General features: G+C 62.0%; 383 protein-coding genes, 8 tRNA genes, 3 rRNA genes, 1 other RNA gene, 7 pseudogenes and 4 riboswitches (1 of these 406 running past the window's edge). Of the genes and pseudogenes, 223 read left to right on the forward strand and 179 right to left on the reverse strand.

Translation table 11 applies throughout. From position 1 onward, the window contains the following. On the forward strand, nucleotides 1-360 hold the 3' end of the coding sequence (gene fbaA / locus M1D88_RS03055) for a class II fructose-bisphosphate aldolase (RefSeq protein ID WP_309108083.1). 660 nt of this gene lie to the left of the window's left edge; only the last 360 of its 1020 coding nucleotides appear in the window; the start codon falls outside the window, past its left edge; the stop codon is at nucleotides 358-360. Nucleotide 361: 1 nt separating this feature from the next. After that, entirely contained in the window at nucleotides 362-793 is a 432-nt protein-coding gene (locus M1D88_RS03060) for a DUF3151 domain-containing protein (RefSeq protein ID WP_458113140.1), read from the forward strand. A 100-nt stretch (nucleotides 794-893) separates the two neighbouring features. Here M1D88_RS03060 and M1D88_RS03065 read toward each other — a convergent pair whose 3' ends face one another. Next, nucleotides 894-1526 (reverse strand): uracil-DNA glycosylase, encoded by a 633-nt coding sequence (locus M1D88_RS03065; RefSeq protein WP_458113141.1) that lies wholly within the window; start codon nucleotides 1524-1526, stop codon nucleotides 894-896. 400 nt (nucleotides 1527-1926) lie between these two features. Between M1D88_RS03065 and M1D88_RS03070 the strand changes: the two genes are divergently transcribed. The 7 genes from M1D88_RS03070 to M1D88_RS03100 all read left to right on the forward strand — a co-directional run bounded on the left by M1D88_RS03070 (nucleotide 1927) and on the right by M1D88_RS03100 (nucleotide 7292). Next, entirely contained in the window at nucleotides 1927-3216 is a 1290-nt protein-coding gene (locus tag M1D88_RS03070; protein ID WP_458113142.1) for an adenylosuccinate synthase, read from the forward strand. 392 nt (nucleotides 3217-3608) lie between these two features. Continuing rightward, on the forward strand, nucleotides 3609-4163 hold the full coding sequence (locus tag M1D88_RS03075; protein ID WP_458113143.1) for an RNA polymerase sigma factor: 555 nt from the start codon (nucleotides 3609-3611) through the stop codon (nucleotides 4161-4163). Further along, nucleotides 4160-5362 (forward strand): hypothetical protein, encoded by a 1203-nt coding sequence (locus tag M1D88_RS03080; protein WP_458113144.1) that lies wholly within the window; start codon nucleotides 4160-4162, stop codon nucleotides 5360-5362. Before M1D88_RS03075 ends, M1D88_RS03080 begins: the two co-directional genes overlap by 4 nt. An 84-nt stretch (nucleotides 5363-5446) precedes the next feature. Then, nucleotides 5447-5896, forward strand: coding sequence for a CoA-binding protein (locus M1D88_RS03085; RefSeq protein WP_458113145.1), 450 nt, complete (start codon nucleotides 5447-5449; stop codon nucleotides 5894-5896). A 15-nt stretch (nucleotides 5897-5911) separates the two neighbouring features. Further along, on the forward strand, nucleotides 5912-6319 hold the full coding sequence (locus M1D88_RS03090) for an MmcQ/YjbR family DNA-binding protein (protein WP_458113146.1): 408 nt from the start codon (nucleotides 5912-5914) through the stop codon (nucleotides 6317-6319). A gap of 45 nt (nucleotides 6320-6364) precedes the next feature. Further along, nucleotides 6365-6991: a hypothetical protein gene (locus M1D88_RS03095; protein WP_458113147.1), complete on the forward strand. Its 627-nt coding sequence runs from the start codon at nucleotides 6365-6367 to the stop codon at nucleotides 6989-6991. A 7-nt stretch (nucleotides 6992-6998) separates the two neighbouring features. Next, nucleotides 6999-7292, forward strand: a complete 294-nt coding sequence (locus M1D88_RS03100; protein WP_458113148.1) for a DUF503 domain-containing protein — start codon at nucleotides 6999-7001, stop codon at nucleotides 7290-7292. A 102-nt stretch (nucleotides 7293-7394) separates the two neighbouring features. Here M1D88_RS03100 and purL read toward each other — a convergent pair whose 3' ends face one another. From purL to purS, 3 genes are read right to left on the reverse strand one after another with little or no spacing between them, the layout of a single operon-like run. Then, nucleotides 7395-9713 carry a phosphoribosylformylglycinamidine synthase subunit PurL gene (gene purL / locus M1D88_RS03105; RefSeq protein ID WP_458113149.1) on the reverse strand — a complete coding sequence of 773 codons (2319 nt, stop codon included), beginning with the start codon at nucleotides 9711-9713 and terminating at the stop codon, nucleotides 7395-7397. Next, nucleotides 9710-10498, reverse strand: coding sequence for a phosphoribosylformylglycinamidine synthase subunit PurQ (gene purQ / locus M1D88_RS03110; RefSeq protein WP_458113150.1), 789 nt, complete (start codon nucleotides 10496-10498; stop codon nucleotides 9710-9712). Before purQ ends, purL begins: the two co-directional genes overlap by 4 nt. Before the next feature lies 1 nt (nucleotide 10499). Next, nucleotides 10500-10751 carry a phosphoribosylformylglycinamidine synthase subunit PurS gene (gene purS, locus M1D88_RS03115; protein ID WP_247046177.1) on the reverse strand — a complete coding sequence of 84 codons (252 nt, stop codon included), beginning with the start codon at nucleotides 10749-10751 and terminating at the stop codon, nucleotides 10500-10502. Between the two features lie 314 nt (nucleotides 10752-11065). On the opposite strand from purS, the gene M1D88_RS03120 reads away from it, so the two are divergent. Together M1D88_RS03120 and M1D88_RS03125 are read left to right on the forward strand one after the other, a co-directional pair. Next, entirely contained in the window at nucleotides 11066-11272 is a 207-nt protein-coding gene (locus M1D88_RS03120) for a hypothetical protein (protein WP_458113151.1), read from the forward strand. A 507-nt stretch (nucleotides 11273-11779) separates the two neighbouring features. Continuing rightward, complete coding sequence (locus tag M1D88_RS03125) at nucleotides 11780-14890, forward strand: S8 family serine peptidase (RefSeq protein WP_458113152.1); 3111 nt, start codon at nucleotides 11780-11782, stop codon at nucleotides 14888-14890. 113 nt (nucleotides 14891-15003) lie between these two features. Here the strand turns inward: M1D88_RS03125 and M1D88_RS03130 are convergent, their stop codons facing one another. The 4 genes from M1D88_RS03130 to M1D88_RS03145 form a co-directional block, all read right to left on the reverse strand. After that, entirely contained in the window at nucleotides 15004-15375 is a 372-nt protein-coding gene (locus tag M1D88_RS03130) for a serine protease inhibitor (protein ID WP_458113153.1), read from the reverse strand. Next, nucleotides 15359-16354 carry a 3-methyladenine DNA glycosylase gene (locus tag M1D88_RS03135; protein ID WP_458113154.1) on the reverse strand — a complete coding sequence of 332 codons (996 nt, stop codon included), beginning with the start codon at nucleotides 16352-16354 and terminating at the stop codon, nucleotides 15359-15361. Before M1D88_RS03135 ends, M1D88_RS03130 begins: the two co-directional genes overlap by 17 nt. 4 nt (nucleotides 16355-16358) lie before the next feature. After that, the gene (locus M1D88_RS03140; protein ID WP_458113155.1) at nucleotides 16359-16940 is read right to left on the reverse strand and encodes an SSI family serine proteinase inhibitor; all 582 of its coding nucleotides are present in this window, start codon (nucleotides 16938-16940) and stop codon (nucleotides 16359-16361) included. Between the two features lie 68 nt (nucleotides 16941-17008). Further along, nucleotides 17009-17530: a MarR family winged helix-turn-helix transcriptional regulator gene (locus tag M1D88_RS03145; RefSeq protein WP_458113156.1), complete on the reverse strand. Its 522-nt coding sequence runs from the start codon at nucleotides 17528-17530 to the stop codon at nucleotides 17009-17011. A gap of 130 nt (nucleotides 17531-17660) precedes the next feature. Here M1D88_RS03145 and M1D88_RS03150 point away from each other — a divergent pair, with 130 nt between their 5' ends. Both M1D88_RS03150 and M1D88_RS03155 read left to right on the forward strand, forming a co-directional pair. Continuing rightward, nucleotides 17661-17888, forward strand: coding sequence for a hypothetical protein (locus M1D88_RS03150; RefSeq protein ID WP_309108215.1), 228 nt, complete (start codon nucleotides 17661-17663; stop codon nucleotides 17886-17888). Nucleotides 17889-18030: 142 nt separating this feature from the next. Further along, nucleotides 18031-18222: a hypothetical protein gene (locus tag M1D88_RS03155; RefSeq protein ID WP_309108214.1), complete on the forward strand. Its 192-nt coding sequence runs from the start codon at nucleotides 18031-18033 to the stop codon at nucleotides 18220-18222. Nucleotides 18223-18322: 100 nt separating this feature from the next. Here the strand turns inward: M1D88_RS03155 and M1D88_RS03160 are convergent, their stop codons facing one another. After that, nucleotides 18323-19681 (reverse strand): aspartate kinase, encoded by a 1359-nt coding sequence (locus tag M1D88_RS03160; RefSeq protein WP_458113157.1) that lies wholly within the window; start codon nucleotides 19679-19681, stop codon nucleotides 18323-18325. 259 nt (nucleotides 19682-19940) lie between these two features. Here M1D88_RS03160 and M1D88_RS03165 point away from each other — a divergent pair, with 259 nt between their 5' ends. The 3 genes from M1D88_RS03165 (at nucleotide 19941) to M1D88_RS03175 (ending at nucleotide 23262) form a co-directional block, all read left to right on the forward strand. After that, the gene (locus M1D88_RS03165) at nucleotides 19941-20954 is read left to right on the forward strand and encodes an ABC transporter ATP-binding protein (protein WP_458113158.1); all 1014 of its coding nucleotides are present in this window, start codon (nucleotides 19941-19943) and stop codon (nucleotides 20952-20954) included. Continuing rightward, nucleotides 20951-22093, forward strand: a complete 1143-nt coding sequence (locus tag M1D88_RS03170; RefSeq protein ID WP_458113159.1) for an ABC transporter permease — start codon at nucleotides 20951-20953, stop codon at nucleotides 22091-22093. The genes M1D88_RS03165 and M1D88_RS03170 overlap by 4 nt, the downstream gene beginning before the upstream one ends. Before the next feature lie 179 nt (nucleotides 22094-22272). Continuing rightward, the gene (locus tag M1D88_RS03175) at nucleotides 22273-23262 is read left to right on the forward strand and encodes a hypothetical protein (RefSeq protein WP_458113160.1); all 990 of its coding nucleotides are present in this window, start codon (nucleotides 22273-22275) and stop codon (nucleotides 23260-23262) included. 30 nt (nucleotides 23263-23292) lie between these two features. Here M1D88_RS03175 and recR read toward each other — a convergent pair whose 3' ends face one another. From recR to M1D88_RS03195, 4 genes are all read right to left on the reverse strand, one after another. Beyond that, nucleotides 23293-23892 carry a recombination mediator RecR gene (gene recR, locus M1D88_RS03180; RefSeq protein WP_458113161.1) on the reverse strand — a complete coding sequence of 200 codons (600 nt, stop codon included), beginning with the start codon at nucleotides 23890-23892 and terminating at the stop codon, nucleotides 23293-23295. A 107-nt stretch (nucleotides 23893-23999) separates the two neighbouring features. Continuing rightward, a complete protein-coding gene (locus M1D88_RS03185; RefSeq protein ID WP_458113162.1) occupies nucleotides 24000-26945 on the reverse strand; it encodes a DNA polymerase III subunit gamma and tau in 2946 nt (981 codons plus the stop codon). After that, an RNA gene (gene ffs / locus M1D88_RS03190) (signal recognition particle sRNA small type) lies at nucleotides 26944-27040 on the reverse strand. Before ffs ends, M1D88_RS03185 begins: the two co-directional genes overlap by 2 nt. Before the next feature lie 109 nt (nucleotides 27041-27149). After that, nucleotides 27150-27476, reverse strand: a complete 327-nt coding sequence (locus M1D88_RS03195) for a hypothetical protein (RefSeq protein WP_458113163.1) — start codon at nucleotides 27474-27476, stop codon at nucleotides 27150-27152. Between the two features lie 355 nt (nucleotides 27477-27831). Here M1D88_RS03195 and M1D88_RS03200 point away from each other — a divergent pair. Next, nucleotides 27832-27916, forward strand: a tRNA-Ser gene (locus tag M1D88_RS03200). A 102-nt stretch (nucleotides 27917-28018) separates the two neighbouring features. Here the strand turns inward: M1D88_RS03200 and M1D88_RS03205 are convergent. After that, the gene (locus M1D88_RS03205) at nucleotides 28019-28930 is read right to left on the reverse strand and encodes an oxygenase MpaB family protein (protein ID WP_458113164.1); all 912 of its coding nucleotides are present in this window, start codon (nucleotides 28928-28930) and stop codon (nucleotides 28019-28021) included. 186 nt (nucleotides 28931-29116) lie between these two features. Between M1D88_RS03205 and M1D88_RS03210 the strand changes: the two genes are divergently transcribed. Both M1D88_RS03210 and M1D88_RS03215 read left to right on the forward strand, forming a co-directional pair. Next, complete coding sequence (locus M1D88_RS03210; RefSeq protein ID WP_458113165.1) at nucleotides 29117-30463, forward strand: M23 family metallopeptidase; 1347 nt, start codon at nucleotides 29117-29119, stop codon at nucleotides 30461-30463. A 156-nt stretch (nucleotides 30464-30619) separates the two neighbouring features. After that, on the forward strand, nucleotides 30620-31549 hold the full coding sequence (locus tag M1D88_RS03215) for a phosphodiesterase (protein WP_458113166.1): 930 nt from the start codon (nucleotides 30620-30622) through the stop codon (nucleotides 31547-31549). A gap of 46 nt (nucleotides 31550-31595) precedes the next feature. On the opposite strand, the gene M1D88_RS03220 is transcribed toward M1D88_RS03215, so the two are convergent. Both M1D88_RS03220 and M1D88_RS03225 read right to left on the reverse strand, forming a co-directional pair. Further along, nucleotides 31596-33011, reverse strand: coding sequence for a stealth conserved region 3 domain-containing protein (locus M1D88_RS03220; protein WP_458113167.1), 1416 nt, complete (start codon nucleotides 33009-33011; stop codon nucleotides 31596-31598). Between the two features lie 278 nt (nucleotides 33012-33289). Then, entirely contained in the window at nucleotides 33290-34207 is a 918-nt protein-coding gene (locus M1D88_RS03225; RefSeq protein ID WP_458113168.1) for a hypothetical protein, read from the reverse strand. 147 nt (nucleotides 34208-34354) lie between these two features. Here M1D88_RS03225 and M1D88_RS03230 point away from each other — a divergent pair, with 147 nt between their 5' ends. Then, nucleotides 34355-34654, forward strand: coding sequence for a type II toxin-antitoxin system VapB family antitoxin (locus M1D88_RS03230; protein WP_458113169.1), 300 nt, complete (start codon nucleotides 34355-34357; stop codon nucleotides 34652-34654). Beyond that, on the forward strand, nucleotides 34647-35312 hold the full coding sequence (locus M1D88_RS03235; protein WP_458113170.1) for a LytR C-terminal domain-containing protein: 666 nt from the start codon (nucleotides 34647-34649) through the stop codon (nucleotides 35310-35312). The genes M1D88_RS03230 and M1D88_RS03235 overlap by 8 nt, the downstream gene beginning before the upstream one ends. 26 nt (nucleotides 35313-35338) lie before the next feature. Here the strand turns inward: M1D88_RS03235 and M1D88_RS03240 are convergent, their stop codons facing one another. Then, entirely contained in the window at nucleotides 35339-35971 is a 633-nt protein-coding gene (locus M1D88_RS03240) for a TetR/AcrR family transcriptional regulator (RefSeq protein ID WP_458113171.1), read from the reverse strand. Between the two features lie 130 nt (nucleotides 35972-36101). Here M1D88_RS03240 and M1D88_RS03245 point away from each other — a divergent pair, with 130 nt between their 5' ends. Beyond that, on the forward strand, nucleotides 36102-36302 hold the full coding sequence (locus M1D88_RS03245; protein ID WP_458114411.1) for a hypothetical protein: 201 nt from the start codon (nucleotides 36102-36104) through the stop codon (nucleotides 36300-36302). A 100-nt stretch (nucleotides 36303-36402) separates the two neighbouring features. Here the strand turns inward: M1D88_RS03245 and M1D88_RS03250 are convergent, their stop codons facing one another. From M1D88_RS03250 to M1D88_RS03290, 9 genes are all read right to left on the reverse strand, one after another. Then, complete coding sequence (locus M1D88_RS03250) at nucleotides 36403-37134, reverse strand: DsbA family oxidoreductase (RefSeq protein ID WP_458113172.1); 732 nt, start codon at nucleotides 37132-37134, stop codon at nucleotides 36403-36405. 79 nt (nucleotides 37135-37213) lie between these two features. Beyond that, complete coding sequence (locus M1D88_RS03255; protein WP_458113173.1) at nucleotides 37214-37750, reverse strand: N-acetyltransferase family protein; 537 nt, start codon at nucleotides 37748-37750, stop codon at nucleotides 37214-37216. 47 nt (nucleotides 37751-37797) lie between these two features. Continuing rightward, nucleotides 37798-38799 (reverse strand): sugar phosphate isomerase/epimerase family protein, encoded by a 1002-nt coding sequence (locus tag M1D88_RS03260; protein ID WP_458113174.1) that lies wholly within the window; start codon nucleotides 38797-38799, stop codon nucleotides 37798-37800. A gap of 1 nt (nucleotide 38800) precedes the next feature. Beyond that, on the reverse strand, nucleotides 38801-40027 hold the full coding sequence (locus M1D88_RS03265; RefSeq protein WP_458113175.1) for a Gfo/Idh/MocA family protein: 1227 nt from the start codon (nucleotides 40025-40027) through the stop codon (nucleotides 38801-38803). A 34-nt stretch (nucleotides 40028-40061) separates the two neighbouring features. Further along, nucleotides 40062-40901, reverse strand: coding sequence for a carbohydrate ABC transporter permease (locus M1D88_RS03270; RefSeq protein WP_458113176.1), 840 nt, complete (start codon nucleotides 40899-40901; stop codon nucleotides 40062-40064). After that, on the reverse strand, nucleotides 40894-41904 hold the full coding sequence (locus M1D88_RS03275) for a carbohydrate ABC transporter permease (RefSeq protein WP_458113177.1): 1011 nt from the start codon (nucleotides 41902-41904) through the stop codon (nucleotides 40894-40896). The genes M1D88_RS03270 and M1D88_RS03275 overlap by 8 nt, the downstream gene beginning before the upstream one ends. A gap of 58 nt (nucleotides 41905-41962) precedes the next feature. Next, nucleotides 41963-43285 carry an ABC transporter substrate-binding protein gene (locus tag M1D88_RS03280; protein ID WP_458113178.1) on the reverse strand — a complete coding sequence of 441 codons (1323 nt, stop codon included), beginning with the start codon at nucleotides 43283-43285 and terminating at the stop codon, nucleotides 41963-41965. Between the two features lie 117 nt (nucleotides 43286-43402). Next, nucleotides 43403-44518 carry a Gfo/Idh/MocA family protein gene (locus M1D88_RS03285; protein WP_458113179.1) on the reverse strand — a complete coding sequence of 372 codons (1116 nt, stop codon included), beginning with the start codon at nucleotides 44516-44518 and terminating at the stop codon, nucleotides 43403-43405. Next, nucleotides 44515-45255 (reverse strand): sugar phosphate isomerase/epimerase family protein, encoded by a 741-nt coding sequence (locus M1D88_RS03290; RefSeq protein WP_458113180.1) that lies wholly within the window; start codon nucleotides 45253-45255, stop codon nucleotides 44515-44517. The genes M1D88_RS03285 and M1D88_RS03290 overlap by 4 nt, the downstream gene beginning before the upstream one ends. A 184-nt stretch (nucleotides 45256-45439) precedes the next feature. Between M1D88_RS03290 and M1D88_RS03295 the strand changes: the two genes are divergently transcribed. Continuing rightward, entirely contained in the window at nucleotides 45440-46672 is a 1233-nt protein-coding gene (locus tag M1D88_RS03295) for an ROK family protein (RefSeq protein WP_458113181.1), read from the forward strand. A gap of 103 nt (nucleotides 46673-46775) precedes the next feature. Further along, on the forward strand, nucleotides 46776-47984 hold the full coding sequence (locus tag M1D88_RS03300; protein ID WP_458113182.1) for an MFS transporter: 1209 nt from the start codon (nucleotides 46776-46778) through the stop codon (nucleotides 47982-47984). Between the two features lie 122 nt (nucleotides 47985-48106). Here the strand turns inward: M1D88_RS03300 and aceB are convergent, their stop codons facing one another. After that, a complete protein-coding gene (gene aceB / locus M1D88_RS03305; protein WP_458113183.1) occupies nucleotides 48107-49768 on the reverse strand; it encodes a malate synthase A in 1662 nt (553 codons plus the stop codon). Between the two features lie 284 nt (nucleotides 49769-50052). After that, entirely contained in the window at nucleotides 50053-51396 is a 1344-nt protein-coding gene (gene aceA, locus M1D88_RS03310; protein ID WP_458113184.1) for an isocitrate lyase, read from the reverse strand. Between the two features lie 172 nt (nucleotides 51397-51568). Between aceA and M1D88_RS03315 the strand changes: the two genes are divergently transcribed. Together M1D88_RS03315 and M1D88_RS03320 are read left to right on the forward strand one after the other, a co-directional pair. Then, nucleotides 51569-53083 (forward strand): helix-turn-helix domain-containing protein, encoded by a 1515-nt coding sequence (locus tag M1D88_RS03315; RefSeq protein WP_458113185.1) that lies wholly within the window; start codon nucleotides 51569-51571, stop codon nucleotides 53081-53083. 311 nt (nucleotides 53084-53394) lie between these two features. Beyond that, the gene (locus M1D88_RS03320; RefSeq protein WP_458113186.1) at nucleotides 53395-54672 is read left to right on the forward strand and encodes a serpin family protein; all 1278 of its coding nucleotides are present in this window, start codon (nucleotides 53395-53397) and stop codon (nucleotides 54670-54672) included. A 28-nt stretch (nucleotides 54673-54700) separates the two neighbouring features. Here M1D88_RS03320 and M1D88_RS03325 read toward each other — a convergent pair whose 3' ends face one another. Then, on the reverse strand, nucleotides 54701-55009 hold the full coding sequence (locus tag M1D88_RS03325; protein WP_458113187.1) for a hypothetical protein: 309 nt from the start codon (nucleotides 55007-55009) through the stop codon (nucleotides 54701-54703). 100 nt (nucleotides 55010-55109) lie between these two features. Between M1D88_RS03325 and M1D88_RS03330 the strand changes: the two genes are divergently transcribed. Together M1D88_RS03330 and M1D88_RS03335 are read left to right on the forward strand one after the other, a co-directional pair. Continuing rightward, nucleotides 55110-55700 carry a TetR/AcrR family transcriptional regulator gene (locus tag M1D88_RS03330; protein WP_458113188.1) on the forward strand — a complete coding sequence of 197 codons (591 nt, stop codon included), beginning with the start codon at nucleotides 55110-55112 and terminating at the stop codon, nucleotides 55698-55700. A 156-nt stretch (nucleotides 55701-55856) separates the two neighbouring features. Further along, nucleotides 55857-56573 carry a queuosine precursor transporter gene (locus tag M1D88_RS03335; RefSeq protein WP_458113189.1) on the forward strand — a complete coding sequence of 239 codons (717 nt, stop codon included), beginning with the start codon at nucleotides 55857-55859 and terminating at the stop codon, nucleotides 56571-56573. Between the two features lie 102 nt (nucleotides 56574-56675). Here the strand turns inward: M1D88_RS03335 and M1D88_RS03340 are convergent, their stop codons facing one another. The 6 genes from M1D88_RS03340 to M1D88_RS03365 form a co-directional block, all read right to left on the reverse strand. After that, nucleotides 56676-57614: a type IV toxin-antitoxin system AbiEi family antitoxin domain-containing protein gene (locus M1D88_RS03340; protein WP_458113190.1), complete on the reverse strand. Its 939-nt coding sequence runs from the start codon at nucleotides 57612-57614 to the stop codon at nucleotides 56676-56678. A 154-nt stretch (nucleotides 57615-57768) separates the two neighbouring features. Next, nucleotides 57769-59139 (reverse strand): tRNA guanosine(34) transglycosylase Tgt, encoded by a 1371-nt coding sequence (tgt, locus tag M1D88_RS03345; RefSeq protein WP_458113191.1) that lies wholly within the window; start codon nucleotides 59137-59139, stop codon nucleotides 57769-57771. A gap of 116 nt (nucleotides 59140-59255) precedes the next feature. Then, a complete protein-coding gene (locus M1D88_RS03350; RefSeq protein WP_458113192.1) occupies nucleotides 59256-59981 on the reverse strand; it encodes an SRPBCC family protein in 726 nt (241 codons plus the stop codon). Between the two features lie 66 nt (nucleotides 59982-60047). Continuing rightward, nucleotides 60048-61037, reverse strand: coding sequence for a DUF6707 family protein (locus M1D88_RS03355; protein WP_458113193.1), 990 nt, complete (start codon nucleotides 61035-61037; stop codon nucleotides 60048-60050). A 167-nt stretch (nucleotides 61038-61204) separates the two neighbouring features. Next, nucleotides 61205-61744: an NUDIX hydrolase family protein gene (locus tag M1D88_RS03360; RefSeq protein WP_309107612.1), complete on the reverse strand. Its 540-nt coding sequence runs from the start codon at nucleotides 61742-61744 to the stop codon at nucleotides 61205-61207. Nucleotides 61745-61813: 69 nt separating this feature from the next. Next, on the reverse strand, nucleotides 61814-62578 hold the full coding sequence (locus M1D88_RS03365) for a VOC family protein (protein ID WP_458113194.1): 765 nt from the start codon (nucleotides 62576-62578) through the stop codon (nucleotides 61814-61816). Between the two features lie 63 nt (nucleotides 62579-62641). On the opposite strand from M1D88_RS03365, the gene M1D88_RS03370 reads away from it, so the two are divergent. Beyond that, on the forward strand, nucleotides 62642-63259 hold the full coding sequence (locus M1D88_RS03370) for a YdeI/OmpD-associated family protein (protein WP_458113195.1): 618 nt from the start codon (nucleotides 62642-62644) through the stop codon (nucleotides 63257-63259). 37 nt (nucleotides 63260-63296) lie between these two features. On the opposite strand, the gene M1D88_RS03375 is transcribed toward M1D88_RS03370, so the two are convergent. From M1D88_RS03375 to M1D88_RS03385, 3 genes are read right to left on the reverse strand one after another with little or no spacing between them, the layout of a single operon-like run. After that, nucleotides 63297-64016 (reverse strand): GntR family transcriptional regulator, encoded by a 720-nt coding sequence (locus M1D88_RS03375; RefSeq protein WP_458113196.1) that lies wholly within the window; start codon nucleotides 64014-64016, stop codon nucleotides 63297-63299. A 3-nt stretch (nucleotides 64017-64019) separates the two neighbouring features. Continuing rightward, nucleotides 64020-64505, reverse strand: coding sequence for a PTS sugar transporter subunit IIA (locus M1D88_RS03380; RefSeq protein ID WP_458113197.1), 486 nt, complete (start codon nucleotides 64503-64505; stop codon nucleotides 64020-64022). After that, nucleotides 64502-64732 (reverse strand): glucose PTS transporter subunit EIIB, encoded by a 231-nt coding sequence (locus M1D88_RS03385; protein ID WP_458113198.1) that lies wholly within the window; start codon nucleotides 64730-64732, stop codon nucleotides 64502-64504. Before M1D88_RS03385 ends, M1D88_RS03380 begins: the two co-directional genes overlap by 4 nt. 206 nt (nucleotides 64733-64938) lie before the next feature. On the opposite strand from M1D88_RS03385, the gene M1D88_RS03390 reads away from it, so the two are divergent. Genes M1D88_RS03390 through nagB form a run of 3 tightly spaced genes read left to right on the forward strand, consistent with a single transcriptional unit; the run spans nucleotide 64939 to nucleotide 68234 of the window. After that, the gene (locus M1D88_RS03390; protein ID WP_458113199.1) at nucleotides 64939-66222 is read left to right on the forward strand and encodes a PTS transporter subunit EIIC; all 1284 of its coding nucleotides are present in this window, start codon (nucleotides 64939-64941) and stop codon (nucleotides 66220-66222) included. Further along, complete coding sequence (locus M1D88_RS03395; protein WP_458113200.1) at nucleotides 66212-67474, forward strand: N-acetylglucosamine-6-phosphate deacetylase; 1263 nt, start codon at nucleotides 66212-66214, stop codon at nucleotides 67472-67474. The genes M1D88_RS03390 and M1D88_RS03395 overlap by 11 nt, the downstream gene beginning before the upstream one ends. Next, nucleotides 67455-68234: a glucosamine-6-phosphate deaminase gene (gene nagB, locus M1D88_RS03400; RefSeq protein WP_458113201.1), complete on the forward strand. Its 780-nt coding sequence runs from the start codon at nucleotides 67455-67457 to the stop codon at nucleotides 68232-68234. Before M1D88_RS03395 ends, nagB begins: the two co-directional genes overlap by 20 nt. A gap of 2 nt (nucleotides 68235-68236) precedes the next feature. Here nagB and M1D88_RS03405 read toward each other — a convergent pair whose 3' ends face one another. From M1D88_RS03405 to M1D88_RS03420, 4 genes are all read right to left on the reverse strand, one after another. Beyond that, nucleotides 68237-69400 (reverse strand): ABC transporter ATP-binding protein, encoded by a 1164-nt coding sequence (locus tag M1D88_RS03405; protein ID WP_458113202.1) that lies wholly within the window; start codon nucleotides 69398-69400, stop codon nucleotides 68237-68239. After that, nucleotides 69397-70935 carry an ABC transporter permease gene (locus M1D88_RS03410; protein WP_458114412.1) on the reverse strand — a complete coding sequence of 513 codons (1539 nt, stop codon included), beginning with the start codon at nucleotides 70933-70935 and terminating at the stop codon, nucleotides 69397-69399. Before M1D88_RS03410 ends, M1D88_RS03405 begins: the two co-directional genes overlap by 4 nt. A gap of 58 nt (nucleotides 70936-70993) precedes the next feature. Beyond that, nucleotides 70994-72037 carry an extracellular solute-binding protein gene (locus M1D88_RS03415; RefSeq protein WP_458113203.1) on the reverse strand — a complete coding sequence of 348 codons (1044 nt, stop codon included), beginning with the start codon at nucleotides 72035-72037 and terminating at the stop codon, nucleotides 70994-70996. 160 nt (nucleotides 72038-72197) lie between these two features. Then, nucleotides 72198-73418, reverse strand: a complete 1221-nt coding sequence (locus tag M1D88_RS03420) for a glycoside hydrolase family 76 protein (RefSeq protein WP_458113204.1) — start codon at nucleotides 73416-73418, stop codon at nucleotides 72198-72200. A 116-nt stretch (nucleotides 73419-73534) separates the two neighbouring features. Here M1D88_RS03420 and M1D88_RS03425 point away from each other — a divergent pair, with 116 nt between their 5' ends. Both M1D88_RS03425 and M1D88_RS03430 read left to right on the forward strand, forming a co-directional pair. Beyond that, nucleotides 73535-74392, forward strand: coding sequence for an SDR family NAD(P)-dependent oxidoreductase (locus tag M1D88_RS03425; protein ID WP_458113205.1), 858 nt, complete (start codon nucleotides 73535-73537; stop codon nucleotides 74390-74392). After that, nucleotides 74389-75615 (forward strand): acyl-CoA dehydrogenase family protein, encoded by a 1227-nt coding sequence (locus M1D88_RS03430; RefSeq protein WP_458113206.1) that lies wholly within the window; start codon nucleotides 74389-74391, stop codon nucleotides 75613-75615. Before M1D88_RS03425 ends, M1D88_RS03430 begins: the two co-directional genes overlap by 4 nt. 17 nt (nucleotides 75616-75632) lie before the next feature. Here the strand turns inward: M1D88_RS03430 and M1D88_RS03435 are convergent, their stop codons facing one another. After that, nucleotides 75633-76478: a DUF1684 domain-containing protein gene (locus M1D88_RS03435; RefSeq protein ID WP_458113207.1), complete on the reverse strand. Its 846-nt coding sequence runs from the start codon at nucleotides 76476-76478 to the stop codon at nucleotides 75633-75635. Nucleotides 76479-76589: 111 nt separating this feature from the next. Here M1D88_RS03435 and M1D88_RS03440 point away from each other — a divergent pair, with 111 nt between their 5' ends. From M1D88_RS03440 to M1D88_RS03450, 3 genes are all read left to right on the forward strand, one after another. Continuing rightward, nucleotides 76590-76892 carry a hypothetical protein gene (locus M1D88_RS03440; RefSeq protein WP_458113208.1) on the forward strand — a complete coding sequence of 101 codons (303 nt, stop codon included), beginning with the start codon at nucleotides 76590-76592 and terminating at the stop codon, nucleotides 76890-76892. Nucleotides 76893-77069: 177 nt separating this feature from the next. Then, nucleotides 77070-79898, forward strand: a complete 2829-nt coding sequence (gene ppc / locus M1D88_RS03445) for a phosphoenolpyruvate carboxylase (RefSeq protein WP_458113209.1) — start codon at nucleotides 77070-77072, stop codon at nucleotides 79896-79898. 270 nt (nucleotides 79899-80168) lie between these two features. Then, nucleotides 80169-80474: a hypothetical protein gene (locus M1D88_RS03450; RefSeq protein ID WP_458113210.1), complete on the forward strand. Its 306-nt coding sequence runs from the start codon at nucleotides 80169-80171 to the stop codon at nucleotides 80472-80474. 10 nt (nucleotides 80475-80484) lie between these two features. On the opposite strand, the gene M1D88_RS03455 is transcribed toward M1D88_RS03450, so the two are convergent. Together M1D88_RS03455 and M1D88_RS03460 are read right to left on the reverse strand one after the other, a co-directional pair. After that, nucleotides 80485-81111, reverse strand: a complete 627-nt coding sequence (locus M1D88_RS03455; protein ID WP_458113211.1) for a DedA family protein — start codon at nucleotides 81109-81111, stop codon at nucleotides 80485-80487. A gap of 57 nt (nucleotides 81112-81168) precedes the next feature. Further along, nucleotides 81169-81825: a hypothetical protein gene (locus M1D88_RS03460; RefSeq protein ID WP_458113212.1), complete on the reverse strand. Its 657-nt coding sequence runs from the start codon at nucleotides 81823-81825 to the stop codon at nucleotides 81169-81171. Between the two features lie 130 nt (nucleotides 81826-81955). Between M1D88_RS03460 and M1D88_RS03465 the strand changes: the two genes are divergently transcribed. Continuing rightward, nucleotides 81956-82477 carry an O-acetyl-ADP-ribose deacetylase gene (locus M1D88_RS03465; protein ID WP_458113213.1) on the forward strand — a complete coding sequence of 174 codons (522 nt, stop codon included), beginning with the start codon at nucleotides 81956-81958 and terminating at the stop codon, nucleotides 82475-82477. Between the two features lie 69 nt (nucleotides 82478-82546). On the opposite strand, the gene M1D88_RS03470 is transcribed toward M1D88_RS03465, so the two are convergent. Beyond that, the gene (locus M1D88_RS03470; protein ID WP_458114413.1) at nucleotides 82547-83482 is read right to left on the reverse strand and encodes a pseudouridine synthase; all 936 of its coding nucleotides are present in this window, start codon (nucleotides 83480-83482) and stop codon (nucleotides 82547-82549) included. A 157-nt stretch (nucleotides 83483-83639) separates the two neighbouring features. Between M1D88_RS03470 and M1D88_RS03475 the strand changes: the two genes are divergently transcribed. Both M1D88_RS03475 and M1D88_RS03480 read left to right on the forward strand, forming a co-directional pair. Beyond that, the gene (locus M1D88_RS03475; protein WP_458113214.1) at nucleotides 83640-84278 is read left to right on the forward strand and encodes a helix-turn-helix domain-containing protein; all 639 of its coding nucleotides are present in this window, start codon (nucleotides 83640-83642) and stop codon (nucleotides 84276-84278) included. Next, nucleotides 84271-84966, forward strand: coding sequence for an SRPBCC family protein (locus tag M1D88_RS03480; protein WP_458113215.1), 696 nt, complete (start codon nucleotides 84271-84273; stop codon nucleotides 84964-84966). Before M1D88_RS03475 ends, M1D88_RS03480 begins: the two co-directional genes overlap by 8 nt. 141 nt (nucleotides 84967-85107) lie before the next feature. On the opposite strand, the gene yczR is transcribed toward M1D88_RS03480, so the two are convergent. Continuing rightward, nucleotides 85108-86589 (reverse strand): MocR-like transcription factor YczR, encoded by a 1482-nt coding sequence (gene yczR, locus M1D88_RS03485; protein ID WP_458113216.1) that lies wholly within the window; start codon nucleotides 86587-86589, stop codon nucleotides 85108-85110. A 59-nt stretch (nucleotides 86590-86648) separates the two neighbouring features. Here yczR and yczE point away from each other — a divergent pair, with 59 nt between their 5' ends. Beyond that, entirely contained in the window at nucleotides 86649-87287 is a 639-nt protein-coding gene (yczE, locus tag M1D88_RS03490; RefSeq protein ID WP_458113217.1) for a membrane protein YczE, read from the forward strand. A gap of 42 nt (nucleotides 87288-87329) precedes the next feature. Here the strand turns inward: yczE and M1D88_RS03495 are convergent, their stop codons facing one another. The 3 genes from M1D88_RS03495 to M1D88_RS03505 all read right to left on the reverse strand — a co-directional run bounded on the left by M1D88_RS03495 (nucleotide 87330) and on the right by M1D88_RS03505 (nucleotide 94828). Then, entirely contained in the window at nucleotides 87330-88181 is an 852-nt protein-coding gene (locus tag M1D88_RS03495) for an Fpg/Nei family DNA glycosylase (RefSeq protein ID WP_458113218.1), read from the reverse strand. A gap of 11 nt (nucleotides 88182-88192) precedes the next feature. Next, nucleotides 88193-93223 carry a DNA glycosylase AlkZ-like family protein gene (locus M1D88_RS03500; protein WP_458114414.1) on the reverse strand — a complete coding sequence of 1677 codons (5031 nt, stop codon included), beginning with the start codon at nucleotides 93221-93223 and terminating at the stop codon, nucleotides 88193-88195. A gap of 111 nt (nucleotides 93224-93334) precedes the next feature. Beyond that, complete coding sequence (locus M1D88_RS03505; protein ID WP_458113219.1) at nucleotides 93335-94828, reverse strand: FAD-dependent oxidoreductase; 1494 nt, start codon at nucleotides 94826-94828, stop codon at nucleotides 93335-93337. A 121-nt stretch (nucleotides 94829-94949) separates the two neighbouring features. Between M1D88_RS03505 and M1D88_RS03510 the strand changes: the two genes are divergently transcribed. Next, nucleotides 94950-95477 (forward strand): DUF4383 domain-containing protein, encoded by a 528-nt coding sequence (locus tag M1D88_RS03510; RefSeq protein WP_458113220.1) that lies wholly within the window; start codon nucleotides 94950-94952, stop codon nucleotides 95475-95477. Nucleotides 95478-95520: 43 nt separating this feature from the next. Here M1D88_RS03510 and M1D88_RS03515 read toward each other — a convergent pair whose 3' ends face one another. From M1D88_RS03515 to M1D88_RS03530, 4 genes are all read right to left on the reverse strand, one after another. Next, a complete protein-coding gene (locus tag M1D88_RS03515) occupies nucleotides 95521-96237 on the reverse strand; it encodes a DUF4232 domain-containing protein (RefSeq protein WP_458113221.1) in 717 nt (238 codons plus the stop codon). A 13-nt stretch (nucleotides 96238-96250) separates the two neighbouring features. Further along, the gene (locus M1D88_RS03520) at nucleotides 96251-97006 is read right to left on the reverse strand and encodes a YcnI family copper-binding membrane protein (RefSeq protein ID WP_458113222.1); all 756 of its coding nucleotides are present in this window, start codon (nucleotides 97004-97006) and stop codon (nucleotides 96251-96253) included. Between the two features lie 115 nt (nucleotides 97007-97121). Continuing rightward, complete coding sequence (locus tag M1D88_RS03525; RefSeq protein ID WP_458113223.1) at nucleotides 97122-97775, reverse strand: hypothetical protein; 654 nt, start codon at nucleotides 97773-97775, stop codon at nucleotides 97122-97124. 44 nt (nucleotides 97776-97819) lie between these two features. Beyond that, nucleotides 97820-98407 (reverse strand): SRPBCC family protein, encoded by a 588-nt coding sequence (locus M1D88_RS03530; RefSeq protein ID WP_458114415.1) that lies wholly within the window; start codon nucleotides 98405-98407, stop codon nucleotides 97820-97822. Nucleotides 98408-98535: 128 nt separating this feature from the next. On the opposite strand from M1D88_RS03530, the gene M1D88_RS03535 reads away from it, so the two are divergent. Both M1D88_RS03535 and M1D88_RS03540 read left to right on the forward strand, forming a co-directional pair. Next, nucleotides 98536-98886, forward strand: a complete 351-nt coding sequence (locus tag M1D88_RS03535) for a hypothetical protein (RefSeq protein WP_458113224.1) — start codon at nucleotides 98536-98538, stop codon at nucleotides 98884-98886. Between the two features lie 9 nt (nucleotides 98887-98895). After that, a complete protein-coding gene (locus tag M1D88_RS03540; RefSeq protein ID WP_458113225.1) occupies nucleotides 98896-99036 on the forward strand; it encodes a hypothetical protein in 141 nt (46 codons plus the stop codon). A gap of 22 nt (nucleotides 99037-99058) precedes the next feature. Here the strand turns inward: M1D88_RS03540 and M1D88_RS03545 are convergent, their stop codons facing one another. Further along, complete coding sequence (locus M1D88_RS03545) at nucleotides 99059-99190, reverse strand: hypothetical protein (RefSeq protein WP_281507219.1); 132 nt, start codon at nucleotides 99188-99190, stop codon at nucleotides 99059-99061. A 264-nt stretch (nucleotides 99191-99454) separates the two neighbouring features. Between M1D88_RS03545 and M1D88_RS03550 the strand changes: the two genes are divergently transcribed. Beyond that, on the forward strand, nucleotides 99455-99607 hold the full coding sequence (locus M1D88_RS03550) for a hypothetical protein (RefSeq protein WP_458113226.1): 153 nt from the start codon (nucleotides 99455-99457) through the stop codon (nucleotides 99605-99607). A gap of 504 nt (nucleotides 99608-100111) precedes the next feature. Continuing rightward, entirely contained in the window at nucleotides 100112-100495 is a 384-nt protein-coding gene (locus M1D88_RS03555; protein WP_458113227.1) for a hypothetical protein, read from the forward strand. A 489-nt stretch (nucleotides 100496-100984) separates the two neighbouring features. Here the strand turns inward: M1D88_RS03555 and M1D88_RS03560 are convergent, their stop codons facing one another. Then, nucleotides 100985-101491: a hypothetical protein gene (locus tag M1D88_RS03560; RefSeq protein ID WP_458113228.1), complete on the reverse strand. Its 507-nt coding sequence runs from the start codon at nucleotides 101489-101491 to the stop codon at nucleotides 100985-100987. Nucleotides 101492-102752: 1261 nt separating this feature from the next. Here M1D88_RS03560 and M1D88_RS03565 point away from each other — a divergent pair. Continuing rightward, nucleotides 102753-102941 (forward strand): annotated as a pseudogene (locus M1D88_RS03565) (tyrosine-type recombinase/integrase); the annotation flags it as partial. Nucleotides 102942-103038: 97 nt separating this feature from the next. Here the strand turns inward: M1D88_RS03565 and M1D88_RS03570 are convergent. Beyond that, nucleotides 103039-103128 (reverse strand) — tRNA-Ser (locus M1D88_RS03570). 106 nt (nucleotides 103129-103234) lie between these two features. Here M1D88_RS03570 and M1D88_RS03575 point away from each other — a divergent pair. From M1D88_RS03575 to M1D88_RS03585, 3 genes are read left to right on the forward strand one after another with little or no spacing between them, the layout of a single operon-like run. Further along, nucleotides 103235-104269, forward strand: coding sequence for a dehydrogenase (locus M1D88_RS03575; RefSeq protein ID WP_458113229.1), 1035 nt, complete (start codon nucleotides 103235-103237; stop codon nucleotides 104267-104269). A gap of 2 nt (nucleotides 104270-104271) precedes the next feature. Beyond that, nucleotides 104272-104670 (forward strand): 6-pyruvoyl trahydropterin synthase family protein, encoded by a 399-nt coding sequence (locus tag M1D88_RS03580; protein ID WP_458113230.1) that lies wholly within the window; start codon nucleotides 104272-104274, stop codon nucleotides 104668-104670. 4 nt (nucleotides 104671-104674) lie between these two features. Then, entirely contained in the window at nucleotides 104675-105826 is a 1152-nt protein-coding gene (locus M1D88_RS03585; RefSeq protein ID WP_458113231.1) for a glycosyltransferase family 4 protein, read from the forward strand. Between the two features lie 34 nt (nucleotides 105827-105860). Here the strand turns inward: M1D88_RS03585 and M1D88_RS03590 are convergent, their stop codons facing one another. Beyond that, nucleotides 105861-106364: a nucleoside deaminase gene (locus tag M1D88_RS03590; RefSeq protein WP_458113232.1), complete on the reverse strand. Its 504-nt coding sequence runs from the start codon at nucleotides 106362-106364 to the stop codon at nucleotides 105861-105863. Between the two features lie 59 nt (nucleotides 106365-106423). Between M1D88_RS03590 and M1D88_RS03595 the strand changes: the two genes are divergently transcribed. The 3 genes from M1D88_RS03595 to M1D88_RS03605 are packed head-to-tail and all read left to right on the forward strand — an operon-like array spanning nucleotide 106424 to nucleotide 108587. Then, complete coding sequence (locus tag M1D88_RS03595) at nucleotides 106424-107266, forward strand: phosphatase PAP2 family protein (RefSeq protein ID WP_458113233.1); 843 nt, start codon at nucleotides 106424-106426, stop codon at nucleotides 107264-107266. Nucleotides 107267-107279: 13 nt separating this feature from the next. Next, on the forward strand, nucleotides 107280-107915 hold the full coding sequence (gene upp / locus M1D88_RS03600; protein WP_247046051.1) for a uracil phosphoribosyltransferase: 636 nt from the start codon (nucleotides 107280-107282) through the stop codon (nucleotides 107913-107915). 3 nt (nucleotides 107916-107918) lie between these two features. Further along, nucleotides 107919-108587: an HAD-IA family hydrolase gene (locus M1D88_RS03605; protein ID WP_458113234.1), complete on the forward strand. Its 669-nt coding sequence runs from the start codon at nucleotides 107919-107921 to the stop codon at nucleotides 108585-108587. Here M1D88_RS03605 and M1D88_RS03610 read toward each other — a convergent pair. The 4 genes from M1D88_RS03610 to M1D88_RS03625 all read right to left on the reverse strand — a co-directional run bounded on the left by M1D88_RS03610 (nucleotide 108568) and on the right by M1D88_RS03625 (nucleotide 112297). Then, on the reverse strand, nucleotides 108568-109011 hold the full coding sequence (locus M1D88_RS03610; protein ID WP_458113235.1) for a YdeI/OmpD-associated family protein: 444 nt from the start codon (nucleotides 109009-109011) through the stop codon (nucleotides 108568-108570). The two genes, M1D88_RS03605 and M1D88_RS03610, sit on opposite strands and share 20 nt — an antisense overlap. Nucleotides 109012-109060: 49 nt before the next feature. After that, a complete protein-coding gene (locus tag M1D88_RS03615) occupies nucleotides 109061-109795 on the reverse strand; it encodes an aggregation-promoting factor C-terminal-like domain-containing protein (RefSeq protein WP_458113236.1) in 735 nt (244 codons plus the stop codon). Beyond that, nucleotides 109795-109972, reverse strand: a riboswitch (cyclic di-AMP (ydaO/yuaA leader). It overlaps the preceding gene by 1 nt. Before the next feature lie 87 nt (nucleotides 109973-110059). Next, on the reverse strand, nucleotides 110060-111556 hold the full coding sequence (locus M1D88_RS03620) for a sensor histidine kinase (RefSeq protein WP_458113237.1): 1497 nt from the start codon (nucleotides 111554-111556) through the stop codon (nucleotides 110060-110062). A 6-nt stretch (nucleotides 111557-111562) separates the two neighbouring features. Beyond that, nucleotides 111563-112297 carry a response regulator transcription factor gene (locus M1D88_RS03625; protein ID WP_458113238.1) on the reverse strand — a complete coding sequence of 245 codons (735 nt, stop codon included), beginning with the start codon at nucleotides 112295-112297 and terminating at the stop codon, nucleotides 111563-111565. Between the two features lie 615 nt (nucleotides 112298-112912). On the opposite strand from M1D88_RS03625, the gene M1D88_RS03630 reads away from it, so the two are divergent. The 5 genes and pseudogenes from M1D88_RS03630 (at nucleotide 112913) to M1D88_RS03650 (ending at nucleotide 117014) form a co-directional block, all read left to right on the forward strand. After that, nucleotides 112913-113785, forward strand: coding sequence for a winged helix-turn-helix domain-containing protein (locus M1D88_RS03630; protein ID WP_458113239.1), 873 nt, complete (start codon nucleotides 112913-112915; stop codon nucleotides 113783-113785). Between the two features lie 373 nt (nucleotides 113786-114158). Next, on the forward strand, nucleotides 114159-114734 hold the full coding sequence (locus tag M1D88_RS03635; RefSeq protein ID WP_458113240.1) for a hemerythrin domain-containing protein: 576 nt from the start codon (nucleotides 114159-114161) through the stop codon (nucleotides 114732-114734). 263 nt (nucleotides 114735-114997) lie between these two features. Next, on the forward strand, nucleotides 114998-115525 hold the full coding sequence (locus M1D88_RS03640) for a SixA phosphatase family protein (RefSeq protein WP_458113241.1): 528 nt from the start codon (nucleotides 114998-115000) through the stop codon (nucleotides 115523-115525). 100 nt (nucleotides 115526-115625) lie between these two features. After that, nucleotides 115626-116624, forward strand: a pseudogene (locus M1D88_RS03645) (EamA family transporter); the annotation flags it as partial. 210 nt (nucleotides 116625-116834) lie between these two features. After that, the gene (locus tag M1D88_RS03650) at nucleotides 116835-117014 is read left to right on the forward strand and encodes a hypothetical protein (RefSeq protein ID WP_458113242.1); all 180 of its coding nucleotides are present in this window, start codon (nucleotides 116835-116837) and stop codon (nucleotides 117012-117014) included. A gap of 148 nt (nucleotides 117015-117162) precedes the next feature. On the opposite strand, the gene M1D88_RS03655 is transcribed toward M1D88_RS03650, so the two are convergent. The 3 genes from M1D88_RS03655 to M1D88_RS03665 are packed head-to-tail and all read right to left on the reverse strand — an operon-like array spanning nucleotide 117163 to nucleotide 120454. After that, entirely contained in the window at nucleotides 117163-117780 is a 618-nt protein-coding gene (locus M1D88_RS03655; RefSeq protein WP_458113243.1) for a TetR/AcrR family transcriptional regulator, read from the reverse strand. Then, nucleotides 117777-119813: a YhgE/Pip family protein gene (locus tag M1D88_RS03660; RefSeq protein ID WP_458113244.1), complete on the reverse strand. Its 2037-nt coding sequence runs from the start codon at nucleotides 119811-119813 to the stop codon at nucleotides 117777-117779. The genes M1D88_RS03655 and M1D88_RS03660 overlap by 4 nt, the downstream gene beginning before the upstream one ends. Next, the gene (locus M1D88_RS03665) at nucleotides 119810-120454 is read right to left on the reverse strand and encodes an ABC transporter ATP-binding protein (RefSeq protein ID WP_458113245.1); all 645 of its coding nucleotides are present in this window, start codon (nucleotides 120452-120454) and stop codon (nucleotides 119810-119812) included. Before M1D88_RS03665 ends, M1D88_RS03660 begins: the two co-directional genes overlap by 4 nt. A 182-nt stretch (nucleotides 120455-120636) precedes the next feature. On the opposite strand from M1D88_RS03665, the gene M1D88_RS03670 reads away from it, so the two are divergent. Continuing rightward, complete coding sequence (locus tag M1D88_RS03670; RefSeq protein WP_458113246.1) at nucleotides 120637-121440, forward strand: hypothetical protein; 804 nt, start codon at nucleotides 120637-120639, stop codon at nucleotides 121438-121440. Then, nucleotides 121437-122063, forward strand: a complete 627-nt coding sequence (locus M1D88_RS03675; RefSeq protein ID WP_458113247.1) for a hypothetical protein — start codon at nucleotides 121437-121439, stop codon at nucleotides 122061-122063. Before M1D88_RS03670 ends, M1D88_RS03675 begins: the two co-directional genes overlap by 4 nt. Before the next feature lie 97 nt (nucleotides 122064-122160). On the opposite strand, the gene M1D88_RS03680 is transcribed toward M1D88_RS03675, so the two are convergent. Both M1D88_RS03680 and M1D88_RS03685 read right to left on the reverse strand, forming a co-directional pair. After that, on the reverse strand, nucleotides 122161-123621 hold the full coding sequence (locus tag M1D88_RS03680) for a dihydrolipoyl dehydrogenase family protein (RefSeq protein WP_458113248.1): 1461 nt from the start codon (nucleotides 123619-123621) through the stop codon (nucleotides 122161-122163). A 398-nt stretch (nucleotides 123622-124019) separates the two neighbouring features. Continuing rightward, a tRNA-Arg gene (locus M1D88_RS03685) sits at nucleotides 124020-124093 on the reverse strand. Nucleotides 124094-124372: 279 nt separating this feature from the next. On the opposite strand from M1D88_RS03685, the gene M1D88_RS03690 reads away from it, so the two are divergent. The 4 genes from M1D88_RS03690 to M1D88_RS03705 all read left to right on the forward strand — a co-directional run bounded on the left by M1D88_RS03690 (nucleotide 124373) and on the right by M1D88_RS03705 (nucleotide 129171). Further along, nucleotides 124373-126199, forward strand: coding sequence for a phosphoenolpyruvate carboxykinase (GTP) (locus M1D88_RS03690; protein ID WP_458113249.1), 1827 nt, complete (start codon nucleotides 124373-124375; stop codon nucleotides 126197-126199). A 231-nt stretch (nucleotides 126200-126430) separates the two neighbouring features. Next, a complete protein-coding gene (locus M1D88_RS03695) occupies nucleotides 126431-126955 on the forward strand; it encodes a PadR family transcriptional regulator (protein ID WP_458113250.1) in 525 nt (174 codons plus the stop codon). Further along, on the forward strand, nucleotides 126952-127758 hold the full coding sequence (locus tag M1D88_RS03700) for an alpha/beta fold hydrolase (RefSeq protein ID WP_458113251.1): 807 nt from the start codon (nucleotides 126952-126954) through the stop codon (nucleotides 127756-127758). The genes M1D88_RS03695 and M1D88_RS03700 overlap by 4 nt, the downstream gene beginning before the upstream one ends. Before the next feature lie 129 nt (nucleotides 127759-127887). After that, nucleotides 127888-129171 carry a class I SAM-dependent methyltransferase gene (locus tag M1D88_RS03705; RefSeq protein ID WP_458113252.1) on the forward strand — a complete coding sequence of 428 codons (1284 nt, stop codon included), beginning with the start codon at nucleotides 127888-127890 and terminating at the stop codon, nucleotides 129169-129171. An 18-nt stretch (nucleotides 129172-129189) separates the two neighbouring features. Here the strand turns inward: M1D88_RS03705 and M1D88_RS03710 are convergent, their stop codons facing one another. Both M1D88_RS03710 and M1D88_RS03715 read right to left on the reverse strand, forming a co-directional pair. After that, on the reverse strand, nucleotides 129190-129741 hold the full coding sequence (locus tag M1D88_RS03710; RefSeq protein WP_458113253.1) for a hypothetical protein: 552 nt from the start codon (nucleotides 129739-129741) through the stop codon (nucleotides 129190-129192). Between the two features lie 13 nt (nucleotides 129742-129754). After that, complete coding sequence (locus tag M1D88_RS03715; protein WP_458113254.1) at nucleotides 129755-131173, reverse strand: phosphomannomutase/phosphoglucomutase; 1419 nt, start codon at nucleotides 131171-131173, stop codon at nucleotides 129755-129757. 124 nt (nucleotides 131174-131297) lie between these two features. Here M1D88_RS03715 and M1D88_RS03720 point away from each other — a divergent pair, with 124 nt between their 5' ends. Beyond that, the gene (locus M1D88_RS03720; RefSeq protein WP_458113255.1) at nucleotides 131298-133517 is read left to right on the forward strand and encodes a RecQ family ATP-dependent DNA helicase; all 2220 of its coding nucleotides are present in this window, start codon (nucleotides 131298-131300) and stop codon (nucleotides 133515-133517) included. A 3-nt stretch (nucleotides 133518-133520) separates the two neighbouring features. On the opposite strand, the gene M1D88_RS03725 is transcribed toward M1D88_RS03720, so the two are convergent. From M1D88_RS03725 to M1D88_RS03735, 3 genes are all read right to left on the reverse strand, one after another. Further along, nucleotides 133521-134951: an MFS transporter gene (locus tag M1D88_RS03725; protein WP_458113256.1), complete on the reverse strand. Its 1431-nt coding sequence runs from the start codon at nucleotides 134949-134951 to the stop codon at nucleotides 133521-133523. Nucleotides 134952-135037: 86 nt separating this feature from the next. Further along, nucleotides 135038-135125 (reverse strand) — tRNA-Ser (locus M1D88_RS03730). A gap of 157 nt (nucleotides 135126-135282) precedes the next feature. Next, on the reverse strand, nucleotides 135283-137532 hold the full coding sequence (locus tag M1D88_RS03735; protein WP_458113257.1) for a prolyl oligopeptidase family serine peptidase: 2250 nt from the start codon (nucleotides 137530-137532) through the stop codon (nucleotides 135283-135285). 74 nt (nucleotides 137533-137606) lie between these two features. Between M1D88_RS03735 and M1D88_RS03740 the strand changes: the two genes are divergently transcribed. Beyond that, the gene (locus M1D88_RS03740) at nucleotides 137607-139586 is read left to right on the forward strand and encodes an FAD/NAD(P)-binding protein (RefSeq protein ID WP_458113258.1); all 1980 of its coding nucleotides are present in this window, start codon (nucleotides 137607-137609) and stop codon (nucleotides 139584-139586) included. Nucleotides 139587-139688: 102 nt separating this feature from the next. Here the strand turns inward: M1D88_RS03740 and M1D88_RS03745 are convergent, their stop codons facing one another. From M1D88_RS03745 to M1D88_RS03755, 3 genes are all read right to left on the reverse strand, one after another. Then, nucleotides 139689-144263, reverse strand: a complete 4575-nt coding sequence (locus tag M1D88_RS03745; RefSeq protein WP_458113259.1) for an ExeM/NucH family extracellular endonuclease — start codon at nucleotides 144261-144263, stop codon at nucleotides 139689-139691. 316 nt (nucleotides 144264-144579) lie between these two features. Beyond that, nucleotides 144580-145365 carry a VOC family protein gene (locus tag M1D88_RS03750; protein WP_458113260.1) on the reverse strand — a complete coding sequence of 262 codons (786 nt, stop codon included), beginning with the start codon at nucleotides 145363-145365 and terminating at the stop codon, nucleotides 144580-144582. A 177-nt stretch (nucleotides 145366-145542) separates the two neighbouring features. Then, nucleotides 145543-145630 (reverse strand) — tRNA-Ser (locus M1D88_RS03755). A 147-nt stretch (nucleotides 145631-145777) separates the two neighbouring features. Between M1D88_RS03755 and M1D88_RS03760 the strand changes: the two genes are divergently transcribed. The 7 genes from M1D88_RS03760 to M1D88_RS03790 all read left to right on the forward strand — a co-directional run bounded on the left by M1D88_RS03760 (nucleotide 145778) and on the right by M1D88_RS03790 (nucleotide 152314). After that, nucleotides 145778-146761 (forward strand): NAD(P)H-quinone oxidoreductase, encoded by a 984-nt coding sequence (locus M1D88_RS03760; RefSeq protein ID WP_458113261.1) that lies wholly within the window; start codon nucleotides 145778-145780, stop codon nucleotides 146759-146761. Between the two features lie 127 nt (nucleotides 146762-146888). Beyond that, nucleotides 146889-147533 carry a PadR family transcriptional regulator gene (locus tag M1D88_RS03765; RefSeq protein WP_458113262.1) on the forward strand — a complete coding sequence of 215 codons (645 nt, stop codon included), beginning with the start codon at nucleotides 146889-146891 and terminating at the stop codon, nucleotides 147531-147533. A 165-nt stretch (nucleotides 147534-147698) separates the two neighbouring features. Continuing rightward, complete coding sequence (locus tag M1D88_RS03770; protein ID WP_458113263.1) at nucleotides 147699-149996, forward strand: carbon starvation CstA family protein; 2298 nt, start codon at nucleotides 147699-147701, stop codon at nucleotides 149994-149996. Further along, nucleotides 149996-150187, forward strand: coding sequence for a YbdD/YjiX family protein (locus M1D88_RS03775; RefSeq protein ID WP_458113264.1), 192 nt, complete (start codon nucleotides 149996-149998; stop codon nucleotides 150185-150187). The genes M1D88_RS03770 and M1D88_RS03775 overlap by 1 nt, the downstream gene beginning before the upstream one ends. 86 nt (nucleotides 150188-150273) lie before the next feature. Further along, a complete protein-coding gene (locus M1D88_RS03780) occupies nucleotides 150274-150903 on the forward strand; it encodes a bacterial proteasome activator family protein (RefSeq protein WP_458113265.1) in 630 nt (209 codons plus the stop codon). A gap of 8 nt (nucleotides 150904-150911) precedes the next feature. Continuing rightward, nucleotides 150912-151367 carry a hypothetical protein gene (locus M1D88_RS03785; protein WP_458113266.1) on the forward strand — a complete coding sequence of 152 codons (456 nt, stop codon included), beginning with the start codon at nucleotides 150912-150914 and terminating at the stop codon, nucleotides 151365-151367. 101 nt (nucleotides 151368-151468) lie between these two features. After that, the gene (locus M1D88_RS03790) at nucleotides 151469-152314 is read left to right on the forward strand and encodes an aldo/keto reductase (protein WP_458113267.1); all 846 of its coding nucleotides are present in this window, start codon (nucleotides 151469-151471) and stop codon (nucleotides 152312-152314) included. Nucleotides 152315-152429: 115 nt separating this feature from the next. On the opposite strand, the gene M1D88_RS03795 is transcribed toward M1D88_RS03790, so the two are convergent. The 4 genes from M1D88_RS03795 to epsC form a co-directional block, all read right to left on the reverse strand. Further along, on the reverse strand, nucleotides 152430-152681 hold the full coding sequence (locus M1D88_RS03795) for a hypothetical protein (protein ID WP_458113268.1): 252 nt from the start codon (nucleotides 152679-152681) through the stop codon (nucleotides 152430-152432). Nucleotides 152682-152720: 39 nt separating this feature from the next. Next, on the reverse strand, nucleotides 152721-153764 hold the full coding sequence (locus M1D88_RS03800; RefSeq protein WP_458113269.1) for a hypothetical protein: 1044 nt from the start codon (nucleotides 153762-153764) through the stop codon (nucleotides 152721-152723). A gap of 433 nt (nucleotides 153765-154197) precedes the next feature. After that, complete coding sequence (locus M1D88_RS03805; RefSeq protein WP_458114416.1) at nucleotides 154198-154884, reverse strand: SOS response-associated peptidase; 687 nt, start codon at nucleotides 154882-154884, stop codon at nucleotides 154198-154200. Between the two features lie 89 nt (nucleotides 154885-154973). Beyond that, complete coding sequence (gene epsC, locus M1D88_RS03810; protein WP_458113270.1) at nucleotides 154974-155549, reverse strand: serine O-acetyltransferase EpsC; 576 nt, start codon at nucleotides 155547-155549, stop codon at nucleotides 154974-154976. Nucleotides 155550-155788: 239 nt separating this feature from the next. Here epsC and M1D88_RS03815 point away from each other — a divergent pair, with 239 nt between their 5' ends. Both M1D88_RS03815 and M1D88_RS03820 read left to right on the forward strand, forming a co-directional pair. After that, a complete protein-coding gene (locus M1D88_RS03815) occupies nucleotides 155789-156352 on the forward strand; it encodes a YceI family protein (RefSeq protein WP_458113271.1) in 564 nt (187 codons plus the stop codon). Nucleotides 156353-156471: 119 nt separating this feature from the next. After that, nucleotides 156472-158916 (forward strand): hypothetical protein, encoded by a 2445-nt coding sequence (locus M1D88_RS03820; RefSeq protein WP_458113272.1) that lies wholly within the window; start codon nucleotides 156472-156474, stop codon nucleotides 158914-158916. Here the strand turns inward: M1D88_RS03820 and M1D88_RS03825 are convergent. The 6 genes from M1D88_RS03825 to tmk form a co-directional block, all read right to left on the reverse strand. Continuing rightward, nucleotides 158913-159767, reverse strand: coding sequence for a class I SAM-dependent methyltransferase (locus M1D88_RS03825; RefSeq protein ID WP_458113273.1), 855 nt, complete (start codon nucleotides 159765-159767; stop codon nucleotides 158913-158915). The genes M1D88_RS03820 and M1D88_RS03825 overlap by 4 nt on opposite strands. A gap of 132 nt (nucleotides 159768-159899) precedes the next feature. Further along, entirely contained in the window at nucleotides 159900-160508 is a 609-nt protein-coding gene (locus M1D88_RS03830) for a hypothetical protein (protein ID WP_458113274.1), read from the reverse strand. 244 nt (nucleotides 160509-160752) lie between these two features. Next, a tRNA-Thr gene (locus M1D88_RS03835) sits at nucleotides 160753-160825 on the reverse strand. 262 nt (nucleotides 160826-161087) lie between these two features. Then, nucleotides 161088-162659 (reverse strand): alpha/beta hydrolase, encoded by a 1572-nt coding sequence (locus M1D88_RS03840; protein WP_458113275.1) that lies wholly within the window; start codon nucleotides 162657-162659, stop codon nucleotides 161088-161090. Nucleotides 162660-162753: 94 nt separating this feature from the next. Then, nucleotides 162754-163896 (reverse strand): DNA polymerase III subunit delta', encoded by a 1143-nt coding sequence (locus tag M1D88_RS03845; RefSeq protein ID WP_458113276.1) that lies wholly within the window; start codon nucleotides 163894-163896, stop codon nucleotides 162754-162756. Beyond that, nucleotides 163893-164549 carry a dTMP kinase gene (gene tmk / locus M1D88_RS03850; RefSeq protein WP_458113277.1) on the reverse strand — a complete coding sequence of 219 codons (657 nt, stop codon included), beginning with the start codon at nucleotides 164547-164549 and terminating at the stop codon, nucleotides 163893-163895. Before tmk ends, M1D88_RS03845 begins: the two co-directional genes overlap by 4 nt. A gap of 223 nt (nucleotides 164550-164772) precedes the next feature. On the opposite strand from tmk, the gene M1D88_RS03855 reads away from it, so the two are divergent. Further along, nucleotides 164773-165957 (forward strand): trans-sulfuration enzyme family protein, encoded by a 1185-nt coding sequence (locus tag M1D88_RS03855; RefSeq protein ID WP_458113278.1) that lies wholly within the window; start codon nucleotides 164773-164775, stop codon nucleotides 165955-165957. 9 nt (nucleotides 165958-165966) lie between these two features. Next, nucleotides 165967-166323 carry a DUF2516 family protein gene (locus M1D88_RS03860; protein WP_458113279.1) on the forward strand — a complete coding sequence of 119 codons (357 nt, stop codon included), beginning with the start codon at nucleotides 165967-165969 and terminating at the stop codon, nucleotides 166321-166323. A 3-nt stretch (nucleotides 166324-166326) separates the two neighbouring features. Here M1D88_RS03860 and M1D88_RS03865 read toward each other — a convergent pair whose 3' ends face one another. Further along, nucleotides 166327-167211: a class I SAM-dependent methyltransferase gene (locus tag M1D88_RS03865; RefSeq protein WP_458113280.1), complete on the reverse strand. Its 885-nt coding sequence runs from the start codon at nucleotides 167209-167211 to the stop codon at nucleotides 166327-166329. A 79-nt stretch (nucleotides 167212-167290) separates the two neighbouring features. Here M1D88_RS03865 and M1D88_RS03870 point away from each other — a divergent pair, with 79 nt between their 5' ends. Then, a complete protein-coding gene (locus tag M1D88_RS03870) occupies nucleotides 167291-168037 on the forward strand; it encodes a phosphoglyceromutase (protein WP_458113281.1) in 747 nt (248 codons plus the stop codon). Between the two features lie 153 nt (nucleotides 168038-168190). Here M1D88_RS03870 and phoU read toward each other — a convergent pair whose 3' ends face one another. After that, on the reverse strand, nucleotides 168191-168853 hold the full coding sequence (phoU, locus tag M1D88_RS03875; protein WP_458113282.1) for a phosphate signaling complex protein PhoU: 663 nt from the start codon (nucleotides 168851-168853) through the stop codon (nucleotides 168191-168193). A 207-nt stretch (nucleotides 168854-169060) separates the two neighbouring features. On the opposite strand from phoU, the gene M1D88_RS03880 reads away from it, so the two are divergent. Together M1D88_RS03880 and M1D88_RS03885 are read left to right on the forward strand one after the other, a co-directional pair. Beyond that, entirely contained in the window at nucleotides 169061-170296 is a 1236-nt protein-coding gene (locus tag M1D88_RS03880) for a sensor histidine kinase (RefSeq protein WP_458114417.1), read from the forward strand. Beyond that, nucleotides 170293-170973: a response regulator transcription factor gene (locus M1D88_RS03885; RefSeq protein ID WP_247048839.1), complete on the forward strand. Its 681-nt coding sequence runs from the start codon at nucleotides 170293-170295 to the stop codon at nucleotides 170971-170973. The genes M1D88_RS03880 and M1D88_RS03885 overlap by 4 nt, the downstream gene beginning before the upstream one ends. A gap of 90 nt (nucleotides 170974-171063) precedes the next feature. Here the strand turns inward: M1D88_RS03885 and M1D88_RS03890 are convergent, their stop codons facing one another. Further along, nucleotides 171064-171621, reverse strand: a complete 558-nt coding sequence (locus M1D88_RS03890) for a hypothetical protein (protein WP_458113283.1) — start codon at nucleotides 171619-171621, stop codon at nucleotides 171064-171066. Nucleotides 171622-171933: 312 nt separating this feature from the next. Between M1D88_RS03890 and M1D88_RS03895 the strand changes: the two genes are divergently transcribed. The 8 genes from M1D88_RS03895 to M1D88_RS03930 all read left to right on the forward strand — a co-directional run bounded on the left by M1D88_RS03895 (nucleotide 171934) and on the right by M1D88_RS03930 (nucleotide 179597). Continuing rightward, a complete protein-coding gene (locus M1D88_RS03895) occupies nucleotides 171934-172416 on the forward strand; it encodes a CarD family transcriptional regulator (protein WP_026266570.1) in 483 nt (160 codons plus the stop codon). Nucleotides 172417-172503: 87 nt separating this feature from the next. Then, nucleotides 172504-173325 (forward strand): 2-C-methyl-D-erythritol 4-phosphate cytidylyltransferase, encoded by an 822-nt coding sequence (ispD, locus tag M1D88_RS03900; RefSeq protein ID WP_458113284.1) that lies wholly within the window; start codon nucleotides 172504-172506, stop codon nucleotides 173323-173325. A 1-nt stretch (nucleotide 173326) separates the two neighbouring features. Next, a complete protein-coding gene (ispF, locus tag M1D88_RS03905) occupies nucleotides 173327-173836 on the forward strand; it encodes a 2-C-methyl-D-erythritol 2,4-cyclodiphosphate synthase (RefSeq protein ID WP_458113285.1) in 510 nt (169 codons plus the stop codon). Between the two features lie 91 nt (nucleotides 173837-173927). Next, entirely contained in the window at nucleotides 173928-174257 is a 330-nt protein-coding gene (locus tag M1D88_RS03910; protein ID WP_458113286.1) for a hypothetical protein, read from the forward strand. A 32-nt stretch (nucleotides 174258-174289) separates the two neighbouring features. Then, nucleotides 174290-175756 carry a cysteine--tRNA ligase gene (cysS, locus tag M1D88_RS03915; RefSeq protein ID WP_458113287.1) on the forward strand — a complete coding sequence of 489 codons (1467 nt, stop codon included), beginning with the start codon at nucleotides 174290-174292 and terminating at the stop codon, nucleotides 175754-175756. A 91-nt stretch (nucleotides 175757-175847) separates the two neighbouring features. Beyond that, nucleotides 175848-176837 carry a 23S rRNA (guanosine(2251)-2'-O)-methyltransferase RlmB gene (gene rlmB, locus M1D88_RS03920; protein ID WP_458113288.1) on the forward strand — a complete coding sequence of 330 codons (990 nt, stop codon included), beginning with the start codon at nucleotides 175848-175850 and terminating at the stop codon, nucleotides 176835-176837. Between the two features lie 221 nt (nucleotides 176838-177058). Further along, complete coding sequence (gene glgX / locus M1D88_RS03925; RefSeq protein ID WP_458113289.1) at nucleotides 177059-179173, forward strand: glycogen debranching protein GlgX; 2115 nt, start codon at nucleotides 177059-177061, stop codon at nucleotides 179171-179173. Nucleotides 179174-179240: 67 nt separating this feature from the next. Then, nucleotides 179241-179597, forward strand: coding sequence for a barstar family protein (locus M1D88_RS03930; protein WP_458113290.1), 357 nt, complete (start codon nucleotides 179241-179243; stop codon nucleotides 179595-179597). Between the two features lie 112 nt (nucleotides 179598-179709). Here M1D88_RS03930 and glgP read toward each other — a convergent pair whose 3' ends face one another. After that, nucleotides 179710-182328, reverse strand: a complete 2619-nt coding sequence (glgP, locus tag M1D88_RS03935) for an alpha-glucan family phosphorylase (RefSeq protein WP_458114418.1) — start codon at nucleotides 182326-182328, stop codon at nucleotides 179710-179712. A gap of 133 nt (nucleotides 182329-182461) precedes the next feature. On the opposite strand from glgP, the gene M1D88_RS03940 reads away from it, so the two are divergent. The 7 genes from M1D88_RS03940 to M1D88_RS03970 all read left to right on the forward strand — a co-directional run bounded on the left by M1D88_RS03940 (nucleotide 182462) and on the right by M1D88_RS03970 (nucleotide 196707). Next, nucleotides 182462-184531 (forward strand): alpha-1,4-glucan--maltose-1-phosphate maltosyltransferase, encoded by a 2070-nt coding sequence (locus M1D88_RS03940; RefSeq protein ID WP_458113291.1) that lies wholly within the window; start codon nucleotides 182462-182464, stop codon nucleotides 184529-184531. Nucleotides 184532-184535: 4 nt separating this feature from the next. Continuing rightward, complete coding sequence (treS, locus tag M1D88_RS03945; protein WP_309107021.1) at nucleotides 184536-186332, forward strand: maltose alpha-D-glucosyltransferase; 1797 nt, start codon at nucleotides 184536-184538, stop codon at nucleotides 186330-186332. Nucleotide 186333: 1 nt separating this feature from the next. Next, nucleotides 186334-190065: a 1,4-alpha-glucan branching enzyme gene (locus M1D88_RS03950; RefSeq protein ID WP_458113292.1), complete on the forward strand. Its 3732-nt coding sequence runs from the start codon at nucleotides 186334-186336 to the stop codon at nucleotides 190063-190065. A 489-nt stretch (nucleotides 190066-190554) separates the two neighbouring features. After that, nucleotides 190555-192078: ribosomal RNA gene (locus M1D88_RS03955) — 16S ribosomal RNA — on the forward strand. Between the two features lie 564 nt (nucleotides 192079-192642). Then, nucleotides 192643-195776, forward strand: a 23S ribosomal RNA gene (locus tag M1D88_RS03960). A gap of 232 nt (nucleotides 195777-196008) precedes the next feature. Beyond that, nucleotides 196009-196125 (forward strand): 5S ribosomal RNA (rrf, locus tag M1D88_RS03965). The 16S, 23S and 5S rRNA genes sit together here, the layout of an rRNA operon. A gap of 90 nt (nucleotides 196126-196215) precedes the next feature. After that, nucleotides 196216-196707 (forward strand): SRPBCC domain-containing protein, encoded by a 492-nt coding sequence (locus M1D88_RS03970; RefSeq protein ID WP_458113293.1) that lies wholly within the window; start codon nucleotides 196216-196218, stop codon nucleotides 196705-196707. A 20-nt stretch (nucleotides 196708-196727) separates the two neighbouring features. On the opposite strand, the gene M1D88_RS03975 is transcribed toward M1D88_RS03970, so the two are convergent. Continuing rightward, nucleotides 196728-197762 carry a LacI family DNA-binding transcriptional regulator gene (locus M1D88_RS03975; RefSeq protein WP_458113294.1) on the reverse strand — a complete coding sequence of 345 codons (1035 nt, stop codon included), beginning with the start codon at nucleotides 197760-197762 and terminating at the stop codon, nucleotides 196728-196730. 3 nt (nucleotides 197763-197765) lie between these two features. Continuing rightward, entirely contained in the window at nucleotides 197766-199526 is a 1761-nt protein-coding gene (locus tag M1D88_RS03980) for a glycoside hydrolase family 13 protein (RefSeq protein ID WP_458113295.1), read from the reverse strand. Between the two features lie 343 nt (nucleotides 199527-199869). On the opposite strand from M1D88_RS03980, the gene M1D88_RS03985 reads away from it, so the two are divergent. Continuing rightward, nucleotides 199870-201210 (forward strand): FAD-binding oxidoreductase, encoded by a 1341-nt coding sequence (locus M1D88_RS03985; RefSeq protein ID WP_458114419.1) that lies wholly within the window; start codon nucleotides 199870-199872, stop codon nucleotides 201208-201210. A gap of 63 nt (nucleotides 201211-201273) precedes the next feature. Here M1D88_RS03985 and M1D88_RS03990 read toward each other — a convergent pair whose 3' ends face one another. The 4 genes from M1D88_RS03990 to M1D88_RS04005 form a co-directional block, all read right to left on the reverse strand. Beyond that, nucleotides 201274-202692: a DUF4032 domain-containing protein gene (locus M1D88_RS03990; RefSeq protein WP_458113296.1), complete on the reverse strand. Its 1419-nt coding sequence runs from the start codon at nucleotides 202690-202692 to the stop codon at nucleotides 201274-201276. Nucleotides 202693-202928: 236 nt separating this feature from the next. Then, nucleotides 202929-204011: an ABC transporter ATP-binding protein gene (locus M1D88_RS03995; protein ID WP_458113297.1), complete on the reverse strand. Its 1083-nt coding sequence runs from the start codon at nucleotides 204009-204011 to the stop codon at nucleotides 202929-202931. A gap of 210 nt (nucleotides 204012-204221) precedes the next feature. Further along, nucleotides 204222-205109: a trehalose-phosphatase gene (gene otsB, locus M1D88_RS04000; protein WP_458113298.1), complete on the reverse strand. Its 888-nt coding sequence runs from the start codon at nucleotides 205107-205109 to the stop codon at nucleotides 204222-204224. Beyond that, nucleotides 205099-206499 (reverse strand): alpha,alpha-trehalose-phosphate synthase (UDP-forming), encoded by a 1401-nt coding sequence (locus M1D88_RS04005; protein WP_458114420.1) that lies wholly within the window; start codon nucleotides 206497-206499, stop codon nucleotides 205099-205101. The genes otsB and M1D88_RS04005 overlap by 11 nt, the downstream gene beginning before the upstream one ends. Before the next feature lie 268 nt (nucleotides 206500-206767). On the opposite strand from M1D88_RS04005, the gene M1D88_RS04010 reads away from it, so the two are divergent. Beyond that, nucleotides 206768-207658, forward strand: a complete 891-nt coding sequence (locus M1D88_RS04010; RefSeq protein ID WP_458113299.1) for a DsbA family protein — start codon at nucleotides 206768-206770, stop codon at nucleotides 207656-207658. A gap of 201 nt (nucleotides 207659-207859) precedes the next feature. After that, nucleotides 207860-207933, forward strand: a tRNA-Thr gene (locus tag M1D88_RS04015). Nucleotides 207934-207939: 6 nt separating this feature from the next. Here the strand turns inward: M1D88_RS04015 and M1D88_RS04020 are convergent. After that, the gene (locus tag M1D88_RS04020; protein WP_458113300.1) at nucleotides 207940-208287 is read right to left on the reverse strand and encodes a hypothetical protein; all 348 of its coding nucleotides are present in this window, start codon (nucleotides 208285-208287) and stop codon (nucleotides 207940-207942) included. A 140-nt stretch (nucleotides 208288-208427) separates the two neighbouring features. Here M1D88_RS04020 and M1D88_RS04025 point away from each other — a divergent pair, with 140 nt between their 5' ends. From M1D88_RS04025 to M1D88_RS04035, 3 genes are all read left to right on the forward strand, one after another. Then, nucleotides 208428-208649 carry a hypothetical protein gene (locus M1D88_RS04025; protein WP_458113301.1) on the forward strand — a complete coding sequence of 74 codons (222 nt, stop codon included), beginning with the start codon at nucleotides 208428-208430 and terminating at the stop codon, nucleotides 208647-208649. A 180-nt stretch (nucleotides 208650-208829) separates the two neighbouring features. Next, nucleotides 208830-209135 carry a DUF4193 domain-containing protein gene (locus tag M1D88_RS04030; RefSeq protein ID WP_309108736.1) on the forward strand — a complete coding sequence of 102 codons (306 nt, stop codon included), beginning with the start codon at nucleotides 208830-208832 and terminating at the stop codon, nucleotides 209133-209135. A gap of 296 nt (nucleotides 209136-209431) precedes the next feature. After that, complete coding sequence (locus M1D88_RS04035; RefSeq protein ID WP_458113302.1) at nucleotides 209432-209977, forward strand: AMIN-like domain-containing (lipo)protein; 546 nt, start codon at nucleotides 209432-209434, stop codon at nucleotides 209975-209977. A 121-nt stretch (nucleotides 209978-210098) separates the two neighbouring features. Here the strand turns inward: M1D88_RS04035 and M1D88_RS04040 are convergent. The 3 genes and pseudogenes from M1D88_RS04040 to M1D88_RS04050 form a co-directional block, all read right to left on the reverse strand. Then, a pseudogene (locus tag M1D88_RS04040) lies at nucleotides 210099-211645 on the reverse strand (APC family permease). Then, the gene (locus tag M1D88_RS04045) at nucleotides 211642-212682 is read right to left on the reverse strand and encodes an agmatine deiminase family protein (RefSeq protein ID WP_458113303.1); all 1041 of its coding nucleotides are present in this window, start codon (nucleotides 212680-212682) and stop codon (nucleotides 211642-211644) included. The pseudogene M1D88_RS04040 and the gene M1D88_RS04045 overlap by 4 nt, the downstream one beginning before the upstream one ends. Further along, nucleotides 212679-213713 (reverse strand): nitrilase-related carbon-nitrogen hydrolase, encoded by a 1035-nt coding sequence (locus tag M1D88_RS04050; RefSeq protein ID WP_458113304.1) that lies wholly within the window; start codon nucleotides 213711-213713, stop codon nucleotides 212679-212681. The genes M1D88_RS04045 and M1D88_RS04050 overlap by 4 nt, the downstream gene beginning before the upstream one ends. Before the next feature lie 203 nt (nucleotides 213714-213916). Here M1D88_RS04050 and M1D88_RS04055 point away from each other — a divergent pair, with 203 nt between their 5' ends. From M1D88_RS04055 to M1D88_RS04100, 10 genes are all read left to right on the forward strand, one after another. Next, a complete protein-coding gene (locus M1D88_RS04055; RefSeq protein WP_458113305.1) occupies nucleotides 213917-214396 on the forward strand; it encodes a Dps family protein in 480 nt (159 codons plus the stop codon). Between the two features lie 171 nt (nucleotides 214397-214567). Next, complete coding sequence (locus tag M1D88_RS04060) at nucleotides 214568-214942, forward strand: ArsR/SmtB family transcription factor (protein WP_458113306.1); 375 nt, start codon at nucleotides 214568-214570, stop codon at nucleotides 214940-214942. Between the two features lie 24 nt (nucleotides 214943-214966). Further along, a complete protein-coding gene (locus M1D88_RS04065) occupies nucleotides 214967-215425 on the forward strand; it encodes an SRPBCC family protein (RefSeq protein ID WP_458113307.1) in 459 nt (152 codons plus the stop codon). A gap of 92 nt (nucleotides 215426-215517) precedes the next feature. Next, nucleotides 215518-215616: riboswitch (glycine riboswitch) on the forward strand. A gap of 201 nt (nucleotides 215617-215817) precedes the next feature. Continuing rightward, nucleotides 215818-218697 (forward strand): aminomethyl-transferring glycine dehydrogenase, encoded by a 2880-nt coding sequence (gene gcvP, locus M1D88_RS04070; RefSeq protein WP_458113308.1) that lies wholly within the window; start codon nucleotides 215818-215820, stop codon nucleotides 218695-218697. Between the two features lie 11 nt (nucleotides 218698-218708). Then, nucleotides 218709-219842, forward strand: a complete 1134-nt coding sequence (gene gcvT, locus M1D88_RS04075) for a glycine cleavage system aminomethyltransferase GcvT (RefSeq protein ID WP_458113309.1) — start codon at nucleotides 218709-218711, stop codon at nucleotides 219840-219842. A gap of 450 nt (nucleotides 219843-220292) precedes the next feature. Then, on the forward strand, nucleotides 220293-220676 hold the full coding sequence (gene gcvH / locus M1D88_RS04080) for a glycine cleavage system protein GcvH (RefSeq protein WP_458113310.1): 384 nt from the start codon (nucleotides 220293-220295) through the stop codon (nucleotides 220674-220676). Next, entirely contained in the window at nucleotides 220673-222004 is a 1332-nt protein-coding gene (glyA, locus tag M1D88_RS04085; RefSeq protein ID WP_458113311.1) for a serine hydroxymethyltransferase, read from the forward strand. Before gcvH ends, glyA begins: the two co-directional genes overlap by 4 nt. A 62-nt stretch (nucleotides 222005-222066) precedes the next feature. After that, the gene (locus M1D88_RS04090) at nucleotides 222067-223464 is read left to right on the forward strand and encodes an L-serine ammonia-lyase (RefSeq protein WP_458113312.1); all 1398 of its coding nucleotides are present in this window, start codon (nucleotides 222067-222069) and stop codon (nucleotides 223462-223464) included. A 189-nt stretch (nucleotides 223465-223653) separates the two neighbouring features. Beyond that, entirely contained in the window at nucleotides 223654-224742 is a 1089-nt protein-coding gene (locus tag M1D88_RS04095) for a lipid II:glycine glycyltransferase FemX (RefSeq protein WP_458113313.1), read from the forward strand. A gap of 30 nt (nucleotides 224743-224772) precedes the next feature. Continuing rightward, a complete protein-coding gene (locus M1D88_RS04100; RefSeq protein ID WP_458113314.1) occupies nucleotides 224773-226257 on the forward strand; it encodes a threonine/serine ThrE exporter family protein in 1485 nt (494 codons plus the stop codon). Nucleotides 226258-226300: 43 nt separating this feature from the next. Here M1D88_RS04100 and M1D88_RS04105 read toward each other — a convergent pair whose 3' ends face one another. Together M1D88_RS04105 and M1D88_RS04110 are read right to left on the reverse strand one after the other, a co-directional pair. Continuing rightward, nucleotides 226301-227140, reverse strand: coding sequence for a siderophore-interacting protein (locus M1D88_RS04105; protein ID WP_458113315.1), 840 nt, complete (start codon nucleotides 227138-227140; stop codon nucleotides 226301-226303). Nucleotides 227141-227386: 246 nt separating this feature from the next. Next, entirely contained in the window at nucleotides 227387-228154 is a 768-nt protein-coding gene (locus M1D88_RS04110) for a uracil-DNA glycosylase (protein WP_458113316.1), read from the reverse strand. Nucleotides 228155-228500: 346 nt separating this feature from the next. Here M1D88_RS04110 and M1D88_RS04115 point away from each other — a divergent pair, with 346 nt between their 5' ends. The 5 genes from M1D88_RS04115 to groL all read left to right on the forward strand — a co-directional run bounded on the left by M1D88_RS04115 (nucleotide 228501) and on the right by groL (nucleotide 232982). Then, on the forward strand, nucleotides 228501-228725 hold the full coding sequence (locus M1D88_RS04115) for a DUF3263 domain-containing protein (protein WP_235500105.1): 225 nt from the start codon (nucleotides 228501-228503) through the stop codon (nucleotides 228723-228725). A 52-nt stretch (nucleotides 228726-228777) separates the two neighbouring features. Further along, complete coding sequence (locus tag M1D88_RS04120; protein ID WP_458113317.1) at nucleotides 228778-229410, forward strand: LytR C-terminal domain-containing protein; 633 nt, start codon at nucleotides 228778-228780, stop codon at nucleotides 229408-229410. Between the two features lie 175 nt (nucleotides 229411-229585). Further along, nucleotides 229586-229789, forward strand: coding sequence for a cold-shock protein (locus M1D88_RS04125; protein ID WP_247048443.1), 204 nt, complete (start codon nucleotides 229586-229588; stop codon nucleotides 229787-229789). Next, on the forward strand, nucleotides 229789-231060 hold the full coding sequence (locus M1D88_RS04130) for an ABC transporter substrate-binding protein (protein ID WP_458113318.1): 1272 nt from the start codon (nucleotides 229789-229791) through the stop codon (nucleotides 231058-231060). Before M1D88_RS04125 ends, M1D88_RS04130 begins: the two co-directional genes overlap by 1 nt. 293 nt (nucleotides 231061-231353) lie before the next feature. Beyond that, nucleotides 231354-232982: a chaperonin GroEL gene (groL, locus tag M1D88_RS04135; RefSeq protein WP_458113319.1), complete on the forward strand. Its 1629-nt coding sequence runs from the start codon at nucleotides 231354-231356 to the stop codon at nucleotides 232980-232982. Nucleotides 232983-233075: 93 nt separating this feature from the next. Here groL and M1D88_RS04140 read toward each other — a convergent pair whose 3' ends face one another. Together M1D88_RS04140 and M1D88_RS04145 are read right to left on the reverse strand one after the other, a co-directional pair. Then, the gene (locus M1D88_RS04140) at nucleotides 233076-234170 is read right to left on the reverse strand and encodes a hypothetical protein (protein WP_458113320.1); all 1095 of its coding nucleotides are present in this window, start codon (nucleotides 234168-234170) and stop codon (nucleotides 233076-233078) included. A gap of 56 nt (nucleotides 234171-234226) precedes the next feature. Next, entirely contained in the window at nucleotides 234227-235924 is a 1698-nt protein-coding gene (locus tag M1D88_RS04145) for a carbohydrate binding domain-containing protein (protein WP_458113321.1), read from the reverse strand. Nucleotides 235925-236370: 446 nt separating this feature from the next. Here M1D88_RS04145 and M1D88_RS04150 point away from each other — a divergent pair, with 446 nt between their 5' ends. After that, nucleotides 236371-237381 (forward strand): RNase H family protein, encoded by a 1011-nt coding sequence (locus tag M1D88_RS04150; protein WP_458113322.1) that lies wholly within the window; start codon nucleotides 236371-236373, stop codon nucleotides 237379-237381. 24 nt (nucleotides 237382-237405) lie between these two features. Here the strand turns inward: M1D88_RS04150 and M1D88_RS04155 are convergent, their stop codons facing one another. From M1D88_RS04155 to M1D88_RS04185, 7 genes are all read right to left on the reverse strand, one after another. Next, nucleotides 237406-238371: a metallophosphoesterase gene (locus M1D88_RS04155; protein WP_458113323.1), complete on the reverse strand. Its 966-nt coding sequence runs from the start codon at nucleotides 238369-238371 to the stop codon at nucleotides 237406-237408. A gap of 200 nt (nucleotides 238372-238571) precedes the next feature. Beyond that, complete coding sequence (locus tag M1D88_RS04160) at nucleotides 238572-238859, reverse strand: WXG100 family type VII secretion target (RefSeq protein ID WP_458113324.1); 288 nt, start codon at nucleotides 238857-238859, stop codon at nucleotides 238572-238574. A 97-nt stretch (nucleotides 238860-238956) separates the two neighbouring features. Continuing rightward, nucleotides 238957-240381, reverse strand: a complete 1425-nt coding sequence (locus tag M1D88_RS04165) for a sensor histidine kinase (protein ID WP_458114421.1) — start codon at nucleotides 240379-240381, stop codon at nucleotides 238957-238959. 53 nt (nucleotides 240382-240434) lie between these two features. Continuing rightward, nucleotides 240435-241145: a response regulator transcription factor gene (locus M1D88_RS04170; protein WP_309106599.1), complete on the reverse strand. Its 711-nt coding sequence runs from the start codon at nucleotides 241143-241145 to the stop codon at nucleotides 240435-240437. Between the two features lie 80 nt (nucleotides 241146-241225). Next, nucleotides 241226-242881, reverse strand: coding sequence for a DNA repair helicase XPB (locus M1D88_RS04175; protein ID WP_458113325.1), 1656 nt, complete (start codon nucleotides 242879-242881; stop codon nucleotides 241226-241228). 5 nt (nucleotides 242882-242886) lie between these two features. After that, complete coding sequence (locus M1D88_RS04180) at nucleotides 242887-245394, reverse strand: helicase-associated domain-containing protein (protein ID WP_458113326.1); 2508 nt, start codon at nucleotides 245392-245394, stop codon at nucleotides 242887-242889. Nucleotides 245395-245404: 10 nt separating this feature from the next. Next, on the reverse strand, nucleotides 245405-245635 hold the full coding sequence (locus M1D88_RS04185) for a hypothetical protein (protein WP_458113327.1): 231 nt from the start codon (nucleotides 245633-245635) through the stop codon (nucleotides 245405-245407). A gap of 172 nt (nucleotides 245636-245807) precedes the next feature. Here M1D88_RS04185 and M1D88_RS04190 point away from each other — a divergent pair, with 172 nt between their 5' ends. Beyond that, nucleotides 245808-246191 carry a cold-shock protein gene (locus M1D88_RS04190; RefSeq protein ID WP_309106603.1) on the forward strand — a complete coding sequence of 128 codons (384 nt, stop codon included), beginning with the start codon at nucleotides 245808-245810 and terminating at the stop codon, nucleotides 246189-246191. A gap of 9 nt (nucleotides 246192-246200) precedes the next feature. Next, the gene (locus M1D88_RS04195) at nucleotides 246201-246806 is read left to right on the forward strand and encodes a DUF3027 domain-containing protein (protein ID WP_458113328.1); all 606 of its coding nucleotides are present in this window, start codon (nucleotides 246201-246203) and stop codon (nucleotides 246804-246806) included. Between the two features lie 91 nt (nucleotides 246807-246897). On the opposite strand, the gene serC is transcribed toward M1D88_RS04195, so the two are convergent. Continuing rightward, nucleotides 246898-248028 (reverse strand): phosphoserine transaminase, encoded by a 1131-nt coding sequence (gene serC, locus M1D88_RS04200; RefSeq protein ID WP_458113329.1) that lies wholly within the window; start codon nucleotides 248026-248028, stop codon nucleotides 246898-246900. Nucleotides 248029-248341: 313 nt separating this feature from the next. Here serC and M1D88_RS04205 point away from each other — a divergent pair, with 313 nt between their 5' ends. From M1D88_RS04205 to M1D88_RS04250, 10 genes are all read left to right on the forward strand, one after another. Beyond that, nucleotides 248342-249037, forward strand: a complete 696-nt coding sequence (locus M1D88_RS04205; RefSeq protein WP_458113330.1) for a metal-dependent transcriptional regulator — start codon at nucleotides 248342-248344, stop codon at nucleotides 249035-249037. Between the two features lie 122 nt (nucleotides 249038-249159). Further along, nucleotides 249160-249399, forward strand: a riboswitch (cyclic di-AMP (ydaO/yuaA leader). A gap of 3 nt (nucleotides 249400-249402) precedes the next feature. Beyond that, nucleotides 249403-250230 carry a M23 family metallopeptidase gene (locus M1D88_RS04210; RefSeq protein ID WP_458113331.1) on the forward strand — a complete coding sequence of 276 codons (828 nt, stop codon included), beginning with the start codon at nucleotides 249403-249405 and terminating at the stop codon, nucleotides 250228-250230. Between the two features lie 129 nt (nucleotides 250231-250359). Then, nucleotides 250360-250537: riboswitch (cyclic di-AMP (ydaO/yuaA leader) on the forward strand. Nucleotides 250538-250541: 4 nt separating this feature from the next. Next, nucleotides 250542-251255 carry a C40 family peptidase gene (locus M1D88_RS04215; RefSeq protein WP_458113332.1) on the forward strand — a complete coding sequence of 238 codons (714 nt, stop codon included), beginning with the start codon at nucleotides 250542-250544 and terminating at the stop codon, nucleotides 251253-251255. A 102-nt stretch (nucleotides 251256-251357) separates the two neighbouring features. After that, nucleotides 251358-252110 carry an NlpC/P60 family protein gene (locus tag M1D88_RS04220; RefSeq protein ID WP_458113333.1) on the forward strand — a complete coding sequence of 251 codons (753 nt, stop codon included), beginning with the start codon at nucleotides 251358-251360 and terminating at the stop codon, nucleotides 252108-252110. 311 nt (nucleotides 252111-252421) lie between these two features. Beyond that, a complete protein-coding gene (locus M1D88_RS04225) occupies nucleotides 252422-252922 on the forward strand; it encodes an HNH endonuclease (protein WP_247048426.1) in 501 nt (166 codons plus the stop codon). A 71-nt stretch (nucleotides 252923-252993) separates the two neighbouring features. Next, nucleotides 252994-253626 carry a molybdenum cofactor guanylyltransferase gene (mobA, locus tag M1D88_RS04230; protein WP_458114422.1) on the forward strand — a complete coding sequence of 211 codons (633 nt, stop codon included), beginning with the start codon at nucleotides 252994-252996 and terminating at the stop codon, nucleotides 253624-253626. Between the two features lie 53 nt (nucleotides 253627-253679). Continuing rightward, on the forward strand, nucleotides 253680-253982 hold the full coding sequence (locus M1D88_RS04235; RefSeq protein WP_458113334.1) for a DUF6457 domain-containing protein: 303 nt from the start codon (nucleotides 253680-253682) through the stop codon (nucleotides 253980-253982). Next, nucleotides 253979-255445, forward strand: a complete 1467-nt coding sequence (locus M1D88_RS04240) for a molybdopterin molybdotransferase MoeA (protein ID WP_458113335.1) — start codon at nucleotides 253979-253981, stop codon at nucleotides 255443-255445. The genes M1D88_RS04235 and M1D88_RS04240 overlap by 4 nt, the downstream gene beginning before the upstream one ends. A gap of 106 nt (nucleotides 255446-255551) precedes the next feature. Then, complete coding sequence (gene fdhD / locus M1D88_RS04245) at nucleotides 255552-256424, forward strand: formate dehydrogenase accessory sulfurtransferase FdhD (RefSeq protein ID WP_458113336.1); 873 nt, start codon at nucleotides 255552-255554, stop codon at nucleotides 256422-256424. Nucleotides 256425-256587: 163 nt separating this feature from the next. Further along, nucleotides 256588-259614 (forward strand): alpha-mannosidase, encoded by a 3027-nt coding sequence (locus M1D88_RS04250; protein WP_458113337.1) that lies wholly within the window; start codon nucleotides 256588-256590, stop codon nucleotides 259612-259614. A gap of 199 nt (nucleotides 259615-259813) precedes the next feature. On the opposite strand, the gene M1D88_RS04255 is transcribed toward M1D88_RS04250, so the two are convergent. After that, the gene (locus tag M1D88_RS04255; protein ID WP_458113338.1) at nucleotides 259814-260551 is read right to left on the reverse strand and encodes a hypothetical protein; all 738 of its coding nucleotides are present in this window, start codon (nucleotides 260549-260551) and stop codon (nucleotides 259814-259816) included. Then, nucleotides 260548-261285, reverse strand: a complete 738-nt coding sequence (locus M1D88_RS04260) for a hypothetical protein (RefSeq protein WP_458113339.1) — start codon at nucleotides 261283-261285, stop codon at nucleotides 260548-260550. The genes M1D88_RS04255 and M1D88_RS04260 overlap by 4 nt, the downstream gene beginning before the upstream one ends. A gap of 167 nt (nucleotides 261286-261452) precedes the next feature. Here M1D88_RS04260 and M1D88_RS04265 point away from each other — a divergent pair, with 167 nt between their 5' ends. Together M1D88_RS04265 and M1D88_RS04270 are read left to right on the forward strand one after the other, a co-directional pair. Next, nucleotides 261453-263153, forward strand: coding sequence for an ABC-F family ATP-binding cassette domain-containing protein (locus M1D88_RS04265; protein WP_458113340.1), 1701 nt, complete (start codon nucleotides 261453-261455; stop codon nucleotides 263151-263153). Then, nucleotides 263150-265063 (forward strand): ABC transporter ATP-binding protein, encoded by a 1914-nt coding sequence (locus tag M1D88_RS04270; RefSeq protein WP_458113341.1) that lies wholly within the window; start codon nucleotides 263150-263152, stop codon nucleotides 265061-265063. Before M1D88_RS04265 ends, M1D88_RS04270 begins: the two co-directional genes overlap by 4 nt. On the opposite strand, the gene M1D88_RS04275 is transcribed toward M1D88_RS04270, so the two are convergent. From M1D88_RS04275 to M1D88_RS04285, 3 genes are all read right to left on the reverse strand, one after another. Then, on the reverse strand, nucleotides 265060-265461 hold the full coding sequence (locus M1D88_RS04275) for an NUDIX hydrolase (RefSeq protein ID WP_458113342.1): 402 nt from the start codon (nucleotides 265459-265461) through the stop codon (nucleotides 265060-265062). The genes M1D88_RS04270 and M1D88_RS04275 overlap by 4 nt on opposite strands. After that, a complete protein-coding gene (locus M1D88_RS04280) occupies nucleotides 265458-265952 on the reverse strand; it encodes a DUF6314 family protein (protein ID WP_458113343.1) in 495 nt (164 codons plus the stop codon). The genes M1D88_RS04275 and M1D88_RS04280 overlap by 4 nt, the downstream gene beginning before the upstream one ends. A gap of 1 nt (nucleotide 265953) precedes the next feature. Then, nucleotides 265954-266026, reverse strand: a tRNA-Arg gene (locus M1D88_RS04285). 86 nt (nucleotides 266027-266112) lie between these two features. Here M1D88_RS04285 and M1D88_RS04290 point away from each other — a divergent pair. Beyond that, on the forward strand, nucleotides 266113-266871 hold the full coding sequence (locus tag M1D88_RS04290) for a hypothetical protein (protein WP_458113344.1): 759 nt from the start codon (nucleotides 266113-266115) through the stop codon (nucleotides 266869-266871). A 12-nt stretch (nucleotides 266872-266883) separates the two neighbouring features. Here the strand turns inward: M1D88_RS04290 and M1D88_RS04295 are convergent, their stop codons facing one another. Next, nucleotides 266884-267510 carry a hypothetical protein gene (locus tag M1D88_RS04295; RefSeq protein ID WP_458113345.1) on the reverse strand — a complete coding sequence of 209 codons (627 nt, stop codon included), beginning with the start codon at nucleotides 267508-267510 and terminating at the stop codon, nucleotides 266884-266886. Between the two features lie 96 nt (nucleotides 267511-267606). Here M1D88_RS04295 and M1D88_RS04300 point away from each other — a divergent pair, with 96 nt between their 5' ends. The 6 genes from M1D88_RS04300 to sucD all read left to right on the forward strand — a co-directional run bounded on the left by M1D88_RS04300 (nucleotide 267607) and on the right by sucD (nucleotide 275466). Then, nucleotides 267607-268395 (forward strand): inositol monophosphatase family protein, encoded by a 789-nt coding sequence (locus M1D88_RS04300; protein WP_458114423.1) that lies wholly within the window; start codon nucleotides 267607-267609, stop codon nucleotides 268393-268395. Nucleotides 268396-268513: 118 nt separating this feature from the next. Next, nucleotides 268514-271033, forward strand: coding sequence for a DNA helicase PcrA (gene pcrA, locus M1D88_RS04305; RefSeq protein WP_458114424.1), 2520 nt, complete (start codon nucleotides 268514-268516; stop codon nucleotides 271031-271033). A 74-nt stretch (nucleotides 271034-271107) separates the two neighbouring features. After that, nucleotides 271108-272412 (forward strand): glycosyltransferase, encoded by a 1305-nt coding sequence (locus tag M1D88_RS04310; protein WP_458113346.1) that lies wholly within the window; start codon nucleotides 271108-271110, stop codon nucleotides 272410-272412. 40 nt (nucleotides 272413-272452) lie between these two features. Further along, nucleotides 272453-273160: a hypothetical protein gene (locus M1D88_RS04315; protein ID WP_458113347.1), complete on the forward strand. Its 708-nt coding sequence runs from the start codon at nucleotides 272453-272455 to the stop codon at nucleotides 273158-273160. 224 nt (nucleotides 273161-273384) lie between these two features. After that, complete coding sequence (gene sucC, locus M1D88_RS04320) at nucleotides 273385-274554, forward strand: ADP-forming succinate--CoA ligase subunit beta (RefSeq protein WP_458113348.1); 1170 nt, start codon at nucleotides 273385-273387, stop codon at nucleotides 274552-274554. A gap of 9 nt (nucleotides 274555-274563) precedes the next feature. Further along, complete coding sequence (sucD, locus tag M1D88_RS04325; RefSeq protein ID WP_247048407.1) at nucleotides 274564-275466, forward strand: succinate--CoA ligase subunit alpha; 903 nt, start codon at nucleotides 274564-274566, stop codon at nucleotides 275464-275466. 123 nt (nucleotides 275467-275589) lie between these two features. Here sucD and M1D88_RS04330 read toward each other — a convergent pair whose 3' ends face one another. From M1D88_RS04330 to M1D88_RS04340, 3 genes are read right to left on the reverse strand one after another with little or no spacing between them, the layout of a single operon-like run. Further along, nucleotides 275590-276075, reverse strand: coding sequence for an SRPBCC family protein (locus M1D88_RS04330; protein WP_458113349.1), 486 nt, complete (start codon nucleotides 276073-276075; stop codon nucleotides 275590-275592). 4 nt (nucleotides 276076-276079) lie between these two features. After that, the gene (locus M1D88_RS04335; protein ID WP_458113350.1) at nucleotides 276080-276577 is read right to left on the reverse strand and encodes an SRPBCC family protein; all 498 of its coding nucleotides are present in this window, start codon (nucleotides 276575-276577) and stop codon (nucleotides 276080-276082) included. Nucleotides 276578-276579: 2 nt separating this feature from the next. Continuing rightward, complete coding sequence (locus tag M1D88_RS04340) at nucleotides 276580-276933, reverse strand: ArsR/SmtB family transcription factor (protein WP_458113351.1); 354 nt, start codon at nucleotides 276931-276933, stop codon at nucleotides 276580-276582. 287 nt (nucleotides 276934-277220) lie between these two features. Between M1D88_RS04340 and iolC the strand changes: the two genes are divergently transcribed. The 7 genes from iolC (at nucleotide 277221) to M1D88_RS04375 (ending at nucleotide 285661) form a co-directional block, all read left to right on the forward strand. Beyond that, nucleotides 277221-278234 carry a 5-dehydro-2-deoxygluconokinase gene (iolC, locus tag M1D88_RS04345; protein WP_458113352.1) on the forward strand — a complete coding sequence of 338 codons (1014 nt, stop codon included), beginning with the start codon at nucleotides 277221-277223 and terminating at the stop codon, nucleotides 278232-278234. Then, nucleotides 278231-279196 (forward strand): Cgl0159 family (beta/alpha)8-fold protein, encoded by a 966-nt coding sequence (locus M1D88_RS04350; RefSeq protein ID WP_458113353.1) that lies wholly within the window; start codon nucleotides 278231-278233, stop codon nucleotides 279194-279196. The genes iolC and M1D88_RS04350 overlap by 4 nt, the downstream gene beginning before the upstream one ends. A 5-nt stretch (nucleotides 279197-279201) precedes the next feature. Then, on the forward strand, nucleotides 279202-281151 hold the full coding sequence (iolD, locus tag M1D88_RS04355; protein WP_458113354.1) for a 3D-(3,5/4)-trihydroxycyclohexane-1,2-dione acylhydrolase (decyclizing): 1950 nt from the start codon (nucleotides 279202-279204) through the stop codon (nucleotides 281149-281151). A gap of 39 nt (nucleotides 281152-281190) precedes the next feature. Next, on the forward strand, nucleotides 281191-282708 hold the full coding sequence (locus tag M1D88_RS04360; protein ID WP_458113355.1) for a CoA-acylating methylmalonate-semialdehyde dehydrogenase: 1518 nt from the start codon (nucleotides 281191-281193) through the stop codon (nucleotides 282706-282708). Between the two features lie 105 nt (nucleotides 282709-282813). Next, entirely contained in the window at nucleotides 282814-283725 is a 912-nt protein-coding gene (locus M1D88_RS04365; RefSeq protein ID WP_458113356.1) for a sugar phosphate isomerase/epimerase family protein, read from the forward strand. Nucleotides 283726-283751: 26 nt separating this feature from the next. Beyond that, nucleotides 283752-284765 carry a Gfo/Idh/MocA family protein gene (locus tag M1D88_RS04370; protein WP_458113357.1) on the forward strand — a complete coding sequence of 338 codons (1014 nt, stop codon included), beginning with the start codon at nucleotides 283752-283754 and terminating at the stop codon, nucleotides 284763-284765. A gap of 20 nt (nucleotides 284766-284785) precedes the next feature. Beyond that, nucleotides 284786-285661, forward strand: a complete 876-nt coding sequence (locus M1D88_RS04375; protein WP_458113358.1) for a sugar phosphate isomerase/epimerase family protein — start codon at nucleotides 284786-284788, stop codon at nucleotides 285659-285661. A gap of 3 nt (nucleotides 285662-285664) precedes the next feature. Here the strand turns inward: M1D88_RS04375 and M1D88_RS04380 are convergent, their stop codons facing one another. Beyond that, on the reverse strand, nucleotides 285665-286114 hold the full coding sequence (locus M1D88_RS04380; protein WP_458114425.1) for a MarR family winged helix-turn-helix transcriptional regulator: 450 nt from the start codon (nucleotides 286112-286114) through the stop codon (nucleotides 285665-285667). Between the two features lie 167 nt (nucleotides 286115-286281). Here M1D88_RS04380 and M1D88_RS04385 point away from each other — a divergent pair, with 167 nt between their 5' ends. Continuing rightward, nucleotides 286282-287544, forward strand: coding sequence for an MFS transporter (locus tag M1D88_RS04385; protein WP_458113359.1), 1263 nt, complete (start codon nucleotides 286282-286284; stop codon nucleotides 287542-287544). A gap of 47 nt (nucleotides 287545-287591) precedes the next feature. On the opposite strand, the gene iolB is transcribed toward M1D88_RS04385, so the two are convergent. Together iolB and M1D88_RS04395 are read right to left on the reverse strand one after the other, a co-directional pair. Then, complete coding sequence (iolB, locus tag M1D88_RS04390; protein WP_458113360.1) at nucleotides 287592-288515, reverse strand: 5-deoxy-glucuronate isomerase; 924 nt, start codon at nucleotides 288513-288515, stop codon at nucleotides 287592-287594. Between the two features lie 32 nt (nucleotides 288516-288547). Further along, nucleotides 288548-289288, reverse strand: a complete 741-nt coding sequence (locus M1D88_RS04395; RefSeq protein WP_458113361.1) for a GntR family transcriptional regulator — start codon at nucleotides 289286-289288, stop codon at nucleotides 288548-288550. A 279-nt stretch (nucleotides 289289-289567) separates the two neighbouring features. On the opposite strand from M1D88_RS04395, the gene M1D88_RS04400 reads away from it, so the two are divergent. From M1D88_RS04400 to M1D88_RS04420, 5 genes are all read left to right on the forward strand, one after another. Next, complete coding sequence (locus M1D88_RS04400) at nucleotides 289568-290563, forward strand: substrate-binding domain-containing protein (protein WP_458113362.1); 996 nt, start codon at nucleotides 289568-289570, stop codon at nucleotides 290561-290563. Nucleotides 290564-290620: 57 nt separating this feature from the next. Next, nucleotides 290621-291664, forward strand: a complete 1044-nt coding sequence (locus M1D88_RS04405) for an ABC transporter permease (RefSeq protein WP_309106640.1) — start codon at nucleotides 290621-290623, stop codon at nucleotides 291662-291664. Nucleotides 291665-291677: 13 nt separating this feature from the next. Continuing rightward, complete coding sequence (locus tag M1D88_RS04410; RefSeq protein WP_458113363.1) at nucleotides 291678-292574, forward strand: ATP-binding cassette domain-containing protein; 897 nt, start codon at nucleotides 291678-291680, stop codon at nucleotides 292572-292574. Between the two features lie 71 nt (nucleotides 292575-292645). Beyond that, a complete protein-coding gene (locus M1D88_RS04415) occupies nucleotides 292646-293686 on the forward strand; it encodes a Gfo/Idh/MocA family oxidoreductase (RefSeq protein ID WP_458113364.1) in 1041 nt (346 codons plus the stop codon). A 304-nt stretch (nucleotides 293687-293990) separates the two neighbouring features. Then, the gene (locus M1D88_RS04420) at nucleotides 293991-295112 is read left to right on the forward strand and encodes an IS110 family RNA-guided transposase (protein ID WP_458113365.1); all 1122 of its coding nucleotides are present in this window, start codon (nucleotides 293991-293993) and stop codon (nucleotides 295110-295112) included. Between the two features lie 306 nt (nucleotides 295113-295418). On the opposite strand, the gene M1D88_RS04425 is transcribed toward M1D88_RS04420, so the two are convergent. Beyond that, nucleotides 295419-296387, reverse strand: a complete 969-nt coding sequence (locus tag M1D88_RS04425) for an IS481 family transposase (RefSeq protein WP_458113366.1) — start codon at nucleotides 296385-296387, stop codon at nucleotides 295419-295421. A 123-nt stretch (nucleotides 296388-296510) separates the two neighbouring features. Here M1D88_RS04425 and M1D88_RS04430 point away from each other — a divergent pair, with 123 nt between their 5' ends. Next, complete coding sequence (locus M1D88_RS04430; protein WP_458113367.1) at nucleotides 296511-297644, forward strand: LOG family protein; 1134 nt, start codon at nucleotides 296511-296513, stop codon at nucleotides 297642-297644. 26 nt (nucleotides 297645-297670) lie between these two features. On the opposite strand, the gene M1D88_RS04435 is transcribed toward M1D88_RS04430, so the two are convergent. The 3 genes from M1D88_RS04435 to M1D88_RS04445 all read right to left on the reverse strand — a co-directional run bounded on the left by M1D88_RS04435 (nucleotide 297671) and on the right by M1D88_RS04445 (nucleotide 300726). Then, on the reverse strand, nucleotides 297671-298489 hold the full coding sequence (locus tag M1D88_RS04435; RefSeq protein WP_458113368.1) for a peptidase M10A and M12B matrixin and adamalysin: 819 nt from the start codon (nucleotides 298487-298489) through the stop codon (nucleotides 297671-297673). Nucleotides 298490-298630: 141 nt separating this feature from the next. Continuing rightward, nucleotides 298631-299539: a matrixin family metalloprotease gene (locus M1D88_RS04440; protein ID WP_458114426.1), complete on the reverse strand. Its 909-nt coding sequence runs from the start codon at nucleotides 299537-299539 to the stop codon at nucleotides 298631-298633. Between the two features lie 50 nt (nucleotides 299540-299589). Continuing rightward, nucleotides 299590-300726, reverse strand: a complete 1137-nt coding sequence (locus tag M1D88_RS04445) for a VIT1/CCC1 transporter family protein (RefSeq protein ID WP_458113369.1) — start codon at nucleotides 300724-300726, stop codon at nucleotides 299590-299592. Between the two features lie 237 nt (nucleotides 300727-300963). Here M1D88_RS04445 and M1D88_RS04450 point away from each other — a divergent pair, with 237 nt between their 5' ends. Further along, the gene (locus tag M1D88_RS04450; protein ID WP_309106647.1) at nucleotides 300964-301158 is read left to right on the forward strand and encodes a hypothetical protein; all 195 of its coding nucleotides are present in this window, start codon (nucleotides 300964-300966) and stop codon (nucleotides 301156-301158) included. Nucleotides 301159-301299: 141 nt separating this feature from the next. Here the strand turns inward: M1D88_RS04450 and M1D88_RS04455 are convergent, their stop codons facing one another. After that, nucleotides 301300-302850, reverse strand: coding sequence for a sodium:solute symporter (locus M1D88_RS04455; RefSeq protein ID WP_458113370.1), 1551 nt, complete (start codon nucleotides 302848-302850; stop codon nucleotides 301300-301302). Nucleotides 302851-303224: 374 nt separating this feature from the next. Here M1D88_RS04455 and M1D88_RS04460 point away from each other — a divergent pair, with 374 nt between their 5' ends. Beyond that, nucleotides 303225-303800, forward strand: a complete 576-nt coding sequence (locus tag M1D88_RS04460; protein WP_458113371.1) for a helix-turn-helix domain-containing protein — start codon at nucleotides 303225-303227, stop codon at nucleotides 303798-303800. Nucleotides 303801-303937: 137 nt separating this feature from the next. On the opposite strand, the gene M1D88_RS04465 is transcribed toward M1D88_RS04460, so the two are convergent. Further along, nucleotides 303938-304759, reverse strand: coding sequence for an endonuclease domain-containing protein (locus M1D88_RS04465; protein ID WP_458113372.1), 822 nt, complete (start codon nucleotides 304757-304759; stop codon nucleotides 303938-303940). A gap of 324 nt (nucleotides 304760-305083) precedes the next feature. Between M1D88_RS04465 and speB the strand changes: the two genes are divergently transcribed. The 8 genes from speB (at nucleotide 305084) to M1D88_RS04505 (ending at nucleotide 316222) form a co-directional block, all read left to right on the forward strand. Beyond that, entirely contained in the window at nucleotides 305084-306160 is a 1077-nt protein-coding gene (gene speB / locus M1D88_RS04470; RefSeq protein ID WP_458113373.1) for an agmatinase, read from the forward strand. After that, the gene (locus tag M1D88_RS04475; protein WP_458113374.1) at nucleotides 306157-307836 is read left to right on the forward strand and encodes a thiamine pyrophosphate-binding protein; all 1680 of its coding nucleotides are present in this window, start codon (nucleotides 306157-306159) and stop codon (nucleotides 307834-307836) included. The genes speB and M1D88_RS04475 overlap by 4 nt, the downstream gene beginning before the upstream one ends. A gap of 214 nt (nucleotides 307837-308050) precedes the next feature. After that, entirely contained in the window at nucleotides 308051-309784 is a 1734-nt protein-coding gene (locus M1D88_RS04480; RefSeq protein ID WP_458113375.1) for an ABC transporter ATP-binding protein, read from the forward strand. 14 nt (nucleotides 309785-309798) lie between these two features. After that, on the forward strand, nucleotides 309799-311856 hold the full coding sequence (locus M1D88_RS04485; protein ID WP_458114427.1) for an ABC transporter ATP-binding protein: 2058 nt from the start codon (nucleotides 309799-309801) through the stop codon (nucleotides 311854-311856). 38 nt (nucleotides 311857-311894) lie between these two features. After that, nucleotides 311895-312311, forward strand: coding sequence for an acyl-CoA thioesterase (locus tag M1D88_RS04490; RefSeq protein WP_458113376.1), 417 nt, complete (start codon nucleotides 311895-311897; stop codon nucleotides 312309-312311). 38 nt (nucleotides 312312-312349) lie between these two features. Further along, on the forward strand, nucleotides 312350-312613 hold the full coding sequence (locus M1D88_RS04495; protein WP_458113377.1) for a hypothetical protein: 264 nt from the start codon (nucleotides 312350-312352) through the stop codon (nucleotides 312611-312613). Nucleotides 312614-312720: 107 nt separating this feature from the next. Beyond that, entirely contained in the window at nucleotides 312721-314949 is a 2229-nt protein-coding gene (locus M1D88_RS04500; protein ID WP_458113378.1) for an McrB family protein, read from the forward strand. 22 nt (nucleotides 314950-314971) lie between these two features. Then, nucleotides 314972-316222 carry a 5-methylcytosine restriction system specificity protein McrC gene (locus M1D88_RS04505; protein WP_458114428.1) on the forward strand — a complete coding sequence of 417 codons (1251 nt, stop codon included), beginning with the start codon at nucleotides 314972-314974 and terminating at the stop codon, nucleotides 316220-316222. Nucleotides 316223-316274: 52 nt separating this feature from the next. Here M1D88_RS04505 and M1D88_RS04510 read toward each other — a convergent pair whose 3' ends face one another. Continuing rightward, a complete protein-coding gene (locus tag M1D88_RS04510; protein WP_458113379.1) occupies nucleotides 316275-316565 on the reverse strand; it encodes a hypothetical protein in 291 nt (96 codons plus the stop codon). A 148-nt stretch (nucleotides 316566-316713) separates the two neighbouring features. Further along, nucleotides 316714-318378, reverse strand: coding sequence for a sensor histidine kinase (locus M1D88_RS04515; protein WP_458113380.1), 1665 nt, complete (start codon nucleotides 318376-318378; stop codon nucleotides 316714-316716). Nucleotides 318379-318478: 100 nt separating this feature from the next. On the opposite strand from M1D88_RS04515, the gene M1D88_RS04520 reads away from it, so the two are divergent. Further along, a complete protein-coding gene (locus M1D88_RS04520) occupies nucleotides 318479-319222 on the forward strand; it encodes a response regulator transcription factor (RefSeq protein ID WP_458113381.1) in 744 nt (247 codons plus the stop codon). A gap of 31 nt (nucleotides 319223-319253) precedes the next feature. Here M1D88_RS04520 and M1D88_RS04525 read toward each other — a convergent pair whose 3' ends face one another. Next, a complete protein-coding gene (locus tag M1D88_RS04525) occupies nucleotides 319254-319679 on the reverse strand; it encodes a very short patch repair endonuclease (protein ID WP_458113382.1) in 426 nt (141 codons plus the stop codon). A gap of 354 nt (nucleotides 319680-320033) precedes the next feature. Between M1D88_RS04525 and M1D88_RS04530 the strand changes: the two genes are divergently transcribed. The 3 genes from M1D88_RS04530 (at nucleotide 320034) to M1D88_RS04540 (ending at nucleotide 322793) form a co-directional block, all read left to right on the forward strand. Beyond that, nucleotides 320034-320693 carry a DUF6318 family protein gene (locus M1D88_RS04530; RefSeq protein ID WP_458113383.1) on the forward strand — a complete coding sequence of 220 codons (660 nt, stop codon included), beginning with the start codon at nucleotides 320034-320036 and terminating at the stop codon, nucleotides 320691-320693. Nucleotides 320694-321008: 315 nt separating this feature from the next. Next, entirely contained in the window at nucleotides 321009-321620 is a 612-nt protein-coding gene (locus tag M1D88_RS04535) for a PKD domain-containing protein (RefSeq protein ID WP_458113384.1), read from the forward strand. A gap of 102 nt (nucleotides 321621-321722) precedes the next feature. After that, on the forward strand, nucleotides 321723-322793 hold the full coding sequence (locus M1D88_RS04540; protein WP_458113385.1) for an alkene reductase: 1071 nt from the start codon (nucleotides 321723-321725) through the stop codon (nucleotides 322791-322793). 55 nt (nucleotides 322794-322848) lie between these two features. Here M1D88_RS04540 and M1D88_RS04545 read toward each other — a convergent pair whose 3' ends face one another. Continuing rightward, nucleotides 322849-326538: a TM0106 family RecB-like putative nuclease gene (locus M1D88_RS04545; protein ID WP_458113386.1), complete on the reverse strand. Its 3690-nt coding sequence runs from the start codon at nucleotides 326536-326538 to the stop codon at nucleotides 322849-322851. Nucleotides 326539-326730: 192 nt separating this feature from the next. Here M1D88_RS04545 and M1D88_RS04550 point away from each other — a divergent pair, with 192 nt between their 5' ends. The 5 genes and pseudogenes from M1D88_RS04550 (at nucleotide 326731) to M1D88_RS04570 (ending at nucleotide 332832) form a co-directional block, all read left to right on the forward strand. Beyond that, nucleotides 326731-327273: a nucleoside deaminase gene (locus M1D88_RS04550; RefSeq protein ID WP_458113387.1), complete on the forward strand. Its 543-nt coding sequence runs from the start codon at nucleotides 326731-326733 to the stop codon at nucleotides 327271-327273. 172 nt (nucleotides 327274-327445) lie between these two features. Further along, a complete protein-coding gene (locus M1D88_RS04555) occupies nucleotides 327446-327886 on the forward strand; it encodes a CBS domain-containing protein (protein ID WP_458113388.1) in 441 nt (146 codons plus the stop codon). A gap of 129 nt (nucleotides 327887-328015) precedes the next feature. Further along, a complete protein-coding gene (locus tag M1D88_RS04560; protein WP_458113389.1) occupies nucleotides 328016-330475 on the forward strand; it encodes a Tex-like N-terminal domain-containing protein in 2460 nt (819 codons plus the stop codon). Between the two features lie 82 nt (nucleotides 330476-330557). Beyond that, nucleotides 330558-332364, forward strand: a pseudogene (locus tag M1D88_RS04565) (gamma-glutamyltransferase family protein). A 108-nt stretch (nucleotides 332365-332472) separates the two neighbouring features. Next, the gene (locus M1D88_RS04570; RefSeq protein WP_458113390.1) at nucleotides 332473-332832 is read left to right on the forward strand and encodes a hypothetical protein; all 360 of its coding nucleotides are present in this window, start codon (nucleotides 332473-332475) and stop codon (nucleotides 332830-332832) included. Between the two features lie 250 nt (nucleotides 332833-333082). Here M1D88_RS04570 and M1D88_RS04575 read toward each other — a convergent pair whose 3' ends face one another. The 7 genes and pseudogenes from M1D88_RS04575 to M1D88_RS04605 form a co-directional block, all read right to left on the reverse strand. Further along, the gene (locus M1D88_RS04575) at nucleotides 333083-334897 is read right to left on the reverse strand and encodes a DUF222 domain-containing protein (RefSeq protein WP_458113391.1); all 1815 of its coding nucleotides are present in this window, start codon (nucleotides 334895-334897) and stop codon (nucleotides 333083-333085) included. Nucleotides 334898-335047: 150 nt separating this feature from the next. Continuing rightward, the gene (locus tag M1D88_RS04580; protein ID WP_458113392.1) at nucleotides 335048-335827 is read right to left on the reverse strand and encodes an isocitrate lyase/PEP mutase family protein; all 780 of its coding nucleotides are present in this window, start codon (nucleotides 335825-335827) and stop codon (nucleotides 335048-335050) included. A 36-nt stretch (nucleotides 335828-335863) separates the two neighbouring features. After that, nucleotides 335864-336028, reverse strand: a pseudogene (locus tag M1D88_RS04585) (DUF1622 domain-containing protein); the annotation flags it as partial. Further along, nucleotides 336022-337407: an NtaA/DmoA family FMN-dependent monooxygenase gene (locus tag M1D88_RS04590; protein WP_458113393.1), complete on the reverse strand. Its 1386-nt coding sequence runs from the start codon at nucleotides 337405-337407 to the stop codon at nucleotides 336022-336024. The pseudogene M1D88_RS04585 and the gene M1D88_RS04590, both read right to left, overlap by 7 nt. Continuing rightward, entirely contained in the window at nucleotides 337404-338807 is a 1404-nt protein-coding gene (locus M1D88_RS04595; RefSeq protein ID WP_458114429.1) for an amino acid permease, read from the reverse strand. The genes M1D88_RS04590 and M1D88_RS04595 overlap by 4 nt, the downstream gene beginning before the upstream one ends. A gap of 314 nt (nucleotides 338808-339121) precedes the next feature. Then, nucleotides 339122-340003, reverse strand: coding sequence for an SDR family oxidoreductase (locus tag M1D88_RS04600; RefSeq protein WP_458113394.1), 882 nt, complete (start codon nucleotides 340001-340003; stop codon nucleotides 339122-339124). Between the two features lie 80 nt (nucleotides 340004-340083). Continuing rightward, nucleotides 340084-341013, reverse strand: a complete 930-nt coding sequence (locus tag M1D88_RS04605) for an MSMEG_6728 family protein (protein ID WP_458113395.1) — start codon at nucleotides 341011-341013, stop codon at nucleotides 340084-340086. A gap of 188 nt (nucleotides 341014-341201) precedes the next feature. Here M1D88_RS04605 and M1D88_RS04610 point away from each other — a divergent pair, with 188 nt between their 5' ends. Beyond that, complete coding sequence (locus M1D88_RS04610; RefSeq protein ID WP_458113396.1) at nucleotides 341202-341774, forward strand: hypothetical protein; 573 nt, start codon at nucleotides 341202-341204, stop codon at nucleotides 341772-341774. 137 nt (nucleotides 341775-341911) lie between these two features. Here M1D88_RS04610 and M1D88_RS04615 read toward each other — a convergent pair whose 3' ends face one another. Next, nucleotides 341912-342559, reverse strand: a complete 648-nt coding sequence (locus M1D88_RS04615; RefSeq protein WP_458113397.1) for a transglycosylase family protein — start codon at nucleotides 342557-342559, stop codon at nucleotides 341912-341914. Nucleotides 342560-343000: 441 nt separating this feature from the next. On the opposite strand from M1D88_RS04615, the gene M1D88_RS04620 reads away from it, so the two are divergent. The 3 genes from M1D88_RS04620 to M1D88_RS04630 all read left to right on the forward strand — a co-directional run bounded on the left by M1D88_RS04620 (nucleotide 343001) and on the right by M1D88_RS04630 (nucleotide 346682). Continuing rightward, nucleotides 343001-343993 (forward strand): adenosine deaminase, encoded by a 993-nt coding sequence (locus M1D88_RS04620; RefSeq protein ID WP_458114430.1) that lies wholly within the window; start codon nucleotides 343001-343003, stop codon nucleotides 343991-343993. Between the two features lie 213 nt (nucleotides 343994-344206). Next, nucleotides 344207-345136 (forward strand): pullulanase X25 domain-containing protein, encoded by a 930-nt coding sequence (locus M1D88_RS04625; protein WP_458113398.1) that lies wholly within the window; start codon nucleotides 344207-344209, stop codon nucleotides 345134-345136. A gap of 253 nt (nucleotides 345137-345389) precedes the next feature. Beyond that, on the forward strand, nucleotides 345390-346682 hold the full coding sequence (locus M1D88_RS04630) for an ammonium transporter (RefSeq protein ID WP_458113399.1): 1293 nt from the start codon (nucleotides 345390-345392) through the stop codon (nucleotides 346680-346682). A 436-nt stretch (nucleotides 346683-347118) separates the two neighbouring features. On the opposite strand, the gene M1D88_RS04635 is transcribed toward M1D88_RS04630, so the two are convergent. Further along, the gene (locus M1D88_RS04635; protein WP_458113400.1) at nucleotides 347119-348879 is read right to left on the reverse strand and encodes a glycoside hydrolase family 13 protein; all 1761 of its coding nucleotides are present in this window, start codon (nucleotides 348877-348879) and stop codon (nucleotides 347119-347121) included. 216 nt (nucleotides 348880-349095) lie between these two features. On the opposite strand from M1D88_RS04635, the gene M1D88_RS04640 reads away from it, so the two are divergent. The 3 genes from M1D88_RS04640 (at nucleotide 349096) to M1D88_RS04650 (ending at nucleotide 351020) form a co-directional block, all read left to right on the forward strand. Then, the gene (locus M1D88_RS04640) at nucleotides 349096-349851 is read left to right on the forward strand and encodes a hypothetical protein (protein WP_458113401.1); all 756 of its coding nucleotides are present in this window, start codon (nucleotides 349096-349098) and stop codon (nucleotides 349849-349851) included. Nucleotides 349852-349959: 108 nt separating this feature from the next. After that, complete coding sequence (locus tag M1D88_RS04645) at nucleotides 349960-350265, forward strand: acylphosphatase (protein WP_458113402.1); 306 nt, start codon at nucleotides 349960-349962, stop codon at nucleotides 350263-350265. Between the two features lie 122 nt (nucleotides 350266-350387). Next, on the forward strand, nucleotides 350388-351020 hold the full coding sequence (locus tag M1D88_RS04650; protein WP_458113403.1) for a ScbR family autoregulator-binding transcription factor: 633 nt from the start codon (nucleotides 350388-350390) through the stop codon (nucleotides 351018-351020). Here the strand turns inward: M1D88_RS04650 and M1D88_RS04655 are convergent. Then, a complete protein-coding gene (locus tag M1D88_RS04655; protein WP_458113404.1) occupies nucleotides 351004-352674 on the reverse strand; it encodes a RecQ family ATP-dependent DNA helicase in 1671 nt (556 codons plus the stop codon). The two genes, M1D88_RS04650 and M1D88_RS04655, sit on opposite strands and share 17 nt — an antisense overlap. A gap of 174 nt (nucleotides 352675-352848) precedes the next feature. Between M1D88_RS04655 and M1D88_RS04660 the strand changes: the two genes are divergently transcribed. Then, entirely contained in the window at nucleotides 352849-353199 is a 351-nt protein-coding gene (locus M1D88_RS04660) for a GNAT family N-acetyltransferase (protein ID WP_458113405.1), read from the forward strand. 18 nt (nucleotides 353200-353217) lie between these two features. Here M1D88_RS04660 and M1D88_RS04665 read toward each other — a convergent pair whose 3' ends face one another. Next, on the reverse strand, nucleotides 353218-354201 hold the full coding sequence (locus tag M1D88_RS04665) for a glycerophosphodiester phosphodiesterase family protein (RefSeq protein WP_458113406.1): 984 nt from the start codon (nucleotides 354199-354201) through the stop codon (nucleotides 353218-353220). A 180-nt stretch (nucleotides 354202-354381) separates the two neighbouring features. On the opposite strand from M1D88_RS04665, the gene M1D88_RS04670 reads away from it, so the two are divergent. From M1D88_RS04670 to M1D88_RS04685, 4 genes are all read left to right on the forward strand, one after another. Then, on the forward strand, nucleotides 354382-355743 hold the full coding sequence (locus M1D88_RS04670; RefSeq protein WP_458113407.1) for an MFS transporter: 1362 nt from the start codon (nucleotides 354382-354384) through the stop codon (nucleotides 355741-355743). A gap of 118 nt (nucleotides 355744-355861) precedes the next feature. Then, nucleotides 355862-356203, forward strand: coding sequence for a DUF7882 family protein (locus M1D88_RS04675; RefSeq protein WP_458113408.1), 342 nt, complete (start codon nucleotides 355862-355864; stop codon nucleotides 356201-356203). Nucleotides 356204-356325: 122 nt separating this feature from the next. Then, the gene (locus tag M1D88_RS04680; RefSeq protein WP_458113409.1) at nucleotides 356326-358653 is read left to right on the forward strand and encodes an FdhF/YdeP family oxidoreductase; all 2328 of its coding nucleotides are present in this window, start codon (nucleotides 356326-356328) and stop codon (nucleotides 358651-358653) included. Between the two features lie 408 nt (nucleotides 358654-359061). After that, nucleotides 359062-359463 (forward strand): ester cyclase, encoded by a 402-nt coding sequence (locus M1D88_RS04685; protein ID WP_458113410.1) that lies wholly within the window; start codon nucleotides 359062-359064, stop codon nucleotides 359461-359463. A 64-nt stretch (nucleotides 359464-359527) separates the two neighbouring features. On the opposite strand, the gene M1D88_RS04690 is transcribed toward M1D88_RS04685, so the two are convergent. After that, nucleotides 359528-359857 (reverse strand): DUF6457 domain-containing protein, encoded by a 330-nt coding sequence (locus M1D88_RS04690; RefSeq protein ID WP_458113411.1) that lies wholly within the window; start codon nucleotides 359855-359857, stop codon nucleotides 359528-359530. A gap of 646 nt (nucleotides 359858-360503) precedes the next feature. Here M1D88_RS04690 and M1D88_RS04695 point away from each other — a divergent pair. Continuing rightward, complete coding sequence (locus M1D88_RS04695) at nucleotides 360504-365699, forward strand: DUF7927 domain-containing protein (RefSeq protein WP_458113412.1); 5196 nt, start codon at nucleotides 360504-360506, stop codon at nucleotides 365697-365699. Nucleotides 365700-366050: 351 nt separating this feature from the next. Next, nucleotides 366051-375272: a family 43 glycosylhydrolase gene (locus M1D88_RS04700; protein ID WP_458113413.1), complete on the forward strand. Its 9222-nt coding sequence runs from the start codon at nucleotides 366051-366053 to the stop codon at nucleotides 375270-375272. Between the two features lie 31 nt (nucleotides 375273-375303). On the opposite strand, the gene M1D88_RS04705 is transcribed toward M1D88_RS04700, so the two are convergent. Then, entirely contained in the window at nucleotides 375304-376506 is a 1203-nt protein-coding gene (locus tag M1D88_RS04705) for a glycerophosphodiester phosphodiesterase family protein (protein ID WP_458113414.1), read from the reverse strand. A 332-nt stretch (nucleotides 376507-376838) separates the two neighbouring features. Here M1D88_RS04705 and fdhA point away from each other — a divergent pair, with 332 nt between their 5' ends. Further along, nucleotides 376839-378050 (forward strand): formaldehyde dehydrogenase, glutathione-independent, encoded by a 1212-nt coding sequence (gene fdhA / locus M1D88_RS04710; protein WP_458113415.1) that lies wholly within the window; start codon nucleotides 376839-376841, stop codon nucleotides 378048-378050. 170 nt (nucleotides 378051-378220) lie between these two features. Here the strand turns inward: fdhA and M1D88_RS04715 are convergent, their stop codons facing one another. Then, the gene (locus M1D88_RS04715) at nucleotides 378221-378544 is read right to left on the reverse strand and encodes a hypothetical protein (protein ID WP_458113416.1); all 324 of its coding nucleotides are present in this window, start codon (nucleotides 378542-378544) and stop codon (nucleotides 378221-378223) included. Between the two features lie 169 nt (nucleotides 378545-378713). On the opposite strand from M1D88_RS04715, the gene M1D88_RS04720 reads away from it, so the two are divergent. Together M1D88_RS04720 and M1D88_RS04725 are read left to right on the forward strand one after the other, a co-directional pair. After that, a complete protein-coding gene (locus M1D88_RS04720) occupies nucleotides 378714-379391 on the forward strand; it encodes a hypothetical protein (RefSeq protein ID WP_458113417.1) in 678 nt (225 codons plus the stop codon). A 44-nt stretch (nucleotides 379392-379435) separates the two neighbouring features. Beyond that, nucleotides 379436-379837 carry a hypothetical protein gene (locus M1D88_RS04725; RefSeq protein WP_458113418.1) on the forward strand — a complete coding sequence of 134 codons (402 nt, stop codon included), beginning with the start codon at nucleotides 379436-379438 and terminating at the stop codon, nucleotides 379835-379837. Between the two features lie 49 nt (nucleotides 379838-379886). On the opposite strand, the gene M1D88_RS04730 is transcribed toward M1D88_RS04725, so the two are convergent. The 3 genes from M1D88_RS04730 to M1D88_RS04740 all read right to left on the reverse strand — a co-directional run bounded on the left by M1D88_RS04730 (nucleotide 379887) and on the right by M1D88_RS04740 (nucleotide 381889). Then, nucleotides 379887-380399: a DinB family protein gene (locus M1D88_RS04730; protein WP_458113419.1), complete on the reverse strand. Its 513-nt coding sequence runs from the start codon at nucleotides 380397-380399 to the stop codon at nucleotides 379887-379889. A 171-nt stretch (nucleotides 380400-380570) separates the two neighbouring features. Then, nucleotides 380571-381230, reverse strand: a complete 660-nt coding sequence (locus M1D88_RS04735) for a uracil-DNA glycosylase (protein WP_458113420.1) — start codon at nucleotides 381228-381230, stop codon at nucleotides 380571-380573. Continuing rightward, a complete protein-coding gene (locus M1D88_RS04740) occupies nucleotides 381227-381889 on the reverse strand; it encodes a helix-turn-helix transcriptional regulator (protein WP_458113421.1) in 663 nt (220 codons plus the stop codon). Before M1D88_RS04740 ends, M1D88_RS04735 begins: the two co-directional genes overlap by 4 nt. Nucleotides 381890-382097: 208 nt before the next feature. On the opposite strand from M1D88_RS04740, the gene M1D88_RS04745 reads away from it, so the two are divergent. The 6 genes from M1D88_RS04745 to M1D88_RS04770 all read left to right on the forward strand — a co-directional run bounded on the left by M1D88_RS04745 (nucleotide 382098) and on the right by M1D88_RS04770 (nucleotide 387978). Continuing rightward, a complete protein-coding gene (locus M1D88_RS04745) occupies nucleotides 382098-382226 on the forward strand; it encodes a hypothetical protein (RefSeq protein ID WP_458113422.1) in 129 nt (42 codons plus the stop codon). A gap of 34 nt (nucleotides 382227-382260) precedes the next feature. Beyond that, nucleotides 382261-382467 (forward strand): hypothetical protein, encoded by a 207-nt coding sequence (locus M1D88_RS04750; protein ID WP_458113423.1) that lies wholly within the window; start codon nucleotides 382261-382263, stop codon nucleotides 382465-382467. 280 nt (nucleotides 382468-382747) lie between these two features. After that, nucleotides 382748-384244 carry an APC family permease gene (locus M1D88_RS04755; RefSeq protein WP_458113424.1) on the forward strand — a complete coding sequence of 499 codons (1497 nt, stop codon included), beginning with the start codon at nucleotides 382748-382750 and terminating at the stop codon, nucleotides 384242-384244. A 4-nt stretch (nucleotides 384245-384248) separates the two neighbouring features. Beyond that, on the forward strand, nucleotides 384249-385058 hold the full coding sequence (locus tag M1D88_RS04760) for an alpha/beta fold hydrolase (protein WP_458113425.1): 810 nt from the start codon (nucleotides 384249-384251) through the stop codon (nucleotides 385056-385058). 257 nt (nucleotides 385059-385315) lie between these two features. Then, complete coding sequence (locus tag M1D88_RS04765) at nucleotides 385316-386392, forward strand: hypothetical protein (protein WP_458113426.1); 1077 nt, start codon at nucleotides 385316-385318, stop codon at nucleotides 386390-386392. Further along, nucleotides 386389-387978 carry a phenylacetate--CoA ligase family protein gene (locus M1D88_RS04770; RefSeq protein ID WP_458113427.1) on the forward strand — a complete coding sequence of 530 codons (1590 nt, stop codon included), beginning with the start codon at nucleotides 386389-386391 and terminating at the stop codon, nucleotides 387976-387978. The genes M1D88_RS04765 and M1D88_RS04770 overlap by 4 nt, the downstream gene beginning before the upstream one ends. A gap of 36 nt (nucleotides 387979-388014) precedes the next feature. On the opposite strand, the gene M1D88_RS04775 is transcribed toward M1D88_RS04770, so the two are convergent. From M1D88_RS04775 to M1D88_RS04800, 6 genes are all read right to left on the reverse strand, one after another. Further along, the gene (locus M1D88_RS04775) at nucleotides 388015-388590 is read right to left on the reverse strand and encodes an adenylate kinase (RefSeq protein ID WP_458113428.1); all 576 of its coding nucleotides are present in this window, start codon (nucleotides 388588-388590) and stop codon (nucleotides 388015-388017) included. 120 nt (nucleotides 388591-388710) lie between these two features. Next, nucleotides 388711-389301, reverse strand: coding sequence for a hypothetical protein (locus tag M1D88_RS04780; protein WP_458113429.1), 591 nt, complete (start codon nucleotides 389299-389301; stop codon nucleotides 388711-388713). 221 nt (nucleotides 389302-389522) lie between these two features. Beyond that, nucleotides 389523-389819, reverse strand: coding sequence for a hypothetical protein (locus M1D88_RS04785; RefSeq protein WP_458113430.1), 297 nt, complete (start codon nucleotides 389817-389819; stop codon nucleotides 389523-389525). Between the two features lie 125 nt (nucleotides 389820-389944). Continuing rightward, nucleotides 389945-391498 (reverse strand): serine hydrolase domain-containing protein, encoded by a 1554-nt coding sequence (locus M1D88_RS04790; RefSeq protein WP_458113431.1) that lies wholly within the window; start codon nucleotides 391496-391498, stop codon nucleotides 389945-389947. Between the two features lie 173 nt (nucleotides 391499-391671). Beyond that, complete coding sequence (locus M1D88_RS04795) at nucleotides 391672-392370, reverse strand: hypothetical protein (protein WP_458113432.1); 699 nt, start codon at nucleotides 392368-392370, stop codon at nucleotides 391672-391674. Between the two features lie 119 nt (nucleotides 392371-392489). Then, complete coding sequence (locus M1D88_RS04800; protein ID WP_458113433.1) at nucleotides 392490-393320, reverse strand: SDR family NAD(P)-dependent oxidoreductase; 831 nt, start codon at nucleotides 393318-393320, stop codon at nucleotides 392490-392492. Between the two features lie 234 nt (nucleotides 393321-393554). On the opposite strand from M1D88_RS04800, the gene M1D88_RS04805 reads away from it, so the two are divergent. From M1D88_RS04805 to M1D88_RS04820, 4 genes are all read left to right on the forward strand, one after another. After that, on the forward strand, nucleotides 393555-395081 hold the full coding sequence (locus tag M1D88_RS04805) for a CHAP domain-containing protein (protein ID WP_458113434.1): 1527 nt from the start codon (nucleotides 393555-393557) through the stop codon (nucleotides 395079-395081). Nucleotides 395082-395344: 263 nt separating this feature from the next. Then, nucleotides 395345-395617 carry a hypothetical protein gene (locus M1D88_RS04810; RefSeq protein ID WP_458113435.1) on the forward strand — a complete coding sequence of 91 codons (273 nt, stop codon included), beginning with the start codon at nucleotides 395345-395347 and terminating at the stop codon, nucleotides 395615-395617. Nucleotides 395618-395658: 41 nt separating this feature from the next. Continuing rightward, nucleotides 395659-396819, forward strand: a complete 1161-nt coding sequence (locus M1D88_RS04815) for a cupin domain-containing protein (RefSeq protein ID WP_458114431.1) — start codon at nucleotides 395659-395661, stop codon at nucleotides 396817-396819. A gap of 8 nt (nucleotides 396820-396827) precedes the next feature. Then, nucleotides 396828-397757 carry a sucrase ferredoxin gene (locus tag M1D88_RS04820; protein WP_458113436.1) on the forward strand — a complete coding sequence of 310 codons (930 nt, stop codon included), beginning with the start codon at nucleotides 396828-396830 and terminating at the stop codon, nucleotides 397755-397757. A 12-nt stretch (nucleotides 397758-397769) separates the two neighbouring features. On the opposite strand, the gene M1D88_RS04825 is transcribed toward M1D88_RS04820, so the two are convergent. The 5 genes from M1D88_RS04825 to M1D88_RS04845 form a co-directional block, all read right to left on the reverse strand. Continuing rightward, nucleotides 397770-398192, reverse strand: coding sequence for a VOC family protein (locus M1D88_RS04825; RefSeq protein WP_458114432.1), 423 nt, complete (start codon nucleotides 398190-398192; stop codon nucleotides 397770-397772). 89 nt (nucleotides 398193-398281) lie between these two features. Beyond that, entirely contained in the window at nucleotides 398282-399520 is a 1239-nt protein-coding gene (locus M1D88_RS04830) for an MFS transporter (protein ID WP_458113437.1), read from the reverse strand. Between the two features lie 335 nt (nucleotides 399521-399855). Further along, on the reverse strand, nucleotides 399856-400881 hold the full coding sequence (locus M1D88_RS04835) for a DUF808 domain-containing protein (protein WP_458113438.1): 1026 nt from the start codon (nucleotides 400879-400881) through the stop codon (nucleotides 399856-399858). Between the two features lie 145 nt (nucleotides 400882-401026). Continuing rightward, nucleotides 401027-401410, reverse strand: a complete 384-nt coding sequence (locus M1D88_RS04840; protein WP_458113439.1) for a DUF1304 family protein — start codon at nucleotides 401408-401410, stop codon at nucleotides 401027-401029. 100 nt (nucleotides 401411-401510) lie between these two features. Then, nucleotides 401511-402467 carry a lipid kinase gene (locus tag M1D88_RS04845; protein ID WP_458113440.1) on the reverse strand — a complete coding sequence of 319 codons (957 nt, stop codon included), beginning with the start codon at nucleotides 402465-402467 and terminating at the stop codon, nucleotides 401511-401513. 180 nt (nucleotides 402468-402647) lie between these two features. Between M1D88_RS04845 and M1D88_RS04850 the strand changes: the two genes are divergently transcribed. Continuing rightward, nucleotides 402648-403895 carry an endonuclease/exonuclease/phosphatase family protein gene (locus M1D88_RS04850; RefSeq protein ID WP_458113441.1) on the forward strand — a complete coding sequence of 416 codons (1248 nt, stop codon included), beginning with the start codon at nucleotides 402648-402650 and terminating at the stop codon, nucleotides 403893-403895. On the opposite strand, the gene M1D88_RS04855 is transcribed toward M1D88_RS04850, so the two are convergent. Both M1D88_RS04855 and M1D88_RS04860 read right to left on the reverse strand, forming a co-directional pair. Next, nucleotides 403892-405565, reverse strand: coding sequence for a thiamine pyrophosphate-binding protein (locus tag M1D88_RS04855; RefSeq protein WP_458113442.1), 1674 nt, complete (start codon nucleotides 405563-405565; stop codon nucleotides 403892-403894). The two genes, M1D88_RS04850 and M1D88_RS04855, sit on opposite strands and share 4 nt — an antisense overlap. A gap of 171 nt (nucleotides 405566-405736) precedes the next feature. After that, nucleotides 405737-406189 carry an Lrp/AsnC family transcriptional regulator gene (locus tag M1D88_RS04860; protein WP_458113443.1) on the reverse strand — a complete coding sequence of 151 codons (453 nt, stop codon included), beginning with the start codon at nucleotides 406187-406189 and terminating at the stop codon, nucleotides 405737-405739. 93 nt (nucleotides 406190-406282) lie between these two features. Between M1D88_RS04860 and hisC the strand changes: the two genes are divergently transcribed. Both hisC and M1D88_RS04870 read left to right on the forward strand, forming a co-directional pair. Continuing rightward, the gene (hisC, locus tag M1D88_RS04865; RefSeq protein ID WP_458113444.1) at nucleotides 406283-407380 is read left to right on the forward strand and encodes a histidinol-phosphate transaminase; all 1098 of its coding nucleotides are present in this window, start codon (nucleotides 406283-406285) and stop codon (nucleotides 407378-407380) included. 53 nt (nucleotides 407381-407433) lie between these two features. Continuing rightward, nucleotides 407434-408843 carry an amino acid permease gene (locus M1D88_RS04870; RefSeq protein ID WP_458113445.1) on the forward strand — a complete coding sequence of 470 codons (1410 nt, stop codon included), beginning with the start codon at nucleotides 407434-407436 and terminating at the stop codon, nucleotides 408841-408843. Between the two features lie 118 nt (nucleotides 408844-408961). Here M1D88_RS04870 and M1D88_RS04875 read toward each other — a convergent pair whose 3' ends face one another. The 7 genes from M1D88_RS04875 to M1D88_RS04905 form a co-directional block, all read right to left on the reverse strand. Continuing rightward, complete coding sequence (locus M1D88_RS04875) at nucleotides 408962-409444, reverse strand: hypothetical protein (RefSeq protein ID WP_458113446.1); 483 nt, start codon at nucleotides 409442-409444, stop codon at nucleotides 408962-408964. Between the two features lie 145 nt (nucleotides 409445-409589). Then, nucleotides 409590-410117, reverse strand: a complete 528-nt coding sequence (gene yiaA / locus M1D88_RS04880; protein WP_458113447.1) for an inner membrane protein YiaA — start codon at nucleotides 410115-410117, stop codon at nucleotides 409590-409592. A gap of 275 nt (nucleotides 410118-410392) precedes the next feature. Beyond that, a complete protein-coding gene (locus tag M1D88_RS04885; protein WP_458113448.1) occupies nucleotides 410393-410707 on the reverse strand; it encodes a hypothetical protein in 315 nt (104 codons plus the stop codon). A gap of 81 nt (nucleotides 410708-410788) precedes the next feature. After that, a complete protein-coding gene (locus M1D88_RS04890) occupies nucleotides 410789-411346 on the reverse strand; it encodes a hypothetical protein (protein ID WP_458113449.1) in 558 nt (185 codons plus the stop codon). Beyond that, complete coding sequence (locus M1D88_RS04895) at nucleotides 411343-411885, reverse strand: hypothetical protein (RefSeq protein WP_458113450.1); 543 nt, start codon at nucleotides 411883-411885, stop codon at nucleotides 411343-411345. Before M1D88_RS04895 ends, M1D88_RS04890 begins: the two co-directional genes overlap by 4 nt. A gap of 146 nt (nucleotides 411886-412031) precedes the next feature. Continuing rightward, complete coding sequence (locus tag M1D88_RS04900; RefSeq protein ID WP_458113451.1) at nucleotides 412032-413291, reverse strand: MFS transporter; 1260 nt, start codon at nucleotides 413289-413291, stop codon at nucleotides 412032-412034. Continuing rightward, nucleotides 413288-413749, reverse strand: coding sequence for a MarR family winged helix-turn-helix transcriptional regulator (locus tag M1D88_RS04905; RefSeq protein ID WP_458113452.1), 462 nt, complete (start codon nucleotides 413747-413749; stop codon nucleotides 413288-413290). Before M1D88_RS04905 ends, M1D88_RS04900 begins: the two co-directional genes overlap by 4 nt. A gap of 310 nt (nucleotides 413750-414059) precedes the next feature. Here M1D88_RS04905 and M1D88_RS04910 point away from each other — a divergent pair, with 310 nt between their 5' ends. Both M1D88_RS04910 and M1D88_RS04915 read left to right on the forward strand, forming a co-directional pair. Beyond that, the gene (locus M1D88_RS04910) at nucleotides 414060-414326 is read left to right on the forward strand and encodes a hypothetical protein (RefSeq protein WP_458113453.1); all 267 of its coding nucleotides are present in this window, start codon (nucleotides 414060-414062) and stop codon (nucleotides 414324-414326) included. Beyond that, entirely contained in the window at nucleotides 414281-414640 is a 360-nt protein-coding gene (locus M1D88_RS04915; RefSeq protein ID WP_458114622.1) for a hypothetical protein, read from the forward strand. Before M1D88_RS04910 ends, M1D88_RS04915 begins: the two co-directional genes overlap by 46 nt. 128 nt (nucleotides 414641-414768) lie before the next feature. Here the strand turns inward: M1D88_RS04915 and M1D88_RS04920 are convergent, their stop codons facing one another. Further along, a complete protein-coding gene (locus tag M1D88_RS04920) occupies nucleotides 414769-415854 on the reverse strand; it encodes a HigA family addiction module antitoxin (protein ID WP_458113454.1) in 1086 nt (361 codons plus the stop codon). After that, nucleotides 415835-416170: a type II toxin-antitoxin system RelE/ParE family toxin gene (locus tag M1D88_RS04925; protein WP_458113455.1), complete on the reverse strand. Its 336-nt coding sequence runs from the start codon at nucleotides 416168-416170 to the stop codon at nucleotides 415835-415837. The genes M1D88_RS04920 and M1D88_RS04925 overlap by 20 nt, the downstream gene beginning before the upstream one ends. A gap of 334 nt (nucleotides 416171-416504) precedes the next feature. On the opposite strand from M1D88_RS04925, the gene M1D88_RS04930 reads away from it, so the two are divergent. After that, nucleotides 416505-417227, forward strand: a complete 723-nt coding sequence (locus M1D88_RS04930) for a hypothetical protein (RefSeq protein ID WP_458113456.1) — start codon at nucleotides 416505-416507, stop codon at nucleotides 417225-417227. Between the two features lie 209 nt (nucleotides 417228-417436). After that, nucleotides 417437-418387, forward strand: coding sequence for a hypothetical protein (locus M1D88_RS04935; protein ID WP_458113457.1), 951 nt, complete (start codon nucleotides 417437-417439; stop codon nucleotides 418385-418387). A 398-nt stretch (nucleotides 418388-418785) separates the two neighbouring features. Here the strand turns inward: M1D88_RS04935 and M1D88_RS04940 are convergent, their stop codons facing one another. Then, nucleotides 418786-418989 (reverse strand): hypothetical protein, encoded by a 204-nt coding sequence (locus M1D88_RS04940; protein WP_458113458.1) that lies wholly within the window; start codon nucleotides 418987-418989, stop codon nucleotides 418786-418788. Between the two features lie 38 nt (nucleotides 418990-419027). Here M1D88_RS04940 and M1D88_RS04945 point away from each other — a divergent pair, with 38 nt between their 5' ends. The 7 genes from M1D88_RS04945 (at nucleotide 419028) to M1D88_RS04975 (ending at nucleotide 433558) form a co-directional block, all read left to right on the forward strand. Next, nucleotides 419028-419417, forward strand: coding sequence for a hypothetical protein (locus M1D88_RS04945; protein WP_458113459.1), 390 nt, complete (start codon nucleotides 419028-419030; stop codon nucleotides 419415-419417). Nucleotides 419418-419964: 547 nt separating this feature from the next. Then, nucleotides 419965-420813: a hypothetical protein gene (locus M1D88_RS04950; RefSeq protein ID WP_458113460.1), complete on the forward strand. Its 849-nt coding sequence runs from the start codon at nucleotides 419965-419967 to the stop codon at nucleotides 420811-420813. Nucleotides 420814-421095: 282 nt separating this feature from the next. After that, the gene (locus tag M1D88_RS04955) at nucleotides 421096-424269 is read left to right on the forward strand and encodes a DUF3427 domain-containing protein (protein ID WP_458113461.1); all 3174 of its coding nucleotides are present in this window, start codon (nucleotides 421096-421098) and stop codon (nucleotides 424267-424269) included. Between the two features lie 328 nt (nucleotides 424270-424597). Continuing rightward, nucleotides 424598-427159 (forward strand): hypothetical protein, encoded by a 2562-nt coding sequence (locus M1D88_RS04960; RefSeq protein WP_458113462.1) that lies wholly within the window; start codon nucleotides 424598-424600, stop codon nucleotides 427157-427159. Nucleotides 427160-427161: 2 nt separating this feature from the next. Beyond that, nucleotides 427162-428664: an AAA family ATPase gene (locus tag M1D88_RS04965; protein WP_458113463.1), complete on the forward strand. Its 1503-nt coding sequence runs from the start codon at nucleotides 427162-427164 to the stop codon at nucleotides 428662-428664. A gap of 149 nt (nucleotides 428665-428813) precedes the next feature. Further along, nucleotides 428814-430928 carry a site-specific DNA-methyltransferase gene (locus tag M1D88_RS04970; protein WP_458113464.1) on the forward strand — a complete coding sequence of 705 codons (2115 nt, stop codon included), beginning with the start codon at nucleotides 428814-428816 and terminating at the stop codon, nucleotides 430926-430928. Beyond that, on the forward strand, nucleotides 430925-433558 hold the full coding sequence (locus M1D88_RS04975) for a DEAD/DEAH box helicase family protein (RefSeq protein ID WP_458113465.1): 2634 nt from the start codon (nucleotides 430925-430927) through the stop codon (nucleotides 433556-433558). The genes M1D88_RS04970 and M1D88_RS04975 overlap by 4 nt, the downstream gene beginning before the upstream one ends. Before the next feature lie 34 nt (nucleotides 433559-433592). On the opposite strand, the gene M1D88_RS04980 is transcribed toward M1D88_RS04975, so the two are convergent. Then, nucleotides 433593-436574 carry a UvrD-helicase domain-containing protein gene (locus M1D88_RS04980; protein WP_458113466.1) on the reverse strand — a complete coding sequence of 994 codons (2982 nt, stop codon included), beginning with the start codon at nucleotides 436572-436574 and terminating at the stop codon, nucleotides 433593-433595. A 1193-nt stretch (nucleotides 436575-437767) separates the two neighbouring features. On the opposite strand from M1D88_RS04980, the gene M1D88_RS04985 reads away from it, so the two are divergent. From M1D88_RS04985 to M1D88_RS05000, 4 genes are all read left to right on the forward strand, one after another. Further along, the gene (locus M1D88_RS04985; protein WP_458113467.1) at nucleotides 437768-439786 is read left to right on the forward strand and encodes an ATP-binding protein; all 2019 of its coding nucleotides are present in this window, start codon (nucleotides 437768-437770) and stop codon (nucleotides 439784-439786) included. 2 nt (nucleotides 439787-439788) lie between these two features. Then, the gene (locus tag M1D88_RS04990; RefSeq protein WP_458113468.1) at nucleotides 439789-441195 is read left to right on the forward strand and encodes a hypothetical protein; all 1407 of its coding nucleotides are present in this window, start codon (nucleotides 439789-439791) and stop codon (nucleotides 441193-441195) included. A gap of 369 nt (nucleotides 441196-441564) precedes the next feature. Beyond that, nucleotides 441565-442569 carry a DNA adenine methylase gene (locus M1D88_RS04995; protein ID WP_458113469.1) on the forward strand — a complete coding sequence of 335 codons (1005 nt, stop codon included), beginning with the start codon at nucleotides 441565-441567 and terminating at the stop codon, nucleotides 442567-442569. Between the two features lie 111 nt (nucleotides 442570-442680). Beyond that, nucleotides 442681-443880: a hypothetical protein gene (locus M1D88_RS05000; RefSeq protein ID WP_458113470.1), complete on the forward strand. Its 1200-nt coding sequence runs from the start codon at nucleotides 442681-442683 to the stop codon at nucleotides 443878-443880. A 262-nt stretch (nucleotides 443881-444142) separates the two neighbouring features. Here the strand turns inward: M1D88_RS05000 and M1D88_RS05005 are convergent, their stop codons facing one another. Together M1D88_RS05005 and M1D88_RS05010 are read right to left on the reverse strand one after the other, a co-directional pair. Next, nucleotides 444143-444733 carry a hypothetical protein gene (locus M1D88_RS05005; protein ID WP_458113471.1) on the reverse strand — a complete coding sequence of 197 codons (591 nt, stop codon included), beginning with the start codon at nucleotides 444731-444733 and terminating at the stop codon, nucleotides 444143-444145. After that, nucleotides 444721-445311: a hypothetical protein gene (locus M1D88_RS05010; RefSeq protein WP_458113472.1), complete on the reverse strand. Its 591-nt coding sequence runs from the start codon at nucleotides 445309-445311 to the stop codon at nucleotides 444721-444723. The genes M1D88_RS05005 and M1D88_RS05010 overlap by 13 nt, the downstream gene beginning before the upstream one ends. Before the next feature lie 194 nt (nucleotides 445312-445505). Here M1D88_RS05010 and M1D88_RS05015 point away from each other — a divergent pair, with 194 nt between their 5' ends. After that, entirely contained in the window at nucleotides 445506-448103 is a 2598-nt protein-coding gene (locus M1D88_RS05015) for a DUF4268 domain-containing protein (protein ID WP_458113473.1), read from the forward strand. Nucleotides 448104-448275: 172 nt separating this feature from the next. On the opposite strand, the gene M1D88_RS05020 is transcribed toward M1D88_RS05015, so the two are convergent. Then, complete coding sequence (locus tag M1D88_RS05020; protein WP_458113474.1) at nucleotides 448276-448599, reverse strand: hypothetical protein; 324 nt, start codon at nucleotides 448597-448599, stop codon at nucleotides 448276-448278. Between the two features lie 271 nt (nucleotides 448600-448870). Between M1D88_RS05020 and M1D88_RS05025 the strand changes: the two are divergent. From M1D88_RS05025 to M1D88_RS05050, 6 genes and pseudogenes are all read left to right on the forward strand, one after another. Then, a pseudogene (locus M1D88_RS05025) lies at nucleotides 448871-449451 on the forward strand (alcohol dehydrogenase catalytic domain-containing protein); the annotation flags it as partial. A gap of 82 nt (nucleotides 449452-449533) precedes the next feature. Then, nucleotides 449534-451288, forward strand: a complete 1755-nt coding sequence (locus tag M1D88_RS05030) for a DUF262 domain-containing protein (RefSeq protein ID WP_458113475.1) — start codon at nucleotides 449534-449536, stop codon at nucleotides 451286-451288. Then, complete coding sequence (locus tag M1D88_RS05035; protein ID WP_458113476.1) at nucleotides 451285-453558, forward strand: DUF262 domain-containing protein; 2274 nt, start codon at nucleotides 451285-451287, stop codon at nucleotides 453556-453558. The genes M1D88_RS05030 and M1D88_RS05035 overlap by 4 nt, the downstream gene beginning before the upstream one ends. Before the next feature lie 179 nt (nucleotides 453559-453737). After that, nucleotides 453738-454125 (forward strand): annotated as a pseudogene (locus M1D88_RS05040) (alcohol dehydrogenase catalytic domain-containing protein); the annotation flags it as partial. Nucleotides 454126-454353: 228 nt separating this feature from the next. Beyond that, nucleotides 454354-455211: an SNF2-related protein gene (locus M1D88_RS05045; protein WP_458113477.1), complete on the forward strand. Its 858-nt coding sequence runs from the start codon at nucleotides 454354-454356 to the stop codon at nucleotides 455209-455211. Then, a complete protein-coding gene (locus M1D88_RS05050) occupies nucleotides 455208-457709 on the forward strand; it encodes a helicase-related protein (RefSeq protein ID WP_458113478.1) in 2502 nt (833 codons plus the stop codon). The genes M1D88_RS05045 and M1D88_RS05050 overlap by 4 nt, the downstream gene beginning before the upstream one ends. Here M1D88_RS05050 and M1D88_RS05055 read toward each other — a convergent pair. Further along, a complete protein-coding gene (locus M1D88_RS05055) occupies nucleotides 457702-459351 on the reverse strand; it encodes an Hsp70 family protein (protein WP_458113479.1) in 1650 nt (549 codons plus the stop codon). The genes M1D88_RS05050 and M1D88_RS05055 overlap by 8 nt on opposite strands. Nucleotides 459352-459359: 8 nt before the next feature. Beyond that, entirely contained in the window at nucleotides 459360-461114 is a 1755-nt protein-coding gene (locus M1D88_RS05060; RefSeq protein WP_458113480.1) for a hypothetical protein, read from the reverse strand. Nucleotides 461115-461373: the final 259 nt, after the last annotated feature.

Raw genomic sequence — 461373 nt, forward strand, 5'->3', positions numbered from 1 at the left:
AAGCTCCGCCCGGAGATCCTCAAGGACATCCAGGCGCAGGTTGGTGCCAAGATCGGCAAGGACAACCCGTTCGACCTCGTCTTCCACGGCGGTTCAGGCTCCTCTGACCAGGAAATCGCTGACGCCGTCTCCTACGGAACCATCAAGATGAACATCGACACCGACACCCAGTACGCCTACACGCGCCCGGTGGTGGACCACATGTTCAGGAACTACGACGGCGTGCTGAAGGTTGACGGCGAAGTGGGCAACAAGAAGCTCTACGATCCCCGCGTCTGGGGCGCTTCGGCTGAAGCCGGTCTGTCGGCCCGCGTGGTGGAAGCTGCCAAGCAGCTCGGCTCCCTCGGCAAGACGTTCTAGGATGTCCGACGAATTCCGCAAGAACCTGATGGGTCCTGAGCCCACCCTCCTGCCTGCTGAGACTGAGGTCTACGAGCAGCTGGAGGCTGGCCAGGAAGCACTCGATCTGGTGGAAAAGCACCCCACGTCGTCGCTGTTGTGGGCTGTGCTGGCCGAGGAAGCGTGGAGCGAAGGCCGCACCATCGATTCCTACGCTTACGCCCGTGTTGGCTACCACCGCGGACTGGACTCGTTGCGCCGCAATGGCTGGCGTGGCGTCGGACCCGTCCCGTGGGAGCACGAACCCAACCAGGGCTTCCTGCGCGCGCTGTACTCGCTGGGCAGGGCTTCGGCCGCCATCGGCGAGGCTGAGGAACCGGAGCGCATCGAGAAGTTCCTCCAGGACTCGGATCCCTCTGCGAAAGCAGCGATAGAAGCCAAGAGCCGCGGCTAAAGAACCAGATTAAAACACGACGTCGGGCGCTCACCTTTAAGAAAAAGGTGGGCGCCCGACGTCATTAGCGCCTGGGCATGGGCCCAAGCTACATCAGGTGCTAGCTGGGCTTCGTGAGCCCGGTACGGGCCATGGCGTCTGCATAAGCGACGTGCATGTCGTCCAGGTACTGCTGCTGGCGCACAGGGGTGCCTGCGAACGCCCGGCCGCTGAGTGAGCGGACTTTGTAGGTCTTGAGGCCGCGGCGCCACAGCAAAGGCACCTCGGTCTTGAGGAGAAGGCCGGCGAGGCGGTTTGCCTCCGTGCCATGAGCCACGATGACCGACGCGCGCGGGACGAGGGCCAGGAACTTCAACAGCGGCTTGAGGCCAGCTGCGATCTGGTCCGGGGTGAACTTGCCATTGGGTTCACCGGCAACGTGCCACGGGTATACGTTCCACGGCATGACAAACTCCGGTCGAAGTCCAAGTTTCCACTGAACCCCCAGCATGCGCGTGGCTGCCTCGTCATCCCCGGCAGTGATGAATCCGGAGTCGTCAGCGGTGCCGATGTTGGAGTACAGGCTGATGATGCGGCATTCGTCCACATCGTGCATCGGGTCCACATACGGAACCTGCGTGCCTGGCTTGGCGGCCTGGAGGGCGTCGCACAGTTCGTTGACGGCTGCGACATTGGGTTCATAACGGCGGCTCAAAAGCTGCTCGTGGAAAGGTTCAGTGGCCAAGGCTGTCATAAATTGCTGGGTCTCCTGCGGGGATAGGTCACGCTGCCGGACCGTAAGCGGGCACGCCGAGTACAGCCTGGATTGAAAAAGATGTTGTGTGGAACGATTCCCTGATCGTTCTCTACCAGCTTAGCAAGCCCTGCAAAATGTGGGTCCCCTGCTTCGAAGCCACGTAATGCCCCTCACAAAGGCGGGAGTGGCACGCAGTCAAACCGTGAACGCTGCTTGCCGCTGACATCGGCTAAACTTGGGTCGTAAGAGCCCCGGATCTCTTGCATTTGCCCGCCGGTCAACAGGCCAAGGGCGCTGCGGTGATATTCGGGGCATTCTCATGAACGGCGCAGGACCGTGGCTGACCTAATTGAATGGGTTGTCTGCGGAATGGCCCGAACGAATGGGGGAGGATCCCATGCCAGCAATCGTGATCGTCGGAGCCCAATGGGGCGACGAAGGCAAAGGTAAAGCCACTGACCTGCTTGGCGGACGCGTTGACTACGTGGTCAAGCCGAACGGCGGCAACAACGCCGGGCATACCGTCGTCGTGGGCGGTGAGAAGTACGAGCTTAAGCTCCTTCCTGCCGGCATCCTGAGCCCAAACGCCGTCCCGGTCATCGGCAACGGTTGTGTGGTGAACCTTGAGGCCCTGTTCCAGGAGATCGACGGGCTTCAAGCCCGCGGCGCTGACACCTCCAAACTGCGCGTCTCTGCGAACGCCCATCTTGTGGCGCCGTATCACCAAGTGCTGGATAAGGTGACGGAGCGCTTCCTGGGCAGCCGCGCCATCGGAACCACGGGCCGTGGAATCGGTCCTGCCTACATGGACAAAGTGGCACGCCTCGGCATCCGCGTCCAGGACGTGTTTGACGCCTCCATCCTTCGCCAGAAAGTGGAGGGATCCTTGCGCCAGAAAAACGAACTCCTGGTCAAGGTCTACAACCGGCGTGATATCGAAGTGGACGAGATCGTGGACTATTTCCTCTCATTCGCCGAACGCCTCCGCCCGCTCGTTATCGACAGCACCCTGGTACTGAACAAAGCGTTGGATGAAGGCAAGGTAGTACTCATGGAAGGCGGCCAGGCCACGTTCCTTGACGTCGACCACGGCACCTACCCCTTCGTCACGTCCTCCAACCCCACTGCCGGCGGCGCCTCGGTCGGTTCCGGCATCGGTCCCACCCGCATTTCGCGCTCCATAGGAATCATCAAGGCCTACACCACCCGCGTTGGTGCCGGCCCTTTCCCCACCGAGCTCTTTGATGAGATGGGCGTGTATCTGCAGAAGACCGGCGGCGAGTTCGGCGTGAACACCGGACGGCCGCGCCGCTGCGGCTGGTACGACGCCGTCCTGGCCCGCCACGCCTCCCGCGTCAACGGTTTCACGGACTACTTCGTCACTAAGTTGGACGTCCTCACCGGCATCGAGCAGATTCCCGTCTGCGTCGCTTACGACGTCGACGGCGTTCGCCATGACGAGATGCCGATGACCCAGACCGAATTCCACCACGCGAAGCCCATCTTCGAGTACTTCGAGGGGTGGACTGAGGACATCACAACTGCCCGCACACTCGAGGACCTCCCTGAGAACGCCAAGAACTACGTGCTGGCCCTCGAGAAGCTCTCAGGGACGCGGTTCTCGGCTATCGGTGTAGGGCCCGACCGGGATCAGACCATCGTGGTCAACGACCTCATCAATGACTGACACCAACCGATTTACGACGCCGGCGGGTCACCTGAAAAGGTGGCCCGCCGGCGTCGTAATCAGGGCCTTAAAAAGTCTTCAAAAGATTTTTGGTTTTCGCGTAACCCTCGCCGGGGCCGTGACGATTACCACTATGAAACGCCGGGTTGGAATTTGTCCCCCATCATGTTCGAACCGGCGCTTTAACCACCAAGAGGTGCCGGGCTGGAATTTGTCCCCCATCATGTTCCAGCCCGGCCCTTTTGTAATCTTCGGAACCTTTGTTAGCGGTAACCGGTTTCACAAAAGTGTGGTTACCGAAAGTAAAGTTAGTACGCAGAAGTTCGTCACAGATGGCCCACCATGCCCCTACAATGATGTAGCCATCCTCCCCGGAACGAAAGCCTAGGTCTGTGACTGACGCGCTGACTGACGAATCGTTAAGCGCCCTTCGGGGACGTGACTCCGAACTTTTCAGTGCCGTCTACCGCAGCTACGCCTCGCAGGTCCTTGGATACCTGACAGCCCGCGGCGTAGAGGATCCGGAGGCAACAATGCAGGATGTTTTCTTGGCCGTTCTCCCGCGTATTGATTCCATCAGTGGAGGAGTCGGCGGACTACGGACCTTTGTATTTTCAGTCGCCCACGCCCGCATGGTTGATGATCGCCGGCGTCAGAGCCGAACACCGCTGAAGCAGAGTTTCGAGCCGGAATTGGATCCCCGGGAGTCAGGGTCTGCGGAGAGCGACGCCCTGTCGAGGGTTTCGCCGGGTGAGGTGCTGCAGTTGTTGAACGTGCTGGGCGAGGACCAGAAGGAAGTCCTGACGCTGCGTATCATTGCCGACCTAACGGTGGATCAGGTAGCAAAAATCATGGGGAAGAGCGCAGGAGCGGTGAAGCAGCTTCAAAGGCGTGCATTAGACCAACTCCGTGACCATTCCGCGGTGAAGGAGTATGTGGCGCAATGACGAATTCGAAGAAAGCAACCCGCTCAACGGTGGAAGAGCTCCTGCTCGATGCCGGACATGCCGATGCGCCCGAACTCAGGGCCTACCTCCTTAACCTCCGTTCCCTGGCTGACTTGCCGTTGCCGGCACCGGGCGCCGAACTCGCTTCCCTGCTGGCTGGCAGCGTTGACGAACTGGCACGCAAACGTCCCCTGCGCAAGCATCGTCCCACCGTGGTTTCCGTGGCAGTCATTGCGGGCATGGGATTGGGGGTCAGCGGGGTCGCGGCTACCAGCCCAAACCCTGGTATCCGTCAGGGCCTTGTGTCGATCCAGAATTTTGACGGCGGGTGGGCCCCTGCCCTGGCAGCTCCTCTCGGAGGTGCGTCCGTGCCACTCTCGGCGACGCCTGCAAGCCCCGATCAGGCGTTCCAAGGCCGATCACTCGCGGAGCCGGATTCCCGACCCTACGCCGCAGCAGAACTGCCTGACGATGCTCCCGCTGGATTGGTAGAAGCCGCACACCTCGACGCCAGCGCTCCCGCCGGAGGCTCTCGAGCAATGCGCGGCGGAAGTGCTGTAGCGTCCGCGGGCGCTTTACCAGATGGCGCCAAGACCGGAACTGGATTGGTCCCTGCGAAACCCGGGCGGTCGGGCCGTCACGTGGCATTAGCCGGCCCCGGGGAAAAGCGGGAGAACAACAAGGCCTCGGCCTCCGGCGAAGCGGCCACAGAGGAAGCAGGATACCCAGGGGCAGACGGAGAGAGCCGTGGTCCGATGCTGCAGCGGGCGGCAGTACAAGGAGTCCCGTTCTGGGATGCCTCGCTGGATTTGAGTGACTGGCTTGTAGCTGATGGTGAGGCGCCCGTAGAGCCGGGTTCCGCAGAGCCGGGTGCCTCGGGGCCGGCCGCCGCCGGGCCTGCTGCTACACCGCGGGTCCCTGTGTCGCCATCGGCCACCAACCCAGCGGCACTTCAGGGTGCGCTGCCGGGTGCTGCCCTCTCAGCCTTGCCAGCCGCCGCGTCACCAGCCTCCGGGTCACCAGCCGCCGCACCATCAGCTGCTGCAGTGCCGGCCCAAGACAAGTCTGTAGAGAAATCAGCTGGACCGGGGCCGGGCCGGCTTCCCAGTGGCCGCCATTTCTCCCAGACACCCCCGCCCCAGTCAGTGGCTTCAGTCGCTGACTCCGTTGGAACTTGGCTGAAGAAAAACCATCGCTGACATGCGTCGGAGGCACGCCGGGCGGCGCTGCCGATGCGGTGCGGCGACCGGGCAGGCTCGGGCTGCGAGCGTAGGCTGGGGACCATGGCGCACGTTAATGATCCGGATGTAGTCGAACGCCTCATGCTAACCCCCGGAAGATGGGCCATCGTTGGCCTCACCTCCCATGAGTGGCGGGCTGCCTACGACACATCCCTGTTCATAAGAGATCGCATGGGCATGGAAATCATCCCCATCAACCTTCCGGCGGACACCGTTCACGGCGAGGTAGGTTATTCGCGCCTTGGTGACATCCCGGCGGAAAAGCTGCCGGTCGACGTCGTGGATTGTTTTGTGAACTCCCAAAGGGTGGGGGACGTGGTGGACCAGGCCATTGCCGTAGGCGCCAAGGCTGTGTGGCTGCAGTTGGGGGTCGTCGACGAAGCCGCTGCGGAACGGGCGAAGGCTGCCGGACTGGACGTGGTGATGAACCTTTGCCCGGCTCAGGAATCCTGGCGCCTGAAGTCATCTTCTGTACCCGGCGCAGTCGACTAACAGTAGGCTCAGTTCATGGACGTCGCTGCACTTCGCGAGATCTGCCTGGGATTTCCCGGAGCCTTTGAAGACTTTCCCTTCGGGCCGGAATTCTCCGTTTTTAAAGTCCGGGCGGCAATTTCAGGCGGAGCCACCCAGCATGCAAAAATGTTCGCGTTGTCCTCGATGGACCCGGAGAACTGGTCAGTTAGCCTCAAATGCGACCCCGTCCTGGCCGAACAGCTCAGGACAGCCCACCCGGAGATCACGGGCGCCTGGCATATGAATAAGACACACTGGAACGGCGTCCGTTTGGATGGTTCCCTGCCGGATGAAATGATCCGGGACATGGTGGAGGATTCCTACGATCTGGTGGTGGCATCACTGACCCGCAAGCAGCAGGAGCAACTGGGCTGGGCACGCCTTACCAATTCTGCGGAGTAATCCACCAACGTTTTTTTAGTACCGAGAGCGGATCAGGAGCAGCGAATGCTGGAGCAGAAAAACCTTGACCACCTATGGAACTTTGATGACGCCGCCGCCTCGGAGGCGCGCTTCCGCGCGGAGATGACAGAGGATCAGTACGACGCCGATGAGCTCGCCGAGCTTGCAACGCAGCTGGGGCGGGCTATTGGACTTCAAGGCCGCTTCGAGGAAGCGGATGCGCTGCTGGACACCATTGACGGCGACGAACCAACCGTTGCTGTCCGCGTGCTCCTTGAACGCGGCCGCCTCCTGAACTCCAGCGGGCATGAAGCGATGGCCGTGCCTTTGTTCGAACAGGCTGCTGAACTCGCTGATCATCTGAGTGAGGACTACCTCGCAGTCGATGCCCTCCACATGCTGGCGATAGCAGACTCGGCGCATGCCGAGGCCTGGACAAGAAGTGCCTTGGAGTATGCCTCCACAGCTCACGACGAGAGGACCAAGCGCTGGATGGTTGAGCTGCACAGCAACCTGGGGTGGATTCTTCACCGCGCGGGACGTTCTACCGAGGCGCTGGTGGAGTTCCAGCTTGCCGAGCAATGGGCCGAGCGGGTGGGGACGCCCCGGCAACAGCAGGAGGCCCGTGAGGCCATCGAAGAATGCGAACAGGCACTGGCGGCAGCAAAGTAGGTGAATCATGTGGATCGGATGGATTGAATTCGACGTCCTCCTTGGCGATGTTCATAGCCTGAAGGAAAAACGTGCAGTCGTGCGGCCGTTGATCGCCGAGGTCAAACGCAGGTTCGACGTCTCTGTGGCCGAGGCTGGCTTCCAGGACCAATATCGCAGGACGGTTATCGGCGCCGGGCTCGTAGCGGCCGACCGGGCTCACATCGTAGAGGTGCTCGACGCCGTCGAGCGCTTTGTTGCTGCCCGCCCTGAAGTGGATTTGCTCAGCGCCCGGCGGCGCGAGCTGAGCAGCGAGGACTGACCCTTCTATCGATTCCTCCGTACCGGTTAAGAAACGATTGCTCCGTAACTGCCCTTCTGAGCGTTCAAAAGGGCAGTTACGGAGCAATCGATGGGGTGGGGATCAGTCGAAGTACTTCGGCAGGGTGGCCTCGTGGGCTTCGCGGAGCGAGTCAAGCGGCAAAGGCTCGACGCCGTTGATCTCCAGTTTCCCGCTGGCAGCGTCCACCACGCCAATCCGGAGGTGCTCGAAGTTACGGGCGGTGCACATGTCCTTAAAGCGGATCTCCTCGGAGCGGGGCACAGCCACAACGGCACGGCCCTGCGACTCGGAGAACAGCGCCGTGAAGAGGTCAACACCGTCGCGGTCCAGGACGTCCTGCAAAGCGATGCGTGCACCAACGCCGTACCGCAGCGAGGACTCCACGAGGGCTGCCGCGAGGCCGCCTTCGGAGAGGTCGTGCGCGGAGTCAATCATGCCGTCCCGTGAGGCGTTGATCAGGATTTCACCCAGTGCGCGCTCGGCGGCGAGGTCGACCTTGGGCGGCAGACCGCCCAGATGTCCACGCAGGTTGGACCATTCCGAGCCGTCCAGTTCTGCCGAGGTAGTGCCCAGCAGGTAAATGGCCTGGCCATCCTCGCGCCAACCCGACGGCGTGCGCCGGGCGACGTCGTCGAGCTTGCCCAGAACGGCCACCACCGGCGAGGGATGAATCGGAGTGCTGCCCGTCTGGTTGTACAGCGAAACATTTCCGCCGGTGACCGGGATGCCCAGCACCATGCAGGCGTCGGACAGGCCGCGGATGGCCTCGGCCAACTGCCACATGACGTCGGGATCTTCGGGAGAACCGAAGTTGAGGCAGTCGCTGACGGCCATGGGCACAGCCCCGGCAGTGGCTACGTTGCGGTACGCCTCGGCCAGCGCGAGTTGTGCTCCGTGGTAAGGGTCGAGGTAGGTGTAGCGTCCGTTGGCGTCAGTGGCCAGGGCCACGCCAAGACCGGTTTCCTCGTCCACACGGACCACACCGGCGTCGTCGGGCATGGCCATTGCCGTGTTGCCGCCCACGTAGCGGTCGTACTGGTTGGTGATCCAGGACTTGTCGCACATGTTGGGCGAGGAGATGAGCTCGGTGACAGCTGCGGCCAGTTCAGCAGGGGCGGACGGGCGGCCCGCATCCTGTACCGAACCGGTGAAGGAGTCGGCCTGAACGGCGTCCTGCCACTCAGGGCGGGCATACGGACGGTCGTAGACGGGACCGTCGTGGGCCACAGTGCGCGGGTCCACGTCGACAATGACCTCACCTTCCCAAGTGATGATCAGGCGGCCGGTATCGGTCACCTCGCCGAGCCAGGAGTACTCAACGGCCCACTTGTCCATGACTGCCTCAAAAGCAGCAATGTTCTCCGGCGTGACCACGGCCATCATGCGTTCCTGCGACTCGGACATCAGGATTTCGCCCGGAGTCAGAGTGGGGTCACGCAGCAGGACAGAGGTCAGTTCAACTTCCATTCCGCCGTCGCCATTAGAGGCGAGTTCGGACGTTGCGCAGGAGATGCCTGCCGCGCCCAGGTCCTGGATACCTTCGACCAGTGAACCCTTGAACAGCTCAAGGCAGCACTCGATCAGGACCTTCTCCGCGAACGGGTCGCCCACCTGCACAGCGGGACGCTTGGACGGCTTGGTGTCGTCGAAGGACTCAGAGGCCAGCACGGAGGCACCGCCGATTCCGTCACCGCCGGTGCGGGCACCGAACAGCACCACCTTGTTCCCCTTGCCGGAGGCATTGGCCAGGCGGATGTCCTCGTGGCGCATGACGCCGACAGCCAGGGCGTTGACCAGCGGGTTGCCCTGGTAAACGGAATCGAACACCATTTCGCCGCCGATGTTGGGCAGACCCAGGGAGTTCCCGTAGCCGCCGATGCCTGCCACAGCTCCATGCATAACGCGGGCCGTGTCCGGGTGGTCAATGGCACCGAAACGCAGCGGATCCATCACGGCAACAGGGCGGGCGCCCATGGAGATGATGTCGCGGACGATGCCGCCGATGCCGGTCGCGGCACCCTGATAGGGCTCCACGAACGACGGCGAATTGTGGGACTCGATCTTGAACGTCACGGCCCAGCCGTCGCCAAGATTGGTGACGCCGGCGTTCTCGCCGATGCCCACGAGCATGTCTTTCTTCATCTCGTCCGTGACCTTTTCGCCGAACTGGCGCAGGTGGTTCTTGGACGACTTATAGGAGCAGTGTTCGCTCCACATCACGGAGTACATGGCGAGCTCGGCGCCGGTAGGGCGGCGGCCGAGAACCTTTACTACCTCGTCGAACTCATTCTGCTTCAGGCCCAGTTCGGCCCAGGGCAATTCCGTGTCCGGAGTCTTGGCTGCGTTCTCGACGGTGTCGATGTTGAACTTCTTGCTGACGGTTTCAGCTGAGGTGCTCACTTGGCGTCTCCCACAATCTTGTTAAGGACGGAGGTGAAGAATCCGAGGCCGTCGGTGTCAGTGCCGCCGATTCCGTCGAGGGATTCGGGGCCGTAACCCACCTCCACTGCGTGCTCCGGGTGCGGCATAAGGCCCACCACGTTGCCGGCCGTGTTGGAGATGCCTGCAATGTCACGCCTCGAGCCGTTCGGGTTGAAGCCGACGTAGCGGAATACAACACGACCTTCGGCCTCAAGGGCGTCGAGCGTCTTTTCGTCCGCAATGTACTGGCCATCCTGGTTCTTCAGCGGCACAGTGATTTCCTGGCCGGCTGCGTAGTCGGTGGTCCAGTGGGTGTTGTTGTTCTCCACGCGCAACACCTGGTCGCGGCACATGAACTTCAAATGGTCGTTTTTGATCATCGACCCGGGCAGCAGGTGTGACTCGGTGAGGATCTGGAAGCCGTTGCAGATGCCGAGGACGGGGAGCTTCGCATCCGAGTTCGCAGCATCAATGATTTTGGACATCAGCGGAGCAAAGCGCGCGATCGCGCCGGCCCGAAGGTAGTCCCCGTAGGAGAATCCACCGGGGATAACGACGGCGTCGACGTCGCCGAGGCCAGTGTCCGCGTGCCAGAGCGCAACCGGAGTGGCGCCTGCGAGACGAACGGCGCGTGCGGCGTCGCGGTCGTCCAGGGTGCCGGGGAAAGTTATCACGCCGATCTTGGCGCCGGTGAGCCTGCTGGTATCAGGAGAGCCGGCGGAGGGAGCCGCGGCTGCTTCGCCGATCAGGGGAAGTTCAGTCATCTCAGGCCTCGACGACCTCGACGTTGACGACGTCCTCGATCACCGGGTTGGACAGAAGCGTTTCGGCAGCTTCGCGTGCCTGTGCGAGGACGGCATCCGTCACCTCACCGTCCACGGTCAGTTCAAAGCGCTTGCCCTGGCGGACAGAGCTGAAGCTGGTGAAACCCAGCCGGGGGAGTGCACCCACAATTGCCTTCCCCTGCGGGTCCAGAATCTCGGGTTTGGGCATGACGTCAACAACGATCCGGGGCATCCGGTAACTCCTGTGCGTGAGCATTGGGTAAGGGCGCAGCGGAGGGGTGCCGTCTCACGCCGTTCCGCTGTTGCCTGAACTGCCTCTCTGGACAGACCGAAAAAGCGTGAAAAGGGCGCTCCGCGAGCTTGCTAGACCAGTCTACCGGGGATAGTGGCCCGCGCCGTATTCGGGCGGTTCAGGTGAACCGGACTTGGGCTGCCCCGAGCGAATAAGTGGACGATTAAGGGAACTGGTAAGGGGCGCGGGCAGCCTTGGACAATGGCCGACGGCGGGCTCTGGTCTTGCCCCACGCCGCTCATTAGGATGGCGCCATGGTTGATAAGCCGAGATCCCTGTTATTGCCCATCATGGCGGCCGCAGTTTTTGCGGGACTTGGACGCATGGTTTTTCAGAAACTGAAGGCGGACCGCGCCGTCCGGCAATCCAACCGCGCCGCCCGGCAGGTCAATGTGGCCGGTGACATGGACGAGAAAACGCGGGCATGGATCAGTGATGTGGTGAGGACACCGCGGGAATAATTTCCTGAAAAGGACCGCCAAAAACTTTAATTGTTCTTATTCCGCAGGTTAAATTCCCTGCGACGATGGTATTTTTCTTCATATCGGCACCTTGCCGCGCTGCGCTGAAACCCGGCGTTATTACGCGGGCGAAAAGCCGGTTGCCTGATTTTTTATGTGCTGTTCTGCCTCCAGTCACGGGGACACTGCCAAAGGCAGAAACCAGCGATGACAGGCAACCCACATCGGCGGGTGGTTCTCACTGGGGGGAGCCACCCGCTTGTTCTTTCCTCGGGCCCGCACCGCCGTTTAAGCCTGCCCTCTTTTCAGGTGACAAAACGGCTACGAAAGGTGTGTGCTATGTCATATTCAGCTATCAGTCTGTACTCTGTGACAGGGCTGGTCTCACTCTGATTACAGGAACTGTCATCGAGTTGTTGCGCCCAGCCATGTTGAGACCGGCGACGCCGGACCATTCCTCATGAAAGGTCTCACCCACCCGTGAAATCACCACGACACAGCACCCCAATGGGTACAAGGGGTAGAGGAATTCGGAAGGCAACGGCATTAGCCCTTGGTCTTCCGCTGCTCCTCGGAACCGTCGCTGTCAGCCCCGCTACAGCGGTGCCAGCAGCTCCCGATGCCGCAGCCACCCAAAACGACGCCCCTACCGTTTACCAGGATGGCCGGTACATCGTGGTGCTTGCCGAAAAGGCAGCGGCCGCCTACGAAGGCGGAACAGCGGGCTTGCCCGCCACCAAACCCCAGCAGGGCCGCAAACTCGACGCGGAGGGCCAGAATTACAAGGCCTACGATGCCCATCTGCGAAAGTCACAGCGGGAGGTCGCGGCACAGCAGGGGGTTACTCCTCAGAAGCAGTTCACAGCCGCCCTGAACGCCTTCGTTGCCGAGCTCACCGCCGAGCAGGCTGCCGATCTGGCAAAAGACAGCAAAGTGCTTAAGGTTGCCCCCGACACGCAGAACGCTCCGGATTACACCACCACCGATTTCCTGAAGCTCACCGGACCTGACGGGGTTTGGGCCAAGCAGTTTGGCGGCGAGGCCAATGCCGGGAAGGGGGTTGTGGTGGGCGTCATCGATTCGGGGTACGCCCCTGACAACCCGTTCCTTGCCGGAGAAGCAGTGCAGCCCCTTAAGGGGAAGGCAGAAGTCGGCGTGCCCTACCGGACTGCGGATGGCCGGATTGCCATGCTGAAGGCAGACGGCACCACGTTTCAGGGCGAATGCCAGAAGGGCATCGAATCCGGCGCCGACTTTGACGGCAGCCTCTGCAATTCAAAAGTCATCGGCGCCCGCTACTTCGCGGACGCGTTCCTGGAGGGCGTGGAGCCGGAGCACCGTGCTCCCGAGGAACTGATTTCACCGGTCGACGTCGGCAGCCATGGCACACATACAGCCACCACTGCCGCGGGTAATGCCAATGTCGAACAAACGATCGATGGCAAGAGCTTCGGCAAGAGTTCAGGCGTCGCTCCTGCTGCCAAAGTTTCTGTGTACAAGATCTGCTGGGAAGACGATGATCCGGCCACCGGCGGCTGCTACTCCTCCGCCTCCATCGATGCCATCGAAGCCGCCATCAAGGACGGCGTGGATGTGCTCAACTACTCAATTTCAGGAAACACCAACAGCACCACAGACCCGGTTTCCCTGGCGTTCCTGAATGCCGCCGCAGCGGGAGTCTTCGTCTCAGCCTCGGCAGGGAACTCAGGCCCCACGGCTTCCACCGTGAACCACGCTGCCCCGTGGCTCACAACTGTGGCGGCCTCCACATTCCCCAGCGAATTGCTGGGAACAGTGAAGGTCTCCGACGGCTCGCTGTACCGTGGTGCTTCCATCATGAAGGCAGAAGTCAAGGATGCTCCCGTTGTGGTGGCGGCCGACGCCGCTGCCTCCGGAGCCACTACGGCCAACCTCTGCGGTCCGGACACCCTGGATGCAGCAAAGGTCGCCGGAAAGGTTGTGGTTTGTGACCGCGGCGTGATCGACCGTACGTTCAAGAGCCTGGAAGTCCAAAGGGCCGGCGGCGTGGGCATGATCCTGGTTAACCTCACCGCCAGCTCTGAGGACGCCGACAACCATGCGCTGCCCACTGTCCACGTGAACGCACCCAAGAGCCTTGAGCTCAAGTCCAAGTTGGCTGCCAACCCGGCCCTGACCGTCAGCCTCGTCCAGGGTGACCTCACCGGTGAGCCGCTGCCGGCCGTTCCCCAGATCGCCGGGTTCTCTTCCCGCGGCCCAAGCTTGGCCTCCGGAGGAGACCTCCTGAAGCCGGACGTCTCGGCTCCCGGCGTCAACGTCCTGGCCGGCGTATCCACGATCGGCAATGCGGGCGCGCAGTTCGGCTTTATGTCCGGTACGTCCATGGCTGCCCCCCACATCGCCGGTTTCGGTGCCCTGGTGCTCGGCAAGCAACCCAAGTGGACCCCCTCCATGGTCAAGTCCGCCATGATGACAACGGCTTACCCGCTGGTCAATGCTGACGGCTCGCCGAACAAGGATCCGTTTGCAGGCGGCGCCGGTCACATCGACTCGACCCGTGTCCTCGACCCCGGGCTGGTCTACAACTCCGGCGTCAAGGACTGGCTCGCGTTCCTCAACGGCCAGGGCATGGATACCGGTTCGCCTGAAGCAGGCAGTATCCCAGCACGCGACCTTAACCTGCCGTCCATTGCCTTGGGCAGCCTGGTTGGAGAAGTCAGCGTCAAGCGCCAACTGACTGCCTTGGTCCCGGGCAAGTACACGCCCGAAGTGAACATGCCGGGATTCGATGTCCACGTTGAGCCGCAGGTCCTGAACTTCGCCAAGGCCGGCAAAACCCGCGAAGTCACCATCACCATCCGGAACGTCAGCGCTCCCATGGGTAAGTTCAGCACCGGCACGCTTACCTGGAAGGGGCCTCGGACCGTCAGTTCGCCCATCGCGATCCGTCCGGTCGACGCTCAGATCGCTCCATCGTTCTCCTTCAGCTCCAGCACAGGAGACGGCAGCGGAACTCTTGACCTGGTCTCCGGTTCGGATGCGCCCATTGCCGTAGCAGTGGAAGGCCTGGCTCCCTTGGCGGAAACCTCCGTCACCAAGACCCCCGGTGCTTTCGCTCCCAGGAACGATGAGCACAATGCGGTGATTAAGGTGACCGTTCCGGAAGGAACGGAATTCACCCGCTTGGGTATCCAAGCGGAGAGTGAAGACGTCGACTGGGACATGGTGGTCTACGCCCCGGACGGCAATGGAGGTCTTGAGCCTACGCAGGTTGCTACTGCGTCCGCCAGCGAGTTCCTGGATCTGGATGCACCTCGGGCCGGCACCTACTACATCGTCGCAAACCTTTACTCCTCTCCCGAGAACGGTGCTGCCACATCCAGTGTTCAGGCTGTGTCTCTGGCCGGGAACGCAGGAAACCTTACGGTGAGCCCTAATCCGATAGTCGCGCCTAACGGCGCAGCGACCACGGCCGCGGTGAACTGGTCCGGCCTGGCCGAGGGTTCCTACCTGGCACGCCTGAACCTGGGCCCCAACGGCATCACAACGTGGGTCAGCGTCAAGGTGGGTGCTGCCTCCGCGGCAGCTCCCGCCGGCGGCCTTACGACGTCGTCCGTTGACGCGGTGCCAGGCGTCTAGGAGGTTACTGGAACAAAGTAAGAGCAAAGGGAACGTCCCGGGCAGCGTACGCTGCCCGGGACGTTCTGTTTGTCGGCCTGTTTGGCGGGGGTTTTGTGCGGGTCTTCGGAGACCTACACGAGGCCGCGACGGGAGGCCGGCCCGCCCAGCAGCGGTTCCATTGCACGCCAACGGGCGATCTCACAGCCGTCAGTGAGGCTGAACCTGCTACTGACCCGCCGCCCATGGAGGACACCCGTCACAAGCGCAACCTGGGGGCCGCCGTATTGCTGCGTGCAGATCATGTCCGCCCGGCGGGGGGCGAAGAAGATCTCCTCACCGAACCGTTTGACGGCGGCCAACGCGGCGCCGGGGTCCGGCACCGTGGACTCGGGAGAGACGGATCCATTGCGGATGAGAAGCCGGAAAGTGCTCTCCCCGCCGTCCGGCAGACCGCTCACCTTTGCCGTCAAATCCACCTCCGCGGATTCAGGCAGGGCGCTCATGTTTCGCCTCGGATGGCTGAGCTGGGGGCGACATCGCACCGGCAGCCTCGAGTAACGGTTTCAGCGCCTCCAGGAGCCGCCCGCGCAACGCCTGGGCTTCGGCCGAGAAGGCCCTTTGGTGCTCCACGTATTGCGCTTTGCCTGCGGCAGTCTCGATCCGGATGGCGGGATAGCCCCATTGTTCGAGGTCGTAGGGCGATGCCTGCATGTCCATGGCCCGGATCCGCCAGGACAGTTCGAAACAGTCCATCACCAGTTCGCTCGGAAGCGCGGGCGATAGCTTATAGGCCCATTTATAGAGGTCCATGTTGGCGTGGAGGCAGCCTGGCTGCTCCAGGGACCGCTGGTTTTCCCGGCTCGGGGAAAGATCGTTCAGTGGAATGGCGTCGGGTGTATAAAAGCGGAAAGCATCAAAATGTGAGCAGCGGATCCGGTTTTCCTCCACCACGCGGTCGGTTCCGGTACTTCCCAGCCGCAGTTGCAGGTACTCATGGCGGAGCTGAAATTTGTCCTGCCGGTACACCATGGCCCATTCGTGGAGTCCGAAACAGCCGAACTGGCCAGGCCGCAGTGCAGTCCCCTGCAGGATGATGCCCGCAAACCGCACCGCCTCGAACCTGTCCCGCAGGAATGACGCCCGGTCAAAAGCCAGCGCGACACTGCCTGGAGGCAGCCCCGCTGAGGCGAGTTCGGCGTCGTCGAGCTGCCGGTAGTATTTCCACCCGGCTCGTGTCTGCGCCTCCGTCCCGGAAAGTACGACGGCGTCCCCGGGGTGCCAGCGCATCAGCTGGCCGGGTTTTTGGGTGTAGTAAGTGAAAAGGAAGTCCTCCACCGGGTGCTTTTGCCCGGCGGAACGGCGGGCAATATACGGCTCGGAGTACTGGCGAACCCGCAGCTGATGGGCTGCCTCACGGGCCATCCAGTTGTCCGGCGACAGCACATGCTCCTGCTGCGGCCAGTTGACCTGAGGGAATCGCATGGCGCTAGAGGGCTCCGCCGGTTGGGCCCAAGACATCCTTGGCGGCATTCCAGGCAGCAATTTCGCATCCGTCCGTGCGGGAGAAGCCTACGTCTACGGGTGTTCCATCCACGATTCCCGTGACTGTGGCGCGCTGCGGGCCGCCGTATTGCTGGGTGCAGGCCCGATCCGTGCTGCGGGCCGGCGGATTCAGTATTGCGGGGTGATTCTTGAGCGCTGTGCAAGCAACCTCGGCCTGGGGGTGCTTACTTTCCTCGGCAGGCGCGCCGTCCTGGCACACCAGCGTGTAATTGATGGCCGGTTCGGTTTCCGAAGGGGTCACCACGATGGCAAGTTCCACGTTGCCTTGCCCTGGTCCGGTACCAAGCGGGGACTCTAAGGGCGGCGAGGGTGCTGGTTCGGTAGTTTCGATGTCGGGTGGGACTGTAGGCGTGGCCGGAGTCGAAGGCTGGGTTGAAGCAGAAGCGGTGCCATTCGAGGCCGTCCCCGTTGGTGTGGGGCCTGCAGTGCCGCCGCCCGGGGAACACGCTGCGAGAGCGGCGGCAGCGAACACCGTGAGCAATCCGTGGATGAGCCCCTTGCGCATTACCCGTTCCCCTCTGTTTTCCTTATTCTATCGCCGGCCATCCCGGAAGCGGCGGCCGGGGCAGCTGGCTACTCTGCAAATGCGTCTGCCGCTGGCTCCGCAGACGCGGCGATCAGGCCCATCATGGACGCATGGAGCTGAGTGACCTGCTGCCGGGTCAGGCCGAGCCGCGTCATCATGGTGCCAGGCACAGCCGTTGCCTTTTGACGGAGGGCGGCTCCCTTGGCGGTCAGTTCGACGGCCAGGGCGCGCTCGTTTCCCACGGCGCGGCCACGGGTGATCAGGCCTGCGGCTTCGAGGCGCTTGAGCAGAGGGGAGATGGTGGCCGGTTCCTGGCTTAGGGCGCCACTGATGTCCCGAACCATCCGTGGACTGGATTCCCACAGGCACAGCATCACCAGATACTGCGGATGGGTGAGTCCCAGCTTCTCCAGCACCGGCTTGTACGCGGCCACGACATTGCGTGCTGCCACTGTGAGCGCGAAGCACAACTGATGCTCCAAGAGGAGGAGTTCGTCATCGTTGGCCTGACCGTCGGTGACCTTCACCTCGCTGATCTGCCCTTGGCCGGTTGCAAGCTGCTGCTTCATGATTCTCCTAAGTTAGTGCGCTAATGATTAGCGTACACTTATGGAGAGAGTGCGTGAGGCCGGCTGGTGCGGGCGGCGTGGCAGCGCCTGCGGTAGCAACGGTAAGAAGACAAAACCTGGAGGATTTCAGATGGCCGCAAAAGAAAACCGGGCACAGAGGTTTATGCGTGCAACAGGAAAGCTGCGGGCGATTTTCGGCCCGGCCAATCGCAGTTCCCTTTCCCACGAAATGACCGAAGAGAACAAAAAACTGCTGGCCAGCCGCGAAACCGAAAGCCAGCAGTGGGAAACGGTGAAACGCCCGGACGGAAGCACCTACGTCGTCCCCAAAAACCCCGGGGACAAGTCACTCCGTTAGGCCTCGGCCAGGCCGGAAACATTATGCCTCCGGGGCTTTTTCGGCTCTTCGGGCGTAAAATTGGCTCACTGGAACCGCCAGACAGCAGGAGCTCTGCTGGACCGGGAATGCGGGGAAGGGGGTGGTAATTGTGGCTCGCGTAATGAACGGCTTTATCAACGTGACGGAGAGGCTCAGGTTCTTCTTCGGCCCTGCCACTCGCGGAGATTTTGATTCGCCCGTTGTTCACAAGCATGACGAGTTCGAGAGGGCTTCCGAGGAGGAATTGTCGCATTTCGAGGTCGAAACAGATTCCCATGGCCATCACTACGCCGTTCGTAAAGACGGTACGTGAAGCCCGAAAGAGAAGCACCGGCTGCCAGGCAACCGGTGCTTTCTCTTTGTGATCCTTGAGCTGGATGCAGGGGTATGGCTGGATCAGAGGCAGGCGTGGGTCAGCGTCCGGTGCCGCCGTACACGGTTGCTACGTCTTCGCTGTCCAGATCAAACGCCTTGTGGATCGCGCGCACCGCGTCATCCAGGAGGTCGGCGTGGGTCACCACCGAGATGCGGATCTCAGAAGTAGAGATCATGTTGATGTTGATGCCGGCGTCGGACAGCGCCTTGAAGAAGGTGGCCGAGACACCGGGGTGGGAGCGCATACCAGCCCCGATCAGCGACAGTTTGCCGACGTTCTCGTTGTATTCGACGCTCTCGAAGCCGATTTCTGCATGCGCAGCATGCAGCGCCTTCAGTGCATCCGCGCCTTCAACAATGGGAAGCGTGAAGGAGATATCGGTGCGGCCGGTGCCGTGCGTGGAGACGTTCTGCACGATCATGTCGATGTTGGAGTGCGCGTCTGCGATGACCTGGAAGATCGCCGCGGCCTTGCCGGGAATGTCCGGAACGCCAACCACGGTGACTTTTGCTTCGGAACGGTCGTGTGCAACGCCGGAGATGATTGGCTGCTCCAAGGCAACTCCCTCTTGAGTGGTGATCTTGTCATCAGCACCGGGCATGACCCAGGTGCCTTCGTTCTGGCTGAAGGACGAGCGGACATGCAGGGGAACGCCGAAGCGCCGGGCATACTCCACGCAACGCAGGTGAAGGATCTTGGCGCCGGAGGCTGCCAGCTCCAGCATCTCTTCACTGGAGATACGGTCAATCTTTTGGGCAGAGGGGACTACCCGCGGATCAGCTGTGTAGATGCCGTCGACGTCTGTGTAGATCTCGCAGACGTCCGCCTCCAGCGCTGCGGCCAGGGCAACAGCGGTGGTGTCCGAACCGCCACGGCCAAGCGTGGTGATTTCGTTCGTGCTGCGGCTCATGCCCTGGAAACCTGCCACGATGGCAATGTGTCCCTTGTCCAGGGCGGTCCGGATCCGGTGCGGGTCGACGTCGATGATGCGGGCTTTACCGTGAATACCGTCGGTGATCATTCCGGCCTGTGAGCCGGTGAATGACTGAGCGGAGGCTCCGAGCTTGTTAATGGCCATTGCCAGCAGGGCCATGGAAATACGCTCGCCCGCGGAGAGGAGCATGTCCATTTCACGGGCGGGTGCTGAATCGGTCACCTGGGAAGCAAGATCAAGCAGTTCGTCGGTGGTGTCGCCCATGGCGGAGACCACAACAACAACCTCATTGCCTGCCTCCTGCGCATCCACCACGCGCTTGGCTACCCGCTTGATGCCGTCCGCATCGGAAACCGAGGAGCCGCCGAACTTTTGCACGATCAACTGCTTGGTGATGCCAGTGTTGTCGGGCAGTCCTTGTGACTGGGACTCGGTATTCACTTCGGTAGTGGGCATACTCATGCGCGCACCCTCACTGATTAATCGGGTTTCTGAAGGCCAGGCGGCCATGGCGGCACGACGGCGTAACTTATTGGCTCAGTTTATCGCCGGGGGAGGTCCACCGCTGAATTGTGACCGAATGGTGGCCGCGGCGGAAGAGCTTAGGAGGGGCTTCCCGCGTAGCATCGAATGATCATGGACAACCTGTGTCTTGGAAGCACCGCAGCTTTCAGGCAGTCCCGGGGTCACGAAAATTGTTGGGGGACAAGTGCAAGACGGCATGGACAATGACGGCAGTCAGGCAGCAGCTGGTCCTATCAGGGAGGTGTCATCCCCTGTTGGGCCACCCGCTGATGGTGCGCTCGATGAAGGACCAGCAAGCGGAATCATCGCCCGAGGGGTGAGCCGGAGCTTCGGCCCGGTTCACGCCGTCGAGCATATGGACTTTCACGCACCGGCAGGCAAAGTGACCGCCTTGATCGGGCCCAATGGTGCAGGCAAAACCACCCTGCTGCTGATGCTGGCCTCGCTCCTGGCCCCGGATGCCGGAACCATTGCCGTTGACGGACTGAACCCCTCCACCCAGCGCGCTGAAGTCAGGCGAAGAGTGGGGTGGATGCCGGACACTCTAGGAGTGTGGGAGTCACTGACAGCCCGTGAGATCCTCACCCAGATGGGCCGTTTCTACCGCCTCCCCAAGCAGGGGATCCCCGACCGCGTGGCGGACTTGCTTGGCCTCGTCAGGTTGGCTGACCTCGCCGACCAGCCGGCACGGGTCCTGTCACGCGGGCAACAGCAGCGGTTGAGTCTCGCCAGGGCTCTGATCCATGACCCATCAGTGCTTCTCCTGGACGAACCGGCCTCAGGCCTTGATCCTGGTTCAAGGGTGGAACTGCGCATCATGCTGCGGGAACTCGCGGAGGCAGGCAAGGCCATTGTCGTCTCATCGCATGTCCTGAGCGAGCTGGATGAAATCGCCGACGGCGCAGTGTTCGTCAACCAGGGCCGCACCGTCAACAAGCAGATTGTGGAGGAAGCGACGGCGCGCGGACGACGGTATGCAATTTCCGCCGTCGACACCGAGTCACTTTCCCGGAAGCTCACCGAGCTTGGACTCGCCTTCCGCATCGAAAGCAGCCGCAGGCCGGCCGTCAGCCTCATGCTGATGAACGACGACGACGCCGCGCGGCTCCTGCGGGAACTCGTCCTGGCCGACGTCCCTGTCCTTTCGTTCGCTCCCGCATCCGGAGCCCTTGAAGAAACCTACATGACCCTTGAGGTGGAACAGCGATGAGCCAGACAATCAGTGGGTCGCACAACGCCTCAACGGACATGAATGCCGCTGGCTATGCCGGCGGTATCCGGGACGTCATAGTCCTCGAACTCAAACAACGGCTGAGGTCGCGCGGCTGGTACATCATGCTGGGAATCTGGTTTCTCCTGACTGCCCTGGTGACATGGTTGACGTGGGCAAGCTGGAATGCCAGTCAGGCGTACCGCACCCAAGGCGGCGATTTTGGTTCTATGGCGGGACCAACAGGCCCGGGTTCCATGATTTTTGAGATAGTGCTGGCCTTCGTGTTACTTTTTGCCTTGCTCGTGGCGCCGGCGCTCTCGGCGAATGCCATCAACGGGGACCGCAGCGGCGGAACCCTTGCCATCCTTCAAATCACCCTCCTCACGCCGGGGCAGATACTCTGGGGAAAGTTCTTCGCCGCCTGGCTGGCTGCCCTTGCATTCCTCGTCACCAGCACCCCGTTCCTGATTTTCGGCGTCGTTCAGGGCGGCTTGACCCCGGGGCATGTGATTGTCGCCCTGCTGATGCTCACCGTCGAAGTGGGCATCGTGTGCGCAGTGGGCGTGGGGATTTCAGCGCTGACAGCACGTCCGCTGTTTTCCATTGTCACTACCTACCTGGCCGTGGCCGCGCTGGTTTTTGGCACCGTTATCTCCTTTGGCCTCGGCACGGGTCTCACGCAGGGAACCATCCAAGCGAACCAGCCGACCTATTCCAACTCCAGCCCGCTCGTCCCGGAAGGCACGCCGGCTCCTCCTGCCTATACCTGCAGCGGACCCTTGCAGGAGCAAAGAGTGCCACGGACAGAGCGCGTGGCCTGGCTGCTCGCAATGAATCCCTATGTTGTGGTGGCGGACGCCATTCCCTACCCCGACCGCGCGGCAGGCGGCTACTTCTACTCAGGCGGCGCCATTGAATCGATCAGCCAGGGCGCGCGCTATGCAGTGGCCGGACCGGAGGGTACGTACCCTTGTGCCAACGGTGAGCCGCAGGAACCTTACCTGAGCCAGACGACGCCGATGTGGCCCCTGGGACTGGGGCTCCAACTGATACTCGCCGGGTTGCTCATTTGGCTGGGTTGGCGGTCTCTCCTTACTCCGGCCCACAAGCTGGCGCGGGGAACCCGCATCGCCTGAGCCCTTCCTGCCCAGCCGGCGCGTTCCTTTGCTGGACAGCCTGCGGGCAGAGGCTCACGATTGGAACGTGAGCCAGGACAAGGACAAGGACGAACCCGAGCCGGTCTATGAACTGATCGGGGAGGAAGCCCCTGGTTTCCAATCTGGCCACGGGCTTGGCGCCGGGGAAGGCAGCAGCGGTGCAGCCGGCACTCCAAGGCGCAGCAGGTGTTGCCGTGCGGCGGGCACTCAAAGACTGCTGGGAATCAGTTCGGAGCCTCCGTTTCTGGTTGCAGGCGCTCGCTGTCTTCCTGCTGTCATGGGCCAGCGCAGTCCTCCTCGTCATTGTGCTTGTGACCGGCGGGACTTACACCACTGACGCCCACTTCTGGGCGTACATCCTCACTGCCGCACTGCTCGTGCTGGGAGCCTCGTTGCTGGCTTTCCTTTGGGGCTTGTCGATCCCTGAAAGGGCGGATGATGCCGGTTCTACCGGCTTACTGCATGCATGGTTCTTCGCTGCTGCGCGGGGCATGGCCTTCACCGTTGCCAGTACCGGAGGACTGCTCATTCTCGCCACAGCCTCGAACGCACCTGCCGAGCTTGCCGGAGTCGCGGCGGGCGTTATGGTCTTTGAGTCTGTCGTGTTCGCGGGGATAGCGACCGGTGCGGCATGGTGGCTGCCCGGGAGAGGCGGACAGCTTCTTGCCTGGTCGACGACTGCGTTTCTGCTGCTTGGGAACGTCGCCGCCGTGATCGCCTTACTTCCGGCTGTGCGGCAGTACGAACCAGCCCGGGTTGTCCTTAACGTACAGCGGGACGATTTTGGCCGGATCGCCTCCTACGAGTGCTCACCGGAGTTCTTGGGCATTGTCGAGGTCTTCCACACGGAACGAGTCGTCTGGTTGGGGGTCTCGCACCCGCTGCTCATTTTCGCTTTATTTGCCGGGGAGGCATCCCCCGGCACCGCTTCGCTTGGCTGGCTTCCAGCCGAGCTCGAGACTGCTGGAGCGGGGACCCAGATTCCATGCGTGGGGTCTGCAACTGCCGGGGTGAATGAGCAGAGGGAAACTGGGGGTCAGGTTCCTCTCGCACTCACCGGCATCGGTACTCAACTGGCCATGGCCGGTACCCTGCTGCTTGCCGGTCAAGGCGCTTCACGGCGTCGCGAATGGCTTTTATCTTCCTGACCAAAGGCGCGGAGGCGGTCCCCGGCGCCGTTAGGTGAGGGCGTTTCGGCGCCCCTCAAAGGCCCGACCCAGCGTGACCTCGTCGGCGTACTCGAGGTCCCCACCCACCGGGAGCCCCGATGCCAGCCGGGTGACAGTTATGCCGATTGTCTTGAGCATGCGCGCCAGATACGTTGCCGTCGCTTCACCTTCGAGGTTGGGATCAGTGGCGATGATGATTTCCTGAATGGCGCCGTCATTGAGCCGGGTAAGAAGTTCGCGGATCCGGAGCTGCTCGGGGCCGATCCCGGCAATAGGGTTAATGGCTCCACCGAGCACGTGGTACCGGCCCCTGAAGGACCGCGTCCGTTCGACCGCCAGAACATCCTTGGATTCTTCAACAACGCAGATCACTGAGGGATCGCGGCGGGGATCGCGGCAGATGTTGCAAAGCTCCTGCTCGGTGACGTTTCCGCACACGGTGCAGAACTTCACACGTTCCTTGACAGTGGTGATCGCCTCCACCAGTCGCTTCATGTCCTGGGGATCAGCCTCGAGGATGTGGAATGCCAGCCGCTGGGCCGATTTTGGACCGACGCCGGGCAGCCGCCCCAGCTCATCGATGAGCTCTTGAACTGCACCCTCGTACACTGTGTCCTCGTTTGTTCGGATGGATCTTGTTCGGATGGATCGTGCTGGTTGATTCGCAACCCCGCGCGCAGTTTCTGGCTCTCAGCCGAAAACCCCGAGAATGGGAACTAGAAGCGCGGTGGAAGGGGACTGCCATCCAGGGTGCGCTCCTCCACGAGCTTTCCGCCCAGAATACGCTCGACGGCGGCCCGGCCAAAGACTCCGGATTCTTCAATGGTTTCATCATCAGCGCTGGGGACGTCCTGGACGAATGCCGCGCCGGTGTCAGCGGTGCGCGCGGGAGCTTTGGCCCGGCCAGCCTCCGCCTCCGGGCTGCTGGACAGCCGCTGATACAAGCTTTGCCGTACGGCTGTTTCACCCGGCGACGTGGCTGCCGAGACTGTGTAGGCCGAAGGTGTGCTTTTGGTTGGAGTTGGTGAGCTGGTTATTGCGGGCTTCTTCGCAGGCGCAGGCGCGGGCGAGGTTGCCGAGGCACCTCCCGGGCCAGCCATGGCTCCCACGGGCTGCGGGACCTGCGCCGCAGCAGGCTCGTACCGTGGAGTCGGTGCGGGCGGTTCTGCCGGCATGGTTGCGGGAGTCGCAGGCGTTGGCAACGAGGGGGCCGCAGACACAGGCGAATCGGCTGATCCGTTCCGGGAACCAACATTGGACTCTGCCGCAATGACCCAGACTCCCGGAGCCTGCTCGCGTGCATGTGCCCAAGGGTCGCTGGTGGCGGGCGGTTTTACTTCAGAGGCGGGATCATGGCCGGTAGTCGGAGACTTTGAGGGCGCAGGTGGTCCCGGCCTCGACTTGGTTTCAGCGCTGGCTGCAGGCTGCGGGGCAGGTATGTGCTGTCCGGGTTCGGCGGGAGGGTCCCACTCCATTGGGGGCTCATCGTCCAGCGGCGGAGCGTCTTCGTCGCGGGGCGGACCCCAGTCGTCGTCAGGATAGGAGTAGGAACCTGCCGAATCAGGCGCAGTGACGTTGGCGGCGTCGTTGTTTGCGGCAGCTGGGTCACGTGGCTCGTTCGGGACAGGGGTATTGGCGACGGCGGCATGTGCCACGGCGGTACTGGGCGCAGCAGCCGGTGCCGGAGCGGGAGTTGGGGGAGGAGCGGATGCCGCAGCCGGGGCCGGATCGAGGCCCCAGTCAGCATCAGTGGATGCTGCCGGAACGCCCCGGTTAGTAGGCGCTTTTGGGTTTGGCTCAGCGCTCGCTGCACTCTTGGTTCCGCCCGCGACAGCTTCGATCTGGCAGTCGATGCCGATGGTCTTATGGATGGCTTGACGGAGGTTGTCGGAGTGGTCAGCCCGGCCAAAGGCGCCTGCCAAGCCGGATGTAGTGAAGGCGATGGTGAGTACCTGACCGTCAAACCGGGCAACCTGGGCATTGGGTTCAACCAAAGCCCACGTGCTGCGCTTGATTTTGGTCAGCGTCTGCAGAATGTCCGGCCACGCCCGGCGCAGAACCTCGACGTCGGACGAGCTCGCCCCCGGCCGGGCCGCTGCCGAAGATGCGGACTCTGCACGGGCAGGAGGGCTTGCCGCTTCCATGGACGGGGCAACCGGAGATGCAGCTCTGGCTTCAGCGCCGGATCCTGTTGACGCTGCAGGTTGAGGTGCGGAAGGTTGGCTTGCGGCCGGCTCGGGCGGGATTGCGGCAATCTGAGGTGCGGCAGGGTGGCTTGCGGCCGGTCCGGAAGGTGTTGATGCCCGGCGTTGCCGCGCGCCATCAACCCCAGTGCCATCAACAGCAGGGGTTTCAGCCGCAGTGGTATCGGGAGCTGAGGCCGTGGTTGAAGGGGAGGTAGCTGAGGGCCCCGCTTGAGCCGTGACAGAGCCAGAAGCGGCAGGGGCAGCGGGATCGTTTCCGGCGAAGCTCAGCCTCCGCTCAACACGATCTATCCGAGCAGCGATGCCACGTTCGGTTTGTTCAGTGCTCGGAAGCAGAATCCGGGCGCAGAGCAGCTCAAGATGCAGCCGTGGGGAGGTGGCACCTGTCATTTCAGTGAGTGCCGTGTTTGTCACATCCGCTGCCCGCGAAAGCTCGGCGGAGCCCAGGTTGTGGGCCTGGTTCTGGAGGCGTGCGATCTGATCAGCAGGCATGCCGCGGAGGATGGACTGAGCGCTTTCAGGCATTGCCTTGACGATGATGAGGTCGCGGAACCTCTCCAGCAGATCCTCCACAAACCTTCGGGGATCGTGCCCTGTCTGGATGACCCGGTCCACCGCGCGAAAGACTGTGGCGGCATCGGAAGCTGCTATGGCATCTACGACGTCGTCGAGCAGGGAGGCGTGCGTGTAACCCAGGAGCGCCACCGCCAGCTCATAGTCCAGGCCGTTGGGTCCGGCTCCTGCCATGAGCTGATCGAGGACAGACAGTGAGTCGCGGACGGAGCCGCCGCCCGCCCGGATGACCAGTGAGAGTACCCCGGGAGCTACCGGGACGTTCTCCTGATTGCACAGCAACTCAAGGTAGGCCATGAGCGGCTCCGGCGGAACCAGCCGGAAGGGGTAATGGTGCGTGCGGGAGCGGATGGTGCCGATGACCTTGTCCGGCTCCGTGGTGGCGAAGATGAACTTGATGTGCTCGGGCGGCTCTTCCACGATTTTGAGCAATGCGTTAAAGCCGGCCGACGTGACCATATGGGCCTCATCGATGATGAAGATCTTGTAGCGGTCCCGCACCGGGGCGTAGGTGGCGCGCTCGCGAAGATCACGGGCGTCGTCAACCCCACCGTGGCTGGCAGCGTCGATTTCGATCACATCGAGGGAACCTGCACCTCCGCGGGCAAGCTCGATGCAGCTGGAGCACTTTCCGCACGGCGTATCGGTGGGACCTTCGGCGCAGTTGAGGCAGCGGGCCAGAATGCGGGCGGAGGTGGTCTTTCCACAGCCACGCGGACCCGAAAAGAGGTAGGCGTGGTTGACGCGGTTCTTCCGCAAAGCCGTCATCAGGGGCTCGGTGACGTGTTCCTGCCCGATAACGTCCGCGAACGAGTCAGGGCGGTATCTACGGTAGAGGGCAGTAGTAACAGTCACAGAGAAAACCCTACCAATCGGGACAGACATAAAAGACCCCCCATGCACCCGCCAGAGCCCATTTACCCTTGCTACCTTCCGGTCCTGGGGGAGTTCAACAGGATGACGCCACATGAGGGGCCGTCAGCAACTTTACCTGAAGTTTTGACGTCGCCAAATCGAAGGCCCACCCCAGTGGAAGACGATCGAAGTGCGGCACCGGTTGTAGCAAACACGAAACGGCGCAAACAGGATTCAGGGGGAGTGGCCGTCCACCGGCCAACTCATCAGGGCCGGTTCCTCATAAGGATGGGCAGCACGCAGCGCCAGCACAACGTCGTCGAGCTTTTCGCTTTCCACGATGCATTCCACCCGGACCTCATCAACGCGTTCGGGCTGGCCTACGGCACCTAAATAAGGCTCGGCGCCATCGAGCGGAGTGAACCTCCCCACGCCACGGACGGCGAAGGAACAATGGGAATAGTTCCCGATCCTTCCGGCCCCAGCATCTCCAATTGCCGCCAGAACGGCGTCGGCATGGCTCTCCGGTACGTACGTAACCAGGGCATGTAATCGCGGCATATGGCCATCATCCCAGCCCGGATCTTTCTCCTGCCAGCGGACCTTCTCAGAAATTCCTTGCTTATCCGCGGCGCACGGCGCAACATTGCATATGTAAACCGATTGGGCAATCTCAAGGTTGTGAGTCAGTGGGCCTGGCATGGGGGTTGGACCCAGTAGTTCAACGGTGAAGCCGCGGAGTGGGCGCATTGGGGGCGTCCATTTTGACGTTAAAGTCAGTCGCGGTTCCGCAGACCACTTTCCAGCCAGCCAGCCGCTGCAGTCCAGCCAAGCCGGAAATCCACCCAAATTCCTCAATTGGGTGATGCCGAAAAGTTCAGGTAGTCTAGTATCTGCTTTTGATTCAAAAGCTACTGGAGAATTCGCCTAGCGGCCTATGGCGCACGCCTGGAACGCGTGTTGGGTTAACGCCCTCGGGGGTTCAAATCCCCCATTCTCCGCGTTTTGGCCCCGGTCCTGGACCGGGGCCTTTTGCGTGCCGGGCCTTTTTCGTTTTCAGGTATCTGGATCAAGCTCCAGAGCCGGTGGAACGTCAGCCGGCTTTATCCTTGATATCCCAGGCGGCGAAGCCTGCGCCAGGCTGCCTGCTCGCTGGGAGCCTGACGTCCCAAGGCGACGTGCACGACACCGAGCGTAACTCGCGTAGCCAGCCGTACTGGCAGGGGGAGCGGACCCAGGCGCGCGGGCTGCAGCCTCAGGAGGTCCCGGTACTTTGGTTCAAGGCTGGACACGGCGGCGGCAAAAAGCACGCGGTATCCGGGCTTCAACATCGGATGCAAAGGGGGGTTCCGGATAAAATCGACAGTTTCCTTGACGCTTTCATCAAAACGTAAGTCCCCGGCGTCGAACCAGCTGTCCAACTGCTTTTTCATCTCGAACTCACTGACGGGTGGCGCCTCGGCTCCCATCAGGCGCCCCGCCTGGGCCCACTCACGGACGTAAGCGTCAGGGCCTCCGGGGATGGGCCCGCCCCAGATTTTGTGGGTCTCCAGAAAAGCGTCCGTAAAAGCGATATGGACCCAGCGCAGGAGTTCAGGATCGTTTGCGTAGTAGGAGCGGGCTTTGCCGTGTCCGTCAACGTATTCGCCGCGAACCTGCTCATGAAGCCTGAGTACCCAGTCCGACGCTTCCCTCGCGGCTGTGGTTGAACCGTAGGTGACAGTCATAATCCATCGGATGGTGTGGGCGAGTCTCCCCAGTGGGTCCTCCCGGTAGTGGGAGTGTTCGCGGACGCCAGCCAGCACGCCGGGATGGAGCGTTTGCATCAGCAGCGCACGGATGCCGGCCACAATGGTGCTCATGGAGCCGTGCACGGTCCAGACAGCGGAATCCGGGGTGAAGTAGCCGGTGTCATTTCCCTCCGCCAGCCGCGGCACCCACTCCGGAAGTGATACCGGGTTGCCGTTCAGAGTCCGTCTGATTTCGGCCTGCCACTCCTTGAGGATGTTACGCATGCTCTATTCTCACTCAATCAATTATTCTCAGTGGGATTCGCAAGATAACCTCAGGAGTTCCGCAAAGTTCTCTAAGCTTGAGCGGATTTTGGTCGATCAGGGTTCACAGGGTCCAGGCCCTGTGGTCCCATGGGTTAGTAAGTCCGCAGATTGGGGTTGGCGGGCCGAGTATTTTGGGAGTCTTGAGTGGGAAATCACGCCGCAGCAACCGGGCCGGGCAGCCGTTCCAACGGCCCTTGCGCCCTTGCTGTCCGTATTCTGGGTGCAACTGTCACGGTTGCCCTCGCCGGTTGGGCCTTCGGCGTCCAGGGTCCCGGAAGTCAAAATCCGGTGGCGTCGACGGCGCACCCGGGCTCACCGGCGTCGGGTATCACTCCCGGCGCCGCGGGTTCCGCAGAGGGTGCGGGCGTTCATGCTCCCGTCGGGTTCACTGCCGATCCTGCCGCCCTTGTTTCCTTTAGCCGCTCCATTGTCAGGACGACGTCCAAAGACGGCAAGCATGAACTGAACGTTGCCATCCAGAATATGCGGCGCCCTCCTGCCGGTTCCCTCATGGCTCCGCTGGAAGTTCTGGTTCCGAGCTCGCCATTCGGCCTCCGCACGAGCCCCATGACCGGAGCTGCCGGTGAATTCCATTGGGGGCAGGATTATGCTGCTCCGTGCGGCACACGAGTCTATTCGGCCGACGCCGGTGTGGTCCGGGCCGTGGGCTGGCACCTGTGGGGTGGTGGCAACAGGGTGGAAATCGATCACGGCAACGGCCTCATCACCACGTACAACCACCTTGAGGCAATCGCAGTCAAAAAGGGGGAATCGGTCCAGGTCGGGGAAGTCATTGCACGGGTTGGAACCACAGGTTCTTCCACGGGCTGCCACCTCCATTTTGAGACCATTCTCAATGGGAAGCATGCCAATCCAGCCGATTGGAAGCTCTTGCCCACCAAGCAGGTTGATGAACTCGGATCCGTGGAGATGGTCAGCTACGCACCGGGCCAAAAGCGTCCGGACGGTGCCGAAACTCCACAGTGGGCGATTCCCGTAGCGGCAGATGGAGCACACGAAGTCGACGGCGGACACGACCATTCTGATCCCGGCATTGACGAGGGTACATCCGGCCAGGATTCGAACTCGCCCTCACCTGCTCCTTCGCCCAGCCCATCCGCACCTGCTGTGCTCACGCCGACGCCGCCTGCCACGCCGACGCCGCCTGCCACGCCGACGCTGCCTGCGACACCGACGCCTACTCCCACACCGACGCCTACTCCCACGCCGACGACGGCTACGCCGACCCTGACGGCGCCGCCTGCAACGGAGACGCCCGCAACGCCGACACCGACAGAGCCCAATCCGACTCCGACGCCGACAGAATCAACGTCGTCGTCAGCGACCGCTGAGCCAAGTCCCTCGTCCACACTCAGCGCTGCAGCGGAGCCTGGCACACCTACAGAGCCGGTCCCGTCGTGGGAACCAACAGCTCTGGCGTCTGCCGAGCCGACGGTGACACTGGAACCAGAAGCCACACCTACCCCTTAATGAGCGAACAATGTCCGATCCCCACGGAGGCCAATAAATCAGGATTATTCAACATGCCAGCCGGAGTTTGCACATTGTTTGCCTAAAGTCTGGTTGGATAAAGATTACTGAGAGGGACACTGGAAGCGCCGCTTCCAACCAACCACGAAGGCAGTAATGGAGCACATCGAGGCCGAACACCCCCGGCCACGTCATTTTCTACTCCACCTGAGCGACCCCCACCTGATGGGAGGTCCCGAACCCCTTTACGGCGCGATCGACAGCGAATCCCGCCTGGCCCAGCTCTTCCAGGAAGTACAGGCTTCGGGGGTGCGTCCTGAAGCCGTCATATTCACCGGAGACCTCGCCGATAAGGGCGAGCCGGAGGCCTACGCCAAGCTTAGGGCCATCGTTGACCCGGCCTGCGAGGCGATGGGCGCACGGGTCATCTGGGCCATGGGAAATCACGACAACCGGGAACATTTTCGAACCGGACTGCTGGACCAGCCTGCAGATGACTCCCCGGTGGACCGCAGCTACTACGTCAATGGGCTTCGTGTTATCACCCTGGACACCTCAGTGCCGGGCTTCCATCACGGCGAACTCAGCGGGGCCCAGCTCGAGTGGCTTGCCGACCAGCTGGAAACGCCGGCGCCGGACGGCACCATTTTGGCCTTGCACCACCCCCCGGTCCCGTCGGTGCTAGACCTTGCCGTGCTGGTGGAATTGCGCAGCCAGGCGTCGTTGGCGGCCGTTCTGCGAGGCTCGGATGTTCGCACTATTTTGGCCGGCCACCTGCACTATTCCACCACCGCCAGCTTCGCCGGAATTCCCGTGTCAGTCGCTTCAGCGACGTGCTACACCCAGGACCTGAACGTTCAGGTAGGCGGTTCCCGTGGCCGGGACGGCGGGCAGGCATTCAACCTGGTTCATGTCTACGAACACACCATCGTCCATTCCGTGGTTCCGCTGGGGCAGACTCCCACTGTTGGTGAATTCGTCAGTGCAGAGGATACGCAGAAGCGGCTCGCAGCAGCCGGAATCGTCATCCCCGAACGGGCAAAAACCCAGGGAATTGCCAAGCCCAAGGTCGTCACCAGCCCCTGACATACCCCGCTTGGCCTGTCCGTGTGGGGGGCTCTTGAGCCGGGGCTTACTTCTCCCAAGGCGCCTTGATGGGGAAGTAGTTTTCCAGGAAGTCAGTAACAAGGTCAGCGCGCTCATCAGCCGGGACCTCCGGGAAGCTGCCGTCGTTGAGGCAGAAGAAATCCATGTTCCTCTTGGCCAACAGCTTGGGTAGATAGTTCAGCCCTGCCCGCACCGTGGTGTCGATGTAGCGTACCTTCGCGGCTGTCTGGGTGGTGGCCCTTCCGGTCAAGAGCGCGTAGTAGTGGTAGAAGGAGTTGGTCACCGAGATGTTGTCGGCTGCCCGGAAGACGCTGGCCGCCGTCTTGGTGAACTCGTCAGGAAATTCCTTCTCCATCCGTGCCACCACGCTGCGGCGCAGAGGGGCTGCAGCGTGTTCCAGGTGCCTCGTGGTGATCCGGCCGAAGCGGTTCCAGAGGAGTTTCCGGTTGACCCTGGCGGCGTTTTCGAATCCGCTTCGCTCTGCGTCGTTATCGCCAAGGCCAATGCGGGTTTCCGCCTCGATGAACTTGGTGATTCCGCCTGGAGTGAAGAACATGTCCGGCGCGACAGCCCGGCCAAAGAACATATCGTCGTTGGAATACAGGAAGTGCTCGGAGAGGCCCTCGATGTGGTGCAGCTGGCACTCGACCGCCTGGGAGTTGTGCGTGGGCAGCACGGAGGGGTCAGCAAAGAATTCCTCGCTGCGCACAATCGTCACTGTCGGGTGGTCGGCCAACCATGCAGGTGCCGGCGAGTCGGTAGCGATAAAGATCCGCCGCACCCACGGCGCGAACATGTAGACGGACCGCAGGGCATACTTCAGCTCGTCGATCTGCCTGAACCGGGCCTCGTGGTCATCGCCCTCGCCCAGCACGGCTCCGGCCATCCGGGCGCGGCGGGCTGCAATGTACTCGGGGGAATTGCCGTCCACCCACGAGAAAACCATGTCGATGTCAAAGCTGATGTCGCTCGCATGGTCCGCAAACATGTTTTCGATAGTCGGCCAAGTGTGGCCATAGCGCTCCACGGTGCCGCGGACTGCGTCCTGGGCAAGCAGGGTACGCCTGGTCAGCGAGTTCTCGATCGGCAAGATCAGCTGGTTGCCTTCAAAGCTCCACAATTCCAGCTGAACGCCTGCTGAGGCGCCGAATTCGAAGCCGCCCTCAGGCTCAACACGGGGGCGGTAGAGGCGGAAGATCCTCGCCTGACGGTTGGTGGACAACTCGCCGTCGGCGACCAATACCGAGGACTTTTTCTTGACGTCCACCGTCATGGAATAGAAGGGCTCGTCCAGGCAGGCTTCGACTAGCGCGGAGCGGAGTGTCTTGCGGTCCTTCCAATCCAGTGCGATGACGGGACGGTCATTGTTGCCGCGGACCAGCAGATAGTCCAGACCGGCCGAGGCCAGCACATTGCGCAGGAACAGAAGATCCTCGACCATGGCCTGATACGGCGTCCGATTGGAGTTGATGAGGGCATAGCGGCCCCTGTGCCTGATGACGTCGGGGCGGTTCTTGAGGCGGGCGACAGCAGCCGGCGACGTTATTTCCGGATGGCTCCGGACGTCGTCGGATGGCTGGCTGCCGTAGTAGATCTCATCCTGGACCAGTGCGTCTGTAATGGCGATTCTCCGAGCTGTTTAATACGAGGGGTTCTACCTGCATAATAACGGAGAATAAAAAACGCGAGTCAAACGTCGGTTAGCCTGCAAGTATGCGTTCAGGTGGTCAATGCCTCCCGCCAGCCGCGCAGGAAAGCACCCCCGGCATCGTCGTGAATGATTGTGCTGTCCAACCCGAGGTCCTCCGCTGTGAGGATGTCGTACGGCTTCTCCGGAACGCCATCCGCCGGTCGGACGTCCACGTGCTTCACAGGGTGGTCGTTGTGGTGGAGCCAGTCAGCCATGGCGTAGTCCGTGCGGGAATCTCCGACGGTGCGCCAGGCTTGCGGGGTGATGCCCTGGGCGGCCAGCAGCTCAACAGCCCGGCTTGCCCCAAGATCCTTACCCAGCCGGATGGACTCGATGTCGGTGGAGATGATGGTGGGATCCACGCGGTAGTCCACCTGGTCGTCCGAATCCGGTTCATGGTGGTCCAGCCGGACTACTCCCAGGCCGTGCCTGACCATGAGCTCCATGGCGTCCGCGTCGAAGAGTTTTTGTTCGTCCAGGTAGTCCGCGTTCGCCACCGTGATGTGCTGTTCCACCGACACCATGGCCCGCTTGGTTTCGTCAAAGAACATATGGCTGGCGTAGTCCTCCGCCACGAGACGGCGGACGTCGTCGCCGTAAGCCTGAGGGACGGCCAACTCCCGGTCCACGTGGATGGGGCCAGGGCCGTCAGCGGTGTAGCTGAACCACACGGCGCCCTTCTCGCAGATGGCATGGATGATGGTCCCGGCCGGGATTCCGGCAGCGATCATGGGGTTCATGACCTGTTCGCGAATGAAGGCGTCCGAGCGGCCCGTGTTGAAAATGACCGGGATCCCGGCAGTGGCCAGGGCAACGAGGTCGGCGATAATTTCTGCTTTGACGTTGCGGGTGACGGGACTTGCTACCGGCCCGTCGACGTCGAGCAGCAGGGCCAGTGGGGGAGTCGACGGCGGGGCAGCGGCCACAGGAGTCTCGGATGCAGTCATGCACCCATTGTGTCAGCAGGCCTCCACGAGATTCGTTCAGGGCCGCGAACGTCGCACCCCATGACGAATGGTCACTGTTTGGCTACAACCTCTTTGCGGCGGGGGTCATTCGTTCCGTTGGTGCTCCTTCTTCCATAGGCTTACAGAGTGATATTCAAAGCTGTGGGCGAGGGACGCCCTTACCCCGACCATGGTTACAACACGCCCAAAGCATGGGCTGCCCTTCCTCCGCGCCCTGTCCGCCTGGACGAGCTCGTGACCACCAAGCGGACTCTGGATCTTGAAGCCTTGCTGGCGGAGGATTCAACGTTTTTCGGTGACCTTTTTCCCCATGTGGTGCAGTACCGGGGGGTGCTTTACCTGGAAGACGGGCTGCATCGCGCAGTCCGGACCGCACTTCATCAACGGAACGCCATTCACGCCCGCGTGCTGGTGATAGATGGCTAAGAAACCGCAGGACCCTTCTACCTTCCACGGGCACCACGTGGTAACAGGCCCTGAGTTGCGGGCCACGCTAATTGAACATGACGAGCGCCAATTGAGGCCCATCAGAGTACGCCGGAGGATCATTCACGGCGTGGTGCTAGTGCTGCTCATGGCCTTGATCGCGAGCGGCGTGGTGGTGGCCCTGGCAATCTGGAACGGCCAGGTCACCATAGCGACGGCGGAGCCCAGCAAGGAACCTGTCACGCTCTGCCCGACGGCGATCCACGACTACACGCCGCATGAGAAAGTGAACCTGAACGTCTTCAACGGCACCAGCCGCGCCGGACTTGCCAGGACCGTGGCGGACGAGCTCCTGGCCCGGAAATTCGCAGTGGGGAACGTGGGGAACCAGGAAACGGGGTACCGCGGCGTTGCCGCCGTGATTTCGGGAGCAGCCGGCCAGTCCGCCGCCTTTACTGTCCAGCGGAACCTACAAGGCTCCGACTACTTCCAGGACAACCGGACGGATGCAAGCGTGGATCTCATCCTGACCAACGACTACCAGGCACTCACGCCACCGGGGCTTGTTGACCAGACACCCGGGAAGCTCAGCTGCCCGCGTGAAACCCGGCGCATCGTGGACGACTCAAAGTGGCCTGTTGTCCCGCCGGCGGGCTGACCCGGAACCGTCGAAATGGCCGCTACCTAAGCCGCGGGTTGGGTGACCCGGACAGGTTGGCTCCCGCCGTCGTCGAACCTGGCTCCGGCACCCAGCTGGATGAACCGGACGGTCCGTTCGACGGCGTCCGGTGTTCCGTCCCCGCGTGCTGCGCTGGAGGATAGCGTGCCGTGAATCAGTTGCGCGAGCTGGATGACGTCGGCGGCGGGCAGGTAGCCCTGGGCCATGGCCTCCCGGAGGATGTCCTGAAGGAGGAGGCTCAGCTCTCCGACGTGGTCTGCCAGTCTGGCGAACGAGGCCGGGGAAAGCACGGCGCCCATTGCAGGGCCGGGCGGGAGATGGCGGCGGCTGAGGTCCTCCACCTGCGCCCGTACGTACAGAGCCAGCTGCTCCACAGGGTTGTCCAAGGACTGAAGTGATTCGCGGAGTCCGATCAGGAAGCGCTCTGTTTCATCCAGCGCGTAAGAGATCAGCAGTTCTTCAATGTCCGCGTAGTAGTTGTACACGGCGGTGCGGCCGATGCCTGCATGGCGGGCGACATCCGTCATGGTGAGGCCGGGCAGCCCATGCGAAAACAGGAGCTCGCCGAACGCGGTCAGGATACGCCGTTGGGTTTCGGCACGTTGGGCGGCGTTTGTGGGCGCCGAAATCCTAGGCATACAGACACATTACCGTTATCTGTCAGCAAACCTCCTCGACGGCGGAAGGCGCCAGGCGGATAACAGGACCCTTTTGCTCTCCGGCAATTGGGAGGACGATTAAAGGGCATCCATCATAAGGAGGTCAGTGATGTGCTACGGATACAACAAGGATTTCGGGCGTGACACCAGGAAGGATGCCTCACGGAAACCTGAAGAGCGCCTGCAACCTGAAGAAAAGCCGGAACCCCGTGTTGAGGTGAAGGACTTCAAGTTCTGGGCCTTCCCCCGCCGCCATCGGGAGTTTACTGCTCCTGAACCGGTAGTTGACCGCACACGCGAGAAGGTGTGACGGCCCCGGGAGGTCGAAGTGAAAAAGGAAGGCCCCGCGTCTGCGGGACCTTCCTTTTCAGTTGTTGCCTTTTCGGTTCCCGCTCAGCTGGTGGCGAGGACTAAATGGCGCAACCATCGGGACCGCAGGCGACGCCGTCACTGTCGTCGGCCGTGCCGGCACCAGTGTTGTCACCCGCAGCGACCATAACCAGCGGGTGGGATTCCTGCCAGCCCTGCTCCAGAGCCTGGCGGAACGTCTCCACCGGCTGCGCACCGGAGAGGCCGAACTTGCGGTCGATGACGAAGAAGGGCACGCCGCTGATACCCAGGGCGCGGGCTTCAGCGAAGTCCTGCCGGACGTCGTCGGCGAACTTGTCTGTGGAGAACAGCCCGGCCACCTCATCGGCGTCGAGCCCCAACTCCAGCGCCACTGAGGTCAGGTACTCCATGCTGCCGATGTCCTTGCCTTGCTCGAAGTGCCCGCTGAGCAGACGCTCCTTTGCCGCATCCTGCAGGCCATGGGCAGCGGCGAGATGGATGAGACGGTGTGCTGTGAAGCTGTTTGCCACAACGATCGTGTCGAAGCGGAAATCCAGTCCCTCGCCTTTGGCCTGGGCGGCAACATGGTCAAACATCTGCGACACCTGCGCGGCAGCCATGCCTTTGCGGGTGCTCAAATAGTCCAGTTCGGTGCCGTCGTAGTGCTCCGGCAGGGAGGGATCCAGCTGGTAGCTCCGCCACTTCACCTCGACAGAATCACGGTGGGGGAACTCGGCGAGGGCGGCTTCGAAGCGGCGTTTGCCGATGTAGCACCAGGGGCAGGCCACATCGGACCAGATCTCAATCTTCATGCTTGCCACAACCCCAGTGTCCCTGCACGCATTCCCATGACGGCCTATGGATTTGGTCACAGGGCATGTCCCCAGGCGCTCAAGCCGGAAGCGCACGCTCCATCACGAAGTCGTGCTCAACGGTATTGCCAAGCTTAAATGTTTTGGTTCCCACCTTGCTGAAACCGGATTTTTCGTAGAAGCGGATGGCTTTGGCGTTCCCGCTGTTGACCCCCAGCCAGAGTCCCAGAGCGCCTGCAGCTGCCGCGGATTCCACCGTTGCATGCATCAGCTCTGCAGCAGCGCCGAGTCCGTGATGGTCCGGATGAAGGTAGCACTTGCTGAGCTCTGTGGACGGCAGCAGGCTTAGGGCAGAGGCGACGTCCGGATCCTGGGCAGGCCGTGCCACGAGCATGCTATAGCCACGCAGTTCGCGGCCCGCTTCCATGACCAGGATGGTGATGTCCGGGTCGGCCGCATAGGCGCGGAAGTGTTCCTCGCTGAGAGTGTTCGCCAAGTGTGCGGCGATGTCGGCGGGGGAAGAACCCGGCGGGCAGGCCAGCGGAAAGGTAACGCCGGCCAGCTCTGCCAGCCGGCCGGCGTCGTCCTCTCTTGCTTTTCGGATGATGTGCGCCATATCAAAAACTCTAGACCGGAAGCCCGCGGTTTCAGTCCTGGTAACGGTCAGTCTTTGGTGCTGAAGGCGGCGTCGAAGGAGGTGCTCGACGCCGGGAAGTCGAACTTCTTGAGGGCGGCGAGGGCCTCCGGGGCGCCGTGGAGGCGGTCCATGCCGGCGTCCTCCCATTCGATGGAGATGGGTCCGTCGTAGCCGATGGCGGCCAGGGCGCGGAAGGAGGATTCCCAGGGGACGTCGCCCCGGCCTGCCGAGACGAAGTCCCAGCCGCGGCGCGGGTCACCCCAGGGCAGGTGCGAGCCCATGACGGTGTTCCGGCCGGTGAACCGAAGCTTGGTGTCCTTGCAGTCCACGTGGTAGATCCGGTCCTTGAAGTCCCAGATGAAGGAGACCGGATCGATGCCCTGCCACATGAAGTGGGACGGGTCCCAGTTCAGGCCGAATGCTTCGCGGTGCCCGATGGCTTCGAGTGTCCTGACGGTGGTCCAGTAGTCGTAGGCGATTTCGGAGGGGTGGACTTCGTGGGCGAACCTGACGCCGCATTCGTCGAAGACGTCGAGGATGGGGTTCCAGCGGTCGGCGAAGTCCTGGTAGCCGGCTTCGATGACCTTTTCCGGGACGGGCGGGAACATTGCCACGTACTGCCAGATGGAGGAACCGGTGAACCCGACGACGGTGTTCACTCCGAGCGCCTGGGCCAGCCGGGCGGTGTGTTTCATTTCTTCGGCGGCGCGGGTGCGGACGCCTTCGGGTTCCCCGTCTCCCCAGACTCTGGATCCAACGATGGCCTCGTGGCGGAAATCGATGGGGTCATCGCACACTGCCTGGCCTTTGAGGTGGTTGGAGACGGCCCAGACCTTCAGGTTGTACTTCTCCAGCACGGCGAGTTTGGACTCGACGTAGCCGGGCTCATCCCAGCGCCACGCATCGAGGTGGTCTCCCGAAACGGCGATTTCCAGGCCGTCATAGCCCCAGCCGGATGCCAGCTTCGCGACCTCTTCAAACGGAAGGTCGGCCCACTGGCCGGTAAAGAGTGTGTAAGGGCGGGACATGTCAGGCTCCTTCAAGGGTGGTGGGGCCGGTCGGTGGTCCGGTCAGCTGGATGATTGAACTTTTGGCTGCGGAACTCTCCTCCACAGCGCTCAGGACGCGTTGAACGGCGAGGCCTTCCTCGAACGACGGCGACGGCTCGGTTCCGCTGCCGATCGCCACGAGGAAGTCCCGGATCTGGTGCGTAAACGAATGCTCCCACCCCAGCACATGGCCCTGCGGCCACCACGCTTCAAGGTAGGGATGCTCAGGTTCATTCACGAGGATTCTACGGAAGCCCTGCTCGCGGACGGGCACTGTGGAATCCAGGAAGCCGAGTTCATTGAGGGATTCAAGGTCGAACAGCAGCGCACCCTTCTCTCCATAGATCTCAAGCCTCAGCGAGTTCTTCCGGCCAGTAGCCACCCGGGAGACCTCCACCGAGGCGATTGCTCCCGAGGCGAGGTTCAGGGTGGCCCAGGCCGCGTCGTCGACCGTCACTTCTTCCAGTGCGCCGTCCAGACCGGCGGCTCCCGGCCGGTGAGTGGTGAAGGTATGGGTGCGGCCGGAGACTTCGGTGACCTGCTCCCCGAGGAGGAACAGCACCTGGTCGATGGCGTGGGAGGCGATATCGCCCAAAGCCCCCGATCCTGCCCTGTCCTTCCGCAGCCGCCACGTCATGGGTGCGTCCGGATCCGCGAGCCAGTCCTGGAGGTAGGCTGCACGGACGTGCCTGATGTTCCCCAGCCTGCCCTCGGCGATCAGCTCCTGCGCCAGGGCCAGGGCAGGGATGCGGCGGTAATTGAAGCCGATCATCGATTGCACGCCCTGGGCACGGGCTGCCTGCGCTGCTTCCGTCATGGCCTGGGCCTCACCGAGAGTGTTGGCGAGGGGCTTTTCGACGAGAACATGCTTGCCCGCCTCCAGCGCCGCCACCGCGATCTCTGCATGCATGAAACCAGGGGCGCAGATATCCACAATGTCGATGTCATCCCGATCCAGAACGGCACGCCAGTCAGTTTCCGATCCCGCCCAGCCATATGCGGCAGCAGCCGCGGCCACTCCCTCGGCGTCCCGGCCCACCAGCACCTTGCGCTCGAAGGCGGGGACGTCGAAGTAGCTCGCCACATTACGCCAGGCGTTCGAATGGGCCTTACCCATAAACGCATAGCCGATCATTGCCACCCCCAGCGTTTTCGATTCCGGGCGGGTGCCGCCGTGCGGCGGCGTAAGAGCCTGTGCCGTCGTCATTCTGGTACTCCTCAAAGGGATTATGAGTGGTTATCTATTTCACTGCGCCGGCTGAGAGGCCCGCAACCAGGTGTTTCTGAACCAGGATGAAGCCGATGAGAACGGGCAGGCTGACCACCACGGAGGCGGCCATGAGCTGGTTCCAGAACACATCGGATTCGCTGGCATAGGACTTGAGTCCCAGCGAAAGGGTCTTGGTGGCCTCGTTTGTCAGGACGGAGGCAAACAGAACCTCGCCCCAGGCGGAGATAAACGAATACACCGCCACGGCAATGATCCCCGGTTTGGCGACGGGAAGCACCACCCGGAAGAGGGCGCCCATCCGGCCCGTCCCGTCGATCATCGACGCTTCTTCAAGCTCCTTGGGAATCGACGCGAAATATCCGGACAGCATCCAGATGGCGAAGGGCAAGGTGAACGTCATGTAGGTGATGATCAGGCCGGGATAGGACCCCTGAAGCTGGATCCCCGTGATGTTCCTGATCTGCGTAAAGATCAGGTACAGCGGAAGCAGGAACAGGATTCCCGGGAACATCTGCGTGGACAGGACGGTGAGGCTGAACACCCGCTTTCCCTTGAACTGCAAACGCGCGACGGCGTACGCGGCCAGGACAGCGACAGTCACCGAGCATGCGGTGGCGCTGACCGTAATGATGAGGCTGTTCTGGAAGTACTTGCTCAAGGGGACGGTGGTCCAGATGTCGAAGTACGGGGCCAGGGTAATCTCCCGCGGGAGCCACTGGAAGAGCCCGGAGACGTCTTTGAGCGGTTTCATCGAGGTGGAGGCCACCACGTAAAGCGGTATGGCTACCCACAGGGCCAGAATGCTCAGCACCACATTTCTCAGGATGCGGAAGTTGCGGGTCTCAATCATTGTCGCCTCCCTTGGGCAGCACCATACGGATGTAGAAGATGGAAGCGATGAACAGGGCGATGAGCAGCAGCACACTCATGGCTCCGCCCAGGCCGAAGTTCCAGCTGCCGAACGAGTTCTGGTAGATCAATGGCGAAACGAGAGTGGCTTCCTTGGGGGAGGCCGCACCGAACAGCACAAAGGGAATGTTGAACTGGTTGAACGTCCACAGCGACATCACCAGCAGCAACACCCCGTTGGCCGGCTGGACCATTGGCAGGGTGATCGTGCGGAACTGCTGCCACAGGGTGGCACCGTCGATGGCTGCCGCCTCATACACATCGTTCGGAACGTTCTGCAGCGCCGCCATGAGCATCAGGAAGGCAAAGGGCCACAGTTGCCAGATGTTCACCATAATCATGGCGCCGAAGGAGTTTCCGCCCAGGAGCCAGAAGGGGCGTTCATCGCCGAAGAGGTGCAGGGTATCCACCAGGATCTGGTTAACCGCGCCGTCGCGCTGGTTGAACATAAACGCCCAGGCGATGGTGCCCACGTAGGCCGGCAGTGCGTAGGGAACCAGGAAGAACGTCCGCAGGATGGCCCTGCCTTTGAAGTTCGAGGACAGGAAGACCGCGCCTGCCATGCCGAGGATCCAGGAGAAGCCAACCACCGTGACGGTATAAAGCATGGTCCGCCCGACGGTGCTGAAGAACGCCTGGCCGATGGTGCTTTCCGGATTGAGGCCGTTGACGAAATTCTGGAGGCCTACGAACGGCGCGTTGAGCCAGTTGGTGAGGTTGAGCTGATTGAGGGAAATAAAGGCGATCCAGACCCCCAGAATCATGGGCCCGATGTGGATCAGGACTTCCAGGATGACCGCGGGCATGATCAGCCCGTACGGCAGGAAGGACCGCCGGGGCTTCCGGACCGGAAGCTCGGGACCCTTCCCGGACTGCTCCGGAGCGGGTGTGCTGGCAGTTTCAGCGGCAGTTGCCGGGCTGCTTTCGATGGCTGAGTGGGACATAAGGACTCCTAAGCCGGGGTGCGGGACAGCGCTGGCTGCCCCGCACCGGTCGGGCCTGCTACTGGGCCGCAGCCATCTGGTTGTTGGCGTCCTTAAGGGCCGCCTGGATATCCGACTCGGAAACGGTACCGGTAGCTGCCTTGGCGAAGAGGTTCTTGATGGCAGTCCCCGTCAGGGTTTCCATCTGGCCCTCCTTGGCAATGAGCGGCATGGGCAGGGCGTGATTGGCCAGGGCATCCCGCTTGGCTTTGACTTCCTCGGTCTGGAACGCGGCGTCCGAGGATGCGCCGTTGACCACGGGCAACGAACGGTAGGCCTTGTTCAGCGCGACCTGCTCTTCATCGCTGGTAAGGAAGCCGGCAAGCTTAATGGCATTTTCCTTGTTCTTGCTGTTTTTGAAGACACTCAGGTTGATGCCTGCAACATGGCTCTGGGTGCTGACATCGCCGGTTGCTCCGGCTTCCATCATGGGGATGGCGGCGACGCCCCAATCCTTGAAACCGCGGGCCTCAAAGTTCTTCACCGGGCTCTGGTCAAACAGCATCGCGGCCTTGCCGTTGATGAGGTTGTCAATCTTCTGGCTGCCCTGGCTGATTTCAGCGTCCGACGGCGACATCACCTTGTCAGTGGCCATCAGATCGATGAACTGCTTGACACCCGCTACCTGCGGTTCACTGTCAAACGTCGGTTTGCCGTCGGCGTCGAAGAGCGTCCCGCCGTTTTGCAGGCCACGAACGAAGGCCTGGTGTGAGTTGGCTGAAACCGAAGCTCCTGCGGCAGTGAAACCCCACTGGTCAGGCTTGCCGTCGCCGTTGGTGTCCTTGGTGAGCTTCTTGGCAGTCTCGACGAATTCCTGCCACGTGACGGGAGCCTTTTCGATGCCCGCTTCCTTGAACATCTTGGTGTTGTAATACATGTTGTATGCCAGGCCGTAAAGCGGCACCGACGTCGGGGTCTTTCCTTCGGCGCCGCCGGTCGCCCAGCTGGTCTGGAGGAAGCGGTCCTTGCCGCCCACCGCCTCCAGGAGGGCACCTTCCACCGGTTCGAAGGCGCCGGTCTCCTGCAGCGTCACTGCCCACGTATTTCCGATGTTCAAGACATCCGGACCGTCGCCGCTTGTGACGGCAGTGAGGATCCTGTTGTAGAGGTCGGTCCAGCCAATGACTTCGAGCTGGACCTTGATTCCGGTCTTCTCCGTGAAGCGGTCCAGTGACGGTTTCAGCTTGGCTGCGGTGTCATCCAGGCTGTTGCCCTGGTCTGAGGCCCAGTAGGTGATGGTGTCGCTGGTGGCCTGAGGGCTGCCGCCGCCGCAGGCGCTGAGTCCCAGCGCCATTGTTGCAGTGGCGGCAAGTGCCGTCAGGACTTTCAGGGGGTTTTTCATGGTTGCTCCGGTTCTTCTCGTCGTCGAGCTGGTACCTGATGTTTTAGAGCTGAGGATGTTTTAGGGCGTGAGGCAGCACAAAAAGTGCGTCTCGTGAGAATTTGCGGTGACTGGCGCTTAGAGCGTGGCGGCGGCGGGGTCCCAGTCCTCCGGCAAAGCGGGGACAGGGGCAGCGGAACTTTCGACGTCGATAAAGCTCCGCGTCTCGATGGATTCGGCGATCGAGGCCATGGTGTCCAGCACGTGGAAAGCCAGCTCGCCCTGGGCGCGATGCGGCCGTCCTTCCCGGATTGCCCGCGCCATTTCGAGGACGCCGGCTCCCCGGCTGGCGGTCGAACCGACGGAGGGTAGGGTGATCCAGTCGTCCGAGCCTGCAGGGCAGATCCTGACATCGCCGTCGAACCTGTTGGGATCGGGGAAGGCGATGGTTGCCTCGGTTCCCGTGATCTCCACGAACCCGGCCCGCGGGTATGGCGAATCAAAGCTGAAGATGCTCTGCGCAGATTCTCCGCCGCCGAATTCGAGGATGGAACTCACATGCGTTGGGACCGTCACGGCGAACTCCTCACCAGCCTTCGGACCGGATCCGATCACGCGGGTTTCCCGTGACTTCGAGCCGAAGGCGGCCACACGGCGGACACTGCCGAAGGTCTGTACAAGGGTGGTGAGGTAGTAGGGGCCGATGTCGAAGAGTGGCCCGGCGCCGTCCTGGAACAGGAAAGCGGGGTTCGGGTGCCACGATTCCGGTCCGGGGGACTGCATCAGCGTCAGGGCTGTCAGCGGCACGCCGATGTCCCCGCGCTCGATCATCCGGCGGGCAGTCTGCAGCCCGGCACCCAGGAAAGTGTCAGGGGCGCAGCCAAGCCTCAGGCCTGCAGCATCGGCGACCTTCAGCAGTCCTCTGCCGGTTTCACGGTCCAGCGAGAAGGGCTTCTCGCTCCAGACATGCTTGCCTGCCGCCACCGCCTGCGTCGCCACCTCCACATGGGCGGCGGGAATGGTCAGGTTGATGACAATCTCAACGTCGGCGTTGCCAAGAACAGTCTCCACTCCGCCATGCAGCGGGATGCCATACTCGGCAGCCCGAGCCGCGGCCGCAGCCTCAAACAAATCACCGATTGCAACCACTTTCACATCGGCGAAGCTGGTGAGGTTGTCCAGGTACTCCTTGCTGATGGTGCCGGCGCCGATGACGCCAACGCCCACTGGCCCGGTATTGAAGTCGCTGCTCATGCGGACACCTTCCCGGTGCTGAGGTAGTTGTAGCTGTCCCGGACGGCATCGAACATCTCGCCCTGGAAATCATCCAGCTCGACGACGGCGGCTTCGAGGGAGCCCGCAGCGTCCAAGACGTCCCAGATGGCCATCTTGCCGTCGCCGACGGCGGTCTGGCTGGACGGGTCGGACGTGAGCGGCCCGTCCTTGATATGGATGAATTTCACGCGGTCGCCCAGCCGGGCCAGGAGCTCAGCAGGGTTCTGGCCGCCAACGGCTGCCCAATAGGTGTCCACTTCAAGGACAACGTCGGGGTTGAGGTGATCGGCAAGGTGTTCCAGTGCGGTCTTTCCCTCAAGAACGGACTCCAGCTCCCACCAATGGTTGTGGTAGCCAACCCGGACGCCGTACTCGGCTCCCTTGGCCGCAGCTGCATTCAGCTGTTCCGCTGTTTCTTTGATGTCTTCGAGGGAGTTCCAGCGCTCCTGGGGTACGTGCGGGTCAATGACAGTTCCAATGCCCAGCTCCCGGGCGGCCGAGAAAATTTCGTCCTGGTCGTCGCTGAGCAGAGGGGCGTGCCCGGACGGGGCAGTGATGTTGTTCTCGGCCATCGCGAGCTTCAACTCAGCGGCTTTTGCAACGAAACGGTAGGGCTCAACCTTGGTGAAGCCTATGTCGGCCAGTCGCTGGATGGTTCCAGCCAGATCCTCTTCCAGGGCCTTTCGGACCGTGTAGAGCTGGATCGAGTATGACACTGTCTCTCCTCGTCTTCGGGGGGTCGTGGGGCTGCTGCCAGAAACCGGGAAAGTACATCCGGCAGTGAGCGGCCTCACAGATCAAGCTAGAGGGACTTCTGTCGAACGTCAAGCAAAAGTTGCAGATAGCTTTTCACTCTTTCTTCAGAGTGACACTCATAAGCATTCGTGCTATCACTGTTCCATGACATCAACTGCCAGCCGGGCCCAAGGCCGGGAACCTGCTGACGCCGCTGCAACGGAACCAGCAGGGGGCTTTGGACGGGCCGGGGACCTTTTCCAGCTCCTGCGCGACGGCAAGCCCCGTACTCGGGCTGAACTGGCGCTGACCACTGGACTGGCACGATCCACCATTGCGTCCCGTATCGACGCTTTGATGCTTTCCGGACTGGTAGGGCCCGCGGGTGAGGCCAGTTCCAGCGGCGGCAGGCCGCCGTCGCGCTTTGCATTCAACCCGTCCGCGCGCTCGATTCTGGCCGCCGATATCGGCGCCACCCACGTCATCGTCGCAGTGACCGACCTCGCCGGGACCATCCTTGCCGAACGCCGGCTGTCCCTGGAGGTTTCGGAGGGTCCGGAACTCGTCCTTGGCCGGGTTGTGGAGGAAGGCAAGCTGCTGTTGGCTGAAGCCGGTGTAGGGACGTCGCACCTGGCCGGCATTGGAATAGGCCTGCCCGGACCTGTGGAACATGCCACCGGAAAGCCGGTCAAGCCGCCTATCATGCCGGGGTGGGACGGGTTCGACGTCGTCCGTTACGTTCAGCGCTCGCTGGCGGTACCGGTGCTTGTTGACAACGACGTCAACATCATGGCACTGGGGGAGCGGAACGCTTACTGGCCGGAGCAGGAGAACTTTCTCTTCGTCAAGGTGGCTACCGGCATCGGTGCGGGGATTATCAGCAGCGGAACCCTTCAGCGTGGCGCAGACGGAACGGCCGGCGATCTTGGCCACGTCCGCGTGCCGCGGGGTGATACGGTGCTTTGCCGCTGCGGAAACTACGGTTGCCTCGAAGCCCTCGCTTCCGGTCCCGCCGTTGCAGGGGAGCTCAGGGCCCAGGGCCTGGCTGCTCAAAGAGGCAGCGACGTGCTCGAGCTCGTGAATCAGGGAAACCCCCAGGCCATTCAGGCTTTGCGCCAGGCCGGCAGGGACGTCGGTGACGTGCTGGCTACCGTGGTTAACCTGCTCAACCCATCGCTGATAGTTATCGGCGGGAGCCTGGGACAGACCGGAGACCACCTGATGGCCGGTGTGCGCGAAGTGGTCTATCGCCGTTCACTTCCGCTGGCCACGAGCCACTTACGGATCGCGTCGTCCATGGCGGGGGACCAGGCTGCAGTACTCGGTGCCAGCCAGATGGTGACGCAGCACGTGCTGTCTCCATCCGTCGTCGAGGCAACGCTTCAAGCTGTCGGCTAGGCTCGCTCGCTGCAAGCTGCTCCCGCGAAAGCGACTGCAAGCTGCCTGGCGTGATAGCAATGGAAATGATGAAATCGATGACCCGTTCCCTGGCTCGGACCCCATGAGGGCGTCACTCCTGCCGAGAGTACCTGTTCTATCCAGGATTCCGCAGGGGCTGATACTGCTGGCCTGCATTGGCCTGATTGCCCTCAACATGCGAGGCCCGTTTGTCGCCGTCGCACCTGTGGTTGGTGCTATGCAGCGGGAGTTGGGGTTCTCCGCCGTCGAACTCGGCCTCCTGACGGGTATCCCGGTACTGTGCTTTTCGCTGGCTTCACCCCTTGCATCATTTGCCGCGCGCAGGTTTGGGGCCGAGTTCGCCATCACTTTGACCCTGTTGGGAGTCCTGGCCGGCGTCGTCCTCCGCTCAGCAGGAAGCGGCGTTCTGGTGATGGCGGGCACGGCCATCATCGGCATTGCCATCACCATTGGCAACATCGCCGTGCCGCTGATCATCCGCCGCGACTTTTCCCCCCGCCGTCAGAGTTCGGCCATGGGCATCTACACGGCGGCCCTCAATATTGGGTCATTCCTCACGTCCGTGGTGACGGCTCCCATCGCCGAAGCGGTGGGGTGGAGGTTCGCGCTGGCCGCGACGGGGCTGTTCGCGGTGGCTGCCGTGGTGTTCTGGATCCTGGCGGTGGGGATGGGCGACGCGTTCCGTCCCCGCCTGGCTGACGCCGGTATAAGGCTGCCGGCAACGGGACGCCCGGCGTCGCGGTGGATCACTGTGGGACTGACTCTTGGCTTCGCGGGGCAGGCATTCTCCTACTACGGGGTGACGGCGTGGCTGCCGACGCTGCTGGCGGACGAGCTTGGGATGGCGCCGTCAGCGGCAGGTGCCGGCTCCTCGCTGTTCCAGATCCTCGCCATTGTGGGCGGACTCGGAGTCCCGCTCGCAGCCAGGATTGCCAGTACGACGGCAGTGGCGGTCACCTTGGGATTGCTCTGGTTGGCCGTGCCCCTGGGTTTGCTGCTTGCCCCGGAACTGTGGTGGCTCTGGTGCTCGTTCGGGGGTATCGCCCAGGGCGGGGGTATCACTATCATCTTCATCGCCATCATCAGGCTGGCCCGGGATCAGGCATCGGCGGGAAGGATGTCGGCTGTGGTCCAGGGCACCGGCTACTGTTTCGCGGCCGTGGCCCCCACCCTTCTGGGCTACGTGCACGGACTTACCGGCTCCTGGACAGTGCCGCTCCTGATGATTCTCGGATCGGTATTGGCGTTCTTCCTTGGCACCACCCTTTCGGTCCGAAAGGCGCCGAAATAGCGTTCAGCCGGCCGGCGCCGTCGTCCGCTTAAATCCCGCTCGGGGGTGCTTCCGTTGCTGGGCTGCCTCCCGGCCATCGGGATGCCTGTTGCGAAGGGCGTGGCAGCCCAGCTAACGGAAAATCAGGCGGCGGAGAGTTCCTCTTCGCTCGCTTCTTCGCGGGCTTCGGTCAGGAAGCGGGCGTAGGCAGGCAGGGTCAGGAACGTGGGGAACTGGTCGCTGAGCGTGACTTCTTCGAAGATGTCACGGGCATCAGTGAAGCGGTCGCCGTCGAACCGTTCAAGCTTGGCGAACTCCTCATCGAGCAGATCCTCCACCCACTGGCGGGTGATGATTTCGCCGTGGTCCGTGATCGCGTGTGCGTAGATCCACTGCCAGAGCTGGGAACGGGAAATTTCCGCCGTGGCCGCATCCTCCATGAGGTTGTGGATGGCGACGGCACCGTTACCGCGGAGCCAGGACTCGATATAGCGGATGCCCACTTCGATGTTGTTCCTGATGCCGGTTTCGGTGATGGTCCCTTCAGTGGCTGCCACGTTGATGAGCGCGCGGTCGTCCGGGATCACATCCTCGCGGAGGCGGTCCAGCTGGTTGCGGCGCTCGCCCAGTACGACGTCGAATACTTCGCGGCAGATCGGAACGAGGTCCGGGTGGGCTACCCAGGAACCGTCGAAGCCGTCGTTGGCTTCGCGGGTTTTGTCGGCGCGGACCTTTTCGAAGGCGTTGGCGTTGGCAACCTCATCCTTGCGGTTGGGAACCGCCGCTGCCATTCCGCCGATCGCCATGGCGCCCCGCTTGTGGCAGGCACGAACGAGCTGCTCCGTGTAGGCGCGCATGAAGGGTTGCGTCATGGTCACCTGGGCCCGGTCCGGGAGGACGAAACGGGGCCCGCGGGTACGGAAATTCTTGATGAGCGAGAAGATGTAGTCCCACCGACCGGCGTTCAGGCCTGCGGCATGATCGCGCAGTTCGTAGAGGATCTCCTCCATTTCGAAGGCCGCGGTGATGGTTTCAATGAGCACCGTCGCGCGGATGGTTCCCTGCGGGATGTCCAGGACGTCCTGCGCCAGGATGAAGATGTCATTCCACAGGCGGGCTTCGAGCCGGTTTTCGATCTTCGGCAGGTAGAAGTACGGTCCCTTGCCCTGAGCCAGGAGGCGGCGGGCGTTGTGGAAGAAGTACAGCCCGAAGTCCACGATGCCGCCGGCGATGGGGACGCCGTCGATCAGCAGGTGCTTTTCGGGCAGGTGCCAGCCCCGGGGGCGGACCACGATGGTGGGCAGTTCCTCGGCAGGACGGAGCTTGTACTCCTTACTGCGTCCGTCGGAGGTACTCGTGAAGTCGATGCGGCGTTCCATCGCATCCGTCAGGTTCAGCTGACCCTGGATGACATTGCGCCACGTCGGCGTAGACGAGTCCTCCATGTCGGCGAGCCACACCTTAGCGCCGGAATTCAGTGCGTTAATCGTCATCTTCTTGTCCACCGGCCCGGTGATTTCCACCCTCCGGTCCTCCAATCCAGGAGCCGGGGGAGCGACACGCCAGTTGGGATCATTCCTGATTTCTTCGGTCTCCTTCAGAAACCGCGGGTCCTGCCCCTTGGCAATCTGTCCCCGCCGGTCACGACGAGCCTGCAGCAACTCCTGCCGCCGCTCAGCCGTGGCCCGATGCAGTTTTGCGACGAACGCCAAAGCATCCGGAGTAAGAACCTCGTTCTGCCGGCAAATAGGCTGCGCGGTCAAAGTAATGCCATTGATAGTGAAGTTGTCGGTAAAGCTGTTCATTTCTGTCTCCTTAAAGACGAGAAGGGAGTTCGACGGCGGTTGTCGCTGAGCGAGGCACAAAGACGGCGGTCCGGGCATCCGTCAGCCTGCGTAAAAGGGGCCCTGTGGCCGGCTTCGTCCTCGCTCTGCGAGGTAAGAAGCCGGCCATGGGGAATAGCACGCCGAGCGATGCCGGTCCAAAGGCCGGACGCAAGCACCGGCGTCGAACTCAACCGCCGTCGGAAGTTGGGCCCACGGCCGCCGGGTTCCCTCGCGAGCTTACGAGTGGAGGGGGCGGCTGGGGATTAGTGGAACTGCCCCTCTTCGGTCGATCCGACCAAGGCGAGGGTGGATGCGTTCGGGTTGAGCGCAGTGGCGATGTCGTCGAAGTAGCCGGTGCCGACTTCGCGCTGGTGCTTGGTTGCGGTGTAGCCGCGGGATTCGGAGGCGAATTCCTTTTCCTGAAGCTCGACGTAGGCGCTCATGCCTTCACGGGCGTAGCCGTGGGCGAGGTCGAACATCGAGTAGTTCAGGGCGTGGAAGCCGGCCAGGGTGATGAACTGGAACGTGAAGCCCATCGCGCCGAGTTCACGCTGGAACTTGGCGATGGTGGCGTCGTCCAGGTGCTTGCGCCAGTTGAACGATGGCGAGCAGTTATAGGAGAGCATCTGGTCCGGGAACTCTGCCTTGACGGCCTCGGCGAACTTACGGGCGAGCTCAAGGTCCGGTGTGCCTGTCTCCATCCAGATGAGGTCGGAGTAGGGGGCGTAGGCCTTGGCGCGGGCGATGCAGGGTTCGATGCCGTTGCGGACTTTGTAGAAGCCTTCGGGGGTGCGGACCGGCTGGCCGCCCTCGCGGAGGATGAATTCCTGGTCGCGCTCGTCGACGTCGGAGGTGATCAGCGTGGCTGCCTCGGCGTCGGTGCGGGCGATGACGACGCTCGGGGTCCCGGCGACGTCGGCTGCAAGGCGGGCAGCGTTCAAGGTGCGGACATGCTGCTGGGTCGGGATGAGGACCTTGCCGCCGAGGTGACCGCACTTCTTTTCCGAGGCGAGCTGGTCCTCCCAGTGAACCCCTGAGGCGCCGGCCTGGATCATGGATTTCATGAGTTCGTAGGCGTTCAGCGGGCCACCAAAGCCGGCCTCAGCATCGGCGACGATCGGCACCATCCAGTCCTCAACGGTCTGGATGCCCTCGGAGTATTCGATTTGGTCGGCGCGGAGCAGGGCGTTGTTGATGCGGCGGACAACAGTGGGTACCGAGTTGGCCGGGTACAGGGACTGGTCCGGGTACGTATGGCCCGAGTTGTTGGCATCCGCGGCCACCTGCCAGCCGGAGAGGTAGATCGCGCGAAGGCCGGCTTTGACCTGCTGCACTGCCTGGTTGCCGGTGAGGGCGCCCAGGGCGTTGGTGTACTGGCCGGTTTTGTGCTCCTCGGTGAGCTGCTTCCAGAGCTTCTCCGAACCGCGGCGGGCAAGAGTGTGATCTTCGGAGACGCGGCCGCGGAGGCGGACGACGTCGGAGGCCTTGTAGTCCCGGGTCACACCTTCCCAGCGCGGGTTGGCGGCCCACTCGAGCTCCAGGGCGGCAGCCTGCTCGCTTGCCATGTCCTGGCCGGACGGCTGGGTGGGCTCAAATGCTGCAGTCATCTTTGTCTCCTTGTTTATCCGGTTATCCGGGTTAGCGCCGGTATTGGTTCCCCGACCGGCCCGTTCTGCTCCGTTGCAGTCCGGGCCGGCCTTTCCGGTGCGGTGTTTCTTTCCGTGAGACTTACTTTTCTGCACTTACAAGACGCTTGCTAGGGGTAATTGCTGGAAAGAAATGCACTTCTTGCCGTATTCTTCAGAAATGCCTACTCCAAGCTGGAACCGGAAAGCCGCACCGCCGTCGTCGTCCTCTGCTTCGGGCGAACTGGACGTCATCAGCCTTGGGCGCCGCGTGCGCCACCTGCGTAAAGCGGCAGGTATGACGCTCGACGACGTCAGTGCCGCCGTCGGCACCGCCCCGAGCCAGCTGAGCCTTATTGAGAATGGCAAACGTGAGCCCAAGCTCGGGCTGCTGCAGCAGCTCGCGGCGGCGTTCAATGTCGGCATCGAGCAGCTGCTGGGCGCGGAGCCGCCCAACCGGCGGGCGGCCTTGGAAATCGAGCTGGAACGCTACCAGCGCAGCCCAATCTACGAATCCCTCAACCTGCCCAAAATCCGTATCAGCTCGCGGCTTCCCATGGACGTGCTGGAGTCCATGGTCGGCCTGCAGCAGGAGCTGGAACGCAAGCTCAATGAGCAGATAGCGACGCCGGAAGAAGCCCGCCGCGCCAACGTTGAACTGCGCGCGATGATGCGTGAGCGGAACAACTATTTTCCGGAGTACGAGGCCGAGGCCCAGAAGGTGCTGGCGAATGTGGGGCACACCAGCGGTCCGCTGTCCCAGCACGTCATTGCCGACATCGCCGCACACCTTGGATTCAGCCTTCACCATGTGGGCGATTTGCCCCATTCCACGCGGTCGGTGACAGATCTTAAGAACCGCCGAATTTATCTCACCCAGAACCAGCGGACGGATCACGACCCCCGTTCAGTGCTACTTCAGGCGTTGGGACACTACGTGCTGGGCCATCAGACACCCTCCAATTACGGGGACTTTTTGATGCAGCGGGTGGCCACCAACTACTTTGCTGCCGCCCTTATGCTCCCCGAGCAGGCCACCGTCGAGTTCCTGCAGAAGGCCAAGCAGGCCAAGGAAATCGCCGTCGAGGACATCAGGGACGCTTTTGCCGTTTCCTATGAAACAGCCGCACACCGTTTCACCAACCTCGCCACCGAGCACCTGGGCATCCGGACGCATTTCCAGAAAACGCACCAGAGCGGCATCATCTACAAGGCTTACGAGAACGACGGCGTGACCTTCCCTCAGGATCACACAGGCGCCATCGAGGGCCAGCCGTCGTGCAAATACTGGACGTCGCGGGTGGTGTTCGACGTTCCGGACAAGTTCCGCGCGTACAACCAATACACCGACACCCCGGCCGGAACGTACTGGTGCACCGCCCGGACCGAGCGTTCCGCAGCTGGTGAGTTTTCGCTGTCTGTGGGTGTGCCATATGCCCACGTGAAATGGTTCCGGGGGCGGGACACCACCGAGCGCTCCAAGTCGGCCTGCCCGGATGAAAGTTGCTGTAAGCGTCCGCCGGTGTCGCTGGCTTCGGAGTGGGCGGGAAACGCCTGGCCCTCGGCCCGTGCCCACTCCCACCTGCTGGCGGCCATGCCTCCAGGCGCCTTCCCCGGCGTCGACGAGACCGAGGTCTATTCGTTCCTGCAGGCGCACTCGGGGAGCTAGTTCCGCCCGCCCGCCCCACCCGACGCTCCTTCACGTTTCGCTGGATTTTTCGGGACGCTCCTTCATGTTTCGCTGGATTTTTCGGGACGCTCCTTCACGCTCGAGCGTGCTCGGCTTCCCTTGTGTTTGGGGTGCGAGAGGTGAGGGAGGGTTGGTGTTTGGGGTGCGAGAGGTGAGGGAGGGTTGGTGTTTGGGGTGCGAGAGGTGAGGGAGCATCGATACCAAAACGACAGCAAACCGTGACCCCTCCGGCATCGTTCTCTGAAGCCCGAACTGGTTGACTGAAATCCAAGGTGTCTGAGGGGGCAGCAGTGAAGAATCTTAGAGCGCAGGTGGTTGCTGTGAGTGCAGCGCTGGCACTTACCGCATGTTCGTCGTCGTCGGCTCCCGAACTGTTGAAAGCCGACGGCGTCTCGCGGGTCACCGTGGAACGCGCAGACTATGAAACCCAGCTGTTGCAGTACCGGAACTCAGCCCTGGCACTCGGAACGGCCCTCTTGGACGACGGCGGGGAGGGTGGTAACGGCAATGTGATTTCTTCGCCCGGTAGCCTGCTGATCGCCCTGTCAATGCTGCGTGCAGGTGCATCAGGGGAGACAGCGGCAGAACTTGATCGGGTCCTGGGGCTTCCGGAGGAGGGGCGGGACGAGGGCATGAACGCCCTGCTTCAGTCGTTGCAGAAGTTCGACGGCGATCCCGGGTCTGTCGATGAGGAAAACCCGCCCAGGACTCCTGTCATGCATGTTGCCAACGGACTCTTTGTCGACAAGAACGTTCCCACAGGTCCCGACTACCTCAAGACGTTGGCGTTGCATTACGGCACGGGTGTCTACCCCGTGGAATTCCGTGACGAAGCAGCTACGGCCCCCGCGCTGGACGCCTGGGTGGACAAGAACACAGGTGGCCGGATCAAAAAGGCGCCCGCCGCCTATGATCCGGAGAATACGTTCAGCCTGCTGAATGCGCTCTACTTTGCCTCGGCCTGGGAAACGCCGTTTGATGCTAACGGAACCGCTGACTCACCGTTTACTAAGGCCAACGGCGAGGAGATCGTGGTGCCCACCATGAATAATCTCGCAGAAATGGCCTACGCCGAAGGCCCTGGATGGCAGGCTGTGGATCTTCCCTACGCCGAAGGGTTCGTGATGCGGCTTGTCCTGCCTGCGACGGGCGCGAACGGGGATTCCCTGAACATCGGAGCTGCGGAACTTTCAGAGATTGCCGACTCCGTGGATGGTGCAGTGCCTGAAATGGTAGAGATTTCATTGCCCAAATGGGATCACAAGAGCAGTTTTGAACTGCGCAAGGTCTTCGAATCGCTCGGCTTGCAGGAGACTCTCAGTACGGACAAGGACTTCGACAACATTCAGCCCGGGATGGTCATCACCCAGGCCGCTCAGGCCGCAAACATTACCGTAGCTGAAAAAGGCACAGTCGCGGCTGCAGTCACCCAGATCAACGGTCGGGCCACGAGCGCCCCACCCATGCCGGACCATGAGATCCATTTTGACCGGCCCTTCCACTACCAGATCGTCCACACCGAGACGGGACTGCCGCTCTTTATGGGCAAGGTGGCGGACCCCCGCTGAGGGCCCCGCTGACGTAAGTCCCGTTGAATTACTTGGACGTACGACCCCGACGCAACACGCCATAGCCCTTAAACAGCCGTGGCACTACGAAGTACACAGCGAGCGGGACCACAACGAGTGTGAGTGCGAAGGCCCGGAGGACCGGATGCCAGCCTTCGGCGAATGGTGCAATGACCGCCATCCCCCCGGCGACCAGCGGAAAAATTGCCAGCCAGGTTATCAGTGCACGGACATGAACTGACGGCATGTGGGCGGCTGCCAATGGAGTGGCGGGTGCAGCATAAGCCTCCCTCGTCGTCGTGATGCTGCTTTGTGCGCTGGCTGCATTCGTCTTCATATTCAATCTTCAACTAATTAGTTGCATTTTCGGTGCTTCTGACGATAGACGGTTCCGCCGAAAACTGCAACTATCTAGTTGGAAACGGTAGACTCGAGCAATGGCATGGGATATCGAACGGACCAAGACTCTGTTGCTGCAGGCAGCCACGGCCGAATTCAGCGAGAGAGGGCTTGCTGGCGCCCGGATCGACAGGATTGCCGCTGCCGCCGGGATTAACAAAGAACGCATCTACCAGTACTTCGGCAAAAAGGATGAACTTTTCGATGCGGTGCTGGCCGCCGAACTGGTCAGGGTGGTAACGGAAGTTCCCCTTGAGGGAGAGGGGCCGGCAGCGCTGGGGGACTACGCCGGCAGACTGTTCGATCGTCACAGCCAGGACGGCATCTTGCCACGCCTGCAGTTCTGGGAGGGTCTCGAGCGGGGTGACTACGTGGTCAACCGGGAAGCGCGGGCCAGCCACTGTGCAGCGAAGATCGACACAATGCTCCAAGTCCTGCCGGGAATCGACCGGGCTGACGCGGCCGATCTGTTGCTGACTGTAGTGACGTTGTGTGATGGCTGGACCGTCCTTCCCCAGCTCGATGCGCTGATGGCCGGTTCCGTTCCCGGGCGCCTTGCCCGCCGTCGTGATTTTGTTGTCCGCACGGTGACCCTGATGGCCGCGTCGCTGGTGGCGGACGCTGCCTGACAGTTCCGGACGCTGTCTGACGGCTACTGCTTGACGGCACTTGATTAAGCACGACGCCGGGTGGCCGGGTCAGTGGCAGAATTACCTGACAGTGCTAATACAGCCGGTGGACGTAAACACCCTCCGCCAAGCGAACCACTACGAACGGACACTCCCATGCCTTCCACCCCGGGCCCCGACGCCCTGCCCCTGACCGGTTCCGTCCGAACCCTCCCAAAGTTCGCCTCCATCGGTTCGCCATACTTCGGAATCCTGCTCGCGTTCATGGCGGTGGTGCTCATCCTGTCCAACATCGGAGCGTCCAAAGGCGTCGCCATAGGCCCGATCATCACCGACGGCGGCTTCTTCCTGTTCCCACTGGCCTACATCCTTGGCGACGTCATAAGTGAGGTCTACGGATTCAAGGTGGCGCGCAAAGCCATCATCACCACCTTCGCCCTGTCTGTCTTCGCGTCCCTCTGTTACTGGATCATCATTGCGCTCCCCGGTTTCGACGACGAGTTCGGCACCACCAAGCAATCCGCCCTCGAAGGAGCCCTGGGCCCGGTTCCGCAAATCGTCCTTGCCTCGCTGCTGGCATTCCTCGCCGGTCAGACCATCAACTCCTGGATTCTGGTGAAGATGAAGGCACGATCCGGCGAGAAGTCGCTGTGGGCCCGCATCATGAGTTCCTCTGTAGCCGGTGAGTTTGTGGACACCTTGATCTTCTGCAGCATTGCCGCTTCTGTCATCGGCATCAACGACTTTGCCGGGTTCGTGAACTACGTGGTGGTGGGCTTCCTCTACAAGACCCTTGTTGAGTTCCTCTTTGTTCCTGTGACCTCCTTGGTGATCGGCTACATCAAGAAGCGTGAGCCGAGCTACGCCGCCTAAGTCCCCGCCGGCGTCTTAGCACTGCCGTATCGAAATCGCCGAAAACATCCGGGTTCGCCGTAAACTCCCGGCGACTGGACAGGTTTCCGGCGAAATCGGGGGTTAGCGCGGAAGGTTAGCCAAGGCGCTCAACACCCGGTTCTTGAACTCTTGTTCCCGGAAGAGGTCCTTCCACTCGACCCGGATGAACCGCCAGCCTGCCTCGACCAGCGCATTCTCCCTTCGCCGCTCCTCGAAGAGCACCTCGGCCGCGGGTTTGTAGTCGAAATACTTTGTCTTCCCATCGAACTCCAGGGCCAGCTTCTCCTCCTTCCACCCGAAATCGAGGCGATGCCTGCCGATGCGGGTTGCGACCTCGAACTGCGGCTCGGGCGGTTTGATCTTGAGCCTCAGAATCAGCTCCCGCGAGAGCGTTTCGCCGGGGGATTCGGAACGACGATCGGCTGTCTCCAGTACCCGACGGAATGTCCGGATCCCACGACGCCCATCCAATGACTGCGACATAGCCTGCAGCACTTGAGCATCTGCGCCCAGACGAAGGGCATGATCCATTACGATCAACGCCTGTCGATAGTTCAGCATCATGGCGCAGTCCGCGGCCGTACGCTCCAGAGATGTGGTGCGTAACCCGCCCAGGGTAATCACCTCGTGCTCGGCAAAGGGACGCGTGTGACATCGGACGTCTTTGCCATGGCGTTCATTCGATGGCCGAACTTGTTGCAGGAGATGGACGAGGTCATCGACGTCCCAGAGAAACAGGCGATGCAGACGGGCCGAAGAAGTGTGGCTGTAAACAAAGCTTCCGGTCGACGTCGTGCGCGTTCCGTGCGCGTGTGCATAGATCAGCTGCCTGCTCCGGACGACCGGGGACTGCTCGTTCCAGATGCTGGCGCGAAGATAACAGCCGTGGCGCAACCGAATAAGGGAGCCGGAATCCAGGAGCGCTTTGATGGCACGGGAACCGTAACCGAGATCCAGCAGCTGCTCGGTGCGCCAGATGTTGCCCGTGCCAGGCAGTGAAAGGGCTTCCCGTTGGGTCATGGAACAAGCTTCCGTGCAGATCAAGGCCACCGGGAGGGCCGGCCGTCGCTATGTGGAAAACTCGAAGTCGCCGGAACCGCTGCCCAGTCGCCGCGAACTTCCGGCGATCTCGCAACCTTCCGGCGATTTCGATGGCGGGGGAAGGCCCGGGGCGTCAGGAGTAGTACTGCCCTAGTGTCTGCTCCTTGAACGCGAAGAAGTCGCCGGATTCGATGGCCAGGCGGGCGTCGTCCACCATCTTCACCACGAAGCGCTCATTGTGGATGGAGATTAGCGTGGCCGAAAGCATCTCCTTGGCCTTGTACAGGTGGTGGATGTATGCGCGGGAGTAATTGGCGCAGGCGTAGCAGTCGCAGCCCTCCTGCAGCGGGCTGAAATCGCGCTTGTACTTGGCGCCGGACAGGTTGTAGCGGCCCTTAGGTGTGTAAAAGGCTGAGTTGCGGGCCACCCTGGTGGGGGAGACGCAGTCGAAAGTGTCAGCGCCGTTTTCGATGGCCGTGAAGATGTCGTCTGGTTCCGAGATGCCCAGGAGATGGCGGGGTTTGTTTTCCGGCAGTTCCTCATTGCACCAACGCACAATCGTGCCCAGATTCTCCTTCTCCAGGGCACCCCCGATGCCGAACCCATCAAACGGCATTGCACCAAGGTCCCGGCAGGCTTTCCGGCGCAGATCCTCGTACTGCGCGCCCTGGATCACGCCGAAAAGGGCCTGATACGGCTTGCCCACGCGCTCCTCGGTCAACCGGAAATGCTCGTCGATGCACCGCAGCGCCCAGCGACGGGTCCGCTCCAACGACTCCTCCTGGTATCCGCGGGAATTCTGCAGCGTGGTCAGTTCGTCGAAGGCAAACATGATGTCCGCGCCGATCCGGTGCTGGACCTGCATGGAGATCTCCGGTGAAAACCTGTGCCGGTCTCCATTGAGGTGGCTCTTGAACCACACGCCGTCCTCATCGACATGGGCGAGCCGTTCCTTGCCCGCAGCGACGGCGTCGTCAGACAAAGCCTGATCCGGCAGGGGCGTCGTCTTCATGTCGATGACCTTTTTGAAGCCTGATCCGAGGCTCATCACCTGAAAGCCGCCGGAATCGGTGAAGGTAGGGCCGGGCCAGTTCATGAAAGCGCCCAGCCCGCCGGCCTCATCCAGGATTTCCGCGCCCGGCTGAAGGTAGAGGTGGTACGCATTGGCAAGCAGGGCCTGCGCTCCTAGGTCCGCCATCGCTTCCGGGAGCACGGATTTGACCGTTGCTTTGGTGCCGACGGCGATGAACGCCGGCGTCTGGATGTCACCATGCGGTGTGGTGATGGTTCCGGTGCGGCCGAGGAACTCCCCGCCGTTGGCGGCTCCCTGTTCCGCACTCGGTTGGCTGGTATCACTGAGCCTTTTGCCCACCGCGAACGCGAAGCCGCGTCCACCCGCAGGCACAGCACGCGCAGGCACAGCACGCGCTGGCACAGCTGGAGCAGGCACAGCTAGGGCAGGAACAGACGGAGTGGGGGAGGACTCCGGGGACTCGTAAGGCATTTTGGAGCGGTTGGCTGGCACGGTTCAAGTGTGCCAGCATGTACGCCGAAAACCGTTATGAGGGCCCAGCGGAGCGCCCGCAGTCAGAACCCGCAACCCCGCTCAGCCAACCCCCGCTAGTGCAGTGGCTCCGACGACGGGTAGTTCTCACCGCGCCATTCGTCCCACAGTGCCCGAATCGACTCAAGCTTGTGCGCCCCGAGCCCGTAGGTGGAAATGATCACCAGCGATCCGCCGTCGGGCCTGACATCCTCGATGACCGGCTGGTCAGCGACGATCAACAGGCCGTCGTTGTGTTCCGCATAGCTGTGCACGGTGAGCCCCACCTGGTGATTGCTCTTGAACCACACCCGCCCTGAGATTTCCTCACCGGTGCCCAACGTCAGCGAGTAATCCTCGCCCGGCGCCCAAACGTCCTTAACTCCAAGTTTCGCAATGGCCGAGCCGGAGGTTCCCGGAACGGAGAAAAAAGAAGTTCGCCGCTTGTCGTGGGGATGGCGTTCCAAAGCGAAACGCAGTTGCTGCAGGAACGTCAGCCAGCCCTGGGTGATGTCCTCGTCCCAGGCGGCCCACTCGGAATTGTGGTCCAACGCCGACCTGGTCACGCTGACCAGGGTTCCGTTGGGTACCGGCTTGAGGGTAAAGATGTCCCCGCCATCTACCGTCAATGAGGTGTGGTCAGGACTTTCGACCACGGTGTCTTTGAAGTAGATCTCGTTGATTTCCTCGGCTTGGTCGTCAGCCTCCCAGCCGTGCCACTGGGCGATCTTGGCGGGCTCCCGCAACATGGTCCACACCTGGGGTGCATCGGCATTAATGACAACGCTCAGATTGTTGGTCATGCGCTTGAATCTACAATGCCTGCCAGTGGGGGTACAGGGGTAATTCGCTACCGATAACAGGTAGTTTCAGGCCCGCACTGCCTCGAGTTCGTTGTTGATCCTGCGGTTCAGTTCGGGGCCGCCGATGGTTTCGGAGCCCCCGTGGGCGCGGAGGAAAAGCAGCGCCTGAAGCCTGAGGAACCGCCACTCCCGCTCGGCATCCCGATTCGAGTTATCGATGGAGCGGAAAATTTCCTTGTCGTACAGGTTTGGTTCGTTGAGGGAGCGCTGCCGCACCCGGGCGTTGACCCGTGCCTTGAACGGATCCGACTCCTGTGAATCAGGTGCGCGCAGGAGTTTCTCGTAGATCTCAGCGCGCTCTTCCTGCCCGGTCTGGCGGCAGATATAGCTGGACAGGGCCAGCGCCGCCTCCACTGAACTCCAGCGGCCCGGATTACCGTCGTACGGCAGGACGTTCAGCAAATCTGCCACGGCAAGGGCGTTTTCCGGGTCCTGGAGCAGGATAAAAAGTTCGTGGGCAAGGTCGCTGAGGTCCTTCAGGCAGCTTCCGGACTTGGTGTTGATGCCTTTGATCAGCCGTTCGCTGAGCAACAGGACACCCTCAGCGTCCGGGTGCGCTTCAGCGGCTCTCTGCACGACAGTCTCGGGTGTGCCCTGCTGTTCGGGTATGAGTGCCAGTTCCTCGTCTGCTGCGGGACTGGCGTCAGTTTCAGCGGCCCCAGCGACGGTGGCCGGGAGGGTGGGCGGCAGCGGAGGTACGACGACGGCGGGAGCCGCCGTGACGTCGTCGTCCTCCTCGTTGGGGTGCTTAACCAGCTGAAGGGACGCTGCGGGAGAGTCGGCGACCAGGACCGACGAGCCCACCGCTATGCGGAGAGTGACGCCGTCCGGCAGGGTTGCGATGATCAGGGCCGGGGCACCGAAGTCGTCTTTTTCGAGCTCCACTTCCTGCAGCTCAGCCGAGCTGTCACCGCCCGGCAGGATCAGGTGGTCCCCGGATTGCAGGGCTCCAGCCTGGCGTTCGCGGTAGTGCTGGGCGGCTGGGGGCTGGGTCATCGGGAGTCCTTAAAGTTCTCTTGCGGTCCGCCCTACAGTCTACAAAGGAGCCGGTCCCCTGTCCGGGATGCGCCGGAACCGCGAGAGTCCCGGCCACAGATCAGGAGAAGGTTCGCGGTCCAATTCAGACTCCGGGCAGTCGAAAGGAACCGGCACTCCGGAGGAGCCTAGTTGCCCACGCCTGCGAAGGCCAACGCCTGCCTGATCAAGGCTCCGCGGCCACCGCTGAATTCGAGCTGGACTCCGGGGCTAAGCACTTCTTCGGGGGTCATCCAGGTGAGTTCCAGAGCGTCCTGGCGGGGTTCGCATTCGCCGGTCACCGGGATGACATAGGCCAAGGCGACGGCGTGCTGACGGTCATCCGTAAAGCCGGTCTGGGACGGAGCGGGGAAGTATTCGGCCACGGTAAACGGCACGGGGCTGATGGGAAGCTGCGGAAAGGCCAGCGGGCCCAGATCCTTCTCCATATGGCGCAACAATGCTGCCCGAATGGTTTCGCGGTACAGAACGCGGCCCGAGACCAGAGAACGGATCATAGTTCCGTCCTCGTCAGCCTGCAGCAGGGTGCCGACCTCGTTCACGAATCCCAACGGGTCCAGTCGGACGGGAACAGCTTCCACGTAAACCATGGGGAGGCGTCCACGGGCCTCGAAGAGGTCCTCAGGGGACAGCCAGCCGGGATTCGGGTCAGGGGTGCGCACGTTCATGGTTAAGTTCTACCGCATCCCTGCCTGAACTCCTTGCCGACTCCTGTGGGATCTGCGAGAACACAAGCTTCAGATGCCGGGCCTCTGCCCCGAAATCCAGAGGGCCGGGTGGTGCGCAGCTGTGCTCGCGTCGGGGCTTGGCACCTGGAGTGTCCGGCTAAATGCTTCCTCGGTAGCGGAAACGTCCCAACCTGCCGACTCGATCTGTGTCCGCATGCTATCCAGGTCACCGCTGTATTCGAAACCCAGACCTGCCCTTGCCGGAGCCGCCCCGGGCCGCACCATCAGCACGCCGCCGTTTTTCGCCGTGAAATCAGCTGTCTCATCGTTGTCCGGAACGGGCCGTGGCCGCGCGCCGATGCTCCGCAATGTTGATGCCGCTCCTGCCGTATCCTCCGTGAACCAGACAGCGACGACGGTAAGCGCCGGATCCGCGTCGGCACAGTTTGCGCCGTGGGCCGCGGGATCGGCGAAGAAACTGAAGCCGTCTCCGGCGCGTATCCGGCAGGTGCGGCCCTGGTCCGCGTCGACCAGGGTGGCCATACCTTCAGCGGCTGCAGGGCTGCCCCGGCCCGCATCGGCCCCTTCGGCTTCCAGCGCTGCTTCGTTGGTGCGGCGGGCAAACTCGTCCAGGTCGCCCACCTCGACGCCGAAAACAGTGGTTCCGTCCTGAGCCGAGCCTGGATCGGCCCACCGCAGGGCGAGCCGGCCGGAACCGGCGTCGAACTCCTGCCATTCGCCGTCGTCGACGGTTTTGACCATCCCCAAAGCGGTGAGCAATAGCGACCACTGATCCAGGTGTGAAGTGAAGTGGATGGGGCGCACGCGCAACATAGAAGCCTCCTCGGGCTGGCGCTGGATGTCGGATAGGGCCATCATGGCATGCACAATTGAGCCATGGCTGTTGAACTCGAGGAACTCCTGGTGAAGGACGCCACCGAATGGCGCCGGTGGCTGGAGGACCACCATGGTTCCAGTCCCGGGGTCTGGCTGGTCTTGCATAAGAAAGGCGGCTCGGTCACTGAACTGGATTACGACGCCGCCCTGGACGAGGCCTTGTGCTTCGGCTGGATCGATGGCCAGGTCAAGCGGCGCGACGACGCGAGCTACATTCAGAGGATGACCCCGCGGGGGTCGAAGAGCCGCTGGTCGCTCCGGAACGTCGGCCACGTTGAGCGGTTGGAGGCGGAAGGCAGGATGACTGCGGCAGGACGCGCCGCCGTCGACGCCGCCAAGGCCGATGGACGGTGGGAAGCCGCCTATCCAGGGCAGGCTTCGGCCGTGATTCCAGAGGACCTCGCGGCCGCTATCGCCGCGGTCCCCGAGGCGCAGTCCATGTTCGATGTCCTGACCTCAGTCAACCGGTATGCGCTGTTCTACCGGACCACCTCCGCGAAACAGCCCGAAACCCGTGCCAAGAGGATTGAGGACTTCGTGGTGATGCTCGCCCGCCATGAAAGCCCCTTTCCCCAGAAGAAGAGGCCGGCCAGCACAAGCGACAAACCCCAGCCCTAGGCGGGAGTGTTCCAAGCAGGCGCGGGCGGGCTCAGGCCTATCCGAGCTCCAGGCGCATGGAGATCTGGTACCGGTCGGAGCGGTATGTAGAGGTGGAGTACTCAACTGGGGTGCCCGGATCGGTGGGTCCGGTGAATGAACGGCGCCGGAAAAGCAGGACAGGTGCGCCTGGCTCGATGTCCAGCAGGGCGGCTGCGGTTTCCGATGCCGCTGCGGCTTCGACGGTCTGTTCCGCATGCTGTACGGGATAGCCCGAGGCTGACAGGATCCGGTAGAGGGATCCGGTGAGGTCCTCTTCAAGCAATCCGGGCAGCAGCCGGGGCGGCAGCCAGGACTCGTCCACGCTGACGGGCGCCCCGTTGGCCAGCCGGACCCGGCTGACCTGATAAGCCTCCTGCCCTGCTGCCAACCCCAAGTGCTCGGCTGCCGGATCCGGCGGCACTGCAGCGGCGGCAGTGATGACGCGGGTGCTGGGCTCGAAACCGGCAGCCCGCATGTCCTCGTTGAACGATGCCAGATGCAACGTTGATCGCACCAGCCCGTGCGAGACGAACGTTCCTTTGCCTTTGACCCGAACCAGGGCTCCGTCCTGGACGAGATCGGAGATGGCCCGGCGCACCGTAATTCGGGAGACTCCGAACTGCTCTTCCAGCTGGCGCTCGCCCAGCAGTGCGTCCCCTGGCCTCAGTTCAGTGGCAACCAGTTCCTGTAGCTGTTTGCGCACCCATACATGCTTCAGCTCGCCGGCGGTATCCATCTCTTACTTTCCCGGCAGAGCGAAGAGGTATCCGCCGGCTTCGACCCGGGCGCCGGTCGCGGGAACATCTGCGGCATCGGGTGCGGTGTCCAGCACTACAACGGGGCTGCACATGCTGAGGTTCTTCGACCGCACAAAGGTGGCGTCCACCCTGATAATGGGGTCGCCGGTGCGGACATGGTCGCCCTTTTGCGCATGCACGATGAAACCTTCGCCCTGCAGTTTGACGGTGTCGATTCCCACGTGCACCAGCACGGCTGGCCCGGAGGGGTGTTGCACGATGTAGGCGTGGGGCATGACCTTGATAACGATGCCGTCGAGAGGGGCGACGGCTGTGAGCGTGCCGGCGTCCTCGTGAGGCATGATGGCGGCCCCACCGCCGACAAGACCCTTGGCGAAGACAGGGTCCGGCACCTCGCTGAGCGGAATGAGAAGACCGGGCAGGGGAGCCGCCACAGTGAGCGCGTCCGTCTGTGCGGCGGTGCTCACATCAGGTCCTGGATGTCTTCAGCAAGGCTCTCGGCTTCGGGGCCGACGACCACTTGCACCACGGTACCCGCCATCATGACCCCGTGCGCGCCGGCGGCCTTGAGTGCCGCCTGGTCAACACGGCCAGCGTCAATGACTTCGGTCCGAAGCCGCGTGATGCACCCTTCGATTTCTTCCACGTTGTCCGCTCCGCCCAAGGCGGCGAGGATGATTTCTGCTTTCGACATATCCACTCCTTGTCCAATTCAGGTTTTGTCGTTCCCACATTGATTTGGCTGGCGAGTCATGATGCCCATTACGGGATCGTGGTTGACAACTTAGCCCTGCACACCTCAAAGTGATGAATGCCACTGGTTATAACCAGCTGGAATGACTCTACTGAATCCCCCACTTCCGCACAAGCTTCATCGAACAGCATTGAAATGAGGATCCCATGAGCTCAGAAAACACCGCCCCTCCCAGCGGAAGCAGCGCGCTGGCCGAGCCGGCGCCCGCCCCTGGAAAAGCCGGCAAGGGCAGCGGCAAGGCCCTACAGAACCTGCAGCGGTTCGGGCGCAGCCTCATGCTCCCCATTGCAGCCCTCCCGGCCGCGGCCCTTCTTTTGCGCCTGGGCCAGGATGACCTCCTCGGACGGTTCGAGTCCCTCACCACAGTTGCCCAGGTCATAGGTGCAGCAGGTGGCGCCCTGTTTGAGAACCTTCCGCTGCTCTTCGCCGTCGGCATTTCTTTTGGCTTCGCCAAGAAGGGTGACGGGTCCACGGCGCTGGCCGCCGTCGTCGGCTTCCTGGTTCTGATCAACGTGTTCAAAGTTATGGCCCCGCTGGTGCTTGGCGCTGCGCCCGAGGGCGGCAAAGATCCGGTCATCAATTACGGAGTGCTGGCAGGCATCGTGATGGGCCTTACGACGGCGTGGCTGTGGCAGCGGTTCCACCGCACCACCCTTCCTGACTGGCTGGGATTCTTTGCAGGCCGCCGTTTGGTACCCATCCTCACGTCCTTTGCAGCCATCGTGATCGGCGTTGTTATGGCTCTCCTCTACCCGTTGTTCAATACGGGATTGACTGCTGTCGGGAATACCGTGGCCGATAACACGGTGGTGGGAAGCGGAGTTTACGGCACGCTCAACCGGCTGCTCATCCCGCTGGGACTGCACCACATCCTGAACTCCATCGTCTGGTTCATCATCGGTGACTACGATGGTGCCCACGGCGATTTGAACCGGTTCTTCGCTGGCGACCCGACTGCGGGTGTCTTCATGACCGGATTCTTCCCCATCATGATGTTCGCCCTGCCGGCGGCCGCATTGGCAATCTGGCAGGAAGCGAAGCCAGGCCAGAAGAAGATTGTCGGCGGAGTTATGCTGTCCACAGGTCTCACCGCCTTCCTCACCGGCATTACGGAACCTTTGGAATTCTCTTTCATGTTCGTGGCCTGGCCCCTGTATCTTGTTCACGCCGTACTGACCGGGACATCGATGATGCTGGTCAATTTCCTCGGCATCCATCATGGTTTTGGGTTCTCCGCCGGAGCCATTGACTACCTCCTCAACTTCGGCATCGCCCAGAATCCGTTGTGGCTGATCCCCATCGGGTTGGGCTACGCCGCCGTCTATTATGTGGTTTTCCGGTTCGTCATCAGGCGCTGGAACCTTCGCACAATGGGACGCGAAGACGAAACTGACGAGAACGGCTCTATGGCCAAAGCCGATGCCAGCTGACAGTTCGTTGACTTTGGGAGAGAACGACGGCGGCGGGCTGGGGCTGCGGGGGCGGCTCGTCACCGGCCTGCCGGACGACGATGTGATCGACGACGGAACGGTGGTGATCGCAGGTAACCGCATCATGTGGTGCGGCCCGACGGCCGAACTGCCCACCGGCGTCGGCGTCGAAATAACGCGAGTGCCTTTGATCCTGCCCGGGCTCGTCGACGTGCATTGCCACGGCGGCTTCGGGCACACCTTTTCGGCAGACCACCTGGCAGCAAGACAAGCGGCCGGTCAACACGCTGCGAACGGGACGACGTCGCTGCTTGCCTCGCTCGTTTCGGCACCTTCGGCGGTATTGCTTGAACAGATCCTGGTGCTCAGGGAACTGGTGGAGGAGGGGACCCTGGCCGGATTGCACCTGGAAGGGCCATTCATCACCAAAAGCATGTGCGGGGCCCAGGACCCCGCGGCCATTATTGACGGTGACCCTGCGCTGCTGAAGCAGTGGCTCGACGCCGGCCGCGGCACGGTCCGTTCCCTTACCCTCGCCCCGGAGACGGCGCACTTTGCCGAGCTGGTGGCATTGTGCCGGGAGTTTGGGGTGGTCCCCTCGCTCGGTCACACGGATGCCACGGCAGCCCGGACACGGGAAGCCTTGGCGGAGACATCTCCGGACGGCGGTCAGCCTTGGTCTGCCACCCACCTGTTCAACAGGATGCCCCCACTCGGGCACCGCCTGCCCGGACCGGTTGCCATCCTGCTGCAGGCAGCCCAGCAAAACCCCGAACAGATGGTCTTGGAGCTCATCGCCGACGGCGTTCATCTTGACCCTGAGATCGTCCGTATGGTCTTCGCCCTCGTAGGTCCGCGGTCAATCGCGCTTATTACAGATGCGATGGCAGCAGCAGGGATGGCTGATGGCCCGTACACCCTTGGCAGCTTGGAAGTGACGGTTCGTGGCGGAATTGCCCGGCTGGACCCGATCCGCGGAGAGGGGGTGCCCGGGGCCATCGCAGGCGGAACCAGCAGGCTTCTGGGAAACGTGCGGCGGTGCGTCGAATGGGGAATACCGCTGACTGATGCCGTCACCGCCGCGTCCTTCACCCCGGCCCGCCTTATGAACCTTAAGCACGTCGGCGCCCTCGTGAAGGGATACAGGGCAGACCTGCTTGTGGCCAATGACGAACTGGAAGTGCTGCAGGTCTATCGATGCGGCGCACAAATTAAACAGGAAGGAAGTGATCGTGCAGATAGTGCTGTGTGAATCAGCCGAACAGGTGGGTGCGCGGGCTGCCGACATTATTGAAGCCCGCATCCGGCGCGGCCCGGCAGTCCTTGGGCTGGCTACCGGCAGCAGCCCAAGGACGACGTACCTGGAGCTCATCCGGCGCCACCGCGAGGAGCAACTCAGTTTCAGCCAGGTCAGGGCCTTCACACTCGACGAGTATGCCGGGCTGCCGGCCGAACATGAACAGTCCTATTGTTCGACCATCCGGCGGGAATTCGTGGATCATGTGAACCTGCCGCTCGAACACCTTTTCACTCCTAGCGGAGACGCCTGCAACCTGAGGGAAGAGGCAGAGCGCTACGATGCCGCCATTGTGTCCGCCGGAGGGGTGGACGTCCAGATCCTGGGTATTGGCGCCAACGGCCACATCGGCTTTAACGAACCAACGTCGTCCCTGGAGTCCCGGACCAGGGTGAAAACCCTGGCGGGAGCGACGCGGGAGGACAATGCGCGCTTCTTTGCGGAGGGGAGTGTCCCGCGACTATGCCTGACCCAAGGGCTGGGGACCATCCGGGAAGCTCGTCAGGCGGTCCTTGTGGCAATGGGCGCCAACAAGGCCGATGCAGTCCGTGCGATGGTCGAAGGGCCGGTGAGTGCCCATTGCCCTGCTTCAGTGCTGCAATTGCATCCTCAGGCCGTCGTCATCCTGGACCCAGCCGCGGCGGCAAACCTGACATTGCTGGATTACTACCGGGAGGCACAGGAGCTCAACGATCAGCTGGTTTCTTACCCTTAGGCCTAGCCGCCTACGGGGAAAGCCACAGCCTCTCCCACCACGCGAAGGCAGAGTTCCATGCCGGGCCGGGCAATGGAGGCATTCCAGTGGCGGATGGTAATAATTTCGCCTCCACCCGGGTACCGGTGATCCGCCGTCGCCCCTGCCGCAAGTTCCGGTGGAATGGCGAGCTGCAGCCGCACTGTGGTCTCGGGCCCAAAATAGTCGGTGTCCACAACTACGCCGCGGATGGGCCCGTCTTCGGCAATGCGGATCTGTTCGGGCCGGAGCATGAGCTGGACCAGGCCCTGGGCGGGGGGCCTCCGGACAGGAATTCCCCCGAGGGAGCACGTGGCCAATGACCCTTCCATCCAGGCGTCCAGGATAACGGCGTCACCCAGGAACTCGGCCGTGGCCCGGTCGGTGGGACGTGTGTACACCACAAACGGGTTGCCGATCTGGGCCAGCTTGCCGCCCCGCATCACCGCCACCTGGTCCGCGAAGGAAAGCGCCTCGGCCTGGTCGTGGGTGACCAGTATGGTGGTGACGCCGGCTTCGTTGAGTACTTTGGCAACCGCGCGCCGCGTGGCCACGCGGAGGCCGGCGTCGAGTGCCGAAAAGGGCTCATCGAGGAGCATCAGTTCCGGCTCCCGCGCCAAGGCACGGGCCAGGGCCACCCGCTGTTGTTGCCCGCCGGAGAGCTGGTGCGGCCGGCGTTTCGCCATCGAGCCATCCAAGGAGACCATGTCCAGCAGTTCCCCGACCCGTGCCGAGATACCCCTCCGGCCTCCCGCCAGCTTCCGGTGCTCGAGTCCGAACGCAATGTTCTGTCCCACTGTCAGGTGCGGGAACAGCGCGCCGTCCTGGGCCACATACCCGACGTGGCGCTTGTGCGCGGGGATCCAGACGCCGTCGCCCGCTACAGGTTTCCGGTTCAGCTCGATGGTCCCCGTTCCGGGGTGCTCGAAGCCTGCGATGAGGCGGAGGAGCGTGGTCTTACCGGAGCCTGAAGGCCCAACAATCGCGGTGGTTCCGCCCTTGGCTACCGAGAGGTTGACGCCCTTGAGGACGGCCTGGGAACCAAAGTTTTTCGTGACTGACTCGATAACCAGGTGACTGTTGGTAGTAGGCTCCACCGAGGCGGAGATGCGCGGTTCGGGGAGGCGTGAGGGCGCTTGTTCTGTCACTGTCCCGCTGCTTTCTTGGACTGCTGGAAGAGAAGGTAGGTCATGGGTGCGGACAGCAGGATCATGAGGAGCGCATAGGGCGCTGCGCCGGCATAGTCGATCTCGCTGCTCTTGTTCCAAAATGATGTGGCCAGGGTGGTGGTGCCGTTGGGGGACAGCAGCAATGTCGCTGTCAGTTCCGTCACGACGGCGAGGAAGACCAACGCGGCTCCGCCGGCCGCGGCCGGGGCGCTCAAGCGGAGCGTAACCCTGACAAAGGCCAGGAACGGCGACTTCCCGAGGGCCCTGGCTGCCTCGTCCAGCTCCTTGGGGGCCTGCGCCAATCCGGCCCGGAGATTTACCAGGGCGCGCGGGATAAATAGAAGGACATAGGCTGCCACCAACAAGCCGGTGGTTTGATAAAGGTCCGGCATGACATTGATGGCAACCGTCACAAACGCCAGGCCCACCACGATTCCGGGCATTGAGCTGGTGATGTAGTTGGAAAGCTCGAGGGACTTGCTGAACCAGCCGGGGTGGCGCACGGCCAGGTACGCCATGGGAAACGCGACGACGGTGGCAGCCACTGCGCCAGCCAGCCCCAGTCCCAGGGTTTGCAGCAGCGCGGAGAGCAGTTCATCAAGGTCCCAGATTTCGGCCCCGCCGGCCACGATCCAGCGCATCACGAACCACAATGGCAGGCCCAGCGACAACGCCGTGAGCACCGTCATGGCCAGCTGACCTGGCATGTGGTACCGGCCAAGGGCGAGCCTGTGCGGCTTGGCTTGGGCACCTGAGCCGATCCTGGCGTAGCGCGCGCTGCCGCGGCTCCGGACTTCAAGCACCAGCAGGATCAGGCAGAAGAACACCAGGACGCTGGCAAGCATGTTCCCGGCGGTGCCGTTGAAAGTGGAAGCGTACTGCTGCATGATCGCCGTCGTAAAGGTCTCGAAGCGGATCATGGCAAAGGCGCCGTATTCGGCCAGCAGGTGGAGCCCCACAAGCAGTCCTCCGCCGGTGATGGCCAGCCGCAGCTGGGGGAGGATCACCCGGAAAAAGACCTGCCATGGCCCCAGCCCAAGGGCAGCGGCGGATTGTTCAATCGCAGGATCAAGGCGCGTTAGCGTGGCAGCGGCCGGAATGTAGACCAAGGGGAAATAGGAAAGTACCGCGATCAGGGAGCCGGACCAGACGCCCTCCAGGGAAGGGATGGCCGATACCCAGGAGTAGCTGTTGACGAATGCCGGAATTGCCAGCGGTGCGGCCAACAGCACCGCCCAGACCTTGTGGCCACCGAGCGTGGTGCGCTCCACGAGCCACGCGCTGCCCACACCCACCACCAGGGTTGCCGGAACAACGATCAGCATCAGCAGCAGGGTATTGGTGAGCAGCTCACCCACCTTGGGCCGGAAAACCAGCTCGATGCTTGTTTCCCAGCCGGTGACCGCCGTCATGTAGATCACATAGCCCAGCGGAAGCAGGGCAAAAATCGCCAAAATTATGGCCAGTAATGCAACGACCAATGGCGGGCGAGGGCTGCTACCCTTGCCCGCCATTGGTTTGGCCGCCCTGGTGGCGACGGTTGGCGATGCGATCACTGCGGGGAATTGATTATTAGAGAAGCCCGGCCTTGGTCATCAGCTCGGTGACCTTCTTGGAGTTGAGCTTGGACGCGTCCACTGTGGGAGGTTCCAGCTCTGCCAGCGGGGTGAGCTTCTCGTTGGAAGGAACGTCAGAGCCAACCGCGTACTCGAAGTCCTTGCCCGTCTGGAGGAGCTCCTGGCCCTTCTTGCCGGTGATGAAAGCGAGGAACTTTTCGGCGTTCGCCTTGTTCTTGGAGGAATTGAGTACGCCACCGCCGGAGATGGAGACGAATGCGCCTGGATCCTGGTTCTTGAAGTAGTGGCTGGCGATGTTCTTGGAGTTTTCGCCGGTCTTCGCCTGGTCGCCGAAGTAGTAGTAGTGGTAAATCACGCCACCCTCGATCTCGCCGGCGTTGACGGCCTTCATGACGGCACCATTGCCCTGATAGCCCTTGAAGTTTTCCTTCATGGCGGTCAGCCACTTCTCGGTCTCAGCCTCGCCCTTGAGCTCAAGGTAGGCGGAGACGATGGCCTGGAAGTCGGCACCTGACGGGGAGGCGCCCCAGCGGCCCTTCCATTCAGGATTAGCCAGGTCCGCGAGGGACTTGGGCAGCTTGTCTTCAGTCAGCTTTTCCTTGTTGTACACGAACACGGTGGAGCGTGCAGCGACGCCGGTCCACTTGTTGGTGGAGGGACGGTACTCCTCAGGAACCTGCTTCTTGACCTCGTCGGTCAGGTCAGCGAACAGCCCGGCGTTCTCCACCTGCGTCATTGCCGGGGAGTTCTCGGTGATGAAGAGATCCGCGGGGGACTTGTCGCCCTCCTGGATGATCTGGTTGGACATTTCGCTGTCCTTGCCCTGGCGCAGGGTGACCTTGATGCCGGTCTCCTTGGTGAATTCCTCGGCCCAGGCCTTGGTCATCGATTCGTGCTGTGCGTTGTAGACGGTGATCTCACCGGAATCGGCGGCTCCGGTTGCCGCGGGAGTGGCCGAACCGGAGCCACAGGCTGCCAGGCCGAGAGTGGCGGTGGCGAGGAGTGCTATTCCTGCCAGCGCGTTAGTGCGGATCTTCATGGGGGCTTCTTTCTGGGGAAAAGTCAGCGGACCGGAGTCCCGTGAGCCAAGGAAAATCAGGGGTGCTCACGGGGAAACTGTAGGTTAGCCAAACCTTACTTCCAAGTCGCAGTCGGATTAAGTGACCAGTATCACAAGGATTACCGCAATGTTGCGTGCCCTAATTGAAGTACCCACTGCTAGCCGCGTCCCCGACGGTCGCGGCGGCCTCCAGAATCATCCATGCCTGCAGTTGCGTGGAAAGCTCGAGGGCGGCACCCGGCGGGCAGGTGACGGTCGCCGGAATTTCCGGGTTTAGAGAAAAAACCATCGTCCCTCCGTACTTCGCCAATGGTTCTCCGGCTGCGATCAGGCGTCGGCCTTGCCACAACGACCCGGCAGTGTCCACGACCAGCTGGGAGGCAACTGTGCGGCTGGATGCCGGAAGCCGTCGATCGGCCGCTGCCAACGCGAGGTATCTTGCCAGGATTCCTGTGAAAAGTCCGCCATCGCCAGTGCCCTCCCCGCGGAGTACCCGGAGGTCCTTACCTGCTCCTGGGTGCCCCGGCCGGGTGAGCTCGCGATCAACTGCTTCAATCAAAGCCGCCGCTCGTTTCAGGTTCTGGACGCCACCCAGCTCTAACAAGGCTCCCAGTACAGGGCCTTGGTTGTAGGTGTAAACGGCATCCACCAGCTCCTCGCTGCCGTCCGGGCGTATTCGCAGCCCATCGAGATACAGTCCTTTGGTGGGGTCGAACAGTCTTGCAGCCAGCCAATCCAACAGTTCCTGCGCCTTGGCTGTGTTCCCGTTCCGTGCGTAGAAGAGGGCTATTGGCGCTGTGGCGGGAGTGTTCTTGAAGTCGCGCGTGGTGTTCCAGAAAGTGCCCCCGCCCAAGTGGTGTGTTGAGGCGGAATCAAATTGCAGCTCGAGTGCTCTCAGTGCCCTTTCATTTCTGCGGCGACCCACTCCCCGGGATTCCTCTGCCAGCTTCTGGAGGCGCTGCGCAGCCAGCGCAAGCCAGGCCATGTCGTCGTAGTAACTGTTGACGAAGGTCAGGAGGTTTCGGAGCCTGATGCCAGTGACCAGGCGTGAAGCCAACTTCGCGGCACTCGGCCGTCTAGCCCCGTCGACCGGGCGTTTGTGGGCCAGCTCGCGGCTGCCTGTATCCACCAGGCAATCGAGGTAATGGGCCTGCCACCAGTAATGCCAGGGTTTGGTGGGGCTTGGCAGGCGGCCGGAGGGGCGTTGCACGGCGGCAAGATGCGTTCCGGGAAGGAAGCACACGCGATGCCCAAACATCCGGATGACCGACCTGGCAGCCTCGTCCGCCCGGGAAGCCCAGAGTGAATCCCTAACAGAATCCTTGGCGTACGGAGGCGGTGGAGCGTTGGGGTCACTCATGCTGCCAGCCTAACGGGTCCTGCCGACAACAGGCGGAGGTGCTTTCTCCGGGAATTCCAGTTAACATGCATTAACTAACGGTCGAGGCGGGCCGGGTTCCACATCAAGGAGGATGCATGGATATCAGCGGTGCTGTCGCGCTAATAACAGGGGGAGCCTCCGGGTTGGGTGCAGCGACGGCCAAGCGTCTTTTCCAGGCGGGAGCTTCAGTGGTCCTCCTGGATCTCGCTTCCTCCTCCGGTGCCGCCTACGCCGCTGAGCTCAACGAAGCGGGCAGGGCGTTCTCCGGCCGCGCGAACCCCGGCCGCGCGTTCCCCGGGCCCACGAACGCCGGGAGCCCGCCGTCGAACTCTGCCGTCTTTGCGGCAGCAGACGTCACCGACGAACGTGACGTTCAGGCCGCCGTCGACGCCGCCACGGCGCTGGGGCCGTTGCGGATAGTGGTGAACTGTGCGGGCATCGCCACACCGGGTAAAGTCCTGGGCCGCGATGGTGTGCTCCCGTTGGAGGCCTTCAACCGCGTAATCCAGATCAATCTCGTGGGCACCTTCAATGTAGTGAGGCTCGCTGCGGAAGCCATGGCGGCCACTGAGCCGGTGACCACGGAACTCGGCGGGCCCGAACGCGGAGTCATTATCAACACGGCTTCGGTCGCCGCCTTTGAGGGGCAGATCGGCCAGCCTGCGTACGCTGCGTCCAAGGGTGCTGTCGCAGCCATGACCCTTCCACTGGCCCGCGAACTGGCGCGGTCGCTGATCCGGGTGAACACCATCGCCCCAGGAATTTTCGAAACGCCGATGATGGCCGGGCTGCCCCGGGAAGCGCAGGAATCGCTGGGCCAGCAGGTGCCGCACCCCGCGCGCCTGGGCCGGCCGGAGGAGTACGCCAACCTGGCTGCCCACCTCGTGGAGAATGCGATGATCAACGGCGAAACCATCCGCCTCGACGGCGCCATCCGGATGGGGCCCAAATGAGGGCCGAACGGTTGTCAGCTGACTCTCCACCGCTGGAATCGCTGCCGACGGCGGACTTCTTCCAGTTCGAGTCGTTACTGAACCCCGCCGAACAGGCCAAGCTGAACGAGTTGCGGGAGTTCCTGGCTGATGAAATCGCACCGTATGCGACCCAGTGGTGGAACGACGCTGAATTCCCGGCGCACATCCTGCCCAAGCTTGCGGAACTCCAGCTGAGTACCCCTGCGCAACGCGGCTACAGCCACCTTTTCGCGGGCCTTGTTATTGCGGAAATGACCCGGGTTGACACGTCGATCGCCACTTTTTTCCTGGTGCATCACGACCTTTTTGTGCAGTCGCTGTATGGGTTCGGCTCTGAAGAGCAAAGGGCGCGGCTGCTCCATGACGCCGCTAACCTCCGCACCACGGGGGCCTTCGCCCTGACCGAGCCGCAGCACGGCTCCGATGTGGCCGGCGGAATGGAGACCCGGGCCCGGCGGATCTCCTCCGCGACGGGGGAGGCCGACGACGGCGGCGACAGCTGGGTACTGAACGGCGCAAAGCGGTGGATCGGCAACGGGACGTTCTGTGATTACCTGCTGCTCTGGGCCCGGGACGAATCCGACGACGCCGTCAGGGGCTTCATTGTGGATGCAACACTGCCGGGCGTCACCAGGAGCCGCATCGAGAACAAGATCGCCCTGCGCACGGTTCAGAACGCTGACATTGTTTTCCAGAACGTCAGGGTTGCCGAGGCTGACCGTTTCTCCGGCATCAGCAGTTTCGAAGACACCAAGGAATTGCTGCGCGGTTCCCGGATCATGGTGGCCTGGCAGGCGGTGGGTCAGCAGCTGGCGGCGTTCGACGTCGCCCGTCAATACGCGCTGGACCGCGAACAGTTCGGCAGACCGCTGGCGAAGTTCCAGCTCATCCAGCAGCAACTGGTGACAATGCTCGGCAACGCCGTCGCCAGCCTGGGCATGATGGTGCGGATCGCCCAACTCCAGGAACAGGGCAAGGCGGACATGGCGCAGGTGGCCCTTGCTAAGTCCTATACGAGCGCGAGGATGCGGGAAACCGTTGCCCTGGGGCGTTCCATTCTGGGCGGCAACGGGATTGTCACGGACTACCGGATGGCCAAGATCTTCGCCGACGCCGAAGCCATCTACACCTACGAGGGCTCGTTCGAGATCAATTCGCTCATTGTGGGCCGGGCGGTGACCGGGGTGTCTGCGATCGCCTAGTTGTCCGCCCAGCGGTGCTAGCCGAGGCTTCCCGCCGGAAGCTTCTCGCCTGCTGTCACCTCGACGTCGATCGAATTTCCCCTGACCGGCATGGGGCAGGTGCCGTACGGAGTGAAGGCGCTGGGGTAGTTGATGGCACGGTTGAAGTCGATGACCACGGAGCCGTCGGGGCGTGGGCGCGGGATGAAGACCTTGCGCCATTCATCCGTGGAGATTCCGTTCGTTTCGTCATGGAATGTGACTGTGAGGGCCCCGAGTTTCTCTTCCTCAGCATGGAGGCGGATTTCGTGCGGAATCCCAGGGACCCGGAACACCACTTCCCCCACTGAGCGGTGAACGCCGTCCACTAAGGGATTAGCAGTGGCGATCGGCACGTCCACGGGCTCCGGGTAGGGCTCGAACCTTCCCTGGATTACCCAGCCGGGATCGTAGTCAAAGGTGGGCACGCCGTCGAACTCCGTGAATAAGGGCGAGCGTGAATCACGCGTCCGGATGGCATATTTGTGGGCCCGCCTGACGAGTTCCACCACCACCTGCTTGCCGTCCCCGCCGCCGAACTGCACCCACATCAGCGATTCCTCGTTCGCTAACGAGGCAGAAATTGTGCCGTCAACGGGCTCCCCGGTCTCCACCAGTGTGAGCCGGTCTTTCGCCGCAGCGGTGAGGAACGCCGTCGCGCCTTTGGCTGAGCCTGTACCGTCTGTTGACCAGAGTCCGGGCACAAGCTCGACCCGGGCCGGCCGGTTCTCCAGCCATTGGAAGGACGTTAGCGTCAGCCAGCCGTGTTCGCTGGCGAGGGCCGCATTCCGGCTCTTCCGGAAGCGCTGCCAACGCTCCACTTGGGCATCAGGCGTAGTGCTCATGGTTCCTCACGTTCTGCGGTCGCTGCTGCGTCTGCTCCTGCATGCTCCTGCGTTGGCATCAACAGCAGTCCATCATGGTCCATTCCCCGCTTGCAGGCGTAGGCTCAGGATATGGCGGCGGAGGCGTTTATCACGGTCCTGGTATGCGTGGCTCTGGTGGTGCTGTTTACCCTGGGTGGCATGTCAATGCTGAAACACGGTGTGAATACCAAGGGCGCGGCTGGAACGCTGGGCAGTGCGCTGGGGGTCATTGATCCGTCCACCGGCGCACCCACCTACGCTCCGGGTGCTGCCCGGGAGGAAATGAAACAACACAAGCACGAGGCGCCGTCGTCGGGGAATGGATTGGATCCCTCCACCGTGTACTCGGGAAAGATTTCCCTCCCGGACCCGTCGGGTTCCAGCCGCACTTGAACGCCCTCATCCTCCCGCACCAAGCTGCCCGCTGCGCTGACATTTTCTGAGACAAATTCCCATCACTAAGGGTGCTGCGGGTAACATCCCCTAGGAACAAGTAACCCGGCTCACAGTATCCAGCGCAGTGTACGAGCCAAGTCCGAACCCTTTCCGAACCTCCGAAAGATAGCTTCCATGGCTGACACTGCCTTGAATTCCAGCACCGATTTCGCCAGCACCGACCTGGCTTCCGAACTGCGCGCGGACGTCCGGCGCGTGTCCACCCTCCTGGGCGAATCCCTGGTCCGCCAGCATGGCCCTGAGCTGCTGGACCTTGTTGAGCAGGTCCGGCTCCTGACAAAGGAATCGAAGGAAGCGGCCCGCGGCGGCGCCCAGGCAACAGGCCCGTGGAGCGCGCACGACGTCGTCGCCCAGGTCCGCGAGCTGCTCGGCTCCTTGCCGCTTGAGCAGGCAACAGATCTGGTGCGCGCCTTCGCTTTTTACTTCCACCTCGCCAACGCGGCTGAGCAGGTCCACCGGGTCCGCGGTCTCCGCACTCGGCAGGAGAAGGATGGCTGGCTGGCCAAGGCCGTGGCCGACATCGCTACCCAGGCAGGTCCCGCCGTCCTGCAGACCGTGGTGAATGAGCTCGACGTCCGCCCCATTTTCACGGCCCACCCCACCGAGGCATCCCGTCGGTCAGTGCTGGATAAGATCCGGAGGTTGTCGGACATCCTGGCCGAATCCACGGAGGAAGGAACGTCCGCCCGCCGTCGGCAGGACCGGCAGCTCTCCGAAGTTATCGACCAGATGTGGCAGACCGACGAGCTCCGCCAGGTCCGTCCCACTCCTGTCGACGAGGCCCGGAACGCCATCTACTACCTCAACAGCATCCTCACCGACGCGATGCCGGAAATGCTCACCGATCTTTCCGAGCTCCTGGCCGAACAGGGCGTGACGCTGCCGGCTCAGAACGCGCCCATCCGTTTCGGTTCCTGGATCGGCGGTGACCGCGACGGCAACCCCAACGTGACGGCCTCCGTGACGCGGGAGATCCTCCAACTCCAGAACCAGCACGCCGTCCGGATCAGCATCACCATGATCGACGAGCTGATTTCCATCCTGTCAAACTCCACAGCACTCGCCGGTGCCGACCAGGAACTTCTCGACTCGATCGAGGCGGATCTCGCCAAGCTGCCCGGGCTGGACCGGCGCGTCCTGGAACTCAACGCGCAGGAACCGTACCGGCTCAAGCTGACGTGCATCAAGGCGAAGCTGCTGAACACGGTCAAGCGGGTGGGGGCCGGTTCAGCACACGAGCACGGCAGGGACTACATCTCCACAGCCGAGCTCATCGAAGACTTCGAGCTGCTGGAAAACTCGCTGCGGCACCACTCCGCATCCCTTGCCGCGGATGGTGCGCTCGCGAGGGTCCGCCGAGCCATCTCGTCCTTCGGACTCCACCTCGCCACCCTGGATATCCGCGAACATGCCGATCACCACCATGACGCCGTCGGTCAGCTGATGGACCGCCTCGGGGGACCGGGGATCCGGTACGCCGAACTGAGCCGCCCCGAGCGTTTCGACGTGCTGGGCGCTGAACTTGCCTCCCGCCGTCCGCTGTCCGGTCACCCCATTAAGCTCGACGGCGCCGCCGACGGCACGTACGACGTCTTCCGTGAGATCCGCCGCGCCCTGCGCACTTACGGCCCGGATGTCATCGAGACGTACATCATTTCCATGACCCGTGGAGCCGATGACGTGCTGGCTGCGGCTGTGCTTGCGCGCGAAGCCGGCCTCGTTAGCCTCTTCGGTGAGGCGCCGTACGCCAGGATCGGGTTCGCGCCACTTCTGGAAACAGTTGAAGAGCTCCGGGCCTCGGCCGAAATCGTGGACCAACTGCTCTCCAACGCGTCGTACCGGGAACTGGTCCGGCTGCGCGGGGATATCCAGGAAATCATGCTGGGATACTCGGACTCCAACAAGGAATCCGGCGTGATGACCAGCCAGTGGGAGATCCACAAGACCCAGCGGAAGCTGCGTGATGTTGCCGCCAAGCACGGTGTCCGCGTGCGTCTTTTCCACGGCCGCGGAGGTTCCGTTGGTCGTGGCGGCGGGCCTACTTACGATGCCATCATGGCCCAGCCCAACGGGGTGCTGGAAGGCGAAATCAAGTTCACCGAGCAGGGCGAGGTCATCTCGGACAAGTACTCACTGCCAGAACTGGCACGGGAGAACCTCGAACTTTCCCTGGCCGCGGTGATGCAAGGCTCAGCTCTGCACCGCAGCCCTCGCACGTCCGATGATGAGCGTGTTCGCTACGGCCACGTTATGGAGATCATTTCCGACGCCGCATTTGACCAGTACCGGACGCTTATTGATGATCCTGACCTGCCGGCCTACTTCCTGGCATCCACGCCGGTGGAGCAGCTCGGCTCGCTGAACATCGGCTCCCGCCCGTCCAAGCGCCCGGATTCCGGTGCCGGGCTGGGTGGCCTGCGTGCCATTCCGTGGGTGTTCGGCTGGACCCAGTCACGGCAGATCGTGCCGGGCTGGTTCGGCGTCGGCTCCGGGCTGAAAGCCGCGCGGGAAGCCGGCCATGCAGACGAGCTGGTTGAAATGATGGACCGCTGGCACTTCTTCCGCTCGGTCCTGTCCAACGTGGAAATGACGCTGGCCAAGACTGATCTGGACATCGCCGGCTACTACGTTTCCTCCCTGGTCCCTGAAGACCTGCACCACCTGTTCCGCACCATCCGGGCGGAGTACGAGCTCACGGTCACCGAGATCCAGAACCTCACCGGCGAAAACGTCCTGCTCGACGCCCAGCCCACGTTGAAGCGGTCCCTGGAAATCCGCGACCAGTACCTTGACCCCATCAGCTACCTTCAGGTGGAGCTGCTGCGCCGCATCCGGGCCGAGGCCACAGAGGGCATTTCCGGCGCCGAGATCGACGAGCGCCTCCAGCGGGCAATGCTCATCACGGTCAACGGTGTGGCGGCAGGGCTCCGCAACACCGGCTAGGCCCCTTGCCTCCACCTCCTCCTGCTCCTCCTCCTGCCCCGACGCTCCTTCACCTTTCGCAGGTTTCTCAGCAACGCTCGCTCATGTTTCGCGGGTTGTTGGGTGATGCTCCCTCACGTTTCGCGGGTTTTGGGTGACGCTCGCTCATGTTTCGCGGGTTGTTGGGTGACCCTCGCTCACATCCTGCACCCAATTCCACCGACCTCACGAAAGGTGAGGGAGGGTTGGGGTTTTGGGGGCGAAAGGTGAGGGAGCGTTAGGGTGGGGTTTATGCCGTCGTTCCAGACCAGACTCAAGATCACGGGGCTGCGGCCTGGTAACCCACCGGAAGCGGTGATGGCGGCGGCAGTTGAAGCCCTGGAGACGCACCATCACGTCGAATCCAACCAGCTGAACATCGCTGGTGGCGTGCCGCAGCTGAACCTCCGCTTTCTCGTGGACGCGACGGAGTACAACGGTGAGAACAGTCAGGCGAGATTGTCGGCGTCGATGATGCGCGACGCCGTCGAACGGGTTGCGATGACGGGCTCCCTGCAGGTGCTTCGCCGGAACCGAGGACGCTGGGCGCCGATTTAGGTTATGCCAGTCAGGACGGGCTGGGATCTGCTTCAGGTTCCTCCACGGGGGAGCGGCTGCCTCGGCGGCGGGTGGCGATCATGCCCACAATCGCGCCGATGACCAGGCCAACCGCGACGCCGATCAGTGAACTCGCCCAAAACGGTAAACCAGTGGCGGTGCCCGTGAAATAGCCGAGGCCCACGAGCCAGACGGCCCAAAGGACGGCGCCGATTCCGGCGCAAAGATTGAAGGAGCGCGTGGTGACGTCGGCAATCCCGGCGGCTGCCGACGTCGCCAGCCGGCCCCCCGGGATAAACCTGACGCCGATGATGGCACCGTAAGTGGAGGAACGCCCGGCCTTCGCAATGGCGTCATGCATGCCCTGGTGGACCTTCCGCCCCCACGACCATCTGTCCAGCACATGACTGAGCCGGCGTTTGAAGAGCTGAAAGACCACAACATCGCCGATCCAGGAGGAGAAGGCGGCTACCAGTCCCACCAGGAAAACGTTGGCGCGCCCGTCGGCCGAGAGTGCTCCGCCGGTGATCACCACCATCTCGGACGGGACGAGGGGGAATACCGCATCGGCCAAGACCATGGGAATGAGCCAGAAATAGATCGCGGCTCCCCAGCTGTCCGCATTGCCGATGTCCATGGCCACAAAATACCGTACTTGCCGCGGGTTGGTTCCGTGCCGTCCGGAGTTCGGGCGTCACGCTTCCTGGATGGCGGTGGGCAGTTGAGCTTTTGCGCCGCTATGGCTCAGGTGCTTGCCGGCCCGGAAATACCAGTAGGGCCAGGCAACCCATGCGGCTGCCCCCAAGGCGATCCCTGCACTGCCGACAGTCCAACGCAACCACTCAGGCGCAGCTTCCGTGAAGGCGACAGCCGACAACGGGAGGGCAGCCAGCATCGCTCCGCCGATGAACACTCCGAGCTTGGCCAGGCTGCTTGGATACCCATTCATCCTGAGCAGCCTCCGATGGGCAAGGAAGAACCACGCACCCTGAATCATAATCGCCGTCACGGAGATACTTGTTGAGGTGGCGAAATCCAGCTGGTCGAAAACCAGCAGGAAGGAGCTGGCTGAGCCCGCCACGCATGCAGTCACAACGGCCCACTTACCGATCTGCGTCCAAAGCGAGGGGTCCAGGCGGCGATGCACTTGAAGAATGACGGGAATGACCACAAGGTTGAAGAGGCCACCGGTGAAATCATTCATTGTGCCAAAAATGAAAGGGCCGTTCTTGGGCACTTCTATAGCGAACATCAGCCCGAGTGTCGCAACGCCGACGACGCCAAGTCCTGCGGCAGCGTAGGCATATTTGGCCGCCATCCGGTCACCGGGAATTTCCCTCGGGAGGTCCATGATGGGTCCTTTCACCTCATGAGACCCAAGCGGCGTAGGACCGCCACCTCGAAGGCAATTCTATGCCTGCTCGCGGCTCTCCGGCAGGGCCTGCCTGCCTTCCGTTGGACGTAAATGCCAGACTTAAGCCATGCGCATCGAGATCCTTGAAGGCGACATCACCACCCGCCCCGTGGAGGCCATAGTCAACGCAGCCAACTCGTCATTGCTCGGCGGAGGCGGAGTGGACGGCGCCATTCACCGTGCGGCCGGTCCCGACTTGTTGGAGGCATGCCGCGAGATCCGGGTAACCCTCCTGCCCGGAGGGCTCCCGGTGGGCGGAGCGGTGGTAACCCCCGGATTCCGCCTCCCAGCGCGCTGGGTTATCCACACCGTGGGACCCAACCGGCATGTGGGAGAGACGGATCCGATGCTGCTGAGATCGTGTTTCAGGGAGAGCCTTCGGGCCGCGGATTCCCTGGGAGCTCAATCCATCGCCTTTCCCGCCATCAGTGCGGGAGTTTACGGCTGGGATGCGGGGGAGGTTGCGAAAGCCGCGTCGGCAGCCTTGGATAATTTCGCCGGGGAGACGCCTGCAAGCTCACTTGAGCTCGTTGAGTTCGTGCTCTTCAGCGCCTCGACGGCGGATTCGTTCCGGCGCGTTTTTGACTAGCTCAGGGGTGTGCGGGGGATGTGTGCGAGGGACATCGGGGCACAGCTGAGGACCGACGTCGGCGGAACGCTAGGCAACAGCGGGAGCATGGCTGAGTTGCAGCCTGCTGCGGTACTCCACGGGTTCCTTGGTGATGGGGTCCACGAACCGCACGCCGCGTGCCAACAACTGCAAGGGCCTGTTGTAATCGTCCGGGGCTTTGTCCAACAGGTCAGGGTAGAAGGCGTCGTTAAGGATGCCGAGCCCCAGCGAGGCCATGTGCACCCGGAGCTGGTGGGTCTTGCCTGAATGCGGTTCCAGGCGGTAGAGCGCGCGATGCCGGCCGCCGTCGTCGTACGTTGTGATCCTTTCAATGCGGGTTTCCGCATTCGGTTCACCCTCGATGACTTCAGCCAGCAGGTAGCTGCGGGACTTGGTCATGCGGTTTCGCACCACGACCGGGTACTCGACGGCGGCGTACCCGGCGGCGGGCTCAGCTGCGGCCACGCACTCGTACTCCTTCTGCAGCTGGCGCTTCTCGAACAGCACTTGGTACTTTCCGCGGGTCTCAGGATTGGTAGAGAGGAGCAGAAGACCGGCCGTCATCCTGTCCAGGCGGTGCATGGGAATCAGGTCGGGGAGGTTGAGCTGGTTGCGGAGCCGCACGAGGGCCGATTCCTGGATGTAGGTGCCGCCAGGAGTTGTGGGGAGGAAATGCGGCTTGTCCACTACGAGGAGGTGCTCGTCGTGATGCAGGATGTTCAGTTCCACAGGGATGCGCGTTTCCGGCGGCAACGTCCTGTAGTACCAGATGAAGGTGTGGTCCTCGAGTTTTGTGGTCCGGTTAAGGGGGATTCCGCCTTCTCCCACAATCTCCCCGGCGTCGAACCGGTCCTCAATTCCCTGCGGATCAATGTGCCCCCAACGGTGCATCATGTAATCCATTGCCGTTGTCCACGGGCCCTCGACCGGCAGGCGCAGGCGGGTCGCATTCACGCCGTCGCGTACGGGGAGGGGGGATTGCATCACGGGTCCATTCTACTTGGGCCCTGGGATGGCGAATTCGCCGGAAACCGTCCCAGCCGCCGGAACCTTCCGGCGACCTCGGCTGGTTCCCGCGAACTCGGCGCCGACAGGAAAATAGTTCTTGACAAGTAAAGTTGTCGGTAACCATACTTTAAGCATGTTGGACATCGAAGTGATCGAGGATCCGGCCGCCGCCGAAGCGTCGCTGGACCCCATCCGCACCCGCATCCTCCAAGAGTTGGCGGACCCGGGCTCGGCCACGCAACTGGCAGCCAAGGTAGGCCTCCCGCGCCAGAAGGTGAACTACCATCTCAAGGCGCTTGAGCGGCACGGGCTGGTGCAACTTGTGGAGGAGCGGCGCAAAGGCAACGTCACGGAGCGCGTGCTTCAGGCGACGGCGGCGTCGTACCTGATCTCGCCGGTGGCGCTTGCGTCGGTAGCTCCCGATCCTCACCGGTTCTCGGACCGGTTCTCCGCCTTCTGGCTGCTGGCGCTCGCCGGCCGCACAGTCCAGGAGATGGGGAAGCTGATTGCCGGGGCTGCTGCAGCCAGGCAGAAACTCGCCACGTTCGCCATCGACGGCGAGATCACCTTCCGGACCGCGGCAGATCGCGCCGCTTTCGCGGAGGAGCTCGGCGTTGCTGTGACACAACTCGTAGATAAATATCACGACGGCGGGTCCGGCACCGAAGGGTCCGGGGGACGCAAGCACAGGCTCGTCGTCGCCCTCCACCCGACACTCAAACCATCGAAAAACCCATCCACAACCCCAGCCAAGGAGCAGGGCAATGACTGACAACAACCGTGAATTCGAGATCGTCGTCGATACCGAGCTGCCCGGAACGCCGGAGCAGGTCTGGGAAGCCGTCACCAAGGACACGCCCGCCTGGATGTTCCCGACGGACCAGTGGCCGGCCGTCAGGACAGTGGACGACTATCCCCGCCACCTGGTCACCCGCATGGACGGTCCGGACGGCTGGTTCAACCAGTTGGAGCACGTTCTGGAACCGGTGGAGGGCGGACGGGCCAAGCTTCACTATGTGCACAGCGGCATCTTCACGGACGACTGGGACCAGCAGTACGACGGCGCGAGCAAGCACACCGAGTTCTACCTCCACACCCTCGGCCAGTACCTGAAGTATTTCAATGGGAAGCCCGTCGCGTTCGCTGACATCCAGGCACCCGCCTCTTCACAGGAGTCGCAGGGATTTATTCGGCTCAAGGAATCACTCGGAGTTGGGGACGCCGTTCAGGGGCAGTCCGTGGAGTTGGAGCTCGACGGCGTCGGGCGGCTTTCCGGCGAACTGGACTTCTCCAATGAGCACTTCCTGGGGCTTCGCACATCCGAGGCCATGTACCGGTTCTTCGGCCGCAACTCGTTCGGCGCCCCGGTGGGGATGACAGTCCATGATTTCAGTGGGAAGACGAGCTCAGAGGAGATTGCGGCGGCGTGGGGCGGCTTCCTCCAGAGGGTGTACGTCTAGCTGCGTGGGCCACGAGGACGCGCATACGGTTTGGCGACGCGGATATGGACCGAGGACACCCTGATTCGGGTGTCCTCGGTCCGTTTGCGTGTCCAGCAGGCATATCCGTGTCCCGGCCAGTTTGCGCGTCCGGGGCCGGCCCTAGGCGATGGCCGATTGCCTGGGTTCCTTCAGGGTTCGCCGGAGCTGCGGGGCGGCATTGAGCCGGTCCTGGGCTAAACGCAGTGCATGGACCGCGGTTTCGAGCTGTGCAGGCGGGAGGGTAAAGGGGACACGCAGGTAGTGCTCGAAGGCTCCACCAACGCCGAACCGTGGCCCGGCAGCGAGCCTGATGCCGAAGTCAGGAGCGATCACTGTCAGGGCTGTGCTGGCTGGGGTGGGCAGCCGGCACCAGACGGAGAGGCCGCCACTCGGCCGCTCCACCTGCCACTGCGGGAGGTGCTCCTGAAGGAGTTCCAGCAGCACCGACCGGTTGTTCCGCAAAGCTGAGAGCCGGCCAAACAAGGGTTCAGTCAGCGAGCGGACCAGATGCGCCGAAGCCAGCTGCTCCACCACCGGGCCGCCGAGGTCAAGGGTGCTCCTTGCGGCGGCAAACTTCTGGATCAAGGTCCTGTCTGCGCGGATCCATCCTGAACGCAAACCGGCCCAGTGGGATTTGCTGAGTGATCCGATGGAAACGACGGCGGAGCTGAACCCGGCCACGGGGGTGGTGACCACGCCATCGAGATTCAGTTCCCGCAGCGTTTCATCCACCACCAGAACGGTGCCGGACGCTGCTGCCGCCTTCACCAGTTGGCGTCGTTGGGAATCCGGCATGAGCCTGCCGGTGGGGTTGTGGAAATCAGCGACGACGTAGGCCATCTTGGGGCGCAGCTGCATCATGGTGGAACTCAGGGCATCGAGGTCGCAGCCCAAACCGCCAGCAGAAGGCAAGGGAACGGGAACCGGGCGGCAGCCGGCGGCACGAATAGCGTCAAGGGCGTTGGGGTACGTGGGCTGCTCCACGAGTACCCGGTCCTGCCGGCCTGCCAAGGTGCGCAACACAATGTTCAGGGCGTGCTGGGCTCCGGATGTGACCAGGATTTGCTCTTCATCAGTGGGAACACCTGCCCTGCTGTAGTGGGCTGCTATGGCCTGGCGGAGAGCCGACACGCCCAGGGTGTCATACCCAAACCCCGGCAGCAGCGCAGGCAATTCAGTGATTGCTGCCGCGAACGCCCGGTGGACCACCTCGCCACTGGCCGGCAGCGAGGCGTAAGCGAGGTCAAGAAGCCCCTCAGGTACCGCCAGGCCGGGGCTGGCGGTTAAGGCCCCGGCGGCCCCTGCCGGATTCTCACCCGGAAGTGTGCGTTGCGGGATACATGTGCGGCCGCGGCTGCCTTGCCGGCTGCTGAGGAATCCCTGGTCCCGCAGGCTTCCATAAGCGGCGGTGACCGTAGTCCTGCTGATATCCAAAGTGGATGCCAAGGTCCGCTCACTCGGAAGGGCCACGTCAAGCGGCACCCTCCCGTCCAGGATCAGGAGGCGGACGACGTCGGCCAGTTCGCGATAGGCGGGCGCGGCACCAAGGTTCCACTCACCGAGGAGACGCGACAGCGCACTGGGGTTCAAGGAGCCAGCCATAAGGCCAGTATTGCAGACTGGCTATGGATTACAAGGCCAGTTGTGGAGAACATGGTTCAGTGATGACACGACGATTGACTCAGCTTTTTATTGGCCTTGCCTTGTACGGATTCTCCCTGTCCATGTTTATCCGGGCAGCTCTCGGCTTGGACCCTTGGGACGTTTTCCACCAAGGCCTTGCCGGCAAGGTGGGCTGGAGCATCGGCATGGTGGTTGTGGTGGTGAGCTTCCTTGTACTGCTCCTGTGGATTCCGCTCCGGCAGCGGCCTGGGATCGGCACGCTCAGCAATGCAGTGCTGGTGGGCGTATTTGCCGACGTCGGATTACTCCTGATCCCGGAGTTCTCCCACCTTGGCGGGCAGATCGCGCTGCTGGTGGGCGCGGTGCTCCTGAATGGGATCGCCTCCGCCTGCTACATCGGTGCACGCCTCGGCCCAGGGCCCAGGGACGGGCTGATGACAGGCCTGGCCCGCAGGACCGGCTGGTCAGTTCGCCTGTCAAGGACGGGGATCGAAGTTGTGGTGCTGGCGGCCGGGTGGTTGCTGGGCGGTTCCATCGGCGTGGGCACGGTAGTTTACGCATTGGCGATCGGGCCGCTGGTGCAGCTTCTCCTGCCGAAGTTCATGGTTCCCGAATTTCCGGCGGTGGCACTGGATGCCGTGGACGACGAGGAGCAGATGCCCGTCCAGGCTGCCTGAGTCCCGCAGGATCCCGGTGCCGCAGTGCCACAGTACTCATGGTCAGGAGGCTGCGGGCTCCGGCTGGCACTCTGGGCAGAAGTAGATGTCCCGTTCCTCGATGGCGCTGCTTCTTCCTTGGGCACTGTTCCCAAGGACGCCGTACCGGATGGGCGCCCCGCAGCGCAGGCAGGGCCGGTGTTCCCGGCCGTACACCCAGTAGCCGGGACGCCCTCCACTGCGGCCTACGGGTTTTCCCTGTGGTCTCATCACGGTGGTGCGGCGGGCAGACCCGATGTTGGCTTCCAGCAATTGCTTGGCGTCCTCAAGGAGGGCGGGAAGGTCGGCTACTGCGGAGACGGGCGCAGCCGGGTGGATGCGCGAGAGGAAGCAGACTTCACAGCGGTAAATGTTCCCGATGCCGGCGAGGTTCCGCTGGTCAAGGAGCGCCACTCCGATGGGTACCTCAGGGCGGGTGAGTATGCGGCGCTGGGCCTCGTCAGTGTCCCAGTCAGGGCCCAGGAGGTCCGGTCCCAGGTGACCCACCACAGAGTCCTCGTCCGCGGTTTTGACCACCTCCAGTATTCCCAGGGAGAACCCGACGGCGTCTGCCGCAGCCGTGCGCAGAACGCATCTGGCCGTGAACCCCGGTTTGCGCCACCGGCCGCCTGGCGGGTACACCTGCCAGGCGCCCTCCATCTTGAGGTGGGAATGGATGGTGAGCCGTTCCTGCGCGGGACCCTGAAGCCTCATGAGTAAATGTTTGCCACGGGGCACCACCTCGCTGACCGTCCACCCGTCGAGCTTGAGCGTAGCGAAGCGCGGCACCCGGAAGTCAGAGGACAGGAGTTGCTGGCCAGCCAAGGCGGAGTGCAATTGTGCAGCCGCCCGCCACACTGAATCACCCTCGGGCACGGATCCTCCCCTCAGGCACGGATCCTCAGTCCCTTAGGGGTGGTGTAGGCGCCGGCCTGGGTCAGCGCAACGGCGGCCGGGGTCTCCCGAATGTCGTGGCCGTTGACCTTCTCCATCACTAGCTTGTCCACGGCGCCGCGGCGTACCACTCCCACCAACGCCGCTGCGGCAGAGGCCAGGATCGCGGTGTCCTCGCTGAAGGCGAGCAGGGTCTTGCCGCCGCGTTCCACGTAAAACACCAGTGCGCCGTCGACCATCACCACCAGGGCTCCCGACTTCCGTCCCGGGCGGTGGCCGCTGCCGGCTTCAACACTAAGTACCGGCCACGGAAGAGCCGCGCCGTAGGGATTGGCAGGATCGGTGGCTGCAAGGGCCAAGGCAATGGGTTCTGCTTTGGCCAGTTGAGAGTCCTCGGCGAACGAGCGGAGCCGGTCCACTGTGGCCGGGACTGCGAACTGGGCAGCCCCAAGGTGCTCGATGAAGTAGCCGCGCCGGCAACGTCCCGCCTCCTCCAGCCTCGCCAGGACTTTATACATCAGTCCGAAGCCACCCAAGATGTTTTCGGCCATGACCGAACCGCGCGTGACCACTCCGTACCTGTCCAGCAGGAGCTCGGCGCTGGCCCGGGCATGAATGGTGGGGTCAAGTTCCGGTGCCGGCAGCGCCGACCAGCGCCCGGCGGCCAGAGGGGGAGTGGGCGCTGCATTGCCAAGCGACCCATACCTACCGCCGGTCAGCCCCGGAGATCCAAGCAGCCCGGTTCCATGGGCCCGGCCCAGGCGGCTCATCCTCGGAGCGCGGGCACGTGGCGCCCGGGCTACCTGCCTGTGGGCGGTATGGCCACCGGCGATCAAAGCACGCACCGGAGCGAAGGTATCACCGGTGACCCGGCCCGCCCAAGCCAAATCCCAGAGTACGGTGACCACATCGGAATCGCTTAAGACCGAATCCATTCCGCCTGCGATGTCCGTCAGCTGACGGAAGAAGTAGCCGCCGCCGTTGTTCTGGAGGTGTTCGAGCAGGCGGAGCTGGGCGTCGCCGGGTTGGTAGTCAGGGTTCGGATTCAGTGTCAGCTCCGCAGAATCTGCCACATGGAGGCTCACCCAGCCGTCGTTGCCGGGCAGCGCCCCTGCCCCGGACCAGAGGACTTCCCCGGCAGCCATGAGCTCGTCAAGCATCGCCGGCTGGTAATCGGCGACGCGGCCTGCCAGAACCAGTGGCTCCCAGGCCGAGGCGGGGATAGGCACACCGGACAGCTGATCAACTGCAGTGATGATCCCGTCCAGACCGCGCAGCACGGACTGGCCACGCCTGCCACCCGGCGTCAGCACATTCTGCCAGGCGGGAAGGAACCTGCCGTAGGCTGTGCCATCGACGGGCTCCACTTCCGCGCGGAGTGCAGCCAAGGACCTGCGGCGGAGCTTGCGGAGGACTTCGGCGTCGCACCACTCACTCGTGCCGGCCAGCGCAGCGGACACCGAAGCAGGCGAAGCCAACGGAGGTGAGGGTGCCGAGGCCGCCCCGGAAAAAGCTTCCTCGGGAGGAACGTCCGGCTTCTCCTCAGGTGCAACATGGGGACGGAACTCCCCTTCAACCACGCGCCCGTCCGCCGCCAGACGCTTTAGGGCGGAATTGACGACGGCGACGCCAAGTCCCAGCCGGTTGGCCGCTTCGGCAGAGGTGAACGGCCCATGCGTTCTGGCGTAGCGGGACACAAGGTCTCCCAACGGGTCGGCCACGGGTTCGATGAAGGCCAGGGGGACACCCATGGGGAGTGGCACGCCGAGAGCATCCCGCAATCTGGCGGCGTCTTCCACTGCCGCGAAGCGTTCGCCGCCGCCGATGTTGACTTTGAGAGCCCGGTTGGCGCGCTGCAGGGCGGCAAGGTGCACGGCTGCGTCGGCTGGTGTGGCATGCGCGCCGGCTGAGTCGAGGCGGAAGGAGACTTCCTCAGGCGTGAGAGGGCCGAGGAGCCGAAGCAGGTCGGCCACACCCTCCATTCCCCGGACCCGCCGATCAGATGCAAGGCGCTGGAGTTCCCGCTCGGTCGCCTCAATGACCTTGGGGTCCAGGAGTTCCCGGAGTTCCACCCGGCCCAGGAGCTCGTTGAGGAGCGTGGAGTCCAGCGCGAGCGCCGCTGCCCGGCGTTCGGCGAGCGGGGAATCACCCTCGTAAAGGAACTGGGCAACGTACCCAAAAAGCAGGGACTTGGCGAACGGTGACGGCTGCTGGGTAGTGGTCTCGACGATCCTGAGTTCGCGGCGTTCAACCGATGCTGCGATGTCCTTGAGGGCCGGGAGGTCATAGACGTCCTGGAGACACTCACGGACGGTCTCCAGGACGATCGGAAACGACGGGTATTTCCGGGCGACATCGAGCAGCTGGGCCGATCTTTGCCGTTGCTGCCAGAGCGGCTGTCTCTTTCCGGGATTCTGCCGGGGGAGCAGCAGGGCACGAGCCGAGCATTCCCTGAACCGCGAGGCAAAGAGGGCGCTGCCGCCTACCTCGGCCGTCACGATCTGTTCCAGTTCCTCCGGATCGAACAGGAAGAGTTCGGCCCCCGGAGGCTCGTCTTCCATCATGGGCACCCGGAGCACAATTCCGTCGTCAGCAGCCATGGCAGATCCGTCCAGCCCGTAGCGTTGCTGGAGCCGCTGCCCGACGGCCAGGGCCCAGGGGGCGTGGACGGGCATACCGAAGGGACTGTGCAGAATGACTCTCCAGTCGCCCAGTTCGTCGTGGAACCGCTCCACTACCAGCGTTGTGTCGCTGGGCACCACTTCGGTGGCCTGCCGCTGCTCAGCGAGGTACTGCAGAAGATTGTTGGCCGCGAAGTCGTCAAGCCCGCTGGCTTTGCACCGCTCAGTGGCAGGCCCGACGTCGGACGCGGAGAGCTCACGGACGAACGCGCCCAGCGCGCGGCCCAGATCAACCGGGCGGCCCAGGGAGTCGCCCTTCCAGAAGGGGAGCTTTCCGGGCTGGCCAAAAGCCGGTGAAACCAGGACACGGTCGTGCGTGATGTCCTCGATTTTCCAGCTGGTGGCACCGAGCGCGAAGATGTCGCCAACGCGGGACTCATAGACCATTTCCTCATCGAGCTCACCCACGCGGCGGCCGCCCTTGGCCGCTGAGCCCGCTGGCGCCGGGCTTCCTGGGGCGGAAGAGGCAGAGGAACCGGAGGAGCCCGTCCCCTCCACTTCGGTTCCGATGATGTAGACGCCAAACAGCCCCCGGTCCGGAATGGTGCCGCCGGACGTCACTGCCAGGCGCTGGGCGCCGGGGCGCCCCTCGATGGTGCCGGCGTTTCGGTCCCAGATGATCCGCGGACGGAGCTCAGCGAACTCGTCGGAAGGATACCGGCCGGCCAGCAGATCCAGCGTGGCCTCGAAAGCTGACCGCGGCAGGCTCGAGAAGGGAGCGGAACGACGGACGGTCGAAAACCACTCCTCGACGTCGATGCTGCCGAGGGCAGTGGCAGCAACCGTCTGTTGGGCCAGGATATCCAGGGGGTTGGCAGGCACACTAAGGCGTTCGATCTTGCCCCCGAGCATCCGCTCAACGGTGATGGCTGTGTGGACGAGATCGGCACGGTGTTTCGGGAACAGGACGCCCTGGGAGATTTCACCGACCTGGTGCCCGGCACGGCCAACACGCTGGAGGCCGCTGGCCACGGAGGGCGGAGACTCCACCTGCACCACCAGATCAACGGCGCCCATATCGATGCCGAGTTCCAGGGATGACGTAGCCACTACGCAGCGGAGCCGTCCAGACTTGAGGTCGTCTTCGATGAGGGCGCGCTGGTCCTTGGATACAGACCCGTGATGGGCCCTGGCCAGGACAGGATCGGCACCCGAGGTGCTGCCGGCCTGGGCCATCATGTGGGCCGGGGTGGCGGTGGAAGTAGGGGTAGCAGCGGAATTAGGCGCGCCCGCCGCAAGGGAGGCCGGGCCTGCGGAAGGGGATGAAGAAGAGGACGGGGCCGGGGCATCGAAAATTGTGGGCGCGCCCTCCCATCCTCCGCCGGCAGCTAACAGTTGGCGCTCAGCGTGGATCTCGTTAAGCCGGGCGGTGAGCCGTTCAGCCAGCCGCCGGGAGTTGGCGAACACGATAGTGGACTGGTTGGCCAGCACCAGGTCCACGATCTTTTCCTCGACGTGCGGCCAGATGGAGGCCTGCGGCTGGAGTCCGGAAGCCGGGCCTGAATCAAAGGCCCCTGCGGCCCCGGGCAGATCCGACATGTCCTCCACCGGAACGGAGACGGTGAGGTCCCAGTTCTTTTTCGACGGAGGCGCCACAATCTCGCAGGGTGCCGAACCTGCCAGGAACTGTGCCACAAGCTCCCTGGGCTCCACGGTTGCAGAGAGCCCGATCCGCTGGGCGGGCTTGGGCAGAAGTGCATCAAGGCGTTCCAGTGAGACAGCAAGATGGGCTCCGCGTTTGGTTCCGGCCACCGCGTGGACCTCGTCGACGATGATGGTGTCCACCTCAGCCAGGGTTTCCCGCGCCCGGGACGTCAGCATGAGGAAGAGCGATTCCGGCGTGGTGATCAGGATGTCAGGAGGATTGGTCAGCAATGCGCGCCGGTCCGCCGTCGTGGTGTCTCCTGAGCGGACCCCCACCGTGATCAGCGGGGCAGGCAGCCCCAGCTTTTTTGCTGTCTGTGTGATGCCGATCAGGGGCGCACGGAGGTTGCGTTCGACGTCGACGCCAAGGGCCTTGAGTGGGGAAATGTACAGGACCCGTGTTTTCCGCTTCAGGGCCTTGATCCTTCTGCCTTTTCCCCGCGAGCCCTCCCCGCCGGGCGCAACGGCTTCAACCGCAGAAGCATCCTCCGGGGGAGTCTCAGTCAGGACCCTGTCAGCAGCAAGGAGCCGGTCCAGGGCCCAGAGGAACGCGGCGAGAGTCTTCCCGGATCCTGTGGGAGCCACCACCAAGGCGTGGGAACCTGAGGAAATGGCGTTCCAGGCGCCCTCCTGAGCGGGAGTGGGCGTAGAAAAGGCACCCAGGAACCACTCCCGGGTGGACTGGCTGAACCGTTCCATGGTTCCGGCCCGCCTGTTCCCATGGATCCCCTGGTTCTCCCGATTCCCCTGCCCGGCTTCCTGACCCTCCATTTCTCCATCATGCCTTAAGGCACTGACAGGAATGCCAGCTCAATCAAGCTTTGCCAAAGGATGCGTAGCTGGACCTTCAAGCACGTCGCCCTCGTTGGTAAAACGTGAACCGTGCAGCGGGCAATCCCAGGATTTTTCGGCGTCGTTCCAGCGCACAATTCCACCCATGTGCGTGCACACCGCAGAAAGCTTGCACGCGCTGCCGCTCACCGTGGAGGTCGCGACCGGCTTGCGGCCTTGCCGGGACACCACTCCGCGTCCTTCGGCTGGAACCTGGCTGGTTTCGTCGAGCCGTTTCAGCCCGACTTTGCTCCAGTCCTTGAAAACAGTCGCAGCGACGTCGGCATTAAGGGACGCGGCTGATGCAGCACCGGGGGGAGAAGTAACCTTGTGGTGGATGGTGTCGGCCCAGGGAATCTGGCCGCCAAGGATATCCGCCGATATTCCCAAGGCCGCCGCAACAGCATTCGTCATGCCCCATTTGTTGTAGCCGGTGCCAAGGAAAATCCTGCCGCTGCCCCGGGGCATCTTGCCGAAGAAGGGCATCAGGTTCACTGGCTGATAGTCCTGGGCAGACCAGGTATGCGTTGTTTCCGCTCCCGGATAGTGGCCTTGGGCCCACTCCACGAGTCCGTCCAGGTGCGCCTTGGCGGACTGCATGCGGCCTCCAGCGTGGCCGTTTCCGCCGACCAGGAGAAGCCGCTCGCCATCGAGAGGGTAATTGCGCAAGGAGCGTGTGGGCTGCTCAACGGAGATATACATGCCGTTGGGCGGTGTCATCGATCCGGGCAGCCGGAGGGCTGCTGCGTAGGAGCGCCCCGGCTTGAGTTTGGCGAAGTAGAGCCCCCGGTCCAGAACCGGCGTACCCGTGGCCAGAACCAGTTCCTCGGCCCGGACCTTTCCGCGGGTGGTTTCGATGTCGAGTGGCCCCGTGCCCTGGGCCCCTGTCAGCCGGACGCCCGAGACAATTTTTCCGCCGTGCCTCCGGACATCAGCGATCAACGTATCCAACACGTCGATGGGGTGAATCTGTGCCTGATCGGCCAAAGCAACTGCACCCCTGACGGGATACGGAAGGCCGGGATCCTTGGTGTAGTCCACGTCCAGGCCGGCAGCAAGAGCGACTGTGAATTCCTCGCGCAGTTTCTCGACCCCATCAAGGGTTGCTGCATAGGTGTAGGCATCCCTGGTCTGGTAAGTGACGTTGTTCGAGTCCAAGTACCGCAGGAGCCAGGCCTGGCCTTCGCGGTTGGCTTCGACGTAGGCATCGACCAGCTTTTGGGAGTATTGGCCCCGAAGCTGGGATAGCACAGTGCCTTGCAGGAGAGTTACTTTCGCCGTCGTATTTCCCGTGGTGACCGCGCCCGGAGTGCGTGCCTCCAGGACGACAACGTTTTTCCCGGATCGGGCCAGAAGGAGCGCGGTGACGAGGCCGGTCAGTCCGGCGCCTGCAATTGCCGTGTCATAGGAAGTTCCCGGCAGAAACTCGTCGCTTTTGAAAGTGTCCGGGCGGTCCAGCCACAGTGAAGTCATCGGTTCACGCCTGCCTCTCGGCTCGTGCCCCGATTTCCTTCAGCGGGGCGTCGGAAGATTTCATAAGTATACTTACCATGTACCTGTGAAGGAACAGCCGCCAAGGAGCAGGAGCGCAACCATGAACGCAGTCCACGTTTCCGGCCGGAGCACTAGCAAGCGGACTGCGCTTCAGAAATCCGCTCTGGCTGCTGGTATCTTATTTGTCCTGATGGGAGGCTTGGGGTTCGTTCCCGGGATCACCAGCGGCACTGACACGATGGCGTTTTGGGGGCATCATTCCGGCGCGCTGCTCTTCGGTGTCTTCCAGGTTTCAGTGCTGCACAACCTGGTGCACCTTGCCACAGGAGTTGTTGGATTGTTCATGGCGCGGCTGGCCATGCAGGCCCGTACCTTCCTCATCGGCGCGGGAGTGGCTTATCTGGTGTTGTGGATTTTCGGGCTGATCATTCCCCATGACTCCCCCCTCAACGTGGTGCCGTTTAGCAGCGCCGATAATTGGCTGCATGTGGCATTCGGCCTGGGCCTGATCGGGTTGGGCGTGGCTTTTGCCCGCGATGCCGTGAGTCCGCCGAAAACGGCAGACGCTTCGGCCGACGCTTCCGCCGACGCCATATCTGACGCCTCCCCTGGCGATTTAACCGCTTGATGAACCGGCTGAGTCCAGCTCAAACACCGGTAAGTGGACGGTGCTACTGGGCCCGGAAGGCTCCCACACTGAGCAACGTGACCGCGGCATTGCTGCACGCATCTGTGGGCTGCGGGATAAAAAGGGAGGCCTTGTCTTCGGGAGGATAAATCCGGTAGCCGGCTGCCGGCGTGAGCGTGCAGTCCTGGAAATTTCCGGCCTGGGAATAGCGCAAAGGCGCCGTTCCCGCTGCACCCGGCGCCAGCACGACGTCGGCTGCCGGCGTGGACTCGTCCCTTGTGGCCGGCGCCCCGATCGGCTCGCCACCCGCGTCCGCCGTCAGCGAGACGCCGGGAAAACCCCGAAGTATGCAAGGGGTTGAGCCTGAGTTGGTGAGCACCAGCTGCATATTGATGCTGCCGGCTGCCCCTCCGCCTGATGAATCCGTGCTGGCCGTGAGGTTCGAGGCCTGGCACAGCGGCGTTCCCCCCGCCGTGGGCGTCGACGGCGCCGGGGGACTGCTGCTGGGAGTGGACGTTTCGCTCGGAACAGCCGATGAGGAGCTGCTGGAGGGGGAAGCTGCCGGGGTTGTTTGCTGCGACTGCGGTTGGCTGGGACCGCAGGCCGTCAGAAGAAGAGCGGCCCCCGCCGCCGTCATGACTGCAGACACAATGCTGATTCTCTGAGACCTCATGGCTACACCCTTACGGTAGAGGTCCTGCGAGTCAACGATGCCACGACGACGGCGGGGGATTGACGCCCGGATTGTAATTCCAGGCATCGAACTGATGCTGCTAGCTTGAAGGATCTGCAGACTGGAGCGATGCCTTTTTGGTGCCCCGGCTGCGCATGAAGGCTACGCCGCCCAAGGCAAGTCCTCCCACGCCGGCGGCCAGGCCGGCCCAGCTCCTCGCTTCCGCACCCTGATCGGCGGCGGAATCAACGGCGGCGGCGGAGGTGCCGGAATGCTGTTCGTTGGCATGGGATCCCTCTGCCTGCGGGGAGCCATCCGAGATGGTCACCGAGGGAGCGGGTGCCGCAAGTGAGTGCGGGTCCTGGCCGTCCTTGGGGATTTCAGCCCAGTCCGTCTGGCCCACCTGACAGTTCTGAAGCGTCGGAAAGTAGAGAGTTGTGCCGGCAGCGTCAGGAAGTTTGACCGACAACACCAAGGCGTCCCGCAGTTTCGCGTCCAGGGGTGCCTTGGCGGTGTAAACGATCTTGCTGGTGCGCTTGGTGATGGTTGCCCCATCGGCAGTTTTCTTCGGCGAGGCCAGCTCCTCTTCAACCTTTTCAATGGTCCAGTTGGGATTCACGGTGGGCTGGGCGTCGTTGAGTTCCTGAGGCAGGGTGATGGTCACCTTGGTGGTTCCTGAGGTGTCGCAGCCGTGCGGGATGCCGAACGTGAGGAGGGCGTACGAATTGGCGGTGGTCTTGTCCGGGCTGATACCCACGTGGGCAGACGCCCCCGCGGAACCCGCCATCATCAGGGCCGCTGTTCCGGCGATGGCACCGGTCACTGAGATGGCGCGGCGAAGGATGGACTTGTTCATGGAAATGCCTTTCGGGGTGCGCGCCCATTCGGGGCGCACTGAAGTGAGGGAAGGAACCCGTCACTTGACCGCGGGCGATGGAAAGGAGCGCGGGAGTCGGCAGTGCCGGGTTGAGTCAGGAAAGTACGACGGCGGCGGGCGGTCCGCGTCGGCAGTCTTGCCTGAGGTTCCGCCAGGGAAGGGGAGTGAAGTCCCTATCGGCCCTGACGACGGCGGGTAGCGTCCCGCCGTCGAGCGTCAGCGGAGACGGTAACTGAACGAGCGGGCGGAGCCAGGTTGCCAGGAACCACAGCGCTGCCTCGCCCCGGGCAAGTAACGTGGCGCAGACGAGGGTGGCCACCACGTGGCCTGTCAGCATCAGCGCCGCTAAGGGGGAATCAACCTGGTGCGCATGCCCGGCGCTCTGGGCAGCAGCCTCCGTCAACGAGAACCCGGCCTCATCAGCAAAGCCCGCCTGGCCTCGGGCGTGATGACTTTCCCTAACCACCGAAGCCGCCCCTGATGGCGGAACGCTGAGTGCGGTGAAGACCTCATGGAGGGCCAATTGCCCTGTACCAAGGACTGCTGTCATGGCCGGTAGCCTGAGTTGCCGCCTGGTGGCCAGCGTTGAGGCCAGGCCTGTCATGGCCAGGATTGCCCCCATGATTCCGGCTCCGGGAAGGGAACCGCCGCCGAGGATGTGGGCAAGGGCGGCGAGCAGCACCATGGTGGCAGCGACGGTGGTAGAGCGCAGCAGATGGAAGGGGATCCGGGCGGACACGGGTGCCACGGAAACCTCCTCACGGCTCATTGGCTGGACACGTGATTTCGATTCTAGCCGGATTTCGAGAAGCGGAAAGTTGCTGCCGGGGGAGGGGGAACATCATCCAAGGTACCTGCCTCGGCGTGGCGGCGGCGCCGCAATTCCAGGGTCAGGCTTTCCTCGCCACGTGCCATGGCCCACCGGTGGTTCGCGCTGAAGACAGGTTTTAACAGCCAGCCCAGCCGCCGAAGCAGTGGCTTTTCGGCGCTGACCTGCCAACGGTATGTGACAACAGTTTCGGGCCCGTCCTGGCTAAAGGACCATCGGCCGGTTCCTGTCAGGTCACCGGTGGCGCTGAGGGCAAAACCTTCCCTGGTTGCAGGTCCTTCAGGGGTCATTGTCCAGCGGAGGGTATAGGGGAGCCATCCCTTGGTGTGCAGATGGTATCTCTGCCCGGCGCCGGTGGGATCGCCGTCGCCGTCTTGCCCTGGGTCTCCTTCTGCAGAATCGCCTCCAGTGGAAGGCTCGGGAACGACGCTGAGGTAGACGGAGGGCCACCAGAACGGCAAGGATCCGGCATCGGTCAGGATCGCGAGGACTTCGTCCACGGTTCCGGGGACGCGCCACACGCTGAAAAAATCGTAGTCATTGCCAGGCATCGCAATCATCGCGCCCTTCTGGTCGTCGATTCAGGGAGTGGATCGTGGAGTCCTCCAGCCCTATCTCCCATCCATGCCCTTTTACTAGACTGCACGCATAAGCCGCTACCTAGCTCTAGGAGAAAAACATGGACTATCTCGGGACCGGCAATGAAAGGGCCCTTCCTGCCGCGGAGTTGAACCGCATGCATATTGGCCAAACTGTCAGTTTCCAACCAGACGAGTTCACGGTGGTTTTCGGCCGTATCGGAGCGATCGCCCGTAAGGAAGGTGGGGTAACTATTGCTTTGGAGGGGGTCGACGGCGCCGGGGGACTACCGTCCCACTACAGCCTGCCGCCGTCGCAAAATGTCTACCTGCAGCCTGACATGTTGACTAATACTGAATCCACCATCAAGGATCTGTTCGGCAAGGTCCAGGAAAACCTGCGCGGCCATAAGGGAGACCAGAGGCCGGACGCCGAGCCTCCGAACGTATAAAGTGTTGCGGTGAAACTAATTGGCGTGATCCGTTCCACAGAAACCAGCACCATCGAGGTGGAGGCTGACTCCATTCATGAAGGTCGGGAAGAACTCGAGGCTAAAGTGCCCGAGGGCTACGAACTGCTCCTGATCAAGACCGAAAACTGAGCTTTCCGGTCCTTCGCTAGCATCAGCCGTTGTCTGAATACGACAATCCGGGTTCGGGGCCGTCTTCAGCCTCTACCCATTCGGTGAAGTCCTTGAGCGACATGCACCAGTAGTAATCGCAGTAACGTAGCTTCTCTTTCTCGGCTTTACTCATCTCCGCACTCCCCCCGGAGTAGCACCAGGTGCGAAAGTGGCTCTCTCACTAATCCTGGTGGAAGCCAGCGGTGCTGGCTTCCACTCCCAGTGAACTCCGGAGTCCTCAGTGCCACACGAGTAAGACGTACTCGACTTTGACCTCCCCTTAGCGCGGGGTGGCACCCCTGTACTTGCTTCTCCAAGAACCAACTACGCGGTGCACTGCCGGGGCTGTGGAGTACGCACTGAGATGATCGTTAGTCACTCCTTTCGAAGGAACTTCATGCGCTTTTCGCCCGTCACGGACAGCAAGGGCAACCAGCTGGTCAACGATGGAGGCGAACCTGTCACCACTGTCGAAAGTCATGGCCGGCTCACCAACAGTGGCTTGGGCGGCCTCCGCTGCAGCCAGGGTCTTGTCTGTATGGGCACATAAACCGCAAGCGAAAACGAGTGCCCGGCATCGCCGTCGGGCGTCACCAGCCCGTACTCCTCAAATGGATCACTCAGCGTCAGGAGTCCTGATCCGGAATCCAGGACGGCATGGGCAGTTCGTTGTGTGGCTCCCGCTGACCGCCTCGAGGCCGTGCAGGGGTCATCACATCCCAATCGGAGCGGCCCAATCGCCAGACCCACCACCCCGCGTGTCGAACTTACCGCAGCGGCTGCATCGCCTGTAACGGCCGCCATCTTCATTGCTTTCTATGTGCCAGGCATGACGTAAATTCAGCTTGCACATCAGGGTCTTGAGCATAATTGCTCTCCGTTCCAAGGGGCACATCAAACACGTAAGCCGTGTTCATTACGTAGCCAATTCCCAGTTTATGCCCGGCTTTTGGTAGCCACTAGAGAAAATTCCCCGCTTACCCGGACAAGCCTGGCTAGGAGACTAAGGTCTGAGTAGTGGCAGGGGTAGCAGTGCGAACCGGCAGGGGGAAACGTGGAGCAGGCCAAGGCTAACCAGATTTCGTTCCGTGAACTGGACCAGAATGGGAATCCGCTGGATCAGGAAACAGCAACCTCGGGCATGGACTCATCCGGCACGGAGGGGAGGGAACCCAAAAGGGTTTTCGTTAATCCGTTCATCGTCGTCCTCTGGGCGCTTGCCTGTTTCCTGGTAGTTGGCGGCGTGTGGGTCCATATGGATGTCACGTCGCCTCCCGATGGCCCCTTCGGCCCTGATGGCGTCTATGGTCCGGTTACCGAAATGCCCATGACATATGTACTGATGAACTTCACGCCCTACGCGGTATTGAGCGGCACGCTGGCAATCATCGGACTGCTTTTCTGGCATGCAGTGCAGTGGCAGCGCAATAAGCAGTAGCGAGTTGAAGGCCTTCGGGCGCCGCCATTTCGGATCGGGGCATGCGCCTGGGGGTCCGGTGCTTGGAGGTACACGGCCCTTGTCTCCCGAAAGAAGGCAAGATAGCCGGTCATCCCTGCCGGCCACTCGTGCTGACGGGCCCAAGCGAAACGCGCAGCCGCGCTGCAGGAGTTCCTCGTAGAGCGGACGCACGAACCAGGCGTACCGGGTGACGGCTGAACGGATAGCAGCCGGGCGAAGTATCCGACGAGGTCTGACTAGTCGTTTACTGCTCTCTGTCTGCGGGTAAGGACTTAGTACCACTGACACGGTTGGGGTGTTGGTGGTAGGCGGCTCGTTCAGTCCGTTGGGGGGTGGCGAGCCGCCGCCTGAGTCATAGCAGGGGCTCTGGGTTGTGCCCCCAGCCGTGGTTTTGTAGCTGGGGGCACTTAATCCGCAATGTTCCGCCCTAGGGTTACGCCGGCCGCAAAGAGGCTCGATTCGGCGCCTTTAGTCCACTTCCGGACGAGGTTTAGAAGACAGATCCCATCTGTCTGGATCCAGATCTAGCACGCCTTTACTCACGAGCTGCCCCCGAGTTGTCGACGTAACCGATGATCGACCGACGGCAGCGTCGATCCTTTCATGGACCAATGTGTTCCAGTTCGTGTACTCGAACCAGTCCTTATCCAAAAGGGCGAGTGCCCAATTGAGTAGATCTAGTGAGGTTCGGACTTCCTCGACGCCCACCGTGTACTCCACAACGTCACCGCTGCGGGGATCACATGCGCTGTGGAGAGGAGCCCAGTGCACCTCGTCCGGATCCCTCATGTCACCACCTAATGAGGGGCCAGGATTCTGGTTGTCGTCAGCGGGAGGATGATTTGCCTGCCAGTTCCTCCGCTCGTCCTTCACCCGGTAGGCATCAGTGACGCTGATCCACAAGTATCCTTCGCGGTCTTTAATGTCTTTGCCGCATTCGCCGCACTGGTAGGTGAAGCGGATCGGGTCTGGCATTTTGTTTGGTTCCCTTCGGTGCCTTCGAGGAGAGGCTTGAGGAAATAATAAGCCTACTTCTTATTCCGGCAAAAATCCGGGCGGAAGAATTGCCTCCACCCCTTGCTCCAGGAGGTAGGGCAATTAATGTTGGTCCCCTAAAAGGGGGTAGCGGATATGGTGAAACCTGCATTGTTCGGTGTCAGTTCCGGTGCCGGCTGGGTGAACGAGTCAGCAACAGTCACCCGTAGCGGAGATATGTACCTAGTAGAAGGTCACATAGGTGGGAGGCCCGCATCAATCCTCGTCCACCCATCCACCGACCCCACTGTCGCAGCCATCCGTGATGCACTATCTAACGTCGCCATCGAAGGGCCGGGCAGCTGACAGCCCGGTCATTAATTGCGATCAGGCAGGGGCGCCAACAAGGGGAACCCGGCGTTGAGTGAGAGCGTGTTCGTGACGGTGACGAGTGAGTCCTGTCCTGAGACGGGGTTCTTCTTGTCTCTCAGCCCGGGGATGCCCACGGCAACGCCGTTCTTCAGTACCCTGCCCTGGACCTGCACGGCGGCGGATGCGGCGATGTAGACGGTGCCCTTCGCGGCAGGTCACAGTCCGGGCGCTGTCCGATCCTCCGGCACGATGGAATCAACCAGCAGAATGTCCGCGGTAGAGACGTCATCAGGAACCGAACATCATCTTCACGGACAAGGGTGACCTGCTCGCAGTGGTCCGCTCCGACAATGCCTTGGCGCACTTCACGGCACGGTCAATCGACTGCGGCGCAACATGGACCTTAAAACTCCCCGCCCGGCACGTATGGGAATGGATGCGTGCCGGGACTCCCCTTGTGGCCAGCCGGGATGGAATGAAGCGGTACGCCTTCTTCAGTGACGCTTGGCCAGAATGGCGGCGACAAGAGTTCAGTGAAGAAATTCGCCAGTGGTCCGAGATAGCGACAAAACGTGGATCCGAGAAGGCGCGCCAGGAGGCGCAAGAGTCCGTCGAGGCTCTGCGGGGCGCCCTGGAGCGGGGCACCAGGAAGTGCGGCCCCCGATGTCCACGATTGAGCCTTACGAGACGAATCAGGGCAGGCGATACTTTGGTTATCCGGTCCTACGGGACACTGGCGCGATCCTGGACGACGCCGTGAGCAACAGGCGGACACTGAGCAATCCTGATCGGGGTATTTCCGGATGAGCACGGGCATTACCTGCAGGCTGCGCGGGTGCACGAGGACAACATGAGCTGGTTTGCTTACGCGATCAAGCGGGCGGACGTCCCTCGAATCACTCCCCACAACTTGCGGCACTCGGCAGCCAGCTATGCAGTACCGGCGGGTGCTAACGTGAAGGTGGTCCAGAAGATGCTGGGCCACAGCTCTGCGGCAATGACGCTGGACACTTACGCGGATCTCTTTGACGGGGATCTGGACGCCGTTTCGGACGCCCTAGATGACGCCGTTTCACTGTCGAATGTGGGCAAAAATGTGGGCAAACCCATAATTCAGGCAAAGCAAAAGGCCCCTGCTTTCCTTGTAAACAAAGGGAAGCAGGGGCCTCGCTATGTGGCGGTGACGGTGGGATTTGAACCCACGTTGGCTTTGACACCAAACAACATTTCGAGTGTTGCACCTTCGGCCGCTCGGACACGTCACCAACCCATACAGGTTACCGGAGCAGGGCGCCCATCCCCAAAACGGCGGCACACGCAGGGCCAGGGTGCTTCCCCGGGTGAGCCAGCGAGACTACATTCATAAGCAAGATGATCATTTCAGAGACGCCGCAAAAAGCCACCGCCTATTGGACCGTCGGCCCGTGCAAGGGGGAACTCCGGACAGAGGACCTTCCGCAACCGGCAGAGGGGGAGGCGCTGGTGCGGTCCCTCTATTCCGGCATCAGCAAGGGCACCGAAATGGTGGTGCATTCAGCGAGAGTACCGGAATCCATCGAGGACCGGATGGCCGCTCCGCATCAGGAAGGCCATTTTCCGTCCCCCGTGAAATTCGGCTACCTGTCCGTCGGGATGGTGGAACAGGGCCCCGCAGAGCTGGAAGGCAAGACCGTTTTTTGCCTCTACCCGCACCAGGACCGCTACGTTGTCCCTGCCCATGAGCTCACCATCGTCCCGGACAATGTCCCAGCGAGGCGGGCAGTGCTGACGGGCACCGTAGAAACAGCAGTCAACGCCTTGTGGGAGGCGGGGCCGAGGCTGGGAGACCGGATCGCCGTCGTCGGGGCAGGACTCGTGGGAGGCATGGTAGCCACACTCCTGCGGAACTTTCCGCTTCAGCGGCTGCAGCTCATCGACGTCGACCCCTCCAAGCGCGGCTTCGCCGCAGCACTGGGCATAGATTTCAGCCATCCCGACGACGCCTTGGCCGACTGCGACATCGTGTTCCACTGCTCCGCCTCCCAGGAAGGACTGGAGCGTTGCCTGAAACTGGCAGGGGACGAGGGCGAAATCATCGAGATGTCCTGGTACGCCGACCGAAAAGTTTCCGTTCCCCTGGGCGAAGACTTCCACGCCCGGCGCCTGTCCATCCGCGCCAGCCAGGTAGGAGTCGTGGCCCGCTCGCGCCGCCACCGACGCAGTACCTCGGACCGGTTGGATCTGGCCGTCTCGCTGCTGAGCGATCCCGTTTTTGACCATTTCCTGACCGGAACGTCCAACTTCGAGGACCTTCCCGGGGTGGTGGACAGGCTTTCAGAAGGAACCCTGGACGCCCTGTGCCACGTCCTCGACTACTCCACCGAAAACAAGTCCACCGAAAGCAACTCCACCGAAAGCAAGAGGTAACTGTGTTCAGCCTGACCGTCCGGAATCATTTCATGATCGCCCACAGCCTTCCGGGAGAGGTTTTCGGTCCTGCCCAGGGGCTACACGGGGCAACGTTCGTCGCAGAGGTGACGTTCCGCCGTCGGAAGCTCAATGAAAACGCGATTGTCCTGGACATCGGTGAGGCGGGCGACGTCCTCAGTGGAGTTCTGGAGGGGCTCAACTACCGCAACCTCGACGAGCACCCTGACTTTGCCGGTGAATTGAGCACCACCGAGGCCCTGGCACAGTACATAGCCGACGCCGTGGCCGCCAAAATCCGGGACGGTGCGGACGGGCGGGAACTTGCAGGTATCGAGGTGACCCTGCGCGAAACGCCTGATGCCTGGGCCGGCTACTCTCTGGACTTCGAGGCAGAGTAGTTCCGTGCCTGCGTCCCAGCCCGCGGCCTCTCCCAAGCCCAGGAGACGGATCCAGCTGGTGGTGCCCGGAAACGTCCTCCACAACTCGGGCGGCAACGTCTACAACGCAGCGCTCACCGAGAGGCTGATCGCCCTCGGGGCAGAGGTGGACGCTTACCGGGTCGACGGTGAGTGGCCAATCGGCAGCGAGGAGGACCGACGGCGGTTCGGCTCGCTGCTGTCGGAACTCGCGGCAGAGGATCCTACGGCGGTGACCATCGTGGATGGACTGGTTGCCTCCGGAGCGCCGGAGGAAATGGAGCGAGCAGCAGCTGACGGGCGGCCCGTCTGGGTACTGCTTCACATGCCGCTGGAGACGCCGGAAGTGGAAGGTCCCGCCTTGGAACGCCGCGCCCTTGCGGCCGCAGCCGGAGTGATGACCACAAGTTCTTCCGTGGCTGCCCTGGTCAAGGAACGGCATGGGATCGACGGCGTGACCGCTGCCCTGCCCGGCACGAAGCCCGCGCCGCTTGCCGTGGGTTCCAACCCGCCCCATCTCATTGCCGTTGCTGCCTTGCTGCCCAACAAGGACCAGCTGATCCTGCTGGGCGCCCTTGCCCAGCTGGTGGACCTGCCGTGGACAGCCTCACTGATCGGCTCGGATTCGGCGGACGAAGAGTACGGGCGCGAGGTACGAGCCGCCGTCGAACGCCTTGGCCTTGGTTCACGCGTCCGGCTGGCGGGGGAGTTGGGCGGCGAGGAGTTCGACGCCGAATGGAAGGCGGCAGACTTGAGCTTCCTGGTGTCCCGTTCGGAAGCCTATGGACTGGTGGTCCCTGAATCCCTCGCCCACGGGCTCCCCGTCATAGTCCGGGCCGGGACGGGAGCAGTGGAGGCGCTGCACGCCGGGTCAAACCAAGGGAATGACGAGGAATCCTGGGGCGAAGGAGAGCGCGGGACCTTCCCTGGCACCGCCGTCGGGCTCGACACCGATCCCACGCCGCTGGCGGAGGTTCTCCGGAGCTGGTTGACGGATCCAGGGCTTCGCGCACAGTGGCGGAAGGCAGCGCTGGCCGCAAGGGAGCGGCTTCCCGGTTGGGAGGACACCGCGCGGACGGTACTGGCGACTCTGGATGGAAACGCCGTGCAGTGGCAGACGATGAGCAGCCAGCGATGAAAGCCGGGCGATGAAAGCGCCAGGCTGCGAAAAGTCAGATGCCCCGATGCTGAGCGAAAAATTTACGGAGCAGTGCGGCACACTCCTGCTCCCGGACGCCCGCGTAGACCTCCACCCAATGATTGAGGCGGCGCTCGCGGAGGACGTCGAACACCGAACCGGCAGCTCCGGCTTTTTCGTCCCAGGCCCCGAACACCACGCGGGGAATGCGGGCCAGCACAATCGCGCCGGCACACATGGCGCACGGCTCAAGCGTCACCACAAGGGTGCAGTCCTCCAAACGCCAGCCATTATCCGCACCGCCATCCCGGGACGGCCGCGTTCGAAGTCGGGCTGCTGCTTCCCTGATGGCCACGATTTCGGCATGCGCAGTCGGGTCGCCGAGGGCCTCGCGTTCGTTCCGGCCCGACCCCAGTACAGTCCCATCCGGTCCGATCACGACGGCGCCGATCGGCACGTCCTCAGTGGCCAGTGCCAGCCGGGCCTCAGTCAGGGCAAGGCCCATCCATTCGGCATGGCGGGGCTCCGGGGAAGTCATTGCTCAATGATAGTTTCGATGATAGGCAGCCTTGTAAGCGGAGGAGACGGGGAGGCATCATGAAGCCCTTTATTGACCGAGTCCTGAAAACAGTGGTTGATCGATTCGGGCTCTGGGTGGCTCCATATGCCGCCCTGTGGCTTACCCTCCTGATCGGCGGCGCCGTGATCGTTATGCTGGCGCTCCTGGGGGCAGAAGTATATGCGGACGTCGTGGACGAAAGCGGGGTTGCCGGCCTGGATAAACCCACTCTCGCCTGGGCACAGCAGCTGCGGACTCCTGAACTGAACGCAGCCGTGACGGGCTTTACTAATATCGGCGGAAGCATCGGGATGCCAATCCTTGCGACAATCCTGACCGCCTGGCTGACTTATCACAGCAGGACCTGGCGGCCCATCATCCTCGTCTCCGGCGCTGCCGCCGTCTCGATGACTGCCACCAATGTGGGTAAAGGGATGTTCGGGCGCATCCGGCCGGACCACGTCGATGCCGTGCCACCGTATGAGTCTTCGCCGTCCTTTCCCAGCGGCCACACCTTGAATACCACTGTGGTGATCGGCGTCCTGGTATATCTGCTCTGGCTCCAGGTTGCCCACGTGTGGATCCGCTTTTCGGCGATCGTGGCAGGCATCCTTTTCGCCGGGGCCATGGGGATGAGCAGGGTGTTCCTAGGCCATCACTGGATGACAGACGTCATGTTCGCCTGGCTGCTCGGCCTGGCCTGGCTGGGGTTTGTGATCCTGGCCCACAGGCTCTTCCATCTCACCCGGCGCCGCGAACACGCGGGGCCGGCACCTAGGTTCGACCAACCCGCACACCTGGTGCAGCCCGGGGTTGACGGTACCGACTCCGCGACGGATGATGTGGTGCGCAGCCGGCGTGGAGAGCAGAACCCCGGGTGATAGTTTTGACCCCATGCGCACACTCGTCGTGGACCACCCACTGGTCGCCCACAAGCTCACCGTTCTGCGGGACAAAAAGACCCCTTCGCCGGTATTCCGGCAGCTCACAGAGGAGCTGGTAACTCTTCTGGCTTACGAAGCCACGCGGGATGTCCGCACCCAGCCTGTGACCATCGAGACACCCGTGAGCACTGCGGTGGGCACAGCCTTCACCAAGCCCACGCCGCTGGTGGTTCCCATCCTCCGCGCAGGTCTTGGCATGCTGGAAGGGATGACCAAGCTGGTCCCGACGGCGGAGGTCGGCTTCCTGGGAATGGCCCGGGACGAGGAAACCCTGGACATCATCACCTATGCGGAACGGCTCCCGGAGAACCTGACCAACCGGCAGATCTTCGTGCTGGACCCCATGCTGGCCACCGGCGGAACACTCCGTGAAGCCATCAAGTTCCTCTTCAAGCGCGGCGCTTCGGACGTCACCTGCATCTGCCTCCTGGCAGCTCCCGAAGGCTTGGCAAGGCTCGAGGAAGAACTCTCGGACGCCAATGTCACAATCGTTCTGGCTTCCATCGACGAAAAACTCAACGACAAGTCCTACATCGTGCCCGGTCTGGGCGATGCCGGCGACAGGTTGTACGGGATCGCCGGATAACGGATGAGCCTGCACAGCACCACTCTGACCGCCCGCGGTGTCCTGTTCGACATGGACGGCACCCTGGTTGATTCCACCAGCATCGTGGAGCGGGTGTGGGGCGAATTCGCCGGCCGCTACGGCCTCGACTATGCCGAAATCCTGCAGACCTCGCACGGGGTCCAGGCCATCGATACCGTCCGCCGCTATGCTCCCGCCGGATCCGACGTCGAAGCCCTCACCGAGGAGCTCGGGCGGATGGAGCTGGCTGAGACGAGGGGGATCGTTCCGGTGCCGGGGGCTGTGGAGCTGCTGGCCAGTCTTCCGGCTGCATCTGTGGCGCTGGTGACGTCGGCTTTCCGAGGGCTGGCCGAAGTGCGAATGGCTGCAGCCGGGCTGACCATCCCCGTCTCTGCAGTCTTCGCCGCTGACGTTACGCGCGGCAAGCCGGACCCTGAGGGCTATCTCCTGGCGGCGTCGCTCCTTGGGGTTGACCCCGGTGATGCACTGGTATTTGAAGACGCCCCCGCCGGGATCGCGGCCGGTGTAGCGGCGGGCATCCGCACCATTGCTGTCGGGCCTAACACCGGAGAGCTTCCCGACGGCGTCCTGCACATCCGCGACTATTCAGCAGTCTCCGCCACAGTCCTTCTGGATCCCAATGGGAAAAACGTTATTTCTTTCCGGCTTTGAGGTTCTCCACTGCCTTCGCAATCCGGCGCGAGCGTGTGTCCCCGGGCTTGGCGCTCGCGACAGGTTCCACATAACGACGCTGCGCGCTGTAGTTCAGGGTCGCATAAAAAGCCTGCGCTTCAGGTTCAGCGGCGAGCGCCGCAGCCAGATCGTCGGGGACCTCGACGACGCGTGGTTGGGTGTCGAGCTCCAGCCCGCCTTCCACGGTGTCTCCGGCTGCAGCCCCGGTCAATTCCCGGTTAGCGGCGCTCAGACCAACCATGAATTGCCCGCCCATGACGGCGATGCTGCTGCGGTAGCTCTTACCGTTCACTGTTACCAGGACCGGCGGACGCTTGCCCGCCCCGAGCGCCTCCAGGATTTCGGCAGGAACCACAATTCCGGCTGTGTTACCGCTGCCCATGATGGTGGTGGTGAACTTCATGGTCACAGTATGCCCGATGAGAATCCGGCGGTTTCGAACTTTGGTTGGTTTAGTACCAGTTGTTCGCGTAATGGAAGTTCAACGCGCCGCAGGGGGAGCCGTAGCGTTCCTTGATGTAGTTGAGGCCCCAGTTGATCTGGGTCCGGAAGTTGGTCACGTAGTCAGCGCCGGCACTCGCCATCTTCTCGGCGGGAAGCGACTGGACGATTCCGTAGGCGCCACTGCTGGGGTTTGTGGCAGTGGTCTTCCAGTCCGATTCTTTGGTCCACAGTGTGGTGAGGCACTGCATCTGGTCCGCAGCCCATCCATGGGCGCCTAGCTGACTCGCGGCGTACGCCTGGGCGGCTGCAGGATCGTCAACCGCTACAGGTGCGGGGGCGGGCTCGGGAGCGGGTGCGGGCTCCGGGGCAGGTGCTGGAGCTGCCTGTGGCTCCACCGGCGCCTGAGAAGGAGCGGCCTTCGCCCTGACCAGGGACTTTTCGAAGTCGATTCGTGATTCGGCGTCGGCCGTGGTGGGAGCTTGCGCCGTGGGAGCAGCAGCCGGCGTGGCGGGCTCTGAGGCCTGGCCGGCGGCACCCACGCCAATCAGTACCGCACAGGCCGAAGCGACGACAGCCAGACGATAGCCGTTGCCGCCCAGGCCTGAACTGAACCGGGAGAGTGAAAAAGGGGTTTTCGAGCTTTCCGCGCGGTGCCTTGAGATCCCATGCTTTGAAGGCTGATCCGGTGCATTCTTGTGCTCCGGATGGTTATCAGGGCGCGTTTGTACCAAGGGTTCAGTCATGATTGCCTCTCAACGCCTACGGAGTTAGCTGTCGGGTTCGGATGAGGTCATCCGGCCGCACGGAAAATCACGTGTCGGCTTCACCCCAAGGGCGGAATGCTGCGCAAATGCCCGGAGACTCTGGGTCCCCCGTCTCTGCCTGGTCATGCGGTATCCGGGAAGCGGCAGAGTTTGGCGTCCAACCGGAAATGCGGCCAGAACGGTAGCCGCACCCCAACGACGCTACAGGAATTGAAGGCCTAAGTCACGTTTTGGTAACAGAGATCACGACGGCGGCGTGGTGCCTTGCGGACGAAACCTGAGCAAGAATCTGGTCCTGCCAGGTCGGGAAGCGACCTCAACGCTGCCTCCATGCGCCTCCATGATCGAGTGGACGATCGATAACCCGAGCCCGCTGGATCCCTCATCCTCACGGTTGCTTCCTCCAGCGCGATTGCTGGCTCTCGAGGCATCAGCACGCGTAAAACGTGCGAATACGGTGTCAACGAATCCCGGGTCGATGCCGGGACCATCGTCAGTAACGGAAATCACGACACTTCCCTCCTCGGAGTTCGTCAAACCAGCCACCACCGTGGTGCCGGGCGGCGTGTGCTTCCGTACGTTCGAAAGAAGGTTCATCAGGACCTGACGCAATCCCGAGGTGTCGCCGCGCACGATTACGGCACCTCCCGGCAACTCCAGCTTCCAATGCCGGTCAGGCGCCATTACCCGCTCATCGCTGACCGTTTCGACCAGCAGCTGCGTAAGATCCACATCAGTGAGTCGCAGCTGCTGCCCTTCATCAATACGGGCCAGCATGAGCAGGTCCTCCACGAGGGCAGTCATCCGCTCGGATTGGCTCTGAACCCTTGCGAGGGATTTCGTTCCGTCGGGAGTCAGCTTTTCCGTCATCCTCATCAGCTCGGTGTAGCCACGGATCGCGGTGAGGGGGGTCCGCAGTTCGTGGGAGGCATCCGCCACGAACTGCCGGACCTTAGTTTCGCTCCTTTGTCTGGACTCAAGCGCCCGGGAAACATTGTCCAGCATGAGGTTCAGGGCGTGGCCAACCCTGCCTACTTCAGTTCCGGGATGAGCGCTCGACGGCGGGACCCGCACGGCGAGTGCCACTTCGCCGGCGTCGAGGGGTAACCGGGAGACCTGGGTGGCCACATCGGACAGTTGCTCAAGGGGTTTCAGGTTGCGGCGGATTATCCCTGTCCCCACCAGACCGATCAGCAGTATTCCCGCGAGCGACCCCGCCGTCATGGTCCAGACCAGCGAGTTGAGTGTGCTCTCCTTGGCTGCCAGCGGGAGGCCGGTTACCAGCACGCCCCCATCCCGCATGTGTAGTGCCAGCAATCGATAGTCCCCGTCTGCAAGTGTCCGCGTAACTGGTTTGCCGTCCATTGGCAGGCTCAGCAGAGCAGCGTTGTCTTGGGGGGACAGGTCCGTTTGGCCTGCACCCCAGGCCACGAATCCGGCACTGCTGACCTTGCCGTTTTGGATTCGGGCGAACATAGTGCCTGCCCCGGACCCGCGTGCATTCAGCGGATCCGGGGATCCGTTGGGATTACTGGAAGGGGGCCTGCCAGCGTTAGCCGAAGCCACCTTGAGGTTGCCGTCCAACTGCCCGGTGAGAAATGAGTCCATGGAGGCGTAGCTGACTATTCCGGTCGCTCCGCAAATAGCCACCAGGAGGGCCATGGCAACAAGGACGAGCCGGGTTCGCAGGTGCCAGGTCGACGGCCGGCGCCAGTTGCCGGAGAAGGTCAGGGACGGCACGGTGGTTCAGATCGCCGGCTTGATGACGTAGCCCGCACCGCGCATTGTGTGGATCATTGGCGGCAGGGTGGCGTCCACCTTTTTCCGCAGGTAGGAAATGTAGAGTTCCACAATGTTGGCCTGGCCGCCGAAATCGTAATTCCAGACGTTGTCCAGGATCTGCGCCTTGCTGACAACGCGTTTGGCGTTTTCCATCAGGTAGCGAAGCACCTCGAATTCGGTGGCGGTCAGCTGCAGGTCCTCGCCTCCCCGGGTTACTTCCCGAGTGTCAAGATTGAGCAGGAGATCACCCACGGCCAGTTCGGCCGTGTCCATGGCAGCAACGCCTGAGCGCTGAACCAGCCGGTGCAGGCGCAAGAGGACCTCCTCCATGCTGAATGGCTTTGTCACGTAATCGTCTCCACCGGCCGCCAGACCCGTAATGCGGTCCTGCACATCGTCCTTGGCTGTCAGGAACAGCGCCGGGACCCCAGGAGCAAAGGTGCGTATCCGCTTCAGCAGCTCAACGCCGTCGAATCCGGGAAGCATCACGTCCAGAATCAGGACATCGGGACGGAACTCCTTGGCGAGCTTTACCGCTGCCGGTCCGTCCGCTGCTATTGCCACTGTCCAGCCGGACATTCTCAAGCCCATGCTCATCAGTTCAGACAGGCTTGGTTCGTCGTCGACTACGAGGGCTCGGATGGGGGAGCCGTCCGGGTGGGTGAGCTGCGGCAGATTTGTGGTGTGAGGTGCTGGCATACCTTCAAGTTTTGGCCCTGCGGAATTGCCAGGGCTGTGCGCTTCCTGTGTGCAGCCTGTGAGGGTCATCGCCTTCCCGCATTGCCTAGCAGATGCAAATTGAGCGAATTTTTCAGGAGGCGGTGTAAAGGGGCTGGACATTGACAGCTGTTAGAGGCAGTGTGTTTCGGTATTAGAAAAGCAACTGAATATAAGCGAAAAAAGTGGGCAAAAGTGAGAATTTTCTTCGGAAAAGCTGCTTTCCCGAACGTTCATACAGAAAAACAACTGTTATTTTATCGCCGTCACAGAATGGTGATTAACATCACATAACGCCCTTTTGTCTCACGATGCGGACGAACCGGTCCATTGTTACTTGCAAGTTGTCATTGTTACGTTGCACACTCTCATTGTGAACAAGAACTCAACAGCACCTGCAGCCGCAGTATCTCAGACCAGCACATCCGCTGGTTTTGACATGCGCTGTTGTCGAATGCACGCCTGACTTTCCTACCCCGAACAGTTGTTTAGGCATTCGCCCCCAGCCCAGCGTCGGGCGCCCCTCCCCAGTTCTCATTGCGGGGTAATCGAGCATTCGAGCCGCGATGACGGCCATTCACATTGAGGTAAGCATTCATGTCAGTTGCATCTGGATACGTCCACATCTCCGTCCGTAACGCCAACAAGAGCGCTCCGCCCGCCGGTGTCCGCCCAGGTCTTGGTGGCCGCCCTGCCCTCGCTCCCGCGGCTCCCGGCAGCAGTTACGCCGCGCCCGGCTTCGTCCCGCAGGGTTACAACCCCACCTCCTACGGCCAGCTCCGCGCTGTCTCACCGGTCGATCCGGCGCCTGCCACCGCCCCCACTCCGGTAATCGCTCCGGCCAACGGCTCGGCTGTCCGTCCTGTTCCCAATGAGAACGTTGCCCGCGGATTTGTGCTGTACATGGGTATTGACGAGGAAACTGCCGCCGCGTCCGGGACTTCCATCGCCAAGCTGGCCCAGGAAATCCGCGCCTACGCCCAGTCCCTCGTTTCCGGTGCTGAAAGCTACGCCGCCGTTGCCGTAGCGCCCTCTAACGCCCCCGGATCCGCACTCGACGTCGTCCGTTCAACTTTCGGTGACCCCACCGTGAACTCCCGGCAGCGCCCCGAGACGGCCCGCACACCCCAGCCGCAGGATCCCCGCCCTTCCGGTGTGCTGATCGACCTTGCCCGCCGTGAAGTCCACCTCGATGGCGAATCGCTGAACCTGACGTTCAAGGAATTCGAACTGCTGAATTACCTGGTGGAAAACGGCACGCGAACCGTTGGCCGCGACGAACTCCTTGAAGGCCTGTGGCGCAATGCCGAAGAGGTGCCGAACGAGCGCACCATCGACGTCCACATCCGCCGGCTCCGTTCAAAGCTGGGCCGTCTGGCCAACACTGTACGCACCGTCCGCGGCCAGGGCTACCGCTTCTATGAGCACCCGGAGGTCATTGTCTGGGCCGCTCCGGAATACTCGATCTAGCCTCTGCTACGCACGAAAGCGGCATTCTGCCGTGCCATAGCGTTCGCTGGCTTCCTTGACCTCGCAAGCTCGGACAAGGAATCCTGCCAGCTCGCTTCCTCCTTCGTTCCTCCCCACCGTCTCCCTAGCCTCGCAAGCTCGGCCAGGGAACCCTGACGGCGTGGGCCGACGGCGATGAGGCACTACGCAGAATGCCGCTTTTGTGCGTGACTATTGAGTGTGTGCCTCCGCGGCTAAGGTTCCTGGCGGGAGACGGTTGACCGCCGATCCCGGCAAGCCTTGGAGAAGACTTACCTATGGATCCCACTGACGTGCGGTGGTAGCTTGACCTCTTACCCAGGGTAGGAGAAACGATCTGCAGGAGGTGCGTGTCATGAACCAGTCCAACGCTGGTGGCCAAGGATCGGATGTGGTGGACATCCTCACCGCTGACCATCAGCAGATGGTGGAGCTGTTCGGACAGATTGAGGCAACGTCAGATGCCGGCCAGCGCAGAGACTTGGCCGATACTTTGATCGCCGAAGTGATGCGCCATGCCGTCGCCGAGGAGATGTTCGTTTACCCTGCGATAGAAGAGCACGTGCCAAACGGTGCCGAGGAGGTCGAGCACGACAAGAAGGAACACGACGAGATTGTCCACTTGATGAAGCAGGTGGAAGGCGTGGATCCTTCTGATCCGACCTTTATGGAACTGGTTCAGCAGTTGGAGGCGAAGTTGCGTCACCATGCGAATGACGAGGAGTCCGAACAGTTCCCGAAACTACGTGCTCACATTCCTGCCGAAAGACTCGTTGATATGGGCGAAAAAGTACAGAAGGCCAAGAAATTGGCACCTACCCGTCCACACCCCGCTGCGCCGCACTCCGAGTTGTTCCACAAGACTGTTGGCCCAGGTGTTGGAATGGTTGACCGGCTGCTGGACAAGCTCACGGGGCGCCACACAGGCTAAAGAGCGCGCTGTAGGATCTGCGGCGAGGGAGCAACCATGGCATTCACTCAGGTCGCCGACAACGTCCACGGTTTCGCAGACGCATTCGTCAACTTTTACATAGTTGAAGGTCCGGAAGGGCTTACGCTCGCCGAGGCTAACGGGCCGGCGTAAGGGCAGCCCGCCGGCGGTGGTAGGCGCAATAGATGCGGCTAACCCTTCATTGTCCCTGCGGCCCTACGAGTGGGCAGCAGCCACTGGCACTCGGCTATAGGCTTGGGGGCATGAGTGAGCACCATATTAAGCGGCTGGTGATCATGCGCCATGCCAAGGCCGACTGGCCTGGCGGGGTTGCCGATCACGACCGGCCCCTTGAAGAGCGGGGTCACCGGGAAGCTCCGCTGGCCGGCAAATGGCTGCTCAAACATGACGTGGTTCCCGACTTTATTTTGTGCTCCAGTGCCCTGCGAACCCGGCAGACCTGTACGTGGGTGTGCAGCGAACTCGGAGATAAAGCACCCACTCCCAAGCTTGAGGGCGGACTGTACGCGGCGTCGGCCCAGCGGATGCTGGCCGTTATCAACCATGTGCCGGACACCGTCACCACACTTATGGTCATTTCGCATATGCCCGGCGTGCAGGATCTTGCAATGCATCTGGCCTCCCGCGATTCCGACCACGATGCCTATATGGATGCAGCCACCCGGTTTCCCACCAGCGGCCTGACTGTCCTGGAGACCGAAAAGCCCTGGGCGGAACTGGATGGCCAGGACGCCCGGCTCACCCACTTCAAGGTGCCGCGAGCGCATTAGAGGGGGCGGGATGCCCCTGGATTTCGACGGCGGTGAGGGCTCGCCCCAGGATCAGCATTACCTCGCGTGATATTCGGCTTCCAACTGGCACAGTGGGAGCGTGAACATACGTCATAGCGTGCTGGCCGTCCTCGTTGCCGTCCTGTGGGGCGTCAATTTTGTAGCGATCGATCTTGGCCTGCACCCCGAGGGTGGCGGCCACGTGCCCCCGCTGCTGTTCGTGGCGATGCGTTTCGTTCTCGTTGTTCTCCCGTGCATCTTCTTCATCCGCAAACCCGACGTCAGCTGGACCGTAATCCTCGGCGTCGGGCTGTTTATGAGTACGGGGCAATTCGCCCTCTTGTATGTGGGCATGGCACTGGGTATGCCGGCAGGGTTGGCATCGCTGGTACTGCAGGCCCAGGTGCTGCTCACGGTGCTGATCGCGGCCGGGTTCCTGGGGGAGCGGCCCAGCGGCCGCCAACTTACCGGCGTCGTCCTGGGCATCGCAGGGCTGGCCGTAGTGGCGGCGGGCCGCAGCATGGTGGCGCCTGTCCTGCCGTTTATCATCGTGCTCGCCGCTGCCCTGTCGTGGGCTGTCGGCAACGTGATCGTGCGGAAGGCGAAGGCCACCTCGGGGCTGGGCCTGGTGGTGTGGTCGGGAGCTTTAGTGCCGGTGCCGCTTGCCGGCCTGTCCCTCTTGGTGGACGGATCCGATGCGGTGATCGGGACGCTCGCCAATCTCCAGCCTGCCACAGTGCTGAGCGCCATCTACACCGCGGTGTTTGCCTCTCTGGTGGGCTTCGGAATCTGGAACCGGCTGCTGAGCATGTACCCGTCGTCGGCCGTAGTTCCCTTCACGCTCCTGGTCCCGGTAGCGGGCATGAGCACTGCGTGGCTGGTCCTGAACGAAGTGCCGTCTCCCGCTGAAGTGGCTGGTGGGGTGCTCCTGCTGGGAGGGGTGGCCACCGCTGTCCTGGGACCAGTGGGGCCGCTGATCACGCCCGGGCAGCGTCGCTGGCACGCTCAGCGGCGGGACGTGGCCTTCGCTGCCCCGGCGCCCTTGGCTGGAGGCTTGGGTTTGGGTGCGGCTGGTGCGCGTTTGGACGCCGCTGAGGAGCTCCGTGGCCGCGCGGTTGACGGCGTGGAAGCGGGCCGTTTGGAGGCGGACGACGTCGAGACGGGGCGCCGGGAGGCCGAAACGGGCTTCCTGCGCGAGGACGGAGATGACTTGCGGGCGGACGGAAGCCTTTTGCCCGGAGGCCACACTGCTCCGGCAAAGAGCACCAGCAATGTTCCCGAGCCGGATACAACGGCCAAGTAGAAATAGATGTCCGAATCCTGGGTGGTGACGGCGGTACCAAGTGCCGCCGCATCCTGGTTGAAAGCCAGTCCCCACATCCGCAGGAAGGCGATCGCGAAGCCGATGAACAGGCTCGTCCCGATGCCTCCCGCCAGCAGGGCCAGGTTCCGCCCGCGGGTGACCACCTGGACCACAGACGCCAGGTAACCCAGCGCCACTGCTCCGAGGAAGGCGAAGAGGACCGCTTCTTCGAGCGTGATGGCAGTCAGGACCAGCAGGCCGACGGCGGCGAAGGCCGCGCCGATCGCTGTCCTCCCACTGCTCCCCATGGTGCCCATCTTCCCCGAAGGGTGGGCTATTTCAGGACATAGCCGCGCATAATTGCCATGATCGCCGCAATGCTTTGTTCCCTGGTCCGTTCCGGGTGGTACGTCTGCCGATCCAGGCCCACCACAAAGCAGGCGCCAAAAATCGCAGTTTCCAGGCTTCCGCGGGAGATTGACGTATCCACAGGGTACGCAGCAGTCACCCTTTCAACCGCCGCCCCGATGACCTCCAGCAAGACGGCGCGGAGTTCAGCGAAGGTGTCCTGCCAAACACTGGGTGTCCGCCAGTTTTCACTGACCCAGAGCCTGGCAAACGAAGGATACTCCGCCATAAAGTCCATGGCTTGGCCGATCATCTGTTCCATCGCTTCGAGCGGGTCCGCCGAATTGTCCTGCGCACTCAACAGCCGTGTCAGCAGGATGTCCACACCATGGCGCAGCAGCTGGGCAATGAGATCGGACTTGCTGCCGAAGTTGTAGTACACCGTCCCTTTAGAAACGCCTGCTGCCGCTGCTATCTCATCCACCGTGACGCCGGCCGCTCCGCGCTCGCCGATCAGTTCCATTGAAGCCTCGAACAACTTTTGTCTCGTGGCATTGGTCCTGCCGGGGCGTAACTTCCGCTCTCCGGCTTCCTGCGTGCTCATATTGCAATCTCCGGCTTCAGCGACTTCAGGGTCCAGAACTTGTGCTTGCGGACTGCCAGTGTGGACAGCACGGCCCCCAGCACAGTGTAGCCAAGGAGACCCGTTACCGTAGGAAGGATCAGCGAGAGGTCGGCCCCGTAGATCAAGTGGCGCATCCCGGTCACCACGTAGCCCATGGGCAGGACGTCGTGCACAACATGGAGGGGCTGCGGCGTGGTCTGCCAGGGGAAGGTGCCGCCGGACGAGACCAGCTGAAGCACCAGCAGGATGAGTACCACCAGCTTTCCCGGGGAGCCGAGCAGCGCCACGATGCCCTGGATGAGGGAGCTGAACGCCATGGCGGCCGCCAGCATAAACAGCCACATCAGAACCGGATGGGCAGGGTTCAGTCCCAGCCCGACGTCCACCACCAGAGTGAGCAAACTCGCCTGCAACACGGAAACCGTGAGGAACGGCAACCAGCCGCCGACGGCGATTTTCCAGGCAGGGGCGTTGGAAGCCAGTGCCCGCTGGGTGATGGGACGCATGGCTTGGACCAGCATAAAAATGCCGATCCACAAAGCAAGCGTGAGGAAGAACGGAGCCAGCCCCGCACCATAGGAATTGGCCTTGGCCTGGGAGACGCTGCTTACCGCAACCGGATCCGCAATGACCTTGGACAGGCTGCTCTTCTGGGAGTCATCGGGATTGGGGACCTGCCCCGCGCCTTTGGCGAGCTCGTCGGCCAAGGTGGTGGCGCCGTCGGCTGCTGTTCCCGCGCCGCTTTCAAGCTTGGCCGCGCCGGAATCGAGCTCCTGTGCTCCCGTGGACAAACGGGCCGCTCCGTCCAGGGCGGACTGCTGTCCCGCAGCCATGGCAGTTGAACCCGATGCCAGCTGATCGGCTCCCGTCGATGCCTTGGCTATTCCGTCGGTCAGGGCAGGGGCGGCGGCGGCAAGCTTGGAAGCCCCGTCGCTGACGGCGGCAGATCCGTCCGCCAGCTGCTGGATTTGCGCAGCGTCCGCCTGAATCTTTGATGTGGCATCTGCCACCGGGCCGGAAGCAGCGGCAGCTTCGAAGTCTGCCAGGACCTTGTTGGCCTGTTCCTGGCTGAGCACGCCCGTCTCCACCAGCTTGGCGTTGGAAGCCACTAGGCGTTCCCGCAAGCCCTGATCCGCTGCAGTCAGCTGGCCGACGGCGTCCTGGACTTTGGTGTTCAGGGCGGCATTTCCCGCGGCCACCTGCGCTGCGCCGTCGGCCAGCCGTTGAGAATCGGTGGTTAAGGTGGCCGTCTTGTCCTTCAGCTGTTGCAGCCCGCCGTCGAGCTGTCCTGCTGCGGCCGCGAGCTGATTGGCGCCGTCGCTAAGTTTCAGCTGACCGTCGTAGAGCTCAGCAACACCTTGGCTGAGCTGGCTCGTCCCCGTATGGAGCGTCACCGTCCCGTCACGGAGCTGGCTCACTCCGCCGGAGAGTTGTCCGGCTCCCGTTGCGGCCTTGGTGACCTGGGTGTGGATGATCCCGAAGCCGGTGAGGAGCTGATTGGCGGTTTCCTCGCCCACTTCCTGGGCAACCGAGGCGTGAACGGAGGTGGTCAGCTTGTCCACGATGGTGCTGAGGAGGTAGTTATTGGCGTCGTTGGTGGTCACGTTCAGCATGGCTTGGCTGGCGGCATCAAAACGGCCAGGGGACGTGAGGTTGGCCGAGAAGTCCTTTGGAATCTTCAGGGCGAAGGCGTACTTGCCGCTTGCGACGCCCTGATCGGCTTCATCGCTGCTGCTGACGTTTTCCCAGTTAAACACATGGCCCTTGACCAGGCTATCGGCCACTTCCTTCCCCGCCTGCAGCTCTGTGCCGTTGCCTGACATGGCTCCCGTGTCCTCCACCACCAGGGCAGCATCGATCTGGTCCAGATTGCTGTAGGGATCCCAGTTCGCGTAGAGGTACACCGCGCCGTAGAGCAGTGGCACCATGATCAGGGCGAGAAGGGTTAGTTTCGGCAGCAGCCCGCCGGTCATGCGTTTGAGTTCGGAACGGGCCAGCCGAAGCACAGTCACTTGAAGTTCTCCTTCTCGAGGATGTCGTTACCGATGACCGCTGAAGGTCCCGTCCAGCCGTCCGGGAGGGTGCTGACGGTGGCGACGACGGCGAGCGGCCGCCCGCCGTCGTGCGCCAGTTCCTCCAACCTCGAAAGCCAGCCTCCCGGGTCTGCACTGTGGCGGTCGGGGGAGTCCACCACCAAAAGGTCCGTATCGGGGTTGGCGAGGGCCAGAGCGGTCAGCAGTTCAACACGTCGCAGCGGTGGAAGCTGCTCAGTCCACAATTCGGCGATGTCCTCGAAGCGATTGATCTTCAACCAGGGCCTGCTGAGCAAAGCCCCGCGGTACCGGCGTGGAATCAGGGCAAGGTCCTCAGTGACGAGATCACGGACGGTCAGGTGCTGTTCGGGTTCATTGACTCCGGGGGAGTCCACCAGTGCGCTCGCGATCCGGAGTTTCTTCGTCTTGCTGGCGCCATCCCAGCTGACGGAGCCTGCCGTTGCCTTCATTCGTGCGCTCAGGCTTAGGGCCAAAGCTGTCCGCTGGTCCTGGCGTTCACCAGTGACCAGCAGGAGCTCACCTCGCCGGCCCTGAAGGGAGGTGGCGGGCAGAAGGTCCTCCCTGCGGCCCTGGACACGGAGGTTTTCTACGGAGAGCATGAGGACCTTTCAAGGACGGAATCTGCTCCAAGCTTACTTGAACTGACCAGTCAGTTCAAGTAAGCGAACTCCCGGATGTTTTCGGATCCGGCCTGTAACCAATAGGCCTCACCTGGACACTTAAAGGTCAAGCGGCGCAAGGAACTCCGCAGTCAACGCACACCTTTGGGGGATCATAAAAAATGACATCTAAACTCGGGTTTCTAGGGGCAGTAACCATGGCCGGTCTCGCCATCAGCCTTACCCTTTCCGCCTGCGGTCCCCAGAGGGGAGTTGAGATCGCAGATGCCGGAAGGGAGGCTCCCGGGGTGACCTCCACTGCAACCGGGGAACCTACGATGTCAGCCACTGTTGCTCCCGCTGGCCCGGAGCCCCTGTTGTCCGCTGCACCTTCAGCAGTTCCAGCGCCTCAAGCGCCTGCTCCCGTGGAGCCGGTGGCGCCTGTGGAACCGGTGGCGCCCTCGTTGCAGTCCTTCACCTTCCCGGATGGGCATATCTCCTTCTCCTACCCGGCCGGCTGGTCCGTCAGAACCGAGCGCGGGCCAGGCCGGGACGGGCCTCCATGGCAGCCTGTTGAGGCGATCGTCTCCGACGGCACAGGCAATGATCTCCTCCGGGTCTCAAGCGGCGCAGACGGGATCGGATGTGCGGGTGGACCCGTCCACCGCACGGTGCTGGACAAGGCAGATGCTCCCGACATGCGTCAAGCTGACGGCACTACCCCCTGGTTCGGGTTCAAGGTGGAAAACGTCGGGGGTGAAGACTGGTACAGCATGTCGCTCAGCAGGTCCAGCAACTTTGACGAGGGAGAAGTGACTTCCGGCTGCGGGTTGCTTGTGATGGGAAACGGGGGCGCCATGGCCGGGGCCATCTTCAACCCGCCGCCGCACCTGGCCTTCCCCAGCCGGGAGGCGGCCAAGGCCTGGATGGGCAGTGAACAGTACTCCCAGCTCAAGACGTTGTTGCTGAGCGTGAGTTACTCATGACTGCCGCACCTTGGTTCCGGAAGTGGGGCGCTATCGCTCTCGGAACGCTCCTGGTGAGCGGCTGTGCCACTCCGGCGGCGTCGGTTGGAGATCCAACGGGTACCACCGCGCCGCTTCCGGTGGCAGGGGAACTCCAGGGGCAGGGAATGGTTCTGCAGAAGGGGGCCGAACCGCCGCAGCTCTGTCTGGGCTTCATTGCGGAGTCGTATCCGCCGCAATGTAGCGGTCCCGCTCTGGCGAATTGGGATTGGTCGAAGGTGAACGACGAGGAGACCGCTTCCGGCTACACGTGGGGCTCGTATGCGGTGGCCGGGACGTGGGATGGGGTCCACTTCACCCAGACAAAAGATCCGGTCCCACTGTCGCTCCACGACCCGCCTGGTCCTACCAGACCCAAACTATGGGAGGAGTCTGCCGGACCAGGGAGCGAGGTGCAGCTCGAACTGATTCGAGCCGAAATTTACAGCTCCCATGAGTCGTCCATCCTGGTTTCCTGGACCGCGAATGGATACCTCATCCTCAATGTTTTCTATGACGACGGCGCCCTTCAAAACGAAATGGATGCCAAGTACGGGCCCAAACTCGTCCTCGTGGAGTCGGCGCTCCGGCCCCTCAACGGATAGCACCTGGAAGGAATGCCTGGGACGGCTAGCCGCGCCGTGCAGCTAACGACCACCGGGGAACGCCGCTTGCAGGAGTTTGAGAGTTAGAGCTCCTGCTTCAGAGCCCGTACTTCTCCAGCAGACGCAGCCAGACCTCGCCGATCGTTGGATATGATGGCACGGCATGCCAGAGCCGGTCCAAGGGAACCTCACCGACAATGGCGATGGTGGCGGCGTGGAGGAGTTCCGAAACGTCGGGTCCAGCGAACGTAGCGCCAAGGATGACTTGCCGGTCCTCGTCGATCACTAGCTGGGCCCATCCCTCATAGCGTTCTGAATGGAGAGCAGACCCCGCAACCTGGATTGGCAGCTCTACTGAAGAGACCCGGTATCCATCCTTTTCCGCGCGGGCCACGGACCTTCCCACCGATGCCAGTTCGGGGTCTGTGAACACTACAGTCGGGACCGCGTGCTCGTTGGCGGTCTGGGCAAAACGGCTCCAGGGGGCCGGACTTCCTTCCAGCTCGCCCTTGGCCCGGGCGGCAATGGCGTCACCGGTTGCCCTGGCCTCGTACTTGCCTTGGTGCGTCAACATCACGGCACCTGCGGCATCACCCACGGCATACAGCCAAGGGCCGGATCCGCCATTGTTGGTCGGATGCTCCACTAGCCCGCTGGCATCAGTGCTGAGCTGCAGGATGCCATGTCCGTCCGGTTCAAGCCCGATGCTTTCCAGCCCCAGTCCCTCGAGGGCAGGGCGGCGGCCTGTCGCGACCAGAAGCTTTTCCACGGTAGCCGTGGTGCCATCGTCAAGGAGAAGGGTCACTGAACCGTCGTCGTTGCCGGTAACGCTGACGGTTTTCGTATGGAGGCGAAGTTCGACGCCGTCAGCACGGAGGCCGGAAGCTGCCAGTTGGGCAGCTTCCGGGGGAAAGCTGCCCAGCAAGGTGCCACGGGCAACCACAGTGACTGAAGATCCCAGCCTGGCGAAGGCTTGCGCGAGTTCAGTCCCGGCCACGCCGCCGCCCAGGACCCCCAGGGTTTTCGGAATCGCCTGGGCGGAGGTTGCCTCCCGGGTGGTCCAGTAGTCCAGGTCGCCCAGGCCTTCCAGCGGAGGAGTGTGAGGCGAGGATCCTGTGGCGAGGACAACTGCCTCGCGGGCTGTGAGCAGGTGGCTGACGCCGTCGAGTCCTGCTACCTCAACGCTGCGTGGACCCGTGATCCAGCCGTGGCCGCGAATCAGTTCAATACCCGAATCGTCCACCCATTTGACCTGACCGGTGTCCTGCCAGTTGGCGGTGAAGTAGTCCCGGCGCTTGAGGACGGCAGCGGCGTCGAGGGTTCTGGTGACTGCCTCCTCAGCCCCCGGAACTGTCTGGGCGCCATGAAGCGCTGTTCCCGAGCGGATCAATGCCTTGGAGGGAATGCAAGCCCAGTAGGAGCATTCGCCACCCACGAGCTCGGCTTCGACCAGCACGGTGGTGAGCCCTCCTTGTACGGCGCGGTCCGCGACGTTTTCCCCGGCTGCCCCCGCCCCGATAACAATGACATCGAACTCCCGTACGTTTTGCGCCATCATGGCTCCAGACTACGCCCGGGACGAGGGTGTGTCTGAAGGCGGCGAAAGACTATCGTCAAGGCGATCATGACGAGGCATTACACTGAAGGCCTAGACCGGTATATAGCTTTAGCTCACACCTGGGACATTAATGACATGCCTGTGGACGCCCGCGTAGGGGAGATGCTGCACCGGACCGTCGGGGCCGTTGCTGGAAGGGTGCCGGAATGACGCTCCCGACTCCGTGACAAACGGGGGAACAAACGGGGCCGCAGCTGCTTATTGGAGGGCGACAGAGCGTTATCGGGGAGTCCAGGCGTGGCTGAGGCCAAGCGCGGCCCCATGATTCTGCAGCGGCGCTCCTGATGCAGCACACAAAAAAATCCGCACCGGCGAACCGGTGCGGATTTCGTGTATCGTGCGCCCAAAGGGATTCGAACCCCTGACCTTCTGTTCCGTAGACAGACGCTCTATCCAGCTGAGCTATGGGCGCATTCGCGGCTCTTCGAGAACTTCGCTCTCTGCCGAACCTCGAATTACTTTACGCGAGATCCGGCCGTACTTCCAAATCGAAACGCATGTAATCTGCGCGACTAGACCGGTCTATGTGAGCTTACTCACAAAAAACCAGCATTTTGATAGCGCTCTTCATTGAGTTCACGCGGTTTTTCCATAGGCACCTATGTTCGACCCTGCGTTCGGGGCGAAATTTACAGGCGGTTGGACACCTAGCATTTAGGACACACCACTGAACCCGAGGAAGGGAACCGCAATGGGCGATCTGGCGCGACTGCCGCTGCTTGAGAAAGCACCAACCACACATGCCGGCCTGCTGGCGTGGGTCGAGGAGGTTGCTGAACTTACCCAGCCTGCCCGCATCCACTGGGTCGATGGCTCCGAAGAGGAAAATACCAGGCTCACCGAGGAACTCGTCGCTGCCGGCACTCTGACCCGCCTCAACCAGGATTTGTTCCCCAACTCCTTTGCAGCTTTCTCCGATCCTGCGGATGTTGCACGCGTCGAGGAGCAGACCTTCATCTGCTCGCAGAACAAGCGCGACGCTGGCTTCACCAATAACTGGATGGCCCCGGATGAGATGAAGGAGAAGCTCCGCGGCCTCTTCGCTGGTTCCATGCGCGGCCGCACCATGTACGTCATTCCCTTCGTCATGGGACACCTCGATGCCGAGGACCCCAAGTTCGGTGTCGAGATCACCGACAGCGCCTACGTTGTCGCCTCAATGCGCATCATGGCCCGCATCGGCACCGAGGTCCTGGACCGTATTACGGCAAACAACGCCTTTTTCGTTCCGGCCCTCCACTCCCTCGGCGCACCTCTCGCCCCCGGCCAGGCCGACGTTGCCTGGCCCTGCAACCCTGACAAGTGGATTGTGCACTTCCCCGAAGAGCGCTCCATCTGGTCGTTCGGTTCCGGCTACGGGGGCAACGCCCTGCTGGGCAAGAAATGCTACGCACTGCGCATAGCTTCAGTCATGGCCCGCGATGAGGGCTGGCTGGCTGAGCACATGCTTATCCTCAAGCTGACCTCACCTGAGCAGAAAACGTACTATGTCTCGGCGGCCTTCCCGTCCGCCTGCGGCAAAACAAACCTTGCCCTCCTTGATCCCACCATTGATGGGTGGAAAGTCGAAACGCTTGGTGACGACATCACCTGGATGCGGTTTGGCAAGGAAGGCGAACTGCGCGCCGTCAATCCGGAAGCCGGCCTTTTCGGCGTAGCTCCCGGAACCGGCTGGGGCACCAACCCCAACGCCATGCGCGCCATCGCCAAGGGCAACAGCATCTTCACCAACGTCGCACTGACCGACGATGGCGGAGTCTGGTGGGAGGGCATGACCGATGACGTTCCTGCCCACCTCACGGACTGGCAGGGGAACTCGTGGACGCCGGACTCGGACCGGCCCGCGGCTCACCCCAACTCGCGTTTCTGCACGCCCATCGACCAGATCGACATGCTGGCCGAGGAGTACAACAACCCGGACGGCGTCGAGCTTTCAGCGATCCTGTTCGGCGGACGCCGCAAGACGACTATTCCCCTGGTCACCGAGTCCTTTGACTGGTCCAACGGAATCTTCATGGGCTCCACGCTGTCTTCCGAAACCACCGCGGCAGCGGCGGGCGCCGTAGGCGTTGTGCGCCGTGACCCGATGGCCATGCTTCCGTTTATCGGGTATGACGCCGGTGACTACCTCAACCACTGGGTCAACCTTTCGGCCAAGGCGAACCCGGCGCGGCTTCCCAAGATCTTCCTGGTCAACTGGTTCCGTCGCACGCCGGAAGGCGGATTCGCCTGGCCCGGTTTCGGGGACAACGCCCGTGTCCTCAAGTGGGCCATGGAGCGCCTCGAGGGTAAGGCGGCCGCCGTCGAAACCCCCATCGGGTTCGTCCCCACCGGGGATTCGATTGATCTGACCGGCCTGGATATGACCCCTGCCCAGGTGGAAGAAGCCGTTCGCGTGGACCCGCAGGAGTGGGCAACCGAGCTGGCCTCCATCGAGGAGTGGTACGCCAACTTCGGTGGCTCGCTGCCGGATGCGCTCCAGGCTGAACTGGCCCGCCTTAAGGCCCGTCTCAGCTAGTCCCCATTGCCTCCCCAATCTCGCAACTCGATTGGGGCCCTTCGGCAGCGTGGATCCAGACGGAGGCTTTGATTACGACGGCGGCTCCGCACCTTTCTTTGGAAAGGTGCGGAGCCGCTGTATTTCTACCTGAATAGATGCCCTCGAAGGTGGACAAGTCAGGAGAACGCGTACTGCCCTTCCTAAGCCTAGTAGTTGACAAATCTACTAGTAGATATGTCACCATAAGTTATGACACTTTCCCGCCTGATTCTGGGCTTGCTCAGCCTCGCGCCCATGACGGGCTACGAGCTCAAGAAGCATTTTGACGCGACCGTGAACCACTTCTGGTCCGCCGATAAGGCGCAGATTTACAGGACTCTGACAGCGCTGGTCAAAGATGGGTTCTGCAGCGCGGAAACCGTGCAGCAAGATGGTCTGCCGTCCAAACAGGTGCACAGGATCACTGAGCGTGGGAGGGCGGCGCTCCTTGAGTGGCTCGAAACTGATCCGGCACCTGACGCTGAACGGAATGCCTTCCTTGGGCGGGTGTTTTTCGCCGCCCAGCTCGATGAGAAGCAGTTGCACAATCTGTTTGACCGCCGTCGGGGGGCTGCCCTCAGCTATCTTGCCTCGCTGCAGGAGCAGCTGGATGCAAGCCGTGCCGCTACGCCGGGGGAGGCGCTCTACTTTCAGCTTGCCACCTTGAGGAACGGGATCCGGCACTTGAAAGCAGAACTCGAATGGCTGCAGGACATCGAAAAGGAACTGGTATGAGTGCGCAGGCAGATACTTACCCCGAGGTCCATCCCCGCACAGCAGATGCCGGGGCTCCGACCGGCGGGACCATTGTGTTCCTGCACGGCGGAAACGTCGCCAACTGGATGTGGGACCCGCAGGTAAAAGCACTTCGTGACTACTGGATCCTCACCCCTGACCTGCCTGGTTTTGGAGGCAGGGTGGCAGAGGAATGGACAGATCTGGCAGGGACAGCGGACGCAGTGGCCGCCTTCATCGCCGAGCAGGCAGAACCAGGGCCGGTTCACGTCGTGGGGCTGTCCATGGGGGCCGTCGTCGCTCTCCACCTCATCGCCAGGCACCCCGGAATTGCGTCTTCCGTGCTGGTTAGCGGAGCGGTGATGGCAGAGGTGCGGGGGCCTACGCGATGGCTTGCAGCCTTGCAGTTCGCGTTCTGGGAGAGGGCCTGGTTCTGGCGGGGACAAGCAAAGGCGTTCCGTTTGCCGAAAGATTCCGTGGAGTTGTACGTCCGTCATGGATTGTCGGTCCGGCGTTCCAATGCGGAACGGATGCTCCGGGAGGTGTATGCGGGCGCAGTCCCTGAAGAACTGGGATTCTTCCCTGGCCGTCTGCTGGCCGTGGCAGGGGAGAAGGAGCCGGCAATTGTGTCTGCTTCCTTCGCTGGCTTGGGCTCTCTGCTGCCGCACGCAGTGTTCAGGATCGCGCCGGGAATGCATCATGTCTGGAATGTTGAAAACGAAGAACTGTTCAGTGCGATGGTCCGCCTTTGGGCAGCGGGCGAGGTACACGCGGAGCTACGCCCTGCCCCGCGGTCCCTTTAGACGCTGATTGCGCACGTCGATTGGCACATGATGCGACCGGGCGTGTCTTCGGCCGCGGTCACCTCACGTTGATACCTCTGGGGAGTAGGTTGGAGTTCAGGCCATGGCATGGGGAGAGAGGCAATGCAGATGACGAAAACTACAGGTGTGGCACAACGGCTCGCTCAAGCACTGGCTATTGTCTTGGGAGCCGAGGACATCCCGGTTCGTGTACAGGCGTGGGACGGTTCACAGGCAGGCCCGCCTGAGGCTCCATTGGTAATCTTCCGATCCAGGCGGGCCCTGCGACGGATACTGTGGGCCCCGGGGCAGCTCGGATTGAGCCGCGCCTACGTTTCCGGCGATATCGATGCTCCCGGTGACATCTTTGAGACCTTTGCCGCTTTGAATTCCATCGCGAAGTTTGCCGAGGGTGCCCCTGCCCGCTCATTGACGGCTCGTGAAATCCTGAAGCTGGTCAGGACGGCTTTCCGGCTGGGTGCTCTGGGGCCCAATCCGGCACCGCCCCCGGAAGAAGCGAATGTCGGACGCCACGGCCGCCGGCACTCCAAGAAAAGGGACGCCGCGGCGATTTCCCATCACTACGACGTCGGCAACGACTTCTACGCCATGGTGCTCGGTCCGTCACTGGTCTACTCCTGCGCTGTATGGGAGAACGAGCAGACCGGCCTTGAGGCCGCCCAGGAGGCCAAACTCGATCTTGTCTGCCGCAAGCTGGGCCTGGAACCCGGCATGCGCGTGCTGGACGTGGGTTGCGGCTGGGGCAGCTTCGCCCTCCATGCCGCCGAGCGTTACGGTGTCGACGTCGTCGGGGTCACCCTTTCGGCAGAACAGGCCGCATTGGCCAGCAAGCGGGTGGCTGAAGCCGGGCTGACCGACAGAGTGGAGATCAGGATCCAGGACTACCGCGACGTCAACGATGGCCCGTTTGACGCCATCAGCTCCATTGGAATGTCTGAGCATGTGGGCAGCGAGCAGATGCCACGGTACACGTCCCAGCTGCGCGACCTGTTGCGCCCCGGCGGCCGGCTCCTCAACCACGCCATCTCGTGGAACGCCGGGCCCACGGATCCGGACCCGGACTCCTTCATTCCCCGCTACGTTTTCCCCGATGGCGAGATGCTTAGCTTGGGCGAGATGGTCACGGCCCTTGAGGCGGCCCGCCTGGAGGTGCTGGACGTTGAGGCCCTCCGCCGGCACTACGCGCTCACGCTCCGGGCTTGGGTGCGGAACCTCGAAGATCACTGGGATGAAGCGGTAGAGGCCGGCGGAGCAGGGCGCGCACGGGTTTGGCGGCTGTATATGGCCGCAAGTGCCCTCGGCTTTGAGGACGGCACCACCGGCGTCAACCAGATTCTGGTTCAGAAGGCCGGAGGGGACCAGCCGCCACTGCGAAGGACGGCCTGGATCTAACCCGACTGGCAGCGGTGGCTAGTCCACCCAGACGGTGGGTTCATCTGAGTCGGCTGCGAGCTGTCCGAAAGTCAGCTCGCCCGAGTCGGCCTCCGTCGTGTACGGAAGGACGGCGGAAAAGACAGCCCCGTCCCGGTGCTCCGTTGCCACGTGGATAGCGTCGGTGTCCTCTTCAAGCAAGGTGATGTCGCAAACCACTGCCGCTGCCCGGAAATCGTCCCGGTTCTGCTTGAGCAGCTCCCTCAGGTCGCTGATCATCGAATCGGCATCAAAGTCGGCGTCGGACCCGGCCGGGGAGTCCGACGGCGTGACCGCCACCAGGCGGACCTCGCCGTCGTTCTCCACCACGAGCGCAAAAGGCAGGAACCCGCCGTTCCGTCCGAGTTGTTCCTGGGCGGCGCCGACTCCGGTGCCCAGCAGGTTTTCCAGATCCGTCGCAGTGGCCGGGGCCACCGAGCTGCGCCAGGAGGTTTCCGGGTCGGAGGTTACAGGCTCGGAGGCTTCAGGCCGGGATGTTCCGTGGAACGCGGCGTCGCCGGTTGTACTGGTGTTCGGGGATGCATCAGTCATGGCAAAGGGCGGACTAGCTCCGGACCAGGGCGAGGACGCGGTCGCGCAGGCTTTCCATGGTGGCCCTGTCTACGGCTTCAGCGTTGAGCCGGAGGAACGGCTCAGTGTTTGAAGGGCGGAGGTTGAACCACCAGCTGCCGTCCCTGGCGGTGAAGGTGCTGCCGTCCATGTAGTCGATCTCAACATCTTCGTTCTCGAAGTTGTTGCGGACCCGTTCCACTGCCGCGTTTTTGTCCTCTATCTCGGAGTTGATCTCTCCGGAAGACACGTAAGGCTCGTACTCGCGGCCTAGCTCCGACAACGGACCCTGCTGTTCGCCCAGAGCCGCCAACACGTGCATGGCCGCGAGCATGCCGGTGTCCGCGTTCCAGAAATCGCGGAAATAAAAGTGTGCCGAGTGCTCGCCTCCAAAGACGGCGCCTTCCTCGGCCATGACTGCCTTGATGAAGGAATGGCCCACCCGAGTGCGGACGGCGCGGCCGCCGTCGTGCTCCACGAGTTCGGCCACTGCCTTTGATGTCAGGAGGTTGTGGATGATGGTGGGGGTTTCTTCGCCCAGGGCTTTGGCCCGGGCGATTTCGCGCCGGGCCACCATCCCGGTGATGGCCGACGGCGACACCGGCTCGCCCTTTTCGTCGATGACAAAGCAGCGGTCAGCGTCGCCATCAAAGGCCAGGCCGATATCTGCCCCGTGCTCGACGACGGCGGACTGGAGGTCGCGGAGGTTTTCCGGTTCCAGGGGGTTGGCCGGGTGGTTCGGGAAGGAACCGTCCAGCTCGAAGTAAAGGGGGACGATCTCGAGGGGGAGTTTGGGCAGCAGGGTGTCGCCCAGGACAGCAGGAGTGGTGAGGCCGGCCATGCCGTTGCCTGCGTCCACGACTACCTTGAGCGGGCGTGAACCGGTGAGGTCCACAAGGCTGCGAAGGTATTTGGAGTAGTCCTTGAGAACGTCATGGACGCCGATCTGGCCGCGGCTGGGTGCCGCTGGAATCGTGCCCGCTGCCAGGTACTCCTCAGCGAGTGCCTGGATCTCCTTCAACCCGGTTTCCGAGGAGATGGGAACGGCTCCGGCTTTGGCCATTTTGATGCCGTTATAGGCCGCGGGGTTGTGACTGGCCGTGAATGTGGCCCCTGCCGCATCGAGGGCGCCACACGCGTAGTAGAGCTCGTCGGTGGAGATCAGGTCCAGCAACTGGACATTGGCGCCCCGCGTGGCTGCGCCGTTGGCAAAGGCCTTGCTGAACTCCGGAGAGGATGGCCTCATGTCCCCGCCGACAAGAACCGTCTTGCCTTCAAGGGCCAGGATGTCAACGAAAGCTGCCCCAACGGCTTCGACGATTTCCGCAGTGATGGATTCTCCCACAATGCCACGAACGTCATAGGCCTTGAAGGCCGCCGAGAGGTCAAAAGTCTTTGTCTGGTCGCTAGTCACGCGTTCCATCTTACGTTGAAGCGGGAAACGCCCTGTTCCCCTTTCCGGGGCAGACCTGTCCCGTTATCCACATGGAAGGAGCGCTTTCTTTTGGGCTGTCGGAGGTGGCTGGGATACTGAAGCAATGCTCACCAACCGAGATGCCCCTGCTCTTGAAGACACTGCTCTTCCTTCCGCTCCTGCCGCCGATGCCGGATCTGTATCCTCATCCGCTTCTGCCATCTACGGCGAGGCGCTTGAAGTGTTGCGGGAGCTTGTTGGCCATCCTGGTGCTGACTTCCACGATGGCCAGTTTGAGGCTATCGAGGCACTCGTTGGCAACGGGCGCAGGGCGCTCGTGGTCCAGCGCACCGGTTGGGGGAAAAGCGCCGTGTATTTCGTGGCATCACTCCTGCTCCGCCGTCGCGGTGCCGGGCCCACCCTCATCGTGTCCCCGCTGCTGGCGCTGATGCGGGACCAGGTGGCCGCCGCGGCACGGGCCGGAGTCAGGGCTGTCGCCATCAACTCGGCCAACCAGCTCGAGTGGGATACCGTCCGGGAGCACTTGGCGGCGGATGAGGTGGACGTGCTGCTGGTGTCACCCGAGAGGCTCACGAATCCCTCGTTCCGGGAGAATCAGTTGCCGGAACTGATCCGGCGGACCGGCCTGCTTGTCATTGACGAGGCCCACTGCATTTCGGACTGGGGGCACGATTTCAGGCCCGACTACCGGCGCATCGCAGACCTGATCACCGAACTTCCGACTACTGTTCCGGTTCTGGCGACCACAGCTACCGCCAACTCCAGGGTGGTTCACGATATTGAAGAACAGCTCGGCGCGGATGTACTGACCATTCGTGGCGCCCTGGGCCGGGAGTCCCTGCGGCTGGGGGTACTCAACCTCCCCGATTCCCGCGACAGGCTCGGGTGGCTGCTGACGCATCTTGCGGAGTTACCAGGAAGCGGCATCATTTACACGCTTACCGTCTCCGCTGCGGAGGATACCGCGCGGCTGCTGGCTGAAGCCGGTCACAAGGTCCTGGCCTATTCGGGGCGAACTGACCCCGCGGACCGGGAACGGGCGGAACAGCAGCTTAAGGACAACCAGGTCAAGGCCTTGGTTGCCACCTCCGCGCTGGGCATGGGTTTTGACAAGCCGGATCTGGGCTTCGTTGTGCACCTTGGAGCCCCGTCATCGCCCGTGGCGTACTACCAGCAGGTTGGCCGTGCCGGTCGAGGGGCGGCCAACGCTGACGTACTTCTTCTGCCCGGATCCGAGGACCGGGATATCTGGCAGTACTTTGCCACGGCGTCCATGCCTTCCGAAGAAAAGGCTGCTGCTGTCCTCACTGCCCTGGCGGACGCCGGAAGCGCTGTGTCCACGGTGGCCTTGGAAGCACGCGTGGACCTGCGCCGGACACCGCTGGAGTTGCTGCTGAAAGTTCTGGCCGTGGATGGAGCAGTGGAGCGGGTAGGCGGAGGCTGGCGCGCCACCGGGATGCCCTGGGTTTACGACTCAGAAAGATACGGCCGTATTGCTGAAGCACGGGTGGACGAACAGGACTCCATGGTCATTTACCAGGACACCGCCGGATGCAGGATGGAGTACATCACCTCGGTCCTCGATGATGCGACGGCGAGGGCTTGCGGACGTTGCGACAACTGTGCGGGGCGCTGGTTCCCTACCGACATCAACTCCTCAGCAACTGAGGCTGCGGGGGCCACGCTCAGCCGCGCAGGTGTGGCCTTGGAGGCCCGTCTTCAGTGGCCCACCGGGATGGACCGGCTGGGCGTACAGGTGAAGGGCAAAATCAAAGCGGATGAGAATGTAGCTGAGGGACGTGTTCTTGGAAGGCTCACAGACCTTGGCTGGGGCGGTTCCCTGCGCGAGCTCTTCGCATCCGGCGCCCCTGACCGGGAGATCGACCCGGCCATGCTTCAGGCGTGCGTCCAGGTTCTTCGGGAGTGGGGTGCGGGCAGCGAGCGTGCGCCGGGTTGGAGCGGGGCAGGCAGGCCTGCTGGAATCGTCAGTATTCCCTCCAGGAGCAAGCCGGTCCTGGTGGAGTCACTGGCCCAAGGCATTTCAGGGGTAGGCCGCATTCCGTATCTGGGCCAGCTTCAGCTAGAGCACGGAGGTCCTACCGGCGCCAGGGGAGGGAACAGCGCTTACCGGCTCGCCGGCGTCTGGGATCGCCTGGCTGTGGGACCGGCGCTCGCTGCCGCTTTGGAACCACTCTCCGGCCAAAGCATCATGCTCGTGGACGATCTCACCGACAGCCGCTGGACCGTCACGGTTGCTGCCCGCGCCCTCCGACGAGCAGGCGCCGGAGCAGTTTTGCCCCTGGTGCTGGCGCAGGCAGGCTAGGAGCTAAGGCGCTGCCTTCCGCTCGGGCTGCCGCCCGCGGCTTACTTCGGCGCCAGCGTGGCGTTGCAGGGACAGGCTGTCCAAAGTGCTCAAGAGCATCAGGGCAGCCATCGCCAGGAACGCGCCACGGTACGGTGCAATGGAGTCCCAGCCCAGGGCGCCGGTGCTTTCAAAAATACGCAGGAAGAGGGCACCCAAAGCAATGCCCGAGCCTGCGGCCAGTTGCACCAGGGTCGCGGACACCACGTTGGCTGAGGGCAGTTGCGCCGGGACGATGTCCGCATACTGCACCGAGGCATAGGCCGAGAAGCCAATGGAACGGGCAGCTCCACTGACCACCAGAAGCACAGCAATCAGCGCTTCGGGAGTGCCGGCGTCGAGCATTGAACATAAAACGAAGGTGATGGCCGAGGCAAAGGAGGCAAACACCAGCACAGGCTTGAAGCCGAAACGCCGGATCAGCGGGGTGGTGGCTGGCTTGATGCCGATGTTTCCCGCGAATACGGCGGCCACCATCGCTCCGGCATGCAAAGGGTCCCACCCGAAGGCGTCCTGGAACATCAGGGGAAGCAAAAACGGGATGGCGCTGATGGTGAGCCGGTAGATGAAGCCTCCGGTGGCCGTTGCACGGAATGTCCTGGTGGAGAAAACTCCCAGGTCGAAGAGGGGATGCCCGCTGCGGCGCATCCAGCCGGCAGCAGCGGCGAGGAGCGCCAACCCGAACCCGACGACAGCCCAGGGGAGGACATCGGAGGGATGATGGCCTGCATATTCCAGCCCCACCACTACGGACCCCACGCCCAACGTTGTGAGGGCCAGCCCGGGCCAGTCAAGGCGGCGGTCCCGGTTGCCGGCTCCTTGCGGAATCAGCCGCAGCGCAACCAGGAAGGCGCCAAGCCCCAGGGGAATGTTGATCAGGAAGATCCACTGCCACGACAGGTAGCTGGTCAGCGCCCCGCCGATGACGGGAGCCAACACCGGTGCCAGGAGCCCGGGCCAGACGAGGTAGGCGGTGGCGCGCAGCAGGTCCTGCTTGGGTGTCCCGCGGAGCACCACCAGTGTTCCTACCGGGACCATCATCGCGCCGCCCGCGCCCTGCAGGATCCGGCTCAACGTCAGCATTGTCAGGTCCTGGCTGAGGGCGCAGAGCAGGGAAGCTGCCGTAAAGGTGGCTATGGCGACACAGAATACGTTCCGGGCCCCGAGCCTTTCCGCCAGCCAGCCGCTGATGGGAATCCCCATGGCCACCGTCATGAGGTAGGCGGTCATCGTGATGTTGACGTCGGTTGGTGCAACGCCGAAATCTCTGGCGATACTCGGAATGGCGGTGACCAGCACGGTGCCGTCGAGGAATTCCATAAAGAAGGTGGCCGCCACAAGCAAGGCAAGCCGGGGGCTCCAGGAGGCTGCCGCCACACTGCTGTTGTTTGCCATCCGCTTATCCTCACACGGTCCTTTGGAGGGCTGCGTCAGGTTGTCGCCCTACGCAAAAGGTCCCGGTCGATGACCGGGACCCAACGCGGAGACGGGGGGATTTGAACCCCCGGTGGAGTTGTGCCCCACACTTCATTAGCAGTGAAGCCCATTCGGCCGCTCTGGCACGTCTCCAATTGCTATTACTAGCCCACCAAGGATACGCAGAACGGGCCATTCAGTGCAAAACGGTTCGGGAATGCGGCCCGCAGCATTGGAAGTGCACGCCGGAAAGCTCCTCTGCATCCTTCAGTCCACCCTGCCGACGGACAGCGGCCCGTTCCCGCTTGGATCATCCGGCCCGTCCGGCAAGGGCCCGCCACAGGAAGTGCTGGCTTCGGCTTTGGAGGGCTGCGGCCTGGCGGTTGTCCGATGCACCTGCATGGCCTCCTTCGAGTGCTTCGTGGTACCAGACGTTGGGAATCCCCATGGCCTGCATGCGGGCCGCCATCTTCCGCGCCTGGACCGGGCCGACACGGTCATCTGAGGTTGCCGTCCAGATGAATGTTTCCGGATAGTCCACGCCGTCCCTGAGGAGGTGGTACGGCGAAAAGGTCCTGATGAAATGCCAGTCCTCAGGGTTGTCGGGGTCGCCGTACTCGGCAATCCAGGAGTGGCCAGCGGACAGCTTCGTGTAGCGCCGCATATCAAGGAGGGGCACACCGCAGGACACGGCGCCAAACAATTCCGGGTACTGCGTGAGCATGTTGCCCACCAGCAGCCCACCATTGGAACCGCCCACGCAGCCCAGGCGTTCGCGTGACGTTACGCCCCGGGAAACCAGATGCCTTGCCACCGCGGCGAAGTCTTCATAGGCGCGGTGCCTCTTCTCCTTCAGCGCAGCCCGGTGCCACGAAGGGCCGTATTCCCCTCCGCCGCGGATGTTCGCCACCACGAAAACTCCGCCACGGGAGTGGCCGGCTGCACCGTCTGAACCCTTACCACCCTTAGAACCGCCACTGTCAGAGCCTGCGGTGCCAACAGTGCGACGCTCCAGCCAGGCCCGTCCGATGGCTCCGCTGTAGGCGGGGGTCCGGGAAATCTCGAAGCCGCCGTAACCGGAAAGCTGGGTGGGGTTCTGCCCATCGAGGACCAGGTCCCTGGATGCCACCTGGAAGTACGGCACCCTGGTGCCGTCCTCGGATACCGCAAAGTGCTGCTGGACCTCGTAGGCCGAGTCGTCAAAGAACGACGGCGAGGACCTGATCACTTCATGGGTGCTGCCCACCGTATTGCCCTCGCGCTTCAACGTTCCGCGGGTCAGGGTGCTGGGGGTGGTGAACCCGGTTGCGACGAGCCAGAAGTCGTCCGCGGAGACCTGGTCCTCATCCTCATCGTCCACGGCGTAGGCCGTGACGTCATGGAGGGGCGGGCAGGCGTCCAGTGCGGAGGAACCCCAGGCTGAACCGCTTTCCTCGGCCGGCCGTGACGGATCAAGGACGCGGATCTCGGAGGAAACGTCCCGGAGCAGATTCAGCAGGAGGAAGTTGCGGGTCCAGCTCCACGATTGAAGAGACGTGCTTGAGTCAGGAGCGAACAGGACCACCAGTTCCCGTCCGCCTGACAGGTAATTCTCAAAGTCCGCGGCCAGCAGTGATCCGGCAGGATACGTGGTGCCGTTGACTGTCCAGTCGCCCTGCGGCCTGAAGAGCAACCATTCACGGTGGAGGCTGAGGTTGACGTCAGTGGGAACGTCGATCCGCAGCCAGGAGCCATCGCGGAGTACTGATGTCTGCCGGTTGAAGAAATCGATCCAGTCAACGGCGAAAGTGCGCTCGAACCCCGGTGTGGAGTCGTGGGAGATGAGCGCCATCATGTGGTCCTCGGGGATCTCAAAGAGCCGCTCAGCGGAGGCCAGCGAGCCGCCCCGCCGCAGGATCACACCCGTTCGGGCGTAGGATGATGCCGTTTTCGGCAGTTCTTCCGCGGTGGAGGCCACCAGGAGCGTGTCCGCGTCCAGCCAGGAGACATTGCCCTTTGCCGTAGGCAGGTCGAAGCCGCCATCAGCGGCGTCAACAAAGGTGCGGTTGACGACGTCGAACTCCCGGTACCGGTTGGCGTCGCCACCGTCGGGGGAGAGGGCGAGGAGCACCAGCCGGTGCTGTTCGCCTGCAGGCGGCCTCAGGAAGTCAGCTCCATGGAAGACCCATTCCTCTCCTTCGTCGGCAGCCAGCGCATCAACGTCAAGGAGAACGTCCCACTCGGGGGACCCGCTGCGGTAGCTGTCCCAAGACGTGCGCCGCCACAGGCCTTTGGGGTTCTTGCCGTCCTTCCAGAAGTTGTAGTACCAACTTCCATGCTTGCCCACCATGGGGATCTTGTCCGTGGAATCAAGGACTTCGAGGACCCGCTCCTCCAGTTCGGCATAGTCGGAGTCCTCAAGCAGATCCTCAGTGCGGGCGTTCTGTTCGCGGACCCAGGCCAGTTGCTCCTCGCCGTAAATCTTCTCCAGCCAGATGTTCTCGTCGATGGGCTCGGGGGCTGTCGCCGGAGCCGAGGTGTGGCCGGACGTGGGCTGTTGGTCAGCTTCGGTGGTGGTCATGGGCCCATCCAAGCAACATCGGTACACCGCTAGCAAGTCAAGCAGGCACGCCACATGCGGATACGCTGGATGCCGTGGGCATATCTCAAAGGATCCGGGCGGCACTGATAGGCGCCGGACCCAGGGGTACCAGCGTGTTGGAACGCCTGCTGGCCAACTGGGCAGCCCGCCCTGCCTCCGAAAAGGGCCATCCCGATGCTGGAAGCCTCCACATTGACGTTGTGGACCCCTATCCCGCCGGACCAGGCCATGTGTGGCAGTCAGGTCAATCCAGGCTCTATCTCATGAACACCCAGTCCTTTTACCCAACGCTGATCCCCGAGGACCCGCAGCTGGCCCCTCCTTTGGCGGGCGGCACTTTTGATCGGTGGCGCCAGGACCAGCAGCAGCAGCCCCTGCCATCGCTGACTGCCGAGGAACGGGCCGAGCTCTCCACCCTCGCAGCCGGAGATTTTCCGAGCCGTGCCCTGTACGGCCGGTACCTGAGCACCACGCTGGAGGAATTGCTCGGCCGTCTTCCCGACGGCGTCACCATCCAGTTCCACAAAACCTCAGCCGTTTCGGTTCGGCATACCGGCAACGGAACGTTCGACGTCGGGCTCGACGACGGCGGCTCCCTCGCCGTTCAGTCAGTGGTCCTGGCCCTGGGGCACCTGGAGGCAAGGCTCAACGCGGAGCAGCGCGCCCTGCAGGCAGGCGCCCGCCAGTTCGGTCTGCTCTACCTCCCTCCGGCGGCACCAGCGGATGTGGACTGGTCCGTTGTCCCGGCGGGCGAACCCGTGCTGGTCCGCGGGATGGGTCTGAACTTCTTTGACGTGATGGGCCAACTCACCGAGGGACGCGGCGGGAAGTACGTGGATGCCGTGAGTCAGGGCGCTCCCGGTTCTTCCGGGCGCTACGCACTGGAGTACCTGCCCTCGGGCCAAGAGCCAAAGATCATCGCAGCCTCCCGCCGGGGGACGCCGTACCGCGCCAAGGCAGCCTTGGCGGGCTATTATCCCCATGCCGTGAGCCTCCGATACCTGACAGACGCAGCCTTGGCCAGGTTTGCCTCAGCCGGCATTGTCCCCTCGTTCGACCATGACTTGTGGCCGCTGCTGCACCGCGATGCCCTCTGGGCCTACTACACAACGCTGGTCAGGACGAGCCCCGTTGCCGTGAACGAACCGGCTCTGTTCCTGGAGGCGCTTGAGGAGGTTCTGCGTCCCCACGCGCACAGCACCGTCAAATGGGAAAACGAAGTGGACCGGGTGGTCGCGGCGCATGTGGTGCCTTCCGGCAGACTTGACCTTCTAGGGCTGGCCGCCCCGCTGGCCGGAAGGTCCTTCGCATCCCGCAGTGACCTCGACGCCGCCGTCGTGGACTATCTGGAGGACGACGCCCGCCGCTCAGCCCTCGGTGAAGACGATCCCGTCAAAATGACCATTGGCGCCCTGCATCACGGGCGGGCGGTGCTGAAATCGGCAGTGGCCGACGGCGGCATCACCGATGAGTCCTGGGTCGGCGGCCTGCGCGGCTGGTTCGAGTCGTTCGTCGAAGGGCTGGCCAGCGGTCCGCCTGCCATTCGCTCGGAGCAGCTGGCTGCTCTCGCCCGTGCCGGAGTGGTCAGTTTTGTGGGCCCCGATCCCAAGTTCTACCTCGACAGGACGTCCCGGCAGTTCTCGGCCGCTTCCCCCTGGGTCAGGACCGGCAGCGTCAAGGCCAGCACTCTCCTTGAAGCGCTGGCCCCGGCGAACAGGGTGGCCCGAAACAAGTCCACGCTGCTGGAACAGCTGTTGGCCGACGGGCTCGTCAGGCCGCGGCTCATGATGACAGCGGAGGGTACTCCGGTGGAAACCTCCGGATTGGATGTGCAGCCGCATCCCTACCGGGCTGTGGCCGCGAACGGCTCTGTTACAAACGGCCTCTATGTTCTTGGCCTGCAGTTATCGGCGGCGCAATGGGGCACCGCGATTGCAGCCGAAGCCAGGCAGCAACATGGACCGGTCTACCCGAGCGGGCAACGGACCCTGCGGGACGCCGACGAGATCGCCCGCGCCATCCTGGGACTCTGACTTTCTGCCTGACTGAGGCTTCCCTCCTTCCTGATGCCGTCAGGGCAAGGCAAAGGGGGCATGCCTCCCGTTATCGGAAGGCATGCCCCTGCTTCTGATAGATCAGCCCTTCAGGCACTTCCGGTACTCAATGAGAGCGAAGGCGTACCTGATCCAGCCGCGGACGTCGTACCACTTGGCGGGCGGAACCGGTGCGGTGCAGACAGGAGGAACGGGTCCGCTGGACGCCACACGGACATCGGTCTTGATCACTGTCCCGGATTCCGCAGCGGTGAGGACAAGCGTTGCCGTTCCTACCGCGGCACCGGCCGGTACCTTGACGTCCACAGTGGCGGCGCCGCCGGAGACGCCGATGCTGCCAAGCTCGGTGGACACACCGGAAGCGTCAACAAAGACGGCCTTCAGGGAAGTGTTCACCGGACTGCCGAGTGAGGCGAGATCCAGCTTGGAGACAGCCAGCGAGATAGGCTCGCCCGCTTTGACGTCAGTGGCCGTCGTGTTCACTACGGCCACGCTGCGCCGCGCGAAATCGGGGGATACGGGATTGTGTTCCTGCAGGTACTTGATCCACGCATCCCTGTCCACGAGTCCCGAGTCCTTGGTGTTGGCTCCTTCCTTGAAGACCCGGAAGTTATCCCCTCCTGTGGCGAGGAAGCTGAACGTCCCGATCCGGTAGGCCTTCGCCGGATCAACTGGGACCCCGCCCACGCGGATGGAGGTGATGCGGTCTCCGGCGGGCCGGGCGGCGTCGAACGTGTAGTTGACGTTCTTGGAAAGCCCCAGTTGCTGGTAGGCGCGGCTGGGCACCGTGCCGTCGGGATTCGTCTGCCACTGCTGCTCCAGCAGCGTCTTGAACTGCGCACCGGTCAGGGACGTCGTCCATAGATTGTTCACGAACGGCAGTACGGCGTTGGCCTCGGCATAGGTGATGGTTCCGTCAGGTGCGAAGTACAACTCGTTCCGCAAACCGCCGGGATTCACGACGCCGATCTCCGCGCCGCCGAGTTCCGCCGTTCCCAGGCTGGCAGCGAGGGAATCGGCCACGAGGTTACCCAATGTGGATTCGCTGGCGCGGTCATCACGCTTAGCAGGACCGCCGGCGGGATCAGGGCTGAACGCCGTGGTGATATCCGCGGTGACCTTGCCGACCGGCTGGTTACCGATTACCGCGGCGTCAGCGATGGCCTTGTCCACGATGGTCTTCACTGCTGCCACGCGCGGGTATTTGGCGACAATGTCCGCCGCCGTTTCAGTGGCAGTGGGCACGAACCGTTTGACGTTGCCGGCTTTGTACCCGGTCACGGCCATGGTGGCTGTATCTACCGTGAGCTGGATCTGGCCGACGTTCTCGCCGTAGTTGCCGGTCTGGACGATGGGGCGTGTCTTGCCCTCGACGCCGGGAACAGGCGCGTCCCAGGAGTACTCCTTGTGCGTGTGCCCGTTGAAAATGGCATCCACTTCTGCGGATGTTTGGTTGACGAGCCGTGCGAAGGGGCCGCCTGCTGCGACTTCCTCCTCCAGAGTGGCGCCTTCGGGTGCTCCCGAGCCGGCGCCGTCGTGGTTTTCGACGATGATGATGTCGGCAAGGTCTTCAGCGGTAATGCGGGCGGCGACGCGGTTGATTGCGTCGACGGGATCACCGAACTCCAGTTCGGTGATCCCACCGGGAGTGACCAGCGACGGAACCTCCTGCGTGACGGTTCCAATCACAGCAACCCTGACGCTGTTCATGTCCAGCACCGTGTACTCCGGCAGCGCCGGCTCGGTGGTGCCCTTCTTGTACACATTCGCCCCAAGGTGCGCGAACCTGGCGTTGGCACCCCCGGCAATGACTCGGTCCCGGAGATCGGCGAAACCGCCGTCGAACTCATGGTTTCCCACTGCCGAGGCCTTCAGGTCGAGGGCATTGAGGACATCGATGGTGGGCTGGTCTTTGGCGACAGCCGAGGCGAACAGTGAGGCACCGATGTTGTCGCCCGCCGAGATGAAGGCGGTGGGACCCGGTGCAGCGGCACGCAGTTTCTCGATGGTCCCGGCAAACAGGACCGTGTTGCTGTCGATCCTGCCATGGAAATCGTTGATGCCCAGGAAGTTCAGCTCTGCGGTCGCGGGAGTTTCGGTAGTCAGGTCCAGGCCCACCACCACGGGATCGTGATCGCTGGCACGGAACTGATCGGGAGCGTAGTAGTTGGTCACGTTGTTGTTGTACCTGCTGTACTCCAGAGCCACTGACTCCACAGAGTTGATGTTCCAGATGTCAGCGCCGGTAACAACCGCATTGGCGGCGGGGGAGGCTAGCACGTGGTCAAGGGAACCCACCAGTCCGCCAAAGAGGTAGGAGTGTTTGGCTGAGCCGTCCGTGTTGCGGGCCTTTTCGTCTTGGTTTACATACCCGGCCGCCCGGAAAACGTTGAGCGGATCCTCCTGTGCGTAGGCGTTGAAATCTCCCATCAGGAAGACCTTGTCAGTGCCCTGCGAGCGCTGGAGCTCGTTGGAGAATGCCAGAAGGGATTTGGCTTGTTCTGTACGTGCGAGGTTGGCGTTGCCCTGACCCTTGTCCGTGTCCGAGGGATCTGCCGGGGGAGGTGAGCCCTTGGACTTGAAGTGGTTGGCGATGGCGATGAATTTCTTGTCATCAGCCGCGCCTGCCGGTTTGAACGCCTGCGCCAGCGGCTTGCGGGCGCTCGCGAAAGCAACGGTGTCGTTGTGGATGATGGATTCGCCTACTGGGAGGGCGGTGGCCTTCTTATAGATGAAAGCAGTCCTGATCATGTCCTCGTCAGCCAGCGGCGGAGCATTGGCCGGGCTGCGGACGTAATCCCACACCCCTGGCGTTTCGACGTTGAGGGCCTCAACAAGCTTGGCAAGGGCGTCATCCCTGTCCTTGCCGAACTGGGCGGAGTTCTCCACCTCCATAAGAGAAACGACGTCGGCGCCGGCTTTGCTGATGGCGGCGACGATCTTGTCCTGCTGGCGCTTAAGGTTCTCAGCGTTGGCCGCCCCGCGGACGTTGCAGCCGTCCTTGACCGTGATCGGGTTTCCGTTGCGGTCGGTGTAGAAATTGCAGCCGGCCACCTGGTCGCCGGTTGTGGGGAAGTAGTTCAGCACATTGAAGGAGGCAATCTTCAGGTTTCCTCCGACGGCCGCGGGAGCGTCTGTCCGGGTGCCACCGAAGGTTGCGGGCTGGGCAGTGGCAGCGTTACCGGCGGTCAATGCTGTCAGCGGCTGGAGCTTCCACGCGTTGTTGGCATAGCCGAGCACCACGTTGGTGGTGAACGTGACGGGGGCTCCGACCCGCACAGGATCAGTGGCAGTGAGGTACGGCAGGACCTGTCCTTTGGTGGCCGCATCCTTGAGGAAATTTGTGGTGGCGCCGTCATCGAGCTTGATGCCGCGCGCAGCGTTGGCGGCGACGGCGGCGTTGTACTCAGCGGATCCGTAAGGGGCCACTGCGGTTGGCTGGACCAGCGGGGCAGTGCCGCCCGCCAGGCCGATCTCGCCGTACTGGTTCAGTGAGTAGTTGTCAGTGACGGTGACTGGACCTTGCGGAGCGAGAAGCATGCCCTCGAGGGATTCCCGGAAGGTTTCCTCTGCGGGAAGGCTGAACCCGGTGGCTTTCACCTCGGCGGCAGGTTCAGTCAGTTTGCGCACCTGGCCCACGTCAGACGCCGTGAGCTGCGTCATTCCGAAGAACTCGCTGACTGCGCCGGTCACCTCCACGAAGTCGCCGATCTGGACTGACCCCACCGCTGAGGGCGAGTAGACAAAAACAGCGTCCGACGCCGGGTGGTTGGCCTGAGTGAGGTCTCCACCCGTTCCCGCCGTCTGGAGGTAGAAACCGGCGATGCCGCCGGTAGGGAAGGCGGCTGTGACTTTGCCACTGGTGGTAACAGTGCTGCCGGCAAGAGGGCTGGCGGGGCCTGTGCCTTGAATTTCGGCGATTGATTTCACCATGGGCGCCGGGGTGGGACCGGGATCTACAGGGCCAGGATCTCCTGGACCCGGATTTCCTGTTCCGCCGGCGGCCGTGGGGGTGATCGAGGCACTCAGGGTGAAGTCGGCTGAATTGCTGTTGCTGTCCGCCCCGCCGGTACGGTTGAGGCTTTTAACGTCTGTGTTTCCGCCAGGGGCTGTGGCTGCCTGGGTTTCGAAGGTGTTGGTGGTCCCATATCCCAGCAGGTCAGCGATGTTCGCCGCTTCAACCACTGAACCCGTAGGCAACGGGTTTATGGCGGTTGTCTGCCTGGCCAGGACGATTGTTCCGGTGGTTCCCGCCGGGTTGAAGCCAGTGGCCACAACATCTGCGGTGGGCAGTTCGGCTGCCGTTGATGTGGCGCTGTTGGTGGCGCCCTTGATCAGGTAGTGGCCCTTGGCGGGGATGCTGCCGCTAAGGGGAGCCACATTGTTGGGCAGTCCTGTACCTCCGCCCGCCCTGTATTGGAGTGACCAGCCGTCCAGTGGCACTGCGACGTCGGAGCCGTTGTAAAGCTCAACGAATTTGTTCTTATAGGCCGCCCCTGCGCTTCCGCCGCTGAGGTAGGCCTCGTTGATGATTACTGGTGAACTGCCTGCGGCTGGTGAGACCTCTGCCGCAACGGCCGGAACAGCTGCCAGCGGGGCGATGAGCCCCGCCGCCAGTGCTGTACCCAGCGCGATTTTCCAAGGTGTACGGTGCATTCGCTCTGACTCTCGTTAGGTGGCCCTGGGTGAGGGACCTCATTGAAGGCATCCGGGTTGTACCAACGGACACCGGGACCGGCCTGTACTCCTGGTCAAGTAGTTTCCGGCACATCAAAACAGCGTTAAATGAACGCAGGATGACCTGGGCGTGCATTCGATGAAACGTCCCCCAGCGAAACGTTTCACCCCTGACATGCCAAAAGAATACCGGCCAGTAGCTTCGAGGGAAGCTCCCGGCCGGTATTTTTACAGCAAATTGTTGAAAGGCCTCCAAGGTGCGGAACTAGGCGCCCCGGAGGCCTCCTTGGCTGCTTTAGGCGCCCTGGTCCACAGCCTCAATGATCTTGAAGGTGGCGCCCGTAGGATCGGCGAGGGTAGCTACCCGGCCGAACGGGCTGTCCTGGGCCGGCTCCAGAACGGAGGCCCCCATGGAAACCGCCTTCTCGACGGCGGCATCGGTGTCCTCAACCCCGAAATACACCTGCCAGTGGGACGGAATCTGCTCAGGCAGGAACAGTGAAGCGTCGATGATTCCTGCCCGGGCTCCATCCCCGGCTCCAAGGGTTATGTATTTGAAATCCGGAGCGTCACTCATGACCTCCGTCTCCCAGGCAAAAACGTCCTGGTAGAACCTGATCGCGGCGGGGTAGTCCTTCGCATGGAGTTCGTGCCAGACCGGGGCGCCGGGTTCGGCCGCAATCTGGAACCCCTTGTGCTCACGGCGCTGCCACACACCGAAGGCAGCACCCGCCGGGTCCCCGAAGAATGCCATTTGTCCCTGCTCGGGCACATCCATGGGCTCCATGAACACCTGACCGCCGTGTTCAGCGACGGCGGTGGCGGTCGCCGCGACGTCCTCCGCGGCGAGGTAGGTGGACCACGCGTCGGGCATGCCGGCCTGGTCTTCCTGTTTGGGCATAATGCCGGCTACTGCCTTGCCGTTCTTGGCGGCCGAAACGTAGCCGCCGTACATCTCCTGGTCGCCGGTCTCAAAAGTCCAGCCGAAGAGTTCGCCATAGAAGGACTTCGCTTTTTCCGCATCCGAGGTCATGAGGTCGATCCAGCAGGGATCACCTGGGTGGATGTCAGGAGTGGGCATGATTGCTCCTAGATAGTCAGTGTTGAGTGCATCAACAGCGATGGGCCACCACCGCATGGTTGTTGGGGCAGCGGGCGACAGGACAGACACTATGCCGAGGCACCGACCGTTTCAATGGCTCTTAAGCGAAAAGTGCCCCAGGTTCTGATGAAATTCAGAACCTGGGGCACTTGTTCGCGGAAGGTAAGAGATTCGAACTCTTGGTACGGGGTTACCGCACACTAGTTTTCAAGACTAGCTCCTTCGGCCGCTCGGACAACCTTCCAGTAACAGTAGTGTTTCATAGGCAGTTGGCTGCGACAAAAACAGTGTTGCTGAAACACTTCCGGCAAGCCTTTCGGTGACAATGGAAAAAGTGCAGCCGGAACCAGGGTCCGGGCGCAGGAATCAGCTAGGTAACGGGGAGTTTTCAATGAAGGCCGTCTACATCTCGCAGCCCGGAGGGCCTGAAGCCCTGGAAATCCGGAACGTCCCCGCACCGGTTCCCGGTCCCGGTGAGGTGCTTATCGACGTCGTCGCCGCAGGCCTTAACAGGGCGGATGTCCAGCAGCGGAAGGGTTATTACCCGCCTCCGGCGGGTGCCTCGGAAATTCCCGGGCTGGAGGTATCAGGACGGATCGCCGGCTTTGGGCCCGACGTTGCCAAGCCGTTCAGCATGGGGGACAAAGTAGTGGCGCTGCTCGCAGGCGGGGGATACGCCGAGCAGGTGGCCGTGCCCGCCGGGCAGGTCCTGAGGGTCCCCGACGGCGTAGACCTGGTCACTGCAGCCGCGCTGCCCGAGGTAGCGGCTACTGTCTACTCCAACCTCATGATGACGGCGCAACTGCAGCCCGGCGAGACTGTGCTGATCCATGGTGCCACCGGCGGCATCGGAACCATGGCCGTCCAGTTGGCGAAGGCCTTCGGGGCCAAAGTTGCCACAACTGCCGGAACGGCGGAGAAGGTCAGCACCGCAACAGCATTCCTCGGCGCCGATATCGCCATCAACTATGCCGAGGAAGATTTTGGTGCGAGCCTCCGTGCACAAAACGGCGGGCGGGGCGCGGATGTGATTCTCGACGTCGTCGGGGCCAAATACCTGAAGCAGAACGTCGACGCGCTCGCTGACTATGGACGCTTGATCGTGATTGGCCTTCAGGGCGGGACCAAAGGGGAGTTGGACCTCGGGAAACTCCTGGGCAAACGGGCAGCGATCGTCGGGACCGCCTTGCGTCCGCGGCCATCGGAGGAAAAAGCCGTCATCATGAACGCCGTCCGAGAGTCAGTCTGGCCCTTGCTCTCCGATGGCAGAATCAAGGTTCTGGTAGCCAAAACTTTCCCGTTGGACCAGGTGCGCGCCGCCCACGAGTACTTCGACTCGGGTGAACACATGGGCAAAGTCCTGCTCGTCATCTAAATCCGAGATTTGCGGCGTGGGTTTTTGTCCTGGGGTTCCACAACGCTAGGGTTGTTCCATACGCGGTATGCACGCGTCTAGCTTGGGGGCGCGTGCGTACCGGTGTCCGGCTATCAGCGGGAGCCGAATGTCCGTTCGTCACAGTCTTCTGGCCCTGCTCCAGGACCAGGCGCGCTACGGCTACCAGTTACGGGTGGAATTCCAGGACCGGACCGGGGCCACCTGGCCCCTGAATATCGGCCAGGTCTACACCACGCTTGACCGTTTGGAGCGTGACGGTCTCGTGAAGAAAGACGGCGACGACGGCGCCGGCCACGTCATCTACAGCATCACCGAGGCGGGCCGGACACAGGTTCAGAGCTGGTTCGCCGCGCCGGTGGAGCGGGACAGTCCGCCACGAAACGAACTCGCCATCAAACTCGCCCTGGCGGTTACCCTGCCGGGAGTAGATGTGAGTGCCATCATTCAGGTTCAACGGACAGCTTCAATGGCTGCGCTCCAGGAGTACACCAGAGCCCGCAGGGACACAGCGGCGAACCAGCGCACCGTGGATACCGCCTCGCTGCTTGTGCTGGACTCGCTGATTTTCCAGACAGAGGCGGAGGTCCGGTGGCTTGACCTCTGCGAAGCCCGCATGATCCAGCTCTCGCAGAACTCCAATGGGAGCGCCGGAAACACGAGCCCGGGCAGCCTCAGCCAAGCCAGCCCAAGCCAAGCCGGCCTAAGCCAAGCCAACGGTGGGCCTCCTTCGATTGCCAGGCCTGCCCCGTGAGCTGGCGTCAACCCCAGGGCGGCTCGGTTGTCATGCAATTTGACCCTTTGTAATGATGTTCCGACGAGCGGTGACGTCAAGTACTGTGAGCACTGCGTCGGGGGATGTGGGGCTCCGCCCGGCGAAAACGAGCACAACGCTCTACCGGGTTCTCAAGGAGGAGACGTGGGAAAAACGTACGAAGAAGAATCGCCGAACACATTGTCGGAGGATCTTTTGGAAGGCGATCCGGCCCTTCCCGCTACCGCGGTGAATGAGGCCAAGGAAGCTGAAGACGCTAAATGGACCCCGGCCAAGATCGGGCTGTGGGTAGCAATTGCACTTTTAGGCGGCGTGGCGTGGTTCATGCTCGCCATTGTCCGGGGCGAAACGGTAAACGCCATCTGGTTTGTCTTTGCCTCGGTCTGCACGTACTTGATCGGATACCGCTTTTACTCGAAGGTGATCGAACGCTACATCACCAAGCCGAATGACCGCCGCGCCACACCAGCTGAATACAAGGCGGACGGAAAAGACTATGTCCGCACTGACCGCAACGTCCTGTTCGGACATCACTTTGCTGCCATCGCAGGCGCCGGTCCCCTCGTCGGACCTGTCATCGCGGCTCAGATGGGATACCTTCCGGGCACCATCTGGATCATCATCGGCGTCGTTCTTGCCGGTGCCGTCCAGGATTACCTTGTCCTGTTCTTTTCCATGCGCCGCGGTGGCCGTTCTTTGGGGCAGATGGCCCGCGAAGAACTTGGCCTGATCGGCGGCACTGCCGCCCTCGTGGCCACGCTGCTCATTATGGTGATCATCGTCGCCATCCTGGCGCTCGTCGTCGTGAACGCCCTCGGCGAAAGCCCCTGGGGCGTTTTCTCGGTGGGCATGACCATCCCGATTGCGCTCTTTATGGGGGTGTACCTGCGCTTCATCCGTCCGGGCAAGGTCCTGGAAGTATCGATCATCGGATTCGTGTTGTTGATGGCTGCAATCATTGGCGGCGGTGCTGTGGCTGGCACAGAGTGGGGTGCCGCCTTCTTCCACCTGGATAAGGTCACTATCGCCTGGGGCCTCATTGTCTACGGCTTCATTGCTGCGATCCTGCCCGTTTGGTTGCTCCTGGCGCCGCGTGACTACCTCTCCACGTTTATGAAGATCGGCGTGATTGTGATGCTGGCCCTGGCCATCATTGTGGTCCGCCCGGAAATTACCGTCCCGGCCTTCAGCGAGTTCGCCAGCCGGGACAACGGCCCGGTATTTTCCGGCGCGTTGTTCCCGTTCCTGTTCGTCACTATCGCCTGTGGGGCGCTCTCGGGGTTCCATGCCCTCATCGCTTCCGGTACCACCCCCAAGCTCATCGAAAAGGAGCGCCAGACCCGGCTCATTGGCTACGGCGGGATGCTGATGGAGTCGTTCGTGGCCATCATGGCCCTCGTTGCCGCCATTTCCATCGACCGCGGCCTGTACTTTGCCATGAACTCTCCGGCCGCCCTGACGGGGGGAACCATAGAAACTGCAGCGGCCTGGGTCAACAGCCTGGGCTTGTCCGGCGTCAACCTCACACCGGACTTCCTGGCGCAGACAGCGGCAAACGTCGGCGAAGAAAGCATCGTTTCCCGGACAGGCGGGGCTCCGACGCTGGCCGTGGGCCTTGCGCACATCATGCAGCAGTTCATCGGCGGCACTTCGATGATGGCGTTCTGGTACCACTTTGCCATCATGTTCGAGGCGCTCTTCATTCTCACAGCGGTCGACGCCGGCACGCGTGTTGCGCGGTTCATGCTTCAGGATTCCATCGGAAACTTTGTCCCCAAATTCAAGGAAGCGTCCTGGCGTCCCGGGGCCTGGCTTTGCACAGCCGTCATGGTCGGAGCGTGGGGCGCTGTTCTGCTGATGGGTGTCACCGATCCGCTCGGCGGCATCAATACACTTTTCCCGCTGTTCGGAATCGCCAACCAGCTGCTGGCCGCCATTGCACTGGCGGTGTGCATGGCCATTGCTGCCAAGCGCGGGTCCTTCAAGTACATCTGGATTGTGGCGGCGCCGCTTGCGTTTGCTGCCGTTGTCACCATTACGGCGAGCTTCCACAAGATCTTCTCTCCGGTCCCCGCTGTGGGCTACTTCGCGAATAACGCCGCATTCTCCAAGGCACTCGACGAGGGCAAGACCTCCTTCGGTACGGCCAAGACGGTGACAGCGATGGAAGCCGTTGTGCGAAACACCACCGTGCAGGGCTGGCTGTCGGTGATTTTCGTGACGCTGAGCATCATCGTCATCATCACCGCGGTGCGGGCTACTGTGAAGGCCTTCAGGAACGCAGCCTCGGGCATCCCCAACAAGGATCACGAGGACCAGGCGAGCGCATCCCGGGTCTACGCACCCGCTGGCCTGATTCCAACCCCTTCAGAACGTGCGCTGATGGCGGAATGGAACAAGCTTCCTGCGGATAAGCGGCTTGAGAGATCCGGACATCACTGATGAACGGAGTGAAGGCAGGGTTCCGCGGCTTTGCCCAGTATCTTGGCGCCCTGGTCGGTGCCGACGCGTACCGGAAATACCTGGAGCACCACGAGGCATCCGGGCATGACGGCCCGCCACTGAGCGAGCGGGAGTTCTGGCGCGACAGGACCGACCGTCAGGACAACAATCCGCAAGGACGATGCTGTTGAAGTAAACGGTGAGGGATGAACGGCCCCGTCGTTCATCCCTCACCGGACAGGCGTAACGTATCCGCCGGTCATGAGAGTATGAACCCATGAGCGATCCCGCAGACACTCAGTCAGTAGAAGAGACCCCTGTGGAGGGGACACCCATCGATGACGGCAGTCAGCCCTCTGTGGAGGTAGCGGCGGCCGGGCCGGATTCCAAACCGAGGAACGCCGTCCAGGATCTGGTGGATGAGCCCGCCAAGGTCATGCGGATAGGCACCATGATCAAACAGCTCCTGGATGAGGTGAAGTCGGCTCCCCTGGACGACGCCGCACGCGGCAGGCTCGCTGCAATCCATGAGCGCTCCATCAAGGAACTCGAGGACGGGCTAGCCCCGGAACTCGTTGAGGAATTACAGCGGATCAACCTTCCGTTCTCCGATGATGCGACTCCCTCGGACGCCGAGCTTCGTATTGCCCAGGCGCAGCTGGTCGGCTGGCTCGAAGGGCTTTTCCACGGGATCCAAACCGCCATTGCCGCCCAGCACGCTGCCCGTGAACATTCCATGGCCCAGATGCAATTGCGCCAGCTGCCGCCGGGTACTGTCATCGCCCCGGGGGTTGTCATAGGCGAAAATGGCCAGCCCCAACGTGCACCCGCGGCCCGTCCCGGGCAGGGCGCTCCCGTCCCCGGCAGGCCGGAGGACCCGGACCACGGTCCTGGCCAGTACCTTTAGGGCATCGCTTGGGCTTTTTCACCTCCGCACGGCAAGGGCGGAAAGACGACGCTGAACTCGGCAAGGGTCTCTGGCGTCGCGCCCATGACCGCTTCCACCGTGGCCTGGATCGCTACCACCAGGTCCTGGAAGGCGTGGAAGACCCGCAGCTCTACGAGGAGCTCGTGGACATTGCCAATGAACTTGCTGCGCTCTCTCCGCGCGTCCGGCTGGTCTGCGTCGAGGCCCAGCGTCGCTCACCCAGCGACGGCCTCGATATTCCGGGTGCCCTTGCGGGTGTGCACCGTTCACTGTCCAAGGCCGGCAACTCGCTGGCCACCACAGCGGAGGCTGCCGCTATGCTGCGCCTCGCTGTCGGTCCAGTGCCCGTCGGAGCGGCTTCCGTACGACGGCGGGCGGAAGCAGTGTTCGAGCAGATTGCCGACGCCGAGCAGCGTTTGGCAGATTCCTTGCCGGAGTCATAACTCAGCGTTAGCCCGGACGGTGCTTATTCCCGGTTACGCGGGTAGCTGATCCGGGCGCGTGCGCTGGCCGGACCGCCGGCTTTATTGGCACGATGAAATGCATGACTACTTCACCCGTACTGACCTTTCATGACGGCAATACCATTCCCCAGCTCGGCTACGGGGTCTGGCAGGTTGAGGACGATGTAGCTGAGAAGGTAGTGGTCCAGGCGTTTGAAGCCGGCTTCCGCCACATTGATACCGCGAAGATTTACGGCAACGAGGCTGGTGTGGGCAGGGCCATTGAGCGTTCCGGTCTCGCGCCTGAGGACATTTTCGTCACCACCAAGCTGTGGAACTCCGATCAGGGCTATGAATCAACATTGACGGCCTTTGAGGACTCGCTGGAACGCCTGGGCCTGGAGTCCCTGGATCTGTATCTGATCCACTGGGAGCAGCCCAAGCAGGATAAGTATGTGGACACGTGGAAGGCGCTCATCGAACTCCAGAAGCGCGGGCGGGTTAAGTCCATTGGCGTCTCCAACTTCACCAAAGAGGGGCTGCAGCGAGTGATCGATGAGACCGGCGTTGTGCCCGCAATCAATCAGATCGAGCTTCACCCGTTCTTCAACCAGGCCGAGCTGCGCGCCTTTAATAACTCCCTGGGCGTCCTGACCCAGGCATGGTCTCCGCTGGGCCAGGGCGGGGAGCTTCTGGAGCACCCGGTAATCACCGCGATTGCCGACAAGCACAATGCCAGCCCCGCTCAGGTTGTCATCGCCTGGCATTTGGCACTTGGGAACGTTGTTATTCCGAAGTCCGTCACCGAATCCCGTATCCAGGAGAATTATGCTGCCCTGGATGTGATCCTTGATGCTGAAGATATCCAGGCCATCAACGCCTTGGACAAGACGGCTGAAGGCGGTGGACGGATCGGCCCGGATCCGGCAGTTTCCGACTTCGCCTAGATTTCAGAGCTGGGTCTTGCAGTGATCTGGGGCCATCTGACTTGAGAGGGTCCCGTGCCTGGGTGCACGGGACCCTTTTCATGCCGCGATGTTCAAGATGGCATAAGCAATATTCTTATGCCGCGATCCGGTTCTGCTGCAGCGGGACTGGATCGACAATTGCCCAATCGTCCTCCTCGCAGATCATCCGGGCCGCGAAGCGCTCGGCGCTGGCGGCGTCGTCGAAAATTTCAGTGCTGACGCGTCCGTGCTGGGAATTGTAGAAAGTGACATGGAACTCCTGCCCGCCCGCGGCGTCGCCAGCGTTTGCGGCAGCCAGCGGTTCCGCGCCGTTGACTTCAATGCTGTTGATCTGTTTCCTGTTCATGAATCCAGTGTGAAGCGGGGCTCCGACAATTTAGAGATTTCAGTTCTGCGTGTTGCGAAGCCGCAGTACGCGCTGGCGGGCCAACTCTTCCGTCCGCCGTCCCTTGTCGGCCGCCCGGCTGGCCTGCTGGGTTTCGATGGCTGCCGTTTCACGCTCCTTGCGGACCCTATCGAGCTCACGGTCGAGGTTTTTTAGTTCCTCCCTGAGCTTCCGTGATCGTTCGGCAAGCCGGCCCAATTCCGCCTCCACCTCCTCCAGGCGGTTTTCAGCTGCTGCGGCGTCCTCACCTGCCGAGCGTGTCACGGCTTCGGCCTCGGCAAGGGAAGCGAGGGCTTTCTCAAGGGCAGAAGGCAAGGCGGGCCGACGCGTCGGCTGGACTGCCTGGAGGCGAGGCTTGTCCGCTCGTCCATCCGCCCGCCTAACGTTTCGCTCGGCGCTATCCCGAGCGCGATCCTGGCCGCCTCGCTTTGCCGATCGTTGCCCGGCTATGATCGTCGTCGCAGGCTCGGGCCGACGTTGACCCTTGCCCTCATTCCGCGTCTCACTTTGTAGCGCATCGGTCAGCACCTGAGGAACCGCAACGGCGCCGTCGAGGTCCACCTGATCGACGCCGTCGGATGACAGAACCTTCAGCAATTGGCCGCTTCGGACGGCAGCGGCAGCACCGCTGTCAGCGGTGGCCGCCCGCAGAGTCTCCTCCACTTCCGTGGCCACGGCGTCACTTATTTTCCTGCCGCGCTGTTCGGCAGCGGTACGGACAGTGTCCATGACCTCGGATAGCAGGCGCCGGCGCTCCTGGCCAAGCTCCCGCATGGCCACCGCATCAAGGCTGTCCTGGGCGGCACGCATGGACTGGCCCAATTCGCTGAGCTGGCGGACAGAATCAGGATCATGCCGCGCGAACATATTCACAGCCCAGGCCGCTGCGGAAGGTTTAGGAAGGCCACGAATAATCGTCGCCATCTCCCTGTCCGCGGATTTGGCGGCCGCTGTGCGTGCTGCCACAAACTCCTCCAGAGGCAGCCCATAGAGTTCTTGGGCTATCTCGGCCAGCCGTTGGTCCATCAGCTGCTTCTCTCCCATGCGAGCATCATAGGTTCATTCCGGAGCCGCGGAGGTAAGGGCTGGCCCATCCTGCCAGTAAGCCGGTTTTTGGGGGCCATATGCCTAGGGCTTTTCTCCATTCGGGAGGATAATTCGGAGTGAGGTACCGTCTGGCATTGGAGGACAACATGCGTATTGTCGGGATCTTGCTCGTACTCTGGCTGGCAATCGGCGTGGCGGCGTGTGCACAGCGAGGATATTTCGCCGGCTCACCTGCTACGTGCGCTGAGGCAGGAACCATTGCGGTGACTATCGTCGCTGGTCCACTGAATTATGTCGGGGCTAACCCTCAGATCAATTGTGAGGTCCCGCAGCCATCGCCCTAGGACTGGTTGCGGAGGAGGACAGGACCACCAACCCATCCAGTTGAGGCCGAAGCCTCATCCGACTAAGCCAAAGGCCTCATCCGGCCTCAATCGGCTGGATCGATGAGCTCGGGGCCGTTGTTGCGCACACTGTTCACCCGGTCGCTCACAATCCGCGGAGTGAGGACCGGCTCAGGCATGGAATCCAGCAATTGCTGCACTTCTTCCTTGTCACTCAGTTCCGGGTTCAGCCAGTCTGCGAACATCTCCCGCGGAACGATAACGGGTGATCTGTCATGGACATGGCCAAGGGAATCTTGAGCAGTGGTGGTCAGCACTGTGAACGTGAGCAGCCATCTGTTTGGGTCGTCCTCGGGCAAGGCCGGATCCGGCCAGAACTCGTAGAGTCCCGCGAAGGCCAGGAGTTCATCGTCCTGGGAGTAGAGGTAGTTGGGGATTTTCTTGCCATCCTCTGTCTTCTCCCACTCGTAATACCCCTCGGCGGGAATAAGTGCCCTGCGCTTGATGGCGGCCTTCCTGAACGCAGGTTTATCCAGGATGGTTTCGCTCCGGGCATTGATGAGCTTGGAGCCGATCTTCGTGTCCTTGGCCCAGGACGGCACCAGTCCCCACTTGGCAATTAGGAGACGGCGCTTCGGGGCTTCCTCGGCGGGTTTTTCAGTGATGATGGGGACGTCATTGGTGGGCGCCACATTCCAGCTGGGAGGTGCTGGGCGTCCTTCGGCTTCCTGGGCATCAAAGTATGCGAGGAGATCGCCGGTGGCTCGGGACATCACGTATCGGCCGCACATGGGTTCATTGTGCCCCATTAATCCATCCCATCGCGTAGGTGTTGGAATGGGTCGGCCGAAGAAGTGACACATCAGGTCAGGAGTACCGGATCAATGAAGACATCCCGGGGGACAACTTCATTTGCATCACGAAAGCGCCAGTGAGCCGGTATGCCCACGGCGATCGCACCCCCGGGGATATCGGTAACAACAACAGCATTTGCGCCGATCGCCGAATCACTTCCGACCACCACCGGGCCGAGCACTTTTGCACCAGAACCCAGCATGACCCTGTCGCCAATAGTCGGATGACGTTTCTCCTGGTCCAGGGCCTTCCCGCCGAGAGTTACACCCTGGTAGATGAGGACGTCGTCGCCGATAACGGCTGTTTCACCAATCACAACACCAGTCCCGTGGTCGATGAAGAGACGACGCCCAACTGAAGCGCCCGGATGTATCCCAATGCCCGTCAAAGCACGAGTTGCCTGCGAAAGCAGGCGGGCTATACCCCTTGTCCTGGGCCTTTGCCAGAGGAGATGCGTCAGCCGGTACATCCACAAGGCATGCACCCCTGAGTAGAGCAGGCCTACCTCAGCCGCGCTCGTCGCAGCGGGATCTTGGGACCGTGCTGCCAGCAGGTCCTCCCTGAGCAGTGAAAACAATTTCATGTGTCTCGATTCCCTGTTGAGGCGGTGGTGCACTCAAACGCTCCAACCCGTCCGGGCCGTACGATATTTCCAGGCCTCTCAGAGGTGTGCAACTGCCAGGCTCCGGGCAGGGATCCGGGGCGTAACGTTTAGCGGCAGTGCGGTCGTCCCAACAGGCGAGGGACGGCGGTCTGTTACTGTTGCTACACCTTTCCGCAGCACAGTCCCTGTGCCGGCACGCCTGCACAGGAGGCACTCCAATGGCTGAAATATCATCGAACTTTTCGGGCACGTGGCGCTTTGACCCCACCCACACCCGCATCGGGTTTTCCACCCGCCACGCAATGGTCACCAAGGTCCGCGGGGCGTTCAATGATTTTGAGGGCGTCATCGATGTCGACGGCGAAAACCCTGAGCGTTCCTCCGCACGCATGACCATCCAGGTGGGCAGCATCGATACTCGCAACGCGGACCGGGACCAGCACCTGCGCACTAACGAGTTCTTTGACGCACCGCAGTTTCCGGAGATCACGTTCTCAAGCAACCGCGTGGACCAGGTCGACGACGGCCACTTTATTGTGGGCGGTGATGTCACTATCCGCGGCGTGACGAAGGACATCGCGATCCCGTTGGACTTCATGGGAGTCGAACGTGACCCGATGGGCAACCTCCGCGCGGGATTTGAAGGGTCGCGCCGGATTGACAGGCAGGACTTCGGCCTGACCTGGAACGCGGCGCTGGACTCCGGCGGAGTCCTGATCTCCGACAAAATCACGCTTGAGTTTGAGATCTCCGCTGTAAAGGTCGAGGAACCGTCCGCATAGCTCACGCATGACCAACCAGCCTTTCCTCTGTCTCGCACAGAGTGGAGCATTGTTGGCGCTCACAGGCTATACTCTGCGATAACGACGGCACTCCGCGGTCGCTTGGCGGGGGGACCTTCGTGCGCGCATTCGTTTTCAGGCTTGTTCTTTGGGCGGCCGTCATTCTGGCCTTGCTCGGCACTTCCATTGCAGTGTCCGGTGCGGCGAACGCCGATGGCAGCGACTCCGACAATATTGCCGTTCTCGGTGGCAGGCCTGATCCTGCCGTTCCAGGGGCCTTTGTCTCGGTGACGCCTTATCGGCAGCTGGACACGCGTACTGGGCGCGGTGGATTCAGCCGTCCTGTTCCTGCTTGGGGGACCATTCGGGTCAAGGTGACGGGCCAGGGCGGAGTTCCTGCCTCCGGGGTGTCCGCCGTTGCACTGAACGTCACGGTCACCAACACGGGGCAAGCGGGCAACATCACCGTCTACGCCGGCGGCACTGCACAGCCAGGTACGTCAAACCTCAACTTCAACACAGGCCAGACAGTCCCTAACCTCGTCATCTCTCCTATTGGCTCGGACGGCACCATCGCCCTTACCAACAATTCGAATTCCAACGTGGACCTCATCGCGGACAGTTCAGGCTATTACCTGGGCGGTGCCGTCACGAACCCCGGAGCATTCTCCTCGCAGACTCCTTTCAGGCAGCTGGACACGCGCTACAACAATGCCATCGCACCGTGGGCAACGATGCGTGTCAAAGTCACCGGCCGCGGGGGGATTCCCGTCTCGGGTGTTTCGGCAGTGGCCGTAAACGTCACGGTGACCAACCCGGGAACCGCCGGAAACGTCACTGTTTATGCCGGCGGTACGTCCCAGCCGGGAACTTCCAATCTCAACTTCGTAGCGGGCCAGACGGTACCCAACTTCGTCCAGAGTCCTGTCGGAGCTGACGGAACCATTGCTCTCACGAACAACTCGAACTCAACGGTCCACCTCCTGGCAGACACCGCAGGGTATTACCTCGCCGGTACCGCCGCGGAAGCAGGCGCCTTCGCTGCCCGCACGCCTTTCCGGCAATTGGATACCCGCTACAATTCGGCTGTTGAGGCACATCGAACCATTCGTGTGAAGGTCACCGGCCGGGGCGGAATACCGGCCGTCGGCGTTGCAGCCATGGCACTCAATGTCACGGTCACCAGCCCCGGATCTGCCGGGAATATTACCGTCTACCCGGGTGGGACACACAAGCCAGACACATCAAACCTGAACTTCGTACGGGGCCAGACCGTACCTAACCTCGTCAACACCCTCGTGGGGAGCGACGGCACCATCTTACTGACCAACAACTCCGACTTTCCGGTGCACCTCATCGCCGACTCAGCCGGCTACTTTGTGGCGGGGACGCCAATCGATGCGGTCTATACCTGGGGACGGAATACTTACGGCGAGCTCGGCAACGGAACAACCACCGCCCATGACTACCCATCAAAAGTCAAGGGACTTGCCGGTGTTGCTTCCGTCACCGGAACCGGCACAAAGCTGGCCAGACTCAAGGATGGGACCGTATGGGGCTGGGGTTACAACACGACCGGTGTGCTCGGCAACGGAACTGTTACCCATAGCAGCTTGCCGGTGCAGGCAAAGGGGCTCACAGACGTAAAGCAGGTGGCAATCGACGTTGCCAACGCCTATGCGGTGCGAAACGACGGAACTGTGTGGGCCTGGGGTCAGAACCAGTATGGACAGCTTGGTGATGGCACCAGTACGGGCGCTAACTCCACAACCACGAGGTCCATACCTGCCGAGGTTCCCGGCCTAACCGGTGTTCAGTCCATTGCAGTCGATGACTCCACTGTCCATGCGCTGATGAACGACGGGACGGTCAAGGCCTGGGGAATGCGGGGCACAGGGTACAGCCCCACGTCCACCCCCGTCGAAATCCAGGGTTTGGCGGGCGTCAGGGAGGTCTCCGCTGAAGGCCGCAACGTCTATGCGTTCCTTGCGGACGGAACGGTAAAGGGTTGGGGCAACTCGCCTCTTGGTGACGGCTCGTACCAAGGCAGCTCCTCGCCAGTGGAGGTTCCCCAACTTTTTGGGGCACGAAAAATCTCCACTGGAGCTGTCGGGTGCGCGCTAATGGGTGATGGAACGGTCCGAACCTGGGGCTGGAACGGGAGCGGGCGGCTTGGCGATGGAACTACAACCACAAGCATGCTGCCGGTTGAGCCTATCGGTATCAAAAACGCGAAGGACATTACCTGCAACCGGAACAATTCCTTCGTAGTTCTGAATGACGGGACCGTCCGAGCCTGGGGTTACCACGCCAAGATCCTGCTTGGAACGGGCGGGGACGAGACGGACGTAGCTGTGCCCACGCCGGTACTGGGGCTGACCCATGTGAAGGAAGTGAAGAGCACCGAAGGCGTAAGTACGTTTGCACTGTTGAATGACGGATCAGTTCGTGGCTGGGGCGCCCACCCAGGGGGCTCCTATGTCGACTACGCTTACACGTTCGACGGAAGCCCTGGACCGGCCACCGTTGCCTACATCACCGGGATAAGTGACCTGCAGGATTAAACTCCGTTGCGGGCTTTCTTGGCGGTGAACAGCAGGTATTCCCACTCCATCTGCGACGACGAATCGCCGTGGGTGTCGCTAAAAGCCTCGGCCAGCTCCGTGAGGGCCTTGTCCAATGCGTTGACCTTCTCAGCGTCGTCCCCCAGGGATTTGTAGACGGAGATTGTGGGGCCGTAGTGGGACTTGAAGTAATGAAGGAAGTCCTCCGGCCTGTGGAAGGTCCGGATGGTCACCGTCTGCTTGCGGGCCTGGACGTCTGTGATTCTGTCGCCGAAGAGCTCCCGAACGTGGTCCTCGCTGCCCCAGAGGGGAGGGGGTTGGGCGCCTGGTGGAGGCGGGGGAGCGAACGGCTTCATCGTTGCCAACATCTTCCCGAGGAACCCCTCGGGCGTCCAGCTCAACAGTCCGATGGTCCCGCCGGGCTTGCATACCCGGACCAGCTCGTCCGCGCCCGCCTGGTGGCGTGGCGCAAACATGACACCCAGGCAGGACATAACCACGTCGAACTCGTTGTCCTCGAACGGCAGGGCCTCGGCGTCACCTTCGATCCATTCCAGCTCGACGCCGCGATCGGCTGCCAAGTGGCGGCCGGCGTCGAAGAGTTCCGGTGTGAGGTCGCTGGCCACTACCCGGGCGCCCATCATCGCGGCGGGAATAGCGGCATTGCCTGCGCCCGCGGCAACGTCCAGGACCCGCTGACCGGGCTTGATTCCGCAGGTGTCGACGAGGATGGCCCCGAGGTCCGGAATCAGTTCACTGGCCAGGGCCGGGTAGTCGCCCTGGGCCCACATGGCCCGGTGCTTTTGCTTCAGCGCCCGGTCCGCCTCTTTAACATCTGTGTTGTCATCCATGTCATGGCCCCTTTGATGTGGCATGTATTGAGTGACAGCGCGCTGCTGGCCCAGTGCTGGCTGATGCGACTCATTGTGGGCGAGGAGAAGCAGAGATGTAAAGGTGTCCGCGGTAGGGAGTTGGCCAAGCTCTCAGTACGCTTGGACGTCCCGGGCTGCAGCCGCGATTTTTTGGCCTTCGAGAAGGATGGATTGTTCCGGCATTCCGGCTTCTTTCCATTGCGCCACGAGCCGAAGGTCGCCGTCTTCCAGCAGCGGCCACACCCATAACCTTGCGGAACCTATAAGCTCGTCCTCGCTGCCACTGCCGCCTTCACCGCTGGCCATCAGGACCGGGCCGGTAACCGGTTCGCTCCCGTCGAACATTCCCGGCCTGATGTGCGTCGACGTGGTTTTCCGGCCGTCAGGAAAAGCTACTCCGAAGAGAAGCGTCGAGTCGGGATCCTCCACGTAACCCGGTCCCGGTGCAGGATGCCGGAAAAACCGCCCATTCGCTGAAGCCCACTCCCGGTCGCTTTCGTTAGTCCTGCGGACGGTCCAAACAACATGGATCGCGCACCCGGTCGAGAAGACCTCAGCGCTTTTGACCGCCATCACGAAACCGGGCGCGCGATGGAGGAACTTTCCGACGTGGAAGACACCAGGAAGTTCATTTGCCGGGGGTGCAAGCCACACCGGGGTCACGTGCCGGGGAGCCCGGGGACGCTCTGGTGGCTGAGGCAGATCCTGGAAGAAGCTCACGGGCCCAACTCCTGCAGCTTCTCGCGGCTTCGGCCTGCCCGCAGCAGGAAGGCAAGTACCGGGCCGGTAGCCGCTCCGTAGACTGCCACACACGGAATTCTGTACATGAAGACCCCCCCTGTTGGTGCTTCTGCTCCGAGTGTACCGGTGGAGTTTTTTGTTTGCCGTCGATATTCAGGGGGTCAGTATGGGTCAGGTGAAAAATAAACCCCGCCGGTTCCTTGGAACGACGGGGTCTTTTTCGAGCTTCCTATCAGAATCGAACTGATGACCTTTTCATTACGAGTGAAACGCTCTACCGACTGAGCTAAGGAAGCACCGCACGAACTCAGCCGGACGAACCGGCCGGATCATGCAAGAAACAACTGTAATCGAGTTCAAGGTTCCGGGTCAAAATGAAGCAGGTCCGGAGCCTGATTACCTGGCTCCGGACCTTCTACGATTAAAGCGGCCCCCCATGTTTAGGCCGCCCCAGTCGCAAAACAGCTCCCATTACAGACGGTTTGAAGCCCGTCTAACTAGTAAGAGCATCTGCAGGCCGGAACGTGACGGGGGTTTTGGAAGTTTCAGCAACCAGTTTCAGCAGACGGTGTTGTCCACCGGGGATTTGCCGTCAATGAGATAGAGGTCCACTGCGTCCTCTACGCAGCTGTTGGACCGCCCGTAAGCCGTGTGGCCCTCGCCCTTCCAGGTCACCAGTGAGGCATTTCCGAGTTGCTTGCGCAGGGCTTCTGCCCATTCAACCGGCGTCGCGGGGTCACCGGTGGTGCCGACGACGACGATGGGAGCGGAACCGGGGTATTCCACTGGTGCCGGCGTTCGGACGTTCTTGTATGGCCAGTCCTTGCAGTTGGTGCCGCCGTACGCGAAGAAATAGCCCAGTGTGGGTGAATCCTGCTTCAGTAACTGTTCCTCCGCCCGCATGCCCTCGGTGTCTGTGACCATGGGGTAGTCAAGGCAGTTGATTGCGGTGAAGGCGAAGCCGCTGTTCGAAGAGTAAGTGCCGTCAGGATTCCTGTCAGCGCCGAAGTCCGCGAGCTGCTGCATGGTTGACGCGTCGCCCTTCATGGCGTCGTCGAGGGCCTTTGTCAGCAGCGGCCAGTTGTCGTCGTTGTAGAAGGGCAGGATGAAGCCGCTCACAAATGTCGAGCCCGTGACAACGCGGCCATCCTTTGCCTGGCGCGGATTGGCGGCGACGCTCTGGATGAGGTCACGAATCTCCTGCACGGCTGTATCCACGGTTCCCGTCACGGGGCAGCCCTGTTGCTGGAGGCAGCTTGAAACGTAGGCGCGGATGGCCTTCTCGAAAGCACGTGCCTGTCCGCGGGTAAGTTCCTCGTTGCTCAGCGATGGGTCCAGGGCTCCGTCGAGCACCACGCGCCCAACGTTGTCGGGGAAAAGGGAGGCATAAGTGGAGCCGAGGAAGGTGCCGTATGAGTAGCCGAGGTAGTTGAGCTTGCTGTCATTTACCACTGCCCGGAGGATATCCAGGTCCTTGGCTGCGCTGATGGTATCGATATGGGCCAGAACCGGGCCGGTCTTCTCAACGCACTTGGCGATTGTTGCCTTGTTGGCCTCAAGGTAGGCCTGCAGATCGGCGTCAAGGTCCAGATTGTAGTTTTGCTGCGCGACGGCGTCACGTTCCTGGTCAGTGAGACAGGTGACCGGGGCAGAGCGTTTCACACCGCGGGGGTCAAAACCCACAAGATCGTAGTTGGACCGGACGCGGTCAGAGATGTTGGTGGCCCCAGAATCCTTGACGAAGTCATAGCCGGAACCGCCGGGGCCGCCGGGGTTCACCAGCAGGCTCCCCTTCTTGTTGCCCTTGGCAGGCAGGCGCAAGGCGGCGATCTCGATGCTTTCGCCTTCGGGCCGGTTGTAATCCAAAGGCACTTTCACTGTGGCGCACTGGAATTGCTCCTCGCACGATGTCCACGAGACACGCTGCCCATAGTATGTACGCAGTTCTGCCGGGGCTGCGTCGATGATGGCGGGGTCAGCCTGTCCTGCAGCGTCATCCCGCTTCGAGTCCTTGGGCTGTCCGAAGTAGCTGCACGATGCCAGCAGCAGAACCAGCGCCATCGCGCCGGCAGTCCGCGCTGCGGTCACCACCGATCTGGGTGGTGCGGGCAGGCGTCGTGCAGGCTTCATGCGGTTCTCCTTCAAAATATCGGCCTGCCCCGATCGGCCGTGCCGGCCGGGAAGGCTCACTGTATGCTCCGCTGTCAGCGGACGCCTGGCTGAATCAGATGAGGCTTGCGGCCATGGACTCGACTGCCAGGAGAGGCGCCGCGTTGGTGGTGGTAATTCGATTGCGGGCCTTGTTGATGGCTTCCATCCTTATGAGGGTTGCTTCGGCGCTGGAGCGGGCCGCGAATTCCTCCAGCTCACTCCTCAACTCAACGTTCACCAGTTCCACGGCGTTCCCCATCTGGATAATGAGCACATCGCGGTAGAAGGACAGCAGATCGGTGAGCGTACGGTCAAGGGAATCCGTAATGGACCGCTTGGCCCGCCGCTTCTGATCATCCTCGAGCTGCTTGACCTGGCTCCTCATAGCCGGGGGCAGAGTTCCGGTTTCGGGTGCGCCGAGCGTCGCCAGGAGGGCGGTTTTTTCCGCGGCATCGCGCTCCTCGTTGGAGCTGTTGGCTTCCTCCGTGGCAATCTTGACGAGTTTCTCGGCCATGAGGATTGCAGCCGTTATCCCGCGCAGGCCCAAAGGGAAACGAACGGTCTCCAGCCGCCGCTCCCGTGCCTGCGGATCCCGGGCCAGCCGCCTCGCGATTCCCACATGGCTCTGGGCCCCGCGAGCCGCCCGTTCGGCGAGTCCCGGCTCGACGCCGTCGCGCTTCACCAGGAGGGCGGCAACATCCGCCGCCGGCGGGAGGCGCAACGCTACGGGACGGCAACGGGAGCGGATAGTGACCAGGACATCAGCGGGGGAGGGGGCGCACAGCATCCAGATGGTGCGGGGCGTGGGCTCCTCGATGGCCTTGAGAAGCACGTTGGTGGTGCGTTCCGCCATGCGGTCTGCGTCTTCGACGACGATGACCCGCCACCGACCGGAGGATGGCCTGTTGCCGGCCTTGGCGACCAGCTCGCGCGACTCCTGGATAGTGATGGTGACTTTGTCGGTGCGGACGAAAGTTACGTCTGAATGCGTCTCGCCCAGAATGGTCCGGCAGGCCGCGCAGGTGCCGCAGCCGCGCTTGGTGACATCTTCCTGGTCGCAGTTCAGTGCGGCCGCGAACGCCTTGGCGGCATTGGAGCGGCCGGACCCCGGTGGTCCCGTAAATAGCCAGGCGTGCGTCAAACCGTCACCCTCGGCGGCCTGCCGCAGCTGGTCGACGACCGCGCTCTGGCCCTGCAGGTCATCCCAGACACTCACGCGGTACTCCGCTGGGATGTCGCCAGCAGAGCGTCCACGCTCGCCAGGATCCTGGCCGCAAGTTCTCCCACCGGCAGATGCGCGGGGAGGACCAAGTAGCGTTCGGGACGGGCAGAGGCAAGATTCAGGAAGGCTTCCCGGATTCGTGCGTGGAACTCGTCGGCTTCGGATTCCAGCCGGTCTTCGGCAGCATCCCCCGCTGTGCGGCGTTGACGTCCGACGCCGGGATCGACGTCGAGCAGTACGGTCAGGTCCGGAAGCAGACCGGAGGTGGCCCATTCATTGAGGCTGCGGACAGCGTCAGCGCCAAGGGACCGCCCTGCACCCTGATACGCGACCGAGGAATCTATGTACCGGTCGGTGAGAACTGTTTCACCCCGCTCCAGGGCGGGCCGAATGACCTGGCTGGCGTGAGCCGCGCGGGAGGCGGCAAAAATCAGGGCTTCAGTATGGGCGTCAATGTGGCCGTGTCCGTGATCGAGCACCAGGGAGCGGAGTTTTTCCCCAATTGGTGTTCCGCCTGGTTCGCGGGTGCGCAAGACGGTCATGCCCCTTGCCTCCAGCGTGCGGGCCAGCTCAGCCGCCTGGGTTGACTTGCCGGCGCCGTCGCCGCCCTCGAAGGCGATGAACAGTCCGGGGCTCTGGGTAGTCACTTGACTAGCCTACCGATAATGCACGACATAATTCGCCTCCCGCAAGACACGTGAACGGGTGGACTCTTGTCTGTTTGATCAATGCGGTGCTACAAACATCTATATCAGTGGATATACATCAGGGCTAAGAAATTATCGACAGCGTTCCCGGCCCAACAAGCTGCGCCAGGCAGGCCACCAAGGTTCATTTAGCCGCTGAGGACACCCGACGTACGCTTTCTCCATGACTCTCTCCCAACAGCAGGTCGCCGCGCTCTCAGCCGAAACGGTGGTTGTAGCCGCCGGGCGCCCACCACGTGAACGCAATGAACCGGTCAATCCTCCTGTGGTGCTCTCCTCCACCTACTTTGGCACCGGCCCGGTGGAATCCGGCGACAGAGGCTATGGCCGCTACTCCAACCCCACCTGGGAGCCGTTCGAGGAGGCCTTGGGGCAGTTGGAGGGTGCTGAGCTCCCGGGCCTGCTGTACTCCTCGGGCCTCGCCGCAGTCAGCTCGGCATTCTCACTCATCCCGGCCGGAGGCATTCTGGTCATGCCGACCCATAGCTACTCGGGTTCACTGGCGATGGCGCAGGAGTTGGCAGGCAAGGGGTTCATTAAACTGCGTACCGTGGATATAGCGGATACAGAGGCAGTTAAGGAACAGCTGTCACCCGCCGGAGGATCGGCCGCCAATATGCTGTGGCTGGAAAGCCCCACGAATCCCATGCTTGGCATCGCCGACATAGCAGTCCTGGCCGACGCCGCCCATGCTGTGGGTGCGCTGGTGGTTACCGACAACACTTTCTCCACTCCTTTGGTGCAGCAGCCGCTCGCCTTCGGATCCGACGTCGTCCTTCACTCGGTGACCAAGTACCTCGCCGGCCACTCCGACGTGGTGCTGGGTGCCCTCGTGACGTCCGACGCCGGTCTCAGGGAGACGCTGCTGCAGCACCGTTCCATCCACGGCGGGATCGCCGGGCCCTTTGAGGCCTGGTTGGCACTCCGGGGACTGCGCACTCTTGCCCTGCGGATCGGGAAGTCCCAGGCATCAGCGGCCGTGTTGGCCGAACGTCTCGGCCAACATCCGCGCATCGAAAGCATCCGGTATCCCGGGCTGGAATCGGACCCGGGTCACGAGCGGGCCAAGGCCCAGATGAAAGGCTTTGGCTCCATCATCAGTGTTCAGGTCGCGGCGTCGGCGGGGGTTAGCGGTGAGGAAGCGGCCGATCGGGTCATTGCCGCCTTGGATTTGTGGCTGCCGGCAACGTCCCTGGGCGGGGTTGAATCCCTGATGGAACGGCGCCGCCGCCACACCGCCGAGCCGGAAAGCGTTCCGGATAACCTCCTTCGGTTGAGTGTGGGGATTGAGGATGTGGAGGACCTTTGGGCGGACGTGGCGCAGGCGCTGGACGCTCTGGACCATTAGGCTGGAGTGGTGGACGGAAAACTGATGATTGCGTATGTCGAAAACGGAGTGTACTTCCTCCTGGCCGTTGTTGCCTTCGGCATTGAGGCGTGGGCTTTCTTCGATTGCCTCCGCCACAGGGCCAACGCCTTTGAAGCCGTGTCAAAGCGGACCAAGACGTTCTGGCTTGGGATGACCGGCGTCGCGTTTGCCATAGGTGCATTGTCGGTCTTCACAGGACCCCGTGGCGGCCTCTTCGGAACCCTTGGCCTCTTCGGGCTCGCGGCGGTCACGGCCGCTTCTGTTTACCTGGCTGATGTCCGCCCTGCCGTTAAGGATGCGGGACGTGGCGGGAGCCGGAACACCGGCCCCTACGGTCCCTGGTAAGGGTCAGGGTCCGGGAGCCACAGCTTCCCAATCCACGGTAATTTCCCCCAAACGCCAGCGTGACGCACCATCCTGAACCGGCCACCCGTCGTCGCGGAGTGCCCTGCACATGGATATCCAGCGCTGCCGGTGCCCAAACGGCTGCAACGGTCCGGAATCAAGCCAGGCCTTGTCCATAGCCTGGAGCAGCGCATGGACCGCTTCACCGGGAACGTTGCGGTGAATCAGCGCTTTCGGCAATCGTTCCGCAGCCTCTGACGGCAGGTCGAAGCTACCGAACCGCAAGGAAATACTGAGACTCAGAGGCCCCTGCCTGCCGACCGCAATCCAGGTGACGCGCCGTCCGATCTCGTCGCAGGTACCGTCGATGAACAACCCTCCCGCTGAAAGCCTGCCCTGCATCAGCCGCCAGATACCTTCGACGTCGGCTTCTTCATATTGGCGCAGCACATTGAAGGCGCGCACCAGTACGGGTCGGCCCTGAACGGGGAGCTCAAAGCCACCCAGCACAAAACCCAAGCCCGGCCGTTCAAGGGCCCTGGCTGCCCGGACCCGTTCCGGTTCAATCTCGATTCCCCAGACACGGACGTCGGGGCGGACGGTGGACAGGCGGTCAAACAGTTCGACGGCGGTTGCCGGCGTTGCGCCGTACCCCAGATCGACCACGAGGGGATCCCCGGCGGAACGCAGACGCCATGCTTGGGGGCCGGTAAGCCAGCGGTCCAGGCGGCGCATGCGGTTGGGATTGGTGGTGCCGCGGGTGATGTTGCCAATCGGCTTGCCTGCCCGCGCCGGTTTTCCTGCCCGCTGATTTCCTGCCCGCGCCAAGGGAGCCGCTAGGTCGCGGGTTCCAAAGGGTGCAATCACCCGCTCTGCTTTCTGCACCACCCTGCAAGGGTATACGGCCTTCAGGCAACGGGATGTAACGCTCGGCAGCACGCATAGCTGCTCGGCTAGGATGAAAACCATGACTTACAAGCTGATTCTGCTGCGCCACGGCCACAGCGAATGGAACGCCAAAAACCTTTTCACCGGCTGGGTGGACGTCGACCTTAACGAGCAAGGCCGTGAGGAAGCAGTTCGGGGCGGGGAGCTCCTGGTAGAGAACGATATTCTCCCGGACATTCTTTACACCTCGCGTCTGAAGCGCGCCATCAACACGGCCAATCTTGCACTTGACAAAGCCGATCGCGGCTGGATCGACGTCAAGCGCGACTGGCGCCTCAACGAACGCCACTACGGCGCGCTGCAGGGCAAGGACAAAGCCCAGACCCTCGCTGAATACGGCGAAGAGCAGTTCATGATGTGGCGCCGTTCCTACGACACTCCGCCGCCGCCGCTGGACGCCAACGCTGAATTCTCCCAGGTTGGAGACCCCCGGTACGCGGAGCTCGGCGACGCCGTGCCACGCACGGAGTGCCTCAAGGATGTCCTGATCCGTCTGATGCCCTACTGGGAATCGGACATCAAGGAAGACCTCAAGAAGGGCAAGACCGTTCTTGTCACCGCCCATGGCAACTCGCTCCGGGCCCTGGTCAAGCACCTCGACGGCATCAGCGACGAGGACATCGCGAGCCTCAACATCCCCACGGGCATTCCCTTGGTTTATGAGCTGGATGAGGACTTCCAGCCCCTGATCCCGGGTGGCACTTACCTTGACCCCGACGCCGCAGCTGCGTCCATCATGGCGGTTGCCAACCAGGGCAAGCGGTAGCGCTTCGTCGAGAATCCCGCTGGCTGCTCTGTCGTCCTGGACGCAGCTCAGCCGGGATCCTGACTTTGCAATAGTTAAACGAAGGACGGCGGGCGGCCCACTGAGTGGACCGCCCGCCGTCGGACTTTCTGCTTGCCCTCAACGGGCGCAGAGTCAGGCGTTTTCTGAGCTGTTCGGCTGCCAGGCGCCAGTCACAAGGTAGGTGACCTTCTGGGCCACCGACACGCCATGGTCAGCGAACCGTTCGAAGTACCGGCTGGCGAGGGCGACGTCCACGGTAGTCGCCGGGGACTCGTTCCAATCACTCCGGGCAATCGCTTTGAAGACGCTCAGGTGGAGGTCGTTGACCACACTGTTGGCCTTGAGGATGTCACGGGCGACTTCCAGGTTGCGGGTTTCCAGGAGCTCCGTGAGCTTGCGCGCGATCAGTAGGTCCTGCTCGGCGAAATGCTTGAAGGTCTCGGACAGCTGGTCTGGAATTACGTTGGCCGGGAACCGAAGCCGGGCAAGCTGGGCAATATGCCTGGCGAGATCGCCCATGCGTTCCAGCGAAGCGCTCATTCGAAGGGAACCCACTATCATCCGCAGGTCGCTGGCTACCGGCCCCTGCAGTGCAAGGATGTCGATGGCACGCTCGTCCAGGCTGTTCTGCAGGAAATCGATCCGCGCGTCGGCGGCGATAACATCCTGGGCGAGGTCGACGTCGGCGCCTTCAAAGGCCGTCGTCGCCTTCTCTATGGCCTCGCTGACCAGCTTCGAGATTTCGACGAGCTGTACGCCCACCTGGGTCAGCTCTTCCTGAAAAACCTTACGCACTAGGCGTCCTTTCCTTTGAAACTGTGCAAGCCACCAGTGTGACCGGCAGGTTTCGTGTCACCGTTCCGGCAGTCCAACTGATAACTCTGTCACCGTCCGGTGAACTGTTAGGCGTCAATAAGTGAACGTTAGCTGAACCGCTGGCTCAATCGCAGCTATTGCCCGTTTCCCACGAGTTGTACCGCATAAGCTGGAGCCGTGGATCCTATGCTTATCGGTGTTATCGCCGGCCTGGTCGGGCTGTCGTTGGGCATTTTTGGCGTCCTCGCATTCCGGATCAGCGAGCAGCAGCGCAAACTGGTCGATGGCGACTTCGATGAGCCGGCCCTGCCCGATGGGGCCGCGGAAGTCCTTGCTGTGCTTGGACGTGCCTTCCTTGTGGTCGATGCCATTGACGGCGTCGTGCGCGCTAGTCCAGCCGCCTATGCCTATGGGCTGGTCCGCGGCCATACCGTCGTGCATAAGCAGTTGCTGGACATGACGGCCAGGGTGCGGCGGGACGGCGTAATTCTGGAAGAACAGCTGGAACTGCCCCGCGGGCCACTGGGGCAAGGCACCATCATTGTCCAGCTCAGGGCTGCAATGCTCGGCGAAGAGTACATATTGCTGCTGGCCGACGACCGCACTGAAATCACCAGGACCGAAGAGATCCGCAACGACTTTGTCGCAAACGTCTCGCATGAGCTGAAGACTCCCGTCGGTGCCATCTCCCTGCTTGCGGAGGCGCTTGAAGCCTCACCTGACGACGAGAAGGCTGTGCGGCGCTTCGCGCAAAGGATGCATAAGGAATCAGCCCGGCTGGCGGCCCTAGTGCAGGACATCATCGAACTATCCCGGCTGCAGGGCGCGAATGTGGCCCAACAGGGGCATCCGGTGGACATCAATTCAGTGATCTCCGAGGCCGTGGACCGATCGCAGTTGCCAGCCGAGAGCAAGAATATCGAAATCGTGATCGGCGGACGGGTGGAAGCCATGGTCTTCGGTGACCAGGACCTGTTGGTCACGGCGCTGCGGAACTTGATCGACAACGCCATCCGTTATTCCCCCGAGAACACCAGGGTGGGCATCGGCGTGAAAGCCAGCCATGGCCTCATCTCGGTGTCCGTGACCGATCAAGGCGACGGACTCTCACCCGAGGACCAGGAAAGGGTTTTCGAGAGGTTCTACCGTGTTGACGCGGCCCGCTCCCGCCACACCGGAGGCACCGGCCTTGGTCTTAGCATCGTCAAACATGTCGTCTCGAATCACGGAGGCGAAGTAACGCTCTGGTCCCAGCCCGGCCAAGGATCCACGTTCACCTTGCGGCTTCCCGAAATGGAAGGGCAGGACGACGGCGATGCAGCTGACTCCGCCAAGCCCACCGAAGCAGCCGCGCCCGGCCGCCAAAAGACACAACAACGACGCGACGCCGCAGGCGTCCATGAGCAAGGAGCCAGTGCTTGAGCCGGATTCTGATTGTTGAGGACGAGGAATCGTTCAGCGACCCCCTTTCCTTCTTGCTGGGTAAGGAAGGATTTGAAGTGGAAGTGGTCGATAACGGCTTGGACGCCATCACCGAATTCGACCGCAACGGCGCCGACCTGGTGCTGCTGGACCTTCAGCTGCCCGGTCAATCCGGCACCGAAGTCTGCCGCCAGCTCCGCCAACGCTCCAGCGTTCCTGTGATTATGCTGACTGCCAAAGATTCTGAGATCGACAAGGTGGTGGGCCTGGAGTTGGGGGCCGATGACTATGTCACCAAGCCATACTCATCACGGGAACTGGTTGCCCGGGTCCGGGCGGTGCTCCGGCGGCAGGCGGAACCCGAGGAGCTGATCTCCAACACAGTGCAGGCCGGGCCGGTCAGGATGGACGTGGAGCGGCACGTCGTCAGCGTGTCCGGGGCCCAGGTGTCCCTTCCCCTGAAGGAGTTTGAATTGCTGGAGATGCTCCTGCGTAACTCCGGCCGGGTGCTGACGCGTGGGCAGCTGATTGACCGCGTGTGGGGCTCCGACTATGTCGGCGACACCAAGACCCTGGATGTCCACGTCAAGCGACTCCGCAGCAAAATCGAGCCGGACCCGTCGAACCCGCGATACCTGGTAACAGTGCGGGGCCTTGGCTACAAGTTCGAACCGTAAGAAGTCCAGAAACGAAAAGGAGCGGCTCCCTTTTTGGGAGCCGCTCCTTTTCGTTAAATTTGCTTCCCGGACGGTTGCGCCTGCGGAAGGTCAGTGGCTGGCGCTGCTGGTCGGCGTCGGCGTCGACTCCGGGGAGGCAGTGCCGGTGGGTTCGCTGCCCTCGGGCAGGTATTCCTGGTATTCAGGGAGCGTGGCATCCAGCACGGGGACCATCGCTTCTGCGTCCTGGCCGGTTCCGCTTTCCCGGAACTTGACCTCCACCAGGGAGCCCGGAATGCCTCCGGTGGTGCTGAGAATGGCCGGGTCCGTGCTCTCGTTCAGCAGGGTGTAGGAGTTCTTGGCTACGGGGATCTCGGTCTGTGACCCAGCCGCGCCGTTGAGGGTAAGTTTCACGTCGGCCGATGAGGAGTTGTAGATAGCACCGACGACCCGGCCTGGCTGGTCCTCGCCTGTGGAGACGATCATCAGGTTCCGAATCTGCAGCGGTCCGACGTCGGCACGGATCCCGTCGGACGCAGAGTACTGCTGGGCGGTCTGCTGAGGGTTGATGTAACCGCAGCCTGTCACTGACAGCAGGCTGACACCAAGAGCGGCAGTAGCCATTACAAGCCTGCCGCGCTGGCCCCGGATGATCGCAGTGAAACGCACGTCAAGTACTCCTCGAGAGTTTGAAACATTATTCAGGCCATAGCCTAGCCGTAAACACTACGAAACGAGGATTCCGGTTGTACATAATAAGCCCCATTCAGGACCTCGCGGGGGATGACTCGTGGGCTGCGGCGGCCACGGGGAGATCCTTGGCAGCACCGGCCGCATGCACTATTATCCGCATCCGTCAAGGGGTCACAGGAACCTGATTCTGCCCCTTTTCCCTGTATTCATGCGGTTCCGGAGCCCCTTCGGTGCCGGTCATATGCCTGAATCGTGATAAACTGGTCTGCGGGAAAGGGGAAAGTCCACATGGTTTTTGAGGTCGGCGAGACAGTAGTTTACCCTCACCACGGTGCAGCCAAAATTGAAGAAATCAAGATGCGCACTGTCAAGGGCGAAGAGAAGATGTATCTCAAGCTCAAGGTGGCTCAGGGTGATCTGACCATTGAAGTTCCAGCAGAGAACGTTGACCTTGTTGGGGTCCGTGACGTAGTGGGCAAAGAAGGTTTGGAGCACGTTTTTGATGTGCTGCGAGCCGAGTTCACTGAAGAGCCCACCAACTGGTCACGTCGTTATAAGGCAAACCTGGAGAAGCTTGCTTCCGGGGACGTCATCAAGGTAGCAGAGGTCGTTCGTGACCTTTGGCGCCGTGATCACGACCGCGGCCTTTCCGCAGGCGAGAAGCGCATGCTGGCCAAGGCCCGCCAGATTCTGATTTCAGAACTGGCACTGGCTGAAAAGACCGATGAAGAGAAGGCTGCAAGCGTTCTCGACGAGGTCTTGGCTTCCTAAGAATTGAACCCCGGTGGCAAGGTGCCGCCGGGGTTTCTTTTTGCCCTGTTTCATGCGGCTGGGGAAGTGCCACGTAGTGTTATCCCCATGAGTTCACCACAAGAATCTGCGGCGACAGGACTGGATTCCGGAGCCGCCTCACTTACGCCCGCGGTCGCTGTCATCGTTGTAGCTGCAGGATCAGGGCAGCGGCTTGGTTACGGTATCCCTAAGGCGCGGGTCCCCCTTGGTGGCGAACCCATCCTGATGCATACCTTGAGGGGAATCGTTGGTGCAGGCGTCGCACGCCAGGTTTGCGTAGCACTGCCGAAGGGTGACGCGGAACTGCGCAGATTGTGCGAAGAGTTCAGCACTGAACTCGTGGACGGCGGACCCCTCCTTACGATGGTCGACGGCGGCGCTACCCGGGCTGATTCTGTCCGGGCCGCCCTTCGTGCAGTTGAAAGCGGCACGGATGCCATCCTGGTCCACGATGCAGCCAGGGCGCTGACCCCCGAGACCGTATTTCACCGGGTGGTCAACGCGCTGGCAGCCGGTGCTACTGCCGTGATCCCCGTGATCCCTGTGGTGGACACCGTCAAGACAGTCGCGGTGACCAATGGCGACGACGCCCGGATCGCTCCCGAAATCGTCACCGGAACTGCTCCCCGTGAATATTTGCGGGCAGTGCAGACACCTCAGGGCTTCGAACTGGGCACCTTGCTTCGGGCCCACGAGGCTGCAGAGGGCTTTGACGACGAGCAGTCCGCGGCCATTACCGACGACGCCATGCTGGTGGAGCTTCTGGGCGTCCCGGTGCATGCCGTCCGCGGAGCCAGCCAGTCTCTGAAGATCACAACACCACTGGACCTCATCCTTGCCGAGGGGTTGCTCGAAGGTCCCTTGGGTATCCGCTGGGTGGAGGGCTGACATGGTTGCGGCAGAACCAATCATTCCACTCGTTCCGCGGACAGGCATCGGGATAGACGTTCACGCCTTCGCGCCTGAAAACGAGCCGCGTGACCTCTGGCTGGGCGGGCTGCACTGGGAAGGTGAACGCGGACTGGCCGGCCATTCGGACGGTGATCCTGTGGCACATGCCGCGGCTGATGCACTCTTTTCCGCAGCCGGGGTAGGTGATCTCGGAACCCATTTCGGAACAGGCCGACCCGAACTGGCCGGCGCGTCCGGTGTAACCCTGCTGGCCGAGGCGGCGAGAATCGTTCGGGCCGAGGGCTTCGAAATCGGCAACATAGCCATTCAATTCGTCGGCAACCGGCCTAAGTTTGGTCCACGGCGCGAAGAGTCCCAGGCCGTCCTCAGCCGTGCGGCCGGAGCGCCTGTCAGCGTAAGCGCCACCACCAGTGACGGTCTCGGCTTTACAGGCCGCGGAGAAGGCATTTCCGCTATGGCCACCGCGCTCGTTTACCGCATCAGCTGAACGGGACCGACGCGGCCCGGACCGGCTAACCCAGCACAGTCGCCTACCCTTAATGATTGACCCTGCTTCCAGACCTTTCAGGAGACTTCCCGTGAACAAGCCGCTGGCCGCCGTCGTACTTGCTGCAGCAGTACTGCCGACTGGCTGTTCAGGCTCCCCGAAGATGAGCGTGGAGGAAAGCTGTAAGTTCCTCAGCGGCGACTCCTTTGTGCCCAGTGGAAACGAGCAGCAGAAGGCCGACCAGATCGCCAAGCACTATCAGGAAGTCGCGGACAAGGTGGCTCCTGAGGTGGCGGATCCCATCCAAAAAATGGCGGACATCATGAAAAAGGCAGCGGGCACTTCGCTGGGCACCAAGAGCACTGAACAGACGCAGCAGCTCAAGGAGCAGAACAACAGGATCGGCGAGGTCTGCAAGTAAGGGCCTGCAGCCGCATCGGCTAATCTGGAGCGGTGACCCTCCGCTTTTACGACACCGCATCCGCCGAAGTCCGGAACTTCGTTCCCCTGGTACCTGGCAAAGTGAGCCTGTACTACTGCGGTGCCACGGTCCAGGGCATGCCCCACGTAGGGCACATCCGCTCAGCCATCGCGTTCGACCAGCTGACACGCTGGTTGCAGTACAGCGGCTTCCGCGTGACCGTGGTCCGCAACGTGACAGATATCGATGACAAAATCCTCGCCAAATCCGCTGCCTCTTTCGAGCCGGACTTCGAGGACGAGGAAGGCTCTGGGCGTGAGGAAGAGTGGTGGGCCCTGGCCTACCGGTACGAGCAGGAGTTCCTCAAGGCCTACGACACCCTCGGCGTTTCCCGGCCCACTTACGAGCCACGTGCCACTGGCCACATTCCTGAAATGCACGCGCTCATCCAGCAGCTGGTTGAGCGCGGCCATGCCTATCCTGCACTCGATGGCTCCGGTGACGTCTACTTCGATGTCCGATCCTGGAGCAAATACGGCTCCCTGACCCGGCAAAGCATCGATGACATGCAAGGCGCAACGGATGCTGATCCCCGGGGCAAACGGGATCCGCGGGACTTCGCCCTGTGGAAAGGCCACAAAGAAGGGGAGCCGACGACGGCAAGCTGGGTTTCGCCCTGGGGCGCCGGCCGCCCCGGCTGGCACCTTGAATGCTCGGCCATGGTCACGAAGTACCTGGGCACAGAGTTCGACATTCACGGCGGCGGCCTTGACCTGCGTTTTCCCCACCATGAAAACGAGATGGCCCAGTCACAGGCGGCCGGGCACAGCTTCGCCAACTTCTGGATGCACAACGGCATGGTCACCTATCAGGGCGAAAAAATGTCCAAATCTGTTGGAAATACCGTCAGTCCGGCGGAAATGCTGGAACTGGCGCCGCCGCGCGTCGTCCGCTACTACCTGGGGCAGGCCCACTACCGCTCGATTCTGGACTACCGGCCGACGTCGCTTCAGGAAGCTGCAGCGGCTGTTGAGCGCATTGACGGGTTCATCGCGAAGGCCGGGGCAAAGCTGGGCGGGGCCAGAGGGCCGGCGAAGCTGCAGGAGCAGCCTTCAACGGAGTGGCTGCAGATCTTTGCGGCAGCCATGGACGATGACCTGAATGTTCCGCAGGCCCTGGCGGCCTTGCACGACGCGGTCCGCACTGGGAATACGGCGCTTGCCAATGGCGAAGACCTAACCGTCCAAGCGGCATTGCACAGCGTCCTGGTTATGACCAAGGTTCTGGGTTTGGACGCGGTGCAGATGCCAGAAGCGATCCAGGGCAAGGAACACTCTGCCCTGACGGAGCTCGTCGAGGCACAGCTCGAGGCAAGGGCGGAGGCCCGCGCCAACAAAGACTGGGCAAAGTCTGACGCCATCCGGGACACGCTCAAGGCGGCGGGCGTCATCGTCGAAGACGGGCCTGACGGTGCCACCTGGAGCCTGCAGCGGGACTGACGGGTATGGCCCCAGCAGGCCTGGAATTCGATTTAACTTGATTCAGTAGACTGGTATGCAGACTTAGTCAACACAATCAAGGGTGGAACTCATGGCCAACAACGGTCGCCGGTCGGTCAAAGCAAAGAAGGGCCCCACCGTCGGTACAGGTGGTCACGGCCGCAAAGCCCTAGAGGGTAAGGGCCCCACGCCCAAGGCGGAGGACCGTCCGTATCACAAGGCACACAAAAGCAAGCAGCTCTCCGAAAGGTCGGCAGCGAAGCGGGGAACGGGCGCCCGCAGCGCAGGGGCCGCACGGACCGGCCCCAAGGGAAGGGCTACTGAAGAAGTAGTCACCGGCCGCAATTCGGTAGTCGAAGCCCTCCGCGCCGGCATCCCCGCCAAGGCTCTGCACGTGGCCGTCCGCATCGAGATGGACGATCGCGTCAAGGAATCGCTGAAGCTGGCTGCCGAGCGGGGCATCCCGCTGCTGGAGACTGGCAAGCCCGAGTTGGATCGTATGACCGAAGATGCGGTTCACCAGGGCCTTGTGCTGCAGATCCCGCCCTACGAATACCAGGACGCCTACGATCTCGCAGAACAGACCGTTGACCGCTGGAAAAAGGGCCACGTAGCCAACGCGCCCCTTTTCGTTGCCCTCGACGGCATCACGGACCCCCGCAACCTGGGCGCCATCATCAGGTCGGTCTCTGCCTTCAGCGGCCACGGCGTCATCGTCCCGGAACGCCGCTCCGTTGGAGTCACCGCCTCGGCCTGGAAGACCAGCGCCGGAGCAGCCGTACGCGTTCCCGTAGCCCGTGCGGCCAACCTGAACAACGCTTTGAAGCAGTTCAAGAGCATGGGCATCTTCGTCCTGGGCCTCGACGGCGACGGCGACGTCTCCCTGCCGGACCTGACCCTCGCAACGGAGCCCGTCTGCATTGTCGTTGGCTCTGAAGGCAAGGGCCTCAGCCGCCTGGTTCGCGAAAACTGCGACCAGATCGTTTCCATCCCCATCGACTCGGCCATGGAGTCGCTCAACGCTTCCATGGCAGTGGGCATTTCGCTTTATGAAGTGTCCAGGCAGCGCGCCACAAAGTAAGCGCCAGCAGGGGGAACCCTCCCTCACCTTTCGCAATAGAAACGGAGGCGCTCCTTCACCTTTCGCAATAAAAACGGAAACCCTCCCTCACATTTGCACTAAAAAACAGAGATCCTCCCTCACCATTAGGTGGGGGAGGATTTCCGCGTCCGGAGTCACCGCCAGCCAATAATTAAGTTGATAAGACAGTTCATTTGTTCCGTCCCGCTAAGCTTTAATCGATGGTCATGCCGCTACTGGACACAGCTTCAACCGTAGACGCCTCCCGGGCGTTCCCCCTCGGTGTTAGCGTTCATCGCACGGGTTCCCCGGCGACGGACGAACACAACCATGCCTCCGTGAACGTCGCTGTTTACGCTCCCGGCGTGTCAGCTTTGGAGGTTGCCTTCCAGCCGCCTGGCGGAAAATGGCAGTTGGCGGCCCTGCCCAACCTCACCAACGGCGTCCATCATGGCGTTGTAGAGGGCATGCCCGTGGGGTCCCGTTACGGTTTCCGGCCAGTTGAAGGAGAAAGGGCCCTGCCCCTTTCGCTTCCCACCATTGATTTTGACGACGCCGGTGACCAGCCGCTGCTGCTTGACCCTTACGGCCGGGCGGTGGACCAGAGAGAAGGGCTGATTACCAGCGTCCGCATGGCCAACGGCTTCGACTGGGGCTCCGACAGAAGCCCTCGCGTACCGTGGCGCAACACCATCCTCTACGAGGCACACGTCCGTGGGCAAAGCATGCTGCATCCGGACATTCCGGAGGAACTGCGCGGGACCTACGCAGGTATGGCGCACCCGGCAATGATCGAGCACCTCACTGGCCTCGGCGTGACGTCCATCCAGTTGCTGCCCGTACATTTCCATCTGGACGAGCCACACCTTCAGAACCTGGGTCTGACCAACTACTGGGGCTACAACACTGCCGCCTTCTTCGCCCCCCACCCCGGTTACGCGACCCGAGCCGCCCAACAGGCGGGTCCGCATGCCGTCCAGGACGAGTTCAAGGGAATGGTAAAGCTTCTCCACGCTGCCGGGCTCGAGGTAATCCTCGACGTCGTCTACAACCACACTGCCGAGGGCGGGCGCGACGGGCAGACCCTGAGTTTCCGCGGACTGGGCGAGATGCAGTACTACCGCAATGACGGCAACGGGAGGTACATCGATACCACCGGCTGCGGCAACACGTTGAACTTCGGGGAACCCCGCGTTGTGCAGCTCGTCCTTGATTCGTTGCGGTACTGGGTGGATGAGTTCCATATTGATGGTTTCCGCTTCGACCTGGCCGTGACCCTCTGCAGGAATGCCGCCAACGATTTTGACCCAGGGCATCCGTTCCTGGTGGCGGTAGCGGCCGATCCTGTTCTCTCCGAAACCAAGCTGATCGCCGAACCTTGGGACGTTGGCTACGGCGGCTGGCAGACCGGCCGCTTCCCGCCAGGCTGGGTGGACTGGAATGACCACTACCGTGACGCCCTTCGCTCGTTCTGGCTTGCAGATCGTGCCGCAATGAATGCCGGGGGACACGGCGGCTCCGTTGCACGCCTGGCAGATTCCATTTCGGGTTCCGCAAGCCTCTTCGAGCCTTCGGGACGTTCCAGGATGGCTTCCGTCAACCTCGTCACTGCCCACGACGGCTTTACACTTGCGGACCTGGTGTCCTACGACCGTAAGCACAACGAGGCAAACGGCGAGCAGAACCGTGATGGCCACGGCGACAACCGCAGCTATAACCACGGATTCGAAGGCCGTACCGAGGATGAAGCGATCCTTGCAGAACGTGCCCAAACGAGCCGGAATCTCATGGCTACGCTCATGATCTCGCTGGGGGTACCCATGCTCACTGCGGGCGACGAAATCGGCCGGACCCAGCAGGGCAACAACAATGCGTACTGCCAGGACAACGCCATCACCTGGCTGGACTGGACCAACACACCGGAAAAACACGCCATGCTCCGCACCACCAAGCGTGTGATCCGCCTGCGTAAAGAATTCCTGGCCAGCCAGCCTCATGACTACCCTGCCCGGGACAAGCAGGCGTATCTGCACTGGTTCGACGAGAACGGCGATCCGATGTCCATGGAACGCTGGAACGACCCCCAGCACCGCGTTGTGCAGCTCCTGTTGGGCTCCGAAGACGGCCAGGTGGACGGTCTGGTAGTGATCAACGGTAGCAATCAGGACTTCAAGATCAGGCTGCCCGAGGTCCTTAATGAGGAGGGCACAGGAAAGCGGGCCTTCGAGCTGCGCCTCACTACTTCCTCACTCCATGACCGCCGCCAAGGCGTCATGGTGTCCTCAGGTGAGCGGGATGTAGTCCAAGCGAATACGATCAGTATTTACCGGACCTAAGCCCACGCCGGACGCCGGATGGCTTCCTGGTTGCTGAACTTTGGTTGAACGTACGTAGGGGCATTTTGTGAAAATCTATTCCGCTGACACGTGGACCATTGATGAATTGAAGGCCCAGGCAGACGACGCCGGGCGGCGGTTCCTCCTGATCCCTGCGGCTGACACCAAGCGAGCTGTCCTGGCGACGTTCGGCGAGGCCCTGGACCTCCCCGAATACGACGCCCTGGACCTCGATGACCTGAACGACTCGCTCCACGATTTTGCCGACGCCGTCGCAGAAAACGGGAACAAGCCGGTCACTGTCATCTGGCAGGTACCGGCCACTTTCCGCACAGACCGGTTCTTCGGCATCATCTGCGAAACCCTCCAGGATGCCGAAAGCTACGCAGGCAAGGACCTGGCCGTAATCACTGTCTGCCTTTAGCCCCGGCTAACGATCGCATCTGCAGGTCAGTTATCCGGAAGCGTGCGTCTAAGCGAGGAACGAGAGAGCACGCAGAGGATGACTGACCTGCAGGACTACTTCAGCTAATCGATCAGGCGTTGACGATCAGGCCCAGCTCGGCCTTCGAAGCCAGAGCCTCGTGCTTCGGAAGTACCCGCACTGTGTAGCCGAACGAGCCCGAGCGGTCGATCAGCAGGGAGCCGCTGAAGAGATGCCGCCCCTTGCCCAGATCTTCCTTGGCAACAAGTTCCACCACCGTGATATCCGCCAGTTCGTCCGTCTCTTCGGCCCGGCCGTAAGCAACCTCCACGTACACGTCGTCCGGGGTCAGCTCATGCAGTGCCACGTACGCGTTGACTTGCAGGGTGTCGCCGATCTGCGGGTCCTCGGATACGCCGACGGAGTCAACGTGCTCAACCTGGATCTGGGGCCAAGCAGCCCGGATCTTGGACGTCCAGGCGGCGAGGCCCTTGGCCTGTGAAAACGAGTGGGCCGTGGCAGCCCGGCCGGCAACGGCGGCAGGCCTGTACAAGGTATTGACGTAGTCCTGCAACATCCGGTCTGCCGAGACGGCCGGCCCCAGGTGTGCCATGGTGTGCTTGATCATCGATACCCAGTGCGTTGGAACTTTCTCCGGCGCGGTCTGGGAGGGTCCCGCCGCCCCTGCGCCTTCAGACACCGTAGAGCCATAGAACCGCGGCGCTACCTGGGTTTCGAGGAGCTCATAGAGTGCAGCAGCCTCGATGTCGTCGCGCTCCTCAGGAGAAGCATCATTGTTGGCCGTCGGGATGGCCCAGCCGTTCTCGCCGTCGTACATTTCATCCCACCAGCCATCCAGCACCGAGAGGTTCAGCGAGCCGTTGATGGCAGCTTTCATTCCCGACGTTCCGCAGGCTTCCAGCGGGCGCAGCGGATTGTTGAGCCACACGTCGCAACCAGGGAAGAGCGTCCTGGCCATCGCGATGTCGTAGTTCGGGAGGAAGGCGATCCGGTGCCGCACCTTGGGATCGTCGGTGAAGCGGACCAGGTCCTGGATCATCTTCTTGCCAGCATCGTCGGCAGGATGGGACTTGCCGGCGATAACCAGCTGAATGGGATGGGTCTTGTGGAGCAGGAGCGCCTTCAACCGCTCAGGTTCACGCAGCATCAGAGTGAGTCGCTTGTAGGTGGGAACACGCCGGGCAAAACCAATGGTCAACACGTCCGGATCCAGCACGGAATCGGTCCACCTGAGCTCTGCGTCGGCCGCGCCGCGTTTTTTCCATGACGCCCGGAGCCTGCGGCGCACATCCTCCACCAGGGACACCCTCATCTCGCGGCGAAGTGCCCAGACATCCTCGTCACTGACGTTGTAGGCCAGGTCCCAGCGGCCCGCGGCCTCCGCTTCAGGGCCAAATTGCTCCCTGGCGAGCTTGGAGACGCGCCCGTCAACCCAGGTAGGAACGTGGACGCCGTTGGTAACGGACGTGATGGGAATTTCTGAATGGTCAAAGCCCGGCCAGAGAGCCGAGAACATTTCACGTGAAACCACACCGTGGAGTTTTGCCACGCCGTTGGCCCGCTGCGCCAGCCGCAGGCCCATGACTGCCATATTGAAGACGGATGCGTTGCCGCCCGCGAAGTTTTCACGGCCCAGGTCCAGGATCTTGGAGACGGGGACGCTCGGGGCCAGGCCGGCTTCGAAGAAGTGCTGGATCTGGGAAGCCTCGAAGCGGTCGATTCCGGCGGGCACGGGAGTGTGGGTAGTGAAAACCGTGGACGCCCTCCCGGCTGCCAAGGCTTCCTCCCAGCTGAGCGGGTGGTCTGCCGACATGAGCTCCTGGATGCGTTCGATTCCCAGGAATCCGGCGTGGCCTTCATTCGTGTGGAACACCTCAGGGGCCGGCATGCCGGTGAGCAGCTGGTAGGCGCGCAGAGCCTTGACTCCGCCCATTCCCAGCAGGAGCTCCTGCTGAAGCCTGTGGTCCCCGCCTCCGCCGTAAAGGCGATCCGTGATGCTGCGGGCGGCGTCGTCGTTTCCGGGAACGTTTGAATCCAACAGCAAAAGGGGAACGCGTCCGACGTCGGCACGCCAGATATGCGCCAGAAGGCGCCGGCCATGGGGGAGAGGAAGCGAGATCTGCAGGGGCTTGCCGTTGCCATCGGGCGATGCTTCCCGAAGGAGCGTCAAGGGCAACCCATCGGGATCCAGGACGGGGTAGGTTTCCTCCTGCCAGGCGTCACGGGACAAGGACTGCTTGAAATAGCCCGCCTGGTAAAGCAGGCCCACACCGATCAGCGGGACTCCGAGGTCGGAGGCAGCTTTGAGGTGGTCGCCGGCCAGGATCCCGAGACCGCCCGAATACTGGGGAAGCACTTCAGTGATGCCGAATTCGGGGGAGAAGTAGGCGATGCAGGCCGGAGCGTCTTCGCCAAGGCCCTGGTACCAGCGGGGTTGTTCAAGGTAACGGTCCAGGTCCTCGGCCGCCTCCTGGACCCGGCGGACAACATCCTGATCAGCGGCCAGCCGCTGAAGTTCTTCACGGCTCACCAGCCCAAGGAATGTCACCGGATCGTTGGAGCTTTCGCGCCAGATCCTGGGGTTCAATCCTTCAAACAGCTCACGCGTGGGACGGTGCCACGACCAGCGCAAATTGCCCGCCAATCGGGCCAGCGGTCGGATCGACTCCGGAAGAACGGTTCGGACGGTAAATCTGCGGATTGCCTTCACCTGCGCCACACTAACGGACAACTCGGACTCCTCGGAACATGTGGAGGTTTCATTTGTGTAAATGACGAATCGCTTAGCCGAAAAAAGATCGCTTCCTTAGCATTTCAGCGGATTTCTCGATAACGTCGAGCCTGTGACTAATTCCCGAACCAGTGCCTCATCCAAGCAAAAGCCCAAGGCTCTGATCACGGACGGCCTGCAATTCGGCCGTTTCCCGATCACAAATGTGAAGCCCGTCGTCGAGGGCGGGAAGTTCCCTGCCAAGGCCCTGCCCGGCGAAGATCTTGTGGTGGCAGCCACCGCCTTCCGCGAGGGCCATGATCAGTTGGGCGTCAGCGCAGTGCTCCTGGACCCCAAGGGCAAAGAGCGGCAGCGCGTCCGGCTCTTTCCGCCCCGCGGTGACCGCGGCAAGGGCACAGACCTCTGGGAAGGCATCCTGACCCCAACGTCCACCGGCAACTGGTCTTTTGTCATTGAGGCCTGGAACGACCGTTACGGAACATGGCACCACAACGCCGAAGTCAAGGTCGAGGCCGGCATTGACGTGGAGCTTATGCTCGCCGAAGGTGCTGCACTCCTCGCCGAAGCTGCCGAGGACTCGAGCCGGAACTCGGCCGATCGGCGCACACTCCGAACCGCCGTCGTAGTGCTGTCGGACACGTCGCTGTCCCCTGAGGAACGCTTGGCTGGCGGCTTCAGCGCAGAAGTAGCCGCCGTCGTCGAACGCCAGCCCATCAGGGACATGGTTACCACCTCAGAGCTGTTCCCCCTCCTGGTGGAGCGCGATCTCGCAGGCCGCGGCGCCTGGTACGAATTCTTCCCCCGCTCAGAAGGCGCGGTCCGGAACCACGAGACCGGCGAGTGGATTTCGGGCAATTTCCAGACCGCCGCAAAGCGCCTTGAAGCCGTGGCCGCCATGGGATTCGACATCATCTACATGCCGCCGATCCACCCCATTGGTGTGCAGCACCGTAAGGGGCCCAACAACACGCTGATCGCCGGGCCCAACGACCCCGGTTCACCTTGGGCCATCGGAGCTAAGGAAGGCGGCCATGACGCCATCCACCCGGACCTCGGCACGTTCGAGGACTTCGACTCTTTTGTGGCACGGGCAGGCGAACTGGGCCTTGAAGTTGCACTGGACCTGGCGTTGCAGGCAGCCCCGGACCACCCCTGGGTGCAGTCACATCCGGAATGGTTCACAACGCGGGTGGATGGCAGCATTGCCTACGCCGAGAACCCGCCAAAGAAGTACCAGGACATATTTCCCCTGAACTTCGACAACGACCCCTCAGGGCTGTCGAACGAGATTCTTCGCATTGTGCTGTTGTGGGTAAGCCACGGCGTCAAGATTTTCCGTGTTGATAACCCGCATACCAAACCGGTTTGGTTCTGGGAGTGGCTGATCCGCAAGGTCAACAAAAAACACCCCGAAGTTGTTTTCCTGGCCGAGGCTTTCACCCGGCCTGCCATGATGCACGCATTGGGGCGCGCAGGTTTCCAGCAGTCCTACACGTACTTCACCTGGCGGAATACCAAGACCGAACTGGAGACGTATTTCCAGGAGGTCAGTCATGAGTCTGCGGCCTATTTCCGGCCCAACTTCTTCGTCAACACACCTGACATCCTCACGGAGTACCTGCAGTACGGAGGCCCGGCCGCTTTCAAGATCAGGGCCACCCTCGCGGCAACGGCAAGCCCGATCTGGGGAATGTACGCCGGCTACGAACTGTATGAGCATGTGGCCCGCCCCGGAGCCGAGGAGTACATCGACAACGAGAAGTTCGAGTACAAGGCCCGCGACTGGGATGCCGCTGCCGCCTCGGGACGGACCCTGGCGCCGTACATCACACGGCTCAATGAGATCAGGCACACCCACCCTGCACTCGGCGACCTGCAGAACCTGACTCTGCACCAGAGCACTGACGAAGCAACCGTCGTGTACTCCAAGCACAAAACCCTCCCGGACGGCACCAAGGACACTCTGATCATTGTGGTCAACGTGGATCCGCACAGCGCCCGGGAGAGTACGGTGGCGCTGGATCTGGCCGCGCTGGACCTTGATCCGGAAAACCTGATGCCCGGCGGCGGGTTCCGGGTGGATGACCTGGTTTCCGGGGAGAGCTATGAGTGGGGGGAGTACAACTACGTAAGGCTTGACGCGCACATCGAACCTGCCCACATTTTCAGCATCCGGAGGTAGCCTAGTGAGTTTCAGCCCGCAGAACCCTACCCATCACTTCACGCCCAAGAGCAGCTTCGAGCTGAACGCGCCCGGACTACCCCATGATCCGATGTGGTACCGGAAGGCCGTGTTCTACGAGGTCCTTGTCCGTGGTTTTGCAGACGGCAACGGCGACGGCTCGGGGGACTTTCACGGACTGATCGAAAAGCTCGACTACTTGCAGTGGCTTGGTGTGGACTGCCTCTGGCTGCCGCCGTTCTTCCAGTCTCCGCTGCGCGACGGCGGGTACGACATCTCGGACTACAACTCCGTCCTGGACGAGTTCGGCACCATCAGCGACTTCAAGCGGTTGGTGGCAGAGGCACATGCCCGCGGAGTCCGCGTGATCATCGACCTTCCGCTGAACCACACCTCCGATCAGCATCCCTGGTTCCAGGAGTCGCGGAAGGATCCGGACGGGCCGTTCGGAGATTTCTATGTCTGGAGCGACACCGATGAGAAGTATCAGGACGCGCGCATCATCTTCGTCGATACCGAAGAGTCCAACTGGACCTTCGATCCCATCCGCCGGCAGTTTTTCTGGCACCGCTTCTTCAGCCACCAGCCGGACCTGAACTTTGAGAACCCCCGGGTCATCGACGCACTGTTCGATGTGGTTAGGTTCTGGCTCGACCAGGGCATCGACGGTTTCCGTGCCGATGCGATTCCCTACCTCTTTGAAGAGGAGGGGACCAACTGCGAAAACCTGCCCGCAACCCACGAGTTCCTGCGCCGGCTCCGGAAAATGGTGGACGAGAACTATCCGGGCCGCGTCATCATCGCCGAAGCCAATCAGCCCCCCAACGAGGTGGTGGAATACTTCGGTACGGAGGAAGAGCCGGAGTGCCACATGGCCTTCCATTTCCCCATCATGCCCCGGCTCTATTACGCACTTCGGGACCAGAAGGCTGCACCCATCATCGAGACGATGAGGGATACGCCGGACATTCCCGAAGGCGCCCAATGGGGAACGTTCCTGCGGAACCATGATGAACTCACCCTCGAGATGGTCACAGCGGACGAACGCGCGGCAATGCTGGGCTGGTATGCTCCGGATCCCCGGATGCGGGCGAATATCGGCATCCGCCGCAGGCTTGCCCCGCTCCTGGACAATTCGCGGTCGGAGATTGAGCTCATCAACGCGTTGCTGCTCTCCCTGCCTGGAAGCCCGTTCCTGTACTACGGGGACGAGATCGGAATGGGGGACAACATCTGGCTCGAAGACCGCGACGCGGTCCGCACTCCGATGCAGTGGAACCCGGACCGGAACGCCGGCTTCTCCCATGCGGATCCGGGCAAGCTGTACCTGCCCGTCATTCAGTCCCTCGTGTATAACTACTCCATGGCCAACGTGGAGGCTGAGGCTGCACACTCGGGCTCGCTGCTGCGGTGGACCCGGCAAATCCTGAGCGTCCGCCGGAACCATCCGGCCTTCGGCCTCGGCGGTTTCCGGCACATTGAAGCGGATCACGACGTCGTACTTGCGTATCTGCGTGAACTCCCGGAGGGGAATTCGGCAGGGGAGGACGGCGAAACCATTCTTTGCGCCTTCAACCTCTCGCAGCATCCCGTAGCCACCACGCTCCGGGTGCCGCATCTGGCCGGCCGCGGGCTCCGCGACGTCTTCGGCGGCCAGACGTTCCCACCCATCGGCGACGATGGAAACCTTACGCTCACCCTGGGAAGCCACGACTTTTTCTGGTTGCGGGTACGTTCGGCGGCGTCCAACCCATCGTCCCCCTACACCCAGGCGATGCCGATCCTTTCCATCGAGGGCTGACATGAGGACAACAACACTCAACCCGCCACTCAGCGAACTCCTCACGGCCTGGCTTCCGTCCCAGCGGTGGTTCCCAGTTAAAGGCGCAGACTTTTCGCTTGCCCCCGTGGGCGGACTCACCTTGGAAGGAAGGGAAGGCAGCGGCCATGAAGTGTTCATGGTTGCTGTCACCTACTCAACTGCCGACGGCGCCAGCCGCACGGATGTGGTTCAGGTGCCCCTCAGCTACCGTGACCAACCCTTGCCGGGAGCCGAATCAGCCCTCGTAGGCGAAAGTGTCCACTCCGACCTGGGACACCGCTGGATCTACGATGCCGTGCACGACCGCGACTTCGTTTCTTCCTGGCTGGACCTCATGCGGACCGAGAGCACAGCCCCGGGCGGAACTGCCGAGGGCCACCTTGTGCCTTCGGGCTTTCGCCTGCCAACGGCCGAGGGCAAGGTCCGGGTCCTCTCCGGTGAGCAGTCCAACAGTTCTGTCATCGTGGACGACGGCGAATCGGCAGCAATCCTTAAGTTCTTCCGTGTTCTCACTGCAGGACGCAACCCCGAAGTGGAGGTGGGGGCAGCCTTGACTGCTGCCCGCACCGTCGAAGTGCCTGCCACCCTTGGCTGGGTCACCGGACAATGGGAAGCCCCGGTCACAGGACCGGATGGGGTGGCCGCCTCTCACATTGGGCAGGGAGAGGCGGTGCACGGGGAACTCGCCGTGGCCCACGAGTTTCTTGCCGGGGGGCTTGATGCCTGGCGCCTCGCAGTGGATGCCGCTACCAGCGGTAGGGATTTCTCCAGGGAAGCCCATGATCTTGGCGTGGCTACAGCCACCGTGCACCGAAGGCTCGCCGAGACCCTTGGTCTCACGGCTGAGTCCTCCCCGGGCCAGGACATCGCACCTGGGGTAGCCCAGCGCGTGCGGCAGTCCTGGGCGGAGGCCGGCACCGCCGTCGGGCCGTACGACGACGAACTGGCAGTCCTGCTCAAACGTCTGGACGGTTGTGAGGCAGGCCCGCTGCAGCGGATCCACGGGGACCTCCACTTGGGGCAGATTCTGCAGGTTCCCGGAACCGGAGAAGATCACGCCCGATGGGCGATTTTGGATTTTGAGGGTGAACCGCTGCGTCCCATTTCCGAGCGAAACCAGCCAGACGTCCCTCTCAGGGACGTCGTGGGCATGCTGCGGTCCTTCGACTACGCCGCCGGTGCAGCCGTCCGGGAAAAAGCAGGAACCGAAGTGCCCGTTTCCTGGGTGGATGACTGCGCCGAGGCGTTCCTCGCTGGCTATGCGGAGGTCACACCGGGAACGATTGACCGCGAATCCCCCTTGTTCGTGGCATTGTGGCTGGATAAGGCACTTTACGAAGTCGTTTATGAATTGCGGAACAGGCCAGGTTGGCTGGCCATTCCAGTGAACGCATCCCAGCGTCTCCTCAGCAGTACAGGCTCCGGCACATCCGCCGGAGCGGCAGCGGAAGGTAACAAGAACATGACAGGCTCAGCACGCACCGAACGGCCCGGGGCGCCTCTACACGTGAATCCCGATGTCCTGGCGAAAGTCGCTGCGGGGGAGTACCACGCTCCCCACTCCGTCCTGGGTGCACACCTGGACGACCACGGCCACGTCACCATCAGGACGGTGAAGCACCTGGCGGAGGCTGTTTCCGTTGTCACCGCTACCGGAACTTTCCCCATGTCCCATGAAGCACACGGCATATGGGTCGCTGTCCTGGACCCCCTTGATCCCGGCCATGTTCCGGACTATCGCCTCGAGGTCACCTACGAGGACCGGTTGCCGCAGGCCACTGACGATCCTTACCGCTACCTCCCAACTGTCGGAGAAGTGGACCTGCACCTCATCGGCGAAGGCCGCCACGAAAAGCTCTGGGAAGTACTGGGAGCGCATGTCCAGAATTACGCCTCTTCATTGGGAGAGATCCGCGGCGTCTCCTTCGCCGTCTGGGCACCCAACGCAGAGGCTGTACGCGTGAAGGGCGATTTCAACGCGTGGGACGGGCGGGAGTACTCGATGCGCTCACTCGGTTCCTCAGGTATATGGGAACTCTTCATCCCCGGCGTTGTAGCAGGGGCGTGCTACAAATTCGAAATTAAGACCAAGGCCGGTCATTGGGTCGAGAAGGCTGATCCCCTGGCCTTCGGCACCGAGGTTCCGCCGCTGACGGCGTCACGCGTTGTTGACTCCAGCTACAACTTCCAGGACGCCGAATGGATGGCTGCCAGGGCGGAGCGCGATCCGCATAACTCCGCCATGAGCGTCTACGAAGTCCACCTGGGCTCCTGGCGTGTGGGACTGGACTACCGCCAGTTGGCCAAGGAACTCGTGGAATACGTGAAATGGCTTGGCTTCACGCACGTCGAGTTTATGCCTGTTGCCGAGCACCCGTTCGGCGGATCCTGGGGCTACCAGGTCACATCGTACTTCGCCCCCACGTCACGTTTCGGGCACCCCGATGAATTCCGCCACCTCGTCGATGCCCTCCACCAGGCAGGCATCGGTGTCCTGCTCGACTGGGTCCCCGCACACTTCCCCAAGGATTCATGGGCGCTGGCGCAGTTCGACGGTCAGCCACTCTACGAGCACGCAGACCCCAACCTGGGCGAGCACCCCGACTGGGGAACACTCATTTTCGACTTCGGCCGGACTGAAGTGCGCAACTTCCTGGTATCCAATGCCCTCTACTGGCTGGATGAGTTCCATATTGATGGGCTAAGGGTGGATGCGGTCGCGTCAATGCTCTACCTGGATTACTCGCGGGAAGACGGCCAGTGGCAGCCCAACAGGTTCGGCGGCCGGGAAAACCTTGAAGCCATCTCCTTCCTCCAGGAAGCCAACGCCACCGTCTACAAGACCCACCCCGGTGCTGTCATGATCGCGGAGGAATCCACGGCCTTCCCCGGCGTTACCGCGCCCACTAGCCACAACGGACTGGGCTTCGGGATCAAATGGAACATGGGGTGGATGCACGATTCGCTCAAGTACATCTCCGAAAACCCCGTAAACCGTAAATGGCACCACGGCACTGTCACGTTCTCCCTTGTCTATGCCTTCACCGAGAACTTCCTTCTGCCCATCAGCCATGATGAAGTGGTGCACGGCAAGGGGTCGATGCTGCGCAAGATGCCCGGTGACCGCTGGCAGCAACTGGCCAACCTCCGTGCCTTCCTCGGTTTCCAGTGGGCGCATCCCGGAAAGCAGCTCATTTTTATGGGCACCGAATTCGGCCAGGAAGCCGAATGGTCCGAACAGCACGGCCTTGACTGGTGGCTTGCTGACATCCCTGCCCACCGTGGAGTTCAGCTCCTGACTAAGGACCTCAACGAGTTGTACAGCTCGACGCCGGCTCTGTACGAACGGGACAACGAACCCGGCGGCTTCCAATGGATCAACGGCGGTGACGCTGATCGGAACGTCCTCACCTTCATCCGCTGGGATACCAAGGGAAGTCCCGTGGTGGTGGCTGTGAACTTCTCCGGCGGCCCGCATCAGGACTTTGTGCTCGGGGTTCCGTCAGCAGGCGTCTGGGAGGAAGTTCTCAATACGGACGCGGTTGCCTATGGCGGTTCCGGGGTGGAGAACAAGGGCACCCTGAAAGCAACCGGGCCCGGCGTCGACGGGCAGCCGGCCAGCTTGAAAGTGACGCTGCCTCCGCTCGGGGCTGCTTACTTCAAGCCGGCTACCGACACCCTGCCAGGTTTGCCGCCGGCCATCGTGATGTAAAGAACGGCCTGCGGGAGCTGGAACAGTTGCCGAGACAACCAGTGGGAGCCCGGAATCGAGAGGATTCCGGGCTCCTTTTGGTCGGATGGCCCTCCTGGCTGAGAGGTTTTGTCTCCGGGGCAAAGTGGTGGTAACGTTAATACCCGCGCTGCTCCCCGGAGTTGGTCGGTGAAGATGACCCAGATGCCTCAGGCAAGAATGAGTCAGGATCCCCGATTTGACTAGGGTGAAGCTAGCGGGTAGCTTTGAAAAGTTGCTCCGGAGCGATCCACGGCTGGGTTTTGGTTGTGGTGGTGCCGGGTGTGTCTGTTGTTTGAGAACTCAATAGTGTGCCAAGTTTGTTGATACCAATTGTTTTATTGATTGGTTGAATTGGCCAGGTTGTCCACCCCGTGGATGGTCTGGTTTTTTTGGCTGGTTTCAAATTTTGTGCGGCCGGGTTTCCGCGTTTTCCCGTGGTTCCTGGTTGTGTTTCGTTTTTGTTTTACTTCAACGGAGAGTTTGATCCTGGCTCAGGATGAACGCTGGCGGCGTGCTTAACACATGCAAGTCGAACGATGAAGGGAGCTTGCTCCTGGATTAGTGGCGAACGGGTGAGTAACACGTGAGTAACCTGCCCTTAACTCTGGGATAAGCCTGGGAAACTGGGTCTAATACCGGATATGACTCCTCATCGCATGGTGGGGGGTGGAAAGCTTTTTGTGGTTTTGGATGGACTCGCGGCCTATCAGCTTGTTGGTGAGGTAATGGCTCACCAAGGCGACGACGGGTAGCCGGCCTGAGAGGGTGACCGGCCACACTGGGACTGAGACACGGCCCAGACTCCTACGGGAGGCAGCAGTGGGGAATATTGCACAATGGGCGAAAGCCTGATGCAGCGACGCCGCGTGAGGGATGACGGCCTTCGGGTTGTAAACCTCTTTCAGTAGGGAAGAAGCGAAAGTGACGGTACCTGCAGAAGAAGCGCCGGCTAACTACGTGCCAGCAGCCGCGGTAATACGTAGGGCGCAAGCGTTATCCGGAATTATTGGGCGTAAAGAGCTCGTAGGCGGTTTGTCGCGTCTGCTGTGAAAGACCGGGGCTCAACTCCGGTTCTGCAGTGGGTACGGGCAGACTAGAGTGATGTAGGGGAGACTGGAATTCCTGGTGTAGCGGTGAAATGCGCAGATATCAGGAGGAACACCGATGGCGAAGGCAGGTCTCTGGGCATTAACTGACGCTGAGGAGCGAAAGCATGGGGAGCGAACAGGATTAGATACCCTGGTAGTCCATGCCGTAAACGTTGGGCACTAGGTGTGGGGGACATTCCACGTTTTCCGCGCCGTAGCTAACGCATTAAGTGCCCCGCCTGGGGAGTACGGCCGCAAGGCTAAAACTCAAAGGAATTGACGGGGGCCCGCACAAGCGGCGGAGCATGCGGATTAATTCGATGCAACGCGAAGAACCTTACCAAGGCTTGACATGGACCGGACCGGGCTGGAAACAGTCCTTCCCCTTTGGGGCCGGTTCACAGGTGGTGCATGGTTGTCGTCAGCTCGTGTCGTGAGATGTTGGGTTAAGTCCCGCAACGAGCGCAACCCTCGTTCTATGTTGCCAGCACGTGATGGTGGGGACTCATAGGAGACTGCCGGGGTCAACTCGGAGGAAGGTGGGGACGACGTCAAATCATCATGCCCCTTATGTCTTGGGCTTCACGCATGCTACAATGGCCGGTACAAAGGGTTGCGATACTGTGAGGTGGAGCTAATCCCAAAAAGCCGGTCTCAGTTCGGATTGGGGTCTGCAACTCGACCCCATGAAGTCGGAGTCGCTAGTAATCGCAGATCAGCAACGCTGCGGTGAATACGTTCCCGGGCCTTGTACACACCGCCCGTCAAGTCACGAAAGTTGGTAACACCCGAAGCCGGTGGCCTAACCCCTTGTGGGAGGGAGCTGTCGAAGGTGGGACTGGCGATTGGGACTAAGTCGTAACAAGGTAGCCGTACCGGAAGGTGCGGCTGGATCACCTCCTTTCTAAGGAGCACCTACAGTCACCTTGCCTCATGTATGTGAGTGTGGAGGGGTTGTCAGGAGTAAAGGCCCATTGCGCAGGCGATTGTTCTGCGGTGGGTGCTCAAGGGTGGAATATCAACGAATAGGTGCCTGGTGGCACGGGCCGGTTATTAGTACGGATCCTGGTTGCTCTTCTCCTTTGTTGGGGTGGGGTGCGGGGTTCAGGAAGGTTTCCGGTGCGGGTTGTTGGGTGGTGTTTGGCACACTGTTGGGTCCTGAGGCAACAGGGCCGGGGGAAGGGGTGACTCTTTGTCCGGGTTTGTTTGTTTCTGGTTTCCTGGTCGGACCGATCATGCACGTTTTTTGCTCCCTTTGGTGGGGGTGTGTGTGGGGTGTGTGGCATGGGGTTGTTGTTTGAGAACTACATAGTGGACGCGAGCATCTTTTATAAGAAGCAATTTCCAAGAATATGAACCTGGATCTGTGCTGCGGATGTGGTTGTGCTGTTCCCTTCGGGGTTTGGTGTGGCTGTGTTTGTGGTGTGGTTTCCATAGGTTCTCTCGAAATGTTTTTTTGATCTTTTGTGGTCAAGTTTTTAAGAGCACACGGTGGATGCCTTGGCATTAGGAGCCGAAGAAGGACGTAGGAATCTGCGATAAGCCTGGGGGAGTCGATAACCGGACTGTGATCCCAGGGTGTCCGAATGGGGAAACCCCGCCAGACGCGCGAGTGATCTGGTGACCCGCATCTGAACACATAGGGTGCGTGGAGGGAACGCGGGGAAGTGAAACATCTCAGTACCCGCAGGAAGAGAAAACAACAGTGATTCCGTTAGTAGTGGCGAGCGAACGCGGATCAGGCTAAACCGTTCCATGTGTGATAGCCGGCGGGCGTTGCATGGTCGGGGTTGTGGGACTTTCCGTTCTGTCTCTGCCGGGACAGTGAGGTGAGAGTACGGGCATAGGTGAACGGTCTTGAAAGGCCGGCCAGAGAGGGTGTGAGCCCCGTAACCGAAATGTTGTGTACCGCCTGGAGAGTATCCCAAGTAGCACGGGGCCCGAGAAATCCCGTGCGAATCTGTCAGGACCACCTGATAAGCCTAAATACTCCCTAATGACCGATAGCGGACCAGTACCGTGAGGGAAAGGTGAAAAGTACCCCGGGAGGGGAGTGAAACAGTACCTGAAACCGTGTGCTTACAATCCGTCGGAGCAGCCGCAGCTTGCTGTGTAGTTGTGACGGCGTGCCTTTTGAAGAATGAGCCTGCGAGTTAGTGTTACGTCGCGAGGTTAACCCGTGTGGGGAAGCCGTAGCGAAAGCGAGTCTGAACAGGGCGTTGCAGTGGCGTGATCTAGACCCGAAGCGAAGTGATCTACCCATGGCCAGGTTGAAGCGACGGTAAGACGTCGTGGAGGACCGAACCCACTTCAGTTGAAAATGGAGGGGATGAGCTGTGGGTAGGGGTGAAAGGCCAATCAAACTTCGTGATAGCTGGTTCTCCCCGAAATGCATTTAGGTGCAGCGTTGCGTGTTTCTTGCCGGAGGTAGAGCTACTGGATGGCCGATGGGCCCTACAAGGTTACTGACGTCAGCCAAACTCCGAATGCCGGTAAGTGAGAGCGCAGCAGTGAGACTGTGGGGGATAAGCTTCATAGTCGAGAGGGAAACAGCCCAGACCACCAACTAAGGCCCCTAAGCGTGTGCTAAGTGGGAAAGGATGTGGAGTTGCGAAGACAACCAGGAGGTTGGCTTAGAAGCAGCCATCCTTAAAAGAGTGCGTAATAGCTCACTGGTCAAGTGATTCCGCGCCGACAATGTAGCGGGGCTCAAGTACACCGCCGAAGTTGTGGCATTCAGATTTTTGCTAAGCCCTTGTGGTTCAGGCGTCTGGATGGGTAGGGGAGCGTCGTGTGGGCAGTGAAGTCGCGGTGTAAACCAGCGGTGGAGCCTACACGAGTGAGAATGCAGGCATGAGTAGCGAAAGACGGGTGAGAAACCCGTCCGCCGAATGATCAAGGGTTCCAGGGTCAAGCTAATCTGCCCTGGGTAAGTCGGGACCTAAGGCGAGGCCGACAGGCGTAGTCGATGGACAACGGGTTGATATTCCCGTACCGGCGAAAAACCGTCCATGCTGAACAGGGGATACTAACCGCCCGAGACCTGACCGATCACCCTTGTGGTGTGAGGTTTTTGGTGGAGCGCGGGACCTGATCCTGGGAGGTAAGCGTATTAACAGGTGTGACGCAGGAAGGTAGCCGAGCCGGGCGATGGTTGTCCCGGTCTAAGGATGTAGGGCGAACGGTAGGCAAATCCGCCGTTCATGATGCCTGAGATCTGATGGGACTCCCGTAAGGGGGGATTCGGTGATCCTATGCTGCCTAGAAAAGCATCGGCGCGAGGTTTTAGCCGCCCGTACCCCAAACCGACACAGGTGATCAGGTAGAGAATACTAAGGCGATCGAGAGAATTATGGTTAAGGAACTCGGCAAAATGCCCCCGTAACTTCGGGAGAAGGGGGGCCCCCATCGTGATGGACACTTGCTGTCCGGAGCGTGCAGGGGCCGCAGAGACCAGGGGGAAGCGACTGTTTACTAAAAACACAGGTCCGTGCGAAGTCGCAAGACGATGTATACGGACTGACTCCTGCCCGGTGCTGGAAGGTTAAGAGGACCGGTTAGCCGCAAGGCGAAGCTGAGAATTCAAGCCCCAGTAAACGGCGGTGGTAACTATAACCATCCTAAGGTAGCGAAATTCCTTGTCGGGTAAGTTCCGACCTGCACGAATGGAGTAACGACTTCCCCGCTGTCTCAACCATAAACTCGGCGAAATTGCAGTACGAGTAAAGATGCTCGTTACGCGCAGCAGGACGGAAAGACCCCGAGACCTTTACTATAGTTTGGTATTGGTGTTCGGAGTGGCTTGTGTAGGATAGGTGGGAGACGTTGAAGCCCGGACGCCAGTTCGGGTGGAGTCATCGTTGAAATACCACTCTGGTCACTTTGGACATCTAACTTCGGCCCGTAATCCGGGTCAGGGACAGTGCCTGATGGGTAGTTTAACTGGGGCGGTTGCCTCCTAAAAAGTAACGGAGGCGCCCAAAGGTTCCCTCAGCCTGGTTGGCAATCAGGTGTCGAGTGTAAGTGCACAAGGGAGCTTGACTGTGAGAGAGACATCTCGAGCAGGGACGAAAGTCGGGACTAGTGATCCGGCGGTACATTGTGGAATGGCCGTCGCTCAACGGATAAAAGGTACCTCGGGGATAACAGGCTGATCTTGCCCAAGAGTCCATATCGACGGCATGGTTTGGCACCTCGATGTCGGCTCGTCGCATCCTGGGGCTGGAGTAGGTCCCAAGGGTTGGGCTGTTCGCCCATTAAAGCGGTACGCGAGCTGGGTTTAGAACGTCGTGAGACAGTTCGGTCCCTATCCGCTGCGCGCGCAGGAAATTTGAGAAGGGCTGTCCTTAGTACGAGAGGACCGGGACGGACGAACCTCTGGTGTGTCAGTTGTACTGCCAAGTGCACCGCTGATTAGCTACGTTCGGATGGGATAACCGCTGAAAGCATCTAAGCGGGAAGCTCGCTTCGAGATGAGATTTCCATACACCTTGTGTGTGAGAGGCCCCCAGCCAGACCACTGGGTTGATAGGCCGGATGTGGAAGCGAGGACTAACGACTCGTGAAGCTGACCGGTACTAATAGGCCGATAACTTACACCACACACCACCCCCGCAAACGAACTTCAAAAGCGTTTGCACCCAGGGGGCGGTAAAAAGAAAACAAGACTGCTTGCGTCCACTATGTGGTTCCCAACCAACAAACCCGCACCACCGGTTTGCTGACAAGGGAACACAACTGAATAACAACACCACACCTGCCCCCCAAAAGGGCAGAGAGAACATGTTGTAACCACCAGATTTCCCACCCCCCACAGGGGTACGGGACACAGGGTTACGGCGGTCATAGCGTGGGGGAAACGCCCGGTCCCATTCCGAACCCGGAAGCTAAGACCCACAGCGCCGATGGTACTGCACCCGGGAGGGTGTGGGAGAGTAGGTCACCGCCGGACATTATTTATGATTCAGGCCCCGACAAGGAATGTCGGGGCCTGAGTCTTTTAAGGGCCTGAGTCTTTTAGGGGCCGGTACAGTTGGTGACCATGAACAACCTCTTTAGCCACGCGCCCCTGGATGATGATCTACCGCCGGCGTCTGAAGCGCTCGAACCCGTGGTGAACACCGTGGTGGTACCAGGCCCGGTTTCCCAGGCGTTCATTGGGTTCACGGAGCACACCCACCTGTGGTGGCCTATGGAAACCATCAGCGTCTTTGGCGTTGGATCCTATGTGGAGTTCGAAGAGAACCTCATACTCGAAACGGCCGCTGATGGCCGCACCTCCGTCTGGGGGTCGATTGACGATTGGCAGCCACCACTCTCCTTCCATGCCAGCTGGCACCCCGACAGCACTGCCGTCTGGTCCACAGAGCTCCGGGTCGCTTTCAAGGCTGTCAATGGCGGAACAGAGGTCAGGCTTGTGCACAGTGGCTGGGAAGGTTCTGACGATCCACTGCAGGCCCGTAGCAAGTGGATGGGGGCCTGGCCCCAAGTCTTGGGCCGGTTCGTCCGATTCATGGGCGGAGCAGCGGACTAGGACGAGCCCTTACAAACAAATTAGTGGCGGGTGCGCGGAGAATCCTCCGGGGGAACCGCGGTGCTGGACCTGATCAGGAACTTTGCAGGATACTCGGCCTCGGCGGCGACGTGGCCGGCATCGCCCTCGAGCCCCGAGAGCAGCATGTTAACAGCAAGGGAACCCTGGTCCCGTGCGCCCTGGTCAATGGTGGTCAGGCCAAACACCTCCCCGAGCTCGTGGCCGTCGAAGCCGATGACGGAAAGGTCATAAGGGATACGGAGGCCGAAATCGCGGGCAGCAAGAATTGCCCCGATAGCCATTTCATCGGACGCGGCAAAAATAGCTGTGGGGCGTTCCGCCATGCTTCCTAGGAGTGCCCGCGCGCTGGCGTAGCCACCTTGGATGGTGAAATCGGCCGGGATATGCCACTCAGGGCGAACAGCGAGGCCGGAATCCCGCATAGCCTTCTCATATCCCCTTTGCCTGGTGCCGGGCAGTTCAAAATCCTGCTCATAAGCGGATCCACCCGTCAGATGCGCGATCCTGGTATGGCCCAAGCGGATCAGGTGATTGGTGGCGTCCGCCGCGAGGTCAAAATCATTAATCCTGATACTGGCGGCCCCGGGCAGTGTTCCGCCGATGCCAACGAGCGGTCTGTGGACGGCGAGCAGCTTGCGGATCTCGGCTTCGCTTAGCTTGAGAGCTACCGCAATGACGCCGTCCACACGCTTGCGCAGGAGGAAGTCGTTCAGGACACTGTGGCGATGCTTGGGCCCTTCACTGACGTTGTACAGCGTGAGGTCGTAACCGGCGTCGATCAGGGTCGCTGAAATGCCTTCCATCACCGAGGAGAAATACCAGCGGTGAACGGACGGAACCACCACGCCTATATTGTGGTTCCGTCCGGAGGCGAGGCTGGAGGCATGATAGGAAGGCACGAAACCCAGCTCGGCGGCGGCAGCCCGGGCGCGTTCCCGGCTGCGGGAGGAGACAGGTCCCTTCCCGCTCAGGGCGCGGGAAACGGTGGCGATGGAGAGGCCGGCCCGTTCCGCTACGTCCTTAATGCCGGCCATACTCTAGTTCTCCGCGTCCTCGACTGTGATCTTCATCCAAACAGTTTCATTTGAGCCTAGCCGATGTCCGAGGTCGGCAAGGGACTGGTCACTTACAGGTGCAGCAGACCCGCTACGCAGAAGCACCCTTCCCCCCGGCAAGTCCAGGGGCTCGTGGTTGAGATTCATCACGACCAGCGTGCTGCCATTGAGGTAGGCGAGGGATGAGGCAGTGCAGTAATTCTCCAACCAGGACAGGGAACCGGCGCCGAGCCCCAGTTCCCGTCGAGTGGAAAGCATGCGGCGGTACAGGTTCAGGTGCGACGATGGGGATGCAGCCTGAGCATCGCGGGCCAGTTGCTTGAAGCTTTCGGGCTGGGGGAGCCAAGGCTCCTGCCCATTGCCAAAGCCGTTGTGCGGCTCCTCTGCACTCCAAGGCAGGGGTACGCGACAGCCGTCCCTGCCCAGTCTTGCTCCGCCGGTCCGGGCAAAGGTGGGATCCTGCCGCTGGGCATCGGGGATGTCGATGCCGTCGGGGAGTCCGAGTTCCTCACCCTGATAAAGGTAGGCGCCACCCGGAAGGCCCAGCATGAACATGGATGCTGCGGCTGCACGACGGCGGCCCAGGGCTTCGTCGGGCTGGTGATCCCAGACCCCTATGCCGTCTCCGTCCCGGGGTCCAGGGCCGTTGTAACCGAAGCGGCTGGCGTGGCGGACGACGTCATGATTGGAGAGGACCCAGGTGCTGGGGGCACCCACGGCGTCGAGGGTGAGCAGCGATTCTGTGATGACGCCGCGAAGGCGGTGGACATCAAGCCCCGCGTGAAGATAGGGGAAGTTGAAGGCCTGATGCATCTCGTCGGCACGGACCCAGTCAGCCAGACGCGGCAGCGGATCAACATTGGCCTCGGCGCAAAGGATCCTGTCCGGACCGTAGCTTTCCAGGATCTGGCGCCACCTGCGATAAATGGCGTGCAACGCAGGCTGCCCGAACATTGGGGCTTCATGGCCAGGGAATCCATCCGAGCTGCCGCCGTCCGCCCTGCCTCCCCAATCCGGAAGTCCGGGTGCTTTGACGAGCGCGTGCGCAACATCAACGCGGAAGCCCGAGACGCCGCGGTCAAGCCAGAAACGCAGGACCCGTTCGAATTCTTCATGGACCGCCTGGTTATCCCAGTTGAAGTCCGGTTGGGAAGAGTCGAAGAGGTGGAGGTACCACTGTCCGGGAGTGCCGTCCGGCTCCTTGACTCGGGTCCAGGCAGGTCCGCCGAAGTGGGACCCCCAGTTGTTCGGCGGCTCTTCGCCCGAAGCGCCATTCCCGTCCCGGAAGATAAACATGTCCCGTTCGGGGCTGCCGGGAGCGGATGCAAGCGCGGCCTGAAAGGCTACATGCTGGTCAGAACAGTGATTCGGGACAAGATCCACAATGACGCGCAGATGCAGTCGGTTGGCTTCTGCAATCATTACATCGAAGTCGGTGAGCGTCCCGAAGAGGGGATCCACGTCGCAGTAGTCGCTGACGTCATATCCGGCATCCCGCTGGGGGGACCTGTAGAAGGGTGACAACCACACGGCGTCGACGTCGAGATCGGCGAGCTGCGGGAGCTCGGCGGTGATTCCCGCGATGTCTCCGATTCCGTCGCCATTCAGGTCCCGGAACGATCGCGGATACACCTGATAGATGACGGCGGAACGCCACCACCCCGGAGCCTCGTCTTTCCCATGAATCAGGGTCAGGGGTCCTGCGAGAGGAGCGGGCGTCTGAAGTAGAGAGTCGACTGACATGCATCGATGGTAGACCTCCTCACGAAAAAACTGAAAACGCTTCCAGTAATCGACGTCACACAAATGAATGGATTTTCGACGCGAAGCAAACTGATTATTTCCCCTGAAACACGGCAAAATAGCGACTGAAGATCGTCAAGGTTCAACTTCAGGAATAAACAGATAAACATTCCTGTCGACCTGTTTTATTGCCAAATAGTGGAAGCGTTTGCAGGCGATTTGGAGCTTGGTCAGTGACGTGACGGGGTCTTCCGCTTTGGTGCCCGGGCGCGGTTTAGACTGGAGTCCGGGTTGTGACAGGAAGCGAGGCAGTGTGTCCACGATTATTGAAGGGTTGCGGAGCATGCTGGATCCCCGGAAGGTAGCCTCGGACGACTCGTCCCTCGCTGCTGTTGCGGTGGATCAGGCACCGGTGCTGGATTACCACCTTCCGGTGGCCGTTGTATGGGCGGAATCCGTTGATGACGTCCAAACAGTGGTCCGCCTCTGTGCCAGCCACGGCGTGCCGATCGTCGCCCGCGGGGCAGGGACCGGTGTCTCCGGCGGTGCCCACGCCAGCGAAGGCTGCGTTGTCCTGAGCCTTGAACGAATGGACCGCATCCTGGCTCTAAACCCGGAGGATGAGACAGCCGTGGTGGAGCCGGGCGTTATCAACTCCCGGCTGAACGATGCCGCCGCGGAACACGGCCTGATGTATGCACCGGACCCCGCAAGTTACAGGGTTTCCACAATCGGAGGCAACGTTGCGACCAACGCCGGCGGCCTCAGGTGCGCAAAATACGGTGTGACAAGGGACTCCGTCCTTGCCCTGGACGTCGTTCTGGCAGACGGATCGCTCCTGCACACCGGCCACCAGACGTTCAAAGGCGTTGCGGGCTATGACCTCACCGGGCTGTTTGTTGGCTCGGAGGGCACGTTGGGCATAGTTGTTGGCGTGACTGTCCGGCTCAGGTACCTTCCCCCTGAAGTTCAAACCATCGCTTCATTTCATCCCGACTTCAGAAGCGCAGCAGCCGGAGTCCTTGCGGTGGGTAAGGCGAGGGTCCAGCCGGCCATCATGGAATTGCTCGACGGCGCCACCCTGCGCCAGCTGGATGCCATCCATGGTTCGGACCTGAGCGCCAGGGGAGGATCCCTGCTCCTGATCCAGACCGACGGATTCGGCGCTGCCGTGGAAGCCGAAATCATCCGGGATGTTCTGACAGCCGGAGGGGCCTTGGTCAGCACAGCCTTCAGCGAGGAAGCCGAGAGGCTGGTGGCCCTGAGGCGCCACAGCCGCGGCGCTGAGGTGGACGACGAATACAGGGTTGGCGAAGACGTGGCTGTTCCGCGCTCGAGACTGGTGGACTATGTAGCCGCCCTGGAGCTGATGGCCGCAGAGTTCAACGTGATGCTCAAGGTCGTGGCCCACGCAGGGGACGGCAATCTTCATCCGACGTTCTGGGTGGAACGGACGGATGCCTCCGTAGGCGAGGATGACATGAAGCGGCTGAACGAGGCCTTGGACAAATCCATCTCCGTGGCCTTGGCCATGGGGGGAACCATCACCGGAGAGCACGGGATCGGCCAGTACAAACTGCGCTGGCTCGGGCTCGAGCAGCCCGAACCGCTGCGCAAGCTCCAGCACAGCATCAAAGAGCTCTTTGACCCCTTGGGAATCCTCAACCCCGGCAAGGCCATCTAAGCCATTCCACTTAACCCGCTAGTGCTAAAACTTCCGTGGATCGAAAGGCCGTTGCGATCTTAGTCAGTCGTCAACGTCGGGATATTCGTCGATGGATTCGTCGGCACCGTACCGTGATTCTTCAGTTTCCACTTCCAGGATTTTCAGAAGCTCGGTATCGGGATTCAGCATGATGGCTGCCTCGTCGCGGCGATGGCGCAGGATGGAGTCAATATAGGACTGAACGGCTTCGGCCAGCGGTATGTGGCGCTCCTGTTTTTCGGACATGTACCAGCGGTGCTCCAGGACCTCGTGAACCGCCTCGGCCGGCTCCAGCTTCCCTGAGAGATCCCGGGGAATGGAGCGGACGATCGGTTCGAAGATCTGGCTGACCCAAAGGTGGGCGCTGTATTCCTCGTCCATCCCGGGATTGTTGTCCGCGCGGAAGGTGTCCATGTCGTTGAGGAGGCGGCGGGCCTGGTTTTCCTGGGCATCCAGGCCCGTGAGGCGCAGCAGGCGGCGCTGATGGTGGCCGGCATCCACTACCTTGGGCTGCAGCTGGATGGTTGAGCCGTTCTGGGTGGTCTTGATGGCATATTCCTCCACATCAAAACCAAGTTCATTCAGGCGCCTGATGCGTGCGCCCACCCGCCACCGCTCGCCGAGTTCAAAGGATTCCTTCTCAGTGAGTTCTGCCCAGAGCCGGCGGTAGCTGTCCATAATGAGCTCGCTGGTGGCGACCGGGTCCACCTTGTCTTCGATGAGGCCACCGTCGAGGAGGTCCATCAGTTCTCCGGCGATATTCACCCTGGCAATTTCGAGATCGTACTCGCGCTGCCCGGTGGAGAGGTCAGGATAGAGTTCCCCGGTTTCAGCATCCACGAGGTAAGCAGCAAAAGCGCCTGCGTCACGGCGGAACAGGGTGTTCGACAACGAAACGTCGCCCCAATAAAAGCCGATGAGGTGAAGCCGCACCATCAGAAGTGCCTGGGCATCAATGAGGCGGGTGAGGGTGTCTTTTCGGAGCATCTGCGAAAACAGGGCCCGGTATGGCATCGAGAATTTCAGGTGCCGCGTGACAAGCACCGGGTTCAGCGGCCTGCCGTCAGGGGTGGTGCGGCCCGTGATGACCGCAACGGGTTCGACGCAAGGGACATCGAGCCGGGCGAGCTTGCGGAGCATGTGATATTCGTGGCGGGCGACGTGTTCGGAGGTCTCCTTGATGGCGATGACCGAATGACCGAGGTGTGCGAAGCGTACAATGTGCCGCGAGATGCCCCGGGGGAGGGCCGCGAGATTCTCCGCCGGCCATTCCTCCAACGCAATGTGCCACGGAAGGTCCAAGAGCTCGGGGTCGGCGGCTGCAGCGGTAATGCTCAGGGAACTCGATACGCCTGCGTGTTTTTCATCATTCGCGCTGGCCGCCTGGAACCGAGGCAGCTTCCCGATCTGGCCGTAGTCGGTCGGTTCGTCGTGCCATTGGGCATTGTTTTCCTCGGTCATGAAGCAATTCTTCCGTAGAGAGGGCCAGCGAGCCTAAATCCTGGTCAGGAACAGGCGTTAACGCCCGACGGCGGCCTTCCGGTGAGGAGGGCCGCCGTCGTTCATTTTGTTTTTCCTGGGCCCACGCCGGCAGGGTTCCCTGGCCGAAGCGGAGCGAGGTTAGGGAACCGGTGGATGGGCCCACGCCGGCAGGGTTCCCTGGCCGAAGCGGAGCGAGGTTAGGGAACCGGTGGGGACTAGGCGCCCAGACGATCGCCTGTCTTGGTGTCGAACAGGTGTACGTGGCCCGACTGCGGCCGGACGTAGATGACCTCGCCCTTCATCGGGGGGCGGCGGCCGTCGACGCGTGCCACGATGTCGTGGTCCTTGCCGTCAAGCGTGGTGTGGCCGTAGACGTAGGCATCGGCACCGAGCTCTTCGACGACGTCCACTTCAACCTTGAGGCCTTCGCCGGCGGGGGCCGTCTCGAGGTCTTCAGGGCGGGATCCCAACGTAACGGTGCTGCCGTGTGCCTCTTCGAGGACGTTGCGGGGAACGGGGTAAACCGTTCCACCGAACTGAACGCCGCCGTCGACGACGGGGAGCTCGAGGAGGTTCATGGCGGGGGAGCCGATGAAGCCTGCAACGAAAACGTTCTTTGGCTTGTCATAGAGGTTGCGCGGGGTGTCGACCTGCATCAGCAGACCGTCCTTGAGAACAGCAACGCGGTCGCCCATGGTCATGGCCTCAACCTGGTCGTGGGTCACGTATACGGTGGTGACGCCAAGACGGCGGGTCAGGGATGCGATCTGGGTACGGGTCTGGACACGGAGCTTGGCATCCAGGTTGGAGAGCGGCTCATCCATGAGGAACACCTGCGGGTTACGCACGATGGCACGGCCCATGGCAACACGCTGGCGCTGGCCGCCGGACAGTGCCTTCGGCTTGCGGTCCAGGTACGGCTCGAGGTCAAGAAGCTTGGCGGCTTCGCGAACACGCTCGGCGCGCTCTTCCTTGGAAACGCCGGCGATCTTCAGTGCGAAGCCCATGTTGTCAGCAACAGTCATGTGCGGGTACAACGCGTAGTTCTGGAAAACCATCGCGATGTCGCGGTCCTTCGGCGGAACATCGGTGACATCGCGGTCGCCGATGAGGATGCGGCCGGCATTTACATCTTCCAGCCCCGCAAGCATGCGGAGGGAAGTGGACTTGCCACAGCCGGAGGGGCCAACGAGGACCAGGAACTCGCCATCGGCGATTTCAATGTTGAGCTTGTCAACAGCGGGCTTCTCTGTGCCCGGGTACAGACGCGTAGCGTTATCAAAAGTAACTGTTGCCACAGTTATCAATCCCTTCACCGGCAGGTACGTGCCGGACGATCCGTAGTGAATGGTTCATGTAATTCAGTTATATGCTCCCCGTTTTCCGCTAAAGGAAGCCGGGGAGCATCGAGTGACGCCGCACGGTTATGTGCGCCACATCACCTTGAAGAGTATGTCAGAAAAAGTGAATTCGGTCATAAATGTTACGAATGTCACGTGTGAGGTCTCTTACCCGGCGTTGTCCGGCTTGTCCGTTGCGGCACTTTCCGGATCAGCGCCGAGGGCCAGGCATCGGGTCCTTTCCCGAAGGAGCGCCTCAAGGAACTCTCCTACGTGGACGGGGGCCTCCACCCGAAACTCCGCCTGCGTAAAGTCGAAGCCGACTTTGACACCAAGGTCGCCGGGGACAAGCCGGCCCAGGGCGTCTTCGTCCGTGGTGTCGTCCCCCACAAAAACCACGGCTGTAGCGCCTGAGGACTGCCGCAGGAACTCCACGCCTTCGCCCTTGGAGGCATGGACCACGGACGTCTCCAGGACGCGCTTGCCGTTTTTCAGGTAGACACCATGCCGGTCCTGAAGTGCCGCCCGGGCGGCGGCAACAGCGTCTTCGGCGACGTCGTCCGAAGCCAGCCTCGTATGGAGCACGACCCCGGCAGGCTTGTCTTCAAGCAGGGTTCCGGGAGCGACGTCGACGATCTCTTCCAGGATCCTTCGGACGTCAGCGAGGAGGTCACGCTGTTCCGCGTCGAGGGTCAGTTGTGCAGAGTCCGGGCCCAGCCAGGCCTCTGCCCCGTGGCTTCCGATCAAAAGGGTTTCAGCGGGCGGTGATGCCACGGCCCGGAGGCTGTCGAGCGCTCTGCCCGAGATCAGTGCAGTGCTGGTGCGGGGGAGGGCCGCCAGTGCCGCGAAGGCGGCTGCCGATTGCGGGAGGGCGCGGGCGTCGTCGGCATGGTCCACCAGCGGTGCCATCGTGCCGTCAAAATCCATGGCAACCAGGAGGTGGTCGGTGCAGGCAATCCGGCGGATGGCATCCAGGAGCTCCGGAGCCAGGGTGAGCTGTGCCTTGCCTGCGGCTGGGGAGTCAGCGGCATCGGGCTGAATGGGATCAGGAGTCATCGCGGATTACTTTCTCGTTGAGCGCGCGCAGGAAGTCCGCAGACCAATGATCGACGTCGTGGTCAAGGATCTGACGGCGCATGGAGCGCATCCGCCTCGCGGCTTCCTTCTCTGTCATGTTCACGGCCCGCATGATGGTGTCTTTGAGTCCGTCAATATCGTGCGGGTTCATCAGGAGGGCCTGCTTCAGTTGGTCGGCCGCACCGGCGAATTCACTGAGCACCAGGGCGCCGTCATTGTTGGTGCGTGCCGTGACGTATTCCTTTGCCACCAGGTTCATGCCGTCACGCAGCGCCGTAACAAGCATCACGTCGGCGGCCAGATAGAGCGCCACCATCTCTTCTACCGGGTAGCTGTGGTGGAGGTAGCGGACGGCTGTGTTCTGGATGGTGTCGTAGGTTCCGTTGATGTGGCCAACGGTGCCTTCGACTTCCTCCCTCAGCAGCCGGTAGTGCTCCACCCGTTCACGGCTGGGGCTTGCCACCTGGATGAGGGTGGCATCCTCCACCTTCACCTTGCCTTCGTTCAGCAGTTCCTCGTAGGCCTTCAGCCGGTGCCTGATCCCCTTGGTGTAATCCAGACGGTCGACGCCGAGCATGATGATCTTCGGATTGCCCAGGTCCCGCCGGATCTGGCGGGCACGTTCAACGATCTCCGGCTTGGCTGCAAGTTCGCCGATGTGCTTGACATCGATGGAGATGGGAAAGGCCTGGGCGCGCGCGATGTGGGTGATTTCGCCGTCGCCGCCCTTTACATGGACCTGCTGCTGCTTAACGCTCGCACCAAGGAACCGGCGTGCGGACCGCATGAAGTTTCCGGCGTCGCTGTTTCTCTGGAAGCCCACCAGATCCGCACCGAGCAGGCCGTCGATGATCGCACGGCGCCAAGGCAACTGGGCGAAGATCTCGGGCGGGGGAAACGGAATGTGGTTGAAAAAGCCGATCCGCAGATCGGGCCTGGCCTCCCGGAGCAGGCGGGGAACCAGCTGAAGCTGGTAGTCCTGCACCCAGATAGTGGCCCCGTGTCCGGCGTGACGCACGACGGCGTCGGCGAACCGGCGGTTGACTCTGCGGTAGGCGTCCCACCAGGTACGGTGGAACTCCGGCGGGGCAATGACATCGTGGTACAGCGGCCACAGTGTCGCATTGGAGAAGCCTTCGTAATACAGCTCGACGTCGTCCTCGCTCAGCTGTACGGGAATCAGGTCCATGTTGTCGTGGCTGAACGGCTGGACGGTTTCATCAGGTGCTCCGTGCCATCCCACCCAGGCACCTTCGGTCTTGGTCATCATCGGGGCCAATGCCGTGACAAGTCCGCCGGGAGAGCGCCGCCAGCCGTCGCCGTCTTCCTTGGGGCAGCGGTCCACCGGCAGGCGGTTGGACACCACCATGAAGTCGTATTTAGCGGAAGATGCCCGGCCTTTTCCGGACGGCGCGCCACCTGCCTGTGCATCGTCTGTCCCGCGTGCAGGTCTGTGCATTGGTGCTCCCTGGGGTTGTTGTGGCTCAAATCCACCCTACTTGCACGGAATCTTCGGAGCTATTCGTCCGTTGGGAACGTGGAGGAGAAACTTGAAAGTGCAAGCTCCCAGCTTTCTCGCCTAAAATAGTGAAGTTGCTACCGGGTGGTCCCCGGACCCGATCGACACGAGGAACTTAATGAGCCCCGCAAACGAAGTCCGGAAGTCCAAGGCAGAACGCACTGCTGAGGCACGCGAGAATGCCCGCAAGATCCGTGAGGCACAGATGGCGAAAGACAAACGCAACCGCCTGCTGATCGGCTGGGGCATCGTGGTTGCCGTTGTGGCCATTCTGGCCGTGGTGGCCCTGGTTATCACAACGTCGATGAGGGACAACACTCCCATTGCGGACCAAGGACCAACCCCTGCCAACGCAAACGTGCATGGCGGTGTCACCCTGCTGGCCAATACAGAAGTTGCCAAGTCGGATCCCGCAACCGTCAACATTGCTGACATCCCGGCGGCCCCGGCTACACCGCCTGCGGAAATCAAAGCCCCGGGCGCTGACGCAGAAGCAGGCAAGCCCGTAAAAGTTGTGGTCTACATCGACTTCATCTGCCCCGTCTGCAAGAGGTTTGAGGACACGTACGGCGCCGACCTCACCAACCTCCGGAACGAAGGGAAGATCAGCCTGGAGTACCGTCCCTTGGGCTTCCTGGACAGCAAGTCGACCACCAACTATTCCTCACGCGCTGCCAATGCCGCCGCCTGTGTAGTCAACGAGTCCCCCGAGAAATACGCGGACTTCCTTAACACGCTGTTCGAAAAGCAGCCTGCTGAAGGCGGAGCCGGCCTCTCTGACAACGAGCTGAAGAAGCTTGCCACCGATGTGGGGGCAAAGAACATCGACAGCTGTGTCGACAACAAAGTATTCCGTCCTTACGTGAAGTACGCGACGCAGGCGGCCGCAGCAACAGGCGTCACGGGAACTCCGACCGCATTTGTTGATGGAAAGCAGTGGGGCAAGGGAGACAGCGCGAACGTCGACCTCATCCCGTTTGTTCAGACAGCGATCGACGCCAAGGGCTAACCCGAGGGATTCGATCCTGGGCACTAGCCCGGGCAGAGGCCCAGCTTCGGAAGATTCCGGAGCTGGGCCTATCGTTTTACCCCGCGGTTCTTGAACCTCAGGCCGGCCCCGTTTTTACCTGCAGCCCGTCCGTGGGATAACCTTGTCTAGCGCCGAATTGACGGACTGTTTCTGACGGCCTGTCGAATATGACGGCGCAACGCCTCCTTAGCTCAGTTGGCCAGAGCACCGCTCTTGTAAAGCGGGGGTCGTCGGTTCGAATCCGACAGGGGGCTCACTTTTTACTCCCCGTCAATCAGCTCAAGCAACTCTTTCGCTGCCTTGGCGATGACATCGTGGTCGTACTGTGCGGCGCGGCTCTCAAGGGAGATGATCGCGCAACGGTGGGCTTTCTTAAAGTCGCCGAAGGGAAAGCTGACGCTCCCTTTTGTGCCCTCGGATTTCTCGCCGTCAAGTCCCAGATGCCATTTCGCGAAGTCGTCAAAACCGTGCTTGTCGAGGTACTTGTTGTCGTCATCAGTGGAAGGCGCATGCTCGCTCCAGTCGTCACGGATATCCCGTTCGACTTTCCCCTTCTTGATGAGGCTGCGCGCGTGCTCCAGTGCCCTCTTGTTCAGCTTGACGGCCATCGCTTTGCCTCCAGCGTTCCGTATAGGTGTACCAGCGGTTCGAGTCCCTTATCCAAAGCTAAACCTTCTGTGCGGGGATGTAACCCTGGGGAGATCGTGCGGAAACGTCCCCACAATAATTCGGCCCTAGTTTGGTCAGCATGACGAAAAGGACGTTGCTGCGGACGCGGTCATGGTTGCAGTCCCTGGTCGAGCGGGATACGGCGCCGGCCCTGTCCGGCCCCGCCATGGAAGGCAGGTCTTACGCGGAACTGGCCGACGTCACCCGCTGGGCATGGTTGCCGGCGCTCAGTGGTGTATCGCTGGCTGGGGACCATGCCAGGAAGGCCCATGAAGCAGCGGTCAACGCTCCTGAGGAGTGACCGTCTGAGGCGAGAGTTGCCACCATGTTCGGCGCCCGGGCTTTGCGACTTAAACTGTCTTCTGCCGACGTAATTTGTTGGGTTGAACACACTATTCTTCAACTCACGTGATAATGGCCTAAACTGCTTCACTGAGGTGCCTGAAATGGCGCTGCGCAGCAACGAAAGTGAACCCCCGCTATGGCTACCGATTACGACGCCCCACGCAACAAGACAGAAGAAGAATCCCCCGCTGAATCGCTGGAGGCCCTTCAGGCGTCTCGTGGCGGCGGCGCGCAGACCGCTGTGATCGACGTCGACGAGAATGATACGGCCGAGGGCATTGACCTTCCCGGCGCTGATCTCTCGGGCGAAGAACTGATGGTCATTGTTGTACCCGAGCAGTCGGATGAATTCACCTGCTCGTCCTGCTTCCTGGTCCGTCACAGGTCACAGGTTGCCCTTGAAAAGAACGGCATGAAGTACTGCCGCGACTGCGAAGGCTAGAAGGCCGCAACAGCGGTCACGGACTGCACCTTTCCCAAACTAAACAGCAACAGCACAAGCGCCGGCCGTCCATCGAGGACGCCGGCGCTTCGTCGTCGTTATTCGAGGTAACGAAAACGGTCATAAAGGCGGGCAGGAAAGGGTCATTGGGGGCCCAAACCGCCCGGTTCATTACAGGCTTGTGACCATCAAAACCTGCTGTTAACGGTTAGGTGCCGAAGCGGATACATCCCTCGGCTGCCGCGCTTTCCGCTCCTACGCTTGAGGTATCCAATTCACTCGAGGGGGTGGCCCAAATGAAAAAAATTCATGCGTGGCTCGTTGCCATTCTTATGGCAGCCGGGCTAGGCCTATTGGCACCGGGGCCCGCCTCGGCTGCTGCATACTGCGGGCAGGTGTGGGGGTCAACGACGGAATCCAATCCGGCAATGAGCACCGCGTCTGTCACCAACGTCCGGACGGGGCGCCACTATTGCTTTGACCGGCTGGTTGTTGACCTCAACGGTCCGGTCGCCGGCTATACGGTGAGTTACGTCCCAGCAGTTGTTCAAGATGGCTCCGGTTTTACCATTCCGGTAAACGGCGGCGCGAGGATCCAGGCTACGGTCAACGCTCCGTCCTACGATCAGAACAACAACCCAACCTATAACCCGCCAGCCAAGGCTGAACTCTCCAATGTCTCGGGCTACCAGACCTTCCGGCAAGTAGTTTTTGCAGGAAGCTTTGAAGGCTACACGAGCATTGGCCTGGGTGTCCGGGCGCGGCTTCCGTTCCGCGTCTTCACCCTGGACGGTCCGGGCGCCGGTTCCCGCCTTGTCGTCGACGTCGCGCATTTCTGGTGATCCGATAACCGGACAGCAGGCGACGACGCACTGCCAACCACGACGAGCCCTGGCGGGTAGTCCCGCCAGGGCTCGTCGTCGGCCGTTCTCCCTCTGAGCGGCCCCTACTGGCGCAGAACCCCTACTCGGGAACGATCAGTGCGGGCGTGTCCCTGCGGATGGTTTCGCCCCTGAAGAATCCGGGACGCAACTTAGCCATGATGACCATGAACACTGCGCCCATGGCCAGGATGCCGATGCCAAGGACAAAGACGAGTCCGACGCCGAATACCTCGGATCCGCTGCCGAATTCCGGCGCCCAGCTGTCTACCGCCGTCTGGAAGAACACCACAAACAAGCCGACTCCTCCCACCAGGGGGCAGACGAGGCGGAGCAGAAAGTTGCGGGTGCTGCTGAAGACACTCTGACGGAAGTACCAGGCGCAGGCAATCGCCGTCAGGCCGTAGTAGAAGCAGATCATAAGGCCAAGGGCGAGGATGGTGTCATTGAGGACGTTTTCGCTGATCACGTGCATCACTGCATAGAAGCCGGCAGAGAGAATGCCTGCTGTAAAGATGGCGAAACCAGGCGTTGCGAACTTGGTCATCCGCCGGAATGGCTTGGGCAAAGCACCGTAATGCGCCATGGCCAGCAGGCTCCGTGAGGCGAGGTGAACGTTGACTGCAACGACGCCGCGGAGCTGGACAGGACGGCAAGCGACATCAAGATGGCCAGCGGTCCCATGATGGGCGATGCCAGAGCCGTAAAGATGTTTGCATGGTTTTCCTCGTTATTCAGGCCCAGCCCTTCGGTGCCTACTCCGGCGAACATCATGGTGGCGATGGTCACCATGAGATAGATGCCCAGGACGACGACGGCCGTCAGGGTGCCGGCGACGCCCGCCGTCCTCTTGCCGTTGGTGGTCTCCTCATTTACGGTGAGGCACACATCCCAGCCCCAGTAGACGAAAATCGACAGCGAGATCCCTGCAGCGATCTGGCCGAAAGTCTCGATCCTTGTGACGTCGAACCACTCCCAGCTGAAGGGGATGGCGGTCTCCGACGCTGACCAGTTAGCGAACGCCATCGCCACAAACAGCCCCAGCACCAGCAACTGGAATCCGACCAATCCGTACTGGACGATCTTTGTGGTGTGAAGCCCCCTATAGCTGATCCAGACGGCCAGGGCCACAAAGACAAAACACGTGATCACGTTCAGCGGCTTGTTTGCGGCCAGGTCAGCCAGCTCGGCATTGCCGGTCAGCTGCGCCAGGAAGAGGTAGAAGAAGTCCACCGCCACACCCGCCAGGTTGGACAGCACAATAATGTTTGCTGCCAGCAGGCCCCAGCCACCCATCCAGCCCACCCACGGGCCGAAGGCTTTGGTCACCCAGGTGAAGGTGGTCCCGCTGTCAGGGGAATCGGCGTTGAGTTCCCTGTAAGCGAGCGACACCAGGATCATCGGAATAAAACCGATGAGGAAAATGACGGGCAATTGCAACCCCACTTCACTGACCGTGGGGCCCAAGGCGCTGGTAAGCGTGTAGGCCGGGGCGATGGTGGAGATGCCGAGGACCACGACGGCGAGCAGCCCAAGCTGTCCGCCTTTCAGGCCTTTGCCGGAGATACCGTGAGCGGAGGAGGGGCCGCCGGTAGCGGCATCCTCATGGCGCTGAACTGTCTGACTCATGAGAGCCCTTTCTGGAAGGCAGCAGGCTGCTGTTGGGTAATGCAGTGAATGCCGCCGCCGCGGGCAAAGAGCTCGCGGGCGTCAACACTGACGAGGCGGCGTCCGGGGTAAGCGTCGGCGAGGATGCGCAGTGCTTTCTCATCCATGGCATCCTCGAAACTGCACGCGATGACTCCGCCATTGACCACCAGATGGTTGATGTAGGAGTAATCCACAAAACCCTCGTCGTCTGTGAGGACAGCAGGGGCGGGGACCTCGGTGACTTCCCATTCACCTCCCGCAGAATCCCGGGTGGTGTGCAGGAACTCGATAATTTCCTGCGATACCTCGAAGTCGGGGTGTTCAGGGTTCTGCTGGGAGTGGACCAGAAGCTTTCCCGGTGCGGGAATGGCCGCAACAATGTCCACGTGGCCGCGGGTACCGAAGCGTTCGGAGTCCCTGGTCAGGCCGCGGGGAAGCCAGATCACGTGAGTGGCGCCGATAGTTCTGGCAAGCTCAGTTTCAACCTCCGCCTTCCCCCAGCCGGGGTTGCGGGCCGGATCGAGCTGAACGGTCTCGGTGACCAGCACGGTTCCCTGTCCGTCCACCTGGATTCCGCCGCCCTCGTTGACCAGCCGTGAGACAACATGTTCAGCTCCTGACCTTCCCGCGATTTCACCGGCTATCAAGGCGTCCTTGTCCCAGCTTGCCCACTCCTGCGCACCCCAGCCGTTGAAGACCCAGTCCACCGCGCCAAGGCGGCCACGGTTGTCGAGGACGAATGTGGGACCGATATCACGCATCCAGGCGTCGTTGAGATCTGCCGTGAGCACCTCGACGGCCGGGTCCAGGTAATGAGCGGCGATGCCGACGTCGGAAGGGTTAACCAGCATGGTGACAGGTCCAAATACGACAGCGGCGTTGGCCACCGCTGCCCAGGTCTTACGTGCAGCGTGGGCGGCCTCGCGGCCATCCCCGAGGGTATAGCCGCCGGTGGGGAAGGCCATCCAGATCCGATCTTGGTCCTCAGTCTCCGCGGGCATGCGCCAGGATGTCACGCCGTCGCCTCCACGGGGACAGCGGCCTCGAGGCCGAGCGGGGCCGACGGATCGATGGCTTGGGTCAAACGCCCATAAGTGTCAGGCCGGCGGGTGGCCAGGAAGGGGAAGAGCGTGAGCCAGTCCCGGCGCTGGTCAAGGTCCAGGTCCGCTACCAGCACGGCCGATTCATCCCGGGGTCCCCGAACCAGGATCCTTCCGTAGGGATCCGAGATGAACGAAGAACCGTAGAAGTTCAGGCTTCCTTCCTGTCCCCAGCGGTTCGGAACAACCATGAACAACCCGTTTGCTATTCCGTTGCCGACAATCACTTGCTGCCACAACGGCTGGGTGTCGAAGTCCGGGAACAGCGGCTCGGAACCGATGGCAGTCGGGTAGACCAGCAACTCTGCTCCGCCAAGGGAATAGAGCCTGGCGAGTTCGGGGAACCATTCATCCCAGCATGTGGGCATACCCAACCTTGCGCCACCGAGTTCGGCAGGGGAGTGGACCTGGTAGGCATCTTCGGCATCCGGGCCTTGGCGGAAGAACTTGTCTTCGTAGTACCCGGCCGTGACAGGAATGTGCAGCTTATGGGTCCGTGCCAGCAATTCTCCCTCCGGGGACACCAGGATCGAGGTGTTCAGGCCGAGGCCGTCGTCGGAGCCGTCGGGATTCTCCGCTTGCTGATAGAGCGAGGCATGGACGCAGACTCCGTGTCGCCGAGCAACCTCAGCGGCAAAGCGGAAGGTGGGGCCTGTCATGAGGTCCTCGGCTGCGTCGGACGGCCGTGGCCGGGTTTGGTGCGGGAGAGTCAGGTCGTTTTCGGGAAGAACATCTGCGGGATAGCGGGAAAGAGTAAGTTCGGGAAGGAAGACAACAGTGGCTCCCAGACGTGCGGCGCGTTCTATTCCCTCATCAAGTTCCGCCCGAAGGGTTGACGCGGTTGAGTGCCAGCGGTGCTGAACCACGCCGACCCTTAAGGGCAGACGAGTGGAAGGCGTCATCCGTGCAGGTGATGCCAGAGGCGCGAGGCAGGTTATTTCAATCATGGTGGTGATTTCTCCAGTGAGACGGTCGTCACTAAATGAATGACGTTCATTTAGTATCCCCAAGGTTGAGGCGTAGGGCAAGGGAAAAATGAACAAAATTCATTTGATTTAAGCCGCGGGCGAGATTTGCTGGCACCGGCGCTGCCGCTGGGATAGCTTCGAAGGACCGGAACATACGGCGGAAAAGCATTCAGGAGGAGCATATGAAAGCGTCACCCACCCTGACCAACAACATGCAGGCAGTGCTTGCGGACCTCATCGAACTGCACATCCAGGGAAAGCAGGCCCACTGGAACATCGTGGGTACCAACTTCAGGGATCTTCACCTTCAGCTGGATGAAATCGTGGATGCGGCACGCTTGTTTGCGGACGACATGGCTGAACGCATGCGGGCACTCCATGCCCTGCCGGACGGACGCAGTGCAACGGTGTCCGAGTCCACGAGCCTGGCCCAGTTCCCGGAAGGCCTGATCAGCACCAAAGACGCCATCGACCGGATTGTCGCAGCCCTTGAGGCTGCCGTCGGGACCATGCGCAAAGTCCATGACGAGGTGGATGACGAAGACCCGACGACGGCTGATCTGCTTCACACATTCATTGAAAAGCTGGAGCAATTCGCCTGGTTGGTTGGTGCCGAGAACCTGAAGGCGACCGCCAGTGTGACCCGACCCGATTCACAGTAGGTCCGTCCAAACTCCACGTTCTGTACTCACGTCACAGAGCGGTCCGCGTGGCCCATGCCGCGCCTAGAGCGTCCGACGCCGGGACTTCCCCCGGCGTCGGGCGTTTTTGTGTTTCTCGCGGAGCGCTCAGCCACTCTTGACATCCGGAGCGTTTAGCCGATACTTAAGTATGTGCTTAACAATCAGCATGCCGACCAGTCCGGAAGAGCTCAGCTTGATTCTGTTTTCCAGGCGCTGACGGACCCAACCCGACGGGCGATCATCGTCCGGCTCTGCCAAGGGCCGGCTTCGGTGTCGGACCTGGCAGCACCTTTTGCGATGAGCCTGCCTGCGATTGTGCAGCACCTGCAGGTCCTGGAAAACTGCGGGCTCATCCACACCGAAAAAATCGGCAGGGTCCGCAGCTGCAGCATCGTCGCCGCGACCCTCCGGTTTGCGGAGAACTGGCTCGCTGCCTGCCGGACTCCTGCGGAGCGCCGCATGGACCGGCTCGAAGCATTCCTTGAATCAGATGATCCATCCAAATCACAACCAGAAGACAACTAGGCACGAGACAACTAGGAGAAACCGATGAAGACTCCCATCACGCACGCAAGCTTCACACTCGAGCGCAAACTCAACGCCCCGCCGTCGCGCGTTTTCCATGCGTTCTCCGACTTTGCGAGCAAGAAGAAGTGGTTCGGCGGGCCACCGGAATGGGTCCAGGGCGAATCCAGCCTGGACTTCCGCGAGGGTGGCCGTGAGACGGATGTCGGAGGGCCGGAAGGCGGATTCGTCTCCACCATGCATGCGACCTATCACGACATCGTCCAGGACGAGAGGATCGTCTACAGCTACGAAATGCTTATCGACGGCCAGAGAGTGTCTGTGTCTCTGAGCAGCGTGGAGCTTGAGCCCGACGGGAGCGGCACAAAGCTGACATTAATCGAACAGGGCGTCTACTTTACGAGCGAAGATGACGTCGAAGGACGCAAAGAGGGTACAGAGGGCCTCCTCGACGCTCTGAAGATCTACGTGGAAAGCGATTGACCGGGCCCGCCAAACTCACATTTGCCCCACAGCCCGGGACATAGGACAATAGCCTCTGTGACTGTTGTCACCGCAAACTAAATATATGCCTTTGATCTGCGGCGGGAGAGTCCTGCAAGTAGGTACAAGCAGGCGCCGTAGGAGCAAACCCTCCCCAGGAATCTCTCAGGCCCACGTACCGCCGCGGCAAGGCAACTCTGGAAAGCAGCAAGTTTGTCCGCTCCAGCACCGGGATCATATCCGGGCTTCTGCCGAACAAACTGTGCTCACCGACGGTGCAAGCGGAGCCATGCGAAAGCACGGCTGCGCGGAAACTCTCAGGTCCAATACAGAGCGGGGAGGAACCCAGTCAATGTGGCGTACCCTGCGCCGCCTTAGTTTTGGAGTTCCTTGTGACTGTTAAATCAGCCTCCACGTCCTTTGTTGATCGGCACGTCGGCGCCCGCCACGAGTCGGACGTTGACGCCATGCTCAAGGCAGTGGGCTACGACACCGTTGATGCGCTGGTGGACACCGCGGTACCGAAAGATATCCGCCAGGATTCTCCGCTGGCGCTTTCTCCGGCACTGAGTGAGGTTGAAACCCTGGCGGAGCTGCGCAAGCTGGCGGCGAAGAACAAAACAGCCGTCCAGATGATCGGCCAGGGTTACTACGACACCCTGACTCCGCCGGTCATCCGCCGCAACATCCTCGAGGCCCCGGCCTGGTACACGGCCTACACCCCGTACCAGCCGGAGATTTCCCAGGGCCGCCTCGAGGCCCTGCTGAACTTCCAGACCATGGTCCAGGACCTGGTGGGCCTGCCCATTGCCAACGCTTCGCTCCTGGACGAAGCCACCGCGGTGGCAGAGGCTGTGCTGATGATGCGCAGGGCCAACAAGAATAAGGCTGCAGTTGATGGCAAAACGGTCCTCGACGCTGACTGCCTGCCGCAAACCATTGCCATCGTCAAAGGCCGGGCCGAGGCCCTGGGCTTCGAGGTGGAGGTGGCGGACCTCTCCAAGGGACTGCCCGACGGCGTCATCAACGGTGTGGTGCTGCAGCAGCCGGGCGTCTCCGGCAGGGTCTTTGACCACTCTGCGGTCATTGCGGACGCCAAAGAGCGGGGCGCCCTGGTAACGGTCGCTGCCGACCTGCTGGCACTGACCCTCATCACTCCTCCGGGAGAACAGGGCGCAGACATTGCCGTCGGTTCGGCCCAGCGCTTCGGTGTGCCGCTGTTCTACGGCGGCCCCCACGCGGCTTACATGGCCGTCCAAAAGGGCCTCGAGCGGTCCATGCCCGGCCGCCTGGTGGGAGTCTCCAAGGACTCCGCAGGCACCCCGGCCTACCGTCTGGCACTGCAGACCCGTGAACAGCACATCCGCCGTGAGAAGGCCACGTCCAACATCTGCACGGCCCAGGCGTTGCTGGCAATCGTTGCTTCCATGTACGCCGTCTACCATGGTCCGGACGGCCTGAAAGCCATCGCCGAGACCACTCACGGGCACGCGAAGTCCCTGGCCGCCTCCCTGACAGCCGGCGGCCTGGACGTGCTGCACACCAGCTTCTTTGACACCATCACGGTTTCGGTTCCGGGCAAGGCTGCTGAAATCCTTGCCGCTGCCGAGGCCCGCGGGATCAACCTCCGCGCCATCGATGCGGACACCCTGGGGATCTCCGCGGATGAAGCGACGACGGCAGACATCGTCGCCGCGGTCTGTGCCGCTTTCGGCGTCGCAGTAGTGGAGGCAGGCACCGGTTCAGAGAAGTCCTTTGGGCTGGAGCCGGTCGTCGAGCGTACCTCCGACTTCCTGCAGCACCCTGTATTCAACACCCACCGGTCCGAAACCCAGCTGCTGCGGTACGTCCGCAAACTCTCTGACCGCGACCTTGCCCTGGACCGCACCATGATCCCGCTGGGTTCCTGCACCATGAAGCTGAACGCGACAGCCGAGATGGAAGCCATTTCCTGGCCGGAATTCGCCTCCATCCATCCGTTCGCTCCCGATTCCCAGACTGAGGGCTGGCGGGAACTCATCGCAGACCTCGAGGCCGAACTGACGGAGATTACAGGCTACGACCAGGTCTCCATCCAGCCCAACGCAGGCTCCCAGGGGGAACTTGCCGGCCTGCTGGCCATCCGCGGCTACCACCGCTCCCGCGGCGATTCCCAACGCAACATCTGCCTCATCCCCGCCTCCGCCCACGGCACCAACGCGGCATCTGCTGTCCTGGCCGGAATGAAAGTGGTGGTTGTTGCCACCGCCTCCGACGGAACGATTGACCACGCTGATCTGCAGGCGAAGATCGATGCCCACAAGGACGCGCTGTCCGCGATCATGATCACCTACCCGTCCACACACGGTGTGTACGACGCCGACGTCCGCGAGGTATGCGATGCCATCCACGCAGCGGGTGGACAGGTCTACATCGACGGCGCCAATCTGAATGCACTCGTAGGGCTGGCCCAGCCCGGCAAGTTCGGCGGCGACGTCTCCCACCTCAACCTCCACAAGACGTTCTGCATCCCGCACGGCGGGGGCGGACCCGGCGTCGGACCTGTTGCAGCCAAGGCACACCTGGCCCCGTTCATGCCCGGGAACGCGGCCACCTGGACCGAAGGCAACGACGTTCCCATTTCGGCCTCGCGCTTTGGCTCCGCGGGCGTGCTGCCCATCTCCTGGGCCTATGTGAAGCTCATGGGCGGCCAGGGCCTGACCGACGCCACCAAATCTGCCCTGCTCGCAGCCAACTACATTGCTGCCAGGCTGAACGACTTCTTCCCGGTCCTCTACACCGGCGAAGGAGGGCTGGTGGCGCACGAGTGCATCCTTGACCTCCGCGAGCTCACGGCAAGGACAGGCGTCACGGCTGAGGACGTTGCCAAGCGCCTGATCGATTACGGTTTCCACGCTCCGACGCTGGCTTTCCCCGTAGCAGGAACACTCATGGTGGAACCCACAGAGTCGGAGGATCTCGGTGAAATGGACCGCTTTATTGAGGCCATGATCTCCATCCGCGCCGAGATCGACCAGGTGGCGGACGGGGACTTCTCCGTGGCCGAGAGCCCGCTCCGGAATGCGCCCCACACGGCAGCGGCAGCGATCAGCACTGGCTGGGACCGGGTATACCCGCGAGAACAGGCTGTTTTCCCCGTGCACTCGCTGAAGCAGGACAAGTACTTCCCGCCGGTGGGCCGAATTGACGGCGCTGCCGGGGACCGGAACCTGATCTGCTCGTGCCCGCCCCTCGAAGCCTTCGAGGACCACTCCGCCGACTTCGCCAACTGAGGACTGCAACCATGACTGAGAACTACACTGCCCTGTACGAGGAGCACAAAAAGCTCGGCGCCTCCTTCACAGATTTTGGCGGTTGGCAGATGCCGCTCAAGTACAGCTCCGAGCTGGCGGAGCACCACGCAGTTCGGAAATCGGCCGGTATCTTCGATCTCTCCCACATGGGCGAAGTCTGGGTCACCGGGCCTGACGCTGCTGCGTTCCTGGATTACGCCCTCGTGGGAAAGATCTCTGCGATGAGCGTAGGAAAGGCCAAGTACTCCCTCATCTGCAACGAGGATGGCGGCATCATCGACGACCTCATCACCTATCGCCGCGGGGACACCAAGTTCCTGGTGGTGCCGAATGCAGGCAACGCCAAGACAGTGGCTGAGGCGCTGGCGCAGCGCGCTGCGGATTTCGACGTCGTCGTGGGGGACGTGTCCGCCGCTACTTCCCTGATCGCCGTCCAAGGACCGAAAGCTGAGGAAATCCTCCTCCGCCTGGTTCCTGCCGCCCAGCACGAACTGGTCAAGGGGCTGAAGTACTACGCAGCCGTCGAGGTCCCCTTCCTCGTGGGGGGAAGCAGCCAGGAGCTGCTTTTGGCCCGTACCGGCTACACCGGTGAGGACGGCTTCGAGATTTTCATTGATAACGACGACGCCGCTGCTCTCTGGCAGTCCATCGTCGCGATTGCTGACGAGGGAGAGCTGATGCCGGCAGGCCTGGCCTCCCGGGACTCCCTGCGCCTCGAGGCAGGCATGCCGCTGTACGGCAACGAGCTCTCGATCGACGGCGATCCGTTCGCTGCCGGCCTGGGCGGAATCGTCGCGCTGTCCAAGGAAGGCGACTTTGTGGGCAAGGCCGCCCTGGCCGCCAAAAAGGAAGCCGGCGCCGGCGTCAGCACCGGACGCAAGCTGGTGGGGCTCAAAGGACTGGGGCGCCGTGCCGGGCGGGGGCACTACCCGGTACTGAAGGACGGGGCCGTTGTTGGTGAAGTGACCTCAGGCCAACCAAGCCCCTCGCTCGGCTATCCGGTAGCGATGGCCTATGTCGACGTCGAGCACGGCGAAATTGGCACAGCCTTGGACATCGACCTCCGGGGTAAGGCGGAGCGGTTCGAAGTAGTGGCACTGCCGTTCTACAAGCGCGCAAAGTAGCCCTACCATCCGGTGAGGATCCAACATCCTGGGCTGGTTGCGTCAGCCCGTCGGGACCGACATCCTCTGCGGGCTCGGTCGCGAAGACGCCCGCTGGGCGGACGTGACGCTCCCTTAGACGCCCGCTGCCGGATGCCGGCCCCAAGGGGCCAGCCAGCCCCTCGAGGACAGCTCACCTTCCGTACACGGCAGCTTCCGCTTTCGAAAGCCGAAGGTGCTGGGGGATGAGCGCCTGCCGGGGGTTGAGCTAGTCGAAACCCACGGCCTGGAGATAGCTCGGACTAATAGATCTTGAAGGGCCAGTGTTTTTCCAACGGAACACTGGCACGAAGCGGCAGGTGAGCGGATTCCGGAAGCGTGCGTCTAAGCGAGGAACGAGCGAGCACGCGGAGGAATTCGGTTTCCTGCCGTTCTACGGAACCACTAGATTTCAAACGTAAAGGAAAAGACATGGCAAAGGTTGCCCCTGAATTGCAGTACTCCGACGAGCACGAGTGGGTTGCCCGCGAAAGCGGGAACCTGGTCTCCATTGGGATTTCCGCCGTGGCCACGGATGCCCTCGGCGATATCGTCTATGTTGACCTTCCCGAGCTCGGATCGATGGTGACGGCGGGGGAGACGTGCGGCGAGGTCGAGTCCACCAAGTCCGTCTCAGACCTGTACGCCCCCGTGACCGGCGAAGTCACTGAAGTGAACCCCGCCGTCGTCGATGACCCGGCGCTGATTAACAACGACCCGTACGGTGCGGGCTGGCTGTTCAAGGTGGCTGCGGAGTCCGAGGGCCCCCTGCTCTCCGCGGAGGACTACGCTTCCAAGAACGGCGGAGAACTGTGAGCACCCCGGCCGCAGGCACCGCTCCGGCGGCATTCGAGCAGGTCATTTCACCCAGCCTTGACGCACAGCTGTCTGATCTGGATCCGGAAATCGCTGCGAAGATCGACGACGAATTGACCCGCCAGCGCACCGGCCTGGAGATGATCGCCTCGGAGAACCACACCGCCGTCGCCGTGATGCAGGCCCAAGGCTCGGTGCTGACCAACAAGTACGCCGAGGGGTATCCGGGCAAGCGCTACTACGGCGGCTGCGAGCACGTTGACGTGGTGGAGCAGCTGGCGATCGACCGGGTAAAGGCCCTCTTTGGCGCAGAGTACGCCAACGTCCAGCCGCACTCCGGCGCACAGGCCAACGCTTCCGTTATGCACGCCCTGATCAGGCCCGGCGATACCATCATGGGCCTCAACCTGGCCCATGGCGGCCACCTCACCCATGGCATGCGGATCAACTTCTCCGGACGCCTGTACAACGTCATTCCGTACCAGGTACGCGAAGAGGACCACCGGATTGACATGGCAGAGGTGGAGCGGCTCGCCAACGAGCACAAACCCCAGCTGATCGTTGCCGGCTGGTCCGCTTATGCACGCCAGCTCGACTTTGCTGAGTTCCGCCGGATCGCTGACTCCGTGGGGGCCTACCTCATGGTGGACATGGCACACTTTGCGGGCCTGGTCGCCGCCGGACTGCACCCGTCACCGGTTCCCCACGCGCACGTCACCACCTCAACGACGCACAAGACCCTCGCAGGTCCCCGCGGTGGAATCATCCTCACCAACGACGCCGACATCGCCAAGAAGATCAACTCGGCCGTCTTCCCGGGTCAGCAGGGCGGCCCGCTGGTGCACGTCATTGCGGGCAAGGCCGTGTCGTTCAAGATTGCCGCATCGCCCGAATTCAAGGAACGCCAGGAGCGCGTCCTGGTCGGAGCACGGATCCTCGCCGAACGCCTCGTCCAGCCGGACGTCACGGCAAAGGGCATCAATGTGATCTCCGGCGGCACCGACGTGCACCTTGTGCTGGTTGACCTGCGCCACTGTGAACTGGACGGCCAGCAGGCCGAGGACCGGCTTGCGGAAATCGACATCACCGTCAACCGCAACGCTGTGCCGTTTGACCCGCGTCCGCCGATGGTGACTTCCGGTCTGCGCATCGGCACGCCCGCCCTCGCTACACGCGGCTTCGGGGAAGGCGCCTTCAGGGAGGTAGCCGATATCATCGCCCAGGCGTTGATCGCCGACGCCGGCTCTGACCTTTCGGGACTGCGCTCGCGCGTAGAGGCGCTCGCCGCAGCCCACCCTCTCTACCCGCGCGTCGCAAACCTCGCGTAAAAGCGAGGGCATCCGGCAGAGTCCTCTGCCGGAACAAAGTTTTACCCAGTTAGGAACAGATCATGGCTGTTGGAGTCTTTGACCTTTTTTCAATAGGCATAGGACCGTCCAGTTCACACACTGTGGGTCCTATGAGGGCTGCCGCTGTTTTTGCGGCGGAACTTAGGGCCAGCGGAGTCCTTGACCGCGTGGCTGGTCTGCGGGTGGACCTCTACGGCTCCCTCGCCGCAACCGGGCACGGCCACGGGACCATGACAGCCATCCTTCTCGGGCTGGAAGGGTTCCACCCGGAGCTGATCCTTCCCGCTGAGGTGGAGCAACGACTGGCTGCCATCGCTGACACGGGTCAACTGCAGCTGGCGGGCTCGGTGTCCTTTCCCTATGCGGTGAACGACATGATCCTGCACCCGCTTACCATCCTGCCGAGGCATACAAATGGCTTGAAGTTTGCCGTGTCCGATACGGCTGGTCAGGTTCTGCATCAGGCTACTTTCTTCTCTGTTGGTGGCGGCTTCATTGTCCGCGAGGGAGAAGAAGACGCGGCCCAGCAAGAGCTCGAAGAATCCAAGAAGGAGTTGCCGTTTCCTTTCCGGACCGCCGCTGAACTCCTGCGTCACTGCCAGGCCAACGGACTGTCCATCGGCGAGGTCATGCTCGTCAATGAGCGGGCGTCCCGATCGGAAGAGGAGATCAGGCAGGGGCTGCTTCACATCTATTCGGTGATGGAGAGCTGCGTCGCCGTCAGTCTTAAACGCGAAGGCTTGCTGCCCGGCGGACTCAAGGTCCGCCGTCGTGCGCCCGACTGGCATGAGCGGCTCATGAAGGAGGACAAGGACCGGGACCCGAAGTATTGGCAGGAATGGGTCAATTTGATCGCGCTCGCGGTGAACGAGGAAAACGCTTCGGGCGGCCGGGTGGTCACTGCGCCGACCAATGGCGCTGCCGGGATTATCCCGGCCGTGCTCTACTACGCCCTGCATTTTGCGCCGGGGATGGAAGAGGCCACCCAATCTGATCGCGACGACGTCGTGGTCAGGTTCCTGCTGACGGCGGCCGCCGTCGGCGTGCTTTATAAGGAACAAGCATCGATCTCCGGGGCAGAGGTTGGCTGCCAGGGGGAGGTTGGTTCGGCTTCATCCATGGCGGCGGCAGGTCTGGCCGAAGTGATGGGCGGTTCTCCCGCCCAGGTGGAGAACGCTGCCGAAATTGCGATGGAACACAACCTGGGCCTCACCTGCGATCCGATTGGCGGGCTGGTGCAGGTGCCTTGCATCGAACGCAACGCCATTGCCGCAGCCAAGGCAATCAATGCCGCCAAGATGGCGCTGTGGGGTGACGGATCACACCGCGTGTCACTCGATGAAGTGATCGTCACCATGCGGGAAACGGGCAGGGACATGAGCTCCAAATACAAGGAAACCGCCATGGGCGGCCTTGCGGTCAACGTAGTGGAGTGCTGAGGCCCGCAAACGCAAAGTCCACAGGGCCAAAGGCTGCATTAGGCGGGCTCCAGGGTGCCTTGTCCGCGTTGACGTACCAGCCATTGGCAGGCCGTGCCGGATCCGAGCTGCGGTTGGTCCTTGGGTCAGGGCCGGCCGATACACTTGAGGCTGCACGCCTGGGACTAGCCGCCTTACTGAACGCAACGATTGGACACCGCAGACTTGCGAGAATTTACTGCCCGTTTTGCCTCCGCCGAGGAGATCGCCAACTGGGACAACCATGTGACTGCAAATCCCAATGGTGGAAATCTGCTGCAGTCCGAGGCGTTCGCTGAAGTCAAACAGCACTTCGGCTGGAAGCCATTGCACCTCGTATATGAGACCGCTGACTACACCAGCTATAACTTGGCCCTGGAAAAGTCCATTCCGCTGCTGGGCAAGATCTGGTACCTCATCAAGGGCCCGGATGTTGCTGACGTCGAGGACATACCCGGGATCGCCGCAGCAAACGCTGATCTGATCAAGAGGGCGAAGCTGGGCGTCTTTGCCGTGAAGATCGAGCCCGACATTGTCCTGTCGGATCCTGCGCGCCAAGTCATCGAAGGTGCAGGCCTGAGCAAGACGCATAACCTGCAGCCTAACGATTCCACCGCCTTGCTGGATATCTCCCCTGAGCCGAACCAGTTGTTGCGGAACCTCCATTCCCGGGGCCGGAACGCTGTGCGCCGTGCTATCCGGGAGGGAGTTGAAGTGCAGAATGTGGAACCCAGCGAAGAAAACTTCAAAGCCATGTATTCGCTCATGACCACAACTGTCGAGGCTAAATCCCAGGTGCGGGTCCGTGAGTACGAGTACTACCGGCAATTCTGGACGAATTTCATCAACAGGGGTCAAGGCAGGCTGCTCTTCGTTTACGAGAACGGAGTTCCGTCCGTGGGTGCGTTTGTGGTCAACTACGGACGCAAAGGAACGTACAAGGACGGTGGGTCGCTGCAGAAGCGCAGTCAGTATGGCGACTCCCACCTGGTGCAATGGACGGCCATCAACCAGCTGAAGAACCTCGGGTGCACTGAATACGATTTCTGTGGGACTCCGCCCAGCGACCAGCTCAAGGACACGTCCAACCCGTTCCACGGCCTGGGGCTGTTCAAGACCAGCTTCAGCAAGACGGTGACGGACTTCGTGGGCTGTTATGACCAGATCCTGAACCCCTTGAAATACAGGGCGTGGATGGTGGCCGGAGAACGAGTGGCACGCCAGCTCTACACCCGTCGGACAGGACAACAGTTCTATTAAGTCAGCGTCAACGCCAGGGAGGGAGGCCGAATGACAAAGGAAACAGACGGCCGGCGTAAGCCGCACACGGACGGGCTGCCCAAGACTGAGCCGCTCTCGCCGTCGCAACTGCAGCAGAATGTCGCTGCCAAACGCATGCTGCGCCGGCTCGTGCAGGGGGAGAATCCGCCCACGGCGCCCCTGAGTATCGTTGACCGGCTGGCGGGAAGCCCTTATGCCAACCCGATGATCCAGGTTGGCGGAGTGGATACGTCAGCCCGTAAGACGATCGACTTCGCCCTTCACCTGGCTGAATCGATGTTCCGGTACGGTGCGGGTGCCCTCGAGGTGGAAACCAGCATCATTGCCGTAACGGCCGCCTTGGGACTGAAGAACATCGAGGTGGACATCACCAATCAGTCGGTGGCGATTAATTATGCGCCTAAGGACCAGACCCCCATTTCCCTGCTGCGCGTTGTCAGGTCCTGGACCAACAACTACGCAGGGCTCGCCCAGGTGCACCAGCTGGTGACGGACGTCGTGGCAGGCGGTGTGGGGCGGGATGAAGCTGTCCGTCGTCTCGATGAAATCATCCACAGCTCCAAGCCGTATCCGCGCTGGATGGTGACAGTCGCCTTCGGGGTGTTCTCGGCTGTTTTTGTGGGGATTCTTGGTGGCGGAGTGGGCGCCTCCGGAATTGCTTTTCTTTCCAACCTGCTCATCAGCCTGCTGGCCCGCCAGCTCAGCAAGCGGCGGGTACCGGACTTCTTCATCACGGCCTCCTGCGCTTTTGTCGTGACGTTCATAGCACTGCTGCTGTATCAGTCCGGCGTCCCGATCGAGCCAGCTATCGTCGTGGTCGGAGGTATTTTGCTGCTGCTTCCCACGGGCCGACTCGTCTCATCGGTCCAAGACGCCATTAACGGATTCCCGGTGACTGCCGCGGGTCGATTCCTCTCCACGGTCCTCACGTTCGGGGCCCTGGTCGCTGGGATTGCCGTTGCGCTGGTAGTGGGTACCGTCACCGGCATGGAAGAAATCGAAGTAACAGAAACATTCCCGCCGGCGTACGACTGGTGGGCCCTGATCATTCTCACGGCTGTTGCCGTACTGGCCATCGGTATCACGGAACAAACCGCGTGGAAGCTCCTGTTGCCTACTGCCGGAGTCGGCGTCGTCGGCTATCTGGTGCTGTGGGGGGCAACTGCCCTCGGCGTCGGCGACAGGTTTTCTCCGGCTCTGGCAGCGGTGGTCATAGGCCTTCTGGGACGCGTTGTGGCGCTCAAAATGGGGGCTCCCCAACTTGTAGTCGCTGTCCCGGCTGCCCTGATCCTGCTTCCTGGCTTGACCATATTCCGCTCCATGTACGTGCTGACCATCGAGGAATCGCAGATCCTCATTGGTGCCGGGGGAATGCTGAACGCCGGCGCTATTGTCCTCGGAGTCGCCGCGGGAATCGTCTTGGGCGACACCCTGGCCAGACCGCTCACGCGGAATCTGGCGAGCAATGAGCGCAGGAGGGCGAGACGCCGCTAGGTGTCGCGTTGTTCACGACGCGTCAGCTCCAGATCTCATCCATTCAGATCTTTCCGATCGGGAGCTGTTTCTCGGCCTGGAAGTCATCTTCCACTCTTCCCTTGGCCCAGTAGCCGGACAGGGAAACCTGGGAACGCTCAAGGCCACGCTGGACGAAGAACACGTCACGCAGGGCCTTCATGTAGCCCCGTTCCCCATGCGCGAAAACCTGCACCCGCCCGTCCAGCCACTCGCCGTTCCGTACAGCATCGATCAGGAGCTCGCTGGAACCCGCCGCGGTTCCGCGACGCAGGAGCCAGTTGAGCTCCATCCCTACGGGCGCCGCCACTGCCTGGATGTCCGCCTCGCTGTCTACTTCCAGATAGGCCTTACCGAGCGCCTCTGGCGGCAAAGATTCGATGGCAGCGGCAATGGCAGGGAAGGCCGCCTCGTCGCCGGCGAAAAGGTACCAATCGACTGCTCCATCCGGGTTGTAACCGCCGCCCGGGCCGGTGAAGATGATGGTGTCACCGGGCGCCGCTGCTGCTGCCCAGGGTCCTGCCAGGCCCTCGTCTCCGTGGATCACGAAATCAATGGCCAGTTCCCGGGCCCCTTCATCAACCCAGCGGACGGTATAGGTCCTGGTGTGCGGCCACTGCTCGCGTGGCATGGTTTCCCGGATGGTCCACAGATCCAGCGGCTCCGGATAGGCCACCCCGGGTTGCGGGAAGGCGATCTTCACATAACGGTCCACGAACGCATTGTTGGTGTACGTGGAGAATCCTTCACCACCGGCGATGATCCGAACCATGTGCGGTGACAGCTCTTCCCGCCGGAGAACTGTAAGTGCGGTCTGAGGGCGCGAGTTGCGCGTCGCGGAGGTGGCAGCGGGAAGTGACGTCATGGAGGTAAGCCTAGGCTAAGTTAATGGCGTGCCGCACATGGTTACTTATGAACCCGTTGTGGCATGCTGCAGGGACTAAACTGCACCTCTACTGCCGCTAGCTACACGTTCCGGGGCTCCCCGGGCAATCTGTGGGGACATGGGAGCACCCACTCAGCCGCCCGTTATTTCCGGATGGCCGGGCAGCAGCTCAATGCACCAACGCAGACATGCCCGTAAGGCTGGGGGGCTCCACACAGAGCTGACTCAGAGGACCGGAAGTTCCCAGTCAACCGGCTCGGCGCCCTGCTCTTGCAGCAGGGCGTTGGTCCGGCTGAACGGGCGGGAACCAAAGAACCCCCGGGACGCTGACAGCGGGCTCGGATGAGCGCTGGCCACTACCGGTGTGTTCCCCAGGAGGGAACGGACGGTGTCAGCGTCCTTGCCCCAAAGGATGGCCACGAGGGGAGGGGTGCTGCCGTCCGCACGCCTGCGCGTGGCCACAGCGGCGATGGCCGCCGTCGTAATCTTTTCCCAGCCTTTGCCCCGGTGGGACCCCGCAGCACCGGCCCGGACGGTCATTACCCTGTTGAGCAAAAGGACTCCCTGATCCGCCCAACCGCTGAGGTCTCCGTGAACCCGCGGGGGGAGGCCAAGATCAGCTTGGAGTTCAGTGAATATGTTGGTCAGGCTCCGGGGAATGGGCCTGGTAGCCCTATCCACCGAAAAGGATAATCCGACGGCGTGACCGGGGGTCGGATAGGGGTCTTGCCCCACCACCAGGACCTTTACCGCCATGAGGGGTTGCCGGAACGCGCGCAAAACGTTCGACGGCGATGGCAGAATAGTGTGCCCGGCCTCCACTTCGGAGGCGAGGAAGCTCAAGACGCTGCGCAATTCGCTCTCCACCGGGGCGAGTGCCTCTGCCCAGTCTTCAGCTACCAGGCCGGAGAGCGGGAGGCTCGCAAGCTCGGCAAATCCCATAGAGTCCGAAGCCGCCGGCTCGAGGTCGAACAAAGCATCTGAGTCAAACACAGTTCCTATTGTCCCTGTACCCAAGGTTGGACAGGTAGCAGGGTACCCAAGGTTGGACAGGTAGCAGGCGAATGCCCGGCATATGCGGGCCACTTCCGAGTTGAAGAAGAAGCGAGTCGTTGCAGCCCAAATGACAAGAGTGTTATTCCTCCGTAATATGGGAGCGGGACTCTCCGCCGGAACCAGCCAGGCGCAGTCCGCTACCCACTTGCAGAATCAGTTGCATTCATCAGGACCAGCAAAGGACCGTGCCGTGGCCGAACCCGTACAGGATTATCTGCTTCAGCAGGTACAGCCCGCAGGAGAGCCTAGCGGCGAGTCATCCCTGAGCGATCGGGAGCAGCAGATGCTCGCACTGGAGCGGCAGTGGTGGAAGTACGCAGGTGCCAAGGAACAGGCCATCCGGGAGCTGTTTGACCTCTCGGCTACGCACTACTACCAGATCCTGAATGCACTGATTGATACTGAAGCTGCTTTGGCGCATGACCCGATGCTCGTGAAGAGACTGCGTAGACTACGTACGTCACGCCAGCGGGCACGTACTGCACGCCGCCTGGGTTCGGACGCCTAAAGTGAGCCAGCGCTGAGCAATCAGCGACTACCAGCAAGGACACCGTTCAATCATGACCAAGTACGCACGGGATGAATTTGACAGAATTCCGGAGGCATCGTCGCGCCAAGGTGTCCACCGGGTGGCTGCTGGTCCTTCCAAGCGTAAATTGGGTCCCGTGCTGGCTGTTGGCGTAGCCGCATTGGCCGTTGGACTGGCGGCCTTCTTCTTTTTCCCAAAACTTGGTCTCTCCACTGCGGATCCCTTGGCCATGTTCGGACGATCCAGCTCCGCCTCCGGATCCGCCCCCACGACTGAGGCCGGCGCCACCCCCTCGACAACGCCTGAGCCGTCCCAGAGCCCGGCTCCGCTGGCTACCACCGCGGAATCCAACCCTCCATCGCCAAGTCCGCAGCCGACCACTCCGCTGGTTGACAAGAGCCAGCCTGTCGCCGTCTACAACGGGACCACGACGCCGGGATTGGCCGGACGAGTGGCAGAGCAGATCCAAAAAGACGGCTGGACGACGGACCCGATCGGAAACTGGGGCGGGTTGCCGCAGCAGACCTCCGTCATTTACTACAAGGGCGAGGGCCAAAAGGGAGCAGCTGCGGCTTTGGGGACATTGCTCAGCATCCCCACTCTGGTCGATTCGGCAGAGTTCCAGCAGCCCCTTGTGGTGGTTCTCGGACCCGGCTACGAGTAGGTGTCAGTTAGGCCTGAATAACTATTGGGCACCATTCGGCCAGCCGCCGGACAGCGGGCCCGGGGTTCGTTACAGTGATTAACGACGCCTTGAAGTATGGGCAGCACAGCGACGGCAATAACGCGACCGCAGCACAGTGACGTGGGCCGGAAGCAGCAATGAAAGTGTGGACAACATGGCTCTGGGAACCGTCAAATGGTTCAACGCCGAAAAGGGCTACGGCTTTATCACCGTGGACGGATCCGGGGATGACGTCTTTGTCCACTGGTCCGCGATAGAGGGCGACGGCTACCGCGCGCTCGAAGAGGGCCAGCGTGTTGAGCTGGAAGTGGGCGAAGGAGAGAAGGGCCCGCAGGCAGAAAACGTCCGGCCTGCCTGATGGGGGCCGAACGAGCCGCCGCCAGGGCGGTCATGACGGCGTGTGCCTGCCTTGTCCTTGCCCTTACTGCATGCGCCGGTCAGGCCGGAAACGCGCGTCTGGCGCAGGCCGAGGCAAGCGGTGACGGAACCCTGCGGATTGGCCTGATCCTGGATAACGTGGGGGACCGGTCGTTCCTCAATGATTCCCAGCGGACGGCCGCCCGGCTTGCGGTGCAGGAGATCAATGCTGCCGGCGGCCATAAAGGGAAGCCTGTTGAGCTGCTGCCGGAGATGGTCAACGAGGATGCCTCCGGACAGGCCAGGGAACTGGTCGCTGCCAAGGCTGACGTCGTGATCGGCCCAACGGATTCCAGCCATGCAGGTGAAGCCATCGATGTGCTCGCCCGTGCCAACGTCACCCTGATCTCGCCGGCCAATACGGCAATGGCACTGAGCAAATATAAGAGCGGCGGCTACTACTTCCGCACCGCGGCTGCTGACGTCGCCCAGGCTTCGGTGCTGGCCAAACTCGCCAAGGACGGTGGTGCCCGCAGCGTGGCGGTGATTCATGAAGCAGGCAGCTATGGGGCCGACGTCTCGGGCGCACTGAAGTCGGCGGCCAGCCAGGCCGATCTGGATATTGCCGTGGATGCTGAATTCACGCCAGGGGATGCGCGGGGGGCCGCGGCGAAGGCCAAGGATTCGGCGCCCGACGCCGTCATACTGGTTGCGCGCCAGGATGCCGTCGGAGCAATTGCTGAACTGAACAATGCAGGCCTGGGAGGGAAGAAGCTGATTCTGAGCGACGGGGCCGTGGACCAGTATGGCTCAAGGCTTGGTTCCAAGGCCCTCGATGGCTCCCGTGGAGTGCTCCCGGGTACTTTCCCGTCCGCCCACTTCCAAGGCGAGCTGGTGGCGGTCAACGCGCAGCTCAAAGACATGACCTTCGCTGCGGAAACCTACGATGCCGTAAATCTGGCCGCCATCGCGGCGGCCGCAGCGCAGGACGACGCCGGCGCCTCCATCGCCTCACACCTGCTTGCCGTCTCGGGAGGACGGGCGGCGAGCGAAGCCGATCGGGCAGCGGACGCGCTGGCCTGCAAGACATATCAGGAGTGTGCAGACGGAATCCGGTCGGGGAAGACGGTGGATTACGACGGCGAATCGGGTGCCATAGCTTTTGACTCCAGCGGGGACATCACGAGTGCCAACTACATGGTGTTCACCTACGGAGCGGATAATACGGCCAAAATGTCCGGTACCGAGTCCGCAGCCAAGGACGCAGGATGATCGCTGGCAGTGAAGCCTGCCCCGGTATTGAACCGCTCTGATGGCTTCTGCTTGCACTCTCCCCGGTGGAGTGCTAATTATTGAGTTAGCACTCCTATGTATCGACTGCTAATGCGGTGTCCGGTTCAGGCCGGTCGCCGGGTACGGAAGCCGGACACAGGAGCGAAAGAAATACCTGACTGGGGTGAGATTCCAACCATTGGTGTACAGAGGCCAAGGGGGAAGGATCGTCCGTCGCGGGCACCGCAGCTGGGTTCATTCTTAACGACTGTCCCGAAAGGACTACTGCCGTTATGGCCAAGATCATTGCATTTGATGAAGAGGCACGCCGCGGCCTCGAGCGGGGCCTGAACACCCTCGCCGACGCCGTCAAGGTCACCCTCGGCCCGCGTGGACGCAACGTCGTCCTCGAAAAGAAGTGGGGCGCCCCCACGATCACCAACGATGGTGTTTCCATCGCCAAGGAGATCGAGCTGGACGATCCCTACGAGAAGATCGGCGCCGAGCTGGTCAAGGAAGTTGCCAAGAAGACGGACGACGTCGCTGGCGACGGCACCACCACGGCAACTGTGCTGGCACAGGCCCTGGTTAAGGAAGGCCTGCGCAACGTAGCAGCCGGGGCGGACCCGCTGTCCCTCAAGCGCGGCATCGAGAAGGCAGTCGAAGCGGTAACCCGCGAGCTGCTGGACAATGCCAAGGAAATTGAAACCAAGGAAGAGATCGCAGCCACGGCTTCCATCTCGGCCGGTGACGACGAAATCGGTGCGCTGATTGCCGAAGCCCTCGACAAGGTGGGCAAAGAAGGCGTCATCACCGTCGAAGAGTCCAACACCTTCGGCCTCGAGCTTGAGCTCACCGAGGGTATGCGGTTCGACAAGGGCTACATCTCCGCGTACTTCGTCACCGACGCAGAACGCCAGGAGACCGTCCTGGAGGACCCGTACATCCTGGTGGTCAACTCCAAGATCTCCAACGTCAAGGAACTGGTTGCTGTCCTGGAAAAGGTCATGCAGTCCAACAAGCCGTTGCTGATCATTGCCGAGGACGTCGAGGGTGAAGCCCTGGCGACACTCATCGTCAACAAGATCCGCGGCACCTTCAAGTCCGTAGCCGTCAAGGCCCCTGGCTTCGGCGACCGCCGTAAGGCCCAGCTGGCTGACATCGCCATCCTCACCGGCGGTCAGGTCATCTCCGAGGAAGTCGGCCTCAAGCTTGAGAACGCCGGCCTGGAACTCCTTGGCCGTGCCCGCAAGGTTGTTGTCACCAAGGATGAGACCACCATCGTTGAAGGTGCAGGCGACGCAGACCAGATTGCTGGCCGCGTTTCCCAGATCCGTGCCGAAATCGAGAACTCCGATTCGGACTACGACCGCGAGAAGCTGCAGGAGCGCCTGGCCAAGCTGGCTGGTGGCGTTGCAGTCATCAAGGCCGGTGCCGCAACCGAGGTTGAACTCAAGGAACGCAAGCACCGCATTGAGGACGCTGTCCGCAACGCCAAGGCTGCCGTTGAAGAAGGCATCGTCGCCGGTGGTGGCGTTGCTCTGATTCAGGCCGGCCTGAAGGCATTCGCCAACCTGCAGCTCGAGGGCGACGAGGCCACAGGCGCCAACATTGTCCGTGTAGCCATTGACGCTCCGCTGAAGCAGATCGCCTTCAACGCCGGCCTCGAACCGGGTGTTGTTGTGGACAAGGTCCGCGGCCTGCCTGCCGGCCACGGCCTGAACGCTGCAACCGGCGAGTACGTCGACCTGCTGGCTGCCGGCATCAACGACCCCGTCAAGGTAACCCGCTCTGCCCTGCAGAACGCGGCTTCCATCGCCGGACTGTTCCTCACCACCGAGGCCGTTGTGGCCGACAAGCCGGAGAAGAACGCTCCGGCCATGGGTGGCGGCGACGAGATGGGCGGCATGGGCGGTTTCTAACCCCCTGCTTTAGCCTGAAGATCAAAAGTACGGCCCCCTCTTTGGAGGGGGCCGTACTTTTATGTGTCCATGGCCTGCCGAGGTGCGAAGCTGCTACTTTTCCTTCGCCCGCTTGAGGATGTTGGAGAAAGCCTTGATCTTGGCAGGGCTGTCGATGAGCCACGATCCATAAGCGTTAAGTTCGGTGTTGAAGTAGGTGAGTGCTATTGCCCCATGCGCCGAGAGCTCAGAGTAAGTGCGGTCCAGCCAGAGCGGATCCGCCATCGCGGCGTCGTCCGTGTAGCCGGTTTCCGCAAGGCCCCAGGCCGCCTTTTTTGATTTGGCGAAGGCGGCGAGGGTCGGAAGGCCGAAGTCGAACGGATAAGTGATTACCACGCCGTCCTTGACTACGCCGTATTCGTTGTAGGGGTCAAAGCCCATGATGTCCACGAGCCCGTCCCCGGGATAAAGGGCGTCGAGGGAGTACTGCGCTTCACCATAGAGCTGATTCCAGCCTGTGAGGATAGTACTGAACGCCACGTTGTCGGAGTGGGCATGGACTATCGGCGCCAACTGACGTTGCATGGCGACCCAGTCTCTGACTTCCCCATCGCCTTCAGGCTCATGGTGGAAGGCAATCCAAACGGGCGCCTTCAGGGCGGCAAGCTTCAGGATAAGGTCTATCGTCCAGTCGTCGCCCTTGCCTGCGGCCATTTCTGCCCAGCTGTACGGCAGTTCGAAGCTGATCCAGGGGATACGTCCGACGGCGACGTCTTCACTCGCGGTCCGGACGGCGGAGTCCACCTTGTCTCCATCCCAGTAGGTGCGGCGGATCTGCAGAGTTCCGCCGATCTTCTGCTCGAATTCGGCCGGATCCGTATTTGCTCCGTAGGACGCGCCCACGAGCACTTTGTTCGGAATTCCCATTTCGGGTGGGTGCGAGTAGGCCGGCATCGGTTCTACAACGGGGGTGGGGGAGGCCGGGGGAACGGGTGTTGCTGCGCCGGGATCCCGGCCGAAAGGGAAGTCGCACGCTACCAGCTGGATGAGAAGCAGCAGCGCGAGGGCCACTCGGATCAGCTTCCGGGCAAGGATGCTGCCCGTTGGTCCAAGCGCTTTTTCATTGACACAACGCTGAGGCGAGAGGAGGGTGCGGCGTGCGCGATCGCCGTCGAGCCGGACGGCCCTGACCGCGGCGATCACTTTCACCCAGCACCCTCCCCACGCTTGCTCAAGCTCGTGAGTCTGATTCTAGCGCTGACGTGTTATTCCTCTGCGCGCCTGAGGATGTCAGCAAACTGCTGAGTCTTGGCCGGGTCATTGATGAGCCAGGAACCATAGGCGTTGACTTCGGTGTTGAAGTACGTCATGGCGATTGCTCCGTTGGCGGAAAGCTCGGAGTAGGTCCGGTCCATCCAGGTCGGGTCTACCCTGGAAGCCTCATCAGTCAATGCTGTTTCAGCTAGGCCCCAGGCCGCCTTTTTCGATTTCGCGAAGGCCGAGAGAGCTGGAAGATTGAACTTGAACGGATTCGTGATGGTCTTTCCGTCCTTGACTACCCCGTATTCGTTGTACGGGTCAAAGCCCATGATGTCTACCAATCCGTCGCCGGGGTAGAGGGCGTCCAGGGAGTACTGCGAATCACCGTACAACTGGTGCCAGCCGGTAAGAATGGTGCTGAACGCAATGTTGTTGGAGTTGGCGTGAACGATTGGTGCCAGCCTTCGCTGCATGGCAACCCATTGGGTGACGTCCCCGTCCCCTTCAGGCTCGTGGTGGAAGGCGACCCAGACAGGCGCGTTGAGGGCGGCCAGCTTCTGCGTGAGATCCTTGGCCCAAGCGTCGCCTTTACCGGCAGCCATCTCTGACCAGGTGTACGGCAGCTTGAAGCTGAGCCATGGGAGACGACCCTTGGCTACGTCACCGGTGGCCATGCGGACGGCTGAGTCAACGTTGTCCCCACGCCAGAAAGTCCGTCGGATTTGGAGGGTTCCGCCGATCCTCTGCTCAAAATCGGCAGGATCTGTATTTCCGCCATAGGCGGCTCCGACCAGTACCTTGCTGGGAATCCCCATCTCCGGTGTTTGGGTACCTGTGAGGGTCGCTGTACCGGGTGCAGCCGCCGTCGGCGCCGGCGCCGGAGCGGCCGTCGTTGGTGCCGGTGCCGGAGTGCTTGTGGTGGGTGCGGGTGCCGGGGCGCTGGTGCTTGGTGCCGGAGTGCTTGTGGTGGGTGCGGATGCCGAGGTCGTCGGCGCGGGGGACGTCGTCGTGGGTGCGGGTGCCGAGGTGGTGGGCGCCGGGGACGTCGTCGTCGGGGCGGGTGCTGCCGAGGTAGTAGCCAAGCCGGTCGAGGCGTCCTTCAGAGAGACGTCGTCGACGAGGAGTTTACTTGTTGTGGCGAAGTAGGTGCCCACAACATTCAGGTCCAGGTGGCCGCCACTGGAGCTAGTGGTCATTGAAAGCTTCACTTCGTGCCATTGGGTGTCACTCAGCTTGAAAGGTGTTGAATGAGATTTGACTCCGGATGCAGATACTTCGCGGATACGGAGCTGGCCTGAGACACCAGGCGTCTGAGTCTTTACCCATGCGCTTACGGAATAAGTCTTTCCGCTGGTGGTCGTGGGGATAGTAGCGACTTTGTCGTTCAGGACGACGTCACCTCTGGTGGACGTCGCCAACGATGCTGCCTGACCGGTACGGCCGCCGGAAACAGCAGTGATGCTCTGGGCTGCCGTATTGGTCTTCCAGGCCGTCGTGCCGTTTTCGAAGCCTCCATTGACTACGTATTCCGATGTGGCTGCCGTTGCCGCGAGGCCAACAGGGATAGCGGTGGCGAGGACAGACACCGCGCCTCCGAGGGCAAGGGCCTTGGCTGCCAGGGGGGACAACCTGCGGCGTTCAGCTGCCGGGGGCGTGTTTGATTGGACGAGGACATGCCGTCCTCGTTGGGGGGTCGTATTCAAGTTTGAACTACTTCCTTGGCTGGGGGACCGGCTGTCGACACGGGCATCAATGGATGCCATTGCGTTGCGGCCGTCGATGTCGGTAGCCGAGACTACCAGCGGGTATCCCCTATGTCACACTTTGGTAACGGCATTAGGGTGCTCGGCCTGTCTTTCAGATGACATTGAAACGATGTGTATGTGCGCGCGCTAACAATGCCATTTTGAGGTCTGCGTCACTTAAAAACCGGGCCTTTTGCCCCTAGAACCCGGGGGACCTGCTATTTCATCATTGGCTGTTACAAAACCTGGCCGGGCAGCTACGAGGAGGCCGAGAAAAAAATCAGGTCATAATTGCCGTCGTCTTCGTAGTGTTCGGGCCAGAGGTGCTCTGACGGCAGTGCCAGGGTCGCCACCAAACATGGGGCAAGCTGCTCACTGTCGGACTGTTCTGGCAGGATGTTCAGGTGACGATAATTGCAGCGGCCGACGGTTCGGCTTTAGGAAATCCTGGTCCGGCCGGATGGGCCTGGTTCGTAGATGAGGACTGCTGGCGAGCCGGAGGATGGCCGCAAGGCACCAACAATCAAGGCGAGCTCATGGCCGTGCTGGATTTGTTCCATGCAACCGCCCATTTGCCGGACGAGGACTTGCGGATCCTGTGCGACAGCCAGTACGTCATCAACTCGGTTACAAAGTGGATGCCGGGATGGAAGCGCAAGGGCTGGCGCAAGGCGGACGGCAAACCTGTGCTCAACGTCGAGCTTCTAAAAGAGATTGATAAGGCCTTGACCGGACGCAATTACACTTTTGAGTGGGTACGGGGGCATGCCGGTCACGAGCTGAACGAGGCTGCCGATGAACGTGCCCGGGCAGCCGCTACCGCCTATCAGCAGGGTATTGCCGTCCGAACCGGACCCGGTTTCCCCGGCGTCCACGGAGCTGGGACAGGCACCAGCGAAGCCACCCCCCGCAGGGAGCCCCTGGAGGCTCTACCTGCAGCTCCCGTGCCTACGAAGGCGGGAGCCTCACGCCCGGAACCCTCACATGGCTACGGGGAGGCGGCACTTTACGAGGAACCTGACCTTTTCAGCGAACTCGACGCCGATCCTTTTGCCCTGCCGTCTGCCGCCGAGCCTGCCCCGGAAGTTATCGTGGAGGAGCTTGAACGCGAGTTACTCAGCCCGGAAGTGCGGGCAGACATCGGGCGGACTGGAGTTTTGCTGCATCGGGATTTTACTGAGATCGGAAGCTCAGGGCGGCTCTGGACCCGGGACGCGATGATGACGGAGCTGGAGGAGAATCCGGGGCCGAGGACTGAGCTGGAACTTCTGGCAGCCGACCGTATCTGCCCCACTGCGGTGCTTTTGACCTACCGCAGCCACACGCGGACCGGGACGACGCTCCGCAGCTCCCTCTGGGTTCTTGACGGGGCTCAATGGCGGATCCGCTTTCACCAGGGGACAGAGGAAGCATAAGCGCACCAGTCCCCTCAGCTTCAGCTACCTCTCAAGTACGAAATCGTCCGTAAAGGAAGATCCTGCCGCAGGGACGAAGCGGACATCGAGCCGGGAAGCCGTGGCTCTTACGTCGAGCGTTCCCTGTGCAGGATCCCGGTTCTTTCCTGACCAGACAGCAAAATACGCGGCCTCAGAATCAGTATCTGAAACTTCGTTAGGCGAAACTCCACCAACGCCGTTGGTAACGAAAACCGTTCCTTGACCTTCCTTCATTTCGTTGTCGTCGTCCGCCACACAATTTCCCGATACCTTCCCCGGAACCAGTCGGGGACAGCTGTCATTAACATTCAATTGGTGGGTCCGTTGATAAACGTGCTCGTGGCCGGAGAGAACCAAATCAACTTTCTTGCTGACAAGCATGTTAATCAAGGGTGCTCCGGGCTCACATTCGTAGCGGCCCATACTGAAGCACGAAGCGTGCATACCCACCACAGTCCAAGGAATGTTTGCCTCCCGGGCACCGTCAATGGCGGCCTCAGTCCACCTCCAACGCTCGCTTCCCTCGGAGTAATCAAGCCGCTCGCCCCCATGGAAATCAATTCCAGGTGACACCAGAACAAATCGGACAAGGGGCTTATCCTGCGGGACGTCTACGTACCATTGAGTCCCGTACTCTCCCTGCAGCCCTGGCAGTTTATTGGGCAGGCATTTGACAAAGTTGGCAATATCGCCGTCATGCCCGTCACTTTCGTGGTTCCCGGTGATCAGCTGGTACGGGAATTCCATGCCAAGTTTTTCCTTCACCATGTCACAGAACTTTTCCTCGATGCCGGCCTCGTAGGAAAGATCGCCAAGTGCAATATTGAGGTCCGGCTTCAAATCAGCGATCACGTCGAGGACCCTTGTTGCACCTTTGCCGACGCCGATATCTCCTGCCGCAGTGAAGTGGACCGATCTTTCATCAGACTGTGAGGCCGGCTGGCAAGCTGTCATGCCGAGGCAGAACAAGACTGCCGCTAGCCCTACGCGGATGGAAGATTTGCTGAATCCCATGGCAAACACGCATCCCCTCGTTCACCGACCCTGCAGGTTGGCGATTCAGTTCCGAGCATAGCTTTCGCGGCGGTGACCTGACGAGTGGGCAGAGCGGAGATGCCAGCAGGCAACGCTGTCGGAGCTGACCTAAAGGGCACTAACAGAAACGGCACCTAGCTGAACCGCTGAGCGTTGCCCTGTTCAGCCTGCGCGTAACTGGCAGCCGCCGAACTCAGGGCAAGATTTATGGATGCCAGGGACGCCTCCACTTTGCCCTGTGTCAGCGTCCACTCGGTAACAAGGGACTGGAAGTTGGTGGCAGCCGAACCACGCCATGTGGCCTGCAGCTCGTCCAGGCCGCGTTTCATTGTCTGGACATCCGAGCTGATGCGGTCCACGGTGGCCTTTACATTTGCTGACTTGACCTGGAGAAGTTCGGTATCGACGGAAATGATGGTCATGGAGATGCCTCTCGATGCTTGTTAGTGAGTAACACAAAACCGGTTGTCCCGGCCCTTGCATCAAGCCTACGGAGACGGCGGAGGCCACTGCCATGGCCTATCCCTGTATGTGGATAACTTCGACGTCATCCTTCGTGTCAGCCAGACCATCATGGTGCGGGAGGGTGACAACCAGCGTGGCGCCTCCTCCTTCGGTGTGTTCAACCCTGACAGTTCCGGCATGAGAGCCCACAATGGCAGCCACGATGGCCAGTCCCAATCCACTGCCTCCCGTTTCGCGGGTCCTTGAGGTGTCCGCGCGGTAGAAGCGCTCGAAGATTCTGGGTGCCTCCTCGTCGGGGATGCCGGGTCCATGATCCCGAACTTCAATAACAGAGCGCCGGCCGCCCTCGTGGTCGGCTCTGACGCCCACAGCGAGCTCAATGGGGGTGCCCTCGGGGGTATACCGGAGGGCGTTGCCCACAAGATTGCCCACAACCTGGCGGAGCTTGGCTTCGTCTCCCAGGACGGGCGCCGGTGCGGTGGGGCCGCCGTCGAGCCCTATTAAACTGATGTCCCGCTTACGCTGGCTGGCCTGGGTGTCCACCACAGCGTCGTGAGCAATGAGCATCAGGTCAACCGGCTTTTGTTGCAGGGGGCGCTGTTCATCAAGGCGCGTCAGGAGCAGGAGGTCCTCCACCATGCTGCCCATTCTCTTGGCTTCGCTTTCGATCCTGCCCATAGCGGTGCCCACATCCTCCTTTGAAGCCAGGGCGCCGTGGCGATACAGCTCCGAGAAGCCGCGGATGGTAACCAAGGGTGTGCGGAGCTCGTGGGAGGCATCTGCTGCAAAACGCCGCATGCGCTCTTCTGAGGCGAGGCGTGCAGCGAAGGCCGATTCGATGTGCGCCAGCATGGCATTGAGCGAGCTTGCCAGCCTGCCAACCTCGGTACCGGGGTTTTCAACGTCCACTCGCCGTGAAAGATCTCCGGCGGCGATCGCCGCAGCTGTTTTTTCAACCCTCCCCAGCGGCCGGAAGGAGCGCGAGACAGTCCAGGTGGCTATGAAGAACGCCAACACCAATGTCAGGAGCCCCACGCCAACGACCACCAGGACGGCATGCTCCATGACCTCGTCCACGGGAGCCAGCGGAAGCCCCACAATCACCACTGCATTGCGCTGGTTTCCATCCAGCACATTAACCGCCACGACCCTCCAATTGCCGCCGTCTGTCCCGCGCACCTGGAACGGGACATTCTTGCGTGCATCAGCCTGGGCAGGGGAAATGCCGTCGATGGCAGGACGGGAAACCTTGCTGCCGCCGAACGGGAAGGGCTGCTGGCCGGGGCTGTACAGGATGAGCGAGTAGTCGGTGGGCACAGACGGGTTCTGTTCCTGCAACTGGCTGAATGACTGCTGCCGGCGCGCGGAGTCGAGGGCAGCCTTGAGCTTGTCATCCACCTGGCCCTGCAGATAGCTGTGCAGAAGCGTCAGGGTTCCAGCCCCGGTGACAGTCAGGGCGACCAGCATCAGCGCCATCATGATGGCCACGAGTTGCGACCTAAGGGAGGCCGACTTCCAGCGGTGCAGCAACGTCAGCGCTTCTCAGCCGTTCGCAGTACGTATCCAACGCCGCGCTTGGTTTGGATGAGCGCCGGGGCATCGGGGTCGATGTCCACTTTCCGGCGCAGGTAGGAGATGTAGGACTCCACGATCGAAGCGTCTCCGTTGAAGTCGTACTCCCACACATGGTCCAGGATCTGGGACTTGGAGAGCACCCTGTTCGGATTGAGCATGAGGTACCGCAGAAGCTTGAATTCCGTGGGGGAGAGTTCAATAACGGTTCCACCCCGACGGACTTCGTGTGCGTCGTCGTCGAGCTCCAGATCGTCTACACGGATGACCGCATCGTCGTCGATCAGCGGCTGGGTGCGCCTCAGCACAGCCCTGATGCGGGCAACCACCTCGTCCAGGCTGAAAGGTTTGGTCACGTAGTCATCGCCGCCAACGGTCAGCCCTGTCACTTTGTCTTCCGTGTCGTCCTTGGCAGTAAGGAAAAGGACGGGGAAGTGTTTGCCCGCGGCCCGAAGGCGTCGCGTGACAGTAAAGCCGTCCATATCGGGCAGCATGACGTCGAGGACGGCGAGATCCGGCGCATGGAGGTCAGCTGCAGCCAGGGCGTCCCGTCCGTTCCCGGCCGAGACCACTTCGAAGCCTGCGAATCGAAGCGAGGTGGACAGCAGCTCGCGAATGTTCGGTTCGTCATCGACAACAAGGAGCTTGGCTTCGGGCCCATTCTTTTTCATACTTCCCATAATGCTCCCAGTGTCTGGGAGTTTTCTGGACGAAAGCAGTATGTTTCACGGGCAACGGAAGCCTTCGTCCCTCAGGCTTCCTGGGGGTTCCTGCCGACATCTTTGGCGTCCATGATCCTGTATGCGTAACCTTGCTCGGCCAGGAAACGTTGCCTGCGGGCGGCAAAATCCTGGTCCAGTGTGTCTCGGGCAACCAAAGAATAGAAACGGGCCGAGCGGCCATCCTGTTTCGGCCGGAGGAGCCTGCCCAGCCGCTGGGCTTCCTCCTGCCTGGAGCCGAAGGACCCTGAAACCTGGATTGCCACCGAGGCTTCGGGCAGGTCGATGGAGAAGTTCGCCACTTTGGAGACCACGAGGGTTGTGAGTTCCCCGGACCTGAAGGCATCAAAAAGCTTCTGCCGCTCCCGCACCGGCGTCTCACCCTTGATCACAGGTGCCTGGAGCCTCTCCGCAATGTCGTCAAGCTGATCGATGTACTGTCCGATCACCAGCAGCTGCTCGCCCTGATGCAGGCCCACGAGATCCTCCACCAGCCGGGTTTTCGTTTCTGACGTCGCACACAGGCGGTATTTGTCGGCGTCGTCGGCCATGGCGTAGGCAACCCGCTCATCGCGAGGAAGATCAAGCCGGACTTCGACGCAATCGGCGGGAGCAATATAGCCTTGGGCCTCGATGTCTTTCCACGGCGCATCGTAGCGCTTGGGACCAATAAGGCTGAAGACCTCGCCTTCCCGGCCGTCTTCCCGGACCAAGGTAGCGGTGAGACCCAAGCGGCGGCGGGCCTGAAGATCGGCTGTCATCCGAAAAATCGGAGCGGGCAGCAAGTGGACTTCGTCATAAATGATGAGGCCCCAGTCATTTCCGTCCACGAGTTCCAAGTGCGGGTACAGGCCCCCTCGCTTCGTCGTCAGGACCTGGTATGTGGCGATGGTGACAGGCCGGACCTCCTTGACGGACCCGGAGTACTCGCCGATCTCCTCCTCAGTCAGGCATGTCCGCTTCAGCAGTTCGTCCTTCCACTGCCGGGCCGCTACCGTGTTGGTCACCAAAATGAGCGTAGTGGTGGAACTGGTGGCCATGGCCGCCGCGCCAACGATTGTCTTTCCCGCACCACAGGGAAGTACGACGACGCCGCTGCCGCCGGCCCAGAAGTTTTCGGTCGCCAGCTGCTGGTAGGGCCTGAGCTTCCATCCTGTCTCGTTCAGGAGGATGGGATGCGGTGTGCCGTCAACGTAGCCTGCGAGGTCTTCTGCGGGCCAGCCGATTTTGAGCAGCAGTTGCTTGAGCTGCCCCCGTGCGGACGAATGGACCACCACCGTCTCGCCGTCAATCCGGGGGCCGAGCAACGGCTGGATCTTCTTCGCCCGCGAGACCTCCTCGAGCACGGGATAGTCATCGGTGCGCATAACCAACCCGTGTTGCGGGTCCTTCTCCAGACGAAGCCGGCCGTATCTGGACATTGTTTCCTCGACGTCCACCAGCAGCGAATGGGGAACGGGGAACCGCGAATACTTCAGCAGCGTATGAAGGACCTGTTCGGCGTCGAGTCCCGCGGCGCGGGCATTCCAGAGACCCAAGGGAGTGAGGCGGTAACTGTGGACATGCTCCGGGGCCCGCTCCAGCTCGGCAAACGCCGCGATCGCATGGCGGGCCTCCGTGGCAAGTTCGTGGTCCACTTCCAGGAGGATGGTCTTATCGCTCTGGACGATTAATGGGCCGTCAGACACTGTTGCTATTCCTCTGCTGGTTCAACGTCGATAATGCGGTGGATGGAGAGAACCCGCTCAATTTCTTTGTGGGGGTCGAACACACGGACCCTGCCGCCGGATACAGCTACCGGAACAACGGTTTCCCTGTTCGCGTTCCCGAGGTTGTCCACAATGTTCATCGTGACGCGTTGCTTGAGCCGGATCGCCTTTTGGAGCGTCTCCAGCCCGAGTTGAGTGACCTCTTCACTGTTATTGCGCCCCTCTGCAAGGCCCTTTGTCCGGGAATCCCCAGGAACGGTTGACTGCCGCGCGCCGTTTTCACTGCGGTCCTGCCGGAGAACCGCGAGCTGGGCGTTCACATCCGATTCCAGTGGCGCTGTTCTGGGCGCCGTATATACGGGAACGCCACTGCCGGCCACCGCGGTGGTCCGCCGCAACCGGACGACGGCGGCCTCGTGGTCTTCCAGAGCTGGAGAGAGACCCAAGTCCCGCAGAACCTGGGCGGTCTCCCGGGGAGTGGAGGACGAAACGAGGACTGTCGGGGCGAGTCGGACCAGACCCAGGCCGGAAGCGTTGGAGTTGTTGAGCAGCTCCAGGAGAGCGTCTTCATCATCGGCCTGGACGAAACTTGCTGCCGCCCCAACACGGAGCCTCCCGTGCCGGGCCGCGGTATCTTCCACCAGATACTGCAGCGGCTGGGGGACCGCCGTGGCGGAATGACTGCGCAGGAATTCCAAGAGCATGGAGGCGTCCATTCCGGCGTCGAGGGCGCGGCGGATGGAGGGTACGGAGAAGCGGTAGATGGTTGCCGGTCCTTGGCCTTCCGCGTCGGCCATCACGAGGAGCTTTTCGCTGAGTTCCGGCGCGAGATAGCCAGGCGCAACAGCAGTAAGATCCGCTTGCAGCAGCACATGGTTCAGGGCAGCCGGCAGGTGCTCGCCCAGCATATCCAGAGCATCGTCAGGCCGGCCTGAGGCCACGGCAGCGCCAAGTTGGCTGAGTGCCCCGGATCCGATCAAGCCCAACATCTCGGCCTCGGCCAGGACACCACGGATCAGGGAGCCGAAGCGCCGGGCCATCCGGGGTTGGGCCCATTCGGCGCGCTCCAGGACTGCGGCAGCATCCAGCACCGGGGCCTTCCCGTCAGGCGCCGCAGCCTCAACAGTCAACTCATGGAGTATTTCCAGGATCCGTTTGCGCACGATCGGGGCATCGGGCCGTTGGGCCTCCGCGGACAGTGCATTGATGACGCTGCCCGCCGCTCCTCGGTTTGTGGCGGCTCCCTGGGTTGACACGGGCTGACCGACGAGCGAAGGAGCACGTTCACTGGCAAGCCAGGCATTGACGAGCCACAGCCACTGTTCCTGGCGGGGAAGCGTTAGCCACTCCAGCTGCGGCGGCTGAACCCACGAAGAACTGTCGACGTCGAGCCGTAAGAGCCCGGCGAGGGCGCACAGCTCAACGAGCAGGTTGGCTTGCTGCAGTTCAATCCGCAGCGCCTCTGCAAGGCGCCTCATTTCGCGTACCCCGACGCCGCCGCTGCGCAAGGTTACCAGGGGTTGGCCACGGACAACAAAGAGCAGCTCGCCGGTGAGGCGAAGGGTTTCGGCGATCGCGCCAAGGGCGGCGTTGCGGCGCAGTGCCGAGGTGGTGAACCCGAGTTTCGGTACCGGTGGCTTCAGGGTGAAGTGCTCGATGATTGCCCCTCCGCGGAGGGACATGCCCACGCTGTGGGGGAGTTCCACATGGGCAGCGTCCAGGGGGACAAGCAGGCCCCTGGCCAAGAGCCAGTCGACAGGCCCGACGTCGTGACCTTCGTTTGCCAGCGACGTCCGGCGCTGTGCCTGGGGAACAGCTCCCATCGCCCAGTTTCCAAACCGGGCGAGCAGGGCAGTGGTCCGGCCCGGGGCAGAGGCAAGGATCTCCTGAAGCGACTCGGGCGACGAGGTCCAATGCTGAAGGGACAGGGCCGCGTCCATGGGGGTCGTGGCGGGATGGATGTCTGCACCTGCTGCCCGCAGCTCTGCCACGATCTGCACTACGCGTTGGGAAAAGGCCGGTTGCAGGCGGACCAGTTCGGTATAGCTCCGACCCAGCCCTGCCGGATAGATTCCAACGACGTCCCTGAGGCTCCCAACGGGGAGATAAAAGCGATGCCTGGTGGCCGCAGGCGGCGTACCGTGGGGAGGTTCGGCACGTTGCACCAGTGCCAGCTCCTGAAGCGAGTGCAGCAGCTGCTCAATCACCGAGAGGGTGGAACCAGCGATCACTTTTTTCAGGACCGGTGCGGAGGCGCTGTGGCCGGTGTCAGTGTTGGTGCACAGGTGCAGTGCCTCCAGCACCTGCATTTGGGGGCGGTTCAGCCGCTCCAAGGCACGCTGGACGCTGACCCTGCCGCTGGCGCGGGCCGCCAAGGCTGCGAAATCCGGTACGCCAGGAGAGATGAGGTCCGGTCGCGCGGAGAAAAGAGCCCGCAACGATTCATCGCTGCGCGCCTCCAATTCCTTGCTGAGCGCGCGAATAAGGGACATCAGTCCAACGTTACCGCCCGGACGGCTTTCCTGCCCGCCGGCGGACCACTCCGTCTGCAATCAGGGCCAGCATCAGCAGGAACGCGAGCGGTAAGCCATACAGCGCCGTCGACGTAATCCAGACAGGTGCAACAATGCCTGCAAAAGCCAGGGCCATAACGGCGCCCACTGCGATCAGGGACAGAATGGCCACGGCAGCGGCCAAGATCTGGAAGGGCCGCTGGAAGCGGGAGGGAATCATGATGCAACGCTAACAGCCTGGCTCCGACGGGCTGAAAGCAGGAAACAGGGGCCCGGCAGGATAATGTTGACGTAACAGACCAATATGGATCAGGCGTCATGCCCAAACCCGCCCAATTAGCGGCGGCGGACGGCTGTTTCCCAGTCGCAGAAGAATGAAGAAGGTTGATTGCATGCCCACCGGCAAGGTCAAGTGGTACGACAAGGACAAAGGTTTCGGTTTCCTTGCAGGGGAAGATGGCCAAGAGGTGTTCCTGCCCAAGTCTTCGCTGCCCGAGGGCATCACGGAACTCAAGGCAGGAACACGTGTTGAGTTCGGCGTAGCGGATGGCCGGAAGGGCGCCCAGGCCTTGGGCTTGCGTGTCCTGGACAAGACGCCGTCCATAGCCAAGGCCAAGCGCACCAACGCAAAGGACCTGGCGCCGGTGGTCCAGGACCTGGTGACCGTGCTGGACAACCTCTCGGGAACGCTTTCCGCCGGGAAGTACCCGGAGGGTAACAAGGGCAAGGCCATTGCCGCTGCCCTGCGTAAGGTCGCCGACGAGCTGGACGCTTAAGGCCCCCACATGACTTCGGAATCCGATCAGTCTGAATCAAAGCCTGCAAAGCGACGTACAGGCGTGCCGGTCTGGCGTACCGGAAAACCGGATGCGCTTCTGGCTGCGGCCGTGGATGTTGCCAGGACAGCAGTAGAGGGAATCGCCCCGGCCTCGCAGGTCGGTCGGCATCTGGCTGCCCGGACGGAAGGGGACCGTGTTGTAACGCACCTTTTCGAATCGAAGCTTGCCGGCTATCAGGGCTGGCAGTGGTACGCCGTTCTGACAAGGAACTCCCGGTCCAAGACCGTAACCGTCAATGAACTGGGTCTGCTTCCGTCCGAGGACTCGATTCTTGCCCCTGAATGGGTTCCCTGGGCGGAGCGCGTGCGCCCCGAGGATGCCCGCCAAGACGATGAGATTATCAGCGAAGAACATTCTGAAGAAGCGGACACCGGGATTGACGCCGCGGCAAAGGGGCTGATCGCCGCAGCAGTGGCTGACGCTGTGCCGGAAGTTTCCGATCCAGAGACGGCGCCTTCAGCCGAGTCGTTTGAGTCTTTCGATGAGGACGAGCCGTTCGATGAGGCTGAGCCCGTTGATGAGGCCGGCCCTTCCACAGAGGGAACCGTTTAACCAAAGACGGCGACGGCGCCGCCGGACGTAATCCCGGGCGGCGCCGTCGGACGCTGTCTTTAGATCTTTTCTCTGCAGGACTTGCAGGCTGCTACTTCTTCAGTTCAGCTACCACGTAATCGATGCTGGCCAACAATGCGGTGATGTCATCGGGCTCGATGGCAACGAATGTGGCGATCCTCAGCTGGTTGCGTCCCAGCTTGCGGTAGGGCTCGGTATCAACGATTCCGTTGGCGCGGAGCACCTTGGCGATCGCGGAAGCGTCGATGGAGTCATCGAAGTCTATGGTGGCAATGACATTGGAGCGGTCCTCAGGATTGACGACGTACGGCGTCGCATACTCGGAAGCATCCGCCCAGTCGTAGATGCGGCCGGCAGAGTCTGCTGTCCGCTTCGCTGCGAAGTCCAGGCCTCCGTTGGCATTGAGCCACTGCACCTGAGCGTCCAATGTCACCAGCGTGGCCAACGCGGGCGTGTTGTAGGTCTGGTTCAGCAGGGAGTTGTCGATTGCCGTTTGAAGATCGAGGAAATCGGGGATCCACCGGCCGCTCGCCTTGATCCGGGCTGCCCGCTCCAAAGCTGCCGGGGAAAACAGCCCGAGCCACAGGCCGCCATCGGAGGCGAAGTTCTTCTGCGGCGCAAAGTAGTAGACGTCAGTCTCGGCCACATCCACGGCGAGCCCGCCCGCGGCGGAAGTTGCGTCCACCAGGACCAGTGAACCCTCGTCAGCGCCGAGGACACGCTTGACGGGGGCGGCAACACCGGTGGAGGTCTCGTTCTGCGGCCAGGCGTAGACGTCAACGCCGGCTTCAGCAGCAGGGGCGGGCCGGGTGCCGGGCTCAGCCTTGATGATTGAGGAGGTCTCAAGGAAGGGCGCCTTGTTGGTGGCAGCGGCAAACTTCGAACCGAACTCACCAAAGGACAGGTGCTGGGCTTTCCGTTCCACCAGCCCGAATGCGGCGACATCCCAGAATGCAGTGGACCCGCCGACGCCGAGAATGACTTCGTAGCCTTCCGGGGCCTGGAAAAACTCGCTCAGGCCTTGACGGACGGATCCAACAAGGTTCTTTACAGGTGCCTGGCGGTGGGACGTTCCCAGCAGCGTTGCCGAAGCCGCGGCCAGTGCAGCCATCTGCTCCGGGCGGACCTTGGAAGGGCCGGCACCGAACCGTCCGTCCTTGGGTAGGAGGTTGGCGGGAATAGTGATGCTGGTGTCGCTCACAATGGCTCCAATTTTCGACTTTGGACGTAGGAGATGGCCCGGCAGGTAACGGTTGCTGCAACTAAGACTCCCGTTTATTCTGCCTGACGGGGCCCACTGACGGAATTTGATCGTCACACTGCGGTCATGACCAACACCGCCGCTCATTTGGTTGGGTAGTGATTATCCGGAGTAGTTCAAAATACGTTAAGCTGGCCTGACGTACAGCACCGGGGCCGGGCTGCGTTGCGGAGGCCCCATGGGACCGCCGGCACGGTCCGGCATGAGGTACGGCTGACGGACGCAAGATACTGAGCTCGAGGAGCTGAGCTGGATGACGGATCTGATCGATACAACCGAGATGTATCTTCGGACGATTTTGGAGCTTGAAGAAGAAAACATTGTGGCGCTTCGTGCCCGCATTGCAGAGCGACTGCGTCATTCGGGGCCCACTGTCTCGCAGACCATTGGGAGGATGGAGCGGGACGGGCTTGTGGTTGTTTCGGGTGACCGCCACCTGGAGCTGACGGAAACAGGCCGGAAACGCGCCACTGAGGTCATGCGCAAGCATCGCCTGGCCGAGCGCCTCCTCGCCGATGTGATCGGTCTGGACTGGGCATACGTCCACGATGAAGCATGCCGCTGGGAGCATGTAATGAGTGAGCGGGTGGAACGTCGGATCTACGAAATGCTCGACCATCCAACGGAGTCCCCATACGGGAACCCCATCCCCGGGCTCGCTGCACTGGGCGGGGAAGCCTCGCAGCCCCTCAGCGACGGCGCAGTTAATCTCCTGGTGGCAATGTCGGCTTACCGGGTCAACTCCAATGTCCGGATCAGCAGGCTTGCCGAACCGATCCAGGTGGAGCCCGAACTCCTCGTTCAGTTGGACGAAGGTGGCATCCGGCCCGGGGCAACCATTTCGCTGGAGCGAGTGGGCGAATACATCTCAGTGCGCGTGCCGGACATCGAAGGTGCGCTGGAACTTCCGCCCGAAGTTGCGGCTCACGTGTTTGTTACGGTCAGCTGACCGTCCCTCATCAGCGGCCGCCCGGGACAGTGTGCGTGGAGCAGACCAAATATAACGAAATTATTACTGCGCCATTTAATCGCCTATAGTTGAGCACTAGCGCCGATACTAAAGCGTTACCTGATCTGAAGCCGAGCTCTGCCAGCAGATCAGGTGCACGAGTCACCTACTGGCAGAGGTGGAGGAACCACAACCGGCTGTTGAGAAACAGCCTTGGGGTGAAGTCCGCCAGCAGCAAGCACACCAACGAAGGGTCCCTCTTAGGGTTCCTCTGTGCCGGAAAGCTTGCGTGGCGGACCGGATCTTTGCACTCTCTGATCCGAATCCGACAGCTAACTTCGCAGGCTATCCAGAGAGGAAGACCTTTGACCACCCAGAACGCCAGGGGCCGTCGCCGTGCGACCGGTCCTGCTTTGGAGCTGCAAGTATCCGAAGCTGTCGCCGCCGCTGGCCGTCCCCGGGACCCGCACCGGGATGCACGCCGCAAACGCAGCCCTTTTCGTCAGGTCACAGAATTCGCCGGCGCCAGCGGTGTAGGGCAAAAGGCAGGCATCGCCCTGGCAGCCACAGGCTTGATCCTCACAGTCACGGTTCCGGCCACAAGCCCCCTGGCAGCCACCGGCGGCGTCGGCTCGACGGGTGCTGCCCTTTCCGCCTCTGTCCAGCCTGAAGTCTCCGCAGCTGCGGGCGCAAAGGTTGATTTCAGCCGCACCACCGTTTCCACCACCGGTGATCCCGACGGCAAGCTCAAGCAACTCCTCAGCGCACAGTCCGCCGGCAGCGTCAGCCGGGCAGCGTCTGCCGGAAGCCTTGGGGCCCCACTGGATTCGCTCATAACTGCCTCCCCCTTCGGCTACCGCGTCAGCCCCATCACCGGCGGCTACGGAGAATTCCACCGCGGCCAGGACTTCGCTGCCCAGTGCGGTACCGCCGTCCATGCAGCAGCCAGCGGCACGGTCACTTTTGCCGGCTGGCATCCCTTCGGAGGCGGAAACCGCGTGGTCATCGATCACGGTAACGGGCTCGAAACCACGTACAACCACTTGTCCTCGTCCGATGTCCAGGTGGGCCAGACAGTAACCCGGGGCGACACTGTGGCCCTGAGCGGGACCACAGGCGCGTCAACCGGCTGCCACCTCCACTTCGAAGTAATGGTCAACGGCGAAGTTGTCGACCCCATGGGCTGGCTCTGATTTAGATGATGGATTACTCTCACATTTCTGTGACATGCCGTGACCTGAATGTGACATTCAATCCAAAGTCCTGTACCGTCTAAACCACGCCAACTTTTCCGAAGTTGGCGCTCTTGAGTGGATTGCCTAACTCTGCCACCGCTCAAGGTCCGTTCGCATTACATCGTCTGGCAGAGGCGGGGGAACCAATTTTGGTCTTCGAAAGAAGACCTTGGGGTTAAGTCGCGAAGCTTCTCACGAAGCCAAGTGGCCGGGTGACTCCCATCCGAATCCGACAGCTCACCTCGTAGGCATTGGGAGAGGCTACTTTCGTGTCTTCACGCCACAATGCTGCGCGCCACCGTGCTCAATCGGTGCGCATGAACCCCTTGGGTTCCGTATCTAAAGCCGTTGCTAACAACGCGGGAACCGTTGGTCGCCAAGCTGCTGTCATTGCAGCTGCTTCAGGGCTCATTCTTGCTGCCGGCCTGCCAGCCAGTGCGGCGGAGGGCAATCCTGGAGTTGCCGCCACCGCGGAATCAGGCTCACAGTCCACTCAGATCGCGGTAACCGCGGAGCCGACCGCCAAGGTCGTTTTTGAGCGTCCGTCCGTGACCACCGAAGCAGCGCCGAAGATCGAGACTGTCCAGGCACAGTCCGAGGAACCGGCAATCGAGCTGACTGCCACCACCGACAAGCCGGCCGCCTCGTCAGCGGCTGCATCGGGCCTGGCAGCAATCGCCTACACCGGCATCGGCAGCCCCTACTTGTGGGGCGGCACCACTCCCAGCGGCTGGGACTGCTCAGGCTTTACCCAGTGGGTCTACGCCCAGGCCGGCATCAGCATCCCCCGTACGAATGCCTGGACGTCCATGACGCCCACTTCCACTCCCGCCCCCGGTGACCTGGTCATGCAAAACGGCGGTGCCCACGTTGGTATCTACGTTGGCAACGGCATGATGATCAGCGCGCTGAACCCCTCGCAGGGCACCATCCTGCACGCGGTGTCTGCAACAGGCACCTCCTCGTTTTACACCCTTCGCTAAGTAACCCGTTCGGGGCGTTCCGGCCTACCCCCAAGATGCCGGAACGTCCATAGCCCACGGCCTGCCCAGCGCGGTCCGAGGAATACGAAAGAGAGAAAATTAATGACTACACGTGCAACCATTGCACGGCACCGCGCCGAGGTCACCAAGACCAACTCGCTGGCTGTCATTGCCAAGTCCGTCGGCGATAACGCCGGTGGTGTGGGCCGTCAGGCTGCGGTTATCGCTGCTGCCTCCGGCCTGGTCCTGACCAGTGGAATTGCCGCCAACGCGGCAGACACGAGCGTTCAGCGCGAATCCACCTCTGCGTCCACCCTCGAAGTGAAGTCGGCCACCCCGGCGACAATTTCAGCCGCTTCCACGATTGCTATCTCGTACGAGAAGCCTGCTGTCTCCACGACGCCGGCTCCGGTCGTCGAAGCACCCAAGCCTGTCGTCGAGGTGCAGGAAGCCGCCCCGGCAGCTCCCGCCGCTGCCGCTACGGCAACGGTCGCTGCTACCGCTCCCGCACCCGCAGCTTCAAGTGGCATGGGCGCTTCAATCGCCGCTGCCGCCTACGCCCAGCTCGGCGTTGCCCAGGACTGCACCATGCTGGCAACCAACTCCCTGGCTGCCGTCGGCATCAACTACCACGGCTGGCCGGCAGGTTACCTGTCCCTCGGCCGCACGGTCAGCGCTGCCGAAGCTCAGCCCGGTGACCTTGCTTACTACGAGAACGGCGGAATGGGCATGGCCCACATCGCGGTCTACGTCGGCAACGGCCAGGCAGTCCACGGTGGCTGGAACGGCGGAACCACCGCCCTGTTCAGCGTCAACGTCGGCTCCGGCCCGGTCTTCATCCGCGTAGGCGGCTAATACCGGCTCCAAGCAAACAGCAGCCCATCCTGGCTCTGGACCCATACGGTCTGGAACTGCCGCCAGGAGAAACTTCTCGGAAGGACCCCCGTCTTAGGACGGGGGTCTTTCTGCTTTTTTCACGACGACGTTGCCCATCGCCCAAGGATTCTGAGACGGAGCGTAATCGGAATTGCGGCTCGCCGCAAAGGCTGGATTCGGCAATTCGGGCATTCAGTGTTTACTCTGGTGATGTCGATCCTTAGCCCGGACATGCCGAGGGCAGCCGGCCCTCGTGCCCCTGACGGGTGCGGCCGTGAAGAGGTATGCGCATGCGCACACTCGTTCTGAATGCTGGATATGAACCGCTGGCGGTAGTCACCTTCCGCCGGGCGCTGGTGCTTGTGCTCGCTGGAAAAGCCAGCGTGGTGGCCGAGGGCGACGATCCCGTCGTCGGGCCACAGGAGATCCTGGGCCGACCGTCCGTGATCCTGCTCAACCGCTATATCCGGCCAAGGTACAACACTGCGACGGCAGTGAGCCGGCGGGGCGTGCTGCGCCGCGACGGACACCGCTGCGCATACTGCGGCAAGGCAGCCCACACCATTGACCACGTCCACCCAAAATCCAGGGGTGGCGCGCATTCGTGGGACAACCTTGTGGCCGCCTGTCTGCGTTGTAACAACGCCAAGGGAGACCACACCCCATCCGAGATGGGCTGGAAGCTGAGGTTTTCCCCCGCGCCTCCGGTAGGCACCATCTGGCAGATCAAAGAACTTGAGAAGCCCACGCCCGAATGGGATCCCTTCCTCCTCCCTGAATCCGCCGCGTAGGGAGTTCACGAGCCCGCGGGCAGAGTTGCGTTCTGGCCGCACCGGCCGCTTAGGCTTATCTTGTGGAACCAATGTCTGCGGCCTTTGATGCCCTGATCCTGGCCGGAGGCCGTTCCTCTCGTCTGGGCGGAGTGCCCAAATCCGGGTTGATGTACGACGGCGAAACCCTCCTTGTGCGTGCGATTGCAGCCGCGCAAGGAGCGGCTAAGACGGTGGTAGTGGGCCCGGACCCCGGAGGGCTGCCAGCAGGGGTCCTCGCCGTGAGGGAGGACCCGCCGTATTCGGGTCCGGCGTCGGCGATTGCCGCAGGGGTGGCAGCGCTGGCCGAAGGGCGTACCGGCAGGCCGTCACCGCTGACACTGATTCTGGCGTGCGACATGCCCCGCTCCGCCGTCGCGGTAGGTGTGCTCCGGCAAAACCTTGGCTTTTCCGCTGCTGCCGCCAACCCGGATTCCGGCAGCGACGGAGTGATGGCGGTGAGCCCGCAAGGCAGGAAACAGCCTCTGGCCGGGCTCTACCGGACGAATTCACTGCAACGCGCCGTCGACGAGGCCCGTTTGCGGGGCGGACTCAGCGACGCCTCCGTTTTCTCGCTCCTTGCTAGGCTTGACGTGAGGTTGGTTACCGTTCCTGCCGGGTCCACGGACGACGTGGACACGTGGGACGATGCCGCCGCATTAGGGGTGTCCAACCGGGAGCAGTAAAGGCCCGCATTGGTTGTGGCGTCCGCAACGGCAGGTGAATTTGGAGGCACTTCGTGAAAAGCCAGGACGAGACGCTGGAAGAGTGGTGCCGGGCGTTGCTTCAGGCCTTCGAACTGGAGAACGTCGAAGTGGACATCAACGAAGTGCTCGCCGTGGCCGGAGTAGCGGCCCACTCCATCGTGCGACCCGCTGCCCCGCTGACCACGTTCATTGCCGGTTTTGCCGCCGGCCTGGCATCGGGTTCCGGGCAGGCCAACGATGCCCATTCGATGCAGGCCGCCCTGGGCGTGGCCCGCACCGTGGCCAAGGACTACGCGGGCGAGCCGCCGGCAAACACTGGAGTTCCCAGCGCATGACAACGGGTCTTCCGGAGGCCGAAGGGGAAAGTCCCTCTGACCACTCCCAGCCCCGCACAGAGAAAGAATCGCCCGACGACGGCGTCGACACGCCTCCCCAGCACCTTGCCCACACCTGGCAAGAGGCCAGGCAGGCCTCCTTCAACTGCGCCAGCCCCATTCCGGCCGGGCCAGTCAGGCTAGCCGATGCCATTGGCAGGACATTGGCAACAGACATTGTGGCGCTGCAGGACATCCCCCACTACGCGTCCTCGGCTATGGACGGCTGGGCGGTGAATGGCACGGGACCGTGGATCCTCTCCGAACCGGGACAGCGATTGGCTCCCCATGAGGCCAGCCCCATTGTGACCGGGGGCCTTGTCCCGCCCGGCGCAAAAGCGGTGTTACGGAGTGAGAGCGGAGTTCTGACAACTGACGTGGACGGCCTTCCGGTCCTTGCTGTAGGCGGGAGCGCATGTCCAGGTGAGCCCCGGAATGGCCAGCACATCCGCAGGGCAGGGGAGGAGGCCATGAACGGGGAGACGCTTGTCCGGAGCGGCACGGTTTTGAACCCCGCCCACATTGCGCTTGCCGCCCTTGCCGGCCATGACACCGTCGAAGTTCTGGGCAAACCAGTGGTAAAGCTGCTCCTGACAGGCGCGGAGGTGGTCAGTGACGGCTTGCCTGCGCCGGGGCAGGTTCGGGATACGTTCGGACCGCAACTGGCCTCCGTCGTGGCCATGCTGGGGGGAATCTGCGCGTCCCAGGCCAGGATCGGGGACGGCTATGCCGATTGGCGCGCGGGCCTGGAAGACAGCGTTCCTGAACCGGACGGCGGCCTGCCTGCAGCGGAGAGCCTGCCGGCCCCGGAAAGCCTCCCGGCCGACGTCGTCATCACCACCGGAGGCACAGGACGCAGCGGCACCGACCATCTCCGGCAGGCAGTTGCCGACCTGGGCGGACGGCTCCTGATTGATGGAGTGGCCATGCGGCCCGGCCACCCGGTGGTGCTTGCCGAGTTGCCTGACGGCAGGTTCGTACTGGGGTTGCCGGGAAATCCGTTGGCAGCGATGCTGGCCCTGTCCACCGTGGGGGCACCCCTTCTGGCTGCCCTTGGACACCAGCCGATGCCGCCCGTCAGTGAAGTACCAAGCGGGACGACCATCGAGCCTGACCCCGGGCGGACCCGGCTGATGCCTTACCGGTTGCTCTATGGCATGGCGTCGCCGGCGAAGCATGCGGGACCGGGCATGATGCGCGGACTTGCCTCGGCTGACGGCGTGCTGGTGGTGCCGCCTCACGGGGTGCAACTCGGGGAGCTGGTTCCCGCTTTCGCCCTGCCCTGGGGATCAGGCGTTGCCGCCCCGGGATCCGGTGCCGACGCGGGAGCCGGGAAGACAGCGGGGAAAAAGCCCGGCAAAAGGACTGCAAGGAAAGGCGCAGCGGCGGATGGTCCTGTGGACTGGAGTGCACTCCTGGATTGACCGTTTTCCTTGTGAACAGCGCTCGTTTCCTTGTGAACAGCGCTCGCTGGCATAGCCCGCCCGCGCTTGCAATGATGGAGACATGAACGAAAGCCAGGGTTAACCCATGGGACGCATGAGCGTACGCCGCAAGATCCGCAAGTTCGTGATGGACGGCTCTCCGGGCGCAATCGACTTTCCGGTCCGGCACAAAGAGGACGTCCTGGCCGTCGAGGAGCCTCTGGAGATCAGGCTCGGAACTCTCTCCTTCTCCGTAACTATGAGGACACCGGGGAATGATTTTGACCTCGTGGCCGGATTCCTCGTCTCCGAGGGTGTCATCTGGGATCCGGATCAGCTCCTCTCCTTGAGGTTTTGCGCCGGCGAGGACGAGGACGGGGTGCAGACTTTCAACGTAGTGGAGGCACAGTTGCGGCCTGACGTAGCAGTTCCCGAAACCGGGAGGAACGTCTACACATCAAGTTCCTGCGGCATTTGCGGCACAGACTCAATCGAAGCCGTACGGAAATCGTCCCGGTTCAGCCCGGCGGCAGACGCCACGCCGATACCGCTCGCCACCCTCACTTCCCTTCCCGAGAGGCTTCGCGCGGCCCAGTCATTGTTTGACGCCACGGGGGGAGTCCATGCTGCAGGCCTCTTCCGGATACAGGAGGACGGCGAGGCTGAACTCCTCTGCCTCAGGGAAGACGTAGGGCGCCACAACGCTGTGGATAAAGTGGTGGGCTGGGCATTGCGGGAGCGGCTCCTGCCCCTCGCCGGCACCGTACTACAGGTCTCAGGACGGGCCTCCTTTGAGCTTGTCCAGAAGGCCTGGCTTGCGGGAATTCCGGCTCTGGCTGCGGTCAGCGCTCCGTCCAGCCTTGCTGTGGAACTGGCTGAAGCAAGCGGAATGACGCTGGTGGGTTTCAGCCGGGCAACCAGCCTTAACGTTTACGCGGGGGAGCACAGGATCACGGTTCCAACGCCGCTGGCAGGATAGGATCCGGGCTTGGTGTTACCCTTTCCGACAAGAAGATTTCATCCATCGAATGGAAACAGTCTTCTGCCAGGGAGGATGACTGGACCGCGCGAACGCTGATTGTGACGGCCCAGCCAGAGACTTTGCCAGCAGCTACCCGGATACGAGCCTAAAGAGGAATCACGTGCACGACGACCGCCGGATCACGGAAGTGCGTCTCGACCGCTTTATGCGCGAACGTATCAGTGCTGCCGTATATACCCGCACCACAGAACTGTCCCTGAGCAGCTGGGATGTTCCTGACGAGCCCGTTCCGGTCATGGAAGCCCTCCGGCAGGAGTTCCTGCCCCAGGAGCACGGAGCCCCCTGGGGAAAGCCGTGGAGTACAAAATGGCTTCGGCTGCAGGGTGAGGTGCCGGATTCCTGGGGTACGCTGCCGGACACAACGGTGGAAATCGTCGTCGACCTCGGATTCACCACGGAACTTCCCGGCTTCCAGTGTGAGGGGATCGCCTGGCGTCCCGACGGCACCATCATTAAGGCCATTTCGCCGCGGAACCAATACGTTCCGCTGAAGCTCCTGGGCAGTGGCATGGCGATTGATTTCTACGTGGAAGCCGCCGCCAACCCCGACGTGGCCCAGGGCTGGACTTTTGCGCCCTCTCCCTATGGCGACAAGGTAACCGCAGGAACTGAGCCCCAGTACAGGCTCGGCACCATCGCCATCGCTGAGTTGAACCAGACCGTTTGGGAGCTTCAGCAGGATGTCTGGACGCTCCATGGGCTGATGCACGAACTCCCGATGGAGCTTCCGCGCCGCCACGAGATTCTCCGGGCCCTTGAGCGGATGATGGACGTCATGGACCCCGAGGACATCGCCGGTACTGCTGCTGCGGGCCGTAAGGCGCTGGCCGCCGTTCTGGCCCGGCCGGCCTACGCGTCCTCCCACCGGCTCGTTGCTACAGGTCACGCCCACATCGATTCAGCCTGGCTGTGGCCCGTCCGGGAAACTATCCGCAAATGCGCCAGGACGTTCTCAAATGTTGTGGCGCTGATGGACGAATACCCTGACTTTGTGTTCTCCTGCTCGTCGGCCCAGCAAATGGCCTGGATAAAAGAGTATTACCCCGAGCTTTTCGGCCGTATCCGGGAGAAAGTCGCGTCCGGACAGTTCGTCCCCGTTGGGGGAATGTGGGTCGAATCGGACACAAACATGCCCGGCGGAGAGGCCATGGCGCGCCAGTTCATTGAGGGCAAGAGCTTCTTTTTGAAGGAGTTCGGCGTGGACTCCCAGGAGGCATGGCTTCCTGATTCGTTCGGCTACTCGGCTGCCCTTCCGCAGATCGTGAAAGCGGCCGGAAGCCGGTGGTTCCTGACGCAGAAGATTTCCTGGAACCAGGTGAACAGGATGCCGCACCACACGTTCCAGTGGGAAGGAATCGACGGTACCCGCCTCTTTACGCACTTCCCGCCGGTTGACACCTACAACTCGGAACTGAGTGGGCGGGACCTTGCCCATGCCGAACGGAACTACCGGGACCACGGGCGCGGCACCGTTTCCCTCGTTCCCTTCGGTTATGGCGACGGCGGAGGCGGACCGACGCGTGAAATGGTCGCAGCGGCTCACCGGACGGCTGATCTGGAGGGCTCGCCGCGGGTCCGCATCGGGACCCCCCAAAGCTTTTTTGCCGAAGCCGAAGCAGAGTACAGCCCCTTGCCCGTCTGGATGGGCGAAATGTACCTGGAGCTGCATCGGGGCACCTACACCAGCCAGGCCAAGACCAAACTGGGCAACCGCCGCAGCGAGCATTTGCTGAGGGAAGCGGAGTTGTGGTGTGCAACCGCCGCCGTGCGCACCGGCGGCGGCTTTGACTATCCCCAGGCCGAACTGAAACGGCTCTGGCAGTTGGTTCTTTTGCACCAGTTTCACGACATCCTGCCCGGCAGTTCGATCGCCTGGGTCCATCAGGATGCCGAGCGGAACTACGCGGCCGTCATGGAAAGCCTCGACGCCATCATCGGAGATGCAGCTGCTGCCCTGCTGGGGGAAGGCGATCAAAAGTTCCTCCTGAATGCCGCGCCTCATGAACGCAATGGGGTCCCGGCGCTCGCCGCAGCGGAACCAGTGCGCTCAGAGACTCCGGTGACAGTGACGGAAAAAGCAGGAGGGTACGTCCTGGATAACGGCGTCATCCGAGCGGTAGTGGATGGCAACGGACTCCTGACCTCACTCATGGATTACTCGAGCGGACGCGAAGCGATAGCACCCGGCCAGTTCGGCAACCATCTGGAACTCCACCGCGATACTCCCAACGAATGGGATGCCTGGGACATCGATGAGTTCTACCGGCGCAACGTCACCTCACTGCAGGAGGCGCGGTCTGTGACGCTCGAACGAGGCGGCTGGGACGCCGTCGTCGTCGTGGAGCGGCTGGCCGGCTCATCAGCGGTGACCCAGCGGATCTCCCTGGAGGCGGGAGCCGACTCCCTGACCATTTCAACTGCCGTTGACTGGCAGGAGAGCCAAAAGCTGCTTAAGCTCGGATTCGCGCTGGATGTGCGGGCCGACCGCTCTGCGTCCGAGACGCAGTTCGGCCATGTGTTCCGTCCGACCCACCTCAACACATCGTGGGAGACCGCCAAATTCGAAATCTGCGCCCACCGGTGGATCCACGTGGCCGAACCCGGTTACGGCGTGGCGATCTCGAATTCCTCCACGTACGGCCATGACGTGACCCGGAGTGTAAGGAACGACGGCGGCACCACCACCACCGTTCGCCTCTCGCTGCTCCGGGCTGCGAAGTTTCCTGATCCTGCAGCCGACCGGGGGGTGCATGAGCTCACAGTCAGCATCCGTCCGGGAGCGACGATAGCGGACGCAGTCGAAGAGGGCTACCGCACGAACTTGGCCCCGCGGATCGTCAGGGGCGGGCAGCCTGTGGAGGCGTTGTTTTCGGTCTTCAACCAGGCGCTGGTAATTGAGGCCGTCAAACTCGCAGAAGACGGCTCCGGGGATGTGATTGTCAGGCTCTATGAATCACTGGGGGAACGGTCCGCTGGCCTGATTACAGCCAACTTCCCGGTTGCGTCGGTGCACTCCGTTGACCTGCTGGAACGTCCGGTTGATGCCCCTGGCGTCAGCGCCGGCAATGATTCTGCTGAGTTGACACTGCGGCCGTTCCAGTTGGTGACGCTGAGGTTCGTGCGGTAGCGGACGCTCTCTACCTCGACGAGGCGGTTAAATAGGCTGAGTGGGGGCGGTCCCCAACAGCCCGCCACCACTCATCCCCCCAACATTGCTTACACCGAGCGGGCATCGAGCACATTATCCCTACCCCCGACGCCGCTACAAGGTGTTCACACATTCATGATTCTCTCATGTTCTAATGATTTTGTGAAAGTCCCTGTAATTACTTTTCGGTAAATGACCTCAGTGACGGCTTGGTCCGCCTCAGCAGGACCCTGCCGATCCAAATGCTGGCCAGTCCGGCCATGAGGGCCAGGACGGCCGTGTAGTTGATGACCGGCTGGAGGAATCCAAGGGAGGCCGGGATGACGGGGAACAGCATGCCCAGCATCAGTGCAACGAATCCAAGGGACAGCAGGGCCGCCCCGAAGCGAACGGCGCCCGGGAGTGACTGGGTCACAGCCCTAAGCGTCACTGGCAACAGGCATGCCGCTACATACGCCGGATAGAGCCGACCGGCAGCAGCGTAAAGCCCGATAAGCAGGCCGTTTTCCGGGCTCCTGCCGGGAAGGGCTGCCAGTCCGGTAGAGGAACCGGCTGTGTCTGCGAGGAGAAAAAGAACAACGGTGGCAAGCATGATGAGGCCAAGAACGCCCGCACCAACAGGCCCGGTAAGGCGGCGCAGGGCCCGGGAGTCATCGAATGCCTTGGCCGCGCCCCGTCCAGCAAGAAAGACGGTCACATAGATGATGAACCGGAGAACCAGGTTGGCGTAGTTTTCGGAACCCAGCCAGAAATCCACGGCCATGTACGGCTCGTCGATGCTCAGGAGGATCGCCAGCGTAGCAAGGACAAAGATGGCGAACAGGGAGCGGTTACGGCCACGGAGGGCGCTGGGTATCCGGGCCAGAGCCAGAGCACTACATACCGCCAGCGTGGACCACTGCAGGATTTCGATCATCCGAGGTTCTCCCAAATTTTTTCTGTTCGCTCATGGTCCTGTTCCTGGCGGCGCAGTGTCCTGCCGATGGCTTGCAGCCGGTCTCCCGCCAAGGAAGCGAGTTCCCCGTCAGACAAACCGGCCAAAGCGCGTTGCCGTGCTTCAGGGGCCCACCCTGCCTCCTCTTCGGTGATGAGGCCGGTTGCGACCAAACCGCTCGTTGGAGCCACACCCGCTGCCACGGCAGTTGCAATTGCCAGCTCCGGGGTCAGCCGGTTGGCTGTCAGCTGGGCAGAATAATTTTGGGGGGCGATACCTGTAGCGGCTGAGACCCGGTGCCTCAACTCGCCGTCGTCGATTGCGTCCACCCAGTTCCTCACCGAGGTTGCGTGAGGTGCGGGGATGAGCGGCGGCTGTGGCACCGGCGGCGATCCCGGATCGTCCGGGATCGAACGTGCAATTACCGCATGCAGCAGATCAGTCGTGGCGATCTGGCTGACCAGCTCCTCCGGCCTCGGTGGTGATTGTTCCTTGCGCAGGTCTGCGAACGTGTCAAAGACGGCAAGTGCAGTCACGGGGTTGATGCCGACGGCGCGGCTGACGCTGACGAGGGTTGATTCGGCCACTTTGCCACGAACCAGTTGCTGCGCCAAGGTGGTGCGCTTGATGCCCGATAGGCGGCTGATATCGGCCATGCTCGCCGATGGTGCAACTCCTTGGAGCCATCGTTGGAAAGCCTTGGCGGGGACTGGCATGGACGGCTTCCTGCATTGGGAGGAGTGCCCGGCTTTGCGCCGGCGGGATGTATCAACTATGCTAGATGGTCGAACCCGTTGGTCCGTACACCCCCCAAGTCCGGATCAACGGGTTCTTCTACGTCCGGATGTTTTTCCGCTGTTTGGCGCGGTGAGAGGATGGACCAATGACTGCAACCCTTGTTGCCAAAGACCTTTCCGGCGGTCACGATCACCGCACTCTTTTCTCAAACCTTTCCCTCACAGTGTCACCGGGCGATGTTGTAGGAGTAGTTGGAGCCAACGGAGCCGGAAAATCAACGTTGCTTCGCCTTCTGGCCGGTGTGGATCAGCCGCAGGACGGCACCGTCAGCCTGGCGCCGTCGGATGCCTTTGTGGGCTGGCTGCCTCAGGAGCATGAACGGATCGCCGGCGAGACCGTCGGCGGCTACATTGCACGCCGTACGGGTTGCGCGCAGGCCACTGCCGCCATGGAGTCGACGGCCGAAGCCCTGGGATCCGGAGCGCCGGGATCCGAGGATGCCTACTCGCTGGCCTTTGACCGGTGGATGGCTTCGGGGGCAGCGGACCTGGAGGAGCGTATCGCTCCGGTCCTGGCCGATCTCGGCCTCGAAACCGGCACCGATGCCCTTATGACGGGTCTCTCCGGCGGCCAGGCAGCACGGGTGGCACTGGCTGCTCTGCTGCTCAGCCGTTTCGACGTCGTCCTCCTTGACGAGCCCACCAACGACCTGGACCTTCAGGGACTGGCAAAGCTTGAGGCGTTTGTGCAGGGCCTTCGTGGCGGTGTGGTCCTGGTCTCCCACGACCGTGAATTCCTGGCCCGTTGTGTCACCACCATCGTCGAGCTGGACCTTGCCCAGAATTCCGTTTCCGTCTACGACGGCGGCTATGAGGCATTCCTTGAGGAGCGCGCCGTCGCAAGGCGGCACGCCCGGGAGCGCTATGAGGAGTTTGAGTCCACCAAAGCCGACCTGGTGTCGCGCGCCCGTACGCAACGGGAGTGGAGCTCCCAGGGTGTCCGGAACGCCATGAAGAAAAGCCCGGACAATGACAAGATCAGGCGCGCAGCCAGCACCGAATCATCGGAAAAGCAGGCCCAGAAAGTGCGCCAAATGGAATCGCGCATCGCCAGGCTGGATGAAGTGGAGGAGCCCCGCAAGGAATGGCAGCTCCAGTTCAGCATCGGGCAGGCTCCCCGCTCCAGCTCCGTAGTGGCTACGCTGCGGGACGCTGTGGTGCGGCAGGGGGAGTTCACCTTGGGTCCCGTGAACCTGCAGCTCAATGCGGGGGAGCGGATCGGGATAACCGGCCCGAACGGCGCCGGAAAGTCCACCCTTTTGAGGCTCCTGCTGGGGTCGCAGCAACCCGTTGAGGGTACAGCGTCAATGGGTGCCTCGGTGGCCATCGGTGAGATTGACCAGGCCCGTGGCCTCCTTGCCGGAAACCTGACGCTCTCCTCCGCAGTGGAGGCTGTGCTTACTGACATGACGCAGGCCGAGGTCCGAACACTGTTGGCCAAGTTCGGGCTGAAAGCGGATCATACGTCCAGGCCTGTCGACTCACTGTCCCCTGGCGAGCGGACCAGGGCTGCGCTCGCCCTGCTCCAGGCGCGGGGAGTCAATCTGCTGGTCCTTGACGAACCCACCAACCACTTGGATCTTCCCGCCATCGAGCAGTTGGAGGAGGCCCTGGAAAGCTACGACGGGGCTCTTCTGCTGGTCACCCACGACAGGCGCCTGCTCGAAAATGTCCGTCTCGATGTCAGATGGCACGTCCTCGCCGGAACGGTCACGGAATCGTCCGGGAGCGGTTTTGTTGAAAGCGCGAAAGACCGTTCCGCCGCTAGGACCGGGCGTAACCGATGAGCATGGACGGGGTGGCCTGGAGCTCCCTCTACAAGATCAGCCGGGCCTCAGGCGGCTCCAGATCGTTCTCCAAGGAGACGCTTAAGCGGGTCTTCGGCTTTGCCCTCCCGCACCGTCGGAAGCTGTTTGTCTTCGTGCTGCTTTCGATCGTCATGGCGGTCCTGGCTGTGGCGACTCCGCTCCTTGCGGGCCAGGTGGTGGATGCGATCATCGCTGGAGTTGAGGCTTCAGTAGTGATCTGGCTCGCTGTGCTGATTGCCGCCGTCGCGGTGGCGGAAGCGGGCATCGGCCTGCTGACACGCTGGCTCTCCTCCACCATTGGCGAGGGCGTGATCGTTGACCTTCGCACTAGGGTGTTTGACCACGTCCAGAAAATGCCCATAGCGTTTTTCACCAGGACGCGGACCGGGGCGCTGGTGAGCCGGCTCAACAACGATGTGATCGGGGCGCAGGCGGCCTTCGCCGGAACCCTCTCGGGGGTGGTCAGCAACGTGGTGGCGCTTCTGCTGACCCTCGTAGTGATGCTGGAGAAATCCTGGCTGGTGACAGTGCTGGCCATGGTCCTGCTGCCTATCTTCCTCATCCCGGCCCGCCGGATGGGGTCGAAGCTGGCGGACCTTCGACGCGAAGCCGCCGAGCACAATGCGGCCATGGGCACGCAGATGACCGAACGGTTCTCGGCTCCCGGTGCCACCCTCGTGAAGCTCTTCGGGCGCCCGGATGAAGAATCCCGGGAATTCGCGGTCCGCGCCGGCCGGGTCAGGGATATCGGCGTCCGCACAGCCATGCTTCAGTTCACGTTCGTGACCGCACTGACACTCGTCTCCGCCTTGGCGCTCGCTTTGGTGTACGGGCTGGGTGGCTGGCTGGCGCTCGGCGGCCAGCTGGCCGCGGGCGACGTCGTGGTGCTGGCATTGCTGCTGACACGGCTTTACGCGCCCCTGACCGCCCTTTCCAATGCGCGCGTCGAGATCATGAGTGCACTGGTCAGCTTCGAACGCGTGTTTGAAATACTGGACCTCAAGCCCCTCATCCAGCAGAAACCCGACGCCGTCGAGGTACCACCGGGACCGGTGGCCGTGGAGTTCGACGACGTCCGCTTCGCCTACCCATCCGCGGACAAAGTATCGCTGGCTTCCCTCGAGGACGTGTCCACCCTGGACACCCGGGGTGGGGAGGAAGTGCTGCACGGCATCAACTTCCGGGTGGAGCCTGGCCAGACAGTAGCACTCGTAGGATCTTCGGGAGCAGGTAAGTCCACCATCGCCCAGCTGCTCGCCAGGCTGTACGACGTCGATTCCGGCGCCGTGCGCCTCGGTGGCACCCTGCCCGGCACCGGAGTAGACGTCCGCGACGTCACTTTCGACTCGATGCGGGCGACATTGGGAATGGTGACCCAGGACGGGCACCTTTTCCACGAAAGCATCGCCTCCAACCTACGCCTTGCCCGGCCCGAGGCCACAGAAGACGACATGTGGGACGTGCTGCGCCGGGCGCGGCTGGAGTACATGATCAGGTCCCTCCCGGACGGACTGGACACGGTTGTGGGGGAGCGCGGATACCGGCTCTCCGGCGGCGAACGGCAGCGTCTGACCATTGCCCGCCTGCTCATTGCACAGCCGCGGGTGGTGATTTTGGATGAGGCTACAGCTGCCTTGGACTCCACCAACGAGGCAGCAGTCCAGGCTGCGTTGGGGGCTGCGCTGGAGGGGCGCACCGCCGTCGTGATTGCCCACCGCCTGTCCACCATCCGTGCAGCGGACATGATTCTTGTTGTGGAGGAAGGCCGAATCGTGGAACGCGGGACGCATACCGAGTTGCTTTCAGCCGATGGCCGCTATGCCGAGCTCTATCACACGCAGTTCGCAGAGGCCCACGCCGTTGCCGAAGAGGCCGTTCCCGAGCTCTAGGTTGTCCCGGACAGGGCCGGCAGGATGTGGTCTGTGAGCAGCGGAGCCAGATCCCGCGGAAGCTCGGCGGTGAGATCCAGCCAGCGGATCTCAGCAATTTCTGCTGAGGGGTGGGCCGACCAGACGCCGGGAGCGGTGTACACAGTAGCCTCGATGTCCGTGGCGGCCTCATTCGCAGCCGCTGCGATCCAGACCCCCATGAGCCGAAGATGCTCCGGCGGGACGGCGATCCCTACCTCCTCGAGGAGCTCACGGGAAGCAGCCTGCGCCGCAGTTTCGCCCTGTTCAGGCTTGCCGCCGGGATGCATGAACTTGTCGGTGCCCCGCTTGCGGACCGTGAGCAGGCGCCCGGCGTCGTCGAAGACACAGACGGCGGAAACCACGATGCGCGGTGTCATCGCCCGCCTCCGGCGCCTGGCACGACGGCGCGGCGCAGCACCGATTCCAGCAAGAGGTTCTTCGCGGGACCGCTGACGTCCCAGCTGTAGCGGTATTCGTCCCGGCTGACCAGCGAGTATTTCACTCGATAGGTATCGGGATCGCACCAATGGAGTTCGGAGTCATCAGCGGGGAGGAAACTCATCCGGTGGAAGGGGCGTCCGTCCGGAAAGAAAACGTCAAGGGTGTCGGGCCTGTCAGAGGTGTGCAGAACATACTCACGTTGCGCAGGGCCGGTGAAGGGTTCGCCGCCAGGAGCTGCCCAGTGCACCGTTCCTTCTTCGCGAAAGCGGAGGGCGCCGTCGTCCGTTTCACTAAAAATGGCGACGCCGGTGAACGTACCGCGGGTGTCCGCGGACCGATCCCACAGGGTACGGTCCACCGACCAAGAGCCAACAAGATACGCGCGCAGGTCTACAGCGGAAGCGGCGTCCGGCGTGTGCGAATTCAAGTGCCCTCGATTGGAATCGAACCAACGACACCGGCTTTAGGAGAGCCGTGCTCTATCCACTGAGCTACGAGGGCGGGCGTCCGAACCGGCCGGCACGAGGCCATCCTGTTCGGGCACGGTTACAAGCATACAAGGTGCTGGCGCGTACTACGCTCTTGGCATGAGTTCTGCCCCGTTGCCAGCCACCGCCCTTGTCTATATTCCTGATACAGCCTCGACGCGGACGTACATCGGAGCCTGGTCCGTTCTCAGTGTTCTTCAGTATTTTGCGGCTGAATCGGCCGTCATCGGTGCCTGGGCAGGCCCGCAGCCGTATGACCGCCGAACGGGTTTTATCAGCGATCTGGGCGCGGTGACCTGCGGAATCTTCGATGGTCGGGCTGTGTGCTCTCCGCTGCACCTCCTCATGAACGCTTCATTCTTTGTCCAAGGGCTTGGCATTCTGCTGGGCGCGCTGCTGCTCAGTTCAGGATTGCTGTGCGTTGCAGCCAGGCCGGGCGTGCGAGCACTGCCGGGCGAGAAACCCTGGCATGCAGCCATAGTGGTCCGGCTCTTCATGGCGACAGCGGGGGCCGGAACAATGCTGGTGGGGCTGGTTCCGGAGGACGTTGGATCTCCGCTGCATTTTGCCGGGGCGCTGATGTTTTTCATCGCGGGTGCCTTGGGACTGGCTACCCTTGGTGCCATCTGGGTCAACAAGACACCGCTGGCATGGTTCATCCTCGGCTGCGGAGTGGTGTCCCTGTCTGCCCTCGTGGTGGGTGGCATCACCCGGATGGACGTCCCGGAGCCAGGTACCCTGGAGCGGCTGATGGGCTATCCGGTGACCACTGGCATTGCAGCGGCGGGCTTGGTGATCGCCCAGCGGGTCCACAAAGAGCGCAAGATCCGGAAAGCAGCGCGGATCCAGGCTCAGTAAGCGGGGACCCTTCTATCGGTGTTTCCGGGGCTTCCGTCCCAGGAAAGACGCAACCGCGCCGCCCAGCAGGCTCAGCAAAAAGAGCACCCAGCCGGCAACGGTGAGCGTGGAGGCAAGCGCAACAGCACCGGCGTCGGGCGTTGACATCGCCATCATGGAATCGATGGCCGCATTGCCCCACAAACGGACAGCGACGAAGAGAAGGGGGATGGCCCAGAGAGCCCAGCGGAGCGGCTTTCGGGCAACGTTCGTGCCGATCAGCAGGAGCCAGGTAAAGCCGAAAATGAGGGGAAACAGGATTCCAGCCGTCTTGTGCAGGTAGTTGAGCTGTCCCACGGCATCCGCATCCATGGCTTGGCGCAACTGCTCGACGTACGAGGCATCAAAGCCGCCGAACAGGGAATCCGGCATAGCCAGCCCGCCCGAAAGCTGGGTCAGCTGATCGAGGGTAAGCAGGTGCAGATACCAAAAGAGGAAGAGGCTGGCTACCAAACCGGCAATAAGGATCAGATTGCTGTTGTTCTGCGCCTTCTGGGGGCTACGCGCCGTGCTTGGGTTGATCACAGCAGGAAGATGGTGCTGAGGGATCTCAGCCTTGGTTCCATGCTTTTTGATCCGCTGTGCGGGTGTTTTGGCCATGGCTCCATTATTGCCCGTGCCGATAGGCTGGGACGCGTGACCGAACTTGGAAGACACAAACTTGGCAAGCACAGCGCCGCGGAACTTTCCGCGTCCATGGACGACTACCAGCTGGCAGAAGCACTGGTCAGGGAAGCCGGAACCCTCGCCCTGATGATGCGCCAGGGAGGGCTGGAAGGCCAGCGTAAAACGTCGATTTCCGACGTCGTCACGGCAGCAGACCACGCAGCTGAAGCCTACGTGCTGGAGCAGCTGCAGCGCTGCCGCCCCGAGGACGGAATCCTGGGGGAGGAGGGTACTTCAATCGCCGGGAGCAGCGGACGGACCTGGGTGATCGACCCCGTGGACGGCACTTACAACTTCCTCCACGGTTCGACGTATTGGTGCTCCGCTATCGCTTTGAAAGACGCGTCCGGGGTGGTGCTGGGCGCGATCTTCCAGCCGGAGGAGGACAAACTGTGGCTTGGCGGGCTTGCCCGGACCGCAACGTTGAACGGTGAACGCCTTTCCACCTTTCATTCCAACGGCGCAGGGCGCTCCGGCACTCCCTTGGCGGAACTTGGCGCAGCCACGTACATCCACCCCGGCTGGCTGGCGGACCCCATGTGCGCGATGCCGTGGCACGCTGCTGCCACGTCCGCTGCCGCCCTTCGAATGCTCGGCTCCGGCTCCTGCGACCTGGGCCGCGTGGCTGACGGGCAACTGGGGTGCTGGTTCCAGCACAGCTGCCCCGAGTGGGACTGGCTCCCGGGGAAAGCGATCGTCCGGGCCGCTGGCGGCTCCGCGGATACGGTTCGGGTCAACGGGCTGGACTGGTTTATGGCCGGAGGGCAGACGGCTGTCCGCGAGCTCCGTGAGGCGTTGTTGTCCGGTTCGGTCGGATAAGAACCCCGGTCTGAGATCAGAGCCGGGAACCGGAGCCTGAACTGGAGTGATTCGGGCCTGGATTGCCTGTGCGAACTTGCTGTCGGCCCCACCGCCTAGACTTGTACCCATCATGGATATGTTGTTTGACCCGTACGCGGACGGTCCTTTCAAAGCTGCCTCCCATCCGGCTGCACTGACTAAAGTGCGCGCCGGCAGCGGTGGCTCGGCGCCTGAAAATGGCGGCGGCAATGAACCTGAAACGGACAGCGGAAGCCACCTTTCAACGGAGAAAACCTCACGGGAGGGCAGGCCCAGGAACCCTGACGCCGCCGAACTTCTCCACGGGCTCAACCCGCAGCAGGAAGAGGCTGTTAAGCACTCGGGCAGTGCCCTTTTGATCGTTGCGGGCGCGGGCTCCGGCAAGACACGCGTTCTCAGCAACCGGATCGCCTACCTTATCGCCACCCGCCGTGCCCATCACGGGGAGATCCTGGCCATTACCTTCACCAACAAGGCGGCCGCGGAAATGCGTGAACGCATTGAGGCGTTGGTGGGCGGCAGGGCCAAGACCATGTGGATTTCCACCTTCCACTCCTCCTGTGTGCGGATTTTGCGCCGTGAAGCACCCAACGTCGGCCTGAAATCCAACTTCTCCATCTACGACTCCGCCGACTCGCTCCGGCTCATCACCCTGGTGTCCAAAGGGCTGGACCTGGATCCCAAGCGCTTCGCTCCCAAGGCCATCCAGCACAAGATCTCCGCCCTCAAGAATGAGCTCATCGACGCTGACTCCTACGCGTCCAGCGCCAACTACAACGACCCCTTCGAACAGGCCGTTGCGGAGGTATTCAAGGGCTATACGCAACGTCTGCGCCAGGCGAACGCCATGGACTTCGACGACCTCATTGCCGAGACCGTTTACATGTTCCGCGCCTTCCCGGCGTTAGCCGAGTCATACCGGCGGCGATTCCGGCATGTCCTGGTGGACGAATACCAGGACACGAACCACGCCCAGTATGCCTTGGTGAGGGAAATCGTGGGAGAGGGAGAAGGGGCAGCCGAGCTCACCGTGGTGGGTGATTCCGACCAGTCCATTTATGCCTTCCGCGGCGCGGATATCCGCAACATCGTCGAGTTTGAGAACGATTACCCGGATGCCCGCACCATCAAGCTGGAACAGAACTACCGCTCCACCCAGAACATCCTCAATGCCGCGAACTCGGTCATTTCCCGCAATCCCAACAGGCCTGAGAAGAGGCTTTGGACGGCAGAGGGCGACGGCGAGAAGATCATCGGCTACGTGGGTGAGAACGAACACGACGAAGCCCAGTTCATCGCCAAGGAAATCGACCGTCTGCAGGACGAGGACAACCTCCGTCCCGGCGACGTCGCCATTTTCTACCGCACCAACGCGCAGTCCCGCTCCATAGAAGATGTTCTGGTCCGGGTCGGGCTGCCCTACAAGGTGGTCGGCGGCACCCGGTTCTACGAACGCAAGGAAATCAAGGACGCGCTCGCTTACCTGCGGGTCCTGGTTAACCCGGACGACGACGTCAACCTTCGCCGTGTGCTCAACGAACCCAAGCGCGGTATCGGCGACCGCGCCGAGGGTGCAGTGGCAGCGCTGGCCACGCGCGAACGGATGTCCTTCATGGCTGCGGCCAGGCGCGCCGAGGAAGCCCCGGGCATGGCCACACGGTCCGTTAACGCAGTGCTTGGGTTCGTGAAACTGCTCGATGACCTCTCAGTAGTTGCAGCAGGTTCCGGCGCCGCCGCAGCCCTGGAAGCTGTCCTCGAGCAGACCGGTTACCTGGCCGGACTGCGTTCCAGCACTGACCCGCAGGACGAGTCCCGCGTGGAGAACCTCGCGGAACTGGTCGCCGTCGTACGGGAATATGAACGTGACAACCCCGAAGGTTCCCTCGAGGCATTTCTGGAGCAGGTTTCGCTGGTTGCCGACGCTGACCAGATTCCCGACGCTCCGGGAGCCGACATCGACGCCGCCGTGGCCGAAGCAAAGCGGCTTGGGGTGGTTACATTGATGACCCTTCACACCGCAAAGGGATTGGAGTTCCCGGTGGTTTTCCTCACCGGTATGGAACACGGGCTGTTCCCGCACCAGCGCTCCGCCACTGATCCCAAGGAACTTGCCGAGGAGCGCAGGCTGGCGTACGTAGGCCTGACCCGGGCCCGGAAGCGCCTGTACGTGACCCGTTCGGAGGTCCGCAGCATGTGGGGCCAGAGCCAGTACAACCCGGCCAGCCAGTTCATCGAGGAAATCCCGGCCGAACTCGTGGAATGGCGACGGGAAGGTTCCATCCGCCAGTCCGGAGGCTGGGGGAGCGGTGCCCCCATCGGTTCCAGCCGCTACGGTGGATCATTCTGGGGAGCGGGGACATCGCGGGGTGCGGCAGCCAGCCCAACTGCCGGCTTCAACGCCGACGTTCCGGCCGCCGTCGCCAAGAACAGGGTGCAACCCCAAAAGGAAGTTGTTGCCGTCAGCGTCGGGGACAAAGTCAATCACACGAGTTTCGGCAACGGAACGGTGCTCGCCGTGGAAGGCGCCGGGGACAAGACCGTAGCGAAGGTGAAGTTCGACGTGGGTGAGAAGCGGCTCCTGCTGCGGTACGCGCCCCTGACCAAGCTGGACGCCTGACCGTCTTTCCAAGGGCATTGTGGGGGAGTGCCAACAGGCATACAGTCAGCTGAGGAACGCTAGGGGGCAATGGTGTGAAGATTCTGCTGGCCAGCCAGGCAATCGCGGGGCACTTCAATCCCATGACGGGAATCGCCAAACGCCTGAAAGACGGCGGGCACGACGTCGGCTTTTACACTGGCAAAGTGTTCGCGGGGAAGCTGGCTGACCTCGGCGTCCGGCACTTCCCTTTTGACCGGGCCATTGAGCACACGGCTGACAACCTTAATGAGCTTTATCCGCAGCGGGCCAAGCTCAAAGGACCGGCAGCCATCCGCTTCGACGCAGAGCGGATCTTTGCCAGCAACGCTTCGAGATTCTTTGAGGATATCCGGGACGTCCAGAAGGAATTTCCATTCGATACCGTCGTCATGGACGGTTCCATGTTCATCCAGCGGCTCGTCGGCACCTTGCTGGGCAAGCCTGTCGTCAGCTTCGTCGCGGTGGGAAACATGGAAAGCGACCCACTCGTCCCTCCTCTGTTTTTCGGCTTCTCACCCGCAAAAACACTTCCCCAGAAAATGCTTCAGGCCGCCGCAAGACTCGCGTCAACCCAAATCGTCCTCCGGCCCGCGTGGATAAGTTATGTCCGGCAGCTGAAACACTACGGGCTCTCAAGCCGTAAAGGACTTTTAGCCGACGAGACATACCGATGGTCTGATGCCGTGATTCAAACCGGAACTGCTTCCCTTGATTTCCCCCGCAGAAACGTCAATCCCAAAGTCCGGTACGTCGGTGCGCTTCTGCCCTACGGGGTGGCGGGGGATGGTTCCGAAGCAACCATCCCCGCTGGGCGCTACGCCCATACCGCCGTGGCAACGCAGGGAACCGTGGACAACAAGGACCCCAATAAGCTGATGATTCCTGCGATAGAGGCGCTGAAGGACCGGGACGTCGTGATTGTTGTGGCCACCGGAGGCGTGGGAACAGCGGAGCTCAGGCAACGCTATCCGCTGAGCAATGTGGTGGTGGAAGACTTCGTTGATTTCGACCAGATCTTTCCGTTAGCTGACGTCTTTATCACCAATGGGGGCTTTGGGGGAGTGCTGCTGAGTCTGTCCCATGGTGTGCCGGTGGTGGCTGCCGGGATCAACGAGGGCAAGAGCGACGTCAACGCGAGGTTGGAGTACGCGGGGGCGGGTATCAACCTGAAGACTGAGTCTCCCACTCCGTCGGCGATAGCAAAAGCGGTAGATGCCATACTCACCGACTCGGGGTGGAAGTCCCGTGCCCGCGCCATTCAGGAGCAGTTCGAGGCAGAGGACGGGGCTGGTGGGGCTGTAGAGGTCATCGAAGAAGTTGTCCGCTCAGCCGGCAAGGCCAGTTCACCGCACCCCTAGTCCTCTCTCCATCAACAGGCACAGTCTGCTCACGGGCATAATGGGTGCCATGCGACGGACGTTTTTGGGGATACTGGCCGCCTTCCTGCTCTTGGCTGCCACCGGCTGCAGCTTTCAGGAGAAGGATCCGAACTACGTCCCCCCGCCGCCACTGACTGCCCTTGAACAACTGAAACAGGCTCCGCTGGCAGACCCTGCACCCTTTTCCTCGGGCGGGGACGCCGTCAGTTTCATCACTGCTGACGGGAACGCCGCGTGCTCCCTGACCTCTGCGAAGGGGGAACACATCAATCTGCCCTATGAGCAGAACGGCTACGGTGACAGCGCCAACAACAAGTTCCCCACCGTGCCCGTAGCCCATTGCGAACTGGCTGTTTATCCCAAACCTGAGCCAGCTGACGTGAAGGATGACTGCGCCGGTACGGGAGTGGGATACCTGGGCGGGGTTGCATTGCTCACACCGGAGAAGGCAGGGTACGGCGAGTGCCGCTCCGGCGTGACCCAGCTGGAATCCGAAGCCGGCCCCAAGGGCACAGGAAGCGGCCCGATCTCACAGCTTCCTGTTCTGGCTGACGGCCAGAATATTGAGCGCAACGGTTTGCGCTGCTCTGCCTACAACGGCGGTGTTGCCTGCGGTAACGTCTCCGCAGGGGTCGCTTTCTTCGTTTCGCGGGACCGTTACGAACTTATTTTTGACAGCGGTAAAACAGCTTCACCAAGCCCCTCGGAAGCCGGAAAAACGCCGTAATCCCGCACTTTTTCTACGTTCCATAGAATAGTGTCCTTACTCACTTAACCGGTACTCTGGAACGGGCTGGTCCCCGCGAAGGACTAGAGTTCCGGAAGGAGCACTGCGCCGTGTGGCTCGTTTCCAAGCTTGTCCCAGGGTGCTTTCAATCCGCAGCCCGGTAACCGCGAGTACGTGGGGTCCGGCTGTACAGAAACTACTTCGACGTAGAAGGACACTAAACCGTGGACCTGTTTGAATATCAGGCGCGCGATATGTTCGAGGCGCACGGTGTACCCGTGCTTGCTGGCATCGTGGCGCACACCCCTGAAGAAGCAAAGGCAGCTGCCGAGAAAATCGGTGGCGTAACTGTTGTTAAAGCACAGGTTAAGGCCGGTGGCCGCGGTAAGGCCGGCGGCGTCAAGGTTGCCAAGTCCGCCGATGAGGCGTTTGAGCACTCCACCAACATCCTGGGCATGGACATCAAGGGCCACACCGTCAACAAGGTGATGATCGCCCAGGGTGCTGACATAGCCGAGGAGTACTACTTCTCCGTCCTGCTGGACCGGGCCAACCGCAACTACCTGGCCATGTGCTCGGTTGAAGGCGGCATGGAAATTGAGCAGCTCGCCGTCGAACGTCCCGAGGCCCTCGCCAAGATCTCGATCGATCCCTCCGTCGGAATCGACCAGGCCAAGGCTGACGAAATCGTTGCTGCAGCAGGCTTCGCTGAGGAATTGCGCGGCAAAGTCGCCGCCGTCATCCTGAAGCTCTGGGATGTCTTCAAGAAGGAAGACGCCACCCTGGTGGAGGTCAACCCGCTGGTCAAGACCGGAGCGGGCGAGATCGTTGCCCTGGACGGCAAGGTGTCCCTGGACGAAAACGCCGGGTTCCGCCACGCAAAGCACGCCCTCCTTGAGGACAAGGAAGACACCGATCCTCTTGAGGCCAAGGCCAAAGAGCAGGACCTGAACTACGTCAAGCTGGACGGCGAAGTTGGCATCATCGGCAACGGTGCAGGCCTGGTGATGTCCACTCTGGACGTCGTAGCTTACGCCGGTGAAAACCACGGCAACGTCAAGCCCGCCAACTTCCTGGACATCGGCGGCGGAGCTTCCGCTGAGGTCATGGCTGCAGGCCTTGACGTCATCCTGGGCGACGAGCAGGTCAAGTCCGTGTTCGTGAACGTCTTCGGTGGTATCACAGCTTGTGACGCAGTTGCCAAGGGCATCGTTGGCGCACTCGCCGAACTGGGACACTCAGCCAACAAGCCGCTGGTGGTCCGTCTTGACGGCAACAACGTCGAGGAAGGCCGCCGCATCCTGGCCGAGGCCAACCACCCGCTGGTTACGCTGGCCGCCACCATGGACGAGGGCGCCGACAAGGCCGCCGAGCTCGCCTACGCAGCTAAGTAAGGGACTGACATGTCTATTTATCTGAACAAGGACTCTAAGGTCATCGTCCAGGGCATCACCGGTGGCGAAGGTACCAAGCACACCGCCCTGATGCTCAAGGCGGGCACCAACATCGTGGGTGGCGTCAACGCCCGTAAGGCCGGTACCACCGTGCTGCACGGCGAGAACGAAATCACCGTGTTCGGCACCGTCAAGGAAGCCATGGCCGAGACCGGCGCTGACGTTTCCATCGTCTTCGTCCCGCCGGCATTCACCAAGAACGCCGTCGTCGAAGCCATCGAGGCAGGCATTGGCCTGGTCGTCGTCATTACTGAAGGCGTTCCTGTGCAGGACTCCGCCGAGTTCTGGGCACTGGCACAGTCCAAGGTTGACGCCGAAGGCAACCAGGTCACGCGCATCATCGGCCCCAACTGCCCCGGCATCATCACTCCGGGTGAGGCCCTCGTGGGCATCACCCCGGCCAATATCACGGGTAAGGGCCCCATCGGCTTGGTGTCCAAGTCCGGCACCCTGACCTACCAGATGATGTACGAGCTCCGCGACCTCGGCTTCTCCACTGCCATCGGCATTGGCGGAGACCCGGTTATCGGGACCACCCACATCGATGCTCTGGCGGCTTTCGAAGCTGATCCGGAAACCAAGGCGATCGTCATGATCGGCGAAATCGGTGGCGACGCTGAAGAGCGCGCCGCGGACTTCATCAAGGCCAACGTCACCAAGCCGGTAGTCGGCTATGTCGCTGGCTTCACCGCTCCCGAAGGCAAGACCATGGGCCATGCAGGTGCCATCGTCTCCGGCTCTGCTGGAACCGCCCAGGCCAAGAAGGAAGCCCTCGAGGCGGCCGGCGTGAAGGTCGGCAAGACGCCGTCCGAGACCGCCAAGCTGCTGCGCGAGGTCTACGCAGCCCTCTAGGCACTGCAAACCAAGGGCCCACAGGCGCAAGGGACCCGCTGCGAGCTTGCGAGCACTGGTAGCGCCTGGGGACTCGACGGCGTCCGTCGCCTTCCATGGGAAGGTGACGGACGCCGTCGTACTTTAATTCGTGTTTCCTGGGCCCAACAGCTCTTCCAGCTGTTCATAGCCTGCGGCGATGCCCGCTTCCATTCCGTCTGAGAGGTACATTTCGCGGGCTTCCACGCTGGGGTACACGGAGCGGCCGGTGAGTTTGGAACGACCGCCCGGCAAATCCTCGAAGCTCGCGAACTCCAGCGTGACCACATCGGGGTATCCCTCATATTCGAAGGTCTGCAGCACGAACTCATTCTCGCGGACAGTGTGGAAGACACCCCGGAAGGCGTACTCGACGCCGTCATCACCGCTTTGGACGAAGCGGTAGGCTCCTCCGGACCGGCAGTCGAAGACGTCAATCCTGGTATTCAAGCCGCGCGGCCCGATCCACTGCCGGAACAGCTCTGGATCGGAATGTGCACGGAAGACGGCTGACGCCGGGAACTCAAACTCACGCTCGGTGTCCACGAAGGGCTCGTTTTCCGGGGCGACGAGCTTCAGTGAATTGCTCACATGCTCACCTGCCCTGATCGCCGTGAACGGCGCTGCCGAGGAGTTCATCGAGGCGCTCGTAACCCTCGGACATGCCGCCTTCCATGCCGGAGGCGGCCACGCCGTCACGCGCTTCCTGGCTGGGGTATACCGAGTGGCCCTTCAGCCGGCACCGGTTGCCGCCCAGGTCCTCAAAAGTGAGGAACTCGATGCTGACTACATCCGGATACCCGTCGAACTCGAAGGTCTGGATGGCGAACTCGTTCTCGCGCACTGTGTGGAAGATACCGCTGAAGGCGTAGCTCACGCCGTCGGGCCCGGTGTGGTGGTACCGGTAGCTGCCTCCACTTCGAAAATCGTAGTGGTCGATTTCAACGCTGGTGCCCCGCGGACCGAGCCATTGAGCGATCAGCTCAGGGCTCTTGTGGGCCCGGAAGACGTCGGCCACCGGGAAATCAAACTCGCGTTCGAAGTCGATAAAGGGCGCACCGTCCGGGACGGTGAGTTTCAGGGCGTTACTCATGATCAATCCTTTGCCTGGTTGCCGCTCGCGGCGGCATTGGAACGGAGCACGGCATCGAGGTTTCGGAACTGCCCTTCCCGGACCAGGCGGTACTGGTCAATCCATGCGGTAAGGGCCTCAAGCTGTGCGGGATTCAGGTGTACGGGGCGGCGCTGGGCATCACGGGTCCGGGTGACCAGTTGCGCCTGTTCGAGAACCTGGATGTGTTTGGAGATGGCCTGCTTGGTGATCTCAAACGGTTCGGCCAGCTCGTTGACTGTGGCAGGCCCCCGGCTGAGCCGGGAGATGATGCGGCGGCGCACTGGGTCAGCCAAGGCGAGGAATGCCGAGTTGAGGAGTGCGTCGTCGCCGTCCATTCCGGTTTCCCCACCTCCCTTCCATTCGCTCCTTTAGAAGCGTAATCAACCAACAGCTTTATCAACCTTTTGGTTGTTTAAGACTAATCAAAGAGCGGGGATACCGCAAGCTCCATTCGCCACTATTTGTGAAAAAACAAGTTGTAAATATGTCAGTACAAACCTTTGACAGGACATGAGACATAGGGCAAAGTAGAGCGTGTAGTTCCGCTTCGGACGGGGCTGAAATTGCCGGAACCCTGGCTGCTAGTGGTACAGAGTTGAAACCAGAAAGGTCCGCGATTACCGTGACCCACGAACTGCTCACGATCGGGCGAATCAGCGTAGACATCTACCCGAACGAAATTGGCGTTGACCTTGAGGACGTGACCTCCTTCGGAAAGTACCTCGGCGGCTCTCCCTCCAACGTTGCCGTTGCCGCGGCCCGCCACGGACGGCGCACTGCTGTGATCACCCGGACCGGAAACGATGCCTTCGGAAACTACCTCCACAGGGAACTCCGCAAGTTCAACGTTGATGATTCCTTTGTCCTCCCGGTTACGGAATGGCCGACGCCGGTAACCTTCTGTGCCATCAAGCCCCCGGATGACTTTCCCCTCTATTTTTACCGCTTTCCAACCGCGCCTGACCTGCAGATTAACGGTGATGAGCTGGACTTCGCCGCAATAAAGGAAGCCGGGATTTTCTGGTCCACGGTGACAGGCCTCTGCCAGGAGCCCAGCAGGGAAGCGCACCTCCAGGCTCACGGGGCCCGGCCCCGCACCGACCTGAAAGCGGGACAGCACACCATCCTTGACCTCGATTACCGTCCGATGTTCTGGCCCGATGAGGCTGCCGCCCGTGCAGAAATTGCAAAGGTGCTGCCGCACGTCACTGTCGCCATCGGCAATGACAAGGAATGCGCGGTTGCTGTGGGCGAGGGAACGCCGGACGAGCAGGCAGACCGCCTGCTGGCTGCGGGCGTCGAAATCGCCGTTGTGAAACTCGGACCGGAGGGTGTGATGGCCAAGACACGCACTGAACGTGTGGTGTCCGCACCCGTACCTGTTGTTACTGTCAACGGCCTGGGGGCGGGGGACTCCTTTGGCGGCGCCTTCTGCCACGGACTCCTTGCCGGCTGGCCCCTCCCGCAGATCCTGGACTACGCCAACGCGGCCGGAGCCATCGTGGCTTCCCGCCTCTCCTGCGCAGATGCCATGCCCACACCGGCCGAGGTGACCTCCCTGCTGTCGGAACGCGGCCGCCTCGTCCCTGCGGAGTACGCAGAGGGCAACTATGCCGCAGAAGGAGCATCGCTGTGACGGTCGCCGCCGGAAACGCTACCGGGACGGTCAACGACGATCCCCGCCGCTATGAGCACCTGAGCACCATCCGGCTTGAGGACCCTGATGCCATAGCGCGTGCCGCGAAAACGAGGCGCCGCCACCCGGGCCCCAAGTACGGCCAACAGAACTTCATTGTGGCCGCCGACCATCCCGCACGGGGAGCCTTGAGCGTTGGCGCTGATCCAATAGCCATGGCGGACCGCCGCCAACTCCTGGACCGCCTTCAGATAGCCCTGGCCAACCCGGACGTCGACGGGATCCTCGCCTCGCCGGACGTGATGGATGACCTGCTTCTGCTGGGTGCCCTTGACGGCAAACTCATGTTCGGTTCGATGAACAGAGGCGGCCTGGCGGGTCTCGTCAACGAGTTCGATGACCGCTTCACCGGCCACACCGCGGCGGCACTTGAGGCGCTGGGTGCAGACGGTGGCAAGATGCTTACCCGTATCTGCCTCAGTGATCCGGACACGGTATCGCTTCTCGAAGCAACAGCCCAGGCCATTGACTCACTCGCAGAGCGAAAGCTGATCGCCATGGTGGAGCCGTTCCTGTCCCTGCGCGAGAATGGCCGGGTGCGTAACGATCTCTCTACCGAAGCCGTTATCAAGTCGGTGGCCATCGCCGAGGGACTGGGATCCACCAGCGCCTATACCTGGATGAAGCTGCCCGTGGTGGCCGACATGGAACGGGTTATGGCCGCCACCACTATGCCGACGGTTCTTTTGGGTGGCGATCCTGACGGTAGCCAGGATGAGATCTTCGCCAGCTGGGAGGCTGCGTTGTCATTGCCAAACGTGCAGGGCCTTACGGTCGGGCGCACCTTGCTGTACCCGCAGGATGGGGACGTGGCCGGCGCCGTAGCCACTGCCGCTTCCCTCCTCCGGAACAGCCGCCTCAGCCATGCCAGCGTTGGCACACCAGCAGAAGTAACGGAGTAACTCATATGGCAACAGCTACACGCAGAATGACAGTGGCGCAGGCCGTCGTCGAATATCTCTCCAAGCAGTACACCGTTGATTCCATCGGGGGTGTTGACTACCGGGACCGGCTGATCCCTGGAACGTTCGGAATTTTTGGCCACGGCAATGTCGCCGGTGTGGGCCAGGCCCTCAAGCAGTACCAGCAGCAGGATCCCCGCATCATGCCGTATTACCAGGGCCGCAACGAACAGGCCCAGGTGCACCAGGCCGTGGGCTACGCCCGGCACACCCGCCGACGCCAGACGTTCGCTGTCAGCACTTCGATCGGTCCGGGCTCCTCGAACCTGCTCACTGGCGCTGCGCTTGCCACCGCCAACAGGCTTCCGGTGCTGCTGTTGCCCAGCGACACGTTCGCCACGCGCGCTGCTGACCCGGTGCTGCAGCAGCTTGAGCAGCCTTACGCCTACGACATCACTGTTAATGACGCGTTCCGGCCGTTGTCGAAATTCTTTGATCGCGTCTCCCGGCCGGAGCAGCTGTTTTCAGCGTTCCACCACGGGCTGCGGGTCCTTACCGACCCGGCCGAGACCGGCGCTGTCACCATTTCCCTTCCGCAGGACGTCCAGGCAGAGGCCTTGGACGTCCCGGAGGAGTTTCTCGCCGAGCATGAATGGCGAATCCGCCGCCCCGATGCCGACGACGACGATATCCGCCGCGCTGCAGAGGCAATCAAGGCTGCGAGGCGTCCGCTGATCATCGCTGGCGGCGGGGTGCTCTACGCCTACGGCAATGATGAACTGGCCAGGTTCGCCGAACTCACCGGAATCCCGGTAGGCAACACCCAGGCCGGCGTCGGCGTCCTGCCTTGGGACCACGCACTTTCATTAGGGGCCATAGGTTCCACGGGCACGACGGCGGCCAACGCAATTGCTGCGGAAGCAGACCTCATCATCGGGATCGGCACCCGCTACGAGGACTTCACCACCGCTTCGCGCACGGCGTTCCAGAACCCGGACGTGAAGTTCATCAACATCAACGTGGCACCCATCGATGCCTACAAGCACGGCACCTCGCTGCCGATCGTGGCTGATGCCCGCAAGGCTCTGGTCAAGCTGAACCGGGCCCTGGGCGGGTACCGCGTCGGTGCGGACCTGGAGCAGACCATTGCGACGGAAAAGCAGCGCTGGGACACCACCGTGGATGAAGTCTTCGACACACGCTTCACCCCGCTGCCGGCCCAAAACGAGATCATCGGCGCCACCAACCGGGCCATGGAAGCGCAGGATGTGGTGATCTGCGCAGCAGGTTCCCTCCCTGGGGACCTGCACAAGATGTGGCGTGTCCGCGACCCGTTCGGGTACCACGTCGAATACGCCTACTCCTGCATGGGCTATGAGATTCCCGGTGGCCTCGGGGTGAAGCGCGCGGCGCTGGCCGAAGCCGCTTCTGGCGGAGCTGTCCGGGACGTGGTCGTGATGGTGGGGGACGGCTCCTACCTGATGATGCACACCGAACTGGTCACCGCCGTCGCTGAACGGATCAAGCTGATTGTGGTCCTGATCCAGAACCACGGTTACGCCTCCATCGGGTCCCTGTCCGAATCCCTCGGTTCCCAGCGGTTCGGCACCCAGTACCGGGCGCTGGATGAGGAACAGCACAGCTTCGACGACGGTGACAGACTTCCGGTGGACCTGGCCCTGAATGCCGAAAGCCTTGGCGTAAAGGTGATCCGGATCGAGCCGGGGGAGAAGGTCATCGCCGAACTCGAACAGGCCATCCGCGACGCCAAGGCTGCGCCGGAAAAGGGCGGCCCCATCCTGATCCATGTGGAATCTGATCCGCTTTTGGACGCTCCCGCCTCTGAATCCTGGTGGGATGTTCCTGTCTCCCAGGTTTCCGAGCTGGAATCCACGCGGCAGGCCTTCAAGACCTACACCGACCACAAGACCCGTCAGCGCAAGCTGCTCGGCTGAATCCCCCTTCGAACTTTCCAGAACTCAAGGAAGAGCATCATGACCGCTATCACTGACCAGAGCACCACCACGATCAACCACTTCATCAACGGTGCTGAAACGCCGGGTAAGGGCGGCCACACCCAGCCCGTTTACAATCCTGCTACCGGGGCCGTCAGCGGGGAGTTGCGGTTGGCGAACCGTGCTGACTTGGACGCGGCGGTTGCTGCGGCGCGGGCTGCGGCTGATTCGTGGGGTGATATTTCGTTGGCGAAGCGTACGGGGGTGTTGTTCAGGTTCCGTGAGCTGGTGGCGTCCCATGTGGATGAGCTGGCGGCGTTGATCACTGCCGAGCACGGGAAGGTCCTTTCTGATGCGAAGGGCGAGATCGGGCGGGGCCTGGAGGTGGTGGAGTTCGCGTGCGGGATCCCTGAGTTGCTCAAGGGCGATTATTCGGACCAGGTCTCCACCGGCATTGATGTGTTTTCGTTCCGGGAGCCGTTGGGGGTGGTGGCGGGGATCACGCCGTTTAATTTCCCGGTGATGGTGCCGTTGTGGATGGCGCCGATGGCGATCGCGACCGGGAACGCGTTCATTTTGAAGCCTTCGGAGCGGGACCCGTCGGCGTCGATGCTGATCGCGAAGCTGTGGAAGGACGCCGGCCTGCCGGACGGGGTGTTCCAGGTCCTGCACGGGGGCAAGGAAACGGTCGACGGGTTGTTGACGCACCCGGACGTGGACGGAATCTCCTTCGTGGGGTCCACCCCCATTGCCCGGTACGTCCACGAAACCGCCACCAGGCACGGGAAGCGCGTGCAGGCCCTGGGCGGGGCGAAGAACCACGCGATCATCCTGCCCGACGCTGACCTGGATAACGCCGCCGACCATCTCGCCGCGGCCGCGTTCGGTTCCGCCGGGGAACGCTGCATGGCCATCTCCGTCGCGGTCGCCGTGGGGGACGCCGCTGAACTGCTGGTCAAAAAGGTTCAGGAGCGGGCCCTGGCCGTGAAGGTGGACAACGGGACGGTGCCCGGGGCGGAGATGGGCCCTGTGATCACGCCGGAGTCCCGGGACCGGATCGTGCGGATCGTCACCGAAGCCGAACAGGCGGGGGCTGCGATGGTGGTGGATGGCCGGGACCTGGTGGTTCCCGGGCATGAGGACGGGTTCTGGGTGGGCCCGACAGTGATCGACCACGTCAAGGCCGGGATGACCGCGTACACGGAGGAGATCTTCGGGCCGGTCCTCGTCGTTGTCCGCGTCAACAGCCTGGACGAAGGGATCGCCCTGATCAACGCGAACCCGTACGGGAACGGCACAGCGATCTTCACCTCCTCCGGAGCGAACGCCCGGAAGTTCCAGCGCTCCGTGGACGTGGGCATGATCGGCATCAACGTCCCGCTGCCCGTCCCGGTGGCGCACCACTCCTTCGGCGGGTGGAAAGCCTCACTGTTCGGGGACAAACACATCTACGGCCCCGAAGGCGTCTCCTTCTACACCCGCGGCAAGGTGGTCACCTCCCGCTGGCCAGAACCCACCCACGCCTCCGGCGCCTCCTACAACTTCCCCTCCAACTAACCCCCACCGCCACCCTCGCCACTAACCACCATCGATTGCTGAGCAGATGCCCTTCTGCACCTCCAAAAGGGCATCAACTCAGCAAGCGATGCAAAAGGAAAGAACATGACTGATAACAAGCTGATCATCGGCACCGCCCCGGACTCCTGGGGTGTCTGGTTCGCAGATGACCCCAAGCAGACTCCCTGGGAACGCTTCCTGGACGAAGTGGCGGAATCCGGCTACAAGTGGATTGAGCTGGGCCCGTACGGCTACCTGCCGACAGACCCCGCACGCCTCGCCGAGGAACTTAAGCAGCGGGACTTGAGAGTCACCGCAGGAACCGTGTTCACCGCCTTCCATCGAGGGCTGGACCAGTGGGAAACGGCTTGGGAGCCCGCACGCAAGGTTGCCGAGCTCACTGCGGCCATGGGTGGTGAGCACATCGTGGTGATTCCGGCGATGTGGCGCGATGACGTCACCGGGGAAGCGGTGGAAAGCGGAGAGCTGACCGACAAGAGCTGGAGTGATCTCTTCGAAGGCCACAACCGGCTGGGCAAGACGCTCCTGGAGGACTTCGGCCTGAAGCAGCAGTTCCACTCGCACGCCGATTCCCACGTCGGAGCGCAGGAGGATATCGAAACCCTCCTGGCATCCACCGACACCAAGTACCTCAACCTGTGCCTGGACACCGGCCACGCTGAGTACTGCGGCGCTTCGAGCCTGGAACTCATCAAGAATTACCCGGACCGCATCGGTTATCTGCACCTGAAGCAGATCAACCCGGACATCCTCAGAAAGGTGAACGAGGAGAACATGACCTGGGCGGCCGCCAACCTGGCAGGCGTAATGACGGAGCCACCCACTGGTCTGCCCGATCTCCGCGCAGTCATTGAGGCTGTCGAGGCACTGAACCGGCCGATCTTTGGCATCGTTGAACAGGACATGTATCCCGTGGCCTTTGATGTGCCCATGCCCATCGCCAAGCGCACGCGTAACTACCTGCTCTCCTGCGGCTCACGCACCGCAGTCAACTAGCAACTTTCACTCAAAGGAACGAACAAATGACTGAAACCCTTCGCGTTGCCGTCATCGGCGCCGGGCGCATGGGCGCGGACCACATCCAGCGTCTCAACAGCCGCATCAACGGCGCTGAAGTCGCCGCCGTCGTCGACGTTGACCTGGCACGCGCTCAGTCCACCGTGGCGGATATCCCGGGAGCTGTGGCGCTGACAAATGCCGAGGAGGCCCTCAATAATGGCGACGTCAACGCGGTCCTGATCGCAACCCCCGGCTTTCTGCACGAGGAGATCCTGCTCAAAGCGCTGGCCAAGGGTTTCCCCATCCTGTGCGAAAAGCCGTTGACGCCGGACGCCGCATCCGCATGGCGGGTGGTGCAGGCGGAGCAGGAACTGGGACACAAGCGCATCCAGGTCGGATTCATGCGGCGCTACGACGCCGAATACGCTGCCTTGGGCAGCGTGATCCGCAACCGCGATCTCGGCGAACTGCTGATGCTTCACCACCAGCACCGGAACCCGGACACCCCGCCGGGCTTCACGAACGAGATGCTCATCAACGACTCTGTGGTGCACGAGTTCGACGCCGTCCGTTTCTTTACGGGCGAGGAAATCACCAGTGTGCAGGTCCGTCTGGGCAAGGCCAGCAGGAACGCTCCGGCCGGCCAGCACGATCCGCAGCACGTTTTGATCGAAACCGAGTCCGGCGTCCTCGCCGATGTGGAAATCTTCGTCAACGCCCGGTTCGGCTATGAAGTCGCCACGCAAGCCACCTTCGAGGAGGGCGTAGTCAATATCGGCGGTGACCGGGGCCTGTACACGCGGACCGCCGGACGCTGGGGCGGTCAGGTGACCCCAGGCTTCGAGGAGCGCTTCGTGGCAGCGTACGACGTCGAAATCCAGTCCTGGGTGGACGCGGCGCGCCGTGGTGAACTCGGCGGTCCCTCCGCCTGGGACGGATACGCCACCGCCGCCTGCTGTGAAGCCGGCGTGGAAGCCCAGAAAAACGGCGAGAAGGTAGCGGTCAAGCTGAACGCAAAGCCGGCACTCTACAACTAGAACGTGAAGGAGCCACCGCTTTGAAAATCGCCCTTGATCCCACGCCTTTCCATCACAGCCACAGTCTGCTGGAATTCCCCGGATTGGTTGCCGACCTCGGCTATCAGTACATGCAGCTGACACCCCACGCCGATTTCATCCCGTTCTTCAACCATCCCAAGGCCGACGACGAGCTGGTAGGCCAGTTGCGGAAGGCGTGCAAGGACGCCGGGATTGAGATCGCCTCGGTCCTGCCGGTGCTGCGCTGGTCCGGACCCGATGAAGATGCCCGTGAAGCAGCAGTCCGCTACTGGAAGCGCGCCATCCAGATCACGGTGGACCTCGGCGTGGGGACCATCAACACTGAGTTCAGCGGACGGCCGGAGAAGGCTGAGGAGTCCGAGCGTGCTTTCTATCGTTCCATGGAGGAGCTCCTCCCGATCATCGAACGCGAAGGCATCGACCTGCTCATCGACCCGCATCCGGACGATTTTGTGGAGGAAGGACTCGCCGCCATCCGGGTGATCCGTGGGCTGAATTCCAAGAACGTGGGGATGGTGTACGTCGCTTCGCACAGCTTCCATATGAAGGACGCTCCGCTGGAGATCATGCGGGCCGCAGGGGACAAGCTGCGTCTGGTCCACGTCGCGGACACAATGGACCATCACGCCTCGCATGGGTTGCGCTACATCACGAACCCGCCGGGAAACCCTGTCCGGGTGCACCAGCACCTGAAAATCGGCGACGGCGACGTCAACTGGGACGAATTCTTCAGCGGCCTCAAGGAGATCGGCTTCCTGGACAGGGACAACACCGTGATGGTCTCCAGCGTCTTCGCCGAAGACGACGCAGCCGAGGAGGTTTCCCGCTACCAGCTGGAAACCATGAAGCAGTACGTGCAAAAAGTCAGCGCATAGCCCTTACACGCCCGCGTGCAGCTGCGGCAGCGTGTCAACCAGCGGCGCGAGTTCAGGAATCTCCCGGGCTTTACTTAGTGTCCTTTCGAGCGTTGCATCGTGGACCGGACGGACCGTCTCCAGCAGTTTGACGCCGTTTTCCGTTAGTTCTGTATAGATGCCGCGCCGGTCGTCGGCGCACAAAATCCTTGTCAGCAGGCCGCGGTCCTCGAGGCGGTTGACCAGCCTGGTGGTCGCGCTGGCGCTCAGGGCGGTGGCCCGCGCGAGCTGCTGCATTCGCATGTGCCAGCCATCCTGTCGGCTGAGTGCATCGAGTACGGTGTACTCCACAACGGACAACTTGGCTTGGGATTGGAGAGAGCGCTCCAGTTCGGCTTCGATAAGGCCGTGCAGCGCTGCCAGCGTGCGCCAGCCCTGCGCCCGAACCTCAACGGCGTCATCCTTGATGCCCATCAGCTTTTCCTCCCAGGCAGCGTGTGTAGGCACGCCTGCCAGATAATAGTTGCATACGCGTTATATCTTCTTGCGCGTGATATCTACTTGTGCAACAATAAATACCGCGCGTGCAACTACTAGCCTACGCGCCCCGCACTCTTCCGCGCACTTTCCCAGGAGCTACTATGCCCATTGGCCTGATCGCCCTCGCGCTTGGCGGGTTCGGTATCGGACTGACAGAGTTCGTCATCATGGGATTACTGCCGGAGGTGGCAGCCGACTTCACCGTCTCTGAAGCATCAGCCGGTTGGTTGATTTCCGGCTATGCCCTCGCGGTAGTAGTCGGCGCGCTCTTGCTGACTGCGGCAGTGACCCGCTTCGAACGCAAACCCGTGCTGGCTGCGCTTTTGGTGCTCTTTATCGCAGGCAACCTCATCTCTGCCGTTGCCCCGGACTACGGAATCATGCTGCTCGGGCGCATCATCGGAGCCCTGGCCCATGGTGCCTTCTTCGGCATTGGAGCTGTGGTGGCGGCAGATATGGTTGCCCCCACCAAAAAGGCCGGTGCCATCGCCATTATGTTCACTGGACTCACTGCCGCCAACGTGCTGGGCGTCCCCTTCGGAACGATGCTCGGCCAAGCGGCAGGCTGGCGTTCCACTTTCTGGGCCATCACCGTTATAGGAGTGCTTGCGCTGATGGGCATTCTGGCCCTGGTTCCTAAAACCAGCCACGCAGATGCGGCTCCCGGTGGCCTGCGCCGTGAATTGCTGGCCTTCCGCTCGAGCCAGGTCTGGCTGTCCATTGTGGTGACGGTGCTCGGCTACGGCGGAATGTTCGGTGCCTTCACGTATATCGCCTACACACTTACAGAGGTCTCCGCCTTCTCCGCTTCTGCTGTGCCGTGGCTCCTGATTGTCTTCGGCGTGGGCCTCTTCATCGGCAATACGGTGGGCGGCAAGGCTGCAGACCGAAACGTGGACCGCACTCTCCTTGTGGTGCTGTCCGTGTTGGTGGCGGTGCTTGTCATGTTCGCGTTGACTTCCGGCAACCAGATGCTGACAGTCGCATCCCTTGTCCTGATGGGCGGATTCGGATTCGCCACTGTCCCAGGCCTGCAAATGCGCGTGATGAAGTACGCGAAGGGTGCGCCCACACTGGCATCCGGCGCAAATATCGGCGCGTTCAACGTGGGCAACGCGCTTGGCGCGTGGCTGGGCGGGGTCGCTATAACTGCGGGCCTGGGCTATACCTCACCTATCTGGGCCGGGGCGGTGATGACCCTGCTGGGGCTTGCAGTGATGGCATTCGCAGCGGCGCGTGCCCGGACAAGCGCGGCGTTCGAAAGCGCGTCCACTCCATCCGCAGCGGTTCAGTCCAATGCCGAGCGGGAGTCACAGGATTCCGAAAAGAAGCACGTCGATGTCGAGCCTGCTGCCGTCCCCTGACAGGCGGTTCCTTGAAAGGGGTCAGCACCTGGAGCAGATCAGGCCGTTTAGCCTCCGAAAGGCAGCCGGGGATCCACGTCCTGGCCCTCCCAGGTCTGCCGGATCCAGCCGTGGTGGGGGTCATCGCTGATGAGCCAGTCCCGGACCCGGCCGGGACCCGCCATGACGTTGAGGTAGTACAGGTCATAGCCGGGGGCGGCCATGGCAGGCCCGTGCCAGCCATAGGGGACCAGGACGACGTCGCCGGTACGGACCTCCGCCGTCACGTTGATGGGGCGCTCATCTGAGGCATAGACCCGCTGGTAGCCGATAGCGTCGGCATTGCCGTACGCATAATCAGATCTGTGATCAGATCCGCGGCCGGAGCCGCCAGCGGCCACCTGCGTCTCGAAATAGTAGATCTCCTCGAGGCGCGTTTCGCCTTCTTTCTCCTCATCGTGCTTGTGGGGAGGGTAGGAGGACCAGTTGCCTGCGGGCGTAATGACCTCGCAGACGATGAATCGGTCCGCCTCCAATGCCGCCGGGGTGCCGAAATTATGGACCTGGCGCGAGCAGTTGCCCGCACCGCGGAGTTCGACCGGTATTTCGGCAGCGGTAATAAGCCTCGTCGGGTACTCGACCTTGGCGGGGGCAGTCGCAATTGCCACCCTCCCGCCGTCGGCCGTTGTGATGGTGACGGCGTTGCCGGTGCCGGAATACAGCACGTCGCTGGGTCCGCTGAACACGTCCGCCCGGCCGGTCAGCTCGTACTTACTGCCATTTACGGAAGCAGTGAAAGCACCGCTGAGCGGGATGACGATCCGCTCCTCCGCCGCTGCGGAAAGCTCGACGACGGCGCCGGCGGCCAGGGTGGCCACCTTCAGCCCCGTATGTTCCCATCCTTCAACAGCGAGGGATGAGTCCGAGGTTCCGAGCGAAACGTCCCACTCACCTTCAGCAGCGGTTCCCAGTGGGTACACCCATTCGGCCATAAGTAAACTCTCCGGTTCGTGTCAGTCCTCGCTCAGCGCTGGACGAGGGTCATTTCAAAACTGTAGGAATCTGCCCGGTAAACGTGATGACCCGTCTCAACATTGCGGCCGGTGTCATCCACGGCGGTGCGCTCCATGCTCACAAGTGCTGAGCCCACCTGTGTTTCGAGCAGGGGAGCCTGGTAATCGTTGGCCACGAGCGCCCCGATGCGTTGTGTTGCCAGCCGGAAATTAACGCCGGCGTTGCGGAGTATGGCGTACAAGCCCTGTTCCCGCAGGAGGGCCTCAGTGATGGTGGTGATATCGTCACGAACCCAGTTCTCCATCAGTGCAAGCGGCTTACCACCTACCTTCCGGAGCCTCGTGAAGTGGTAGACCTTCGCGCCCGCCGGTAAGTGCAGCGCTTCCCTGGTGGGAGCATCCGCCTCGTCATGGGCGAACATCAGGACATCTGTTGTTGGCTTGCTGCCATTGTTGGTGAGGTCGTCGTAGAGGCTGGAGAGTTCAAGGGGGCGGCGGACCTGGCTGGACACCACCTGCGTTCCCACTCCACGCTTACGGACCAGCAGGCCTGAGCGGACCAGTTCATCCATGGCCTTGCGCATGGTGGGCCGGGAAAGGTTCAGTTGGGCGGCAAGGTCGATTTCGTTTTCCAGCCGGCTTCCGGGCTCCAGCAGCCCGGAATGAATTGCTGACTCAATACCTTGGACCACCTGGTGGTAAAGCGGCACCGGGGATGAGCGGTCGATACTGAGGTTTAGCTGCTTCGCCATATGAGCGCTCCCTTTTGCTGCGGCGTACCTGCCTTCAGGAGGCCGCTCCTGTCAGGTTGCATGTTCGCTTGATAGGACATACTGCCTTTTCTGAATAATAGCAGGGAGCGCATCTGGCGGCGGTAATAACTGCAAGGGAAAGCGCTTTACTTCGTAAAAACATCCTAATGTCAGGACAAACTATTGACTTTGTTGCTGCCACTTACCAAGATCATCTACAGACGGCGAGCGGGCTGAGGCAACGGAGCTGACGACGAAGCCGATTTAAGGAGATCAAACGTGAAGAGATTTTCGTGGCGGAAGGCTGTCCTGGCGGCGGCCGTTGTTCCATTACTGGCCGTAAGCGCCTGCTCGAGCACGGGAGGCAAGCCCTCCGATTCAGGGAACGCCGGGGCAGCCGGCCAAGTGGCTTCCACGGACAGGATCAAGATTGCCTTGATCACCCACGCCGCGCCTGGAGATACGTTCTGGGACATCGTCCGGAAGGGTGCCGAGGAAGCAGCGGCAAAGGACAATGTGGAGCTCCTCTATACCTCGGATCCTGAGGGTGGCCGGCAGGCGCAGCTGATTGAGCAGGCCGTGGACCAGAAGGTTGACGGTATTGCGGTGACACTGGCCAAGCCCGATGCCCTGAAGGACGCCTTGAAGAAGGCCTCGGATGCAGGAGTTCCCATTGTCAGCCTCAACGCCGGTGAATCAGTCTCCGCACAGTTGGGTGCCTTCACTCACTTCGGCTCGAACGAGAGACTGGCCGGCGAAGCCGTTGGAACCAAGCTGAGCTCTCTCGGCCTGAAGCACCCGGTTTGTGTGATCCAGGAGCAGGGCCACGTAGGACTTGAGGCCCGTTGTGCCGGCGTGAAAGCCAAGGTCCCCGGTACTGAAATCCTGTACGTGACCGGAACCGACATGACCCAGGTTTCCTCCACCGTTACTGCCAAGCTCCAGGCCACAGCTGATGCCGACGTCGTTATTGGGCTGGGAGCTCCCTACACCCTGACCATCCTGAAGGCCATTTCCTCGGCGGGCAGCAAGGCCAAGGTTGCCTCGTTCGACCTGAACGCGGAACTTGCCAAGAAGATCGCCGACGGCGAGATCGAGTTCACTGTGGACCAGCAGCCGTGGCTCCAAGGGTACGGGGCCATCGATTCCCTCTGGCAGAACAAGCGCGGCGGATTCGAAATCGGTGGCGGACAGCCGGTGCTGACCGGACCGGCCATCATCGATAAGGCTGCAGCAACAGACGCCCTTAAGTTCGCCGAAGCAGGCATCCGCTAGATCAAGCTTTCCAGCCTGGCCCGGGAGCTCCCGGGCCAGGCACTAAGGAGAACCATCATGACTCAGACTTTGATCCGACCGCCTGCCGTCGATGAACGCGTGGCTGTCCGCAATCCTCTCCAGAATCTGCTGGGGCGACCCGAAGTGGGCGCGCTGGTTGGCGCCGTCGTACTGTTTGTCTTTTTTGCCCTCGTTTCCCAGACGTTCCTGCAGCCGAACGCCATCGCCACCGTCCTCTACGGCAGTTCCACCATCGGCATCATGGCCGTGGGCGTATCCCTGCTGATGATCGGCGGGGAGTTTGATCTCTCCACAGGTGTGGCGGTCATCAGCTCGGCTCTCACTGCCTCGATGTTCAGCTGGTACTTCTCCACGAACGTTTGGGTAGGCGTCATCCTGGCCCTGGTCGTATCCGTGGGTATCGGTTATGTAAACGGTTGGATCCTGATGAGGACCAAGCTCCCCAGCTTCATTGTCACCCTGGCCACGTTCCTGATGCTGACCGGACTGAATCTGGGCCTGACCCGCCTCATTGGAGGCTCAGTCTCGTCGCCGTCGATCTCCAACATGGACGGGTTCAAGTCCGCCCAGGCCATCTTCGCCTCCTCCGTCACGATCGGCAGCGTAGACGTCAAGATCACTGTGTTCATCTGGATTGCCCTTGTGGCCGTTGCCTCGTGGGTATTGCTGCGCACGAAGGTGGGCAACTGGATCTTCGCTGTGGGCGGCGACGCCAACGCAGCGCGCGCCGTGGGTGTACCCGTCAAGGGCACCAAGATCGGCCTCTTCATGGCCGTTGGCTTCTGTGGCTGGATCCTTGGCATGCACAACCTGTTCGCCTTCGACTCAGTGCAGTCCGGCGAGGGTGTGGGCAACGAGTTCCTCTACATCATTGCTGCGGTTATCGGCGGCTGCCTCCTGACCGGTGGTTACGGTTCAGCGGTGGGCGGCGCTATCGGTGCCTTCATCTTCGGGATGGCCAACAAGGGCATCGTGTACGCGCAGTGGAACCCGGACTGGTTCAAGTTCTTCCTCGGGCTCATGCTGCTGCTCGCCACCATCGTCAACCTGATCGTCAAGCGCCGCGCGGAACTTAAGTAGAGGGGTTTACATCATGAACGCCAAACAGATCGACCAGCAGCAACTGCTCAAGGACGAGAAGGACCCGCTGACCCACACCCCGGTGCACCTGCTGTCACTGGAGAACGTCGGGAAGCACTACGGCAACATCGTGGCCCTTCGTGATGTCACCATGGCTGTGGACAACGGCCGCGTCACCTGTGTGCTCGGGGACAACGGCGCGGGCAAGTCAACGCTTATCAAGATCATCGCGGGCCTCCACCAGCACGATGTAGGCGTACTCCACATCATGGGTGAGGAACGGAAATTCGATTCTCCCCGGGACGCCCTGGACGCCGGCATCGCCACGGTCTACCAGGACCTCGCCGTGGTTCCGCTCATGCCCATCTGGCGCAACTTTTTCCTCGGCTCGGAGCTGACCAGCGGTTTCGGTCCGTTCAAGAGCCTCGATGTTCAGAAGATGAAGGACATCACCAAGAAGGAACTCGCAGAGATGGGCATCGACCTCCGCGACGTGGAACAGCCCATCGGTCAGCTCTCCGGCGGTGAACGCCAGTGCGTCGCAATCGCCAGGGCGGTGTATTTCGGCGCGAAGGTCCTGATCCTGGACGAGCCCACCGCCGCGCTCGGCGTCAAGCAGTCCGGCGTGGTGCTGCGCTACATCCTGCAGGCAAGGGACCGGGGCCTGGGCGTCATCTTCATCACCCACAACCCGCACCACGCATTCCCCGTCGGCGACCGGTTCCTGCTGCTCAAACGCGGCAAGTCAATCGGCTACTACGACAAAAAGGACATCACGCTCGATGAACTGACGGCGCAAATGGCAGGCGGCGCCGAACTCGCCGAGCTTGCCCACGAACTGGAACAGCTCGGCGGCCACAGCGATGTGGTCAAGGAAGTCCAGGCCGAAGTCGCGGGAACGACGCGCTAGTCCAGCCCCTCACACACCGGTCTCACAGACCGAACCCGCACCAGAACCCCGGACAGACCCGCAGGAGCAGGATGAACAGCATTACTTTAGGACTCGTTGGGGTGGGACGCATTGGCGTGATGCATGCCAACAACATCGCTTCCCTGAACGAGGGATCCGACGGTCCTATGGCCGGAGTCGAGGTGCGGTTGAAGGTCACGGATGTCGCTGCCGAGCATGCCCGGTCCGTGGCGGCCGGACTGGGTGCCGGCTTCGTACCCACCGTCCAGGAGCTCCTTAATTCCCGCATTGACGGCCTGGTCATAGCCACCGGTACTGCCACGCACCCCGGCCTCATCCGGGCCGGGGTGGAGGCTGGAATACCTGTGTTCTGCGAGAAGCCCGTGGCCATGAACGTTTCGGACTCGCTGCCCGTGCTGGAGCACATCAGGCAAAATCGCGGAGTCGTCCAGATCGGACACCAGCGCCGCTTCGACGCCGGATACGTCGAAGCGAAACGTGCCTTCACGGCAGGGGAACTGGGCTGGATCCACTCCTTGCGGGCAGTCACGTGCGACATGAGACCGCCACCCGTGGAGTTCCTGGCCACTTCCGGCGGGCTTTTTAGGGACTGCTCAGTCCACGACTTCGATATTCTCCGCTGGCTGACGGGCAGGGAAATCGTCGAGGTGTATGCCAAGGGTTCGAACAATGGTGACCCCGCCATCGGCGCGGTGGGGGACGTGGACACGGCTCTCGCTTTGGTGACGTTCGACGACGGCACTGTAGGAACGGTGTCTGCCTCGCGCTACAACGGGGCCGGCCATGATGTGCGCTTGGAGATTCAAGGCTCCGCCCGATCAGTCATGGTGGGCCTGGATGACCAGGCAGCGCTGGCATCTGCGGAGCCGGGGATCACCTTCCCATCAGGAACACCGCACAAAACCTTCGCCGAGAGATTTCATCAGGCCTACCGCTCCGAGTTGGTGGCCTTTATGGAGGTCATCCTGGGCAAGCGGGAGAACCCCTGCACTCCTGAAGACGCCGTTGCTGCTTCACGCGTAGCCGATGCTGCCCAGGCCTCCCTTGAATCGGGGATCCCGGTTACTGTGGCGCAGGAAGTGGACCGCTAGAGGGTCTGGGCGCCGGGACCTCCCGGCAGGCTAGACGATATGAGGCAGGAGGGGCTCGCTGCCGAGGGGCGGTCCTTCTGAATGCCATTGTCGCCGGGGCGGATCCGGATCGCCAGGTTCGTGGGGGCGCTTGTAAAAGTGTAGTGGCGTTCCGGATCCTGGTCCCGGCGCTGATGGCCTCTGCCAGAAGGACCAGGAAGTGTGGCCCGAAGGGGCTGGAACCTCCTTTTCAAAGCAAGGCGTGGGTTGCCTGCCACACTTGGCGGACAGGTAGAGCCACATTTGAAAATTGGAGGTTCCAGCTATGTTCGAGCGTACAAGCGTTGGCTTGGATGTCCATGCCCGTACCGTTGTCGCATGCGCGTTGGACGGGCAGACCGGTGAAGTCATTCCGCACCGGATGACTCCGGACCATGGCGAGATTCTTGCCTGGATCGTATCCCTGCCTACCCCGGTGAGGGTGGTCTACGAGGCCGGCCCGACGGGTTTCGGTCTGGCCCGGTTCCTGCTCGCGGCGGGGATCGACACGGTGGTCGCGGCTCCGTCCAAACTCCAGCGCCCGTCCGGGGACCGAGTGAAGACCGATGCCAAGGACGCACTCCATCTGGCCCGGCTGCTGAAACTCGGCGAGATTACGTCGGTCAGGATCCCGTCAGCGGACCAAGAAGCGGCACGGGACCTCGTGCGCGCCCGGGAAGATGTCCGCGGGGATCTGATGCGGTCCCGGCACCGGATCTCCAAGCTCCTGCTTCGCCAGGGCATGGTGTATTCGGGCGGGCAGGCCTGGACCGGAACCCATCAGCTCTGGTTGGCCCGGCAGCATTTCGATGCCCCTGCCCGGCAACTGACCTACGAGTCTTCTCTTGAGGCGATGCACGAGATCTCGGACCGCCGCGACCGCCTCGATGAGGCGATCACTGCGATGGCGTACGGGAGCGAATACACATCCGTTGTCCGGGCGCTGCAGTGCCTGCGGGGAATCTCGACCCTGACTGCCTTCGGATTGGCTGTGGAGATCGGTGACTGGCATCGCTTTACCGGCGCCACGATCGGGGCTTACCTCGGGCTGGTCCCGACAGAGCATTCATCGGGAGCGTCCCGGTCTCTGGGCTCCATCACCAAAACCGGCAACACACACGCCCGCCGGCTGCTCGTCGAGGCAGCCTGGCACCACCGCAGACCATACGACAACCCGTCACGGCTGATGCGGTCCCGGTGGGAAGAAGCCAGTTCCGAAGCACGGATCCGCGGCCATGCCGGGAACCGGCGCCTGCACAACCGCTGGATCGGCTACCTCGAACGCCGTAAGCGTCCGGTCATCGCCAACGTCGCCGTCGCCCGCGAGCTCGCCGGCTGGTGCTGGTCCCTGGCCACCGGCGCACATCAGGCCGAAGTCGGCCCCCGCTCGACAGCTTCCGGCCCCTGATCCAGGGGGCAAGGAAAAACCCGGGAAGTGAAAGTCGTGAGTGGTCCTTGCAGCGCGTGGAGTAAACCCGCGATACACCTATGGGCAACCGGAATGGCCACGCCCGTCATTGCTAGACCAGCGGTAACCTCCAGCCGAACACTTCGTCCTGCGGTAACCAACCCGCGCATATCAGTCTGACCGCGCCGTCGCCAACGACACGCTGACCACACACCAACGCCCATCCCGGCCACAAAGGGAAGCGGTCCCAGGCAACTCAACCCCGGGACCGCTTCCCCATGCCTATTGACAACGCAGGACTACATATCAGGTGTATTGACCGGAGAGGTTAGTGACGCGGCTGGCCGGTGTCTGACCTTTGAGGGCAGTGTGGGCTCGGTGGTGATTGTAGGCATGGAGCCAGTCCGGGAATCCGGCAACACGCTCAGTTTCTGATCGGTAGGGGCGGGCGTAGGCCCATTCCTCGAGCATGGTGCGGTTGAACCGTTCGACTTTACCGTTGGTTTGGGGCCGGTAGGGGCGCGTGCGTTTGTGCTTGACATCCGGGCCCAAGGCCTCGGCGAAGAGGCGGGACCGGTAGCAGTTTCCGTTATCGGTCAGAACCCGTTGGACCGTGATGCCACGGGACTGGAACCACGCGTTGGCTCGCTGCCAGAACGCTGCTGCAGTTTCCTTTGTCTCGTCGGTGAGGATTTCGGTGTAGGCCAGGCGAGAATGGTCATCGACGGCGTTGTGGAGGTAGTGGTAGCCGGGCCTTCGGTTGGACGGGGTCCTGGTCCTGTTCTGTATTCCGGTGGCCCTGCCGAGGGCCCTGTGCCCGCCGCCGTCGGGGATCCTGCCGAGTTTCTTGATGTCAACGTGGACCAGGTCTCCGGGGTGGGCGTGTTCGTAGCGGCGGATCACTCGTCCTGTGCCTCGGTCCAGCCAGGTCAGCTTCGCCAGCCGGTAGCGGGAGAGGACGCGGTGCACGGTGGAGGGGTGGATGCCCAGCAGATACCCGATTCTTGCCGGACCCCACCGGCGGTTCACGCGCACGGCAATGATCCGCCGCTCCGTACGCCTTGCGGTCCGTTGCGGCGAGGAGTGCGGCCGGCTGGAACGGTCGGTCATCGCGGCCGGACCGTGCTCGCGGTAACGCTGTGCCCAGCGCGCAACCGTGGGTACCGAGACCTGAAACCGCTCAGCTGCGCGGCGCAGGCTCCAGCCCTGCTTAACAACACATTGCGCGAGGTGCAGCCTGCCACGTGGGGTGAGGAAAGCGTTAGGGTGGGACATGAAGACCTCCGTGCGTGGAATTGGACTCTAGGCAAGCCCCACTCCACCCGGAGGTCTTCTTCATGTCACCAAACCACGCCGAGCGTCACTAATGTCCGTGGTCAATACAGCTAGGCTGGCTCCATGGACGCCCACGGCAGCTTGAATCCGAGCCCCCGGACGTTGGACGTGGACAGCCTGGAACGCTTCGACAGGCTGGTGGTTACCGGTGCCCGTTCCATGCACGGGTGGCATGCCCAATCGCTTGATCTTCGCGGCAGGGCGGAGCCGCTGCTGAGCCTCGACGCCGAGGGAAGCATCTTCCTCGGCTGCACTTTCGACGACGGCGTGGAGGCGTCGCTGCGTAGCCGCGGAGCCCTGATTTTTCCGCGCCTGGACGGCGTTCCCTTCAACCCTTACCGCAGCCGTCTCTACACTGCCCGCGAACTCTATGAGGGTATCGCTGACGCACCGTACGAGGCCTCACCGGACGCCAAGGTGTATCAGTGGAGCATCCAACCAGGGCGCCGCCGGATCGACGCGACGCTCGCTGCAGCCCTTCATGACCACTCAATCGGGGAGGCGCTCGAAGCATTCCGGCACAACGGGACGAGCACAGGCCAGGTGACCGTCGGGGTGATGGGAGGGCACGCTGCCCAGCGTGGAACACTTGAGTTCGCGGCGGCGGGAACCCTTGGACGCCTGCTCGCCCGCAGCGGTCACGTCGTAGCCACCGGGGGCGGTCCGGGTGCCATGGAGGCAGCAAACATGGGGGCCTATCTCAGTGAAATTCCGGAAGCAACCTTCCGCAAGGAGCTTGCCAGCATGGCGGCCGTTCCCGGATACCGGCCCTCGGTCTCTGCCTGGGCGCGGGAGGCGGCCGCCGTCGTCGAACGCCATCCGGACGGGACGCCGTCTTTGGGGATTCCGACCTGGTTCTACGGCCACGAGCCGCCCAACTACTTCGCCAGCCACATTGCCAAGTACTTCGCGAACGCGATCCGGGAGGCCATCCTCCTCGAGTTGTGCGACGGCGGCATCGTGTTCCTGCCCGGGTCCGCCGGTACAGTCCAGGAGATCTTCCAGGACGCGTGTGAGAACTACTATGGGGTGCCCGAGACCATCAAACCCATGATCTTGGTGGGGCGGGCGCATTGGCAGGAACGGTATCCCGCCTGGCAGTTGCTGGCCGGCCTGGCTGAGGGCCGCGAGATGGCTGCCAAAGTGCATCTGGTTGACACGGTGGAGGAAGCACTTCAGGTCCTGGAGGGTTACTGACACCGGAACAGGGCCTCAATCAGTGCTCATAGCATTCTGGTGCAGGGTGCCTCCGCCAGCCTGGCCAGTCCGGTCAGATCGCCCGGCCCGAAGTCCCTCAGTGGCGTTCCATGCTCGAACATCAGCTGGGAAGGGTCGGGAACGTGTCCGAGGCCCAGGACGTGGGCGAGTTCGTGGAGGATGATGGCAATAGCCCGTGCACTTCCACCCGTGGTCCTGATGATTTTCCGAACTTGTGGCGCATCAAGCGATACCTGCCCGCTGACGTAGCCCACGTGTCCGGACGAATGCTTCACTCGGGTGCTGCCGCCGACCCCCACCGTGTCCCCGCTGAGTTGGGGAACTGTTTCAGGATCAGTCCACGAAATGAGGACGGGTGCCCACATGTTCCCATAGCGGTCGGGCTGGAAGCTTGAACGGTCCATCGCAGGCCGCTCATCTACGTGCCCGTCAAAAACAAAACGGAAGCCCGAGGCCTCGCTGATCCGCCGTACCGCAGCCTCAATCAGAGGGCCTGAGCCGGGTGGTGCCGCTTCGGCATTCACGACGTAGTGGATGGGCCGGCACGGGGAGTAGCTCACCGGCGTGCCTTCGTTGGAATGGAGGAAAACGTAGGAGCTGCTGAGCTCTGTCAAAGGTGCAGGGGCGCCCAATGGCTCAGGACCTTCGTCCAGGCCTGGTGTTGGTGCATTGCGCTGGCCCATCATCGGGGCCCAGCCGGAAGAACCGGAACCCAGGCCGAGCAATGTCAGGGGTCTGAAACCGCCATAAAGAAACACGCCGACGGAAATGAACATAACGGTTGCGGCAAAGAAGGCGATCAGCCGGGTTCCCCAGTGCGTCACCCGTTGATGCAAGTGTTGAGCGGAAGGGCCAGATGGCCCGGATGGCATGTGAATTTTGATGACCCCCTGCCCTCTGGGCGGCTGACGGAGGTGGCCGGAACTGATGGTTGGAGTCAGCCTAGGCCCAGCAGGGATCCGCGTCTACAGGTCCTTGCGGCACTGGGTCTGTCCCAGTTCCTTCAGGCCGCTCAGGTCTCCCGCCGCCAGTCCGTCAGGAGTGCCGATTTCCGGATACATCAGCTGGAGAGGGTCATCCACGTGCTCCAGTCCCATTACGTGGCCGAGTTCATGGAGAATAACGGCAGTCGCGTACTGGGCGCCGTCCGCGCGTTCCAACTCAAGGTCAATCTGGGGAGCATCCAGTTCCAGGCTGCCCGTGACAAATGATTTGGGGCCGCCGTTGAAGCTGTAATGGGTGCTTCCACCGGTCCCGATCACTTGGCCTTTGAGCTTGGGAGCGGCTTCCGGCGTGGTCCAGGAAATCAGCAAGGGGGCCCAGCGGTCTCCATAGGTGGCAGGCTGATAGGGATCACGTTCACCCGAGGGTTCTTCGGCCGTTTCGCCGTCATGGATAAAGGTGATTCCTGTTGCCGAGCTTATGGTGCGGATGGCGTCATGAACGAGATGGGCGGCGCCCTCAGGAGCAAGGGTTTCATTCACAACGTAATGCAGCGGCCGGCAAGGCGAATAGCCCACCGGACTGCCGTCGTCGTTCACCACCAGGAACTTGTAGGACTGGCTGGTAACCGACTGCAATTCCGGGACACCCAGGGGAGCGTCACTTTCCTCGAGCCCTGGAGGAGGGGCGTCGGCCGGCCTGGCCACCCCCGCAGCTTCGGTCTGTTGTACGGGTGCTGTAGCAATAGGCTCAGACTGAGAGTGCCTCCCGGAATCCATTCCCAACAGTCCGGTCACCCGGGGATCGTCGTAAACCAGCCCGGCCACCAGAAACGCCGTCGCGGCGATCAGCAGAGTGACCAGAACGTTCCGGAGCCAATGCCCGGCCTTCCGGAGGGGACTCCGGTGCTTAGGCGGTGGGTGAGGTGTCATGTGCTGCCGGAGATTGTCCCCGTTGGAAGGTCCGTCCACTACGTCACCACCTACGTCACTGCCGCGCCGAAGGCCATGCCCAGGAGGTAAGTGACGGCGGCTGCACCAAGGCCGATGGCCAACTGGCGCAGTCCGCGGGACGCAGGAGACGTTCCCGAGAGGAGGCCTACGATGCCGCCTGTCACCAACAGAGCCAGGCCCACCAGCACGCAGGCCACCACAAGGGCCGCCACACCCGTCAGGCCAAACACGAACGGCAGGATGGGCACCACGGCCCCGGAGGCGAAGAAGCAGAAGCTCGAAGCGGCTGCACTCCACGCCGTGCCCACGGCTTCATGCTGATCGGGAGCCTCGCCGCTCTCAGGATGGAGCGACAGGCTCGGATCACAATCGCAAGGCAGCATGCCCATGCGTTCCTTGACTCTGTGTTCCGCAGCCTCGCGGGACATTCCCCGGGCCAGGTACACCAGCAGGAGCTCGTTGTGCTCGATATCGAGCGAGGGGGCAGCGGCCAGGGTGATCTGGGTGGGGCGGGTGGCTGCTAGGAGTTCCCGCTGGGACCGCACTGAAATAAACTCGCCAGCCCCCATGGAGAGTGCCCCTGCGAGCAATCCGGCAACGCCGCTGAGCAGCACCACCTGGCTGCCCACGCCTGAGGCAGCCATGCCCATTACCAGGGAAAGGTTGCTGACCAGCCCGTCGTTGGCCCCAAAGACTGCTGCCCTGAAGGTGCCGGCCAGTCGGTTTCGTCCCCGCGTGGCGAGGCCTCGCACTACTTCTTCGTGGATCTGTTCATCAGCTGCCATGGCAGGAGTGGCCGAGGGATCCTCGGCATAAGGAGAACGGCCTTCAGCACGCTGGGCGAGGGCAAGGACAAACACTGAACCAAAATGCCTGGCCAGGAATCCGAGGATCTGGCTCCGGAATGATGCCGGCCGGGGTTTGCCTGCGTGGCCGCCGAGCAGTCTGAGCCAATGTGCTTCGTGGCGACCTTCAGCTTCCGCGAGAGCCAGCAGGATGGAGCGTTCTTCACCGCTGCGGTTTTGGGCGAGGTCACGGTAAACGGCGGCTTCGGCCCGCTCATCGGCGAGGTACTGCCGCCACCGTTTGAGATCGGCGGGGCTGGGGGTTCCGGCCGCTGAGGGCAGTGGATCGGTGGGGTGATCAGATTTAGCGTGCTGAGACACGAAGACTCCTGGGCTTGACGAGGCATGGTTCGGCCTCATTGCCTCTCCAGCGTACCCCGCATTTCCGCGGATTTTCGGCCGGTAATCCTTAGGGTGAAGTTTAGGAATGCCTCAAAATTACGGCACGGACCCGGCTGTGCGAGTGGGCGTTCTCCCGCTATTGACCCCCTGTGCCGTCAGTGTTGTGATGTTTTTACAGTCCTATCGATCGATGTCTTACTACACGGAGGTTGCACTATGGATTCCACTGAACCAGTTCCCAACAACCAGCCCGTCAGGCCGACTGTCGAATCCGATCCCGCCTATGACTTCGCCGAGGACGTACCTGTGGAGGAATGGGATGTGGAGGACGATGCCCTAGACGAAGAGGAAAGAGTGGTGCCGCTGGACACGGACGACGACTTCCGTGAGCCGGACTTCGAGGAAGACTGACAGTTAACGCCGAGGCTTAAGCCACGACGGCGATACGTCCCGAAGGTTGGGTCCCACCCTGGGAGGTACCGCCGTCGCGCATTGTGCCTTTTTTTGAAGGGCACTTTGTTTTGAAGGTCAGTTATTCTGAGGAACAGCGGGTTAGAGGACCGTGTTCCTGACAGCCGGCTGCAGTGCGTCAGCCGGAACGGGCTCTTCCACCTCTGTGCGGCCAGCTACCCGGGCAAACCAGGTCCTCATCACGCGGGGGTCTGTGGGCTTGGTCAGCAGCGATACTGCGACGTACAACACGGCGGAAGCGATCAGACCGAAGTAGATGGGCTCATTAGCGTAGATCCCGTCCAATGGTGCGGCAGCGTTGATTTCCAGGACAATCATGGTTCCCAATGTCACAACGGAACCGACCGCCATGGAGGTCGCCGCAGCAACTCCTGTTCCGCGTTTCCAGACCAAGCCACCGAGGATTGCCACCAGCAGGCCGCCTACAAGAATGTCATAGGCGATGGTCAGGGCGGCCACGACGTCCTGGGTGATGATCGCGATCAGGATGGCCACCACGCCGAGCGACAGTACCCACATGCGGTTCGCTTTGACGTCGTGCTCGGGATTCTCGCTGTCCTCGGTGTTGATCTCCTTGCCAAACCAACTGGCAACGAAGGGGAGTACATCGGCACGGGCTACTGTAGCGGCTGCAATGAGGGCCCCCGAAGCCGTGGACATCATGGCCGCAACAGCCGCTGCCAGGACCAGTCCGCCAATCCCGATCGGCAACAGGGTGGTTGCCACCTCGGCATAAACCACATCCTTGCCCAGGTTCGCGACGTCGATCCCCGGCAGTGCGACACGGGCACCGAGGCCGATCAGCGCCCCGGCTGCGCCGTAGAGGATGCAGTAAATGCCTGCAGTGGCGCCGCCCCAACGGGCAACCTGGGGTGTCTTGGCGGTGAAGACGCGCTGCCAGATGTCCTGACCGATCAGCAGCCCAAGGGTATAGACCACGAAGTACGTGATGATGGTTTGAATGCCGATGCCGTCGATCTGGAAGAAGCTGTCTTCCACACGGCTGCGGATGCCGTCCAGGCCACCCGCTGCGTTGAGCGTAAAGGGGAGCATCAGGAGGAAGATGCCCACAGTCTTGATCACGAACTGGACCTGGTCAGCCAAAGTAATTGACCACATCCCCCCAATCGTGGAGTACACCAGCACAATTGCCCCGCCGATCGCGATGGCGAGAGCCCTGTCCCAGCCGAAGAGAACCACGAAGATGGTGGCGTACGCACCGGTGGATGTGGCACAGAGCATCAGGGTGTACGCGAGCATCACTATTCCTGATGTTTGCGTAGCCCGGCTTCCATAACGCAAGGTCAGCATCTGGGACACGGTGTAGATCTTCAGCTTTTGAATAGTTCCGGCGAAGAGAAGGCTAAGAAGCAGCACTCCGGCTCCGATGGCCACCACCAGCCACATGCCGGAGATTCCGAACTTGTAGCCGAGGCCAACGCCGCCCACAGTCGAAGCGCCGCCGAGGACCACCGCTGCCATAGTGCCGGTGTAGAGGAACGGGCCCAAACGGCGGCCAGCTACGAGGAAGTCGCTGTTGTTCTTGGTGCGGGACTTTCCCCACCAGCCGAAAGCCAGCATGGCGACCAGATAGGCCACCACGATGGCGATATTGATGAAATTTGCATCCATGAGAAGGGCTCCTTGGAGCTGCCTGGAGGTTCCTCTTCGACGGCAAATTGCCGACGTAGAGGGAACCGCTGCTTGGAGGGGAGGCACGGAGAAGTGCACGCAGTTCGCCTGGAGACGGGTTCGTCTCTGCAGCTGACCGCCTTGGTTGTGAGGACGGATTGCCGGGATTTTCGCCTACTCGCCTGACTAGGCAGTTTGCCCGGATCAACTGAGTTTGCTGATAGACAACACTTGTTGCCTAAGAGAGTAAGCTGTGACGTGGGTAACGGTCAAGACGCGCGGTAACGGGTGACGAATTGCCGCGTCACACTCGTTCCTGGCCGTTAGGATGACTCCTGAGATGGGCCGAGCGGCCAGCCGTGAAAGGTTCAGAAATGAAGGCTCTACCAGTTGAACCCAGCAATATTCCGGTTGCCATCGGTTCAAGGATCCGTGCAGCGCGTCAATCCCAGCGGCTCACCATCGAACAGGTCGCAGACGCCACCGGGCTAACCAAAGGCTTCCTGAGCAGGGTCGAACGCGACCTGACCTCGCCGTCGGTTGCCTCCCTGGTGACTCTGTGCCAGGTGCTTTCCATCTCCATCGGCGATCTGTTTGCAGCCCCGGAAACCCACCTGACGAAGAAGGATCACGGCCCGCGTATTTCCCTTGGTGGCCAGGGCATTGTGGAGCGGCTGCTTACGGCTCGCTCGGAGCGGCGGATTCAGCTCATCCAGGCCGTGATCGAGCCGCGAGGGCGGGGCGAATCCGAGCTCTACGCCGTTGATTGCGACGTTGACGTGCTCCACGTCATTAAGGGAACCATCAAGCTGATCCTCACCAACGAGGAGTATGAGCTCAGCTCGGGCGATACCGTGACCTTCCCGGGCCGCGAGCCGCACACCTGGGTCAACCCGACCGATGAGCCTGTGGAAGTGCTCTGGATCCTGGTTCCTGCCGCCAGCCGCTAGTCCCGCTGCCTTCCCGCCCCGGCCCTCGCTGCGTTCCCGCCCAGTTACTGGTACTGGATTGGCGTGTCGCCCGGGAAACGCCGGCGAATCCGACCGGGTGGAGGGAGTAACTGGGCGGGAAGGGTCGGGACCGACATTCAGCGGATGATCCTGCCTCTTAGCACTGCGCGAATTTCCGCCAGGACCCTCTGGGGTTCGTTCCAAACGTGTTCGGGCATGTAGCGGAGCACTGGATAGCCGCTCAGGGCCGAGGCGTTGTTTCTGCCAACGTCCCTACGCATTGCCTCACGTGAAGAGTGGTAGGCAAACCCGTCAACTTCCACGATGAGGAATCCTTCGATCAGGAAATCCACCCGGCCAATGCCCTCCAGAGGTACCTGAAGTTCCACATGCCACCCCTGGCCTGAAAACAGCTGAAGCGCCTCGACTTCAACCAATGACTCGCACCTCGGATCCACGAGCCGAAGTGCCGATAGGGCGGTTCCGGACCGGTCTGCAGTCAACTCGGACTCCAGGAGCGCGAGGGGTACACCGTGAAGCCTCATCCCGGAAGCGGCCAGGGCTGTAGACATCGGAACGGGAAGACAGGTCAGCGCGTGCAGGATGACGTCTTCGACGGCGGCAAGCGGGGTGGGGCCCGACATCGGAAAGCGCTCGGTCCGGTGACGGACAAAGCCCTCGCCGTGGCCATGATTACAACTGAGGTGCAGCTTGTCCGGGGCGCGCCGCAACCATAGGCTGTAGTGCTTTGCAGCACTGGCGCAGCTGACCCGTGCATTGTTCTTGACGGCCGCCAGGAAATCCGGGTCGCAACCGGGGAGCGCCAGGACTCCACGCTTGGGCCGCATCGCTCCTGCCGATTCCAGGAAGGCAAGATCGCCGCGGCTGAAACCCGCCTTCGTCAGTTGGTGGACTCGGGCCACGCCGCCCATCTCCCTGAGGTAAAGGACGGGATCCATGCCTCAAGGAGACCGGGGGAGGTGTCGATTCGAAAGTGCCAGAGCCGGCTATGTGCATAACCCCGCGGGGTCTCGGTCAGACTGAGTGGGCAAGGTCCCACCAGGCCGGTGCAAACACCTTCCCGCCCAGTTACCGGTGGCCCGAACGCGTGTCGGGGGCAAACCGCCGTCGAATTCCCCTACAGGGATTCAGTAACTGGGCGGGAGCGCCGGGAGCGGAACCAAACCCAGTCGGGGAAGTAAACAGTTGATGCACATAAGACAACTTCGAGTGTATGATGGCAGTCACAACCAGTGATCCATCCTCGAAGGAGAGGCATTCCTTTGGAAGAGCTCCGTATTGAAGCAAATGGCAACATCGGACCGATCGATTCGGCCCGTATTCCGCGCTATGCAGGGGCAGCCACCTACGCGCGTCTGCCGCGGCTGGACCAGGTTGCTGCGGCCGATGTCACGGTTGTCGGCGTGCCGTTCGACTCGGGAGTTTCCTACCGGCCCGGCGCACGATTCGGCGCCAACCATGTGCGGGAGGCCAGCCGTCTGCTTCGCCCGTACAACCCTGCTTGGGACGTGAGCCCCTTCGAGAACATTCAGGTGGCGGACGCCGGGGACATGGCTGTGAACCCCTTCAACATCAACGAGGCCATCGAGACCATTCAGCAGAACGCCCTCGATCTCACAGCCCGGGGGAGTAAGCTCGTCACCCTCGGCGGGGACCACACCATCGCACTTCCGCTGCTGAGGGCGGCCGCGGAACGTGCCGGCGCGCCCCTCGCCATGCTCCACTTTGATGCCCACCTGGACACCTGGGACACGTACTTTGGCGCCGAATACACGCACGGGACGCCCTTCCGCAGAGCAGTGGAGGAGGGCATCCTTGACACCGAAGCCATAAGCCACATTGGTACCCGTGGTCCGCTGTACGGCAAGAAAGACCTCGACGACGACCACCGCTTTGGGTTCGGCATCGTCACTTCTGCGGACGTCTACTACCAAGGCGTTCTGGAGACAGTGGCCAAAGTCCGGGACCGGATCGGCAACCGCCCCTTGTATATCTCGGTGGACATCGACGTCCTGGATCCTGCCTTTGCACCAGGCACGGGCACCCCGGAAGCGGGCGGCATCTCAAGCCGGGAACTGCTGGAAATTCTTCGCGGGTTCCGTGGAATGAACCTCGTGGGAGCCGACATCGTCGAAGTCGCTCCGGCCTACGACCATGCCGAGATCACAGGAGTCGCCGCCAGTCACGTGGCCTACGAAATGGTGACGCTGATGGCAGATAATGCCGTCGAAGGGGACCGCTTCGGAGCCGCCAACGGATACGCTCAGCAGGCCCTCGGCCAGGAATCGCACCGGCCTGCCGGCTTCGCGCCGTCCTCCACCGAGGAGTATGCGCAGTGACCGGTACGGAGGCGCCAGTCCGCAACGGCGGGGATCTCGTCGTCGAAACCCTCGAGGCGCTCGGTGCCAAAACCGTTTTCGGCATTCCAGGCCAGCACGCCCTGGGGCTCTTTGATGCCATGGGCCGGGGAAACCTGCATTTCGTCTCCTCGCGGGTTGAGAACAATTCTGCATTTGCAGCTGACGGCTATTCGCGGGCAACCGGAGAAGTAGGCGTTCTCTTCCTGTCCACCGGCCCCGGGGCCCTCATGTCACTGGCGGGGCTGCAGGAAGCCTATGCGACCGGGGTTCCCATGGTGGTGGTTGCAAGCCAGATTCCTCTCGAAGGACTTGGGGCACGCCGGAAAGGCATGCTCCATCAGCTTGACGACCAGAAGGCGTCGGCTGCCAACGTCACCAAGAGCCAACGGCTCATCCAGCACGCCTCGGGGATCCCGTCGGCCATTCAGGACGCCTGGACAGAGGCCATTTCCTCCCCGCAAGGGCCGGTCTGGCTGGAGATTCCGCAGAATGTCCTGCTCGATCCCATCATGGTGCCCCCGGTTGAGGACGCGCTCGCCGAGGCCGCTGATAATCCGCCGCGCGTGGAGCTGATCCGTGAGGCAGTGAATTGGCTGGCGACGGCGAAACGTCCCGCCATCATTGCCGGCGGCGGCACGCGGCGTGGCCGGGCGGAGAAAACCCTTCTGGCCCTGGCCGAAAAGCTTCGGGCTCCCGTGATCTGCACTCCAGGCGGAAATGGAGCTTTCCCCTGGAACCACGAGCTCTCCCTGCAGTCCTGGATCGAGGACAGGTTCGTCACAGACGTCCTCGAAGACGCCGACGTGCTGATTGTTATCGGCTCGTCACTGGGCGAGGTCACGTCGAACTACTTCACGTTTGAACCGCGCGGCCGCATTATCCAGATCGACGCCGAACCCCGGGTCCTCGAATCCAATCGCCCCGGCCTGGGGATCCGCGCCGACGCAGGGCAGGCCCTCAGCGCCCTGGACGAAGCCCTGCAACGTGCCGGCGTCTCCGTCGCACCTGACTGGCACGGTTCAACCCCCGAGGACCTGGTCCGGGAGACGCTGGCCAAAGTCGGGGCGCGGCTGGAATCCCAGGACCTGGCCAAGGAGCTCACCTTTATGGCTGATATCCGCGAGGCCGTCCCGGCGGATATGCAGACCTTCTGGGACATGACCATCTCCGCTTATTGGGGTTGGAGCTGTTGGGACGCCAAGGATGGGCAGTTCCACTCTGCCCAGGGCGCCGGTGGCCTCGGCTTTGGATTCCCGGCCGCCATAGGTGGTTCCGTCGGTCTGGCCACAACGGGTCGATCAGGATCCGCTGCGCGGGTGCTTGCAGTCTCGGGCGATGGTTCAGCCATGTATTCCATCTCTGAGCTGGCCACCGCCAAACAGCATAATGTGCCGGTTACGTGGTTGATCGTCGACGACGGCGGTTACGGCATCTTGCGTGAGTACATGATCGATGCATTCGGAAAGGCAACCGCCACGGAGCTTGCCCGACCTGACTTCGTGAAGCTTGCCGAAGCTTTCGGCGTTCCTGCCACCCGTGTTGAACCGCAGGGAGTGGGGGACGCCCTTAAGACAGCCTTTGCTGCAGAGGGACCCAACGTCGTCGTGGTTGAGACCCTGCTCAAGATGTTCGCCCCCACTCACCTGGACCAGTAAGCTCCAGCGGAACCAGCAGGAACTGCCTAAGTGGCGACTGGGGAAGCCACAACCACGCATGCGCGATGAAATACTCCATTCGGATGATCTTTTCCGGAGAATGTTTCGCACAGGCAACAGATTTCGTAGAGTGAGAACGCTAATACTGTCAGCGCTGGCTGCTATTACTTCTCTTATCCAATCTGTGCTCTTCTTCTTTTAAGGACCCGTGGGCATGCTCCTCACCCTCATACGGCGCTTTTCCAAGCCGTATTTGCCGTACATCGTTGCCGTCATCGCCTTGCAGTTGGCATCAACCATCGCCGCCCTCTACCTTCCCAGCCTCAACGCCCAAATCATTGACGAAGGCGTGGCGCGCGGCGATACAGACTACATATGGCGCACCGGAGCTTTGATGCTGGGCGTCGCGTTGGTACAGGTGGCTACTGCGATAGCGGGGGTGTACTACGGCTCCAAGGCGGCCATGGCCATCGGCCGCGACCTTCGCCGTGGGGTTTTCCGGAAAGTCAGCAGTTTCTCGGCAAAGGACGTCAACGTTTTCGGTGCGCCTACGCTGATCACGCGTGGCACCAATGATGTCCAACAGGTGCAGATGCTGGTCTTGATGGGTCTGAACTTTATGGTGGCCACGCCCATCATGTGCATCGGCGGCATCATCATGGCACTCCGCGAAGACCTCAACTTGTCCTGGCTTGTCTGGGTTTCAGTACCGGTCTTGATTCTGGTTGTGGGCTACCTCGTGGTTCGGCTGATGCCGCTCTTCCGCTCGATGCAGACGAAGATAGACCGCATCAATGGAGTCCTCCGCGAGCAGATCATCGGCATCCGAGTGGTCCGCGCCTTCGTCCGGGAACCGCATGAAGCAGAGCGCTTTGGTGAAGCCAACAAGGAACTCACCGACGTTTCCTTGAAGATCGGTGCCCTCTTTGTCCTGATGTTCCCGGCCATCGGCATGATCCTGCATATTTCCACCGCCGCTGTCCTCTGGTTCGGCGGCCAGCGGGTGGAGGCAGGCGAAATGCAGGTAGGCGCACTAACAGCCTTCCTTCAATATCTCCTTCAGATCCTGATTGCCGTGATGATGGGCACCTTCATGGCCATGATGATTCCGCGCGCTTCAGTCTGCGCTGACCGCATCGGCGAGGTGCTCGACGTCGAGCCGTCCATCCATGAGCCCCTTAGCCCGGTGGCGCCAACCCACAAATCCGGCCGCGTCGAATTCCGCGACGTTTCCTTCGCCTACCCGGGGGCCGAGGAGCCTGTCCTCAGCAACATCAGCTTCACGGCTGAGCCAGGGAGAACCCTGGCCATCATCGGTTCAACCGGTGCGGGTAAGACCAGTCTGTTGTCCTTGCTCCCCAGGCTTTACGACGTCGCGTCCGGTGAAGTACTGCTCGACGGCGTACCTGTCACCAACCTGCACCGCTCCGAAATCACCGACAGGGTGGCCATGGTGCCACAACGTCCCTACCTGTTCTCCGGCACCATCGAACACAACCTGCGTTTCGGCAAGACCGAGGCCACCGATGAGGAACTATGGGACGCCCTGACGGTAGCGCAGGCGGCGGATTTCGTGAGGGACAAGAAGAATGGTCTTGCCGCCAGGATCGCCCAAGGCGGCACCAACGTCTCCGGCGGCCAGCGGCAAAGGTTGTGCATTGCCAGGGCACTGGTGACGGAACCCAAGGTCTTCCTTTTTGACGATTCGTTCTCGGCGCTTGACGTCGCAACGGACGCACGTCTGCGCCGGGCCCTGAAAGCGAAAACGGCCGATGCCACTGTCATCATCGTTGGCCAGCGCGTGTCCACCATCGCCGACGCCGACGAGATTCTGGTGCTGGACAGGGGCCGCATCGTGGACCGTGGCACCCACGATGAACTGCTCGAGAACTCCGCCACCTACCAGGAAATTGTTGAGTCCCAGCTGAGCGCGGAGGAAGTGGCATGAGCACCAACGAGAAGATGTCCACCCGCCCCGGCGAGGAAGATCTCGCCCAGCCAGCGGACGCACCAGTAACGGATGCGTTGGAAGACGACGATGACTTCGTCGAGGAAGAGTTTGTACCAGGCGAGGCCGACGGCGGCATGTTCGGATCCGTTCCCGCTAAGAAGCCTGAACACTTCTGGCCCTCCGCCAAGAGGCTGATGGGCCTGTTGAAGCCCGAGGCCGCGGGTATTTACCTGGTCTTGGCCATGGTGACTGTAGCTGTGGTCCTGAATGTGGTCGCTCCGAAGATCCTCGGCCAGGCAATGGACGTGATCTTCAGCGGTGTGGTGGGAAAACAACTTCCTGCCGGCGTCAGTAAGGACCAGTTCGTCGAAGGATTGCGGAGCCAGGGCCAGGATAACTTCGCCGACATGGTCAGCAGGATGGAACTCGTACCCGGAGTGGGCATCGATTTCCAGAAACTCGCCTTCCTGATCAGCGTCGTCCTGATGATGTACTTTGTGGCCAACGTGTTCCTCTGGCTGCAGGGGTATGTCCTGAACGTCCTGGTCATGCGCGTCGTCCGGAAGCTCCGAGACGATACCGAGAAGAAACTGAACAAGCTTCCGCTGAACTATTTCGATACCCGGCAGCGCGGCGACCTCCTTTCAAGGGTGACCAACGACGTCGACAACATCCAGCAGGCACTCCAGCAGGCGTTTGCCCAGCTGATCAGCTCACTCCTGACCGTTATCGGCATCGTGATCATGATGTTCATTGTGTCGTGGCAGCTCGCCCTGATTGCCCTGGTGGCCTTGCCGCTGTCAGGCGTCGCCGCGGGAATCATCGGCAGCCGCAGTCAGAAGCTCTTCGCTGCCCAGTGGAAGAACACCGGCCAGCTCAATGGTCAGATAGAGGAGTCTTTCTCCGGTCACGACCTCGTGCGGGTCTTCGGCCGTGACGCCGACATGCTGGACCGCTTCGATGAGCGGAACGAGGCTCTTTACAAGGCAAGCTTCGGAGCCCAGTTCGTCTCCGGAATCATCTTTCCCGTGATGCAGTTCGTCTCCTACCTGAGCTATGTCGGCATCGCCGTTGTCGGCGGCCTGCGGGTGGCTTCCGGCGCGATGAGTCTGGGCGACGCCACGGCATTCATCCAATACTCGCGTGAGTTCACGCAGCCCCTGGGGCAGATGGCGGGTATGGCCAACATGCTGCAGTCCGGCGTCGCCTCCGCCGAGCGGGTCTTTGAACTGCTCGACGCCGACGAACAGGACGCCGAGACAGCCACGGAGCACCTGCCGGCCAAGACTGACGGCCACGTCGAGTTCCGCAACGTCACCTTCAGCTACACACCGGACAAGCCCCTCATCGAGGACCTTTCCTTCAACGCCGAGCCGGGCCACACAGTGGCGATCGTGGGACCCACCGGTGCGGGCAAGACAACCCTCGTGAACCTTGTGATGCGCTTCTACGAACTGAACAGCGGCAGTATTTCCCTGGACGGCGTGGACATCACGCATTTGAGCCGGTCCGAACTGAGGTCCAAGGTGGGCATGGTTCTCCAGGACGCCTGGCTGTTCGGGGGAAGCATCTACGACAACATCAAGTACGGGAACCTGGACGCCACAGATGACCAGGTGATGGAAGCAGCCAAGGCAACCTTCGTAGACCGGTTCGTCAGGGCATTGCCCGAGGGATATGACACCGTCATTGACGAGGAGGGCAACAACGTCAGCGCCGGTGAGAAGCAGCTCATCACCATCGCAAGAGCCTTTGTCGCCAATCCGTCGCTGCTCATCCTGGACGAGGCAACGAGCTCGGTGGATACCCGTACCGAGGTCCTGGTGCAAAAGGCGATGGCAGCCCTCAGGACTGACCGTACGAGCTTTGTTATCGCGCATCGCCTGTCCACCATCCGCGACGCCGACACCATCCTCGTGATGGAAGCCGGCAGGATTGTGGAGCAAGGCAACCACCAGGCGCTGCTGGAGCTCAAGGGCGCTTACTACCGCCTGTACATGTCTCAGTTCGCTGGTGAGGATGCCGAAGAATCGGCCTTCACCGCCGAGTCAGCAGGGGTGCGCAGCTGACCGCCCCGGAAGCCCGTCGCCTCGAGGTACTCGTACCCATGCGATGGGGGGACATGGATGCCTACGGCCACATCAACAACGTGCAAGTGGTGCGCATGCTGGAGGAGGCACGGATTGCCGCCTTCGGCCCGCCCCGTGGAGCAGGCCTGCCCGGAATCGAACCCCAGGTTGCCCTCTTCAACGACGTTGAGGAGGGAACCCTGGCCTTGGTGGTGGAGCATCGGATCCGCTACATGCGTACCCTCGAATACCGGAATGTGCCCGCGGTGGTGCAAATCTGGATCGGTGCAGTCAAAGGCGCCAGTTTCGATATCCACTACCTTGTGCAAGATCCCGTCACTCGCGAGGATTGTGTCAAGGCCACCACCCACCTGGCCTTTGTGGATGAGGCGAGTGGACGGGTGTTGAGGCTGACCCCCGATCAAAAGCAGAGGCTTGCTCCCTTCGTCCATTAGCTTCAACGTAGGAATCAGAACCGGAAGAGGAGCCGAGCATGGCAAGCAAGAGACGGGCTGACAAGAAATCCTTCAACCGGATGAAGTGGAAGGACATGCCGCCCCAGGCGCGCTTTGGGACGGTGGTGGTGGGAGCCATCCAGCTCACCCTGCTCCTTGCCGCGCAGCGTGACATCTCCCGGCGTCCAGCTGAACAGATCAGGGGCAGCAAGACGATGTGGAGGCTTGCCACGTTAATCAATTTCATCGGTCCGGGAAGCTATTTTGCCTTCGGCCGGAAGAAGTTACCAACAGTAAAGTAACCAGCCGGCAAGCAAGTGAAGCCGTGTGGGCTACGACTCGCCGCTGCGGCTTCTGAAATATAACTTTTATGGTGCTGACACCCAGCTTAAGGCTGTAAATTTGTCGGATGACCCCTGCCCTAAAGACTTCCATGCCCCGTGCCCTCGGTATCTCCAAGGAGATCGAAGATGCTGCCTGGTTCGTACTTGGGGCGGGTCTGCAGGGGAGACCTTCGGCCTTGGACGGCCTCACGCTGACCTGGACCGCTGACGCTGCATCAGAGCTCCTGGAACGCCTGGAGCGCGGGGTTTCGGACTCCAAAGCACCTATGATGACCAACCTTCGGGAGAACCTGCAGGACGCTTCCCGCAACGCCAAGCAGTTGGCCGTGGAATTGCTGTTCCTCCAGTCCCTGCCGCTGGCACACGAGGTCAAGTCGCTCAAGGTCAAGCGCGCACGGGTGGCCGAAGCAGCTTCCTGGCTGGAACCCCCGCTGGAGTTGCCCAACGAGCTGTACCAGGGCATGACGGACCATGGCGTCATCCGGGACCGCACCGCCGAATTCAACTGGACAATCTGGGACCACCTGAAGTGGCTCTGCCGCTTTGTGCAGCACGTGGACCAGCAGCCAACAGCTGTTATCGCCGGAGCGCTGCAGGACCCCCTGTCCTTCCACCAGCTTGCGGTCGGAACGCCTGAGGATCAGCCGGCTATCCGTAGAAGCATTGAGTACCTCGCCTGGCCCAGCTACTTCGAGCCCGTTGTAGCTGATGTTGAGCGCCAGGAAATCAGGGACGCTTTCGCGTCCTTGGTAGGCGGGGCCAAAGGTGACAGCGATGAGGAAATCACCGCTGACATTCACAGGATCCGCCTGCACCTGGACGATCAGGCCGGGCAGCGCATCGACTGGTACTCCCGGCAGCTTGTGAGCCAGTGGCGAAAAGTCGGGGACCCTGGGCGCCGCGCCTGGCTCCTGCGAACGCACCACGACAACAGCGAGCTCCTCACCTCCTGGCAGGGCGATGAGAAAGTTACTCTCGACGTCGAACACCTCCGCCTGCTTGACCCCGGCGTTACAGCTGGGCTGGTCCAGCATGCGGTGGATGAGGACTACAAGCACCTTGGCTACGTGGAACGCGAAGACACCAAGACTGCGGTCTTTGGTTTCCTGAGCGTCATGAAGCCCGGCGACCTTGCCCTCTACCAGAGTTCCGGCAGTGTCCGAATAGGCGTGGTGCTAGGCGAACCGGAGCAGAACGACGACAACCGGCGGATGCACCGGAAGGTGCGCTGGTTCGACGAAACGCACATCATGACCAACCTTCCCCGCCATGTCCAGCGGCAACTCGCCGCCTCCGGCATCATCGTGGACGTGACCCGGGTGATCCAGGCCCTGCAGGCGCTGTTGCCGGCCGAGGCGGAAGCCGAGGACGACGACGCCGCACAGGCCCCCGTCGTCGATCCCGTTCCGGAGGGGTTCCGTCCGCTGACGCCGGAATTCGCCGCGTCGCTGCACATGGACCTGGAACCGCTGCAGGAGATCGCTGAACTTCTCGAGGAAAACCGGCAGCTGGTCCTTTACGGGCCGCCGGGGACGGGTAAGACCTACCTGGCCAAGCACCTCGCCGCGGAACTGGCCGGGGACACCACCGACGAGCGTGTGAAGCTGGTCCAGTTCCACCCTTCCTACGCCTACGAGGACTTCTTTGAGGGTTTCCGCCCGGACAAAACCGACGAGGGGCAGGTGTCCTTCAAGCTGGTGGCCGGGCCCTTGCGGCGGCTGGCCGAGGAGGCAGCCAAGCCGGGCAATGAGACCAAGCCGTACTTCCTGATCATCGACGAAATGAACCGGGCCAACCTGGCCAAGGTTTTCGGCGAGCTGTACTTCCTCCTGGAGTACCGTGACGACCGCATCTACCTGCAATACAGCCCCAACGAGCCGTTCACTTTGCCGGACAACCTCTACATCATCGGCACCATGAACACCGCCGACCGCTCGATCGCGATGATGGACGCCGCCATCCGCCGTCGCTTCTCCTTCATTGAGCTGCACCCGACAACTGAGCCGGTGAAGGGCACGCTGCTGCGTTTCCTGCAATCCCGCAAGCTGGATACCACACCGGCCCTGCTCCTGGACGCGCTCAACGAGGCCATCGATGAGTGGGACCGTGACCTGATGATCGGGCCGTCGTACTTTATGAAGAAGGCGGCCCAGACGCCCTCAGGGCTTCGCCGGATCTGGAAGTACGAGCTGATGCCGCTCCTGGAGGAGCACTATCACGGCCAGCTGAACCGGGCTCAACTGGAAGAGCGGTTCGGGCTGGACCAGCTGCTGGAGCGCCTTGCAGACCGGTGAGCGCATCTTGGAGACTGCCAAGCTGGCCAAGCAGAGTCAGTCGGCCGGGAGGGGAATCCAAAAGCGGCAGCACATAGTCCTGGATGAGCTGTCCGGCGGCGTCGTGGACAAGCTCGACCCCGCCAGCGCTGCGTTCATCAACGCCAGCGGCTTGGCCAAGGCGTCGCCGATGGGCCTCGGCCTATATCGGATCGAAGCGGTGGGAATGGTGGGGTCGGTCCGGACCGGGACCGTTCAGTTGGACGTAAGGCCCAAAGACCGGCTGGGTTTGAGCCGGCTCCTTTTCCTGCTGAGCTACGCAGGCAATCAGGGCTTCCGCGACGACGCTGTAAACGCAGTGGAGGACTCCGAGCTCTGGAGCGCTCTGGCCGAATCCCTCGCCCAATTGGCGGAGCGCGCACTGACCCGCGGCCTGTTACAGGGTTATCTGAACGTCGATGAATCCCTGCGTACAGTGAAGGGACGGATCCGGATTTCGGACCAGATCTCCCGCCGCCCGGGCATGTTGGTACCACTTGAAGTTTCCTATGACGAGTTCACTGAGGACATCCCGGAAAACCGAATCCTCCGGGCTGCCCTTGACCGCATGTCCAAAGTCCCCGGGGTGCGTCCGGACGTGTTGAGCAGGCTGCGCCAGCTCAAAGGAAAGCTCGACGCCGTCACCCGGCTTCAGTCGGGCGCTCCGCTGCCGCGCTGGCGAGCAAGCCGGATGAACCTGCGGTATCACGCTGTGCTCCGCTTGTCTGAAGTCATTCTCAGGAATGCTTCGGCCGAGGCCGGAGAGGGAGACCAGCACACTGCCGCTTTTGTGGTGGACATGTCGCGGGTTTTCGCCGACTTCGTGGGGACAGCGCTTCGGCAAGCCATGGCTGCCTACCCTGGGGAAACCAGGCTGCGGTACGACGCCATGCTCAACGAGGCAGTCAGGGATTCTGACCGGCTCACGGTCACTCCCGACGCCGTCCACCTACTGGGCGGCCGGCCGGTGGCGGTCTACGACGCAAAGTACCGCGCGGCGTCGGACATTGGGGCATCAGTCTCAGCGGACCACTTCCAGATGCTGGCCTACTGCACAGCGCTGCAGGTTCCCACCGCCTGGCTGGTGTACGCGGGCCAAGGCGAAATTAAGCTGCGCCGGATCCTGAACACGGATATCGACGTCGTGGAGTATCCCATTGACTTGTCCCTGCCCGCGCCCAAGATCCTGGCTTCCATTGCGGACCTTGCCCGGGAATCGTGGGGCGATGTGGTGCGGCAATCACAGCCCGCCTGAGATCAACCCGCTTGGAGATCCGCCGACGGTTGGGGTCATCCTACAGTTGCGGTCACCCTACTTCTGAGGCAATTTTTCGGGCTGCTTGGCTCCGGCTGCGGAGGGACATGAGGTGCTGAAGTAGCGCGCGCTCTGGATTTCCGGCATTGAGGCTCAGGCACAACCTGAGCCTGTCCCGGATTTCTGAACCCTCCGGCTCAGTCTCGCCGAGGATCGAATCGATGATGTCCGACGCCTGATGGCGAAGCGTTTCAACATCAAGGAATTTGTCGGTCGCTAGCGGGTTACCGGCGTCGGATCCGCTCTCAGGCGTTCCTGCTTTGGTCATCCGTTTTCGGGGCATCGCTTACTCTCCTAGGTCAGTTCTACCTTTGGCGAGACCACCTGCCGGTTTGAATAAATGGTACCGGCAGGAGTGGGTTCTGTCTCCTGTGAGCTTGCCTGGGAACTGGCTGTCCAGTGGCTTACACGGGCGGGTTTACACAGGGGCTTTACACCGGGACTCTGAATGTGAAGGTGCTTCCTTCGCCCACGGCACTTTCGAGCTCGATCGTGCCGCCGTGGGCTTCGATAATTGCCTTGCTGATGGACAGCCCCAAGCCCACCCCGGGGATGGTGGTGCTGCGCACAGTGCTGGACCGGAAGAACTTGGTGAAGGCGTGGGCTTGGTCATGTTCACTCATTCCCATCCCCATGTCCCTGACCTCGCACACCAGATACCGGTCGTCCGGCCTCAGTGAGACCACCACCTCGCCCCCGTTAGGAGAATATTTGATGGCGTTGGAGACCAGATTGTCCAATACCTGCGATATCCGGGACGAATCCACGTGGGCGTCCATCGTTGGCGGAGTTTCCGCGAGGAGCCGCACGCCGGAGTTGTCGGCACGCGGGATGGCAGCACTCACGCTTGCCCGCACCAGCTCGGCCATGTCTGCCGGACGCGGACTGACGATGAGCTGTCCCCTCCGGCTGGCGAGCAGGTCCGAAACAAGGGACAGCAAGCGCTCTGAGTTGCGGCTGATGATCTTGAGGAAGTAGGTTTGCGCTTCCGTGAGCTTGCCTTCGTCCATCAGGATTTCCACGTATCCCAGAATCGACGTCAGTGGTGTGCGGAATTCATGCGAAACGTTGGACACGAAATCGTCCTTTGCCGCCAGCGCGTTGACGAGTTCGGTCACCTCCCCAAAAACCACTACAGAGCCAGCGAAGTTACCGTCCCGGTCCTTCATGGCCCGCGCGCTGGTAGTCATGGCCCGCTGGTCCTCGCCCTTCCCCAACCAGACCAGATAGTCCGTGAACGTCTCTCCCTTAACAGCGCGACGGACCGGGCGGGACTCGGCCGGCACCGGGGTGACGCGGTCGGCTTCGAAGACCAGCAGCTGCGTTTCATTGGGATCGCTGATGCCGGGAGGAGTGGCGAGCCTGTGGTGCGCGCGCTGCTTGCGGTTCATCAGGATGTCGTGGCCGTCTGCGTCGACGGCGACGACGCCCAGATGGACGGTTTCCAGCACGGTGTTGAGGATGTCTTCCTGCCGGGTGCTCGCGGCCAGGGCGGTGCTCAGCAGTTCGTCTTTCGCCTCAAGATCCCGTTGCTGCCGCATCATGCTGAGCGTAAGGACACTAACGGAAATGCCGATCCCTAAGGTGACAACAGGCAGCAGCAGGGAGCGGGCAAAGTCCTGCCCATTGAAGTGCCCGTGGACAACCAGCGGAACCCAGATGATGGCCAGGGGAGCAAAAAAAGAGGCGGCGATGGCCGCACGGGGATACAGGCCCGAGGCGCACAACCAGATCACAGGGAGAACGGCCATCAGACTGATGCCGGCGAGTCCTTCCTGGCCGCCCTCCCGGCCCAGCCCAATGGAAACGAAATCCAGTAACGGAACGATGAGGAAACTGGGGTAGAGGAGCCGCTCCCAAGGCACGGCGTAACAAAGAACCAGGATGACAGCCTGTGAAACCAGAAAGCTGATGAAAAGCGGATGGGCCAGGGACGACGGAAAATAGGCGATAACCAGCACCGCAGTAAGGGCCGTCGTCACTGACAACGGCATTTGACTGAGGCCCACGCGGCCACGCAGAGAGTACTTATGGAAAGGCCGCCTGAAAAACATCAGGCGCCCCGAAGGGATATTCCATGTTTTGTCTACACTCATGCGCATAATGCCGAAATGGGGCGGTTATCTGCATTCATAACAACAGGGTATCCGTCGGGAGCTATACTGCAGACGGGGCTAGCGGACTGAGGGGGCTGCGATGAGCGAATCACGTGTAGGTCTTGTCATTGAAGACGATGAGGACATTCGAGGACTCGTGCGTGTCGTCCTGGCGCAGGCAGGGTTCGACGTGCATGCTGCCAGTACCGGTTCAGAAGGCGTTGAGGCGGCCAAGAGGCTGAACCCGGCCGTTATTACCTTGGATCTTGGCCTGCCCGATATCGACGGTTTTGAGGTTGCCCGGCAGATCCGCCAGTTCTCTGACGCCTACATTGTGATGCTTACCGCGCGGGCGGAAGAGCTCGATACCCTCATCGGTCTTGAGTCCGGTGCGGACGATTATCTGACTAAGCCATTCCGGCCAAGGGAACTGCGTGCTCGTGTCGCGGCGATGATGCGGCGGCCTCGTTTAGATGCTCCCGCGTCCGAACCGGCGGCTGCACCGTCCTCTGAGCAGCTGATTGTGCACAATGGCCTGGAGCTGAGCTACGAAGCACGAACGGTCGTTGTGGACGGGGTGGAGCTCAACCTGACACGGACTGAATTCACGCTCTTGTACGCGCTGTTGGAAGCCGGACGGCGCGTTCGGACAAAATCGGAGCTGGTGCGCCGGCTTCGCGACGAGCCGTACGACGTCGGGGGGTACATTTCCGACGCCGACGAACGGTCCGTTGAGGTCCACATGGGAAACCTGCGAAAGAAACTCGGCGACACTCCGCAGAACCCCCGGTGGCTGCAAACGGTCAGGGGCATTGGTTACAGGCTTGCTCCATCCCAGGAATGATTCAGCTTTAGGCGCCGGCTGACAGGAACTTTTAGCCAGCTGACAGGAACTCATCCAGTTGATGTTCCAATTGGGTCAGGTTCTTGAGCTCGCATTCCCATACGGTGAGCACATCCCAACCTGAGCCCTCCAGCAGGAGGCGTTGTTCGGCGTCGCGCTTTCTCGTCTTGGTTCGCTTGGTTTCCCAGAAGTCTGCATTGGCCTTTGGTGCATGTTGCCCTACGCGGCACTCATGAAAGTGCCAGAAGCAGCCGTTGATAAAGATAACCTTGCGGCGACTGGCAAAGACGAGGTCTGGCCTGCCGGGCAGTTTTCCGCCGGAGGCGATCCCATGTAGGCGGTAGCGGTACCCCTTGGCGTGCAGAAACCGGCGGACCAGCATCTCAGGCTTGGTGTTTTTGCCTCTGATCCTGGACATGTTCCAGCTGCGCCGTTCAGGGGTCAGCCGATCTGCCATGGTTCCAGTCTAGGTTTCCCGGGCTCTCCTCGCGTTCTCCCAGTGGTGCGATGCAGCCGGGTGCAGAGCGATGTGCATCGCGGTCTCGCAGACTGTTCTCCGGTTCTGCTGTGTTTAGGAAATGTAATTTGTGGACGCCGGGGCTGGATAAACGACGTTTTGCAGCGAGAATTCTCCAGTCATGGAGGCTTTAGGCCTTGTCCCACTCCATGTGACTTCTAATTTGGGCGCCATGGTGGTAAAAAGCTACTTCAGGTGCCTGTGGATAACTTCGACTTAGTAAATGTCACCTCAGCTACCCTTTAAGCATTGTTCGGACCACGTGTCACGAAAACTATCGGGGGACAGCTGCTCATGACTGCTCGCAATTCCGTCTATATGCGTCTACGTGTTCTAGCGGCAGCCGTGGTCACCGCCGGTGCGTTGGCACTCTCAGCATGTGCCGGCGGCGCCCCTGGCGGAGGCGGAACGCCCTCGACCCCCGCGCCTACCCAGTCAACATCGGCCCCAACTCCTTCGCCGACTCCCACTGCTGTCTACAAACCGGCTGATGCTAAGGGCAAGGCGCAGAACGTCCCGCTGCCGGTTATGCCCGAGGCGGCGAAGGCCGAGACCAAGGAAGGCCTGGAAGCGTTCGCGAAGTACTGGTACGCGCTGATGAATTATGCGTACGAGACAGGAAACCTGGAACCTATCAAGTCTCTGGCAGCTCCGGCCTCCTCATGCGCGATGTGCGACAAGATCTTTCCAGCCGTAGAGAAGTGGAACAGCGAGGGACGCTGGGTTGAAGGGGCAAGCATCGAAGTCCATGCACTACAAACGAAGTTTACGCAGACGCCTTCAGGAGAGTATCAAGTTGCTATTCAGTCCCAACAGCGTGCAGGGACACTTCGCAATGCGGATTCAACCGTCGGTCAAACCGTCGAGGAAACGAGCATGCTGGGTGACCTGCTCATTGCTAAGTTTGTCAGCGGCGAATGGTTAGTCACCAATGTCGACAGATTAGGCGGATAGTGGATGGAATCCTGGGGGAGGAAAGCGCTGTCATTGTCAACCCTCATTGCATTCCTGGCTTTCGCTACGCTGGGATATCTGCCGGCGGTGAAGGCTCAAGCAGGAGATTCGGATCTGTCGTGGAATGGACCCGGAATCGGGGTCTGGCGATTCGATCCGGGATCAGGGGTTTGGGTGGATTCACCGAACACACTTCCGGACGACCCAAATACCTATAAATTTGAGTACCTGTGTCTTGATGATGGGAAGAACAATTACGACGTCGCCTGTCTTGCCGGCGCTCCTCAATGTAACGAGGGGGAGTCAGGGAGGCCAGTGCGTTGGTTCTCATCGCTTCGAGTCTTCGATCCCCCCATCTGGTCGTCCATCAGGCCGGACCGGTGCATTTACACAGAAGATCCCGCGGATGTCTTAGGCCAGATTGCTGCTCAGATCCAGACCAAGTTTGAGCAATTGCCTGTTGTGGCAGGAACTTCGGGGATCCAGCCCAATCCGCACACGTTGAAGGGCGCCGAGACCAACTTTTATGCAGAAGCGGCGGAGCAGACTTTCACCGTCGATATGCTCGGCCAGAGTGTCGCGATCGTCGTAAAACCCGTGCAATACCAATGGGATTACGGGGATGGCGGTAGCCTTGGGCCCACCACCTTGATGGGTGGTCCTCTGCCCGAGGACCGTTGGGGCGAAAAGACCCGGACAAGCCACGTTTATACCGAAACCGGAGACTTTCAGGTTGTCCTGACCACCTATTTCCAGGGCACCTACTCAGTAAACAATGGACCGGCTTTGCCTATCCCGGAAGAGGGTCAATTCAGTTCGCCTCCCCAAACGATCAGCGTGTGGAGGTCGACCACGCGCAACTACGCTGACGACTGCATTGAGAATCCACAGGGCCAAGGATGTCCTGGCGTTCCAAGCATCCCGTAGTCCCGTATTGGGCCGGAGGGTGATCTGCGTCTCACGCGGAATAGTTGCTTGTGCAAACAAGTTGCGGTGGGTGGACACTCTTCACAACCAAAGGATTTGCACATGTTGTTTTCTCCGCTGACTCTTGGCGAGCTCGAACTGCCCAACAGGCTTGTAATGGCACCCCTTACCCGCGTCCGTGCAGGAAAAGAGGGTGTTCCAGGATCTTTAGTGGCGGAGCATTACCGCCAGCGGGCCTCATTGGGGCTCATCGTCAGCGAGGGAATCTACCCCAGCCATGCAGGCCAGGGATATTCGGGGCAGCCCGGACTCGTTACTGAAGCGCAGCAGGCAGGATGGGGGAGAGTCACTTCAGCTGTTCATGCCGAAGGAGGCCGAATCTTCGCCCAGATCATGCACGCCGGCAGGGTCAGTCATGAAGCTGTGAACGGCGGGTATGAAGTAATCGCCCCGAGCGCCATTGCGATTGAAGGCGAAATTCACACTCCGCTGGGCAAGCTGGCCTACCCAAAGCCCCGCACGCTGGGAACAGGGGAGCTGCCTGCAGTTATTCAGGAGTTCGTTCAAGCGTCAGTGAACGCTATTTCGGCTGGCTTCGACGGCATTGAGCTTCACTCCGCCAACGGTTACCTTCTCCATGAATTCCTCAGCCCGGCATCCAACCAGCGCGATGACGTTTACGGTGGCTCTCCTGAAAACCGGGCGCGGTTCGTCATCGAGGTTGCCCAGGCTGTGGCTGCTGTAGTCGGCGGCGACCGCGTGGGTATCCGCATCTCGCCGGAACACAATATTCAGGGCGTTCTGGAAACGGACGGATCCGATGTCCTGGCCACATATGGAGCGTTGGTTGATGCGATCGAGCCGCTGAACCTCGCTTACCTGAGCATCCTCCACCAGGATCCTTCAGGGGAGCTGATTCAGGGCCTCAGGAAGCGCTTCGGGGGACCGTTCCTTGTCAACTCCGGCTTCGGCATGGTGACCACCCGCGATGAGGCTATGGGGCTGGTGGCGGACGGTCATGCCGACGCCGTCGTGGTCGGTCGCCCGGCTATCGCCAACCCTGACCTGGTCCGCCGGTGGCGGGAAGGCCTTCCCGTGAACGAGGCAAACCCCGCGACCTTCTACGGTGATGGTGCCGAGGGCTATACCGATTACCCCGCGTACCAGAACTAACATCCAGCTGCAGTGGCAGCGGGGTACCGCAAACGGTCGCACCGTGATGGTGCATCTAACTGTGTTCGGTTCCCCGCTGGCACAGGCCGATGAATCCGCCAAGTTGCGCCAGGCCCTCCGGATGGGAGGGAAGGTAGTTTGTCAGCTGGGGAGATCGCACCACCACGGCACGCCACTGGGCCCGGGAAACTGCAACGTTGATCCGGTTCCGGGATAGCAGGAACTCGATGCCCCGGGGAGCTTCAGCGACGGCAGAACATGCCATCGAGACGACCACCACGACGGCTTCTTGCCCCTGGAATTTATCCACGGTTCCCACCCGTACCGCTCTGAGCCCGGCGAGGTCCAGGGCATCCCGGACCACGTTTACCTGCGCGTTGTACGCTGCGACCACCAAGATGTCCGGTTCGCCGAGCAGACGGCTCCCGGCGCCGTCGTCGTGCCATTTAAGCCCGAGATGCCGCTGGACTTGCTGGACTACTGCTGTCGCTTCTTCTACGGAGGAGGTGGTGTTTCCGGTGTGGGGAACAAAAACGGTCTCGATTCCGGCCGGGACGCCGTCGAGGATGCGCTGATCCGCTGCGCGTGAGGACTGCAGTCGTCCGTCGTAGGAAAGCTCTGAGACTGCCCTGCACAGCTCTGTAGTCATCCGCCACGAGTCCGCAAGGAAGTAACCCAGCTCGGGCGGCAACGTCGCATGGCCGTCGGAAATCCAGCCCAGTGCGGACTCGTTAACGGGCTCCGGATGCGTTCCTTGACTTACCTGGGGAAGCTGCTGGGGGTCGCCGAGCAGCAAAAGCCGAGGGCTGGCTTGAGCCACTGCCAAGGTATTGGCGAGCGAGAACTGGCCGGCCTCGTCTATCACCAGCAGGTCCAGCGAACCAGCGGGGACCGCGGCCCCGGTCATGGTCCAGGCAGTTCCGCCTACCAGCGCCCCATCGGGGGAACTGAGGAGCCGCTCCACATCGGCGGCAGATCGGTTGGCCCACGGAAGGGACTCGCTGTGCTTGACGTCTTTGGCCACTTTTCGCGGGTCCACTCCCGCTTTTTGCACGGCAGTCCGCATGAGGTTCTCGATCACGGCATGAGACTGAGCAACTACCCCCACCTTCCAGCCACGGTCAACCAACCGGGCGATCACGTGGGAACCCACGTGCGTCTTGCCCGTGCCAGGAGGGCCCTGAACGGCCACGTAGGAGCGGTCGAGGTCCAGGACAGCATCGGTGATGGCATCGATGAAACGGTCCGGGCCTTGTCCGACGTCCGGCAGAGCAGCACGGTTCCGAAGGCGTGGCGGAACCCTGCGAACCAGATCCAGGCCCGGATGCTCCGGGAAACGAGGGTGGCCTGGCTTGCTGTCCAACAGTGAGGCAGCGACCTGGTCAGCCAACGATGCCAGAGCCTGCTCCAAGCTTTTGGTGGCGAGAGGCTGGTCTTCTGTAAGGGCTATGGGTACCGCCGGATAGGGGTCGACCTTCTTGTGGAGCCTGTCCCGGATAACGACGGTGTCCTGGCCATCTTCATGCCCCAACTCCAGGATCTCCGTTCCGAACCATCCGCCGCGACCGGAGCCGTCTTTCCCCGTGCCTTTCAGCCCGGCCGGGAGCGGGCGATCGTACATTCGGAACCATGTGCTGCCGACCCGCAGATCGGACCCGGCACTGACGTTGCCCGTGAGCTTCACTCTGCGTTCGGGCAGCCTGGTTCCCTCTTTGCGCCAGTCGTCTAAGATTTCCGCCCGCTCGACCAGGAAGACATTCCGGTCGTGATGATGGCTTTCGGGACCGTTCTCGCACCGGTCGAAATGGGCCCACCAGAATGACTTCCGCTCGCGGCGGTGATAGCTGACAGCCGCTGCCACCATCGCAACGGCATGGCTATCGGCGTCGGGCCCGCTGTCCTCGATGGTGCCGGCAACCTTTGCGGCCTGTGTCCGGGATTTTGCCCACTCGTCCAAGAACGTGTGCAGGACGACTTCCGAGGTCCTAGGGCCAGAACCGGCCGCGACCGCCTGACTTTTATCTCTTCGTTTTGAAGAGTGATCCGCTTGCGAGGAGTCAGCTAAAACTGCCGGTGAGGATACATCAGGTTCGATGCCACGTTGCCGGGCAAGGCCGAGAAGCCAGTTCCTCAGTTCCAGCGTGGAAACACAGTCGTACTGGTTGTAGTCGGAAATTCCGGCGAGGATTTCAGCCGCAAGATCGTCCAGTCCATTGTCGCGTGCTTCGCAGAAGTCAGCGTAGGCAACCACAGAAGCTCCGGCGTCAGTGACATCTCCGGAACGGAGATTGTTGCCCATGTACAGGGGTTCAAGTTTCTTGATGCTGTAGGAGTTCTCGGAGATGCGGATGCTGTTGCGGACGGTCTGGTAGAGATCCACCAAGAGCCCGTCGCGGAGCCATTGATCCACGATCTCTTCACCGGCGACATGCATCACCGAGAGTTTACGCAGCGCCGTCTTTTCGTAGGCGGCGTAGTGGTAGACGTGCATGTCCGGATATGTGGCCCGTCTGTCTTGGACATAGTCAAGGAAATCCAGGAACGCCTGTTTTTCGGCGGCGCGGGTGTGGGCCCAGAAGGGCCGGAACACTCCCGCTACGCCGGGCTTGAGAGGCGCTTCAACCACACCGAACAGATACTCAAGCCCCCAGGTGCCGGTTGCATCTTCTTGCCATAGGGGGTCTCCCTCAAAGTCGAAGAAGATGTCGCCGTCGTTGGGAGGTGGCAGCTCCCTCAAGCTGTTTTCCGGCATCACACGGTAGCTCAGGGCGTGTTCTTCGCCGTCCTTGACGTAACGGACGCTTCCGTCCACCGGACCGAAACCGGTTTGCATCCGCGCCTGATCCTGCAGCCGCAGGAGCGGGGGATTGGCGTCAGGAAAATCTGCTTCGGCGAGCTGATGCACAGTGAAGATACCCTGCTCATGAAGTTTCTTGCGCTGGCTGGAGTTCATTCTGGCCACCAGCAAGACGTCGTCCGTCGCCTTCACCTGTTCCTGGCAGTAATCGCACCTTCCACAGGCAACGACTCCAGATGCTCCCCAGCTCACGGGGGCCGGGGCAGCCCGGTGTTCGCCAACAAGTTCCAGAAAGCGCTCACGCCGCTCCCGGAAAACCGGAAGGATGTCCGCGAGTTTGTGGCTGCTGCGCACATTCTCAAAGCTGCCATCCGCGGTGACTACTGTGGCACCGAGGATCAGCGTGACCAGGGGATAGGGTTCGAGACCTGCTCCCAGCAGTTGATCACCATAGGCAGCCAACTGGAGCAATGCCGTGACTTTTGCGTGCCGGGCGAGTTTGGTGTCGTAAACGGCGTAGCGGCCGTCAGGCTGTTTCACGAGAAAGTCAGAGCGCCCGTGGAAGGTGCCATCAAAGAAAGCAGCCTGGAAAACGACGTCGGCGCCTGATTCCAGAGCGGCGATGGACTCTGCATGTTTGGCCAGCAGCGTGGCGCGGTCCATTTCAGAGGCGGGCGCGACGTCGTACACGCCGCGTTGCCGGGACGGGTCCCAAGGACCGAACTCTTCAACGAACTTGTCCAGGACTTTGTGTTCATGAAGGTCGCCAAGCTTCGCTGTTCGCTCCAACATCGCGTCGGCCGGGAAGATAGCGCTGGGGGATCGTCCGAGTTTTTCGTCGAGTTTCCGAAGCAGTTGATATTCGCACGTGGCCGCTGTCACGAGGTCGCTCGCGGAGAACACCAGGTCCTGTTCCCGCCCAGGACCTTCTGGTTCAAGAAGAAACACGCTGTCCCCGCTCCTCGTTGATGCGTCGTGACATTTGCTGCCACCTTGCCGTCGGCTGGAGCTGGGTTGCAAAATTCCGCTAACTCCGTTGGCTGACGTTCTGTTGCCAAGCTATCAAAGGCGGCTGACATTATTGCCTCGGGATCAGCAGCTCTGTTGCGACCCGGTCCAGACAGGTAGGGTCTGAGGCATATGACTGACCAGCAGCCCTCCCTCAACCAGCCTTCCCTGAACCAGCCCTCCCTGAACCAGCCCTCCCTGAACCAGCCCGGCGCACCAGTGCGCCCTGCCGCCCTCTTGGCCGACGGTCCTGGCTTCGAAGCAGCGGTCCATGCCGCCGTACAGAGCTTGCGAGAAGGCGGAATTCCTATCGGTGCGGCCTTGGCGCGGGGAGGCGAAGTGATTGCCAGTGGCCACAACGAGCGCGTCCAGAAGGGCGATCCCATTGCCCATGGGGAGATGTCAGCCCTTCGCGCAGCCGGCCGGCAGAAGAGTTACCGGGACACCACGCTGTACACCACCCTTGCACCGTGTGCGATGTGTACAGGAACCATCATTCAGTTCAAGATTCCGCGGGTAGTGGTGGGCGAGGCCCGGACCTTCCCGGGGGAGTTTGAGCTCCTGCGTTCCCGCGGCGTCGAGGTGGTGGTTCTGGATGATCAACGGTGCATCGACATGATGGTGGCATTCCAGCAGGAACACCCCGAGCTCTGGGCAGAGGACATCGCCGAGTAGGCTGCCGGGATCCTGCACGCGTCTCACAAAGCAACTTCGCTGAACCACCTCGTTGAGGACCCCAGAGGAGGCGCTTATACCCCGTCGACTTGGTGAGCGCCCCGGCGTAGGCTGGATCTGTCGGCGCAAGCCGGGGGCCTGCGTCGATATTCCAATCGATGAAGGAGGACCAATGAGTGCAGTCCGTGAATTCATGACTACGAACGCCCAGTGTATTACTGAAAATCAGTCCCTCGTGGATGCCGCCCGCATGATGATGGACCTTGACTGCGGTTCGTTGCCGATCTGTGGTGATGACGGCAAGTTGAAGGGCATGATCACCGACCGGGACATCGTGCTCAAATGTGTTGCAGCTGGCCGTGATCCAGGCGAGATGATGGCCCGCGAGCTCGCCACCGGCAAGCCCCACTGGGTCGACGCCGACGCCAACATTGACGAAGCCATCGAAATGATGGAAAGGTATCAGATCCGCCGTCTCCCGGTTATTGCCGATCACAAGATGGTAGGCATCATTAGCCAAGGAGACATCGCCCGCAATTACTCTGAGGAGAAAGTGGGCGAACTGGTGGAGCACATCTCGGAACGCAAGAGGATGCAGTCCAGCAGCTCGTGAGTCAGACAAACTCATAGGCAAACCAGCGCCACGGAGACAACTCTGTGGCGCTTCTTTCTGCACCAAAAGTGCCCCGATCGAACAGCCCTCCGGGGCTGGCCTGACAGAATGTCGGCGGGGTAAGGCAAAATGATTCGGGTGAACCAGCAACAGCAACAACCGTCTCCTTCCGCTTCGCCTGACGCCGCGATCCATGCCCAGATCGCCCAGGAACTCGGAGTCAAGCCCTGGCAGGTAAAGGCTGCTGTGGAGCTGCTCGACGGCGGATCAACGGTGCCGTTCATCGCCAGGTATCGCAAGGAAGCCACCGGGACGCTGGATGACACCCAGCTCCGTGAGCTTGAGGAACGCCTCCGGTACCTGCGTGAACTGGAGGGCCGCCGTCGGGCTGTCTTGGAGGCGATAACTGCCCAAGGCCAGCTGACTCCGGAACTCCGCGCCGCCGTCGTCGCGGCTGACACCAAGTCCCGGCTCGAGGATATCTATCTGCCGTTCAAGACCAAGCGGCGCACTAAAGCCCGGATTGCCCGGGAAGCTGGCTTGGAGCCGCTGGCGGAGTCCCTGCTGAAGCGGCCCGAACTGGATCCCGAGCGCGAGGCCAGTAAGTATCTGAACGCGGAGCACTCTATTGATGATGCCGCTGCGGCGCTCGCCGGAGCGCGCTCCATTCTGGTGGAACGTGTCGCGCAGGACGCCGATCTTGCCGCCACTCTCCGGGAACGGCTCTGGGCCCAGGGCCGGATGGTTTCCCGAGTCCGGAAGGGCAAGGAGTCAGAAGGCCAGAAGTTCGCAGACTACTTCGAGTTCTCCCAGGCCCCCTCCGGCATGCCGTCCCACCGCGTACTGGCGCTCTTACGGGGCGAGAAGGACGGCGTCCTGGAGCTCGATCTCGCCGAAGCAGAACCGTCCGACGACGCCGCCCTCGCCGCTGCGCGCGGCCGTTACGAATCCGCTGTGGCCAGGTTCCTCGGGGTAGCTGATCGTGGCCGCCCCGCGGACTCTTGGCTCATCCAGACCGCCCAGGTGGCGTGGAGGTCCCGTGTCCTTGCCCGGCTGACTGCCGACCTTCGGACGCGCATGTTCGCCGCCGCCGAAGATGAAGCCGTTCGGGTGTTCGCCAATAACCTCCGTGATGTCCTGCTCGCTGCGCCTGCCGGCAACCGGTCCACGCTGGGCCTGGACCCCGGACTCCGGACGGGCGTGAAGGTTGCGGTGGTGGATGGGACCGGCAAGGTGGTGGCCACGGAAACCATTTATCCCCACGCTCCGGCACACAAGTGGGACGAGTCATTGGCAAGTCTTGAGCGCCTGGCCCGGCAGCACGACGTCGAACTTATCGCCATCGGCAACGGAACGGCATCCCGGGAAACGGACAAGTTGGCCACTGAACTCATCAAAAGGGTGGGTGCCGGCACAGGCAAGAAACCGCAGAAACTCGTGGTGTCTGAGGCCGGGGCTTCCGTCTATTCTGCATCCGCCCTCGCGGCGGCCGAACTGCCCGGGATGGATGTCTCGCTCCGCGGTGCCGTATCCATTGCGCGGCGGTTGCAGGATCCGCTGGCCGAGCTCGTGAAGATCGAGCCGAAGGCGATCGGCGTCGGGCAGTACCAGCACGACGTCACGCCCGCCAAGCTGGACCGCAGCCTTGATGCTGTGGTGGAGGACTGCGTCAATGCCGTGGGTGTGGACGTCAACACGGCTTCGCCGGCTTTGCTCAGCAGGGTAGCCGGAGTGGGTCCGCTGCTCAGCGAGAACATCGTTGCCTACCGGAACGAGAATGGGCCGTTCGCTAAGCGCAGCGAGCTCAAGAAAGTCCCGAGACTAGGAGCCAAAGCCTTCGAACAGTGTGCCGGGTTCCTGCGCATCACGGGCGGACCTGAGCCCCTTGATGCCTCAAGTGTTCACCCCGAGGCCTACCCAGTGGCGCGCAAAATCATGGCCGCCGCCGGTGTGAAAACGGCTGCTTCCGGTGCCGGTAACGGTACTTCCATTGCCGCGGGTTCACTGGCGACTATCAACGCCCAGGACTTTGTCGAGGGCGCTTTCGGGTTGCCCACGGTGAAGGACATCATCTCGGAGCTGGAGAAGCCAGCGCGTGATCCGCGGCCCGCCTTCGCCGCTGCGGCCTTTGCTGAGGGGATCGAGAAGATTTCGGACCTCCGGCCCGGCATGGTGTTGGAGGGGACGGTCACCAACGTGGCAGCCTTCGGCGCCTTTGTTGATGTGGGAGTGCATCAGGACGGCTTGGTCCACGTCTCCGCGCTTGCCAACCGTTTTGTGTCAGACCCCCGTGAGGTGGTGAAGTCCGGCCAGGTTGTCCGCGTCAAGGTATTGGAAGCAGATCCTGAGCGGAAAAGGATCTCACTCACCCTAAGGCTTGAAGACGAACCGGGCCCTGCTCGCCCTGCCTCCGGCAGCAAGGCCGCCCAATCCAGCAAACCGGCATCGTCCGGCAGGCCTGCTCAGGGCGGAAAACCGGCCCAGTTCAGCAAACCGGCCCAATCCAGCAAACCGGCACAATCCACTAAACCTGCGCCGGTGAACACAGCGATGGCTGAAGCCTTGCGGAAGGCCGGGCTCGGGAAATAGGACACGGCTGGCTCCTGCCGAACCAACCAACGGCTCAGCGCGGGGCCGAGGCAGTGAGGCCAGCGAGAATTAGCATTGACGCATGACTTTCACCGAGCCGGCTCCGTTCACTACGCGGCCCACGCTGCAAGGCACGTTCGGGATGAGTGCCTCTACCCATTGGACGGCGACGGCAACAGCCCAAGCCGTGCTTGAACGTGGAGGCAACGCCTTTGACGCCGCCGCCGCAGGCGCTTTCGTGCTCCATGTTGTCGAACCGCACTTGAATGGGCCGGGCGGTGAGGTAACCGGCGTATTTGCCACTGCGGCTGAACCAGAAAAGGCGGTGGTTCTGATGGGCCAAGGCCCGGCGCCACTGGGGGCAACCCGGGAACACTATTTGGCTCAAGGCCTTGACCTGGTTCCGGGATCAGGGGCGCTGGCCGCAGCGGTTCCTGCCGCCGTCGACGCCTGGCTTCTGCTCTTGCGGGACCACGGAACGTGGGAGCTGGAATCCGTGCTGGAGTTTGCGATCGGATACGCGCGGGACGGTCATCCGATGCTGGGGCGAGTCGGGCACACTATCGCTGCCGTCGCTGAGCTGTTCAGAGACCATTGGCCCACGTCGGCGGCATTATGGATTCCGAACGGCAGGATACCCACGGATGGTGAACTCATCAGGAACCCGGCGTATGCCCGCACGCTTCAGCGACTGGTCGAGGCTGGGAGTTCCGGCCCGGGGTCGAGGGAGGACCGGATTGATGCTGCCAGACGTGAGTGGCGGGAGGGTTTCATTGCACATGCGATGGCGGATTCGGTGAAGACCCCGCACCGGCATTCGTCCGGCAGTGATCACTCGGGGGTGCTGGCGTTGGAGGACCTCGCGCGATTTGAGGCGGCTTACGAGCCCGCGACGACTTTCGATTTCCGCGGCCACACCATAGCGAAGACAGGACCATGGGGGGCAGGGTCCGGCGCTTCTGCAGACGCTCGCGATTCTTGAGACATTCGACGACGAGTACGTTGATCCCTCCACTGAACTTGGAATCCACACGATTTTAGAGGCGCAAAAACTGGCGTTGGCCGACCGCGAGGCCTATTACGGCGATACGGATGTGCCGCTCGAGTACCTTCTGTCAGCCGAGTACTGCGAGGAGCGCAGGCGACTCATCACAGAGGACGCCTCTTTGGAGTTCCGGCCGGGAAGTGTGCCCGGCCGAAGACGGTACATGCCACCTCTTCGTAGAGATTACCTTCCGCCGACACCGGGACAGGTGCCCCCAGGTTTGGGCGAACCTACAGTGCAGCCGACGGGGGAGACCCGCGGCGACACCTGTCATATTGACGTCGTTGATCGCTGGGGGAACATGATCTCTGCAACTCCCTCTGGTGGCTGGCTGCAGTCGTCGCCAGCGATTCCAGAACTCGGTTTCTGCCTGGGCACGCGCCTGCAGATGACCTGGTTGGAGCCCGGAACTCCCTCAACTCTGTCGCCCGGAAAGCGGCCGCGGACGACTCTCACCCCTAGTTTGGTCCTTCGTGACGGCAAGGCGGTGGCCGCTCTGGGATCTCCTGGCGGTGATCAGCAGGACCAGTGGCAGCTGCCCTACCTCTTGCGGACCATCGTGGGTGGCTACTCACCGCAACAGGCCATCGATGCGCCTACGTTTCACACAACATCTATGCCCGGTTCGTTCTGGCCTCGTACGTGGGAACCTGGTGGGGCGGTTCTCGAAGATCGGCTAGGTGCTGACGTCATTGCCGCTCTGGAGCACCGAGGGCATCGGATCACCGTGGCCGGAGGATGGACGTTAGGCCGATTGTCCGCTGTGACCCGGGATCCCCATACCGGGATACTGCAAGCTGCGGCCAATCCCCGTGGCGCCCAAGGGTATGCTGCCGGGCGATGAACCCTTGTCTGGGGGTCTCTCATTTGGGGCCCCTGGCCTCCACGGGGACTTGGACGCGCCACGAGGTTTGGGCTTCCGGCTGTACGGGCTTTCTGCAAGGCTGGGTCAATGACGTATTTCCTTGAGTACACGATTCCTGCCGCCCCGGACAACGCCGAGTTCGAGTTCCCGCACGATGAAATAAACGCCGGGGAAACCATTCCCCTCTCGGAGACCCGCGCCGAAATCATCCATACTCCCGAACTGCCTGCCCGAACGGCGATCGTCGGGGCGACAGTTCCGGAAGCGAAGATGGAGGCTGAACAACTCATTCTCCACAGCCGGGCTACGGAAGGATCTTTGTATGATGACCCGTCTAATTCCCTGCAGGATGGAGTGGGAACGCTGGTAGCTACCTATGTGGAAGACCGCGGCTGGCAGGACGCTCAGCCTGGAGGCTACGAGCCCGCTGAGCTGCCTGAGGACTAAGGCTCGGGCAAGCCCTTCCGTGAAGGTTGCGAAGCAGCACTCATGAAGAGAGGGCCCGGCAAACAAGTCCGTCCAAGCTTCTGGGCGGCGCACGCGACGAGTTTCCCGAAGGCAAGTTTGCCCCAATCGGAATTTGATGGTTCCGCTTGGGGCATTCTTGTGTCCCCGTAAACCCTCCCTCATCGGTCACCGGGAGGACGGCTGCACCCGCGTTTGATCCACTTTGCGGTTGTTGGCTCGGCTTCCGTGGTTATTGGTGGAAGTAGTGGTTTTGGCGGGGTTGTTGGGTGGGGTCGATGTGTGGTGGTGGGATGAACCAGGGGATGCCGTGTGGCATGTGGATGGTCCATTGTTCTTTGTGGATGAGGTGGTGGTGGTGGGTGCAGAGGAGGGTGCCGTTTTCGGTGCTGGTGGGTCCGTTGTGTGACCAGTAGGTGGTGTGGTGGGCTTCGCACCAGGGGGCGGGGATGGTGCAGCCGGGGAAGGTGCAGCCTTGATCGCGGGCGGTGATGGCTTTGCGGATGTGGGGCGGGAAGATGCGGGTGGTGCGGCCGATGTCCAGGATGCGGCCTTCGCTGCCGAGGAGGATGGGGATGATGTCGGCGTCGCAGGCGATTTTGCGGATGGTGGAGGCGGTCACGGGCCCGGTGAACGCGAACGTGCCTGTGCCCGAACCGGAACCGGTCCCGGGGCCTGTCTCATCGTCGGCGCTGGTGCTGGCGCTTGTCTGCGTGGGGTTGGGGAGGCGGGTGAGGAGGTCGCGGTAGTCGATGGTGACCATGATCTGGGGTCTGAGGCCGCCGGCTGCGGGGAGGCTGGTGGTGGTCAGGGCTGCTTTGCAGGCTCCGATGAGGCCGTCGAGGAGTTGCTGGGGCCGGGTCCGGCGGTCCAGGGCTACCGTCTCTCGGGTTGCGCCGTCCACTGACGTTGTGGTTCCCCGCTCACCTGTCTCCGCCGCGGTTGCAGCTGCAGGTGTTCCTGTCGCTCCGCCAACGGTGGCTCCTGGTGTCCCGGGTTCTGGTGGTGTGTGGAGGCGGGGGTTGGTAGCGGTGTTCATGGCGGTGAGGAGGTTTTCGAATTGGTCGGTGGTGGCGAAGATTTCGAGGTGGTGGAGTCCGCGGCGGGTGGGGCGGATGAAGGCGCCTTGGCGGTGGCGGAGTTCTTCTTCGGAGGGTTCGGCGCCGTCCTGGTCGATCGCGTCTGCCCAGCGGCGGGTGATGCGGGTCAGGAAGTCCTGGTCTTCGGTGGCGGCGGTGCGGGTCAGGGCGTGTTCCATCCGTGCCAGGGTGTGGGGGTCTGCGATGTGTTGGGCGCGTTCGAGGGCCAGGGTGATGATGGTCGCGGCGCGGGAGGGGATGGTTCCGGCGGCGAGGGCCGTGGCGAGTTCTTCTCTGGCGGGCGGGACGGGTTGGCCGGTGATTCCGGTGGAGGGCACGAGCGCTGCGGCCAGGGCCAGGCGGCGTCGTGCTTCGACGGCGCTGATCCTCAGCCTGGCCCGGAGGAACTCGGCGGTGTTCCTGCACCCGTCCCCAACAGGCACAGCAGACCCGGGAGATGTCTCGGGTGTTTCCGTGCCCCAGCCGGTGGTCCAGCCGTTGGTGGAACCGGCTGCTGTGGAATTTTGAGGGCGGGCGGCTTCGTGGCGGGTGCGGTCCACGGCTGCGGCGGCGAGGACCTGGAGGTATTCCACGGTGCGGGAGAGTTCCTCGACCTGGCCGGCGAAGTCCGCCGCGTCGGTGAAGCCGGACAGCGCGAGCTCACCGGCCGCCGTCGTCTGCGCCGTTCCTAACAGCTCAAGACTGGCCGCCACCGCACCGGAGACGCCGCCGTCCAAAGCCGGCGTCACGGGGACGGCTCGCTCCTCCGGAACCACGCCCGGCTGGGATGCCGCGGCGGACGGCACTGCCCGCAGCGCAGCCCGCCCCGGAAGCCTGGACCCGGGAAGGCTGGACCCAGGAAGGCTGGAGGCTGCAACGGCAAAAGCTGATTCCTGGTGGAAGCGGGCGTTGGAGAACAGCCCAAGGCGCGTGGCCTGGTTCGGGGCGTGTTCTCCAACGGCTTCCATGGAATAACTCTGTCAGCAGGGTCTGACAAAATAAGCCCAGGTTTCAAGCCCGAAATGCGAAAGGTCAAACCCCAAAACGCGAACTAGTTAGTCCCGAAAACGCAAACGATACGACTGGCATCGCAAGGAATGACCTAGCCGAGTCGAGAACTAGTTAAGTACCCGAATCCCTTCGGGCAGGGTGCCGCCAGCCATCAGCTCAGCGGCGGTATCCGCCAATGCCGTGAGGGCTACGCGCTGGGTCCAAGGACCATAGGAAATCCTCGATACGCCCAGTTCCTGGAGCTTTGCGGGCGGCAAGGACCCCGGCACATTGATGACTGATACCTTGTTCCAGCCGATTCCCTCCACAAGGGCAGCAACAGTGGCTTCGTCGAGGAGGCCCGGAACAAAAATAACAGTTGCGCCAACGTCGAGATACCTTCGGCCGCGCTCGATTGCGTCAGCCAAAACGTCGGCCCGGTTGCGGTCCTTACCCTTGAGGAAAGCGTCGGTGCGGGCGTTGAGGACGAAATCAATGCCCTCGGACTCCGCAGCCTTGATGACGGAGGTCATCTGGAGAACGGCGTCGTCGATGGGCTGCATTTGGTCCTCGATGTTGGCACCGACAATCCCGACGCCGATTGCCTTCCGAGTGGTTTCACCAGGATCGCCGTAACCTGCCTCGAGGTCAGCTGAAACGGGAAGTTCTGTGACCGCGGCGATCCGTCCTACAGCCTCAACCATCAGATCCACGGGTATGCTTTCGCCATCCTTGTAGCCCAGTGACGCCGCGATTGAATGGCTGGCCGTTGCCAGGGCGGACGTACCGGGGAGGTCTGCAATCACTTTGGCGGTAATGCAGTCCCACACATTCACGACTTGAAGAATCTGGGGTGCCTCATGCAGGCGAAGGAGTTCGGCGGCTTTTGCGGTGGTGGATGCAGTCATAGGGCGAGCCTAGCGTGCTGTCTTGTCGCCATGCGCCTACCCCCGTGCTGCAGCACCCGAACCAGCACCCGCACCCGCAGGCCCACGCTCCCGGTCACCGTGAGATGTCTTTTGCCATGGCCACCGCCCTGTTATTTCCAGTTCCAGGGAGAAGCTGAGGAACGTCCGGATGAGGACGATCATCGCGAGTACGCCTAAACTTCCACGCCCTGCCTGAATCCCGCACCGTACGACGAATCAGCCAAGAGATCAGAACCATCAGCGCGAAGCCTCGAGCGCAACGTCCCCTGCTTCAGCTCGGCACTGTACAGCCCGCGCTCCACGAGTTCCGGAACCACCAGCTCCGCGAAGTCATTGAGCGATCCCGGGCTCACAAGCGGGTTGATCATGTATCCGTCCAGCCCGGACACGGCAGCGTGATCCTGGATCTGGGAGGCAACATCTGACGGCGTGCCGATGAACAGCAGGTCTGTGCCGCGGGTGACGTCGGCGAACTTCTTACGGACATCGCCAGCGGTCAGGGGCTTCTCTCCGGTGCCACCCTTGACGACGTATGAAGTCAGCCCGTTGGAAACCGTGGTGAGCGGCTCGTCGTCCGCGTATTTGCTGAGATCGATTCCGGTATCGCCTGCATAACTGACCAGCTGGGCCTCCACATGGTAGTTCCGCTGCAGCTCGTCGTACTTCTGTTGCGCCTCAATGGCGGTGGGCGCAGTGATGATCCGCGCCAAAGCCATTGACCGCACCTCTCCTACGGGCCGGCCCACGGCAAGCGCTCGCTGGTTGATATCCGCCAACCCTGCAGCGATCTCCTGCGGGTCCTTCTTGGGCAGCAGGATCACTTCGGCGTGCTTCGCTGCGAATTCGCGGCCGCGCGGTGACCAGCCTGCCTGGAACAGGGTCGGCGTCCGTTGGGGTGACGGCGACGTCAGCGACGGTCCGTCGACGCGGAAGTGCTCGCCGTCGTGCTTTATGGGACGCACAGAACCGGGCCGGGCGTACAGCTTCTGACTCTTACTGCCGACGACGGCGTCCGCCGCCCAGCTGCCTTCCAACAGTTTGTAAAAGACATCCATGAACTCGTCGGCGCGGGCATAGCGGTCTGAGTGTTTGAGCATCTCATCCATACCAAAGTTGCGGGCTGCGCTAGAGAGGTAGGACGTCACGATGTTCCAGCCGATGCGTCCGTTGCTGAGGTGGTCGAGGGTGCCGAACCGCCGGGCCATGGAGAAGGGGTGCTCGTAGGTGGTTGAGGCGGTGATGACGAAGGAAAGTCGCTCGGTCAGAGCAGCGAGGGCCGGCACGTACATAAAGGGATCGTTCGCGGGCGCCTCGACCGCCCATTCGAGCGCGGCGTCGGCCGAGCCGCCGTAGACATCGTAAAGGCCCAGCACATCCGCGAAGAAGAGGGCGTCCAGGTTGGCCTCCTCGGCGGTTACTGCCACGTTCCGCCACCGGTCCAAGGAGTTCACCTGCAGGCGGTCATCGAGCGGGTGGGTCCACAAGCTGGGCGCCCCGCCGCAGCCGGCGCTCGCTTGTTCGTACAGGGCAAAAAGCAGTGGAGAGGTGGATGAGCTCATCGGGACACTTCGCTTTCTTTCGTTGTGGAGGAAGGGTCGACGGCGGTGCGTGGCCCGGTTTTGCCCGCGCCGTAGCGCAAGCGGAAGTACAGGTAGCAACCGGCCACAAAGGCCAAGCCGAAGGCCAGGGCCACTACCTGATTGGGATCAATTGCCTGCCCAATGAGGGATATGAGGCAGATGGCAAAGGCCAGCAACGGTACAAAGGGGAAGAACGGGGCGCGGTAGGGCAGCGTGGTGACGTCGCCGCCGTCGCGCACAAAAGCCCGACGATGGAAGAAGTGCGAGGCGACGATGGACATCCAGACGCCCACCGCTGCGAAGCCTGCAATGGAAACGAGCACAAGGTAAACAGTTTCGGCAGCCATCACGCTTGACAGCAGGGAAGCCAGGCCGCCCACCATGCTCACGCCCAGGGCGATCAGCGGGATCCCACGCCGGGTGACGCGACGGAAGGCTTTCGGCGCATGGCCTTCGTCGGCGAGAGAGAAGAGCATGCGTCCGCATGAGAAAAGGCCGCTGTTACCGGCGGACAGAAGGGCTGTGATGATCACGAAGTTCACGATGTCGCCAGCGTAAGGCACGCCCAGACCGCTGAAGACAGTGACGAAGGGGCTTTCATCCAGGCCCACCTGCCCGTAGGGAACTGTCGCCGCAATGACGGTGATTGCGCCGACGAAGAAGATCAGGAGGCGAAGTACCGTTGCCCGCAGGGCCTTGGGAATGGACGTGGACGGATCCTTGGTTTCGCCAGCGGCAACGCCGATCAGTTCCGACCCCGAGAAGGCGTAGAAGACCGCAAGCGTGGTTACCAGCACTCCTGTCAGTCCATTGGGAAAGAGCCCGTCCGGCGTCACGAAGTTAGTGAGCAGGAGGGGAGGGCCGGCGTCGGCGTTCAGGGGCTGGATGCCGAACAGGGCCGCACCGCCGAGGACGATCAACGCCACGATGGCCGAAACTTTCACAAGCGAGAACCAGAACTCTGCTTCGCCGAAGAACCTGGCGGAGAAGGTGTTGAGGCCGAAAACCAGCGCGGCGAACACCACGCACCAGATCCAGACGTCAACTCCCGGGAACCACCTTTGCATCAGAATCCCGCTGGCCGTGAATTCAGAGCCCAGAGCCACTGCCCAGCAGAGCCAGTAGAGCCACGCCGTAGCGAACCCGGTTGCTGGGCCGATGGACCTCGCAGCATAGATGTGGAAGGCTCCCGCGACTGGATAGGCGACAGCAAGCTCGCCCAGGCAGGCCATCACCAGATACACCAGGAGGGCGCCAAGAAGGTAGGCGAGCACTGCTCCAAACGGACCGGCCTGCGAGATGGTGTAGCCGGAGCTAAGGAAGAGTCCGGAGCCGATCACGCCGCCCATGGCAATCATGATCAGGTGCCGCGGACCCATGGTTCGCAGCAGCCCGCTGCCTTCCTGAGCCAACGGATCTGCGGCCAACGGGTCTTCAACCGACGAGTCTGTGGACGCGCTCGCCTGCGGTGGTTGCAAGGCCGTGCTTAGGTGTTGCGGCATCTGTGGGCTCCGGTTCAGGGGGAGGGGCCGGGAAGTCGGACCCCCTCACGCTAGGTCGAGAGCGCCCCAGCCTCCGCATTCGTTACAGAGTGTTGCAATATACGCACACGCAATTGCGTATTGTTACCGGCGCTCGGTTGTTACTGGTGCCCCGCCGTTGCTGGTGCCCCGCCGTTGCTGGTGCCCCGCCGTTACGGGTGCCGGACGCCTTTGCCCTCCAAAAGTGCCCGGTACCCCTCTCTGAAAGTGGGAAAGCTGAATTCGAAGCCTGTGTCTAGGAGCCGCTTGTTGCTGCACCGTTTGTTGCCGCCCCGGCCCGGCTGGCCAGCTGAGCCCTCAAGTTCCCGTGGTGAGGATGGTGGGTGGGGGAGTCCCAGTTCCTCGGCCAGGAACAGCAGGACCTCGCCCATGTCGGCGGGATGGTTATCCACTCCCAGGTAAACGGGATGGGGAGTGGCTTCCATGGTGCACAAGTGAACGATGGCGGCAGCTGCATCGTCCCTGTGGATGCGGTTGGTGTAGCGAACTTCGGCTGGGATGACTGCGCTACCGCTGCGGACCTGATCAATCAGGCGCGTCCGCCCGGGGCCGTAGATCCCGCCCAGGCGCAGCACCACGGTATCCGTGTCAGTGCCCTCAAAGCGGCCACGCAGCAGTTCTTCTGCCTCGAGGATGATGCGGCCGGAGAATCCGCCAGGAGCCGGCGTAGTGTCTTCATCCACCCAGCCGCCGTCGGCGTCGCCGTAGACGGCCGTCGAGGAGACAAACAGCACTCGGCGGGGTCTGACGGCATCACGCTTGAGCGCATCCAAAACATTCCCAAGCCCGTCCACGTAGGCAGCCCGGTAGGCTGCCTCGGTTGACGAGTCCGCAGCAACGGCAATGACTACAGATGAGGTGTCAGCAGGGACGGGCGGCAGTTCGGCCGATGTGAGGTCGGCCGCGACTCCCTCAATTTCGCCCGGAAGTTTCTGGGGCGAGCGTCGCCAACCCACCACTCGATGGCCGGCAGCGGCAAAACGCAGCCCCGCCTCGGTACCAAGATCGCCGCAACCGGCCATAAGCACTGTCATGCCCGCCAGTCTGCCAGAGCCCTCTTTCGTGGGCCTACTTCGTCTCTGGGCGTACTTCGCCGGTGGGCGTACCTCGGCGATTAGGCCAGCGGCGCGGGAACCGGGAAGAACACCCGGGGATCCTGCAGCAGGGCCGGGTAGTCGAACGCGGAGCGGCTGATGACTTCTGTGACCTCAAAGTTGCGCCCAAAGCTACCGTCCGGGAGCGTGATGGGGCGTCCCAGAACCTTGCCTACTGCGAAAGAGCCTCCCTCTCCCAGCGGTATGGCAACGTCTGATTTGCCGGGCAGGGTGCGGAAGGCCTCCTCCTGGCGCTGGCGCTTCCGGGACGGCTTCTTCACGAGTTGCTTCGGCGGCAGTTTCTTGGCCTGCTTGGCGGGACGCCTCGATCCCGTCTCGGCGTAAACAAACTGGTAGTCCTCGCCCTCGGGATCGTTGCCGGGAGCTGCCACAGCCCCGGAGCGGCTCACTGCCGGCAGGCTGACGGTGTCGATTTTTTCGGGATCGGAATCACCCACCGGCGCCCGAAGAATCCAGAGCAGGTTCTCCTCGGGGTCTTCAGGGAGGAACACATGCTTTGGTTCGGGCCACACGTACTCAAGGTCTGCAGGCGTCCCGGGGAAAACCTCGGTGTAAAAGCGCGGCTCCTTGCCGATCAGTTTGGAGCGGTGGCTCAGGTGAAGATCTGCATCGCCAAGCCACGGAGGCATCGGGATCTTTTCGGCATAGGCAGGATGGGCGGCCTGCGGAGCAAACTCGATGATCTTGTCCCGGGTTGTGTCGGGGCCGCCGCGGATGGTCCATTCGTCCACCATGGCCAGGCCGTAGAGCGTCAGGGCCGGGACATAGCCCATCCACATCCGGGTTGCGGGGTGGGACTGCCAGCCGTACTCCGGAATGACCAGGGCGCGCAGGATCTGCAAGGCTTCGACGCGTTGTTTGCCGAGCCGGGCGGGATCAAGAGCCGCGGCACTCTGGTGGAAATCTGGGTACGGGAGGAAGGTCTGCATCCTTCCAGTGTGGAGCCGCCGCGGTTAGAGTCCAAATGGCCGCCCGATAGCAGAAAATGGGATGCCTTATCATGGTTGGAGAAGTGTGCGGCGTAGCCTACTCGACCATATGGTGAGACACCAGCGACAACACGCCGTAGCAGGACTAAAATTAATGGACCCTCATTCAGCCGCCCGGAAGAACTCCCATGACACTCACTCCAGCCGCCTTACCGCAGCCAAAGTACGGACAGATGCTCAGCCCGGACGCGAACGGCATTCTGGTGCTTGACGAATTCACCCTTGATCCCGCCGCAGCGATCAAGGAGCAGCACGGTTTCCGCGCCGCCCTCGGCTCTGTGGCGCAGGCGTTGAACCGCATTGTGGCGGCCCGGGTGATCATTGCGGTTGTGGCTATCGCCAACCTTCCGCTCTTCCTGCTGTCCACCGGCTGGTGGATCTACGCAGTCTCGCTTGCCCTCGTAATTGGAGTCCATGCTTCAGTTTCCTGGCTGAACAAGCATGAGCCGAAGCTCCGCCAGCGTCATGAGCTGGAGCTCCACATGCACCGTGAGCGCAGCGACAACTACCGCAAAATGCGCAACGCCGTGAAGTTTGTCATTGATTCTCCTTCGCGCATGAACGAACAGCTCTATCTGGAGCTGCTGGCCGCCAAGCGCGTCGCCCTGCATCTTGCACTGGGTACCGTGGCGCTGCTGGACACGAGCGACGACACCGCGTGGAAAGTCCGGATCGTCCGCGAACTGCCCGTCGCCGCATAGCCACCAAACGGCATAGCCCACAAGAAGCAAGAGCTTTTCCCATAACCCAAAGCAGTACGACGCCGGAGAGTTCCCTCATGGGGGACGCTCCGGCGTCGTACTTCTCTTTTTGGACGAGGTACTACCCGTTTGCCTGGCTACGCCGGCAGCTGCAGTACCTGTCCCTCGAAGACCAGGTTAGGGTCCGCGAGCGTATCGAGGTTGGCGTCGGCAAGGGTCTGCCAACCGCCTGTGACGTTGAGCTTTTCGGCGACCTTGCTGAGGGTGTCGCCCTTCTCCAGGGTGTAGGTCTCGCCGCTGAGCGGAACGGCGGCGGCGTGGCGAGGAGCGGATTCGAGCGGAGCGCTTTCAACCGGCGCCACGGCTGCCGTGGCCGGAACTTCAGTGGGAACCTGCTGGACCGGGACGCTTTGCGGAACCGTCGCCGTCGCGCCCCCGCTCAAACCGAGCTGGGCTGCACAGGATGGCCAGGCTCCCCAGCCCTGGCTGGCCTGGACCTGCTCAGCTACCGCGATCTGCTGTTCGCGGCTCGCATCAGCTGCTGACCCCGTGCCTCCGTAGGCAGCCCACGTGCTCGAGCTGAACTGCAGGCCGCCGGTGTAGCCGTTACCCGTATTGGTGCTCCAGTTCCCGCCGCTCTCGCACTCGGCAAGGGCGTCCCAAGTGTTTGTGGGAGCAGCGGTTGTGGCGTTGGCTGCGTTTGCAGATAGAGCGAGCCCTGCAACGGAAACGGCGGCCACAGTGATTCCACGGCGCGCGGCAGTAGTGAGAGTTGATGATTTCATGGGTGAGGATGCTCCTGAGGGCCACCTGCGCTCGATCCGTCCCCGGAGGTCGTTGCGCCACTGCCCGCCCCTGACAAATAGAGGTCGTATTCGGTGTCTGCCGGCCGGGCAGTATCTGGTAGTGGCAGCACCGGGCATTCTTGGTCCCGCTTGGCGGGCCTGGTCCCGCTTGGCGGGCCTGTCTTCCACGCTAAGACAGGTGGTTGCGGAAGCCAAATCGTGAGCCGGAAGGTGTGTCGCGGGTAGCCGCCGAACGGCAGCCAATCCCGCCCGACCAATGGCCCCGAGCCTGCCCCAGTACGGCCCTGAGGCCCTCCGCTGAAGCCAGTTCATCACCCCCGATCTTTTTTGGCGCCGGACGACTATTCTTGCGAGATGACCACGCACGACGACGGCGCTGACCTGCCGCTTGATGACTCCCTTTCGCCCGAGCCGGAACCCATGCCATCGGGGATGCTGCCGGTGGCGGAATTGCATCTGCACATTGAGGGGACGCTTGAACCGGAGCTCATTTTCGCGCTTGCCGAGCGCAACGGAATCCAGCTGCCGTACACGAATCTGGACGAGCTCCGTGCACGGTACGAGTTCACTGATCTTCAGTCCTTCCTGGATCTCTACTACGCCAACATGTCCGTGTTGCAGACGGAGCAGGATTTCGCGGACCTGACCCGTGCGTACTTGGCCCGGGCTGCACAGGCTGGCGTTCGCCATGCGGAAATCATGATGGATCCGCAGGCCCACCTGGCGCGAGGCATCCCGCTCGAAACGTGCGTCAACGGGGTGGCGTCGGTCCTTGCCACCTCGGAAGAAGAATTCGGAATATCCACCTTGCTGATCGCTGCATTCCTTCGCGATTTGAGTGAGGAGTCAGCGCTCGCCGTACTCGAGCACCTGCTCGCCATGGAAGCGCCGATTTCTGCCATAGGGCTTGATTCAGCTGAAGTAGGCAATCCTCCAGCGAAGTTCGAGCGGCTCTTCGCGATGGCACGGGATGCGGGACTCCACCTGATTGCCCATGCCGGGGAGGAGGGGCCGCCGGAGTATATTGTGGAGGCCCTTGACGTTCTGGGCGTGGAGCGGATCGACCACGGAATCCGGTGCATGGAGGATTCTGCGCTGGTGGAACGTCTGGTGGCGGAGTGGGTTCCGCTTACCGTGTGCCCGCTTTCGAATGTGAGGCTCAGGGCGGTGGATTCCCTGGCTAAACACCCGCTGCCCGACATGCTGGCGGTGGGGCTGAACGTTTGCGTGAACTCGGACGATCCTGCCTATTTCGGCGGCTATATGGATGACAACTTCAGGGAGTTGCAGGAAGTGCTGGGGCTGTCGGAGTTTGACCGCGTACGCCTCGCCTCGAATTCCATCCGGTCTTCGTTTGCATCGGAGGAGCGGAAGGCCGAACTGCTGGCGGAGCTGGGTATTTCAGGCGTCTGATTGGTGTGCCGTTTGATGTGCTCTCCAACGGCCAAGCGGCCGAGCCCCCGGTAAAGCCGACACAATAACGGTTACTGACCGGTAAACAGGATAAACGCCCCGTTTCTGCTGTCACAGTGGTTCACGACACACAGAGTTAACCGTTTTCAGTGGGCTAATTTAATATTTCCTTGGCAAAATTGTTGGTGCATCAATCGCTTCTAAAGGAGACCCATGGGGAACACCGCTGAAAACACCAACCTTCGTCTGAAAGCCGTGCTGGAGGTTCTAGCCGAAGGGGTGTGGTCCGGCGAATCGGCGAACGCCGGCGCCGTGCTGGGCGAAGCAACTGCCCGCGTTCCTTTCAACGAACATGAGGGCGTGCTGCTGAGCGGTGGCATTCCCCGCGGACACAAGACCCTTACCTCGGCAACCGCCAAACTCGTGAAGGCAGGGTGGCTGGTCAAAGGCCGTTCAGGCTGGACCATCACCGACGACGGCCTGCGCGCTACTGTCGCCTTCCCGGACCCTTCCGCTTTTGGGACAGCGCTCGACGCCGGTACTCCCGTTCCGGCCGATCTTCCCGTTCCCACGGTGGCACCTGCCCACCTGGCGGCGAAGAAGGCGGCGCCTAAAAAGGCCGAAGCCAAAAAGCCTGCCGCCAAGAAAGCTGCCAAGGTTGCAGACAAGGTGCAGGACAAAGCCACGCAACTGATCGAGGACGTTGTGAAGCCGGTGGCGAAGGCCGTCCGCACCCGCAAGCCTGCTGCCAAGAAGTCCGGGTCCGTTGCTCCGACGGTTGTTCCCGACGTCGACGCAGCCTCGGCTGACCATACGGCACCGGCAACCACCGTCGAGACGTTTGACCAGCCGGAGGCAGTCGCCGTCGCCGGTGATTTCAATACCCTCCTGGGTGCCCCGGACAACTGGGCACCGCAGTATGACGAGGTCCAGCTGGAGCTGGATCAGCTGGACCAGCTGTGGAAGCTTTCAGCTGACCTGCCCGCCGGGTACTACACCTTCAAGATCGCGCTCAACCGTTCCTGGGATGAGAACTACGGTGCGTTTGGAGCGTTCGACGGCGCCAACCATGAGCTGCACCACGTCGGCGGACCGTTGACCATCCAGTACGATCACCGCACGCACGATATCCGCTACTCGTAAGCACCTTCGCCTGACCCTGCTGCTCGGGGTTTGAGAGCCGGATCCGGTCAACGGATCCGGCTCTTGTGCTTTCCACCGCAGTGGGATTCCACTCATCATCATCGCCGTACACGGTTCATCAGGTAACCCAACATTCCAACGAATTAAACGCTGGCGAAACCCAAAGGCATCGTCCAGGAATAAAGATGTTGGGTGACGGCATGCGTCGGTCTCAGCAAGCTGCCCGGACCCGACTATGAGTGGAGTTACCCCAATGAACCCTGGAGATGTCGCCTGGATCCTCGCGAGTTCCGCGTTGGTCTGCATGATGATCCCCGCCTTGGCACTTTTTTACGGTGGCATGGTGGGATCGCGCCGCATCCTGAACATGATGATGATGTGCTTTGGCGGTGCCAGCCTGGTGGCCGTACTGTGGGCGTTTTTCGGTTATTCGATGTCCTTCGGAAACTCTGTTGGCGGACTCGGCCTCGTTGGGGATGTGAGCGAGTACCTGGGCATGGACAAGTTGCTGGTGGAGGACCCCGACGCGGCCATACCTCCGGCCCTCTTCGCAGCCTTCCAGCTGTTTTTTGCCTGCGTAACCACTGCCCTGGTTGCCGGTGCCGCTGCTGGACGCATGAAATTCGGGGCATGGATGGTTTTTGCGGGTGTGTGGGCCACGCTGGTCTACTTCCCGATCGCCCACTGGGTCTTTGCTTTCACCTCCGCGGACGGCTCAGTCACCGGTGGCTGGATAGCGAGCGGAATCAAAGCTATCGACTTCGCCGGTGGAACAGCAGTGCACATGAATGCCGGCGTCGCGGCCCTGGCACTGGCCCTTGTCCTGGGCCGCAGTTCAGGTTGGCCCAAGATGGAACACAGCAAGCCGCACAGCCGGCCCCTGGTACTCGTTGGTGCAGGCCTGCTGTGGATCGGATGGTTCGGCTTCAACGCCGGTTCGGCCCTGAGCGCCGGGCAGTCGGCGTCCGTAGTTTTCCTTAACACGGCTGTCGCGGCGGCTGCTGGCTTACTCGCGTGGGCCTTGGTGGAGCGGCTGCGGAGGGGTGCGGCCACGAGCATGGGCGCGGCCTCCGGGCTCGTCTCGGCGCTCGTTGCAATCACCCCTGCCTGTGGGGCCGTCAGCCCGCTGGGTGCTGTCGCCATCGGCGCCATCGCCGGTGCCGTCTGCTCACTGGCGATTGAATGGAAGTTCCGGCTCGGCTTCGACGATTCGCTCGACGTCGTTGGTGTGCACTTGGTGGGTGGCATCATCGGCACACTCCTGGTGGGCTTCTTCGCAACGGATAGCGCCCCCAATGGAGTCAGCGGCCTCTTCTACGGCGGCGGGCCGCAGCAGCTGGGCATCCAGGCTGTGGCGACCGGCGCAGTGCTTGCATATTCCTTCGTCCTGACCTGGGTTATCGCAAAGGTCCTGGACATGACGATTGGCCTGCGGATCCACGAGGAGGATGAGCTGCGCGGCATCGACCTCGCCGCCCACGCCGAGGATGCGTACCTCACCGACGAAGACCCGGTGAATCTGGGATCGGCCACCAGCCGGCCATGACAAGCTGACCCCCGGGGATCTCAACATAGAACAACCCGTCAATGCTTAAAACACTGGCGGGTTGTCCTGTCGAATGCGATGCTGCCCCTAAAACATCATTGTTCCGCTACAACCTTGTGGGATCGGGATGCGGCGGAACAGGCCCGGGATCCGGAATGGGTAGGGGCCCGGGGGACGGAGCTGGATTTGGCTCCGGTGATGGAGTCGGCTCCGGCGGGAATGGGTTCGTAGGATCGGGTGATCCCGGATGGGGGCCAGGTTCCGGCGGGAAGGGATCAGGTTCGCGGGTAGGTGGGATAGTCATGGTGCCCCCTCAATGGTGGCTCGGTTCCGATTGTTGGACGGCGACATCAGGATACGTCCGGACGATTCTGAATAACAGGCCAGCTTCGGAAGAACAGGCCACGCCCGACAGCCCTTACCCGTCCCGCAGACCTCAGCCGAGCCGGCGGAAAACCTTCAGTTCCCACGGCTTGAGGAGAAGGTCAGGTTTGGAGGTGTAGTTGCCCAACACCTGTTCTGCCTGGGCCCAGCTTTTATCCACGTGGGCAATTTGTTCCGTGCCGGAAAAGTTTCCCAGCACCAGGATTTCAACGCCCGGCAGCGAGCGCCGGAAGGCGTAGACGTGGGGGTCATTGGGCAGCAGCATGGTGAAGTCGCCGTCGGAGATCACCGGATCCTCATGACGGAACGCGATGACCTTCTGGTAGAAACTGAACACCGAGTCCGGATCGTCCACCTGGGATGCAGCGTTGATGTGGTTGGCATTCGGGTTAACCGCGATCCAGGGGGATCCCGTGGTGAACCCGCCGTGCCGGGTGGCATCCCACTGGACCGGCGTGCGGGCGTTGTCCCGGTTCAGCGGAGCCAGGGCAGCGAGGACCTCGGCATCAGTGTGCCCCAGGTGGGTTGTGGCTTCACGGTGATGATTGAGCACCTCAATGTCCCGGTAATCGCTGATAGCGCCGAAGGTCATGTTTGTCATGCCCAGTTCCTCGCCCTGGTACACATAGGGTGTGCCGCGGTGGAGGTGCAGGACGCCGGCGAGCATCTTCGCGGACAGTTCACGGTACTGGCCGTCGTCGCCGAACCTTGAAACTGCGCGGGCCTGATCGTGGTTGCCCCAGTAAAGGCTGTTCCAGCCCCGGTCGGCAAGGGCATCCTGCCAGCGGCCAAGGGAACGCTTCAACTCGGTCAGTTCCAGCTTCTTGGGGCGCCACTTGTTGCCTCCCTCCTGATCCAAAGCGACGTGCTCGAACTGGAACACCATGTCCACTTCTTTCCGGGCAGGGTCCGTAAACAGAATGGCGTCCTCCACCGTAACGCCGGGCATTTCCCCCACAGTCAACAGGGGCTTGTCCCGGCCTGCGAAGACTTCCCGGTGCATCTCGCGGAGGAATTCATGGATCCTAGGCCCTGACATGAAGTAGGGGCTGCCGTCGCCATAAAGCTTGCCGTCAGCGCGTGGGCCGTCGGGTAGCGAGGTGTCCTTGGAGATGAAGTTAATGACATCCATGCGGAAGCCATCCACGCCCCGGTCCAGCCACCAGTTCATCATGTCGTACACGGCTGCCCGCACCTCGGGGTTTTCCCAGTTGAGGTCGGGCTGCTTTTTTGCGAAAAGGTGCAGGTAGTACTCCCCGGTGGCTTCGTTGTAGTCCCAAGCCGGACCGGAGAAAGCGGACCCCCAGTTGTTGGGTTCCGCGCCCGGAGTTCCGGGCTTGACGCCGTCGCGTGGCTGGCGCCACCAATACCAGTCCCGCTTCGGGTTGTCCTTGGACGAGCGGGATTCCACAAACCAGGGGTGCTCGTCCGAGGTGTGGTTCACCACTAGGTCCATGACCAGCTTCATTCCCCGCTTGTGGAGTCCGTCGCTCAATTCCTGAAGCTCTCCAAGGGTGCCGAAGATGGGGTCGACATTTCGGTAGTCGCTGATGTCGTAGCCGTTGTCGTCCTGCGGCGAGGCGTAGATGGGGGAAATCCAAACGACGTCGACCCCCAGTTTCTGAAGGTAGTCCAGCTTGCTGATGATGCCGCGCAGATCGCCAATCCCGTCCCCGTTGGAATCAGCGAAACTGCGGGGGTAGATCTGGTATACGACGGCGCTGTGGAACCAGTCCCGGCCGGCCTCCAGTTCACCGTTGTCGTCCTCAATGCTTGTTGAAGATTCGTTTGCCGGTTCCATCTGGATCGTCATCGCAGTTCTCCTCATTTAGCCTTGGTCAACGGTTCCGATTATTGAACAGATGCCACAAGCGGGCAACGAACCCTCCATCTGCAGCCGCCCTGTTTAGCGGTTTTCGTTACGTCGGCAACGTTTCGATATCGATTGGAATTAATGCTTCTCCCCCAAGTTTCGGCAGTCCACAATTGAGGAATTATTGGCGGTCTCATGAATAACCAGGAGCTACAGATGCACCGCACCGCACCATCCGTCCTTGCCCTTTCAGGGGCCCTATGCCTCTCCTTCCTGCTGGTCGCCTGCGGAGCGCCGGCGTCGGCCCCCGGAACAGGAGCGGCCGGTTCCCCAACCCCCACCGCAACTTCCACGGCCTCCGCAAGCCCGACGTCGACGTCGACACTGACGGCCACCGCTTCAGCCACCGAGACAGCATCAACGCCATCAGAAGGTTGGGCCACGTACACCACGACCGACGGCGATTTGACGTTTGACTACCCCTCAACGTGGACCATCAAGGATCCGGCCGGTGAAACTCCTGCCAGTGGTGGCGTCTTCCTGGAGATCACGAACCCCAACGGAAAGCCGCTGGCGACCCTCCGTACCCATATGGCCGTCGGTTCGACGTGCACCGACAGGCAGCCATACGCAATGTTGGATTCCGAACCCGTTCCCGCTCTGGCACAGTCCGGTGAGACCCCGCGTTTCATCTTCGAATCCCGGATGGATGCCACCCAGACGGATCCGATGAAGATGGATGTTCTCGCCTACGGGATCACTTCAGGCCCGGAACCGACAGGCCCTGACGCCTGCCCGATTTTCCAGTTCTTCACCTGGCCGCCAAACGCCGCTATGTTCTCCGGGGTCTACAACCCCTTCGACACCACCCCGGGCAATGAGCCGCACGTGGACACTCCGCACGCCTACATGGAAACCCAGGAGTACAAGGACATCAAGAAGATGATCACCTCGCTGCGGCCAGCCAGCTAGGGCCGCGTAGCAGGTCGGTGCGGTCAGCAGAAAGAGCCTTTGCCTCGGGAACGGGTCCCGGGACAGGGGCTCTTTCTACGGCCCGAGAACGGCGGTTACATTGGAGGCATGGGTGAGAGTTCCGGACCGGACGCAGCAGAAAATGTGCGGCTGACGGCACGTGTTGAAGGCATGGTCCAAGCCGTGGGTTTCCGGTATTGGACCCAGCGCAAAGCAGACGAGCTTGCACTCACCGGGACGGTGAGGAACGACGACGACGGGACTGTCGCCGTCGTCGTCGAAGGTCCCCAGCCGCTGGTGCTGGATTTCCGGAACTGGCTTAGGTCAGGCCATCCGCCTGGCCGCGTGGACAACGTCGAGGAGTCAGTGACGCCGGCGACCGGGGAATTCAAAGAGTTCTGGATTGTCGACTGACCGGATTGTCGACTGATCGGCCGCAGATACGCCTAGACTGACCATGTTCGCTGCGCCTCCGGATCCGGACCCTGCGCAGAGGAAGCTGGGAAAGCAGCGGAAACTGGGGAGAGGAAATCTGCGTGCCACTTCAGGACCGGGCTGTGGAAACCCGCAAGGCGATAGTTCGCGGTGCGGCCGCCGTATTTGAAGACGTGGGGTACGGCCCTGCGAGCCTTCAAATGGTTGCGGAGACAGCGGAAGTGACGCGGGGCGCCCTCTATTTCCATTTCAAATCCAAGGAGCTCCTCGCCCTGGCCGTCATTGAAGACCAGCATGCCCGGACCAAAGAGTCAGCTGCCGACGTCTTTTCCCGCAGCCTGGGACCGATTGAAACTATCTGCGCGCTGTGCTCATGTTTTGCCAGCCTTCTCCAGACTGATCCTGTGGTGCGGGCAGGGATCCGGCTGACTCTGGAGTCATCAACCTTCGGTCAACGCATCAGGAGCCCCTATACCGACTGGATGCAAATCATGGAACAGCTCACGCTTGAGGGCCAGGCCTCCGGGGAGATCTCCAGCAAGGTAGACGCGGGCGCTTTTGGAAGGTACCTCGTGGCAAGCTTCACCGGTGTTCAGATGGTGTCGAACGTTCTAACGGCCCGCGAGGACCTAACGGAACGCGTTGAAGAGCTGGCAGCCTTTGTCCGGCTCACCCTGTCGCCCTCAGCCCAGCACGAATTCCTGACCCTGGACGAACTCAGGCCTCTCGTTTGAGCAGGTGGTTTTCCTCCACAGCCTGGCGGGAAAGCGTTTTGTAGCCCTCCTGCTCGAACAGGACTGTAATCACGTCGTCCTCGTGCCGCATCACCAGCCCAGGGCCCCATTCCTTATGGACCACGCTGGATTGCAGCGGGAAGGGTTCGTCTTCACCGTTGCTCGTAGTGTCATCCACGTCGTACGCCGACCCGTCTGTGCAGGTGTCACAATTTCCGCACGGCTCCGGCAGGTCCTCGCCGAAATAGCTGAGCAGGAACTGACGCCGGCAGCCATCTGTTTCGGCATAACCGCGGATCATTTGGATGCGTGAAGTATCCACGCGCTGGCGGGCTTCGGCCTGTTCGACGGCGCGGTCCACCACCTCGGACAGCGCGGCTTTCGCTTTGAGCTTTGCGCCCTTCTTGCCGCTCTTGACGGAGCCGGTCTCTTGGAGTTGGTTCAGCAAGCCAGTGACTCGCCGGGCCGAAAAACCTGTTGATTCCGCCAGTGCTTTCGCAGTGAGGAAGTTGTCGGCGGCGCGGAGGGCCTCAAGGACTGCCAGCAGGGATTCCTCATCAGGAGTGTGCGTGCTGAAAAATTTGCGCAGGCCCAGGTCCTCGGCACGGTAGTGCAGGACCGCCACGGCCGGCCCGCCGTCGCGCCCTGCCCTCCCGATCTCCTGGTAGTAACTGTCCAAGGATTCGGGGATATCCGCGTGGATGACAAAACGGACGTCGGGCTTGTCGATTCCCATGCCGAACGCGGTGGTGGCGACTACGACGTCGAGCCTGCCGTCCATAAAGTCGTCATAGATGCGCTCGCGATCTGAGGCGGCACGGCCAGCATGATACGCCTCGGCGTGGAGCCCGAGTTGGGCAAGCTTCAGGGTGTACTTTTCCGTGTCCTTGCGTTTGGCCGCATACAAGAGTCCGGGACCCTGGAGGCTGGATACGAGTTGTGCCGCCTGCTCTGTGACCGTGTTCCGCTTCTGCTTATCCTCATGATGGCGGATCACTTCCAGTCCGATGTTGGCTCGGTCGAAACCATGCACCAGGACCAGCGGATCGTTCATCCGCAGGCGCTGCTTAACATCGTCGCGGACCGGGGGAGAGGCGGTGGCGGTGAGGGCGACCACCGGCGGGTTGCCCAACTGAGCCCGCACTTCGCCCAGCCGCAGATAGTCCGGACGGAAATCGTGACCCCAGGAAGAGACACAATGGGCCTCGTCCACCACGAACAGCGACGGATTCAGCGCTGCGAGCCGCTCCACCGTTCCGGTTTTAGCGAGTTGCTCCGGTGCGAGAAAGAGGAAAGCGGCATCTCCGTCTTCCACGGATTCCCACGCGTCCTGGATTTCCGAGTCACTGTGCGAGGAGTTGACGACCACCGCGGCGCCGGGTCCCAGCACCTCGAGCAGTCCGTCCACCTGATCCTCCTGCAAGGCAATCAAAGGGGAAACCACGACGGCGGGGCGTTGCGTTTCGCTGTGCAGGTGAAGCGCTGCGACCTGGTAGATGGCTGATTTTCCGTAGCCTGTGGGCATCACGGCCAACACATCGCGGCCCGCGACAAGCGCGCGCATACCGCTGAGTTGGCCATCTTTGAGCGTTTCCCAACCGAAGCAGGCTGAGGCTGTCTCTCGAAGTTCGGTGTCGGCTGGCTGGTGCGTCATTGTGCTGCTCCCCGGCGGAACGATCCTCGGCCAGGTTGCTTTAGCCGTGAGTTACAGAGTAGCTGGAGCGAAGGTGCGGGCAAAGCCCGGGCTTCCACTTCCCGTGCTGGCCACGGCTAGGCTGGGGGCAACCAGGCGAGGCAGTAGTAAGCCTCAAGAACCAAGGAGATGCAGATGTTGGGGATTACCATCCGGCACAACCCGGAGCGCGAACGATTCGAAGTGCTGGACAACGGCAAGGTCATTGGCAGGGCCGCGTACAGGACGTACGCCGCGGACCCTGGCCAGCGCATTTTCTACCACACGGTCATTAACGAGGAGTATGGCGGACAGGGTCTTGCGAAAAGGCTGGCTGTACACGCCCTTGATGAGACGGTGGCGGCGGGCCTGAAGATTGTCCCGGTCTGCCCGTACATCAAGAAATTCCTGACCAAGCACCCGGAGTACGAGGAGAGCAGGGTCCCGGTCACGGCGGCCCACCTGGAGTTCCTCGATGCAGCCCTTGCCCAAGGCGCAAGGTCCTGAAGCCATCACGTTGCCGTTTCAGGCTTTACGTTTGTAGGCCTTCGGCAGCTTCAGCCCACGCTCCTCCATGACAGACCGAAGGCGGGCGGGGTTGTCCGTTACCATCCCGTCAACGCCCAGATCGATCAGGCGTTCCATCTCTTCGGTAGAGTTGACGGTCCACGGAATGATCGGCAGCTTCAAGTCGTGGGCTTCTGCAATCATCTCAGGGGTGACCGATTCGACCGCAGGCGAAATGACGTCGTAGCCCTGGGCGGCAGCGGCTTTTGCGAGGGAGCCATCGTAGTCGTCAATGTCGATGCCGCCTAGCTCGGGGCTCTCCCCGGGCATTCCGACTCCCAGCCACTCGGGCCCATGGGACAGGGCCACCAGGGGAAGCTGCGGGGCGATCTTCTGGACCAGGTTCAGCGAGGACCAATTGAAGGATTGCACAGTAGTCCGTTCTGCCACTCCGGCCCGGTAGATTTCGTCCACCACTGCCTTGGTCAGTGCTCCGTCATCGCCGTCCTTGCCCCGCTGGACCTTGGTCTCCACGTTGAACCGGACCTCCGTGGCATCGTAGTCGCGGACCAGTCTGTAGACGTCCCTGAGCTCGGCAATCCTGCTGCCTTCGCCGTCGTGTTGATTCGCTTGGCCGGCGACGTCTATAGGCCTGCAGATCAGCGTCCTGACCTGCGCCAGGGACAGCTCGGCCACACGGTCACCGACGTAAGGGAACTCCATGTCACCGGGGGTGGCCGGGGCCGTGTCTTTGCACTTGGCGGCCTGGATGACCCTGTCGTGCCACACGATCACTTTGCCGTCGTCGGTCAGATGGGTGTCGAGTTCAAGAGTGGTCACGCCCAGCTCCAGCGACCTGGCGAAGGCAGTCAATGACTCTTCTGCCCAGTCGCCGCGGCCACCGCGGTGCGATTGCAGGTCGAAGAACCTGCCATCCGACGGCGGGGTGGGGCTTCCGCTGCAGCCTGACAGGGCGATGGCAAGCAATATGCCGCAAGCCATGACTCTCTTCATTGCTTCCCAACACTATTGAAATCACCGAAGGTCCGAGCTGCATCAGACCAGAAACGATAGCTCCGATTTTCTCACAATCGCCTCTGATCACATCCTGGACAGCACCGCTAGGACGCAAATCACTTGTAACACTCGTGGTGCATCCATGCTGTGGACCAGACTGTTGCCGTGAGCAACACTCCCCGGACGGGACTCGCCGTCACCGGCCTCAGCCTCGGCACCGCGCTGAACCCGCTGAACTCGTCCATGATCGCCGTCGCCCTGGTGGTGCTGCGCGCGGACTTCCGGCTCGATGTCCCTACCGTCACCTGGGTCATCACCGTCTTCTACCTCACTTCAGCTGCCGGGCAGCCGGTAATGGGCCGGCTGGCGGACCGGTTCGGACCGAGGAGGCTCTACCTTTTCGGTATGGCCTTGGTGGCTGTGACGTGTGCCCTCGCCCCGTTCTCACCGAACTTCCTGTTGGTCTGCGTTGCCCGCGCCTTCATGGCGCTGGGGACAGCGAGCGCCTATCCGTGTGCAGTGGTCATGGTGGGGCCACTTGCTCGCCTGGCGAACGTCGAGTCAACCCGGCCGCTTGGCAGGATCCAGATGTCCAACACCTCCGCAGCTGCAGTCGGGCCGGTCATCGGTGGTGTGCTCGTGAGCCTGCTGGGGTGGCAGGCGTTGTTCCTGATCAATGTCCCGTTATCGCTCGCAGCTCTGTTCCTGGTTTGGAAATACGCACCCGCCGATACCGAGCGGGAGCGCGGCAAACTATCCGAGCTGCTGCGCGACTCCGATATTCCGGGAATCCTGGCTTTCGTAGGTTCACTCATGCTGGTGATGATGTCCCTGCTGAACGTTCTTCCTGACTTCCGCTGGTGGCTTCTGGCCGGCGGTATGCTGCTGGCTGTGCTGTTTGTCTGGCGTGAGCTGTGCTTCAGCCCGCCGTTCCTGGACCTGCGGCTGCTGGGCAGGAACCGGCCGCTCCTGCTGGTCTATGTGGGCTTCGCCCTCTTCAATGGCCTCTACTACTTCGCCTTCTTCGGGCTGCCTCAACTGCTGGAGGAAGCAGGGGGTTACGACCCCGGAATCGTGGGCCTGCTGATGCTGCCCCTGGCAGCTATGTCAGTGGTCTCGACGCCGTTCGCCGTCCGGGCGATCGAGCGGTTCCGTGTGCGGCGGGTGCTGATCGCCGGCGTCGTACTCCTGACCCTTGCCTCCGGCGCCATGTGGTCCCTGACCGGGTCCCTCGCCGTTCCGTTGGTGCTTGCACTCACCGCGCTGCTGGGTGTGCCCTACGGAATGGTGAGCATTTCTTCCAGCCAGGGAATGTTCGTCTCCACGAGGCCGCAGGAAAGGGGAGTGGCGGCAGGGATCTACCAGACCTCCCGGTACCTTGGCGCGATCACTGCCACTGTATTGATCGGCCTCCTCTATGGCAGCGGCGTCAGTCAGGCGAATTGGGGCCTTATGGTACTTGTGATGCTGGGGCTCGGCGCCGTGGCTTTCGTGGTGGCGCTTCTGTGGCGGGAGCGGACAGAGTAGTACTGCCCGGTAATCAGTCGGCGTGTGTAGGGTTTGGAGTACATCGTCATCTCGGACCAAGCAAAGGGGATCGTTTATGCCAAGGCTGATAGTGGGGGGCTACGGGCGTGACATAGTAATGAACTTCGAGGATGAAGTATGCCGGGCGGTACAAAACGTACTGATCCGGCGGCTTTCCCTGGGCGACGGATTGTTCCTTCGCAGCTCCGGCGATTCTGACGGCCAGCCGGTCACCACAGTGATCTGGATTTCACCGGCAAGTTCCCTTCGTTTTGAGTACGACGACGAGAAGCTTCCCGAACTCAACGAAAAGTTGGCCGAAACCTACTGGACGGTGATCAAGGGCTCAGGCGGTCTTGTCCTGCCGTCCCAAGGGGAAATCGACTCCTGGCGCCTGGAAGATGAAGTGGACAGTTCGATTGATTCGGACAGTAACGCCACCGCGGGCCAGCGGGACTGATTCCTGTGCTTGCGCCGCCTGTCCGCACCTGCTAATCCTGAAATAACGGCAACCGGCCGCATTTCGGTGCTGAATACGTGGAGCCGATTGAATGCCGTTCTGACAGCCAAGAGGTGGGCAGCGTGACGGACAAAAACCCGCGGGTGGAAGAGGTCGACGAGAAAGACGTCGAGGTGAAGGACCACCCGAAGAAGTGGGCGGCAGGCATCCCCGGTGTGTACCACTCCATGAAGCCGGCAATTGAGCATATGGGACTCGAACGGTCGCGGAAGACGTTGCTGGCGCTGAACCAGAAAGACGGCTTCGACTGCATGAGCTGTGCCTGGCCGGATCCTGACCACCGCAAGACCTTCGAGTTCTGCGAGAACGGCGCCAAGGCCGTCACCTGGGAGGCCACGCCGGTGGTGATCGGTTCGGAGTTCTGGGCCGAGCACAGCGTGAGCGAACTTCGCGGGCAAACCGAGTACTGGCTGGGGATGCAGGGACGCCTCACTGAACCTGTGTACAAGCCGGCCGGGGAGGACCATTACCGCCCGGTCAGCTGGGACGACGCCTTTTCCATCCTTGCGGACAAGCTCAAAGGCCTCGACAGCCCGGATGAGGCCGCGTTCTACACCAGCGGCCGGACGTCCAATGAGGCCGCCTTCCTGTATCAGCTGTTCGTGCGGGCTTATGGCACCAACAACCTCCCTGACTGCTCCAACATGTGTCACGAGTCCTCCGGTTGGGCCATGGGCCAGACCATCGGCGTCGGCAAAGCCAGCATCACCTACGCCGACTTCGCCAAGGCGGACCTGATCATTGTGATGGGCCAAAACCCGGGCACCAACCACCCGCGCATGCTGACTGCACTGGAGGAAGCCAAGGAGGCCGGAGCTGAGATCGTCGCCATCAACCCCCTGCCTGAAGCCGGCCTCATGCGGTACAAGAATCCGCAAAAGGTGAAGGGCATCATCGGGCGGGGGACGGAGCTCGCGGACCAGTTCGTGCAGATCCGCATCGGTGGCGACATGGCGCTCCTGCAGGCAATCTCCAAGCGGGTGCTCGAAGCCGAAGCAAAAAGCCCCGGAACAGTGCTGGATCACGACTTCCTCCAGAAGCACTGCCAGGGCCTGGAGGAGCTTAAGGATCACCTCGCCACCCTTGACGAAAACGTGGTGCTCAAGGCCACCGGCCTGCGCAGCGAAGAAATCGACGAACTGGCCGGGCGCTATCTGAAGGCCGATAAGGTCATCATCACCTGGGCTATGGGGCTCACGCAGCAGAAAAAGGCTGTCGCCACCATCAAGGAGATCATCAACCTCCTGCTGCTGCGCGGAAACATCGGCAAACCCGGCGCCGGAGCTTCCCCGATCCGTGGCCACAGCAACGTCCAGGGCGATCGGACCATGGGGGTCTGGGAGCAGATGCCGCCCGCTTTCCTGGAAGCTTTGGGCAAGGAATTCAGCTTCGAGCCGCCGCGTGAACACGGCGCGGATTCAGTCGAAACAATCCGGCGGATGCGCGACGGCGGGATCAAGGTTTTCGTTGCGGTCGGTGGCAACCTGGTGGCTGCTATCTCGGACACGAAGGCCGCTGAAGCGGCCATGGAAAACACGGAGATGACAGTCCAGGTCTCCACCAAGCTCAACCGCTCGCACACTGTTACTGGCAAGGAAGCGCTGATCCTGCCCACCCTCGGACGCACCGAGATCGATATCCAGGAGTCCGGCGAACAGTTTGTGTCAGTGGAGGATACTGTCTGCGCGATCCACGCCTCCTACGGGAAAGTCGATCCGGTGGCGCCGAAGCTTCTATCCGAGGTGGCCATCATCAGCCGGCTCGCAGCGAACGTGGTAGGTGACCGGATCCAGGCGGACTGGGCAGGCTACGAACGGAACTACGACCTCATCCGTGACCACATTTCGCGCGTGGTGGTGGGCTTTCACGACTACAACGGACGGATCCGGCAGCGGGACGGTTTCCTTCTGCCGCACGGCCCGCGTGATTCACGGACGTTCAACACGCCAACGGGCAAGGCCATGATCACAGTCAACGAACTCGAATACCTGGAGCGGCCGGACAAGACGCTGATCCTGCAAAGCATGCGCTCACACGACCAGTTCAACACCACCATCTACGGGCACAACGACCGCTATCGGGGGATCAAAAAGGGACGCCATGTGGTGTTTGTGAGCCCGGAGGATCTTGCCGAGCTTGGCCTGAGCGACGGGCAGTACGTTGACGTCCATGGCGTCTATGCTGACGGCGTTGATCGGGTGCTGCGGAACTTCCGGCTGGTTTCCTATCCCACCGCCCGCGGGTGCGCGGCAGCCTACTACCCCGAAGCCAATGTGCTGGTTCCGCTGGAGAGCGTTGCCGAGGGAAGCCACACGCCGGTTTCCAAGGGAGTCATTGTCCGGCTGGAGCCAGCTGCGAAGCTGGCCGATGAGCCGTCCGCAGCCGGGTAGACACCGTCGGTTGACGGCGCCCACTAAAGTACTTCCATGCTGATTATTCGTGAGGGAACCACTGACGATAATCCCCGCGGAGTATCGGAGCGGCTCGAATCGTCCTCTCGCCCTCCTCCGAATCGCGCCGCCTCTACGAGCGTTTGGGCTTCAAACCGGCCGAGGAACTGAGCCTTCTAGAGTTCAACTAGGTCCATTAACAGGCCTTGCTGGGGAGACGGACTGCGGCACAGCATCTCCTGGCTGGAGCCATTGACTCTCTCCCCTGCCGGGCGTGTACTGGAGTCGGCTTCTGCCTGAACAGAAGCCCAGCCATGGAGCGGCCCGCCCTTTCCGTGCGGCCGCCCTTTAGAAGGAGGTCGAAAAATGGGACAGGCGCGCGAGGTAATGGACCGCTTAACCTCGGCCATGACAGCTAAAGATAAAGGCGCACAGGCAGCATGTTACGCAGCGGATGCCGTGGCCATAACTCCCGATCAGGGCGAGATCACCGGGCAGGAAGCAATCAGCAGCTACCTGTCGCAATTCGGGGAATCATTCCCTGACGTCGACTATGAGTACGTGGCGAAGTATGAGGCTGGGGATGTAGCGATCGATGAGGGCTTTGTCACTGGAACGAACACAGGACCGCTGCCCTTGCCATCCGGCGAAAGCCTGCCTCCCACAGGCAAAAGCATCAGGGTCAGGAGTTGCGACGTTGCCCACGTAGAGGGTGGCCTGATTAAACAGCACACGTTCTACTTTGACCAGATGGAGTTCCTGGGACAACTCGGACTGCTCTCCGAATCCCTGTCCAAGCCAGGAGCTTGAGAGACAGATTGTCCCAGCGGGAGCTCACATTCCCCGGTGATGCAGAGGTGGGGCGGACATGCCGCTACTGCGCGGTGTCCGCCCAGCCCTTGCTGGCCGGGCCGCCGTCGGCTCCGCGATCACACAGCTGGAAGGCGACATCGGCGGCCTTGCGGATCGCGGCTCCCGACGACGCTATGGAGCCAGCGCTTCCCGTACCGGCTTCGAGTCCGGCAGCGTAGCCCACCAAAAAGGTAGTAACCGGAGCGGATGCGTGGATCACCGAATCCGCAGACTTCCTGGCCAGATCCAGGAGCAATTCCTGGTCGATCTCGAGATCCAGGAGCTGCAGAGCCTGGGACAGCCGCTGGCTCCACTCATTAAGGATCTGTAGTTCGTCATCGGCGGCAGCCATCGTTCCTCCTTGCTTGGGATGTGCGCACGAATACATGCGCTGGTCCGGTGCCCAAGACACTACAAGGCTTCGTCCGCTAAGTCACCGGAGAGAGCTTGCCGGCATCCATCCCAGCCGCGGCGTCATCTTTCACTCTCTCCGTGGTTAGAACTGTGTGGGCGCCCGTCAGAGTTCCCTGCTGCCTTGTTTGCTGCTGATAAAAGTGGACATTTGCCTGATACATATATCTCCAAGGAAGGCTTTATATCCTTTCTGCAAAGTCGTCGCTTCCCTTTGAAGTCAATAAAGGAATTGAAGTGCTTATGTATTTGGCTGTGCCTTAGGAGGGCTGCCGCCTAGTTCCTTGAAGGAACGGGATCTAGTGGCCAAGCTGCCCGGCCATGTCAGGACAAAGACGGCCTATAAACAAGCCAACTTATGATTTTGTACTAGTAAGTAACCTTGCATTCTCTTGCCGTTGTTAGCGTTAAAACAGAATAATTGACAGACCAAAATTTACCTTTAGTATTTACGCTGGGGGAGCAAATTACAGAGCCTTCAGCTGTGAATGATGCGACCCCAAGAATCGTTAGGGCGCGTTGATGCCCTCATCCAACCGTCAGGTGGTACGCAGTTGAACTATCCAAGTCAGAGTCCGTATTTAGTCATGGGGAATTTACGGTGCCTGCCCCAAGCGACCCGCACCGTCGCTGCATCATTAGTTGTTATGCTGCTGCTCGGCCTTTTGACGTTCACCAACGCCCTTACCACCGCGGTCCCCGCCAGCGCAGCAGTATCTGCGGCATGCAGCCTTGCCCAAAACGGTTCGTTTGAGACGCCGAACATCCAGGACCCGGACAACCGGGTGGCAGGCGACGCCTACATCAGCGGCTACAACATGTTCCGTACCTCGCAAGCCACGATGAGTGGCTGGAGCACGGTCGCGGGTACGGTCGACATTCTCCGGTATTACAACAACGCCAGCGATGGGGATCAGAGCATCGATCTTTGGGGCACTGCGCCGGCGACGATGGAGCAGACGTTCACTGGTCTGGTCCCGGGAGCGGAGTACACGTTCTCCATCGATTACAGCGGTCTCCAAGCGGGGGCCTCGCGTGGGTCCGTGCTGCTGAGTCAAGGTGGGCCCTTCACATCCTTGGCCACGCTCTCACCCTCCACTAACGGCGTACTTAATGGCAGTGACGGATTGCCGGAGACCAGACACTACACGGTAACGTGGCAGACTTTCACCCACACCTTCACCGCCACAGGCACATCGGCAACAATCCACCTGCAGAACCAGACCGCACCGGCGATGCAAAACACGGGTCTGTTCGTGGACAACTTCCGGTTTGGCAGCGACAGCCCCTGCCAGGACTTCGGCGACGCACCAACAGGGACGCTCCAGGCAGATGATGGACCGAGCCACATCGTCCCAGGCTTTGACTCGGTCGCCGGCACTGCACCCTTGATGCTCGGAGCCTCAATCGACCTCGAAGACGACGGCCAGCCCAACGCTTCCGCCACCGGTGACGGCGCAGACGAAAACGGTATCACCGGTCCGGTCACCCTGAACCCCGGCGCGACAGGCACGACACTTCCGGTGTCAGTCACCAACAGCTCCGGCGCCGCTGCGACCCTCTATGGGTGGATCGACGCGAACGACAACGGCAGTTTCGAAGCCAACGAGTTTGCCTCCGTTGCCGTGCCATCCGGTGCGACGAGCGCCAGCCTGGACTTTTCCGGGCTTGCTGTGTTCCAGGATGGCGCTACGCCGCCCATCAGGTTACGTCTCACAACGGACCAGCTCCTGGACGATCCCAACACCCCGGCCGTAGACGAACGCGCATTGGGTGCAGCAACCGACGGAGAGGTGGAAGACTACCTCGCGCGCGTCGCCACCTTGGTTCCTGTCTCGTGCGCGGCGCCGTTCGTAGAGACCTTCGGTGCAGGGACAGGCTACGGTGCACCCCTGCCCGGTGGTCAGACGACGTACCTCTACGAAGGTTCCGCCGCTGTTAACGACGGCGAATATGCGCTGCTGTCAGCCCTGCCGGGTGCCGCAGGCGGGTGGTGGCATACAGCCTCAGATCACACAATGGACGATGCCAACGGCCGGATGATGGTGATCAACGCTTCATTCACTCCCGGGCTCTTTTTCCAGCGAACGTTCACTGGATTGGTTCCAGGTACCACTTACGATTTCGCCGCGTGGATCACGAATGCGAACAACGTAGGATCTCCCATTCTGCCGAACGTGAAGTTCCGGGTAGTGGATCCCGCGACGGGAGTGGTGTTGTCAGAATTGGACACAGGCGACATTGCGGGTACCTCGTCGCTGGAGTGGCACCGGTTCGCGTTGCAGTTCGCAGCTTCGCAGTCAACAGTACGGCTGGAGCTGATGAACAGCGCACCCGGCGGCAGCGGTAACGACCTGGCGATCGACGACATCAGTTTCATGCCCACGTGTGAGTTCGGTGACGCACCCGCCTCCTACGGCACGCTGATTGCCGCCGACGGTGCAGCGCATGTCGCCAGTGGCCCCACCCTGGGCACTCTCCGGGACATCGAGCCCGACGGTCAGCCAGGTGCCACCGCAACGGGCGACGGTGCTGACGAGGACGGCATTGCAGGCCCTATCGTCATCACCCGGAACCAGGCCTCCACCGTCTCGGTGTCCGCGACGAATGACTCGAACGCTGACGTGACGCTGGCCGGCTGGATCGACCTGAACGGTGACGGTGCCTTCCAGACCACGGAACGGGTGACGGTGACGGTCCCGGCGAACTCAGGGACGAACAGCTACCAGCTGGACTTTCCGGGCGGAACCGCCAGGGCAGACACCTATGCCCGGTTCCGGATCTTCAGTGAAGTCATCGGCGATCCCCAGCCGACAGGCAGCGCCGCCGGCGGTGAGGTCGAGGACTACGCTGTGACCGTACTAAATCCGGCGTTGTCGCTTGAGAAAATCTCGGACGCCACCGCGGACACCCGCCCCGGGGACACGGTCACCTACACCGTGACCGCATCAAACACCGGAACCGGCCACTACACTGCCGGGGCGCCGGCGACCATCACTGATGACCTCTCGGGTGTGCTGGATGATGCGGAGTTCAACAACGACGCCACAGTGTCCTTCTCCGACGGGTCAACCTCGGCGCAGCCGGCACTCACCGGCAGCAGTCTGACGTGGTCCGGTCCGTTGAAGGTTGGCGAGACCGCAATCATCACCTACACCGCCACGTTGCAGCCCGGCGGCGATGGTCAGGTGAACAACAGTGCCTGCGTCCCGGACGCTGAAGCAGACGGTTCGGCTTGTGCAGACACGACGACGGAGCTGCCACGGTTGACCATCTCGAAAACCGCGGACACAACAGAGCTGCCTGTCCACGGCGGAGTTGTGACCTATACAGTCACCGTCACCAACGCCGGACCCGGTGACTTCACGGCCGCCGCCCCTGGAACAGCTTCCGATAACCTCTCCAACGTTCTCGACGACGCTGCCTACAACAACGACGCCACCGCTAGTGCGGGGACGATTTCCTTTGACTCCGGGGCGCAGGAGCTCAACTGGTCCGGTCCGCTTGCTGCCGGGGGCACCGCGACCATCATCTATTCGGTGACCTACGATTCAACCGGCGGGGACCAGAGTCTGGTGAACGTCGCGTGTGTACCGGCGGGACTCGCCCTGGACGCCGTCGATCCCTGCCGGTCGGTCCGGATTCCCGGTTCGGCCTTGCAGACACGCAAGAGTGCGGACCCGGCCTCCGGGACATCTGTGACCGGCGGTCAGGCAGTGACGTACACGCTGCACTTCGAAAACACCGGCCAGGCTGCCGCCACGGTAGCCGAGTTCGATGATGCCTCCGGCGTCCTCGATGACGCGACTATAACGACCGGCCCGACAGCGTCCAATCCTGCCCTCACCGCTGTGGTGAACGGATCACGGATTGACATCGCTGGATCCGTCCCGGCAGGGGCCACCTATACAATCACCTACACGGTGACGGTGAATGCATTCGCCCAGCAGGGTGATCATGTGCTCGCAAACGTGCTCGGCGGGGATGCCAACTGCCTTCCCAACGACACAACCTGCCGCACCACCAACCCCATCAATCACGTCTCGGTGACGAAGACCTCCAATGCCACCACAGGCGTGAACACCGGTGGAACCGTGACCTACACCGTGACGGTCACGAACGACGGCGCAGCTGACTATCCAGCAGATGCACCCGCCGCGGCGGTTGATGATCTGACCGGAGTTCTGGACGATGCGGCATTCAACAACGATGCAACCTCAACCACCGGCCAGCTCTCCTACTCGGCACCGGCCCTGAACTGGACGGGAGCTTTGGGCATCGGGCAGAGCGCGATCATCACCTACACCGTGAGAGTAACCAACGCCGGGGACCATTCGCTCTCCAACTCCGCCCAGGCTCTATGCACGGCACCGGAGATCTGTGATCCTCCTGTAAATGTAATCACGCTGTTGCCCCACGTAGTGCCGTCCAAGTCCTCGGACCCGGCCACAGGCAGCGGAGTGAGGGCCGGTCAGGCCATAACCTACACCCTGTCATTCACTAACAATGGTCAGGCGGAAGGTCCGGTGGACTCCACCGATAACCTCGCGGACGTCCTCGACGATGCCATCGTGTCCTCGGAGCCGCTCTCCTCAGTCCCGGCCGTCACGGCGGTGAGGTCGGGGGACCAGATCCGGACCACAGGCATGATCCAGCCGGGACAAACCGTCACCGTCACCTATCAGGTAACCATCAAGCCTGACGGCGAACGGGGCAACAACAGCGGCCGGAACATCCTCACTCCGGACGTACCGATGTGTCTGGTTGCGCAGGATTGCCCGCCGCCGGCCACCGAGCACTTCATTGGTGAACTTGATGCCTGGAAGACCGTTGACCCGGTATCCGGCACAGCCGTGCAGCCGGGGAAGGTCATGACCTACACCCTGCATTTCCAGAACACCGGAACAAGCGAGGTGGCGGTGAACAAGGACGACGTCCTGACCCAGGTACTGGATGACGCAACCATCACCGGCGCACCGGTGAGCTCTGACCCTGCCCTCACCCTTACCCCCGTGGCAGACGGCCGGTTCACCGTCGCCGGTTCGCTGGCGCCCGGCCAGCTGGTCACCGTCTCCTATGCTGTGACAGTCAACCCTGACGGGGAACGCGGTGATGACCGGCTCGGGAACTTCCTGGTCAACGAGGGTGCCGAGCCTGCGGCGGAGTGTGTACCAACAAATGCAGAACGCCCAGCCTGCACGCTTAGTTACGTCTCCAACATTGTGGTAACCAAGACCGCCGATCCGGGGTCCGGGACGAAGGTCATGGATGGACAGGACGTTACTTACACAGTGACGTTCACCAACACCTCCACCAATGAGGAAGCGGCTGAAGCGGTCATCGCGTACACGGACCATATGAAGGACGTTCTCGACGACGCGACCCTCAAGGCCGGGCCAAACAGCACCGGCAACGGCGTAAGTGCCACCACCAGCGGCGAGACCATCCTGTTCACAGGTGCCCTGGCCTCCGGAGACACCGCCAAAGTGACCTACACTGTCACGGTTAAGCCCTACGCCCAAGGTGCCAACCACAGCCTCGGTAACGTTGTTGCGGCCACCGGTGAAGAGCCCATCTGCGCAGCAGGCAGCCCGCTCTGCACCGACAATCCCATCGATCCCCTGATGGTGCCGGTCATCCCGCCTGGAGCTGATCTTGCCGACACCGGCGCCCAAGCCGTCGGCGGACTCCTGCTCCTCGGGGCCTTGCTCCTGGCCGCCGGTGGAAGCCTGATCTTTATCCGCCGCAAGGCCGCACAGGAACAAGAAGGAGTTCTGCTCTAACCCAAGCTTCGGTCATCACCGCTTCCCCCGACGCGGCGATGACCGGAACGAGACACTGGTTGAGGCAACCAGCTGTCGAACAGATGCAGGCTCCCGAATAAAGGGAGCCTGCATCCGTTTTACAACCCGTTGCTTCGCCTCAGGTAACAGATTCCGCCTTTGCCTATGGGGACGCGCGTAACAATCACCGCCGTTACCCTTGCACCGGGCAACTTTGGTACCTGCCTATTGCCTAAAGTCCCCAGGCGCTCTAAAGTTCCAACTTGTGAGCGCTCACATCGCTCGACCCGTCAGCAGTGCAAGCTACGTCCCCAAATGCACCGGGCGGGAGTCAAACACAGAGGAGTGTTCATGACAACGAGCGGTACCTGGCTACGGGTGGCTTCCACCTTTGCTACTTTCTGCATCGCCTCCACCCTGGTGATCGTGCCGGCGCAACCGGCGCTCGCCGTCGCACCTGAGGACGCTGCCGCAGTGCAGGCAGCTGCCAGCGCTCTGGGTGTAACCAACATCAACGATGTTCGCGGGAACCTCACTCTGCCAGCGGCAGGCGCGGAAGGCACCTCGATCGCGTGGGCCTCAGAGGACAGCGCAGTGGTCGACCCGAGCGGCGTCGTGCACCGCCCCGCGACCGGACAGGCAACTGACGAAGTCACGCTGACCGCCACCATCACCAGGAACGACGCGTCCACCACGAAGACGTTCAGCGCCGTGGTTCCGGCCCTCCCTGAGACGCCGAAGTTCGAGGCGTATATGTTTCCCTACTTCACCGGCGACTCCATCGCCGGTGAGAAGATCTACTTCGGCGCCAGCAACGGCAACGACGCCCGCAACTGGCTGACCCTCAACGGCGGCCAGCCAGTGAAGACCTCCACCATGGGCACCAAGGGCCTGCGCGACCCGTTCATCGTCCGCTCCCCGGAGGGCGACAAGTTCTACATGATTGCCACGGACCTCTCGATCGGCAGCGGCACCACCTGGGATGCTTCCCAGCGGCAGGGCAGCCAGTACATCGAAATCTGGGAGTCCAATGACCTCGTGAACTGGTCGGATCAGCGCCACGTGAAGGTCTCCCCGGACAACGCCGGCAACACCTGGGCGCCCGAGGCCTACTATGACGCCACCCTCGGCGAATACGTTGTTTTCTGGGCATCGAAGCTGTACACCACCGCTGACCACAGCGAGGGTCAGCCGAACCAGATGCTCTACGCGACCACTCGGGACTTCGTGACGTTCAGCCCGGCCAAGGTCTGGCAGAACACCGGCAAGTCCAGGATCGACAGCACCGTGATCGCCGAGAATGGCACCTACTACCGGTTCACCAAGGACGAGGCCCAGGCCAGCGGCTGCCTGGACATCATGCAGGAGCACTCCACCAGCCTCACCGCCGTGACCACAGTTACCTCCGCCACCTCTGACACCTGGAAGCTCGACGCCACCTGCATCGGCAAGAACGCCGGGACCGCCGCCGTCGAAGGACCCACCGTGTTCAAGGCGAACGACGGCGATGTCAACGGCCCCGGTTACTACCTGTTCGTTGACGAATTCGGCGGCCGTAAGTACATTCCGCTGTTCTCCCAGAGCCTGCAGAACGCCAACTGGGCGGTCCCGACCGGATACTCCCTGCCGTCCCCGGCCCCGCGGCACGGAACCATCATGCCCATCACGGCTGCCGAGCAGAAGGCCCTCATGGGCGCCTATCTGCCCAAGGCGACGTCCGTCGCCGAGGTCAGGACAGCCGCCGTCGTCGGAACCCCCGCCAAACTGCCCCGCACCGCAACGGTGACGTTTGCTGACAATAGCAGCCGGGATCTCGCCGTCGCCTGGAACGCTCCGGCACCCGCTGACTACTACACCCGCGAAGGTACCGTCACGGTGACCGGAGCAGTCACCGGCACGGACCTGACCGCCACTGCCACCATCTCCATGATCCCTGCGGGCAGCGACACCCTGCTCCACTATGACTTCTCGAAGGTCACCGGCACCGTGGTTCCGGACTCGTCCCCCTGGGGACGGGACGGCGCAATCAAAGGCACCGGTGCCACCGTCGCCGGCAACGTCCTGACCCTGCCCGGAGGCGCGGCCAACAGCACGGCGGCGTACGTGCAGCTGCCCACCGGCACGTTCGATGGCCAGAACACCCTGACCATTTCCGCGTGGCTCAAGAACGAGACTGCCTCCGGAAACTACGCCGCAATGTTCTTCGGCGGAGCAAACAACCCGCCGAGCCAGTACTGGCTGCTGAATCCGCGCAACTCCCAAGGCCGGTTCAAGTCCGTGATCACGAATGGCAACAGCACCTCTGCGCCGTGGGGAACCGAGGCCGGCATCTCACCGACCAACGCCGCGCAAGGCGTCGCAGGTCCTGTGACGGACAATTCCTGGGGCCTGTACACCACCGTGATTGAACCCAACCAGATCACCGGTTATTTCAACGGCACCAAGATCGGCACCGTCCCCACCACGCGCAAGGTAAGTGATTTCGGCACCAGCCTGGTCTCCTACATCGGCCGGTCGTCCTACCCCGACCCCTTCTATAAGGGCGGGGTCAAGGATGTCCTCGTGCACAGCACAGCGAAGACAGCAGAACAGATAAAGGACTATTACTTGAGCACCGTGGACCCGGCGGTCGTTGACGCCGCCCTCCAGGCAGATGCCGACGCCATCAATCTGGGCCCGACCCAGGTGACGGGCAACCTCACGCTCCCCACGAGCGGCGCCAAGGGATCGGCCATCAGCTGGGCGTCGTCGGATCCTGCCGTCATCTCCGTCACCGGCCAGGTTACCCGCCCCACCGACGCCGACGCCCAGGTAACGCTCACGGCAACCCTTACGCTCGGCACCAAGACCGTCACTCGCCAGTACCAGCTGACGGTTGTTGCCCAGAACCCGGTGGCCGACCTCACCCTGGCCGCCAAGCGCTACGTGCTCCGGCCCACCGTTGTCTCGGGGACAACCCTGCCGGCTGCGCAGGCCGGACACGCCGTCGCTTACAGCACCGGCACGGCCGATGTCTCCGTCACCGACAACGTGCTGCGCACCAGCGGCAGCACCCCTGTGACCGCCAAGGTCACCCTGACGCTCCGGTCCTCTGACCCCTCAATCGATGCCCAGGTCACCAAGGACTTCACCGTTACAGTCCTGCCTGAGCAACTGGCCAGGTACGTTCTGAGCTACGAGCGCGCAGTGGTGGACACCGCCACCTACAGCGGAAAGCTCGCCTACTCCATGCACCTCGGCCTCGGCACCTCAACCGGGGACTTCAAGGCTTTGAACGACAACTACGGGGTCCTGTTCGCGAAGGCGGCACCCACCGGCTCGCTGGACATTCTGAACACCCGCACCCTGCGGAACCCCTACGTCTTCCAGCTGGACGCCGGCGGGTACGGAATCGTCGCGACCCGGGCACTGGGCAACGGATCCGATGACTCCTCCACAGCCAGCTCGCTGTTGTACTTCACCTCCCCGGACCTGAAGACGTTCACGGAGGTCGGTCTGGTTGACCTGGGCGTCACCAGCGGGGTCAACAAGCCGAAGGCCGTATGGGACTCCGCGGCGTCGGCGTACCGCGTGGCGTGGACTGCCGACGACGGCACGGCTTACCACACGTCGTTCGGAAGCCTCAGCATCCCCGGCAGCCGCGGTGACCTGGGGACCGGAACGCTGACCTTCGACGACGCCGCTGTCACCACCGCGATTCCCGGCGCCGCGCCGTCGAACGTCCTCCCGGTTACGGAAACCGTGGCCACCGCACTCGGCCAGAGGTACGGGCGGATCACCAACACTGCCGTCTCGGTTCCGAACCAGGAAGTCGAACGGAACTCGCAGGTGGACCTCAACGGGCTCGCCGCGGCGCTGGACTACTCCGACGGCTCCAAGGCCTCACTGCCGGTGGACTGGAAAGCCGAAGACCTGGCCGCCGTCAACACCGCGGTGCCCGGCGATTACACAGTGCGCGGAACTGTCCGGCAGCGGGCGTACTCGAGTCCGTTCATCGGCGCGGAGGCGGATCCGGCCATCCTGAAGTGGAAGAACAGCTACCTCTTTATCTCCACTGACGACGCCGGCAGCGGCATCAACGCCACGAACATGTACCTGCGCCGGGCCAGCACCATCGAGGGCCTGAAGACGGCGGCCGACCACTCCGTCGCTACAACGGGCGGCAGCGCAAACATTGCCGGCTGCTTCTGGGCTCCCGAGCTGCACGAGGTGGCCGGAGAGCTCTACGCCTTTTTCGCACCGTGCATCGGGCAGGCCAGCTGGACCAAGGTTCAGGCCCACGTCCAGAAACTGAAGACCGGGGGCGATCCGACGATTGCCGCCGACTGGGAACCCGCAAAGCCGGTCCTGAAGGCCGACGGCACCCCGCTGCAGCGCGATGCCAGCCACCCCGGCATCAGCCTGGACATGACCTACTTTGAGGACGGCGGCAAGTCCTACGTTGCCTGGTCCCAGCGCTACATCGGAACCCAGACCGGCGACGCCGAGATTTGGATCGCCACGGTCAACCCGGCCGACCCGACCCGCCTGATCAGCGAGCCGAAGAAGCTGGTGACGTCGGAGTACGGCTGGGACACCAACACCAGCAACGTTGCCGAGGGTCCGTTCGTCATCAAGCGCGACGGCAAAGTGTTCCTCACCTACTCCGGCTCCAACATCGACACCACCTACGCCGTCGGCCTGCTCACCGCGTCCTCGGAAGTGGACCTGACCGAGCAGTCCAACTGGACGAAGGGCAACACCCCCGTTCTCAAGAGCGATCCGGCGATCGCCCAACTGGGTCCGGGCCACAACAGCTTCACCACTGACGAGGACGGCAACCTGGTGATGGTCTACCACGCCAAATCCTCCAACGCCTCCTTCCGGGACACCTACCTGCGCCGCGTGCACTGGGCCGGGGACGGACGCCCCGTCCTGGACATGAGCACCAGCGAGGAAGTGGCGCCGGACAAGGCTGCCGTCAGCATCACCGTAACCGTCTCCTCGACCGGTCAGGCGGTGGCTCCGGCCGCTCCGGCCGCGCCGTCGCTCACGGTGGATGGCCCCTCCGCACTGATTGCTTCCTGGGTAAAGCCGGGCGACGGCGGCTCGCCCATTACGGGTTACAACGTGACCCTTTACCGGTCGGATGGTGCCGTCTACCGGACCTCCCAGGTGGATGCCTCCGTCACCTCCACGCGGTTCTCTGAGCTGGAAACCGGCAGCTACCAGGCAACGGTAGTGGCCACGAACGCCATTGGTGATTCCCCGGCGTCGGCAAAATCCTCGCCGGAGGTGGTGGGGCAGAAGTTGCTGGCCCGCTACGATTTCTCGGCCGTTGCGGGGACGTCTGTTCCTGATGCTTCGGGGAACGGGAAGACGGCGACGATTGTGGGTTCGGGGGCGACGGTTTCAGGTAAGGACCTGATGCTGCCCGGTGGTTCCTCAACGAGCGGCGCCGCACACGTGAAGCTGCCCACCGGAATGTTTGACGGTCAGAACACCCTGACGGTTTCCACGTGGCTGAAGAATGAGACAGGGTCCGGGAACTACGCGGCGATGTTCTTCGGCTCCGCCGCCAACCCGCCGAGCCAGTACTGGCTGCTGAACCCACGGAACCAGCAGGGGCTGTTCAAGTCGGTCATCACTGACACTTTGAATGCTTCAGCACCGTGGGGCACCGAGGCAGGTATTTCCCCGACGACGGCGTCCAAGGGAATTGCGGGTCCGGCGACGGGCACTGACTGGGCGCTGTACACGACGGTGATCAAGCCCGGCTCGATCACCGGCTACTACAACGGGGTCAAGATCGGCACCGTTGCCACCACCCGGAACGTGTCTGAGTTCGGGAGCGGGCTGGTCGCGTACATCGGCCGGTCATCATATCCGGATAACTTCTACAAGGGCGGAGTACGGGACGTGTCGGTCTACAGCACGGCGCTTTCTGACTCTGATGTGGCGAACGCTTTCTATGCGGGTTCGGATCCGGCGGTGGCCAAGGCTGCCCTGGATGCCGATGCTGCCGCCCTGAACCTGGGCCCGGAGACCATCGCGGCTGACCTGACACTGCCGCAGGCCGGAACCAAGGGGTCTAGGATCACCTGGTCCAGCTCGGACCCGGCGCACCTGGACGCGAACGGCAAGGTCACCCGGCCCGCCACCGAGGACGCCACGGTCACCCTGACCGCGACGCTGGAACTCGCAGGCCAAACCACCACCCGCACCTTCACGTTCACCGTGGTGGCCAACACCCCGCAGAAGGACCTGAAACTGGTCGCCGATTCCTACAACCCCGCCCTCGGGGTGGTGACGGAAGACATCAGTCTCCCGACAACCGTCGGGAACGTGACAGTCTCCTGGGAGTCCTCGAACACGCAGGTGCTCTCCACCGAAGGCAGGATCACCCGGCCGTCTAGCGATGCCCAGGTCGTGCTGTCGGCGACGTTCGCCGCCGACAGCCTGACCGAGGTCCGCGACTACACCGTCAAGGTGCTGGCAGCGGACGCCGGACGGATCGGCACGTACATCCAGTCGGGCAACACCGCCCGCACCGATGCACTGCATCTTGCTTCCCAGAACGCAGACGGCACGTACGCCGGCCTGAACAACGGTCGTGCAGTGCTCTACCCGACGCTTGGTGCTGTGAAGTTCGGTTCACCGACGCTGTTCCGGAAGGTTGACGGGTCCTTCGGCCTCGTGGCCACGGTGGACAGTAACTCCTCGTCCATCTACGTCTACGACTCGGCGGACCTGACGTCGTTCACAGGGGAGCGGCTGGTCGCTTTCAACAGCAGGAACCTGGCGGCGAAGTCGGTTGCGGTGAAGTACGACAACAGCATCGCGGCCTACAGGCTGACGTTTGTGGCACTGGGCGACGGCAAGACGTACCAGGTCACCACGAAGAACTTCACCTCCTTCACCGACCCGGCTGAGGTGCCGGCGGTGCCCGCACCAGGTCAAGGTACGTTCCCCGCGGGGGCCTTGGAGTCGTCGTCCATCGGGCTTACCAAGGGTGAGTACGACCGCGTCATCGCCAAGTACGGCCGTCTCTTCAACACCGGTGTGGCTCCGTTCAGTGATGTGAAGCTCGACGGCGGTGCGCAGCTCGCGCTGCCCACGACGTCGGACGTGCAGTACAACAACGGCTCCACCACAAAGATGGGTGTGCAGTGGAACGCTGCCGATGTTGCCGCCGTCGAATCCGGAAAGCCGGGAACGTACAAGGTCAACGGCACGGTGCAGCGGCCCACCTACCCGGAGAAGCTCGTTGCACAGCGGGCCGATCCGGATGTGATCAAGGGCGATGACGGGTACTACTACTTCACCGCTTCCTATCCGATGGTGGGCAGCGGAGACCCGGAGGGCTACGACCGTGTGACCCTGCGCCGGGCGACGACGATCGCCGGGCTGGGCACTGCACCCGAGGTCACCATCTGGGACGAGAACACCTCCGCCCTGAACCGGTACATCTGGGCGCCGGAACTGCACAAGGTGGGCGACAGCTGGTACGTGTTCTTCACGGCCAGCATCGACGGCAGTGTGTGGAGCATCCGGCCCGTGGTGCTGAAGCTCGATGGCAGCGACCTGATGGACCGCAGCAAGTGGAGCGAACTGGGACGGATGAAGCCCGCAGCCGGTGACACGGAGGCCTTCCGTGGCTTCTCGCTGGACATGACGTACTTCGAGAACGCCGGCAAGCATTATGTGGTGTGGGCCGAAAAGCCCGGTGCCTCGAACCTGCGGATGGCCACCATCGATCCCGCCGATCCCTCGCAGCTGACCAGCAAGTCGATCCTGCTCTCCACGCCCACCATGGCGTGGGAGAAGAACGCGGGCCAGTCGGTGGACGAGGGCCCGGCCGTGATCAAGAAGGACGGGAAAGTGTTCCTTACCTTCTCGGCGGCGACCGTGGACGCGGCTTACTGCATCGGGTTGCTGACGGCTTCTGAGGGTGCCGATCTGATGAACCCGGCGTCATGGACCAAGAACCCGTATCCGATCCTGACCACTGCGGACGTTCCCGGGCAGGCAGGCCCCGGCCACAACTCCTTCACTGTGGACGAGCACGGAAACCCGGTCATCGTCTTCCACTCGCGCACCATCGGAGAGGTATCCGGCCCGGGAGACCAGGGTGACGGAGGCCTGTTTGATCCAGGGCGGCATGCCCGGGCAGCAACGGTGCACTTCGGTTTTGACAGCCAGCCGGTCTTCAACATGACAGCAGCCGAAGAGCTGGCTGATGCGCATAAGAACGTGCAGGTCAAGGTTGTGGTTTCGGACTCGGCGGCGCCGGAACTGACCGTGACGGTCGCCCCTGACGCCCCTGACGGGACGAACGGGTGGTGGAAGTCGATTGTGAACGTGTCGGCAACTGCCACTGATGACAGCGGTGTGGCACCGCGGATCGAGGTGAGCCGCGATGGCGGCGTGACCTGGGACGTGTTCGCCCCGTTGGTGCTCGCTGATGGAAGTCCCTCGTTGAAGCTCCGTGCCGTGGACGCGGCGGGTAACGTATCCGCCGTCGTGGACCGTGCCTTCAAGATCGACCGTGTGGTTCCGTCAGCGTCGGCAGTGGTGGATGCCGCTGCCCGGAAGGTCACACTCGCGGGAGCCGACGCGGAGCCAGGGTCCGGTGTGGCTGGCCTGGAGTATCGCGTTGACGGCGCCGAGGCATGGACGGCAGTGGCAGGTGCTGGTGCCGAGCTCACAGTCGGTGCAGGGGCGGCCACCGTTGAGTACCGTGCGGTGGATGCTGCGGGCAACGTGAGCGCGGCACAGTCAGCGCTGGTGCCGGCAGCCGCCGTCGCGAAGGCAACTGTCTCACTGGCATCGGCAGCTCAGCCCTCTGCCGAGGGCTGGTACGCGAAGGACGTGACTGTGACCATCGCGGCGCCCTCCGGCTCCGTGGCGGAGTACCGTCTCGACGGCGGGGACTGGACGTCCGCGGCGCAGCCGTTCACCATCTCCACAAGCGGACCGCATACGGTTGACCACCGCCTGCTGAAGAGCAACGCGGTGGTGAACGGATCCGAAGGCAGTGCTTCGGTGAAGATCGACAAAATCACGCCGACGACGACGGCTCTCACCACACCCGACTCGGCAGTTGGAACGCCGCGGAACCCGGTGAGTGTGCTCTTCTCGGCGAGGGACACGTTGTCCGGCATCGCCAGGATCGAGTACACCCTGAACCAGGGCGCCTGGACCGGTGTCCCGGCAGGTGGCTCGGTGAAATTCTCCGCTGTGGGTGACTTTGTGGTGAGCTACCGGTCCTTCGACGAGGCCGGCAATGCCGACAAGATCCGTACCGTCACAGTGAAGATCACGGCGGACGTGGTGCCGTCGTTGAAGGCCAGCGCGGACAGCGTCAAACCCGGCGGTGTGTTGACCTTCAAAGTGGCCGGATTCGACAGGTGGGACAAGGTGGTCCTGAGCAACGCGGCCACCACGCTCGGCTCGGTGTTGACGGACGAGAAGGGCGCGGCGAAGGTCACCCTGACCATCCCCGCTGACACCCCGGCAGGCGTTGCAACTATCACGGCCAAGGGCTCGGACGGGGATCCGGTGGCCACTGTGAAGGTCACGGTAAAGAAATAAAAGCTAAGTGGTCTCTACCATGCGGGTCAGTCTAGAAGCAGGCTGACCGACACAAAAGGCGGGCCTGCTGCGGTTGCAGCAGGCCCGCCGTCGTACTCCTGGCCTTTGGGCGGTGCGGTCCTAAGCGGCGCGGTCTTAGGCGGTGGCTCTGTACGCCTTCGGCAGTTTGAGTCCGCGCTCGTCCATCAGGGTGCGCAGGCGCGTGGGGTAGTCGGTGATGATTCCGTCCACGCCGAGGTCCATCAGGCGTTCCATGTCCTCGGTGGTGTTGACCGTCCACGGGATAACGGGCAGGCCCAGCTGGTGGGCTTCGGCGATCATGTCTGGGGTGACGGAGCGGAAGGTGGGGGAGACGACGTCGTAACCCTGGGCGGCTGCCGCTTTGGCGAGTGAACCGTCGTAGTCGTCGATGTCGAGGCCGCCCAGATTGGGGCTTGGCGCCAGGCTTCCCGACCTCAAGCCAGGCATCGCCGCTGGACAGGGCCACGAGAGGAAGGTCCGGCGCGATCTCCCGCGTGAGGTTCAGTGAGGACCAGTCGAAGGACTGCAGGGTGGTGCGCTCAGCCATGCCGGCCTTGTAGATTTCTGCGACCACCGCCTTGGTGAGGGCCACCATACCCTGGCCGCCAGCCTTGCCTTCTTCCACCTTGGTCTCGACGTTGAAGCGGACCTTCCCGGCGTCATAGTCACGGGCAAGCTGGTAGACGTCCTTGAGCTCGGCGATCCGGTTGCCCTCGATCACGTCCTGTTCCGGGTAGCCGGCCAGCTGGGTGTATCCGCAGTTCAGGGTTTTCACCTGGGCCAGGGACAGTTCCGCAACGCGGTCGCCCACGTACGGGAATTCGGCGTCGCCCGGAACAGCCGGGGCAGTGTCTGTGCATTTGTTGGCCTGGATGGTGTCGTCGTGCCAGACGATAACCTTGCCGTCCTCGGTCAGGTGGGTGTCCAGCTCCAGGGTGGTCACGCCCAGCTCGAGGGAGTTGGCAAACGCGGCCAGTGATTCCTCGGTCCACTCGCCGCGGCCGCCGCGGTGGGACTGCATATCGAAGGAGCCGTTCCGCTCGTTGGTTTTGATGGCAGTCGGGTCTCCGGAAGCGTCTGACGGCGGAGTGTTCGACGACGGTGCATTCGATGACGGCGCGGGGCTGGCTTCTGCGTTAGGGGAGGCGACAGCGGGGGTTGCCAGGGAAACAAGGAGCGCGGCGGCAGCCGCTGCTGTCAGAACTTTTCGCATCGGAAGGGTTCCTCCTGAGTAAGGAATGGCCGGCACGGTGCCTGGACCCGTCCAACGTATGCCGTTCAAGTGGCCTGCTGTGTGCCGGGAGTTGGAGCCGAGGTTAACGGGGGTGGATGGAGGCCGGGAGCGTAAAGCGCTTTCGCAGAGGAGACTTTTCGAGTGTCATAGACTACCCGCACCGGGTTGTTTAAACTGGACAGATCCCCAACTCCTGGAAGCCCGCAGCAATTGATTGCGTCGGAAATGCCCACCAGTTGAGGTCCATCGAAAATGTCGAAAATCACGGCGCCGCCCTATCGCTCGGCCGTGAGGACAAGAGGGAGATTGAAATGACTGGCAATAAAGCCGTTGCTTATAAAGAGCCAGGCAAGGTCGAGGTGATCGACGTCGACTACCCGACCTTCGAACTCAAGGACGGACCGGGCGTCAATCCGGCGAACGTGGGGCGTCCGGTGCCTCACGCGGCCATCCTTAAAACTGTTGCCACCAACATCTGCGGTTCCGACCAGCACATGGTCCGCGGACGCACAACGGCACCAACCAACCTGGTGCTGGGGCACGAAATCACCGGCGAAGTGGTGGAGGTGGGTCCCGGCGTCGAATTCATCAAGGTGGGAGACATATGCTCGGTCCCCTTTAACATTTCATGCGGCCGATGCCGCAACTGTAAGGAACGCAAGACGGGCATTTGCCAGAACGTGAATCCGGACCGCCCCGGCAGCGCCTATGGCTACGTGGACATGGGCGGCTGGGTGGGAGGCCAAGCCAACTTTGTGCTTGTCCCGTACGCGGACTGGAACTTGCTGAAGTTTCCGGACAAGGATCAGGCCATGGAAAAGATCCTGGACCTGGCCATGCTCTCGGACATCTTCCCCACCGGTTTTCACGGCGCCGTGAGTGCGGGGGTGGGCGTGGGATCCACCGTATACATTGCCGGTGCCGGACCTGTTGGCTTGGCAGCGGCTACCAGCGCCCATCTGCTGGGTGCCGCCGTCGTGATCGTGGGCGACCTCAATGGGGAGCGGCTGGAGAAGGCACGCAGCTTCGGGTGCGAGACGGTGGACCTGACCCAAGGCGGGCCCGCGGAGCAGATTGAACAGATCCTGGGTGTACCGGAGGTGGATTGTGGTGTTGATGCGGTGGGCTTCGAAGCGCGCAGCCACGGGCGTGACGCCAAGGAGGCGCCGGCGACGGTGCTGAACTCGCTGATGGAGATCACGGCGGCAGGCGGCGCGCTGGGCATTCCGGGCTTGTATGTCACCGGCGATCCCGGCGGCGTGGATGAGGCCGCGAAGAAGGGCTCCCTGAGCCTGAGCCTGGGCACGGGCTGGGCCAAGTCCCTGAGCTTCACCACGGGGCAGTGCCCGGTGATGAAGTACAACCGGCAGCTGATGATGGCCATCCTGCATGACAAGGTGAGCATTGCCAAGAATGTGAACGCCAAGGCCATCCCCTTGGAGGAGGCGCCCAAGGGCTACGCGGAGTTCGACGCCGGTGCCGCCACTAAGTATGTCCTGGACCCGAACGGGTATTTGAGCTGAGTCCCTTCCGGAGTTGGTGGCCTCCACACAGCGCCGGGAGGCGATTGTAAAGACCGTGACCCTTGGCTTGTTTGCCAGGGTCACGGTTTTCCGTCTTCACCTTGGTCGTCGAGTCGCCGCAGCAGCGGTCGGAGAGCCGCCCCGCTGAGAAAGGCAGGATTGGCTTTGATCTACGGGTTTTGCTCCCAGTGGATGCGGATGGCCTCAGCAACCGGACCGTGGGCTGTGTCCACCCGGAAAGCCACCGGCGCAGTGCCTGTCTCTTCAATAACGGCGTCGCGGTATACCCGGCCGCATTTGGGGCAGAGTGTGTAGATGTCCTCATCTTCCGGCCACTCTGCCAGCCCGGCTGGAACAGGAGTGTTGTCGTCACCGTGAACAGGGATACCTTGTGCATTGGCCTGGATCAGGCCCTCGCCGTCGACAGTGTTCCCGCAGACGCAGGTGATGGTGGTGACATCATGACCGGTGACGTCGGCGAATTCGGTCTCCATGATGTGCTCCCGGGAACGGCGGAACCTTAAGTCTCAGTTTAGGCGTTCGCACCGAACCGGGCACGGTCCTTGAACAGTTAACCCTTGCGCTAAGTATCGGCAGTTCGATATGGCGTCGCCTTCCTTTATGAAGCACATCCATTTTTCTGGAAGACAGCGGATGGCCACCATGAGAGCACTTATCCCTTGGTCTCCCGATGAATTGCGGGCGGCCATGACCCTAGGAGATTCCCAAGACCGGGTCTGGAAGAAACAGATTCCCCGTTGGACCGGAGTGGCTGCGGTATTGGGCGGGCTGCTCTGTGGCCTTGCTGTCTTCTTGCATTCCCTGGAACCCACCGGATGTATTGGCCTCCAGCGCGAAACTGGGGAAATGCGTTCAGCTACGGGCATTGTTCCGCTGATCTCTCCAGTGGCAACAATTCTGATACTGATCGGGATTGCCGGTCTAACCTGGGTGGCCCGTCAAATCAGCCGCTTCAAGAAACTGGCGGATGGGGGAGTGATGTGTGCATTTGCCGGCCTCGCCGTGTTGTTCCTTGGCGGACTCATCCAAGCCATTTTCTTCAATGGCGATTTTCCCTGGATGCCGTTCTTCGTGATTCCAGGACTGCTGGCTGTCATTACCGGCTTCGTGCTTATCGGTGTCTTTATTCTTCGCTCCGGCGTGCTCCCTCGCTGGCTTGGCATTTTCCTCCTTGTAAGCAGCGTGCTTCTCCTGGCGGCCAATGAGCAAACGGCAGCTGTTCTCCTGGCGATACCCTTTGCCCTGGCAGTGGCAACTGTCGGGGCTTTCATGTGGACGATGGCGGAGCGTCCGTATATGGCCACCGTGGCCGCAGGCTGAGCAAGCATGTGCAGTTTGGAGGCCGAGAACCGTTGGGCAGCGGCATGAGCCCCTCAATTCGGGCACTTGTTGTGCCTGCGGGCGCAGGGATCGGCTGGGCCGGGATGTTCGTTCACAACCTCACCGAGTTGCCCGGGCAGGGTTTTCTAAGTCCGGAATCGTTCATCCCGTTCCTGGTGACTGCCCTTCTGGTGGCCGGATGGTTCACGCGGCTTCGGCGCCCGGCGACGATTGCCCTGCTGTTCTGGGGGCTGCTGCATTTCTTCGGCGGCGGCGTGCTCAGCGTCCTGCCTTTGCCGTTTCTCCCGTTCTCGCCGGAGCAAACTCTCAATCACTACCTGTCCCACGGTTTATACGCCCTGGCACAGTTGCCCCTCATCTTTGGCGCCTTGGCATGGCTCCGCTCACCTGATCGCTTGGACAGCGTTGGTACGACACACCGTTAGCTGGTTGTGGCCGCTCCTTAGAAAGTGGCCACGGTAAGAGTGGGTGCCCTCAGGCGCCAGCCGTCTGCTGATCGATCAGCTGCTCACGCAGAATGTCTGCGTGGCCGCAGTGCTGGGCAAATTCGCGGATCGAATGGAGGTACATCCACCGCAGTGGGAGCGGGCCGCGCCGGTTGCCGTGGAGCAGATCGTCGAGGCCGAGTGAGGCAGCCAGCTGGCGCGATGATTCGCAGGCCTCCAGGTGTGCCTGTCGGACCGTGGCGATTGTGTCGCCGTCGTCGAGGATGAACGACTCATCGGGAGTGGCGGGGATACCGATCTCGGACCGGGGACGGCATGTAATGGCTTCGTCGAACAGGACTTTCTCCACGAACGTGGCATGCTTCACCAGACCCAGCAGCGTGGTGCGGGACGGCACCAGGGACCTGCGAGCCTGCTCCTCGGTCAGTCCGTCGAGGCAGGCGTTGAGTGCGTTGCGGTGTTCGTTGAGGAACGCCTCGAACTGGGCGCGGGCTGGCTGGTTGATGACGTCGTCGGCGGCCGTCACGGGGAGGGAGGACATGCGTGAAGTATGCCAATGCTCCGGGCCGGGAGCAATTTGGTGGGACGGTTCAGCCCGAGAGGCCGCTCAGCCGGGTTTGGAGGTAGCGCCGAGGTGAACGATGGTCGCCAAGAAGGTCCAATCTCAACCTTTGAATGAAGGACCATGGGCCCGCCACGGATGGGGCCGGGGCTAAGGAGTGATCCCTGCATCCAGTAGCTCCTGCAATTCCAGCCGGAACTTGGCCTTGCCCCCGTGGGCGGGATGCCGCACTTTGGGCACCGATCTTCCGCTGGCAAGAATGCTGCCGTAGGCCACGTTTCCGACGGCCACCACTGAGGTGATGCCGAACAAATGTGTCAGGGTCAGCCAAAAAGGTTGACCGGCCGTTGCTTCAGCGGTAGTGGGAGTGCGATTCGATAGGCATCGGTTTGGCAGGTGGGGATGGAGCGGATAGGCGCTCCAAAGCAGGGGAAGGAAATCAAGTTCCTCCAGTACTCGCCACATCACGGTGGCTGTCGGTTCCGGTGCTACAGCTGGGGCTCCGGGCGGAAGGATGTAGCCCTTTCCCGGCCCAAATAGTTCAAAGTGGTCAATTCCGCCCTGGAGAATGTTTGTGTTGGTAAACGGGACTCCAGTAATTCGCATCCCTCGAAATCCGGGTGCTTCCCCTAGCAGCAGCACCTTTGGTTCCCTTTGAAACATCTCCTGCAGATACAGCTCGAGGTTACGTCGGCGCCCGGCATTGTCCGGGCTAGTGAAGTCGAAGAAATTGTCGCTGTTCTGACCGGCTTTGGTTGCAGCAAGCTCTTCCACGAAGGCCTGGATGGCACATGCCGCGGCCTGGTTCATTCTGTTGTCGTGAGCCGGGCGCAGCAGGCTGAGCCCTCGGATGCTGGCGCAACGCGGTGCTGTTTGTCATTAAAGCCATCAAGAGTGCCTTCGAGGAGGGCGGCGTTGAGTCCGCAGATGAGCCGGGAGTTGTCTTTGGCGAGGCGGTGGAACGGGCAGTTTGTTAAGACCAGCCCTTGGGAGTCGGCCTCCGGTTCAAAACCGTTGTCAACCAAGGCTTTCTCAAGGTTTCCTGCTAGAAGCCCTAACTTTTGGCCCTCGGCATAGGCGACGGCCTGCAAGGCCGCTTCCACAGGTTCGCCGGTCTGGATCGAAGCTTGGATGGCAGAAGCCAGCAGGCGGCCTGCCAATTCATACTCCCGGGCGGGGAAGGAAACGTGGATCTCGTCGGCGGCCGGTCTATACAGTTTGGTGGGCCGCCCGGAGCCAGGCCCGGTCTTGGAGCCGAGCTTCCTGCTTTCAGTTTCCAGAAGGCCGTCGCGCACCATCCTCTCCAGATGAAACGTGGCCGTGCTGGGGGCCAGGTTCAGCATCCTGACCAGCTGGTCCCGGCTCATGGGGGCGGGGCTGCGTATCAGTGTCTGGTAAAGAGAGCGCCGTACAGGGTCCGCCAGCGACATCGCGTCCGGACCCTGGGTTGGAACTGATGAGGAATTCATACGGAAATTCAAACACCTCCATAGGTTTGGCGGAACCTGTTTAGCACTCTAAGTTCACGATATTCAACTTTAGAGGGCCGTCATTCTGCCCCGCCCGTGCAGCACGGGACAGTCGCCAACTATCAGCGCGGCAGCACTGCTGCATGCCCCATCGGCGGGAGTGCGGGGGAGGCTAATCCCGCCCGGGACAAGTACTTACTTCGCGGCCATGGCCTGCCTGATCGGAATAGTGCTTCTCATTGCAGGAGTGGCGGCGCAGACTGTTGTCGTCGGCGTCTCTGGGTTCCTGTTGATGGGAACAGGCACTTATTTTCTTCTGGACTGGCGACGCCGGTAGGCCTGTCAGATACGAGCGAACAAAGGATGGGGAAATGGGCACATCAGATCCAGACGATATCCGGATCCACAGCGAGGCTCCGGTTGAAGGAGACGACTCCCGGGATTTTCCCGAGATCCGCTCCCACTCCCAGGATCCGGCTGAGGGTTCTGATTTTGCCGCTGAGGGCACCAGCGCCTCAGCTGCCCGGCCACAACAGCCTCCGGCGCCCGGCCAGCCTCTGGCCGAAAAGGTGCTTTGAGGTCATCAGCGCTTCCTCAGACTGAACACTGCGCTCCTGAAGCCAGGCGGGCAAGTCCCGCCTGGGAAGTTAGCGCGCCCGATCGAGGGATGATGCAGACGTGGCAGGGACAGCCCCCACACCGTTAGCGGATGGATTGCTGCGCTCCAGCCAGCCAGTAGGGGTTCCGCCACCATCTTGCCAAAACGGCACCCACAGAGAGACAGTGAAGTAGGTCTCATCGGGGCCGGGAGCCCGGCCGCGCCTATAGGGGAACGTGTACCGGCCGTGGAGGTCAGCCATGAGCACCATACGTGACGAAGTCTTCGACGTAACGCCGGAGAAGGACGAACCGAAGCTCAAACGGGTCCTCGGACCCAAGCTCCTGCTCCTCTTCATCGTCGGTGACATCCTCGGCGCCGGCGTCTACGCGGTCACTGGAACGATGGCAGGCCAAGTCGGCGGGATCGTCTGGTTGCCCTTCCTGCTCGCCTTCATTGTGGCGACGCTAACGGCCTTCTCCTATTTGGAGTTGGTCACACAGTATCCGCAGGCCGCGGGGGCGGCGCTCTACACGCACAAGGCGTTCGGGATCCACTTCGTCACGTTCCTGGTCGCGTTCGCCGTCGTCTGCTCCGGCATCACCAGCGCCTCCACCTCGGCGAACGTCCTTGCCCAGAACTTCTTCGGCGGCATGGAGATCAACGGCTGGATGGGGGTGCCCGGACGGGAGACGATCACCGCCGTCGCCATGGGCTTTATGCTGCTGCTCGCGGCGATCAACCTGCGCGGCGTGGGGGAGAGCGTGAAGTTCAACGTGGTGCTCACCCTGGTGGAAATGATCGCGCTGTGCATCGTGATCGGCGTCGGCTTCTTTGTGCTGACGCAGGGCACCGGGAATGCCGGCGAGATCTTCGTCTTCAACGATTACCAGGACAAGGGCTTGTTCCTGGCCGTCACCGCAGCCACCTCCATCGCGTTCTTCGCCATGGTGGGCTTCGAGGACTCGGTGAACATGGTGGAGGAGACCAAGGAGCCCGAGAAGATCTTCCCGCGGACCATGCTCACCGGCCTCGGCATAGCGGTGCTGCTCTACATGCTGGTGGCAGTTTCGGTGGTCAGCGTGCTCTCGCCCACCGAGCTTGAGAACATCCGCGAGGCGGAAGGTGCCGCGCTCCTCGAAGTGGTGCACAAGGGCTCACCGGACTTCCCGATCGACAGGATCTTCCCGTTCCTGGCGGTGTTCGCCGTCGCCAATACCGCCTTGATCAACATGCTGATGGCCAGCCGTCTCATTTACGGCATGGCCAAGGCGCGCGTCCTGCCGCGGCCGCTGGGAAGGGTGCTGCCGACCCGCCGGACGCCGTGGGCCGGCATCGTGTTCTCCACCGTCCTCGCGCTGGGGCTCATCTGGTACGTCAGCAGTGATCCCGAAAGCAATATTGTCGCCAACCTTTCGGGCACGACGGCGTTCCTGCTCCTTTGCGTGTTCACTGTGGTTAACGTGGCCTGCTTGGTGCTTCGCCGCAAGAGGGATCCGGACCGGAAGGTGTTCTTCACTTCGCCGGGGCAGCTGCCGTTGCTGGCGGCCTTGCTGTGTGCCTTCCTCGCCGGTCCATGGGTGGGCCGGAACCCGATCCAGTACCAGGTGGCCGGAGGTTTGATGGCCCTCGGTATCGTGCTGTGGTTCATCACCTGGCTGATCACGAGGAGATCCAACAACCAGCCGGGCGAACCGGTCGGCACCCAGAACATCGGGAAAGACGACCAGGTCCCGCCGCCCCCGCTCGGCGATTGAGCGCATGTCTTTGGAGGGCATAAACGACGACGAGGGCGGCCGCCGCCTCGAGCTGAACGGCGCCTCGATTTACTACGAGGACCGCGGCGACGGACCAGCGGTCATCCTGATCCACGGTGGGCTGGGCGCAGGATCGGAATGGAGGCCGATTGCCTCGTTGCTGGACGGCGAGTTCCGGGTCATCACGCCGGACAGCCGCGGGCACGGTCGGTCGACCAACCCGGTCGGGAAGCTCTCCTACGGCGGAATCGCGGACGACATCGCGGCGCTCATTGAAGTGTTGGGACTGCAGCGCCCGTTGGTGGGTGGATGGAGCGACGGCGGACAGGTCGCCATGGAGCTTGCCGCCCGTCACCCTACGCTCGCCGGGGCGCTCATCGTGGGAGCCGCTTATCCTGACTTCGACGCCGGCGGCCTCCGGGAGGCTCACCGGGCGCTGCTTGGAGCTGACGACGACGGCGTCCCTGACCTCGCGTACCTCGACGCCCAACTCGGCGAGTGGGCAGCCGAAGTCAAGAAGTTGCACCGCGGGGGAGAGCTGCATTGGCAGACGCTGATCGAACAGACCGCGAAGATGTGGCTGGGCTACGAAGGTCTCGATCAAGGGGAGCTTCAGGCAATCCAGACCCCGACGCTGGTGCTTGCCGGCGACCGCGACGAACTGATTCCGCTCGAGCTCTCGGTAAGGCTGTATCAGACGCTGCCCGATACCGAATTGGCCGTTGTGCCGTCCCTCGGCCATGAGGGCCCATCTTCCGCCCGCGGGGCGTTCCTGGCCGAAGTGATCCGGGACTTCGCCCGCCGTCGTCTGTAATCGCCGTCGTCTGGAATCCACCCGGGCCGGCGAGGCAGCCCCGGCCGCAAGATTACCGCAGGATTGCCTTAATTTCATACTGCAGGTGGCCGCCTCAGGATACGTTCATGGCGGGGGATGATCGACATTCCGCAAGTGCCTGTGCCGACGCTCCCGGAGTCCTAATTGGCTCAGTTCGCTGGTTTCTGCGAACTACTCACCGAAGGGAAGTGCTCCCGTGACTAGCTGTGGTTACTGGTGTCTCAGAGGCTGGCCACGTGCCTAGCGATGCCGAGGCTGTGTGGCTCGATATCGTCGAGGACGTCCGCTGGTATCCCTCGCCCCACAACTCCCAGCCGATGAAGCTCCGGCCCATCAACGAGACAACGGCACAGATTTACTATGACCTTGACCTCGGACTGCCTGCCGAACCGTTTGGTATCCCTTTCGCCCACGTTTGCGCAGGCGTCTTCCTGGAGTCGTTGTCTGTGGTCGCTGCAGCCCGCGGCTACAGCGCCGTCGAGACCATTGACCACTCGGAGATGGATTTCGATGCCGTAGACCGTTTGCATCTTATTGGCACTGTGCGGCTCGAACCGGCCAGCCAGAACGTTGAAGCCCGGTTTGCGGCTGAACGTCAGCTGGCTGTGTTCAGATCCAGGCAGACGTCCCGGCGGCCCTATGACAACAGGGTTGTGGGCGACGAGATTCTCAAGGCAGCCTCCGCCATCGCCGCCGATCAAGGATACGATTTCCGCTCGACGGCTGATGCCCGCAAGGTCTCTTCGCTGGTGCAGATCAATCAGAAGACTCTCTTTTCTGACCTAGGGAACGACGCCGTCTACGCGGAGATCATGCAGTGGCTGCGGTTCTCAAAGGATGAAGCGGCGGCAAAGTCCGACGGGCTGAGCGCAGAAACCATGATCATGCCGGGACGGGTCCTTCGCTTCGCGATGCGGAACCGCGGGCTGTGGTCCTTCCCGATAGTCGGCGGCCTCATCCGGTCCATGTATCTGCGCACAATGCGCGGAGTGCGACAGCTCGGATGGCTCGAAGGGCCGTTCGCCGAACCTGCCCATTATCTCGAAGCCGGGCGTACCTTTATGCGGGTCTGGCTCTTCTTCACTGAAAGAGGCGTCTACCTGCATCCCTTCGGCACAGTCATCACCAACCCGGATTCTCACGCGGATTTTGTTGCGGAGGCAGGAATCCACGAAACCGGCAACAGGATGGCGTGGATGCTCTTCAGATTCGGTTACAGCTCCACGCCTCCAACTGCACACCGCCGCCCCGCCACCTCGATGCTGCTCGGTCTTTTGCCCGAGGGACACGTCTCCACAGGAGCCACTCCATGAGTAAAGTGCTGATTTTCACCTTCGTGTTTCTGATGGACAGGTTCGTTGGGCTTTTCACGCCGAGGGTGTCCACTCACCGGATCCTGCTGATGCCGGGCATTGAGCCTTTCCGGTGGGCCGCCGGACGCTGGAGGGCCTGGCGGACTTTTGAAATGGCCGCCAAACGGGTGCCGGCCTATAAAGCCTTCCTCCTCGAACGTGGTGTGCCGGGAAGGCTTTCCCTCAAGGGCAACACCCTTGCGAAGGCATTCGCCGCACTGCCGGAAATGGACAAAGACAGCTACATCAAACGCTGGCCCATTCCGGCCCGCAGCGTCAACGGCGTACTTCCCCGCCACGGTGTGGTGGTTGATGAATCCTCGGGAAGCTCAGGCGTTCCCACCAGCTGGGTGCGCGGCCTCGACGAACGCCTGGCCACCCGGCAGCTGCTCCAGGTCGGCTTCTCGCGTACTGCGGAGACCCTCACGAAGCAGCCGTTCGTGCTCAACTGCTTTTCGCTCGGGGCGTGGGCGACGGGAATGAACGTCAGTACTTCCCTCACTGACGTCACCATGATCAAATCCATCGGCCCGGACCGGAACAAGGTCATCGCGACGATGCTGGAGTTCGGGACGGACTACACATACATCATCCTCAGTTACCCGCCGTTCCTGAAGGCTTTGTTCGAAGATGACCGGATCAACTGGGAAGCCTATGACATCGTGGCGGCGTTCGGCGGCGAGGGCATCAGCGAGAACATGCGGGCGCACATCACCAAGTACGCCCACAGTGCCTTCGGCTCCTACGGGGCCTCCGACCTTGAGATCAACCTGGCAATCGAGACGGACTACACCGTGGCGCTCCGTCAGGCCATTGCCGCCAACCCTGAACTGTCAGCGCGCCTGACCAAGCAGGCGGAGTACGGTGTGCTGCCGATGATCTTCCAGTTCAACCCCTACGACTACCTCATGGAAACAAACGAGGACGGAGAGCTGGTGGTCACGATCGTGCGGAAAGAGAACGTCAATCCGCGGATCCGCTATAACATCCATGACCGCGGGCACGTAATGCGAGTGCGCGACCTCAATGCCGTGCTCAAGGAATTCGGGCTGCAACACGTCATCAGGCAGCAGTTCCTCGATCTCCCACTGCTCTTCCACTACGGCAGAAGCGACCTGTCCGTCGACTTCAACGGAGCCGTCGTCGCGCCGGATGCAGTGCGCGACGTCCTCAGCGGCGATCAGGCCCTTCTTTCAGCGGTAGAGAACCACCGTCTGGTCAGTTTCGAAGACGAGCGGGGAGACCGGCAACTTCACATCGCGCTGCAGCTGACCGCGAAAGCCAGCAAAGATGGCACCCTGGACGAGGCTGCCTACAGGACCTACATCGTCGAGCAACTAAGGCGCATGAACGGCGATTTCAACAATGCGATCCTCACATCACCTGACACGAGCCTCCCCACCGTTGCGTTCTATCCGCTGCACACAGGCCCGTTCCGCTCCGACGGCGCGAAGCTCAAGAACGAGTACGTCTGGCAACTCGGCCCCTCGGCTCCCCAGGACTGGGGCTTGGACCTCACCTTCCAGGTGAAGAAGAAGGCGGCATAGGGAGTACGACGGCGGCGCCTGGCTTTGGCGCCTCGCTCAGCCTTCCGGTAGCTGCAGTGCCTCCCAAATTCGCTCCGCGACGGCGTCGGGATGTCCCATGCCGTCCACGTGGAGCAGGACACCGCGATCGGCGTAACAGCCGAAAAGTTCCGCGGCCTCGTCGGCATAAACCTGCAGGCGCCGGTCGATCACCTCGGGAGTATCGTCGGCGCGGCCTTGCTCGCCGGCGCGCTGGAGAAGTCGGTCGATGATGTCAGATCTGCCGGCATCCAGAACGACAATGGCGGTGAGCTGCACGGATGATGCAGTGAGCACAAGATCCAGTGCCTGCACTTGCGCTGCCGTGCGCGGGTAGCCGTCCAGGATAAATCCGTCCTGTGCGTCGAGTTCGGCGAGCCGGCGGGAAACCAGCTCATCTGCGATCTCGTTTGGAAGGTAGTGCCCTGATCCCATCAAGTCCCGAATCTGGAGGCCGAGCGGCGTTTTGTTGCGCACTTGCTCACGAAACAAGTCTCCCGTGGAGATCCATGGAACTTGGAGGTGGCTTGCCAGTCGCGCCGCCTGGGTGCCTTTGCCCACTCCGGGAGGACCCATCATCAGAATTCGCGTCATCACGGGCTCCTGTGGCCGGCCGCGCAGGAGACCTGCAGGTAGCTCCTGCTGGCTGGCGCCGTTTGTTTCTCTATTGTCCCACCATGTAGGCCAGCCGCTTCGCGGAGATTTGACGGCTGGTTAGGAAACGGAGTATGTCAGCGTTGCTGTATAGGTATCCGGTACGGTGTCGTTTGGTACGTCTACGGTCAGTCCCGCGTCCCAGGTTGCAGTGTTGTTGCCGGACACTCCCGTCGCGGTCTGAATGATCCTGGGCGTGGTTGGATTGACCGCCGGGGTTGCCGTGACGGCGACGGTGCCAGTGGTGGTGGCTGCCGTCGGGGTGTAAACGGCTCCTGCGGCGGATAGACGAGCGCCAGTCGCATCACCCGTGAAATCCGTGAGGACAACATTGGCGCTCCAGCCGGAGATTCCAGCTCGGCTGTCGCTCACCTGAATGCTGTGCAGGGTTATTGCGGCTGTGGTGCCCGGCTCCACGAGACCGAGGGTGGCAGAACCGGGAGCAGAACTGAAGCCAAGCGACCCCTGCGAAACCGTAACGGTGGTCAGGGTGTCGGCGGCGGAAGCCGGGAGCGCCTGATTCGCGACGAGGACCGCCGAGCAGAACACGACGAGTGCTGTTGGGATGACCCGCGCACCATGCCCTGCGGCGGCTTGGCCGGTAGATGGTGTTCCAGCCCGCCGGCATGAACCAACTTTTGTGCCCATCATCGGACCCCCCAAGCTCCGTTCCCTTGCCGGAACCGCCACTCGGACGATCACGGCAGCCGGCCAATACGGCCGGCAGGCACAACGTTGCCGGGTCAACCTCTGGGGTGCCCACCGGAATCGGTCAGCATTCAATCAATACTTGCGCAGAGTGTCAGTGGTTGCCGAAACGTAGGAGCCCGGGTCAGATTCCCTGACCCAGAACCACGTTTTGACCAGGTTCGCTACGGCATGATCTTGTACAGATCGACGACCGTCTCCTCGGGCGGGGATGTGAATCCGCCCTCGATGCCCTGCTGCATCCGGGGAAGCAGGATGCTGTCACGGAATGTCTCCCAGCTCTCCTTCGACTCATGGATACCTATGATCGTCCAACCACCGGCAGAAGAGCCTCCGGCATGGAAGATCTGACCTTCGGGCAGGCGCCCCTCGCCTGGGTGGGTGACGGCAATTGACGCCTCGTACTGTTCCTTGGTGCCTCCCGGAAAGAAGTGCACTACACCATAGGGCGTGGCTTCCATATCTGCTCCTTGGATGGTCTGGATGTGCTGGACATGCCAACCATCGGCCTCGTCACTTGGGATGTCAAGCAGTTTGCGTACGCTCGGTCCAGGACTGCCGCCACCCCTGGATCTGCCCGACGCAGCTATGAACGTGCCCGCATCTTCAGGAGCAGCCACAGGGTACGGGGGACCGGCCAGATAATGGCAAGCGCGAGCACCGGCACCAGAGTGAGCCCGACGTCGGGGAACTGGCGGACGATGACGGCCAGGCTGGTGTCGAACTTGGTGGGCGCGTAGATGAAGCACAGCCACAGCGCGAAGCCGTCGAGGACCAACGCGGCAGCACCTAGCGCTAGAGGCGGCCACCGCCGTCGGGCCCGGGGATCCCGACGGAGGAGAAAGCTGAAGGAGAGCCACAAGCTCAGCAGCTCGGCCAGCAGCAGCCCCAGCGAGACCGCCCAGCTGTAGCGCTGCAGCCAGTCCTCTGGCACCACCGTCGGTATGGGGGACTGTCCGTGAAGGATGCGCAGAACGTTGGTATCGATGGCCTTGAGCCGGGACGGGGCCGACGTGTCGTTCCCGTTGATCATCAGGACGACGCCAAGGTCGGAGGCTGGAACCAAGGCCTGGTAAGTGTGCGAATTGCCCCATTCCCCTTGATGCTCCACCAGCAAGGGCAAGGTGTCAGGATCGGGTTGCAGTCTAGGATCGACGGATTCCACCAGCGGCCGGGTGAACCATCCCATGGCGTATTCCTTGGACTCGTCAATCCGCACCCGCGGCTCAAGGATGGCCTCCACGCTCTCGGGTTGAAGGATGCGCCGGTCCCGGTAAAGGCCCTCATCCAGCAGAGCGATCAGCTCGTGGCTCTTGTCCTCGGCCGAGGCGAACATGGTGGTGGAGGGCATTCCGGTGGTGCCCGCGGGTACCTCGGTCTGAAGCCAGAATGAGCCGAACCACAGCGAATGACCGGCAGCCATGTTGTCCTCGCGGGCGTCGGTCCGGGTCGTATGGCCATGCGCCATTTCCAAGGGCTCGAAGACGTGCTGCTCCATGTAATCCCCGAACCGCTGCCCGGAGACCGTCTGCACCAGGACACCCAAGATGTTGAAGTTAGCGTTGGCGTACCCGAACGCTTCACCCGGGACGCCTGCAAGAGCGGAATCTGATAAGGCGCGCACACCTTCTTCGAGCGCGGCAGGGTCCTGGGCGGTGGAGGCTTCGAACGCGGTGTCCTTGGTAGCCATTCCACTGGCTTGATGCAGCAGATGCCGGACGGTGATCTCTGAACTGCGGCTGTCCTTCAAGGTGAACCAGGGCAGGTAGGTCTGGACGGGTTCGTCCAACTGCAGCTGGCCGGCCTCGACCTGCTGCATCACGGCGATGGTCGTGAGGGACTTGGTAGTTGAAGCCAGCAGCACCGGGGTCTGGGCCGTCATGGGCCGTCCGGAGTCAGCGTTGCCAAACGCAGCGGAGTGCACCTGGACACCGTGCTGGACGACGACGACGGCAGCTCCCGGAATGCCGATACCGTCGATCTGCTCCTGCAGGAAGCGGTCCAATGCTTCGTAGCCCTGCTCAGTAGCAGTGCCAGGTCCGGTTGCGGGCGGTTCGGCGGCCACGCTGAGGCTGCCGAAGAGAAGGACAACCAGAAGGCACGACGGAAGGCGTCGCGATGACCAAGAACTAGTTCGCATGCCCCACCCGCATTCCGCTGATCGTTCCTTCACGGTAGGGCGTGGCCAAGCCGAAAACAATAAACCCCGACGAGCGCGCTGCTGTGCTCGAACTGCTGCCGGTAAACAGACTGATGGCCCGTCTTTGAGGACGGGCCATCGGGGGTTTAGCCTGGGACGGTTCGGCGGTGGATTTAGCGCAGGACGCCGCACGCCGCCGGGTCGGTCGCCTCTGCCGGGAGATTCGCGTCGAGCTCACTTGCCCCTTCAGGGTCACTGAAGTTATAGGTGCCGTTCCCGTCGTGGTCCAGTCCGTGGATTACCAGGACGCCTTCTCCGGCGCGGATGGAGTCGGCGATCTGCTTGGCTGTGCCTGTCCCGCCGGGGCCGGGGTATCCCGTGCCTGCAACATCCGTGAACTCGATGTTGTCGCGGCTGTAGTCATAGCTGCCGTCCATGGAGACGGGGAACCGGCTGACGTCCAGGAAGCTGGCGGGAGTGGTGTCCCCGCTGGTGTTGAGGGAGACGACGACGGGACCGTAGGCGGGGATGCCCTCCACGGTGTTGATGCGTCCGTCGTCATTGCTGTCCAGTGCGAGCGTGGGGCACTCGTTCATGGCCTGCTCGCCGTAGTGAATGTGCTGCGCGTGCGGGGCATCAGGACTAAGGCCCTGGGCGTGAACCTCGATGTGCTTGATTTTTTGGTTACTCACCACAGCCGTTGCAGTGCCGGAGGCACCGGAGCCATTCAGCTCTTTCAGGTCGGCGGTGAGGGTGACGGTCTTTTCCGACCCTTTGGAGTTCTGGGCCAGGACCGGCCCCGCTCCCAGCGATGCGGCGGCGACCAGTGCAGCGGCGGAAGCCCCGATGGCCACCTTGATATTTCGATTCACAATTGACTCCTTCGTCAGGGGCCAACGAGGCTTTCCCGCTGGTTGCTTGTGATTCGATGCACACGGGGAGCGGGATGGGTCCGGGCGGTGCGGCACCTTCGGGGAGCGTACGACGGCCCTCAGAGAATGGGCTGGCCGATGAGGGATTCTGTGAGCTCGATCAGCTGCTGACGGGCAGTGTTGTCGTAGGCCTGGGCGTTGGCGCGGGCAGGCTGGGTGATGTTGAAGTACTCGCCGGTCGTGCCAGAGAGGCCCGGATCGCCGACAAGCCGTGCGGTGGCCTCGACCCCTGTTTCAAGGGTGTCGATGCTGCGGCCCACTGATTCCAGCACCATCTTGGTTGGCATGTAGGTCCCAGGGTGGAGGCTGTTGATAGTCACCTCACGTGCAGGGACCCGCTCCGCGAGGACGAACCCGAGGGTGACGAGCGCGAGCTTGCTTTGCCGGTAGGCACGGGTTCCGTCGTACCCATGGGTGAGCATGACGTCGTCGAAGTCGATGGGTTGCTGTCCCGCGGACGCGACGTTCACAATCCGCGATCCCGGCCGTTGCCGCATGGCCGGGAGGAGCCGGGCCATCAGGAGTGCAGGCGCGAGGTAGTTCACGGCGAACCGCAGCTCGTTGCCATCGACGGTGCTGGCCCGTGTGGTGGTGTCAGGCTGCCCGACGCCGATGCCAGCGTTATTCACCAGGACGTCGATGCTGATTCCTTCGGCGGTTAGCTCATCAGCCATGGTGCGTACTTGGTCGAGCTCGGCCAGGTCGGCCAGCACAGCGGACACCTCGACGCCGTGACGGCGGACGTCGTCGGCGGTCTGTTTGAGGGCGGCGGGCCGACGGCCGTGCAGAACCAGCGCGGCGCCGTCGTCCGCGAGACGGTGGGCAAGCGCGTAGCCCAAACCGTCGGTCGCTCCGGTGATCAGCACGGTCCGGCCGGTCAGTCTCGCCATGGTTTGCTCCCGCGGTGATGAGGTGGTCAGTTCGGCTGACGGTCTCTTCACGGTAGGGCGTGGTCAGCCGGAAAACAACGCCCCTGCTGCCTGCAACGGGGGAGTACGACGGCGGCGCTCGCCGTCGCCGAGCGGGCACCGAACGTTGTGACAAGCACAATTTATCCATCGATGTTATATTCATCCGGGCTGCCACTCGGCGGCTCTTTATTGTGACTTCAGTGGGGGATAACCATGCCTACAACCAGGCCTCAAATCGACCGACGCAGACTTTTGGCCATCGCCGGAGCAACAGGCGCGGCCGGTCTTCTCGGCGCAACTCCGGCCAACGCCGCGAACAAGCCGAAAACAGGAAAAACGCCCCACGTCGACGAAAACGCGTTGAAGGCTAAGACGGCCAGTCCGGACCGCATGACCGCCTCAGCCCTCATGGCAGCGTCAGCACTGATGACCATCGACACTTTCGTTGCAACCTACCTTCATCAGTACGTCGACGTTGACGGGGCGTACGGTGCCCAGTGCTGGGATCTCTGGGAGAGGTACAGCCGTGACGTGGTCGGAGTCGCCGGCATCAGCACGCAGTACTCGGCGCATCCGGGCTATGCGATCGGAATCTGGGACGGTTATTCACAGAATGGCGCCGCACCCCACTACAACCAGATCTCCGCATCGTCCACTCCCATAAAGGGCGACGTTGCTATCTGGAAATGGGGCATCTACCCCCACGATTATTCCCACATCGCCATCGTTATGGAGGACAGAGGCTCCAACGTTCTGGTCTTCGAACAAAACGGTTATCCGCTGAAGAGTTCCGAACTTCAGCAGACTACAAAGAACGGACTGGCTGGCTACCTGCGGCCCAAGAATCTGACATCGCCGACGACGCCATACTCGGACACCATCGCCGTCCAAGCCAACACCGGAGAATTGTGGAAGGCGACCTCCTCGGGAGGTACGCCTCTTGGGTTCGGGATGATGAAGGGCACGAACCCCAGTGTGGCCAAGCTCGCCAACGGTCAGGAAGTCTACGCATTCCAGGCCAACTCAGGTTCACTGTGGACGGTCGGTCCGGACGGGGTTAAGGACCACCAATTCGGCATGATGGCCGGGACCAGCCCCAGTGTTGCCGCAATTCCAGGTGGAGGCTACCGCGTGGCCGCCCAAGCGAACACCGGCCAGCTTTGGACCTTCGGTCCAGAGGGCACCAGAAACACGGAACTGGGCATGATGGCCGGGACATCCCCAGCGATTGCAACTCTCGAAAACGGAAGCATGGCATTGGCATTCCAGGCCAACACCGGATCGCTATGGACTGTCGCGCAGGACGGCATTAAGGACTGGCGCATCGGCATGATGGCAGGCACCAGCCCGGCGATAGCAACCGTTGGCAATAATTACCAGGCAGCAGTGCAGGCCAATACGGGCAGCCTCATCACGGTCGGCCACTTTGGCTCCAAGGATTGGAGCTTGGGCATGATGAAGGGCTCCAGCCCCAGCATCACCACCCTGGCCAACGGGGGATGGATCGCAGCGGTCCAGGCTAACACCGGGTCCCTCATGTCGGTCGGTACAGCAGGAGCGTTTGACCACCGCCAGGGAATGATGACGGGAACCAGTCCCGCCGTATCAGCACAGGCCAACGGCGGGTACCAGATCGCATTCCAAGCGAACACCGGCAGCCTCTTCAGCATCGGTTCGCTGGGCAACAGGGACTACGTTCTGGGCATGATGGCCGGAACCAGCCCATCCTTCGGCCGCTAGCGAAAAAGGGCAGTCCCGCGCTCGCCTAGTTTGAGCGCGGGGCTTGCCCTGTTGTCAGGCCAGCGGGAGAGTACGACGGCGGCGCTCGCCGCCCCAAGCGCGGCCCCCTAAGATTCTGACTTCAGAGGTGCAAAAGGACTGTTCCGCAGTAGGCCCGTGCCGTTAGTGTGATCACGGGCGGTGCCGCTGAAGGATCGCCCGGTTGGGTGATCAGGTGCCGGTAAACGGAGCTGATCCTAGCGATTCGATTCTCGGGAGGAAGCATGACCAGTCCAGAGCAGGATCCGAACCAGGAAGGCCCCGCCGACGGTGGCGCGGCCGGCGTCCCCGGTATGCACGACGGCGGAGCCGACGGTGGTGCGGACAGCGGAGCCGATGGTGGTGCGGACAGCGGAGCTGATGGAGGTGCCGATAGCGGAGCCGACGGTGGTGCTGACAGCGGAGCCGCTGGTGGTGCGGACAGCGGAGCCGACGGAGGTGCCGATAGCGGAGCCGACGGCGGCGCTGACGGAGGAGCCGCAGAACGGGGCATGTGAATTTGAGCACTACCCGCACTGACTTTCAGGACCCCGCCGCCATGGAAGGCGCCGGGGTCCTGGAGACACGTCTTATTAACGTTGGCCGTGAGAGGTTCGCTGGGGACATCTGGGGGCGCACAGCGCTGCTCACGCGTGGCATCAGCGACTTCTCCGACCTGTTCTCTGCCGACGCCGCGGACGAACTGATCTCCCGCCGGGGATTGCGCACACCCTTTCTCCGCGTCGCCAAGGGCGGCACTACATTTCCGGACTCGTCATTCACTTCTCCCGCCGGCGTCGGCGCCACCATCGGCGACCAGCTCGACGACACCGCTCTTTGGCGGAAATTCGCCGACGGTGCCACGCTCGTGCTGCAGGCTCTGCACCGCACGTGGGAGCCGGTCGCGGACTTCAGCAGCAGGCTGAGCACCGAGCTCGGGCATCCCGTGCAAGCCAATGCCTACATCACGCCGCCCCAGAACCGTGGGTTCGACGATCACTATGACGTTCACGACGTCTTCGTTCTGCAGATTGAGGGCACCAAGCGCTGGATCATTCACGAGCCCGTCCACCCGGACCCGCTGCGTGATCAGCCCTGGACCGATCGCCGTTCCGCCGTCGCCGAGGCCGCGAAGGGCGAGGCCTACATTGACACTGTGCTCGAGCCAGGGGATGTCCTCTACCTGCCGCGTGGCTGGTTGCATGCCGCGCAGGCGCAGGGCGAGGTCTCCATCCACCTCACGCTCGGAGTCCACAGCTGGACCCGCTACGCGTTGGCCGAACAACTCGCGCAGGCCGCTCTTGCAGCGCTGGGCGACGATCCCGAGATGCGCCGTACGTTGCCGTTGGGCGTTGACGGACCGGGTGCCGAGATCGACGTCGTCCGCGAGCACCTTGCCGCTGCCCTCGCTGAAGCTGATTCCACTGCCCTGTTCCACCGCACCCGGCGAGGACAGGCCCGCCCGGCACCGCTGGGTCCGTTGGCCCAGCTCGCTGCCGTCGACGGCCTAAGCCCCGAGTCCCACGTCCGGCTTCGCGGTGCCATGGGAGCACGGCTGGAGGGATCGCGCCTGACCACGCGTGTGGGGTGGCTCGACTTCCCGGAGACGGATCTGCCGTCCGTGACGCGCCTCCTCGACGGGGAGGTTCACACCGCTGGTGATCTCGGCGTCGAACTCGTTGAAAGACTTTTGCGCGCGGGGGTCCTCGTTTCCCCTTGAACAGTGATTTGACCAGTGATCTAAACAGTGACTCCGCCGCAGTGGCGGCCACGGAGCGCTTCTTCTGCTCTGAAAGCGCACGGTTGCGCGGCGACCCGATTGCAGGCACGGCGTCGCATGGCGTTGTCTGGGTCCTCATCGAGTACCGGGGCGGGTGGCCGCTTAACGGATTCGAGGGGCTTGACGTCGAGCCTGAGACCAAAGCACTCGTGCTCTCCGCGGCAAAGGCGGCGCGGGCGCGGGTGCTGCTGGTGAGGCGGCCAGGCCCCCGCCGGCGTGAGGGTCAGAGCCATTGGGCCGTACTGCGCCGTGAGAACTCCGGGGCCTATCGCCAGCAGTGGGGAACGTGGAGCAAGGACGAGGATCTGGCGGAGATTGCCTCTGCCCTCAGCAGCCCCGGAAAGCTCGGCCATCAGCCCGTCATCCTGGTCTGCACCCACAGTCAGCGCGACCAATGCTGTGCCGTCTGGGGGCGGCCCGTGGGGCGTGCACTGAGCGAGCGCTGGCCGGAGCTCGTGTGGGAGTGCTCGCACGTAGGCGGTGACAGGTTCGCGGGCAACGTCGTTGTCGCGCCCGACGGCGTCTATTACGGCCGTCTGGATGCCGAGTCATCTGTCGCCACCATCGAAGAACACCTCGCCGGACGTATCCACGCGCAGTATTTGCGCGGCTACACGGATCTCTTCCCAGCGCAGCAGGCCGCAGTCGCGGCCATGCTAAGCCGTTTCGGCCCGGCCGGTCGGAATGACTATTTGGTCGCGGGGACCTTCCGCGACGGTGATTACTGGCGGATCAGCATTACCGGGCCCCCGCCCCACCCGGCGCGTGTCGACGTCGAACTGCAGGCCCGCCGCGCCCAGCCCCACCAACTGACCTGCCGCGGAACCGCCATGAGCTCGGCCCTGGTCTATGAGGTCACATCGATCCGCGCCGTCTGAAGGACTGGTGTTTTAGACGGTGACATTCCCTTCGTCGTCCACTCGCCAGGTGGGATTGAAGGCCACCTCCCAGCGGAAGCCATCTGGATCGGCGAAGTAGCCGGCGCATCCGCCCCAAGGCTGGGTCTTGGATGGCGCCACGATGGTAGCCCCGGCGAGTTCGGCCTCGGACAACACCCTGTCTACGTCCTCCGCATTTTCCACGTTGTGGCTGAACATGAAGCAGGGAACCCCTCCGGGAGCATCCACGCCCGCCTCGGCCTGCATCTGCCCGGCATCCCAGAGGGACAGCATCAGGCCGTGGTTGACCTGAATAAACACCACTTCGCCGGGAACCTCCTTGTGGATGGGCCAGCCAAGGCCGTCAGCGTAGAATCTGCGCGAAGCGTCCACATTGCGTACGCCGAGGGTGATGAAATCGAGTCGGGGATGAATCATGCGACCACCCTAAAGCATCGCTCCCAAAATGGGGATGCTTAACCCCCGCGCATATCGTTGGTTCTGCAGCGGTAGCGGCCGTCCGTCTAGCGACTGCTGTCGGGTTCGTCGACCGGCCGTGGCCTCTTCCAGAGAGATTCACGCGGGCCTGGCGGATAGGCAGCCGTCTTGCCACCGAAGGTGACGAGCAGGGCTGCGATGACCGGAAGCGCTGCGGCAGCCGGCACCAGCAGCGGGCCAGCGACGAGAAGGGCCGCGGAGCCGTAAAGTGCGCCGATGGTGATGCCCAGCTGGATGGTGAGGACAGTGAGGCCGTTGGCGGCGTCTTTGTTTTCGCGGCCAGCCCGGAGGATTGCGGACTGGTTGTAGATGCCGATGGCTCCGAGGCCTGCGCCCCAGACCGTCATGAGCACCAGGGCAAAGGGAAGGCTGCCACCCACAAACGGCAACAGGAGCATCGAGACGGCGACTGCCGCCGTCGTGATCAGGAGCGAACGGCGGGGATGGGAATCAACGGTGAGGCCCGCGATCCAGATGCCGAGCAGGCCTGAGACGCCCAGGACTGTGAGTCCGAGGCTGATGGCGTAGTCGGGCAGGCCCGCGTCGCGGATGTAGGGGGCGATGTAGGTGAAGAGCGCGAAGTGCGCCAGGATCATCAGCGGCCACGCGATTGCTATGGGCTTCACCCCGGGCTGGGCGATGGCCTTGCGCAGCGAGGGGCGGGCCTCGCCGGCGGCGCGGCGGGAGGACGGCAGTAGCCAGAAGGCCAGGGCGGCGAGCAGCAGACTGAAGCCGGCGAGGAACAGGAATGACGCGCGCCAGCCGAGGAAACCGCCCAGTGCGGTGCCGATCGGAGCCCCGATTGCCAGGCCCAGGCTGTTGCCGCTGAAGACGATGGCCAAGCCCTTGCCTACCTTGTGGGCGGGGACCACTCGGGTGACATAGGGGGCCATGGTGGTCCAGAGCAGTCCGTGAGCCAGACCGCCCACCAGCCTGGCTCCCATCGCCGCGGTGAAGTCGGGGGCGAGGCCCACCAGGGCGTTGCTGAGTGCGAACGTCAGGACGAGCGCCACGAGCAGGGGCCGCTTCGGTACTCTGCCGAGCAGCCGCGCGGCGGGCACCACCGTGACCACGATGACGGCGGCGTAGGCGGCGGCAAGGTAGCCGGCTACGGGCTCGGACACGTTCAGGCCGGCACTGATCTGGGGGAGCAGGCCGGAGGGAAGCAGTTCAGTGGTGATGGCGGTGAAGGCGATGGTGGCCAGGACCATCATGGCTGCCAACGGGAAACGCCGGGGCGCCGGCGCGGAAATCGCGGAGGACATGGGGGAGGGGTTCCATTCAAGGGGGAGAGGAGGGAACCGGGCGCTGCTGGCCGAACAATTCCTCCCTCAATTTTACCCGACGTTTACGCCTTCTCCCGGTCCAGAGGCAGTGACTATCGACACTCCACCTGCCGGAGGCAGACCTACTCGGCTTAGGCGCTGATGACCCTTCGGGCCGTCACCCTGGGAGGCTGCACGCGTAGGGTGGGACTCGGCTACAACTCGAGAAGCCGAGCACTAACACCTGCAGCGCACTGAAACTGACGGCCACCCCGCGGCGATGGGGTGGCCGTCAGTTGTCGCCGGGCGTCATTCTTTCCCCCGGTGAATACGAGCTAAGGCGAGGGATCAGCGTTATGTTTGGTCGGCCGATAGCCGGCAAGTTCGGCGCGGATGTCGCCCTCCTCGTGCCCGCCCTTCTTTTTGCCGAACGGCAGCGCTTTCAGCAGCGGATGCACGATCGCCATGACGACGAGGCCCCAGGCGAGTCCGATGATGGCCGAGCACAAGGTGTTTACGAGCCAGGCCAGGAAGGCGCCCACAACCGCGATCCCCTCGAAAGGGTGCTCGAGGACGTGGACTATGTCATACGGGCCGTGCCAGCCGAGGTCGTATGCTCCCTGCAGCATGATGTGGCCACCAACCCACAGCATGGCGATGGTCCCGACGAAGGTTATCGCGGTGAGCACGGCGGGCATCCCCTTGACCAGCAGCTCGCCGGCGCGCTTGGAACCCGCGGAATCTTTGGCGGCCAGGTGCATGCCGATGTCGTCCATTTTGACGATCAGTCCGACGGCGCCGTACACGGCCACCGTGATCACGATGGCAACAACCACCAGGATAGTAGCCCGGGACAACAGGGAATCTGCGGCCACCTCGTTCATCGAGATGACCATGATTTCGCATGACAAGATGAAGTCGGTGGTGATGGCGCCCTTGATGACCTTGGCCTCGGCCTCCGGGCCGCGTTCGACCGCCGGCGTTTCTTCCTCCGCGGTGTGGTGGCCGCGGATCTTGTGCCAGACCTTCTCGGCACCCTCGTAGCAGAGGTACGTGCCGCCCAGCATGAGGATGAACGGGATGGCCCAGGGGGCGAAGGCGCTGACGAGCAGCAGGGCCGGCAGGATGATCAGCAGTTTGTTCCTGAGCGAACCCCAGAATATCCGCTTGATCATGGGCAGTTCGCGGGACGGGTCCGCCCCGGACACGTACTGCGGGGTGACGGCGGCGTCATCGATTACGACGCCGGCGGCCTTGGCCCCCGCCTTGGCCGCTCCGGCAGCGACGTCGTCCACCGAGGCGGCCGCTATGCGGGCCAGGGCTGCGATGTCGTCCAGCAGGGCGACGAGACCGCCGCTCACAGGTCGTCCCCGTACGGCTCGAGGGCGGACGGCTGAGTGTGGATGCCTCTGTCGAGGCGTGTAATCGGCATATTTGGAGTATATCGACGGCGGGCAGCCATCGAACCGAAGTGGCATGCGTTAACTGCTGTGATGCATTCCGGGATCATCGGAAGAATAGGTAGAAGATCAGGGCCAGGCCTGGACCCAGCGCCTGTCCGATAGCACTGGTGAGCAGCCTCTTCTCTGTAATCCACAACCAGATGCCGAGGAGGACCTGGGCCGTGCAGCAGAAGATCACGATTGCTGACCCACTGGCAGCATCGCCTGAGAAGTTCACCATCCACAGTCCTGTGGCGATGCCCAGGGCAAAGGCGATGTTGTAGGCGCCAATGTTCATCGCCCACATCCGGACGGCCTGAACATCTTCAGATTTGATCAAAAAGATCCGGTAAAAGCGGCGGTCGCCATGAGCGAAAATCTCGAGAAGGCCGACGACGATCAGGGCCAAGGCGGTTGCCCCGGCGAAGATCTGACTCAGTAGGTTCATCCGCACGCTCCCAAGCGAAGACCGGCATATCACGCTGTCTTTCCGTGCAGGATAGGCGGTTGAGGCAAGGGCCTTCAAGGGCCGTGAGCCAACAAGCTTTCTAAACGGGCGGCCTGTTCCCGGCGCCGGGTCCGTCGAACAGGGCGCCGGTGCTGCTCTGAGGTACCACGACATGGACGGCGTTGCGCTGGACGGTGAAGTCGGTGGGCGTGGAGGTGGCGATTTCGCCGTCGAGGTTTACGGGCAGCGGCTGCTCGGTGACCAGCCGGACACGTCGGCTGGTCAGGTGGTGCACCCGGTCGTGTTTGATGAAGCTTCCGTCCTTGAGCAGCCGGGCGATACTCACATGCTCACGGAGCGGCCCCGCCAGGATGGCGTAGATATCGAGGGTGTGATCGTCGATCCCTGCCGTGGGGGAGACCGTGTTGCCGCCGCCGTAGTGCCGGCCGTTGCCGACGGCCACCTGAAGCAGGTTTTCGAACTCCAGCGGCTGGTGGTCCCCGTCGGGGAACTCGAGACGGGCCGGGAACGCCTTGTGCCGGGCATAAGCGCTCAGGGTGGCAATGGCGTATGCCAGCGGCCCGATGTACCGCTTCAGGCGGGGGCTGAGAGCTTCGGTAACAGCCACGGAGAGGCCAACGGACGCGACGTTGAGGAATGGCTCGCCGTTGGCCCGGCCGAGGTCGATGTCCACCACTTTCCCGTCTGCGACGGTAGCGCACGCCTCGGCAAGATTATTCGGTATCTCCAGCGTGCGGGCGAAGTCGTTGGCGGTGCCCAGTGGAAGAACGCCGAGCATGACGTCGGTGCCGGCAACGCTGCCGGCGGCGGAGGTCACAGTCCCGTCGCCGCCACCGACAACGATCAGGTCGTGCCCGTCCGCAACCACTCGATCAAGCGTCCCGGCCAGTTCTTCCCCGGACAGCACGTGGTGCACGGCGGAGACCGGTACGCCTGCCTTTCGCATTGTGTCCACCGCAAGTTCGTGGGCCGCGCCTCGGCGTGATCCGGCGTTGATCACAACGGCGGCAGAGCGGGCGTCCCGGGCAGCTTTCATGTGGGACATGTTAGGCCGCGGACCTGTGAGTTCCTATGGCGCCGGCTTGCGTCAACGGCTGCCGGAGCATCAGCTCCATGCCATTTCCGTTCGCCTGAGGTATTTCTCGTGGTCACCTCGGAGGCATACGTTGAACGCACCGTCGTTCCTACCGCCACACTTTCGCTGCCAAGGAGTCCCATGTCCACGAGACGCCCATTCACCGCTGCCGTCACCGCTGCTGTTCTCGGCGGCCTCGCCGTTGGTTTCGGCGGGGCTCCGGCCGCCGCCGATGCCAAAGCCGAGCCCAAAAAGGACCACACGGTGGATCTGCGGGTTGCCACGTACAACCTGTCGCTCAACCGGGCCAGCCCCGGCGAACTCGAGGCCGATCTGAGCACTCCGGACGACCAGCAGGCGCGCACCGTTGCCGAGGTCATCCAGCGTGCGAACCCCGACGTCATCCTGCTGAATGAGTTCGACTACGTCCCCGGGATGCGGGCCGCCGATCTGTTCCGCGACAACTACCTGGGGATCGGGCAGGGCGGGGCTAATCCGGTCAACTACCCGTACGCCTACGTAGCGTCGTCGAACACTGGGATCCCCAGCGGGTTCGATCTCAACAACAACGGTCAGGTCGGTGGCGGAGACGACGCCTTTGGGTTCGGTGCATTCGAGGGTCAATACGGCATGGCCATCCTGTCGAAGTACCCCATCGACACGGAGAACGTGAGGACGTTCCAGAACTTCTTGTGGAAGGACATGCCAGGGGCGCTTTTGCCGGACAACGCGGCGACGCCCGAACCGGCCGACTGGTTTTCCCCGGAGGAACTCGAGGTGGTACGCCTGTCGAGCAAGTCGCATTGGGATGTTCCGGTGAAGGCTGGTCGCGAAACGGTGCACGTGCTCGCCTCCCACCCGACACCGCCAACCTTTGACGGTGCTGAGGACCGGAACGGTCGCCGCAACCATGATGAGATCCGGTTCTGGGCTGACTACGTCACCCCAAGCAACTCGTCGTACATCGTGGACGATGCGGGTAAAAAGCGCGGGCTCCTGCCGTCCGAACCGTTCGTCATCGTCGGTGACCAGAACGCGGACCCGTTCGACGGCGACTCCGTAGATGCCGCGATCAACCAACTCCTCGATTCCAAGCAGATCGTCGACCCTCAGCCAGCGTCTGATGGTGCCAGAGAGGCGGCGGCCCTGCAGGGCGGAGCCAACGCCGCCCATAAAGGTGACCCTCGCTATGACACCGCTGACTTCGCCGACACCGCGCCGGGAAACCTGCGGGCTGACTACGTCTTGCCCTCACGCAGGACCCCGGTGCTCGGATCCGGTGTTTTCTGGCCGACCCAGGCAGACGCTCTCTCACAGCTGACCGGCGTCTATCCCTTCCCGAGTAGCGATCACCGTCTCGTGTGGGTGGACTTGCAGTTGCGCAACTAGCCGGCCACCGCCGCCTTCGCCGCCTGCGAGGCCTCCATCCACTCGCTCAGCCACGGGGCCCGCACGCTCGCGGTGATCCGGCAGTCGGCCACGAAGGTTCCCTTGGCGCCGTCGTCGATCCAGTCCTGAAGCGCGGTAAGGTCCGCCAGCGAGCGGACGATCGCCGACTCGGCACCGAGCGCACGGGCAATGCCGCTGAAATCCACCTCCGGGATCAGCATGGGTTTTTCGGTCAGGCCTTGGGAGCCGTACTGGTGGATTTCGGCTCCGTAGGCGGCATCGTTGTAGATCACGACGACGGCGCTGCTCGCCGCTCCAATGAGTGATTCGAGGTCGGACAGGCCCATCAGGAAACCGCCGTCGCCGGAGGCCAGCACCAGTGTGCGGCCGTCCTCGAGTGCGCGGGCTGCCCCGACGGCGCTGGCAAGGCCGAGCCCGATGGTCTGGTAGGCGGTCCCCACCATGACCAGGTCCTGGGGCCGCGGGATGTTCCAGTACATGGGTGCCCAGCCGAGGAAGTGCCCGCCGTCCTGGACCACCGTGCGGCGCTCCGGAAGGATCGCATCCAGTGCCGTGGCAAGGGATCGTGGGTCCAGCCGACCGTCAGGGGTCTGGGCGGAGCCTGGATGATGGGAAGGTCCTTCGGCCAGGCGTCTGCGGGCTTCCGCACGCCAGGCTTCTGCGCGGCCGGCGTTCGGCGGGGCCGTGCCATCCAGCAGCCGGAGGATGTGTCCCGCAGCAGACTTGGCATCCGCACGGACGAAGGTATCCACCCGGGGGTGCGTCGGCTGCAGGGCGGTATCGATCTGGATGACAGTGCTGTCCGGGCCAACGAGATGCCCGAACCGCATGGTGAATTGACTCAGGCTCGCCCCGGCCACCAGCACCACATCGGCCTCACCCATGAGCCCGGCAGCGGTATCCGTGCCGAAGCCTCCAGCGACGCCGAGGTATCCCTCGCCCTGCAGGAGGTTGAGCGCCAGGGCGGTTCCGGCGGTCAGTGCCCCCAGACGGTCGGCGAGCTCCCCGAGCTCCGGGCCGGCTCCGGCGAGATGGGCACCGCGGCCGGCGAGGATCAACGGCCGCTTCGCCCCGGCGAGCAGGCGGGCTACCTGCACGAGGCCGCCGTCGACGTCGTCACTCACCGCCGGTGCCAGCGGTGCCGGAAGCTCTTCGTCCGCAGCCTCGAGTGCCACGAGGTCGTAGGGGATGGCAATCACGACGGCGGTGCGCTTGGTGAGCGCGTACTCCACCGCCTGCTGGGTGATGGAGCCCGCGGCTTCGCGGGTGACCGTGAAGGTGGCCGCTCCGAGGCCCCCGGCGATGGCCGTCTGGTCCACGTCCCAGGGCCGGGCGCCACTGCTCGGCGCATCCCCGGTAACAAGCACGACGGGGATTTGCGCCTGGACCGCCTCGGCGAGGGCGGTGAGGGCATTGGTGAAGCCGGGGCCGTAGGTGGTAGTGCCTGCGGCGAGACGACCTGACGCCCGGTAGTAAGCGTCGGCCGCGGCGATGGCGGCGCCTTCATGGCGGACGGCGGAAAAGCGGAGGCCCAGCTTTTCGGCGGCGTCCAGGAAGTAGACGTTTCCGTTGCCCATGACGCCGAACACGTCGCTGAGATAGCTGCTGAGAACCTGCGCCACGCGGCCGGAGACGGTAAGTGAAGTCATGCAGGAATCTTGTGGCCTGCTTCACGGATAGGCAAGAGACTGTATTCTCATTGGGACAATTGGCAGAAGAGTACCGGAATGAGTGAAAATATGCCCATCTGTGGCGTGCATCACCAGCCCCTAGTCGGAAGGCTTGGATTCCTGCTTCGAGAGCCGGCTCAGGAGGCCGTCCTAGCGGGGCGGCATCAGTTCCAGGATGGAAATGGCCGTGCTGGTCCGTTCAATCCCGTCGATTTCCAGGATCTGGTTGGTGATGCGGTAGAGATCGGCGGTGCCCTGTGCCACTACCTTGGCCATGAGGTCCGCGTCCCCGGTGGTGGCGTGGACCTCGATGACCTCCGGGATGGCGGCGAGCCCGTCTTCCACCGAGCCTGTCCGGGTCTGGCTTATGGACAGTGAGAGGAAGGCCATCAGGTCATATCCAAGAGCGGCTGGATCGAGCCTGCGGCTGAAGGTGCGGAGTGCGCCGCTGCGCTCCAGTCTTGCCAGCCGGGCGTGGACAGTGTTCCGTGCGACGCCGAGCGTCCGGGAGAGTGCCAACGCGCTGGCTTCGGGATCCTTGTCGAGGGCCAGGATGATCCTGCCATCGAGAGAATCCAGCGTGCGGGGGTTCGGGGTGGTCATATTTTCACCATAGAAAGTAGAAGTTGAGCAGAAGTCCCAATGTGTAGAGCGTATCTTGCAATGTGGGGCAGGTCACTCCCATGATCGATCTTCATGACCCGTGATCAGCTCCTGGCCGCACCGGATACCGCGCTTCCCACCCTTCGCGACGCCGTCGCCGGGCTCCCGCCCTACGTCCCGGGCCGGCGCAGCGCCGGCCCGGACACCGCAGCCCTCGCCAGCAACGAAAGCCACTACGAACCACTTCCCGCTGCCGCCGCTGCGGTGGCCGCAGCGGCGGGGACGATGAACCGCTACCCCGACATGGCCGCCGTCGAACTCCGCGAACGGATAGCCAGCCACCTCGGCGTCACAGCCGAAGAGATCGCGGTGGGACCCGGCAGCGTCGGAGTCCTCCAGCAGATGGTCACCGGGCTTTGTGATGCCGGGGATGAGGTGATCTTCGCCTGGCGTTCATTCGAGGCGTATCCCATCCTGATTGAGCTTGCAGGCGCCCGGCCGGTCCGTATTCCGCTGGACGGCGTTGAGGGCCACGATCTCGATGCGATGGCCGCGGCCGTCACTGCCCGCACGAAAGTGATCCTGCTCTGCACCCCCAACAACCCCACCGGCGTCCCGATCAGCCATGAACGTATCGAGGCTTTCCTGCAATCCGTCCGCTCCGACATCCTCGTGGTGATCGACGAGGCCTATGTGGAATACGCCGAAGCGGGCAGCGGCCCCGATTCCCTGGCGCTCTACCGCCGGTACCCGAACGCCGCCATCCTGCGCACCTTCTCAAAGGCCTACGGACTGGCTGGCCTGCGCGTGGGATACGCCGTGGCCGCGCCGGCCATCGCTGAGGGACTGCGCCGGACCGCCCTTCCCTTCGCGGTGAGCGCGCTGGCCCAGAAGGCAGCCATTGCATCGCTGGACGCTGGGGAGGAGATGGAAGCCCGGGTCGCCGTCGTCAAGCAGGAGCGCGCACGGATGACCGCCCAACTGGAAGCCCAGGGCTGGAAGCTGCACGCGAGCCAAGGAAACTTCCTGTGGATCCGTGCGGATGACCGCGTCCAGGCGAGGCTTCTGGAAGCGTTTGACCGCGCAGGCATCCTGGTCCGGGCGTACCAGGGCGACGGCGTGCGGATCACCGTTGCCGGCCCCGCATCCAATGACCGTGTGCTCCGGCTCCTGGAAGCCCACACGCCCTGACAAACAACTGACCTGAAACCTAATCGGTTCCACCAACAACCAGAGGAATCCCCATGGAACAACAGACAATGACGTCTGGCCGCCGTGCACTCGGCGCCGCACTCAAACCGCGCCAGCTCACCATGATGGGGCTCGGAAGCGCCATCGGCGCGGGCCTCTTCATCGGCTCCGGCGCCGGTATCCAGGCTGCCGGCCCCGCGGTGCTGATCTCCTACCTCGTTGCAGGCACCCTCATCATCCTGGTGATGTGGGCTCTCGGCGAGATGGCCGCGGCCAATCCGGACAGCGGTGCCTTCTCCGTCTATACCGCCAAGGCCTACGGGCCGGTGGCCGGTGCCACGGTGGGGTGGCTCTGGTGGCTGCAGCTGGTGGTGGTCATCGCCGCGGAAGCGCTCGGCGCGGCAGGGCTGCTGTCCACCATCTTCCGGGGCCTGCCGGTGTGGCTTATGGCCTTCATGTTCATCGTGGTGCTCACCGCAGTGAACCTCACCAGTGTGAAGAACTTCGGCGAGTTCGAGTTCTGGTTCGCCCTGCTCAAGGTGGCGGCGATCGTCGCGTTCCTCTTCGTCGGCGCTGCCCTGCTCTTCGGCTGGCTGCCGGGCGTTCAGTCGCCGGGCCTCGCCAACTTCATGGGAGACGGATTCGCTCCCAACGGTTTTGCCGGGATCGCCACGGCACTGTTCGTGGTGGCTTTCGCGTTCGGCGGCACCGAGATCGTTTCCGTGGCAGCAGCTGAGACCGCGGAGCCGGCCCGCAGCGTGCGGAAAGCAGTCCAGACAGTGCTGTGGCGCATCCTGGTCTTCTACATTGGTGCGATCTTCATTATCGCGGCGGTGGTTCCCGTGGGGTCAGCGGGGCTGAAGAGCCCGTTTGCCGCCGTGTTGGAGGCCGCGGGCATGCCCGGGGCAGCAGCGGCCATCACCCTGGTGGCCGTCGCAGCACTGCTCTCCGCGCTCAATGCCAACCTCTACGGTGCCTCCAGGATGGCGTACTCCCTTGCTGATCGGGGGGAAGCGCCACGCCTGCTCGCTTTGGTGTCGAAGGCCCGGGTTCCGGTTGCCGCAGTCCTGGCCAGCGTCTCCTTCGGTGTTGTCACGGTTGTGCTGGAGTTGGCTTTCCCGGAGATGGTCCTTCCCGTCCTGCTCAATATCGTGGGTTCCACCTGCCTGCTGGTGTGGACGTCCGCGCTTCTGGCCCAGCTCGCGCTGCGGCTCCGGGCCGACCGCGACGGGACGGAGCTTCCCTTGAGGATGGCCGGCTTCCCGTGGCTCACGGGTTTCGGTCTGCTCATCCTCGCGGCGATCTTCACGGTGGGCTTCATCGGCGAGGATTCCCGTCCCCAGCTCCTGAGCACTTTCGGACTCGTAGCGCTTCTGGCGGTGGCGAACTGGCTCCATCACCGTTCCGGCAAGGTTCCGCCCGCTGTCGAATCGCCGGAGCGTGACAAGGTGCTCGTCGACTGAGTCTGGTGCTGTAGACCGCTTCGCGGGTTGCGTGCTTGGAGGGCGCGTTCGGCTTTGGTCGGGCGCGCCCTTCACCGCGCATGCCGGGCAGTGGTCTCGTTCGGCTGGCGGCGGGACTCTATTGCTGCGATGGCGTTGCGAGAGGCGTTTCGGCCGGGGGTGGTGTTGACCGCATGACGAGAATCTGGACCGGTTCACCGGCTTTTACGTCAACGTTCCTTCCGGATCCGGGAATTGTATACAGGATGACCCACCCTTGAAGCCCTGTACTGAGGTCCACATCCCTGCCGTTGCCATAGCCGCTGCCCGGGCCCAGATACTCAACCACGCGGTACGTGAGGCCGCGTTCTTCCAGAACCCTGACTCCGCCGTCGCCGGCTAGGTCGCCCCACATGCCGGGGACATATCCGGGATCCATGGTGAAGGGCGTGGGCTCGGGGCCTGCAATGGGTGACGATCCTGTACCGACCGGTGCGGTGGTCTGTGTAGCTGATGATCCAGCCGCCCTTGAAGTTTCCTCAGGGTCGGGGTAGTCATACGTGCAGCTGCAAAGGCCAACGGCCAGGGTGAGTGAAGCAATGTAAGGCGTCGACTTCCACATTGTCGACCTCTAATCCGGATGGTGCCATCGGTGCTGTTTCAGAACCGACGCTCATGAGAACAGGGAGTACAGCCATCAACCTTCCGGTAGACGGGCTGCTCTTCGCCCCGGAACCGGAGCGCCTAAGTGTATGAAGGCTCTCAACTCATTCTGGTCGACCGGGGGTCAGATTCGAGTTAGGCCGACTGGTAGACCCAGGCGTTGCGGCAGGACTGTCCTGACCCGAGAGGAGCTTTCGCTTTGGGTTCTCGGTTTTCTCGACCTCGGCAAACACTGCCATGTCTCGCACATTCTTCTGAACGGTGATAGCTCCGAAGAGAGACATCAGCATAGCCAGACCGTAGAAGCCCTTCTCAGACAGAAGCATATCGGCGTTCCAAAGACCGATTACCAGTAGCGAAAGTGACGTAATAACGGAGAACCATGCCACGCCGTAATAGATATTCGTGACCGGGATATCCTCAGTGCGATCTCGAATTGTCTTTTGAAGCGAGATTACCGCGAACAGTCCGAAGAGCAGGATCGTGAAGTAGTATCCCTTCTCGTTAAGCTCCATGCTCGTTGCGTTCCAAAGACCGATGAGATAGGACGACACACCGATCAGCAACGCAATCCAGCTAGCGCCGATGAATGCTCCAGTGGGCTTCTGCGGAACAAGTTTAGACTCAGCCATGTAATTTTCCTTTGATTGGGTTGAGCGGAGATGTCTATCGGTGTGTATTCAACAGTCCGAATCAATGAACATTTTTCAATTCGTTTGACTAATACTAGGGGAACGCCTGCAATCGCGGCGGTGTCGACGCGGTAATCCCGGACGCCGGCCCTCGCGGCTTAGGATCCTGTTTAGCCGGTCCAACTATCGGTGGACCGTTCAACATCAGCGGGGGGCCTTTGGCGCGCAGGGGGAATCATGGCTGGGATCGCCCTGCAGGCACAATGGCTACTTGGTCAGCGCCGGTTCCGGGCCTGGTGCACGAGCCGGATGAAACCAAAGATGAAGACGGCCTCGATTAGCACCATCAGTCCGAGCAGCAGCCACTGGCCCTGGCTAATGAAAACAACGACGCCGGTGAGGACCAGTGCGGTGCCGAGAGCCAGGGCATAAACGGCGAACGCCAAGGCCACCCGTGCGCTGCGTACGCCGGTCCGGAAGCCAAAGCCCAGCGGCTCTCCGCCTGGGTAGCCTGTGACGCGGTCCGGGGCGGCGGGCTTAAGCCGGTCGAATTCCTCCCAGGGGTCCCGGTCCTGATCCTGATGGGTCATGAATCCATTATCCCAAGCCCGGCGGCTGCGGTTCCTCCGGCTGACCACGATGCCGGCGACAGGCCCGCTCACATCAACTGCTCACGTATCTGTGGCAGCGGCCAGTAAACGGTCGAAGCTCTCAATCCCGTAATCGGGAGGCGTGACGGTCAGGACCACACGGGTTGTTGTGGTGACAGGTGCATTCCTCCTTGCAGCAGGATCCCGGGCCTGTTCCGTGCGTTTCTGGATAACACGGAGGTCAATTCCCGAGAGCCCGTTGATGGTCAGCGGGACTTTGTTCCCTGTCTCGATCAGCTCCTGAAAGTCTTCGACTGACAGCTGGTCCTTTGGGTTGCCGGTGAGTTGGAGGATGGTCTCGTTCACGTCGGCCGTCAGTTCCTGGAGGAATTGGTTTTCATTGGAGAATTTGGTTCTGACCGTCACGGTGGTGAACAAGGCTGCAAATAGGACGGTAAACAGGATCAGGGCTCCGGGGTTCCTGAGGAACGGAACAGGGATCATCAGGAGCAGGCACACAACCAGGCCCATCAGGCCGTTTCCGATGAATCGGCTGAAAGCCTCCTGGCCTGGCCTCCCGCTCCACTGTTGGGACGTGAAGTCGGCGAGAACTCTCCGCTCGGGTGTTGAAAGCGTCATGGCTGGATTCCTTTAACTTCCAATAGTGCCTCGGCCAGAATGATGGCCTGGCGCGCTTCTTGAAGAGCATCCCGCAGGCCGGCGTCGGGCACGGCGCTAATGGCCCTGTCAGCGGTGCCGGAGAGCTCCGCGATTGCCCTGTTGAGATTTTCCCTGTCCTGCGACACGATCCGGGAAGAGTGGAGCTTCCCCCTGCTTTTTTCCAATTCGGCAAGCGACTTATCGATGACGTTGGAGCGTTCACTCATGACCGCGATGTGCTCATCGATCCGTCGCGTCCGGTTCCGGAACAGGGTCTCCATCTTGACGGCGGCATCGTTCAGTTCGCTGAGGGCGCGGTATCCGGCTGGTTGCCCGCTGTAACTGTCCAGCAAATCGCTGACACGCCCTCTTCGCTGGCTCCACAGCTGAAGGCCGGTAATGTTTTGCTTGAACAGCACCTGCACGACGTCCAGGGACCTATCCAGCAGGTCCCTCCGCCTCTCGAGATTGGCGGTGGCAGAGTCGAGCCGCTCGATGAACCCCTCGTAATTGTCCATTCCGCCCTTCCCACGGGGAACTGCGATGGTTCCTTTCCAGCCGCCTCTTTCGCTCCAGCCTTGGATTCCAATTTTCCGCCCGGGAGGGGGCCATTGCCACCCCTCGGAGCTACGCGCCCAGCTGGCGGGTCGCCGTCGTCGGGTCCCTAAACGGCGGGCTGTCTGTTCCTGCTGAACGCGACCCGAAGCGCCTCCCGGAAGGTCAGCCGGTTCCTCCGGCTGACCACGATCACGGCAGCCAGCCCGGCCAGCAGGACGATGATGCCGCCGGCGGCCACGGACCAGCGGGCGCCGAATTCGGTGCCGATCCATCCCATCAGGGGAGCCCCCAGGGCAGTCCCGCCCTGAAGCACGGCCAGGTACAGGGCCAGCACGCGTCCCCGGAACTGCGGCTCCACCGAAAGCTGGATGCTGGTGTTGCAGCTGTTCAGGAAGGTGATGGACGCCAGGCCCACAGGGATCAGGATGACCGCATAGAGCCAGAACGACGGCGAGACGCTTGCTACCAGCGTGAAGAACCCCAGCCCCAGCGCCCCGCCGAGCAGGAACCGCAGCCGCGGCCCCGCCCTGCGGGCTGCGAACAGCGCACCGGCCAGTGTTCCGACGGCCATGATGGACCCCAGAAGCCCGAACTCGCCCGCCCCGACTCCAAACTCCGTGGTGGACATCAGTGCATTGGTAATGGGGAAGTTCATGCCGAAAGCTCCGAGGAGGCCTACCAGGACGAGGATCAGCACCAGGTCCGGGCGGCGGCGCACATAGGCCACGCCCTCGGCAACCTGATGCTTGCCGCGGACGGCGGGGGAGGAAGGTGCCAGCTCGGAGGTGCGGATGCGGAACAGCGAGATGATGACGGCGGCGAAGCTGGCCGCATTCAGGAGGAACACGGGGCCGGTGCCGACCCACGCGATCAGGACACCAGCGATAGCGGGGCCGGTGAGCCTTGCGGTGTTGAAGGACGCTGAGTTCAGGGCCACCGCGTTGGCTATTTTGTCCTGCCCCACAAGTTCGGAGACGAAGGACTGGCGTGCCGGTGCGTCGATGGCGCTGGCCAGTCCGAGGCAGAGGGCGGCCACGTAGGCGTGCCACAGCTGGGCGGTGCCGGTGACAACCAGGAGACCGATGGCCAGCCCGCACAGGCCCATGGCCAGCTGGGTCCACAGCAGGATGGTGCGCTTGCGGTAGCGGTCGGCCAGCACGCCGCCGTACGGTCCGAGCAGCAGCATGGGGAGGAACTGAAGGCCCGTGGTGATGCCGACGGCGACGCCCGAGTGGTTGGTGAGGACCGTCAGGACCAGCCAGTCCTGGGCCACCCGCTGCATCCAGGTGCCGACGTTGGACACCAGTGCCCCGCTTGCCCAGATGCGGTAGTTGGGATTTTCCAGAGCCCTGAACATGGCGCTCATTTGCCTGCCATCTCCTGCATGATGTGGGCGGCGCGGCTGAGGATCTGGCGGTCTTCGTCGCTGAGTCCGGCGACTCGTTGGGCAAGCCATGCTGTCCGCTGTTCGCGGGCCTCTTCCAAGACCGCCTTTCCCGCGTGGGTGATTCCCACCTGGACCTGGCGGCCATCGTCGGGGTGAGGTGTCCGGGTGACAAAGCCCTGCTCGGTGAGGGCGTTGACGATTCTGGTCATGGACGGTGCCTGCACGTGCTCGCGGTCCGCCAAGGTGCGGAGGGTTTGCGGGCCGTTGGCGTTCAGCTGGGCCAGGACCGTGTATTGGCCGGGTGTGATGACGTCGCCCGTCGCCTCGACACGGAGCCTGCGGGAGGTGCGCATCACGGCCGTCCGAAGGTCGATGGCCAGGTTGTCCGGCTTGATGCTGTCTTTGGGCTCCAGGTTCGACGTTTCGGTGATGCTCATGATGCCGCTGCTCCTTCTGGTTGCATGCTTAGCATTGCTAATTAGCTACGCTAACCATTATGCTCCTGGTGAGGCAGGGGTGCAACTGCTCAGCTCAGTCGATTGAATCGACGCCCTGCGGTGGTTGAAGGTAGCTCCGCATTGCTGGAGGACCTCGGGAAGCGCGCTTCCCACTCCAGGACCTCCTCCACTACCCTGAGTGGTTCCTTGGTGGGGCAGGACTTGGTCTGGTTGCCGGGGGATTGCGGTGGTTCTCGTGGGTTCGGCAGGGTTGAAGAGCCCGTTTGTCGCCGTGTTGGAGGCCACCCGCATGCCTGGCGCAGTGGCTGCCATCACTCTGGTAGCCGTCGCAGCGCTGCTTTCGGCGCTCGACCCCAACGTCTACGGTGCCTCCCGGATGGCATACTCCCTCGCGGAGCGGAGCGGAGCGGGGCGAAGCGCCACGCCTGCTCGCTTCCGTGTCCAAGGCCCTGGCTCCGGTTGTTGCGGTCCTGGCCAGCGTCTATTCGGCGTTGTCACGGTTGTGCTGGAGTGGCTTTCCCCGAGATGGTCCTTCCGGTCCTGCTCAACATTGTGAGCTCCACCTGTCTGCTGGTGTGGACGTCCGCGCTGCTGGCCCAGCTCGCCCTTCGCCTCCGCGCAGACCGTGACGGGACGGACCTTCCCCTGCGGATGGCCGTCTTCCGGTGGCTCACGGGTTTCGGTCTCCTCATCCTTGCGGCGATCTTCACGGTGGGCCTCATCGGCGAGGATTCCCGACCCCAGCTCCTGAACACCTTCGGACTCGTGGCTCTTCTGGCCGTTGCTAACTGGCTCCACCACCGTTCCGGCAAGGTTCCGCCTGCTGTCGGATCGCCGGACAGCGCCATGTCTCCAGTGCTCATCGACTGAATCAGGCGTCGTGAACCACTTCGCGGTTGCTTGCGTACGGGGGTGCGTCCGGCTTTGGCCGGGCGCGCCTTCGGCCTTTTTGGGTGAAGCTAAGGGTGACTCGCTCCTGCATTCATATCTTGACCGAGTTAGTTCCAGCGTTCTAAGTAGGCATCGACAGTCGGGGCATCCTTGGCTAGAGCCGTTCTCCATTCCAAGAGCTTGTCGATCTGCAGGCGACCGAGAATCACTACGGGATGCACACCGGTCTGCTGGGCGACAGTCTGAATCCAGCCTTTTCGTATGACGTTAGGTGGCTTGGGAAGACCGCCAGGGATTTGCCATTCCCCTGCCTGCCGATCGGCCTCTTGCTCCTGCGGCTCGTCGGCCTGGCCCACACCTTCATCGATGAATAACTGGTCCGGGGATACGTGGCCGAGAACTATATGTGCCACTTCGTGCAGCAACGTGAATAGGACGCCGTCCAAGCGCTTGCCGCGGCCCGACAGAGCAATGACGGGCCGCGCAGGGTCGTCATCCAGTAGGAATGAGGCTCCGTTTAGTTTGCTTCCCGGGAAGGCTTCAATGTAGACGAGGCGTACTCCGACGGCGGCAAACCGCTCAGGTAGGCTTTTAAACTCTTCAGGTTCAGCGACAATTCGGGACAGCTCACTGGCGAGTTGCCAGAGATTGTTTTTGTTGTACTTGGCAGTCTCTACTCGCTGGGCTTTCTTGCGCGCGCAGGCCAACCATGCCTTCTGTGTAGGTGTTGGTTCTTCGTTGCGGTTTGAACGACGAGCTGCCGCTAGAAACTTGGGAGTTTCATCGAGGCTCCGAATTTGGAACAGGTCCAGGATCTGAGCTTCCTGTTGGGCCAACGTGTCACCCGTTATCAGGTCGCGTTTGCGCAAGAGTGCGACCGGGGCCAGGTCGTTCATTCGAGCACGTCGGCGAACATCGTCCAGTTCTTTGCGGTTCTCTAGGTTCTGCGCTTGGCTCCATAAGAGGTATGCATTCTGCAGGTTCAACCAGTACTGAGGAGGGGTATCGAGAGCAGCGCCGATCTGCGCTGCTGACTCTCTGGTGATCTCTTTCTTCCCGGCGATGATTTCCGAAACGAACTGCGCCGGACGTCCAAGGATCTGAGCGAAGTCGCTTTGCGACCAATGGCGGGTTTCGAGCTCCTCGGCGAGGAATTCTCCTGGAGGAAACGCTTCAGCGAGCTGCCGTGCCATGAGTATCACTCCTCTGCTGGTCGTGGACGGGTTCGGTACCGGTGATGATCAATCGTTGGTGGTCACCGGGATCGAACCTAAATATAAGTCTGTACTGCATTTGAATCCGTATGGAATAGAAGCCCTTGCGACTGCCGTTCAGCTTTTCAAAGTGGAGGGTCTTGAGCCCAAGAAGGTTCTGTTCACTTACAACGGCTTCAAGTTGCTGAATGCGGCGCCGAAAAGCCTTCGTAACACTTGTGGACCACCGTGTGGTGATGTGGGTCGACTCGTAAGTAAGGAGTTCAAGGTCCTCATCCTCGTAATCAACCTGCATCTGTAAGCCGCCTTCACCCTTGGTGTGAATAGAGCCTACAGGAGGGCGTTGCTAGTGCATGACAACAGAATACACCCAATCTCGCTCAAATACTTCAGTGTAAGGCTGAATACCTCGCACGAGATCTTCCCTGTTGCGGTGATGTCATACTTCGAGTACGTTGATTGTGTGCCAGGGGCACAAAAAAGCGGACCCGCTCCAACGGGCCCGCTTTGCAACTCGAGGTGAGAACCGCAAGTTTCCATGATTAGTGGTACTAGCGATTCTAACGGAGACATCAGTTGCCACAAGGCGACGCTCCTACTTCGGTCAAGTGTTCTTTAGGAGGACACCCATGACTACTATCCCCATCACAACTGACCTGGTGGTTTACAACCAGGGCATCAACATCGACATCGAGTCCATCGCCCCTACCAAGGGGTTCAATACCGAGGCCTACGATGTGGCTAACATGACGATCACGGCAACCGTCGAATCACCCACTGAAGCGACCTACCGCTTGGTTCTCGCCGCCGACATCGAAGCAGGGACCTCTGCCATCGCCCGGGTCGTCTCCGGCACCAAGGAGAACTTCAAGAATCCGGCAAAGTTCAAACGCATCGCCAAGAAGGACGCGGAAATTATCCGTCCGATCCTGGCCAAAGCCGGGATCGCGCTGGATCCGGCAATTGATGAAAAGAAGCAGCTCGAGGCACACGCTGCCCAGTACAAGGTCGCTGACCTGAAGATCCCGGCGGGCCGGCAGGTATTGAGGATCCATGCCAGCCAGGTGCTCCTGCCTGTCGGCGGGGACCCTCGGAAGTACCGCTTCGTCATGTACGCGCCTCAGCTCAGTCTGGCTCCTGTCGGCAACGTCCGGCTCGGGGCAACCGTCATCTTCCCGTTGGACTTCAACGCGACGATCGATACCCCACTCGTCGAAGCGATGCCGAACCAGCCGGCCGCAAATGTGGTCGCAGGCAGCGATGCCCCCGTGCTCGTAGGAGCTCAAAAGGCCTACGGATGGGCCTTCCAAGCCGACCCCAAAATCACCTTCACATACGCCTACCCCGCTTAGGCTGAAGGAAGGCGGTCAGTTCCGCACTGGGAAAGCCGCCCCCAGCACAGCTGGGGGCGGCTTGCGCTCGCTTCGCTAAGGGGTCCGTTGCAGTCGATGAAACAATCTGCGCAGCCCGGCTGTAAGCGGAGTACCCCCATCGAGTATGCAGGCCGGCGCTCAACACTATCTCCATCCGGCTGGGCCGACCTGTCTAAAGGAAAAGACTTATGGATCAGAATCCCTTTGTTATACCGATTTTGCTGCTCGCGCTGCTCTGTTTTCTTGCCGTTCCAACAGTTCTCATCGGCGCGATCGAGCTAGCCTTTTTCCGGGAACAAGGCACTGGGCAAGCCGCCAAGCACCGCAAACAATATGTCAACAACGTCATGAAGGTGGTCCTCACTTCGAGCGCAGCCACCATAGCTGCCGTCATTTTCCTGGAGCCAGACATGTGGAGAGAAGTCTGGCCGGAGTTTCCAACTTACTCACCAGCGGTGTCCCTCATCGCTGTAGCCATTGCTGCGCTCGTCTCCTACAGACTGGAAGTGGCAAGCGAAGCGCCCGCAACCGTTTACGACCTACAGATCGATCTCCGAAAGTCCTGGCAGGAAGAAGAGACCTTGAGCAGGCATTCCCTCGCCCTTCACAACAGATGGCTGGAAGGCTTCAAGGCAACCGATGGCGGCAGATCAATGATGTCATCCAAGCGTCCACTCGACCCGCGCTTTCAGGCCGCCATCGAACTGACCCTAAAGGGCAACTATCGAGATACGACGTTCAGGCGCCTGGCGCTGCTTACAAGCCCGCGGATGGTGCGAGCCATGATCCTGGGACACCCTTGGAGAACCCTCTGGCTGCTATTGCCGGCAGTGGCAGCCATCCTGAGCGTGGCATACATGACTACAATCCATGCGATGGACCATCGGCCAGCCACTCCTGGCCTGATGTCCCTCGCCGTGGCATTCCTTGGCCTGGGAATCATATTGAGTACCTTCAATATCTGGGCAAGATCAACTGCACGGCTCCGGAAATACTGCGACCTCAAGCGACGCGAGGAATTGTGTGCCTTGATGCTAAGTAAACTCAAAGTTCTCGCGGCACCGGCCAAGGCCGTAGTCGGGCAGCCACAAACGGCTCGTGCTGGTTCACTACGACGCCTTTTCAGGGCGATCTGGTGAACGAACGGCACGGCTAGTGCCTAGTAGAGCCCATTCCGACGTTGACCGCGTAGCTCCCGCTCAATTCTGCAGGTCGTCGCACAGCCAGTAGAGGAATCACCCACGGCCGCCCACGGACATGGCACGTCACCTACCTATCTGAACCGGCTGAACACTTCTGTCAGGCCGGGCAGATGCCGGCTCCGCCTACACCTACGTCCGCCGCCCCATCGACTCCTGGTGAGGTTCCTGGCGGGCTCGGCGTGCTGCTGTATAACCTCTTCCTGCCCATGGTCGTCTTGCTCATCGGCGGCTCCTCCCTGAGCCCCCAGTTCCCCGGCATCCCCATCGGCGTCTGGATCGTGGGCTTCATCCTCATCACCATGCTGCTGAACATCCTGGGTGGCGGACAAGGCAAACTACGTGCTGATTGCGTTCCAGCTGCTGGTCCTCATGTTCTTCGTGGCGCTGGCCATCGGCAGCGTGGTGTCCGCCAACGGCGCCCGGGGGTTGGCAGGCGCGCAGCCGTTCTTCAACGACATCACCATCTCCGCCGGTGCGGCCATTGCAGCGTACTCGTTCCTGGGGTTCGACGCCGTCACCACCCTCACCGAGGAAACCATCAACCCGCGCCGGACCGTGCACGCGCGCCATTACGCTGGTGGCCCTGATCGGCGGCGGCATCTTCGTGGTGGTGTCCTACGTGACCCAGCTGGTCCACCCCGGCGGGCGTGTTCGAGGACTCGGCCTCCGCGGCCAGCTCGATCGCCCTGCAGATCGGCGGGCAGCTGTTCGGGGCGTGTTCCTCGCCGGCCTGGTGGTGGCGCAGCTCGCGTCCGGCCTCGCAGCAGGCCAGCGTTCCCGCCTGCTGTATGCGGTGGGCGGCGGTGAACGCCTTGGTGGTGTTTCACTACGTGGGCCAGCGCCGGCCGGACACCAGCTGAACCCGGTGTCCCGGCGATCGGCGCGATCATCTGGGCCCACCTGCTCTCCCAGCTGGACAGCAACGCCATTTCGCTGGGCGTGTCTTGGCGGGTGCTGGGCGTTGTGATTCCGGCCCTGATCACGCGCGGTTATAAGGCGTGCCGATATCCGGGCCAATTTCGAGGTGATCGATCGGTCCGCCGCCGAGGCGGCCCGTGACGGCGCCCCGCTGGTCGCCTTCCCGGAGTAGGCCAGCTACTAGAAATAGAAGGTGGTGCGACATTCCCCGAAGTCGCTGGGCCACTGGGCGGACCAGTCTCCCGGGAACTCGCCGCCATCGCCCGCCGCCACCGCATCATGCTGGTGGCGGGCGTAGAGGAGACGTCGGAGGGGCCGGGCCGGGGCGTACAACACCCTGGTGCCGTTCGGGCTCGACGACGGCCGGCTGGCTTCCTACGGGAAGGTCCACCTTTCGACGCGCAGGGCTTCGCGGAGTCCACGTTCATCAAGCCCGGATCATCCACGGCCCCGGTGGTTTTCGAACAAGGGGACTCCGGTTCGTTGTGACGGAGCAGTGGCTGACTTTGAACGCGGGCATGAAACCTATATGACTTCGGGTAGTATTTCGGCGGATCAGTGATTTCCAGAACAACCTTGGGATTCACCAAATTTTCATGGGGGAAACGTTGACTCAAGGACAAGTCACTAATACTGACATTGCAAATTCGGACTCTGAAGATGATCAACCGTCAGGTCGAGCGATGGAGCCTCTTGGACCATGGCCAAGATGGTTCTTAGGCGTTGGAGGGGCTGCCTCCGGTGCTTCGGGAGCTGTAGGTGTTTTCGTTCCTGACACCAATGGCGTGGGCGTAATTTTGTTATTGCTTCTTGGCGGAGCCTTCATATATGTTGCGGCTTCGGGGCAGCGTCTCATGCAGCTCGACAAAGACGGATTTAAGTTGGCGGCCGTAACGCAGCGCAGGGTGGAAGCGTTGGAAAACGTAATAACCCAAACAGTTTCGGACAGGAGCGTCCCTGAGGAGGCTGTGGATCGGATTGTCCAGGCTGTGGACGAAATAGCGACAGCGAAATCCTTTGAGAACGAGCGAGACTTCCAGTTTCATGTCGAGCTTCAATTGAGACAGTTCAGTCGCCGCTATGGCTTTGACGTGGCCGTCGAACCCCCAATTCCGTTTTCCGAGGGCGTGCCTCTACGTCCAGACTTCGTTTTGGAGTCAAGCTCTAAACATCTCCGGGTTCCGCTGGAACTGAAAGCGCCACGGCAGGCCAGTTCGGCCTTCATGCGGCAAAGTATCCAACAAGTCGTCAGGTATAAGGATGCGTGCAGATCCCAGCAGGCTGTCCTGTTGATTACATCGCCCGTTACACACGAACAACAAGAGCGTGCATTAGAGCAAGGTGTAATCCTACTATCTTGTATGTCAGATGATGAGATTTTTTCGGTGGTGAAGCGCGCTCTTACTAAGTTGGGATTTGTGCCGGGAGAAATTCAAGGGCCGTAAAGCTCCTATTATTCATGCCCAAACCGAGTCAAGCCAGGGTAAACCTTGGCAATATCGGGAGTGCAGTATATAAACTTCAGCGCTCGATGCCGCAGGCTGCTAATAGACAAGGATTCCGGGGCCGGTACTGCAGTAGGTCTTCATATAATCGTGCGGCGCGACACTTACAGAATTTCGAGGCCTGCACTTTATTCCGAGACCCCGACCGTCTCCTGTAAGGTTGCGGCCTGTTGAGTCGCGGCGCCAGGTCTGGAGTTCGACCGGAACCGTACATCAGCACCAATGAATTATCCTGGCGCAGTGACTAACTTTATTGGGGGAGATGCGGTCGAGCGGCTGCCCGAGGGCTTGTATGAACTTCTAAGCACAGATCTACTCGACATACGCCTGAACCAATCAGCAGAACTGCGACCAACATTCGCGGAGGTAGAAGATGAAGACACCCCGGACATCCTCTCCCGTCACGTCGCCGACGCCGTCCGCCAGGCCCTGGCCGCAGCCAAGCCAAATTACAGGGTTGCTCTAGCCAATCGGCTCCTCCAGGTACTGAATACACCTGAGCGCATCGCAGAAGGCCCCATCCAACTCCAGTCCCTTCACCGCCCGGGCGCGCTCAAAGGCCGTAACTTGCGCCGACCCGCCACCAGACTCAGCGATTCCGCCCTTTTAACCAACAGCAAGGATGAGCCGAACCTCGCGGCCGAGCTCCGAGCCGAGATCGAGTCGGCCAACACAGTCGACCTCCTGTGCGCCTTCGTGCGTTGGACGGGGCTGAGGCTCCTCCAGCCGGCCCTCGAACAGCTCCAGGAGCGCGGTGCCAAGTTCCGGGTCATCACCACCACCTACATGGGTGCCACTGAGCGCCGTGCCATAGACGAACTCGTCAACCGCTATGGGGCCGAAGTTAAGATCAACTACGAAACGCAGGCCACCCGCCTCCACGCAAAAGCCTGGCTCTTCCGCCGGGATACAGGCTTTGACACGGCCTACGTCGGGAGCTCAAACCTCAGCCGGGCTGCCTTGCTAGACGGCCTCGAGTGGAATGTCCGGCTTAGCTCGGTCGGCACGCCCACCCTGCTGCAGAAGTTCGAGGTCACGTTCGACAGCTACTGGGAACAACGCGCCTTCCAGAGCTACGATCCGGAGCGCGACGGTGAGAAGCTCGATGCGGCGCTCGAACGCAACGGAGGAAGGCGCACGGCCGCACCAGGTGCCGCCACCGGCCTCGAAGTCCAGCCGTACCTCCACCAGGAGGAAATGCTGGAGGACCTCGAAGCCGAACGGCTCAAGGGCTACAACCGGAACCTCCTGGTCGCCGCCACCGGCACCGGCAAAACCGTCATCGCCGCGCTGGACTACAAGCGCCTGTGCGGGGCAGCCGGCCGAGACCTCAAGCTGCTCTTCGTTGCTCACCGGCAGGAAATCCTGAAGCAGGCCATGCGAACCTACCGCGACGTCATGCAGGACGGCGCCTTCGGCGAACTCTACGTCGGAGAGCACAAACCCGAACAGGGGAAGCACCTTTTCGCTTCAGTTCAATCGCTCAACTCCCTGGGCATCGACAAGCTGGCGTCTAATTCCTTCGACGTCGTGGTCATCGACGAGTTCCATCACGCGATGGCACCCACGTATCGCCGGCTGCTGGATCATCTTCAGCCGCAGCAGCTACTCGGGCTGACCGCTACGCCGGAACGCGGCGACGGGGTTAATGTCGCTCAGCAGTTCTTCGACGGCCGCACCGCGAGCGAACTGCGTCTCTGGGACGCCCTGGATGCGGACCTGCTGGTGCCCTTCCACTACTTCGGTGTCTCGGACGACGTCGACTTGAGCCAGTTGGAATGGAAGCGCGGGAATTACGACACCGCGCAGCTTGACCGCCTGTACACCGGCAACGACGCCCGCGCCGCAAAGGTGATCCGTGAACTCCGGGACAAGGTCACCGGCACCGAACTGATGCGGGCTCTGGGCTTCTGCGTTTCGGTGCAGCACGCGCACTACATGGCGGAGGTGTTCAACAGGGCCGGGATTGCTTCGGTCGCCATCCACGGAGGAACGAACGACGCCGAGCGCGCGCTGGCGCTGTCACGTCTCCGGGACCGGGAGATCAACTGCATCTTCACGGTGGACCTCTTCAATGAGGGGTTGGACCTGGCGCAAGTGGACACTATTCTGATGCTCCGGCCCACTCAGAGCGCCACAATCTTCCTGCAACAGCTGGGGAGGGGGCTGCGCCGCGCCGAGGGCAAGGCGGTGCTGACGGTCATGGATTTCATCGGCCAGCAACGGCGTGAGTTCCGCTTCGATCTCCGCTACAGGGCACTCACCGGCTATGGGCGCAAGGAACTTGAAAAGGCAGTCGAGGACGAGTTCCCTTACCTGCCATCAGGATCCCAGATCGTACTGGACCGCGTGGCGCAGAAAGTGGTGTTAGACAATGTCAAGGCGCAGCTGCGATTCGACAAGGTGCAATTGGTCCGGGATATCGCGTCTTATGCGGAGACCGAGCTCGAAGCGTATCTCGAGCAGTCGGGGAACGACTTGAAGTCCATCTACCGTTCCACCAGGGACTCTTGGACGGGCTACCTGCGCCAGGCCGGCCTGATCGCGGGATTCTCACCGTTGGAGACCGTGCTCCGAGGGAGAGTGCAGGAGCTCACCGATACAAAGGAGAAGAAGCTGCTTGGCCGCATGGCCGCGCTTATTCATGTGGACGATCAGGAGCGGGCAGAGGCATATTCCATGCTCGTAGACCTGGATGCGCCCCGCTACGCGGAGCTTGGGATGCGTGAGCAGACCTTCGCCAGAATGTTGTTCTACACCTTCTGGGACGACGGCGGCGGTTTCCAGACGTACGACGCCGGTCTGGACTATCTGCGCGCGTACCAGTTTGTCTGCAGCGAGATCCGCCAGCTCGTGAAGCTCGGAGTCGCGAGGTCCAGGCATGCGGCCAAGGGGCTTGGCGCCGGGCTGCAGCACATACCGCTGTTGTCGCATGCAACCTACCGACGCGAGGAGATCCTTGCTGCTCTTCAGTACGGATCCCTCGAGCTGGGCAAGAACATCCAGCATCGCGAAGGAGTGGCGTGGTGCCCAGCGACGTCCACCGACGCCTTCTTTGTGACCCTCAACAAGGACGACAAGAAGCACTCCGCGACTACGATGTACAAGGACTTCGCGATCAGCTCAGAGTTGTTCCATTGGGAATCGCAGAATGCGACGTCGTCGGGAAGCCGGACAGGACGACGTTACTTGGATAGGGCTGCCCACGGCTCGAACGTCTTAATCTTCACCAGGGATACATCCGAGGACGATACAGGTCTGACTGTTCCCTACACCTGCCTCGGTCAAGTGGACTATGTGCAGCACCTGGGGGAGAAGCCGGTAGCGATCACGTGGAAGCTGCACCGGCAGATGCCAGCAGATGTGTTTGCAACCGCGGCGGCCGTAGCACAGTAGGCGGGAACGGCCTCTTGCGTTGCCCGCCCAAGGAAAGTGACGGCGATGGCTGATACCCCAGTGACCTACAAGCTCCTTGAGCGCGAGTCTTAGTTCAGATCACCCTTGCAGGCGATAAGGTGAACTGCGAAGCAACTGGGGAGGTTCATTGGCAACGAAGTCAGTCGGCGGCGGCTCAAGTGCCGTTGCCTCTTCGGCGCACGCTGCCTGCGCACGCTTCCGAGGCACAGATCCGCTCATCACAGGATTGACGCGACGAAATCTCGCGAAGGCTGTTGGCTTTGCTGACACGGCTGGTGGTATCCCGCAAGCACGGTGGATGCGTGCCATGACGTTCGAGCGACTAATTCGCCAAGATACGTTTGCCAGCAAGATCGCAACGTCGGCCGTCGGGTACCTCGGACTCGACCGCCCGAGCGAGGTTTTTACCGTCAACGCCCACGTCAACGTAAGTACGACAGCCAAACTGCTGACTGACGCCCACGAACGCGCACTCTTGGCTGGTTCGGCCACACTCATCTACGACATGGCCGTTCCTTTCGTCGGCTTCGAAGACTCTCGGGCAACCGACGTTAAGCCAGACTTCGCCGTTGTCACGCGCAAAGCAACGGGGGGTGGAACGGGCACCTGGCTAATCGTCGGCGACGCCAAGGACTACGAGCGACTGCGTTCGCGCATCGAGGACTCCCGTATGCTCAAGGGGTTCCTTCAAGTCGCGGTCGGTGCCGAGTCGTGCAAGGGCTGGTCCCAGCTGCCGACGGGAATGGACGTCCACACCCATGGTGTCCTGGCAGTCCCCCGGAACTCCTTCCTGCAGCCGGAGCCCGTGGTGGAGAACCTTCACGATCACAGGGAGGAGGTGCTGCTCCGCATTGCGGAACGCCGCGAGGAAGCCGCTGCTGCCAACCATGACGAAGCAACGCCGCTGCCCGAATTCGTGTCACACCTGAAAGCTACGTTCGACCCAACGGCCTGCACGACCTGTACGCTTTTTTCCTTCTGCCGCAACGAGCTCCGGACGTCCAAGGAGCCGAGCAACCTGCTGATCGAGCTCGGAATCAGCCGCGACTTGCGTACACAGGCCCTGGGCTTGGTCGACGGCGCGAGCGAGGTCGGCCGAGTCCCTGCGACTGTGGCCGCGAATATCGCTGCAACAGTCCACGGCACAGCGCAGCTGACTGGTCAGCTGCGAGTCGACCAGGTGGGCCTCCCCGGTACGGTGAACGTCGTCATCGCCAAGTCAGACGCCGCCGCTCTCGGCGTTCACGGTCTGGCCATCCAGCGTGTCGCCCCAGACGGCCGAGGGGAGTGGCAGAAATTCACCTACGACGACCCCCAGTCCCCGGAAACTCGACGCCGTGTTCTGCGGACCCTCGGAAGGGCTTTGAACCTGGCGATGCGCGAGCAGCGGATAATCAACCCCGAGTCGCCGGGCGCGATCCACATCGTAGTCCCTGACCGGGTTACTGCCGACGTTCTTGTTTCTATAGCTGACAACCTCGCTGGTGTTGAGCTGAGCCGGCTGCGTTGGCAGCGCGACAAGGACATGGCACGCCCGGCCCTGACCTTCGATGGCGAGCCAGCCCAGATGCCCGCAGCAATCAACGAGACCGATAGGACTGCAATCTCATTCTTGCTCGAGGAGGACCGCGCCCGTGCGTTCTCACTCCGATGCCCCATCATCGACGTTCGCGCGGTACTCGCAAGGTATGTCGTCGCCGGCGGTCCGACGGCGAACTCAGGCCGTCTGGACTACCTCGTCGGATGGGCCGAGGCCGCGAAACGGGGCGCGCTGGATCACCGTGCGTTTGCCGATGAGATCGAGGAGAGCATCCATACTCCCGGTGCCCGCCTTGCGAACGCCCTTTCAGACGCGATTCACGTGTCGCTGACAGGCACACGTGGTCGGGCGTCCGGAAGTGGCCCAGCCGATCCGCAGTCGTATAAGGACCTGGTTATGGACGAACTCGCCTACAAGTGCGGAGTTCTCGACCGCGCTCTGGATGTGATCGAGAGTCTCCCGGTCTCAAAGCTCCGCGAGGCGTATCGGACACTCGAGAGTGCAGCCCAAGAAGTCTGGCGTCGGAGACTTTCGTTGCACGCGTCCGACCTCGTCCGGTTCGGGCGCACCTACCGATTCTGGAGAAACTCGCAGGTCCGGATGATCGAAGATGACGGACTGTGCAACGCGCAATTACTGGCGCTGTCGAACCCTCAAGCAGCGCACGACCTTGCGACTTCAGCAGGCACTCGACAGATCGCATTTGCGACGGTGGTATCGACATCTCCGATAATCCTGGACGTTGATTCGCGTCGGATTGTGGACGGTTCGAGAATCGTCATGGTCGTTCACGACGACGAGGCCCGCATAGAAGCAGCGGCCACCTCTGTGGAAGTGTTACCCAAGAACGCGTTCAAGATCGACGGCATGAGCATTGGCCCGCTTCACCGAGCCGGCGTTTCGGACGAAGCGACCAACTCGCATCTCGTCTGGTCACCGCAAGTCATACCCCGCCTGACAGTGGGGGACCGGCTGATAGTTGCTGACTTTGAGTGGTTTTCGAAACTCCGAGGGAACCGCTACCTCCATGTTGCCAAGCCTGGGCCGGATTCCGAGTCTGCGCCCAGGTCGGACTGCGGGATCAGCTCATATGACGACACGCCGCAGCTCCACCGGTGGTGCTGCCGTTCTCACGAGAGTCGGGAAGCGGAGTGGTCTGACGTCCTCGCCGACCGCAGAGCCCGCGGCCAACTCAACCCACAGGTATGGCCACCAGTTCGGGACGGCGATGCGTTTGAAGTCTCCGCTTCTGGATCCAGTGTTGGCAACCCTTACTCAGAGCCAAACGAAACGGTTCCAGCCGACCTGACGATCGATGACCTGGAGTGACGATGACTGACTACTTCGCACCACCAGAAATCACGGCCACAGGTACCACTCACCACGATGCAGCGGCAGCGCTCAACGCAGCAGTCTCGGACGATGCTAGTCGCGAACTTGCCGACATTCTTTCGGGGGCGTCCCCCATCGACCGTATTCTGCTGAAAGCCGCAGCCGGCGCGGGCAAGTCGCACGTACTGAAGCGTCTCGTAGCCGAGGCTAATGCGCACCCTGCCTGCAAGCGGGCCGTCGTCGTTGCATTCACGAACAAGCAAGTGCGTCCCCTTGCGGTCTCGCTGGGTAAGGATTTAGGCCGCGACCGCGTTTGCCTCTTGGTTTCCGCCCAGCAGTGGGGTGAGGTACCTCAGGAGGTGTTGGACGCAGCCACAGTTGTCATGACATCGTCGAACATTCCCGACACAGCTTCTGTCATCGTCGCTACCTGCAGCCGACTCGGCGCACCCGGTGAGGTCAATCGACTGCGCGATCGCTTGGGTCCCGGACACAATGGAACGGCGCCGTTTGACGTCATGTTCGTCGACGAAGCGTGGCAGATACCGCACCACCTGTTCGATAAGGTCACCAAGGCTGCGCCCAAGTGTGTCGCGGTTGGCGACGTCGGCCAACTCCCACCGCTCGAAATCGGCGAGAATCCCTGGCGGGGTGACTCTGGATACAATCCTTACCGTGCTTGGCCGACTGACTATGACGACGACGCCCATACGTGGGCCAGAGAACTTCCGGCTGTGTGGCGTCCAGCTGCCGGGCACCTCGGCCTCTGGCGGGCTTTCTACCCTGAGTGGGACTCGCTGGACTGTGTCGCAGCACCCGGTGACCGAACTCTGAACCTTGGGGCGATGGACGGATCGATTACCGAGATCTGGCGGCAGGTTGGCAGCGGCGTGCCTACGCTGCTCGAAGTCGACGGCCTGCCCAATCCGGAGGCTGCAGATGTGGACCTCCCGCTGATGGCGTTCGTCGAGGTGTTGCTCGATGAGCTCTTCGCTGCCGGCGTGACGTTCAGGACGGCGGACTACCGCGACGACGGGTCACCGAGGGGTAGTCACTCGGGCGCTGAGCCTGGCGATAACCATGGACACCCGTTGGTTGCGATCCTTGCGACACGCAACCAGGCGGTCGACGACGCCGCAGAAGTAGTGGAGCGACTGCACGAGAAGTACGACCTCACGGAGCGAGACATCGTGAGCTCGACGGTAGACTCCTACCAAGGTCAGACGAACGGAATCACAGTCGCTATTCATCCGCTCAACGGAGCGGCCGAACTGGACTCGTTCAACTCTGCATTCGGGCGACTTGCTGTGACTTGCACCCGCGCCACCCACGGGCTCCTGATCGTGGCACGACCGGGCCTCGACGAACTGCTCGCCGAAGCGCCCGCCAGGCCTGGCACACCATTCGGCGAACCTGGAAACCGGCAATTGCCTCGCCAAACCCACCAGCGGATTCTAGCGACCTTCGCTCGCGGACGGATCGATGTGTCCGATGACGGTTAGCGTTCGCTAGCGGCTGTGGCGCGGTGACGTGTTGGACGCACCTAGTCCAATCCGCCAACGACCCTGCCGCTCGCAAAGAATTTAGTTCCACCACACACGCAAAAACATGAAGGAATTCGATGTCCCGGCTCAATGACTTGCTCAGACGGTTGACCACCAGCGACCCCGCGCTAGCTGCCGACCTCACGCGCGAGGTAGATGCCCTTGCGGACCGCCGCTCTTTCGGCCTGAACTTTGAGCGGCACGTGCCCGAGGCCGTTGAACTCCCCGGACGCAGGGTGCGCAAGGGCGACAAAGTACGGGTCTTGCCGCAACGCGGAACACATAGAATGGCGGAGAACAACCGCCTTTGGCGAGTCCTGTCTGTCAATCGAGCGGATGAGCCGACGACAACGAATCTCGCACTAATCGACGGCGAGGATACCCAGACCGTTCCACTCCACGACCTGGTTGTCGTCGCTGAGTTCCGGGATCCGATCTATCCTGGCCTTGTGTCGACGGGGAAGGTCGAACGTGGTGGCAACAAGCCCTTCCACACGGTCATCAACGCTGAGAATTTCCACGCGCTTCAGACGCTGCTCTTTACCCATCGCGGCAAGGTCGACTGCATCTACATCGACCCGCCCTATAACACTGGGGCCAAGGACTGGAAGTACAACAACGACTACGTGGAGGGTGACGACCTCTATCGTCATTCAAAGTGGCTTGCATTCATGGAGCGACGGCTACTTTTGGCCAAGGAGTTGTTGAACCCCGACGACTCTGCCCTAGTTGTCACCATTGACGAGAAGGAGTACTTGCGACTGGGGATGCTTCTAGAACAGACGTTTCCCAACGCGCGGATTCAGATGAACTCTATTGTCATCAATTCTCAGGGAACGCCCCGGTCTGATGCCCTCTCTCGAGTGGATGAGTACATCTACACCGTCCAGTTCGGCAAATCGCGCGTCAATTGGTCCACTGACGACATGCTCACTCCTGCTGACGCTGACACTGGACCACGCCACAGTCCACAAGTTTGGTATCCACTGATCAGGAGTGGGACTGATCCCTTCCGCGAGAATGCGCCCAACCAGTTCTACCCCATCTTCGTTCACCCTAATTCGCTGACCGTGTTCGCCGTGGGGGAGCCGCTGCCGCTCCATGTAGATCGCGCGACTATTGCCCCGCCCGAGCCTGGCCTGGAGGTCGTATGGCCCCTCCTTGGGACCGGTAGAGAGAGCCGTTGGCAATTAAGCCGAGATTCGCTGATCGACTACGTCGACAAGGGATATGTCAGAATCGGTCGAATCGGTCGCGGCGGAGTGCGGTCGGTTACCTATCTTCGTCGCGGCACTATCGCGCAGATCGAATCCGGAGAAATTGTCGTAACGGGGCGTGATGATCGGGGGGCGTTGAGCTTGGAGCTGGGAGACCTTCGAGCCAAGAAGCGTGCGCCAAAGACCATATGGAATCGCATCGCTCATGAGGCCGGAGAGTACGGAAGCAAACTGCTCCGAAAGATGATGCCGGACCGCAAGTTCCCGTTCCCGAAGTCTCTCTACGCCGTCGAAGACACTTTGCGATTCTTCGTGAAAGACAAACCTGAGGCTGTCGTACTCGACTTCTTCGCTGGGTCAGGGACGACCACCCATGCAGTAATGCGGCTCAATAAGCAGGACGGCGGTCGGCGTCTGTGCATATCCGTTACAAATAATGAGGTGTCAGCGGACGAGCAGAAATCATTGCGGGGTAAGGGCCTCCGACCAGGCGATCCGGAATGGGAGCATTGGGGTATCTGCGACCACATAACAAAGCCTCGTATACGAGCGGCCATCACCGGTAGTACTCCAGCGGACGAGCCGATCAAGGGCGATTACAAGTTCACAGATGTCTTTCCCATGAGTGACGGGTTCGAGGAGAACGCCGAGTTCTTCACCCTCACATACGAATCTCCGCTCCGCGTCTCCTCCAACCGCGAGTTTGTCAGGGTCGCACCGCTCCTATGGATGCGCGCAGGCTCCCAGGGCCGGCGCATCGATGACATAACTATGGGATGGGACGTCACCGAAACGTACGGTGTCATTGCGGACTTGAATCAGACGGAGGTGTTCCTCAAGGGAGTTGCATCAAACGAAGGCGTGAGGCTCGTCTACATCGTGACCGACGAGGATCGGCTTTTCGAGTCAATGGTCCGAGAGCTGCCGGAGCATATCGAGCCGGTGCGGCTCTACGAGGCGTACTTGCGCAACTTCGAGATCGAGACGGGAAGGAACTCACAGTGAAGTTCACACTTAAGGACTATCAGGACGACGCCGTCGCTGATGTACTCGCCAACCTCGAACGCGCCAAGACGGAGTATGAACGAGACGGGCGAGAATCATCGTTCTCCCTAACTGCCGCCACCGGTGCAGGCAAAACCGTGATGGCGGCAGCCGCGATTGAAGCACTCTTCTACGGAAGCGAGCGCTTCGACTTCGAGCCGGATCCCGGCGCCGTCGTAATCTGGTTTTCCGATGACCCAAACCTCAATGACCAAACCCGAATGCGCCTGATGGATGCATCCGAGAAGTTTTCGTCATCGGATCTCGTGACCATCCAGCCACCGTTCGCCAAGCCGCGTCTGGATCCGGGCAAGGTCTACTTCCTCAACACCGGCAAGCTAACGAAGAACTCTCTGCTCACACGCGGCCATGACGAGAACCCCGACGAGCAGCTCTCAGGACTGGTCGACGTTGCCACACCTGACATGCAGGGGTGGACAATTTGGGAGACCATCGCCAACACAATTGCTGACGACAATCTCACGCTCTATCTTGTCCTCGATGAAGCGCATCGTGGGTTCAATACCAGAGTGAGCGGAGACAAACCCACGATCGTTCGAAAGCTTGTCAACGGTCATGCTGGCTACCCCCCGATCCCAATCGTTTGGGGTATTTCTGCGACGATCGAACGTTTTCAAGAGGCCATGAAGGCGGCCGACGCGAGCAAAGATCGCCGTGCGTACCCTTCTGTCGCGGTCGATCCTTCCCGGGTTCAGGAGTCCGGTCTCGTAAAGGATGTCGTGGCATTGAACATTCCAAACGAAGCCGGCAACTTCGACACTACTCTCGTCCGACTTGCGGCAAGAAAGCTCGTCCAGTCCACCGAGCGGTGGGCTAGATACGGTCGATCACAAGGCGCTATCGAGGTCGTAAAGCCACTTCTCGTGTTGCAGACGCCTAACAAGCCGGAGGGCGATGACATTGGACGCGCGCTTGACGCCATCGCCCAAGAATATCCTCAGCTCAACGGCTATAACGTTCGCCATGTGTTCGGTGAACACACGACTCAGCGATTCGGTGCCTGGGAAGTCGAGTGGATCGAGCCTCAGCACGTTGAGGAGAACGACAAGGTTCGAGTTCTGATCGCGAAGGATGCGATCTCGACGGGTTGGGACTGCCCACGTGCCGAGGTAATGGTGTCGTTCCGGCCAGCCAGGGACACCACTCACATCACGCAGTTGCTCGGTCGTATGGTGCGCAGCCCACTCGCCCGGAGAGTGCCCGGCGACGAACGGCTCAATTCGGTTGATTGCATCTTGCCATTCTTCGACCGAACTACCGCCGGGCAGGTAGTCAAGTACCTTACCGGTCAGCTGGAGGAAATGCCGGGAACCGCAGGCAAGAAAATCCTGCTCGACGGACGAGAACTGCTGGCCAACCCCACCATTCCGGACAGTGTCTGGGCTGCATGGGACGAGCTGCCAACTGAAACACTTCCGAAGCGCGGTGCACGTCCGGTGAAGCGACTTATTGCCCTGGCTCAGGCCCTCGCCATGGACGGACTAAGGCCGGAAGCTCTGCGTGATGTGGAGACCGAGTTGCACGCCATCCTCGACGGCTATGCCGCACGGTACTCCAAGTTGCTCGATGAAGCCGTCGAGCAGGTCTGGCGTGTGGACGTACAAGAAATTTCCGGAAAAGTAGGCGCATCAAAACTCAGCTATCGCGAGTATTCTGAACGTGCTGACGACCGAGCGATCCGTACCGCGTTCGAGGATGCCAAGAAAGCCTTTGGCGCCGACATTGCGCAGTCATACGTCAACTACCTCGCTGGCCCTGACGACGAAGACGCAGCAGACGACGGACTGCGCGACGCTTTTGTGAAAGCGGCAGCCCTCGCAACGGTCAAGGAAGTCCGCGAAAAGGTAGATCAAGAAGCAACCGAGATCGTGGATCGTTGGTTTGCCGAGAGCCGTGTGGATCTGAAGGGACTGCGGGACGAGCGACAGCAGGAGTATGAGGACATCCGTTCGATGTCCACCGACCCGCAACGGGGGGTCCTCGGTCGACCGCGCTCCCGCATGGAGGATTACCAGGTAGTCGACGACAACGAACAACTCAGCGTCGCGCCACTGGCGAGCTTGCACCTCATGTCGGATGATGAAGGACAATTCCCACTCAGCTCGCTCAACAAGTGGGAACGCGACGTCGTCAATACGGAACTTTCTCGTCCGAATGCCGTCGGCTGGTACCGAAACCCGTCGCGTGCCGCTGTCGACTCGCTTGGCATCGCGTACCGTGACGGGAAAGGCAACTGGCGGTCAATGCACCCGGACTTCATTTTCTTCCACGACGTCAACGGTCAGATTAAGGCGTCCATCGTTGACCCCCACGGTCATCATCTTGAGGATGCGGTCACGAAACTAAGAGCGCTGGCGGAATTCGCCGAGAAGTACGGCGAGAGTTTCTACCGAATCGAGGCCATCAGCCAGCTCGACAACTCGATGCGTGTGCTTGATATGCAGGTCTCCGAAGTTCGAGATGCAGTTCGTCACGGGAACCAGTCGGCAGTTGACTTCTACTACTCAGACATTGCTGTGGAATATGACTCCTCGGACGTCACCAGCCACCGTGGTGCAATGAAACGCTGATGGGCAAAGGGACGGCCAGGTAGCCCGTGAAGGCCTACCGGAGCGACGCTGCGTTGCACAGCCGCTGGACGTCGCACATCCGGCACTTGGTGCGCTCCGGCCTCGGCTCATACTCGCGGCGCTTGAGGCTCTCGACTGTTGCGATGACACTGGCCTCCGCTTTCGCTATGGCCTGCTGATCGACGCTAATGTTCTGCCTTCGTGTCGTGCCCAGGTCATGGATGAATGCTGCTGAGACGTCGAGCCCCTCTCGCCGGCCGGCATCGGTGTAAATTTGGAGCTGCAGAGGACTGGTTTGTTCTCCCGTTGACGTCTTGTAGTCGACGATTGCAAGGCTGCCAATTTGGCCGTTGTGCTCGTCGTAGATCACGTCCGCCCTGCCGGAAATGACTACCCCGTCCAGGTAGAGTTCAAACGGGCGTTCGGTAGCCCACGTGCGCAAGAGGTCTGACTGATGATCAGTAACGTATCGATGAACCAGCTTGCGGGCCTTTTCGCGCATCTCCTTGTGACCGACCTTGTTGGCATAGGGGAGGAAGAACTCGGAGTCGAGCAATTGGTTGATCTGCATCTCCGTTGGGAGTGTTCCGGTGGCCTTCGTCCTCTCCGCGAGCACCCGCATCGTGTGGTGCACAGCGTTGCCGTAGCCGAGTTCGGCTTGGATAGTCGGCATGAAGCCAAGCTGATTCTTCAGCATGTAGCTCCGAGGGCAGGAGTCGAATGCCGCGAGCTCGCTGTACGTGATGGCGAGCTCCCCGCCGGATGTGCCAGCCTTGCCGGGGACGGAGGTTGGCACGCCCTCGTTCGTGAAGACGTGACGGGCGAAGTCGTAGTAGGGCGAGGCAGTACGATTGCGACCGCTTTTCATGCGTGCGTGGCCCGAAAGTAAGACGGCATCGCGAGCCCGCGTGATGGCGACGTAGAACAGACGTCGCTCGTCCGCATCAGTACCTTCGTACCGTCCGACGTCGAAGCGGCCACGCAGCGCAGATGGCCAGTCCTGGCTGTTGCCGTTCTTGCTCGAGGGGAAGCGGGTCTTCACCAGCGATGGGAGAAAGACCACTGGCCATTCAAGCCCCTTGGCTCCGTGGACCGTTCCGAGCGAAACGCCGTCTTTGAAGAGATCCTCCTCACCGGCGAAGTCGTCGTAGCTGCCGACCGCATAGTTCGAGAGCAGGATCGCAAAGTTCTTGTAGAACCACTCGCCTCCGCTCCTGGCACCGACCTGCTCTCCTGGGTTCTTCGTGTCCCTGCGGGCCCTCCAGCTAACGCCCTCGTAATCGGCCAGGACATTGGTGAAACGAGCAAGCGTGCCCAGTCTGTTCCTCGTAATACCGTCGCTGAGGTCCCACCCTTTCACGCCGAGCGTTTCGACGAGGATGTAAAAGTCCCCAACAAGGCTCTCGTTGAACTGGCTGGCCAGCGCTTTGGCCTTCCACGAAACCAGTAGCTCACTCAGTGCTGTGCGACTGGCCGACGTCAGGTCGAAGATATGAGTGTAGTCATTCAGGAGGCGATTCAATGTGACAGCCTGCCGAACGGCATACTGCTCGGGCGACCAGTCGACTCCGCCAATCCAAGCGTATGTCGCCGCGAACACCTCAGCCTCAGGCTGGGCGAACAGGCCCGTGCGGCCGCCCGGCTGGACGGGGATCCGGCGGGCAGCGAGGGCCTCAAGGATTGCTGGGTAGGCTGCCCTGCCCCGCACAAGGATCGCGATGTCGTTGTAAGTGACGCCCATCTCGCGGAATTCGAGGATCTGCTTGGCGATCTCCTCCGCTTCATCATTCTCAGTGCCTGGATTGCTGGTGAAGGCGACGGATGGCCCGACGCCTTCACGGAACGGCCGCATCTCCTTTTCGATTCGCCCGGGAATGCTTTTGGCGAACGCGTTGGCGAGCTCGACGACGCCAGGACAGGATCGACGGTTTGTCAGCAATCGGAACTGTTTGACGTCTGGGTACCGCTTCTCGAATGTCACAATGTTCTCGACAGCCGAGCCGCGCCACTGGTAGATGGCCTGATCGTCATCACCCACCACGACAACGTCAGCTGTGCCGTGTGGCTTCGCTAGAAGCGTGATAAGGCACTCCTGCGCAGGGTTTACGTCCTGGTACTCGTCGACTATCAGGTGCCGAAGCGACTCGGTGACCTTGGCATGGATTTCGGGGACCTTAAGAGCCTCTACTGAGCGAACGATTTGGGTACCGAAGGACATGAACTGGTAACGGTCAAGCATCGCGTAGTACTCGGCGACTGCAGCCGTGAAGTCATCTTCCGGGAGCGAGCCGATGTCGATCATCTCGTTCTCGAGTACGTCCACGCCGCGCTGGAACGTCGCGAGATTTCGGAACGTGCCGTGTGTGGCGGACAGCTTCTTGATGCCGAGCAAATAGCTTTCGCGGTACAGCAGGTTCGTCAGCTGGTTTGCGTCCAGGGGTGTGTACGTCTCGTAGCGGGGAACATAGGTCTGCAGCATTCGAAAGCAATAAGCGTGGATCGTACCGACGAACAGCCGTCCAAGCTGGTCGGTCGCCTCTGCGCCTTGGACAGCTGTCACACGTTCACGGATACGTTCTTTGAGCTCTGCAGCTGCCTTCTCGGTGAATGTAAAGGCGACGATCGACTCCGGCGGCTCGCCCTCAGCGAGCAGCGCAGCGACTCGCTGGGAAACAACCTCCGTCTTACCGGAACCTGCCGCGGCAATAATCTGAATGTGGCTTCCCCGATGAGCAACCGCATTCGCCGCGTCGCCCTCTAACTTGGGGATTCCTGAGGTCGATGGCTTGGGACGACTCGGGGCGGCGACAGGGTCGCCCACTCCTAATGGCATGGTGGACGGAGACTCAGCCGGGACCACTAAATCGCTTGCATCTGATCTGGCGGCCACTTGCTTCGGCGGGGTGACAACGGGCGAATCAGCCAACGTCGCAGATGCGGCAGCGGGCCTGACAGCGAATGGCGCGGGCGTCGGTGCCTTCTTTTCTTTGAGTACCGAGACCCATTTGAATTTCATGCGCTTCCCCTTGGCAATGCCGATAACTGCTTGGATCTACCGCGGCCACGAAGTCATCGATGACTTTCCGGCGTTGTCGGCAGCTGCAGCGTACGAACAGTCGTTGAGGAAGCTTATCTGCAATATCGACGGTCGCCCGATCTGCGACACCGTGTCCACGTCATTAGGTGGCATTCGAATTGATGCTGAATCCACTCGAGCTGCATCATACAGCCACTGTCCGACATCAAGGACAACGAGACTTAAGCTTTCGCCGCCAAGCCGCCCGAGGACCGCCGTTTCAGGTCCACGGTATGAACTAGAGCTTGTCGATCCAAGTATCTTCTTCCCGAAGGTCCCATTCCGAAGCTCCGGCGGCTCGTGGCCTGGCCACAGAGTTGTCCTTTATCCGCTTCAGAACACGATGAGCTTCCGCTGCTGTGAGCTCTCGTAGCGACGTTATGGGACGCACTAAGCAGCTTTGTACGATTTCCTGGCGGCGTTCCTGGCTGTTGATCCCGGCTGAACTGAACGCCTCGCGAATGGCAGCCACTTGGTCGTCGCGAATCGGCTGATCCACCGGATCTGTGATTCGAGGGAGCTCTTCGTCTGGTTCGAACTTGAATAGCGGGTCAGTCACAATTACGAGAATACAGGGACACAGGTGCCGGCTGGGCGGTGAGGGGTTGTGGGCGCTTTCGCCGTATCCGTAGCCCATGCCGCGACAAATGCTAGAGCCTGGTTGATGGCCTGTGTACCGCCGACAGAAATGGTCACCGTTCGCAGCGGGCCGCGAAATCCCACGGTCAGATGCCTGTTGATGTGGATGCGACAGAAGCCGTGGCACAGTAGCAATGTCTGCCGTCGTCGCTAGTATTCCCGGTATGGGGAAAATGATGACTTGCCCGACCAGACGATGGGCTACCGATTCAGACGCGTCCCTTGGGGGGGGACCCTAGGCGTAGGCCAGGACAGGGCCGGCCCGGGTATGCGCGAAGCGAGTGTGTGCTGACAGCAGCAGCGGCCGCCTTGGCTTAATAAGGCACGATCCAGCGCAACGTGCTAGCACTCTCTCCTTCGAAGGTTCTGACGCCCGCGTGACGTTAGGAATCACGGCAAGGCCGCTCGGTAGTCTGGGGTGAGGCCGAAGCGTCAGGCATCCGTAAGAGAATTTTGACTATGGTTCAACGATCAAACCGTGTGGAAAGGTAGCAATGACAAGCATCGTCACCGCCGTGGCCAACAAGACGAAGGCCATCAGCCCGCTCGCGGAGCTAATCAACAAGAAGTGCGTCGCCATCGGCGGAATTTACCGCCTGGATTACGCACAGGCCGTTGTCCTCACCGATGACTACCGGAAGCACGAAGCCGGCGGCGTGCCGCTTGGCGGCTACCTTCTCGCGGCCGCGGGGAACCAGACCAGCGAGGGTTTCGTCCTTGACGATGAAGAGCTCATTCTCCTCCGTGTGCGTGGCACGGCCCCGCTACCGAATGAGGCCGACCTGGTCCAGACCCGGCTCGCGGTCGTTAGGGATGCCACGACGAGTGGACGTTCCTTCGACGACGTCACTGACACTCTTACTCGTGACGAGCTGCAGCAGTCGGCATTCGACTGCGAAGTCATCGGGACGTTTTACGCCGTCGACCAAGGAAGCGCCACTCTCGAATTTGGAGCTGACATCGATAACGTCGTCTCCTCCGCGAAATATCAAGTCTTCCTCCCTTCGCCGGATGTCCTCTCCTGGCTCGCCTCCTATCCCGAGACCGGCGAGGACAACACTCTGCCGCTCGGCACCGTCCGATTCGCGTCTACCATGCGTCGGGCCCGGATGGCAGGGACAGCCAAGGCGGAAGTTCGCGTGCACGTCTCCGACTTCATCTCGCGCAAAACCGCGGTGTTCGGGATGACCCGTACGGGGAAGTCCAACACCATCAAGACTGTCGTGACCGCCGTCTTCCAGCACGGAGTCGCGCGGAAAGAGCGCATCGGCCAGCTCATCTTCGATCCGCAGGGCGAGTACGCAAACGTGAATGAGCAAGACGGGACTGGATTGCGCCTCCTGGGCGACACCGCTAACGAGGTACGCATCTATAAGGAGAAGCCTGACCCCGCCAAACCGGTTGAGCAGCCGCTGCGCATAAACTTTCTTGACCCTGCGAGCCTGCAGACCGTCTGGCAGATGGTCCAGCAGGAAGTCGCCGCCTCCGCCTCCGCCGGGGCCCAATACATGGCCGGATTCCGGGCAGTCAATATGGCAGAGCCAGCGGCGGGTGATATGGGGGCGCTCAACCACTTTGAAAGGAACCGACTTGCGTTTTACGCTCTTCTTCACCGGGCGGGTGTGTCGGGTCGTCTCGCGAGGGTTCGGGTGACGCTGACGAACGCACTAGTCAAGGACCTGACGGAGCCAGGTCCCCAGATCTCTGGGGTGACTGGACGAGACAAGTACGCGTGGGCTTCCACATCCGCAGCGGCCATGGAGTTGCTCGAATGGCTGCGCGCGAAGAATGAGAATGGGGCCCTCACTGATTCCTGGAAGCGAGATTTCGCTTCGGGCGAGCTGAAAGACATTCTTAAGGCCATGGAGGGACAAGCCGGCGACGCCGCCATCAAGCGGCTAAAGCCGTTTCACGACCCAGCCGCAATCGGCGAGATCGGCGAGCTCGTCTGGCTGGACATGCAAGCGGGTCGGCTCGTCATCATCGACCTCTCGCAGGGAAACGGCAGCGTAGTCAAGACCTTGTCCGAGCGCATCGTCACGACACTTCTTGATCACGCCCGAGACGAGTTCGCTGCAGGTAAGAAGCCTCGGCCCTTCCAAATCGTTGTCGAAGAAGCACACAACCTATTCGAACGCGGCAAACGGGAGACAGACTCCGACCCGTGGGTGCGGCTCTCGAAGGAGGCTGCGAAGTACAAGGTCGGCATGATGTACGCCACTCAGGAGGTGTCGAGCGTAGACCAGCGGGTTCTTTCAAACACCTCAAACTGGCTCGTGGCGCACCTGAACTCGGACAACGAAACCCGGGAGCTCTCGCATTACTACGACTTCAAGACCTGGGCCGATAGTCTGCGCCGCTGTGAAGACGTCGGATTTGTGCGGATGAAGACGTACTCCGGAAAGTACATTGTTCCGGTGCAAATTGCGAAGTTCGACCATGACATGATCAACAGGGCTCGCATGATCGCGGGCCTCATCCCGCACGTTCTTGACACTACTGAAGGCGACTAACGATGCCGTACTCGAACGAGCGCGCCTCCCGGCTCGGTCACGTCCCGACGGTCAGCAACCACGCGGTCCAGGAGGCGTTTGCCCGCTGGGAGGTGGCTCAGGCGAAACCGGAGGACAGTAACCGCGTGACATCGATGTGCGTTCCTGTCGACTCCCTCCACAGGGTCACGGCGGCCTCGGACGTCAAGTTCGCGATTACGGTAGACGGCTCGGACTCGGAGGTCGAAGTCACCAGGCAGCATCCGTCAATCAAGGTTGGGTATCTCCGCATTGCCGGTTCTTTTCTAGATCTGGACAAGATTGCCGCCGCCGGAGAGGGACCCTTCGTGAACCCGGTGAAGATTCGCGGGGCCCATTCCGAAGCTGCGTTCGACGCCGCATTGCCAGGATCCGGTCTAATCCGGCCGGGCTACAACGGGCGAGACACTTGGCGGCAGGAAATCGACCATTTCCTCCGGAACACCCGTTTTGACCAGGACTCGGACAGCACTTTGGCTGATGCCTTGCTTGCAATGCACGGCACACCGGGGGAACCAGCGAAGGATGTGGCAATTCGTACCTGTCCGACCTGTGCATTCAAGTACGCTGCCGGAACCGAGCCGCGTGTCACTACCTCCGGTGGCACATGCTCGGAGTGCAGTGGGCTCCTTTACCTAGCGGATGTCCTTCGCACCCACGATGAGTACTTACCAGAGGGCTCGAACCAGACCGCTCTGACTAGAGTCATGCTCGTCGCGGAGCGGCTGATGACACTCAGCTACTTCGAGCATTTCTACACGCAGCTCGATGCGCCAGAAGACGTTCTCCGGCGGACGATCTTCATCACCGACGGTCCGTTGGCACTGTTCGGGGTCGTTGCGCCGCTCAAGCGTCGCCTGCAGACATACAATGACGCCCTCAATAAGTGGGGCGAGACGAAGGGCATCGCTGCGCCATTGCTCGTTGGAATAGAGAAGTCGGGCCGATTTGTCGAGCATGCCGAGCTCATCGCGGACCTTATCCCGAAAGGCAGTGTTATGCGGCTCACAACAGACTATATAAATCGCATGACTGGCCGCCCGGAGGGCCATCAGTATGGTCGGGACGAGTTCTACGGACGCAGGTTCATCTTCAGAACGACATCTGGGGACCCACTGGTGATCACAGTTCCGCCCAAGGCCGGCGTTCTGCCATACGAAGGGGACGCGGCCGAAGAGTATGACAGCTATCCCACCCTTCGTGTTGTCTGCGAAGTTCTCGATGGAGTGCGGACTCGCCTTTATCCGAACGCTGTCATTCCAGTCGCCCTCGCCCACAACTCGGCGTCGCTTCCGCTCGGCGTCGGTCACTCGGTATTGAGGGCGATGGCTCAGAACGGGATTCATGTGGCGCAGGATTCCCAGATTCGGTACCGATCGCCGTTTAGGTGAACGAAGACAACTGCGCCATGCTTTGGAGTTCAAAGGTCACGCGCGCAGTTCAAAATGTCGGCGGTGGCGTCGTTCAATCGACTCCTCTACGGGCGAAACAAACTTATGGAAGGTAGGTGAGTGGTCGTGACAATCGAGATCACTCGACGTCCGACGGATTCCGCATCGCCGCCCAGCCTGCCCCCAGCCGCTACGAGCTTAATGCCGGACGGCGCACACTTCGGCGCCGCATCGTTCGCACGGAGCTTTGTTGGCGATGAACCGCGCCAACTCTTTCCGAGTGTGGATTCAATGGCCGAAGCCCAGGCGCGAATGCGGCATCAATCGCCGCTTCGATACCCGGGGGCGAAGACAGGCTTTGCCTCAGTCGTGGCGGAACTGATTGACACCGCCAGGGCCTCGAGGTCCATTCCACCAGTCGAGCTCTTCGTCGAGCCGTTCGCTGGCGGGTCCTCGACTGCGCTCCGGCTCCTTGGCAACGGGACGGTTCGGCGGGCCCTGCTCGCAGACGCAGACCCGCTTGTGGCCGCGTTCTGGCAGGTGGCCGCGAGCGACAGTGCCGAACTCATCGCGCGAATGAGAGAAGAGCACGCGACATTTATCACACCGGGGAGCTGCGCCGCTCTGGAACGGTGGGATTACTGGCGCGAATGGACAGTCCCACCAGGTATGAAGACGGGCACTGCACGGTTCGAAACGGCTATGAGGTGCCTCTTCCTCAATAGGACGACTTTTTCGGGAATCCTACACGGTGGCGCTGGTCCAATCGGCGGACGAGCCCAGAAATCGGAATATGGCATCGGCTGCCGGTTCATACCTGACGCCCTAGAGACTCGTATTGCATACGTCGGCGAACTGTACAACAAGGGACGTATCGCGGACGTCTGGTGCGGCGATTGGCGTGCGACGCTCGACCAGGTAGCGTCCACGTACAAGACCGTCCGACCTGAATCTGTACTGGTATATCTCGACCCGCCGTATCTCGAGAAATCGTCGAAGCTCTACAACGTTTCATTCGAGGACGAAGCTGACGCTTCTTGGAAAGGGCAGGGCCCCCACCTACGGTTGGCCGCATACCTCATGAGCCGGATCCCGTATCGGTGGATTCTTTCTTACGACGTGGAAACCGAACTCACAGATTCCTGCCTTCTATACGGGCGCTCAAGAATGACTCCAGATAGGAATGCCCGGCAACTCGGGGCCAAGTCCTTCGTTGTCTCGAAGAAGTTAACTACGCTGCGCTACACCGCCGCGTCTAACGGGACTCGCAATGGCTCAGAGGAACTATTGATCACAACATTTCCGAAGTCTGTTGTTGAAAAGATCAGCAGGTTGCGGCCAACTGAAGGAAGCGTTGCCGAACTGCAGACGTAGCGGACTGGCGGATCGCAGCGCATTTTCGACGCGATCCGCCAGACTTCAGCGTTCTTTCGGATAGTCTCTCCGGGAGTCGAGCATTTGTAGGGATAGGGGGGAGCGCTCCAGATGGGAAGCTATACGCCATCAGCGGACGAGTACGTTCGTCCGGTCGGAAGGGTCGAGTTGAAGCCTAAGACGTGGGTCGACAATCACTACGTTCGCGGAGCGAGTTTTCACGCGGAAAATTTCGCCGGTCTTAAGGCAGGCGATGAAATCGAGCTTGAACTAGTCCCCGAACCCGGCAATCCCTACGACCGTTGGGCGGTGGCCCTCCACCTCCAAGGCCGACGAGTAGGTTACGTTTCCGCGGAGGACTCAGGTCTGTGGCACGACGTGGTTTTCGCCTATAACCGCGCCGGATCGGCAGTTTATGCTGACGCCTTTGTCCATACGTACGACGAAGGTAAGACCGGACTGACAGTTCTTCTACCGGGGTTTCACGACGCTGAGCAATTGATGTCAGAACTGGGGCTTTTCCGAGAATGTGATGCTGTAATTGATGCCCTGCCCGAGGAGGCCCGGGATCGAATATTAGAGTCTGAACGCTTTGGCTTGAGTGCCGCAGATGTGGAGCTCCTGAGATCCAAGAAGAATCTGGCCCCAAGCTTGAATTGGCACTCGAGCCGAGGATCGCGCCATGAGGACAGATACCCAACTGCTCTTTATCGGCGGCTCATTGAACGTGATCAGATCGAGCGTGCGCGGATCTTGGAGGAAAAACAGGCGGCGCGCCAAGAGGCAAGAAAGGAACGTGAGCGGGTTAGAGAAGAGAAACGTGCGGCAAAAGCGGCGGCCGAAGAGACCTTCGCTGCACACGTATTGGTCCTCCACAAGGCTGGCGCGACAATCAGTGCAATGCGGCGTGAACTTGGATGTTCAGACTCCCGTATCAAACGTGTTCTAGAGCTGAATGGAGTGGACCGCTTGCCTCAGCAGAACCAGACATCCAAGGACGAGCGCTTGGTGCGAGCACAACGCGCACTACGGCTTCAAGAGAGCGGCTATACGCGAAATGAGATTGCGGCCAAAATGGAGTGTTCGTTTGAAACGGTCAAGGCCATGCTCAAAGACGCAAAATTCTACGCTGACCCATGGACCGACGAAGAACGCCTGTACTTGGTTCGAACCTCGAGGGATCCTTCTGTTACGATTCTTAGCTTTGAGGCTGCAGCAACTAAGTTGCAGGTGACGCCATCGAAGCTCAAGAGCGCCAGAAGAGACTTCAGCATCATCTCCAGCCTCCATCCCACTATCTTGGAATCTTAACGCAGGCGGGCTGCGGGACTGGCATGAGCACGGGACAGGACCTTCCTTCCTTCGGTACTGCGGTGCGGACGTTTTTCAGCTCGACGCCTCGACTCTAGGTATTGCCCGCAGACCACCAAAGGCTCCTGGCAATCATTGCGTCCTGACTATGTATCTCCAAACGATCGAGACTTTCATAAGGCGGGACGAACAACGTTCTTTGGCGGAGACACCGGCCCATTGGACGGCGCGCGTGTAGTGGGGTCCTAAAGAATAACCGCACTTACCGAGGCACGACCTTTCGCGAAGAAGGCTTAACCCCGGCGGACGCCCGGAACGACAGATATCGCGCATCCCAGCAACCGACCAGCCGTCCCAGTTTCTGAATCTGCGGACCCCGCATCCGTGGATAGCCACCGGACCAGGAGCCCGGCGTCGCCACTGGACCGCACGGCGGATCCGAGGGCCAGGTCCAGCTGGTCCCGAAGCAGCTGCACTGCCAGGGCACCGAGCGGCTGGGCAGGGGAGCCGTGTACGCCTCCTGCGCGTCAGCCACCCGCCTTCGTGCAGCGGCTGCAGGACCCGCCCTGAATCCGAGCAGCCAGTCAGGCCTGTGACGAACCCGGTAAGGGTTCGACTCCACGGCACCGCCCAGTATGGAACGCACCCTGAACATCTCGATGCGGATGCCCTGCGGCCTGCCCGCATCACTGTAAAGCTCATAGGCCAGCTCCTCGGCGGTCCAGCCCTGGGTGCGGGAATCCAGCAGCGATATAATTTCCGCTCGGCGCAGCGTGAGCGGCACCCGGCTGCCGTCCCGGAACACCCCGGCTGGTTTGTCCCAAAGAAGTTCCAGACGCTCTACGGACGCCACCGGCCGGCGGACGGCCTGCCTGGACGCACCCCGGACGCGTGGGGGCACCCACGGGGGTCCCGCCGTCGGACGTTCCCAAAAGAGCCTCCGCGACCCTCACTGTGCACCGCACCATGCCCAGGGTGTCCGCGCTGAGGGTGTCCCAGCGGTCCGGAGGCGTCGAGCACGCCCAGCAGCCGGCCCGTGGCCGGGTCCGTGATGGGCGGCGCCGTACAGGGCCACTTATGGTGTGTGCGGACCAGGTGCTCGGCGGAAAACAGCTGCACCGGCCGGCCGGTGACCAGGGCTTCGCTGATGGCGTTGGTGCCGCTGCCGGCCTTGGAATAGTCTGCCCCTTCGAAGAACTCAAGCCAGGTCCGCCTGTCGCAGCACCTTCGGGCTGCCCACCGCCATAGGATCTCGCCGCGGGCGTCGGTCAGCACCACCAGGTGCCGGCCGGAACCGGAATCGTCGGCCAGCAGGTCGTTGAGCGCCGGCATGACCTCCTGCAGCCGGTGCTCCCGCCGCCGCTCCAGGATGTCGGCGGCGTCGTGCAGGTGCCGCGGGCTGTGCTGGTCTGGGCCGATGCTCAGGGTCATGGAGCGGCGCCACGAGGCCGCGAGGTTGCTAGGAATCTCCGGGCGCGAACACCGGAGACGACCAGTTCGCGGGCACGCGAATAGCGAACTCGGCAGAACTGGCCTCGGGCTCTTAGACGCGGCGGCCGCTGAGGCACACGACGACCTCTGCCTGTAGTCTTTTTCCATTACCGCCAAGACCCTAGGAGGTGTGTGTGGTTCACGCGGAGAACGGGACATTAGCAGGTGTTCTGGAAGGCAAGAAGCAGTATCAGGTTCCCCTCTACCAACGCGTTTACTCATGGGGCAAGAAGCAGCTTGACCAGCTGTGGTCGGACGTAGTCGAACTTGAGCGCACTCTTGGCGACGATCCGAAGGCCTCGCACTTCATCGGCTCCCTCGTACTGGCGAGCAGCCCTGACTTCGGCGCAATTGGCGTTAATAAGTTCCTCGTTGTCGACGGCCAGCAGCGCCTGACCACGCTTACACTCCTTCTGGCTGCGCTCCGCGACCACCTGATTGAGACCGGGGATGCAGTCCGGGCGAGCGGCATCGAAGCGCAATACCTGATCAACGTCTACGACAACGGCAAGCCAATTAAAGTCATGCCGACTCAGACAGATCGGCCGGCCTACATGGCGGTGCTCAACCGTGCGCCGCAGGCAGGCGGGGAGGATGCTGTCGGCGACGCCTACCGATTCTTCCGCTCGAAGATCGCCGCGGCAGACGACCCCGACGACCCACATGACCTGGAACTGCTCGAGGCCGCCGTCGTAGGCGGTCTGGCGCTCGTCGTCGTCACGGCCGAACCGTCAGACAACGCGCACCGCATCTTCGAGTCACTGAACAACACCGGCCTTCGCCTGACACAAAGCGATCTGCTCAAGAACTATCTGTTCATGCGGCTCGGGGACCGTGCAGAGACGGTCTACGACAACATCTGGCTACCGCTGGAGAAGAAGCTCGACTCTGAGAACCTCGAGTTGTTGTTCTGGCTGGAACTCGCGCAGCGCGACGAACGGGCGAAACAGTCGGATACCTACGTCGGACAGCATAAACGGCTTGAAAAGCTCAAGACCATCGACGAGGTAGAGGCCGAGATAATCCGTATCGCTGAGCTGGGTGACGTGCTCGCGACAATTCTTAAGCCTGCGGAGGAGAAACACACCGAGATACGCCGTCGCCTCACCAGGATCAAGGCCTGGGGCTCTACAACCGCATATCCAGTGGTGATGCAAATACTCGCCCGACGCGCTGCCGGCACCGCTGCTAACGATGAAGTCGTGCGCGCCCTGACGTACCTGGAGTCCTACTTCGTGCGGCGCGTGGTGATCGGGCGCGCCACCGCGAACCTGAACCGAACACTGCTCCAGGCTGTAGCTGCGATCAGTGATGCCGACCACATCGACGTCGCGCTGGCTCTACGCGACTACCTGTCCCAGGGCCGGAAGTACTTTGCAACCGATCAGCAGGTCCGAGAGGCAGTTCAGACCGTTGCTTTCTACTGGCAGGGCCGCGGAACTCAGAAGACGCTCATCCTGCAGTGGCTCGAAGAGGCCTACCGCCCGAAGGAGATCCTGGACCTCGACCCACGGCACCTGACTATCGAGCATGTTTTACCCCAAACGATGACTGAGTCCGTACGGGAAGCGTTCGCAAAAGATTTCGACGCAGACGCGGACATCGATTACGAGCATGAGCGCGTCGTACACACGCTCGGCAATCTGACTCTCAGCGGGTACAACAGCGAGCTCAGCAACAGGCCATTCCACGAGAAGCGGGAGTTGCTGGCCAAGAGCGGCGTTTCGATGAATCAAGCGATTGCCGACCACACCACCTGGGGTGCCGACGAGATTAACGCGCGTAGCGCTGAACTGGCAGAGAAGATTATCGATTTGTGGCCTGGCCCCGACGAAAGCACTATTGCTGTGGGCGAGGAGCCGTCAGCTCTGCGCAGCCAAATTGCCGCGGTCGTGGCCGAGATCCCGGCGGGCCGATGGAGCTCCTATGGGGATGTCGCCATTGTGGCGAACACATGGCCACAGCCACTGGCTAGCATGCTCGCGAACTATCCGATAGCGAACGCCTGGCGAGTACTGCAAAGTGGCGGAACCATCTCGCCAGGTTTCCGCTGGCTCGAGCCCGGCCGCAATGATGACCCACGGGCGGTCCTCGAGGAGGAAGGAATTAGATTCGATGCTGAAGGACGCGCGGATCGCGACCAATTTATTGGTGCAGAGGAGCTTGCTGAAGCCGCGGGTCTGGACGTCGACGAGAATGTGATCGCCGCACGACGCAACAGGGTGAGCGGTCATGCTCGGGCCGGAAACAACGTGGACCTGAAGAACGCCCAGCTGGACTTCTTCGAGCGCGTACGCAACTACGGGCTTACACATGCTACGAACATCGGAACGTGGCGTAAACCATCGCCACAAAACTGGTATGACGTGAGCCTCGGAGATTCTCGTGCAGTGATCTCGCTTTCGGTTAACTCCCAGAGCAAGCTCGTCACAGCGCAGTTCTGGATCAATTACGACAAAGGTCTCTACGCGAAGTTGCTTGCCCAGCGCCCTGCCATCGAGGCTGACCTGGCGTTTGAGGTGGAGTGGGACGACAAGCCCGACCGGAAGGCCTCCAAGCTTGTCAGCAGACGGCCCGGCGACTTCCTTGAGGAAGCCCAGTCCCAGGAACTTGTGGAATGGCTCGTGACTAGGGCCGATACGTTTGCGCGAGTCTTGTCGAAGTACCTGCAAGACAGAGGTCCGAATGGCACTTTGGGAGATCAACCTGTTTTGGAGTGGGGCCCGGACTAAACGCCGCCGGTCGGAAACTGCGGATGACGTGGCCAGCCAGACTCTGACCACAGGCTGTCGTCAAGGCCGAGGCGGCAGTATTGGCCGCCGGAGTTCCCTATACGAGGCCCTACCCAGCGGGAGGCAGGCTCCTGCTTCGATAGTCGAACTTGTTGCCAGTAAGCAAAAGTGATTATCGCTGCTGCAGCAATTCCAGAAATCTTTCGCGCGCTTCGTAGTAATCTTCAATCATATTTGTGAATACGTCATCGACCTCAAAGCCTGACGCAATCCACGTCTTTCTTTCACGAAGGCCGAACAGATGCCTTTCGCCCGTTCCGACTTTGACGTTGCGAATCTGGTTGACGTCTGGAAGGCGCATAGTCTCAACCTGCCCAGATCCACTGACGTCTTTTTCCCATGTGCTAACAGAGAACTCGCCCTTTACTTCGGGACCATATCTGTTATTGATATAGGCCATTGCGAGGTCATGGGCGATTTGATCCTTGGTTGTCAACGAAATGTTCCTTCATAGCAGCAGTAGTTCCGTCCACAAGCGTCTGCGTATGATCACGCTCTAATGCTTGTGCTGATGGTATAGCAGGAATTCGGGGCCGTCGCCCAGTCCGCTGAGGTCATTCTCTTGCAGAGCAGGTCTACTGATGCAGGCAGCCGTAGGTATTCTTCGACTTCCAGCGAGGGAATGTTCGCTCGCGCTACCCCAGGTCCAGACTCCCTAACGACTAGTGGGTGTCCGTGACCTTGGAGAATATTCAGGAAGACCCGCAATGAAGGCAGCACGTTTCCACGTCCGCAAGGACATCCGCATCGAGGACACCCCCGAGCCGGAACTCCGTGCCGGGGCGGTGAAGATCGACGTGGCCTGGTGCGGCATCTGCGGTGCTGACCTGCACGAGTGCTTGGAAGGGCCCATCTTCTGCCCTCCTCCCGGCCATCCGTACCCACTCGCACGAGGAATCCCCGTGGCCCTGGCACGAATTCTCCGGAACTGTCTCTGACGTAGGCGAAGGCGTGGCGGGCTTGGCCAAAGAGGACAACGTCGTTGTCGAACCCTATTTTATGGACGGCCACTGCGACATATGCCGGGCGGGCAGCTACCACCTGTGCCGGCAGATGGGCTTCATCGGGCTGCCCGGCGGCGGGGAAGGGCTGAGCGAGAAGATCGTGATGGACGGGCGGTGGGTGCTCCCCATCGGGGACATTCCGCTGGACGAGGCGGCGCTGATCGAGCCGCTGTCCGTGGCCCATCATGCGGTGGCGTCCAGCGGCGTAAAGGCGGGCGGCACGGCGCTGATAGGCGGATTGGGCCGATCGGGCTCCTGACGCCTCGGTCCTGAAGGGCATGGGCGACAGCGGACGCAACGGCGTGTTCTTTTAATACGCCTCGAACGCAGCGAGGCCGCGCCGCCAGGCTCCGAACCCGAGACATAGTGAAACGCTATCGAAACCTGCGTCCAATGCCGGGGGCGCTGGGTACAGTTGCGGGCATGGGGATATCAGGTTTATTGGAGGACCGATTTGTCGGCGATATTGAAGGCAGGTTTTTCATTCCGGCGTACCAGCGTGGGTACCGCTGGGGCGTAGAGGAAGTCAAACGCCTTCTCGAAGATATTGCGGAGAGCCGTCATCAATCGACGTACTACCTGCAACCGATTGTCGTGAAGCCCATGGCCGATGGTCAGTGGGAGCTCGTAGACGGCCAACAGAGACTTACTACTTTGTTCCTCATTTTGCAGGACATCCGCCGGTCGTTGCCGTCGGCGAAGGTTCAATTCGAGCTCGAATATGAGACGCGAGGAGGGAGCGAGGAGTATTTGAAGGAACCTGACGAGGCGGGCAGCACTCGCAACATCGACTTCTTTCACATCCACAAGGCAGCTTCTACGATCAGATCGTGGTTCGAATCTCTGGGGTCCGGCGAAACTCAGGCGGCAATCGACTTCTACACCGATTTGTCGCGTCGCGTGAAGGTGATCTGGTACGAGGCGCCGGTTGGGATGGATTCGACCGACCTGTTTACGCGTCTCAATATTGGTCGCATTCCGTTGACGGACGCGGAGCTGGTGAAGGCGCTTCTGCTGACCCGCGCTCGAGGGCATGTGGACGAGCCGGATCGGTCACAGGAAACCGCCGCGCAGTGGGACATCCTTGAACGCGACCTTCGTGCGCCCGAGCTGTGGGCATTTGTGACAGGACATGCAAACAGCCATTCGAACCATATAGCTCTGCTGCTCGACAATCTTGCAGGTGCATCGACCGGACACGAAACAACGACCTTCAAGACGTTTGATTCGCTACGTGCCGAGATCGATTCTGACTACAAGATCTTTTGGAACAAAGTCCTCGACCTCCACTCCCTGATTGTGGGCTGGTATGAGGACCGAGACCTATTCCACAAGGTCGGATACCTGGTCGCAACTGGGACTCCTTTTGGCAAGCTCGTCGCTGTCGCAGCGGGCAGAACCAAGAGCAGCTTTGAAGCGTCGCTCGACGACATGATCAAGACGAAATTGGACCTGACAGATACAGCACTATCCGGGCTCTCCTACGAAAGTCCGGCAGGACGGGAGAGGGCGACCCAAGCACTGCTTTTGATGAACGTCGAAACAATCCGCAAGATGCAACATTCCTCGGAGCGCTATTCGTTTCGTGCGCACGCAGCGGGGGCATGGTCGCTGGAGCATATTCACGCTCAGAATGCCGAAGCACTCAATACGGCCGAGCAGTGGACGAGCTGGCTCCGCCTACATCGTGACGCATTAGTCGGCCTGCCGATCGACGAGGAGCGTCGTCACGACATGATCCGCCGGATCGACGACGCGCTCCCTACCATCAGCCGGCATACGTTCCCTGAGCTGCAGCGCGAGGTCAACGCGATCTTTTCTTCCGGTGACGAGGGTGCGGAGGGTGACGTCCACGTCATTGACAACCTTGCACTTCTCGATGGCAGAGACAACAGCGCATTGAGCAACGCGGTCTTTGAAGTAAAAAGGCTTGAAATACTTCGAAGGGACCGCGTCGGCTCGTACATACCCGTGTGTACACGGAATGTGTTCCTGAAGTACTACACGGAGGAGGGTACCCAGCAAATCCACTTTTGGAGCGCAGCGGATCGCCGCGCGTACTTGGACGCGTTCCGCAGTGAAATCGGCCGGTACTTGATGGAAGAAGTGAGTGAAGCATGAATACGCCAAGCCGTTTGATGACGTTCGCCGGCCTTTTCGCTTCCAATGATGAGGAACAAATTAGGGCGATCCAAATACCCCTGATTCAGCGGGATTACGCGCAGGGCCGTGAAGATGACGTTATCGAAGAGATTCGAAACAACTTCATCGACGTTCTTCACGGGGCCGTCTCCGGAGAGAATCCGGCTCCGGTCCACCTCGACTTCGTTTACGGTGAAGTGAAGTCTCGTGTGCTGGAGCCTCTCGATGGTCAGCAGCGGCTCACGATTTTATTCCTGTTGCACTGGTATCTGGCGTCGCGAGCGGGAGAGCTTCACTCTCCTCAGCCATGGGCGCAGTTCACATACACCACTCGACCGAGCGCACGACTATTCTGCGAACGCCTTGCAGTGTCCCCGCTGCCAAGCGCAACTGACCAGCCGTCGGCATGGGTCATTGATCAGCCGTGGTACCTCTTCGTTTGGCGCCATGATCCGACAATCCAGTCCATGCTTGTGGTGCTCGACGCAATTCACATGCGATTCCGGACCACGGACGCCAAGACGGCCTGGGTGCGACTCGTAGATCCGATCAAGCCGGCGGTTTCCTTCCTCCTGCTCGCACCGTCTGATATGGGCTCGGCTGCGGACCTCTACATCAAGATGAACTCACGGGGTAAGCCGTTGACGGAATTCGAAAATTTCAAAGCGCATTTTGAGAAGTCAATCGGATCAACTCGGAGGGCTAAAGAGTTTGCCCAAAGGGTTGACGGGGCGTGGTCGGACTTACTCTGGGGATTCCGCGGCGAAGACGACTTGGTCGACGACGAATTCATATGCTACATCGGCTTCATCACTGAGTTGTGCGAGTGGGGCGATCCAGAAGCTGACGTTCGTGAGCGTCGGGAACTTCTCAGCCGGAGCACTGAGCGGGTCTTCGGGGAGGCGAATGCCAGACGATCTGAGTCATTGGACTTCCTGTTTAAGGCATTCGACGTGTGGGTGGGCCGAGACATCGCCGGCCTGTTTACCGGGCTCTTCAGGGGCACGGCGGAGCAGGATGGGGATGAAGCCGATCGAATTGTATTGTTCTTCCGGGACCAGCGGATCAATCTGTTCGACGTTTGCTGCCGGACGTTTGGTGAAACAAGCGGGAGAACACGGATCTTCACGTTCGGTCAGAGCCTCCTGCTATTCGCCGTACTTCTTCACCTTATGCATGAGACAGACACACTTCACGCCCGGATCCGTTCCCTGCGTAACCTCATAGAAGCTTCCACGAATGAACTGCGTGTGGACCGGATGCCCAGATTGCTCCGGGACGTTGAAAAACTTGTACTTGACGGCGCTCTCAGCGACCTCGAAAGCTTCAACAAGCAGCAGGTTGGAGAGGAGTTGCTGAAACGAGAGTTCATGGCCGCAAATCCTGAGCTCACCCAGTCGCTTCATCGTTTGGAAGACAGTCACCTCCTGCGCGGATCGATAGGCGCCTTCTGTTTAGATCCGGACAAGTTCGGTGCTAGAACCGACGCGTTCCTTCGGTTGGCGGCAGAGCCCGGGACCTGGTCCGAGGTCACCGGGGCGCTGCTAGCGGCCGGCGAGTATCAACGAACAACCAAAAACAATAGAAGCTTTCAATTCGGAACCGGGTTCAAGCGGTACGAGAATGCCTGGCGAGAACTGTTGACGGGTGCAGATCGTGAGGCGCTTTCGGAGACGCGATCCGCTTTGGCCAAGCTCTTGGACGCCATCAGCTGTTGCGACGAATTGGAGCCGACGCTGGTTGCCCTGCAATCGGAGTGGCTCGCCCAGCGTGAATCGGAGCTCTCTTTCGATTGGCGATACTACTTAGTGAAATACTCGGCCATGCGTGAGGGCGGCTCTGGAATCTACTACTCAGAAGGCGGGGCGCTGGGCTACTCAATATGTATGCTCCGGGGCGGTACCAGCACGCTCAATAGTAGGTACCGGGATCCATATCTCCTTGCAATTTGGCGTAATCTTGATAACCCCGACGACGTCGACGACCCCTGGTTCACTGGGCATGAAGCTACTCCGCGGCGGTTGAAGCTTACGCGCAGCGGTGTCGGGATCCGCTCAGTTTCGCAAGGATTGGAGCTGTCCGGACCTGCGGTGGACGATATCGCGGAAGTCTACGATTCGCTCCGGCGCGAGCTCGGTGCCTCCGAGAACGGCATCATTGAGATCAAACAGGTGGACGGAATCGACGCGGTTGACCGGATCGCGCTCGGAACAGACGTTCTGCGGCGGCTTCTTGACGCGGGACTCTGATCGACAGGTCCACCGCGCTTTTGAGTCGCGACTCGATGTGTGGCTTGGCCCTGAACCAGCTGGCGCGCGGGAACTTCTGCACCTACCTGGGCTCGGCGCCGTAGTCCCCGGCCATGAACATAAACTGCTAGCAGCGGCCGACGTCTCGTTGCCCTCGACGCGCTACCGGCTTTAGCCTAATCTGCGGCACCGACCTGCACGAGTACCTGGAAGGGCCCATCTTCTGCCTCGGCCCGGCCATCCCCACCCGCTCGCACGAGGAATCCCCGCGGCCTGGGGAACGAATTCTACGGGACTCTCTCTGAAGTGGGCGAAGGGGTGACGGGCCTGGCGAAGGGGGACACCGTCGTCGTCGAGCCCTATTTTGTGGACTGCGACTGCGACATGTGCCAGGCGGACAACTACCACCTGTGCCGGCAGATGGGCTTCATCGGGCTGCCTGGCGGCGGGGGAGGGCTGAGCGGGAAGATCGTTGTGGACGCGCGGTGGGTGCACCCCATCGGCGACATCCCGCTGGACGAGGCGGCGCTGATTGAGCCGCTGCTGTCCGTAGCCCACGACGCGGTGGATATGTTCCTATAGACAACAGAGTGTCGGAAATTGTTCTCAGTGGTCTGCAGGGGAAGATGGCTGTATGGAAATTGCCGATCACACGACGACATCGATCTCCTCAAGATTCTCACCCCGTTGAGTCTGAGATGATCTGGGCAACCGCAGAAGCGGTCCGATCACCATCAAATCCCCGAGCGTCAACCAAACTCGGGGCAGATCCCTACGAGGGAGGGTCCGCGTCTGATGTCGATGGATGACCTGGTCTATCGGGGCCTGAAATCTGGGCTTGCTTGGCTGAAAGAGATCGGAGCTCAGCGGGTCCTCGTTCGAGGTGAAGTAACGAGGCTGGACGTCGAAGAGTTGGAAGCGCTCTACGCCGACGTCCGTCAGCTCCCGCCCGGATATCCCGGCGGCAATCTCTTCAACGGTGTGTACGGGGTCTACCGCAAGGGTCGATGGGAGGCCCTCGTCATCCGTGGAGAGGGCCAAGAAAGGCCAAATGCAACCGCCCGCCATCGATTCACTGCGGACGGAGGGATGCGTCACCTCGCGGAGGCTCGAGAGGACCTGGTTGAGCAGTGGGAAGACGGTCTGCCCTTCATCGGCACAAGTTCATTTGCGCCCGAGGATGTCGTGAAGGTGCTCGGGTCCGATCGCATTGGTCGTGTGCGGCGGGTTACTCGCACGCGCGCTGGCTACGTGATTGAAGTGAGTGTCGACGGGGAGCTTCAGCACGTCGCGCCAGAGTCCCTCCAGAAGGTGGATGGAGACCCACGCGATCCAGCCTTCTGGGTAACCTCGGCACCCGCTTCGGCACGGGAGATCGCAATGACTCTGACGTGTACGAAGTTGCGCGAGCCTCTCTCGAACACCCTGTACTCCTACCGAGCGACAAAAACGGTCTTTCGTGCCTACCAGTTCATCCCTGCGCTCAAGATCCTTAACTCTCCGACCGGGCGGCTACTTCTGGCGGACGAGGTGGGTCTCGGAAAGACGATAGAGGCGGGACTGGTATGGAGCGAGCTGGAGCAGAGGTCACCGCTTCGTCGCACACTTGTGGTCACGCCTTCCTCCTTGACGCACAAATGGCGCATGAGATGAGCCGGCGTTTCGACCGTGACCTCGAGGTTATCAAGCCTGGCAAGCTGGCTGACCTCGCCGAAGATCTCCTCGCCGGCCGAGACCCGGACATCCACGCGATCATCTCGGTGGAGTCCCTCCGCAGTGCGAGTGACGTGCTGGAGCAGCTGACCCGGATCCGACCGAGATTTGATCTGGTCATCGTCGACGAGGCCCATGTTTTGCGCAATACCGGCACGAGGTCGAACCTGCTAGGCGGGTTGCTGTCCGATTGGGCCGATCACTTGTTGTTCCTGTCGGCCACCCCCATCAATCTGCGCTCTGACGACCTGTACAACCTGCTGACTCTGCTCGACGACGGCATGTACCAGGACTCCCAAATCTTCCATATGCAGCTCGAGCCGAATCAGCACCTCAACGCGATCGAACGCGGCATCTCTCACGGCTCCTCCGGCTCAGCACTGCGACACCACCTGCGGTCGATTAAGACACTGCCCTTCGGCCGCGCCGTCTCGAGCCGCCCGGACTACCTGCGTCTAGAGGAGCTTCTTGACACCGATGCACCTCTGGTAGCCGGCCAACGGGCCGAAGTTAAACGTCTTGTTTCCGAGCTGAACACCTTGAGTGGTGTGCTCTCAAGGACCCGGAAGGTGGATGTTCCTGACGCCAAGGCAGTGCGCGAACCCCATCAGGTAGTCGTGAACTGGTCGCCGGATGAGAAGGGCTTTTACGACCGCGTCGTCGACCACTTCATGTCTCGGGCTCGTGCGCACGGAACGCCGCCCGGCTTCGCCATGCAGATGCCGCTGCGCCAAGTCGCGAGCTGCCTGCCCGCCATGCAGAAGCGGCTCTCTGCCAATGCAGACCAGTTCGCGCGCTCTGTGGAGGATTATGACGAGGAGTACGGCGAAGAGGACTTGGCGGAAATGCGCGAGGACTGGACATCTCTCGCATGGCACGGCGAGGACTCGAAGTTTGAAGCCCTGCTCGAGCGGCTCACGCACTTGCATGAACAAGGCCTGCGTCAGGCACTGATCTTCTCCACCTTTCGCGGGACCATCGCGTACTTGGCAGAACGCCTGAGTTCAGACTTCCGGGTCGAGCAGCTCCACGGCGGTATCCACATGGTGGATCGCCAGCCCATCATCGATGCCTTTCGGGATGGGAAATTCGACCTCCTCATTGCGAGCGAGGTGGCATCGGAAGGCCTGGACTTCGAGTTCTGCAACGTACTAGTAAACTACGACCTGCCCTGGAACCCCATGCGAGTCGAGCAGCGAATCGGTCGTTTGGACCGATTCGGTCAAAAGCACGAGAAGGTCCTTATCCTCAACATGCACGTGCCAGGGACGATCGAGTCCGACATCTTGGAACGCCTATACAACCGAATTGGCGTATTTCAGAACTCCATTGGGGACCTCGAGCCCATCCTCAGGGACGACTTCCGTGACCTAGCTAACCAAATCCTTGATCCACGGCTGGACGACTCCCAGCGAAGGCAGCGAGCGGAAGAAATCGCAACAGCCATCGAGACGAGGGCGGCGAACCTTCGGCGACTGAATGAGGAGCGCGCCACTCTGTCCACGATTGATGAGATGCAGGTGGAAGGCCTCGCAGAATCAGGGCCAGCGGACGGCAGGTACGTCGGAACAACAGAGGTGCGCCCCCTCATTGAACACCTACTGCGAGCCACTGGAGGCGAGCTCGAGAATTCGAAGCACCCCGGCATCCTGCTATTACGGGGAAGTAAAAAGCTCTCCGACCTCATCTATCGCTTTCGAGGCACTCAGGGAGCGAGCCGTCGTTCAGCGGTACTGTTTCAAGGCCGTATTAGCAACGGAGAACCAATCGAAGTGACCTTCGACGCCGACCTGGCAAGCACGCGAGACGTGGAACTCCTATCTCTCCGACATCCCATCGTGGACGTGGCAGTTCACCAATTGGAAAACGACAAGCTCGGGCTGCATCGTTATGGCATAGGCAGGCTTGCAACGCTGCCGTCCGGCACCCGCTATGCCGTCACGGTGGACTTGGTTTCGTCGACCGGAGTGAGGCCGACCAAGGAACTGTGGTCAACTGCGATCGATATCCAGACCGGGGCCGTTGCGCCAGACATCGGCGTTCAGTTGCTGGAGGCCGTGGCGAGCGGATCACTGGAGGAAGCTGCTGGAGCCACTCCAACGCCAATGGAGCCCTTCCTGGCATCGCTGAAGGAGGTCAGCTGGGCCCGGCACCGTGAGGAAGAGTCACGCAGACGCTTGGACAATGAGGCGTTGGTAAGGGCCCGCCTCGACGCGCGCAAGGCGAGTCTTCAGGTCAAGATCCTTAAAGCGAGAGCCACGTTGGACGTCGTTATGGAGCGGGAACGCGATCCGCGAGTCATCCGGATGGCAGAAGGTCGCATCCGCAACCTCGGCCAAGACCTTGAGCAGCTTGAGGCCGAGCTGGAAAAGCATCGGGCCTTCTCGATGAGCCGCAGGACGGTCGCAGTGATTGAGCTCGTCGGTCCCGCTATTTGACGTCCCACCAGAGGCGTTCCATTGGCTGCCAGTCCGGTTCCTTGACAGGAAGGGCGAGGCGGGCGAAACCCGCCGTGAGCACAGGCCAGCGTGTGACTCGGAATGACTGACTCGTTCCCTGTCCGTCGGTGATGTTGACGCGCCCCTCGGTGGACAGGTCGAAGCGGACAGCACCATAGCCGAAGGCAACCTTTAATCCGGGCACATCGGTCTCCTTATGCCGCAGATCGACCGGTGTTCCGTCCATCGCATAAACAGCGAGGCGGCCGTAGCCGGTTGATGGCAATGATCGAGCTGAATCGCGATTGACCGCGGTGGCGCCGTTTGGCCACTCGTACCTGAGCCGGTCCCGGCTCAGTGCTTGCCACCATTCGTAGAGCTTCGTGTGTGCTCGGTAGAGCGGAACCCGGGTCAGGTCCCCGCCTGCCGCCGAGAACTCGAGCACGAAGTCGAAGGCGGGACGATGCAGATTGACCTGGTCGTAGGAAGTGTTCTCGGCAAGCCCCGCAACGATCGCCTCCCGGGCACCGTTCCTGCCGGGGAAGGTGTGGATCTTGGCGGTGGGTAGCTTCCTGCTAAGGAATTTCTCCACTGCGGAGGCGCGGCTCATGCCCCCGGCAAGGAGAACGTGATGAACGTTTGAGGTGAGGCTCTCTTCCGACATCTGGCGCAGGGCAGATGTGACCGCACCTTCGGAACGGGTCAGGTATGATCCGCGCAGAGTCGAGAGGATCAGGGACCAGGCGCGTTCCAGTTGCGGAAGCATGGCGTCCTCCAGCTGCTCGCGGGTGTAGTGGAGGCTGGGCAGGTTGCCGGCCTGATAGCCGACGTGCACCTGAGTCTCGTGGTGTGTCGAGAGGTCAACCTTCGCCTCAGCTGCTGCGCGAATCAGATAAGCCCTCGCGAGATCAGCGTCGGGCAATGCCTCGAGCTCGATCCCTTGGTCGCGGAGAGCAATCTCCAGGTCAGCGACGATCGTTCCATCGAGCACGTCACCGGCCTCGTTGAGGCCGTCTGAGGCGAGGACGTAGATTTCGGGATCCCTGAGCGGGCCGGTCGTGACGTCAAGGACGGCGACGTCGAGCGTGCCTCCGCCCATGTCGAACACGAGCACGCGCTCTTCGTCGAAGTACTCCCGCTGTTGCGTCCGCTGGCCGATCCAGTTCAGTCCAGCGGCGATCGGCTCATCGATCAGAGTCGAGGGGCCGACGTTGAAGCCCGCCATCTCGGCGAGGCCGAGCAACCGTTCACGCTGCTCCGCGTCCCACATTGCAGGGCAGCCGAGTCGCGTGACTCCTTTATCGGAGATAGGGAGCCGATCAGCGCGGGCACGGTTCGCGATCTCGCGAAGGACCGCGCCGATGACCTCGTCGGCGTCGCGTTCGACGGAACCGTCGGCGCTTCGCGCGACTACCGCGCGTCCGGTGATGCAGCGCTTGACCGAAGTGATCAGAGCGGCGGGATTGTGAGTCAGTGCTTCCTCGCCCACCACCAAGGCGGCACCGCTGACCGCAGCAGCGGACGGCATCCACGATTCGGCATGACCGATTGGGACCACCGTCGGCCTGCCCGCCGGCAGGCTCTCCGCGATCAGCGTCGTGCTCGTGCCAAAGTCGACACCCAGAAACTGCTCTCGAGCCATTCCAACTCCTAATGAGTTCGTTCAGCGAGCGCGCGCACGAGAACAATCTCATCGGCCCCCTCGCCCCATGTATATCCGATGCCCGTGACAATTACTGGTGTGTCCGGCAGTGGCGGCTCCCCTATGACATCGTGACGCTGTGGGTCATAGGGCTCCGTCCGGCCTTGGACACCCGACGGAATCAGTCCCTCACGGGCTGCCATCCGCCTGACCCGCTCTCGGACGCGCTGAGCGGACTGACTGTCGGCAGCGTCGTCGACGTACGCGCAGAGCTCCGCAAAGGCGCGCATGACATCGATCCGGATCTGGCGCGACTGAGATTCGCGAAGCTCGTTGGTGCTCGCGGCGGCCTCGCCAAGTCGTGCCTCCATGCGGTACAGCCGGTCATCACTTAACCGCACGGCTTCCTGGGCCTTGCCGAGCAGCTCCGTCTTTTCCCTCACCTGGCGAGTGAGGGTCTCTACTTGGTGAGCAAGCTCGGATATCTGTGTCTCATTCCTGAGGCGCACAAGCCAGGCCCGGCCGATGTTGTCATCCAGCAGGACTCGGTCGAATGCTCGGTCAACGTCACTTTCATCCATGAGGCGAGCAAGTGCAGTGGGGGCGGCGAGCGACGTCAGCAGCTGACGCCTCGTGGTGGCTGACGTGAGCCTCTTGACCACCAAGGGCTTGACTATGGCGGACGCTATGGCATCGCTCTCGAGCGCGCTGGCCAGGGGCGTGGTGGCGACCGCAGCTAGATCGTCAAACTCCACGCCCCGCCACCACATGTCGTCGGCGAGATCTGCTGGATGATTGCGCCAGATCCACCCCAGCACACGTGCTCTCGAGCCGGTCGCATCCAGCGGAACGGAGGTGAGCCGCCGGGCCACCGCCGACTTGTCCTGGAGCGAGAGATTCTTCCAAGAGCCCTGATCCATCGCGCCTATGACGGTCGCCAGAACCTCAGCGACCCACTCACCCTTCTTGGCAGCATCTTTCGGCGATTCCATCTCGCGGGTGGCACGAAGGACAGTGTTCAGGCTGAGGAGACCAACCGAGGGCGAGTTCAACAGCCTCCGAATCAGGAAGTCCTTGGCGTGCCGCAGCTCCTGCGCTCTGGCATTCGCCGGCTCAAGACCGCGCAACTCGGCGTCTGCCGCATCTATTAGAGCGGCCGCAGCTTCGGGTCCCGCCAATTGCACCGCATCAATTGCCTTGATCGTCTTGCTGTCCCTCGGCAGGGCCTGCAGGATCAATGCAGCTTGACCGAGCGCCGGAACGGCCGCTTGAAGCGCATCGTCGGACAGCGAGTCCACAGCGAGCCCAGCCGCCAAAGGGTTCCGCAGGGCACTGCCCAGTAGCTCAGCCCAGTTCTCAGGCCGTTGGCCTGAGACCGAAGTGGCTTGGACGAGTTCGACAGCCGGGTGAATTTGCCCGCCCTCAGCATTTTGTGCCCTGTCTCGGCCCTCGTTCCGGTTTCCTGAATCCATTGGCCTGTCGACAGCGCCATCGGCGACCTGGGGAGCAACGTCACCGCCTTGCTCTGCATTTCCGGCATCGAGCCCCACCGTCACGGTGTTGTCCTTCATGGCTGTCAATCCGCGGATGTGGACGCCTAAGTCAGCCGAGATTGCATCGAGCGGAGCCTCCCCAGCCCAGATGTACTTGAGGCTCGCACCCTTACCCGATGCCTTGACATTCTCGTTCGCCTCGAAAATCGGGCGAGCTCGCTTCCACAGGGCGCTGACATCCCCAGTGAAGACCTCCGCGACAATCCCCATTAGGTCTTTACTCGACGCCGGCTTCGATGAGTCGAGAAGGGCGAACGCAAAAGCCTGTTCAGGCGATGAGCGCACGAGCTCTGAGGTGCCAACCGGGTCGACGTAATTTCGATGTCGTAGCCCACCAGCCGCGGTGGCAAAACGTTTGTGGTCCCCATCAACACCGAGTCTGACATCATCGGTTGATCCGTCATTCCAAAGAACAGTGAACTCAGCACCTCTGCGGTCGACGAGGAGCCCCTCTCGAAGGACTATCCGA

It is taken from the genome of Arthrobacter sp. R1-13 (genome assembly GCF_054161475.1).

Excerpts from the sequence above, each read along its gene's own strand:
- M1D88_RS04100 (WP_458113314.1), top strand. The coding sequence starts at position 224,773 with ATGACAAAGGAAACAGACGGCCGGCGTAAGCCGCACACGGACGGGCTG.
- M1D88_RS03395 (WP_458113200.1), top strand. The coding sequence starts at position 66,212 with ATGCCAGCTGACAGTTCGTTGACTTTGGGAGAGAACGACGGCGGCGGG.
- M1D88_RS04955 (WP_458113461.1), top strand. The coding sequence starts at position 421,096 with ATGAATTATCCTGGCGCAGTGACTAACTTTATTGGGGGAGATGCGGTC.
- M1D88_RS03335 (WP_458113189.1), top strand. The coding sequence starts at position 55,857 with ATGCCTTCCACCCCGGGCCCCGACGCCCTGCCCCTGACCGGTTCCGTC.
- M1D88_RS04255 (WP_458113338.1), bottom strand. The coding sequence starts at position 260,551 with ATGATCGAAATCCTGCAGTGGTCCACGCTGGCGGTATGTAGTGCTCTG.
- M1D88_RS04520 (WP_458113381.1), top strand. The coding sequence starts at position 318,479 with ATGAGCGAATCACGTGTAGGTCTTGTCATTGAAGACGATGAGGACATT.
- M1D88_RS04190 (WP_309106603.1), top strand. The coding sequence starts at position 245,808 with ATGCCCACCGGCAAGGTCAAGTGGTACGACAAGGACAAAGGTTTCGGT.
- M1D88_RS04695 (WP_458113412.1), top strand. The coding sequence starts at position 360,504 with ATGGGGAATTTACGGTGCCTGCCCCAAGCGACCCGCACCGTCGCTGCA.
- M1D88_RS03125 (WP_458113152.1), top strand. The coding sequence starts at position 11,780 with ATGGGTACAAGGGGTAGAGGAATTCGGAAGGCAACGGCATTAGCCCTT.
- M1D88_RS04295 (WP_458113345.1), bottom strand. The coding sequence starts at position 267,510 with ATGGCCAAAACACCCGCACAGCGGATCAAAAAGCATGGAACCAAGGCT.
- M1D88_RS03480 (WP_458113215.1), top strand. The coding sequence starts at position 84,271 with ATGACTGACAACAACCGTGAATTCGAGATCGTCGTCGATACCGAGCTG.
- M1D88_RS03325 (WP_458113187.1), bottom strand. The coding sequence starts at position 55,009 with ATGAAGACGAATGCAGCCAGCGCACAAAGCAGCATCACGACGACGAGG.
- M1D88_RS04005 (WP_458114420.1), bottom strand. The coding sequence starts at position 206,499 with ATGGTGGTGTCCAACCGCCTGCCGGTGGACCGCTGCCCCAAGGAAGAC.
- M1D88_RS03775 (WP_458113264.1), top strand. The coding sequence starts at position 149,996 with ATGAACGGAGTGAAGGCAGGGTTCCGCGGCTTTGCCCAGTATCTTGGC.
- M1D88_RS04575 (WP_458113391.1), bottom strand. The coding sequence starts at position 334,897 with ATGGAAGCCGTTGGAGAACACGCCCCGAACCAGGCCACGCGCCTTGGG.
- M1D88_RS03300 (WP_458113182.1), top strand. The coding sequence starts at position 46,776 with ATGAGGGCGTCACTCCTGCCGAGAGTACCTGTTCTATCCAGGATTCCG.
- otsB (WP_458113298.1), bottom strand. The coding sequence starts at position 205,109 with ATGACTCCTGATCCCATTCAGCCCGATGCCGCTGACTCCCCAGCCGCA.
- M1D88_RS04920 (WP_458113454.1), bottom strand. The coding sequence starts at position 415,854 with ATGGCACGGCAGCTCGCTGAAGCGTTTCCTCCAGGAGAATTCCTCGCC.
- M1D88_RS03235 (WP_458113170.1), top strand. The coding sequence starts at position 34,647 with ATGGCTAAGAAACCGCAGGACCCTTCTACCTTCCACGGGCACCACGTG.
- M1D88_RS03870 (WP_458113281.1), top strand. The coding sequence starts at position 167,291 with ATGACTTACAAGCTGATTCTGCTGCGCCACGGCCACAGCGAATGGAAC.
- M1D88_RS03275 (WP_458113177.1), bottom strand. The coding sequence starts at position 41,904 with ATGTCCCACTCAGCCATCGAAAGCAGCCCGGCAACTGCCGCTGAAACT.
- M1D88_RS04360 (WP_458113355.1), top strand. The coding sequence starts at position 281,191 with ATGACCGCTATCACTGACCAGAGCACCACCACGATCAACCACTTCATC.
- M1D88_RS03070 (WP_458113142.1), top strand. The coding sequence starts at position 1,927 with ATGCCAGCAATCGTGATCGTCGGAGCCCAATGGGGCGACGAAGGCAAA.
- M1D88_RS04165 (WP_458114421.1), bottom strand. The coding sequence starts at position 240,381 with ATGATGGCGCTGATGCTGGTCGCCCTGACTGTCACCGGGGCTGGAACC.
- M1D88_RS03520 (WP_458113222.1), bottom strand. The coding sequence starts at position 97,006 with ATGAACAAGTCCATCCTTCGCCGCGCCATCTCAGTGACCGGTGCCATC.
- M1D88_RS03415 (WP_458113203.1), bottom strand. The coding sequence starts at position 72,037 with ATGAAGATCCGCACTAACGCGCTGGCAGGAATAGCACTCCTCGCCACC.
- M1D88_RS03725 (WP_458113256.1), bottom strand. The coding sequence starts at position 134,951 with ATGGCAAACAACAGCAGTGTGGCGGCAGCCTCCTGGAGCCCCCGGCTT.
- M1D88_RS04485 (WP_458114427.1), top strand. The coding sequence starts at position 309,799 with ATGTCCACCCGCCCCGGCGAGGAAGATCTCGCCCAGCCAGCGGACGCA.
- M1D88_RS03980 (WP_458113295.1), bottom strand. The coding sequence starts at position 199,526 with ATGTCAGTCGACTCTCTACTTCAGACGCCCGCTCCTCTCGCAGGACCC.
- M1D88_RS03720 (WP_458113255.1), top strand. The coding sequence starts at position 131,298 with ATGCTCACCAACCGAGATGCCCCTGCTCTTGAAGACACTGCTCTTCCT.
- M1D88_RS04120 (WP_458113317.1), top strand. The coding sequence starts at position 228,778 with ATGACCAAGTACGCACGGGATGAATTTGACAGAATTCCGGAGGCATCG.
- M1D88_RS03510 (WP_458113220.1), top strand. The coding sequence starts at position 94,950 with ATGAACGCAGTCCACGTTTCCGGCCGGAGCACTAGCAAGCGGACTGCG.
- M1D88_RS04905 (WP_458113452.1), bottom strand. The coding sequence starts at position 413,749 with ATGAGCATCACCGAAACGTCGAACCTGGAGCCCAAAGACAGCATCAAG.
- M1D88_RS04115 (WP_235500105.1), top strand. The coding sequence starts at position 228,501 with ATGCTCGCACTGGAGCGGCAGTGGTGGAAGTACGCAGGTGCCAAGGAA.
- M1D88_RS03630 (WP_458113239.1), top strand. The coding sequence starts at position 112,913 with ATGTCAGTTGCATCTGGATACGTCCACATCTCCGTCCGTAACGCCAAC.
- M1D88_RS05050 (WP_458113478.1), top strand. The coding sequence starts at position 455,208 with ATGAGCCGGCGTTTCGACCGTGACCTCGAGGTTATCAAGCCTGGCAAG.
- fdhD (WP_458113336.1), top strand. The coding sequence starts at position 255,552 with ATGGGACGCATGAGCGTACGCCGCAAGATCCGCAAGTTCGTGATGGAC.
- M1D88_RS04510 (WP_458113379.1), bottom strand. The coding sequence starts at position 316,565 with ATGCCCCGAAAACGGATGACCAAAGCAGGAACGCCTGAGAGCGGATCC.
- aceB (WP_458113183.1), bottom strand. The coding sequence starts at position 49,768 with ATGAACAGCTTTACCGACAACTTCACTATCAATGGCATTACTTTGACC.
- M1D88_RS03465 (WP_458113213.1), top strand. The coding sequence starts at position 81,956 with ATGCGCATCGAGATCCTTGAAGGCGACATCACCACCCGCCCCGTGGAG.
- M1D88_RS04910 (WP_458113453.1), top strand. The coding sequence starts at position 414,060 with ATGCCTGGCGCAGTGGCTGCCATCACTCTGGTAGCCGTCGCAGCGCTG.
- M1D88_RS04020 (WP_458113300.1), bottom strand. The coding sequence starts at position 208,287 with ATGGCCGTCAAGCTGAACAAGAGGGCACTGGAGCACGCGCGCAGCCTC.
- M1D88_RS04830 (WP_458113437.1), bottom strand. The coding sequence starts at position 399,520 with ATGTCCTCCGCGATTTCCGCGCCGGCGCCCCGGCGTTTCCCGTTGGCA.
- M1D88_RS03120 (WP_458113151.1), top strand. The coding sequence starts at position 11,066 with ATGGTTGATAAGCCGAGATCCCTGTTATTGCCCATCATGGCGGCCGCA.
- M1D88_RS04985 (WP_458113467.1), top strand. The coding sequence starts at position 437,768 with ATGACAAGCATCGTCACCGCCGTGGCCAACAAGACGAAGGCCATCAGC.
- M1D88_RS03225 (WP_458113168.1), bottom strand. The coding sequence starts at position 34,207 with ATGACTGCATCCGAGACTCCTGTGGCCGCTGCCCCGCCGTCGACTCCC.
- M1D88_RS04090 (WP_458113312.1), top strand. The coding sequence starts at position 222,067 with ATGGCTGTTGGAGTCTTTGACCTTTTTTCAATAGGCATAGGACCGTCC.
- M1D88_RS03655 (WP_458113243.1), bottom strand. The coding sequence starts at position 117,780 with ATGAGCACGCAGGAAGCCGGAGAGCGGAAGTTACGCCCCGGCAGGACC.
- M1D88_RS03160 (WP_458113157.1), bottom strand. The coding sequence starts at position 19,681 with ATGAGTATGCCCACTACCGAAGTGAATACCGAGTCCCAGTCACAAGGA.
- M1D88_RS04925 (WP_458113455.1), bottom strand. The coding sequence starts at position 416,170 with ATGCAGGTTGATTACGAGGATGAGGACCTTGAACTCCTTACTTACGAG.
- M1D88_RS04065 (WP_458113307.1), top strand. The coding sequence starts at position 214,967 with ATGAAGACTCCCATCACGCACGCAAGCTTCACACTCGAGCGCAAACTC.
- M1D88_RS04600 (WP_458113394.1), bottom strand. The coding sequence starts at position 340,003 with ATGACAGTGCTTATGGCCGGTTGCGGCGATCTTGGTACCGAGGCGGGG.
- M1D88_RS03665 (WP_458113245.1), bottom strand. The coding sequence starts at position 120,454 with ATGCTCTCCGTAGAAAACCTCCGTGTCCAGGGCCGCAGGGAGGACCTT.
- M1D88_RS04195 (WP_458113328.1), top strand. The coding sequence starts at position 246,201 with ATGACTTCGGAATCCGATCAGTCTGAATCAAAGCCTGCAAAGCGACGT.
- M1D88_RS04025 (WP_458113301.1), top strand. The coding sequence starts at position 208,428 with ATGACGAAAAGGACGTTGCTGCGGACGCGGTCATGGTTGCAGTCCCTG.
- M1D88_RS04605 (WP_458113395.1), bottom strand. The coding sequence starts at position 341,013 with ATGCAGACCTTCCTCCCGTACCCAGATTTCCACCAGAGTGCCGCGGCT.
- M1D88_RS04265 (WP_458113340.1), top strand. The coding sequence starts at position 261,453 with ATGACTGCAACCCTTGTTGCCAAAGACCTTTCCGGCGGTCACGATCAC.
- M1D88_RS04525 (WP_458113382.1), bottom strand. The coding sequence starts at position 319,679 with ATGGCAGATCGGCTGACCCCTGAACGGCGCAGCTGGAACATGTCCAGG.
- M1D88_RS05010 (WP_458113472.1), bottom strand. The coding sequence starts at position 445,311 with ATGACCCTGAGCATCGGCCCAGACCAGCACAGCCCGCGGCACCTGCAC.
- M1D88_RS03455 (WP_458113211.1), bottom strand. The coding sequence starts at position 81,111 with ATGGACATCGGCAATGCGGACAGCTGGGGAGCCGCGATCTATTTCTGG.
- M1D88_RS03990 (WP_458113296.1), bottom strand. The coding sequence starts at position 202,692 with ATGACCGAGGAAAACAATGCCCAATGGCACGACGAACCGACCGACTAC.
- M1D88_RS03135 (WP_458113154.1), bottom strand. The coding sequence starts at position 16,354 with ATGCGATTCCCTCAGGTCAACTGGCCGCAGCAGGAGCATGTGCTGTCG.
- M1D88_RS03460 (WP_458113212.1), bottom strand. The coding sequence starts at position 81,825 with ATGGACCTCCCGAGGGAAATTCCCGGTGACCGGATGGCGGCCAAATAT.
- M1D88_RS04725 (WP_458113418.1), top strand. The coding sequence starts at position 379,436 with ATGAGCCCCTCAATTCGGGCACTTGTTGTGCCTGCGGGCGCAGGGATC.
- iolD (WP_458113354.1), top strand. The coding sequence starts at position 279,202 with ATGGCAACAGCTACACGCAGAATGACAGTGGCGCAGGCCGTCGTCGAA.
- M1D88_RS04655 (WP_458113404.1), bottom strand. The coding sequence starts at position 352,674 with ATGACGCACCAGCCAGCCGACACCGAACTTCGAGAGACAGCCTCAGCC.
- M1D88_RS04965 (WP_458113463.1), top strand. The coding sequence starts at position 427,162 with ATGACTGACTACTTCGCACCACCAGAAATCACGGCCACAGGTACCACT.
- M1D88_RS04450 (WP_309106647.1), top strand. The coding sequence starts at position 300,964 with ATGGATTCCACTGAACCAGTTCCCAACAACCAGCCCGTCAGGCCGACT.
- M1D88_RS04645 (WP_458113402.1), top strand. The coding sequence starts at position 349,960 with ATGGGTGAGAGTTCCGGACCGGACGCAGCAGAAAATGTGCGGCTGACG.
- M1D88_RS03250 (WP_458113172.1), bottom strand. The coding sequence starts at position 37,134 with ATGAAGATTGAGATCTGGTCCGATGTGGCCTGCCCCTGGTGCTACATC.
- M1D88_RS04665 (WP_458113406.1), bottom strand. The coding sequence starts at position 354,201 with ATGGCTTGCGGCATATTGCTTGCCATCGCCCTGTCAGGCTGCAGCGGA.
- M1D88_RS04270 (WP_458113341.1), top strand. The coding sequence starts at position 263,150 with ATGAGCATGGACGGGGTGGCCTGGAGCTCCCTCTACAAGATCAGCCGG.
- M1D88_RS03745 (WP_458113259.1), bottom strand. The coding sequence starts at position 144,263 with ATGCACCGTACACCTTGGAAAATCGCGCTGGGTACAGCACTGGCGGCG.
- M1D88_RS04335 (WP_458113350.1), bottom strand. The coding sequence starts at position 276,577 with ATGAGTAACGCCCTGAAACTCACCGTCCCGGACGGTGCGCCCTTTATC.
- M1D88_RS03560 (WP_458113228.1), bottom strand. The coding sequence starts at position 101,491 with ATGCCAGACCCGATCCGCTTCACCTACCAGTGCGGCGAATGCGGCAAA.
- M1D88_RS04740 (WP_458113421.1), bottom strand. The coding sequence starts at position 381,889 with ATGAATTCCTCATCAGTTCCAACCCAGGGTCCGGACGCGATGTCGCTG.
- M1D88_RS03220 (WP_458113167.1), bottom strand. The coding sequence starts at position 33,011 with ATGGTCGAGGATCTTCTGTTCCTGCGCAATGTGCTGGCCTCGGCCGGT.
- M1D88_RS04990 (WP_458113468.1), top strand. The coding sequence starts at position 439,789 with ATGCCGTACTCGAACGAGCGCGCCTCCCGGCTCGGTCACGTCCCGACG.
- M1D88_RS04780 (WP_458113429.1), bottom strand. The coding sequence starts at position 389,301 with ATGATGGGCACAAAAGTTGGTTCATGCCGGCGGGCTGGAACACCATCT.
- M1D88_RS04160 (WP_458113324.1), bottom strand. The coding sequence starts at position 238,859 with ATGACCATCATTTCCGTCGATACCGAACTTCTCCAGGTCAAGTCAGCA.
- M1D88_RS03390 (WP_458113199.1), top strand. The coding sequence starts at position 64,939 with ATGAGCTCAGAAAACACCGCCCCTCCCAGCGGAAGCAGCGCGCTGGCC.
- M1D88_RS04225 (WP_247048426.1), top strand. The coding sequence starts at position 252,422 with ATGCGCACACTCGTTCTGAATGCTGGATATGAACCGCTGGCGGTAGTC.
- M1D88_RS03170 (WP_458113159.1), top strand. The coding sequence starts at position 20,951 with ATGAGCCAGACAATCAGTGGGTCGCACAACGCCTCAACGGACATGAAT.
- iolB (WP_458113360.1), bottom strand. The coding sequence starts at position 288,515 with ATGGCCGAATGGGTGTACCCACTGGGAACCGCTGCTGAAGGTGAGTGG.
- M1D88_RS04700 (WP_458113413.1), top strand. The coding sequence starts at position 366,051 with ATGACAACGAGCGGTACCTGGCTACGGGTGGCTTCCACCTTTGCTACT.
- M1D88_RS03260 (WP_458113174.1), bottom strand. The coding sequence starts at position 38,799 with ATGTCCCGCCCTTACACACTCTTTACCGGCCAGTGGGCCGACCTTCCG.
- M1D88_RS03615 (WP_458113236.1), bottom strand. The coding sequence starts at position 109,795 with ATGACTGAACCCTTGGTACAAACGCGCCCTGATAACCATCCGGAGCAC.
- M1D88_RS04130 (WP_458113318.1), top strand. The coding sequence starts at position 229,789 with ATGGGGGCCGAACGAGCCGCCGCCAGGGCGGTCATGACGGCGTGTGCC.
- M1D88_RS04300 (WP_458114423.1), top strand. The coding sequence starts at position 267,607 with ATGGACGACTACCAGCTGGCAGAAGCACTGGTCAGGGAAGCCGGAACC.
- tgt (WP_458113191.1), bottom strand. The coding sequence starts at position 59,139 with ATGCCTTACGAGTCCCCGGAGTCCTCCCCCACTCCGTCTGTTCCTGCC.
- yiaA (WP_458113447.1), bottom strand. The coding sequence starts at position 410,117 with ATGGCTGAGTCTAAACTTGTTCCGCAGAAGCCCACTGGAGCATTCATC.
- M1D88_RS03840 (WP_458113275.1), bottom strand. The coding sequence starts at position 162,659 with ATGAAGCCTGCACGACGCCTGCCCGCACCACCCAGATCGGTGGTGACC.
- M1D88_RS05060 (WP_458113480.1), bottom strand. The coding sequence starts at position 461,114 with ATGGGGATTGTCGCGGAGGTCTTCACTGGGGATGTCAGCGCCCTGTGG.
- ppc (WP_458113209.1), top strand. The coding sequence starts at position 77,070 with ATGGCTGACACTGCCTTGAATTCCAGCACCGATTTCGCCAGCACCGAC.
- M1D88_RS04625 (WP_458113398.1), top strand. The coding sequence starts at position 344,207 with ATGGGGAACACCGCTGAAAACACCAACCTTCGTCTGAAAGCCGTGCTG.
- M1D88_RS04640 (WP_458113401.1), top strand. The coding sequence starts at position 349,096 with ATGCACCGCACCGCACCATCCGTCCTTGCCCTTTCAGGGGCCCTATGC.
- purS (WP_247046177.1), bottom strand. The coding sequence starts at position 10,751 with ATGCCCCGGATCGTTGTTGACGTCATGCCCAAACCCGAGATTCTGGAC.
- M1D88_RS04495 (WP_458113377.1), top strand. The coding sequence starts at position 312,350 with ATGGCAAGCAAGAGACGGGCTGACAAGAAATCCTTCAACCGGATGAAG.
- epsC (WP_458113270.1), bottom strand. The coding sequence starts at position 155,549 with ATGAAATTGTTTTCACTGCTCAGGGAGGACCTGCTGGCAGCACGGTCC.
- upp (WP_247046051.1), top strand. The coding sequence starts at position 107,280 with ATGCGCACACTCGTCGTGGACCACCCACTGGTCGCCCACAAGCTCACC.
- M1D88_RS03285 (WP_458113179.1), bottom strand. The coding sequence starts at position 44,518 with ATGAGCAGCGACTTCAATACCGGGCCAGTGGGCGTTGGCGTCATCGGC.
- mobA (WP_458114422.1), top strand. The coding sequence starts at position 252,994 with ATGTCTGCGGCCTTTGATGCCCTGATCCTGGCCGGAGGCCGTTCCTCT.
- M1D88_RS03450 (WP_458113210.1), top strand. The coding sequence starts at position 80,169 with ATGCCGTCGTTCCAGACCAGACTCAAGATCACGGGGCTGCGGCCTGGT.
- rlmB (WP_458113288.1), top strand. The coding sequence starts at position 175,848 with ATGGCCAACAACGGTCGCCGGTCGGTCAAAGCAAAGAAGGGCCCCACC.
- M1D88_RS03530 (WP_458114415.1), bottom strand. The coding sequence starts at position 98,407 with ATGCCTGGCAATGACTACGATTTTTTCAGCGTGTGGCGCGTCCCCGGA.
- M1D88_RS04385 (WP_458113359.1), top strand. The coding sequence starts at position 286,282 with ATGCCCATTGGCCTGATCGCCCTCGCGCTTGGCGGGTTCGGTATCGGA.
- M1D88_RS03385 (WP_458113198.1), bottom strand. The coding sequence starts at position 64,732 with ATGTCGAAAGCAGAAATCATCCTCGCCGCCTTGGGCGGAGCGGACAAC.
- M1D88_RS05045 (WP_458113477.1), top strand. The coding sequence starts at position 454,354 with ATGTCGATGGATGACCTGGTCTATCGGGGCCTGAAATCTGGGCTTGCT.
- M1D88_RS03430 (WP_458113206.1), top strand. The coding sequence starts at position 74,389 with ATGAGGGCCGAACGGTTGTCAGCTGACTCTCCACCGCTGGAATCGCTG.
- M1D88_RS03360 (WP_309107612.1), bottom strand. The coding sequence starts at position 61,744 with ATGAACGTGCGCACCCCTGACCCGAATCCCGGCTGGCTGTCCCCTGAG.
- M1D88_RS03700 (WP_458113251.1), top strand. The coding sequence starts at position 126,952 with ATGAGTGCGCAGGCAGATACTTACCCCGAGGTCCATCCCCGCACAGCA.
- yczR (WP_458113216.1), bottom strand. The coding sequence starts at position 86,589 with ATGGCTGGCTCCTTGAACCCCAGTGCGCTGTCGCGTCTCCTCGGTGAG.
- gcvT (WP_458113309.1), top strand. The coding sequence starts at position 218,709 with ATGACTGAGAACTACACTGCCCTGTACGAGGAGCACAAAAAGCTCGGC.
- M1D88_RS04125 (WP_247048443.1), top strand. The coding sequence starts at position 229,586 with ATGGCTCTGGGAACCGTCAAATGGTTCAACGCCGAAAAGGGCTACGGC.
- M1D88_RS04870 (WP_458113445.1), top strand. The coding sequence starts at position 407,434 with ATGGAACAACAGACAATGACGTCTGGCCGCCGTGCACTCGGCGCCGCA.
- M1D88_RS03780 (WP_458113265.1), top strand. The coding sequence starts at position 150,274 with ATGAGCGATCCCGCAGACACTCAGTCAGTAGAAGAGACCCCTGTGGAG.
- M1D88_RS04105 (WP_458113315.1), bottom strand. The coding sequence starts at position 227,140 with ATGACGTCACTTCCCGCTGCCACCTCCGCGACGCGCAACTCGCGCCCT.
- M1D88_RS04890 (WP_458113449.1), bottom strand. The coding sequence starts at position 411,346 with ATGACGCTTTCAACACCCGAGCGGAGAGTTCTCGCCGACTTCACGTCC.
- M1D88_RS04960 (WP_458113462.1), top strand. The coding sequence starts at position 424,598 with ATGACGTTCGAGCGACTAATTCGCCAAGATACGTTTGCCAGCAAGATC.
- M1D88_RS03435 (WP_458113207.1), bottom strand. The coding sequence starts at position 76,478 with ATGAGCACTACGCCTGATGCCCAAGTGGAGCGTTGGCAGCGCTTCCGG.
- M1D88_RS03155 (WP_309108214.1), top strand. The coding sequence starts at position 18,031 with ATGAACGGCTTTATCAACGTGACGGAGAGGCTCAGGTTCTTCTTCGGC.
- M1D88_RS04465 (WP_458113372.1), bottom strand. The coding sequence starts at position 304,759 with ATGGATCCCGTCCTTTACCTCAGGGAGATGGGCGGCGTGGCCCGAGTC.
- M1D88_RS04050 (WP_458113304.1), bottom strand. The coding sequence starts at position 213,713 with ATGATTGAAATAACCTGCCTCGCGCCTCTGGCATCACCTGCACGGATG.
- M1D88_RS03550 (WP_458113226.1), top strand. The coding sequence starts at position 99,455 with ATGCGCTTTTCGCCCGTCACGGACAGCAAGGGCAACCAGCTGGTCAAC.
- M1D88_RS04590 (WP_458113393.1), bottom strand. The coding sequence starts at position 337,407 with ATGAGCTCATCCACCTCTCCACTGCTTTTTGCCCTGTACGAACAAGCG.
- M1D88_RS04720 (WP_458113417.1), top strand. The coding sequence starts at position 378,714 with ATGAGAGCACTTATCCCTTGGTCTCCCGATGAATTGCGGGCGGCCATG.
- M1D88_RS04220 (WP_458113333.1), top strand. The coding sequence starts at position 251,358 with ATGACTACACGTGCAACCATTGCACGGCACCGCGCCGAGGTCACCAAG.
- M1D88_RS04010 (WP_458113299.1), top strand. The coding sequence starts at position 206,768 with ATGAGCCCCGCAAACGAAGTCCGGAAGTCCAAGGCAGAACGCACTGCT.
- M1D88_RS03985 (WP_458114419.1), top strand. The coding sequence starts at position 199,870 with ATGCTGGATCCCCGGAAGGTAGCCTCGGACGACTCGTCCCTCGCTGCT.
- ispF (WP_458113285.1), top strand. The coding sequence starts at position 173,327 with ATGGTTGCGGCAGAACCAATCATTCCACTCGTTCCGCGGACAGGCATC.
- M1D88_RS04935 (WP_458113457.1), top strand. The coding sequence starts at position 417,437 with ATGGATCAGAATCCCTTTGTTATACCGATTTTGCTGCTCGCGCTGCTC.
- M1D88_RS04850 (WP_458113441.1), top strand. The coding sequence starts at position 402,648 with ATGTCCACGAGACGCCCATTCACCGCTGCCGTCACCGCTGCTGTTCTC.
- M1D88_RS04240 (WP_458113335.1), top strand. The coding sequence starts at position 253,979 with ATGACAACGGGTCTTCCGGAGGCCGAAGGGGAAAGTCCCTCTGACCAC.
- M1D88_RS03065 (WP_458113141.1), bottom strand. The coding sequence starts at position 1,526 with ATGACAGCCTTGGCCACTGAACCTTTCCACGAGCAGCTTTTGAGCCGC.
- M1D88_RS04630 (WP_458113399.1), top strand. The coding sequence starts at position 345,390 with ATGAACCCTGGAGATGTCGCCTGGATCCTCGCGAGTTCCGCGTTGGTC.
- M1D88_RS03505 (WP_458113219.1), bottom strand. The coding sequence starts at position 94,828 with ATGACTTCACTGTGGCTGGACCGCCCGGACACTTTCAAAAGCGACGAG.
- M1D88_RS03185 (WP_458113162.1), bottom strand. The coding sequence starts at position 26,945 with ATGTCTGTCCCGATTGGTAGGGTTTTCTCTGTGACTGTTACTACTGCC.
- M1D88_RS04840 (WP_458113439.1), bottom strand. The coding sequence starts at position 401,410 with ATGAACCTACTGAGTCAGATCTTCGCCGGGGCAACCGCCTTGGCCCTG.
- M1D88_RS04030 (WP_309108736.1), top strand. The coding sequence starts at position 208,830 with ATGGCTACCGATTACGACGCCCCACGCAACAAGACAGAAGAAGAATCC.
- M1D88_RS03150 (WP_309108215.1), top strand. The coding sequence starts at position 17,661 with ATGGCCGCAAAAGAAAACCGGGCACAGAGGTTTATGCGTGCAACAGGA.
- M1D88_RS04480 (WP_458113375.1), top strand. The coding sequence starts at position 308,051 with ATGCTCCTCACCCTCATACGGCGCTTTTCCAAGCCGTATTTGCCGTAC.
- M1D88_RS04635 (WP_458113400.1), bottom strand. The coding sequence starts at position 348,879 with ATGACGATCCAGATGGAACCGGCAAACGAATCTTCAACAAGCATTGAG.
- pcrA (WP_458114424.1), top strand. The coding sequence starts at position 268,514 with ATGTTGTTTGACCCGTACGCGGACGGTCCTTTCAAAGCTGCCTCCCAT.
- M1D88_RS04900 (WP_458113451.1), bottom strand. The coding sequence starts at position 413,291 with ATGAGCGCCATGTTCAGGGCTCTGGAAAATCCCAACTACCGCATCTGG.
- M1D88_RS04405 (WP_309106640.1), top strand. The coding sequence starts at position 290,621 with ATGACTCAGACTTTGATCCGACCGCCTGCCGTCGATGAACGCGTGGCT.
- M1D88_RS04760 (WP_458113425.1), top strand. The coding sequence starts at position 384,249 with ATGTCTTTGGAGGGCATAAACGACGACGAGGGCGGCCGCCGCCTCGAG.
- M1D88_RS04420 (WP_458113365.1), top strand. The coding sequence starts at position 293,991 with ATGTTCGAGCGTACAAGCGTTGGCTTGGATGTCCATGCCCGTACCGTT.
- sucD (WP_247048407.1), top strand. The coding sequence starts at position 274,564 with ATGTCTATTTATCTGAACAAGGACTCTAAGGTCATCGTCCAGGGCATC.
- M1D88_RS04615 (WP_458113397.1), bottom strand. The coding sequence starts at position 342,559 with ATGAAATCATCAACTCTCACTACTGCCGCGCGCCGTGGAATCACTGTG.
- M1D88_RS03240 (WP_458113171.1), bottom strand. The coding sequence starts at position 35,971 with ATGCCTAGGATTTCGGCGCCCACAAACGCCGCCCAACGTGCCGAAACC.
- M1D88_RS03340 (WP_458113190.1), bottom strand. The coding sequence starts at position 57,614 with ATGACCCAACGGGAAGCCCTTTCACTGCCTGGCACGGGCAACATCTGG.
- M1D88_RS03090 (WP_458113146.1), top strand. The coding sequence starts at position 5,912 with ATGGACGTCGCTGCACTTCGCGAGATCTGCCTGGGATTTCCCGGAGCC.
- M1D88_RS03295 (WP_458113181.1), top strand. The coding sequence starts at position 45,440 with ATGACATCAACTGCCAGCCGGGCCCAAGGCCGGGAACCTGCTGACGCC.
- M1D88_RS04365 (WP_458113356.1), top strand. The coding sequence starts at position 282,814 with ATGACTGATAACAAGCTGATCATCGGCACCGCCCCGGACTCCTGGGGT.
- M1D88_RS04540 (WP_458113385.1), top strand. The coding sequence starts at position 321,723 with ATGTTGTTTTCTCCGCTGACTCTTGGCGAGCTCGAACTGCCCAACAGG.
- glgX (WP_458113289.1), top strand. The coding sequence starts at position 177,059 with ATGGTCATGCCGCTACTGGACACAGCTTCAACCGTAGACGCCTCCCGG.
- M1D88_RS03590 (WP_458113232.1), bottom strand. The coding sequence starts at position 106,364 with ATGACTTCCCCGGAGCCCCGCCATGCCGAATGGATGGGCCTTGCCCTG.
- M1D88_RS04035 (WP_458113302.1), top strand. The coding sequence starts at position 209,432 with ATGAAAAAAATTCATGCGTGGCTCGTTGCCATTCTTATGGCAGCCGGG.
- ispD (WP_458113284.1), top strand. The coding sequence starts at position 172,504 with ATGAGTTCACCACAAGAATCTGCGGCGACAGGACTGGATTCCGGAGCC.
- M1D88_RS03705 (WP_458113252.1), top strand. The coding sequence starts at position 127,888 with ATGACGAAAACTACAGGTGTGGCACAACGGCTCGCTCAAGCACTGGCT.
- M1D88_RS04895 (WP_458113450.1), bottom strand. The coding sequence starts at position 411,885 with ATGGACAATTACGAGGGGTTCATCGAGCGGCTCGACTCTGCCACCGCC.
- M1D88_RS03085 (WP_458113145.1), top strand. The coding sequence starts at position 5,447 with ATGGCGCACGTTAATGATCCGGATGTAGTCGAACGCCTCATGCTAACC.
- M1D88_RS04395 (WP_458113361.1), bottom strand. The coding sequence starts at position 289,288 with ATGGCGAAGCAGCTAAACCTCAGTATCGACCGCTCATCCCCGGTGCCG.
- M1D88_RS03355 (WP_458113193.1), bottom strand. The coding sequence starts at position 61,037 with ATGACCCAGCCCCCAGCCGCCCAGCACTACCGCGAACGCCAGGCTGGA.
- M1D88_RS04620 (WP_458114430.1), top strand. The coding sequence starts at position 343,001 with ATGCCATCGGGGATGCTGCCGGTGGCGGAATTGCATCTGCACATTGAG.
- M1D88_RS04735 (WP_458113420.1), bottom strand. The coding sequence starts at position 381,230 with ATGAACCAGGCCGCGGCATGTGCCATCCAGGCCTTCGTGGAAGAGCTT.
- M1D88_RS05000 (WP_458113470.1), top strand. The coding sequence starts at position 442,681 with ATGGGAAGCTATACGCCATCAGCGGACGAGTACGTTCGTCCGGTCGGA.
- aceA (WP_458113184.1), bottom strand. The coding sequence starts at position 51,396 with ATGACTGCAGCATTTGAGCCCACCCAGCCGTCCGGCCAGGACATGGCA.
- M1D88_RS03975 (WP_458113294.1), bottom strand. The coding sequence starts at position 197,762 with ATGGCCGGCATTAAGGACGTAGCGGAACGGGCCGGCCTCTCCATCGCC.
- M1D88_RS04440 (WP_458114426.1), bottom strand. The coding sequence starts at position 299,539 with ATGACACCTCACCCACCGCCTAAGCACCGGAGTCCCCTCCGGAAGGCC.
- M1D88_RS04860 (WP_458113443.1), bottom strand. The coding sequence starts at position 406,189 with ATGACCACCCCGAACCCCCGCACGCTGGATTCTCTCGATGGCAGGATC.
- M1D88_RS04855 (WP_458113442.1), bottom strand. The coding sequence starts at position 405,565 with ATGACTTCACTTACCGTCTCCGGCCGCGTGGCGCAGGTTCTCAGCAGC.
- M1D88_RS03750 (WP_458113260.1), bottom strand. The coding sequence starts at position 145,365 with ATGCCCACTCCTGACATCCACCCAGGTGATCCCTGCTGGATCGACCTC.
- M1D88_RS04755 (WP_458113424.1), top strand. The coding sequence starts at position 382,748 with ATGAGCACCATACGTGACGAAGTCTTCGACGTAACGCCGGAGAAGGAC.
- M1D88_RS04750 (WP_458113423.1), top strand. The coding sequence starts at position 382,261 with ATGGGCACATCAGATCCAGACGATATCCGGATCCACAGCGAGGCTCCG.
- M1D88_RS05055 (WP_458113479.1), bottom strand. The coding sequence starts at position 459,351 with ATGGCTCGAGAGCAGTTTCTGGGTGTCGACTTTGGCACGAGCACGACG.
- M1D88_RS03595 (WP_458113233.1), top strand. The coding sequence starts at position 106,424 with ATGAAGCCCTTTATTGACCGAGTCCTGAAAACAGTGGTTGATCGATTC.
- M1D88_RS04515 (WP_458113380.1), bottom strand. The coding sequence starts at position 318,378 with ATGAGTGTAGACAAAACATGGAATATCCCTTCGGGGCGCCTGATGTTT.
- M1D88_RS04260 (WP_458113339.1), bottom strand. The coding sequence starts at position 261,285 with ATGCCAGTCCCCGCCAAGGCTTTCCAACGATGGCTCCAAGGAGTTGCA.
- M1D88_RS03635 (WP_458113240.1), top strand. The coding sequence starts at position 114,159 with ATGAACCAGTCCAACGCTGGTGGCCAAGGATCGGATGTGGTGGACATC.
- M1D88_RS04185 (WP_458113327.1), bottom strand. The coding sequence starts at position 245,635 with ATGATTCCCTCCCGCTTCCAGCGGCCCTTCCAGATCTTGGCCGCTGCC.
- M1D88_RS04705 (WP_458113414.1), bottom strand. The coding sequence starts at position 376,506 with ATGCGAAAAGTTCTGACAGCAGCGGCTGCCGCCGCGCTCCTTGTTTCC.
- M1D88_RS03800 (WP_458113269.1), bottom strand. The coding sequence starts at position 153,764 with ATGGGAGAGAAGCAGCTGATGGACCAACGGCTGGCCGAGATAGCCCAA.
- M1D88_RS04560 (WP_458113389.1), top strand. The coding sequence starts at position 328,016 with ATGATTCGGGTGAACCAGCAACAGCAACAACCGTCTCCTTCCGCTTCG.
- M1D88_RS04570 (WP_458113390.1), top strand. The coding sequence starts at position 332,473 with ATGACGTATTTCCTTGAGTACACGATTCCTGCCGCCCCGGACAACGCC.
- M1D88_RS03140 (WP_458113155.1), bottom strand. The coding sequence starts at position 16,940 with ATGCGCAAGGGGCTCATCCACGGATTGCTCACGGTGTTCGCTGCCGCC.
- M1D88_RS04205 (WP_458113330.1), top strand. The coding sequence starts at position 248,342 with ATGACGGATCTGATCGATACAACCGAGATGTATCTTCGGACGATTTTG.
- M1D88_RS03950 (WP_458113292.1), top strand. The coding sequence starts at position 186,334 with ATGAGGACAACAACACTCAACCCGCCACTCAGCGAACTCCTCACGGCC.
- M1D88_RS03790 (WP_458113267.1), top strand. The coding sequence starts at position 151,469 with ATGACTACTTCACCCGTACTGACCTTTCATGACGGCAATACCATTCCC.
- M1D88_RS03710 (WP_458113253.1), bottom strand. The coding sequence starts at position 129,741 with ATGACTGATGCATCCCCGAACACCAGTACAACCGGCGACGCCGCGTTC.
- M1D88_RS04500 (WP_458113378.1), top strand. The coding sequence starts at position 312,721 with ATGACCCCTGCCCTAAAGACTTCCATGCCCCGTGCCCTCGGTATCTCC.
- M1D88_RS04685 (WP_458113410.1), top strand. The coding sequence starts at position 359,062 with ATGACAGCTAAAGATAAAGGCGCACAGGCAGCATGTTACGCAGCGGAT.
- M1D88_RS04980 (WP_458113466.1), bottom strand. The coding sequence starts at position 436,574 with ATGAAATTCAAATGGGTCTCGGTACTCAAAGAAAAGAAGGCACCGACG.
- M1D88_RS04290 (WP_458113344.1), top strand. The coding sequence starts at position 266,113 with ATGAGTTCTGCCCCGTTGCCAGCCACCGCCCTTGTCTATATTCCTGAT.
- gcvH (WP_458113310.1), top strand. The coding sequence starts at position 220,293 with ATGGCAAAGGTTGCCCCTGAATTGCAGTACTCCGACGAGCACGAGTGG.
- M1D88_RS03575 (WP_458113229.1), top strand. The coding sequence starts at position 103,235 with ATGATCATTTCAGAGACGCCGCAAAAAGCCACCGCCTATTGGACCGTC.
- M1D88_RS04430 (WP_458113367.1), top strand. The coding sequence starts at position 296,511 with ATGGACGCCCACGGCAGCTTGAATCCGAGCCCCCGGACGTTGGACGTG.
- M1D88_RS03735 (WP_458113257.1), bottom strand. The coding sequence starts at position 137,532 with ATGACCACCACCGAAGCTGACCAACAGCCCACGTCCGGCCACACCTCG.
- M1D88_RS03145 (WP_458113156.1), bottom strand. The coding sequence starts at position 17,530 with ATGAAGCAGCAGCTTGCAACCGGCCAAGGGCAGATCAGCGAGGTGAAG.
- M1D88_RS03060 (WP_458113140.1), top strand. The coding sequence starts at position 362 with ATGTCCGACGAATTCCGCAAGAACCTGATGGGTCCTGAGCCCACCCTC.
- M1D88_RS04595 (WP_458114429.1), bottom strand. The coding sequence starts at position 338,807 with ATGGGTCCGCGGCACCTGATCATGATTGCCATGGGCGGCGTGATCGGC.
- M1D88_RS03895 (WP_026266570.1), top strand. The coding sequence starts at position 171,934 with ATGGTTTTTGAGGTCGGCGAGACAGTAGTTTACCCTCACCACGGTGCA.
- M1D88_RS03970 (WP_458113293.1), top strand. The coding sequence starts at position 196,216 with ATGAACAACCTCTTTAGCCACGCGCCCCTGGATGATGATCTACCGCCG.
- M1D88_RS04805 (WP_458113434.1), top strand. The coding sequence starts at position 393,555 with ATGCCTACAACCAGGCCTCAAATCGACCGACGCAGACTTTTGGCCATC.
- M1D88_RS03795 (WP_458113268.1), bottom strand. The coding sequence starts at position 152,681 with ATGAACAGGAAACAGATCAACAGCATTGAAGTCAACGGCGCGGAACCG.
- M1D88_RS03535 (WP_458113224.1), top strand. The coding sequence starts at position 98,536 with ATGGACTATCTCGGGACCGGCAATGAAAGGGCCCTTCCTGCCGCGGAG.
- M1D88_RS04940 (WP_458113458.1), bottom strand. The coding sequence starts at position 418,989 with ATGGTTTCCTCGGTGAGGGTGGTGACGGCGTCGAACCCCAGGAACGAG.
- M1D88_RS04340 (WP_458113351.1), bottom strand. The coding sequence starts at position 276,933 with ATGGACGGCGACGACGCACTCCTCAACTCGGCATTCCTCGCCTTGGCT.
- M1D88_RS03695 (WP_458113250.1), top strand. The coding sequence starts at position 126,431 with ATGACACTTTCCCGCCTGATTCTGGGCTTGCTCAGCCTCGCGCCCATG.
- M1D88_RS04775 (WP_458113428.1), bottom strand. The coding sequence starts at position 388,590 with ATGACGCGAATTCTGATGATGGGTCCTCCCGGAGTGGGCAAAGGCACC.
- M1D88_RS03245 (WP_458114411.1), top strand. The coding sequence starts at position 36,102 with ATGTGCTACGGATACAACAAGGATTTCGGGCGTGACACCAGGAAGGAT.
- M1D88_RS04690 (WP_458113411.1), bottom strand. The coding sequence starts at position 359,857 with ATGGCTGCCGCCGATGACGAACTACAGATCCTTAATGAGTGGAGCCAG.
- M1D88_RS03500 (WP_458114414.1), bottom strand. The coding sequence starts at position 93,223 with ATGGAACGGTTCAGCCAGTCCACCCGGGAGTGGTTCCTGGGTGCCTTT.
- M1D88_RS03370 (WP_458113195.1), top strand. The coding sequence starts at position 62,642 with ATGGCTGTTGAACTCGAGGAACTCCTGGTGAAGGACGCCACCGAATGG.
- M1D88_RS04410 (WP_458113363.1), top strand. The coding sequence starts at position 291,678 with ATGAACGCCAAACAGATCGACCAGCAGCAACTGCTCAAGGACGAGAAG.
- M1D88_RS04425 (WP_458113366.1), bottom strand. The coding sequence starts at position 296,387 with ATGTCCCACCCTAACGCTTTCCTCACCCCACGTGGCAGGCTGCACCTC.
- M1D88_RS03440 (WP_458113208.1), top strand. The coding sequence starts at position 76,590 with ATGGCGGCGGAGGCGTTTATCACGGTCCTGGTATGCGTGGCTCTGGTG.
- M1D88_RS03215 (WP_458113166.1), top strand. The coding sequence starts at position 30,620 with ATGGAGCACATCGAGGCCGAACACCCCCGGCCACGTCATTTTCTACTC.
- M1D88_RS04715 (WP_458113416.1), bottom strand. The coding sequence starts at position 378,544 with ATGGAGACCGAATTCGCCGACGTCACCGGTCATGATGTCACCACCATC.
- M1D88_RS03650 (WP_458113242.1), top strand. The coding sequence starts at position 116,835 with ATGTCCGAATCCTGGGTGGTGACGGCGGTACCAAGTGCCGCCGCATCC.
- M1D88_RS04460 (WP_458113371.1), top strand. The coding sequence starts at position 303,225 with ATGAAGGCTCTACCAGTTGAACCCAGCAATATTCCGGTTGCCATCGGT.
- M1D88_RS03255 (WP_458113173.1), bottom strand. The coding sequence starts at position 37,750 with ATGGCGCACATCATCCGAAAAGCAAGAGAGGACGACGCCGGCCGGCTG.
- M1D88_RS04550 (WP_458113387.1), top strand. The coding sequence starts at position 326,731 with ATGACTGACCAGCAGCCCTCCCTCAACCAGCCTTCCCTGAACCAGCCC.
- M1D88_RS04745 (WP_458113422.1), top strand. The coding sequence starts at position 382,098 with ATGGCCTGCCTGATCGGAATAGTGCTTCTCATTGCAGGAGTGGCGGCG.
- M1D88_RS03670 (WP_458113246.1), top strand. The coding sequence starts at position 120,637 with ATGACATCTAAACTCGGGTTTCTAGGGGCAGTAACCATGGCCGGTCTC.
- M1D88_RS03760 (WP_458113261.1), top strand. The coding sequence starts at position 145,778 with ATGAAGGCCGTCTACATCTCGCAGCCCGGAGGGCCTGAAGCCCTGGAA.
- M1D88_RS04790 (WP_458113431.1), bottom strand. The coding sequence starts at position 391,498 with ATGCGAACTAGTTCTTGGTCATCGCGACGCCTTCCGTCGTGCCTTCTG.
- M1D88_RS04810 (WP_458113435.1), top strand. The coding sequence starts at position 395,345 with ATGACCAGTCCAGAGCAGGATCCGAACCAGGAAGGCCCCGCCGACGGT.
- M1D88_RS03280 (WP_458113178.1), bottom strand. The coding sequence starts at position 43,285 with ATGAAAAACCCCCTGAAAGTCCTGACGGCACTTGCCGCCACTGCAACA.
- M1D88_RS04580 (WP_458113392.1), bottom strand. The coding sequence starts at position 335,827 with ATGACTGCATCCACCACCGCAAAAGCCGCCGAACTCCTTCGCCTGCAT.
- M1D88_RS03265 (WP_458113175.1), bottom strand. The coding sequence starts at position 40,027 with ATGACGACGGCACAGGCTCTTACGCCGCCGCACGGCGGCACCCGCCCG.
- M1D88_RS04660 (WP_458113405.1), top strand. The coding sequence starts at position 352,849 with ATGTTGGGGATTACCATCCGGCACAACCCGGAGCGCGAACGATTCGAA.
- M1D88_RS03680 (WP_458113248.1), bottom strand. The coding sequence starts at position 123,621 with ATGATGGCGCAAAACGTACGGGAGTTCGATGTCATTGTTATCGGGGCG.
- M1D88_RS04455 (WP_458113370.1), bottom strand. The coding sequence starts at position 302,850 with ATGGATGCAAATTTCATCAATATCGCCATCGTGGTGGCCTATCTGGTC.
- M1D88_RS03805 (WP_458114416.1), bottom strand. The coding sequence starts at position 154,884 with ATGTCCCGAGCCACCGGCGATCTCCTCGCATACTTTGATGCCCAGGAA.
- M1D88_RS04415 (WP_458113364.1), top strand. The coding sequence starts at position 292,646 with ATGAACAGCATTACTTTAGGACTCGTTGGGGTGGGACGCATTGGCGTG.
- M1D88_RS03605 (WP_458113234.1), top strand. The coding sequence starts at position 107,919 with ATGAGCCTGCACAGCACCACTCTGACCGCCCGCGGTGTCCTGTTCGAC.
- M1D88_RS04180 (WP_458113326.1), bottom strand. The coding sequence starts at position 245,394 with ATGTCCCTTATTCGCGCGCTCAGCAAGGAATTGGAGGCGCGCAGCGAT.
- M1D88_RS03100 (WP_458113148.1), top strand. The coding sequence starts at position 6,999 with ATGTGGATCGGATGGATTGAATTCGACGTCCTCCTTGGCGATGTTCAT.
- M1D88_RS04785 (WP_458113430.1), bottom strand. The coding sequence starts at position 389,819 with ATGGAAGCCACGCCCTATGGTGTAGTGCACTTCTTTCCGGGAGGCACC.
- M1D88_RS04950 (WP_458113460.1), top strand. The coding sequence starts at position 419,965 with ATGGGGGAAACGTTGACTCAAGGACAAGTCACTAATACTGACATTGCA.
- M1D88_RS03880 (WP_458114417.1), top strand. The coding sequence starts at position 169,061 with ATGCTTATCGGTGTTATCGCCGGCCTGGTCGGGCTGTCGTTGGGCATT.
- M1D88_RS03625 (WP_458113238.1), bottom strand. The coding sequence starts at position 112,297 with ATGCCAGCACCTCACACCACAAATCTGCCGCAGCTCACCCACCCGGAC.
- M1D88_RS03675 (WP_458113247.1), top strand. The coding sequence starts at position 121,437 with ATGACTGCCGCACCTTGGTTCCGGAAGTGGGGCGCTATCGCTCTCGGA.
- M1D88_RS03475 (WP_458113214.1), top strand. The coding sequence starts at position 83,640 with ATGTTGGACATCGAAGTGATCGAGGATCCGGCCGCCGCCGAAGCGTCG.
- M1D88_RS03270 (WP_458113176.1), bottom strand. The coding sequence starts at position 40,901 with ATGATTGAGACCCGCAACTTCCGCATCCTGAGAAATGTGGTGCTGAGC.
- M1D88_RS05035 (WP_458113476.1), top strand. The coding sequence starts at position 451,285 with ATGAATACGCCAAGCCGTTTGATGACGTTCGCCGGCCTTTTCGCTTCC.
- M1D88_RS04370 (WP_458113357.1), top strand. The coding sequence starts at position 283,752 with ATGACTGAAACCCTTCGCGTTGCCGTCATCGGCGCCGGGCGCATGGGC.
- M1D88_RS03640 (WP_458113241.1), top strand. The coding sequence starts at position 114,998 with ATGAGTGAGCACCATATTAAGCGGCTGGTGATCATGCGCCATGCCAAG.
- M1D88_RS03610 (WP_458113235.1), bottom strand. The coding sequence starts at position 109,011 with ATGAAGTTCACCACCACCATCATGGGCAGCGGTAACACAGCCGGAATT.
- M1D88_RS03425 (WP_458113205.1), top strand. The coding sequence starts at position 73,535 with ATGGATATCAGCGGTGCTGTCGCGCTAATAACAGGGGGAGCCTCCGGG.
- M1D88_RS04845 (WP_458113440.1), bottom strand. The coding sequence starts at position 402,467 with ATGAAAGCTGCCCGGGACGCCCGCTCTGCCGCCGTTGTGATCAACGCC.
- M1D88_RS04275 (WP_458113342.1), bottom strand. The coding sequence starts at position 265,461 with ATGACACCGCGCATCGTGGTTTCCGCCGTCTGTGTCTTCGACGACGCC.
- M1D88_RS04815 (WP_458114431.1), top strand. The coding sequence starts at position 395,659 with ATGGAAGGCGCCGGGGTCCTGGAGACACGTCTTATTAACGTTGGCCGT.
- M1D88_RS03815 (WP_458113271.1), top strand. The coding sequence starts at position 155,789 with ATGGCTGAAATATCATCGAACTTTTCGGGCACGTGGCGCTTTGACCCC.
- M1D88_RS03515 (WP_458113221.1), bottom strand. The coding sequence starts at position 96,237 with ATGCCTGGAATTACAATCCGGGCGTCAATCCCCCGCCGTCGTCGTGGC.
- M1D88_RS04800 (WP_458113433.1), bottom strand. The coding sequence starts at position 393,320 with ATGGCGAGACTGACCGGCCGGACCGTGCTGATCACCGGAGCGACCGAC.
- purQ (WP_458113150.1), bottom strand. The coding sequence starts at position 10,498 with ATGACTGAACTTCCCCTGATCGGCGAAGCAGCCGCGGCTCCCTCCGCC.
- fdhA (WP_458113415.1), top strand. The coding sequence starts at position 376,839 with ATGACTGGCAATAAAGCCGTTGCTTATAAAGAGCCAGGCAAGGTCGAG.
- M1D88_RS03130 (WP_458113153.1), bottom strand. The coding sequence starts at position 15,375 with ATGAGCGCCCTGCCTGAATCCGCGGAGGTGGATTTGACGGCAAAGGTG.
- M1D88_RS04490 (WP_458113376.1), top strand. The coding sequence starts at position 311,895 with ATGCGATGGGGGGACATGGATGCCTACGGCCACATCAACAACGTGCAA.
- M1D88_RS04875 (WP_458113446.1), bottom strand. The coding sequence starts at position 409,444 with ATGTGGAAGTCGACGCCTTACATTGCTTCACTCACCCTGGCCGTTGGC.
- M1D88_RS04530 (WP_458113383.1), top strand. The coding sequence starts at position 320,034 with ATGACTGCTCGCAATTCCGTCTATATGCGTCTACGTGTTCTAGCGGCA.
- M1D88_RS03375 (WP_458113196.1), bottom strand. The coding sequence starts at position 64,016 with ATGGATACCGCCGGCGAGCTGAAGCATGTATGGGTGCGCAAACAGCTA.
- M1D88_RS03195 (WP_458113163.1), bottom strand. The coding sequence starts at position 27,476 with ATGCCGCGATTACATGCCCTGGTTACGTACGTACCGGAGAGCCATGCC.
- M1D88_RS03855 (WP_458113278.1), top strand. The coding sequence starts at position 164,773 with ATGACTCTCTCCCAACAGCAGGTCGCCGCGCTCTCAGCCGAAACGGTG.
- M1D88_RS03420 (WP_458113204.1), bottom strand. The coding sequence starts at position 73,418 with ATGAGTGACCCCAACGCTCCACCGCCTCCGTACGCCAAGGATTCTGTT.
- M1D88_RS03095 (WP_458113147.1), top strand. The coding sequence starts at position 6,365 with ATGCTGGAGCAGAAAAACCTTGACCACCTATGGAACTTTGATGACGCC.
- M1D88_RS03205 (WP_458113164.1), bottom strand. The coding sequence starts at position 28,930 with ATGCGTAACATCCTCAAGGAGTGGCAGGCCGAAATCAGACGGACTCTG.
- M1D88_RS03350 (WP_458113192.1), bottom strand. The coding sequence starts at position 59,981 with ATGACCAACAATCTGAGCGTTGTCATTAATGCCGATGCACCCCAGGTG.
- M1D88_RS03410 (WP_458114412.1), bottom strand. The coding sequence starts at position 70,935 with ATGGCGGGCAAGGGTAGCAGCCCTCGCCCGCCATTGGTCGTTGCATTA.
- M1D88_RS03690 (WP_458113249.1), top strand. The coding sequence starts at position 124,373 with ATGGGCGATCTGGCGCGACTGCCGCTGCTTGAGAAAGCACCAACCACA.
- M1D88_RS04315 (WP_458113347.1), top strand. The coding sequence starts at position 272,453 with ATGGGTGCCATGCGACGGACGTTTTTGGGGATACTGGCCGCCTTCCTG.
- M1D88_RS03165 (WP_458113158.1), top strand. The coding sequence starts at position 19,941 with ATGGACAATGACGGCAGTCAGGCAGCAGCTGGTCCTATCAGGGAGGTG.
- M1D88_RS03330 (WP_458113188.1), top strand. The coding sequence starts at position 55,110 with ATGGCATGGGATATCGAACGGACCAAGACTCTGTTGCTGCAGGCAGCC.
- groL (WP_458113319.1), top strand. The coding sequence starts at position 231,354 with ATGGCCAAGATCATTGCATTTGATGAAGAGGCACGCCGCGGCCTCGAG.
- M1D88_RS03365 (WP_458113194.1), bottom strand. The coding sequence starts at position 62,578 with ATGTTGCGCGTGCGCCCCATCCACTTCACTTCACACCTGGATCAGTGG.
- M1D88_RS03080 (WP_458113144.1), top strand. The coding sequence starts at position 4,160 with ATGACGAATTCGAAGAAAGCAACCCGCTCAACGGTGGAAGAGCTCCTG.
- M1D88_RS04885 (WP_458113448.1), bottom strand. The coding sequence starts at position 410,707 with ATGACCCATCAGGATCAGGACCGGGACCCCTGGGAGGAATTCGACCGG.
- M1D88_RS04730 (WP_458113419.1), bottom strand. The coding sequence starts at position 380,399 with ATGTCCTCCCTCCCCGTGACGGCCGCCGACGACGTCATCAACCAGCCA.
- M1D88_RS04770 (WP_458113427.1), top strand. The coding sequence starts at position 386,389 with ATGAGTAAAGTGCTGATTTTCACCTTCGTGTTTCTGATGGACAGGTTC.
- M1D88_RS04610 (WP_458113396.1), top strand. The coding sequence starts at position 341,202 with ATGACACTCACTCCAGCCGCCTTACCGCAGCCAAAGTACGGACAGATG.
- M1D88_RS04675 (WP_458113408.1), top strand. The coding sequence starts at position 355,862 with ATGAACTTCGAGGATGAAGTATGCCGGGCGGTACAAAACGTACTGATC.
- M1D88_RS04380 (WP_458114425.1), bottom strand. The coding sequence starts at position 286,114 with ATGGGCATCAAGGATGACGCCGTTGAGGTTCGGGCGCAGGGCTGGCGC.
- M1D88_RS04930 (WP_458113456.1), top strand. The coding sequence starts at position 416,505 with ATGACTACTATCCCCATCACAACTGACCTGGTGGTTTACAACCAGGGC.
- M1D88_RS03765 (WP_458113262.1), top strand. The coding sequence starts at position 146,889 with ATGTCCGTTCGTCACAGTCTTCTGGCCCTGCTCCAGGACCAGGCGCGC.
- M1D88_RS04555 (WP_458113388.1), top strand. The coding sequence starts at position 327,446 with ATGAGTGCAGTCCGTGAATTCATGACTACGAACGCCCAGTGTATTACT.
- hisC (WP_458113444.1), top strand. The coding sequence starts at position 406,283 with ATGACCCGTGATCAGCTCCTGGCCGCACCGGATACCGCGCTTCCCACC.
- M1D88_RS03470 (WP_458114413.1), bottom strand. The coding sequence starts at position 83,482 with ATGCAATCCCCCCTCCCCGTACGCGACGGCGTGAATGCGACCCGCCTG.
- M1D88_RS03545 (WP_281507219.1), bottom strand. The coding sequence starts at position 99,190 with ATGAGTAAAGCCGAGAAAGAGAAGCTACGTTACTGCGATTACTACTGG.
- M1D88_RS04170 (WP_309106599.1), bottom strand. The coding sequence starts at position 241,145 with ATGAAAAAGAATGGGCCCGAAGCCAAGCTCCTTGTTGTCGATGACGAA.
- M1D88_RS04055 (WP_458113305.1), top strand. The coding sequence starts at position 213,917 with ATGAAAGCGTCACCCACCCTGACCAACAACATGCAGGCAGTGCTTGCG.
- M1D88_RS03315 (WP_458113185.1), top strand. The coding sequence starts at position 51,569 with ATGCACTTCTTGCCGTATTCTTCAGAAATGCCTACTCCAAGCTGGAAC.
- M1D88_RS03825 (WP_458113273.1), bottom strand. The coding sequence starts at position 159,767 with ATGGATGACAACACAGATGTTAAAGAGGCGGACCGGGCGCTGAAGCAA.